375 protein-coding genes, 8 tRNA genes, 2 rRNA genes, 3 pseudogenes and 1 riboswitch (1 of these 389 only partly in view) are annotated in these 440,000 nt (G+C 72.4%); of the genes and pseudogenes, 132 read left to right on the top strand and 256 right to left on the bottom strand.

Going from position 1 to position 440,000, the window contains the following annotated elements; all coding sequences use genetic code 11:
• Positions 1-234: the 3' portion of a PTS sugar transporter subunit IIA gene (locus tag B7R87_RS03615; protein WP_006350439.1), read on the top strand. Its footprint begins 216 nt before the window's first position; only the last 234 of its 450 coding nucleotides appear in the window; the start codon falls outside the window, past its left edge; its stop codon occupies positions 232-234.
• 72 nt (positions 235-306) lie between these two features.
• Positions 307-1,977, top strand: a complete 1,671-nt coding sequence (gene ptsP, locus B7R87_RS03620; RefSeq protein ID WP_040916876.1) for a phosphoenolpyruvate--protein phosphotransferase — start codon at positions 307-309, stop codon at positions 1,975-1,977.
• A gap of 72 nt (positions 1,978-2,049) precedes the next feature.
• On the opposite strand, the gene B7R87_RS03625 is transcribed toward ptsP, so the two are convergent.
• The gene (locus tag B7R87_RS03625; protein ID WP_006350437.1) at positions 2,050-3,024 is read right to left on the bottom strand and encodes a hypothetical protein; all 975 of its coding nucleotides are present in this window, start codon (positions 3,022-3,024) and stop codon (positions 2,050-2,052) included.
• Positions 3,025-3,115: 91 nt separating this feature from the next.
• Entirely contained in the window at positions 3,116-5,164 is a 2,049-nt protein-coding gene (locus tag B7R87_RS03630) for an acetoacetate--CoA ligase (protein WP_006350436.1), read from the bottom strand.
• Positions 5,165-5,457: 293 nt separating this feature from the next.
• Between B7R87_RS03630 and B7R87_RS03635 the strand changes: the two genes are divergently transcribed.
• On the top strand, positions 5,458-7,890 hold the full coding sequence (locus tag B7R87_RS03635; RefSeq protein WP_045853160.1) for a glycoside hydrolase family 31 protein: 2,433 nt from the start codon (positions 5,458-5,460) through the stop codon (positions 7,888-7,890).
• Here the strand turns inward: B7R87_RS03635 and B7R87_RS03640 are convergent.
• Positions 7,881-8,387, bottom strand: coding sequence for an NUDIX domain-containing protein (locus tag B7R87_RS03640; RefSeq protein WP_006350434.1), 507 nt, complete (start codon positions 8,385-8,387; stop codon positions 7,881-7,883). The two genes, B7R87_RS03635 and B7R87_RS03640, sit on opposite strands and share 10 nt — an antisense overlap.
• Before the next feature lie 205 nt (positions 8,388-8,592).
• Here B7R87_RS03640 and B7R87_RS03645 point away from each other — a divergent pair, with 205 nt between their 5' ends.
• Complete coding sequence (locus tag B7R87_RS03645) at positions 8,593-9,009, top strand: Zn-ribbon domain-containing OB-fold protein (RefSeq protein ID WP_006350433.1); 417 nt, start codon at positions 8,593-8,595, stop codon at positions 9,007-9,009.
• A complete protein-coding gene (locus tag B7R87_RS03650) occupies positions 9,006-10,205 on the top strand; it encodes a lipid-transfer protein (RefSeq protein ID WP_006350432.1) in 1,200 nt (399 codons plus the stop codon). Before B7R87_RS03645 ends, B7R87_RS03650 begins: the two co-directional genes overlap by 4 nt.
• A 45-nt stretch (positions 10,206-10,250) precedes the next feature.
• On the opposite strand, the gene B7R87_RS03655 is transcribed toward B7R87_RS03650, so the two are convergent.
• The 4 genes from B7R87_RS03655 to B7R87_RS03670 all read right to left on the bottom strand — a co-directional run bounded on the left by B7R87_RS03655 (position 10,251) and on the right by B7R87_RS03670 (position 14,950).
• Entirely contained in the window at positions 10,251-10,853 is a 603-nt protein-coding gene (locus B7R87_RS03655) for a GTP-binding protein (protein WP_006350431.1), read from the bottom strand.
• On the bottom strand, positions 10,834-11,178 hold the full coding sequence (locus tag B7R87_RS03660; protein ID WP_006350430.1) for a DUF742 domain-containing protein: 345 nt from the start codon (positions 11,176-11,178) through the stop codon (positions 10,834-10,836). The genes B7R87_RS03655 and B7R87_RS03660 overlap by 20 nt, the downstream gene beginning before the upstream one ends.
• 437 nt (positions 11,179-11,615) lie before the next feature.
• Positions 11,616-12,074, bottom strand: a complete 459-nt coding sequence (locus B7R87_RS03665) for a roadblock/LC7 domain-containing protein (protein WP_006350429.1) — start codon at positions 12,072-12,074, stop codon at positions 11,616-11,618.
• Positions 12,071-14,950, bottom strand: coding sequence for a nitrate- and nitrite sensing domain-containing protein (locus tag B7R87_RS03670; RefSeq protein ID WP_130585284.1), 2,880 nt, complete (start codon positions 14,948-14,950; stop codon positions 12,071-12,073). Before B7R87_RS03670 ends, B7R87_RS03665 begins: the two co-directional genes overlap by 4 nt.
• A gap of 545 nt (positions 14,951-15,495) precedes the next feature.
• Here B7R87_RS03670 and B7R87_RS03675 point away from each other — a divergent pair.
• A complete protein-coding gene (locus tag B7R87_RS03675) occupies positions 15,496-15,957 on the top strand; it encodes a hypothetical protein (protein WP_164516025.1) in 462 nt (153 codons plus the stop codon).
• A gap of 185 nt (positions 15,958-16,142) precedes the next feature.
• Here the strand turns inward: B7R87_RS03675 and B7R87_RS03680 are convergent, their stop codons facing one another.
• The 3 genes from B7R87_RS03680 to B7R87_RS03690 all read right to left on the bottom strand — a co-directional run bounded on the left by B7R87_RS03680 (position 16,143) and on the right by B7R87_RS03690 (position 23,570).
• The gene (locus tag B7R87_RS03680) at positions 16,143-20,909 is read right to left on the bottom strand and encodes a coiled-coil domain-containing protein (protein WP_130585286.1); all 4,767 of its coding nucleotides are present in this window, start codon (positions 20,907-20,909) and stop codon (positions 16,143-16,145) included.
• Positions 20,910-20,986: 77 nt separating this feature from the next.
• Positions 20,987-21,892 (bottom strand): hypothetical protein, encoded by a 906-nt coding sequence (locus B7R87_RS03685; protein WP_006350423.1) that lies wholly within the window; start codon positions 21,890-21,892, stop codon positions 20,987-20,989.
• Positions 21,893-22,043: 151 nt separating this feature from the next.
• Positions 22,044-23,570 carry a hypothetical protein gene (locus B7R87_RS03690; RefSeq protein ID WP_006350422.1) on the bottom strand — a complete coding sequence of 509 codons (1,527 nt, stop codon included), beginning with the start codon at positions 23,568-23,570 and terminating at the stop codon, positions 22,044-22,046.
• A gap of 414 nt (positions 23,571-23,984) precedes the next feature.
• Here B7R87_RS03690 and B7R87_RS03695 point away from each other — a divergent pair, with 414 nt between their 5' ends.
• Genes B7R87_RS03695 through B7R87_RS03705 form a run of 3 tightly spaced genes read left to right on the top strand, consistent with a single transcriptional unit; the run spans position 23,985 to position 26,226 of the window.
• On the top strand, positions 23,985-24,749 hold the full coding sequence (locus B7R87_RS03695; protein WP_006350421.1) for a LamB/YcsF family protein: 765 nt from the start codon (positions 23,985-23,987) through the stop codon (positions 24,747-24,749).
• A complete protein-coding gene (gene pxpB, locus B7R87_RS03700) occupies positions 24,746-25,363 on the top strand; it encodes a 5-oxoprolinase subunit PxpB (RefSeq protein WP_040916872.1) in 618 nt (205 codons plus the stop codon). Before B7R87_RS03695 ends, pxpB begins: the two co-directional genes overlap by 4 nt.
• Positions 25,360-26,226 (top strand): 5-oxoprolinase subunit C family protein, encoded by an 867-nt coding sequence (locus B7R87_RS03705; protein WP_006350419.1) that lies wholly within the window; start codon positions 25,360-25,362, stop codon positions 26,224-26,226. Before pxpB ends, B7R87_RS03705 begins: the two co-directional genes overlap by 4 nt.
• Here B7R87_RS03705 and B7R87_RS03710 read toward each other — a convergent pair.
• From B7R87_RS03710 to B7R87_RS03720, 3 genes are all read right to left on the bottom strand, one after another.
• On the bottom strand, positions 26,213-29,923 hold the full coding sequence (locus tag B7R87_RS03710) for a hydantoinase B/oxoprolinase family protein (RefSeq protein ID WP_006350418.1): 3,711 nt from the start codon (positions 29,921-29,923) through the stop codon (positions 26,213-26,215). The two genes, B7R87_RS03705 and B7R87_RS03710, sit on opposite strands and share 14 nt — an antisense overlap.
• A 389-nt stretch (positions 29,924-30,312) precedes the next feature.
• A complete protein-coding gene (locus B7R87_RS03715; protein ID WP_130585287.1) occupies positions 30,313-31,731 on the bottom strand; it encodes a HEAT repeat domain-containing protein in 1,419 nt (472 codons plus the stop codon).
• Positions 31,732-32,060: 329 nt separating this feature from the next.
• Positions 32,061-32,462 carry an ankyrin repeat domain-containing protein gene (locus B7R87_RS03720; RefSeq protein ID WP_006350416.1) on the bottom strand — a complete coding sequence of 134 codons (402 nt, stop codon included), beginning with the start codon at positions 32,460-32,462 and terminating at the stop codon, positions 32,061-32,063.
• Between the two features lie 387 nt (positions 32,463-32,849).
• On the opposite strand from B7R87_RS03720, the gene B7R87_RS03725 reads away from it, so the two are divergent.
• Both B7R87_RS03725 and B7R87_RS03730 read left to right on the top strand, forming a co-directional pair.
• Entirely contained in the window at positions 32,850-33,044 is a 195-nt protein-coding gene (locus tag B7R87_RS03725) for a hypothetical protein (RefSeq protein WP_006350415.1), read from the top strand.
• Positions 33,045-33,096: 52 nt separating this feature from the next.
• Positions 33,097-34,725 (top strand): ATP-binding protein, encoded by a 1,629-nt coding sequence (locus B7R87_RS03730; protein WP_006350414.1) that lies wholly within the window; start codon positions 33,097-33,099, stop codon positions 34,723-34,725.
• Between the two features lie 88 nt (positions 34,726-34,813).
• Here B7R87_RS03730 and B7R87_RS03735 read toward each other — a convergent pair whose 3' ends face one another.
• Positions 34,814-36,313, bottom strand: coding sequence for an SCO1417 family PLP biosynthesis transcription factor (locus B7R87_RS03735; RefSeq protein WP_078902431.1), 1,500 nt, complete (start codon positions 36,311-36,313; stop codon positions 34,814-34,816).
• A gap of 101 nt (positions 36,314-36,414) precedes the next feature.
• Here B7R87_RS03735 and yczE point away from each other — a divergent pair, with 101 nt between their 5' ends.
• The 4 genes from yczE to B7R87_RS03755 all read left to right on the top strand — a co-directional run bounded on the left by yczE (position 36,415) and on the right by B7R87_RS03755 (position 40,007).
• Positions 36,415-37,134, top strand: coding sequence for a membrane protein YczE (yczE, locus tag B7R87_RS03740; protein ID WP_006350412.1), 720 nt, complete (start codon positions 36,415-36,417; stop codon positions 37,132-37,134).
• A complete protein-coding gene (locus B7R87_RS03745; protein WP_006350411.1) occupies positions 37,131-37,907 on the top strand; it encodes a glycerophosphodiester phosphodiesterase family protein in 777 nt (258 codons plus the stop codon). Before yczE ends, B7R87_RS03745 begins: the two co-directional genes overlap by 4 nt.
• Before the next feature lie 49 nt (positions 37,908-37,956).
• Positions 37,957-39,366 carry an MFS transporter gene (locus B7R87_RS03750; RefSeq protein ID WP_006350410.1) on the top strand — a complete coding sequence of 470 codons (1,410 nt, stop codon included), beginning with the start codon at positions 37,957-37,959 and terminating at the stop codon, positions 39,364-39,366.
• A gap of 266 nt (positions 39,367-39,632) precedes the next feature.
• On the top strand, positions 39,633-40,007 hold the full coding sequence (locus B7R87_RS03755) for an RNA polymerase-binding protein RbpA (protein WP_003959706.1): 375 nt from the start codon (positions 39,633-39,635) through the stop codon (positions 40,005-40,007).
• A 299-nt stretch (positions 40,008-40,306) separates the two neighbouring features.
• On the opposite strand, the gene B7R87_RS03760 is transcribed toward B7R87_RS03755, so the two are convergent.
• Positions 40,307-40,633: a hypothetical protein gene (locus tag B7R87_RS03760; protein ID WP_130585288.1), complete on the bottom strand. Its 327-nt coding sequence runs from the start codon at positions 40,631-40,633 to the stop codon at positions 40,307-40,309.
• 250 nt (positions 40,634-40,883) lie between these two features.
• On the opposite strand from B7R87_RS03760, the gene B7R87_RS03765 reads away from it, so the two are divergent.
• Positions 40,884-44,768 carry an nSTAND1 domain-containing NTPase gene (locus B7R87_RS03765; protein ID WP_040916866.1) on the top strand — a complete coding sequence of 1,295 codons (3,885 nt, stop codon included), beginning with the start codon at positions 40,884-40,886 and terminating at the stop codon, positions 44,766-44,768.
• 4 nt (positions 44,769-44,772) lie between these two features.
• Here the strand turns inward: B7R87_RS03765 and fxsA are convergent, their stop codons facing one another.
• The 4 genes from fxsA to B7R87_RS03785 form a co-directional block, all read right to left on the bottom strand.
• A complete protein-coding gene (gene fxsA / locus B7R87_RS03770; protein WP_040916865.1) occupies positions 44,773-45,390 on the bottom strand; it encodes an FxsA family membrane protein in 618 nt (205 codons plus the stop codon).
• Positions 45,391-45,680: 290 nt separating this feature from the next.
• Positions 45,681-46,463 carry a polyprenol monophosphomannose synthase gene (locus B7R87_RS03775; protein ID WP_006350406.1) on the bottom strand — a complete coding sequence of 261 codons (783 nt, stop codon included), beginning with the start codon at positions 46,461-46,463 and terminating at the stop codon, positions 45,681-45,683.
• Between the two features lie 653 nt (positions 46,464-47,116).
• Positions 47,117-48,775: an amidohydrolase gene (locus tag B7R87_RS03780; RefSeq protein ID WP_006350405.1), complete on the bottom strand. Its 1,659-nt coding sequence runs from the start codon at positions 48,773-48,775 to the stop codon at positions 47,117-47,119.
• 194 nt (positions 48,776-48,969) lie between these two features.
• Positions 48,970-49,410, bottom strand: coding sequence for an Lrp/AsnC family transcriptional regulator (locus B7R87_RS03785; protein WP_006350404.1), 441 nt, complete (start codon positions 49,408-49,410; stop codon positions 48,970-48,972).
• Between the two features lie 204 nt (positions 49,411-49,614).
• Between B7R87_RS03785 and B7R87_RS03790 the strand changes: the two genes are divergently transcribed.
• Positions 49,615-50,034 (top strand): hypothetical protein, encoded by a 420-nt coding sequence (locus tag B7R87_RS03790; RefSeq protein WP_040916864.1) that lies wholly within the window; start codon positions 49,615-49,617, stop codon positions 50,032-50,034.
• Positions 50,035-50,236: 202 nt separating this feature from the next.
• Here B7R87_RS03790 and B7R87_RS03795 read toward each other — a convergent pair whose 3' ends face one another.
• Positions 50,237-51,415: an acyl-CoA dehydrogenase family protein gene (locus tag B7R87_RS03795; protein ID WP_006350402.1), complete on the bottom strand. Its 1,179-nt coding sequence runs from the start codon at positions 51,413-51,415 to the stop codon at positions 50,237-50,239.
• Between the two features lie 242 nt (positions 51,416-51,657).
• Complete coding sequence (locus B7R87_RS03800; protein ID WP_006350401.1) at positions 51,658-51,816, bottom strand: SCO1431 family membrane protein; 159 nt, start codon at positions 51,814-51,816, stop codon at positions 51,658-51,660.
• Positions 51,817-52,559: 743 nt separating this feature from the next.
• Between B7R87_RS03800 and B7R87_RS33400 the strand changes: the two are divergent.
• The 6 genes and pseudogenes from B7R87_RS33400 to B7R87_RS03825 all read left to right on the top strand — a co-directional run.
• A pseudogene (locus B7R87_RS33400) lies at positions 52,560-53,318 on the top strand (1-deoxy-D-xylulose-5-phosphate synthase N-terminal domain-containing protein); the annotation flags it as partial.
• A 211-nt stretch (positions 53,319-53,529) separates the two neighbouring features.
• Positions 53,530-53,667 (top strand): annotated as a pseudogene (locus B7R87_RS33405) (hypothetical protein); the annotation flags it as partial.
• A 145-nt stretch (positions 53,668-53,812) separates the two neighbouring features.
• On the top strand, positions 53,813-54,085 hold the full coding sequence (locus B7R87_RS03810; protein ID WP_006350399.1) for a flavodoxin-dependent (E)-4-hydroxy-3-methylbut-2-enyl-diphosphate synthase: 273 nt from the start codon (positions 53,813-53,815) through the stop codon (positions 54,083-54,085).
• Positions 54,082-54,870: a polyprenyl synthetase family protein gene (locus B7R87_RS03815; RefSeq protein WP_006350398.1), complete on the top strand. Its 789-nt coding sequence runs from the start codon at positions 54,082-54,084 to the stop codon at positions 54,868-54,870. The genes B7R87_RS03810 and B7R87_RS03815 overlap by 4 nt, the downstream gene beginning before the upstream one ends.
• Positions 54,871-55,066: 196 nt before the next feature.
• Complete coding sequence (locus B7R87_RS03820) at positions 55,067-55,984, top strand: SAM-dependent methyltransferase (protein WP_006350397.1); 918 nt, start codon at positions 55,067-55,069, stop codon at positions 55,982-55,984.
• 113 nt (positions 55,985-56,097) lie between these two features.
• A complete protein-coding gene (locus tag B7R87_RS03825) occupies positions 56,098-57,180 on the top strand; it encodes a terpene synthase family protein (RefSeq protein ID WP_006350396.1) in 1,083 nt (360 codons plus the stop codon).
• A 42-nt stretch (positions 57,181-57,222) separates the two neighbouring features.
• Here B7R87_RS03825 and B7R87_RS03830 read toward each other — a convergent pair whose 3' ends face one another.
• Positions 57,223-58,047, bottom strand: a complete 825-nt coding sequence (locus tag B7R87_RS03830; protein WP_006350395.1) for an SAM-dependent methyltransferase — start codon at positions 58,045-58,047, stop codon at positions 57,223-57,225.
• Between the two features lie 810 nt (positions 58,048-58,857).
• Between B7R87_RS03830 and B7R87_RS03835 the strand changes: the two genes are divergently transcribed.
• Entirely contained in the window at positions 58,858-60,270 is a 1,413-nt protein-coding gene (locus tag B7R87_RS03835) for a cytochrome P450 (RefSeq protein ID WP_006350394.1), read from the top strand.
• 683 nt (positions 60,271-60,953) lie between these two features.
• On the top strand, positions 60,954-61,322 hold the full coding sequence (locus tag B7R87_RS33410) for a tyrosine-type recombinase/integrase (RefSeq protein WP_052704659.1): 369 nt from the start codon (positions 60,954-60,956) through the stop codon (positions 61,320-61,322).
• Here B7R87_RS33410 and B7R87_RS03845 read toward each other — a convergent pair.
• Complete coding sequence (locus B7R87_RS03845; protein ID WP_130585289.1) at positions 61,270-62,637, bottom strand: peptidase C39 family protein; 1,368 nt, start codon at positions 62,635-62,637, stop codon at positions 61,270-61,272. The genes B7R87_RS33410 and B7R87_RS03845 overlap by 53 nt on opposite strands.
• A 268-nt stretch (positions 62,638-62,905) precedes the next feature.
• Here B7R87_RS03845 and B7R87_RS03850 point away from each other — a divergent pair, with 268 nt between their 5' ends.
• Positions 62,906-63,541, top strand: coding sequence for a uridine kinase family protein (locus tag B7R87_RS03850; protein WP_006350391.1), 636 nt, complete (start codon positions 62,906-62,908; stop codon positions 63,539-63,541).
• Positions 63,542-63,911: 370 nt separating this feature from the next.
• Complete coding sequence (locus B7R87_RS03855; RefSeq protein ID WP_130585290.1) at positions 63,912-65,825, top strand: AAA family ATPase; 1,914 nt, start codon at positions 63,912-63,914, stop codon at positions 65,823-65,825.
• Positions 65,826-65,854: 29 nt separating this feature from the next.
• Here B7R87_RS03855 and B7R87_RS03860 read toward each other — a convergent pair whose 3' ends face one another.
• From B7R87_RS03860 to B7R87_RS03905, 10 genes are all read right to left on the bottom strand, one after another.
• The gene (locus B7R87_RS03860) at positions 65,855-67,117 is read right to left on the bottom strand and encodes an acyl-CoA thioesterase/bile acid-CoA:amino acid N-acyltransferase family protein (RefSeq protein ID WP_006350388.1); all 1,263 of its coding nucleotides are present in this window, start codon (positions 67,115-67,117) and stop codon (positions 65,855-65,857) included.
• A 205-nt stretch (positions 67,118-67,322) separates the two neighbouring features.
• A complete protein-coding gene (locus tag B7R87_RS03865) occupies positions 67,323-67,781 on the bottom strand; it encodes a PH domain-containing protein (protein ID WP_006350387.1) in 459 nt (152 codons plus the stop codon).
• Between the two features lie 14 nt (positions 67,782-67,795).
• Positions 67,796-68,644, bottom strand: coding sequence for an ATP phosphoribosyltransferase (gene hisG, locus B7R87_RS03870; protein ID WP_006350386.1), 849 nt, complete (start codon positions 68,642-68,644; stop codon positions 67,796-67,798).
• An 88-nt stretch (positions 68,645-68,732) separates the two neighbouring features.
• Positions 68,733-69,014 carry a phosphoribosyl-ATP diphosphatase gene (locus B7R87_RS03875; protein WP_006350385.1) on the bottom strand — a complete coding sequence of 94 codons (282 nt, stop codon included), beginning with the start codon at positions 69,012-69,014 and terminating at the stop codon, positions 68,733-68,735.
• A gap of 33 nt (positions 69,015-69,047) precedes the next feature.
• The gene (ribH, locus tag B7R87_RS03880) at positions 69,048-69,536 is read right to left on the bottom strand and encodes a 6,7-dimethyl-8-ribityllumazine synthase (protein WP_006350384.1); all 489 of its coding nucleotides are present in this window, start codon (positions 69,534-69,536) and stop codon (positions 69,048-69,050) included.
• A 121-nt stretch (positions 69,537-69,657) separates the two neighbouring features.
• Positions 69,658-70,950, bottom strand: coding sequence for a bifunctional 3,4-dihydroxy-2-butanone-4-phosphate synthase/GTP cyclohydrolase II (locus tag B7R87_RS03885; RefSeq protein ID WP_006350383.1), 1,293 nt, complete (start codon positions 70,948-70,950; stop codon positions 69,658-69,660).
• Complete coding sequence (locus B7R87_RS03890) at positions 70,947-71,591, bottom strand: nicotinamide mononucleotide transporter family protein (protein WP_006350382.1); 645 nt, start codon at positions 71,589-71,591, stop codon at positions 70,947-70,949. Before B7R87_RS03890 ends, B7R87_RS03885 begins: the two co-directional genes overlap by 4 nt.
• Entirely contained in the window at positions 71,588-72,202 is a 615-nt protein-coding gene (locus B7R87_RS03895) for a riboflavin synthase (protein WP_006350381.1), read from the bottom strand. Before B7R87_RS03895 ends, B7R87_RS03890 begins: the two co-directional genes overlap by 4 nt.
• Before the next feature lies 1 nt (position 72,203).
• The gene (gene ribD, locus B7R87_RS03900; protein WP_006350380.1) at positions 72,204-73,379 is read right to left on the bottom strand and encodes a bifunctional diaminohydroxyphosphoribosylaminopyrimidine deaminase/5-amino-6-(5-phosphoribosylamino)uracil reductase RibD; all 1,176 of its coding nucleotides are present in this window, start codon (positions 73,377-73,379) and stop codon (positions 72,204-72,206) included.
• A gap of 171 nt (positions 73,380-73,550) precedes the next feature.
• Positions 73,551-73,681, bottom strand: a riboswitch (FMN riboswitch).
• 358 nt (positions 73,682-74,039) lie between these two features.
• The gene (locus B7R87_RS03905) at positions 74,040-75,086 is read right to left on the bottom strand and encodes a D-2-hydroxyacid dehydrogenase family protein (protein ID WP_006350379.1); all 1,047 of its coding nucleotides are present in this window, start codon (positions 75,084-75,086) and stop codon (positions 74,040-74,042) included.
• 493 nt (positions 75,087-75,579) lie between these two features.
• On the opposite strand from B7R87_RS03905, the gene B7R87_RS33415 reads away from it, so the two are divergent.
• Together B7R87_RS33415 and B7R87_RS03915 are read left to right on the top strand one after the other, a co-directional pair.
• The gene (locus tag B7R87_RS33415) at positions 75,580-75,900 is read left to right on the top strand and encodes a hypothetical protein (RefSeq protein WP_233168763.1); all 321 of its coding nucleotides are present in this window, start codon (positions 75,580-75,582) and stop codon (positions 75,898-75,900) included.
• Positions 75,893-77,008, top strand: a complete 1,116-nt coding sequence (locus B7R87_RS03915) for a response regulator (RefSeq protein WP_040916859.1) — start codon at positions 75,893-75,895, stop codon at positions 77,006-77,008. The genes B7R87_RS33415 and B7R87_RS03915 overlap by 8 nt, the downstream gene beginning before the upstream one ends.
• Positions 77,009-77,571: 563 nt before the next feature.
• Here the strand turns inward: B7R87_RS03915 and B7R87_RS03920 are convergent.
• Positions 77,572-78,753 carry an ROK family transcriptional regulator gene (locus B7R87_RS03920; protein ID WP_040916858.1) on the bottom strand — a complete coding sequence of 394 codons (1,182 nt, stop codon included), beginning with the start codon at positions 78,751-78,753 and terminating at the stop codon, positions 77,572-77,574.
• A 258-nt stretch (positions 78,754-79,011) separates the two neighbouring features.
• Between B7R87_RS03920 and B7R87_RS03925 the strand changes: the two genes are divergently transcribed.
• The 3 genes from B7R87_RS03925 to B7R87_RS03935 all read left to right on the top strand — a co-directional run bounded on the left by B7R87_RS03925 (position 79,012) and on the right by B7R87_RS03935 (position 82,924).
• A complete protein-coding gene (locus B7R87_RS03925; protein WP_006350376.1) occupies positions 79,012-80,238 on the top strand; it encodes an MFS transporter in 1,227 nt (408 codons plus the stop codon).
• 464 nt (positions 80,239-80,702) lie between these two features.
• Positions 80,703-82,166 carry a uracil-xanthine permease family protein gene (locus B7R87_RS03930; RefSeq protein ID WP_040916857.1) on the top strand — a complete coding sequence of 488 codons (1,464 nt, stop codon included), beginning with the start codon at positions 80,703-80,705 and terminating at the stop codon, positions 82,164-82,166.
• A 71-nt stretch (positions 82,167-82,237) separates the two neighbouring features.
• On the top strand, positions 82,238-82,924 hold the full coding sequence (locus B7R87_RS03935) for a DUF5995 family protein (protein ID WP_006350374.1): 687 nt from the start codon (positions 82,238-82,240) through the stop codon (positions 82,922-82,924).
• A gap of 66 nt (positions 82,925-82,990) precedes the next feature.
• Here the strand turns inward: B7R87_RS03935 and B7R87_RS03940 are convergent, their stop codons facing one another.
• Positions 82,991-83,737, bottom strand: a complete 747-nt coding sequence (locus tag B7R87_RS03940; RefSeq protein WP_006350373.1) for an SDR family NAD(P)-dependent oxidoreductase — start codon at positions 83,735-83,737, stop codon at positions 82,991-82,993.
• Between the two features lie 163 nt (positions 83,738-83,900).
• On the opposite strand from B7R87_RS03940, the gene B7R87_RS03945 reads away from it, so the two are divergent.
• On the top strand, positions 83,901-84,527 hold the full coding sequence (locus B7R87_RS03945; protein ID WP_006350372.1) for a TetR/AcrR family transcriptional regulator: 627 nt from the start codon (positions 83,901-83,903) through the stop codon (positions 84,525-84,527).
• 228 nt (positions 84,528-84,755) lie between these two features.
• On the opposite strand, the gene B7R87_RS03950 is transcribed toward B7R87_RS03945, so the two are convergent.
• The 4 genes from B7R87_RS03950 to B7R87_RS03965 all read right to left on the bottom strand — a co-directional run bounded on the left by B7R87_RS03950 (position 84,756) and on the right by B7R87_RS03965 (position 89,725).
• Entirely contained in the window at positions 84,756-86,450 is a 1,695-nt protein-coding gene (locus tag B7R87_RS03950) for a flavin monoamine oxidase family protein (RefSeq protein ID WP_006350371.1), read from the bottom strand.
• A 70-nt stretch (positions 86,451-86,520) separates the two neighbouring features.
• The gene (locus tag B7R87_RS03955; protein ID WP_006350370.1) at positions 86,521-87,318 is read right to left on the bottom strand and encodes a carbon-nitrogen hydrolase family protein; all 798 of its coding nucleotides are present in this window, start codon (positions 87,316-87,318) and stop codon (positions 86,521-86,523) included.
• A 250-nt stretch (positions 87,319-87,568) separates the two neighbouring features.
• The gene (locus B7R87_RS03960; RefSeq protein WP_006350369.1) at positions 87,569-88,024 is read right to left on the bottom strand and encodes an Lrp/AsnC family transcriptional regulator; all 456 of its coding nucleotides are present in this window, start codon (positions 88,022-88,024) and stop codon (positions 87,569-87,571) included.
• A 234-nt stretch (positions 88,025-88,258) separates the two neighbouring features.
• Positions 88,259-89,725 carry a GuaB1 family IMP dehydrogenase-related protein gene (locus B7R87_RS03965; RefSeq protein ID WP_006350368.1) on the bottom strand — a complete coding sequence of 489 codons (1,467 nt, stop codon included), beginning with the start codon at positions 89,723-89,725 and terminating at the stop codon, positions 88,259-88,261.
• 311 nt (positions 89,726-90,036) lie between these two features.
• On the opposite strand from B7R87_RS03965, the gene B7R87_RS03970 reads away from it, so the two are divergent.
• The gene (locus tag B7R87_RS03970; protein WP_006350367.1) at positions 90,037-90,885 is read left to right on the top strand and encodes a metallophosphoesterase family protein; all 849 of its coding nucleotides are present in this window, start codon (positions 90,037-90,039) and stop codon (positions 90,883-90,885) included.
• Positions 90,886-90,993: 108 nt separating this feature from the next.
• Here B7R87_RS03970 and B7R87_RS03975 read toward each other — a convergent pair whose 3' ends face one another.
• The 4 genes from B7R87_RS03975 to fmt all read right to left on the bottom strand — a co-directional run bounded on the left by B7R87_RS03975 (position 90,994) and on the right by fmt (position 95,559).
• Positions 90,994-91,974, bottom strand: coding sequence for a sugar-binding transcriptional regulator (locus B7R87_RS03975; RefSeq protein ID WP_006350366.1), 981 nt, complete (start codon positions 91,972-91,974; stop codon positions 90,994-90,996).
• Between the two features lie 216 nt (positions 91,975-92,190).
• Entirely contained in the window at positions 92,191-92,886 is a 696-nt protein-coding gene (rpe, locus tag B7R87_RS03980) for a ribulose-phosphate 3-epimerase (RefSeq protein ID WP_130585291.1), read from the bottom strand.
• Positions 92,887-93,072: 186 nt separating this feature from the next.
• Positions 93,073-94,518, bottom strand: coding sequence for an RsmB/NOP family class I SAM-dependent RNA methyltransferase (locus B7R87_RS03985; protein ID WP_130585292.1), 1,446 nt, complete (start codon positions 94,516-94,518; stop codon positions 93,073-93,075).
• Between the two features lie 99 nt (positions 94,519-94,617).
• Positions 94,618-95,559 (bottom strand): methionyl-tRNA formyltransferase, encoded by a 942-nt coding sequence (gene fmt / locus B7R87_RS03990; RefSeq protein ID WP_130585293.1) that lies wholly within the window; start codon positions 95,557-95,559, stop codon positions 94,618-94,620.
• Positions 95,560-96,371: 812 nt separating this feature from the next.
• Here fmt and B7R87_RS03995 point away from each other — a divergent pair.
• Entirely contained in the window at positions 96,372-96,896 is a 525-nt protein-coding gene (locus B7R87_RS03995) for a hypothetical protein (protein WP_130585294.1), read from the top strand.
• Positions 96,897-97,403: 507 nt separating this feature from the next.
• Here B7R87_RS03995 and B7R87_RS04000 read toward each other — a convergent pair.
• The 14 genes from B7R87_RS04000 to pyrR all read right to left on the bottom strand — a co-directional run bounded on the left by B7R87_RS04000 (position 97,404) and on the right by pyrR (position 114,605).
• The gene (locus B7R87_RS04000) at positions 97,404-99,578 is read right to left on the bottom strand and encodes a primosomal protein N' (protein WP_130585295.1); all 2,175 of its coding nucleotides are present in this window, start codon (positions 99,576-99,578) and stop codon (positions 97,404-97,406) included.
• 116 nt (positions 99,579-99,694) lie between these two features.
• On the bottom strand, positions 99,695-100,909 hold the full coding sequence (gene metK / locus B7R87_RS04005; protein ID WP_006350360.1) for a methionine adenosyltransferase: 1,215 nt from the start codon (positions 100,907-100,909) through the stop codon (positions 99,695-99,697).
• Positions 100,910-101,243: 334 nt separating this feature from the next.
• Positions 101,244-102,476 (bottom strand): bifunctional phosphopantothenoylcysteine decarboxylase/phosphopantothenate--cysteine ligase CoaBC, encoded by a 1,233-nt coding sequence (coaBC, locus tag B7R87_RS04010; RefSeq protein ID WP_006350359.1) that lies wholly within the window; start codon positions 102,474-102,476, stop codon positions 101,244-101,246.
• 124 nt (positions 102,477-102,600) lie between these two features.
• Positions 102,601-102,873, bottom strand: coding sequence for a DNA-directed RNA polymerase subunit omega (rpoZ, locus tag B7R87_RS04015; RefSeq protein WP_040916850.1), 273 nt, complete (start codon positions 102,871-102,873; stop codon positions 102,601-102,603).
• A 113-nt stretch (positions 102,874-102,986) separates the two neighbouring features.
• Positions 102,987-103,559 (bottom strand): guanylate kinase, encoded by a 573-nt coding sequence (gene gmk / locus B7R87_RS04020; RefSeq protein WP_040916848.1) that lies wholly within the window; start codon positions 103,557-103,559, stop codon positions 102,987-102,989.
• Between the two features lie 61 nt (positions 103,560-103,620).
• A complete protein-coding gene (locus B7R87_RS04025) occupies positions 103,621-103,944 on the bottom strand; it encodes an integration host factor (RefSeq protein WP_003956414.1) in 324 nt (107 codons plus the stop codon).
• Positions 103,945-104,403: 459 nt separating this feature from the next.
• Entirely contained in the window at positions 104,404-105,252 is an 849-nt protein-coding gene (gene pyrF, locus B7R87_RS04030; RefSeq protein ID WP_006350356.1) for an orotidine-5'-phosphate decarboxylase, read from the bottom strand.
• On the bottom strand, positions 105,249-106,379 hold the full coding sequence (locus B7R87_RS04035) for a quinone-dependent dihydroorotate dehydrogenase (RefSeq protein WP_040916853.1): 1,131 nt from the start codon (positions 106,377-106,379) through the stop codon (positions 105,249-105,251). The genes pyrF and B7R87_RS04035 overlap by 4 nt, the downstream gene beginning before the upstream one ends.
• Positions 106,380-106,551: 172 nt before the next feature.
• Positions 106,552-109,860 carry a carbamoyl-phosphate synthase large subunit gene (gene carB / locus B7R87_RS04040; protein ID WP_006350354.1) on the bottom strand — a complete coding sequence of 1,103 codons (3,309 nt, stop codon included), beginning with the start codon at positions 109,858-109,860 and terminating at the stop codon, positions 106,552-106,554.
• Positions 109,853-111,010: a glutamine-hydrolyzing carbamoyl-phosphate synthase small subunit gene (gene carA, locus B7R87_RS04045; RefSeq protein WP_006350353.1), complete on the bottom strand. Its 1,158-nt coding sequence runs from the start codon at positions 111,008-111,010 to the stop codon at positions 109,853-109,855. The genes carB and carA overlap by 8 nt, the downstream gene beginning before the upstream one ends.
• Positions 111,007-111,591 (bottom strand): PH-like domain-containing protein, encoded by a 585-nt coding sequence (locus B7R87_RS04050; RefSeq protein ID WP_006350352.1) that lies wholly within the window; start codon positions 111,589-111,591, stop codon positions 111,007-111,009. Before B7R87_RS04050 ends, carA begins: the two co-directional genes overlap by 4 nt.
• Positions 111,588-112,874 (bottom strand): dihydroorotase, encoded by a 1,287-nt coding sequence (locus B7R87_RS04055; protein WP_006350351.1) that lies wholly within the window; start codon positions 112,872-112,874, stop codon positions 111,588-111,590. Before B7R87_RS04055 ends, B7R87_RS04050 begins: the two co-directional genes overlap by 4 nt.
• A gap of 2 nt (positions 112,875-112,876) precedes the next feature.
• A complete protein-coding gene (locus B7R87_RS04060; protein ID WP_006350350.1) occupies positions 112,877-113,860 on the bottom strand; it encodes an aspartate carbamoyltransferase catalytic subunit in 984 nt (327 codons plus the stop codon).
• A gap of 157 nt (positions 113,861-114,017) precedes the next feature.
• On the bottom strand, positions 114,018-114,605 hold the full coding sequence (gene pyrR, locus B7R87_RS04065) for a bifunctional pyr operon transcriptional regulator/uracil phosphoribosyltransferase PyrR (protein WP_006350349.1): 588 nt from the start codon (positions 114,603-114,605) through the stop codon (positions 114,018-114,020).
• 258 nt (positions 114,606-114,863) lie between these two features.
• On the opposite strand from pyrR, the gene bldD reads away from it, so the two are divergent.
• Entirely contained in the window at positions 114,864-115,364 is a 501-nt protein-coding gene (gene bldD / locus B7R87_RS04070) for a transcriptional regulator BldD (RefSeq protein ID WP_006350348.1), read from the top strand.
• Positions 115,365-115,922: 558 nt separating this feature from the next.
• Here bldD and nusB read toward each other — a convergent pair.
• The 15 genes from nusB to rpsD all read right to left on the bottom strand — a co-directional run bounded on the left by nusB (position 115,923) and on the right by rpsD (position 130,582).
• Positions 115,923-116,357, bottom strand: coding sequence for a transcription antitermination factor NusB (nusB, locus tag B7R87_RS04075; RefSeq protein WP_006350347.1), 435 nt, complete (start codon positions 116,355-116,357; stop codon positions 115,923-115,925).
• A 2-nt stretch (positions 116,358-116,359) separates the two neighbouring features.
• Positions 116,360-116,926: an elongation factor P gene (efp, locus tag B7R87_RS04080; RefSeq protein WP_006350346.1), complete on the bottom strand. Its 567-nt coding sequence runs from the start codon at positions 116,924-116,926 to the stop codon at positions 116,360-116,362.
• 58 nt (positions 116,927-116,984) lie between these two features.
• Positions 116,985-118,100, bottom strand: a complete 1,116-nt coding sequence (locus B7R87_RS04085; protein WP_040916841.1) for an aminopeptidase P family protein — start codon at positions 118,098-118,100, stop codon at positions 116,985-116,987.
• A gap of 62 nt (positions 118,101-118,162) precedes the next feature.
• Positions 118,163-118,912: an AAA family ATPase gene (locus B7R87_RS04090; protein WP_006350344.1), complete on the bottom strand. Its 750-nt coding sequence runs from the start codon at positions 118,910-118,912 to the stop codon at positions 118,163-118,165.
• 554 nt (positions 118,913-119,466) lie between these two features.
• Positions 119,467-119,907 (bottom strand): type II 3-dehydroquinate dehydratase, encoded by a 441-nt coding sequence (gene aroQ, locus B7R87_RS04095; protein ID WP_006350343.1) that lies wholly within the window; start codon positions 119,905-119,907, stop codon positions 119,467-119,469.
• A complete protein-coding gene (gene aroB / locus B7R87_RS04100) occupies positions 119,904-120,995 on the bottom strand; it encodes a 3-dehydroquinate synthase (RefSeq protein WP_006350342.1) in 1,092 nt (363 codons plus the stop codon). The genes aroQ and aroB overlap by 4 nt, the downstream gene beginning before the upstream one ends.
• A complete protein-coding gene (locus tag B7R87_RS04105) occupies positions 120,992-121,513 on the bottom strand; it encodes a shikimate kinase (RefSeq protein WP_006350341.1) in 522 nt (173 codons plus the stop codon). The genes aroB and B7R87_RS04105 overlap by 4 nt, the downstream gene beginning before the upstream one ends.
• Positions 121,510-122,694 carry a chorismate synthase gene (gene aroC, locus B7R87_RS04110; RefSeq protein ID WP_006350340.1) on the bottom strand — a complete coding sequence of 395 codons (1,185 nt, stop codon included), beginning with the start codon at positions 122,692-122,694 and terminating at the stop codon, positions 121,510-121,512. Before aroC ends, B7R87_RS04105 begins: the two co-directional genes overlap by 4 nt.
• A 159-nt stretch (positions 122,695-122,853) precedes the next feature.
• A complete protein-coding gene (locus B7R87_RS04115) occupies positions 122,854-123,723 on the bottom strand; it encodes a shikimate dehydrogenase (protein ID WP_045853152.1) in 870 nt (289 codons plus the stop codon).
• Between the two features lie 14 nt (positions 123,724-123,737).
• Complete coding sequence (gene mltG, locus B7R87_RS04120; protein ID WP_006350338.1) at positions 123,738-125,702, bottom strand: endolytic transglycosylase MltG; 1,965 nt, start codon at positions 125,700-125,702, stop codon at positions 123,738-123,740.
• A 108-nt stretch (positions 125,703-125,810) separates the two neighbouring features.
• Positions 125,811-126,275, bottom strand: coding sequence for a Holliday junction resolvase RuvX (ruvX, locus tag B7R87_RS04125; protein ID WP_006350337.1), 465 nt, complete (start codon positions 126,273-126,275; stop codon positions 125,811-125,813).
• The gene (gene alaS / locus B7R87_RS04130) at positions 126,272-128,941 is read right to left on the bottom strand and encodes an alanine--tRNA ligase (RefSeq protein ID WP_006350336.1); all 2,670 of its coding nucleotides are present in this window, start codon (positions 128,939-128,941) and stop codon (positions 126,272-126,274) included. Before alaS ends, ruvX begins: the two co-directional genes overlap by 4 nt.
• Positions 128,941-129,288 (bottom strand): DUF6167 family protein, encoded by a 348-nt coding sequence (locus B7R87_RS04135; protein ID WP_006350335.1) that lies wholly within the window; start codon positions 129,286-129,288, stop codon positions 128,941-128,943. Before B7R87_RS04135 ends, alaS begins: the two co-directional genes overlap by 1 nt.
• A gap of 6 nt (positions 129,289-129,294) precedes the next feature.
• Complete coding sequence (locus B7R87_RS04140) at positions 129,295-129,756, bottom strand: DUF948 domain-containing protein (RefSeq protein ID WP_006350334.1); 462 nt, start codon at positions 129,754-129,756, stop codon at positions 129,295-129,297.
• 211 nt (positions 129,757-129,967) lie between these two features.
• On the bottom strand, positions 129,968-130,582 hold the full coding sequence (gene rpsD, locus B7R87_RS04145; RefSeq protein ID WP_006350333.1) for a 30S ribosomal protein S4: 615 nt from the start codon (positions 130,580-130,582) through the stop codon (positions 129,968-129,970).
• 191 nt (positions 130,583-130,773) lie between these two features.
• On the opposite strand from rpsD, the gene B7R87_RS04150 reads away from it, so the two are divergent.
• Positions 130,774-131,481, top strand: coding sequence for a hypothetical protein (locus B7R87_RS04150; RefSeq protein WP_040916838.1), 708 nt, complete (start codon positions 130,774-130,776; stop codon positions 131,479-131,481).
• A gap of 34 nt (positions 131,482-131,515) precedes the next feature.
• On the opposite strand, the gene B7R87_RS04155 is transcribed toward B7R87_RS04150, so the two are convergent.
• The 4 genes from B7R87_RS04155 to B7R87_RS04170 form a co-directional block, all read right to left on the bottom strand.
• Positions 131,516-132,865: a replication-associated recombination protein A gene (locus B7R87_RS04155; protein WP_006350331.1), complete on the bottom strand. Its 1,350-nt coding sequence runs from the start codon at positions 132,863-132,865 to the stop codon at positions 131,516-131,518.
• Between the two features lie 89 nt (positions 132,866-132,954).
• A complete protein-coding gene (locus B7R87_RS04160; RefSeq protein ID WP_006350330.1) occupies positions 132,955-133,596 on the bottom strand; it encodes a vitamin K epoxide reductase family protein in 642 nt (213 codons plus the stop codon).
• Positions 133,597-134,068: 472 nt separating this feature from the next.
• Positions 134,069-135,331: a histidine--tRNA ligase gene (gene hisS / locus B7R87_RS04165; RefSeq protein WP_006350329.1), complete on the bottom strand. Its 1,263-nt coding sequence runs from the start codon at positions 135,329-135,331 to the stop codon at positions 134,069-134,071.
• 13 nt (positions 135,332-135,344) lie between these two features.
• The gene (locus B7R87_RS04170) at positions 135,345-136,052 is read right to left on the bottom strand and encodes an MBL fold metallo-hydrolase (protein ID WP_006350328.1); all 708 of its coding nucleotides are present in this window, start codon (positions 136,050-136,052) and stop codon (positions 135,345-135,347) included.
• A gap of 265 nt (positions 136,053-136,317) precedes the next feature.
• Between B7R87_RS04170 and B7R87_RS04175 the strand changes: the two genes are divergently transcribed.
• Both B7R87_RS04175 and B7R87_RS04180 read left to right on the top strand, forming a co-directional pair.
• Positions 136,318-137,115 (top strand): peptidylprolyl isomerase, encoded by a 798-nt coding sequence (locus B7R87_RS04175; protein WP_006350327.1) that lies wholly within the window; start codon positions 136,318-136,320, stop codon positions 137,113-137,115.
• Between the two features lie 203 nt (positions 137,116-137,318).
• The gene (locus tag B7R87_RS04180) at positions 137,319-138,548 is read left to right on the top strand and encodes a DUF349 domain-containing protein (protein ID WP_006350326.1); all 1,230 of its coding nucleotides are present in this window, start codon (positions 137,319-137,321) and stop codon (positions 138,546-138,548) included.
• A 338-nt stretch (positions 138,549-138,886) separates the two neighbouring features.
• Here B7R87_RS04180 and B7R87_RS04185 read toward each other — a convergent pair whose 3' ends face one another.
• From B7R87_RS04185 to pgsA, 15 genes and pseudogenes are all read right to left on the bottom strand, one after another.
• Entirely contained in the window at positions 138,887-141,439 is a 2,553-nt protein-coding gene (locus tag B7R87_RS04185; protein WP_130585296.1) for a RelA/SpoT family protein, read from the bottom strand.
• Positions 141,440-141,587: 148 nt separating this feature from the next.
• Positions 141,588-142,139, bottom strand: coding sequence for an adenine phosphoribosyltransferase (locus B7R87_RS04190; protein ID WP_006350324.1), 552 nt, complete (start codon positions 142,137-142,139; stop codon positions 141,588-141,590).
• Positions 142,136-143,248, bottom strand: coding sequence for a protein translocase subunit SecF (gene secF / locus B7R87_RS04195; protein WP_006350323.1), 1,113 nt, complete (start codon positions 143,246-143,248; stop codon positions 142,136-142,138). The genes B7R87_RS04190 and secF overlap by 4 nt, the downstream gene beginning before the upstream one ends.
• Before the next feature lie 2 nt (positions 143,249-143,250).
• Positions 143,251-145,047, bottom strand: a complete 1,797-nt coding sequence (gene secD, locus B7R87_RS04200) for a protein translocase subunit SecD (protein ID WP_187144586.1) — start codon at positions 145,045-145,047, stop codon at positions 143,251-143,253.
• A 144-nt stretch (positions 145,048-145,191) separates the two neighbouring features.
• Positions 145,192-145,686, bottom strand: a complete 495-nt coding sequence (gene yajC, locus B7R87_RS04205) for a preprotein translocase subunit YajC (protein WP_006350321.1) — start codon at positions 145,684-145,686, stop codon at positions 145,192-145,194.
• Between the two features lie 168 nt (positions 145,687-145,854).
• Positions 145,855-146,913: a Holliday junction branch migration DNA helicase RuvB gene (gene ruvB, locus B7R87_RS04210; protein WP_130585312.1), complete on the bottom strand. Its 1,059-nt coding sequence runs from the start codon at positions 146,911-146,913 to the stop codon at positions 145,855-145,857.
• Between the two features lie 202 nt (positions 146,914-147,115).
• The gene (gene ruvA, locus B7R87_RS04215; protein WP_130585297.1) at positions 147,116-147,730 is read right to left on the bottom strand and encodes a Holliday junction branch migration protein RuvA; all 615 of its coding nucleotides are present in this window, start codon (positions 147,728-147,730) and stop codon (positions 147,116-147,118) included.
• Complete coding sequence (gene ruvC, locus B7R87_RS04220) at positions 147,727-148,278, bottom strand: crossover junction endodeoxyribonuclease RuvC (protein WP_006350318.1); 552 nt, start codon at positions 148,276-148,278, stop codon at positions 147,727-147,729. The genes ruvA and ruvC overlap by 4 nt, the downstream gene beginning before the upstream one ends.
• Positions 148,279-148,396: 118 nt before the next feature.
• The gene (locus B7R87_RS04225; RefSeq protein ID WP_006350317.1) at positions 148,397-149,149 is read right to left on the bottom strand and encodes a YebC/PmpR family DNA-binding transcriptional regulator; all 753 of its coding nucleotides are present in this window, start codon (positions 149,147-149,149) and stop codon (positions 148,397-148,399) included.
• Positions 149,150-149,224: 75 nt separating this feature from the next.
• On the bottom strand, positions 149,225-149,812 hold the full coding sequence (pdxT, locus tag B7R87_RS04230) for a pyridoxal 5'-phosphate synthase glutaminase subunit PdxT (protein WP_006350316.1): 588 nt from the start codon (positions 149,810-149,812) through the stop codon (positions 149,225-149,227).
• A complete protein-coding gene (gene pdxS / locus B7R87_RS04235; RefSeq protein ID WP_006350315.1) occupies positions 149,812-150,732 on the bottom strand; it encodes a pyridoxal 5'-phosphate synthase lyase subunit PdxS in 921 nt (306 codons plus the stop codon). Before pdxS ends, pdxT begins: the two co-directional genes overlap by 1 nt.
• Positions 150,733-150,895: 163 nt before the next feature.
• Positions 150,896-151,441: a hypothetical protein gene (locus tag B7R87_RS04240; RefSeq protein WP_006350314.1), complete on the bottom strand. Its 546-nt coding sequence runs from the start codon at positions 151,439-151,441 to the stop codon at positions 150,896-150,898.
• 290 nt (positions 151,442-151,731) lie between these two features.
• Complete coding sequence (locus B7R87_RS04245; RefSeq protein ID WP_130585298.1) at positions 151,732-152,931, bottom strand: glycosyltransferase family 4 protein; 1,200 nt, start codon at positions 152,929-152,931, stop codon at positions 151,732-151,734.
• Between the two features lie 263 nt (positions 152,932-153,194).
• Positions 153,195-154,130, bottom strand: a pseudogene (locus tag B7R87_RS04250) (phosphatidylinositol mannoside acyltransferase); the annotation flags it as partial.
• Positions 154,127-154,825, bottom strand: coding sequence for a phosphatidylinositol phosphate synthase (gene pgsA, locus B7R87_RS04255; protein WP_006350311.1), 699 nt, complete (start codon positions 154,823-154,825; stop codon positions 154,127-154,129). The gene pgsA and the pseudogene B7R87_RS04250, both read right to left, overlap by 4 nt.
• Positions 154,826-155,264: 439 nt before the next feature.
• On the opposite strand from pgsA, the gene B7R87_RS04260 reads away from it, so the two are divergent.
• Together B7R87_RS04260 and B7R87_RS04265 are read left to right on the top strand one after the other, a co-directional pair.
• Positions 155,265-157,481, top strand: a complete 2,217-nt coding sequence (locus B7R87_RS04260; RefSeq protein ID WP_040916828.1) for an elongation factor G-like protein EF-G2 — start codon at positions 155,265-155,267, stop codon at positions 157,479-157,481.
• Positions 157,482-157,713: 232 nt separating this feature from the next.
• The gene (locus B7R87_RS04265) at positions 157,714-159,411 is read left to right on the top strand and encodes a hypothetical protein (RefSeq protein WP_045853151.1); all 1,698 of its coding nucleotides are present in this window, start codon (positions 157,714-157,716) and stop codon (positions 159,409-159,411) included.
• A gap of 88 nt (positions 159,412-159,499) precedes the next feature.
• On the opposite strand, the gene B7R87_RS04270 is transcribed toward B7R87_RS04265, so the two are convergent.
• Positions 159,500-160,057, bottom strand: coding sequence for an HIT family protein (locus B7R87_RS04270; protein WP_006350308.1), 558 nt, complete (start codon positions 160,055-160,057; stop codon positions 159,500-159,502).
• Between the two features lie 65 nt (positions 160,058-160,122).
• On the opposite strand from B7R87_RS04270, the gene B7R87_RS04275 reads away from it, so the two are divergent.
• Positions 160,123-160,902 (top strand): potassium channel family protein, encoded by a 780-nt coding sequence (locus tag B7R87_RS04275; RefSeq protein ID WP_006350307.1) that lies wholly within the window; start codon positions 160,123-160,125, stop codon positions 160,900-160,902.
• Between the two features lie 28 nt (positions 160,903-160,930).
• Here the strand turns inward: B7R87_RS04275 and thrS are convergent, their stop codons facing one another.
• The 3 genes from thrS to B7R87_RS04290 all read right to left on the bottom strand — a co-directional run bounded on the left by thrS (position 160,931) and on the right by B7R87_RS04290 (position 164,806).
• The gene (thrS, locus tag B7R87_RS04280) at positions 160,931-162,907 is read right to left on the bottom strand and encodes a threonine--tRNA ligase (protein WP_006350306.1); all 1,977 of its coding nucleotides are present in this window, start codon (positions 162,905-162,907) and stop codon (positions 160,931-160,933) included.
• Between the two features lie 148 nt (positions 162,908-163,055).
• On the bottom strand, positions 163,056-164,327 hold the full coding sequence (locus B7R87_RS04285) for a hypothetical protein (protein ID WP_187144585.1): 1,272 nt from the start codon (positions 164,325-164,327) through the stop codon (positions 163,056-163,058).
• Positions 164,324-164,806, bottom strand: a complete 483-nt coding sequence (locus tag B7R87_RS04290) for a DUF4365 domain-containing protein (protein WP_233169023.1) — start codon at positions 164,804-164,806, stop codon at positions 164,324-164,326. Before B7R87_RS04290 ends, B7R87_RS04285 begins: the two co-directional genes overlap by 4 nt.
• Before the next feature lie 292 nt (positions 164,807-165,098).
• On the opposite strand from B7R87_RS04290, the gene B7R87_RS04295 reads away from it, so the two are divergent.
• Positions 165,099-165,824 (top strand): 3'-5' exonuclease, encoded by a 726-nt coding sequence (locus B7R87_RS04295; protein ID WP_006350304.1) that lies wholly within the window; start codon positions 165,099-165,101, stop codon positions 165,822-165,824.
• A 74-nt stretch (positions 165,825-165,898) separates the two neighbouring features.
• Here B7R87_RS04295 and B7R87_RS04300 read toward each other — a convergent pair.
• Both B7R87_RS04300 and B7R87_RS04305 read right to left on the bottom strand, forming a co-directional pair.
• A tRNA-Val gene (locus B7R87_RS04300) sits at positions 165,899-165,970 on the bottom strand.
• A 39-nt stretch (positions 165,971-166,009) separates the two neighbouring features.
• On the bottom strand, positions 166,010-166,477 hold the full coding sequence (locus tag B7R87_RS04305; RefSeq protein ID WP_006350303.1) for an SRPBCC family protein: 468 nt from the start codon (positions 166,475-166,477) through the stop codon (positions 166,010-166,012).
• 118 nt (positions 166,478-166,595) lie between these two features.
• On the opposite strand from B7R87_RS04305, the gene B7R87_RS04310 reads away from it, so the two are divergent.
• The gene (locus B7R87_RS04310) at positions 166,596-169,076 is read left to right on the top strand and encodes an SCO7613 C-terminal domain-containing membrane protein (RefSeq protein ID WP_130585300.1); all 2,481 of its coding nucleotides are present in this window, start codon (positions 166,596-166,598) and stop codon (positions 169,074-169,076) included.
• Between the two features lie 72 nt (positions 169,077-169,148).
• Here the strand turns inward: B7R87_RS04310 and B7R87_RS04315 are convergent.
• Positions 169,149-169,220: transfer RNA gene (locus B7R87_RS04315), tRNA-Val, on the bottom strand.
• Between the two features lie 57 nt (positions 169,221-169,277).
• Positions 169,278-169,814 (bottom strand): TIGR02611 family protein, encoded by a 537-nt coding sequence (locus tag B7R87_RS04320; protein WP_078902427.1) that lies wholly within the window; start codon positions 169,812-169,814, stop codon positions 169,278-169,280.
• 191 nt (positions 169,815-170,005) lie between these two features.
• Between B7R87_RS04320 and B7R87_RS04325 the strand changes: the two genes are divergently transcribed.
• On the top strand, positions 170,006-170,419 hold the full coding sequence (locus B7R87_RS04325) for an SsgA family sporulation/cell division regulator (RefSeq protein WP_003959770.1): 414 nt from the start codon (positions 170,006-170,008) through the stop codon (positions 170,417-170,419).
• A 188-nt stretch (positions 170,420-170,607) separates the two neighbouring features.
• Positions 170,608-171,171: a CGNR zinc finger domain-containing protein gene (locus B7R87_RS04330; RefSeq protein ID WP_040916824.1), complete on the top strand. Its 564-nt coding sequence runs from the start codon at positions 170,608-170,610 to the stop codon at positions 171,169-171,171.
• 66 nt (positions 171,172-171,237) lie between these two features.
• Here B7R87_RS04330 and B7R87_RS33045 read toward each other — a convergent pair whose 3' ends face one another.
• Positions 171,238-171,408, bottom strand: coding sequence for a hypothetical protein (locus tag B7R87_RS33045; protein WP_006350299.1), 171 nt, complete (start codon positions 171,406-171,408; stop codon positions 171,238-171,240).
• 179 nt (positions 171,409-171,587) lie between these two features.
• Positions 171,588-172,067, bottom strand: a complete 480-nt coding sequence (locus B7R87_RS04335) for a hypothetical protein (RefSeq protein ID WP_130585301.1) — start codon at positions 172,065-172,067, stop codon at positions 171,588-171,590.
• 186 nt (positions 172,068-172,253) lie between these two features.
• Here B7R87_RS04335 and B7R87_RS04340 point away from each other — a divergent pair, with 186 nt between their 5' ends.
• Positions 172,254-172,790 (top strand): DsbA family protein, encoded by a 537-nt coding sequence (locus B7R87_RS04340; protein WP_006350297.1) that lies wholly within the window; start codon positions 172,254-172,256, stop codon positions 172,788-172,790.
• Positions 172,791-172,854: 64 nt separating this feature from the next.
• Here the strand turns inward: B7R87_RS04340 and B7R87_RS04345 are convergent, their stop codons facing one another.
• The 3 genes from B7R87_RS04345 to B7R87_RS04355 form a co-directional block, all read right to left on the bottom strand.
• Positions 172,855-173,535: a GNAT family N-acetyltransferase gene (locus B7R87_RS04345; protein ID WP_006350296.1), complete on the bottom strand. Its 681-nt coding sequence runs from the start codon at positions 173,533-173,535 to the stop codon at positions 172,855-172,857.
• A 62-nt stretch (positions 173,536-173,597) separates the two neighbouring features.
• Positions 173,598-174,431 carry an aminotransferase class IV gene (locus B7R87_RS04350; protein WP_006350295.1) on the bottom strand — a complete coding sequence of 278 codons (834 nt, stop codon included), beginning with the start codon at positions 174,429-174,431 and terminating at the stop codon, positions 173,598-173,600.
• Complete coding sequence (locus B7R87_RS04355; RefSeq protein WP_006350294.1) at positions 174,428-175,549, bottom strand: chorismate-binding protein; 1,122 nt, start codon at positions 175,547-175,549, stop codon at positions 174,428-174,430. Before B7R87_RS04355 ends, B7R87_RS04350 begins: the two co-directional genes overlap by 4 nt.
• A 232-nt stretch (positions 175,550-175,781) precedes the next feature.
• On the opposite strand from B7R87_RS04355, the gene B7R87_RS04360 reads away from it, so the two are divergent.
• The 5 genes from B7R87_RS04360 (at position 175,782) to B7R87_RS04380 (ending at position 176,247) form a co-directional block, all read left to right on the top strand.
• A tRNA-Gly gene (locus B7R87_RS04360) sits at positions 175,782-175,854 on the top strand.
• Positions 175,855-175,889: 35 nt separating this feature from the next.
• Positions 175,890-175,963 (top strand) — tRNA-Cys (locus B7R87_RS04365).
• Position 175,964: 1 nt separating this feature from the next.
• Positions 175,965-176,039 (top strand) — tRNA-Val (locus tag B7R87_RS04370).
• A gap of 19 nt (positions 176,040-176,058) precedes the next feature.
• Positions 176,059-176,130: transfer RNA gene (locus B7R87_RS04375), tRNA-Val, on the top strand.
• 45 nt (positions 176,131-176,175) lie between these two features.
• Positions 176,176-176,247 (top strand) — tRNA-Val (locus tag B7R87_RS04380).
• A 92-nt stretch (positions 176,248-176,339) separates the two neighbouring features.
• Here B7R87_RS04380 and B7R87_RS04385 read toward each other — a convergent pair.
• The 4 genes from B7R87_RS04385 to B7R87_RS04400 all read right to left on the bottom strand — a co-directional run bounded on the left by B7R87_RS04385 (position 176,340) and on the right by B7R87_RS04400 (position 178,709).
• Entirely contained in the window at positions 176,340-176,633 is a 294-nt protein-coding gene (locus B7R87_RS04385) for a TFIIB-type zinc ribbon-containing protein (protein ID WP_040916821.1), read from the bottom strand.
• A gap of 67 nt (positions 176,634-176,700) precedes the next feature.
• Complete coding sequence (locus tag B7R87_RS04390) at positions 176,701-177,717, bottom strand: phosphotransferase family protein (protein ID WP_130585302.1); 1,017 nt, start codon at positions 177,715-177,717, stop codon at positions 176,701-176,703.
• A gap of 340 nt (positions 177,718-178,057) precedes the next feature.
• Positions 178,058-178,261, bottom strand: coding sequence for a hypothetical protein (locus B7R87_RS04395; protein ID WP_006350291.1), 204 nt, complete (start codon positions 178,259-178,261; stop codon positions 178,058-178,060).
• 190 nt (positions 178,262-178,451) lie between these two features.
• Positions 178,452-178,709: a hypothetical protein gene (locus tag B7R87_RS04400; RefSeq protein WP_040916817.1), complete on the bottom strand. Its 258-nt coding sequence runs from the start codon at positions 178,707-178,709 to the stop codon at positions 178,452-178,454.
• A 299-nt stretch (positions 178,710-179,008) separates the two neighbouring features.
• Between B7R87_RS04400 and B7R87_RS04405 the strand changes: the two genes are divergently transcribed.
• Both B7R87_RS04405 and helR read left to right on the top strand, forming a co-directional pair.
• Entirely contained in the window at positions 179,009-180,223 is a 1,215-nt protein-coding gene (locus B7R87_RS04405; protein WP_130585303.1) for a serine/threonine-protein kinase, read from the top strand.
• A gap of 340 nt (positions 180,224-180,563) precedes the next feature.
• Positions 180,564-182,723, top strand: a complete 2,160-nt coding sequence (helR, locus tag B7R87_RS04410) for an RNA polymerase recycling motor ATPase HelR (protein WP_006350287.1) — start codon at positions 180,564-180,566, stop codon at positions 182,721-182,723.
• 89 nt (positions 182,724-182,812) lie between these two features.
• On the opposite strand, the gene B7R87_RS04415 is transcribed toward helR, so the two are convergent.
• The 8 genes from B7R87_RS04415 to B7R87_RS04450 form a co-directional block, all read right to left on the bottom strand.
• Positions 182,813-183,631 (bottom strand): TrmH family RNA methyltransferase, encoded by an 819-nt coding sequence (locus B7R87_RS04415; protein WP_130585304.1) that lies wholly within the window; start codon positions 183,629-183,631, stop codon positions 182,813-182,815.
• A 54-nt stretch (positions 183,632-183,685) separates the two neighbouring features.
• Positions 183,686-184,957 carry a uroporphyrinogen-III C-methyltransferase gene (gene cobA, locus B7R87_RS04420; protein WP_006350285.1) on the bottom strand — a complete coding sequence of 424 codons (1,272 nt, stop codon included), beginning with the start codon at positions 184,955-184,957 and terminating at the stop codon, positions 183,686-183,688.
• A 471-nt stretch (positions 184,958-185,428) separates the two neighbouring features.
• Complete coding sequence (gene cobT, locus B7R87_RS04425) at positions 185,429-189,313, bottom strand: nicotinate-nucleotide--dimethylbenzimidazole phosphoribosyltransferase (RefSeq protein ID WP_187144584.1); 3,885 nt, start codon at positions 189,311-189,313, stop codon at positions 185,429-185,431.
• Between the two features lie 339 nt (positions 189,314-189,652).
• Positions 189,653-190,864, bottom strand: coding sequence for a precorrin-6y C5,15-methyltransferase (decarboxylating) subunit CbiE (gene cbiE / locus B7R87_RS04430; protein WP_006350282.1), 1,212 nt, complete (start codon positions 190,862-190,864; stop codon positions 189,653-189,655).
• A gap of 263 nt (positions 190,865-191,127) precedes the next feature.
• Positions 191,128-191,760 carry a GNAT family N-acetyltransferase gene (locus B7R87_RS04435; protein WP_006350281.1) on the bottom strand — a complete coding sequence of 211 codons (633 nt, stop codon included), beginning with the start codon at positions 191,758-191,760 and terminating at the stop codon, positions 191,128-191,130.
• 227 nt (positions 191,761-191,987) lie between these two features.
• The gene (locus B7R87_RS04440; RefSeq protein WP_006350280.1) at positions 191,988-192,824 is read right to left on the bottom strand and encodes a MetQ/NlpA family ABC transporter substrate-binding protein; all 837 of its coding nucleotides are present in this window, start codon (positions 192,822-192,824) and stop codon (positions 191,988-191,990) included.
• 78 nt (positions 192,825-192,902) lie between these two features.
• Positions 192,903-193,703, bottom strand: a complete 801-nt coding sequence (locus B7R87_RS04445; RefSeq protein WP_006350279.1) for a methionine ABC transporter permease — start codon at positions 193,701-193,703, stop codon at positions 192,903-192,905.
• Entirely contained in the window at positions 193,700-194,833 is a 1,134-nt protein-coding gene (locus tag B7R87_RS04450; protein WP_006350278.1) for a methionine ABC transporter ATP-binding protein, read from the bottom strand. The genes B7R87_RS04445 and B7R87_RS04450 overlap by 4 nt, the downstream gene beginning before the upstream one ends.
• A 678-nt stretch (positions 194,834-195,511) precedes the next feature.
• Here B7R87_RS04450 and B7R87_RS04455 point away from each other — a divergent pair.
• On the top strand, positions 195,512-195,871 hold the full coding sequence (locus B7R87_RS04455; protein ID WP_006350276.1) for a hypothetical protein: 360 nt from the start codon (positions 195,512-195,514) through the stop codon (positions 195,869-195,871).
• 242 nt (positions 195,872-196,113) lie between these two features.
• Positions 196,114-196,494 (top strand): hypothetical protein, encoded by a 381-nt coding sequence (locus B7R87_RS04460; RefSeq protein WP_045853150.1) that lies wholly within the window; start codon positions 196,114-196,116, stop codon positions 196,492-196,494.
• A 51-nt stretch (positions 196,495-196,545) separates the two neighbouring features.
• On the opposite strand, the gene B7R87_RS04465 is transcribed toward B7R87_RS04460, so the two are convergent.
• From B7R87_RS04465 to B7R87_RS04470, 3 genes are all read right to left on the bottom strand, one after another.
• A complete protein-coding gene (locus B7R87_RS04465; protein ID WP_006350274.1) occupies positions 196,546-197,049 on the bottom strand; it encodes a GNAT family N-acetyltransferase in 504 nt (167 codons plus the stop codon).
• A gap of 38 nt (positions 197,050-197,087) precedes the next feature.
• Positions 197,088-197,651 (bottom strand): sigma-70 RNA polymerase sigma factor region 4 domain-containing protein, encoded by a 564-nt coding sequence (locus tag B7R87_RS33420; protein ID WP_130585305.1) that lies wholly within the window; start codon positions 197,649-197,651, stop codon positions 197,088-197,090.
• 118 nt (positions 197,652-197,769) lie between these two features.
• A complete protein-coding gene (locus B7R87_RS04470; RefSeq protein ID WP_130585306.1) occupies positions 197,770-198,954 on the bottom strand; it encodes a glycerophosphodiester phosphodiesterase in 1,185 nt (394 codons plus the stop codon).
• Positions 198,955-199,341: 387 nt separating this feature from the next.
• On the opposite strand from B7R87_RS04470, the gene B7R87_RS04475 reads away from it, so the two are divergent.
• On the top strand, positions 199,342-200,007 hold the full coding sequence (locus B7R87_RS04475; protein WP_006350273.1) for a lysophospholipid acyltransferase family protein: 666 nt from the start codon (positions 199,342-199,344) through the stop codon (positions 200,005-200,007).
• Positions 200,008-200,122: 115 nt separating this feature from the next.
• Here the strand turns inward: B7R87_RS04475 and B7R87_RS04480 are convergent, their stop codons facing one another.
• Entirely contained in the window at positions 200,123-201,667 is a 1,545-nt protein-coding gene (locus tag B7R87_RS04480) for an MFS transporter (RefSeq protein ID WP_006350272.1), read from the bottom strand.
• A complete protein-coding gene (locus tag B7R87_RS04485; protein WP_040916805.1) occupies positions 201,664-202,218 on the bottom strand; it encodes a TetR/AcrR family transcriptional regulator in 555 nt (184 codons plus the stop codon). Before B7R87_RS04485 ends, B7R87_RS04480 begins: the two co-directional genes overlap by 4 nt.
• Before the next feature lie 90 nt (positions 202,219-202,308).
• On the opposite strand from B7R87_RS04485, the gene B7R87_RS04490 reads away from it, so the two are divergent.
• On the top strand, positions 202,309-202,815 hold the full coding sequence (locus tag B7R87_RS04490; protein ID WP_006350270.1) for an HAD domain-containing protein: 507 nt from the start codon (positions 202,309-202,311) through the stop codon (positions 202,813-202,815).
• Between the two features lie 128 nt (positions 202,816-202,943).
• Here B7R87_RS04490 and argH read toward each other — a convergent pair whose 3' ends face one another.
• On the bottom strand, positions 202,944-204,371 hold the full coding sequence (gene argH / locus B7R87_RS04495) for an argininosuccinate lyase (protein WP_006350269.1): 1,428 nt from the start codon (positions 204,369-204,371) through the stop codon (positions 202,944-202,946).
• 71 nt (positions 204,372-204,442) lie between these two features.
• A complete protein-coding gene (locus B7R87_RS04500; RefSeq protein WP_006350268.1) occupies positions 204,443-205,639 on the bottom strand; it encodes an argininosuccinate synthase in 1,197 nt (398 codons plus the stop codon).
• Positions 205,640-205,785: 146 nt separating this feature from the next.
• On the opposite strand from B7R87_RS04500, the gene B7R87_RS04505 reads away from it, so the two are divergent.
• Positions 205,786-206,550 (top strand): L,D-transpeptidase family protein, encoded by a 765-nt coding sequence (locus B7R87_RS04505; RefSeq protein WP_006350267.1) that lies wholly within the window; start codon positions 205,786-205,788, stop codon positions 206,548-206,550.
• A 74-nt stretch (positions 206,551-206,624) separates the two neighbouring features.
• Here the strand turns inward: B7R87_RS04505 and B7R87_RS04510 are convergent, their stop codons facing one another.
• From B7R87_RS04510 to argC, 5 genes are all read right to left on the bottom strand, one after another.
• Positions 206,625-207,146 carry an arginine repressor gene (locus tag B7R87_RS04510; RefSeq protein ID WP_040916808.1) on the bottom strand — a complete coding sequence of 174 codons (522 nt, stop codon included), beginning with the start codon at positions 207,144-207,146 and terminating at the stop codon, positions 206,625-206,627.
• Between the two features lie 85 nt (positions 207,147-207,231).
• Positions 207,232-208,422, bottom strand: coding sequence for an acetylornithine transaminase (locus B7R87_RS04515; RefSeq protein WP_006350265.1), 1,191 nt, complete (start codon positions 208,420-208,422; stop codon positions 207,232-207,234).
• Entirely contained in the window at positions 208,419-209,351 is a 933-nt protein-coding gene (argB, locus tag B7R87_RS04520; RefSeq protein WP_006350264.1) for an acetylglutamate kinase, read from the bottom strand. The genes B7R87_RS04515 and argB overlap by 4 nt, the downstream gene beginning before the upstream one ends.
• Positions 209,348-210,499: a bifunctional glutamate N-acetyltransferase/amino-acid acetyltransferase ArgJ gene (argJ, locus tag B7R87_RS04525; RefSeq protein WP_006350263.1), complete on the bottom strand. Its 1,152-nt coding sequence runs from the start codon at positions 210,497-210,499 to the stop codon at positions 209,348-209,350. Before argJ ends, argB begins: the two co-directional genes overlap by 4 nt.
• Before the next feature lie 79 nt (positions 210,500-210,578).
• Positions 210,579-211,607 (bottom strand): N-acetyl-gamma-glutamyl-phosphate reductase, encoded by a 1,029-nt coding sequence (argC, locus tag B7R87_RS04530; protein ID WP_006350262.1) that lies wholly within the window; start codon positions 211,605-211,607, stop codon positions 210,579-210,581.
• 139 nt (positions 211,608-211,746) lie between these two features.
• Here argC and B7R87_RS04535 point away from each other — a divergent pair, with 139 nt between their 5' ends.
• Both B7R87_RS04535 and B7R87_RS04540 read left to right on the top strand, forming a co-directional pair.
• Positions 211,747-213,129, top strand: coding sequence for an SMI1/KNR4 family protein (locus B7R87_RS04535; RefSeq protein ID WP_006350261.1), 1,383 nt, complete (start codon positions 211,747-211,749; stop codon positions 213,127-213,129).
• A 244-nt stretch (positions 213,130-213,373) separates the two neighbouring features.
• Positions 213,374-214,015 (top strand): LamG domain-containing protein, encoded by a 642-nt coding sequence (locus B7R87_RS04540; RefSeq protein ID WP_006350260.1) that lies wholly within the window; start codon positions 213,374-213,376, stop codon positions 214,013-214,015.
• 38 nt (positions 214,016-214,053) lie between these two features.
• On the opposite strand, the gene B7R87_RS04545 is transcribed toward B7R87_RS04540, so the two are convergent.
• The 3 genes from B7R87_RS04545 to B7R87_RS04555 all read right to left on the bottom strand — a co-directional run bounded on the left by B7R87_RS04545 (position 214,054) and on the right by B7R87_RS04555 (position 217,908).
• The gene (locus B7R87_RS04545) at positions 214,054-215,676 is read right to left on the bottom strand and encodes a N,N-dimethylformamidase beta subunit family domain-containing protein (protein WP_187144583.1); all 1,623 of its coding nucleotides are present in this window, start codon (positions 215,674-215,676) and stop codon (positions 214,054-214,056) included.
• 271 nt (positions 215,677-215,947) lie between these two features.
• A complete protein-coding gene (locus B7R87_RS04550; RefSeq protein WP_006350258.1) occupies positions 215,948-216,358 on the bottom strand; it encodes a hypothetical protein in 411 nt (136 codons plus the stop codon).
• A complete protein-coding gene (locus B7R87_RS04555; protein ID WP_130585307.1) occupies positions 216,289-217,908 on the bottom strand; it encodes an MFS transporter in 1,620 nt (539 codons plus the stop codon). Before B7R87_RS04555 ends, B7R87_RS04550 begins: the two co-directional genes overlap by 70 nt.
• A 65-nt stretch (positions 217,909-217,973) precedes the next feature.
• Here B7R87_RS04555 and B7R87_RS04560 point away from each other — a divergent pair, with 65 nt between their 5' ends.
• Positions 217,974-218,618: a CGNR zinc finger domain-containing protein gene (locus B7R87_RS04560; RefSeq protein ID WP_233168765.1), complete on the top strand. Its 645-nt coding sequence runs from the start codon at positions 217,974-217,976 to the stop codon at positions 218,616-218,618.
• 251 nt (positions 218,619-218,869) lie between these two features.
• On the opposite strand, the gene B7R87_RS04565 is transcribed toward B7R87_RS04560, so the two are convergent.
• A complete protein-coding gene (locus B7R87_RS04565) occupies positions 218,870-220,306 on the bottom strand; it encodes an aminotransferase-like domain-containing protein (protein ID WP_040916799.1) in 1,437 nt (478 codons plus the stop codon).
• On the opposite strand from B7R87_RS04565, the gene B7R87_RS04570 reads away from it, so the two are divergent.
• Both B7R87_RS04570 and B7R87_RS04575 read left to right on the top strand, forming a co-directional pair.
• Positions 220,305-221,234: a DMT family transporter gene (locus B7R87_RS04570; RefSeq protein ID WP_063838412.1), complete on the top strand. Its 930-nt coding sequence runs from the start codon at positions 220,305-220,307 to the stop codon at positions 221,232-221,234. The genes B7R87_RS04565 and B7R87_RS04570 overlap by 2 nt on opposite strands.
• Before the next feature lie 229 nt (positions 221,235-221,463).
• Positions 221,464-221,658, top strand: a complete 195-nt coding sequence (locus B7R87_RS04575; RefSeq protein WP_006350254.1) for a DUF1918 domain-containing protein — start codon at positions 221,464-221,466, stop codon at positions 221,656-221,658.
• Positions 221,659-221,782: 124 nt separating this feature from the next.
• Here B7R87_RS04575 and B7R87_RS04580 read toward each other — a convergent pair whose 3' ends face one another.
• Positions 221,783-223,036 (bottom strand): glycoside hydrolase family 10 protein, encoded by a 1,254-nt coding sequence (locus B7R87_RS04580; RefSeq protein WP_130585308.1) that lies wholly within the window; start codon positions 223,034-223,036, stop codon positions 221,783-221,785.
• Between the two features lie 156 nt (positions 223,037-223,192).
• On the opposite strand from B7R87_RS04580, the gene B7R87_RS04585 reads away from it, so the two are divergent.
• Positions 223,193-224,053, top strand: a complete 861-nt coding sequence (locus B7R87_RS04585; protein WP_130585309.1) for a 3-hydroxybutyryl-CoA dehydrogenase — start codon at positions 223,193-223,195, stop codon at positions 224,051-224,053.
• A gap of 357 nt (positions 224,054-224,410) precedes the next feature.
• Here the strand turns inward: B7R87_RS04585 and B7R87_RS04590 are convergent, their stop codons facing one another.
• The 10 genes from B7R87_RS04590 to infC all read right to left on the bottom strand — a co-directional run bounded on the left by B7R87_RS04590 (position 224,411) and on the right by infC (position 236,955).
• A complete protein-coding gene (locus B7R87_RS04590; protein WP_187144582.1) occupies positions 224,411-224,941 on the bottom strand; it encodes an NUDIX hydrolase in 531 nt (176 codons plus the stop codon).
• Positions 224,942-225,096: 155 nt separating this feature from the next.
• Complete coding sequence (locus B7R87_RS04595; protein WP_006350251.1) at positions 225,097-226,437, bottom strand: hypothetical protein; 1,341 nt, start codon at positions 226,435-226,437, stop codon at positions 225,097-225,099.
• Positions 226,438-226,782: 345 nt separating this feature from the next.
• Positions 226,783-227,976, bottom strand: a complete 1,194-nt coding sequence (locus B7R87_RS04600) for a PP2C family protein-serine/threonine phosphatase (protein WP_391119308.1) — start codon at positions 227,974-227,976, stop codon at positions 226,783-226,785.
• Positions 227,977-229,175: 1,199 nt separating this feature from the next.
• Positions 229,176-231,704 (bottom strand): phenylalanine--tRNA ligase subunit beta, encoded by a 2,529-nt coding sequence (gene pheT / locus B7R87_RS04605; protein WP_006350249.1) that lies wholly within the window; start codon positions 231,702-231,704, stop codon positions 229,176-229,178.
• Positions 231,704-232,828: a phenylalanine--tRNA ligase subunit alpha gene (gene pheS, locus B7R87_RS04610; protein WP_006350248.1), complete on the bottom strand. Its 1,125-nt coding sequence runs from the start codon at positions 232,826-232,828 to the stop codon at positions 231,704-231,706. Before pheS ends, pheT begins: the two co-directional genes overlap by 1 nt.
• A 185-nt stretch (positions 232,829-233,013) precedes the next feature.
• A complete protein-coding gene (locus tag B7R87_RS04615) occupies positions 233,014-234,138 on the bottom strand; it encodes a sensor histidine kinase (protein ID WP_006350247.1) in 1,125 nt (374 codons plus the stop codon).
• A gap of 170 nt (positions 234,139-234,308) precedes the next feature.
• Positions 234,309-235,139 (bottom strand): TrmH family RNA methyltransferase, encoded by an 831-nt coding sequence (locus B7R87_RS04620; RefSeq protein WP_006350246.1) that lies wholly within the window; start codon positions 235,137-235,139, stop codon positions 234,309-234,311.
• A gap of 261 nt (positions 235,140-235,400) precedes the next feature.
• Positions 235,401-235,787 (bottom strand): 50S ribosomal protein L20, encoded by a 387-nt coding sequence (gene rplT, locus B7R87_RS04625; protein ID WP_006350245.1) that lies wholly within the window; start codon positions 235,785-235,787, stop codon positions 235,401-235,403.
• A gap of 140 nt (positions 235,788-235,927) precedes the next feature.
• Positions 235,928-236,122, bottom strand: a complete 195-nt coding sequence (gene rpmI / locus B7R87_RS04630) for a 50S ribosomal protein L35 (RefSeq protein ID WP_003959822.1) — start codon at positions 236,120-236,122, stop codon at positions 235,928-235,930.
• Positions 236,123-236,247: 125 nt separating this feature from the next.
• On the bottom strand, positions 236,248-236,955 hold the full coding sequence (gene infC, locus B7R87_RS04635) for a translation initiation factor IF-3 (RefSeq protein WP_100249267.1): 708 nt from the start codon (positions 236,953-236,955) through the stop codon (positions 236,248-236,250).
• A gap of 297 nt (positions 236,956-237,252) precedes the next feature.
• Here infC and B7R87_RS04645 point away from each other — a divergent pair, with 297 nt between their 5' ends.
• Positions 237,253-237,651, top strand: a complete 399-nt coding sequence (locus tag B7R87_RS04645) for a DUF1844 domain-containing protein (protein ID WP_006350243.1) — start codon at positions 237,253-237,255, stop codon at positions 237,649-237,651.
• Positions 237,652-237,694: 43 nt separating this feature from the next.
• Here B7R87_RS04645 and B7R87_RS04650 read toward each other — a convergent pair whose 3' ends face one another.
• Positions 237,695-238,438, bottom strand: coding sequence for an SseB family protein (locus tag B7R87_RS04650; RefSeq protein WP_006350242.1), 744 nt, complete (start codon positions 238,436-238,438; stop codon positions 237,695-237,697).
• A gap of 132 nt (positions 238,439-238,570) precedes the next feature.
• Between B7R87_RS04650 and B7R87_RS04655 the strand changes: the two genes are divergently transcribed.
• Entirely contained in the window at positions 238,571-239,218 is a 648-nt protein-coding gene (locus B7R87_RS04655) for a serine hydrolase (protein WP_006350241.1), read from the top strand.
• A gap of 61 nt (positions 239,219-239,279) precedes the next feature.
• On the opposite strand, the gene mycP is transcribed toward B7R87_RS04655, so the two are convergent.
• The gene (gene mycP / locus B7R87_RS04660) at positions 239,280-240,479 is read right to left on the bottom strand and encodes a type VII secretion-associated serine protease mycosin (protein ID WP_130585316.1); all 1,200 of its coding nucleotides are present in this window, start codon (positions 240,477-240,479) and stop codon (positions 239,280-239,282) included.
• Between the two features lie 74 nt (positions 240,480-240,553).
• Entirely contained in the window at positions 240,554-241,498 is a 945-nt protein-coding gene (locus tag B7R87_RS04665) for a hypothetical protein (RefSeq protein ID WP_233168766.1), read from the bottom strand.
• A gap of 1,456 nt (positions 241,499-242,954) precedes the next feature.
• Between B7R87_RS04665 and B7R87_RS04670 the strand changes: the two genes are divergently transcribed.
• Positions 242,955-244,157 (top strand): amino acid deaminase/aldolase, encoded by a 1,203-nt coding sequence (locus B7R87_RS04670; RefSeq protein ID WP_006350239.1) that lies wholly within the window; start codon positions 242,955-242,957, stop codon positions 244,155-244,157.
• Between the two features lie 26 nt (positions 244,158-244,183).
• On the opposite strand, the gene B7R87_RS04675 is transcribed toward B7R87_RS04670, so the two are convergent.
• The 3 genes from B7R87_RS04675 to B7R87_RS04685 all read right to left on the bottom strand — a co-directional run bounded on the left by B7R87_RS04675 (position 244,184) and on the right by B7R87_RS04685 (position 247,789).
• On the bottom strand, positions 244,184-244,969 hold the full coding sequence (locus tag B7R87_RS04675; protein WP_006350238.1) for a 3-oxoacyl-ACP reductase: 786 nt from the start codon (positions 244,967-244,969) through the stop codon (positions 244,184-244,186).
• Between the two features lie 4 nt (positions 244,970-244,973).
• Positions 244,974-246,344, bottom strand: a complete 1,371-nt coding sequence (locus tag B7R87_RS04680; protein ID WP_130585310.1) for an aldehyde dehydrogenase family protein — start codon at positions 246,342-246,344, stop codon at positions 244,974-244,976.
• A gap of 80 nt (positions 246,345-246,424) precedes the next feature.
• Positions 246,425-247,789 (bottom strand): glutamine synthetase family protein, encoded by a 1,365-nt coding sequence (locus tag B7R87_RS04685; RefSeq protein ID WP_006350236.1) that lies wholly within the window; start codon positions 247,787-247,789, stop codon positions 246,425-246,427.
• 78 nt (positions 247,790-247,867) lie between these two features.
• Here B7R87_RS04685 and B7R87_RS04690 point away from each other — a divergent pair, with 78 nt between their 5' ends.
• The 3 genes from B7R87_RS04690 to B7R87_RS04700 all read left to right on the top strand — a co-directional run bounded on the left by B7R87_RS04690 (position 247,868) and on the right by B7R87_RS04700 (position 250,999).
• Positions 247,868-248,608 carry a FadR/GntR family transcriptional regulator gene (locus tag B7R87_RS04690; protein ID WP_006350235.1) on the top strand — a complete coding sequence of 247 codons (741 nt, stop codon included), beginning with the start codon at positions 247,868-247,870 and terminating at the stop codon, positions 248,606-248,608.
• 166 nt (positions 248,609-248,774) lie between these two features.
• Positions 248,775-250,265 carry an ethanolamine permease gene (gene eat, locus B7R87_RS04695; protein ID WP_006350234.1) on the top strand — a complete coding sequence of 497 codons (1,491 nt, stop codon included), beginning with the start codon at positions 248,775-248,777 and terminating at the stop codon, positions 250,263-250,265.
• A 50-nt stretch (positions 250,266-250,315) separates the two neighbouring features.
• Positions 250,316-250,999 (top strand): gamma-glutamyl-gamma-aminobutyrate hydrolase family protein, encoded by a 684-nt coding sequence (locus B7R87_RS04700; RefSeq protein WP_006350233.1) that lies wholly within the window; start codon positions 250,316-250,318, stop codon positions 250,997-250,999.
• 6 nt (positions 251,000-251,005) lie between these two features.
• Here the strand turns inward: B7R87_RS04700 and B7R87_RS04705 are convergent, their stop codons facing one another.
• The 7 genes from B7R87_RS04705 to B7R87_RS04735 form a co-directional block, all read right to left on the bottom strand.
• Entirely contained in the window at positions 251,006-251,845 is an 840-nt protein-coding gene (locus B7R87_RS04705) for an ABC transporter ATP-binding protein (RefSeq protein ID WP_233168767.1), read from the bottom strand.
• Entirely contained in the window at positions 251,842-252,717 is an 876-nt protein-coding gene (locus B7R87_RS04710; RefSeq protein WP_006350230.1) for an ATP-binding cassette domain-containing protein, read from the bottom strand. The genes B7R87_RS04705 and B7R87_RS04710 overlap by 4 nt, the downstream gene beginning before the upstream one ends.
• The gene (locus tag B7R87_RS04715) at positions 252,714-253,619 is read right to left on the bottom strand and encodes an ABC transporter permease (RefSeq protein ID WP_130585311.1); all 906 of its coding nucleotides are present in this window, start codon (positions 253,617-253,619) and stop codon (positions 252,714-252,716) included. The genes B7R87_RS04710 and B7R87_RS04715 overlap by 4 nt, the downstream gene beginning before the upstream one ends.
• On the bottom strand, positions 253,616-254,581 hold the full coding sequence (locus B7R87_RS04720; RefSeq protein WP_006350228.1) for an ABC transporter permease: 966 nt from the start codon (positions 254,579-254,581) through the stop codon (positions 253,616-253,618). The genes B7R87_RS04715 and B7R87_RS04720 overlap by 4 nt, the downstream gene beginning before the upstream one ends.
• Before the next feature lie 7 nt (positions 254,582-254,588).
• Entirely contained in the window at positions 254,589-256,106 is a 1,518-nt protein-coding gene (locus B7R87_RS04725) for an ABC transporter substrate-binding protein (RefSeq protein ID WP_006350227.1), read from the bottom strand.
• A gap of 46 nt (positions 256,107-256,152) precedes the next feature.
• The gene (locus B7R87_RS04730) at positions 256,153-256,893 is read right to left on the bottom strand and encodes a DUF1684 domain-containing protein (protein WP_006350226.1); all 741 of its coding nucleotides are present in this window, start codon (positions 256,891-256,893) and stop codon (positions 256,153-256,155) included.
• A 332-nt stretch (positions 256,894-257,225) separates the two neighbouring features.
• A complete protein-coding gene (locus tag B7R87_RS04735; RefSeq protein WP_006350225.1) occupies positions 257,226-258,170 on the bottom strand; it encodes a LysR family transcriptional regulator in 945 nt (314 codons plus the stop codon).
• 439 nt (positions 258,171-258,609) lie between these two features.
• On the opposite strand from B7R87_RS04735, the gene B7R87_RS04740 reads away from it, so the two are divergent.
• Entirely contained in the window at positions 258,610-259,674 is a 1,065-nt protein-coding gene (locus B7R87_RS04740) for an SLAC1 family transporter (RefSeq protein WP_233168768.1), read from the top strand.
• On the opposite strand, the gene B7R87_RS04745 is transcribed toward B7R87_RS04740, so the two are convergent.
• From B7R87_RS04745 to B7R87_RS04760, 4 genes are all read right to left on the bottom strand, one after another.
• On the bottom strand, positions 259,586-260,302 hold the full coding sequence (locus B7R87_RS04745; RefSeq protein WP_006350223.1) for a helical backbone metal receptor: 717 nt from the start codon (positions 260,300-260,302) through the stop codon (positions 259,586-259,588). The two genes, B7R87_RS04740 and B7R87_RS04745, sit on opposite strands and share 89 nt — an antisense overlap.
• Positions 260,303-260,307: 5 nt before the next feature.
• A complete protein-coding gene (locus tag B7R87_RS04750; protein ID WP_006350222.1) occupies positions 260,308-260,898 on the bottom strand; it encodes a helix-turn-helix domain-containing protein in 591 nt (196 codons plus the stop codon).
• Positions 260,899-261,034: 136 nt separating this feature from the next.
• Positions 261,035-262,843 carry an ABC transporter permease/substrate binding protein gene (locus tag B7R87_RS04755; RefSeq protein ID WP_006350221.1) on the bottom strand — a complete coding sequence of 603 codons (1,809 nt, stop codon included), beginning with the start codon at positions 262,841-262,843 and terminating at the stop codon, positions 261,035-261,037.
• Positions 262,836-263,987 (bottom strand): quaternary amine ABC transporter ATP-binding protein, encoded by a 1,152-nt coding sequence (locus B7R87_RS04760; protein WP_040916777.1) that lies wholly within the window; start codon positions 263,985-263,987, stop codon positions 262,836-262,838. Before B7R87_RS04760 ends, B7R87_RS04755 begins: the two co-directional genes overlap by 8 nt.
• A 295-nt stretch (positions 263,988-264,282) precedes the next feature.
• Between B7R87_RS04760 and B7R87_RS04765 the strand changes: the two genes are divergently transcribed.
• From B7R87_RS04765 to B7R87_RS04780, 4 genes are all read left to right on the top strand, one after another.
• Positions 264,283-265,203 (top strand): 5'-3' exonuclease, encoded by a 921-nt coding sequence (locus tag B7R87_RS04765; protein WP_233168769.1) that lies wholly within the window; start codon positions 264,283-264,285, stop codon positions 265,201-265,203.
• Between the two features lie 162 nt (positions 265,204-265,365).
• The gene (locus B7R87_RS04770; protein WP_040916776.1) at positions 265,366-266,232 is read left to right on the top strand and encodes a siderophore-interacting protein; all 867 of its coding nucleotides are present in this window, start codon (positions 265,366-265,368) and stop codon (positions 266,230-266,232) included.
• Between the two features lie 313 nt (positions 266,233-266,545).
• A complete protein-coding gene (locus tag B7R87_RS04775) occupies positions 266,546-267,529 on the top strand; it encodes an IS481 family transposase (RefSeq protein WP_130585460.1) in 984 nt (327 codons plus the stop codon).
• A 72-nt stretch (positions 267,530-267,601) separates the two neighbouring features.
• A complete protein-coding gene (locus B7R87_RS04780) occupies positions 267,602-268,105 on the top strand; it encodes a VOC family protein (RefSeq protein ID WP_006350217.1) in 504 nt (167 codons plus the stop codon).
• 2 nt (positions 268,106-268,107) lie between these two features.
• On the opposite strand, the gene B7R87_RS04785 is transcribed toward B7R87_RS04780, so the two are convergent.
• On the bottom strand, positions 268,108-268,905 hold the full coding sequence (locus B7R87_RS04785; protein WP_006350216.1) for a MerR family transcriptional regulator: 798 nt from the start codon (positions 268,903-268,905) through the stop codon (positions 268,108-268,110).
• A 185-nt stretch (positions 268,906-269,090) separates the two neighbouring features.
• Here B7R87_RS04785 and B7R87_RS04790 point away from each other — a divergent pair, with 185 nt between their 5' ends.
• Positions 269,091-270,455 carry a cryptochrome/photolyase family protein gene (locus B7R87_RS04790; RefSeq protein WP_006350215.1) on the top strand — a complete coding sequence of 455 codons (1,365 nt, stop codon included), beginning with the start codon at positions 269,091-269,093 and terminating at the stop codon, positions 270,453-270,455.
• A gap of 119 nt (positions 270,456-270,574) precedes the next feature.
• Here the strand turns inward: B7R87_RS04790 and B7R87_RS04795 are convergent, their stop codons facing one another.
• From B7R87_RS04795 to B7R87_RS04850, 12 genes are all read right to left on the bottom strand, one after another.
• The gene (locus B7R87_RS04795) at positions 270,575-273,403 is read right to left on the bottom strand and encodes a DEAD/DEAH box helicase (RefSeq protein WP_040916772.1); all 2,829 of its coding nucleotides are present in this window, start codon (positions 273,401-273,403) and stop codon (positions 270,575-270,577) included.
• Between the two features lie 130 nt (positions 273,404-273,533).
• Positions 273,534-274,430 carry a diacylglycerol kinase gene (locus B7R87_RS04800; RefSeq protein WP_130585437.1) on the bottom strand — a complete coding sequence of 299 codons (897 nt, stop codon included), beginning with the start codon at positions 274,428-274,430 and terminating at the stop codon, positions 273,534-273,536.
• Between the two features lie 240 nt (positions 274,431-274,670).
• Complete coding sequence (gene tatC / locus B7R87_RS04805) at positions 274,671-275,639, bottom strand: twin-arginine translocase subunit TatC (RefSeq protein ID WP_006350212.1); 969 nt, start codon at positions 275,637-275,639, stop codon at positions 274,671-274,673.
• A 62-nt stretch (positions 275,640-275,701) separates the two neighbouring features.
• Positions 275,702-275,998: a Sec-independent protein translocase subunit TatA gene (tatA, locus tag B7R87_RS04810; RefSeq protein WP_006350211.1), complete on the bottom strand. Its 297-nt coding sequence runs from the start codon at positions 275,996-275,998 to the stop codon at positions 275,702-275,704.
• A gap of 337 nt (positions 275,999-276,335) precedes the next feature.
• Positions 276,336-276,533, bottom strand: coding sequence for a hypothetical protein (locus tag B7R87_RS04815; protein ID WP_006350210.1), 198 nt, complete (start codon positions 276,531-276,533; stop codon positions 276,336-276,338).
• A gap of 5 nt (positions 276,534-276,538) precedes the next feature.
• Positions 276,539-276,829: a hypothetical protein gene (locus B7R87_RS04820; RefSeq protein WP_006350209.1), complete on the bottom strand. Its 291-nt coding sequence runs from the start codon at positions 276,827-276,829 to the stop codon at positions 276,539-276,541.
• A 253-nt stretch (positions 276,830-277,082) separates the two neighbouring features.
• Positions 277,083-278,048: a helix-turn-helix transcriptional regulator gene (locus B7R87_RS04825; protein ID WP_006350208.1), complete on the bottom strand. Its 966-nt coding sequence runs from the start codon at positions 278,046-278,048 to the stop codon at positions 277,083-277,085.
• A 17-nt stretch (positions 278,049-278,065) separates the two neighbouring features.
• Entirely contained in the window at positions 278,066-279,046 is a 981-nt protein-coding gene (locus B7R87_RS04830) for a helix-turn-helix transcriptional regulator (RefSeq protein ID WP_006350207.1), read from the bottom strand.
• 341 nt (positions 279,047-279,387) lie between these two features.
• Positions 279,388-279,759 (bottom strand): FKBP-type peptidyl-prolyl cis-trans isomerase, encoded by a 372-nt coding sequence (locus B7R87_RS04835; RefSeq protein ID WP_006350206.1) that lies wholly within the window; start codon positions 279,757-279,759, stop codon positions 279,388-279,390.
• 43 nt (positions 279,760-279,802) lie between these two features.
• Positions 279,803-280,762, bottom strand: a complete 960-nt coding sequence (locus B7R87_RS04840) for an FKBP-type peptidyl-prolyl cis-trans isomerase (protein ID WP_006350205.1) — start codon at positions 280,760-280,762, stop codon at positions 279,803-279,805.
• Between the two features lie 164 nt (positions 280,763-280,926).
• Entirely contained in the window at positions 280,927-282,288 is a 1,362-nt protein-coding gene (gene pafA, locus B7R87_RS04845; protein ID WP_006350204.1) for a Pup--protein ligase, read from the bottom strand.
• A 9-nt stretch (positions 282,289-282,297) separates the two neighbouring features.
• Complete coding sequence (locus tag B7R87_RS04850) at positions 282,298-283,638, bottom strand: MFS transporter (RefSeq protein ID WP_006350203.1); 1,341 nt, start codon at positions 283,636-283,638, stop codon at positions 282,298-282,300.
• Positions 283,639-283,812: 174 nt separating this feature from the next.
• Here B7R87_RS04850 and B7R87_RS04855 point away from each other — a divergent pair, with 174 nt between their 5' ends.
• Together B7R87_RS04855 and B7R87_RS04860 are read left to right on the top strand one after the other, a co-directional pair.
• Positions 283,813-284,853, top strand: coding sequence for a LacI family DNA-binding transcriptional regulator (locus B7R87_RS04855; protein ID WP_006350202.1), 1,041 nt, complete (start codon positions 283,813-283,815; stop codon positions 284,851-284,853).
• Positions 284,854-285,000: 147 nt separating this feature from the next.
• The gene (locus B7R87_RS04860; RefSeq protein WP_130585436.1) at positions 285,001-286,116 is read left to right on the top strand and encodes a hypothetical protein; all 1,116 of its coding nucleotides are present in this window, start codon (positions 285,001-285,003) and stop codon (positions 286,114-286,116) included.
• 42 nt (positions 286,117-286,158) lie between these two features.
• On the opposite strand, the gene prcA is transcribed toward B7R87_RS04860, so the two are convergent.
• The 5 genes from prcA to arc form a co-directional block, all read right to left on the bottom strand.
• The gene (prcA, locus tag B7R87_RS04865) at positions 286,159-286,947 is read right to left on the bottom strand and encodes a proteasome subunit alpha (protein ID WP_006350200.1); all 789 of its coding nucleotides are present in this window, start codon (positions 286,945-286,947) and stop codon (positions 286,159-286,161) included.
• A 47-nt stretch (positions 286,948-286,994) separates the two neighbouring features.
• Positions 286,995-287,840, bottom strand: a complete 846-nt coding sequence (prcB, locus tag B7R87_RS04870; RefSeq protein WP_006350199.1) for a proteasome subunit beta — start codon at positions 287,838-287,840, stop codon at positions 286,995-286,997.
• 171 nt (positions 287,841-288,011) lie between these two features.
• On the bottom strand, positions 288,012-288,230 hold the full coding sequence (locus tag B7R87_RS04875; RefSeq protein WP_006350198.1) for a ubiquitin-like protein Pup: 219 nt from the start codon (positions 288,228-288,230) through the stop codon (positions 288,012-288,014).
• Positions 288,231-288,499: 269 nt separating this feature from the next.
• On the bottom strand, positions 288,500-290,011 hold the full coding sequence (gene dop, locus B7R87_RS04880) for a depupylase/deamidase Dop (RefSeq protein WP_006350197.1): 1,512 nt from the start codon (positions 290,009-290,011) through the stop codon (positions 288,500-288,502).
• Between the two features lie 260 nt (positions 290,012-290,271).
• Entirely contained in the window at positions 290,272-292,038 is a 1,767-nt protein-coding gene (arc, locus tag B7R87_RS04885; RefSeq protein ID WP_006350196.1) for a proteasome ATPase, read from the bottom strand.
• A 265-nt stretch (positions 292,039-292,303) separates the two neighbouring features.
• Between arc and B7R87_RS04890 the strand changes: the two genes are divergently transcribed.
• Positions 292,304-292,615: a ferredoxin gene (locus B7R87_RS04890; RefSeq protein ID WP_006350195.1), complete on the top strand. Its 312-nt coding sequence runs from the start codon at positions 292,304-292,306 to the stop codon at positions 292,613-292,615.
• A 54-nt stretch (positions 292,616-292,669) separates the two neighbouring features.
• Here B7R87_RS04890 and B7R87_RS04895 read toward each other — a convergent pair whose 3' ends face one another.
• The 3 genes from B7R87_RS04895 to B7R87_RS04905 form a co-directional block, all read right to left on the bottom strand.
• Complete coding sequence (locus tag B7R87_RS04895; RefSeq protein ID WP_006350194.1) at positions 292,670-293,245, bottom strand: hypothetical protein; 576 nt, start codon at positions 293,243-293,245, stop codon at positions 292,670-292,672.
• A 180-nt stretch (positions 293,246-293,425) separates the two neighbouring features.
• Positions 293,426-294,367, bottom strand: coding sequence for a tRNA (adenine-N1)-methyltransferase (locus B7R87_RS04900; protein ID WP_006350193.1), 942 nt, complete (start codon positions 294,365-294,367; stop codon positions 293,426-293,428).
• A 209-nt stretch (positions 294,368-294,576) separates the two neighbouring features.
• The gene (locus B7R87_RS04905; RefSeq protein WP_006350192.1) at positions 294,577-295,827 is read right to left on the bottom strand and encodes a site-2 protease family protein; all 1,251 of its coding nucleotides are present in this window, start codon (positions 295,825-295,827) and stop codon (positions 294,577-294,579) included.
• 147 nt (positions 295,828-295,974) lie between these two features.
• On the opposite strand from B7R87_RS04905, the gene B7R87_RS04910 reads away from it, so the two are divergent.
• Both B7R87_RS04910 and B7R87_RS04915 read left to right on the top strand, forming a co-directional pair.
• Positions 295,975-296,880 carry a RecB family exonuclease gene (locus B7R87_RS04910; RefSeq protein WP_078902423.1) on the top strand — a complete coding sequence of 302 codons (906 nt, stop codon included), beginning with the start codon at positions 295,975-295,977 and terminating at the stop codon, positions 296,878-296,880.
• 9 nt (positions 296,881-296,889) lie between these two features.
• Positions 296,890-297,561: a response regulator gene (locus B7R87_RS04915; protein ID WP_006350190.1), complete on the top strand. Its 672-nt coding sequence runs from the start codon at positions 296,890-296,892 to the stop codon at positions 297,559-297,561.
• Positions 297,562-297,665: 104 nt separating this feature from the next.
• On the opposite strand, the gene B7R87_RS04920 is transcribed toward B7R87_RS04915, so the two are convergent.
• From B7R87_RS04920 to metH, 3 genes are all read right to left on the bottom strand, one after another.
• Positions 297,666-299,264, bottom strand: coding sequence for an ABC transporter substrate-binding protein (locus B7R87_RS04920; protein ID WP_040916764.1), 1,599 nt, complete (start codon positions 299,262-299,264; stop codon positions 297,666-297,668).
• A gap of 393 nt (positions 299,265-299,657) precedes the next feature.
• The gene (locus tag B7R87_RS04925; RefSeq protein WP_006350188.1) at positions 299,658-300,359 is read right to left on the bottom strand and encodes an HAD family hydrolase; all 702 of its coding nucleotides are present in this window, start codon (positions 300,357-300,359) and stop codon (positions 299,658-299,660) included.
• Between the two features lie 201 nt (positions 300,360-300,560).
• Complete coding sequence (gene metH / locus B7R87_RS04930; protein WP_006350187.1) at positions 300,561-304,079, bottom strand: methionine synthase; 3,519 nt, start codon at positions 304,077-304,079, stop codon at positions 300,561-300,563.
• Positions 304,080-304,497: 418 nt separating this feature from the next.
• On the opposite strand from metH, the gene B7R87_RS04935 reads away from it, so the two are divergent.
• The 6 genes from B7R87_RS04935 to B7R87_RS04960 all read left to right on the top strand — a co-directional run bounded on the left by B7R87_RS04935 (position 304,498) and on the right by B7R87_RS04960 (position 312,194).
• Complete coding sequence (locus B7R87_RS04935) at positions 304,498-305,274, top strand: IclR family transcriptional regulator (RefSeq protein ID WP_006350186.1); 777 nt, start codon at positions 304,498-304,500, stop codon at positions 305,272-305,274.
• Positions 305,275-305,873: 599 nt separating this feature from the next.
• Entirely contained in the window at positions 305,874-306,659 is a 786-nt protein-coding gene (locus B7R87_RS04940; RefSeq protein WP_006350185.1) for an MIP/aquaporin family protein, read from the top strand.
• A 61-nt stretch (positions 306,660-306,720) separates the two neighbouring features.
• The gene (gene glpK / locus B7R87_RS04945; protein ID WP_006350184.1) at positions 306,721-308,247 is read left to right on the top strand and encodes a glycerol kinase GlpK; all 1,527 of its coding nucleotides are present in this window, start codon (positions 306,721-306,723) and stop codon (positions 308,245-308,247) included.
• Between the two features lie 5 nt (positions 308,248-308,252).
• Positions 308,253-309,863 (top strand): glycerol-3-phosphate dehydrogenase/oxidase, encoded by a 1,611-nt coding sequence (locus tag B7R87_RS04950; RefSeq protein WP_006350183.1) that lies wholly within the window; start codon positions 308,253-308,255, stop codon positions 309,861-309,863.
• A gap of 131 nt (positions 309,864-309,994) precedes the next feature.
• Positions 309,995-310,666, top strand: a complete 672-nt coding sequence (locus B7R87_RS04955; RefSeq protein WP_006350182.1) for a FadR/GntR family transcriptional regulator — start codon at positions 309,995-309,997, stop codon at positions 310,664-310,666.
• A gap of 229 nt (positions 310,667-310,895) precedes the next feature.
• Complete coding sequence (locus B7R87_RS04960; RefSeq protein ID WP_006350181.1) at positions 310,896-312,194, top strand: PAC2 family protein; 1,299 nt, start codon at positions 310,896-310,898, stop codon at positions 312,192-312,194.
• 204 nt (positions 312,195-312,398) lie between these two features.
• On the opposite strand, the gene mshC is transcribed toward B7R87_RS04960, so the two are convergent.
• The 6 genes from mshC to B7R87_RS04990 all read right to left on the bottom strand — a co-directional run bounded on the left by mshC (position 312,399) and on the right by B7R87_RS04990 (position 318,449).
• The gene (gene mshC / locus B7R87_RS04965; RefSeq protein ID WP_006350180.1) at positions 312,399-313,628 is read right to left on the bottom strand and encodes a cysteine--1-D-myo-inosityl 2-amino-2-deoxy-alpha-D-glucopyranoside ligase; all 1,230 of its coding nucleotides are present in this window, start codon (positions 313,626-313,628) and stop codon (positions 312,399-312,401) included.
• 157 nt (positions 313,629-313,785) lie between these two features.
• The gene (locus tag B7R87_RS04970) at positions 313,786-314,625 is read right to left on the bottom strand and encodes an SCO1664 family protein (protein ID WP_078902422.1); all 840 of its coding nucleotides are present in this window, start codon (positions 314,623-314,625) and stop codon (positions 313,786-313,788) included.
• Complete coding sequence (locus tag B7R87_RS04975; RefSeq protein ID WP_006350178.1) at positions 314,589-315,179, bottom strand: DUF3090 domain-containing protein; 591 nt, start codon at positions 315,177-315,179, stop codon at positions 314,589-314,591. Before B7R87_RS04975 ends, B7R87_RS04970 begins: the two co-directional genes overlap by 37 nt.
• A gap of 206 nt (positions 315,180-315,385) precedes the next feature.
• Positions 315,386-316,108, bottom strand: a complete 723-nt coding sequence (locus B7R87_RS04980; RefSeq protein WP_006350177.1) for a histidine phosphatase family protein — start codon at positions 316,106-316,108, stop codon at positions 315,386-315,388.
• A gap of 242 nt (positions 316,109-316,350) precedes the next feature.
• Positions 316,351-317,136: a ferritin-like domain-containing protein gene (locus tag B7R87_RS04985; RefSeq protein ID WP_006350176.1), complete on the bottom strand. Its 786-nt coding sequence runs from the start codon at positions 317,134-317,136 to the stop codon at positions 316,351-316,353.
• A 263-nt stretch (positions 317,137-317,399) separates the two neighbouring features.
• Positions 317,400-318,449, bottom strand: coding sequence for an LLM class F420-dependent oxidoreductase (locus tag B7R87_RS04990; RefSeq protein WP_006350175.1), 1,050 nt, complete (start codon positions 318,447-318,449; stop codon positions 317,400-317,402).
• A 166-nt stretch (positions 318,450-318,615) separates the two neighbouring features.
• On the opposite strand from B7R87_RS04990, the gene B7R87_RS04995 reads away from it, so the two are divergent.
• From B7R87_RS04995 to B7R87_RS05005, 3 genes are all read left to right on the top strand, one after another.
• Positions 318,616-319,599, top strand: a complete 984-nt coding sequence (locus tag B7R87_RS04995; protein ID WP_006350174.1) for an aldo/keto reductase — start codon at positions 318,616-318,618, stop codon at positions 319,597-319,599.
• A complete protein-coding gene (locus tag B7R87_RS05000; protein WP_130585435.1) occupies positions 319,596-321,974 on the top strand; it encodes a helix-hairpin-helix domain-containing protein in 2,379 nt (792 codons plus the stop codon). The genes B7R87_RS04995 and B7R87_RS05000 overlap by 4 nt, the downstream gene beginning before the upstream one ends.
• 202 nt (positions 321,975-322,176) lie before the next feature.
• On the top strand, positions 322,177-323,103 hold the full coding sequence (locus B7R87_RS05005; RefSeq protein ID WP_006350171.1) for an aminoglycoside phosphotransferase family protein: 927 nt from the start codon (positions 322,177-322,179) through the stop codon (positions 323,101-323,103).
• A 114-nt stretch (positions 323,104-323,217) separates the two neighbouring features.
• Here the strand turns inward: B7R87_RS05005 and B7R87_RS05010 are convergent, their stop codons facing one another.
• Entirely contained in the window at positions 323,218-323,868 is a 651-nt protein-coding gene (locus B7R87_RS05010; protein WP_006350170.1) for a hypothetical protein, read from the bottom strand.
• 47 nt (positions 323,869-323,915) lie between these two features.
• Here B7R87_RS05010 and B7R87_RS05015 point away from each other — a divergent pair, with 47 nt between their 5' ends.
• Positions 323,916-324,104 carry a DUF5703 family protein gene (locus B7R87_RS05015; RefSeq protein ID WP_006350169.1) on the top strand — a complete coding sequence of 63 codons (189 nt, stop codon included), beginning with the start codon at positions 323,916-323,918 and terminating at the stop codon, positions 324,102-324,104.
• 196 nt (positions 324,105-324,300) lie between these two features.
• Here the strand turns inward: B7R87_RS05015 and B7R87_RS05020 are convergent, their stop codons facing one another.
• The 3 genes from B7R87_RS05020 to B7R87_RS05030 form a co-directional block, all read right to left on the bottom strand.
• Positions 324,301-325,122 (bottom strand): chaplin, encoded by an 822-nt coding sequence (locus B7R87_RS05020; RefSeq protein ID WP_006350168.1) that lies wholly within the window; start codon positions 325,120-325,122, stop codon positions 324,301-324,303.
• Positions 325,123-325,276: 154 nt separating this feature from the next.
• Positions 325,277-325,510 carry a chaplin ChpH gene (gene chpH, locus B7R87_RS05025; protein WP_006350167.1) on the bottom strand — a complete coding sequence of 78 codons (234 nt, stop codon included), beginning with the start codon at positions 325,508-325,510 and terminating at the stop codon, positions 325,277-325,279.
• Between the two features lie 195 nt (positions 325,511-325,705).
• A complete protein-coding gene (locus B7R87_RS05030) occupies positions 325,706-327,031 on the bottom strand; it encodes a M20/M25/M40 family metallo-hydrolase (protein WP_006350166.1) in 1,326 nt (441 codons plus the stop codon).
• A gap of 206 nt (positions 327,032-327,237) precedes the next feature.
• Here B7R87_RS05030 and B7R87_RS05035 point away from each other — a divergent pair.
• Positions 327,238-327,325, top strand: a tRNA-Leu gene (locus B7R87_RS05035).
• 81 nt (positions 327,326-327,406) lie between these two features.
• Entirely contained in the window at positions 327,407-328,324 is a 918-nt protein-coding gene (locus tag B7R87_RS05040; protein WP_006350165.1) for a pseudouridine synthase, read from the top strand.
• On the opposite strand, the gene B7R87_RS05045 is transcribed toward B7R87_RS05040, so the two are convergent.
• The 4 genes from B7R87_RS05045 to B7R87_RS05060 all read right to left on the bottom strand — a co-directional run bounded on the left by B7R87_RS05045 (position 328,309) and on the right by B7R87_RS05060 (position 332,880).
• Complete coding sequence (locus tag B7R87_RS05045; RefSeq protein WP_006350164.1) at positions 328,309-328,938, bottom strand: MBL fold metallo-hydrolase; 630 nt, start codon at positions 328,936-328,938, stop codon at positions 328,309-328,311. The two genes, B7R87_RS05040 and B7R87_RS05045, sit on opposite strands and share 16 nt — an antisense overlap.
• Positions 328,935-330,020, bottom strand: a complete 1,086-nt coding sequence (locus tag B7R87_RS05050) for an S-(hydroxymethyl)mycothiol dehydrogenase (protein WP_006350163.1) — start codon at positions 330,018-330,020, stop codon at positions 328,935-328,937. Before B7R87_RS05050 ends, B7R87_RS05045 begins: the two co-directional genes overlap by 4 nt.
• Positions 330,021-330,303: 283 nt before the next feature.
• Positions 330,304-331,776: an amino acid permease gene (locus B7R87_RS05055; protein WP_006350162.1), complete on the bottom strand. Its 1,473-nt coding sequence runs from the start codon at positions 331,774-331,776 to the stop codon at positions 330,304-330,306.
• A gap of 363 nt (positions 331,777-332,139) precedes the next feature.
• Positions 332,140-332,880, bottom strand: coding sequence for a FadR/GntR family transcriptional regulator (locus B7R87_RS05060; protein WP_040916760.1), 741 nt, complete (start codon positions 332,878-332,880; stop codon positions 332,140-332,142).
• Positions 332,881-333,036: 156 nt separating this feature from the next.
• Between B7R87_RS05060 and B7R87_RS05065 the strand changes: the two genes are divergently transcribed.
• Both B7R87_RS05065 and B7R87_RS05070 read left to right on the top strand, forming a co-directional pair.
• The gene (locus B7R87_RS05065) at positions 333,037-333,567 is read left to right on the top strand and encodes a gluconokinase (protein WP_006350160.1); all 531 of its coding nucleotides are present in this window, start codon (positions 333,037-333,039) and stop codon (positions 333,565-333,567) included.
• Positions 333,568-333,663: 96 nt separating this feature from the next.
• On the top strand, positions 333,664-335,061 hold the full coding sequence (locus B7R87_RS05070) for a GntT/GntP/DsdX family permease (RefSeq protein WP_006350159.1): 1,398 nt from the start codon (positions 333,664-333,666) through the stop codon (positions 335,059-335,061).
• A gap of 124 nt (positions 335,062-335,185) precedes the next feature.
• On the opposite strand, the gene B7R87_RS05075 is transcribed toward B7R87_RS05070, so the two are convergent.
• Positions 335,186-336,844: an FAD-binding dehydrogenase gene (locus tag B7R87_RS05075; RefSeq protein WP_006350158.1), complete on the bottom strand. Its 1,659-nt coding sequence runs from the start codon at positions 336,842-336,844 to the stop codon at positions 335,186-335,188.
• 103 nt (positions 336,845-336,947) lie between these two features.
• Here B7R87_RS05075 and B7R87_RS05080 point away from each other — a divergent pair, with 103 nt between their 5' ends.
• From B7R87_RS05080 to B7R87_RS05100, 5 genes are all read left to right on the top strand, one after another.
• Positions 336,948-337,487: an NUDIX domain-containing protein gene (locus B7R87_RS05080; RefSeq protein ID WP_006350157.1), complete on the top strand. Its 540-nt coding sequence runs from the start codon at positions 336,948-336,950 to the stop codon at positions 337,485-337,487.
• Between the two features lie 108 nt (positions 337,488-337,595).
• Positions 337,596-337,994 (top strand): YidH family protein, encoded by a 399-nt coding sequence (locus B7R87_RS05085; RefSeq protein ID WP_006350156.1) that lies wholly within the window; start codon positions 337,596-337,598, stop codon positions 337,992-337,994.
• Complete coding sequence (locus B7R87_RS05090) at positions 337,991-338,326, top strand: DUF202 domain-containing protein (RefSeq protein ID WP_006350155.1); 336 nt, start codon at positions 337,991-337,993, stop codon at positions 338,324-338,326. Before B7R87_RS05085 ends, B7R87_RS05090 begins: the two co-directional genes overlap by 4 nt.
• Positions 338,327-338,533: 207 nt before the next feature.
• A complete protein-coding gene (locus tag B7R87_RS05095) occupies positions 338,534-339,556 on the top strand; it encodes a phosphotransferase family protein (RefSeq protein ID WP_006350154.1) in 1,023 nt (340 codons plus the stop codon).
• Between the two features lie 3 nt (positions 339,557-339,559).
• The gene (locus tag B7R87_RS05100) at positions 339,560-340,780 is read left to right on the top strand and encodes an acyl-CoA dehydrogenase family protein (RefSeq protein ID WP_006350153.1); all 1,221 of its coding nucleotides are present in this window, start codon (positions 339,560-339,562) and stop codon (positions 340,778-340,780) included.
• 52 nt (positions 340,781-340,832) lie between these two features.
• Here B7R87_RS05100 and B7R87_RS05105 read toward each other — a convergent pair whose 3' ends face one another.
• Positions 340,833-341,426 carry a TetR/AcrR family transcriptional regulator gene (locus B7R87_RS05105; RefSeq protein WP_040916761.1) on the bottom strand — a complete coding sequence of 198 codons (594 nt, stop codon included), beginning with the start codon at positions 341,424-341,426 and terminating at the stop codon, positions 340,833-340,835.
• A 306-nt stretch (positions 341,427-341,732) separates the two neighbouring features.
• Here B7R87_RS05105 and B7R87_RS05110 point away from each other — a divergent pair, with 306 nt between their 5' ends.
• From B7R87_RS05110 to B7R87_RS05125, 4 genes are all read left to right on the top strand, one after another.
• Positions 341,733-343,022, top strand: a complete 1,290-nt coding sequence (locus B7R87_RS05110; RefSeq protein WP_006350151.1) for an exo-beta-N-acetylmuramidase NamZ family protein — start codon at positions 341,733-341,735, stop codon at positions 343,020-343,022.
• Positions 343,023-343,175: 153 nt separating this feature from the next.
• Complete coding sequence (locus B7R87_RS05115; protein WP_130585434.1) at positions 343,176-344,564, top strand: erythromycin esterase family protein; 1,389 nt, start codon at positions 343,176-343,178, stop codon at positions 344,562-344,564.
• Positions 344,565-344,661: 97 nt separating this feature from the next.
• Positions 344,662-346,110: a serine-threonine protein kinase gene (locus B7R87_RS05120; protein ID WP_130585433.1), complete on the top strand. Its 1,449-nt coding sequence runs from the start codon at positions 344,662-344,664 to the stop codon at positions 346,108-346,110.
• Between the two features lie 331 nt (positions 346,111-346,441).
• Complete coding sequence (locus B7R87_RS05125; protein WP_040916752.1) at positions 346,442-347,056, top strand: hypothetical protein; 615 nt, start codon at positions 346,442-346,444, stop codon at positions 347,054-347,056.
• A 308-nt stretch (positions 347,057-347,364) separates the two neighbouring features.
• Here B7R87_RS05125 and soxR read toward each other — a convergent pair whose 3' ends face one another.
• A complete protein-coding gene (soxR, locus tag B7R87_RS05130; protein WP_006350147.1) occupies positions 347,365-347,949 on the bottom strand; it encodes a redox-sensitive transcriptional activator SoxR in 585 nt (194 codons plus the stop codon).
• Positions 347,950-348,118: 169 nt separating this feature from the next.
• Between soxR and B7R87_RS05135 the strand changes: the two genes are divergently transcribed.
• Positions 348,119-348,583: a MaoC family dehydratase gene (locus B7R87_RS05135; RefSeq protein WP_006350146.1), complete on the top strand. Its 465-nt coding sequence runs from the start codon at positions 348,119-348,121 to the stop codon at positions 348,581-348,583.
• A 63-nt stretch (positions 348,584-348,646) separates the two neighbouring features.
• Here the strand turns inward: B7R87_RS05135 and B7R87_RS05140 are convergent, their stop codons facing one another.
• Together B7R87_RS05140 and B7R87_RS05145 are read right to left on the bottom strand one after the other, a co-directional pair.
• A complete protein-coding gene (locus tag B7R87_RS05140) occupies positions 348,647-349,282 on the bottom strand; it encodes a TetR/AcrR family transcriptional regulator (protein ID WP_006350145.1) in 636 nt (211 codons plus the stop codon).
• Positions 349,283-349,373: 91 nt separating this feature from the next.
• Positions 349,374-350,525 carry an acyl-CoA dehydrogenase family protein gene (locus tag B7R87_RS05145; protein WP_006350144.1) on the bottom strand — a complete coding sequence of 384 codons (1,152 nt, stop codon included), beginning with the start codon at positions 350,523-350,525 and terminating at the stop codon, positions 349,374-349,376.
• A gap of 76 nt (positions 350,526-350,601) precedes the next feature.
• On the opposite strand from B7R87_RS05145, the gene B7R87_RS05150 reads away from it, so the two are divergent.
• Complete coding sequence (locus B7R87_RS05150) at positions 350,602-351,243, top strand: TetR/AcrR family transcriptional regulator (protein ID WP_006350143.1); 642 nt, start codon at positions 350,602-350,604, stop codon at positions 351,241-351,243.
• Between the two features lie 112 nt (positions 351,244-351,355).
• Here B7R87_RS05150 and B7R87_RS05155 read toward each other — a convergent pair whose 3' ends face one another.
• Positions 351,356-352,825 (bottom strand): CitMHS family transporter, encoded by a 1,470-nt coding sequence (locus tag B7R87_RS05155; protein WP_006350142.1) that lies wholly within the window; start codon positions 352,823-352,825, stop codon positions 351,356-351,358.
• Positions 352,826-353,043: 218 nt separating this feature from the next.
• Positions 353,044-353,676, bottom strand: coding sequence for a TetR family transcriptional regulator (locus B7R87_RS05160; RefSeq protein WP_006350141.1), 633 nt, complete (start codon positions 353,674-353,676; stop codon positions 353,044-353,046).
• A 266-nt stretch (positions 353,677-353,942) separates the two neighbouring features.
• Between B7R87_RS05160 and hmgA the strand changes: the two genes are divergently transcribed.
• Positions 353,943-355,322 (top strand): homogentisate 1,2-dioxygenase, encoded by a 1,380-nt coding sequence (hmgA, locus tag B7R87_RS05165; RefSeq protein WP_040916750.1) that lies wholly within the window; start codon positions 353,943-353,945, stop codon positions 355,320-355,322.
• 39 nt (positions 355,323-355,361) lie between these two features.
• The gene (locus B7R87_RS05170; protein WP_006350139.1) at positions 355,362-356,114 is read left to right on the top strand and encodes a GntR family transcriptional regulator; all 753 of its coding nucleotides are present in this window, start codon (positions 355,362-355,364) and stop codon (positions 356,112-356,114) included.
• Positions 356,115-356,380: 266 nt separating this feature from the next.
• On the opposite strand, the gene B7R87_RS05175 is transcribed toward B7R87_RS05170, so the two are convergent.
• Positions 356,381-356,647 (bottom strand): hypothetical protein, encoded by a 267-nt coding sequence (locus B7R87_RS05175; RefSeq protein WP_078902420.1) that lies wholly within the window; start codon positions 356,645-356,647, stop codon positions 356,381-356,383.
• Positions 356,648-357,047: 400 nt separating this feature from the next.
• Here B7R87_RS05175 and B7R87_RS05180 point away from each other — a divergent pair, with 400 nt between their 5' ends.
• Positions 357,048-358,790, top strand: coding sequence for a serine/threonine-protein kinase (locus tag B7R87_RS05180; protein ID WP_130585432.1), 1,743 nt, complete (start codon positions 357,048-357,050; stop codon positions 358,788-358,790).
• Between the two features lie 69 nt (positions 358,791-358,859).
• On the opposite strand, the gene B7R87_RS05185 is transcribed toward B7R87_RS05180, so the two are convergent.
• Positions 358,860-359,669 carry an SGNH/GDSL hydrolase family protein gene (locus B7R87_RS05185; protein ID WP_006350135.1) on the bottom strand — a complete coding sequence of 270 codons (810 nt, stop codon included), beginning with the start codon at positions 359,667-359,669 and terminating at the stop codon, positions 358,860-358,862.
• Between the two features lie 170 nt (positions 359,670-359,839).
• Here B7R87_RS05185 and B7R87_RS05190 point away from each other — a divergent pair, with 170 nt between their 5' ends.
• The 5 genes from B7R87_RS05190 (at position 359,840) to B7R87_RS05210 (ending at position 364,725) form a co-directional block, all read left to right on the top strand.
• Positions 359,840-360,238 carry a hypothetical protein gene (locus B7R87_RS05190; protein ID WP_006350134.1) on the top strand — a complete coding sequence of 133 codons (399 nt, stop codon included), beginning with the start codon at positions 359,840-359,842 and terminating at the stop codon, positions 360,236-360,238.
• A gap of 380 nt (positions 360,239-360,618) precedes the next feature.
• Positions 360,619-361,533, top strand: coding sequence for a glycosyltransferase family 2 protein (locus B7R87_RS05195; protein ID WP_006350133.1), 915 nt, complete (start codon positions 360,619-360,621; stop codon positions 361,531-361,533).
• Positions 361,534-361,616: 83 nt separating this feature from the next.
• On the top strand, positions 361,617-362,666 hold the full coding sequence (locus tag B7R87_RS05200; protein WP_130585440.1) for a glycosyltransferase family 2 protein: 1,050 nt from the start codon (positions 361,617-361,619) through the stop codon (positions 362,664-362,666).
• Positions 362,663-363,484, top strand: a complete 822-nt coding sequence (locus B7R87_RS05205; protein ID WP_130585431.1) for a polysaccharide deacetylase family protein — start codon at positions 362,663-362,665, stop codon at positions 363,482-363,484. Before B7R87_RS05200 ends, B7R87_RS05205 begins: the two co-directional genes overlap by 4 nt.
• Positions 363,485-363,579: 95 nt before the next feature.
• The gene (locus B7R87_RS05210) at positions 363,580-364,725 is read left to right on the top strand and encodes a DUF5925 domain-containing protein (RefSeq protein ID WP_006350132.1); all 1,146 of its coding nucleotides are present in this window, start codon (positions 363,580-363,582) and stop codon (positions 364,723-364,725) included.
• A 25-nt stretch (positions 364,726-364,750) separates the two neighbouring features.
• Here B7R87_RS05210 and B7R87_RS05215 read toward each other — a convergent pair whose 3' ends face one another.
• Positions 364,751-365,131, bottom strand: a complete 381-nt coding sequence (locus B7R87_RS05215; protein WP_130585430.1) for a GntR family transcriptional regulator — start codon at positions 365,129-365,131, stop codon at positions 364,751-364,753.
• Between the two features lie 61 nt (positions 365,132-365,192).
• On the opposite strand from B7R87_RS05215, the gene B7R87_RS05220 reads away from it, so the two are divergent.
• Positions 365,193-365,687, top strand: coding sequence for a DUF402 domain-containing protein (locus B7R87_RS05220; protein ID WP_006350130.1), 495 nt, complete (start codon positions 365,193-365,195; stop codon positions 365,685-365,687).
• A gap of 29 nt (positions 365,688-365,716) precedes the next feature.
• Here B7R87_RS05220 and B7R87_RS05225 read toward each other — a convergent pair whose 3' ends face one another.
• The 4 genes from B7R87_RS05225 to B7R87_RS05240 are packed head-to-tail and all read right to left on the bottom strand — an operon-like array spanning position 365,717 to position 369,218.
• Positions 365,717-366,157 (bottom strand): GNAT family N-acetyltransferase, encoded by a 441-nt coding sequence (locus B7R87_RS05225; protein ID WP_006350129.1) that lies wholly within the window; start codon positions 366,155-366,157, stop codon positions 365,717-365,719.
• A gap of 19 nt (positions 366,158-366,176) precedes the next feature.
• Positions 366,177-367,673 carry a tripartite tricarboxylate transporter permease gene (locus tag B7R87_RS05230; RefSeq protein WP_006350128.1) on the bottom strand — a complete coding sequence of 499 codons (1,497 nt, stop codon included), beginning with the start codon at positions 367,671-367,673 and terminating at the stop codon, positions 366,177-366,179.
• A gap of 4 nt (positions 367,674-367,677) precedes the next feature.
• The gene (locus tag B7R87_RS05235; RefSeq protein ID WP_006350127.1) at positions 367,678-368,238 is read right to left on the bottom strand and encodes a tripartite tricarboxylate transporter TctB family protein; all 561 of its coding nucleotides are present in this window, start codon (positions 368,236-368,238) and stop codon (positions 367,678-367,680) included.
• Positions 368,235-369,218 carry a Bug family tripartite tricarboxylate transporter substrate binding protein gene (locus tag B7R87_RS05240; RefSeq protein ID WP_040916741.1) on the bottom strand — a complete coding sequence of 328 codons (984 nt, stop codon included), beginning with the start codon at positions 369,216-369,218 and terminating at the stop codon, positions 368,235-368,237. Before B7R87_RS05240 ends, B7R87_RS05235 begins: the two co-directional genes overlap by 4 nt.
• Positions 369,219-369,351: 133 nt before the next feature.
• Here B7R87_RS05240 and B7R87_RS05245 point away from each other — a divergent pair, with 133 nt between their 5' ends.
• Positions 369,352-370,038, top strand: a complete 687-nt coding sequence (locus tag B7R87_RS05245) for a response regulator (protein WP_006350125.1) — start codon at positions 369,352-369,354, stop codon at positions 370,036-370,038.
• A gap of 77 nt (positions 370,039-370,115) precedes the next feature.
• On the opposite strand, the gene B7R87_RS05250 is transcribed toward B7R87_RS05245, so the two are convergent.
• Positions 370,116-370,556 (bottom strand): pyridoxamine 5'-phosphate oxidase family protein, encoded by a 441-nt coding sequence (locus tag B7R87_RS05250; RefSeq protein ID WP_006350124.1) that lies wholly within the window; start codon positions 370,554-370,556, stop codon positions 370,116-370,118.
• Between the two features lie 282 nt (positions 370,557-370,838).
• Here B7R87_RS05250 and B7R87_RS05255 point away from each other — a divergent pair, with 282 nt between their 5' ends.
• Complete coding sequence (locus tag B7R87_RS05255) at positions 370,839-371,831, top strand: lytic polysaccharide monooxygenase auxiliary activity family 9 protein (protein WP_130585429.1); 993 nt, start codon at positions 370,839-370,841, stop codon at positions 371,829-371,831.
• A 51-nt stretch (positions 371,832-371,882) separates the two neighbouring features.
• Here the strand turns inward: B7R87_RS05255 and B7R87_RS05260 are convergent, their stop codons facing one another.
• Complete coding sequence (locus B7R87_RS05260) at positions 371,883-372,773, bottom strand: esterase/lipase family protein (protein ID WP_006350122.1); 891 nt, start codon at positions 372,771-372,773, stop codon at positions 371,883-371,885.
• 457 nt (positions 372,774-373,230) lie between these two features.
• On the opposite strand from B7R87_RS05260, the gene B7R87_RS05265 reads away from it, so the two are divergent.
• Entirely contained in the window at positions 373,231-374,367 is a 1,137-nt protein-coding gene (locus B7R87_RS05265; protein ID WP_006350121.1) for a YhgE/Pip domain-containing protein, read from the top strand.
• 382 nt (positions 374,368-374,749) lie between these two features.
• A complete protein-coding gene (locus B7R87_RS05270) occupies positions 374,750-375,619 on the top strand; it encodes an alpha/beta fold hydrolase (RefSeq protein ID WP_100249259.1) in 870 nt (289 codons plus the stop codon).
• Positions 375,620-375,682: 63 nt separating this feature from the next.
• Here B7R87_RS05270 and fxsT read toward each other — a convergent pair whose 3' ends face one another.
• From fxsT to B7R87_RS05295, 5 genes are all read right to left on the bottom strand, one after another.
• Entirely contained in the window at positions 375,683-379,624 is a 3,942-nt protein-coding gene (gene fxsT, locus B7R87_RS05275) for an FxSxx-COOH system tetratricopeptide repeat protein (protein ID WP_006350119.1), read from the bottom strand.
• On the bottom strand, positions 379,608-380,942 hold the full coding sequence (locus tag B7R87_RS05280; protein WP_157997767.1) for a TIR-like protein FxsC: 1,335 nt from the start codon (positions 380,940-380,942) through the stop codon (positions 379,608-379,610). The genes fxsT and B7R87_RS05280 overlap by 17 nt, the downstream gene beginning before the upstream one ends.
• Positions 380,943-381,054: 112 nt before the next feature.
• Complete coding sequence (locus B7R87_RS05285) at positions 381,055-381,819, bottom strand: aminoglycoside N(3)-acetyltransferase (protein WP_006350117.1); 765 nt, start codon at positions 381,817-381,819, stop codon at positions 381,055-381,057.
• Positions 381,812-384,088, bottom strand: a complete 2,277-nt coding sequence (gene fxsBH / locus B7R87_RS05290; protein ID WP_187144580.1) for a radical SAM/SPASM protein FxsBH, inactivated beta-hydroxylase extension form — start codon at positions 384,086-384,088, stop codon at positions 381,812-381,814. Before fxsBH ends, B7R87_RS05285 begins: the two co-directional genes overlap by 8 nt.
• 67 nt (positions 384,089-384,155) lie before the next feature.
• Entirely contained in the window at positions 384,156-384,302 is a 147-nt protein-coding gene (locus tag B7R87_RS05295) for a hypothetical protein (RefSeq protein ID WP_157997768.1), read from the bottom strand.
• Positions 384,303-384,539: 237 nt separating this feature from the next.
• Here B7R87_RS05295 and B7R87_RS05300 point away from each other — a divergent pair, with 237 nt between their 5' ends.
• Positions 384,540-385,469, top strand: coding sequence for a DUF4231 domain-containing protein (locus B7R87_RS05300; RefSeq protein WP_006350114.1), 930 nt, complete (start codon positions 384,540-384,542; stop codon positions 385,467-385,469).
• A gap of 28 nt (positions 385,470-385,497) precedes the next feature.
• On the opposite strand, the gene B7R87_RS05305 is transcribed toward B7R87_RS05300, so the two are convergent.
• From B7R87_RS05305 to B7R87_RS05315, 3 genes are all read right to left on the bottom strand, one after another.
• Positions 385,498-385,974, bottom strand: a complete 477-nt coding sequence (locus tag B7R87_RS05305; protein ID WP_006350113.1) for a hypothetical protein — start codon at positions 385,972-385,974, stop codon at positions 385,498-385,500.
• A 227-nt stretch (positions 385,975-386,201) separates the two neighbouring features.
• Positions 386,202-387,062 (bottom strand): DUF1684 domain-containing protein, encoded by an 861-nt coding sequence (locus tag B7R87_RS05310; protein WP_006350112.1) that lies wholly within the window; start codon positions 387,060-387,062, stop codon positions 386,202-386,204.
• Between the two features lie 140 nt (positions 387,063-387,202).
• Positions 387,203-388,495, bottom strand: coding sequence for a DUF5685 family protein (locus B7R87_RS05315; protein ID WP_130585428.1), 1,293 nt, complete (start codon positions 388,493-388,495; stop codon positions 387,203-387,205).
• 305 nt (positions 388,496-388,800) lie between these two features.
• On the opposite strand from B7R87_RS05315, the gene B7R87_RS05320 reads away from it, so the two are divergent.
• Positions 388,801-389,250, top strand: a complete 450-nt coding sequence (locus tag B7R87_RS05320; protein ID WP_006350110.1) for a cell division protein SepF — start codon at positions 388,801-388,803, stop codon at positions 389,248-389,250.
• A 94-nt stretch (positions 389,251-389,344) separates the two neighbouring features.
• Here the strand turns inward: B7R87_RS05320 and B7R87_RS05325 are convergent, their stop codons facing one another.
• Both B7R87_RS05325 and B7R87_RS05330 read right to left on the bottom strand, forming a co-directional pair.
• Complete coding sequence (locus B7R87_RS05325) at positions 389,345-390,535, bottom strand: acyl-CoA dehydrogenase family protein (RefSeq protein ID WP_006350109.1); 1,191 nt, start codon at positions 390,533-390,535, stop codon at positions 389,345-389,347.
• A gap of 117 nt (positions 390,536-390,652) precedes the next feature.
• Positions 390,653-392,320 (bottom strand): MFS transporter, encoded by a 1,668-nt coding sequence (locus B7R87_RS05330; protein ID WP_130585427.1) that lies wholly within the window; start codon positions 392,318-392,320, stop codon positions 390,653-390,655.
• A 469-nt stretch (positions 392,321-392,789) separates the two neighbouring features.
• Here B7R87_RS05330 and B7R87_RS05335 point away from each other — a divergent pair, with 469 nt between their 5' ends.
• Positions 392,790-393,797 (top strand): phosphatase PAP2 family protein, encoded by a 1,008-nt coding sequence (locus B7R87_RS05335; protein WP_130585426.1) that lies wholly within the window; start codon positions 392,790-392,792, stop codon positions 393,795-393,797.
• Positions 393,798-393,901: 104 nt separating this feature from the next.
• Here B7R87_RS05335 and B7R87_RS05340 read toward each other — a convergent pair whose 3' ends face one another.
• From B7R87_RS05340 to B7R87_RS05350, 3 genes are all read right to left on the bottom strand, one after another.
• Complete coding sequence (locus tag B7R87_RS05340) at positions 393,902-394,117, bottom strand: I78 family peptidase inhibitor (protein ID WP_006350106.1); 216 nt, start codon at positions 394,115-394,117, stop codon at positions 393,902-393,904.
• 298 nt (positions 394,118-394,415) lie between these two features.
• Positions 394,416-395,408, bottom strand: coding sequence for a helix-turn-helix transcriptional regulator (locus B7R87_RS05345; RefSeq protein WP_006350105.1), 993 nt, complete (start codon positions 395,406-395,408; stop codon positions 394,416-394,418).
• A 163-nt stretch (positions 395,409-395,571) separates the two neighbouring features.
• Positions 395,572-396,855, bottom strand: a complete 1,284-nt coding sequence (locus B7R87_RS05350) for a glycosyltransferase (RefSeq protein ID WP_130585425.1) — start codon at positions 396,853-396,855, stop codon at positions 395,572-395,574.
• Positions 396,856-397,088: 233 nt separating this feature from the next.
• Between B7R87_RS05350 and B7R87_RS05355 the strand changes: the two genes are divergently transcribed.
• Together B7R87_RS05355 and B7R87_RS05360 are read left to right on the top strand one after the other, a co-directional pair.
• A complete protein-coding gene (locus B7R87_RS05355; RefSeq protein ID WP_006350103.1) occupies positions 397,089-397,874 on the top strand; it encodes a hypothetical protein in 786 nt (261 codons plus the stop codon).
• A gap of 184 nt (positions 397,875-398,058) precedes the next feature.
• A complete protein-coding gene (locus B7R87_RS05360; RefSeq protein WP_006350102.1) occupies positions 398,059-398,316 on the top strand; it encodes a hypothetical protein in 258 nt (85 codons plus the stop codon).
• Positions 398,317-398,415: 99 nt separating this feature from the next.
• Here the strand turns inward: B7R87_RS05360 and der are convergent, their stop codons facing one another.
• The 5 genes from der to aroH all read right to left on the bottom strand — a co-directional run bounded on the left by der (position 398,416) and on the right by aroH (position 402,926).
• A complete protein-coding gene (gene der / locus B7R87_RS05365; RefSeq protein WP_006350101.1) occupies positions 398,416-399,864 on the bottom strand; it encodes a ribosome biogenesis GTPase Der in 1,449 nt (482 codons plus the stop codon).
• Positions 399,865-399,930: 66 nt separating this feature from the next.
• Complete coding sequence (locus B7R87_RS05370; RefSeq protein WP_078902419.1) at positions 399,931-400,524, bottom strand: lysophospholipid acyltransferase family protein; 594 nt, start codon at positions 400,522-400,524, stop codon at positions 399,931-399,933.
• Between the two features lie 56 nt (positions 400,525-400,580).
• Positions 400,581-401,270 carry a (d)CMP kinase gene (cmk, locus tag B7R87_RS05375; protein WP_006350099.1) on the bottom strand — a complete coding sequence of 230 codons (690 nt, stop codon included), beginning with the start codon at positions 401,268-401,270 and terminating at the stop codon, positions 400,581-400,583.
• A 211-nt stretch (positions 401,271-401,481) separates the two neighbouring features.
• Positions 401,482-402,567 carry a prephenate dehydrogenase gene (locus B7R87_RS05380; protein ID WP_006350098.1) on the bottom strand — a complete coding sequence of 362 codons (1,086 nt, stop codon included), beginning with the start codon at positions 402,565-402,567 and terminating at the stop codon, positions 401,482-401,484.
• Positions 402,564-402,926 (bottom strand): chorismate mutase, encoded by a 363-nt coding sequence (aroH, locus tag B7R87_RS05385; protein ID WP_006350097.1) that lies wholly within the window; start codon positions 402,924-402,926, stop codon positions 402,564-402,566. The genes B7R87_RS05380 and aroH overlap by 4 nt, the downstream gene beginning before the upstream one ends.
• A gap of 246 nt (positions 402,927-403,172) precedes the next feature.
• On the opposite strand from aroH, the gene B7R87_RS05390 reads away from it, so the two are divergent.
• Positions 403,173-403,649, top strand: coding sequence for a Rieske (2Fe-2S) protein (locus B7R87_RS05390; RefSeq protein WP_130585424.1), 477 nt, complete (start codon positions 403,173-403,175; stop codon positions 403,647-403,649).
• A 35-nt stretch (positions 403,650-403,684) separates the two neighbouring features.
• Positions 403,685-404,395 (top strand): nucleotidyltransferase domain-containing protein, encoded by a 711-nt coding sequence (locus tag B7R87_RS05395; protein ID WP_006350095.1) that lies wholly within the window; start codon positions 403,685-403,687, stop codon positions 404,393-404,395.
• Positions 404,396-404,437: 42 nt separating this feature from the next.
• Here B7R87_RS05395 and B7R87_RS05400 read toward each other — a convergent pair whose 3' ends face one another.
• From B7R87_RS05400 to B7R87_RS05455, 12 genes are all read right to left on the bottom strand, one after another.
• On the bottom strand, positions 404,438-405,187 hold the full coding sequence (locus B7R87_RS05400; protein WP_006350094.1) for a nucleotidyltransferase domain-containing protein: 750 nt from the start codon (positions 405,185-405,187) through the stop codon (positions 404,438-404,440).
• A gap of 44 nt (positions 405,188-405,231) precedes the next feature.
• Positions 405,232-406,281 carry an ADP-ribosylglycohydrolase family protein gene (locus tag B7R87_RS05405; RefSeq protein ID WP_006350093.1) on the bottom strand — a complete coding sequence of 350 codons (1,050 nt, stop codon included), beginning with the start codon at positions 406,279-406,281 and terminating at the stop codon, positions 405,232-405,234.
• Positions 406,278-407,015 carry an NUDIX hydrolase gene (locus B7R87_RS05410; protein WP_006350092.1) on the bottom strand — a complete coding sequence of 246 codons (738 nt, stop codon included), beginning with the start codon at positions 407,013-407,015 and terminating at the stop codon, positions 406,278-406,280. The genes B7R87_RS05405 and B7R87_RS05410 overlap by 4 nt, the downstream gene beginning before the upstream one ends.
• 297 nt (positions 407,016-407,312) lie before the next feature.
• Positions 407,313-408,407 (bottom strand): pseudouridine synthase, encoded by a 1,095-nt coding sequence (locus tag B7R87_RS05415; RefSeq protein WP_130585423.1) that lies wholly within the window; start codon positions 408,405-408,407, stop codon positions 407,313-407,315.
• Complete coding sequence (gene scpB, locus B7R87_RS05420) at positions 408,407-409,075, bottom strand: SMC-Scp complex subunit ScpB (RefSeq protein WP_006350089.1); 669 nt, start codon at positions 409,073-409,075, stop codon at positions 408,407-408,409. Before scpB ends, B7R87_RS05415 begins: the two co-directional genes overlap by 1 nt.
• Positions 409,072-410,307, bottom strand: a complete 1,236-nt coding sequence (locus tag B7R87_RS05425; RefSeq protein ID WP_130585422.1) for a segregation and condensation protein A — start codon at positions 410,305-410,307, stop codon at positions 409,072-409,074. The genes scpB and B7R87_RS05425 overlap by 4 nt, the downstream gene beginning before the upstream one ends.
• 48 nt (positions 410,308-410,355) lie before the next feature.
• A complete protein-coding gene (locus tag B7R87_RS05430) occupies positions 410,356-410,907 on the bottom strand; it encodes a hypothetical protein (RefSeq protein WP_130585438.1) in 552 nt (183 codons plus the stop codon).
• Entirely contained in the window at positions 410,904-411,947 is a 1,044-nt protein-coding gene (locus tag B7R87_RS33425; RefSeq protein WP_237547993.1) for a ParA family protein, read from the bottom strand. The genes B7R87_RS05430 and B7R87_RS33425 overlap by 4 nt, the downstream gene beginning before the upstream one ends.
• Before the next feature lie 600 nt (positions 411,948-412,547).
• Positions 412,548-413,663: an alanine dehydrogenase gene (gene ald / locus B7R87_RS05440; RefSeq protein ID WP_006350085.1), complete on the bottom strand. Its 1,116-nt coding sequence runs from the start codon at positions 413,661-413,663 to the stop codon at positions 412,548-412,550.
• 144 nt (positions 413,664-413,807) lie between these two features.
• The gene (locus tag B7R87_RS05445) at positions 413,808-415,970 is read right to left on the bottom strand and encodes a tetratricopeptide repeat protein (RefSeq protein WP_391118948.1); all 2,163 of its coding nucleotides are present in this window, start codon (positions 415,968-415,970) and stop codon (positions 413,808-413,810) included.
• Positions 415,971-416,232: 262 nt separating this feature from the next.
• Positions 416,233-416,889: an NUDIX domain-containing protein gene (locus B7R87_RS05450; protein ID WP_006350083.1), complete on the bottom strand. Its 657-nt coding sequence runs from the start codon at positions 416,887-416,889 to the stop codon at positions 416,233-416,235.
• An 81-nt stretch (positions 416,890-416,970) separates the two neighbouring features.
• Positions 416,971-418,620: a CTP synthase gene (locus B7R87_RS05455; RefSeq protein ID WP_040916721.1), complete on the bottom strand. Its 1,650-nt coding sequence runs from the start codon at positions 418,618-418,620 to the stop codon at positions 416,971-416,973.
• A 568-nt stretch (positions 418,621-419,188) separates the two neighbouring features.
• On the opposite strand from B7R87_RS05455, the gene B7R87_RS05460 reads away from it, so the two are divergent.
• Both B7R87_RS05460 and B7R87_RS05465 read left to right on the top strand, forming a co-directional pair.
• Entirely contained in the window at positions 419,189-420,991 is a 1,803-nt protein-coding gene (locus B7R87_RS05460) for a glycoside hydrolase family 15 protein (RefSeq protein ID WP_040916722.1), read from the top strand.
• Positions 420,992-421,004: 13 nt separating this feature from the next.
• Positions 421,005-422,633 carry a PucR family transcriptional regulator gene (locus B7R87_RS05465; RefSeq protein WP_130585421.1) on the top strand — a complete coding sequence of 543 codons (1,629 nt, stop codon included), beginning with the start codon at positions 421,005-421,007 and terminating at the stop codon, positions 422,631-422,633.
• Positions 422,634-423,563: 930 nt separating this feature from the next.
• Here the strand turns inward: B7R87_RS05465 and B7R87_RS05470 are convergent.
• The 3 genes from B7R87_RS05470 to recN all read right to left on the bottom strand — a co-directional run bounded on the left by B7R87_RS05470 (position 423,564) and on the right by recN (position 427,263).
• Positions 423,564-424,691: a glycosyltransferase family 4 protein gene (locus B7R87_RS05470; protein ID WP_130585420.1), complete on the bottom strand. Its 1,128-nt coding sequence runs from the start codon at positions 424,689-424,691 to the stop codon at positions 423,564-423,566.
• A gap of 74 nt (positions 424,692-424,765) precedes the next feature.
• The gene (locus B7R87_RS05475) at positions 424,766-425,524 is read right to left on the bottom strand and encodes a hypothetical protein (RefSeq protein WP_130585419.1); all 759 of its coding nucleotides are present in this window, start codon (positions 425,522-425,524) and stop codon (positions 424,766-424,768) included.
• Entirely contained in the window at positions 425,521-427,263 is a 1,743-nt protein-coding gene (recN, locus tag B7R87_RS05480; RefSeq protein WP_006350077.1) for a DNA repair protein RecN, read from the bottom strand. The genes B7R87_RS05475 and recN overlap by 4 nt, the downstream gene beginning before the upstream one ends.
• 95 nt (positions 427,264-427,358) lie before the next feature.
• Between recN and B7R87_RS05485 the strand changes: the two genes are divergently transcribed.
• Complete coding sequence (locus B7R87_RS05485; RefSeq protein ID WP_006350076.1) at positions 427,359-428,243, top strand: hypothetical protein; 885 nt, start codon at positions 427,359-427,361, stop codon at positions 428,241-428,243.
• Positions 428,244-428,263: 20 nt separating this feature from the next.
• Here the strand turns inward: B7R87_RS05485 and B7R87_RS05490 are convergent, their stop codons facing one another.
• Genes B7R87_RS05490 through B7R87_RS05500 form a run of 3 tightly spaced genes read right to left on the bottom strand, consistent with a single transcriptional unit; the run spans position 428,264 to position 430,432 of the window.
• Positions 428,264-429,229 (bottom strand): NAD kinase, encoded by a 966-nt coding sequence (locus B7R87_RS05490; protein WP_006350075.1) that lies wholly within the window; start codon positions 429,227-429,229, stop codon positions 428,264-428,266.
• Complete coding sequence (locus B7R87_RS05495; RefSeq protein ID WP_006350074.1) at positions 429,226-430,041, bottom strand: TlyA family RNA methyltransferase; 816 nt, start codon at positions 430,039-430,041, stop codon at positions 429,226-429,228. The genes B7R87_RS05490 and B7R87_RS05495 overlap by 4 nt, the downstream gene beginning before the upstream one ends.
• A 7-nt stretch (positions 430,042-430,048) precedes the next feature.
• Complete coding sequence (locus B7R87_RS05500) at positions 430,049-430,432, bottom strand: hypothetical protein (protein WP_006350073.1); 384 nt, start codon at positions 430,430-430,432, stop codon at positions 430,049-430,051.
• A gap of 42 nt (positions 430,433-430,474) precedes the next feature.
• On the opposite strand from B7R87_RS05500, the gene B7R87_RS05505 reads away from it, so the two are divergent.
• Positions 430,475-430,822: an SCP2 sterol-binding domain-containing protein gene (locus B7R87_RS05505; RefSeq protein ID WP_006350072.1), complete on the top strand. Its 348-nt coding sequence runs from the start codon at positions 430,475-430,477 to the stop codon at positions 430,820-430,822.
• Positions 430,823-430,849: 27 nt separating this feature from the next.
• On the opposite strand, the gene B7R87_RS05510 is transcribed toward B7R87_RS05505, so the two are convergent.
• Positions 430,850-431,680, bottom strand: a complete 831-nt coding sequence (locus B7R87_RS05510) for an ABC transporter ATP-binding protein (RefSeq protein ID WP_006350071.1) — start codon at positions 431,678-431,680, stop codon at positions 430,850-430,852.
• Positions 431,681-431,838: 158 nt separating this feature from the next.
• On the bottom strand, positions 431,839-432,873 hold the full coding sequence (locus B7R87_RS05515) for an HAD hydrolase-like protein (RefSeq protein ID WP_006350070.1): 1,035 nt from the start codon (positions 432,871-432,873) through the stop codon (positions 431,839-431,841).
• A gap of 73 nt (positions 432,874-432,946) precedes the next feature.
• Here B7R87_RS05515 and B7R87_RS05520 point away from each other — a divergent pair, with 73 nt between their 5' ends.
• On the top strand, positions 432,947-434,227 hold the full coding sequence (locus B7R87_RS05520) for a DUF1015 domain-containing protein (RefSeq protein ID WP_006350069.1): 1,281 nt from the start codon (positions 432,947-432,949) through the stop codon (positions 434,225-434,227).
• Positions 434,228-434,293: 66 nt separating this feature from the next.
• Here B7R87_RS05520 and B7R87_RS33050 read toward each other — a convergent pair whose 3' ends face one another.
• From B7R87_RS33050 to B7R87_RS05535, 4 genes are all read right to left on the bottom strand, one after another.
• On the bottom strand, positions 434,294-435,157 hold the full coding sequence (locus B7R87_RS33050; protein ID WP_194445651.1) for a tetratricopeptide repeat protein: 864 nt from the start codon (positions 435,155-435,157) through the stop codon (positions 434,294-434,296).
• On the bottom strand, positions 435,049-436,374 hold the full coding sequence (locus B7R87_RS33055) for a hypothetical protein (RefSeq protein WP_006350067.1): 1,326 nt from the start codon (positions 436,372-436,374) through the stop codon (positions 435,049-435,051). The genes B7R87_RS33050 and B7R87_RS33055 overlap by 109 nt, the downstream gene beginning before the upstream one ends.
• Positions 436,375-436,585: 211 nt before the next feature.
• Positions 436,586-436,702: ribosomal RNA gene (rrf, locus tag B7R87_RS05530) — 5S ribosomal RNA — on the bottom strand.
• Between the two features lie 103 nt (positions 436,703-436,805).
• A 23S ribosomal RNA gene (locus B7R87_RS05535) occupies positions 436,806-439,931 on the bottom strand.
• Between the last annotated feature and the right edge of the window lie 69 nt (positions 439,932-440,000).

A 440,000-nucleotide genomic window follows, 5' to 3' on the forward strand; every position in this document is an offset into this window, starting at 1 on the left:
CTCGGGATCGACACCGTGCAGCTCAACGGTGAGGGCTTCGAACTGCTCGTCAACAAGGGCGACACCGTCACCCGCGGCCAGGCCGTGGTGCGCTGGAACCCGGTCGCCGTCGAGGAGGCCGGGAAGTCGCCGATCTGTCCGGTCGTCGCGCTGGAGGCCACCGCCGACTCACTGGGCGACGTCCGTGAGGACGGCGAGGTCAAGGCCGGGGACCAGCTCTTCTCCTGGCAGTGACGGCTCAGCGGCACAAGCGGTCCGACAAGCATCGCGGTGGCACGGTCCGCCGCTCGACCGGGAACGGGTGACATGGAGACAACGCTGCGAGGCGTCGGGGTGAGCCACGGCGTGGCGATCGGCGAGGTGCGGCATATGGGTACGGCCGTACTGGAGCCGCCCGCCAAGCAGAACCCCGCGCAGGACACCGAGCGCGAACAGGGGCGCGCCCGGCAGGCGGTGGACGCCGTTGCCGCCGATCTGATCGCCCGGGGCAATCTGGCCGGCGGCGAGGCCCAGGCGGTGCTGGAGGCCCAGGCGCTGATGGCGCAGGACCCCGAGCTGATCGCCGATGTGGACCGCAGGATCACCGTCGGCAGTACGGCGGAGCGTGCGGTGTACGACGCGTTCGCCGCGTACCGGGCGCTCCTCGCGGGCGCCGGTGAGTATCTGGCGGGCCGGGTCGCGGACCTCGACGACGTACGGAACCGGATCGTGGCCCGGCTGCTCGGGGTGCCCATGCCGGGTGTGCCGGACAGCGACGAGCCGTATGTACTGATCGCGCGGGATCTCGCTCCCGCGGACACCGCTCTGCTGGACCCCACGCTGGTGCTCGGCTTTGTGACCGAGGAGGGCGGGCCCACGAGCCACAGCGCGATTCTGGCGCGGGCGCTCGGGGTGCCGGCCGTGGTGGCGCTGCCGGGGGCCGGTGATCTGGCCGAGGGCACGCTCGTCGCGGTAGACGGCAGCACGGGGGAGATCTTCGTACAGCCGTCGGAGGAGAAGCGGGCGGAGCTGTCCCGGGCCGCGGCGGAGCGCAAGGCCGCTCTCGCCGCGTCGAGCGGGCCGGGTGCCACCTCGGACGGGCACAAGGTGCCGCTGCTGGCGAACGTGGGCGGCCCGGGTGACGTACCGGCGGCGGTCGAGGCCGGAGCCGAGGGCGTCGGACTGTTCCGTACCGAGTTCCTCTTCCTCGACGACAGCAAGCAGGCGCCGTCGGAGGAGAAGCAGGTCGAGGCGTACCGCAAGGTGCTGGAGGCGTTCCCGGAGGGCCGGGTCGTCGTACGGGTCCTGGACGCGGGCGCCGACAAGCCGCTGGAGTTCCTCACCCCGGCAGACGAGCCGAATCCGGCGCTGGGTGTGCGGGGGCTGCGGACCCTGCTCGACCATCCCGAGGTGCTGCGGACCCAGCTGACGGCGCTGGCGAAGGCGTCGGAGGGGCTGCCGGTCTATCTGGAAGTCATGGCGCCGATGGTGGCGGACCGGGCGGACGCGAAGGCGTTCGCGGACGCGTGCCGTGCGGCGGGGCTGCGGGCGAAGTTCGGTGCGATGGTGGAGATTCCGTCGGCCGCGCTGCGGGCCCGGTCGATCCTCCAGGAGGTGGAGTTCCTTTCGCTGGGCACCAATGACCTGGCGCAGTACACCTTCGCGGCCGACCGTCAGGTGGGCGCGGTGTCGCGGTTGCAGGATCCGTGGCAGCCGGCGCTGCTGGACCTGGTCGCGCTGTCGGCCGAGGCCGCGAAGGCGGAGGGCAAGAGCTGCGGGGTATGCGGTGAGGCGGCCTCCGATCCGCTGCTGGCCTGTGTGCTGACGGGGCTGGGCGTGACGTCGCTGTCGATGGGCGCCGCGTCGATTCCCTATGTGAGGGCGGCGCTGGCGAAGCACACGCTCGCCCAGTGCGAGCGCGCGGCCGCGGCCGCGCGGGCCGCGGACAGTGCCGAGGAGGCGCGGACCGCCGCGCGGGCGGTGCTGTCCGGCGAATGAGCTCCGCCGGTGTGCGGTGGGAGGGCCTCGCGGTCGCGGGGCCCTTCCGCCGTTCTCAGGGGGGCAACAGGGTCAGTGGTGGGGGTCGGGGTCGTCGGTGGGGACGGGGAATCCCGCGTGGTACTCGGTGCCGGGCTCGGGCGGGACCGGTTCTCCGGTGCGGGCGTCGGTGCAGTAGGCGCTGAAGACGCCTGCCTCCGAGAGGGGGACGAAGCTGCTCCGCCGGACCGTCCAGCCGTACAGCCGGTCGGGGGCGCCGGGGGTGCGGGTGCGGAGCACCACTCCCGCGGGCCGGTCGAGCGCGACGGCGACGGCGAGGACGGTGATGAACTCCGCGTATGCGACGGGGTCGAGCCGGGCGGCGGGTCCGGCCGGGTCGTGGTCGGCGGCGAGGGTGACGAAGAGCTGTTCCTCGGGGGCGGTGACGCTGCAGACGAGGTGGTGGCCGCCCGGCCCGGCTGCTTCGAGGAGGCGGGTGACGAGATGGGCGGCGCGGTCGAAGGACGCCTTGCCGATGTCCTGCCCGCAGTCGGCGCAGGGGCCGGTGCCGGCGAGGACGGTCGCGGCGTACTCCCAGGTGGCCCGGCGGACGGTGTCGTCGATCAGCCGGGACAGGAGGTCGTCGATGGGCTGGCCGGTGTAGACGAGGGCGCCGCCGCGGGCGGCGGCGGTCGCGGTGTAGCGGCTGCGGCTGAGGGGGCTGTCGGGGTCGATGCCCTCGTCGGTGCAGTAGCGCGCGTACTCCTCGGGGTCGAAGAGGACGACGGTGGTGTGCAGCCGGTCCTTGGCGAAGGAGCCGAGGAGGTCCTCGACATGGCGGAGGTAGGCGGGATGGTCGTCGAAGGCGAAGCTGCGGTAGTCGCGCATCGCCGCGAAGTCGTGGGCGTCGGCGAGGACGCCCACGGTGCAGGGGACTTCCCGGCGCAGGGCGCGGCGGGCGGCGGCCCGGCCGCGGGGGCGGTCCGGGCCGGGTCCGCCGCGGGCGGGGCGCTTGCCGTCCGTGGTGGTGCGGCGGCTGCGCCCGCCGGGCGTGGTCTCGTGTGTCATGGGGTCCCCCCGGGTGCGTACGGTCGAACGATGATTACTCACCGTAGCCGTTGCCACTGACAGAGGCGCGGGGGGACGGGGCGGAGGAGCGTCAGTCGGCGGGCTCCTTGCGGAGCCGCTCCCGTTCGGCGCCGAGTTCGGCGTAGAAGGTGAGCAGTTCGGGCCGGTCCACGGAGCCGGGGTTGACCGCGTGGGCGGGATCGGCTCCCTGGAGGAGGCGTTTGACGGGCACTTCGAGGCGTTTGCCGGTGAGGGTGTGGGGCACCGCGGGGACCGCGATGATGTCGTCGGGGACATGGCGCGGCGAGAGCTGCTCGCGGAGCGTGGTCTTGATCCGGGCGCGCAGGGCGTCGTCGAGGGCGGCGCCGTCGGCGAGGTGGACGAAGAGGGGCATCCAGTAGCCGCCGTCGGGTTCTTCGAGGCCGATGACGAGGGTTTCGCGGATCTCGGGGAGCCGTTCGACGGCCTCGTAGATATCGGCGGAGCCCATCCGGACGCCCTGGCGGTTGAGGGTGGAGTCGGAGCGGCCGTGGACGACGACGGTGCCGCGGCCGGTGAGGGTGATCCAGTCGCCGTGCCGCCAGACGCCGGGGAACATCTCGAAGTAGGCGGAGCGGTAGCGCGCCCGGTCCGGGTCGTTCCAGAAGGTCGTGGGCATGGAGGGCATCGGCTGGGTGACGACGAGTTCGCCGACCTCGTCGGTCAGGTCGTGGCCGTTCTCGTCCCAGGCGTGCAGATCGGTGCCGAGGCAGGGTGCCTGGAGTTCCCCGATATGGACGGGGAGGGTGGGGACGGCGCCCGCGAAGCAGCTGCAGACGTCGGTGCCGCCGCTGACGGAGGCGATCCACCGTTCGCTTCCGGCGGCGGCGAATTCGTCGTGCAGCCAGCGGAAGCCGTCGGGCGGGAGGGGGGATCCGGTGGTGGCGACGCAGGCGACCGCGGAGAGGTCGTGGTCGCGTGCGGGGTGGACCCCTGCCTTGCGGCAGGCCATGACATAGGCGGCGGAGGTGCCGAAGAAGGTGGCGCCGGTGCGTTCGGCGACGGCCCACTGGGCTCCGGTGTCCGGGTAGCCGGGGCTGCCGTCGTACAGGACGACCGTGGTGCCGGTGAGCAGGCCGGAGACGAGGTAGTTCCACATCATCCAGCCGGTGGAGGTGTACCAGAAGAAGCGGTCGCCGGGGCCGAGGTCGCAGTGGAGGCCCAGTTGTTTGAGGTGTTCGAGGAGGATGCCGCCCTGGGACTGGACGATGGCCTTGGGCAGTCCGGTGGTGCCGGAGGAGTAGAGGATCCACAGCGGGTGGTCGAAGGGGAGCTGCGCAAAGGCGGCGGGGGCAGCGGTGTCGGCGTTGGCAGCGGTGTTGGCGGGGGGCTCGGTGGCGGCGGACCAGTCGAGGGCGCCGTCGGGGGTGCCGGTGCCGAGGAGGGGGATGTGGACCACGGCGCGCAGGCTCGGGAGTCCGGCGCGGAGTTCGGTGACGGTGTCGGTGCGGTCGTGCTCCTTGCCGCCGTAGCGGTAGCCGTCGACGGTGAAGAGAACGACGGGTTCCACCTGCTGGAAGCGGTCGAGGACGGCGCGGGCGCCGAAGTCGGGGGCGCAGGAGGTCCAGACGGCGCCGACGGCGGCACTGGCGAGGAAGGCGGCGACGGCCTGGGGGATGTTGGGGACGTAGGCGCAGACCCGGTCGCCGGGGGTGACGCCGAGTTCGCGCAGGTGGGCGGCGAGCGCCAGGACTTGGCGGCGCAGTTCGGCCCAGCTGGTCTCGGTCGGTTCCTGCCGTTCGTCGATATGGACGAGGGCGGGTTCGCCGGGGCGGGTGTCGGCGGCGCGCAGGGCGTGTTCGGCGTAGTTGAGGGTGCCGCCGGTGAACCACTCGGCGCCGGGCATGCCGGGGTGGGCCAGGACCTCGTGGTAGGGGGTGGTGAACCGTACGTCGAAGTACTCGGCGATCGCGCGCCAGAAGGTGGTGAGGGAATCGACGGACCAGGCGTGGAGGGCGGGGTATCCGCCGTCGGCCGGGGCTCCGTGGTGTTCGGCGGCCCAGCGCTGGAAGTGGGTGATCCTGGCGGCGGCGATCCGGGCGGCGTCGGGCTGCCAGAGGGGGGCCGGGGTCGCTTCGTTCGCGGGACTCGCCGAGTTCACTGAGTTCACTGGGTTCACTGAATTCGCTGAAGTCACGATGCGGGCTCCGGGTGGCTCTGGTCGTCCCGCGGGTCCTGGTCGAAGGCCCCCGGGGACGCTGCGCTGGCTGCGGGGCCGTACGGATGCCGGTGTGTGCATGCCGTACGGCTGGTACGGACGATGCCATGTGATCGTCTTTCGCACCAGGGCACGGCGGGTGCCGTACGGGTGGGGTGGCGACCTGCCGGGGAGCGGTGGGTGAACGGGTGCTGAACCCGGTCCCGGGCGGGGTGGGCGGTGGCAGGCTGAGCCGTATGGACGGTTGTGAGCTGGTGTGTTCGGTACGGAGCCTGCGGCGGCTGCGCGCTCTGGGGAGGCTGCGGGGGTTCGGTGCGCGGCGGGGGCTGCGGGCGGCCCGCTGGGCGTGGCGCCGGCGCCGTACGGATGTCTGGGGGCCGGCGCCGCGGGGGGCCGAGCGGGCGCGGGTGCCGGGTCCGGTGTCGGGGGCGGAGGCGCTGCCGGGCGGTGGGGTGGTCCGGTTCGCCCGTTCCGAGCTGTGGATCCGGATCGCGGCGGGGGGTGCGGTGTTCTGGGCGTGGGACGGGGCGGGTCCCGAGCCGTCGTACGGGCTGGGGGGTGCGGTGCCGGAGGTGGATCCGCGGGCGGGTCTGGAGCCGGATACGGACGGCGGCTGGCGGGTGGTGTCGCGGCGGGTGACGGTGGCGGTGTCGCGGTATGGGGCGGTGGAGGTGCGGACTCCGGGTGGTGTGGTGCTGCGGCGGGATCTGCCGCCGCGGTGGTGGGAGCCGGTGGGGGGTGGTCCGGCGCGCTGGCTGCTGCGGACGGAGGTGGCGGCGGACGCCCGGTTCTTCGGGCTGGGGGGCCGGGGGTCGGGGCCGCGGTTGCGCGACGGCACGTACCGCCTGGGGAACACGGGTCCGGGTGCCGGGGGCGGGGCGGGCGGGCCGGGGTCGGTGACGATGCCCGTGCAGATGGTGGTGGCCGATGCCGGAACGCATCTGGTGTTCCACGACACGACGTGGGACGGGCGGGTGGCTCTGCGGGAGGGTGCGGAGGGCGGGGGTTCGGGGCACGACCGGCCGGGGACGGCCGCGCTGCGGATGGAGGGTGGTCCGCTGCGCTGCTGGGTGGTGGTCGGCACTCCGGCGCGGGTGCTGGCGCGCTGGTCGCGGCTGGCAGGTCCGGCGGCGGTGCCGCCGTCGTGGGCGCTGGGGGTGCAGCATGCGGGCGGGGACGGGGCGGAGGTGCGGAGGGTGGTGGCGGGGTACCGGGAGCGGGGGCTGCCGTTGTCGGCGGTGCATCTGGCCGGCGGGGGCGGGGCGGAGATCGGGAGGGCGGTGGCGGAGGCGGGGGTGCGGCTGGTGTCGGTGGTGGATCCGGCGGTCCGGGCGGAGCGGGGGAATCCGGTGTACGAGGAGGGGCGGCGGCTGGGGGCGTTCGTCCGGGACGGGCGCGGTCGGGAGGTGCGGGGCGGTGCGTGGTCCGGGGAGTACGTGTATCCCGATGTCGCCGATCCCGCGGTGCGGCGGTGGTGGGGCGGGCTCTGCGCGGAGCGGTCGGGGGCCGGTTCCGCGGGGGTGGTGCTGGCGGGTAACGGGCCTGCCGGGGGGCCGGGGTTGTCGTGGTCGGCGCGTCGGGTGCTGGAGGGCCGGGGTGGTGATCATCGTGGGGCCCGCAATGTGTACGGGTCGGAGGCGGCGCGGGCCGGGTACGAGGGGCTGCGGCGGCTCCGTCCCGGGGAGCGGCCGTTTCTGCTGTCGCGGGCGGGCTGGGCGGGGATGCAGCGGTACGGCGGTGCTTGGGTGGGCTGGGCGGGGGACGAATGGCTGGGCTGGGCGGGAGACGAATGGCTGGGCTGGGCGGGAAACGACTCGCCGGGCTGGGCGGGAGACGACTGGTTGGGACGGGCGGGGGACGACTCTGCGGGCGGGGCGGGGGACGACTGGGCGGGGTTGCGGGCTGCGTTGTCGCTGGTGCTGGGGCTCGGCCTGTGCGGGGTGCCGTTCGCGGGTGCGGGCGGGGGTGTGAAGGGCCGGGCCGGGGTCGGGGGGTCGCCGGAGTGGTGTCTGCGCCGGTTGCAGCTGGGGGCGTATCTGCCGTTGTTCCTGACCGGGGGCGGGCGGGAGCCGTGGGAGTTCGGTCCGGTGGTGCTGGACGGTGCGCGGGCGGTGCTGCGGGAGCGGGAGCGGCTGCGGCCGTATCTGGTGACGTTGGCGCATGTGGCGCGGCTGACCGGGTCGCCCTGTGTGCGGCCGCTGTGGTGGGGGGCGCCGGAGGACCGGGCGTTGCGGGACTGCGGGGACGCGTTTCTGCTGGGGGACGCACTGCTGGTGGCGCCGGGGGTGGAGCGGCGGGCGGTACGGCTGCCGCGCGGGCGCTGGTACGACACGGTGACGGGCCGGGCGTACGAGGGTCCTGGCCGGGTGGTGGTGGAGGCTCCGCCGGAGCGGATACCGGTGCTGGCGCGCGGGGGTTCGGTGGTTCCGGTGCGGGGCGCGGACGGCGGGGTGGAGCTGGAGGTGTGGGCGCCGCCCGCGGGGCGGAAGGGGGGTGGTCTGCTGGTGCCCGATCCGGGGGACGGCTGGGCGCGGGCGGAGGTCGAGCGTTATGCGGTGAGGTCGGCGGGCGGCCGGGTGGTGGTGAGGCAGGTCCGGGGCGACGGGGTGGTGGCGCCGGTGCGGCCGGTACGGGTGCGGGGTGCGGCGGCCGGGGAGGGTCAGCGGTAGCGGCCGGCGAACCAGTGGGCGACGGCCTCGGTGTGGGTGGGGAAGGCGAGGGTTCCGGGGGCGCGGAGCAGATGCCGGCCCGAGGTTTCGGCGGTGGGGGCCGGGGCGGGCAGGGCGGCGGCCGGGAGTGCGGGCAGCAGGGCTACGAGGAGGAGATGGCCGGTGTCGGCGCTGATGGCGTCGGCGAGGCGGACGTCGGCGGCCCGGGCCTGGATGAGGGTCTCCTCGTACAGTTCGCGGACGGCGGCCTCCTGCCAGGTCTCCCGGTGGTCCACGAAGCCTCCGGGGAGGGCGGTGCCGCCCTTCTCGGGTTCGATGGCGCGGGTGATGACGACGAGTCCGGTGCCGTGTGCGTCGTGGACCGGCTGGAGGGCGACGGCGACCGGAAGCGGGTTGCGGTAGGCGGTGGTTCCGCAGGCGGGGCAGGTACGCGGCCAGTCGCGGGCGGCGGGTCCGTAGGGGGCGCCGCAGTTGCCGCAGTGGGAGTTCTCGGGCACCCGCGGACTGTAGCGGACGGGGTACGGGGGTGCGGGTGACGGGTGGCCCGCGCACTGCCCGGACGGGAGGAACGGCCCGGTGGGGTGGGGGCGTTGGGCGTGGCGGTGGTGCGGGGACCTGACATTCTGACGTACTGTCAGATATCTGTGTCGGAGGACGGGTATCGGACCGCGGTTCCGGGAGGACCCTTTGACGCACACATCCGTGGTGGACGGCTGGTTCCGGGACGGCGGCGAGGACGGCTTCGCGCTGCTGGGCACCCGCTGCGCCGACTGCTCCGCCGTCTTCTTCCCCCGCGAGGACGGCTGCTGCCGCAATCCGGCGTGCGGGGGCGGGACGCTCGTGGAGGTCGCGCTGTCCCGGCGCGGCACGGTCTGGTCGTACACCGACGGCCGCTACCGTCCGCCGCCGCCGTGGGCAGACGGTCCGGACACGCCGTGGGAGCCGTACATCGTGGTCGCGGTCGAGCTGGCGGCCGAGCGGATGGTGGTCCTGGGACAGGCCGCGCCGGGGGTGGCGCTCGCCGATCTCCGGGTCGGCGCCGAGGTCGAGGTGGTGCCGGGTGTGCTCGGCGACGGGGCCGCCGTCTGGCACTGGCGGCCCGTGGGGGCGGCGCGATGAGCGGGGCCGCCGGGGACATCGCGGTCCTGGGGGCGGGAATGCACCCGTGGGGCAAGGAGGGCCGCGGCTTCCTCCACTACGGCAGGGTCGCCGCCCGGGCCGCGCTCGCCGACGCCGGTCTGGACTGGCGGGACATCGGGTCGGTGGTCGGCGCATGCACCGTACGCGGCGGCTATCCCGGATATGTCGCAGGGGCCTCCTTCGCCCGGGCCCTGGGCTGGCAGGGGGCGCGGGTGGCCAGTGTGTACGCGGCCTGCGCGTCCGGGGCCCAGGCGATCGCCACCGCCCGGGCCCAGATCCTCGCCGGGCTGGCGGACACCGTCCTGGTCGTCGGTGCCGACGCGGCCCCCAAGGGCTTCTTCGCCCCGGCGGGCGGGGACCGTCCGGACGATCCGGACTGGCTGCGGTTCCGGCTGCTCGGGGCGGTGAATCCGGTGTACTTCGGGCTGTTCGCCCGCCGGCGCATGGCCGTCCACGGCGAGACACCGGAGGACTTCGCGCTGGTCAAGGTGAAGAACGCGGCGGCCGGGGCGCTCAATCCGTACGCCCGCTACCGGACCGCCGTCACCGCCGAGGAGGTGGCCGCCTCCCCCGTGGTCGCCGATCCGCTGCGGCTGCTGGACATCTGCGCGACCTCGGACGGGGGTGCGGCGCTGGTGCTGTCGGGCCTGGACTTCGCCCGCAGCCGCGGGGTGACCGATCCGGTCCGGATCCGTGCCGTCTCCACCGTCACGCCCGTCTATCCGCGGACCGTACTCGACCTGCCGGACATCGCGACGGATTCGGCGGCCGCGGTCCCGCCCCCGGCGGAGTCCTTCCGGGCGTCCATCGCGCGGGCCGCGTACGAGGAGGCGGGCATCGGGCCGGGGGATCTGTCCCTGGCCGAGGTGTACGACCTCTCGACCGCCCTCGAACTGGAGTGGTACGAGGACCTCGGGCTGTGCGCGGCGGGCGAGGCCACCAAGCTGCTGCGGGAGGGGGCGACGGCGCTCGGCGGGCGCGTACCGGTCAATCCGAGCGGGGGGCTCGCTTCCTTCGGGGAGGCCGTACCGGCGCAGGCGATCGCGCAGGTCTGCGAGCTGACCCGGCAGCTGAGGGGGGAGGCCGGGGCGCGGCAGGTGCCCGGGGCGCGGGTGGGGGTCACCGCGAACCAGGGGCTGTTCGGACACGGGTCGGCGGTGGTGGCGGTCCGCTGAAACGGCCCGGCCGCCGGGGTGCGCGGGCACCCCGGGCGGCGGCCGTCAGGTCGTCGCGTGCCGGTGTCCCGGGTCCACCAGGTCGAGTGCGTGCTCGACCACCGTGACGAGGACCGTCTTCACCGATTCGCGCTCCCGTGCGTCGCACAGCAGGAGCGGTACCCCGGCGTCGAGGTCCAGCGCCGCGCGTACGGAGGTCGCGGGGAACCGTTCCGTACCCTCGAAGCAGTTGACGGCGACGGTGAACGGGATGCCCCGGCGCTCGAAGTAGTCGACGGCGGCGAAGGAGTCCGCCAGCCGACGGGTGTCGGCCAGCACCACGGCACCCAGCGAACCCTGGGCCAGTTCGTCCCAGAGGAACCAGAAACGATCCTGCCCCGGGGTGCCGAAGAGATAGAGGACCAGGTCCTCGCGGAGGGTGATCCGGCCGAAGTCCATGGCGACCGTGGTCGTCGTCTTGGCCTCGACTCCGCCGGTGTCGTCCACCGGGCGGCCGACCTCGCTGAGGTCCTCCTCGGTGCGCAGCGGCCGGATTTCGCTGACCGCGCCGACCAGGGTCGTCTTGCCGACCCCGAAACCACCGGCGACCAGGATCTTCAGAGCCAGCGGCGCCCTGCGCCGCGCCGTACTAGAGCGCCCGGAGACCATTGATCACCTCGCGGAGAATGTTCACGTCCGGCAGCTCGGCCGGCGGAACGGGACGGGTTACCTGCACGAGTTCGTCCTCGACGAGATCGCCGACGAGGACGCGGATCACGCCGACGGGGAGATCGAGACCTGCGGCGAGCTCGGCGATCGACTGCGGGCTGCGCTCGCACCGCTCGACGATGTCGACGTGCTCCGGGGAGAGATGGTGTCCGTGGCCGCCGGATCCGGCCGTGGGTTCCGGGACGACGAGCGCGATGAGGTCGAGCCGGTGGTGCTGGGAGGTGCTGCTGGTACGGCCCCGGGTCATCGCGTACGGGCGGACCACGGGGCCCGCCTCGGCGTCGACGAAATGCCGCGGGGGGCGCGGGTGCCGGAACTGGCGGCTGTAGTCGGGCGGCTGTGCCTGGGGAGCGTTCCGGGGTTCCGGTGAGTTCAGGGGCTGTTGTGCGCCCGGGGAGCTGCGGGGGTCGCGGGGGCTGTGAGAAGCAGGGGGTTCGTGGGAGCCGGGGGTGTCGTGAGTACCGGGCGGACTGTGGGTGCCCGGGGGCCCCTGGGACCTATGAGGTTGCGGGGGGCCGGGGGGTTGCTGTCGGAACGGCGGCGGCGATGGGCTCCGGGGCTCCTGGGGCGGTTGTGGTGCGGACTTCTGCCGGAACCGTCGTAGCCGCCCCGATCTGCCGGGCGACCGGGCCGGATGCTCCTCCGGCCCGTCCTCCCGGCCGTCGTCCGCCCCGTCCCTGGTGCCGTCACGCATACCGGACATCACCCCCCGGCTGCGGATCGACCGGTCCGGGGAGCCGTGGAGAGATGGACGCCGACCCGCTTGACCATGAGCGTCATCTCGTAGGCGATCTGTCCGACGTCCGAGTCCGCGTCGGCGAGGACCGCAAGACAGCTGCCGTCTCCCGCCGCCGTCACGAAGAGGAACGCCTCGTCCAGCTCCACCACGGTCTGCCGGACCTGTCCGGCGTCGAAGTGCCGCCCCACCCCCTTGGCGAGGGAGTGGAATCCGGAGGCCACGGCGGCGAGGTGCTCCGCGTCCTCCCGGCTCAGCTCGCGCGAGGTGCCGGTCGCCAGTCCGTCGCTGGAGAGCACGAGCGCCCGGCGGATGCTGCCGACCCGCTCGACCAGCTCGTCGAGCAGCCAGTCGAGCGTGCCCGCGCCGCTCCGGTCGAGCGGGCGTCCGCCGGTGGCGTCTGCTGCGGCGTGCGGTGCGGTCATGGACCGTTCCCCTCCGATGTCGTTCGTGGTCCCGGACGGCCGGTGCCGGCGCCCGTCCCGGTACCGGTGCTCCGGACGGCGGCCGGGTCGGTGCCGTCCGCGTTCTGACGGCGGCCCCGTTGCCAGCCGCGCTGCATGGAGGCCATCCGGGCCCGTACGGCCTCGGCGTCGCGCAGTGCTTCGGCGTCGCCGTCCGTTCCCGGGGCGGCTTCGGGGGTGCGTCCGCGGGCGCGGGGCGGTGCCGGAACGTCCCGCAGCTGGGGCGCGAGGCTGGCCTGGCGCACCCGGCGCGGCAGTCCGTCGACGGACCCGGGCGGCTGGTGGGGAGGGACCGGGTCGGGGGCCCTGCGGTGTCCCCCGGTGTGGGGTTCGGCCGCGGCGGCGGAGGGGGCCGGGCCCCGGTTCCCCCGGCGGGCAGCGGGCCCTGAAGAGTCGGGGAAGGGTGCGGGGCCGGGGTGGTGACGGCCGGTCGCCGGGTCGGGGTGCTTGGGGCGGCGGGGCAGCGGGACGACGCCCGGGGGCCGTCCGGGGGCCGGGTCCCCGGCCTGCTGGTGCTCCTCGTCGGCCGCCGGGTACAGGCCGGGCGGGACCGGGCCGCGCGTGCGGTACGGATACGGGGCGTCGTACGGGTCGGGGAAGCCGTAGTCGTCCGGGGAGCGGTGCAGACCGGGTACGCCGTGCGGATCGGACGCCGCGTGTGGGCCGGGGGCGGTGTGCGGATCCGGGAGGCGGAAGGGGTCCGTACCGCCGTACGGGCCGGGGGCCGTGGCCGCCCGGTCGGGGTCTTGGGCGTCCGGGCCCGGCCGGTGGGGTCCGGACGGCAGAACAGGCCTGCCGGGAAACGGCGGCGGGACCACCGCACCGGCGGGTTCCCCGTCCGCGCCGGGCCGGACGAGGGGACCGGCCGCCGGGGCCGGGCGGCGGGCCGGGCCCGCGGTCCTGGCCGTACGGTCGGCCGGGGAGGCGGACTCCGTCTCCTCCGGGGCGTCGGTGAGCAGGGCGGCGGGCAGGAAGACGACGGCTGTGGTGCCGCCGTACGGGGACGACTGGAGCGAGACGCGCACGCTCTGGCGCTGGGCGAGCCGGCTGATGACGAAGAGACCGAGGCGGTCGGTGTCCGAGAGCTCGAACTCGGGGGTCTCCGCGAGCCGCAGATTGGCCTCCAGGAGGACCTCCGGCGCCATGCCGAGCCCCCGGTCGTGGATCTCCAGGGTGAAGCCGTTGGCCACCCGCTCGCCGTGCACCTCCACGGCGGTGTGCGGGGGCGAGAACACCGTGGCGTTCTCCAGCAGTTCGGCGATCAGATGGGTCAGGTCGGCCACCGCCTGGCCGCCCACGCCGATCCGGGGCAGCCGCCGTACCTCGATGCGTTCGTAGTCCTCGACCTCGGCGACCGCCGCCCGGACCACGTCCATCAGCTGGACCGGCTTGCGCCACTGGCGGGAAGGGGCGGCGCCGGAGAGGATCACCAGCCCCTCGGCGTGCCGGCGCATCCGGGTGGTGAGGTGGTCCAGCCGGAAGAGGTCGGCGAGTTCCTCCGCGTCCTCGGTGCGCCGCTCCATGGCGTCGAGCAGGATGAGCTGGCGGTGGAGGAGGACCTGGTTGCGCCGGGCGAGGTTGACGAAGACCTCGGACACTCCGCGGCGCATCTCGGCCTGGCGGACCGCGGCCTCGACGGCGGCGCGCTGGAGGGTGTTGAGGGCCCGCCCCGCCTGACCGATCTCGTCCTTCTCGTACTCCAGGCGCGGCGCCTCCGTCTCGACGTCGACGTGCTCGCCCGCGGCCAGCCGGCGCATCACCCCGGGCAGCCGGACGCCCGAGACCTCATGGGCCTCGCGGCGCAGCCGCGAGAGGTCGCGGACCAGATCGCGGCCGACGCGTACGGAGACGAAGACGGAGACCAGCAGGGCGAGGAAGCCGAGGACACCCGCGATGCCCGCTTTGAGGAAGACGTCGTACGCGGCCGGGTCGACCCGCCCCTGGTGGCGCTCCTCGGAGGCGTCGGCCTCCAGATGGAGGCGGTCGAGCACAGGGGTGACCGCCTGCCGCCACTGGGCCGCGTCCGCGGGCGTGGCCCGGGTGACGGGTCCGCCGGTGGCCAGGCGGCGTTCGCCGGCGCGCAGCGGTTCGGTGCCGGGGCCGGTCCAGAGGGTCCGGTAGATCTCGCGGTCGCGGGCGGGGAGCAGTTCGAGGTTGATCTCGTAGAGGAGTTCGCGCCGGGCGACCAGTCCGGTGATGTCGCGCTGCTCGGCCGCGGTGACCTGGCCCGCCGTCAGGGCGGAGGCGATCAGGGCGTCCTCGCGGGCGAGGGCCTCGGCGGCGCGGCCGAGGCCGACGATGGCCCGGCCCTGACGGTCCATGCCGACGTCGCTCAGGGTGTGGAGGTCGCTGAGGAAGCTGAAGGCGGGGTCGATCAGGCCGTTGTAGTAGTCCATGGCCCGGGTCCGCGGGACGGTGCCGCTGTCGACGGAGGCGCGGAGGGTGGCGAGTCCGTCGAAGCCCTCGGCGAACTCGGACAGTTTCCGTTCTCCGTCGGACCGCAGGGCGTCGCGGACCGCTTCGTCGTCGGCCTCGGCCCTGACGACCGTCAGGGCCCGGTCCACGGCCGTGCGCTGCCCGCGTAACTCGGCGAGCGCTCCCGACGCGCGGCGGTCGGCGAGATGGACCAGGGTGTTGTGGCGCTCCTGCTGGAGGGCCCGGACGGCAGCATCGACCGGTCCCCCGAGGTCGTCGACGACCGAACTGACCTCCAGCAGCCGGGCCGCCTCCCGGCCGGTGAGGAAGGTCGTGAAGCCCCAGAGCGCGGTGAGCGACAGCAGGGGTACCAGCAGCAGCGCCACGATCTTCCGGCGGATGGACTTCCCGCGAAAGCGCATGGCCTCCCCCTGACGGTCCGCCCGGCGGGCGGCGCTCCTCCGTGCTCTCCGGTCAGCAAACGGCGCGAGCCTACTACTGTCGGACCATCGGCTCGTAGGGTCGCCCGGGCGATTTTCGGCCGACCGGCCGGTGGTGGGGCAGAGTTGGTTCCGGCATTCAACGTGTTGGGATTCCCGGGCGTGTTGCACGGGGTCCGGCGGGGCGTCCGTGGGGGGCGGCGAGGAGATGGCCGGATTCCTACGATCCGATGGGCGCGGGACGGAACAGAACGGGGTTCTCGGGCGTCTATATGTACAGGGCTGTTGGGAACCTGCCGTTAGCGACCGGTAGTGCGAGGTTCGCCCGCACTGTCGGTATCGGAGGTGCCGGGTGTCAACTGCTTTCCGGATTCCGCCGCGGCAGCCCGGTGCAGGGCTCCGGCAAGGAGCGGCAGTGCATCCGGACAGGGGCGGCGGGTCCTCGCCGAACGGGAGTAGCGGCGCGGAATTCCGGGCAGCCGAAAGTGTACGGACGGACATGGGGGATGTGGGGAGTGAGCAGGACCATGGAGACGGGCGGGCGTCGTGAGGGGTCGGTGCGCGGCGAGAGAGCGCCGGTGCCGCGTCAGCTCTGGGTCGAGGAGCCCGAGCCCCGGGTGCGGATGGCGGACCCGGTGCGCAAGTCGGCGGTGCGGGCGGTCCTCATCGTGTCGTTGACGCTGATTCAGGCGATGGTGGCGTTCCTGTGCACGCTCGCCGGATCCTGGCTGGCGTTCCCGATGGTGCTCAGCAGTGTCGCCAGCACGATCGTGGCGACCTGGTCCGTGCTGGACGTCTGGGTGACGCGCCAGGTGTGGAAGCAGCGGTACGGGGTGGTCTCGGGGCCCAGCAGCAGCGCGCGTCAGCTCCGGCGGGAGCGCCGCCGGGCACGGCGGGCGGCCCGGGCCGCGGCCCGTGCGGAGACGCGGATAGGGCGCCGGGAGCGGCAGGAGAGCGGCGGCCGCCGGGTGGCCGAGGCCGAGGTCTGATCAGGACCCGGTTCGAGATCTGATCCGGGCCGGTCCGAGGTCTGATCCGGGCCGGTTCGAAGCCCGATCCGGGCCCGGTGCAGGGCGCGCCGGTGCCGCCCGCCCCCGTTCCGTAGCCGGTTGACCGGAGTTCGGAGCGGGGGCGTTCTGCGTGCGGGGTTTGCCGTGGCCCGGGGGCGGGTGGGTCAGGCCGGGGACGCCCCGCCGGGGGACGGGATCGGCCGGGTCTGCTGTTCGGGTGCGGGCGGGCTCGCCTGGGCGGGGACCGGGGGGATATCGCCGTGGGACCTGCGGAACATCCGGGTGGCGGTGATCTCGCCGTGGATCTGCTCGCCCGTGGTCTCCGGCTGGGGCAGTCCGGGCCGCAGATGCTCTTCCACGCTGATGTACTTCAGCCCCGCCCGCAGATCCGCGTCGTTCCGCAGCCGGATGACCAGGGGGAACTCCGCGAGGGCTGTGGTGTCGAACAGTCCCGTGGTGTAGAGGAGCTGGACGCCGAGGGCGTCGGAGACCGCCCGCTGGAGTTCCAGCAGATAGGTGGCGTTGGCCCGGCCGATGGGGTTGTCGAGGAAGAGGGTCCCGGCGTGGCGGTGCCGGTCGCGGCCCCGGTCGTTGCTGCGGAGCGCGGCCATCGTGCAGTAGAGGGCGATGGCGGCGGTCAGCAGCTGGCCGCCGGAGAAGACGTCGCCCATCTGTCCGACGGGGACCCGCTCGGCCCGCAGCACCGCGTCCGGCTTGAGGATCTCCACGGCGATGCCCTTGGGCTGGAGCGCCGCCTGCACGCCCCGCAGGAGCAGCGACATACCGTCCCTGCGGCCTTCTCCGTACGCCACGGAGGCGTTCTTGCGCAGCGCGGAACGGGTCGCCTCGTCGATGACCTCGCCCAGCCGTTCCGCCAGGGTCGCCTGGTCCGGCTCCTCGAAGCGGATCCGGAGGAACTCCTGGCCGGACCACTCCCCCAGGCCCTCGGGGAGCCGGGACAGCCGCTGGGCGGAGCGGAGCGTCGCCAGGGCCGATTCGACCAGTCCGCGGAGCCGGTCGACGATGGTGTCGCGGTTGCGCTCCAGCTGCTCCAGCTCGTCGGTGAGCACCCGCAGCCGGGGGGCGAAGGCCTCGGCCCAGGCGGCCGCGTGCTCGGGCAGCGCACCGGCGGGCAGCTCCCGGATCTGCTGGCGGGCCGGGGTGCGCACCTGCTCGTAGCGGGTGGAGTTGGCGTGCCGTACGAGGATGTCGGAGGCCTCCCGTACGGCCGCTTCCGCCGCGGACAGATCACCGGCGCAGCCGCGCAGGGAGCGGCGGGCGTCGGCGGCGGACTGACGGGCCGCGGCGAGCCCGTCGGGGTAGGCCTCGGGCTCCTCCGGCTGTCCGGGGTCGGGGGTCTGCTGGTCCGGGTGGTCGCGGAGCAGATCGCGCAGCTGGACGGCGGTCTCGTCGAACCCGGCGGCACCGTCCTCGGCGGTCCGGTGGGCGGTCAGCAGGGTGCTGTGGGCCGCGCGGGCGGTGTCCAGGGCGTCGGTGCGGGTGGCGAGTTCGGTGGTGGCGGTACGGAGCAGGAGCTGGGCGTGATCCGCGTCGCCGGGGGCCAGTTCGGCGGGGAGTTCGGTATGGGCGGTGCCGTCGGCGGGGGCGAGCCGCTCGGCCTCGCCGCGCAGCCGGCCGAGCTTCTCGCTGGCCTCGGACGCCCGTGACTCCAGCATCTGGACCAGGGATTCGGCGCGGGCCGCGGCGGCCTGGCGGGAAGGCCCGTCGGCGCCGTCGGTGCTCTCCAGAAGCTGGGCGGCGCGGGTGCGGACCTTGTTGGTGAGACGGTCCAGTTCGGCGAGGGCGGCGCTTTCGTCGCTCTCCGCTCGGGCCTGCTCGGCCCGGAGGTCGGCGCCGACGCCGACCTTCTCGTACAGCTGGGACGCGGCGCGGTAGGCCTCGCGCAGAGCGGGCAGTGCGGCGCGCGGCGCCTCGGCTCCGGTGCCGGTCGAGTCTGCGCCGTCCACACCGTCCATGCCGTCCGCGGTTGTCTCCGGGGCTCCGGCGATCTCGGCGCGTTCGGCGCGCAGGGCGCGGGCGGTGCGGCGGGCGTCGTCGCCCGCGCGCTGGGCGGCCCTGCGGTCCTCGTCGGCGGCCTTGGCCCGCTCCCAGCAGGTGGTGGCGCGGGCCTCCGCCTCGACGGCGTCGTCGGCCAGCTCCCGCAGTTTGACCTGCCAGCCGGCCCGTTCCCGCAGACGGTAGGCGAGTCCGGCGAGGGCGTCGGCGGCGCGGCGGGCCCGCTGGGCGGTTTCCTGGCGCTCCTCGCGGACCCGGGCGGCCTCCGCGGCGGCCTCGTCGGCTTCGTTCCGTACGGCGCGGGCCCTGGCCAGCTCCTCCCGGGCCGCTTCGGCCGTCTCACGGGCGGCGGCGGTGCCGTGGGCGAGTTCGGCGAGCATGCCGGGCGGGCAGTCGGCGCGCCAGGAGGCGATGCGGGCGCCGAGTGCCCGGTCCCCGGCCAGCCGGGCGGCGAGGGCGCGGATCTCCTCGTCCCGGGCGCCGGCCCGGGCGCGCAGGGCCTGCCGCTCCTCGTCGGCGGCGCCCTCGTCGTGCATGGCCGGGTTGGGCGGTACGAGGAAGACACCGGAATCGTCGCCCGCCGGGTCCGTACCGGGCGGTGGTACGGGGGCGAGCAGGGCCGCGGCGGTGCCGACCGCGACGGCGGAGCGGGGCAGCAGGGCCGCGGCGCCCAGGACCTCCCGGGCGCGGAGGTGGGAGGCGGGGTCGGTGATGACGACGCCGTCGACGAGTTCGGGGCGGGCGGCGAGTACGGCGGCGTGGTCGGCGGGGTCGACGGCCTGGGCGAGGTAGCGCCAGCCGGGCAGGGCGGGGATGCCGTGTTCCGCGAGGTACTCGACGGTGGCGAGGACATCGGGGCCCGGGGGCAGCAGTCCGCCGTCGCCGAGGGCGCCGAGGATACGGGCGTCGTCGGCGGCGGCGGTCCTCAGGTCGAAGAGGCGGCGTTCGGCTTCGGTGACGTACTGGTCGAGGAGTTCGCGCAGATCGTCGGCCCAGCGGTCCAGTTCCTCGGCGGACAGCGGGGTGTCACTGGCGCGGGCGGGGGCGCTGCCGCCCTCGGCCGTACCGGCGGAGGGGAGGCTGAGGAGTTCGGCGAGCCGGGTGTCCTCGGCGATGGCGGCGGCCGCCCGGTGTTCCGCGGTGTAGGAGTGTTCGGCGGCCGTGGCGGCGTCGGCGGCGCGGGCGGCGGCCAGTTCGGCGCGGGTCTCCGCGGCGGCGGCCTCCTTGGCACGGTCGGCGGTGATCCGGCCGGTCTCCCGGGCGGTGTCCCAGGCGGCGACGGCGGTCTTCTCGGCGTCGCTGGCGGCCAGGGCGGCCCTGGCCGGGTCGGCGTCGGGCGCGGTGTCGTCCAGCCAGCCGGCCCGTACGGCTTCGGCGGTCTCCTGTTCGACCTCGGTGAGCCGCTGGCGGAGGTGGCCGATCTCGCTGCGGGCGCGCTGGGCCTCGGTCGCGGCGGCGGTGGCGTCCCGGTGGGCCGCTTCCCCCGCTTCCTGGAGGGCGGCGGACCGCTCCTCGTGTTCGTTGGCGAGCCGTTCGCCCTCCCCCGCGGCCGCGTGGAGGGCGCGGACCAGGTCGGTGGCGGCGAGGGCGCGGGCGGCCAGGGCGGGGGCGGCGTCCCGTTCTGCCTCGCGGATCGCGGCGGCGACCCTGGCGGAGCGGTCGGCGGCGGCCCGGTGGCGCAGCACGGCTTCGGCGGCCTGCCAGGCGGAGTGGAGGGTGCGGGCGTCGGTCAGTTCGCGTCGCTGAGCGGCGGCGCCCTTCTCGGCCGCGGTCAGGGCGAGGGAGGCGTGCCGGTAGGCCAGTTCGGCGGCGACGAGGGAGCTGCGGCTGCGGGCGTTCTCGGCCTCGGTGACGGTGTGGGCGGCGGCGGTGACCTGCTGGGCCAGTTCGGCGGCGCGGGCGCGTTCGGCGGCGGCGCGGGCCAGCAGCCGGCGGCTGAGGGTGCGGGTGCGGCGTTCGGCGGCGGTGTGGATCTCCCGGGCGCGGGCGCGGGCCCCGGCGGCTTCGACGATACGCGTCAGGAGGTCGACGGAGCCCGCGGTGAAGTCGCGTTCGGCGGTGAGTTCGGCCCGTCGGCCGATCTTGTTGCCGAAGCCGCTGACGAGATCGGCGAGGCCGTCGGTGTCGCGGGTGTCGGTGACGGCCCGCAGCAGCAGATCGGTGAAGTCGGAGTCCTTCTTGACCGCGAAGAGTCCGGCGGCCTCGCCCTCGTCGGCGTTCATCTCGCGCTGGTAGCGGAAGAGTTCGGGGTCGAGACCGAGTTCGCCGAGGTGTTCGTTCCAGCGGTCGTGGATCTCTTCCCAGTGGACGTCGAGGTGGGGGTAGGCCTTCCCGGCGTCGGTGAGGGCGTCCCGGAAGCCCTTCATGGTGCGGCGGCGGCCGCGGGCTCCGGAGACGCCTTCGGCCGGGGGTCGTACGGAGGTGGCCTCGGCGACCGGGAGGGAGTCGAGGCCGAGTCCGGGTCCTGGCCGGAAGGAGTACCAGGCCTCCGCGAACTTCCGGGGGTCGTTGGAGACCTGGCGGCCGCGCCATTCGCTGACCTTGCCGACGACGACGAGTTCACCGGTGAGGGTGTGCTGCCACTCCAGGGCGACGTGGCCGCAGTCGTCGGCGAGCAGGAATTTGCGCAGTACGCCGGAGCTGGCGCCGCCGAGGGTGTTGCGGTGGCCGGGCAGCATCACCGAGAAGATCAGTTTGAGGAGGACGGACTTGCCGCCGCCGTTCTCCAGGAAGAGCACGCCCGCGGGGGCGGGGCGGCGCGGCGGGCCGACCGGCTCCTCCTCGAAGAACTCCGCCTGGGCGGGCGCGGGGTCGGGCACCGGCTCACCGACTCCGCGCAGGTCCAGCACGGTGTCGGCGTAGCGCGCACCGGCCGGCCCGATGGAGTAGAGGCGAACGCGGGACAGCTCGTACATGGCGGCGGACTCTCAGATGTCGACTGGTCGGAATACCGGGTTGCCGGGCGGGGCGGCGGGTGTCGCCCGGCCGGGGCTCAGGCGTGGAAGGGAAGGCCCGCGTCGGCGGCCAGTTCCAGATCGTCGCCGTCGGGCGGGGGAAGCAGGGTGGCGGCGCCGTCGCTGACCGGGACGACGCCCAGGTCGAGCAGTTCGGCCATGGCGGCGGTACCGGCGAGATCGCGGACCTGGAGCTGGTAGCGGGCGGTGGTGCGGTAGGTGCCGCCGGAGTCGTCGCCGGTGCGCTGGAGGAATCCGGAGTCGGTGAGGAAGGCGACGGCCTTGCCGACGATGCCGGTGGTGGATCCGGCGAGGCGGCGGGCGTCCTTGGTGGCTCCGGTGGCGCTGCGGCGGGCCCAGACCCGCCAGGCGGACTCCAGCCCGGGGGCGCCGGTGGCCGGGTCGCTGTTCTCGCCCTGTTCGCCGGCGCGCTCTTCGAGGCGGCGGCAGGCCTGCCGGACGAAGGCGTCCACGCCGTTGACGGTGACCCGGCCGATGTAGCCGTCGTCGGCGAGGTCCTCCGGGCGGGGGAAGGCCATGGTGGCGACGGAGAGATGGGCCAGTCCGTGGAGGAAGCGGTCGGCGGAGTCGGCGGCGGCCCGGCGGGCGTAGTCGCCCATGCGGACCGCGAAGACGGAGTCCTCGCCCGCGGTGACGGCCATGCCCGCGCGGGAGGAGACCTCCAGGACGACGAGTCCGAGGCCGGTGGCGACGGCGTCGGCGAGGCGGGCGAAGGCGCTGTCGTCCCGGTAGCGGCGGAGCAGTTCGGCGTACTCCGCGTCGCGGGCGGGGAGGAGCTTGGGCTGGAGTCCGAAGGCGACCAGCCGGGCGGCGTCGGCGGCGTCGGCCGGGGTGACCGCGGAGGCCGCCACCGGCCGGTCCGGGGCAGGAGCGGGGGCCTCGGTCTCCTGGGCCGGTTCGCGCTCGGCATGCGATTCGGTCACTGGGCGGGCTCCTCGTGCGGACAGGGCTGACAGGGCTGGCGGGACGGACGGTGGTGCGGTACGGCGGCCGGGGGCCGGCCCCCGGCGGTACGGGCCCGGCGCTCCGGTGTGCCACCGCGGGCCGGGGCGCCGGGTGAGCGGTACCCGGGTGTCATGCCGCCTCCGTACGGTCGGCGGCCATCCCGGCGGCGTCGAGCAGCGCCGTACCCACGATGAGGTCGGCGCCGCCGAATTCGGGGTCGTCCAGCCGGGTGCCGTCGTCGACGGCGAACAGCAGCTTCTCCTCGCCCTGCCGGTAGGCGGTGCCGACCGGGGGGCTGGCCGCGTGGACCGCGAGGAGGGCCACCAGATAGGGCAGGTCGGGGTCGCGGCGGCGGGCGTCGGCGAGCAGTCCGGAGAGCCGGCGGGGCGCGTCGTGTTCCAGGTCGAGCAGTTCCATCGCCCGGGCGAGCTGTTCCTCGGTGAACCGGCTGTCGTCGGGGGTGGCGATCAGATCGGGCTCGGGCATCTCGGCGCCGAGGTGCTCCCGTTCGACGGGGGGTGTCAGCAGCAGCTCGACGAGATCGCCGACGCGGACGGAGGACGGGGTGCGCAGTCCGGTGCCGTGGGCGAAGAAGGCGTCGGTGACCTTGATGGCCCCTTCCATCGGCAGCGGCAGGACGGGGGCGAGAAGCTGTCCGTAGAGGTCGAGGCCGGTGCGGGTGGTGGGGCGGGCGAAGGCCTGCCGGTCCTGTTCGGCGCGGAAGAGGGGACCGGCCTCCAGCAGGCGGGACTGGAGCTGGGTGTGGCGGCGGATGCAGTCCTTGACGATATCGACGAGTTCGGCGGCGCGGCGCTTGTTCTCGGGCTCCTCCGCCTCGTCACGGGCGCGGCGGATGTTCGTCAGGATGGCGTTCTCGTGGCGGTAGCGGTCGGCGACGTGGTCGAGGGCTTCCGCGATCATGTCGGGGACCGTGTTCAGCCAGTCGACGGCGCGGACGTTGCGCCGGGTGGCCTCCAGGGTGCGGCGGAGGGTCTCCGAGTACTGCACGGTGCGGTAGCGGGCCTGTTCGGCGGCGAGCTGGGCATCGGCCAGCCTGCCGCGGCTGATGAGGACCTCCAGCTTGACCTCGGCGGCGATCTGGGCGCTGGTCACATCGGTGTCGAGGGCGCCGACGAGGACGTTGACCGCCTCGTCGGTGGTGCGCAGATAGACCGCGCCGCCGTAGCCGGGGACCTCCTCGACGAGCTTGAAGTCGTAGTCGCGGCGGGTGTAGACACCGTCGGCGCCGAAGGTGCCGTACACCGCGCGGAAGCCGCGGTCGACACTGCCGACGTTGATCAGGTTCTCCAGCACCCAGCGGGCGACGCGTTCGTGCTCGGCGGCGGGCCGCCGCGGGGCCTGGGCGGCGATCCGGGGCAGCAGTCTGGCGACTATCTGGTCGTGGTCGGCGCCGGTGTCGAAGTCCATGTGGAGGGTGACCAGGTCGATGGCCGCGAGGGCGACCTCGGCCATCGCGTAGACCGAGTACTCGCCCGCGAGGTTCGCCTTGCGCGTGTCGAGATCGTGCAGCGGGGCGGTGCAGGCGAGGGCGCGCAGCCGCCGCGCCAGCCCTTCGTCGGCGGCCGGGCCCTGCGCGGGCCGCGGCCCCGCGCTGAGCTGGGGCGGAACGGGGTCCGTCGAGGCAGGCGAAGTCACGGTGCACAGATTAGGTCCTCGCAGTGACAACGGTCGAAACGGCGAATCGTCTGGCTTGTCCCCACGGCGGGGTATCGGTGGCGGAGGCCGTGGGCTACGGTCCGGCTGTCACGGCTCTCCCGGGCCGTGTCCGCACGGTCCCGCCCGTCCCGCGGCACCCGCCCCGGGGACGGCCGGAATCCGCGGCGGGGAACTTCTGTGCGAGTGTGCGCGTCCCCGACAACACCCGACAACACAGGGGACGACACCGGGGACGACACCGGGCAGCACCGGACAACACCGGGGACGACACCGGGCGGGTGCCGCGACGTCGCTCCGGTACGAGCGCTTGTGTGCCTGGTGGGGGGCCGCGAGCACGGCGACCGCGGTGACGGCTGGGACTGCTGTGACCGTTGCAGGGACAGGAGGAGACGGATGACTTGGGCGTCCATCGACCTCAACGCCGATCTGGGCGAGGGGTTCGGCCGCTGGCGGCTCACCGACGACGAGCAGTTGCTGTCGGTGGTGACCAGCGCCAATGTCGCCTGCGGCTTCCATGCGGGAGACGCGGCGACGATGCGGGAGGTGTGCCGGATCGCGGCCGAGCGGTCGGTGCGGATCGGTGCCCAGGTGGCGTACCGGGATCTCGCCGGGTTCGGGCGGCGGGCGATGGAGGTGCCGCCGGACGAGCTGGCGGCCGAGGTCGCCTATCAGATCGGTGCCCTGGAGGTCTTCGCCCGGGCGGCCGGGTCCCGGGTGTCGTACGTCAAACCGCACGGTGCCCTGTACAACCGCGTGGTGGGCGACGAGGAGCAGGCCGCGGCCGTGGTGGAGGGGGTACGGCTGGCGGGCGGGCAGCTGCCGCTGCTCTCGCTGCCGGGGTCCGCACTGCACTCCCTGGCGGAGAAGGCCGGACTGCCGGTGGTCACCGAGGGGTTCGCGGACCGGGCGTACACCGCGCAGGGCACGCTGGTGCCGCGCGGCGAGGAGGGGGCGGTGCTGTCGGACCCGGCGGCCGTGGTGGAACGGTCGGTGAGCATGGCGCGGTTCGGGGTGGTCGCGGCCCGCTGCGGGCGGACCGTCGCCGTACGGCCCCGGTCCCTGTGCGTCCACGGGGACACCCCCGGGGCCGTGGCGCTGGCGCGCCGGGTGCGGCGGGGTCTGGAGGAGGCCGGGGTGCGGGTGGAGGCGTTCGGATGAGGGTGCTGCCGGTGGGCGACCGGGCGCTGCTGGTCGAACTCGCGGACGGGGAGGAGGCCGGGGCGTTCCATGCCGAGGTGCTGCGGCGGCGGGCCGCGGGCGCGCTGCCGCCGGTGACGGAGATCGTCCCGGCGGCCAGGACCGTGCTGCTCGACGGGGTCGCGGATCCCGGGCGGCTCGCGGCGGAGCTGGCCGGCTGGACGTTCGGGCCGGCCGGGGCGCGGGCGGAGGCGGTGGTCGAGGTGCCGGTGCGCTACGACGGGCCGGATCTGCCGCGGGTGGCGGCGCTGTGGGGGGTGGCGGAGGAGGAGGTCGCCGCGATCCACTCGGCGGCCGGATTCCGGGTCGCGTTCTGCGGGTTCGCCCCCGGTTTCGGCTATCTGACCGGGCTGCCCGAGCGGTACGCGGTGCCCCGCCGGGCCACCCCGCGGACCTCGGTGCCCGCGGGTGCGCTGGGGCTGGCCGGCCCGTACACCGGCGTCTATCCCCGTTCCTCGCCCGGCGGCTGGCAGCTGATCGGCAGGACGGAGCTGACGCTGTGGGATCCGGGCCGGGATCCGGCGGCACTGCTGTCGCCGGGCGCGCGGGTGCGGTTCGTTCCGGAGGGGCCGTGACGGACCGGGTGGTCGTGGTGGTCCGGGCCGGCCCGCTGACCACGGTTCAGGATCTGGGCCGGCCGGGCCGGGCCCATCTCGGGGTGCCGCGCTCGGGAGCCCTGGACGCGCCCGCGGCCCGCTGGGTGAACCGGCTGGTGGGCAATGCGGAAGGGGCCGCCGTGCTGGAAACCACGGTCGGCGGCTGCGCGGTACGGCCCCGCAGGGCGGTCACGGTGGCCGTCGGGGGTGCGCCCTGCGCGGTGCGGGTGGACGGCCGTCCGGTGGCGTGGGGGGCGCCCGTGCGGGTGCCCGCCGGGGCGGTGCTGGACATCGGGCGGGCGGTCCGCGGGGTGCGGACGTACGCCGCGTTCGCGGGCGGTATCGCCGTGGAGCCCGTTCTCGGCAGCCGTTCCACCGATCTTCTGTCGGGTCTCGGGCCTCCGGTGCCGGCGGACGGCACGGAGCTGCCGCTGGGGGTTCCGGCCGGGCCGCCGTCCGTGACCGGCGGGGTGATGCCCTGGGCGGGCCCGCCCGCCGAACTGGTGCTGCGGGTCCGGCCGGGGCCCCGCGACGACTGGTTCGGCCCGGACGGCCTGCGGGTGCTGCTGTCGGGCGGACACCGGGTGGCGGCGGCGAGCAACCGGATCGGGATGCGCACGGAGGGCCCGGTGCTGCGGCGGACGCGGTCGGAGGAGCTGCCGAGTGAGGGGATGGTGCTGGGCGCGGTGCAGGTCCCGCCGGACGGCCGGCCGGTGGTCTTCCTCGCGGACCATCCGACGACCGGCGGCTATCCGGTGGTCGCGGTCGTCGACGTCCGTGCTCTCCCGGCCGCCGCCCAGGCCGTCCCGGGCACCCCGGTGCGCTTCGTCATGGCGCGCTGACGGCCGGGCTGCCGGGTGGTTCGGGGCCGTAGCCCCCGCCGCCCGGGGTCTTCACGACGAGGACGTCGTCCGGGCCGACCTCCGTGGTGTCGGTGCCGGAGAGCGGGGTCACGGTTCCGTCGGCGCGTTCGACGGAGTTCTCACCGAGGGCGCCGGGGCCTCCGCCCGCCATACCGTAGGGGGCGATCCGGCGGTGGCCGGTGAGCAGGGCGACGGTCATCGGTTCGAGGAAGCGGATGCGGCGTACGGTCCCGTTCCCGCCGTGCCTGCGGCCCCTGCCGCCGCTGCCGCGCCGTACGGAGAAGGAGTCGACCCGGACCGGATAGCGCCATTCGAGGATCTCGGGGTCCGTGAGCCGGGAGTTGGTCATATGGGTCTGGACGGCGTCCGCGCCGTCGAAGCCGTCGCCCGCTCCCGAGCCGCTCGCCACGGTCTCGTAGTACTGGACCCGCTCGTTGCCGAAGGTCACGTTGTTCATGGTGCCGGAGCCCTCCGCCTGGACTCCGAGGGCCGCGTAGAGGGCGCCGGTGACGGCCTGGGAGGTCTCCACATTGCCCGCGACGGTCGCCGCGGGCGGGCGGGGCGCGAGCATCGAACCGGGCGGCACCCGGATCTCCAGCGGTTCCAGACAGCCGCTGTTGAGGGGGATGTCCTCTCCGACGAGGGTGCGGAAGACGTAGAGCACGGCGGCGGTGACCACGGACGTCGGCGCGTTGGTGTTGCCCGGCTGCTGGGCGGAGGTGCCGGTGAAGTCGATCACCGCGCTCCGCCGCTGCCGGTCGACGCGTACGGCGACCCTGATGACGGCCCCGGCGTCGGTCTCGTACGCGTACGATCCGTCACCGAGCCGGGCCACGATCCGGCGGACCGACTCCTCCGCGTTGTCGCGGACGTGCCGCATATAGGCATGGACGACGTCGAGGCCGAACTGGTCGGTCATCTGCCGGAGTTCCGCGATGCCCTTCTCGTTGGCGGCGATCTGGGCGCGCAGATCCGCGATATTGGCGTCGGGGGCCCGGGAGGGGTACCGGGCGCCGGTGAGCAGCGCGCGGGTCTCCTGCTCGCGCAGCCGCCCGTCCCGTACCAGAAGCCAGTTGTCGAAGAGGACGCCCTCCTCGTCGACGGTGGTGCTGAAGGCGGGCATCGAGCCGGGGGTGATACCGCCGATCTCGGCGTGGTGGCCGCGGGAGGCGACCAGGAACAGCAGGTCGCCGTCCGGTTCACCGAAGACCGGGGTGACCACGGTGACATCGGGCAGATGGGTGCCGCCGTGGTACGGGTCGTTGATCGCGTACACATCGCCGGGGCGCATTCCGTGCCCCTCTCCCGGCCGGTTGCGCCGCAGTACCTCCTTGATGGAGTCGCCCATGGACCCCAGGTGGACCGGGATGTGCGGGGCGTTGGCGATGAGGTTGCCTGCGGCGTCGAAGAGGGCGCAGGAGAAGTCGAGCCGCTCCTTGATGTTGACGGAGTGGGCGGTGTTCTCCAGCCGGACGCCCATCTGTTCGGCGACGGCCATGAAGAGGTTGTTGAAGACCTCCAGCAGGACGGGGTCGGCGGCGGTTCCGGCGGCCGTCCGGGAGGGGCGGGGGGTGGTGCGGGTGAGCAGCAGTTGTCCGCCGGGGGCGGCCGCTGCCCGCCAGCCGGGGTCGACGACGGTGGTCGCGTCGTCCTCGGCGAGGATCGCGGGTCCGGTGACGGTGTCCCCGGGGTGCAGATCGTCCCGCCGGTACAGCGGTACGGAGCGGTGGGCTCCGGACGTGAACACGGGGACGTGGTCCCGGGGCGGGGGCGCGGGGCGGTCCGGGGCGCCGGGTCCGTCGGTTCCGGCGGTGGTACGGGCTCCGGCGCCGCGGGCGGGCGGGTCGGCGGGCGGGGTCTCCGGTTGCCCGGAGCCGTACTCCCCCGCCGCCGTGCCGGTGGCCTCCACCGACACGGATTCGACGACCAGGGGTTTGTCCATGACGAAGCCGTAGCGGGCGCGGTGGACGGTTTCGAAGGCGTCCCGCATGGCGGTGGCGGTGGCCAGGGGGACGGGCAGGCCCGCGTCGGTGCCCGCGTAGCGGATGACCGCCCGGGCCCTCGTGGTGATCGAAGCGTCGGGCACCCCGTCGGCGCGGAGTTCGGCGCGGGTCCGGTCGGAGAGCCGTCGGCACCGTTCGCGGACCCGTTCGGTGGTGGCGTCGTCGAGGGCGGCTTCCACGGACTCCTCCCGCAGGGCCGTGGCGTCGGCGAGGCCGATTCCGTACGCGGAGAGCACCCCGGCCAGCGGTGGAACGATCACGGTGTCGACGCCGAGGGCGTCCGCGACGGCGCAGGCGTGCTGGCCGCCCGCGCCGCCGAAGGAGTTGAGGGCGTAGCGGGTGATGTCGTAGCCGCGCTGTACGGAGATCTTCTTCACGGCATTCGCCATATTGAGTACGGCGATCTCCAGGAAGCCCGCGGCGACCTCCTCGGGGGTGCGGGCCGTGCCGGTCTCGCGCCGGACGCGGTCGGCCAGTGCGGTGAACCGCTCCCGGACGGTGCCGGCGTCGAGCGGCCGGTCCCCGTTCCGGCCGAAGACGGCCGGGAAGTGGGCGGGCTGGATCCGGCCGAGCATCACATTGGCGTCGGTGACGGTCAGCGGGCCGCCGCGGCGGTAGCAGGCGGGGCCGGGGTCGGCGCCCGCGGAGTCGGGCCCGACGCGGTAGCGGCGGCCGTCGAAGTGGAGCACTGAGCCGCCGCCTGCCGCGACGGTGTGGATGTTCATCATGGGGGCGCGCATCCGGACCCCGGCGACGAGGGTGCCCTGTGCCCGTTCGAACTCGCCCGCGTAGTGCGAGACGTCCGTCGACGTACCGCCCATGTCGAAGCCGACGACCCGGTCGAATCCGGCCTGTGCGGCGGTACGGGCCATGCCGACGACGCCGCCCGCGGGTCCGGAGAGCACGGCGTCCTTGCCACGGAAGTGGGCGGCTTCCCGCAGTCCCCCGTTGGACTGCATGAACATCAGCCGGATGCCGGGCAGTTCGGCGGCGACCTCGTCGACGTACCGCCGCAGGATCGGTGAGAGATAGGCGTCCACGACGGTCGTATCGCCGCGGGGCACCAGTTTGATCAGGGGGCTGACCTCGTGCGAGCAGCTGACCTGGGTGAATCCGAGGTCGCGGGCGGCGCGGGCGACGAGGGTTTCGTGGGTGGGGTGGCGGTAGCCGTGGAGCAGGACGACGGCCGCGGACCGCAGTCCGTCGTCGCGGCAGGCGGCGAGCCGTTCGGTGACGGCGGCCAGGTCGAGGGGGCGGACGGTGCCGCCGTGGGCGTCGATGCGTTCGGGGACCTCGACGACCCGTTCGTACACCGGTGGCGGCAGTTCGATCCGGCGGTCGAAGATCCGGGGCCGGTTCTGGTAGGCGATGGAGAGGGCGTCGCCGAAGCCTTCGGTGATCAGCAGGACGGTGGGTTCGCCGCGCCGTTCCAGCAGGGCGTTGGTGGCGACGGTGGTGCCCATGCGGACGGCGGAGACCCGTTCGGCGGGTACGGGCTCATCGGGGCCGATGCCGAGGAGCAGCCGGATTCCGGCGACGGCGGCGTCGCGGTGGCGCCCGGGGTCGTGGGAGAGGAGTTTGCGGGTGACGAGCCGTCCGTCGGGCCGCCGCCCGACGATATCGGTGAAGGTGCCGCCCCGGTCGATCCAGAACTCCCAGCGTCCGGTCGTCATGCCTTCATTGTGGCGCGGGGCGGCCCGGCGGGCCCGCGCGCGGGAAGGGGGCGGGAGCCTGTCCGCCCCGAGGCCCCGAGGGGTACGGGGGCAACCCGGGGCGCGGTACGCAATCGCGCCGGGCGGCGGGGCAGCGCTGCCCCGCGTCGTCCGCGGCGGCCGGAGCTGTACGGCTCGGGCCCGGCCCGGCGGTATCGGGGCCGGGGCCCTGCCGCACCGTGCGGAGGGCCGGTGGCCTACGGGGCGCGGGGCCCCGGGGCCCTGCGGCATCGCGGCGGAAGGCCGGTCGCCTACGGGGCGCCCGGCGTCATCGGACCCGGGGATCTACGGCATCGCGCGGAGCGCCGCCGGTGTCCGGGGTGCCGGGCGCCCCGGACACCGGCGGGGGCTCAGTGCGAGGGGGTCTCCGGGACCATTCTGCTGCGGACCGCGGTCTGGACCTCGGCCTCCTCCGCCGGATCGGCGGCCAGGCGGCGCAGTCTCTCCGCGACCCGCAGATCACCGGTCTCGGCGTGCCGGGCGGCCACTTCCCTGGTGGTCTCCTCGCAGTCCCACAGGCATTCGACGGCGAAGCCGGTGACGAAGGTGGGATCCGTCGCGGCCAGGGCTGTGGCCGCGCGGCCGCGGAGACGGGAGGAGGCCGTCTCCCGGTAGACATGGCGCAGGACGGGCGCCGCGCAGGCGATGCCGAGCCGGCCGGTGCCGTCGACGAGGGTCCACAGCAGGGGGGCGTCGGGGCCGTCCGCCCGGACGGTCTCCCGGAGGGCGCCGAGGACGAGCATGCTGTCGCCGGCCCCGCCCCGGCAGGCGAGCACACCGGCGGCCGAGGCCCCGAGGGCGTCGGGCCGGTGGACCCAGCTCCGGGCCCGGTCGACCGCCGCTTCGCCGCACATGCGCTCGAAGGCGGCGACGGCGGCCTCGGCGACCGTACGGGAGCCGGTGGAGACGGCGTGCTCGACGAGGTCGAGGAGCACGGGGTCCTGACGTTCGGCGAGGTAGTGCAGGGCGGCGCAGCGTGCGCCGTCGGCGCCTTCGCGGGCGGCCACGACGATGGCGGGCCGGTCCGCGTCCACGGCGACGGCCGCCAGGCAGCGGGCGGCGGGCACATGCAGCGGGGTGCCGCGCTCCAGTCCCTGGTCGGCCCAGTCGAAGACGGCCTGCACGCTCCAGCCGGGCCGGGGGCCGGTCGGGCGCAGCTGGCGCTGCCAGCGGTCGAAGGAGCCGGCTTCCCTGGCCGCGCGGATACGGCCGCCGACGGCGGCCCGGGGGTCCTCCTCCCAGAGCCGCCACGGCCGGGGTTCGTAGGCGTCGCGCACGGCCACGGCCAGGTCCGCTTCGCCCTCGGGCGTGGCGGGGAACCGGGCGAGGACGGGTTCGGCGAGGGCGCGCAGTCCCGTGTCGTCGTCACGGAGCGCGAGCTCGTCGAGGGCCCACTCCCAGTTGGCGCCGCGGGCCGCGTAGTCGCGGAGCAGTTCGAGGGCGTCGTGCCTGCCGTACGAAGCGAGGTGTCCGAGGACGGCGAGCGCGAGGCCGGTCCTGCTCTCGTCGTCGTCCACGGCGTCCTCGGCACCGCCCAGGTGCCGCCGGATCTCGTCCAGACCTCCGTGGAGGTCGAGGTAGAGCCGGGCGTAGTACAGGGAGCGGTTCTCGACCTGCCAGTCGTGGCGGGGGTCGTTGAGCACACAGTGGTTGAGGGCGGCCAGCGCCTCGCCGCGGGGGGCGGCCAGCGCGTGCAGGGTGCCGTCGCCGCGGCCCCTCTGCAGCATGCCGAGCAGCGTGCCGCTCGGCGCTATGACTGGTTCGAACATGGGGAAAGCCTCACATCAAGCTCTCGACGCAACCGGGGAACGAAGACGGTCAGGCCGCGCAGCGGCCCGAGGAGCAGTTCCTCACCGGGTGGTGCGTCGTCCGCGCCCTCTGCTGTGTGTCGACCATCTTCCTCGCCTCTCGTCGGTGGGTCCCAGGGGAATTCCCGGTGATGTCCGGGACAGGACCCGTCGTCATGATGACCCACCCATATCGCCACCGCGACCACATTTACGACGTCCCTCCCCGGGGGCCTCGCGTATCGCGCGCGAGGCCCCCGGGGAGGGCGCCGGAAACTCTCCGTGACGAACGGCGCGGGCCGGGTCGGGGGTCAGCGGTCGCCGGGTTCCCCGAACAGCTCCAGAAGCTCTGTCTTCCCAAACATTCGCGCGGTATCCGTGGCGGAGGGGGTTCCGGCCGCGGGATCGGCGCCGTGCGCCAGCAGTACGCGGACGACTTCGTCCTCGCCCTTGAAGACGGCGCCGGCGAGGGGGGTCTGGCCGCGGTCGTTGGCCCGGTCCGGTTCGGCGCCGCGGGCGAGGAGGGCCTCGACCGCCGTCGCGTGGCCGTGGTAGGCCGCCAGCATGACCAGGGTGTCGCCGCGGTCGTTGGTGAGGTTCGCTGGCACTCCGGCGTCGATGTACGCGGCGAGCGCCTCGGTCTCCCCCCGGCGCGCCAGGTCGAAGACCTTGGTGGCCAGTTCGACCACGTCCCGGTCGGGGGACTCACTCATCTCGGGGACCGCCTTTCACTGGGATTCGCTCCGGTTCCGGCCATCCGACCTGGGAGTACGGCGGGAACAGCCGTACGAGCGACGGACAGCGTACTGCCCGCGCGGGGTGCCGCCACCGCCCGTTCCCGCCGAGATCCACCCCACGGCGGGACACGGACGGGGACATTTGCCACGCGGTCCGTCCGGACCGGCGCGGAGCGCTCCGGCCGCCCCGCGCCCGCTCCGGCGGATACGGGGCGGCCCCGCCGGGTCCCCGGGGTGCGCGACACCATCCCCCAGTCCAGTGAAATACACACCTTTTCACCCTTTTGCACCTTTAATCACATATGCACTTCCTGTGAGGCTGGAAGTACTCAAGGTGACTGTCCCCTCACCCAGGAGAACATCATGATCCTCTCCATCTCCGGCGTGGTCCTGCTCGCGATCATCGTCTTCCTCTTCTTCAAGAAGGACGGGCTCAAGGCGTCCCACGCCCTCGTCTGCGCGCTCTTCGGCTTCTTCCTGGCCGGCACCGCGATCGCCCCCAGCATCACGGCAGGCAGCGAGAGCCTCGCCGGTCTCCTGGGCGGGATCAAGTTCTGACGGCCGCCGCCCCGTCCCCCGCATCCCGCCCCGAATCCCCCAGGAGTACGACGTGGCCCGGCGACCACTCCCCCGCATTCTGAGCAGCGGAACCGCGCAGCTCGCCCGGAGCCGGGAGTTCGCGCGGTCGGCCGCCGACGGCGCAGCGGACGTCTTCCATCCGCTGATCACCCTCTCCCGGGGGCTGCGGGAGCTGACCGGACTGGCCCGGCGGAAGTGGGCCGACACCCCCAAGGAGAAGCGCGGTCCCACGCTCTTCTTCACGGGGGCCGGTGTCCTGGCGGTCGCGTTCGTCCCGTACGGGCCCCTCACGGCCCTGATCGCGGTCATGGCCGCGGCCGCCTGGAAGGGGCGGGCGCGGCCGCCCGTGGACACCGGGCCCGACGAGGCCGCGACCGCACGGCTCCAGGCCCTCTACGAGGCCCTGGTGCCGTACTTCTCGGTCCCCGAGGACCCGGCTCCGCTCTTCGTGCACGGCGGGCAGTGGCAGTCCGCCCTGCACGACCCCGCCTTCGACGGCGCGGGACGGCCGACCGCGCTGCGCATCACGTATCCGGCGTACTTCACCGACGGCGAACCGGCGGCCAGGGCCCGGGTCGAGCAGGTGCTGCACGCCAAATCGGGCCGCGGCCGGGAGTACCGCTTCGTCTGGGACGAGGAGGGCAACGAACTGGCCATGACCGTGCTGCCCGCGCTGCCTGCCACGGTCGCCGCCCAGCGCTTCGTCACCGCCCCCGGCGAGACGGTCCTCGGTTTCACCGACGAGGCCGCGGTGCCCCGGACCCTCCCGGTCCTGGACACGGAACCGGCCGGGCACCCGGACGGCGGTACGCCGAGGGACGCCACCCCGGTGATCTGGCGGACCGGGCCCCGCTCGGCCGAACCCCATCTGCTGGTGGTGGGCGAGCCCGGCAGCGGCACCTCGACCCTGCTGCGGTCGATCGCCCTCCAGGCCCTCCCCCACGGCGACGTCGTGATCGTGGAGGGCGGCGGCACCGGCGACCACGCGTGTCTGGCGGGCCGGGTGGGGGTACCGGCCGTCGAATCCTCCCTCGCCGGGGCGGTCTCCGCGCTGGAGTGGGCGTCCCGGGAGACCGAGCGCCGGCTGATCTCGGCTAACCGATCCCGCCAGGCCGGACTGCCCGCGCCCCCCGACACCCGGCGGCCGCTGTGGATCCTCGTGGACCGGCCGTCCGCCCTCGGACAGCTCGCCGCCGCCGACGGCGGACCCGATCCGCAGGAACTGCTCCGGATCCCGCTGCGGCACGGCCGGGCGGCCGGAGTGGTAGTGGTGGTGGCCGAGCAGACGGACTGCATCGACGAGCTGACCGAGGCCGTACGGACCCACACCCGGGCCCGGGTGGTGCTGGGGTCGCTGCGCGCGGAGCAGGTCGAGGCGGTCCTCGGCGGTCCGCCGCCGACCACACCCGTACCGCACACTCCCCCGGGCCGCGGCTACGCCCGGCTCGGCACCGGCCCGGTCCTCCGGCTCCAGGTCCCGGCGGTCCCGGACCCCTACGACGACGCCACCCCCGAGGGCCTGCGCGAAGCCGTACTGGAACTGCTCCCGGAGCGCCACGACGAGCTGCCGCAGGTCCCGGCCGCCGCCGAACCGGTGGAGCTCACCGCCGGACGGACGACGACCGCCGGGGCGCCGGGCCCGGTCCCCGCGGAGGGCTGAGCAACAGCGGCGGAGCGCCCCGCGCACACCCCGGCGCCGTCCGGCCGGTCCGCCCGGGGCGCCGGGCGGACCGGCGGCCCCGCGCCCGTCAGGCGACGAAGGTACGCGGGCCCTCGGCGCCCGTCGTACCGCCCTTCTCCACCAGGCGCGCCGCCGCCGCGAGCCGTACCGCCGCCTCCTCCGCGACCGGACCGGAGACCGTGAACGGCAGCCGTACGAACCCTTCGAAGGCCCCGTCGACCCCGAACCGCGGCCCCGACGGCACCCGGACCCCGACCCGCTCACCGGCCTCGGCGATCCGGGAGCCCGACAGACCGCCGGTCCGCACCCACAGGGTCAGCCCGCCGCCGGGCACCGTGAACTCCCACTCCGGAAGCTCCCGGCGGACGGCGGCGACCAGCGCGTCACGGTTCTCGCGCGCCTGCGCCCGCCGTACCGCGACCGCCTGCTCCCAGCCGCCGGTGCCCATCAGCCAGTTCACGCCGAGCTGCTCCAGCACGGGCGTCCCCAGATCGGCGTAGGCGCGGGCGGAGACCAGGGAGCGGATCACATCGGGGGAGGCCCGGACCCAGCCGATCCGCATCCCGGCCCAGAACGCCTTGCTGGCCGAGCCGACCGTCACGACCGTGCTGCCCGACGGGTCGAAGGAGCAGACCGGCCGGGGCAGGTCCAGGCCGTCGTCGAGATGGAGTTCGGACATGGTCTCGTCGACGACCAGCACGGTTCCGGCGGAGCGGGCCGCCTCCACCAGGGCGCGGCGCCGGTCGTCGTCCGCCAGCGCGCCGGTCGGATTGTGGAAGTCCGCGACGACGTACGCCAGCCGGGGCGCCGCCTCCCGCAGCACCTGCCGCCAGCGGTCCAGATCCCAGCCGCCGAGCCCCTCCTGCATGGCGACGGGCACCAGCCGGGCCCCGGCCTCGCGCATCAGCTGGAGGATGTTGGCGTACGAAGGCGACTCCACGGCGATCCGCTCACCGCGCCCGGCGAACAGATGGCAGAGGGCGTCCATCGCGCCCATCGCCCCCGTGGTGACCATGATCTGCTCGGGCATGGTGGGAATACCGCGCGCCGTATACCGGTCGGCGAGCATCTGCCGCAGGACCGGAATGCCCGCCGGGTAGTCGCCGTGGGTGTGGGCGTACGGCGGCAGCTCCTCCAGGGCCCCCTGGACCGCCCGGGTCAGCCAGGGCTCGGGCGCGGGCAGGGCGGCACAGCCCAGGTCGATCATGGAGCCGAGGGATTCGGGCGGCAGCGGTTCGAGGCCGCGCGCGGGCAGCGGATTCCCGGCCGGGACGGCGGTCCAGCTCCCCGCTCCGCGCCGGGATTCGAGGAAGCCCTCCGTGCGCAGCGCCTCGTAGGCGGCGGCCACCGTCGTCCGGCTGACGGCCAGCGCCAGCGCCAGCTCCCGTTCGGCGGGCAGCCTGGTCGCGACCGGCACCCGCCCCTCCAGGACCAGCACCCGGATGCCGTCGGCGAGCGCACGGTAGGCGGGGGGCTTACGGGTGCCGGGCCCGGCCGGCCGGGGCTGCTGGGCGGCGAGCTGACGGGCCAACTGGGCCGCGCCCACCGCAGAGGTCCACCGAGACAAAGAAATCAGTCCACCTTCCGCGAATTGGCCATGGATGGCATCTGCTCCATGGCCACAGGGTGACATGAGTCAGTCCAGTGTCACCAGGAGGGGTGGAAACCGTGTCCACAGAGCAGGCTCCCGAGGGGCCCCGCCGGCCCGCCGCCGTCGCGCCCGGAACACCGCAGGCCCGCCCGGACCGGCAGCTCGCACGGCGGCTGACCCAGCTCTACGCGGGGCTGGTGCTCTACGGACTGAGCTGCGCGCTGATCCTCCGCGGCGGTCTCGGCCTGGAACCGTGGAACGTCCTGCACCAGGGGCTGTCCGAGCTGACGGGCCTGTCGATGGGTGTGGTGATGACCGCGGTCGGCGCCCTGGTGCTGCTCCTGTGGATCCCGTTCAAGCAGCGGCCCGGTCTGGGCACGGTCTCCAACGTCGTCGTGATCGGGTTCGCCATGGACGCGGCCCTCCTCGTGCTCCCGGAACCGGACGGACTGGCCGTACGGATCCCGGTGACGGCCGCCGGAATCGTGCTCAACGGGGTGGCGACGGGCCTCTACATCGCGGCCCGGTTCGGACCGGGGCCCCGGGACGGCATCATGACCGGTCTGCACCGGGCGACCGGGCTCTCCATCCGTCTGGTCCGGACCGTCGTCGAGGTGACGGTCGTCACCAGCGGCTTCCTGCTGGGCGGTTCGGTGGGCGCCGCGACCATCGCCTACACCCTGGCCATCGGGCCGCTGGCCCAGTTCTTCCTGCGGTTCTTCGCCCTCCCCGAGCAGCCGGGCGGCGGCACCGTGGTGGCCCGCGGCACCCCCGGCCGGGTGATACTGCGGCGGTGACCAGCGTTTCCGGCCCCGGGCCCCATCCGTATCTGGACCATCCCTCGGTCCTGCCGTTCGCCCATCGCGGTGGCGCGGCGGACGGGCTGGAGAACACCGCGGCCGCCTTCCGGCGCGCCGCAGCGCTCGGCTACCGCTGGTTCGAGACCGATGTGCACACCACGGCCGACGGACGGCTCGTCGCCTTCCACGACGCTTCGCTGGACCGGGTCACCGATGCCCGGGGCCGGATCGCGGAGCGGCCCTGGAGCGAGGTGCGGCGCGCCCGGGTGGGCGGCACCGAGCCGCTGCCGCTCTTCGAGGAACTGGTGGAGGAGTTCCCCGGGGCCCGCTGGAACGTCGACGTCAAGGCCGAGTCGGCGCTGGAGCCGCTGCTCGGGCTGATCCGCCGGGCGGACCTGTGGGACCGGGTGTGCGTGGGGTCGTTCTCGGAGGCGCGGGTCGCCCGGGCGGCCCGGATCGCGGGGCCCCGGCTGGCGACCTCGTACGGCACGGGAGGCGTGGTGGCGCTGCGGATGCGCTCCCTCGGGATCCCGGCGCCGCTGCGGACGGGCGCGGTCTGCGCCCAGGTGCCCGAGTTCCACGGCGGGGTCCGGGTGGTGGACCGGCGATTCGTCCGGGCGGCCCACCGCAGGGGGCTCCAGGTCCATGTCTGGACGGTGAACGAAGCGGACCGGATGCGGGCCCTCCTCGACCTGGGGGTGGATGGCATCATGACCGATCATCCGGAGACGCTGCGCACGGTGCTGACCGAACGGGGAGCCTGGGTCTGACCCGCGCGTCCGCGCCGCGAGCCACAAGAGACGACCTGGGGGGCGCGGTATGGCCGCAGGGATCACGGAACCGGCGGACGGGCCCGGGAACCGCCCGGCGGCACCGGACGGCGACGCCTCCGGGCGGGACGAGACGGGGCAGGACGAGGCAGGGCTGCGGCGGCAGCGCCACGGCTGGTACTTCTACGATTTCGCCTGCTCGGTCTACTCGACCAGTGTGATCACCGTCTTCCTCGGCCCCTATCTCACCGAGGTGGCGAAGGCGGCCGCGGACGACGACGGCTACGTCCACCCCCTGGGCATCCCCCTGCGGGCCGGGTCGGTCTACGCCTACTCCGTCTCCGCCTCCCTGGTGCTGGCCGTGGTGCTGATGCCGCTGGCGGGCGCCTGGGCGGACCGTACCGGCCGGAAGAAACCCCTGCTGGCGGTCTCCGCCTACACCGGCGCCGGGGCCACCGCCGCCATGTTCCTGCTGGACGGCGACCGCTATCTGCTGGGCGCGTTCCTGCTGATCGTGGCGAACGCGTCCCTCGCGGTCTCCATGGTCCTCTACAACGCCTATCTGCCCGAGATCGCCGGGCCCGCCGAGCGGGACGCCGTCTCCTCCCGCGGCTGGGCCTTCGGCTACACCTCCGGGGCGCTGGTCCTGGTGCTCAATCTGATCCTGTACGGCGGCCACGAGCGGTTCGGCCTGTCGGAGTCGGAGGCGGTACGGATCTGTCTGGCCTCGGCCGGGCTGTGGTGGGGCGCGTTCACGCTGATCCCGCTGCGCAGGCTCCGGGACCGCAGGATCCCGGCCTCGGAGCGCCCGGCCGCCCTGTCGGGGCCGCGCCAGCTGCTGGCAGTCCTGAAGGACATGCGGCGCCATCCGCTGACGCTGTCGTTCCTGCTCGCGTACCTCGTCTACAACGACGGCATCCAGACCGTGATCTCCCAGGCCTCCGTCTACGGCAAGGAGGAGCTGGGCCTCGGCCAGACCACGCTGATCGTGGCGGTCCTGCTGGTCCAGGTGCTGGCCGTGGCCGGGGCACTGGGCATGGGACGGCTGGCCAGGACGTACGGCGCCCGGCGCACGGTCCTCGCGTCGCTCGCCGTCTGGACCCTGATCCTGGCGGCCGGCTACCTTCTGCCCGCCCGGGCCCCGGCCTGGTTCTTCGCGCTGGCGGCGGCGATCGGGCTGGTCCTCGGCGGCAGCCAGGCCCTGTCCAGGTCGCTCTTCTCCCATCTGGTGCCGCGCGGCAAGGAGGCGGAGTACTTCGCCGCGTACGAACTGAGCGACCGCGGGCTGAGCTGGCTGGGGCCGCTGGTCTTCGGACTCGCTTTCCAGATCACCGGCAGTTACCGGGACGCGATTCTCTCGCTGGTGGTCTTCTTCGCGCTCGGATTCGTCCTGCTGGCGCGGGTCCCGATGGCCCGGGCGGTGGCCGCCGCGGGAAATCCGGTACCGGACCGGATTTAGACGTTGAAGTAAAAGGCCGGTAGTGTACGCGTTTGGCCTGCCAGGCGGACCGTTACTGCGCACTGTGGAAGCGACATCACTGGGTGACACTTTCTGTCAGATGTGACAAACCGGGCGCTGGTGGGTACCCCAACACAGGGGAAAGCAGCGGCACGACGGGCGACGCATGACCCGGAACGGGAATCTTTACGGCCGACCGGACGTTGACCGGATGACGACGACAGCGACACCTGTCCTGTGGGCGACAAGCCCGGGAGGCACGATTCATGAGTGAGCGAGCTCTCCGCGGCACGCGGCTCGTGGTGACCAGCTACGAGACGGACCGTGGCATCGACCTGGCCCCGCGCCAGGCGGTGGAGTACGCATGCCAGAACGGACATCGGTTTGAGATGCCGTTCTCGGTGGAGGCGGAAATTCCGCCGGAGTGGGAGTGCAAGGCGTGCGGCGCCCAGGCACTCCTGGTGGACGGCGACGGCCCCGAGGAGAAGAAGGGCAAGCCCGCGAGGACGCACTGGGACATGCTCATGGAGCGGCGTACTCGCGAAGAGCTGGAAGAGGTGCTGGCCGAGCGTCTGGCAGTGCTGCGCTCCGGCGCGATGAACATTGCGGTTCATCCGCGGGACAGCCGCAAGTCCGCGTGATGCCGTCCGTCCGGACCACCTGACGGTACGGACGGGGCAGGTCGGCCGAACCCTGCAAGGGAAGAACGCCCGTGGGCCGGGACACAGAGAATGTGTCCCGGCCCACGGGCGTTTCCGCTGCCGGTACGGCCCCAGAGGTGCGGCCGCTCCCCCGGGGCGGCCGCACCTCAGCCGGGGTGGCTCCCGGCCGTCCGTTCGGCCGAGGCAACCGTGGTCGGGCCATGACCGGCGGCCACCAGGGATCGAGTGCGCCGACAGTGTGGGCAGGTGCGGCAGCAGAGTGAGTGGGTCCGGGGCACCTACCGCCGGTACAGGTCGAGCAGCACCGTGACGCCGGAGCCGTGGTCGCGGCAGCGGTAGTCGGACCAGATGGAGGGGTTGTTCCGGACCAGGCGCTGACCGTTGCTGTGGCAGGAAGCGTAGGTCCAGTACCAGCTGTGGTATTCCCAGCCCGCCGCTGCGGCGGCCGGGGTGTTCTGCGCTGCGGCAAGGGACCTGGACTCGGATGATGCTGCGGGTGCTTCGCCCGTACCTGTCGGTACAGCCGCGGCCTGCGCGCCGGCGGTGCCGCCGAGGAGCACGGTGGTGGCCAGGACCGCCCCGGTCGTCAAAAGTCGTACCTTCATGGCTTTCCTCTCTGCATCGGTTGTGGACCCTCTGCGTCCGGCCCTGGGCTGACGGGGCCGGTGACTCCTCCACACCGGTGGAGCGTCTGCTCTCCGGGGAGGGTCTGCACCTGATTTCAGCTGGTCGGGCATTGTGCGGAAAGCCTGTTCCGTGCTGTTCACACAATGCCGGGTGGCGGTTCGATAGCGGTGTCGGGCGCATGCCCGGCAGACGATGTGAACGCCGGGATCGGGAGTGGGGTGGGGTGTGATGGCAGGCCGTCGGGAGCGTCCGCTGGACCCGGAAGCAGGGCCGGTCGAACGGTTCGCACAGGACCTCAGAGAGTTACGGATGGCGGCCGGCGGGCCGACGTACCGGGCCATGGCGATCCGTGCGGGCTACTCCGCGAGTACGCTCGCGGCCGCGGCGCGGGGTGACGAGCTGCCCTCGCTCCCCCTGGTCCTCGTCTATGCGACGGTCTGCGGAGGGGACCCGGCCGAGTGGGAGGCCCGCTGGCACGGAACAGCCCGCGCGATCAAGGAGACGGAAGCGGTCCGGATCGTCGACGACGGACCGGCCCGGGACGCCCCGTACCGGGGGCTGGCCCGCTTTGAGCCCGCCGACCGTGCCCTCTTCTTCGGCCGCGAGGAGCTGCTCGACCGCATGGTCGAGCTGGTGGCCGCGCACCGGGTGGTGATCCTGGCCGGGGCCTCCGGCAGCGGCAAATCCTCCCTGCTGCGAGCGGGACTCGTCCCCCGTCTCCAAGAACCCGGGAACACCCCGGTGTCCTGTGCGGGGATCAGACTGCTCGCGCCGGGCTCCCGCCCGGCCGCCGCGCACGCCCACGTCCTCACCCCTGCCGCCCCTCGGGGGAGGACCGGGAAGAGGACCGCGGAGACCGGGACGAGGCCGGCCGAAGCGACCTCCGCGGACGGCGGCACTTCCAGGAAGCGGATCCCGGCCCGGGACACGGTCGTGGTGGTGGACCAGTTCGAGGAGGTCTTCACCCTCTGCCACGACCCGGAGGAGCGCGCCGGCTTCCTGGACCTCCTGCTCACCGCCCGCGACCCGGGCAACGGCCTGCGCGTGGTCATCGCCGTGCGGGCCGATTTCTACGGCCACTGCACCGAGCACCCCGGCCTGGTCGAGATTCTGCGCACCGCGCATCTGGCCCTGGGGCCGATGAACCCGGCCGAGCTGCGCCAGGCGGTGGTCGGTCCGGCGAGGGCGGCCGGTCTCATCGTGGAGCGGGAGCTGACCGCGCGGATCGTGGAAGAAACGACGGCGGAGCCCGGCGGGCTGCCGCTGATGTCCCACGCGCTGCTGGAAGTCTGGCGACGGCGCCGCGGCCGTACCCTCACCCTCGCCGCATACGAGGCCATCGGAGGCATCCACGGAGCCGTCGCCGACACCGCCGAACACACCTACAGCCGGCTCGCCCCCGCACAGGCCCAGCACGCCCGCCGCATACTCCTGAGGCTGATCACCCCCGGCCAGGGCGCTCAGGACACCCGCCGCCCCGCACCCCGCGCCGAGCTCGAAGCGGGCGCACCCGACGACGCCCCGGCCGTTCTCGAACACCTCATCCGCGCCCGCCTCATCGCGCTCGACGACGACACCGCCGACCTCGCCCACGAAGCCCTCATCACCGCCTGGCCCCGCCTGCGCACCTGGATCGACGAGGAACGCGCCCGCCTCCTGGTGCACCGCCGGCTCACCGCCGACGCCACCACCTGGACCGAACTCGACCGGGATCCCGGTGTCCTCTACCGCGGCAGTCGTCTCGCCACCGCCCAGGAAGCCTTTCCCGCACCCCACCGCGACCTCACCCCCGACGAGAGGGTCTTCCTCACCACGGCGATCACGGCCCAGGACGAGGAACAGCGGGCCCGGGTACGCACGACCCGCCGACTGCGCCGCTCCACCGTCGCCCTCGCGGTTCTCCTCGTTCTCGCCCTGACCGCAGGCGTGACCGCCTGGCAGCAGAGCCGTACCAGCGAACGCCGACGGGACGCCGCCGTAGAAGCACAGCAGGACGCCCTGTCCCGGCAGCTTGCCGCACAATCCACAGGACAAATCTTCGGCAACCCGGAACTCGCGTCGCTCCTCGCACTGCACGCCTACCGCACCGCCCCGACCTCGGAGGCCAGGGCAAGTGTGCTCTGGGCAGCCGACCTTCCGCTCATCAGCAACCACCGGGTCCCGCAGATACGCACGGGCCCCCAGGCGTTCAGCCCCGATCTGCGGACCGTTGCCGTGGTCACCGACACCGGCGAACTCCTGTTCCACGATCTCGCGACAGGGCGGAACCGCAGCATCACCCCCGCCGAAACCGAACACGTCGACATCAACGACCCCGCAACCGTCCCGCTCGGGGCCGCATACAGCCCCGACGGCCGCGCCATCGCCATCGGCTACCGGAGCGGCACCGTACAGATCCGCGACACCGCCTCGGGACGGCTGCGCACCTCGCTGACCGGCCACCGCCACGGAACCCTCGCCCTGGCGTTCAGCCGCGACGGCCGGCGGATCGCCACCGCCGGAAACGACGCGACCATCCGGACCTGGAACGCGCACACAGGACAGCCGCAACAGGTCTTCACGGCGCAGCGGAAGCGAAGGCCGTTACCGACGGACCGGTTCACCACGATCGCCTTCGCCCCGGACCACCGCACCCTCGCCGGCAGCACCGAGGGCGGCACCGTCCGCCTCTGGGATCTCACCACGGGCGCCGGCACGGTCCACAGCTCCGACGCCGATCGCCCGACCCCACCCGTACCGGCGGAGCCCGACCCGCGGAAATGGTCCGTCGACGACCACACCTCGCTGATCGCCTTCAGCCCGGACGGGCAGTTCCTGGCCACGGCGGAACGCGATCGCACGGTACGGATCCGGCATACGCGCACCGGCACGGTCCGGACCGTCCTGCCCCATCAGGACGTACGCGTACGGAAAGTGCTCTTCAGCCCGGACGGCAAGACCCTGGCCGCAGCCGACAGCCTCGGGATCGTACGGCTGTGGGACACCCGCAGCGGTTCGCAGCGCGCCATGCTCATCGGCCATACCGCGACGATTACGGCTCTCGCCTTCAGCCCCGGCAGCGCGACCCTCGCCACGGCGAGCCGGGACGGCACAGTCCGCCGGTGGACCGCGGAGGACCCGCACAGCCGGACCCTCGGAAGTCACGGCGGGGAGGTCGAGTTCGCCGCGTTCAGCCCGGACGGGACCACGCTCGCCACCACGGAAAGCGGCCGGGTCCTCAGGCTCCGGGACGTGCCGACCGGGCGAGCGCGGGCCGTCGTCCCCCGCACCGGCGGCCCGGTCGCCTTCAGCCCGGACGGGCGGACCCTGGCCACCTCGGACAACGGCGGCCCGGTCGTGCTCAGGGACCCCCGCACCGGAACCACGCAGACCACCCTGCCCGGGCCCACCACCGATGCCACCGCTCTCGCCGTCAGCCCCGACAGCAGAACGCTGGCCGCAGCCGCCCGGGACCGCCTCCACCTGTGGGACCTCACCACGGCCCGGCACCGCCGTACCCTGACCGTCAGAGGCCGGGAGATCACGACCGTCGCCTTCCACCCCGACGGCGGACAACTGGTCACCGGAAGCTTCGACGGCACGGTACGCATCTGGGATCCCCGCAGCGGCGCACTGCTCAAGGAAATCTCCGGGCTCACCACTGTGAACAGCGTGGCCTACAACCCGAGCGGAACCACCCTCGCCACCCTGACGTCCCGCCGCACCGACGACGGCCACATCAGCATCGTCCGCCTCTGGGACGCCGACACCGCAACCCTCCGCCGCACCCTCACCTGGAACACCTCCTACGCCACCGGCATGGCCTTCCACCGCAACGGCAGAAATCTCGCCGTGGGAGGCTTCGACGAGAACGTACGGATCTGGGACACCGAGACCGGGGCCCTGCGACGTGAACTCCCCGTGGCCGACACGCTGCGCACCGTCGCCTTCAGCCCCGACGGCACCACCCTCGCCACCGGCGGAGAGAACCGCACCACGCGCCTGTGGACCATCCCCCTCACCGACGAGAAAGAAGCCGTCCGGAAGATCTGCAGGACCGTCGGACGCCAACTGACCCCCAGCGAGCAGGCACAGTACCGAACCTCGAAAACGCCCGTCTGCCCGCAACCGTAGAAAGCTACGGCCTGTCGTCGGCGTCGGGGCGGATGACCCGGCCCTCGATGACCTTCGGCGGCTGGTCCGTGCCGTCGGGGCCCGGGGACGGCGCCGCCGCCGGGTCGGGGTGGATCACCTCACCGGGGACGACCTTGCCGTCGGGGCGGCGCATCCTGGCCTGGTTGAAGGCGTCGCCGAGGGTGCCGGGCGCGGCGGCGCGGACCCGGCGCTCCAGGGACCGCTGGGTGAAGCGGCTGAGCCACTTGCGGACCGGGGGCACGAGGAGTGCGAGCCCCAGGACGTCCGAGGCGAAGCCGGGGACCATGATCAGCACTCCGCCGAGCATCAGGAAGCCGTTGCCTGAGGAGTCGGGGGCGGTGCCCGGCGTCTCCGGCTGCTGCTGGCGCTGGAGGGTCTCCGTGAGGTTCCGGAAGGCGTTGCGGCCCGCCTGCTTCACGATCGCCGCCCCGGCGACCGCCTGCGCGATCAGCAGCGCCAGCACGGGGAGCACGCCGATCGCGCCGCCGACCAGGACCAGCAGCCAGATTTCCAGAGCGAACCAGGCGGCGGAGCCGAGCAGGATGAACAGGCGGGCACGGGAGCGCTGGGGTGCCCTCTGGGGCACAGGGCCGGTCGTCATGCCCCCAGTGTGCCTGGGCGCGCGGCGCAACGGGACAGCCGGGTGATCATTTCCATCGGAAGCCCCTCGGGCCCTGGAGGCCGCGACGGGCCACGGAGGGCCCGGGCCCGCCCCGAGGGCGTGCCCGCGTCCGGAACCGCCGTACGACGCCCCTGGGAGGCCGGGGAACCGGCAGGGACCTGCCGGACGCTGCCGTACCGCCTGTACCGGCTCCCAGGGCCCGTGTGGCGTACCGGGGTCCGGCACCCGCGGCAGGCCCGTGGGGGCCCGCCGCGCAGGGGGCAGGGGGCTCAGGGGGTCGAGCGGCCCCGGAAGCGGTTCGCCCGGTCCGACAGACCCCAGCCCGCGACCCGCCACAGCGCCTCGACGGCGATATCGCGGTTCATCTTGGAGTCGCCCAGCTCCCGCTCGACGAAGGTGATCGGCACCTCCACGACGTGGTAGCCCGCGGCCACCGCCCGGCGCGCCAGGTCGACCTGGAAGCAGTAGCCCTGGGAGGCGACCTCGGAGAGCCCGAGCCCGCGCAGGGTCTCCGCCCGGAAGGCGCGGTAGCCGCCGGTGACGTCCCGGATCCCGATGCCGAGGAGCAGACGGGAGTACGTGCTGCCGCCGCGGGAGAGGAACTCCCGGTACTTCGGCCAGTTCACCACCCGGCCGCCGGGGACCCAGCGCGAGCCCAGGACGAGATCGGCGCCCTTCAGCGCGGTGAGCAGCCGGGGCAGTTCCTCGGGCTGGTGGGAGCCGTCGGCGTCCATTTCGATCAGTACGCCGTACTCGCGCTCCAGACCCCAGGCGAAGCCCGCGAGATAGGCGGCGCCGAGGCCCTCCTTGCCCTTGCGGTGCAGGACGTGGACCTGCTCGTCCTCCGCGACGAGCTCGTCGGCGAGCTTTCCGGTGCCGTCGGGGCTGTTGTCGTCGGCGACCAGCACGTCCGCGTCCGGCACCGCGGCACGGACCCTGGAGACGATCTTCTTGATGTTCTCCGCCTCGTTAAAGGTCGGAATGATCACCAAGGCCCGGCCGAGCGGGCCGTACCGCCTCTGGGCTTCGCGGCCCTTAGCGCCCTCGTTCACTGCTGCCCCTTCATGTCGTGCACAGGGACCCACCTTAGCGATCGCCGGACGGCGGACCGCGACGGCTCGGGCCGGGGGTGTCGGGAACCGGCCTCCGGACCGGCTGAGGGGCCGGTTCCAGCGGCCCGCGACAGCGGCGGAGGGCTGAGCTCCGGAAGGGGCGGGGGCGGCTTCCGGGCGGTCCCGGGGGACGGCCGGGGCCTGTGGGCGCGGGGCCGGCGCGAGGGCAAAGGGGGAGGTGCGGCGGTACGGATCGGGGACCGGCGTCCTTCGGGCCGACCTGGGACCCGCTGGCTGCGGGTCGACCGAGAGCCGTTGTCTACTGAACGCCGGACCCCTATCCGGGTCACACCTGCCAACCGGCCGAAACCTTCCCTCGCTCCCGAAGCGCGGGCGCTGGACCTGGCTCCCAGTGGCAGTGCCCCGGTGCGGTGCACTGCCCCATGACCCAGCGGCGGTCGGGACGCGAGGGGAGGCCCTGCCGGTCGGACGTCCCGTGGTGGACGGGGCCGAACCTACCGGCCCGTGGGCGCTCCATGTCAACAGTGGTGCGATCTGCGCGGTTTGCCCAATTCGCCCGACCAGCACCAAAGATCCGCAGGTAGCGACGGATACCCCGAACGCCCTGGCCTATGGAGCGAAATGTCCGGACGTCACCCGTTCAGACGATCGAAGATGGTTTGTCCGGCAACCACCGTGCGCAGACAGAGCGGCAGTTCGCCGCCGGGGGTCAGATCCGGCAGGCCGGGGGTGCCGGAGCGCGGGTCGGTGGACCAGCGCGCCACCCGGTCGTCGGGGGCCTGGACGACGAGCGCGCCGGTCCGCCACAGCGCGTAGTCCGCGGGGGCACCGGGGACCAGGATCCCCGCGTCGTCCCGGCCGATCGCCCGCCAGCCGCCGCGGGTGTGGGCGGTGAAGGCGGCCCGGACGGAGATCCGGTGTTCGGGCGTGCGGTGGAAGGCGGCGGCCCGGACCGTGCCCCAGGGGTCGAGCGGGGTCACGGGGCTGTCCGAGCCGAGGGCGAGGGGCACCCCGGCGCGGAGCAGGGCGGCGTACGGGTTGAGGGTACGGGCCCGCTCGGTGCCGAGCCGTTCGGCGTACATGCCCTCGTCGCCGCCCCAGGCGGCGTCGAAGGCGGGCTGTACGGATGCGGTAAGCCCGAACTCGGCGAAGGCGGCGATGTGTTCGGGGGTGAGCATTTCGGCGTGCTCGACGCGGTGGCGGGCGGCGCGGATCCGGGCCGTGCCCAGGCGTTCGGCGGCGGCTCGTACCCCCTCGACGACGGCGGTGAGCGCGGCATCGCCGATGGCGTGGAAACCGGCCTGCAGTCCGGCCTCGGTGCAGGCGGCGACATGGGTGGCGACGGCGTCCGCGTCGAGGTGCAGGGTGCCGGTGTGGTCCGCGTCGGCGTAGGGGGTGTGCAGACAGGCGGTATGGGAGCCGAGGGAACCGTCGGCGAACAGATCGCCCGCGGCGCCGAGGGCACCCAGTCGCCGGATCCGTTCGGCACCCTTCGCGTCTGCGATGTGTTCGGCCCAGTAGCCGACGACCCGGGGGCCCGGCCCCTCCCCGGCGAGGCCGAGCAGCCCCGTGAAGTCCGCCTCGTCGGAGATCTCGGGGCCGGCGCATTCGTGGACGGTCCCGATCCCGAGCGACGCGGCACGGTCCAGGGCGGCGCGCTGGGCCGCCGTGCGCTGGGCGGGGGTGACGGCGCCGTGAGCGGCGGCCCGTACGGCGTGGTGGGCCGCGCCCGTGAGGGGCGCCTCGGGGTGGTAGCCCGTCAGCCCGGTGACACCGGGCACCAGGTCGAGCAGGGCGGTGGTGACCACGGCCGAGTGGACGTCGACACGGGGCAGATAGAGGGGCCGGCCGCCGGTCGCCTCGTCGAGTTCGGCCCGGGACGGCGGCCGCCGCTCGGGCCAGCGGGCCGCGTCCCAGCCGCCGCCGAGCAGCACGGCGTCGCCGGGGCGGGTGGCCGCGTACTTCCGTACGAGCGCGAGCGCGTCCGCGAGGCCGGTCGCGCCGGAGAGGTCGAGGCCGGTGAGCGCGAGACCGGTGGCGGTGGTGTGCACATGTGCGTCGGTGAACGCGGGGGTGACAAGGGCGCCGTCCAGGTCGATGGTCTCGTCGACTCCGTCGGTGAACGCGTCGGCGGCCCCTTCCGATCCCACCCAGGCGATATGCCCCCGTTCGACGACCATGGCGGTGGCGAAGGGGTCGGCGGGGCTGTGGACTTCCCCGCCGCGCAGCAGGACCGTGCGGCTGTCGCCGCCGGTGGAGGCGCCGGGGGCGGGGGCGGTGCGATCACTCATGGGCACCAGCGTAGGCCGTGCCCGGGGGGCCGCGGCGACCGCCCGGACGGCGGAGCCCGTACCCCCTGAGACGGATTCCGTACGGGCCCGGGGAGACCCGTAAGGCGCCTTCAGGGCCGGGCCCCGGACGCCGCCCCCGCCGACCCCGGCGCAGGGGCACCGGCCCCCGGGGGCCGCCCCCGGCCGACGGCAGGTCAGATGCTCGGCGGACGGGCCTCGTAGGGGGTGGAGAGCACGACCGTCGTCCGGGTGGAGACACCGGCGAGGGTACGGATGCGGGTGAGCAGGTTCTCCAGCTCGACCGGGGTCGATACGCGCACCTTGAGGATGTAGTTCTCGTCACCGGCGACGCTGTGGCAGGCCTCGATCTCCCGGACGCCCGCGAGGCGTTCGGCGATATCGTCCGGGGCGCTGGGGTCGAAGGGTTTGACCGAGATGAACGCGGTCATCGGCAGCCCCACCGCCTCCGGGTCGACCACGGCCGCGTATCCGCGGATGACCCCCCGCTGCTCCAGCCGGCGGACCCGCTGATGCACCGCCGAGGTCGACAGGCCGGTGGCCTTGCCGAGGTCGGTGTAGCTCATCCGCCCGTCCTTGACGAGCAGCTCGACGATCTGACGATCCAGGTCCTCCATGCGCATCAACTTAATTGCCCGCACGGGTTCCGGCACACCGCTCGGCCGTTCGACCGGCGCGCCACCCTCACTATGTGATGAACGCCACAGCATTGGAATGGTCTTGACCGTGACCGGATGGTTATCCGGGAGTCGGGATGGGAAGTGCTTGGTGTGGTCGAGGCCACATGAGCCCGGTTGGCCCACCCGAGGGGGAGAATCTCCATGCAGAGTGTCAAGAACATCCGCCGTACCGAACCGGAGCCTGTTGATCCGGCGGAGTCTGCGAGGTCTGCCGAGTTGGACGAGCTGAACGCGTACGACACCTTCGAGATGTACCGGGTCGTCTGCCCGGACTGCGCGCAGCCCATCGCGCTGCTCGCCGACGAGGACATCCTCCCCGAGCACGCCCTGTGCGCCACCCCGTGGAACCCCTTCGGGCTGACGGTGTGCACGGGCACCGGCAGGCAGGCGTCCCAGGCGCGGCCGGCCGACGACACCCCGGAGCCCCAGGAGCAGGAGATGGGCCTGCTGCTGACCCTGCCCCAGGGGCTGGACTGGCGGATGCAGCCCTTCTCGCACGTCGGCGGCCCGGGCTCGCGCCCGCTGCGCCGACTGCCCGCGATGCGCGAGCGCGCGGCCTGACACGCGGTTCCGTCACCGCATTGCTTTCACCGATTTCACTGATTTCACCGCTTTCACCGACCCCGTCCAAGGCCCGCCGCGGACGGGGTGCCCCGGGTAACCCGCCCGTGAACGCCCCGCCTCCGGGGTACGCCCCGGAGACGTTCCCCGCACCGCCCGGGCGCGCGGCAGCACGCCCGGACACCCTCCGCGGCGGGAGCCCTCAGCCCCTGCCGGTCTCCGGGCCGAGCAGATGGCGGGCGATCACCATCCGCTGAATCTGGTTGGTGCCCTCGACGATCTGCAGCACCTTGGCCTCCCGCATCAGCCGCTCGACGGGGAAGTCGGCCGTATAGCCGTATCCGCCGAGGACCTGGACGGCATCGGTGGTGACGCTCATCGCCGCGTCCGTGCAGAACAGCTTCGCCATGGCGGCCTGACGGGAGTACGGCCGGCCCGCGTCCCGGAGCCGGGCGGCGGCCAGATAGAGCGCCCGGCCCGCCTCGACCCGGGTCCCCATGTCGGCGAGCAGGAACCGCAGCCCCTGGAAGTCGGCGATCGGCCGTCCGAACTGGCGGCGCCCGGCGGCGTACGACACGGCCTCGTCGAGGGCGGCCTGGGCCACGCCGATCGCGCAGGCCGAGATGCCGAGGCGGCCCGCGTCCAGCGCGGCCAGGGCGATGGCGAACCCCTGCCCCTCCTCGCCGATCTGGCGGCCGTCCGGGACCCGTACCCCGTCGAAGCTGAGCTGAGCGGTCGGTGAGCCCTTCATGCCCATCTTCCGCTCGGGTACGGCCGGAACCAACCCCTCGGCTCCGCCGGGCACCAGGAAGGCGGTGATGCCCCGGGCCCCCTCACCGCCGGTACGGGCGAAGACGGTGTGGAAGTCGGCGATACCGCCGTGGGTGATCCACGCCTTGGTGCCGGTGATCACCCAGTGGTCGCCGTCGCGCACGGCCCGGGTGCGCAGGGAGGCCGCGTCGGATCCGGAGGACGGTTCGGAGAGGCAGTACGCGCCCAGCAGCCCGCCGCCCAGCATCGCGGGCAGGTGCTCGGTCCGCTGCTCCTTGGTGCCGTATCCGGCGAGTGCGTGGCAGGCGAGCGAATGGACGCTGACGCCGAGACCCACGGTGAGCCGGGCGGCGGCCAGTTCTTCCAGCACCTGGAGGTAGACCTCGTACGGCTGGTCCCCTCCCCCGTACTCGGTGTCGTAGGGGAGGCCGAGCAGACCGGATTCGGAGAGCAGGGTGAAGGTGTCGCGCGGGAAGTGGCCCGCGTCCTCCTCCTCGGCCGCCCGGGGGACGATCTCCCGCTGGGCGATCTCCCGCACCAGGGCGATCAGCTCCCCGGCCTCCTCGGTAGGCAACGTGCGTTCCACCAACTGCGGGGCGCGGTCGGACATTGCGGCGCTCTCCTCCCTGTCGGGCGCTGGGGTGTCACGCGCCCTCGGGGTGGGGACGCGTACCACCGCTCTTCTGCCGTGCCGATGCTGCCCCTCCGGATCGCGGAAAGGCCTCACGGCGGCTGTCGGCGCGTCGAGTATGCCCGATCACCGCACCGCCGTCACCAGGGGAAATCCGGACCCGGACGGTCCGCAGGGGGCCGGGTTCCGGCCGCGGAACGCGGGGGTCCCGGTGGGAGGGGTCAGAGGAGTCCGAGCCGGGTGACGAGGACGGCGACGAGGACGACGAGGGCCCAGCCGAGGACGTGCTCCAGCAGTTCGGAACCCTCGTCGGGGCCGCCCGTGCGGGTACGGGGCGCGGGGGCGGCGGCGGGGCCGTGGGCGGTCGCGGCAGCGGTCATGGCGGTCTCACTCGGTCGGTGTACGGGAGGCGGGGCGCGCCGCGGCTGCGGCTTGTCCCTTTATGTTCCGACCACAGTGCCATCCGGGCCGCGCTGCGGCAGTGACGCAGGTCTCCCCCGGCGCGCGTCCGCCCGCCGGGCATTCCGGAGGGCCGGACGGGCGGGTCCGCGGGGGCTTCGGGCCCGTACCCCCGCGGACCGGTCCTTCAGTGGATGCCGTGGACCGCCAGGGCCCGGCGCTGGGCGGAGGTGGGGCGCTCCGGCCGGAAGAGCCACGCCGAGCACTACGGCGACACCGGTCACGCGCTGTTCGACATCGCCCTCCTGCCCGGACAGAGTCCCCGGGAGGCAGCGGAGCGATTGCGGACCGCGGTCAATGCGCACACCAACTCGACAGCACGGGCGGCCCGGTGCGGTGCGGTGCGGTGCGGTGCGGTTGGATCGTGGCGCGTCGGAGGCCGCTCCGGTCCGCCCCCCGAAGTGGGCCACGCAGGCGGGTGCGGGGTGTTTCGGGCATGCCTCGGTTCCCGGCTTACGGTCGACCGGAGACCCCCCACTCGATTTCACAAACGCACAATATGGCATCAGTCGCAACACATCCCCCGCTGCGACCCCCTTTGCGGCCCCGCGCAGGAGCGGTGCACTGGTGGTACCCGGCAGCCGATCGCCCGCGACAACGGGCACGGCGTGCCGTGGTTGTCCCGGTCGTGCCCGCCCCGGACCTCGGCGAAGGGAAGAGCCCGATGACCGCCCCGCCGGATGCCTGGCCCGGTCCGGCCGACCTGGCCGGCCCGTCGGTGGTGCGGACTGTGCCAACCGGTGATCTCCCCATCGCCCTGTCCTACGCGGACGGGCCGGCCAAGGCCCGCGCCCTTCACGGCGAGAACGAGCGAGCAGTGCCGGCGATCGTCGGTGACGGGACGACGACCGGCGGTGTGGCCTTCGAAACCCTCAAGATCGTCGGCGGCGCACTGCGGCGCCCGGTGATCGTGGTCCTCAACGACAGCGGCCGTTCCTACGCCCCGACCGTCGGAGCCCTGTCCCACCACCTCACCGCCCCCGGGCGGGACGGGCGCGCCGAGACCTCCCGCAACCTGTTCACCGCGCTCGGCCTCGCCCGTCTCGGACCCGTCGACGGACACGACACCGGCGCGATCGAGTCCGCGCTGCGGCGCGCGCGAACCATGCACCGGCCCGTGGTGGTCCATGTCACGACCGTCAAGGGCAAGGGTTACGCTCCGGCCGAGGACGACGAGGTCGCATGTCTGCACGCGGTGGGCATAGTCGACGCCGCCACCGGCCGACCGGCCGCGCACACCGCCGACGTGCCCTCATGGACGAGCCTGTTCGGGGAGGCCCTGGCCCGAACCGCTGCACGGCGCGAGGATGCCGTCGCCGCGGCGATGCTGCGGCCGACCGGCCTGCACCTCATGGCCGAGCCGTTCCCCGAACGGGTCTTCGACGTCGGTATCCCCGAGCAGCACGCCGTCACCAGTGCCGCGGGCCTGGCGATGGGCGGTTGCCACCCCGTCGTCGCCATCTGCGCCACCCTCCTCAATCGAAGTCCCGGCATCCTCCTCGACCTGCTGATCGTCCCCGCGGGGCCGCCGGCCGGAGCCGCACTCAAGGCCGCCGCGCTGGTCGAGTGCCACGGATTCGGCGTGACCGTCGAGGATCCGCACGGGGCAGCCGGTCGATCCGGCGCTGACCGGCCTGACCGCCCGTCACCGTGTCGCCGACACCATCGAGGACAACAGCCGCACCGGCGGCATGGGCTCGGCCCCCGCACAGGCATGCGGCGACGCCCACGTCCCCCCACCGGTGTGCGCGCTCGGCCTGTCCCGCGCCTTCGTGTCCCACGGATCGCGAACCGACCTGCTGGCCGCGGCGGGGCTGGATGCCGCGGGTATCACCCGCGCCGTACTGCGCGAGCTGCGGCCGCACCCGCTCACCTCCGCGCCGACCGCCCGCCCCGCCTCCCTGCCCGGAGACCCCAATGACAGCCGTCGAGCCCGGCCCGCCCGCCCTCCTCCCACCGCCCCCCACCCGCCGGATCCACGTCGGCAACGTACCCGTCGGCGGCGGCGCACCGATCAGCGTGCAGACCATGACCACCGCACCGACCGCCGACGTCGGCGCCACCCTGCGTCAGATCTCTGAAGTCACCGCCGCCGGTCGCGACATCGTCCGCGTCGTCGACGCCCTCCTCTACGAGGCCCCGCGCCTGGCCGACCCCGCACCCGTCAACCCGGCACGACAGGCCAGATGACCACCCCGTCCCCCGACCCCCGCGACCTCGACCCGGCCACCGTACGGACCAGCGTCGACCGAACCGTGCACGCCTTCCTCGACGCCAAGACACACGATGCCCGCGAACAGTCCATGCCCTCCGACATCCCCGCGGCGCTGCGCGAATGCCTGACCGCCGGCGGCAAGCGACTGCGTCCCCTGCTCTGTGTACTCGGCTGGCACGCCGCCGGCGGACACGGCGACGACCGACTCGGCACCGGTGCGGCCATCCTGATCGGTGACATGGCGCTGGCCTGGTCGGACGAACTCCTGTACGGCGCCGACCACCCGCCCCACCGCCTCGCGCGCCTGCGCCGGGTCATCGACGTCATGCGCCAAGAGGTCATCTACGGCCAGTACTTGGACCCCACGACGACGCTCGGCCCCGTCACCGACCACGAGGCGGCCCTGCGCGTCATCCGGTTCAAGACCGCGAAATACACATGTGAACGCCCCCTGCACTGCGGAACGACTCTGACGGACGGCGGCCCCCGGGTGCGCGCCGCGCTCTCGCAGTTCGCCCTTCCCCTCGGTGAGGCCTTCCAACTGCGCGACGACATCCTGGCCGTCTACGGCCGACCCGACGACACCGGCAAGCCCGTCCTGGACGAACTGCGCGAGGGCAAGCACACCGTCCTGCTCGCCCTGGCCGCCCAACGCGCGGACACCGCCCAACGCACGCTCCTGGACGCCGTCCCCTGCCCGCCACCCGTCGCCGTCGCACTGCGCGACGCGGCGGCCCGAGCCGTGGAGCGCATCTCGTGAGCGCGAGCGCGTCCCGCCCACCACCCCCTCACCGATGCCTCGGACCACCGCCGGACCGCGACCGGGCGGACCACCGGCCGGGCACCGGCCCCGGACGGTCGCTCCCACGAGAGCCCCCGGCGTACGGCCCATCCACACGTCCATCCGACGTGCGGACAACCGCGCCATCCGACACATACCGCGAAAGAGATCTGCCATGACCCAACGCACTTCGCTTGTTCCCACGTTCTCCGTGATCGACGGCCCCGTCCCCGACCCTTACCGGGACAAGGTCGTGTACACCTACAACGACTCCCCCGAGCTGTGGCGCAGGGCGCTGGGCGACACCCTGCTGTTCGAATGGGGCGACTACGAGGACACCACCCGCCTCCTGTCGCCGGGAGAAGCCGGCGTGCGCTTCTTCGACCGCCAACTCGACCTGGCCGGGCTGCTCACCGGCCCCCGACCGCGTATCCGCCGGATACTGGACCTCGGCTGCGGCTGGGGTTTCATCAGCTACCTCTTGGCCCGTCGATTCCACGAGTGCGACCGCATAGACGCGATCAACATCAGCCCCACCCAACTGGACTACTGCGCCCGGTTCCTGGCCGACCACCGCCTCGCCGAGCGGGTGCGGCTGTTCCTGTGCGACGGCCGGGACGTGGACCTGCTGCCCGACCCCCACCTGCCCTACGACCTGGTCGTGGTGCGCGGCGTGTACACCCACTTCCGCGACGACGCCTACGAGGCGTCCGTGGCGGCCCTGTCGCGACGGATGCGCCCGGGCGCGATCCTCGTCATCTCGGACACCCTGTTCAAACAGGGCCCCGGCACCTACACGTCTGCGATCCCCGACATGGTCGACCGGCTCGCCTGCGGCAACCGCAAGAGCCCGGAGTACTTCGCCTCGGTCCTGGAACGCCACGGGTTCAGCATCGCCGACATGCGCGTCCTGCCGCGCAACGAGGACGTCATCCACTGGTTCCGCGACGTGAAGTCCAACATCGAGACACACTTCCCGCACGGCCTCTCCGGCCCATTGGAGGAACTGCGGGTGATGGCCGACAACATGTCCGACGCCCTCGCCCGGGACAAGGTCTCCGCCTACAGCGTCATCGCCCGTCGCACGGCGTGACGCCCGGCGAACCCCGAACCGACGCGTCTTCTCGGCGCCGCGGCGAGGGCACACGACCGCGCCCCGCGCCCCCCGCCGCCACGAGCCCCCGCACCCCAGGGAAGGAAGTCGTCATGAGCGATCCTACGGATCTGCTCCACATCCCCGCCGTGTACTGCCCGGGTACGCCGACACCCCACCCGTTGACCCGCGAGGCCGAACAACGGTCGATCGCCTACATGGACAAGTACCAGCTGTTCTGGGACGAGGCCCAACGGGAACGCCTGGTCCACGGCGACTCGGCCGCCGTCGGCGGTTACCTCGTCCCCGACGGCACGCCCGAACGACTGCAACTCGCCACCGACATGTCCATCTGGGCGTTCGCGTGGGACGACGAGTTCTGCGACGAGGGCCCCACCCGCGACAAACCCATGGAACTGGCGGATGCCGCCTACCGGATCCAACGAGCCATGGAATCGGTCGAAGTCGTCCTCTACCCCAACGACCGCTACGCGATGGCCTGGCGCGATCTCATGCTGCGCGTCACCCGATACTGCGCACCTCTGGACGCCGCGCTGTGGGTGGAGGGAGCCAGGTCCTGGTTCTTCACCGAGATCCTCAAGGCCGGCAACGTCCGCCGCGGCCTCACACCGGACCTGAGCACATACATGGTGATCCGCGTCGCCACCGGAGCCACTCCGCTGTACTCGCTGCTACCGCAGATGGTCCGTGCCATCCCCGTGACACCGGCGATGATCGCGGACCGGCGGATCTGCGCAATCCGCGAGATGAGCGCGCTGACCATGAACTGCTACAGCGACCTGTGCTCGTATCGCAAGGAACGACACCGTACCGGCGACGGCCACAACTTCCTCGATGTCGTCCGCCGCGAATACGCCCTGGACGAGGCCGACGGCGTCCTGGTCGCGGTCGACTACATCAACCGGATGATGCACTGGTACCACACACTCGGCGAACAGGTCGTCCGGGACTGTCACGATCCCGTCGTCGAGCGATACGTCACGTCGATGTGGAACTACACCGCGGGCGGCATGCTCTGGTGTCGGGAGAGCCGCCGATACCGCTTTCTCGACGGCATGACCACCGACCCCGAGACCTTCCTCGACGCGGGCTTCCTCGACGCACCACCCTCCGACGACACCTCGTCCCTGCCGATCCCCTCGATCTCGTGGTGGTGGCACCTTCCCTCCGTGTGAACCCGCCGACCACCGAACGAGGATGCGTGCCACCACATCGCCTCACCCGGCGGGTTTGCGGGCCACGACGATCACGTAGCCCAATAAACCGGCGTCGGTGGCGTCGGCGAACAACCTCAGGATCTCCTCGATCGCCGTCCGCTGCTCGGGACCGCACACGGCCGCCAGTTCGGGACGGGTCAGGCCCTCCAGGATCCTCACGTAGGACTGCTGTGTCTCGTCGGTGATGTCCAGGATCTCCTCGACGTGCAGTCCGGCCCCGTCGGCGAGGCGCGTGTACGCGTCCCATGTGGGAACGGCCACGAACGAGGCGGCGAGAGATCCGGGGGCGCCGGACACGGCACCCTCCGCCGTCCGTTGGGCGAAATCGGCGACGACCAGGGCCGCGCCCGGCCGCAGAACCCGGGCGATCTCACCGAGCGCCCCTTGTTTGTCGGGCATGTGCAATATTGACTCGATTGCGATGGCGGCGTCGAAGACTCCATCGGCGAAGGGCATCGCGACCGCGTCGGTGATCCCGACGCGGATGCCGTCTCCGAACCCGGCCTCCGCGCTCCTCACACGGGCCACCCGGGCCTGCTCGGGGCTGATCGTGATGCCGGTGAGCGTGGCACCGGTCCTGCGGACCAGGCGTCGTGCCGGCCCGCCCGTGCCGCATCCGACGTCCAGGACGTGCCGTCCGGGACCCGCCCCGGTCCTCTCGGTCACCAGATCGGTCAGTCGCTCCTGCGCCCGCCGCAGCGGTGACGTGTCGCCCGGCGCCCAGTGGCCCATGTGGATCTCGTCGCCCAAGAAGATGTCCACCGCCTCGGTGTTGTCGTAGAAGGCGGCGACGTGCTGGGGTGTGGGACCTTCGGTCCGGGACATGTCTGTCACCTCTCCAAGGGGGCGGTTCACGGGCACGGAGCTTCGTCGTGCGGTTCGATGCGCCGCTCGGCGGACGCGCCGGTTCGGACGCGCGCCGCGCTGCGGGTCGGGCACCCGGCGCGAACCGGGGCGGTGTGCGGGTCGTGCCCCCTGCGCCACCACCCCTGGGGCAGCGGTACGGGAAGCGTGGCGAGAGGGCAGCCACGGGGGCTGTGTCGAAGGCGGCGGACGCAGTCGTCGGCCGCGTAACGTGGGCCGGGACATCCGGCGCGCTGTCGGCCGGCGCGGTCGGACGTCCCACGGTCGTCGCGGTGCGGTCTCGATGCCGGAGGCGACACCGGCGCCCCTCCATCCTTGATACGCGCGATGGCACGGATGAGCAACACCCCGGGGCATCCGGAGTGCGCGCGTCGAAACCGGCCGTCGTCGCGTCCACGCGCGGCTCCCCCGCAGTCGAGGCCATGCCCCTCCGATCGACTCCTTCGGGCCGTCCCACGCCTTTCACAAGCACGCAAAGTTGCACCAATTGCAACGGGTTCGTCGCTTCGACTCCCTTCCCGACCGGGGGGCGCGGCGGTGCACTGGACACAACCCACAAACCCCGACGACGGGCGCGGGCCCGAAGGACCGGCTCCGGGCACGCCCCCGCAAGCCGCCCAATGGAACATGTCCGATGAACGCCACGACGCGTGACCACCCTGACGCGGAACCGATCCGGCCGGGGCGGCCCGTGCCGCTCGCGTCCGCCGGTCGTCGTGCCGCCGGTGGCGGCGCCGCACACATCCCCTCGACGAAAAGAGGCACCTCGCGATGCGACACAACGAAAGCGTCCCCATAGCCCCGGGCGCGCTGCCCCTGCTCGGCCACCTGGGCAGAATCGGTGCCGAGCCCCAGGAATTCTTCCGGCAGTTGGGCGACATCGGACCAGTGGTACGCATCCGCCTGGCCCGACGGACCGCGTACGTGGTGACCTCGCCGGCCCTCGTGCGACGGATACTGGTCGGCGGACGTGGCGAGTTCGACAAGGGCGGCCCGTTCTTCATCCCGTTCACAACCCTGCTGGGCGACGGACTCGCCACCGAGCCCGACTCCGTACACCGTGTGCACCGCCCCTTGGTGCAGCCGGCGTTCCACCGCTCGGCCATGACCGGCTACATGCGGCGCGTCACGCAGTCCGCGACGCGACACATCGCGGAGTGGGACCCCCACCAGATCATCGAGGTGGACAGGGAGATGACGGCGCTGACCACCGGCGTCCTGACCCGGTCGCTGTTCACCGACCCCGTCTCCTCGCGCTGTGTCGACCGGTTCCAGCGGGATCTGCCCATCGTGCTGGACGGACTCGGCCTGCGCATGGGGCTGCCCTCGATAGGCCGGTTCCCGCATCCCGCCAACCGCCGGTTCTACCGAGCCGTTCAACACACCACGGATTCCATCGAAACGATGATCCGCCACCGCAAACAGAGCCCGGAGCCCCACGACGACCTGCTGACCCTGCTCCTCGCACCCGAACCGCACGCCGATGGCGTACTCAACGACGAACTGGTGCGGGGCCACATCTGGGACTTCATGCTCGGTGGTATCGAGCCCACCGCAGCCCTGCTGTCCTGGACCCTGCACATCCTGGCCACCTTCCCCGACCACTACGCCCGGGTGCAGGAGGAGATCGACACCGTGCTGGCGGGAGCCTCGCCCACCTACCAGGACCTGGCGCGGCTGCCGCAGTTGCAGAACACCCTGACCGAGGCGCTGCGGCTGTACCCTCCGGTATGGGTGCTGAGCCGCACCACCACCCGTGCGTGCGAGCTGGACGGGCACAAGCTCCCCCAGGGAGCGGACGTCATCTTCTCCAGCTGGGCTCTCCATCGGCATTCCGACAGCTTCGAGGACGCCGATCGCTTCGACCCGGATCGCTGGCAGCCCGCGCGGGTCGGCCGCGCCCAGCGTGACGGCTTCCTCGCATTCGGCGCGGGAGCGCGTAAGTGCATCGGCGACGTCTTCGGCGTCGCCGAGGCCACAGCCATGCTCGCTGTGCTCCTCCAGAATCGGCGCCTGCAGCCGGTGCCCGGCCCACGGGTCGTGGCCCGCCGCGGCATGACCCTGCGCCCCAAAGGACTCCGAATCGCCTTTGCGCCCCTGACGTCGCCGAAACCCGCGCAGGACCCGGCATGCGCAGCCGCCCCGCCGAACCCGGGCACGGGGTTGCGCGCCCCCACTCCCTAGCCCCGACGCAGGCGGCCTCAGGGCCGTCCGGCGGCACCCCGCAACGCGCACACCACCGCCCGGTGCTCGTCGCGATCCGGCACAGCGCCTGCGTGGGCACCGACCGTGCCCGCGAACGTGTCCCGGGGTCGGCATCGACCGCAGCACCGCGGCCGCCGCCGCTAAGGCGATGCTCCGCAACGAGACATCGACGTGTCCGTCGCCACAGCCTGCTCCGCACTCGTCGTCGACCCCACCGCCCACACCCTCGCGCCTCGCGGATCCTGCACGGAACCCTCGCCTCCAGAGGGCCACCGCCCGGCGACGACCCGACCCTGCATCAACGGCTCCTCGGGATCGGCTCCGGCGCGGGGGCCGATCCCGGATTCGACCAAGTCGGCGCGCCCTCCTGGTGGGAACGCTCCGCAGCCTCGACGGGGTCGAAGCGTACGGCGGGGCCGAACGCGCGCGCCCACCACGCAGTGCGCCCGCCGCCTCGGTCACAGCAGCGGACATCGAGGGCCTGTACGCACGCTGGCGCCGGGACGGGGCAGCACTCAACACCATCGAATCCCGGCACATCGCCCTCTCCGCCCTGTTCTCCCACGCCGTGCGTCACAGGCGGATCCCAGGCAATCCCCTGGCACAGGCCGAAGTACGCCCCGCTGAAGCATCGCAAAGAAGGCGAGTGGCGCGACATACCGGTGCCGGTCTCGCTTGAGCCGTTCATCGTTCGCCTGCCGATCCGCCATGCGAACGACGGTCTCCCGTACCCCGACCTCCTTCGCAAGTCGTGGGACCACGCCGTCAAACGGCTCGGTCTGCCCGAATACAACCCGCACGATCTGCGGCACAAATGGACCACCGTGGCCCTGACGAACGGCGTGTCCATCCACGAGGTGTCCCGCCGGCTCGGACACCGCTCGATCAAGGTCACGGTGGACCGGTACGGCCACCTCACGCAGGACGGCCGGGAGCGCTGCCGTCAGGCGGTCGAGACGACGGTGGGGCCGTACCTGCTCAAGCCAGGCCGAGTGACTTCAGCACGCGGTGCTGGCGCGGTGCTGGATTGACCGGCCAGATGAGGTAGCACACCCCTCCCGTACCGCTTCTGACCTTGCCGTTCGCGTCGTACCTCTTCGTACGCAGCCAGATGTTCTCCCACTCCCGGCGGAGGTAGACCCGGCGGACGGCGGCATTGCTGTCGGAGGCCGGGTCGTTGGCGATCACATCGCCGTCCGGGGTGAATCCGACGACGGTCATCAGATGGCCCGCCGTCCCGTAGCCCGCGCCCGTCAGCTCCTCCTTGCGGAAGGACTGCGAGGTTATGGCGGGGATGCCGGAGCGGACCAGGCGCTCCAGTTCGGTGAGCGAGCCCAGCCGGGTCACCACGGCGTTCATCCCCGGGTAGCTCGCGGCGTAGGCCGTGCTGAAGGGCCAGTTGCCGCAGCCCTGGTACTGGTAGTCGTAGGTGAACCGGGCCGCGTGGCAGACCTGGGGGTCGTCGTACGCGGGATCCACCCAGGACAGCTCATCGGCGGTGGGCTTGCGCCCCCAGTACTCGATGATCATCTGGGCGGAGGTGGGGCTGCACCAGGCCTCGCCGCCGTTGTCGTACTCGGGATAGCGCCCGATGTGGATGTTCTGCGAGTAGCGCGGCACGGCCAGTTCACGGGCGGGCGCGGGTGTGGTCGCGGGCACGGTGAAGCGGTCCGGGACGTCCGAGGCCATCGCGCCGAGCCGCCACACGGTGGGGGTGAGCCCGGTGCCGGGCCTGCGGTAGAGGGTGAGCCGGAGCCGGTACGCGGCGAGCCGCAGCCCGCTCGCCGCGTCGTCGACGGAGAAGGTGTCCGTCCAGATGCTCGCGCGGCCGTCCGTCTGGCCGTCGACCGAGGTGCGCCGGATGTCGCCGTCGCCCGAGGCCCAGCGGCCCATGACGAACCAGGGGGTGGCGGTGCCGTCCGAGTAGGTGCCGCTCAGTTCGGTCTGGAGCCAGGTACCGGCCGGGGTGTGGGCGTTCCAGGAGGCGATCACCTCCGTCGCGGGGACCGCGGGCCGGTGCTCGGGCGAAACCCAGACGGCGTACTCCCACGGTTCGGTGCGTCCGGTGTGCGGATCGGTGTAGTCGGTGACCCCGGCGGGCCGGCCGACGACCACGCCGGGGCGGCGGCCCGCGACGGCCCGGGTGCCGTCGGCGCTGCCGCAGCGCCAGTCGGTGTAGGAGGTCCAGAAACGGTTGTCCACGAGCCGGGCGGTCCTCACGGGGGCGGTGGGCGGTGCGGGTGCGGTGGGCGGCGCAGCGGCACGGGCGGCGGTGGTGAGCGCCCCCGTACCGGCGGCCGCGATCGCGGCGCCCAGCAGGGTCCTGCGCGTGGTGGCTCTGGCCATGACAACCCCCAGGATCGGTCGCGCTGCCGCGGGCAGCACTGCGGACGGAACGGACTCGGCCGCCGCGCCGGAGCCGCGGTCCGGACCGGGCGACGCAGGCCACTATCACCCGGGGCCCGCCCCCGGTGCCAGCGTTCACGGCCCGCGCCGTCCACCAATATTGGTCCGACCAATGGCAGAGGTCCCGGCCCGCCGGTCTCCGGCGTCTCCCGCCCCCGCCACCCGGTCCCCGGCCGGGCGACCGTCCGTACCGGCATAGGCTGGACCCATGGAGCACGAGCCGGGGAGCCCGGGAGGATCCGCGCGAAGCGGGCTGGGTCCGCTGGCCGGTGAGCTGGCCGCGGCCGAACCGTCCTGCGGTCCGGTGCGGCTGATCGCGGTCGACGGTCACGCCGGGTCGGGCAAGACCACCTTCACCGCCCGGCTCGCGGACGCGCTCGCCTCCCGGGTGCCGGGCGGCGAGGTCCCCGTACTCCATCTCGACGACCTCGCGAGCCACGAGACGCTCTTCGGCTGGACCGGGCGCCTGCTCGACCAGGTGGTCGATCCGCTCGCCCGGGGCGTGACGGCGCACTACGAGCCGTACGACTGGAACACGCGCCGCTTCTCCGCACCGCGCGCCCTGCCCACCGCCCCCGTGGTGCTGATCGAAGGGGTCGGTGCCGGACGGGCCGCGGTCCGCCCGTATCTGACCCGGCTGCTGTGGCTGGAGCGGACACCCGACGAGTCCTGGCCGCGCGGCAGGCAGCGCGACGGCATCGGGCTTTCGGCCTTCTGGGATACCTGGACTGTGGCCGAGACCCGTCATTTCCTGGCCGATCCTTCGCGTCCGTACGCCGACACTCTGGTGATGGAGCGCAACGAGGGGTACGAGTTGCTCCCGGGACACCCCACGACCGCATGAAAGCATCAGATCATCACATAGAGTGACTACTCCTGTCGGTCGCACAGAGGTGTCGGGAATCCGCCTCACGAGTGCCTGAACTCCGCTTGACCCGGGGGGTGTACAGGTCTTACGTTCTCAATGTGCGGCTTTTGAGGCCGCCACAGACGCGAAGCCCCCGGTTGTTCCCCCGTGATCGGGGGCTTCGTTCTGTCCTCTCCCGGGCTCGGTCCCGGGCCGTGTCGGCCTTGCGCCCTCACCCTCGGTCACCGCAGCCGTATCACCTCGCCGCCCTTAAGCCGCAGCCCCCTGCGCAGGTACGATGCCCTCCCGTGGGGGCACTTCCCGTCCGCATCAAGGCGGTTCAGTCGGTGTACTTATGGGGGACCTGATGGACCTCGGCACGCAGGGCGCTCCGGCCCCGGCCGATCTCGCCTGGGCGCGGGGCGTGGACGCCTACACGATGGGGGCCTATCCCCAGGCCGAGGAGGAGTTCCGTACCGCGGTACGGCTCGACCCGGGGATGGCCGACGGCTGGCTCGGGCTGCACGCCCTGCGGGTCGACACCACCAACGCACTGCTGCGGATGTACCGCGCCCGGGACCGGTTCGGCGAGCAGCGCGCCCGGCACCGCCGGGCGCTCAACTCCTGGTACTGGCTGGGCTGGTGGGTCCAGCCGGTGCTGGAGAGCCCGCGCGATCTGCTGCTGGCGCACGCCTCCCACTGGCTGGACGGCCGCCACGTCCCCGAGCTGGACCGGGCGCTGGCCGGGCTGCCGCCGGTCGACACCGATCCGCAGGTACGGTTCCTGCACTCCTGCCGCGCCTATCTGGTCAAGGACTGGGAGCAGCTCGTCCGCCATACCGAACCGCTGGTCGGCGATGCGCTGCTGGGCATCGAGGCGGGGCTGTTCGCCGGGATGGCGCGGGTGCGGCTGGAGATGTACGGGCAGGCGGAGCCGCTGCTCGCGGCGGCCCTGATGCGCTGCCGCAGCGAACAGCCGCAGCGCAAGGAGCTGCGGTACTGGCTGGCGCGGGCCCACGAGGGCACCGGCCGGACCGCCGCGGCCCTGCCGCTGTACCGGGCGGTGCACCGGGTCGACCCGGGGTTCATGGACACCTCGGCCCGGCTGGCCGCCATCGCCGAGTACGACGGTACGGACCCGCTGGAGACCGGTTCGTACCACGACGATCCGGCCGGGGCCGGGCTCGCGGTCTCCCTCGCCGGCTACGGGCCGGGGCAGGAGACCGTGGAGGCGGAGGACGGGACGCTGCCGCCGGAGGGGCCCCGGGCGGGCGGCGACCCCGCCGACCGGCCGCCGGGCACGGTCTCCCCGGCCCCCGCCGACCTCGGGCGCAGCAGGGACGCACCGGACGGCAGAGGACCCGGCGCGCCGCTCCCCTCGGGCCCCACGGATCCGCTGCTACTGGCGGAGGCCCTGGCCGAGCTGGAGCGCATGGTCGGGATGGAGCCGGTGAAACGGCAGGTGAAGGCGCTGTCGGCGCAGTTGGAGATGGCCCGGCTCCGGGCGGGCCAGGGGCTGCCGGTCCAACCGCCGAAGCGGCACTTCGTCTTCTCGGGCCCGTCCGGCACCGGCAAGACCACCGTCGCCCGGATACTCGGCCGGGTCTTCTACGCGCTGGGGCTGCTCGGCGGCGACCATCTCGTGGAGGCCCAGCGGTCCGATCTGGTGGGCGAGTTCCTCGGCCAGACGGCGGTGAAGGCCAACGAGCTCATCGACTCGGCGCTCGGCGGGGTGCTGTTCGTGGACGAGGCGTACAGCCTCTCCAATTCGGGGTACGCGAAGGGGGACGCCTACGGCGACGAGGCCCTCCAGGTGCTGCTGAAGCGGGCCGAGGACAATCGCGACCACCTGGTGGTCATCCTGGCCGGCTATCCCGAGGGGATGGACCGGCTGCTGGCCGCCAATCCCGGGCTGACGTCGCGTTTCACCACCCGGGTCGACTTCCCCTCGTACCGTCCGCTGGAGCTGACGCGGATCGGGGAGGTCCTCGCCGCCGAGAACGGCGACTGCTGGGACCAGGAGGCGGTGGAGGAGCTGCGGTCCATCTGCGGCCATGTGGTCGACCAGCGGTGGATCGACGAACTGGGCAACGGGCGCTTCCTGCGGACGCTGTACGAGAAGAGCTGCGCCTACCGGGATCTGCGGCTGTCCGGCTATCCCGGCACCCCGACCCGCGAGGACCTGTCGACGCTGAGGCTGCCGGATCTGATGCAGGCGTACGGAGAGGTGCTGTCGGGCCGCGGACCGCTGGAGCGCGGCCCGGGGGATCCCCTCGGTTAGGCCGTGTCCGGGTGGCCCCCGGCGGGTGCTCAGGACAGGGCCTGGTCTCCGAGCAGGGCCCGTACCTGCCGCCAGCTGTCGGTCCGGGCCTGCGCATCGGCCTGCCGGGTGCCTCCCATGGTGACTTCGCGCTCCACCAGCGGGTTTCTGAAACGCAGACCGGCCGGGGTGTACGGATGGGTGCCGACGCCGTGACCGGCGTGCGGATAGATCAGCGCCCGGTGCCGTTCGCCCGAGGCGCCCCGCTGCCCGCCGATGCTCCTGGCACTGCCGGCCGCCGGCCAGAGCCCGTCCGCGCCCCCGGCGATCGCCAGTACCGTGCCGCGCACCCGGCCCAGGGGCAGCGGCCCGTACGGCACCGGTCTGCCGCCCTTCGTCCAGGCGGGCGCCTTCCCGTCGGGGAAACCGGGGTTGGCACGGTGGCTGGGCGCGTACACGACGACGTCGTCGACGAGGTCGGGATAGTGGTGGGCGAGGAGCTGCGCGGCCTCGGAGCCGCGTGAGTAGCCGATGACGTCCACCTGCCCCGGCCCGCGGCCCGACTCCCGGGTCAGCAGCCGGGCGGCCGTGGCGAAGTACTCCAGGGCGATCCCCTTCAGGGTGCCGGGGCGGTCCGGGCAGTTGAAGTAGCACAGGACGAGGACCGGATGTCCCCGGGAGGCCAGCAGCGCGGCGGCGTACTTGTCGCCCGTACCGCCGTCCGAACCGCCGAAGCTGAGAACCGGTGACCGGCGCGGGGCGCCCGCGGGCGGCAGGTACAGCGCCCCGTGCACCCCGTCCCGGGCCGCCGTCAGAAGCCGGTGGGTGGTGCCCTCGGCCAGCCAGGTACGGGTCAGCGCCCGGCTCGCGAGGCGCTTGCCGCCGGCGTGGACCGCGAGGCGCACCTCGTACCCGGCCTGGTCCTCCGGCCGGCGGGATGCGAACCACGACTCGTCGACCCGCCCCTGTCCGGGGTTCATCGACCAGAAGAGGCCCATGCCGTCGGCCGTCGAGTAGGTTCCCGCCGAGGGCCGGGCCCGGGTGAGGTCGACCGCGCCCGCGCCGTCGGCGGTGAACACGGCCCGCCCGGTCCATGCCGTGCCCGCGTAGTCCGTGGCCTGCGAGGTGACCGTCACCTCCTGGCCCGCCGCCAGCCCGGTCACCCGGATCCGTACCGGTTCGTCGGCCGCGGCCCGGGGCTTGTCGACCCCGATCCGTACCTCGCGCCCGCCGTCGCCGTCACCGCTCCCGCCGCATCCGGCGACCAGCAGCAGCGCAGCACCCACGGCGGCAGCCCGCAGCTCCCGTCTCATCTCCCCGTACCCCCGGATCGTGATCGCACGGCCGGTGGCCGGAGCCGCGCCCGGCCGGACCGGTGCGACGAGCCTTGCCGATATGCCGTCGGGGGGTCAAGAAATCACGCGGCGCCGGGGAGGGAAACAGAAAAGGGCCGACCCGGGCCACGGCGGTGGCGCGGATCGGCCCCGTACCCGGTGCCGGACTGTTTGCGGGTCCGTCTCAGCGGGCCTCGGCGGCGGCGCGCGATTCGGCGAGGGCGCGCAGGGCGCGGGCGTCCGCGACGGCCTTCTCCTTGGCGATACCGGGCTGGATGCCGAGCGCGGGCAGGCTGGTGCCGTCACTGAGGTCGAGGAAGACCCAGGGGTCGCCCCGCCGCAGATTGACCCGGAGGATCTCGGCCCAGGCCAGCCTGCGGCTGCGGGTGAAGTTGACGACGGTGACACCGTCCTCGTCGGCGACCACCTTGGGCCGGGCCAGCAGCCACAGGACGAAGAGGAAGCCGGTCGCGGTGATGACGAAGCTGATCCGCTCCCCCAGGCTCAGCCGGTCGAGGACGAGCCCGGTCCCCGCGATCACGGTGAACATCACCGCGCCGACCGAGAGAAGGACGATCCGGGTGCGGTGCGGGCGGAAGGTGACCGGAAGAGCGGGGGGCGAAGCTGCGGGGGCGGCAGACATGGTGACGGGGTTCCTCAGAGCCGGCAGGCGTGGATGGCGGTGGTGAGAATGGCCCGGGCGCCCAGCTCGTACAGATCGTCCATGATCCGCTGGGCCTCCTTGGCGGCGACCATGGACCGGACGGCGACCCAGCCCTCGTGGTGGAGGGGGGAGACCGTCGGGGACTCCAGGCCGGGGGTGAGGGCGACGGCCTGTTCCAGGTGCTCGACCCGGCAGTCGTAGTCCATCATCACGTACGCCCGGGCGACCAGGACGCCCTGGAGGCGGCGGAGGAACTGCTGCACCTTGGGTTCGTCGCGGTCCGCGCCCTTGCGGCGGACGACGACCGCCTCGGAGGTCATGATCGGCTCGCCGACGACCTCCAGTCCCGCGTTCCGCAGGGAGGTGCCGGTCTCGACGACATCGGCGATGATCTGGGCGACACCGAGTTCGATGGCGGTCTCGACGGCGCCGTCGAGGTGGACCACGGAGGCGTCGATGCCGTTCTCGGCGAGGTGCTGGGCGACGATCCCCTCGTAGGAGGTGGCGACCGTCATCCCGCCGAAGTCCTCGACGCCGCGCGCGGTGCCGGGCCGGGTGGCGTAGCGGAAGGTGGAGCGGGCGAAGCCGAGTTCGAGGATCTCCTCGGCGTCGGCTCCGGAGTCCAGCAGCAGGTCACGGCCGGTGATACCGATGTCCAGCCGGCCGGAGCTGACGTAGATGGCGATATCGCGCGGCCGGAGGTAGAAGAACTCGACCTCGTTGACGGGGTCAACGAGCACCAGCTCCTTGGACTCCTTGCGCTGCTGGTAGCCGGCCTCATGGAGCATCGCCGCCGCGGGTCCGGACAGTGAGCCCTTGTTGGGGACGGCGATGCGCAGCATGGGATCGGCTTCCTAACGTGACGGTACGGCGGAACGGAACGGGCGGAACGGGCGGAGACGACGGCGTCGGCCGGGGGGCCGGGGCCCGTCAGAGATGGGCGTAGACGTCGTCGAGGGAGATTCCGCGGGCCACCATCATCACCTGGACGTGGTAGAGGAGCTGGGAGATCTCCTCGGCGGCCGCTTCCTTGCTCTCGTACTCGGCGGCCATCCACACTTCGGCGGCCTCCTCGACGACCTTCTTGCCGATGGCATGGACGCCCTTGTCCACCAGTTCGGCGGTGCGGGAGGTGGCGGGGTCGCCGGTCTCCGCCTTGAGCCGGAGCTCGGCGAAGAGCTCTTCGAAACTTTTGCGGGTCGTGTTCGCCATGATGCTCTCAGGGTAAAGGGTCCGGGGCGCCGCTCAGCGCCAGGGTTCGCTCACCGAGCGCAGCGTCGCCGCGGTGGCGACGGCCGCGGTGACCGCCTCGTGTCCCTTGTCCTCGCGGGAGCCCGGCAGCCCGGCCCGGTCGAGGGCCTGCTCCTCGGTGTCGCAGGTCAGTACGCCGAAGCCGACGGGCACTCCGGTGTCCACGGAGACCTGGGTCAGGCCCTGGGCGACGCCCTGGCACACGTACTCGAAGTGCGGGGTGCCGCCGCGGATCACGACGCCCAGCGCCACGATCGCGTCGTAGCCGCGGCGGGTCGCGAGGACCTTGGCGACGACGGGGAGTTCGAAGCTGCCGGGGACCCGCAGCAGGGTCGGCTCGTCGATGCCGAGCTCGCGCAGGGCGCGCAGGGCGCCGTCGACGAGCCCGTCCATCACCTTCTCGTGCCACTGGGCCGCGATCACGGCGACCCGCAGGTCGCTGCAGTTCCGTACGGACAGTTCGGGTGCGCCCTTGCCGCTCACGCTTCTCCTCGCAATGGGATGGGGGATGGGGATCAGGGGTGGGGGTGGGGGCCGGGACGGGGCGCCGGGCCGGCGGACGGCCGGCGCCGGGATGATCGTCGCCCGGGCGGTGGCCGTGGCGCTACTGGTTGCCGCAGGTCGAGACGGCGGAGGGGTCCAGCCACGGCAGGTCGTGCCCCATCCGGTCCCGCTTGGTCCGCAGATAGCGCAGATTGTGCTCGCCCGCCTGGACCGGCATCGGCTCGCGCCTGTGGACGGTGAGTCCCAGATCGGTGAGCGCGCTGATCTTGTCGGGGTTGTTGGTCATCAGCCGGACCCCGCGGACCCCGAGGTCGGCCAGGATCTCGGCCCCGGCGGCGTAGTCCCGGGCGTCGGCGGGGAGGCCGAGTTCGAGATTGGCGTCGAGGGTGTCCACGCCGCGTTCCTGGAGTTCGTACGCGCGGAGCTTGGGCAGCAGCCCGATACCGCGGCCCTCGTGCCCGCGCAGATAGACCACGACGCCCCGGCCCTCGGCGGCGATCCGCCGCAGGGACTCCTGGAGCTGGGGGCCGCAGTCGCAGCGCAGGGAGTGGAAGATATCGCCGGTCAGGCACTCGGAGTGGACCCGGACCAGGACGTTGTCGGCGTCGGCCGCCGGGTCGCCGTGGACCAGGGCGACGTGTTCGATGCCGTCGCGGGTGGAGCGGTAGCCGTAGGCGGTGAACCGGCCGAAGGCGGTGGGGAGGTCGACCTCGGCCTCCCGGCGCACGGCGGGCTCGGTGGCGCGGCGGTGGGCGATCAGGTCCTCGATGGAGATGATCGTCAGCCCGTGCTTACGGGCGAAGGGGATCAGTTCCGGCAGCCGCAGCATCACCCCGTCCTCGCCGGCGATCTCCACGATCACCCCGGCGGGGCGGAGTCCGGCGAGCCGCGCGAGGTCGACGGCGGCCTCGGTGTGACCGGCCCGGGTGAGGACTCCCCCGGGCTTGGCGCGCAGTGGGAAGACATGTCCCGGCCGGACCAGATCGGACGGTTCGGCGGTGCCGGAGGCCAGCAGGCGGAGGGTGGTGACCCGGTCGGCGGCGCTGATGCCGGTGGTGACGCCGTGGCGGGGCGCGGCGTCGACGGAGACGGTGAACGCGGTCTGCATGGACTCGGTGTTCCGTTCGACCATCTGCGGCAGGTCGAGCCGGTCGAGTTCTTCGCTCTCCATCGGGGCGCAGATCAGCCCGCGGCATTCGCTCATCATGAAGGCCACGATCTCGGGGGTGGCCTTCTCGGCGGCGACGACGAGATCGCCCTCGTTCTCGCGGTTCTCGTCGTCGACGACGACGACGGGGCGGCCCGCCGCGATATCGCGGACGGCCTGTTCCACCGGGTCGAGGGCGAGGTCCTCGACATTGTCGGTGGAGTACCACGTGGGTGCCGGAATCATGCCGCTGCTCCTTCCAGAGCCGGGGTACGGGTGCGCAGCCACCAGTCGCGCAGCCCCCAGAGGACCAGCGCGAAGTAGACGATGTAGACCAGCCCGGAGAAGGCCAGTCCGCTGTTGAAGGCGAGGGGGACGCCGACGAGGTCGACCAGCAGCCAGGCGAACCAGAACTCGACCAGTCCGCGGGCCTGCGCGATCATCGCGACGAGGGTGCCGACGAAGATGTACGCATCGGCCCAGGGGCTCCAGGACAGGGACGGGTAGAGGGTGAAGAGCCCGCCGACGGCGAGGGTGCCCGCGGCGGCGCCGCCGGCGAGGAGGGCACGCTCCTTCCAGGTCGCGAAGCGGACCGCGAGCGTCCCGTCCTGTGCCTGCTGCCGGCCCCGGCTCCACTGCTGCCAGCCCCAGAGCGCGACGACGATGACCAGGAGCTGTTTGCCGACGCCGCCGGAGAGCTGGGCGGAGGCGTAGGCGGTGACGAGGACGGCGCCCGAGAGGAGCTGGGCGGGCCAGGTCCACACCGAGCGGCGCCAGCCGAGGGCGAGGGCGGCGAGTCCGACGATGTTGCCGATCATGTCGGACCACATGATGTGCTGCCCGAAGGCGGTGAACGCCTCGGAGTTCAGCCAGGAGGCGGCGCTCATCGTGGTGTCTCCCCGGTCCCGGCGCGGGCGCCGAGCAGCTTCTCCACGTACTTGGCGATCACGTCGACCTCCAGATTGACCGGGTCGCCGGGCTGCTTCACACCGAGGGTGGTCAGCGCGAGGGTGGTGGGGATGAGGCTGACGGTGAACCGGTCGTCCCCGGCGTCGACGACGGTCAGGCTGATGCCGTCGACGGTGATGGAGCCCTTCTCCACGACATAGCGGGCCAGGGTGCCGGGGAGGCCGATCTCCACGGTCTCCCAGTGTTCGGAGGGGGTACGGGCGAGGATCGTGCCGACCCCGTCGACATGGCCCTGGACGATATGGCCGCCGAGCCGCCCGCCGACCGCGGTCGGGCGTTCCAGGTTGACGCGGGCGCCGGGCACCAGGGCGCCGAGGCTGGAGCGTTTCAGGGTTTCGGCCATCACATCGGCGGTGAACGCGCCGTCGGCGGTTTCGACGACGGTGAGGCAGACGCCGTTGACGGCGATGGAGTCGCCGTGCCGGGCCCCTTCGGTGACGAGGGGGCCGCGCAGCGTGAACCGGGCGGCGTCGTCGAGGTGCTCGACGGCGGTGACCTCACCCAGTTCTTCGACGATTCCGGTGAACACTTCAGCGCTCCTTGGGGGCGGCGGGGACGGGGACGGGCACCGCGGCATCGGCATCGGTGGCGGTCGCGGTCGCGGTCGCGGCATCGGTGGCGGTGGCGGTGGGGACGGCGGTGATCCGCAGATCGGGGCCGATGCGGACGGTCTCGGTCATGTCGAGACGCAACGCATCCGCGATCGTGCCGATTCCGGCTCCGCCGAGTGCGGCGGGTCCCGCGCCGAGCAGGACGGGGGCGAGATAGCCGACGACCCGGTCGATCGCGCCCGCCGCGACGAAGGCCCCGGCCAGGGTGGGGCCGCCCTCCAGGAGGACGGAGCGGACCCCGCGCCCGTACAGCTCCGCCAGGAGTGCGCGGACCGAGAGTCCGGGACCGCCGTCGTCGGCGGGCGGCAGTTCGACGAACTCGGCGCCGGGGACCGGTCCGGGGTCGGCGCCCGTGCCGACGGCGACCAGGGTGGGGGCCGTACCGTCGAGGATCCGGGCGCCGGGGCGGATGGTGGCCCGGGTGTCGAGGACGACCCTCAGCGGCTGGACGGCGCCCTCGATGCCCCGGACCGCGAGCTGCGGGTCGTCGGCGGCGAGGGTGCCGGAGCCCACGACGACCGCGTCGGCCTCGGCGCGCAGCCGGTGGACGTCGGCGCGGGCCTCGGGTGAGGTGATCCATCGGCTGGTGCGGTCCTCGGCGGCGATCCGGCCGTCGAGGGTGGCCGCGTACTTCCAGAGCACATAGGGGCGGCCGGTCCGAACGGCGGTCAGCCAGGCGGTGTTGCCCTCGGCGGCCTCGGCGGCCAGCAGCCCGGACTCGGTGACGATCCCCGCCGCGCGCAGGGTCGAGGAACCGCCCGCTGCCTGGGGGGTGGGGTCGGGGACCGCGTACACCACACGGCGGATCCCGGCTTCGGTCAGCGCCCGGGTGCAGGGACCGGTGCGGCCGGTGTGGTCGCAGGGTTCGAGGGTGACGTAGGCGGTACCGCCGCGGGCCCGGTCGCCGGCCGCGCGCAGGGCGTGGACCTCGGCGTGCGGGCCGCCCGCGCGGCGGTGATAGCCCTCGCCCGCGATCCGGCCCGCCGCATCGGTGACGACACAGCCGACGACGGGGTTGGGGCTCGTGGCGCCGAGACCGCGGGCGGCGAGCGCAATGGCTCGGCGCATGGCGGCAAGGTCGGCTGCGGTGGCCACCGGGTCCTCCTGCCTCTTCGGGCACGGACTCCGGGGCTGTCGACGAACGACAGGGACGGACGATGACGCCGCTGCACAGCCGCGCACGGCCGTCGAAACGCCGAACGCCCGCCCACGAGGGCGCGCGGTCAGCTCCGTACGGCCGGCGTGCCGGAAAGCCGACGTCGCCCGCCGCGCACTGCCTCCCATCCGGACTTTCACCGTCGGTCCAGGAGTTTCACCTGGTCAACCGGCCGCTGGCTGCGGACGGGTCGCGGACTGTAACCGCCGGCTCGGAATTGCACCGACCCCGGAGTGCGCTGCTGCTGATACAGGGCCAGTGTGCCATGTGCCCTGTCGGCCGGTCGACGGAGCAACTGTGGGGTGACTCACAGGCGACCGGGGAGTGTTCACGCGGAACGCGGGCAACGCGCGGGCACGTGACGGTGATGAACGCCGGGGCGGGTGCGGGTGCGGTCGGTGAACGCACCGCCCCCTCCGGGCTATTGACGCACTGGTCTAGTCCTTTTAGTGTCGGCGCCACTCCGCTCGCGCGCGGGGTGCGTGCGCCCGGCGGTGGAGTCCCGGCCCTTGCCGCCGCCGGGCGTCCGGTACCGGGCGGAGTCCTGCCCTCCACCGACGCACATCACCCTCCCGATACACCGCGGGGGAACGCCCCGGTCAGCCCAGGGTGCGGACGGGCCGGCCCGCCAGATACGCCTCGACGTCCTCCACCGCCTGCCCGAAGTAGCCCTCGTAGTTGCGGCGGGTCACATAGCCGAGATGCGGGAGTCCCAGGAAGTTGGGAGCGGTACGCAGCGGATCGTCCGCCGGAAGGGGTTCGGTGGCGAAGACGTCCGCGCCCGCGCCCGCGATCCAGCCCTCGCGGAGGGCGCGCAGCAGCGCCGTCTGGTCGACGATGCCCGCGCGGGAGGTGTTGACGAGGAAGGCGGTACGGCGCATCCGCCGCAGTTCGGCCTCTCCGATCAGCCCCCGGCTCCGGTCTCCGAGCACCAGATGCACGGAGACGACATCGCTGGTCTCCAGCAGCTCCTCCCGGGACGCGCAGGGGGTCACACCCTCCTCGGCGGCCCGCCGGTGGTCGAGGTTCGGGCTCCAGGCGGCCACGTCCATGCCGAACGCGGCGCCGACCCGGGCCACCTTGGTACCGATCTTCCCTAGGCCGAGGAGGCCCAGGCGGCGGCCGTACAGATCGGCGCCGAGGGTCTGCTGCCAGGGCCCCCCGGCGCGCAGGGCCGCGTTCTCCGTGGTCACCCCGCGGGCCAGGCCGAGGATCAGCGCCCAGGTGAGTTCGGCGGGCGGTTCGGAGTTGCTGGCCGTACCGCAGACGGTGACGCCGTTGCGGGCGGCGGCCGCGAGGTCGAGCGCGGCGTTCCGCATTCCGGAAGTGATCAGCAGACGGAGCCGGGGCAGCCGGTCGAGCAGTGCGGCGGGGAAGGGGGTGCGCTCCCGCATCACCACGAGGATCTCGCAGTCGCCGACGGCCGCCACGACCTCGTCGTGGGTGGACAGCGGCTCGTGCAGGAAGCGGGTGTCGACGCGGTCGCCGATCCGGTCCCAGTCGGCGAGGGTACGGGCGATGTCCTGGTAGTCGTCGAGTACGGCGCAGCGCAGCCTGCCGCCGCGCCCGTCACCCTGCCCGCCGACCCGCCCGCCGTCCTGCCTGCCGTTCCGGGCTCCTGCCGCCGTGCCGGTCGTCTCCGTCATCCCGCCCCGCCCTTCCGTGGTGTCCGGCGCTTCCGGGGCGGCGCGTCCCGTCCGGTCCCGGGGGCCGGTGCCCCCTCTGCCGGGTCCGGGGCCGTGCGGCCCCGCGCCGTGCCCGGGGTCCGCGCCTCGGCGCCGTACCCCTGAGGCCGTCCGCCCCTGCGTCGTCTCTGAGGCGGGAGCGTAATGCACCTCTGCGCGCCCCCGGCGCACGACTACTGCGGCCGGGTGTGCTGCGCCGCCCGCCGGCGTTGTCCCGCAACACCGGGCGCCACGGTCACCGCCGTCCGGCCGGTACACGCTTCCCACCAGCGGTGACCCGGTGTTGCGGGGATCCGGGCGGTGGCCGGGCGCGGATCGCCAACGTTGCCGTTGTACGGGTCCGGCGGCGCAACGCCCGGCCCGCACCCCATGCTGTCCCTCACCTTCCGGCGGCCGTCAGGAGGTGCCCGTCCCTGCCGGGGGTCCGGCCGGGCGACGAAAGGACGAGGACGCCATGGAGCGCCCGCTGCTGTCGTTGAGAGCCACTCTCATCCTCTTACTCGCGGTTCTCGCCGGGCTGGGAGCGGGGGTGCTCGCCGGAGTCGCGGGGGAGAACGCCGCCCGCAGCGTGCTGTGCGGGCTCGCCGCGACCGCCCTCGCGGTGCCGTTCTTCGACCGGCTCGTCGGTCTGGAGGACCGGGGCGCCGGTGCGGCACCGCACCGGGTGGACGGTCCGGCGGACGCGATCCCGGGCCCCGGGCCGAACCCGGGCGCCGCGGGCGCGAGCGGTACGGCGGGCGCCGCGGGTACGGACGGGGGTGACCGGCGTGGCTGAGCTGAGGCCGCTCGGCCCCGGTCTGAGCCCGGAAGCGCGTGCGCTCGCCCTGGAGCTGCGCAGGCTCTTCCAGGCGCTCGATGTGTCCGTACGGCGGTACGCGGCCCGGCGGCTGCGCGACGCGGGCACGTTCTCCCGCTATCTGAACGGCACCCGGGTGCCGCCGTGGGAAGTGGTGACGGACCTCTTCACGGATCTCGCCGAACACCGCGGGACGGCGGCCACGCCCGAGGCGATCGAACTGGTCCGCAGACTGCACCGGACGGCGCTGACCACCTCCGCGCCCTCCCCTCGGCACGCCATGGAGGTGCTGGAGCGGCAACTGGCCGACGCCGACCGGATGTCGCGCCGCTCCTCCGTCCGCGGGGACGTCCTCGGTGAGGCGTTACTGGACCGGCAGCACCGGATCGCGGATCTGGAGGTGAGGATCAGCGAGCTGGAGGCGGCGTGGAGCGCGGAGCGGGAGCGGTCGGACCGGCTCGCCGAGGCCGCGCCCGACGTCTCCGAGCTGCTCCGGGAGCGCGAGGCGCTCCAGGGGCAGGTGGGGCAGCTGGCGGAGGAGCTGGCGGCCACCCGGCTCCAGCGCGACCGCGCCGAGGAGCGGTGCGGGCTGCTGGAGCGCCAGCTGGAGGCGATGGAGAAGGTACGGAGCGGCAATGGGCTGCCCACTCTGGTCCCGCCCGCCGGGCCGGTGGGGCGGGCCCTGCCGAGGGTGCTGATCGTGGACGACCAGAAGGACAATCTGCTGGCCATGACGGCGGTGCTGGCCACGCTGGAACAGGAGTTGGTGGCGGTGTCGTCCGGGCGGGAAGCGCTCAAGGCGCTGCTGGACCACGACGACTTCGCGGTGATCATCATGGATGTCCAGATGCCGGTGATGGACGGCTACGAGACGGCCGCGCACATCAAGCGCCGCAGCCGCAGCAGCAACGTTCCGATCATCTTCCTGACGGCGATGGGCGCCGACCCCGAGCATTCGGCCCGCGGCTATGCGGCGGGCGCGGTCGACTACATCGGCAAACCCTTCGACCCCTGGGTGCTGCGGGCGAAGGTCGCAGTCTTCACCGGCATCTACCTCGAACGCCGCGCCCACGCGTACGCGCGCTGACAGCCGGGCCCGGCCGGGACGGCGACCCGGCGCAAGGGGCGGCGGCCGGGTGCAAGGGGCGGCGGGCCGCGAAGGCGGCGACCGGGCCCGGTCCACGGCGGCCGGCGACCGCAGACCGGCCGGAGGCGGGGAGGCGCGGGACCCGGCGACCGTACGGCAGCGACCGCACCGGTCGGCCTCCCGCTCCGTGCCCCGCCGCGCGGATCGCCGCCCGCGGGATCCCGTCGCCCTGTCCGGTCCGCCCGGACACGGCACGGACCCGTCCCGCAGTCGCTGCACCGGTTCCGTTCCGTTCCGTCTGTACGGGGCCGCAGGCTCCGGCTCCGTACGACCGCCGCGGTGACCTCTCACGGATCTCACGGACCCGGCCGGGCTCGCGTGCCTGCCCCGGCTGCCGCCGGGGATACCCCCGGGCACGGGTGAGAGTTCCCGGGGCCGTACCGCAGCGTTGTCGTCGGCCGTCCACTGCCCCCTGGGCCGGGCGGCCCGGAAGGGGCACCCCCGGGCGGAGGAGGGGAGGCGAAACCCCCGCTCACCGATCCGGCCCGATCCGGACGAGACCCCTACGCGCCGGAGGCGAAGAGGTCCTCCTGGGCCCGGTCGCGCGCCGTCAGCAGCGCGCCGTGGAGGATCGCCCTGCCGCCGAGTGCCCCCGGGCGTACCTCCGTCGGCAGGGGGTTGAGAGCCGCCAGCCGGTCCGCGACCCGGCTCGCCAGCTCCCCGCCGCCCGCCAGCCCCACCTCGCCGCCGAGGATCACGCACCCGGGGTCCAGAATCGACATCACGGCCGCCGCCCCCAGGGCGATCCGGTGCGCGAGGGCGTCGAGGAAGGCACCGGCCCCCGCCCGCCCGGTACCGGCGGCGACCGCCTCGGCCACCACCGCCGATGCCACCGTCTCCGGGTCGGCGGGCGCGGTCAGCCCGTGCTCGACGGCGAGCGCGCCGATTGCGGCCGAGCCCGCCAGCGAGTGGAATCCGCCGTCGCAGCCGGAGGCCGACGGCAGTCCGCCGGTACCGGGTACGGGCAGGAAGCCGATCTCGCCCGCGCCGCCGGAGGCGCCCTTGCGGATCCGCCCGTCCAGGAAGAGCGCCGCGCCGACGCCGTGGCCCAGCCAGAGGAAGGCGAAGGTGTCGCGGTCGCGGGCGGCGCCGGACCGCTGTTCGGCGACGGCGGCGAGGTTGGTCTCGTTCTCCAGCACGATCCGCGCGGGCAGCCGCTCCTGGAGCGCGGCGACCAGACTGCGGTGCCAGCCGGGCAGCCCCGATTCACGGAGTTCACCGGTGCCGGGGTCGATCAGTCCGGGGACGCCGACGGCCACGGAGTGCAGCCGGGTCACCCCCGCGTCACGGGCCGTGCGCTCCAGCAGCGCGGCCGCGCGTTCGACGGCCGGTCCGGTGGGCATGGACCGGGCGATCGGGAGGGAGGCCTCGGCGAGCGTGGTGCCGACGAGGTCGGCGACGACCAGGGAGACACCCTGGGTACGGACGTCGAGGGCGGCCAGATGGGCCCGGTCCGCCGCGATCCCGTACACCCGCGCGTTGGGGCCGCGCCGCAGGGCACCCGCCTCGCCGACGATCCGGATCAGCCCGGACTCCTGGAGCCGTTCGACGAGATCGGCGACGGTGGGCCGGGAGAGCCCGGTGAGGACCTTCAACTGCCCGGCCGTCAGCGGGCCTTCGCGCTGGAGGAAATCCAGGGCGAGCCGGTCGTTGATGACCCGGGCGGTGCTCGGGGATGCGGGCATACCGGAATCCTTCCAGATCGGTTTCCGGGTCCGGCCGAAGGGTCGCGACCGGTCGTTTCCGGGGAGGTCCGGAGCAGGGCGCAGCAGTTCGCCGGAGCAGGGGCGCGGTAATTCGATCGACATGGGTCTAACTATCAGGCAAGGTTCCTGATAGTTTACGCCCAGTCCGCCGGACATCACATTCCGGCCGGGCGGAAACCGGACACCCGCGGCAGGGCGCGCGGGGGCGCAGCCGAGACAACGGAGGGGCACAGCCTTATGGCGGAGTACGCGGCGGGCGCCGGGGACCTCGGTCCGGAGCGGGTGCGGCGGGCGAGGATCGCCCTGGGCGCGGTCTTCTGTGTGCACGGAGCGGTCACCGGAAGCTTCGCGACCCGGATTCCGTGGATCGCGGACCACGCGGGGCTCGGCGCCGGCCAGCTCGGCCTGGCGCTCGCCTTCCCCGCCATCGGCGCGTCGCTCGCGATGCCCGTCGCCGGGGCGATCAGCCACCGGCTCGGCGCCCGCAACGCCCTGCGCTGGCTGCTCGCCCTCTGGACGCTCGCCCTGACGCTCCCCTCACTCGCCCCCGGGCTGGCCGGACTGTGTGCGGCGCTCTTCGTCTACGGGGCTACCGCCGGTACCTCGGACGTGGTGATGAACGCCATCGGCGTCGAGGTCGAGAACCGGATGGAGCGGTCCATCATGTCCGGGCTGCACGGCATGTGGAGCGTCGGCGCACTGATCGGATCGGCGGGCGGCACGCTCGCCGCGCATCTGGACACCGACGCCCGGGTGCACCACGCCTTCGCCGCCGCGGTCCTCACCGTGCTCGGTCTCGTGGCCTGCCGGGGCGTTCTGGATGTACGGAGCAGGCCCGGCGAGGAGCCGCCGCCGCACTTCGCCATCCCGCCGAAGTCCGCGGTGATCATCGGGGCGATCGGTTTCTGCGCGGTCTTCGCCGAGGGCGCGAGCCTCGACTGGTCGGCGGTCTATCTGGAGGACGTCCTCGGCGCTTCGCCCGCGCTGGCGGCCGCTTCGACCACGGCGTTCGCCCTGACGATGGCCGTCGCCCGGCTGTCGGGCGACCGGATCGTGGACCGGTTCGGCGCGGTGCCCACGGTCCGGACCGGCGGTGCGCTGGCGACCGCGGGCGGACTGCTGGTCGTCGTCGCCTCCCATCCGGCGGTGGCCCTGACCGGTTTCGCGTTCATCGGGCTCGGGGTCGCCGTCGTCGTGCCCCTCGCCTTCGCGGCGGCCGGTCACAGCGGCCCCCGCCCGGCCCAGGCGATCGCGGGCGTCGCGACCATCACCTACACCTCCGGTCTGATCGCGCCGTCCGCGCTCGGCGCGGTCGCCGACGCGACCAGCCTGGTCGTCTCCTTCGGGCTGGTCACCGTGCTGGCCTTCGGACTCATCGTCGGCGCGGGGGTGCTGCGTCCGGCCGGACGGAGCGGGGCGAAGTCCCCGGCCGACGGCCCCGCGGTGGCCGAGCCCGGCACCTGACCGGCGGTGCCCGTACGGGCACCGCCCCCTGAACCGGCCCCGGACGGGCCCACTGCCACCCGCCCGTCCGGGGCCGCACTCCCCTCTCGGGGCACGGCACACCGCACTGCCCGCGGGTCCACCGGGACCGGGCGGAGCCGTACACCGCCCGGGCCCCCGGTCACGTACCGCATCGTGGCCCGCGGCACCGGCACGGCCATGGCGCCCCTCCCCCACCGGGGAGGGTTTTCGGCCGTACGGTCCCGGCCCCCGTCCCCCGCGACCGCACCCCCACTGCGGCTGCCGCCCGGGTCGTACGAGGCCGGAGCCGTACGGGCGCACCGGCCGCGGCGACCGCGGGAGCGCTCCGCCGGGCACCCGGGAGGGGTCGACGGCCGAAAAGTGCCACTACCATTGCGCCGATCGCCACAGGAGCCCTGGGGCGCTCACTCCTGACCGACCATCCGTGAGAAGTGGAGCCGCCCGTGAACCTCGGCGTGCGCTGGACCCTGCACGGCGACGGGCGGACCCCCGCTCCGGGCGCCGTCGTACGCCCCGACGAACGGCTCTCGTGGCCGCGGACCGCGGGGCTCGGCGCCCAGCACGTGGTGGCCATGTTCGGCGCGTCCTTCGTCGCGCCGGTCCTGATGGGTCTCGACCCCAATCTCGCGATCATGATGTCCGGCGTCGCCACCATGATCTTCCTGCTGGCGACCCGCGGCCGGGTCCCCAGCTACCTCGGCTGTTCGCTCTCGTTCGTCGGCGTCGCGGCCACGATCCGGGCGGGCGGCGGGGACAGCGCCACCGTCACCGGCGCGGTCTTCGTCGTCGGTGTCGCGCTCTTCCTCTCGGGTCTGGCCGTTCAGCGGTTCGGCGCGCGGATCATCCACGCGGCGATGCCCCCGATCGTGACCGGTGCCGTCGTCATGCTCATCGGTTTCAATCTGGCCCCGGTGACGGCGACGACGTACTGGCCCCAGGACCAGTGGACGGCCCTGCTGGTGATGCTGTTCACCGGGCTCGCCGTGGTCTGTCTCCGCGGTTTCTTCTCCCGGATCGCCATCTTCCTCGGCCTCCTCTTCGGCTATCTGCTCTCCTGGGTCCTCGACCGGGTCTTCGGGAAGATCAACTCCCCCATGGGCGGCGGCGAGGCCGTCGACCACTGGCGGCTGGACCTGTCGGGGGTCGCGAAGGCCGACTGGGTCGGGCTGCCGTCCTTCCACGCCCCCGCCTTCGAGTGGTCGGCGATCCTGGTGGCGCTCCCCGTCGTCATCGCGCTGATCGCGGAGAACGCGGGCCACGTCAAGGCCGTCGGTGAGATGACCGGCGATTCCCTCGACGACAAGCTGGGGACGGCGATCGCGGCGGACGGTGCCGCTTCGATGCTCTCCACCGCGGTGGGCGGCCCGCCGAACACCACGTACTCCGAGAACATCGGCGTGATGGCGGCCACCCGCGTCTACTCCACGGCCGCCTACTGGGCCGCGGCCGTCTTCGCGCTCCTCTTCGGCCTCTGCCCGAAGTTCGGCGCGATCGTGGCGGCCATCCCGGGCGGTGTGCTCGGCGGCATCACCGTCATCCTCTACGGAATGATCGGTCTGCTGGGCGCCCAGATCTGGATCAACGCCAAGGTCGACCTGCGGAATCCGCTGAATCTGGTCCCGGCCGCCGCGGGCATCGTGATCGGCGTCGGCGGCGTCGAGCTGAAGATCACGGACGATTTCGAGCTCGGCGGGATCGCGCTCGGCACGATCGTCGTCATCACCGGCTACCACGTGCTGCGGGCCTTCGCCCCGGCCCATATGAAGACCGAGGAACCGCTGCTGGACTCGGGGACCTCCAGCTACGACTCCGCGTCCGGTACCGCATCCGCGGACCCCGCCGCTGCGGACGGGCAGGACGGACGGGACGGCTCCGCGGGGAAGCGGGAGCCCGGCGACCGCGACTGACCGTTCGTCCGTTCCGGGGACGTCCCGGCCGACCTCTTCCCGACCGCGGCGGCGGCTGGGACGCTGCCGCCATGGTCCGGATGGAACAGAGCACGGCGGTCGGCGTGGCGGGGGTCGCGGAACGGATGCGGGCACTGGCCGCCCGATGGCCCGCCCGGGACGGTGTCGCCGTCTTCAACCGCGTCTATCTGGCGGTGACCGAGGAGCTGGAGCGGCGGATCGCACGGGGCGAGTTCCCCGACCGGCGGGCGGCCACTACGCTCGCCGTCCTCTTCGCCGAACGCTATCTGGCGGCGGCCGGACGGGCCGAGTCCGGTGACCGCCCGCCCGCCTGCTGGCGCCCCCTCGTCGAGTACCGGCGGCATCCCGGCGTACGGCCGCTCCAGTTCGCCCTCGCCGGGATCAACGCCCATATCGGGCACGATCTGGCGCTCGCGGTGGTCGACACCTGCCGGGCGCTGGACTGCGCCCCGGAGGCCCTGGAGCGGGACTTCGACCGGGTCGGGGAGGTACTCGTCCTGCTGGAGGAGCGGATCAGGGAGGATCTGATGCCCGGTCCCGATCTGCTGGAGGTGGCCGACCCCCTCACCCATCTCGTCGGCGTCTGGAGTCTGGAACGGGCCCGGGACGCCGCCTGGTCCGCGGCCGTACTGCTCTGGGGCGTACGGGAACTCCCCCGGCTGGCGGAAGAGTTCACCGAACGCCTGGACACGGGCGTCGGGCTGGTGAGCCGCTGTCTGCTGACACCGTGGCCCTGAGGCCTTTTCCGGATCCCTCCGGCTCGCCCGATCCACAAGAGAGAACCTGGCCGGGCCGGCGCCCGCTCAGGCGTTGACCCCGGCGTCCACCGTGATCTCCGTGCCCGTGATCAGCCTCCCGCCGGGCCCGGCGAGATGGACCACCGTCGCCGCGATGTCCTCGGGGGCGAGGAAGCTCCCGAGCGCCGTCGACGCCCGTACCTCATCGGCGTCCTCACCGTCGGCGGGGTTCATATCGGTTGCGGTGGGGCCCGGGTTGACCGTGTTGACCGTGATGCCGCGGGGGCCCAGTTCCCGCGCCAGCGCCCGGGTCAGCCCGCCCAGGGCCGCCTTGCTCATCGTGTACAGCGCGATGTTCGCCATCGTGGCGCGATCGGTGAAGTTGGTGCCGACGGAGATGATCCTGCCGCCCTCCGGCAGATGCGGCAGCGCCGCCTGAACGGCCGTGAAGGGCGCCTTCACATGAATGGCCAGCACCCGGTCCAGCTCCTCCGCGCTCACGTCCTCGACGGGGCCGTAGGGGAAGACCCCGGCATTGTTGACGAGGACGTCCAGCCGTCCCAGCTCGGCGGCCGTCCGGCCGACGGCGGCGGCCACGGCCTCGGGGACCGCCGAGTCCGCCGCCACGGCGATCGCCCTGCGGCCCACCGCCTCCACCTCGGAGACCAGCGTCTTCGCCTTCTCCTCGCTGGCGGCCGACACATAGGTGAACGCCACGTCCGCGCCCTCCCGCGCCAGGGAACGGACGATCGCCGCCCCGATCCCCCGGCTGCCGCCCGTCACCAGTGCGACCTTGCCCAGCAGTGCGCTCATCCCGGCGCCCCCATTTCCATGTCGACCGTCACAGAAATACGAACACGGACCCCGGGAGACCGTCAAGGTATATTTTTAGCAAGCGATACAGAAATGGCCGGGAGCGGCGGCCCGGGGGCACGCGCCCTGGCCCGCTCCGCCGGGGAGAGAAGGAGGGACCGCCGTGGCGGGACGCGGGCGCCCGAGGAGCTTCGACCGGGAGGTCGCGCTGGCCCGGGCGATGGAGACCTTCTGGATCCGGGGCTACGAGACGGCTTCGATGGCCGAACTGACCACCGCCATGGGGATCAACTCCCCCAGCCTCTACGCGGCCTTCGGCTCGAAGGAGCAGCTCTTCCGGGAGGCGGTGGAGCTGTACAACGCCGTCGAAGGCGCGCCCATCGAACGCGCGCTCACCGAGGAATCCACCGCGTACGGCGCCCTCGCCGCCGTACTGCGCTGGAACGCTCGTGCGTTCACGCGCCGGGACCGTCCCACCGGCTGTCTGGTCGTCCTCTCCGCCGTGAACACCGGCGACGAGGCCGTCCGGCGGTGTCTGGCCGAGCTCCGCGCGGCCGGGATCGACCAGTTCCGGGACCGGCTGGACCGGGGGGTACGGGAGGGGGACCTGCCCGAGGACGCGGACACGGCCACCGCCGCGCGGTTCTACACCGCGGTCGTCCAGGGCATGGCGGTCCAGGCCAGGGACGGTGCCGGGCGGGAGGAGCTGGAGCGGATGGCGGAGCGGGCGCTCGCGGCGTGGAGCGCCGTGACGGGCGGCCCGGTCCCCGGGGCGCCGACGTCCCCCTGAGCCGGCGCCCGCGGAGGCGCCGGAGCCGGATGGGGAGACCGTACGCCGATCGGACCGGGCACCGGCCGCGGAACCCGAGCCCCGATCCAGGCTCCCCGCCGCGAAGGGCCCGGGACACACCCGTGCCCCGGGCCCCCGGCCCACCGATCCGCGCTCCGGCGCTCCGGCGCTCCGACCGATCGGTTTCTCCGTACTCCGGCGCTCCGGCCGGTCCGGCCGGTCCGTTTCTCAGTCCTCCGGCAGTTCGACCGGCGCGATCTCCTCGTACACATCGCCCGGCCCCGGGTTGGAGGCGTCGGTTCCGCCGCCGAAGTGGTGCATGACGCCCCAGACCGCGTTCAGCGCGGTCTGCACGGCGCCCTCGGCCCAGCCCGCGGTCCACGAGATGTCGTCGCCCGCGAGGAAGATCCCGCGCTGGTCCTCCGGCAGCCGGTCCTGCATGAAGTGGGTGAACAGCCGCCGCTGGTAGCGGTAGTGGCCGGGCAGATTGGCCTTGAACGCGCCCATGAAGTACGGCTCGTTCTCCCAGGACACGGTCACCGGGTTGCCGATGATGTGGCTGCGGATGTCGACGTCCGGATAGATCTCGCCGAGGGACTTCAGCATCACCTCCATCCGCTCGTTCGCGGAGAGCGGCAGCCACTTCAGACTGTCGTCGCACCAGGTGTACGAGAGGCAGATGACGGCCGGCTTGTCCGGGCCGTCGTCCAGGAGGTACGTCCCGCGGGTCATCCGGTCGGTGAGCGTCATCGACATCGTGTCCCGCCCGGTCACCGGGTCCTTGTCCAGCCAGAACGGCCGGTCGACCGGGACGAACAGCTTCGACGACTCCATGTAGTGGGTGCGTTCGACGGCGGTCCAGTGGTCGATCGGGAGGAGCGCGTCGTCACAGGCGATCTTGGACAGCAGCATCCAGGACTGGGCGGTGAAGACCGCCGCCCGGTAGGTGCGGATATCCCCGGAGGCGTCCGTGACGGTGATCCGGTTGCCCGCGGTCCGGTTGAGCCGGGTCACGGCCGGGCGGTGCTCGCCGCCCTCGTGGAGGGAGGCCAGGGACGTGCCCTGGGGCCAGTGGACGATCTTCTCCGGCGCCCGCTCCCACAGCCGCAGCGGCAGCTGCTGGCTGCCCTCGACGATGCCGCGGTGGTGGTCGTCGGCCTCCGAGTAGACGACCCGGAGGATCTCCAGGATGGAGTTGGGGAAGTCGGTGTCCCAGCCGCCGGTGCCGAAGCCGACCTGCCCGAAGATCTCCCGGTGGCGGAAGGAGGAGAAGGACTCGGAGGCGCAGAGGAAGCCGTAGAAGGTCTGGTTGTCCAGCTTCTCCACCAGACGGGCCCAGATCTCCCGGATCTTCGGCACGTCCCGCTCGCGCATCGCGCGGTTCATGGCGGTGAAGTCGGCGCCCTCCTCCAGACAGGCGTTCCACGCGTCCATCACATCGCGGTAGACCTGCGGGAGGTCGTCGACGGTCCGCGCGTAGTGCGACGTGCCCTTCAGGTCGACCACGGTCGACGGGGTCTCGGGCGCCAGCGGGTTGGGGAAGGGCCGGGTGGTGAGCCCCACCAGGTCGATGTAGTGCTGGAGCGCGGTCGAGGACGGCGGGAAGCGCATGGCGCCCATCTCGGCGCTCAGCTCCGGATCGCAGCCGTCGAAGCCGACGGTCCGCAGCCGTCCGCCGATCCGGTCGGCCTCGTACAGCACGGGCTTGAGGCCCATCTTCATCAGCTCGTAGGCGGTGATGAGGCCGGAGAGCCCGCCGCCGATCACCGCGACCTCGCTGCCGTGCTCGGTCGCCGGGATCTGCCCGAGCCCGGCCGGATGGGCGAGGAAGTCGTCGTACGCATAGGGGAAGTCCGGCCCGAACATGGTGATCGGCGGCTGCGCGTCGGTGTGCTGGACGGCGGTGGGCACCGTGGACGTCATGGGTACGGACTCCTTGCGGGAACAGCGGGACTGCGGTGTCGAGAACGTGCGGTACGGACGGGGTGCGGGGTCAGCCCGGGGTGCCGTAGAGCGCGGGGCGCCGGTCCGCGAGGTACGGATTGCCGGCGCGGGACGCGGCGAGGAAGTCCGGGTCGGCCTCGGCGAAGAGCAGCTCCTCGCCCCGGCCGGCCCGGACCCGGGCCACCCCGTCGGGTCCGGCGAGGGTGCTGAGCCCGACGAACTCGAACTCGGCCTCGGGGCCGGTGCGGTTCACATAGGCGATGTACAGCTGGCTCTCGAAGGCCCGGACCGGGACCAGCGACTCCGCGACGAACTGGAAGGGGTGCATCTGCGCGGTGGGGACCAGCAGCAGATCGGTGCCCGCCAGCGCGTGCGCCCTGACGTTCTCCGGGAACTCCACGTCGTAGCAGATCAGCATCCCGATCCGGAGGCCGTCCAGCTCCGCCTGGACCACCGGCAGGTCCCCGGGGGTGAACCACTCCCGTTCGAAACAGCCGAAGAGGTGCGTCTTGCGGTAGTTCGCGAGCCGGGTGCCGTCCGGTCCGATCAGCTGTACGGAGTTGTGGACGAGGTCGCCCGCGCGCTCCGGATAGCCGTAGGCGACCGCGAGCCCGTGGCGGGCGGCCGTCGCCGCGACGGCGGCGGCGGACGGCCCGTCGGCGGTCTCCGCGAGCCGGGGCACCCGGTCACCGATGGCGTATCCGGTCAGAAACAGCTCGGACGTGACCAGCAGCCGGGCCCCGGCGGCCGCCGCACGGACCGCCGCCGCGTCCAGCTCCGCCAGATTCGCCTCGACGGAACCGAGGGTTCCGGAGCTCTGGAGCAGGGCTGTGCGCAGCGGCGGCATGGGCTGACCTCGGGCGGTTCGCGGGGGAACGCCCGAGGGCGCTTCGTCTTCTGAGACGGTACGGTCCCGTCTCCGTCCGGGACAAGGCGCGACCGTTGCGTACGAACGGGCGATTCGTTGCGTCTGTCCGGCCCGTCGCGTCGATTCGTTGTGCGGGGGTGTCGTCGCAGGTCGCACGGGGTGCCGCCGCTCCGTGGACGGGGCCTGTGAGGGCTTCGGGACGGTGCTCGGGGCCGACCCGCCCCGAGGGTCAGGCGGAGGGGCCCGCCGAGTAGCGGCGCAGCAGCGGGGAGAGCACCAGGACGGACTTGGTGCGCTCGACGAACGGCTCCCCGGCGATCCGCTCCAGCACCCGTTCGAAGTGGCGCATATCGGAGGCGAAGACCTGGACGATCGCATCGGCCTCGCCGGTGACGGTGGAGGCCGAGACGATCTCGGGGTAGTGCTCCAGACCGCGTTCGATGGCCTCCGGCGAGGTGTTGCTGCGGCAGTACAGCTCGATGTACCCCTCGGTCTGCCAGCCGAGCGCGCCCGGATCGACCCGTACCGTGAAGCCGGTGATGGCCCCGGACTCGCGCAGCCGGTCGACCCGCCGTTTCACCGCGGGGGCGGAGAGGCCGACCTGTGCGCCGATATCGGCGTAGGAGCGGCGGGCGTCCTCGGCCAGGGCGTGGACGATGCGTTCGTCGAGATCGTTGAGTCGCACGGAGGGTGGTTCACTCTTCATTCGCTGGACCGGTCCTGAGCGGGGCGGCAGGCCGTCTCTTCCGGATCTTGCCGTCACCGCGGTGGAACGCAGTAGAACACACCGCCGGGCGGGGCGGTGCGGACCCGCGCGGCGGACGGCTCCGGCGCCGGACCACGGGGATGTTCGTACGGGGGTGCGGCACGGCTCGGGCCCCGGGAGGTGTCCCGGGGCCCGAGCCGACGGCAGGAGCGATCAGTTCCAGCTCGCGTGGAGCGGCTTGCCCTCCGCGTATCCGGCGGCGCTCTGGACTCCGACGATCGCCCGCTCCGCGAACTCCTCCAGGGAGCCGGCACCCGCGTAGGTGCAGGAGGAACGGACGCCCGCGATGATCGAATCGACCAGGTCCTCGACGCCGGGACGGATCGGGTCGAGGAACATCCGGGAGGTGGAGATGCCCTCCTCGAACAGGGCCTTGCGGGCCCGGTCGTACGAGGATTCGTCGCTGGTCCGGTTGCGGACCGCGCGGGCGGACGCCATGCCGAACGACTCCTTGTAGAGCCGGCCGTCGGCGGTCTGCTGGAGGTCGCCGGGCGATTCGTACGTACCGGCGAACCAGGAGCCGATCATGACGTTGGAGGCGCCGGCGGCCAGGGCCATCGCCACGTCGCGCGGGTGGCGCACTCCGCCGTCGGCCCAGACGTGCTTGCCGTACTTCTTGGCCTCGGCGGCGCACTCCAGCACGGCGGAGAACTGGGGCCGGCCGACGCCGGTCATCATGCGGGTGGTGCACATGGCACCGGGACCGACTCCGACCTTGATGATGTCGGCGCCCGCCTCGATGAGGTCGCGGACGCCCTCGGCGGCCACGATGTTGCCCGCGACGATCGGGACCTCAGGGTCGAGGGAGCGGACCGCGCGGACCGCCGCGATCATGCTCTCCTGGTGGCCGTGGGCGGTGTCCACCACGAGCGTGTCGACGCCCGCGTCGAGCAGCTGCTTGGCCTTGCCCGCCACATCGCCGTTGATGCCGACGGCGGCGGCGATCCGCAGCCTGCCCCGGGCGTCCACGGCGGGGGTGTAGAGCGTGGCGCGCAGGGCGCCCTTGCGGGTGAGGATGCCGACGAGACGGCCCTCGGAGTCCACGGCGGGGCTGTAGCGGCGGTTGGCGTTGTCGAGGTGGTGGAAGGCCTCGCGCGGGTCGATATCGGCGTCCAGCACCACCAGATCGCGGGACATCACCTCGGACAGCTGGGTGAAGCGGTCGACGCCGAGGAGGTCGGCGTCGGTGACGACACCGACCGGCCGGTGGTCCTCGTCCACGACGACACCGGCCTCGTGCGCCCGCTTGGGCAGCAGCGCGAGGGCGTCGGCGACGGTCTGGTGCGGGGTGAGCACGATGGGGGTGTCGAGCACCAGATGGCGGGACTTCACCCAGGAGACGACGTCGGTGACGACCTCGATCGGAATGTCCTGGGGGATGACGGCGAGACCGCCGCGGCGGGCCAGCGTCTCCGCCATCCGGCGTCCGGCGATCGCCGTCATATTCGCCGCGACCAGCGGGATCGTGGTGCCCGTGCCGTCCTTCGACGACAGGTCCACGCCCTGGCGGGAACCGACGGCGGAGCGCCTGGGCACCATGAACACATCGTCGTAGGTCAGGTCGTAGGGGACCGAGGGGCTGGCGGTCAGCCGGCCCGTACCGGGCTCAAGAAAACGCATAAGTCTCACATTTTCAAGCGAAACGGAGCAGGTCACTCCCACGAACGACACAACAAAGAACCCCCGTGCTGTGTTTTCCTCCAAGGTCGCCCCGGCGTGGGGGCGGCCCCGGGGGATGCGGGGGCTGGTGCGCAGGACCGTGGGCCTGCCTTACGTCGAAAGGTTACCCGAGATCGAACAGATCAGCGATGTTCCGCCCGCCGGGCGCCCCCGCACGCCCCCTGCCCGCCCGGTGGGGCTTCCGCCGGGTGACGCCCCCGCCGGGTTGCGTACCCGGCCGGTCGCGGAGGGTTCCGGTTAGGCTGGCGGACGTGGCGAAGACCGACGGAGCGTTAAGGGCGATCAGCGACCTGCACATCTCCTACGACGAGAACCGCGACATCGTGGCGGGGCTCAAGCCGAACTCGCCCGACGACTGGCTGATCGTGGCCGGGGACGTCGGGGAGCTGATGGCGGACATCGAGTGGGCCCTCGGCCTGCTGGCGGAGCGGTTCGCCCGGGTGATCTGGGTGCCGGGCAACCACGAGCTGTGGACGGTCAAACAGGAGACCAGCCCGCTGCGCGGGGTGGAGCGCTACCGCGCCCTGGTGGAGCTCTGCCGCCGGATCGGCGTGCTCACCCCGGAGGACCCCTGGCCGGTCTGGACGGGCGCCGGCGGTCCGGTGCGGATCGCACCGATGTTCCTGCTGTACGACTACAGCTTCCTGGCCCCCGGGACGACGACGGTCGAGGAGTCGCTGGCCGCGGCCCACGAGTCCGGGATCGTCTGCACCGACGAGTTCTATCTCCATCCGGACCCCTACCCGGGCCGGGCGGAGTGGTGCGCGGCCCGGGTCGAGGAGACCGAGCGCAGGCTCGACGAGGTCGCGGGCGATCTGCCGCTGATCATGGTCAACCACTGGCCGCTGGTGCGGACGCCGACGGAGGTCATGACCTACCAGGAGTTCGCCCAGTGGTGCGGCACGGTGAGGACCGCCGACTGGCACACCCGTTACGACGTCCGGGCGGTCGTCTACGGCCATCTGCACATCCCCCGCAGCACGGTGTACGACGGAGTGCCCTTCGAGGAGGTGTCGCTGGGCTATCCCCGCGAATGGCGCCGCTTCGGGCTCCGTGACGAACTGGCCCGGCAGATCCTCCCCCGCCCGCAGCAGCCCTGAACCGTGTCCGCCGGGTCCGGACCGGGTCCGGAACAGCACCCCCGGCCGCCGGACCCCGCAGATACGATTCCGCGGTCCCGGGCTCGGCTGCCCGGGACCGCGGGCCGTTCAGGCGTCGGGGTCGGCGCGCTCCAGCGCCGGGCGCAGCCCGGGCGGCGCGGTCAGCAGCAGATCGGCCGCAGCCGTGTCGGTGACCAGGCTGGTCACCAGACCGGACCGGAGCACGGCGCCGATCGCCTCGGCCTTGCGCTGCCCCCCGGCGATGGCGACGACCTCGGGAATCCGGCGCAGGCGGTCCGCCTCGACGGTGATGCACCGCTCGCCGAGATCGCGGCCGACCCGGCGGCCGTCGCGGTCGAAGAGGTGCGCGGACATCTCCGCGGCCACACCGTAGGAGGCGTAGCGGGCCCGCTCCTCGTCCGAGAGCATGTCGTGGACGGTGGAGATACCCGCCTCCCAGGAGCCGATGGAGACGGCGGCCACCGTGACCTTGTCGAAGTACTCGAAGGCCCGGGCGATCCCGGTCTGGTGGCGCAGCGCGGCGGCGGTCGCGGCGTCCGGCAGCAGCATCGGGGCGTAGATGGGGTGGGCGTCGCCGCCCGAGACCTGGGCGGCCCGGCGGACCGCCTCGACGGAGCCGCGCTCCGCGGTCCCCGCGTCGTACACCCCGGTGAGCTGGACGACGGTACACGGCGGCAGCTTGTCGAGGGCCGCGGCCATATGGATGGTGGAGCGGCCCCAGGCCAGGCCCAGGACGTCCCCCTCGGCCACCAGCTCGCCCAGCAGATCCGCCGCGACCTCGCCCAGGTTCTCCGGATCGGGCGATTCGTCGGCCTCCGCCGGGGATTCGACGACCACGGCGTGCCGCAGCCCGAACCGGGCGCGCAGCGCGTCGGAGCGCTCGGCGTCCAGTTCGGCCGGGACCCTGATCTCGATCCGGACGAGATCCCGTTCCAGCGCGGTCTCCAGGACCCGTGCGACCTTGAAGCGGCTGACGCCGAACTCCTCCGCGATCTGGATCTTGGACTTGCCCTCCAGATAGAACCGGCGGGCCATCGCCGCCGCCTGGACGAGCTCCGCGGGTCCCATCCGCAGGGCAGATCGTCCTGCCGACCTAGCAGACACCGCGTCTCCTCACTCCTGTTCAGACTCCGGATCCGTCATCCTGTCAGATCCGGACGCTGTCGATCAGCCCGGTCGGGCCGAGTTCATCTCCGTGTGGTCCGGCGGTCGCTCGTGGTGACCGTCCGGGCCGGGTGGTACGTCTCCGGCCGGGCCGGCGGCCCGCCGGAGACGCCCTCCAGTTCAGTGTGCGCAGGCCCAGCCCGCCGTGGCGACGGTCTGTTCGGCCGCGCTGCGCAGCGCGCGGACCGCGGCGGCCGGGTCCTCGGCGCCGTACACCGCGGAACCCGCGACGAACACGTCGGCGCCGGCCTCCGCGCACCGCTCGATGGTCGAGGCGGCGACGCCGCCGTCGACCTGGAGCCAGAGCTCCAGGCCGTGCTTGGCGATCAGCTCCCGGGTGCGGCGGATCTTGGGCAGCATGATGTCCAGGAAGGCCTGGCCGCCGAAGCCCGGCTCCACCGTCATGATCAGCAGCATGTCCAGTTCGGGGAGCAGGTCCTCGTACGGTTCGATCGGGGTGGCCGGCTTGAGCGCCATCGACGCCCTGGCCCCCTTGGCCCTGATCTCCCTGGCCAGCCGGACCGGCGCGGCCGCCGCCTCCACATGGAACGTCACCGAACCCGCGCCCGCCTCCACGTACTGCGGCGCCCAGCGGTCGGGGTCCTCGATCATCAGATGGCAGTCCAGCGGGGTGTCGGTGGCCCGGCTGAGCGACTCCACGACCGGGACGCCCAGCGTCAGATTCGGCACGAAGTGGTTGTCCATCACATCGACATGGAGCCAGTCGGCGCCGCCGGGGCCCCCCACGGCCTTCGCCTCCTCGGCCAGTCGGGCGAAGTCGGCGGAGAGAATACTGGGACTGATCTGTACGGCCATGGGCCAAGCCTGCCATGGACCGGGGTGGTTCCCCGCCTCCGTCCGCCCTCCGGTACGGAAAGAGCACTTCCGGCCATCGCATTCCCGGCAAGTCCGGCAGAGCGGCGGCGGGCCGGGGGCCCCGGGCCGTCCGGATCCTTTCGGTGTCCGTACGGGCCGGGGTCCCGGCACTCCCGGCGCTCTCCGTCAGGCGGTACGCCGCAGCAGCGCCAGATACATGGCGTCCGTACCGTGCCGGTGGGGCCAGAGCTGGACGTCCGGGCCGTCCCCGAGGCCGGGGAGGTCCGGCATCAGCGGCCGGGCGTCGATCCACTCCGCATCGGCCGGAGCTTCAGCGCCGCGGCCGCGCAGAACGTCGTCGACCACGATCCGGGTCTCCGCGAGATGGGGCGAGCAGGTGGCGTAGCCGACGACTCCCCCGACCCGGACCGCCTTCAGGGCCTCCCGCAGCAGGGACCGCTGGAGCGTCGCGAAGCCCTCGACGTCCTCGGGCCGGCGGCGCCAGCGGGACTCCGGGCGGCGGCGCAGGGCGCCCAGGCCCGAGCACGGAACGTCGACCAGCACCCGGTCGAAACTGCCGGGCCGCCACGGCGGGCGGGTGCCGTCGGCGGTCACGACCTGGTAGGGGCCGGGGTTCCCGGCCAGCGCCCGGGCGACCAGACCGGCGCGGTGCGGCTGCTTCTCGGCGGCCAGCAGGGACGCGCCGCGCTCCGCAGCCAGCGCGGCCAGCAGGGCCGCCTTGCCGCCGGGACCGGCGCAGCCGTCCAGCCAGCGGGCGTCGGGGCCGTCGAGCGGGGCGGCCGCGAGGGCGAGAGCAACGAGCTGGCTGCCCTCGTCCTGGACCCCGGCGCGGCCCTCGCGGACGGCGGGGACCGCGCCCGGCTCGCCGCCGTCCGCCATCCGTACCGCGTACGGAGACCAGCGGCCCGGCTCGGCCGCGTCCTGCTCCAGCAGTTCGGCGGCGGTGGCCCGGCCGGGCCTGGCCACCAGCGTCACCTCGGGCCGTTCGTTGTCGGCGGCCAGCAGCTCCTCGATGCCCGCGCGGGGTCCGCCGAGGGCGTCCCAGAGGGCCGAGACGATCCACCGGGGGTGCGAGTGCACGATGGCCAGATGGTCCTCGGGGTCCTCGTCGTACGGCGGTGCCACCCGCTCGATCCACGTTTCCAGATCGTCGCGGGAGATCTTCCGCAGAACGGCGTTGACGAACTTCGCCCGGCCGTCGCCCAGCACCACCCGGGCCAGCTCCACACTCGCCGACACCGCGGCGTGGGTGGGGATCCTGGTGCCGAGGAGCTGGTGGGCGCCGAGGGCCAGCACATCGAGGACGGGCGGGTCGACCTCGCGCAGCGGCCGGTCGACGCAGGAGGCGATGATCGCGTCGTACGTGCCCTGGCGGCGGAGCGTGCCGTAGACCAGTTCGGTCGCCAGTGCCGCGTCCCGGTCGTCGAAGCCGTCGTTCTCGCGGGCCTTGCGCAGCAGCGGCGGGAGGACGAGGTTCGCGTAGGCGTCCCGTTCGTCGACGGCCCGCAGGGCGTCGAAGGCGAGGATCCGGACGGGATCCTTCACCGGGCGCCGGTACTGCTTCGGGGGACGGGGCCGGCGAGCCCCCTGGGGGCGTGCCTGGTCGTTCAAAGGTGCTCCGCGGTATCTGATCAGTCGGGTTCGCTCCCAGGTTACGTCCGGCCCGGCGGCAGGGCCGCCGGGCCCCCGGGCGCGGCCCCGCGGGCGGGGTCAGCCCGCGTCGGCACCGAGGCGTTCGCCCGGGGTGATCCGGACGCCGCGCGCCCAGTCCGCGGCCCGCATCGGCTTCTTGCCCTGCGGCTGGACCCAGAGCAGTTCCACGGCGTGCGAGCCGGTGCCGGTCCGGACGTCGTTCTTGCCCACGGCCAGCTCGCCGGGGGCCAGATCGGTGCGCGCCGGGTCGAGCGCCACGGAGACCAGCTTCAGCCGCTCGCCGCGGAAGACCGTCCACGCCCCGGGCGCGGGGGTGCAGCCGCGCACCAGGCGGTCGACGCGGAGCGCGGGGGCGCGCCAGTCGACCCGGGCGTCGTCGACGGTGAGCTTCGGGGCCAGCGAGACACCGTCCGCGGGCTGCGGCACCGCGGTCAGGGTGCCGTCCTCGATGCCGTCCATCGTGGCGGCCAGCAGTCCGGCACCGGCGAACGCCAGCCGGGTCAGCAGATCGCCGCTGGTGTCGGCGGGCCGGACGAGCTCCGTCACCACCCCGTAGACCGGCCCGGAGTCCAGCCCCTCCTCGATGAGGAAGGTCGCGGCGCCCGTCACCTCGTCCCCGGCGATCACCGCGTGCTGGACGGGGGCGGCGCCGCGCCACGCGGGCAGCAGGGAGAAGTGCAGATTGACCCAGCCGCGCGCCGGAACGTCGAGCGCGACCTTCGGCAGCAGCGCGCCGTAGGCGACGACCGGGCAGCAGTCGGGCCCGATCTCCCGCAGCCTGGCCAGGAAGTCCTCGTCACGCGGCTTGACGGGCTTGAGGACTTCGATCCCGGCCTCCTCGGCGCGCTGGGCGACCGGGCTGGCCACCAGCTTCCGGCCGCGCCCTGCGGGGGCGTCGGGCCGGGTGATCACCGCGGCGACCTCGTGTCGGTCGGAGGCGATCAGGGCGTCCAGGGCGGGGACGGCGACCTCGGGGGTACCGGCGAAGACGAGCTTCATGGGTGGCTGACTGCCTCTCGGCTGTACGGGTGAGTGCGAAGGTACGGATACGGCACGGGCGGCGCACCAGTCTAGGTCGTGTCCGCAAAGTAGCGCCGTCCGCCCGAAGGGCGGGGCCTGTGGTGTCCGGTGCGTGCCATCGCAAGGCGGTGGGGGGCCGCCCCTGGCTACGCCGGAGGTACCCCCACCGGCGAAGCCAGAGGCGGTTTCCCTGGTACGCATGGGGTCCGCCCCTGGGCTACCGCCCGGGGAAACCCCCACCCGTGCCCGAAGGGGAGAGTGTGCGTGCCGGGCGCCGCGGGTCCGGTGCTCGCGGGTGGGGCGGCCCGGAGGGCGAACGCCCACCGGGCGGGTGCATCCGGGGCCGGGCCGGGGGGCGTACGGGAGCCCGTGCGCCGGGACGGTATGCGCTTACGCCCCCGCAGCGTGACCACAACGGCGGGTACGGCGTTGGTCAAGACAGATTGACCGATCTCCGGGGGGACGGCTCACGCGGTCGCCGGGGATCGGCCGACGCGGGCCGCTCCCCTGGGCCGTGTCGTCAAAATGGCGCCGTCCGCCCGAAGGGCGGGACCTGCGGCTCCCCCAGCCCTGCGGCTGGTGGGGGTGGCCCCCGTGCCCGAAGGGCTACGGGGGAGGACCCCCAGGCGCGTGCAATCGCAAGGCGGAGGGTTTCCCTCGTACTGGACGTACTTGGGAAATCCCGACAACGCAGCGAGTGTGCGTGCCGGGCGTCGCGGGTCAGGCGGGATTTTGGCGATACGGCCCAGGCGGCCCGGATCCTTTTCCACGCCGGTTCGAGAGGCTTCCCGATGGCCGACCACGCAACCCACGACGCCCAAGCCAGGGCAAGCCTGCACCTGTTGGTGCGGGACATCGAACGGGTCCGCCGGCAGGTGGACGCGTTGCGCACACTCACCGCGCAGCTCGGCAATGTGTACCGCCCGCGCCGCACCGGTCCCTCCACGGGCTTCGTCGTCTACGGCAGGGCCCCGGCACCCACCGTCCGTCTCGCGCAGGAGCTGCGGGACAGCGTCGAGACCCTGGTCACGGCCGCGGTCGACTTCGACCGTTCGCTGGGCTTCTCCTGGGACGCGGTCGGCTCGGCGCTCGGGGTCACCAAGCAGGCCGTCCACCGGCGGTACGGCGCCCGGCGCTCGGCGCCCACCGCGGTCGGGGCGGATCCGGAGCAGCAGCCGCACGCCTTCCCGGCACCGGCCGCCGCCCTGCCCGCGTCCGCATCGGTCCCGGCGGCCCGGAGCATGCCGCCGCAGCCCGCTGCGGCCCCCGCCCCCGAACCGCGCCCGGGCGCGTTCCCGGGCCCCCGCAACGGCTGACACCGGGCCGGGGGCCGCCCGCCGCGGAGACCGCCCAGCCCTGCGGATGTTGCTGCCCGCCTACCGCCGGTCTGTGGCTTGTCGCGCAGTTCCGCCCCCTGTGCCCAAGGGCATGGGGGGACCCCCGTCTACGCCTGGCGGCGTGGGGGACCTCCAGCGCCCGGCCCCCCTTCCCAAGCCCGTTAACGGGGAGCGCCCAGCGCAGCAAGGTCTGCCCCCGACCGCAGACCGTAGATGGTTCTCGCGCAGTTCCCCGCGCCCCTGGGTACTCCTGCCCGAGGCCCTCGGCGCGTGCGGCGCCCGCACGGGCAAGGGCGGGAAATCCAAGAAGGGGCGCCGGGGGTCCCCCCACGCCGCCAGGCGTAGGGGGAGGAACTGCGCGACAAGCCACAGACCGAGGGAAGCCGGACACCAAACACCCAGGGGCTGGGCGCTCCCCGGGTTCGCGGGCACCTCACCGCGCCGGGCGCGAGGCTCGCGGGACACGACGGGCCCCGCCGGAGGCGGCTAGCCGATGTCCAGGGGGTCGATACGGATCCGTACCTGGTCCGCGCCCCCCCGGGCCGTCCGCGCCGCCCTCGCCGCCTTCAGGGCCCGTGCCAGGGCCGCCCCGCTCCCCGGCGGCACCCGCAGCAACGCCCGCGACCAGTGCTCGCCGACCGGGGGGTCGCCCGGGCGTCTCGGCCGCCCCGGCGGGGGCTCGGGCAGCGGCACCGGCCCGAGGACCTCGGTCTCGGGCGGCAGTCCGGCACCGGCGACGAACGCGGCGACCGTGTCCGTGCGGCCCGTCACCGCCGCCATCCGGGACACCGGCGGGAACCCCAGCTCGGCGCGGTCGGCCAGCTCCCGCTCCGCATGGCCCACCGGATCCCAGCGCACCAGGGCCTGGACGGGCCGGAGCGTCGGCTCCGCGACGATGACCACCGCACCGCCCTCGGGCCCGCCCCGTACCAGCGCCGCCGCTTCCGTCCAGCGCCGCAGCGCCTCCTCCGACGACCGAAGGTCGGGGCGGCCGAGCATCGCCCAGCCGTCCAGCAGCAGCGCCGCCGCATAGCCGCCATCGGCGACGGGCTCGGCCCCTGGCGTGCTCACCACGAGGGCGGGCCGCCCGGGCACCGAGTCCAGTACGTGGTCGCGGCCCGAGGTGCGCACCGGGACCGCAGGGAACGTCCGCCCGAGCTCCTCCGCGGTCCGCCGGGCCCCCACCACCGAGGCCCGCAGCCGCGTACCGCCGCAGGCGGGGCAGTGCCGGCCGGTGGCCTCCCGGCCGCACCAGCCGCAGCACAGCGCCCGTTCGTCGGGGGCCTGGAGCGGCCCGGAGCAGTGTTCGCACCGGGCGGGCGTACGGCACCGGTCGCAGGCCAGCCGGGGCACGTACCCCCGCCGGGGGACCTGCACCAGCACCGGGCCGTCCTTCAGTCCGTCCCGCACCGTCTCCCACGCCAGCGTCGGGAGCCGGGCGGCCCGCGCCGCGCCGTCCCGCCCCAGTTGTTCGTCCCCGACCGTACGGATGCGGGGCGCGGCGGCCCGGACCTGCTCCCTGGGGGCCCGCAGCGGCCGGGCCCAGCCGCTGCCGACGAGCTGGGCCGCCTCCACCGTGCAGCTCAGGGCGCCCAGCAGAAACCCGCACGACTCGTTGCGGGAGCGGAGCTCCAGCACCTCGCGGACATGCGGGAAGGGCGCGTGGTCGTCGCTGTGGCTGGGGTCGCCGTCGTCCCAGACGGCGACCAGGCCCAGGTCCCGTACCGGCGCGAACATCGCGGCGCGGGTGCCGACGACGGCGCGGACGGAGCCCCGGCGCACGGCGAGCCACTGCCCGTACCGCTTCTCGGGGCCGGAGTCGGCGGTCAGCACGGCATGCCGCCCGGACCCCATCAGCGCCGTCAGCGCCTCGTCGACCCGGGCCACGCGGCGCCCGTCGGGAACGACGACGAGCGCGCCCCGGCCGGATGCGAGAGCGGCCACCACGGCCCGGGCCAGCTCCTCGGGCCAGTGGGGCCCCGGCAGCGCCGTCCAGGCAGCGCGCGGGCTCCCGCCGGCCGCCAGGGCCCGCAGGAACTCAGGCCCGCTGGTGTACCGCCGCCAGGACTCCGGGTCCGGCGGCGGAGGCGGGGGCAGCGGGGGCGCCGACGGCCGGCCCTCGGCCCGGGCGTTGCGCGGCGGCACCGCGAGCTGGAGCACATCGGCCAGCGAGCCCGCGTACCGGTCGGCGACGTCCCGGGCCAGCGCCAGCGCCTCCGGGCTGAGCACAGGCTCCGGGGAGACCACGTTCGCCAGGGCCGCGAGGGCCCCGCTGTAGTCCGATTCGGCGCGGCGCTCCACGATGAAGCCGTCGATCAGCCCGCCGCCCTCGCGGCGGCCCTGCCGCACCCGGCTGCCGCCGGCCCCGAACCGGACCCGGACCCGGACACCGGGCTGTGCCTGGGCGTCCAGCTCCTTCGGCACGGCGTAGTCGAAGAACTGGTCGAGATGGAGCACGCCCTTGTTGACCACGACACGGGCCACGGGCAGCTCGTCGGCGAGGTCGGCACCGCGCCAGGTCCGCGGCTTGGCCCGGGGCACGTTCGCCCGCCGGACCGCGTCCCGGATCAGCGCCAGCTGTTCCGGCGCGACCGGCTCCTCGTGCCCGGCCGACCCGTCCTCCCTGCTCACGCCCGTAATTCTGGCAGAGCCCACTGACATCCCGAGCCCGGCCGCTGCAGGCCGCAGGCCGTAACGCACGGGACCCCGCCGCCCGGCGAGGGCGGCGGGGTCCCGTGGGAACCACAGAAGCGCGAAAGCGCGAAGACGCAGCAGGCTCAGAGGCCCGCAGCGGTACGCAGCGCGGCCGTGCGGTCCGTGCGCTCCCAGGTGAAGTCCGGCAGCTCACGGCCGAAGTGGCCGTACGCCGCGGTCTGGGCGTAGATCGGCCGCAGCAGGTCCAGATCGCGGATGATCGCCGCCGGGCGGAGATCGAAGACCTCGGCGATCGCCGTTTCGATCTTCTCGACGTCGACCGTGGCGGTGCCGAAGGTCTCGACGAAGAGACCGACCGGCTCGGCCTTGCCGATGGCGTACGCGACCTGCACCTCGCAGCGCGCCGCCAGGCCCGCCGCGACGACGTTCTTCGCGACCCAGCGCATGGCGTAGGCGGCGGAGCGGTCCACCTTGGACGGGTCCTTGCCGGAGAAGGCACCGCCGCCGTGGCGGGCCATGCCGCCGTACGTGTCGATGATGATCTTGCGTCCGGTGAGTCCGGCGTCGCCCATGGGGCCGCCGATCTCGAACCGGCCGGTGGGGTTCACCAGCAGCCGGTAGCCGTCGTTGTCCAGCTTGATGCCGTCCTCGACGAGCTCCTTGAGCACGTGCTCCACGACGAACTCGCGGATATCGGGTGCGAGCAGCGAGTCCAGGTCGATGTCGGAGGCGTGCTGCGAGGAGACCACGACCGTGTCGAGCCGGACGGCCTTGTCGCCGTCGTACTCGATGGTGACCTGGGTCTTTCCGTCGGGCCGCAGATAGGGGATGGTGCCGTTCTTGCGGACCTCGGAGAGCCGGCGGGAGAGCCGGTGCGCCAGGTGGATCGGGAGCGGCATCAGCTCGGGCGTCTCGTCGCACGCGTAGCCGAACATCAGCCCCTGGTCGCCCGCGCCCTGCCGGTCGAGGTCGTCTTCGCCGTCGGCACCCTCGACCCGCTTCTCGTACGCCACGTCGACGCCCTGGGCGATGTCCGGGGACTGCGCGCCGATCGACACCGACACTCCGCAGGACGCGCCGTCGAAGCCCTTCTTCGACGAGTCGTAGCCGATCTCCAGGATCTTGTTGCGCACGAGCGTGGGGATGTCGGCGTACGCCTGGGTGGTGACCTCGCCGGCCACATGGACCAGTCCGGTGGTGATCAGCGTCTCGACGGCGACACGAGAGGTGGGGTCCTCGGTCAGCAGGGCATCGAGGATGGTGTCGCTGATCTGATCGGCGATCTTGTCGGGGTGACCCTCGGTCACTGACTCCGAAGTGAAAAGACGGCGGGACACATCGCTCCCTGGGGTTGCAGCGGCTGCTGGCTGATCATGGGTGGACCGGCAGGGGGCTGCGCCCCGCGACGTTCCGCGCACCAGTTTATCCGCCACCGTCCGCCGTCGGTCCACCCGTCCCGATTCGTGAGAGCCGAGTGGTCGATCCCTGAGCTGCGGCGATGGGGTGGATCGGCCGGAGGAACGGCCGAAATCATCCGTCCCGTCGGGATCCGTTCGGGCGTTTCTCCAGGGCGGGCGGGGAAACAGGGGCCACCGGAGTGTCCTGCTGTCCCTCCCGGATCAGCCGCCCCGGACCGGTGGTGGCCGGGCTGCTGATCCGGGAGGGACGGCATCAGTCCAGCCGGGGCAGGACCAGGTCCCAGACCGTGTCGGCGAGGGCTTCCTTGGGTCCGTACGGCACCGGGGTCTCCGTACCGTCCTCGGCCAGCACCACGGCCTCGTTCTCCTCCGAGCCGAAGGTGCGGCGCTCCCCCACCTCGTTGACGACGAGCAGATCGCAGCCCTTGCGGCGGAGCTTCTCGCGGCCGTTGGCGAGGACGTCGTCCGTCTCGGCGGCGAAGCCCACGATCACCTGACCGGCCCGGGGCCGTTCGGCGGAGAGCTCGGCGAGCACATCCGGATTGCGGACCAGGGCGACGGGCCCGGGCTCGGCCCCGTCCTTCTTTTTGATCTTTCCGGCGGCGTACTCGGCCGGGCGGAAGTCGGCGACCGCCGCCGCCATGACGACCGCGTCCGCGTCCGCCGCGGCCGCCAGTACCGCCTCGCGCAGCTCCAGCGCCGTACCGACGGGGACCACGTCGACGCCCGCCGGATCGGGCAGGGCGGCGTTCGCGGTGACGAGCGTCACCCTGGCGCCCCGGGCGGCGGCGGTCCGCGCCAGCGCGTACCCCTGCTTGCCGGAGGAGCGGTTGCCGAGGAACCGGACCGGGTCGAGCGGCTCGCGGGTGCCGCCCGCGCTGACCACCACATGGCGGCCCGCCAGATCGGGCCCGGCGGCCCCCCGGGCCAGCACCCGGCGGCAGATCTCGAACAGCTCGCCCGGGTCGGGCAGCCTGCCCTTGCCGGTGTCGACGCCGGTCAGCCGGCCGACCGCGGGCTCGATCACGACGGCGCCGCGGCGGCGGAGCACGGCCACGTTCTCCCGGGTGGCGGGGTGCTCCCACATCTCGGTGTGCATCGCGGGCGCGAAGACGACCGGACAGCGGGCGGTGAGCAGGGTGTTCGTCAGCAGATCGTCGGCGAGGCCGTGGGCCGCCTTCGCCAGCAGATCGGCGGTGGCGGGGGCGACGATCACCAGATCGGCGTGCTGGCCGATCCGGACGTGCGGAACCTCGTGCACCCCGGACCAGACCTCGGTCGAGACGGGGTGGCCGGAGAGGGCCTCCCAGGTCGGGGCGCCGACGAACCGGAGGGCCGAGGCCGTCGGCACCACCCGGACGTCATGGCCGGACTCCGTGAGCCGGCGCAGCAGCTCACAGGCCTTGTAGGCGGCGATGCCCCCGCCGACCCCCAGCACGACGCGCGGCTTGTCGGACGATGCCTCCGGCTGCTCCGGCCCGGCCATGGTCTCTCCCCACTCTCGGTTGTCACCCCCCATGACACACCACAGGCCCGGCGGACTTCCCGCCGGGCCTGGTGATGGAGAGCTGCCGCGGACGCCCTTTCGGGCGCGTCCGCGGAGCGGTGAATCAGTTGGTCGCGCCCTCGACGGCCTCGGAGGTCAGCAGACCGGCGTTGATCTCGCGCAGCGCGATCGAGAGGGGCTTCTCGTGGACGTGGGTGTCGACGAGCGGGCCGACGTACTCCAGGAGACCCTCGCCGAGCTGCGAGTAGTACGCGTTGATCTGGCGCGCCCGCTTGGCCGCGTAGATCACGAGGCTGTACTTCGAGTCCGTGGCCTCGAGCAGCTCGTCGATCGGCGGGTTGATGATGCCCTCGGGCGCAGTCATGGAAGAGGACACGCTCTACCTTCCGAAAGAGGAAAATTGATGAACTCGGCCGGTTCGGCCGAAGGCGGAGGTACGTGGAGGGATCCGCGTCGCTCCGCCGGGTCCGGCGAGATCCCGCAGAAGGATCACTCTCCGGAAGACACCGCTACCAAGGCTAGCAGCTCACGCGCCACGTCCTCGACGGAGGTGTTGACCAGGGTCGTGTCGAACTCCGACTCGGCGGCCAGTTCGACCCGGGCGGCGGCCAGCCGCTCTTCGATCACCGCGGCCGATTCGGTGCCCCGGCCGGTGAGCCGGCGGACCAGCTCGTCCCAGCTCGGCGGGGCGAGGAAGACCAGCCGGGACTCCGGCATGGACTCCTTCACCTGCCGGGCGCCCTGGAGGTCGATCTCCAGCAGTACCGGCTCGCCCGCGTCCAGCCGGTCGAGCACCGCCCCGCGGGGCGTGCCGTAGCGGTTGCCCGCGAAGGTCGCCCACTCCAGCAGCTCGCCGTTGGCGATCAGCTTGTCGAATTCGTCGTCGGTGACGAAGAAATACTGGACGCCGTGGCGCTCGCCGGGGCGCGGCTTTCTCGTGGTGGCCGACACCGAGAGCCAGACCTCGGGGTGAGCCTTGCGCATATGCGCGACGACCGTGCTCTTGCCGACCCCTGAGGGGCCGGAGAGCACGGTCAGCCGCGGACGTACTTCTGCTGCCATGCAGCGATTATCCCGGTTCTCCGGAGTGTCCGGGACCGCCGCCCCGGACATCGGGAGGAGATCAGGCGGGGCCGCCGCCGAACTCCCGCTCCAGGGAAGCGATCTGGTTGGAGCCGAGACCACGGACCCGGCGGCTCTCGGAGATGCCGAGCCGCTCCATGATCTGCTTGGCGCGGACCTTGCCCACGCCGGGCAGCGACTCCAGAAGCGCGGAGACCTTCATCTTGCCGATGACGTCGTTCTCCTGGCCCTGCTTGATGACCTCGTGGAGCGAGGCGCCGGAGTGCTTGAGTCGATTCTTGACCTCGGCCCGCTCCCGGCGAGCCGCGGCGGCCTTTTCGAGCGCGGCTGCGCGCTGTTCAGGGGTAAGGGGCGGAAGAGCCACGCCTACGTCACCTCGGATGTCGAACTGTCGGATACGGACCGGTGAGGAACCTAGTCGCCCCTCACCAGGCGAGCAACGAACAACGCAGTGCTCGTGCCGCTCTTCGACGGAGACTAGCGGGCCGCACCGCTCCAGTCAGCGAGAACAGACGAAAAGTCCTGGTCAGCATCGACCGACCAGGACTTTTACGACAAAACGGCGAGGTTTTGCGTCAAGATTCTGTCAACTCGCTGTGAGGACGGCCGCCCGAACGGCCCGGCGGCCTCCGCCGACAAATCCGCTGGTCAGTACATCTACACGCGATGAGAGTGCCCGGCCGAGGCACCAATCGGCACCCCTCGGCAGCAGCCGGGCCGGCCGCCGCCCCGGACCGGACCCTTCCGGTGGATCCGGCCGGATTCCGTCGTGATGCACCCGGGACGGGCCGTCTCCCCGCCGACCCCGACGGTTCCAGCGGGGCTACCGCGCTCCCTCGACCGCCGCCCGGCACTCCTCCGCGAAGAGCTCCGCGGCCGCCCGGAGCGCGGGCTGGTCCGGACCGTGGCGCAGGACGCCCCGGCTGACGCTCGGAACGACATTGCCGACCGCCGCGCCGAAGACCCGCGGAAGGTCCGCCGGGGTCGCCCCCTGGGCGCCGATGCCCGGGGCGAGCAGCGGTCCGTTGATCGCCAGGTTCACCCCGGCGTCGTCGAGCGTGGCGCCCACCACGGCGCCGACCGAGCCCAGCGGACGGGCGTCCGCGTTCTCGGCGGCCATGTGGTCGAGCATCACCTGCGCGAGCGTACGGCCGTCGGCGGCGACGGCCCGCTGTACCTCGGCCCCCTCCGGGTTGGAGGTGAGCGCCAGGACGAAGACGCCCGATCCGGCGGCGGCCGCGGCGTCCAGCGCCGGGCGCAGGGAGCCGAAGCCGAGGTACGGGGAGACCGTGAGGGCGTCGGAGAAGAGCGGCGACGCCGGGTCGAGGAAGGCCGAGGCGTACGCGGCCATGGTGGAGCCGATATCGCCGCGCTTGGCGTCCATCAGGACCAGCGCACCCGCGGACCGGGCCTCCTCGACGGTCTTCTCCAGGACGGCGACGCCCCGGGAGCCGAACCGCTCGAAGAACGCGGCCTGCGGTTTGAGGACGGCGACCCGGTCGGCGAGCGCCTCGACCGTGGTGCGGGCGAACCGCTCAAGACCGGCGACGTCGTCGTTCAGCCCCCAGGCGGTGAGCAGGGAGGCATGCGGGTCGATGCCGACGCAGAGCGGACCGCGGTCGTCCATCGCCGCGCGCAGCCGGGCGCCGAAGGGGAGGTTCGGGGTGGTCATGCGGCGGTCTCCTCGGTGGTGGTCCCGGCGGCGTCGGCACGGACACCGGCGCCGACGGCCTCGGCCAGGGTGGCGTACGGGCTCGCCTTGAGCCGGGCGGCCAGCCCCTGGTGGACGGCACGGCTCCAGAACGGCCCCTGGTAGACGAAGGCGCTGTAGCCCTGGACCAGGGTGGCTCCGGCGAGGATGCGCTGCCAGGCGTCCTCGGCGTTCTCGATGCCGCCGACGCCGACCAGGGTGATCCGGTCGCCGACCCGGGCGTACAGCCGCCGCAGGACCTGGAGGGAGCGGTCCTTCAGCGGTGCTCCGGAGAGCCCGCCGGTCTCGGCGGTCAGCTCGGCGGGCGAGGCGAGGCCGTCGCGGGCGATGGTGGTGTTGGTGGCGATGATCCCGTCGAGCCCCAGCTCGACCGCGAGATCGGCGACGGCGTCGATGTCCTCGTCGGCGAGATCGGGGGCGATCTTGACCAGCAGCGGGACCCGGCGGCGGGTCTCGGTGCGGTCGGCGGCCTCCCGGACGGCGGTCAGCAGGGGGCGCAGGGATGCGGTGGCCTGGAGGTTGCGCAGGCCGGGGGTGTTCGGCGAGGAGACGTTGACCACGAGGTAGTCGGCGTGCCGGGCCAGTCGCTCGGTGGAGGTGACGTAGTCGGCGGCTGCCTCCGCCTCCGGGACGACCTTGGTCTTGCCGATGTTGACGCCGACGGTGGTACGGAAGACGGGGCGGCGCTCCCCCAGCCGCTGGGCGACCGCGGCGGAGCCGTCGTTGTTGAAGCCCATCCGGTTGATCAGGGCCCGGTCGGCGACCAGGCGGAAGAGCCGCTGCTTCGGGTTCCCGGGCTGGGCCAGCGCGGTGACCGTACCGATCTCCACGTGATCGAAGCCGAGCATGGCAAGACCGTCGATGCCGGAGGCGTTCTTGTCGAAGCCGGCGGCGAGGCCGAAGGGGCCGTGCATCCGCAGTCCGAAGGCCTCGGTGCGCAGCTCCTCGTGGCGGGGCGCGAGGACGGCGGCGGCGTAGGTGCGCAGGACGGGGATCCGGGCGAGGAGCCGGATCCAGCGGAAGGCGAGGTGGTGGGCCGCCTCGGGGTCCATCCGCTTGAAGAAGAGGGAGAAGAAGAGCTGGTACATGGTGGGTTCCTCGGGGCGTGGGGCGGCGTCGGTGACCTCGTTGACCGGGCAGCGGTCCTTCGGGGCGGTGGCCGGGCCGGGTCCGCGGGCCGGGCCCGCGGTCGGCTCTCGTGGGGAGGGGGACACCGCGTGTGCGGTGTCCCCCTCCCTCTCGCCTCGCCCCTCGGAGCGGTCAGTCGCGGGCTGCGGTCAGGTGCTCGGCGTGCTCCTGGAGGGAGCGGACGCCGACGTCGCCGCGGTTGAGCGCGTCGATGCCCTGGACGGCGGCGGCGAGCGCCTGGACCGTGGTGAGGCAGGGTACGGCCCTGGCGACGGCGGCGGTCCGGATGTCGTAGCCGTCGAGGCGGCCGCCGGTGCCGTACGGGGTGTTGACGATCAGGTCGACCTCGCCGTCGTGGATCAGCTGGACGATGGTCTTCTCGCCGTCGGGGCCCTCGCCCTCGCTGTGCTTGCGCACGACGGTGGCGTTGATGCCGTTGCGCTTGAGGACCTCGGCGGTGCCGGAGGTGGCGAGCAGCTCGAAGCCGTGGGCGACCAGCTCCCGGGCCGGGAAGATCATCGAGCGCTTGTCGCGGTTGGCGACCGAGATGAACGCACGGCCCGTGGTGGGCAGCGGTCCGTAGGCGCCCGCCTGCGATTTGGCGTACGCCGTGCCGAAGACGGTGTCGATGCCCATGACCTCGCCGGTGGAGCGCATCTCCGGGCCGAGGACGGTGTCCACACCGCGGCCGTGGATGTCCCGGAAGCGGGACCACGGCATCACGGCCTCCTTGACGGAGATCGGCGCGTCCATCGGCAGGGTGCCGCCGTCGCCGGTGGCGGGCAGCAGGCCCTCGGCGCGCAGTTCGGCAATGCTGGCGCCCAGGGAGATCCGGGCGGCGGCCTTGGCCAGCGGTACGGCGGTCGCCTTGGAGGTGAAGGGGACCGTACGGGAGGCGCGGGGGTTGGCCTCCAGGACGTAGAGGATGTCCCCGGCCATGGCGAACTGGATGTTGATCAGTCCGCGGACGCCGACACCGCGGGCGATGGCCTCGGTGGAGGCGCGCAGCCGCTTGATGTCGAAACCGCCGAGGGTGATCGGGGGCAGGGCGCAGGCGGAGTCGCCGGAGTGGATCCCGGCCTCCTCGATGTGCTCCATGACGCCGCCGAGGTAGAGCTCGCTGCCGTCGTAGAGGGCGTCGACGTCGATCTCGATGGCGTCGTCGAGGAAGCGGTCGACCAGGACCGGCCGGGTGGGGCTGATCTCGGTGGACTCCGCGATGTACGACTGCAGCCGGGCCTCCTCGTACACGATCTCCATCCCGCGGCCGCCCAGGACGTAGCTGGGGCGGACCAGGACGGGGTAGCCGATCTCGTCGGCGATGGCCTTGGCCTCGGCGAAGGTGGTCGCGGTGCCGTGCTTGGGGGCGGGCAGTCCGGCCTCCGCCAGGACCCGGCCGAAGGCTCCGCGGTCCTCGGCGGCGTGGATGGCCTCCGGGGAGGTGCCGACGACGGGGACGCCGTTGTCCTTGAGTGCCTGGGCGAGGCCCAGCGGGGTCTGGCCGCCGAGCTGGACGACGACTCCGGCGATCGGTCCGGCCTGGGCCTCGGCGTGCACGATCTCCAGGACGTCCTCCAGGGTAAGCGGCTCGAAGTAGAGCCGGTCGGAGGTGTCGTAGTCGGTGGAGACGGTCTCGGGGTTGCAGTTGACCATCACGGTCTCGTAGCCGGCTTCGCTGAGCGCGAAGGAGGCGTGGACGCAGGAGTAGTCGAACTCGATGCCCTGGCCGATGCGGTTGGGACCGGAGCCGAGGATGATCACGGCGGGCTTCTCGCGCGGCGCGACCTCGGTCTCCTCGTCGTACGAGGAGTAGAAGTACGGCGTCCGGGCGGCGAACTCGGCGGCGCAGGTGTCGACGGTCTTGTAGACGGGGCGGATGCCGAGGGCATGGCGGACCTCGCGTACGACGTCCTCGCGGAGTCCGCGGATACCGGCGATCTGGGCGTCGGAGAAGCCGTGCCGCTTGGCCTCGCCGAGCAGCTCGGGGGTGAGCTTGTCGGCGGCGGCCAGCTCGTCCGCGTACTCCTTGATGAGGAAGAGCTGGTCGACGAACCAGGGGTCGATCCGGGTGGCCTCGAAGACCTCCTCGGGGGTCGCCCCGGCGCGGATCGCGGCCATGACGGTGTTGATACGGCCGTCGGTGGGGCGTACCGCCTCGCGCAGCAGCTCGTCCTTTTCCCCGGTGGGCGAGGTGAAGTCGAACTGGCTGCCCTTCTTCTCCAGGGAGCGCAGGGCCTTCTGGAGGGCCTCGGTGAAGTTGCGGCCGATGGCCATGGCCTCGCCGACCGACTTCATGGTGGTGGTGAGGGTGGCGTCGGCGGAGGGGAACTTCTCGAAGGCGAAGCGGGGGGCCTTGACCACGACGTAGTCGAGGGTGGGCTCGAAGGACGCCGGGGTCTGCTCGGTGATGTCGTTGGGGATCTCGTCGAGCGTGTAGCCGACGGCCAGCTTGGCGGCGATCTTGGCGATCGGGAAGCCGGTGGCCTTGGAGGCGAGCGCGGAGGAGCGGGAGACCCGGGGGTTCATCTCGATGACGATGATCCGGCCGTCGTCCGGGTCGACCGCGAACTGGATGTTGCAGCCGCCGGTGTCGACGCCGACCTCGCGGATGATCGCGATGCCGATATCGCGGAGCCGCTGGTACTCGCGGTCGGTGAGGGTCATCGAGGGGGCGACGGTGATGGAGTCGCCGGTGTGGACGCCCATCGGGTCGAAGTTCTCGATGGAGCAGACGACCACGACGTTGTCGTTCTTGTCGCGCATCAGCTCCAGCTCGTACTCCTTCCAGCCGAGGATGGACTCCTCCAGGAGGACCTCGGTGGTCGGGGAGAGCGTGAGGCCCTGGCCGGCGATGCGGCGCAGCTCCTCCTCGTCGTGGGCGAAGCCGGAGCCGGCGCCGCCCATGGTGAAGGAGGGGCGGACGACGACGGGGTAGCCGCCGAGGGTTTCGACGCCCTTGAGGACGTCGTCCATGGAGTGGCAGATGACCGAGCGGGCGGACTCGCCGTAGCCGATCTTGGCCTTGACGGCTTCGACGACGCCCTTGAAGAGGTCGCGGTCCTCGCCCTTGTTGATGGCCTCGACGTTGGCGCCGATGAGTTCGACGCCGTACTTCTCCAGAACGCCCTGCTCGTGCATGGAGATCGCGGTGTTCAGCGCGGTCTGGCCGCCGAGGGTGGGCAGCAGCGCGTCGGGGCGCTCCTTGGCGATGATCTTCTCGACGAACTCGGGGGTGATCGGCTCGACGTAGGTGGCGTCGGCGATCTCCGGGTCGGTCATGATCGTGGCCGGGTTGGAGTTGACCAGGATCACCCGCAGGCCCTCGGCCTTGAGGACGCGGCAGGCCTGGGTGCCGGAGTAGTCGAACTCGGCGGCCTGGCCGATGACGATCGGGCCGGAGCCGATGACCAGGACGGACTGGATGTCGGTGCGCTTAGGCACGCTGGCCCTCCATCAGGGAGACGAAGCGGTCGAACAGGTACGCGGCGTCGTGCGGGCCCGCGGCCGCCTCGGGGTGGTACTGAACACTGAAGGCCGGCCGGTCGAGCAGGCGCAGGCCTTCCACCACGTTGTCGTTGAGACAGACGTGGGAGACCTCGGCGCGGCCGTAGGGGGTGTCGGAGACGGTGTCGAGGGGGGCGTCGACGGCGAAGCCGTGGTTGTGGGCCGTGACCTCGACCTTGCCCGTCGTACGGTCCTGGACGGGCTGGTTGATGCCGCGGTGGCCGTACTTCAGCTTGTAGGTGCCGAAGCCCAGGGCGCGGCCGAGGAGCTGGTTGCCGAAGCAGATCCCGAAGAGGGGGGTGCCGCGTTCCAGGACCTCCCGGACGACGGTGAGGTCGGCGGTGGCCGGGTCGCCGGGGCCGTTGGAGAGGAAGACGCCGTCAGGTCCGCCGGGGGCGATCGCGTAGACCTCGTCGGCGGTGGCGGTGGCGGGCAGGACGTGGACCTCTATGCCGCGCTCGGCCATCAGCTGCGGGGTCATGCCCTTGATGCCGAGGTCGAGGGCGGCGACGGTGAACCGCTTCTCGCCGGTCGCGGGGACGACGTACGTCTCCGCGGTGGCGACCTCGGCGGAGAGGTCGGCGCCCGTCATCTGGGGGGCGGCCTGGACCCGGGTGAGCAGGGCGGCTTCGTCGGGGAGGGCGTCGCCGGAGAAGATGCCGACCCGCATGGCGCCGCGTTCGCGCAGATGGCGGGTAAGGGCGCGGGTGTCGATTCCGCTGATGCCGACGATGCCCTGGGCGGTCAGCTCGTCGTCGAGGCTGCGGCGGGAGCGCCAGTTCGACGGGGTCCGGGCGGGGTCGCGGACGACGTAGCCGGCGACCCAGATCTTCCGGGACTCGTCGTCCTCGTCGTTGATGCCGGTGTTGCCGATGTGCGGGGCGGTCATGACGACGACCTGGCGGTGGTACGAGGGGTCGGTCAGCGTCTCCTGGTACCCGGTCATGCCGGTGTTGAACACCGCTTCGCCGAAGGTCTCCCCCACGGCCCCGTAGGCACGGCCGCGGAAGGTGCGGCCGTCCTCCAGGACGAGTACGGCGGGAACCGTGGTCCGCCGTGCGGCGGTTCCCCTGGTGGAGGTGGTCATCGTGCGCCTTCCTTCGTGGTGATCAGCTGGTTCAGGGTGGTGACCCAGTCGTTGTGCTCGGCGGCCCGGTCGGAGCGGAAGCCGGAGTCGAGGAGGGTTCCGCCGTGCTCCCAGGTGAGGACGAGCAGTCCGCCCTCGGCGAGGACCTTTCCGGCGATGCCCTTGTCGAGGCGGGCGCCGCGCAGGGCGGAGCGGGGGATGTGGAAGTCGGTCGCCCCGGGGCGTACGACGTCCACTCCTGCCTCGGTGAGGGTCAGCTCCACCCGGCTGCGGGCGCCCAGTCCGTGGGCGACGATCCGGTCGAGCCACTGTCCGGCGGTGGTGGAGCCGTGGTAGCGGCCGCTGAGGGCGGCGAGCGGGGCGACCGGGCTGTCAGGGGCGGCGGGCAGTCCGTGGAGTGCGGGCAGACCGGACTGGAGGCTGCCGCGCCATTTCCAGCCCTGGCGCATCAGCCAGTAGACCAGCGCGATGAAGAGGAGGAGTCCGACGACCCAGCCGATGCGGGCGGCCCAGTCGGTCACCTCCGCCGACTTGCGCTCCTCGGCTGCGAGCCCTGCTGCGATGGTGGTGAGTGTTGTCACGTCAGCTTCCCGTCGACGACCGTTGCCCGGCCCCGCAGGAAGGTGTGGGTGACGCGTCCCGGCAGCTCACGGCCCTGGTAGGGGGTGTTGCGGCTGCGGGAGGCGAAGCCCGCGGGGTCCACCGCACCACGGTAAGCCGGATCGACCAGCACGAGGTTGGCGGGCTCACCCGGCGAGACGGGCCGGCCGTGTCCTTCGAGGCGGCCGATGCGGGCGGGCCGGAAGGACATCCGGTCGGCGACCTGGGCCCAGTCGAGCAGTCCGGTCTCGACCATCGTCTCCTGGACGACGGAGAGCGCGGTCTCCAGGCCGACCATGCCCATGGCCGCGGCGCCCCACTCGCAGTCCTTGTCCTCGTGGGGGTGCGGGGCGTGGTCGGTGGCGACGCAGTCGATGGTGCCGTCGGCCAGGGCCTCGCGGAGCGCCATCACGTCGGTCGCGGTGCGCAGCGGCGGGTTCACCTTGTAGACCGGGTCGTAGGTGCGGACCAGTTCGTCGGTGAGGAGGAGGTGGTGGGGGGTGACCTCGGCGGTGACGTTCCAGCCCTTGGACTTGGCCCAGCGCACGATCTCCACGGAGCCCGCGGTGGAGAGGTGGCAGATGTGGACCCGGGAGCCGACGTGCGCGGCGAGGAGGACATCGCGGGCGATGATCGACTCCTCGGCGACGGCGGGCCAGCCGCCGAGTCCGAGTTCGGCGGAGACGACGCCCTCGTTCATCTGGGCGCCCTCGGTCAGCCGGGGCTCCTGGGCGTGCTGGGCGATGACGCCGTCGAAGGCCTTCACGTACTCCAGGGCCCGGCGCATGATCACCGCGTCGTCGACGCACTTGCCGTCGTCGGAGAAGACCTTCACCCCGGCTGCGGAGTCGTGCATGGCGCCCAGCTCGGCGAGCTGCTTGCCCTCCAGGCCGACCGTGACGGCGCCGACGGGCTGGACGTCGCAGTAGCCGGACTCCTTGCCGAGCCGGTAGACCTGCTCGACCACACCGGCGGTGTCCGCGACGGGGAAGGTGTTGGCCATGGCGTGGACGGCGGTGTAGCCGCCGGCGGCCGCGGCGCGGGTGCCGGTGAGGACGGTCTCGGAGTCCTCACGGCCGGGCTCGCGCAGATGGGTGTGGAGGTCGACCAGGCCGGGCAGGAGGATCCGGCCCGCGGCCTCGATCACCTCGGCGTCGCCGGGCTCGATGGTGTCCGCGACCTCTGCGATGTTCTCGCCGTCGATCAGGACGTCCTGGGGCCGTCCGCCGAGGATCCCGGCGCCACGGATAAGGATCTTGCTCATGGTTACTGGGTCTCCTCGGTACGGGACGTGTGGGCGGCGGCGGACTCGTTGCCGCCGAGCAGCAGATAGAGGACCGCCATCCGGATGGAGACCCCGTTGGCGACCTGTTCGACGGCGGTGCAGCGGTCGGAGTCCGCGACCTCGGCCGTGATCTCCATTCCCCGGTTCATCGGTCCGGGGTGCATGACGACGGCGTGTTCCGGCATCCGGGCCATCCGGTCCCCGTCGAGGCCGTAGCGGCGGGCGTATTCGCGCTCGGTGGGGAAGAACGCGGCGTTCATCCGCTCGCGCTGCACCCGCAGCATCATCACGGCGTCGGACTTGGGGAGCACCTTGTCGAGGTCGTAGGAGACCTCGCAGGGCCAGCTCTCGACGCCGATCGGCACCAGGGTCGGCGGGGCGACCACGGTGACCTGGGCGCCGAGGGTGTTCAGCAGCAGGACGTTGGAGCGGGCGACCCGGCTGTGCAGTACGTCCCCGACGATGGTGATCCGGCGTCCGGCGAGGTCGCGGCCCATCCCGGCGTCCCTGCCGACCAGCCGGCGGCGCACGGTGAAGGCGTCGAGGAGGGCCTGGGTGGGGTGCTCGTGGGTGCCGTCGCCCGCGTTGACGACCGATCCGTCGATCCACCCCGAGTTCGCCAGTCGGTAGGGCGCGCCGGAGGCGTGGTGGCGGATGACGACGGCGTCGGCGCCCATGGCCTCCAGGGTCAGCGCGGTGTCCTTGAGGGACTCGCCCTTGGAGACCGAGGATCCCTTGGCGGAGAAGTTGATGACGTCGGCGGAGAGGCGCTTGGCGGCGGCCTCGAAGGAGATCCGGGTCCGGGTCGAGTCCTCGTAGAAGAGGTTGACGACGGTACGGCCCCGGAGGGTGGGCAGCTTTTTGATCGGCCGGTCGGCGACGCGGGCCATCTCCTCGGCGGTGTCGAGGATGAGGACGGCGTCGTCCCGCGTGAGATCGGCGGCCGAGATGAGGTGGTGCTTCATCTGGTGGGCTCCGGTGGGTTCGGCTCGGGTCGGCACGTGCGGCGTGCGCGGCTGCGCGGCCTGTGGCGGCGCGCCACCGCGCTCCCGGGGTGTCCGGGCACGCGGGCGCACGGGGGCGCCCGTCACGCCGCTCCGGGCGCGCGGGGCCGTCGGGCTGCTAGCTCTGGTCGGTCTCGCGCACGCCGAGCAGCACGGTGTCCCGTCCGTCTTCCTCTGAGAGGAGGACCTTGACGGTCTCGCGCAGGGACGTGGGCAGGTTCTTGCCGACGTAGTCGGCACGGATCGGCAGCTCCCGGTGGCCGCGGTCGACGAGGACCGCGAGCTGGACCGCGCGGGGGCGGCCGATGTCGCCGAGGGCGTCGAGCGCGGCGCGGATGGTGCGGCCGGAGAAGAGCACGTCGTCGACGAGGACGACGAGGCGGCCGTCGATGCCGTCACCGGGGATCTCGGTGCGGGCGAGCGCGCGGGCGGGCCGCAGGCGCAGGTCGTCGCGGTACATCGTGATGTCGAGGGAGCCGACCGGGACGGTGCGTCCGGTGATCTGCTCCAGCTTTCCGGCGAGCCTGCGGGCGAGGAAGACGCCGCGGGTGGGGATGCCGAGGAGGACCACGTCGTCGGCGCCCTTGGCGCGTTCGACGATCTCGTGGGCGATCCGGGTCAGCACCCGTGCGATATCGGGCGCTTCCAGGACGGGGCGGGCCGTGTCCGGGCCGCTGGTGTGGCTGTTCGTGTCCATGGATTCCATGGCGAAACAGACCTCCTTCTCCGCCTCACGGGACGGACCTTAAAGGACGTCGGATAGTGCGCTCACTACCGTACCAGGGCCATTCGGGGGAACCTTGCCGGGGCTGGTCCGGACCTGCGGCGATGTCCGCTGTGATCATGACAGGCCACCGGTCTGGACCCCTTCGGCTTGACGCTTCCGAATCACGCTGCGTAACCTCACAGTGAGTCACCAGCAGCGCGGCGGAGCCGCACGTTGTCACAGCGTCCGGGGAGCTATATGTCCAGCGAATACGCAAAGCAGCTCGGGGCCAAGCTCCGCGCCATCCGCACGCAGCAGGGTCTGTCCCTCCACGGCGTGGAGGAGAAGTCCCAGGGCCGCTGGAAGGCCGTGGTGGTCGGCTCGTACGAGCGCGGCGACCGCGCTGTGACCGTCCAGCGCCTGGCCGAGCTGGCCGATTTCTACGGGGTCCCGGTGCAGGAGCTGCTGCCGGGCACCACCCCGGGCGGGGCCGCCGAGCCGCCGCCGAAGCTGGTTCTCGACCTGGAGCGGCTGGCCCATGTCCCGGCCGAGAAGGCGGGCCCCCTCCAGCGGTACGCGGCGACCATCCAGTCCCAGCGCGGCGACTACAACGGCAAGGTGCTGTCGATCCGCCAGGACGATCTGCGCACCCTGGCCGTGATCTACGACCAGTCGCCATCCGTGCTGACCGAGCAGCTCATCAACTGGGGTGTGCTGGATGCCGACGCGCGCCGTGCGGTGAGCCACGAGGACAACTGACGCCGGCCCCTGCGGGGGCTGTGGAGAATCGTCACGCCGGAGGGCGGGACCCGTGACGGGTCCCGCCCTCCGGCGTTCCGCCCGTCCCGCGCCAGGAGGGCAGCCGGCCCGTGTCCGCCGTGCGCCCCGTCCCGAGGGCGGCGCCGGCCCCGGGCTTCCGGCAGGCGCGGAACACGGCCGCGCAGATGCGTCTCGCACCGGCTCGGGCGGAACCGGAGCCGGTCCGGGCACGCGGTCCGGGGCGGGCAGGTCGGAGCCGGCCCCGGCCATCAGCAGATCGTCGGCGCAGCCGGGCATCAGCGGCACTCCCGCTCACTCTTCGAGGGGGACAGGCGCCTCAGACGCCCCACACGCCCCTCGGAGCGTCGGGTACGGGCGAGACCCCGGGGCCGGTCCGGGAACCGCGCTGCACTGCCTCCCGGGGCCGTAACGGAGCCTCCACCGCCCTGGCTCCCACGGCCCCCGGCCTCCGCCCGGCGGAAAACAGGCGGGCCCGGGTCCCGCGGATCAGATCCGCGGGACCCGGGCCCGTGCCTCACGGACGGCCGGGACCGGCCCTCAGGCGCCCTCGCGCCGCAGGGACGGCTTCAGCTCCTTGAAGCGGCCCAGGAGGCCGTTGACGAAGGACGGCGAATCGTCGGTGGAGAACTCCTTGGCGAGCTGCACCGCCTCGTCGATCACCACCGCGTCCGGCGTCTCGTCGACCCAGACCAGCTCGTAGGTGCCGAGCCGGATGATGTTCCGGTCGACGACCGGCATCCGGTCGAGGTCCCAGTCGGTCGCGTAGGTGGAGATCAGCTCGTCGATCCGGGCCGCGTAATCCGCGTACCCCTCGACCAGCTGCATCGTGTACTCGCTGACCGGCGGCTGCCGGTCGTCGGTCCGTGAGTGGCGGATCCAGTCGGCGAGCACCGTCTGCGCGGACGCGTCGCGCTGGTCGGCCTCGAAGAGGATCTGGAAGGCGCGCTTACGGGCCTTGCTGCGAGCGGCCACGGTTAGCTGTTCACCCGGCTGAGGTAGTCGCCGGAACGGGTGTCGACCTTGATCTTCTCACCGGTGGTGATGAAGAGCGGCACCTGCACCTCGTAGCCCGTCTCCAGCTTGGCGGGCTTGGTGCCACCGGTGGAGCGGTCGCCCTGGACGCCCGGCTCGGTCTCGGCGATCACCAGCTCGACGGCGGCGGGCAGCTCCACGTAGAGCACCTCGCCCTCGTGGGTGGCGACCGTGGCCTCGAAGCCCTCGATCAGGAAGTTGGCGGAGTCGCCGACGGCCTTGCGCTCGATGTGGAGCTGGTCGTACGTCTGCATGTCCATGAAGACGAAGTAGTCGCCGTCCATGTACGAGAACTGCATGTCACGGCGGTCGACGGTGGCCGTCTCGACCTTCACACCGGCGTTGAACGTCTTGTCGACGATCTTTCCGGACAGCACGTTCTTGAGCTTGGTGCGCACGAAGGCCGGGCCCTTGCCGGGCTTGACGTGCTGGAACTCGACGACGGACCAGAGCTGGCCGTTGTCGAGCTTGAGCACCATGCCGTTCTTGAGGTCGTTCGTGGAAGCCACGGTTGCGGAATCTCCTGGACTGACGTGGACGACCTGGGGCCACCGCGGTACGCGCCCGCTAGAGCGCGAGCAGCTCCTTGGTCGTGATGGTGAGTAGCTCGGGTCCGCCGTCCGCCTCCTGGCGTACGACGAGCGTGTCATCAATCCGGACCCCGCCCCGGCCCGGAAGGTGGACCCCCGGTTCGACGGTGACCGGCACGCAAGCGTCCAGTTTACCCATGGCCGCCGGAGTCAACTGCGGGTCCTCGTCGATTTCGAGCCCGACCCCGTGCCCGGTGAGCGGCGCCAGGCCCGCTCCATGGCCCGCACCGTCGAGGATCCGGCGCGCGGCGAGGTCCACGTCGCGGTAGGCCATGCCCGGCCGCAGGGATTCCCGGGCGGCCCGCTGGGCGGCGAAAACCAGGTCGTACAGTTCGATCTGCCAGTCCGCCGGGGTGGTGCCGATGACGAAGGTACGGCCGATCTCGCAGCGGTAGCCGCGGTAGTCGGCGCCGACACAGACGGTGAGGAAGTCGCCTTCCTCGACCCGCCGGTCGGTGGGCCGGTGGCCCCGGCGGCCCGAGTTCGGTCCGGTGGCGACGGAGGTGGGGAAGGCGGGGCCGTCGGCGCCGTGGTCGACCAGCCGGCGCTCCAGCTCCAGGGCGAGATGCCGTTCGGTGCGGCCCACCAGGATGGATTCCAGGAGTTCGCCGAGCGCCTGGTCGGTGATCTCGGCGGCGATCCGGAGGCAGGCGATCTCCTCCTCGTCCTTGACGATCCGCTGGCGCTCGACGGCGAGCCCGACGTCGGCCAGCCGGAGCCGGGGCAGTTCGGAGCCGATGGCGCGGTAGCGGGCGACGGTCAGATGGTGCTCTTCGACGGCGAGTTCCCCGGCCTTGGCCCGGTGGGCCAGCCCGGCCGCCGCGATCACGGGGTCGGGGCCGTCCTCGGGCAGCAGGGCCGGGCGGAGCCCGTCGTCGGGGCGGCCGGTGACCGTGGCGCCGGAGAGCGGGGTGGCGGGGCAGCACAGGGTGTCCCCGTCTCCGGCGGCCGGCCCGATCAGCAGGACGGCCCCCGGCGGGGCCGTCCCGGCGAGATAGCGCACATTGGCGGGGCGGGAGATCAGGACCGCGCCGCCGTTCTCTGCGTACCGCTCCCGCAACCGGTCGCGGCGGGCCGCGAACACCTCTGCCATGATCCGAGCGTACGAGCGTTCGCGCCGCGCGGCGCGCCCAGAGCGTCCGACCGGTCTCCCGGCTACCAGGACGGGGGGCTGGCGATCGCCCGGGCGAGGGCCTCGTCGAGGACGCGGGCGGTCGTCTCCACGTCGTACTTGGTGTTGTCGATGATCGGCAGCCCGGATCCGTACCATCCGGCCATCCGGCCGTGGATGCTCGCGACCTCCTCGTCCGACAGCCGCCGGTTGCCGCTGCGCTGGGCGTTGCGCTCCAGGACGGTCTCCAGGGCGGGGAGGAGGACGACGGGCAGCAGCCCGGGTCCGACATGGCGTTTCCAGCCGCCGAGCCCGACGACCGGGCGGTCGGGGAAGACGGCGTCGTCGAGGATGCAGGAGATGCCGTTGGCGAGGAAGTTGCGCGCGGCGAAGCCGCAGGTGCGGCGGGCGAGGCGGTACTGCGCCTCGGAGTGTTCGTTCCAGCCGGCCTTGGGGTCGGCGAATCCGGAGCACACCCATTCCCGGACGTCGTCGAGGCTGATGTGCGCGGTGGGCACGGGGCGGCGGGCGGCCCAGTGCCGTGCCACGGTCGTCTTGCCCGCGCCGGCGGGCCCGATGAGGAGGACGGCGAGGGTCGTCGCACCGGTGCCGCTCTCCGGCTCCGCGGGGGACGGGACGGGCGGCAGCGCGGCCTCGGGCCTCGGCGGAGGCGCGGCGGGGTGCGGCGGTCCCGGCTGGGCCCAGCCGGGGGCATGCGGAGGCGGTACGGGACCGGTGGCACCGCCCTGCCCCTGATGGCGAGGCGGCATCGGGGCCCCTGTCGGGTGCTGCATCCGGTGCGACTCCGTCTCGTTCGCTTCGTACGGCGGTCGTTCCCCGCCCCTGCCGAGGAACGGTACCTCCCCGCACCGCGGAAGCCCCCTCCTGCGGGACACCACGGGCTGCTTGACCGCAGGGGACAGGCCGGGGTGTCGTGGGAGGGGGGTGCAGGGTCGCCCCCGCAGCCGGTGGCGACCAGCAGGACGCGCTTCGGGGCGGTGCACCGCCGCCGGCGAGGAGGTGAGCCCGGAGGCCACCGACCTACCCGCACCGGAAAAGGCCCCGGGCCTACCCCACGGAGCAACGCGACCCGACCACCGCAGGGCCCGAACCCGCAGGGACGGGAAAGAACGGGTCCACAGGGGCGCTGGGGGTACCTCCCACGCCGCCAGGCGTAGGTGGGGGTACCTCCCACGCCGCCAGGCGTAGGTGGGGGTACCTCCCACGCCGCCAGGCGTAGGGGGAGGAACTGCGCGACCAGCCACCCACGGCCCGCGGCCGGGCCCCGGCACAAGCCACCCACGGCGGCACCCCGCCCCCAGGCCCCCCAGCGGGAGGCGACCCCGCGCTAGGGGGCCAGTTCCTCCGCCAGCGCCCGCAGCGCCAGCCGGTAGGACCCGAGGCCGAAGCCCGCGATCGTGGCGGTGGCGACGGCGGCGACGACCGAGGTGTGCCGGAACGCCTCCCGTGCGTACGGGTTGGAGATGTGGACTTCGATCAGGGGTGCCGTCTTCTGTGCCGCCGCGTCCCTCATGGCGTACGAGTAGTGCGTGAACGCGCCGGGGTTCAGCACCACCGGAATCGCCCCGTCCGCCGCCTCGTGGAGCCAGCGGATCAGTTCGGCTTCGTCGTTGGTCTCGCGGACGTCGACGTCGAGACCGAGCTGCTCGCCGAGGGTGCGGCAGGTGTCCACCAGTCCCGCGTAGGACGTGGCGCCGTAGACGTCGGGCTCCCGGGAGCCGAGGCGGCCGAGGTTGGGGCCGTTGAGGACGAGTACCCGGCGGCTCATGACGACACTTCCCCGTAGGCGGCGAGCAGCAGTGCCGGGTCGGGTCCTTCCAGGACGTTCGGCTTGCCGAGTCCGTCGAGGACGATGAACCGGAGCAGGTTGCCGCGGGACTTCTTGTCGACCTTCATGGTCTCCAGCAGCCGGGGCCACTGGTCGCCGCGGTAGGTGAGGGGCAGGCCGACGGACTGGAGGACGGCCGCGTGCCGGTCGGCCGTGGCGTCGTCGAGCCGTCCGGCGAGCCGGCCCAGTTCGGCGGCGAACACCATGCCGACCGAGACGGCCGCGCCGTGGCGCCACTTGTAGCGCTCGTTCTTCTCGATGGCGTGGGCGAGGGTGTGGCCGTAGTTGAGGATCTCGCGGCGGCCGGATTCCTTGAGGTCGCCGGAGACGACGTCGGCCTTGACCCGGATGGACCGTTCGATCAGCTCGGCGGTGTGCGGTCCGGCAGGGGTCCGCGCGGCCTCCGGGTCGGACTCGATCAGTTCGAGGATCGCCGGATCCGCGATGAAGCCCGCCTTGATGATCTCGGCGAGGCCGCTGACGTAGTCGTGGACGGGCAGGGATTCCAGTGCGGCGAGGTCGCAGAGCACGCCCGCGGGCGGGTGGAAGGCGCCCACGAGGTTCTTGCCTTCGGCGGTGTTGATGCCGGTCTTGCCGCCGACGGCGGCGTCGACCATGCCGAGGACCGTCGTCGGCACGGCGATCCAGCGGACCCCGCGCAGCCAGGTGGCGGCGACGAAGCCGGCGAGGTCGGTGGTGGCGCCGCCGCCGACTCCGACGATCACATCGGTGCGGGTGAAGCCGGACTGTCCGAGCGCCTTCCAGCAGTAGGCGGCGACCTCTGCGGTCTTGGCCTCTTCCGCGTTGGGCACCTGGACGGCGACGACCTCGTACCCCTGGGCCTTGAGGTCTTCCGCGATCGCATCGCCGGTGCCTTCGAGCGCCTCCGGGTGGAGCACGGCGACCCTCTGGGCCCGCCCGATCAGTCCGGGCAGCTCGTCGAGGAGCTGCCGGCCGACGAGGACGTCGTACGGGGCGGTGCCCTCGGTGCCGCCGACCCGGATCCGGGTCACTGCCTGCTCGGTCATGCGGGGTAGTCCTTCAGCTCCAGGGCGTCGAGGATCGCGGCGGCGACCTCGTCGGGGGTGCGGTCGTCGGTGGCCACGACGGCCCGCGCCACCTCGGTGTAGAGGGGGCGCCGGGCGTCCATCAGCTCGCGCCACTGGCGGCGGGGGTTGACGGCGAGCAGCGGCCGGGCCTGGTTCAGCCCGGTGCGCCGGACGGCTTCGTCGACCTCCAGGGAGAGGTAGACGACGGGCAGTCCGGAGAGGAGCGCGCGGGTGGTGGAGTCGAGGATCGCACCGCCGCCGAGGGCGAGCACCCCGCTGTGGACGGCGAGGGCTTCCCGGACCGCGGCCCGCTCCAGTTCGCGGAAGTGCGGTTCGCCGTCCTCGATGAAGATGTCGGAGATCTCCCGGCCCTCGGCGGTGACGATGTCCGCGTCGGTGTCGCGGTAGGGGACGCCGAGGCGCCGGGCCAGTACCTCCCCCACCGTGGACTTGCCGGAGCCCATGGGCCCGACCAGGACGATCAGCGGGGCGCTCACCGGATGTGCAGGTTGTCGAGGTAGGAGCGGACGTTGCGGCGGGTCTCGGCGACGTTGTCGCCGCCGAACTTCTCGGCGACCGCGTCGGCGAGCACCAGGGCGACCATGGCTTCGGCGACGATCCCGGCGGCGGGGACGGCGGCGACGTCGGAGCGCTGGTGGTGCGCGGAGGCGGCCTCGCCGGTGGTGATGTCGACGGTGGCGAGGGCCTTGGGGACGGTCGCGATGGGCTTCATCGCGGCGCGCACCCGGAGCAGCTCGCCGGTGGACATGCCGCCTTCGGTGCCGCCGGAGCGGCCGGAGGTGCGGCGCAGTCCGTCGGCGGTGGCGACGATCTCGTCGTGGGCCTGGGAGCCGGGGACCCGGGCGAGGTCGAAGCCGTCTCCGAGTTCGACGCCCTTGATGGCCTGGATGCCCATGAGCGCGGCGGCGAGCCGGGCGTCGAGGCGGCGGTCCCAGTGGACGTGGGAGCCGAGTCCGACGGGGACGTCGTACGCGAGCACCTCGACGACTCCGCCGAGGGTGTCGCCGTCCTTGTGGGCCTGGTCGATCTCGGCGACCATCGCCTTGCTGGCGTCGGCGTCCAGGCAGCGCACCGGGTCGGCGTCGAGCCGCTCGACGTCGGCGGGGGTCGGGTAGACGCCCTTGGGGGCCTTGGCGGCGCCGAATTCGACGACGTGGGAGACGATCTCGATGCCCGCGGTCTCCTTGAGGTAGGAGCGGGCGACGGCGCCGAGGGCGACGCGGGCGGCGGTCTCGCGGGCGCTGGCGCGCTCCAGGATCGGCCGGGCCTCTTCGAGGCCGTACTTCTGCATTCCCGCGAGGTCGGCGTGGCCGGGCCGGGGGCGGGTCAGGGGTGCGTTACGGGCGAGCGCGGCCAGCTCGTCGGGGTCGACGGGGTCGGCCGCCATGACCTTCTCCCATTTGGGCCACTCGCTGTTGCCGACCATGATCGCGACCGGGGAGCCGAGGGTGAGCCCGTGCCGGACCCCGCCGATGAAGGTGATCTCGTCGCGCTCGAACTTCATCCGCGCGCCGCGGCCGTAGCCCAGGCGCCGGCGGGCGAGGTGGTCGGCCACCAGCTCCGTGGTGACCGGGACACCGGCGGGAAGTCCCTCCAGCGTCGCCACCAGTGCGGGTCCGTGCGATTCCCCCGCGGTCAGCCAACGCAACCTGCTCAACGGTGCTCCTCATGCTCGCGCCTCGAACTGCGGGCCCGGCCGGGTGCGCGGCACCGGCCCGCCCGCCACCGATCCTCCCATGTCCCGGGGGCGGCTCCGTGCCCGGTCCAGCAGTCGGACTCCGGGCCGGGGCCGCGGGAAGACCGCCCAGGGCGCCGGTCAGCGGGCGCGGAGGGCCCGTTCGCCCGCTTCGCGCATCGCGGCGAGCGGTGCGGGACTGCGGCCGGTCATCTGCTCGACCTGGAGGACGGCCTGGTGGACGAGGAGGTCGAGACCGCCGACGACGGCCCCGCCGCGTTCGGCCCAGCCGGCGGCGAGCGGGGTGGGCCAGGGGTCGTAGAGGACGTCGAAGAGGGTGCCGGGCCGTTCGGGGACCCGGTCCGCGAGGGCGTCGGCGGCCCCGGCGGGGGTGGTGGCGATCACCAGCGGGGCGTCCAGGGCCGCGGCGGCCCGCTCCCAGTCCTCGGTGCGGACGTCCAGGCCGAGGCGCTCGCCCCAGCCGCGCATCTCGGCGGCCCGGGCCGGTCCGCGGACGTACGCGGTGACGGGGCCTTCGCAGATCCGGGCGAGCGCGGCGAGCGCGGACGCGGCGGTGGCTCCCGCGCCCAGGACGGCCGCGGACGGTACGGCGGTGACGCCCCGCTCGCGCAGGGCGGCGACCATTCCGGGGATATCGGTGTTGTCACCGGTGAGGCGGCCCTCGCCGTCGCGTACGACGGTGTTGACGGCCTCCACCGAGGCCGCGGTGGGGCTGATGCCGTCGAGCAGGGGGATGATCGCCCGCTTGAGCGGCATGGTCAGCGAGAGCCCGGCCCAGTCGGCGTCGAGACCGCGGACGAAGCCCGGGAGCGCCGTCTCGTCGATCTCGAAGCGGTCGTACGTCCACTCCGCGAGCCCCAGCGCCGTGTAGGCGGCGCGGTGCAGGACGGGCGAGAGCGAATGGGCGATCGGCGACCCCAGGACCGCCGCGCGCCGCTTCGCCGTACCGTCCGTACGGCCGTCCTCCGCACCGCCGCGTCCTGGGGTCACGCTGATCAAGCCGGTCACTCCTGGTTCTTCTTCAGCTCCGCCAGATACCGCTGGCGGGCCCGTTCGTGGTCCTCGTGGGTCACCGAGAACACCGTCTCGTCCTCGGTCACCGAGACGAAGTAGTACCAGTCGCCTTCCGCCGGGTTCAACGTGGAGTTGATGGCGGCCGTGCCCGGGTTGCCGATCGGTCCGGGCGGCAGCCCCGTGATGCTGTAGGTGTTGTACGGGTGCTTGAACTTCCGGACCTTGTTGACGCTGCCGATGGCGAGCTTGCTCTCGCCCCGGGCGTAGTTGACGGTGGAGTCGAAGTCGAGCAGGCCGTTGGTCTCGGTGTTGTCCGGCTTGAGCCGGTTGTAGACGACCCGGGCGACCTTGTCGAAGTCCTCCTTGTACTTGCCCTCGGCCTGCACCAGGCTGGCGACGGTGACGAGCTGGAGGGGGTTCTTCAGACCGAGTCCGGCGGCCTTCCCGACCACGTCGGCCTTGGTGTACTCCTCGTTGGCGCGGGCGACCATCTTCTTGAGGACGGCCTCGGGCTTCATGCCCTTGGCGGCGGGGTAGGAGGCCGGGAAGAGGAAGCCTTCCAGCGGATCCTGGATATCGGGTCCGCCCTTGGCCCAGGCGGGCAGTCCGAGCTTGCCGGACTGCTCCTTGGCCGTTGTGGCGGTGGTGCCCGCCTTGAGGCTGAGGCGTTTGTCGATCAGGGCGTAGATCTCGGCGTTCCGCTTGCCCTCGGGGATGATCATGTTGCTGCTGCTGCGCGGGTCGAGCATCGCCTTGACCGCGTTGGCGCCGGACATCTCCTTGGCGAGGGTGTAGACACCGGCCTGGATGCCCTTGGCACGCTGATTGCTGTTGGCGGCGGAGACGAAGGCCCCGGAGCTCTTGACGACGCCCTGCTGCTTCAGGATGCGGCCGATCTCCGCCAGTCCGGCGCCCTGGGGGATCTCGACGACGACGGAGCCGCTGCCGGCGCCGCTGTAGTCGGGGGCGGAGCCGAACTGGCCCTGCCAGAACTGGTAGCCGAAGTACGAGACGCCGCCGAGGCCGCTGAGCAGTACCGCGGAGACCACCAGGCAGGCGCAGCCGTTGCGGCTCTTCTTCTTGGGGCGGCCCCGGCGCTCGCCGTCGCCCGCTCCGTCGCCGCCGCGGCGGCGGGAGGTCCGGGAGGCGGCCGGATCGTCGTCGTCCGCGGCACTGTCGTCGCGGTCTTCGCCGTCACCGGTGAAGAAGGGGTGCTTCTCCTCCTCGGGGGCCTCGGCGTCCCAGGCCCCTTCCCGGGCCTCGGGCTCGGCGGGGCGCCGCCCGGGGGGCTGCGGCGGGGGGTAGGCGTCGGGGGTGGCGTAGTGGTCGGCCTCGGCGTGGTCCTGGTAGCCGGGGACGGGCCCGCTGTAGGTGTCGGCGGGGTTGGCGGCGTATCTGTCGCCGGGTGCGGCTCCGTAGGCGATCCCGGGGTCGGCCGGATGCGGCGCCTGCCCCTGCTGCGGGGCGTGCTGGTGGTGCGCCTGCTGCTGCGGCTCTCCGCCCTGGTGCTGCGGCTGGTGCGGGTGCCCGCCGTGGCCCTGGTGCGGGTACTGCGGGTCCTGCGGCTGCTGCTGGGAGTACGCTCCCCCGTCCCACTGGGCGTGCCCGCCCTGGGTGCCGTCGCCCGTGCCGTACGCCGGCTGCCCGCCGTCGTACTGCTGCTGGTGCTGCTGCTGGTCACCGGGGTGGTAGTACTGCCCGCCGGGTTGCTGCGGGTACTGCTGCTGGTACGGGTCGTGTACCTGCTGCTGGTTCTGCTGCTGGGCCTGCTGCTGGTACGGGTCCTGGACTCCGTAGGCCTGCTGCGGCCCGCCCGGGTGCTGCTGGTACTGCTGCTGACCGCCGGCGTAGGGATCATGGCCGGAAACGGACTGCGGTCCCTGCCCCTGGTCGCCGTAGAGCGGGTCGTCGGGGTGCCACGGTTCGGAGCCGGGGCCCCGGCCATACTCAGTCATTGATCCCCTAGGGCCGCGAGTCGGGCGGGTGTACGTCCCGCTGTACGGTTCAGTGCGGCAGCCGTTCGAATAAGCCGCCCGATGGCGCGGAACGTTACCGTATCGCGATCAGACAATCCCTTCGACGCTCTCACCGGGGGGTGCTCCCGACGCCCGTTCGGACTCCAGCGCGTTCTGGAGGATCACCACGGCGGCCGCCTGGTCGATGAAGGAACGGCCCTTTTTGGCCGTCACTCCCGCGGCCCGCAGACCCTGTCCGGCGGTGACCGTCGTCATCCGCTCGTCGACGAGCCGCACCGGTACGGGGGCGATGCCCCGCGCCAGCTCCCGGGCGAAGGTCCGGACCTTGCCCGCGGCCGGGCCCTCCTGCCCGTTGAGGGAGCGGGGCAGCCCGACGACGACCTCGATGGGTTCGTACTCCTCGACGAGTGCGCGCAGCCGCCGGTGGGCGGCCGGGACATCGCGTCCCGGCACGGTCTCCACCGGGGTGGCGAGGACCCCGTCGGGGTCGCACGAGGCGACCCCGATGCGGGCGTCCCCGACGTCGATCGCGAGGCGGCGTCCGCGTCTCACGAGACCTCGGCCACCAGGCGCTCGACGGCGGCGACGGCGTCGTCCACGGCGTCCGGGTTCTGGCCGCCGCCCTGGGCGACGTCCGGCTTTCCGCCGCCTCCGCCACCGAGGGTCTTGGCGGCGGTACGGACCAGCTCACCGGCCTTGAGCCCGCGCTCCCTGGCGGCCTCGTTGGTGGCGATGACGGTCAGCGGACGGCCGCCCGCGACCGCGAAGAGGGCGACGACGGCCGGCCGGTCGCCGGGGATCCGGCCACGGACGTCGAGGACCAGCTTGCGCAGGTCGTCGGCGGTGGTGCCGTCCGGCACCCGTCCGGTGACCAGGGCGGTGCCCCGGACGTCCTGGGCGCCCGCGGCGAGCCCGGCGGCGGCGGCCAGCACCTTCTCCGCGCGGAACTTCTCGATCTCCTTCTCGGCGTCCTTGAGCTTGGCGAGCATGCCGGAGATCTTCTCGGGCAGCTCCTCGGGACGGCCCTTGACCAGCTCCTGGAGCTGGGCGACGACCGTGTGCTCCCGGGCCAGGAAGTTGTAGGCGTCGACGCCCACCAGGGCCTCGATCCGGCGCACGCCGGAGCCGATGGAGGACTCCCCGAGCAGCTTCACCAGTCCGAGCTGGGAGGTGTTGCCGACATGCGTACCGCCGCACAGCTCCTTGGAGAAGTCACCGATGGTGACGACCCGGACCCGCTCGCCGTACTTCTCGCCGAACTCGGCGATGGCGCCGGCCTTCTTGGCCTCCTCCAGGCTCATGACCTCGGCCTGGACGTCCAGCTCGCGGGAGAGGACCTCGTTGATCCGCTGCTCGACGTCGGTGAGGACGGTGCCGGGGACGGCGGCCGGGGAGCCGAAGTCGAAGCGGAAGCGGCCCGGGGAGTTCTCGGAGCCGGCCTGGGCGGCGGTGGGGCCCAGGGCGTCGCGCAGGGCCTGGTGGGTGAGGTGGGTGGCGCTGTGGGCGCGGGCGATGGCCCGGCGCCGCCTGGCGTCGATGGCGGCGTGGGCGGAGGCGCCCACGGTGACCTCGCCGACCTGGACCGAACCCTTGTGCACGGAGACTCCGGGCACCGGCTGCTGGACGTCGCGGACCTCGATCACGGCGCCGGAGTCGAGCCGGATCCGGCCCTGGTCGGCCAGCTGGCCGCCGCCCTCGGCGTAGAACGGGGTGCGGTCGAGGACGACCTCGACCTCGTCGCCCTCGACGGCGGCGGGCGACGGTACGCCGTCGACGAGCAGACCGACGACGGTCGCCTCGCCCTCGTTGGTGACATAGCCGGTGAACTCGGTGGTGCCCGAGGTGTCGGCGACCTCACGGTAGGCGGAGAGGTCGGCGTGGCCCGTCTTCTTGGACCGGGCGTCGGCCTTGGCGCGCTCCCGCTGTTCCTTCATCAGGCGGCGGAAGCCCTCCTCGTCCACGGAGAGGCCCTGTTCGGCGGCCATCTCCAGGGTGAGGTCGATGGGGAAGCCCCAGGTGTCGTGGAGGAGGAACGCCTTGTCGCCGGCGAGGACGGCGGAACCGGCCTGCTTGGCCTCGGTCACGGCGCCGTCGAGGACGTTGGTGCCGGCGTTGAGGGTCTTGAGGAAGCGGGCCTCCTCGGCGAGGGCGACGGCCTCGATCCGGCTGCGGTCCGTGATCAGCTCGGGGTACTGCTGCCCCATGGTCCGGATGACCACGTCGGCCAGCGCGGCGACGACCGGGCCGGTGGCGCCGAGCAGGCGCATATTGCGGATGGCGCGGCGCATGATGCGGCGCAGCACATAGCCGCGGCCCTCGTTGCCGGGGGTGACACCGTCACCGATGAGCATCACCGAGGTGCGGATGTGGTCGGCGACCACGCGCAGGGAGACGTCGGACGTGTGCTCGGCGCCGTACCGCACACCGGTCAGCTCGGTGGCCTTGTCCATGACGACCCGGAGCGTGTCCGTCTCGTACATGTTCTGCACGCCCTGGAGGATCATGGCAAGCCGTTCGAGACCGAGGCCGGTGTCGATGTTCTTGGAGGGCAGCTCCCCGAGGATCGGGAAGTCCTCCTTGCCCTGGCCCGGGCCGCGCTCGTACTGCATGAAGACCAGGTTCCAGATCTCCACGTACCGCTCGTCGTTGACGGCGGGGCCGCCCTCCTCGCCGAACTCCGGACCGCGGTCGTAGTTGATCTCGGAGCAGGGGCCGCAGGGGCCGGGGACGCCCATCGACCAGAAGTTGGGGCCCATGCCGAGGCGCTGGATGCGCTCGGCGGGCACACCGATGACGTCGCGCCAGACCTGCTCGGCCTCGTCGTCCTCCTTGTAGACGGTGATCCACAGCTTCTCGGGGTCGAGGCCGTAGCCGCCCTTGTCCTGGGGCGCGGTGAGCAGCTCCCAGGCGTACTTGATGGCGCCTTCCTTGAAGTAGTCGCCGAAGGAGAAGTTGCCGCACATCTGGAAGAAGGTGCCGTGCCGGGTGGTCTTGCCGACCTCTTCGATGTCCGGGGTGCGGACGCACTTCTGCACGCTGGTGGCGCGCGGGGCGGGCGGGCGGCTCTCCCCGAGGAAGTACGGCTTGAACGGCACCATGCCCGCGTTGACCAGCAGCAGAGTCGGGTCGTCCGCGATGAGCGACGCGGAGGGCACGACGGTGTGCCCGCGCTCCTCGAAGAAGCTCAGCCAGCGGCGGCGGATCTCAGCCGACTCCATCAGTGGTCCTCATTCCGGTTGTACGAAGTGTGGGGGCGGTTCGGGTGGGCGGCGCGGGGGCCGCGGGCGGGGCCGCCGAGTGCGGGGCGGGCCCGCTGGGCGGGCAGTTCGGTACCGGGCGGCGTGCTGGTGCCCAGTGCCTCGCCCAACTCCTCCTCGCGCTGGATCATTCCGGCGCGGACGTCGAGGGCGAACTCCCGCAGCCGGTGGCCCGCGTCGACCGCGCGGCCCGCGGCCTGTGCGGCGAGGCTCTCGGGGGTGAGCTGCTGGATCTTGCGGTTGACCTTGGTGGTCGCCCAGACGCCTGCTGCGGCGCCCGCGGTGAACCAGAAGGTGCGGCGGAACATCGTGCCTCAGCCCTTTCCGCCCCAGCGGCCGCGCCCACCGCGCGCCGGGGGCACCGTACGTCCGACGACCACCGTGCGGGCGGCGCGACCGCGGCGCGGGGCGCGCTCCTCCCCTGCCTCGCCGGAGGTGCGGCCCATCGCCTTGCGCACGCCGTACCCGAAGGCGGCGACCTTGACCAGCGGGCCGCCGAAGGTGGAGGCGACCGTGGTGGAGAGTGCGGAGGCGTTGGAGGTGACCTCCTGGACGTCCGTGGCGATGGCGTCCACGCGGTCCAGCTGGGTCTGCGCGGAGCGCACGGTCGCGGAGGCGTCGGTGAGCAGGGGCACCGCCCGCTCGGTCACCTCGGTCACGAGCCGGGTGGTCGCCCTGAGCGTCTGGGCCAGCCTCACCAGCACCACGGCGAGGAAGGAGACCAGGATCGCCCAGAAGACGGCCACCAGGATCCCGGCCACCTCTCCACCGGTCACACTGCACCGCTTCCTGCTCGTCCGGTTGTCCCCCGGGGACCCGGGGATACGTCCTTCCGAGCCTATCGCGATCCCGGTGGGCCCCCTACCGCATTCCGGGGCCCCTCGGGTACGCGAAGGCCCGTCGTACTCCCGCCGCGAACGGCAGGGGTACGACGGGCCGGGCGCATGCCTGCACCGGGTGCCCGGGAGGCTTCCCGGGCGCGGTGGATCAGCGGGCGTAGTACTCGACGACGAGCTGCTCGTCGCAGATGACCGGGATTTCCTTGCGGTTCGGGTCGCGGTCCAGGCGGAACGCCAGCGCCTTCAGGTTGACCTGGAGGTAGCGCGGGGTCTCGCCGTCGGCGGCGAAGCCACCCTCACGCGCGACCTGGAACAGCGCCTTCTCACGGGAGCGCTCGCGCACCGTGATGACGTCGTCCGGGCGGACGCGGAACGACGGCTTGTCGACCTTGCCGCCGTTGACCTCGATGTGGCCGTGGACGACCATCTGACGGGCCTGGTAGATGGTGCGGGCGATGCCCGAACGCAGCACCAGGGCGTCCAGACGACGCTCCAGCTCGACGACCAGCGCCTCGCCGGTCTTGCCCTCGGCCTTGCGGGCGCGGTCGTAGGCGCGCGCCATCTGCCGCTCGCTGATGTCGTACTGAGCGCGCAGGCGCTGCTTCTCCATCAGACGGACCTTGTAGTCCGAGTTCTGCTTGCGGCCACGGCCGTGCTCGCCCGGCGGGTACGGACGGGCCTCGAAGTACTTGACGGCCTTCGGCGTCAGCGCAATACCGAGCGCACGGGACTTCTTGACCTTGGGACGCGACTGGTTAGGCACGTTCTCCAGACCTCCGATATAGGTTAGGTTAGGCTCACCTTACTCAAGGAGATCGCATGTCTCGCCCTGGGAACACCAAGCGCATCGCGGACAGCACAAAAGACGTCGACCCCGCTGCTGCGGGTGTCGAGGCGACGGAGGTCCGATCAGCTCATGGTCAGCCGCGTCCCAGCGGACTTGAATCCGCCCGGATGCCGTCAGCAGCCGAGCGCACACGAACTCTCGTACAGGGTACATGCTCCGCGGTGCTGCTCGTCACGGGCCTGGAGACCGCCCGTTCGGAGCAGCTCATGCCGTCCGCCCGCGCGGTGGGTCCCGACGGCGAGGTCTTCCTGCTGCTGCCGGCCGACTCCCCCGCCGTACGGGCCGCCGCCCACGCCCAGGACGACGAGCTCAGCGCCGTACTGGAGATCACCGATGTGGCGCCGGTCTCCGTCCCGCACCGGATCCGCGGCCGGGCCTGGGTCTCCGGCTGGCTGACCACGACGCCGGGGGCGGCCGATCCGGGCACCGCGATGCTGCGGCTGGAGGTCGGCGAGCTGCGGGTGGACGATCTGTGGGGCACCGCCCCGGTCGACCCCGACGACTTCGCGCGGGCCGATCCCGATCCGCTCGCCGGTCACGAGGCCGAACTGCTCCAGCATCTCCACGCGGCGCACGGACCGCAGATGCAGGAGCTGTGCGGACTGCTCGGGGAGCGCGCCGCCGCGCTGTCCGGTCCGGACGGCGAAGGGCCCGCGCCCCGGGCGATCCCGCTGGCCCTGGACCGCTTCGGGCTGCGGGTGCGGTTCGCCGGGAGCCACTGCTTCGACGCCCGCTTCGACTTCCCCGAGCCCGTACGCGATATCACCGGGCTGCGCCGGGCCATGCACACGCTCTTCGAGGCGGCCGCGCACTGAGTCCGCTCCCGGCGGATCCGGCGGCGGCCGCGGCTCAGCCGCCGCGCAGCCGCTCCCGCACCTTCTCCACCACGTCCGCGTAGCGGGCCTCGGCCCCGTACCGCGTGGGCTCGTAGTACCGCTTGCCGTGGAGGGCGTCCGGCGCGTACTGCTGGGCGGCGATGGCGCCGGGGACGTCGTGCGGATAGACATAGCCCTGGGCATGCCCCAGCGCCGCCGCCCCCTTGTAGTGGCCGTCCCGCAGATGGGCCGGTACGGAACCGGCAAGACCGGCCCGGACGTCGGCCAGCGCCGCCCCGATCGCCGTCGTCGCGGTGTTCGACTTGGGTGCCAGCGCCAGCGCGATCGTGGCATGGCTGAGGGTGAGCGCGGCCTCGGGGAACCCGATCATCGCCACGGCCTGGGCGGCGGCCACCGCCAGCGGCAGCGCGGTGGGGTCGGCCAGTCCGATGTCCTCGCTGGCCGAGATCATCAGCCGCCGGGCGATGAACCGGGGGTCCTCACCCGCGTCGATCATCCGGGCCAGATAGTGCAGCGCGGCGTCCACGTCCGATCCGCGGATGGATTTGATCAGCGCGCTCGCCACGTCGTAGTGCTGGTCGCCGTCGCGGTCGTAGGTCACCGCGGCCCGGTCCACCGTCTCCTCGACCGTGGCCAGGGTGATCTCCGCCTCACCCTTGTCGAGCGCGGCACCCGCGGCGGCCTCCAGAGCCGTCAGGGCCCGGCGCGCGTCACCGCCCGCGACCCGCAGCAGATGCGCCTCGGCGTCCTCGGGCAGCGTCACCGCACCGCCGAGCCCGCGCTCCTCCCCCAGCGCCCGCCGCAGCAGATCCCGCAGATCGTCGTCGGTCAGCGGCTCCAGCGTCAGCAGCAGCGAGCGGGAGAGCAGCGGGGAGATCACCGAGAAGTAGGGGTTCTCGGTGGTGGCGGCGATCAGGGTGACCCAGCGGTTCTCCACGGCGGGCAGCAGGGAGTCCTGCTGGGCCTTGGAGAAGCGGTGGATCTCGTCGAGGAAGAGGACGGTCTCCTTGCCGAAGCCGCCCGCCGCCCGGCGGGCGCCCTCGATCACCGCCCGCACCTCCTTGACGCCCGCGGTGATCGCCGACAGCTCGACGAAGCGCTTCTCGGTCGCCCGGGAGACCACGTACGCCAGGGTCGTCTTCCCGATGCCCGGCGGCCCCCAGAGGATCACCGACGAGGCACCGGCAGGGCTCCCCCCGCTCTCGCCCACGAGCCTGCGGAGCGGGGAGCCGGGCCGCAGCAGATGGCGCTGCCCGACGACCTCGTCGAGGGTGCGCGGACGCATCCGCACGGCGAGGGGGCCGGCGGACGGATCCTTCTCCAGTCGTTCTTCGGCGGCGGCGGTAAAGAGGTCGGGCTCCACACGGGAAGCCTATGCCAGACCACCGACAGCGCCCCCGGCCGGCCGAAGGCGCGGGCTGTCGGGGGCGCGGGCTGCGGGAGCGCAGGGGATCAGCTGGTCCAGAAGTCCCACCAGCGGGTCAGGATCAGCATGCCGATGATCCCGATCCACAGCACCGGCGGCATCCAGTGGAACTCCAGCAGACCGCTGCGCAGCCCCTCGGGCACCTTGACGAGCCGGTGCCGGACGTTGTGCACGGTGACGTAGCAGAACATCACGATCGTGGCGGCCCAGGCGAGGGAGCACCACAGGCAGAGCGAACCGATGTTGTACAGCGACTGGTACATCAGCCACATGCAGAAACCGGCGCCGAAGAGGGTGCCGGCGTTCAGCCCCAGCCAGTACCAGCGCTGGTAGCGGGCGCCCGCGAGCAGTCCGACGCCGATGGCGATCACCATGGAGTACGTGACCAGCCCCAGCATCGGGTTGGGGAAGCCGAAGACCGACGCCTGTTCGCTCTTCATGATGTTGCCGCAGGAGACCACCGGGTTGAGGCTGCACCCGGGGGTGAAGGACGGGTCCTCCAGCAGTTTGAACTTGTCGAGCGTGATCACCCAGGCGGCGAGCAGCCCCGCCGCGCCCGTGATGATCAGCAGCCAGGCAAAGGGGCGGCTGCCGCCGATCCCTTCCCGGGCACCGCCGGTCCCGGTCTCCTCGTCCGCGATCACGTCGTCCACCGCCACAGTCGCCATAAAGATCTCGCCGCTTCCCTCGCTCCGGGCCCGCTCGGGCACGCGTCATTGTGCCGCACGGTCCTGTGAGCCCGGCGTCCGGCGGACGGTACGACCGTCCCTCCGTCAGGGCCGGTCGTATCGGTCCACCGGCCCTGCGGCGGGGCCGGGGCCCGGACGGAACACGGGGTGCCCGGGACCGATCGCTGTCCGCGGCAAGGGGGCGGAAGGGCCCCGACCTGCGGATCCACCGGGGCGATACGGCCCGCGCGCCCGGCCGGGACGGTACGGGACCCGGCGTCACGGTGGGGGTGCCGAGGGCCCCGCAGCGGCGGGACGGGGGCGGGAGGGGGAGTTTCCGGTCCCGGTCCGGCGGCCGGAAACCGCCGTCGGCGGTCTCGAATCGGCGTCGTCCGGCCGGATGAGCCGGCTCCCGCCGCGTTGACGCCGGGAGCCGGTCACACCATGAAAAGGCCCGCCCGGAGGCCGGGGCTCAGGACAGACGGGCGCGGAGGACGTCGGTGACGTCCGACAGGGGGACGGGGGTCTGCTCGCCGGACTCCATGTCCTTGAGCTGGACATGGCCCTCGGCCAGATCCCGGTCACCGGCGACGATCGTGAAGCGCGCCCCGCTGCGGTTCGCTGCCTTCATCGAGCCCTTCAGCCCCCGGCCGCCGTACGAGAAGTCGGCGGCGATGCCCTCCTTGCGCAGCCGGGTCACCACACCGAACAGCACCCGGCGGGCCTCCTCGCCCACGGGGACCGCGTACACGCTGGTGGCGGGCGGGATGTCGAGGGTGACGCCCTCGGCCTCCAGCGCCAGCACCGTACGGTCCACCCCGAGGGCCCAGCCGACGGACGGCAGCGCGGGGCCGCCGATCATCTCGGAGAGGCCGTCGTAACGGCCGCCGCCGCCCACCGCGGACTGGGAGCCCAGACCGTCGTGGACGAACTCGAACGTGGTGCGGGTGTAGTAGTCGAGCCCGCGCACCAGCCGGTCGTCGTCCTCGAAGGCGACGCCCGCCTCCGCGAGCAGCTCCCGGACCTGCTTGTGGTAGGCCCGGCAGGCGTCGCAGAGGTGGTCCGCGAGCACCGGCGCCCCGGTGAGCTGCCGCTGCACCTCGGCGCGCTTGTCGTCGAGGACCCGCAGCGGGTTGATCTCGATCCGGCGGCGGGTCTCCTCGTCGAGGTCGAGACCGCGCAGGAAGGACTGGAGCGCCTCGCGGTAGACCGGCCGGCACTCCTTGTCTCCGAGGCTGTTGAGGAGGATGCGGAACTGGCGCAGCCCGAGGGAGCGGTACGCCTGGTCCGCCAGGATGATCAGCTCGGCGTCCAGCGCCGGGTCCTCGGCACCGATGGCCTCGGCACCGACCTGGGAGAAGTGGCGGTAGCGGCCCGCCTGGGGGCGCTCGTAGCGGTAGTACGAGCCCGAGTACCAGAGCTTCACGGGCAGCGCGCCCTGCTTGTGGAGGTTGGCCTCCAGCGCGGCCCGCAGGACCGACGCGGTGCCCTCGGGGCGCAGCGCCAGCCTGCTGCCGCCCTTGGTGGTGAGGGTGTACATCTCCTTGGTGACGATGTCGGTGGACTCACCGACACCGCGCGCGAAGAGTTCGACGTCCTCGAAGCCCGGGGTCTCGACATAGCCGTAGCCGGAGTTGCGCAGGGGCGCGGCGATCGCCTCGCGTACCGCGAGGAACGTCGCGGAGACGGGCGGCAGCAGGTCGTAGGTGCCCTTGGGGGCCTGGAAAGTACTCACGGCAGTTCTCTCGTCACATTCCTCGTCGGGGAGCTTCGCTGCTCCCCAGGCCGGCCGCCACGTCGCGCAGATACGGATTGGTGGCGCGCTCACGGCCGATGGTCGTCTGGGGGCCGTGTCCGGAGAGCACCACGGTCGAGTCGTCGAGCGGCAGGCAGACGCGTGCCAGCGATTCGAGCATCTCGGCGTGATCCCCGCCGGGCAGGTCGGTGCGTCCGATGGAGCCGGCGAACAGCAGATCGCCCGAGAAGAACACCGGCGGGACCTCACCGGCCTCGGGCAGCCCGAAGGTCACCGACCCCTTGGTATGGCCGGGCGCATGCGACACGGTCAGCTCCATACCGGCCAGGCTCAGCACCGAACCGTCGGTCAGCTCGTGCACGTCGGACGGCTCGCCCACGGTCAGCTCGCCCATCAGCTGCGTACCGAAGGAGCGGCCCAGCGCCTTCTCCGGGTCGCTCATCATGTAGCGGTCGGCCGGGTGGATCCACGCGGGCACGTCGTGCGCCCCGCAGACCGGGACCACCGAGGCCACATGGTCGATATGGCCGTGGGTGAGGACGACGGCGACGGGCTTCAGCCGGTGCTTGGCGACTGCCTCGGCCACACCGTCGGCGGCCTGGTGGCCGGGGTCGATGATCACGCACTCCTCGCCCGCGGCGGGGGCGACCAGATAGCAGTTGGTCCCCCAGGCCCCGGCCGGGAACCCGGCAATAAGCACGTATGTCCTCGCTGGATGGTCGGCGAAGTGGCCGGCGGAGTGCCGGACGGCACGGAATTGCGACAGGTCAGAGCCTACCGGCCCTGCTGCTCCCACAGCCAACCCGTATACGGTACGGGCACGCGCGGCACCAGGCTCGCGTGCCCGTACGGTGACCCGTGGAAGTACGGAACTACGGCAGTCCACGGCAGCCTGCGGCAATCACAGCACTCCGCGCAGCCCACACGACACCAGGGGTGCCGCGGACGGAGAAGGAGCGGACTCGGTGGTCAGCAGCGATCAGCGGCGGCGGCAGCTCGCCCGGGAGAAGTTCGAGCGTCAGCAGGAGCGCCGGGCGGCGGCCCGCAAGCGGCGGCAGCGCATCGGCGCGATCGCCGCCGCGGTGGTGTTGGTCCTGGTCGGCGGTGCGGTCGTGGCCGCGACCGTCGTCGACGGCAAGGACGACAAGGACAAGCAGACCGTGGCCGGGGACCAGAGCAACCCGTCGCAGAACGCGTCGCCGCCCGCCGACGAGCCCAAGGGGCCCGAGCCGAAGATGGCGATCGACGCCAAGGCGAAGTACACGATGGCCATGACGACCGACCAGGGCACCGTGTCGATCGGGATGGACGCGGCGAAGACGCCCCGCACGGTGAACTCGTTCAAGGCACTCGCCGACAAGGGCTACTTCAACAAGACCAAATGCCACCGGCTGACCACGGAAGGCATCTTCGTCCTCCAGTGCGGCGACCCCAAGGGCGACGGCACCGGCGGGCCCGGCTACAACATCCCCGACGAGAACCTGACCGCGCTGGGCAAGGCGGGCACCGACGGTTCGGTGTCCTACCCGGCGGGCACGGTCGCGATGGCCAACACCGGCCAGCCCAACTCCGGTGGCAGCCAGTTCTTCCTCGTGTACAAGGAAACCAGGCTCCCGCCCACGTACACGCCGTTCGGGACGATGGACGCGGCGAGCCTGAAGGCGGTCCAGAAGGTCGCGGCCGGCGGGGTCGAGGGCAACGCCAAGGACGGCGCGCCGAAGACGGCCGTCACCGTGGCGAAGGCGACCGTGACCAAGGGGTAACCGGCAGGCGGCGGTCCGTACCGCTCCGCCGCGCCGGTACGGCGGAGCGGGGCGTACCGGAAATGCGTGGGCGCCGAGTGCGGACAGCGCGCCGACCGGTCGCCTAGATTGGCGTTGTGCAGGGCGGGCGCGGCTCGCCCCTGGAAACTGTGGACGATGCCCGGGGTGAACTCCCTCGGTGGGCATCAGGTGGAGGAGGCGCTGTGAGCAGCGACCCGTGGGGCCGTGTCGACGAGACGGGCACCGTGTACGTGCGTACTGAAGACGGCGAGCAGGTCGTCGGATCGTGGCAGGCCGGGACCCCTGAGGAGGCCCTCGCCTATTTCGAGCGCAAGTACGAAGGCCTGGTCGTCGAGATTGATCTCCTCGAAAAGCGGGTGAAGACCACCGATCTGTCGGCCAAGGACGCCCAGACGGCCATCGACCATCTGCGGGTGCAGGTGTCCGAGCACCACGCCGTCGGTGACCTCGCCGCGCTCGGCCGGCGGCTCGACGCCCTGGTGGCGACGGTCGACCGGCGCCGCGAGGAGCGCAAGGTCCAGCGGGCCAAGCAGCACGACGAGGCCCGCAAGGCCAAGGAGGAGCTGGTCGCGGAGGCCGAGGAGCTGGCGGCCAGCGAGCAGTGGCGCGCCGCCGGGGAACGGCTGCGGGCCCTGGTCGACACCTGGAAGGGCCTGCCCCGGCTCGACCGGAAGTCGGACGACGAGCTGTGGCACCGCTTCTCGCACGCCCGCTCCGCCTTCTCCAAGCGGCGCAAGGCGCATTTCGCGTCCCTCGACGCCCAGCGCGAGGAGGCCCGCAAGACGAAGGAGGCGCTGGTCACCGAGGCCGAGTCGCTCTCCCACTCCACCGACTGGGGGGCCACGGCGGCCCGCTACCGCGAGCTGATGGCCGACTGGAAGGCCGCGGGCCGGGCCCAGCGCGAGGCCGAGGACGGTCTGTGGAACCGCTTCCGCGGCGCCCAGGACGTCTTCTTCGCCGCGCGCAGTGAGACCTTCGCCGAGCGGGACGCCGAGCAGACGGAGAACCTGAAGCTCAAGGAGGAGCTGGCGGCCGAGGCCGAGCAGCTGGTGCCGGTCACGGACCTGAAGGCCGCCCGGGCCGCGTTCCGGGGCATCAACGAGCGCTGGGAGGCCATCGGCCATGTGCCGAGGGACGCCCGGGCCCGGGTCGAAGGCCGGATGCACACGGTGGAGCGGGCCCTCCAGGAGTCCGAGGAGAACGAGTGGCGCCGGACGAACCCGGAGGCGCGGGCCCGCGCCGCGGGGCTGACCGGTCAGCTCCAGGCCGCCGTGGACAAGCTGCGTGACCAGATCGACACGGCGCGCGCGGCGGGCAACAACGCCAGGGCCGACAAGCTCACCAAGGAGCTGGAGGGCCGCCAGGCGCTGCTGGACCAGGCACTGAAGGGGCTCCAGGAGTTCGGGGGCTAGACCCTCAGGGGGTTGCTCGGTAACCGCGGCCTCCCGCCGATGTCGGCGGGGGGCCGCGGTTTCGCGTGCGCGGGCTTGGCGGTGCGACTACGTGCCTGCCGCAGCCGGTTGTGTGTCGGCTGCACACCGTGCGTGGCTCGGCGCGCAGTTCCTCGCGCCCCTGGGCTCCTCAACCCGGCGCTGCGGAAACGGTCAGCGCCCAGGCGCACTGGGGGACGAGGGCTTGGGGACGCGAGGAACTGCGCGAACGGCCCACGGCGGCGCGCGGCCGGCAAAGTACACCGGCCCCTACGGCGGAACTCCGGGGCGTCGAACCCGGGGCGGCCGAGCCCGCGGCGTCAGCCGCGTCGCGCCGAGGTGACCCGGTAGACGTCGTAGACGCCCTCCACGCCCCGTACCGCCTTCAGCACATGGCCGAGGTGCTTCGGGTCGCCCATCTCGAAGGTGAAGCGGGAGGTGGCGACCCGGTCGCGGGAGGTCTGTACGGCCGCGGACAGGATGTTGACGTGCTGGTCGGACAGGACCCGGGTCACGTCGGAGAGCAGCCGGGAGCGGTCGAGGGCCTCCACCTGGATGGCGACCAGGAAGACCGACGACTGGGTCGGCGCCCATTCGACGTCGAGGATCCGCTCCGGCTGCTGCGACAGCGAGTCGACGTTGACGCAGTCCGCCCGGTGGACGGAGACCCCGCTGCCGCGGGTGACGAAGCCGATGATCGGGTCGCCCGGCACCGGGGTGCAGCAGCGGGCCAGCTTCACCCAGACGTCCTCGACGCCCTTGACGACGACTCCGGGGTCGGCGTTGGAGCGCCGCTTGCCCCGCTTGGCCCGTGACGGCGGCGCGGAATCGTCGATCTCCTCGGTGGCCGCCTCCTCGCCGCCGAGCGCCGCGACCAGCTTCTGGACGACGCCCTGGGCGGCTACATGGCCTTCGCCGATGGCCGCGTACAGGGAGGAGATATCGGGGTAGCGCATCTCATGGGCGAGGGTGACCAGCGAGTCCCCGGTGAGGATGCGCTGGATCGGCAGGTTCTGCTTGCGCATGGCCCGGACGATGGCGTCCTTGCCCTGCTCGATGGCCTCGTCGCGGCGCTCCTTGGAGAACCAGGCGCGGATCTTGTTGCGGGCCCGGGGGGATTTGACGAAGCCCAGCCAGTCCCGGGACGGTCCGGCGCCCTCCGCCTTGGAGGTGAAGACCTCCACCAGATCGCCGTTGTCGAGGGTGGACTCCAGAGGGACGAGCCGTCCGTTGACCCGGGCGCCTATGGTGCGGTGGCCGACCTCGGTGTGGACCGCGTAGGCGAAGTCGACCGGGGTCGCGCCGGCGGGCAGCGCTATCACATCGCCCTTGGGCGTGAAGACGAAGACCTCGTTGCGGGAGAGGTCGAAGCGGAGCGACTCCAGGAACTCCGAGGGATCCTCGGTCTCCTTCTGCCAGTCGAGGAGCTGGCGCAGCCACGCCATGTCGTTGAGGTGGTCGTCCTTGCCGCCCTTGCGGGGAACGTCGGTACGGACCTTGGAGGCCCCGGCGACGGCCTCCTGCTTGTACTTCCAGTGGGCCGCGATGCCGTACTCGGCCCGGCGGTGCATGTCGAAGGTGCGGATCTGGAGTTCGACGGGCTTGCCGTTGGGCCCGATGACCGTCGTGTGAAGCGACTGGTACATGTTGAACTTCGGCATCGCGATGTAGTCCTTGAACCGGCCGGGGACCGGATTCCATCGCGCGTGGACGGTGCCGAGCGCCGCATAGCAGTCGCGGACGGTGTCGACGAGGACACGGATGCCGACCAGATCGTAGATCTCCGCGAAGTCACGGCCGCGGACGATCATCTTCTGGTAGACGCTGTAGTAGTGCTTGGGGCGGCCGGTGACGGTGGCCTTGATCCGGGCGGCCCGCAGATCGGACTGGACCTCGTCGGTCACTATGGCGAGGTACTCGTCGCGCTTGGGCGCCCGCTCCGCGACGAGCCGGACGATCTCGTCGTACATCTTGGGGTAGAGGATCGCGAAGGCGAGGTCCTCCAGCTCCCACTTGATGGTGTTCATGCCCAGCCGGTGGGCGAGCGGAGCGTAGATCTCCAGCGTCTCGCGGGCCTTCTTCTCCTGCTTCTCCCGCTTGAGAAAGCGCATGGTGCGCATGTTGTGCAGGCGGTCCGCGAGCTTGATGACCAGCACCCGGGGGTCCTTGGCCATGGCCACGACCATCTTGCGCACGGTCTCGGCCTGGGCCGCCTCGCCGAACTTCACCTTGTCGAGCTTGGTGACGCCGTCGACGAGGAGGGCGACCTGGTCGCCGAAGTCCCGGCGCAGGGTGTCGAGGCCGTACTCGGTGTCCTCGACGGTGTCGTGCAGCAGCCCGGCCATCAGGGTCGCCGGGTCCATGCCCAGCTCCGCGAGGATGGTGGTGACGGCCAGTGGATGGGTGATGTACGGGTCGCCGCTCTTGCGCTTCTGGCCCCGGTGCCAGCGCTCGGCGACCTGGTAGGCCTTTTCGATCTGCCGCAGCGTCGCCGTTTCGATCTTGGGGTCGTTGCTGCGGACGATCCGCAGCAGCGGTTCGAGGACGGGGTTGTACGGGGAGGACCGCTGGACGCCCAGCCGGGCGAGACGGGCCCGGACCCGGTTGGACGAGCCCCCGGAGCGGTTGGACGAGGCGGCGGGCGCGGGCGCCGGGCGGTTCGCCGGGGCAGGGCCGCGACGGCCGGACTGGGGCGCGGCAGGCCGTACGGGGGCGGCGCCCTGGGCCGGATTCGCGCCATTTCCGCTCGCACGGGCAGGGCCGGACCGGCCGGTGCGGGCATCGGGCGTCGGCTCGGCCGCGGCTGCGGCCGCCGCGGCCTTTTCGGCCTTCTGGCCGGGCTGTGCGGTGGCGGGACGGGCCTCGTCTGGCAAGAGAGCTCCTCGTGCGGTCCGGTTCCCCCGGGGCAGGTCCGGAGAGCCCATCGTATCCACCCGGCCCCGCGGATGCCCCCGAGGCTGAAAACAGACCCCTGGAGCCCGGCATTCCCGGGCTCCAGGGGTCTGGGGTGTCAGTCCCTGCTCAGAGGGCGAGCAGCGCCTCCAGCGGAGCGCCCCGCAGAACGGGCTCCAGCTTGCCCCGGCCGCCGAGGAAACCGAGCTCCATCAGGACCGCGACGCCCGCGACCTCCGCGCCGCCGCGGCGGATCAGCTCCGCCGCGGCACCCGCGGTACCGCCGGTCGCGAGGACGTCGTCGATGACCATGACCCGGTCGCCCGAATCCAGGTCCTCGGCGTGCACCTCGATCTCGGCGCTGCCGTATTCGAGGTCGTACGCCTGGGAGAGCGTCGCCCCGGGCAGCTTGCCCGCCTTGCGGACCGGGATGAAGCCGAGACCGGCCCGGACCGCGACCGGTGCGGCGAGGATGAACCCGCGCGCCTCCAGACCGACGACCTTGGTCGCCCCGTGCCGTACGCACAGCTCACTGAGCGCCTCGGTGAGCGCGGTGAACGCCGCCGGGTCGGCGAGCAGCGGGGTGATGTCCTTGAACACCACTCCGGGCTGGGGATGGTCGGGAACGTCACGGATCCGGCTGAGCAGCAGATCCCGGACGTCCGCGGGGGCGCCGGTCATCGGCGCCTGCCCGAGGAACGGCCCCGGCCGCGGCCCCGCTGCTCGACGACACCGGCCGGTCCGGCGGCAGCGACCGCCGCCTCACCCGGGACCGTGTCCTGCGGGTCACCGTCCTGCTCGGTCTGGTCGCCGTCCGCCTGCTCGCCCTTGGCCCGCTTGGCGAGGACCCGCTTGCGCAGGGCCTTCATCTGCGGGTCGTACTCCTTGAAGTCCGCAACCAGGGGGGTCGCGATGAAGATCGACGAGTACGCGCCGGCCGCGAGGCCGACGAAGAGGGAGAGCGAGATGTCGTTGAGCATGCCCGCGCCGAGGAAGCCGCCGCCGATGAAGAGCAGACCGGCGACCGGGAGCAGGGCGACGATGGTGGTGTTGATGGAGCGGACCAGGGTGCCGTTGAGGCTCCGGTTGGCCATCTCGCTGTAGGTGAAGCGGGTCTGCTTGGTGATGTCCTTCGACCCCTCCTTGAGACCGTCGAAGACGACGACGGTGTCGTAGAGGGAGTAGCCGAGGATGGTGAGCAGACCGATCACCGTACCCGGGGTGACCTCGAAGCCGACGAGCGCATAGACGCCGACGGTGATGGTGAGGTCGTGGATCAGGGCGATCAGTGCCGCCAGCGCCATTCTCCATTCGAAGGCGATGGCCAGATAGATCACCACCAGGACCATGAAGATCGCCAGACCGGTCCAGGCCTTGTTGGCGATCTGCTTGCCCCAGCTCGGACCGACCAGTTCGGCGCCGATCTTGTCGATGTCCATCTTCATATCGCGGGCCAGGTCGCTCTTGACCTGCGCGGCCTGGCTGGTGTTCAGCTCCGCGACCTGGATACGCATGGTGCCGTTGCCCAGCTTCTGGACGATGGCGGGGTGGCCGGAGGCCTCTTCCGCGTACTCCCGGGCGTCGGTGACGGACACCTTGGTGCTCGGGGTGGTGAAGACGGCACCACCCTTGAACTCGATGCCCATGTTCAGACCCCGGATCGCGACACCGGCGATGGCCGCGATGGTGATCAGGATCGAAACGGCGTACCAGAACTTGCGGTGGCGGACGAAGTCATAACCGATCTCGCCGCGGTAGAGCCTGGCGCCGATGGTGCCGAGACGCGACATGCTCACGCCTCCTTCGGTTCGGTGGGGGCGGTGGTACGGCGGGAGCGGCGCAGCGGGGGCTTGGCGCCGAGGCGGGCCGGGTCGAGCCCGGACCACGGGTGGCCGTTGCCGAAGAACTTGGTCCGCGCCAGCAGCGTCATCAGCGGCTTGGTGAAGAAGAAGACCACGACGACGTCGAGCAGAGTGGTCAGGCCCAGGGTGAAGGCGAAGCCCTGCACCTTTCCGACCGTGACGGCGAAGAGCACCGCGGCGGCCAGGAAGGACACGAAGTCCGAGACCAGGATGGTGCGCCGGGCACGCGGCCAGGCCCGCTCGACCGCGGGGCGCAGCGTGCGGCCCTCGCGGATCTCGTCCCTTATCCGTTCGAAGTAGACGATGAACGAGTCGGCGGTAATACCGATGGCGACGATGGCGCCACAGACGGCCGGCAGGTTCAGCGCGAAGCCGATACCGGGGCCGAGCAGGGACATCAGGGAGTAGGTCAGGACCGCGGAGGCCAGCAGGCTGAGGATCGCGACGATCGACAGACCGCGGTAGTAGACCACCAGGTAGATGATGACCAGCGCCAGGCCAATGGCGCCCGCGATCAGACCGGCCCGCAGCTGCTCGCCACCGAGGGCGGCGCTGACGGTGTCGACGCTCTGCTCCTCGAAGCTCAGCGGCAGGGCACCGTAGGACAGGATGTTGCCCAGGCTCTGGGCGGAATCCCGGTCGAAGCTGCCGGAGATCTCGGCGTTGGCGCTGAGGGTCTGCTGCACGCTCGGGGCCGACATCACTTCACCGTCGAGCACGATGGCGAACTGGTTCAGCGGCGCTTGCTGCTGGGACAGCTTGGAGGTGATCTTCTCGAACTTCTTCGAGCCGGACTTCGTGAAGTCCATGGTGACGATCCACATACCGCGCTGCTGGTCGAGCTGGCCCTTGGCCTCGTCGACGTCCTTGCCGTCCACCTCGGCCGGGCCGAGGATGTACTTCTCCCACTGGTCCGCGCTGTTCTTGCCGCAGGCCACGATCGTGTCCTCGGGCTTGACGTTCTCGTTGAGCGCGCTGCGCTCCTCGGGCTTGGTGCAGTTCAGCGCGGTGAACCGCTGCTCCAGATCCGAGGCCGCCGGGGTGCTGGGGGCCGGGGTCTTCGCCGCGGCTTCCTTGTCGGCGGGCTTGTCCGCGGGCTTGTCTGCGGGCTTGTCTGCGGAGTCGGCCGCCGGGGAGCCGGACGTACCGGGCGACGGCGCCTTCAGACCCTCGGTGACGGCCCGGCCCTGCGCGGTGGCATCGGGGCTGGCCTTCGGAGGCGGGCTCGCCTTGCCGTCGCCCTTCCCCTTGTCCGCGGTCCCGGTGGAGGCCGAGGAGCTGGGCGAGGGTGCGGGGGTCTCCTGCTTGACCGGTCCGCCCGCAGCAACGTTCAGCACCGGCCGGAAGTAGAGCTGAGCGGTCGTACCGACCTGCTTGCGCGCCTCTTCCGAGTTCGTCCCCTTGGGGATGTTCACGACGATGTTGGACGAGCCCTGGGTCTGGACCTCGGCCTCGGAGACACCGAGACCGTTGACACGGCGCTCGATGATGCCGACCGCCGTGTTCATGTTGGTCTCGTTGACCGCGTTTTCCTTGCCGGGCTCGGCCTTGGCCTTCAGCGTGATCGTCGTACCGCCGGCCAGGTCGATGCCCAGCCGTGGGCTGGTGTCACCGGACAAGAACATGCCGCCGGTCAGCGCGGCCATGACGATCAGGATGAACGCCAGGGTGCGTCCTGGCTTCCCCTGAGCCCCCGTGGGCCTTCGGCCCCTCTTCGGTGCTGCCACCTTCTCGATTCTCCCTGTCCAACCGTCCCGCGCCGGGTGTGCGACGGGGCGGCCACGAAGTGTTGTGGGGCCCAGCCCCCCGCAGAAGTCAACACGGTCACGGGACCGCCGGGCACCCCTTGTGCCCGGCGGTCCCGGTGATGGCTACTTCTCGCCGTTCGCCTTGCCGTCCTTGGACGGTGCGGCGTCCTCCGGAGCGGCTTCGGCGGCGGTGTCCGCTTCGGCGTCCTTGCCGGCCTCCGGCTTCTTGCCGAGGTCGATCTTGGCGTCCCCGGCGGGCTCGTCGGCCTCGGTCAGCGACGAGGCGTCGTCCGGCACGGCCGGCAGCTCCTCGTCGGCCGCGGCCGCTTCGGGGTCGTCGCCGTGGACGATGTGGTTGTACTCCTCGTCCGAGAGGACCGCGCCGATGGCGTTCTTCGCATAGACGGCGTAGATGCCGGGGGCGACCTCAAGGAGCACGGTTTCGTCGTGGAGCTCCTTGACGGTGGCGTACATGCCCCCGATCGTGCGGACCCCGGTGCCGGGCTGCATGGAGTCGCGCATCTCCGCCGCCTGCTGCTGCTTCTTCTTGGCGGAGCGGGTCATCAGGAACATGGCCCCGATGAGCACGACGAAGGGGAGGAAGGTCAGGAGACTCACGGGAAGAAACTTCCTTCACACGACCGCGTGGATTGTGGCGGCCTATCTACGGGGGGTGGGCGCGCCGACCTGAGAAGGGCGGCATCGGCGGAGTCTAGGCGAGTCCGCATGGATGGAACAACGCCCAGCATCCCACCGTAGTTCCTGGCAGGGACAGTATCCGCGCCGTCACGCCCCGAACAGGCCCTGTTGTCCGCTTGCGCCCGGGACCTGCGCGGGCGGGGTGAGACCGAGGTGCGCCCAGGCGGCGGGCGTCGCGATCCGGCCCCTGGGGGTGCGCGCCAGCAGTCCCTCACGGACGAGGAAGGGCTCGGCGACCTCCTCGACGGTCTCGCGCTCCTCCCCCACCGCCACGGCCAGGGTCGACAGGCCCACCGGTCCGCCGCCGAACAGTTTCAGCAGGGCCTTCAGTACGGCCCGGTCCAGCCGGTCGAGTCCGCGGCTGTCGACCTCGTACACCCCGAGGGCGACGGCCGCCACCTCGCGGTTGATCACGCCGTCGGCCTTGACCTGGGCATAGTCGCGGACCCGGCGCAGCAGCCGGTTGGCGATCCGGGGCGTGCCGCGGGAGCGTCCGGCGATCTCGGCGGCGCCCGCGGTGTCGATCTCCACGTCGAGTAGTTGCGCCGAACGGTGGATGACCCGCTCCAGCTCCGCGGGCTCGTAGAACTCCATATGCGCGGTGAAGCCGAAGCGGTCCCGCAGCGGGGGCGGCAGCAGTCCGGCCCTGGTGGTGGCGCCGACCAGGGTGAACGGGGGCAGCTCCAGCGGGATGGCGGTGGCGCCCGGGCCCTTGCCGACGATCACGTCGACCCGGAAGTCCTCCATCGCCATGTAGAGCATTTCCTCGGCGGGGCGGGACATCCGGTGGATCTCGTCGAGGAAGAGGACCTCGCCCTCCTGGAGGGAGGACAGTATCGCCGCGAGATCACCCGCGTGCTGGATGGCGGGGCCGGAGGTGATCCGGATCGGGGCCTGCATCTCCGTGGCGATGATCATGGAGAGGGTGGTCTTGCCGAGGCCGGGGGCGCCCGACAGCAGTACGTGGTCGGCCGTGGCGCCCCGGGCGAGGGCGGCCTTCAGCACCAGGTCGAGCTGCTCCCGTACCCGCTCCTGGCCGACGAACTCGGCCAGTGACTTCGGGCGCAGGGCCGCCTCGACGGCCTGGTCCTCGCCGTCGGCGGCCGCGGCGACCAGCCGGTCGCCCGCCGGGTCCGGGCCGTCCACGGGCGCGCCGTGGTCCCCGTACTCTCCGGACTCCCCGTGCTGCCCGTGCTCTCCGGGCTTCTGGTGGCCCCCGGCGGACCGGTCGCCGTCGTCGGAGGTGGTGTCGTACCGGTTCACTGCGCCTGTGCCTCGTGTCGTCGGGCGGCCGGGGCCGCGGTGGGTCGGATGCGCCCCGGCCGGGCCGGGGCCCGCCGGGCGGGGGTCATCGGGTCCGGTTGAGCGTCCGGAGCGCCGCCTTCAGCAGCGGGCCCACCGCGGGGGTGCCGCCCTCGGCCTCGGCCTGCGGGGCGACGGCCGCGACCGCCTCGTCGGCCTCCCGCGCCGCATAGCCCAGGCCGATGAGGGCCGTCTGCAGCTGGTCGCGCCAGGGCGGGGGCACCGCCGCTCCCCCGCCGCGGGCGGCGGGCGCGCCGACCGGGGCGCCGAGCCGGTCCTTCAGCTCCAGCAGCAGCTTCTGGGCGCCCCGCTTGCCGATCCCCGGGACCGCGATCAGCGCCTTCTCGTCGCCCGTGGCGACGGCGACGCGCAGGGCGTCGGGCGAGTGGACGGCGAGCATGGCCTGGGCGAGGCGGGGGCCGACCCCGCTCGCGGTCTGGAGCAGCTCGAACACCTGGCGTTCGTCCTCGTCCGCGAAGCCGTACAGCGTCAGGGAGTCCTCGCGGACGACGAGGGAGGTGGCGAGGGCCGCCTCCTCGCCGACGCGGAGGCGGGCGAGGGTGTCCGGCGTGCACTGGACGGCCATGCCGACGCCGCCGACCTCGATCACCGCGGTCGTGGGGGCGAGCGCGGCGACCTGGCCACGGACGGAGGCGATCATGCGGTACGGCCTTTCGGGGGCTGGGCGGAGGGGGCGGCGCGGTGCCGGGCGACGGCCTCCTGGAGGCGGTTCTGGGCGGGGCTGCGCCAGATATGGCAGATGGCGAGCGCCAGGGCGTCCGCGGCATCGGCCGGCTTGGGCGGGGCGGCGAGCCGCAGCAGCCGGGTCACCATGGCGCCGACCTGGTCCTTGTCGGCCCGGCCCGAGCCGGTGATCGCGGCCTTGACCTCGCTGGGCGTGTGCAGCACGACGGGGATGCCGCGGCGGGACGCGCAGAGCATGGCGACCGCGCTGGCCTGGGCGGTGCCCATCACCGTACGGACGTTGTGCTGGCTGAAGACCCGTTCGACGGCGACCCGTTCGGGGCGGTGCTCGTCGAGCCAGGCCTCGATGCCCTGCTCGATGGCGACGAGCCGGTCCCCGAGGTCGGCGTCGGGCGGGGTCCGGACGACGCCGACGCCGACCATGGTCAGCGGCCGGCCGGCGATTCCGTCCACCACGCCCACACCGCACCGGGTCAGCCCCGGGTCGACCCCCAGCACGCGCACGCCGCCCCCTCCTTCGGTCATCTGTTTGTGCAGGCTATCGGGCGGCACCGACATCGGACGCGAACAAGGGCGGGCCGGAGGGTGTTTCTCCCTCCGGCCCGCCCTTGTCAGCGGCGGATCAGATGTCGACCTTCGCCATGACCTCGTCGGAGACGTCGAAGTTGGCGAAGACGTTCTGCACGTCGTCGCTGTCCTCCAGGGCGTCGATCAGCTTGAAGATCTTCCGCGCGCCCTCCTCGTCCAGTTCGACCTGCATGGTCGGGACGAAGTTGGCCTCGGCGGAGTCGTAGTCGATGCCCTGCTCCTGGAGGGCGGTGCGGACCGCGACCAGGTCGGTGGCCTCGCTGAGCACCTCGAAGGACTCACCGAGGTCGTTGACCTCCTCGGCGCCCGCGTCCAGCACGGCACCCAGCACATCGTCCTCGGTCAGCTCGCCCTTGGGGACGATCACGACGCCCTTGCGGTGGAAGAGGTACGAGACGGAGCCCGGGTCGGCCATGGAGCCGCCGTTGCGGGTCATGGCGACACGCACGTCCGAGGCGGCACGGTTGCGGTTGTCGGTGAGGCACTCGATGAGCACCGCGACACCGTTGGGGCCGTAGCCCTCGTACATGATCGTCTCGTAGTCCGCGCCGCCCGCTTCGAGACCGGCGCCGCGCTTGAGAGCGGAGTCGATGTTCTTGTTGGGCACCGACTGCTTCTTCGCCTTCTGGATGGCGTCGAAGAGGGTCGGGTTGCCCTCCACATCGGCGCCGCCCATCCGGGCCGCGACCTCGATGTTCTTGATGAGCTTCGCGAAGAGTTTGCCGCGCTTGGCGTCGATCACGGCCTTCTTGTGCTTCGTCGTAGCCCATTTAGAGTGGCCGGACATCTGCCTGTCTCCTTCGCGTAACCCGTTGCTGCTGCTGTGCTGCTGTGCGCAGGCTGCGATCCTACCGGGATCCCTTCACCCGGCCGCGCGCACCATCTCCGTGAACAGCGCATGGACCCGGTGATCGCCGGTCAGCTCGGGGTGGAACGAGGTCGCGAGCGCACGGCCCTGGCGTACGGCGACGATATGGCCGCCGTGTTCGGCGAGGACCTCGACCTCCGCGCCCACGGACTCGACCCAGGGGGCGCGGATGAAGACGCCTTCCACGGGGCCGTCGATGCCGGTGACGTCCACCGCGGCCTCGAAGGACTCGTTCTGCCGGCCGAAGGCGTTCCGGCGGACGATCATGTCGATGCCGCCGATCGTCTCCTGGCCCGAGCGGGGGTCGAGGATCTTGTCGGCCAGCATGATCAGCCCGGCGCAGGTGCCGTAGACCGGCATTCCGGCGCGGACCCGCTCGCGCAGCGGCTCCAGTACGCCGAAGACGGTCGCCAGCTTGGACATGGTGGTGGACTCGCCGCCGGGGATCACCAGGGCGTCGACCTCGGCCAGTTCCTCGGGCCGCCGTACGGGCCTGGCCACGGCGTCCGCCGCGGCCAGGGCGATCAGATGCTCCCGTACATCGCCCTGGAGGGCGAGGACACCGATCAGCGGAGTGCTCACTACCAGCCCCGGTTGGCGTAGCGCTCGGCCTCGGGCAGGGTGTCGCAGTTGATGCCGACCATGGCCTCGCCCAGGTTGCGGGAGGCATCCGCGATGATCTTCGGGTCGTCGTAGAAGGTGGTGGCCTTCACGATGGCGGCGGCGCGCTTGGCCGGGTCGCCCGACTTGAAGATGCCGGAGCCGACGAAGACGCCCTCGGCGCCGAGCTGGCGCATCAGCGCGGCGTCGGCGGGGGTGGCGACACCACCGGCGGAGAAGAGGACGACGGGCAGCTTGCCCAGCTCGGCGGCCTCCTTCACCAGCTCGTACGGGGCGCGAAGCTCCTTCGCCGCGGCGTACAGCTCGTTGTTGTCGTAGCCGCGGAGCCGGGCGATCTCGTTCTTGATCTGGCGGAGGTGGCGGACGGCCTCGACGACGTTGCCGGTGCCGGCCTCGCCCTTGGAGCGGATCATCGCGGCGCCCTCGGCGATCCGGCGCAGCGCCTCACCCAGGTTGGTGGCGCCGCAGACGAACGGCGTGGTGAAGGCCCACTTGTCGGAGTGGTTGACCTCGTCGGCGGGGGTCAGCACCTCCGACTCGTCGATGTAGTCGACCCCGAGGGACTGGAGGACCTGCGCCTCGACGAAGTGTCCGATGCGGGACTTCGCCATCACCGGGATGGAGACCGCTTCGATGATCTCTTCGATCATGTTGGGGTCGGACATCCGGGCGACTCCGCCGTCCTTGCGGATATCGGCGGGGACCCGCTCCAGGGCCATGACGGCGACGGCGCCCGCGTCTTCGGCGATCTTCGCCTGCTCGGCGTTGACCACGTCCATGATGACGCCGCCCTTGAGCTGCTCGGCCATACCGCGCTTCACGCGGGCGGTGCCGGTCGCGGGGGCGTCGGACTGCGGGGTGCTGGAGAGCGTGCTGGACACGGAGACCTCACTCGATGACGGATTGCTGCAATGGGCGCGAACCGCGGGACGGTCGCGACAACGATGGAACAACCCGGGATCAGGCCACGACAAGGGCCAATGAGGAGCCGGTGGATCGTTTTAGCTGGTCAGCCGGGCGGGCAGCCGCCGGGGCCGGAGTACGTCAGCTGCCGGGCCGGTCGGCGAGCGCGGTCGGCGGTGCGTCGTCCATCTCGAAGGCGAGCGGGAACGGGGCGTGCCCGGCGAGCCGGAACCAGCGCACCTTGCGGTGGCGGCGCAGGGCGCGGGCGGCGCGTACGGCGTCGTTGTGGAAGCGCCGGGCCATGGGCACCCGGCGTACCGCATGCGCCAGTTCGTCGGCGGCCTCCTCCCCGCCGGGGACCTCGCGCACGGCTTCCATCTGCGCAGGCTCCTCGAACACCGCCCGCAGCGCGGCGCTCAGTTCGCTCTCCGCGACCTCGCGCTGGTCCTCCTCGGCCTGCCGGGCGGCGTGGGCGGCCTCGTACAGCACGATCGACGCGGCGGGGTCCAGCACTCCGGAGGTGGCCAGTTCCTGGGTCACGGAGGCCCGGCGCAGCAGTTGTGCGTCGAGTGCGGCGCGGGCGGCGTCGATCCGGGTGTGGAGCCGGTCGAGCCGGCCGGCGGTCCAGCTCAGATAGAGCCCGACCAGGACGAGCGCGACAAGGATCCAGATGAGTGTTGCGGTCACGCTGCGCTAGCGTAGCGGGCCGGTGCGCTCCCCCCGGGGGCTGCCCCGCCGGGGCCCCGGGGCCCGGCGCCCGCGCCGCCACGGACGTTCGCGTGCCCCGCCCCGCCGGGCGGGCCGGACCCTGGATCCGTGCGCCCCGGGTGGACCGTGCGCGCGGCCGGAAGGCCTTGGGACGTCGCCCGGTGCGGCCGGGCCGCCCGGCATTCGCGGACGGGCCGGTGCAGGTTCCGTCTGCGGGCCCGGCGCCGTCCGGTTGTCACCGTCGTCCCGGCGGGACCCGGCGTCGGGTCCTATCCGGCGCCGCCGCCGCGCGAGGGGCCGCCGCGGGCGAGGCCGAGGCGGGTGCGCAGGCCCGGGCGGTCGTCGGTGGCGACGGATGCCGCGCCCGCGGTCACCGTCTCGTAGACCGCCAGGATGTCCGCGCCGACCGTGGACCAGTCGAAGCGCCGGACGTGCGCCAGAGCGCGCTTCCGGAGCGCTGCGCGGCGCTCCGGGTCGCCGAGCAGCCGGATCGCGGCGTCGGCGAGGGAGTCCGGGTCCTCGTTGGCGAACAGCTCCCCCGCCGCGCCCTGGTCGAGGACCTGCGCGAAGGCGTCGATATCGCTGGCGAGCACCGGGGCGCCCGCCGACATCGCCTCGACCAGGATGATCCCGAAGCTCTCGCCGCCGGTGTTGGGCGCCACGTACACATCGACGCTGCGCAGCAGTTTCGCCTTGTCCTCGTCGCTGACCATGCCGAGGAACTCGACCCTGGACCGCAGCTCGGGCGGCAGGGAGGCGACGGCCTCCGCCTCGTCGCCGCGCCCGGCGACCAGCAGCCGGGTGCCGGGGCGGGCCGCCAGGATCTTCGGGAGGGCCTTCATCAGGACGGGCAGGCCCTTGCGTGGTTCGTCGATCCGGCCGATGAACCCGAGAACCCCGGCGTCCGGTTCGCCCTGCCACTCCTTGCTGGGCTCGGCGTGTTCGAAGAAGGAGACGTCGACGCCGTTGGGGATGGTGACGGCGTCGCCGCCGAGGTGTTCGACGAGGGTGCGCCGGGCGTACTCGCTGACCGCGATCCGTGCGCTGATCTTCTCCAGCGCGGGCTGGAGGATCGGATAGGCGGCGATCATCGCGCGGGAGCGCGGGTTGGAGGTGTGGAAGGTCGCCACGATCGGTCCCTGGGCGGCCCAGCAGGCGAGCAGTCCGAGGGACGGCGAGGTCGGCTCGTGGATGTGGATCACGTCGAAGGTGCCGTCGTGCAGCCAGCGGCGCACCCGGGCGGCCGACAGGAAGCCGAAGTTGAGCCGGGCGACGGAGCCGTTGTACGGGACGGGGACGGCGCGCCCCGCGGAGACCACATAGGGCGGCAGCGGGGTGTCGTCGTCGGCGGGGGCGAGGACGGACACCTCGTGACCGAGCCGGATGAGGTGTTCGGCCAGATCACGGATGTGGAACTGGACCCCGCCGGGGACGTCCCAGGAGTACGGGCAGACGATGCCGATCTTCATGCGGCACCCCCGTTCCGCGCGTCGGCGGACTTCGCCGCGGCGCCGGTCCCCGGCGGCACGCCCCCGGCGCCATCGGGCGCTCCGGGCGCTCCGGGCTCGCGCTCCGCCGGGGCCGTATCCGGGCTGTCGGCCCGCGCGGCACCGTCGGGCGCCGGGGTCCTTGCGGGCCCACCGGCCCGTGACTCCCCCGCAGCCGTACCGGAATCGTCCGATCCGCCGGGGCCGCCGGGCGCCGGGGTGCCGCCGGGTCCGCCGGTGCCGGGCTCCGATTCCCGGCCGGAGCGCGGCTCCCGCGGCTCCAGATCGGCGAGCCACAGCCGCTGGAGCATGTGCCAGTCCTCCGGATGTTCGGCGATCCCCGCGGCGTAGACGTCCGCGAGCGCCTGGGTCATGGCGGCCGTCTTCTCGGCGCGGGTGCCCGAGGCGGGCACCTCGACCGGGGGATGGACGCGGCCCCGCATGGCATCGCCTTCGTACCAGAGGGTCACCGGCAGCAGCAGTGCCCCGGTGTGCTGGGCGAGGAGCGCGGGGCCCGCGGGCATCCGGGCGGTCTCGCCGAAGTAGTCGACGTCGACGCCGGACGACGACAGGTCGCGGTCGGCGACGAGGGCGACCAGACCGCCGTCCCGCAGCCGCCGGGCGAGGGTGCCGAAGGCGGAGCCGCCCGCGTGCGGGAGGACCTCCATCCCGAGGCTCTCGCGGTAGGCCACGAAGCGGTCGTACAGGGACTCGGGCTTCAGCCGCTCGGCGACCGTGGTGAAGGGGGTTTCGAGGACCCGGGTGACCCAGACGCCCGCCAGGTCCCAGTTCGCCAGGTGCGGCAGGGCGAGGATCACGCCGCGGTCGGAGGCGATGCCGTCGGTCAGCCGCTCGACGTCGTGGATGACGACGCTGTCGCGCACCTTCCGGGTGCTCCAGGCGGGCAGCCGGAAGGATTCCATCCAGTAGCGCATGTACGAGCGCATGCCGGCCTTCGACAGTTCGGCGAGCCGCTCGGGCCCGGCACCGGGCACCACGCGCGCCAGATTGGCCTCCAGCCGCAGGACCCCGGCGCCGCGGCGCCGCCACGCGGTGTCGGCGATGCTGCGGCCCAGCCGGACCGCCACCGGTTCCGGCAGCTTCTTGACCGCCGCCCAGCCGAATCCGTACATCCCGTCGACGAACCGCTCGCGGGCGGTCACCGGCGCACTCCCGGTCATGCCGCCCCGGCCCCGCTGGGCCGGCCCCCCGAACCCGCAGTACCCCCCGAACCTGCCGACCCCGCAGCGTCCGCCTCGGCGGCCTCCCGGCGGACGGTCACAACGCGCTGGCCGAGGGTGACCGCGCTGCCCGCGGCGACGATCCACAGGGCGATCGGAAGCAGGATCTCGACGCCCGGCACCCCGAAGGCGGCCAGTCCGGAGAGTCCGGCGGCCACCAGGGAGATCACCAGTCGCTCGGCCCGCTCGACCAGCCCGTTCACGGCGACGGGCAGTCCGATGGCCTCGCCGCGGGCCTTGGTGTACGACACCACCTGTCCGCTGGCGAGGCAGAAGATCGCCACGGCGCACAGGATGTTGTCGTCGCCCTTGCCCGCGTACCAGAGCGCCAGACCACCGAAGATCGCGCTGTCGGCGACCCGGTCCAGCGTGGAGTCGAGGAAGGCGCCCCAGCGGCTGGAGATCCCCGCCTGGCGGGCCATATTGCCGTCGACCAGGTCGGAGAAGACGAAGAGGGTGATGACGATCGTGCCCCAGAAGAACTCCCCGCGCGGGAAGAAGACCAGCGCACCCGCGACGACTCCGGCCGTACCGATGAGGGTGACGGCGTCGGGGCTCACGCCTCGACGGAGGAGAAACGCGGCGAACGGTGTGAGGACACGCGTGAAGAATGCACGCGCGTACTTGTTCAGCATGGCCTTCCCGAGGTTCGGTTCCGCCGTGCGGCCCCGACGGCCACCGGCTGGCCCATCGTAGCCACGACGGGCGCGTCCCACCGGCCGGGCACCCGACTCGGCCCGCCCCGGACGGTTCCGCACGGCCTGCGGCGGCCGTGCGGAGAGGGTCGTACGGCACCGGCCGTGCGGCGGCCGCCGGCATCACAATCCGCCATCGTCGCCCGCGCCCGGTGCGGTGCCGTGCGCGACGTATGGACGCCTCTCTGCGTCGGTGGAAAGCTCGAAGGACGACTGCGGGCACCGACGGAGCGGCCCCCACCCCCCTTCGCCCCCTCTCCGGCCCCCGTTTCCCGCCACGCCCGCGGCCCGGCACCTCCACTCTTCCCCGCGCGCCGGCCGGAACGCGAACGGCCCCGGCGCACCGATCCGGATCCGTATCGACCGGGAGGCAGGAATCATGGGCGACAAGGCGAACGCACACCCCGGAGCCGCCGGCAGGGCTACAGCGGCCGACCGGCCCGCATCCGTACGGAATGTGGTGCTGGTCGGCCACAGCGGTTCAGGCAAGACCACCCTCGTGGAGGCCCTGGCCCTCACCGCGGGCGCGGTGAACCGGGCGGGCCGGGTCGAGGACGGCGGCACGATCTCCGACTACGACGAGATCGAACACCGCCAGCAGCGCTCCGTACAGCTCTCCCTCGTCCCGCTCGACTGGGACGGCTACAAGATCAACCTGCTGGACACCCCCGGGTACGCCGATTTCGTCGGCGAGCTGCGGGCCGGGCTGCGGGCGGCCGACGCGGCGCTGTTCGTGGTCTCGGCCGCCCAGGAGCCGGACGCCATCGGCGGGGCCACCCGGGCCGTCTGGGACGAGTGCGCGGCGGTCGGCATGCCGCGGGCGATCGTCGTCACGCATCTGGAGACCGCCCGGGCGGGGTACGAACAGCTCACCGCGGTCCTCGCGGAGCTGTTCGGCGGCGACGACCCCGATGCCGTACTGCCCCTCTATCTGCCGCAGTACGGGGAGCCGGGCCCCGACGGGCACACCCCGACCACCGGTCTGGTCGGGCTGCTGACCCGGAAGATCTACGACTACTCGGGCGGGCAGCGCGAGGAGACCCCGCCCGACCCGGAGCAGGAGCCGTTCATCGAGCAGGCCCGCAACCGGCTGATCGAGGGGATCATCGCCGAAAGCGAGGACGAGAGCCTGATGGACCGCTATCTCGGCGGGGAGGACATCGACGTCAAGACCCTCGTCGACGATCTGGAGAAGGCGGTCGCCCGCGGTACCTTCCACCCGGTGCTGGCCGCGGCGCCCGCGGCCGACGGCGCCCGGCAGGGCCTCGGCACGGTGGAGCTCCTGGAGCTGATCACCCGGGGCTTCCCGACCCCGCTGGAGGCCGAGTGTCCGCAGGTGACGTCCCCGCAGGGCGCGGCCCGTCCCCGCCCGGCCTGCGACCCGGACGGACCGCTGGTCGCCGAGGTGGTGAAGACGTCGTCGGATCCTTACGTGGGCCGGATCTCCCTGGTCCGGGTCTTCTCCGGCACCCTGCGCCCCGACGAGACGGTCCATGTGTCGGGCCACGGCCCGGCCGAACGGGGCCATGAACCGCCGGAGCTGCACGAGGCCGACGAACGGGTCGGCGCCCTCTCCGTACCCTTCGGCAAACAGCAGCGGCCGCTGCCCCGGGTGATCGCCGGTGATCTGGCCTGCGTCGCCAAACTGGGGCGGGCCGGAACCGGCGACACGCTCTCAGCCAAGGACGATCCGCTGCTGATGGAGCCGTGGCAGATGCCGGACCCGCTGCTTCCGCTGGCGGTGCGGGCCCATAGCAAGGCGGACGAGGACAAGCTCTCGCACGGGCTGAACCGGCTGGTCGCCGAGGATCCCGCGATGCGTCTCGAACAGAATCCGGACACCCGTCAGGTGGTGCTGTGGTGTCTGGGCGAGGCCCATGCGGATGTGGCGCTGGAGCGGCTGCGCACCCGGTACGGCGTCGAGGTGGACGTGATTCCCCACCAGGTGGCGCTGCGGGAGACCTTCGGCGGCGCGGCTTCGGGCCGGGGCCGCCATGTGAAGCAGTCCGGCGGTCACGGCCAGTACGCGATCTGCGAGATCGACGTCGAGCCGCTGCCCCCCGGATCCGGAATCGAGTTCGTCGACAAGGTCGTGGGCGGTGCGGTCCCCCGCCAGTTCATCCCCTCCGTCGAGAAGGGGGTAAGGGCCCAGGCGGCGCGCGGGGTGACCGCCGGATATCCGCTGGTCGACATCCGGGTCACCCTCAGGGACGGCAAGGCGCACTCGGTGGACTCCTCGGACGCCGCCTTCCAGACCGCGGGCGCCCTCGCCCTGCGGGAGGCGGCCGCGGAGACGCCGATCCACCTGCTGGAGCCGGTGGCCGAGATCCGGGTACTGGTTTCGGACGAATACGTCGGCCCCGTGATGAGCGATCTGTCGGGGCGGCGGGGACGGGTCGTGGGCACCGAGCAGTCCGCGGGCTCCCGGACCCTGGTACGGGCCGAGGTGCCCGAGATCGAAATCGGGCGGTACGCGGTCGATCTGCGGTCCATCTCGCACGGCACGGGCCGGTTCAGCCGGGCGTACGCCCGGCACGAGGCGATGCCGCAGCAGGTGGCCGACCGGCTGCGGCAGGAGAGCAACGGCGGCGCGTAGCGCGGGCGCTCCGGCCTGCCGTCCCCACCGGAACGGGGCGGGGACGGCAGGCCGGACGGCGTACGGAAGGGCAGCGGGGAAGGCACCGGGCGGCCGGCCGGCTGCCGGGCGGACCCGGCGGCGGCTCCGGCGGACGGTTCCGGCCGATTCCGCGCTCCCGTGACGAAGCGCCTACGCCCCGGATACGCTGAGGTGCCCAGTTCAGCAGGTGTGCGGAGCAGGGCAGTTGGGAATGAGCCGCGGCAGGCGGCGGCGACCGGGGCGATGGGGGCGGCAAGTGGCGGACGGATTCGACTTCAGTCCCGGGGCTCAGGTCCCGATCCAGGGCTCGGCGGGCCAGACGGCCGCGACCAGCGCCCTGGCCTCGGCGGCGTACCGCGACAGCCCGGTCGAGCAGATCCTCGACGCCAACAACGAATGGCACAAGTCCGATGTGAAGAAGGGGAAGTTCTCCCTCTTCGAGCCCAATCTCGGCGAGGCGTTCTGCCGGGCGGTGCAGGCACGCACGCTCGGCGGTGCGCGCGGTCCGCTGATCCAGTCCTTCGGCACCGACGCCCGGATGATCGTCGAGCACTGTCTGGCCGCCAGCGGGCTGCGCAAGGAGCGCGATGTCAAGCTGACGGTGATCACAGCCGTCTGCGGACTGCTGTTCCTGCCCGGGATGCTGCTGTGGATGGGTGTCTTCCAGCTCCGCCGTACGCTGGCCGGTTCCCAGGACAAGAAGGCCGGAGCGTTCGGCACGGCCCTGCTCGTCGCCATCGCCGCGGTCGCCGTGATCTTCCTGGTCAAACTGCCGTTCGCCGGATTCCTCGGCTACTACGTCCGCGGAATGATCATCGCTCCGGTGGTCGGCTGGTTCCTGGCCAAGCGGATCTGCGAGAAGTCCGCGGTCGATATGAGGTCCCGCTGGGACGGCCTGCTGTCGGGCGGCGGAATCGCGGCGAAGGTACCGGAGGCGGTGCCCGGGAACCCCAACGAGAAGGGGCGCGAGGAGCTGCGCCAGGGGCTGGAGAAGCTCTCCGCCGAGCAGCTCGCCAACTCGGTCTTCTACGCGGGCCCCAAGGGCATACTGGGCATGGGCACCCGCTGGGGCAGCTGGCAGATGGCCGAGGAACTGGTCTCCCGGGATCCGGCCAAGGAGATCAACCAGTTCCGTAGCTGGGACGTGATACGGGCGATCCACGACAAGCTGAAGCTGCTGGAGCGCGGCCCGCTGAACTCGGGTGGTTTCCCGACCCCTTCGGTCAAGCACTGGATCGTTTCGCCGGTCGCCGAAGGCGCGGGCGGAGTGTCCCGCCCCGAGGGCCAGGAAGTGGAAGCCTTCCAGGTCAAACCGCACGAGATACAGCGGATCTGCAACCACCAGCAGTTCAGCGGGGGCAACCGGCACTATCTCGGAGTGCAGTTCGTGCTCTGGGACGGCCAGCTCGTGATCACCATGATGATCAACGTCACGGTGCTCCACGAGACGCTGCGCGTCGAGGTGACCGGCCATGCGCTGGGCCCGGTCCACGGACTGTTCACCACCAAGTCGTCGCCCAAGACGAAGACCGTGAACAAGACGATCCGCTTCTGGGAGACCCGCGATATCGTGCTGCCGCTGGTGGAGGCGAAGGAAGTGGTCCGGCTCGCGGTCCGGGCGCCCTTCACCTGGTATCCGCCGCTGCTGGACTTCCTCGGCGGCAAGCTGGCGCTGCCCGAGCCGTTCGGACTGCGGCACGCCTGGGCGGAGCAGCCCTGGCGGCACCGGTTCATGGCCGACGACGCGATGCGCGCCGCGACCCCGGTACTGCGGGTCGCCCATGCGGCGGCGCTGAGGGTGCTGGAGGAGAACGGCGTGGACACCGACCGCTTCGCCGGCCGCTCCATGGCGGTCAGCGGCGCGGTCCAGGACCCGTCACCGCGGAAGGCCGACCTGTACGACGCGTGATACGGCTTCGAGGGGGCGCGCCGGGTTGCCCGGCGCGCCCCTTCGGCTCACTCGCCGCCCTCGGTGCCGCGGCACCGGGTGCGTGGGCTCAGGCGGGCCAGGCGGCGGCGAGCATCGCGCGGGTGTCCGCGAGGAGCTGCGGCAGCACCTTCGTATGCCCGACGACGGGCATGAAGTTGGTGTCGCCGCCCCACCGCGGCACGATGTGCTGGTGAAGATGGGCCGCGATCCCCGCACCGGCCTCCACGCCCTGATTCATCCCGATGTTGAAACCGTGCGCGCCGGACGCGGCCCGCAGCGCGGTCATCGCGTGCTTGGTGAGGAGCGCCAGCTCCGCCGTCTCGGCCTCGTCGAGGTCGGTGTAGTCGGCGACGTGCCGGAACGGCACCACCATCAGGTGCCCGCCGTTGTACGGATAGAGGTTCAGCACCGCGTAGACCGCCGAACCGCGGGCGATGATCAGCCCGTCCTCATCGGATTTGCCGGGAAGATCGCAGAACGGGCAGCCGTCGCCCGCTTCGGGCCCGCTCGGCTTGTTCTCGCCCTGGATGTACGCCATCCGGTGCGGCGTCCACAAGCGCTGGAACGCGTCCGGCGTCCCCACCCCGATCTGCTGTTCCGGCTCGTTCGTCATGCTGTGCAGCATATGGCGTGGCCGGTGCGCCGCGTGTCGCCGGGGGCGGTCCCCGCGGTCTTGGCGATGCTGGTGCGGTGAACCCCCCGAGGACCTCAGGCCGCGACGGCGATCCCCCCGAGAATGACCCGAACGGCGCGAACAGCGCGAACGGCACAGACGGCACGGACAGCGATCAGGCCGCGGACCGTGAGGACCGGATGTGGCGCTGGCGCCGCCGGACCGAGGTCCCGCTCTTCGTCGCATCGACGGTGTTCCTCGGCTGCTACGCGGTACGGATCCTCGACGACGATCTCCCGCAGGGCTGGCGGGACGCCCTGCTCGCGGTCACGTACACGACTTGGGCGATGTTCGTGGCCGACTTCGCGGTCCGCTGGCGGATCAGCGGCCGCGGCCTCTCCTTCGTCCGGACGCACCTGCTGGACGCGATCGTGGTGGTGCTGCCGCTGCTCCGTCCGCTGCGGATCGTGGAGATCTACGATTCGGTCCAGCACCGCCACGAGCACGCCCGGCTCTCCCTCTATGCGCGGGTGATGTCGTACGCGAGCATGACGGCCGTGCTGCTCGGCTTCGCGGGCGCGCTCACCGTGTACGCGGCCGAACGCGGCGCCCCGGGGGCCACCATCAGGACCTTCGGGGACTCGGTGTGGTGGGCCTGCTCCACACTGACCACGGTGGGGTACGGGGATGTGACCCCGGTGACTCCGGAGGGCCGGACGGTGGCGACGTTCATGATGGCCGGGGGGCTGGCGCTGCTGGGCGCGGTGACGGGCTCGTTCTCGTCCTGGCTGATCCAGAGGTTCGCGCTCGACGAGGACAGAAGGCCCCCGGGGGGACTCCCCGGGGGCCTCGGCTGAGCGGAGCGCGCGCGGCCGCGCGGCCGGATCAGACCTGGACGCGGTCCGACACGACCTGCGCCAGCTTCGCCAGCGCCTGCTCGCGCGGGATGCCGTTCTCCTGGGAGCCGTCGCGGTAGCGGAAGGAGACCGTCCCGGCGTTCATGTCGTCGTCACCGACGATGATCATGAACGGCACCTTGAGCTTCTGGTGGGTCCTGATCTTCTTCTGCATCCGGTCGGACGAGCCGTCGACCTCGACCCTCAGCCCGAGCTTCTTGGCGTCGGCGGCGAAGGTGTGCAGATAGTCGACGTGCGCGTCACCGACCGGGATGCCGACGGCCTGCACCGGGGCGAGCCACGGCGGCATCGCGCCCGCGTAGTGCTCCAGCAGCACCGCGAAGAACCGCTCGATGGAGCCGAACAGCGCCCGGTGGATCATGACCGGCCGCTGCCGGGAGCCGTCCGGGGAGGTGTACTCCAGGTTGAACCGCTCGGGCAGGTTGAAGTCGAGCTGAATCGTCGACATCTGCCAGGTGCGGCCGATGGCATCCCGGGCCTGGACGGAGATCTTCGGACCGTAGAACGCGGCGCCGCCCGGGTCGGGGGTGAGCGGCAGCCCCTGCTTCTCCGCGACCTTCGCGAGGACCTCGGTGGCCTCCTCCCACGTCTCGTCCGAGCCGACGTACTTCTCCGGGTCCTTGGTGGACAGCTCCAGATAGAAGTCGGTCAGACCGTAATCGCGCAGCAGGTTGAGGACGAAGGTGAGGGTGCGGTCCAGCTCTTCGGCCATCTGCTCGCGGGTGCAGTAGATGTGCGCGTCGTCCTGGGTGAAGCCGCGGGCCCGGGTCAGTCCGTGCACGACGCCCGACTTCTCGTAGCGGTAGACCGTGCCGAACTCGAACAGCCGCAGCGGCAGTTCGCGGTACGAGCGGCCCCGCGCGTCGAAGATCAGGTTGTGCATCGGGCAGTTCATGGGCTTGAGGTAGTAGTCCGTACCCCCGTCGAGCTGCATGGGGGGGTACATGCCCTCGGCGTACCAGTCGAGGTGGCCGCTCTTCTCGAAGAGGGCGCCCTTGGTGGCGTGCGGGGTGTAGACGAACTCGTACCCCTCCTCCTCGTGCCGCTTGCGGGAGTAGTCCTCCATGACCCGGCGGACGATGCCGCCGCGGGGGTGGAAGACGGCGAGGCCGGAGCCGATCTCGTCGGGCACGGAGAACAGGTCCAGCTCGCTGCCGAGCCGGCGGTGGTCGCGCTTCTCGGCCTCGGCAAGGAAGTCGAGATGGGCCTTCAGCTCGTCCTTGGACGGCCAGGCGGTGCCGTAGATCCGCTGGAGCATGGGGTTCTTCTCGCTGCCGCGCCAGTACGCGGCGGCGTTCCGCATCAGCTTGAACGCCGGGATCGCGCGGGTGGTCGGCAGGTGGGGACCGCGGCAGAGGTCCTTCCAGCACAGCTCGCCGGTCTTGGCGTCGAGGTTGTCGTAGATGGTCAGCTCACCGGCGCCGACCTCGACATCGGCCCCGTCGTCGCTGGAGGCGGAGCCCTTGATTCCGATCAGTTCCAGCTTGTACGGCTCCGCGGCCAGCTCCTCGCGGGCGGCCTCGTCGCTCACCACCCGGCGGGCGAAGCGCTGGCCGCGCTTCTGGATCTCCTGCATCTTCTTCTCGACGGCCTTGAGGTCCTCGGGCGTGAACGGCTTCTCGACGTCGAAGTCGTAGTAGAAGCCGTCCTTGACCGGCGGGCCGATGCCGAGCTTGGCCTCGGGGAACAGCTCCTGCACGGCCTGGGCCATCACATGCGCGGTGGAGTGGCGGAGGATGTCGAGACCGTCGGGGGACGAGATCTCGACCGGCTCGACCTGCTCGCCGTCGACGAGCTCGTAGGCCAGGTCCTTCAGCTCTCCGCCGACCCGGGCGGCGATCACGGAGCGCTCACCGGCGAAGAGGTCGGCGGCCGTCGTGCCCGTGGTCACCACGCGCTCTTCCCGCTCGGAATCGCGTTGGATGATCACACGGACGTCGGACACCGGTTTCTCCTGACTGACGAGGGGGCGCCACGGCGGACACCGGGCACCACCGAATCGTACCGAGCCGGGGGCGGCCCTCGCGAAACGGTTAACGACGTGCGGTCCGGCGCCTCGGCTCCGGCGGGCGGTCCGGCTACCGGGGGGCGTTTCAGCGGGCGTCTCCGGGGTCCGAGCCGAGGGACTTCAGCAGTTGCTCGGCCTCGGGGCCTTCGGCGGGCAGGGCGAGGACGCCGGAGGCGTCGGTGAGACGGCGGAATCCGCCGCGGCTCTCCAGCCGTCCGGTCACCCTGATCGGCACCCCGGCCAGATGTGCCTGCCCGGCGATCCGGTAGGCGTCCTCCTCCAGTACCGCCCTGACCTGCGGTACCTCGGCGCCTGTCAGCACCCGCAGCTTGACCGCGCCGGGGCCGTGCGGGCCCGGGCGCCGCAGTCCGACGACCGCGCCGGTGACCCGGACCGGCACGGACGGCTCATGGCGGACGTAGCGGGCGCCCGCGGCACGCAGGGCGGGCAGATCCCCGGGGGTGAACTCGACCGCTGCCGGGCGGGCGGCGCAGCCGTCGGGTGTCCCGGCCGCCGGGGACCAGGCCAGCCGTACCGCCGCGCCTTCGGAGCCGTGGACGAGGGCGACGAGTCCCTCCGTCAGCTCCTGGCTGACCCCGACGGCGACGGCTGCGTCGTACGCCTCCGTCCGGCCGGTGGCCCGCTGGTAGTCGGTGGCGTCCCGGGCCGCGGCGAGCGCCCCGTACAAGGCGACGGCGAGCGCCCGGCCGTCGGCGACCGGCACCAGGGCGGTCAGAGAACGCCCGCCGGCCCCGGGCGCCACGAGGACGCCGTCGAGAAGGGCCCGGGCCCGGCGGCGGTGCCGGGCACCGTGGTAGCCGGCCCGGCCGTGGGCGGCGAGCGCACCGGCCATCAGCAGCTGCCGGGCGGCGGTCCGCAGCCGCTCCTGCGCAGCCCAGGGGACGGCGCCCGCCGGGCCGGGGGGCACCTCGCGCCACCAGTGGATCTCGTCGCCGGGGACGGTCAGCCCGGCGAGGACGTCCCGGGCGGACGGTACGGCATCCCGGGCGAGGGCGGTCAGGGCTCCGATCGCCTCGGAGACGAGGTCGTCGCAGTCGGGCAGGGTACGGGTCTCGGGGATCAGCAGGCTGGTGCGCCCGTCGGCCGCACCGGGCGGGCTCCAGCGGGCGTACCGTCCGGCGGTCCCACCGCGGCGCCGCCAGCCGTGCCGGTCGAGAAGGGCGCCGAGGACGGCGGGGTCGACCCGGGCGGGATCGGGTCCCACGGGGTCCGGGGGTCCGGTGGCGGGCCCGGGGTCCGGCAGTGGCCCGAGCCGGTGCCGTACCGCATCGGCCGAATGCTCGGCGGGCTCGGCGGGAACGCCGGAAACGCCGGAAACGCCGGGAACACGATTCACGGTCTGCCTCCCGATCCGACCCGCGCCATGATCTCCCGCAGTGCCCGGTCGTCGAAGATCCGCGCGGTGGGGATCCGTACGGTCGTCCGGCGCCGTCCCGTGGCGGGCTGCCCGGCCAGATTGGTCCAGTAGCAGCAGTGGCGGAGTTCGAGCCGGTCGTGGCCGGCCCGCAGCCAGTCCTCGGGGGCGCGGGGCACCAGCATCACCACCAGGATCCGGTGGACGGAGACGGGGGTGCGGGCGAGCTTGGCGAGGTGGTCGTTGTCCAGGGTGAAGGGGAACGAGGGCCCCGGCGGACGGGGCGGGATCCGGCCGGTGCATTTGAGCTGGACCTTGACGGTCACCTCGTCGTCCACGGCGTGGCCCGGGGAGCCGTGGCTGACGTGCCAGTCGATGCCGTTGTCAGGGAAGGGCTGGGAGAGGGAGCAGCCCGCCGCGGCGGCGACGGCGTGCAGATAGCCGATCTGGAGCGTTTCCATGCAGGCGGTGACGGCGAGTGCGCCGCGCGGCGCCGCCGGCCGGGCACCGTCGTGCCGCGCCGGGCCTCCCGCGGTGCCCGGGACCGCGGAGGAGGGGTGCGGGATCGCCATGTTCTTCGGCCTTCCGGGGGATCCGTCCGATGTGCCGGTGTTCATGGCGGGCTGTCAGCTTCCGTGCCCGTCATGTGTGTTGTCTGTGTTGTCGCCGTCTTGCGTACACGGCAAACGGTCCGGGTATCACCGATGCGGCAGAGGAAGCGCCGTCTGTCGTACGCGTGCGAGGAGTTCGGGGATGACGTGCTGGTTCGAGGGCCCGCTGGCCGCTTTCGACACGGAGACCACGGGGGTGGACGTCGAGGAGGACCGGATCGTCTCCGCGGCCCTGGTGGTGCAGGACGCGGCCGGGGCACGGCCCGTGGTGACGCGCTGGCTGGTCAATCCGGGGGTGCCGGTGCCGCGTGCGGCCACCGATGTCCACGGGCTGACCGAGGAGCACGTCCAGCGCAACGGGCGCTGGCCGGCACCGGTGATGGAGGAGATCGCGCGGGCGCTGGCGGAGCAGTGCGCCGCGGCCCGCCCGCTGGTGGTGATGAACGCACCGTTCGATCTGACCCTGCTCGACCGCGAACTCCGCCGCCACCGGGCCACGTCGCTCGCCCGCTGCCTGGAGAACGTGCCGCTGTGCGTGCTCGACCCGAGAGTGCTGGACAAGCAACTGGACCGCTACCGCAAGGGCCGCCGGACGCTGACGGATCTGTGCGAGCAGTACGAGGTGGTGCTGGACGGGGCGCACGAGGCGGCGGCGGACGCGATGGCGGCGATGGAGGTGTGCCGGGCGGTGGGGCGCAGGTTCGCGGCGCGGATGGAGCGGCTTTCGGCGGCGGAGCTGCATGCGTTGCAGGCGGTGTGGCATGCGGCGCAGGCGCGGGGGCTGCAGGCGTGGTTCGCGCGCTCCGGGTCGGCGGAAGCGGTGGATCCGGCGTGGCCGCTCCGCCCCGAACTGTCCGCCGCCGCCTAATATCCGCCGCCCGGAGCGCGGGCACCGGGAATGCGGAAGGCCGGTCCGTCGTGGACGGACCGGCCTTTTCCCGGTGGGCGATACTGGGTTCGAACCAGTGACCTCTTCGGTGTGAACGAAGCGCTCTCCCACTGAGCTAATCGCCCGGGAACGGACTGAACCATACAGGTTGCGGCGGTCCGGCTTCAAATCCGGTGTCCGGTCCGGAGGTAGGCCGCCAGCCCTCGGCGACCCGCCCGCATCATCAGGGCGTGGTTGGCGCGGAGCAGCGGCCGGCCAGGCCCGGTCAGTCTCCGCAGGAGCGGCCGCCGGACCTCCACCTCCTGTTCGTAGACCACGCGGCTCCCGCGGCTTTGCGCCGTGACGGTCCAGCGGGCCCAGCCGTCGAGGTCGCCCCGCAGCGCAATCTCCAGGACCCCGGCGGCCGGATCACGGCGCACCGCGCGGGCGGCGAGGTTCAGTTCGTACGGCAGCAGGGACCGGACCCGGACCGTGCCCCGGTCCTCACCGAGCACGGTCACCGCGCGCACCTGGGGCCACCAGCGGGGGTAGTCGCCGGGCCGGGAGAGAACGGCGAGGACGGCGCCGGGCGGGGCGTCGAGCTCCCAGACGCTGCGGAAGCGGTAGCGGTACCGGTGGCGGTGGCGGTCCATGGGGCCAGTCTGGTCCGGAATCCGGGCCGCGGCACGGGCGGTGCTCCGACCGTACTCACCCGGTATCTGAGTACCCGCACCCATGCCGGTCGCTGTGGCTCGGGACACACTCCGGTGCATGAACACGTCCGCACCGCCCCTGCCGCCCGCCGAGGAACTGGCACTCGTCGACCGGGAACTGGCCCGTCTGGAGCACCGGCGGTCGTGGCTGCTGACCCGCCGGTCCTGGCTGCTGACCATGATCGAAGGCGCTGCCGCGGCCCGGACCCGGGCCGCCGGCGGGCAGCCCGCTGCCCCGGGCGCGGGCGGCCGGACCGTGGGCGAGACCTCGGGCCGGGGCGCCCAGAACGCGCTGCTGGTCCTCGGCGGGGTGCTGCTCTCCGTCGCGGCGGTCGCCTTCACGGTGGTGAGCTGGGGTTCCCTGGGCATCGGCGGGCGGGGTGCCGTGCTGGCGGCGGTGACGGGCGCCGCGCTCGCGGCCCCGGTGCCGCTGCTGCGCCGGGGGCTGACCTCCACCGCGGAGTCGGTGGCGGCGCTCGGTCTGCTGCTGACGGTGCTCGACGCGTACGCCCTGCGGCAGGTCGGGTTCGGCGGCGGGGACGCCGTCGGGTACGCGGCCGCGGCGGCGGCCGTGCTGGCGGCGCTCTGGGCCGGGTACGGCAGGCTGCTGCCGGGGCTGGTGCTGCCGGGGCCCGCCGCGGTGGGCGCGGCCCAGTTGCCGCTGCTGCTGTGGGCGACGGCGGCGGACCGGGAGCTGCTGGACTGGGCGCTGACGGCGACGGCCGCGTTCGACGTCGCGGTCGCGCTGTGGGTGTCCCGGCGGGCGGTCCGCCGGTTCGCGGCCGGCTGTGCCGCGGTGACGGGTGTTTCGGCGGCGGCCGTGGCGGCCGTCGGTTCCGCGTCGGCGCAGACTCCGGCCGGGGCGCTCGGCCCGGCGGCGGTCTTCGCGGCGATCGCGGTGATCGCGCTGTTCGCGGCGGCGCGTTCGGACCGGGCTGCGCTGCCCGCCTCGGCGGCCGCGGGCCTGGCGCTGATCGCGGGCGCGGGCGGGGTGGTGCGGGAGGTGCTGCCCACCGGCTGGGCGGTGTCGGCGTATGCGCTGGCCGCCGCGGTACCGGCGGCCGCTGCCGGTCTGCGGCGGCCGCGGGGTACGGCCCGGGGTCTGGGCGGGGCGGCTGCGGGGGTGCTCGGTGCGGCGGCCCTGCTGACGCTGCCGCTGACGGTGCTGACTCTGGTGGGTCCGGTGACCGCGCTGTCCGGTCCCTGGCGGGGTGCGCCCGCTGATGCCTACACGGCGCTGGGCGTCGATCTGAACCCCTCGTTCTTCGCCGCCGCGCCGCTGACGCTGCTGCTGGCCGCGGGGGCGGCGGCCGCGGGCGCCCGGTGGGCCCGTACGGCGACGGGGACGCCGTCGGGTACCCGGCCGGGGCGGGACGCCCTCCGGGCCTGGGCTCCGGGCGCCGCAGCGGGGCTGCTCTGGGCGGCCGCGGTGACGGTGCCGGCTGCCGTACGGATGGGATACGGGCCGACGGTGGCGTACGGGCTGCTGACGGCGCTGGGAACGCTCGGGTGGGCGGTCCTCAGGCGCGGCGGGACGGTCCCGCTCGTCCTGGGCTGCGGGCTCGCGGGGGCGGCGGGCCTCGGCGGGCTGGCGCTGGCCGACCGGACCGCGACCTTCACCGTGCTGGGGGTGCTGGTGGTGGCGCTGGTCGCGGCGGCCGTGGCGACCCGGGCCGGGGAGGCCGTACGGGCCGTGCTCGCGGTCGCCGCGGCCGGGTTCGGAAGCTGGCTGCTGATGGCCGTGGCCCGGGCGGCGGCGCTGACGGCGGCCGAGGCGGGGCTGCTGCTGATGGCCGTGCCCGCGGTGGCGTGCGGGGTGGCCGCGGCAGCCGCCCGGCGGCCGCGGTCCGGGGTCCCCGAGGACGAGGGTGCGGCGCCGGGGCCCGTGACGGTGACGCTGGAGACCACGGCGGCGGTCGTGGGCGCCGCGGCCGTGCTGCTCGCCTCGGGGGACCTGCCGATGACCTCCGTGCTGCTGGGGCTCGCCGGGGTGATCGCCGCGGCGACGGCACTGCGCCCCGAACGGCGCCGTCCGGCCGGTGCCACAGCCGTCGCGCTGTTCGTGCTGGCCGCCTGGGCCCGGCTGGCGGGCTGGGAGGTCACGGCCCCCGAGGCGTACAGCCTGCCGGTCTCGGTGCCCGCCCTCGCCGTGGGCGTCCTGCAGCGCCGCCGGGCCCCGGCGACCTCGTCCTGGGCGGCGTACGGCCCCGGGCTGGCCGCGACCCTGGTACCGAGCCTCACCGTGGCCTTGAGCGATCCGAACTGGCTTCGGCCGCTGCTGCTGGGCGCGGCAGCCCTCGCACTCACCCTCCACGGCGCCCGGGCCCGGCTCCAGGCCCCGCTGGTCCTCGGCGGCATCGTCCTGGCGCTCGTCGCACTGCACGAGCTGGCGCCGTACGTGGTGCAGATGGTCGGCGTGCTGCCGCGCTGGCTGCCCCCGGCGCTCGCGGGTCTGCTGCTGCTCACCGTAGGCGCCACCTACGAGCAGCGCCTGCGGGACGCCCGCAGGCTGCGTGACAGCGTCCACCGGATGAACTAAGTATCCCGGGCCCCGGATACGCAAACGGCCGGGGCCGGTCCGCACGATGGCGGACCGGCCCCGGCCGGCGTGTGGGCGATACTGGGATCGAACCAGTGACCTCTTCGGTGTGAACGAAGCGCTCTCCCGCTGAGCTAATCGCCCGGGAACGCGCCGCCAACATTACCCCATGTCAGCGGGGTTCCCGACCAGCTCCGAAGATCACTGCTGGTCGATCTTCCACGGCATCGCGAGGCCGAACTTCCAGAGGTACACCGCGGCCAGCGCGGTACAGATGACCACTCCGATCGTGGTGATGATGAGGTTCCGCCGCCGCACCCGCGGGTCGAGCGCCCGCTGCGCCGCCTCGCTGACCTTCCGCTTGGTCCATCGGAGCACCAGCTGGGCCCAGACGAACTCGGTCGCCCAGATGGCCATGCCCGCGAAGATCACAACCCAGCCGGGGCCGGGCAGGACCAGCATCGCGACACCCGCGCCGACCACCGCGAGGCCGACCAGGAACACGCCGACCTGCCAGCTCAGATGCAGCGCCCGGGACCGCTTGATGAAGGCCGGGGCCTTCGACCCGAGCTCCTGCTCGGACTTCTTCTCCGCGTCTGCCGCGTCCACCACGTCCGCCCCCGCAGCGTCCGTCCCCGGACCGGGGCCGCTGCCGGCGGCCCCCGCCGCCGCTGCCCCCGTCACGGAAGCCGAGTCCTGAGTCACCAGGGCCTCCCCCCGCTCGCTCTCCGTTTTCATGCACTCAAACGTACCGGATCGCCTCCCGTTCACCGGATCGGGCGTATAACGCAAAGTAATGCAGGGCCGTACGAGCGACATGAAGGATCACAAAACGGTCAGAGGGGTTTACAACGACACCGTAGGTGGCATGTCGATTTCGCCGACGTGCGAATCCCCGAGCGCACACTGAGCGAAAGGCCCTGGCGCTTATGAACACCACGGTCAGCTGCGAGCTGCACCTGCGCCTCGTTGTATCCAGCGAGTCATCACTGCCTGTACCCGCGGGCCTGCGGTATGACACGGCCGATCCCTACGCCGTGCACGCCACCTTCCACACCGGAGCCGAGGAGACGGTCGAATGGGTCTTCGCCCGCGACCTTCTCGCCGAAGGGCTGCACCGGCCCACCGGCACAGGTGACGTCCGGGTCTGGCCGTCGCGCAGTCACGGTCAGGGCGTCGTCTGCATCGCGCTGAGCTCCCCGGAGGGGGAAGCGCTGCTGGAGGCCCCGGCCCGGGCTCTGGAATCCTTCCTGAAGCGGACCGACGCGGCGGTGCCACCGGGCACCGAGCATCGCCACTTCGACCTCGACACGGAGCTGTCGCACATCCTGGCCGAAAGCTGAGGCAGCCCGAGAGCCGCCCGGCGCCGTCCTACTCGGGGAGACGGCGCCGTGCGCACCCCCGTATACCGCTCGCACCGGTGCCGTCATCGCGTTCCCTCGCGATGACGGCACCGGTGTTTCAGGGGGCGAGCCGCTAGAGTCGGCGGGATTCGGCGGGCACCGGCCCGCGGCCGGCCATGGAGTGCATCGTGCTGATCCCTCACGACACCAGATTCGCCCTCGACATGGTGGTCGGCCTCGTGAACACGGCGCCGCAGGACGGACAGGACCAGAGCGACGGACTGCAGGACGTGGCCGCCCTGGACACATTCGTCGGGGCCCATTCCATCAGCGATGTCGGTGAGCTGGGGGTACGGGATCTGGAGGCGGTCCGGCAGGTGCGGGACCGGTTCGCCGAGATCTTCGCCGCCTCGGACCGCCGGCGGGCAGCGGAGCTGGTCAACGAGCTGGTCGCGGCCGCGGGAACCACCCCGCAGCTCACCGACCACGACGGCTACGACTGGCATGTGCACTACTTCGCGCCGGGCGCCTCGGTCGGTGATCACCTCGCCGCCGACGGCGGGATGGCGCTGGCGTTCATCGTCGTCGCGGGCGAGCAGGAGCGGCTGCGCCGCTGCGAGGCACCGGACTGCGGACGGGCCTTCGTCGATCTCTCCCGCAACCGCTCCCGCCGCTACTGCGACAGCCGCACCTGCGGGAACCGGCTCCATGTGGCCGCCTACCGCGCGCGCCGCAAGGAGGCGGCGAGCTGAGCCGTACCGGACATCCTGCGGTCTCCGGGCGCCCACTGCCGGTCCTCGCCCGCGGGGGTACGGCGCTCACAACAGGAACAGATCGTGGACGGCGGCCATGAGGAGCAGCACGCCGATCACCGTCAGAAAGATCATCAGCGGTGGCTGGGAGAGCGCGAAGAGGCAGCCCCGGGGCTCCTGCGGCTGCTGCGGCTCTGGTGTGGGTACCGGGTTCGCGCCCCGGGAGGTATCGAGCATCTCGGGGTGATGATGACGCAGAGCACGGCCCCGTGATCACCCAATACCCATATGAGGGGCGGGAGTTCGTCACATCCCGCCGGTCGTCTCACCCACTGAGAAGTTCCGACCGGGCAGTACAGAAAACCGGCGGGACACCCCGGAGCCCGGCCCCGGGGTGTCCCGCTCAGATGCCGTGCTCAGATGCCGTGCTTCTTCAGGATCGCCTCGATATCGCTGAAGTCGTCCCCCGCGCCGGCGGCCGCCTGCTTCCGCCCCTTGGGCTGCGGCTGCGGCGTGGCCGCCGGGCGGGCGGGCTCGGCCGTCCGGCCGCCGCCCAGCGAGGGCGCCGACGCGGTGGGGGCCACGGCGTCGCGGCGGGCCGCCGCCTTCGCGGCCCGGCGCTCCTTGCGCCCGGGGATGCCCTTGCGCTTCTCCACGGCCCGGATCCCCAGGAACATCGCCCAGGCGCCGCCGAGCAGCCCGAATCCGAGCCACGCCGTCGGACTGAAGGCGGTGTCGACCGCCCAGCCCACGGCACCGGTGAGCACCAGGCCCAGGGGGATCAGGGAGTACGCGGCGATCCTGGCGGCGGCCAGGTACCGCTTGCGGTACGCCGTGACCGCGGCGATGCCCAGGCCCGCTGCGGACACCGCGGAACATACGGTCTCGGCAATCATCCGGCTCCTCCTGCAGGTGCGGTGTTTCGGTGGGCGCAGTGCGGTACGTCCCCATCCATCCTGCACCGCCGAGGGGTCCGGGTGCCACGGGGGTGGTGCCCTCTCAGGGGGATCTAAGGGCTGCGTTCATCCCGAGGTGCCGGTCCCGGCGCCGGTCCGGGCGGGCCGGGCTGGGAGAATCGCCGTATGAACGACTCCACTCCGTCCCCCGGGTCCGCGCCCTCCGCCGTCGTTCTCGACGTCTGGTGCGAACTCCAGTGCCCCGACTGCCGGACCGCCCTCGCCGATCTGCAGGCCCTCCGCGAACACTACGGCGACAGGCTGGAGATCCGGACCCGGCACTTCCCGCTGGAGAAGCACAAGTACGCCTTCGCCGCGGCCCAGGCCGCCGAGGAGGCCGCGGCCCAGGGCGCGGAGCGGCGCTATACGGAGGCCGTGCTCGACGGGGTGGCGGAGCTGGAGCGGCGGGGCGAGGACTTCCTGGTGGCGACGGCCCGTGAACTGGGTCTCGACGCCGACGAGTTCGAGATCGCCCTGATCGACGGCCGGCACATCCTCACCGTCGACGCCGATCACGCGGAGGGCAAGGCGATCGGCGTCACCGGCACTCCCACGTATGTCATCGGCGGCGAGCGCCTCGACGGCGGCAAGAGCCAGGAGGGCCTGCGGGCCCGTATCGAGGAGATCGCCGACCGGCTGCTGGCCGGGGAAGCGTCCGCGTAGCACCGCAATCGCGAACGGAGGCTTCCGGCCGCGGCGGGCGGACCGCCGGGCCGGATCCGTACCGTCACAGCAGGGGCTTCCGCCAGTGGACCAGGGTCGTGCGGTAGCCGAGGGCGGAGGCCAGCCGCAGGGCGGCGGCATCGTCCGCGGGGACGGACAGCGCGAGCCGCCGGGCCCCGGCCGCCAGGGCCGAGCCCTCGGCATGGCGGATCAGGGCCCGCCCGTACCCCCGACCGCGCCGTGGCCCGCTGATGCCCGCCGTCGCGAGCCGCATGCTCTCCCCGTCCGCGATCAGCTCGTACCGGCCGGCTTCCGTATCCCCGTCGAGCAGGACGTATCCGTCGTTCGGGCCTTCCGGCCGGGCCGTGAGGCCCGGCGGCAGGGCGGGCGGGGGCACGGCGAGGATCTTCTCCAGAGCCCGGCCGGTGGGGGCGTAGCCGAGGGCGACCACCAGTCTGGTGGCCGCCCGGGCCGCGGGGGCCACGGACACCCTGATCTCGTCGCAGCCCCAGGCCCGCAGCACCTCCTCGGCGGCGAGCGCGGCCACCGTCGCCCTCCCCCGGTGCCGCTCGGCCGGCTCGACGAAGAGCGACCGGAGCGTTCCGGTCCGGTGTCCCGGCGGGGTCCCGGCCGCGATTTCGAGGCCGCCGACCCGGCGGCCGTTGACGCAGATGTCGTAGCCGCGCGAGGACGCGTTGCCGGTTTCGTTCCGCGGCGGCCCGGCCGGCCGCAGGGTGGTCGTCATCCGGAAGTTCTACCCAGCGGGAGGGCGGTGTCCCCCGCACCGCGCCCGCGGCCGCTCCTCCGTCAGCGCAGCCGGGGGTCGGGGTCGGCGGCGGCGCGCTCGTCGAAGACCCTCATGGCCTTCGCGGTCACCGGCCCGGGCGCGTCGCCGAGCACCCGGCCGTCGATCCGCTGCACGGCCTGGACGTCCCGGAGACTGGAGGTCAGGAAGATCTCGTCGGCCCGCTGCAGCACGTCGAACGGCAGCTCGGTCTCGACCGCCCCGGTCCACTCCACGGTCAGTGCGCGGGTGATGCCCGCGAGGCAGCCCGAGGAGAGGGGCGGGGTGAGCAGCTCCCCGTCGACGACGACGAAGACATTGGAGCCGGTGCCTTCGCAGAGCGCGCCCACGGTGTTGGCGAGGAGCGCCTCGGAGGCACCCTGCTCCGCGGCCCGGGCGAGGGCGACGACGTTCTCCGCGTACGACGTGGTCTTCAGCCCGGCGACCGCGCCGCGCTCGTTGCGGACCCAGGGGACGGTGACCGCGGCGGTGGTGTCGGGGCGGCGCGCTTCGGCGGAGCCGAGGGCGACGACCAGGGTCGGGCCCGCGGTGCCGCGGTCGGAGCCGAGCGGGGAGAGACCGCCGGTGCAGGTGATGCGCAGCCGTCCCAGGGGTACGGGGTCGGTGCCGAGGAGGGTGTCGCAGGCCCGGCGGATCTCGTCGAGATCGGGATCGGGGAGCCCGAGGCCGCGGGCGGAGCGGGTGAGCCGTTCGAGGTGGAGGGTGAGGGCGAAGGGGCGCCCGTCCACGGCCTTGACGGTCTCGAAGACGCCGTCGCCGACGGTGAGCCCGTGGTCGAGCACGGACACCCGGGCCTCCTCGGCGTCCTTCGGGCCGCCGTCCACCCAGAGCTTCATTTCGCTGTTCCTTCCGCACTCGTCGCGGCCGCCGTCTCACTCGCCGGCCGTCCGGCGGCCGGCGTCCTTCCGCCGGGGCCTGCCGGGGCCGACGCTATCGCGAGCAGCCGGTGGGCCTTGAGCTCGGTCTCCGCCCACTCCCGTTCGGGGTCGGAGCCCCAGGTGATCCCGGCGCCGGTGCCGAACCGCAGCAGGGGGCGGCCGGGCTCGGTCCGGTCGACCCAGAAGGTACGTATGCCGACGGCCAGCTCGCCCCGGCCGCGGTCGGCGTCGACCCAGCCGATACCGCCGCAGTACGGACCGCGGGGGGCGGTCTCCAGCGCCTCGATGATCCGCAGGGCGCTGGACTTGGGCGCTCCGGTGACCGAGCCGGGCGGGAAGGTGGCGTCGAGGAGGTCCCGCCAGGTGCCGCCGGGCCGCAGTTCGCCGCGGACGGTCGACACCAGATGGACCAGGCCAGGATGGGGTTCGACGGCGCACAGCTCGGGCACCGTGACCGATCCGGTGGCGCAGACCCGGCCCAGGTCGTTGCGGACCAGGTCCACGATCATCACGTTCTCGGCGTGGTCCTTCTCCAGCAGATCGGCCGCGGTCCGGCCGGTGCCCTTGATGGGGCCCGACTCGACGGTGCCGCCGGTGCGCCGCAGATACAGCTCGGGCGACGCGGTGGCGATCTCCACCCCGTGACCGGGCAGCCGAATCGTTCCGGCATAGGGGGCGGGGTTGCCGCGGGCGAGGAGTGCGGTGAGGGCGTCGATATCGGCGGGGGATCCGCCGGGCTCCGGCAGCGGCGCGGAGAGCACCCGGCAGAGATTGGCCTGGTAGACCTCGCCCGCCGCGATGTGCTCGCGGATCCGGGCGACGCCCGCGGTGTAGGCGGCACGGTCCAGGGAGGACGTCCAGTCACCGGCGGCCGGGCCGTGCCACCGGCCGGGGACGGGTGCGGGCACCGGCCCGGTGCGGACCTCGGCGAACCGGGCGCAGGTGATCCGGCCCTCGAAATCGGCCGCGACGGCCCAGAAGCCCTCGGAGTCGAGGGCCTCGGGGTCGTGGGTGACGTCCCGCAGTCCGGTGGCGATCAGATGCCCGAAACGGGCGAGCGGAGGGTGGTGGTGCACGGTTCGAGTCTATGACCGGGGCGGATGTCGTCCGGATGGGCGGGCGGGGCGCCCGGGACGGCACTCCCCCGAGGACGCCGGAGGCGGTCGCACGGGGTCCCGGAGCGGCCCCCGGGACCACTGCGGGACGAACACACGTCAGCACGCTGCGGAAACGCGTTTTTGTGCTGGCCCCGGAATCCGCTAGAGTTCAACACGTCGCCGGGACGCGGAAGCGGGCCGGAAAAGACAAGCGGACGTGGCTCAGTTGGTAGAGCATCACCTTGCCAAGGTGAGGGTCGCGAGTTCGAATCTCGTCGTCCGCTCGACGTGGGGGATCTTCCCGAACCCCCGCACTCCGGGTGGAGTGGCCGAGAGGCGAGGCAACGGCCTGCAAAGCCGTCTACACGGGTTCAAATCCCGTCTCCACCTCCAAGGACGATTAGCTCAGCGGGAGAGCGCTTCCCTGACACGGAAGAGGTCACTGGTTCAATCCCAGTATCGTCCACCAGGATCCTGACGGATCCCCCGCGCGATTAGCTCAGCGGGAGAGCGCTTCCCTGACACGGAAGAGGTCACTGGTTCAATCCCAGTATCGCGCACGCAGTACACTGCCCTCCGCGGGATGCGTCCCGTGGTCGGTTCCCGCGCGATTAGCTCAGCGGGAGAGCGCTTCCCTGACACGGAAGAGGTCACTGGTTCAATCCCAGTATCGCGCACAGGTCCGGAGCCCCGGCCGCCTTCTCGGTGGCCGGGGCTCCGTCATTGTGTCTGCAGGAGTTCTGCCTGCGGATCAGGTGGACCGGGCGGATCAGGACGAGAAGAGCATCCGGCCGAAGCCCCGCTGACGACCGTGGTGGCCGTGGTGCCCGTGGCCGTGGTGTCCCCCGTGGTGCGGGGCGCCCCAGGCCGGCGCCTGGGGCGCGGGGTAGGCGGCGGGCGGGGCGGGCGGCGGCGCCTGCTGGGTCCACTGGGATTCCAGGCGGGTGAGGGCCTCCAGCTCGCCGTAGTCCAGGAATATCCCCCGGCAGCCGCTGCACTGTTCGATCTGGACGCCGTTGCGGTTGTACGTGTGCATCATCGCGTGGCACTTGGGGCACTGCATCGTCGGGCTCAGCTCCTCGCCTGTCGTTCCGTGCGGCCCGGTTGAGGTGCCCGGCCGCAGCAGCACCCTACTTCGGGGCCCCGGCCGGGGACGAGGAGTCCGGCGCCCGCTCCGGGGGCAGGGCGGCGATCCGGGCGCAGGCGTCGAGAACGGCGGCATCCGTCTCGTCCGGTGCCCGGTCCTCCCTGGCCGCCCTCGCCAGGGCGAGCGCGGCGCTCTGCACGGTCAGCGCGCGGGCCGGCACATCCAGCGCGGCCCAGGGGTCGGCCGGATCGGCGGCCGGTCCCCCGGCGGCGAAGTAGGCGCCGGTGAACCGCTGCCAGACCTCGGGTGCCAGAAGTCCGGCGGCGAACCAGGCCGCTGGGGGGGCCAGGTCCCAGGCCCGGGCGCCGAGCCCGAGATCGTCGACGTCGATCAGCAGCCAGGGCCCGCCGGGCGCGGGGTGCCGGACGAGCTGGCCGAGGTGGAGATCGCCGTGGCAGAGCCCGACGGGTCCGCCGGGCGGTGCGGCGGCCGGGGTCTGGCCCCGGGCCCAGGCCGGGAGCCGGTGCCAGGCCCGCTCCACGTCCCGGCAGGCGGGGTGCCGGGACTCCCGCCGCATCCGGGCCATCGCTCGGGCGGCCTTCAGGGGCCCGCGCATCACGGGCGGCGCCTGTCCCCGGGGCGGTGCGGGCCGGTGGCCGTCCGCCGGGAACCGGTGGAGCGCGGCCAGCAGGACGGCGGTCTCCTCCCAGGGCGCGGCACCGGGGTCGGCCGGGTCGACGGGTATGCCGTGGGGCCAGACGGTGACGGGGCGGCCCGAGGTCTCCCGTACCTCCGGCGGCAGCGGCAGCGGTGCCAGCAGGATTCCGGCGAGCCGGGGGTCGGCGGCGAGGGCGATCCGGCTGCGGTGGGCGGCGGGATCGGTGGCGGGGTCATGGGCCTTGGCGACCGCGGAGCCGTGCCGGACGACGGTTCCGTCGGGGCGGTCCGCGAGGACCTCCGGGCCGTGGGCACAGCCCCGGCAGTCCGGGAGCGGCGAGGGCCCGGCATGGGCCGCCGCCCGGGCGGCCCGGGCGAGGGCGTCGACGACGGCAGTGCTCACGTTCCCCCCGGATGCGGTACGGCTCGGTGCGAGGGTACGCGGCGGAGCGGGGCGGCCCGCGGGCCGGGGCCCGGCCCGGTCCGGAGAGGCAGCGAGGCAGCGAGGCGGAGACGGGTCCGGTGCCGGGCGGTGATTCCGTACGGGGAAACGGAAGCGGCCGGCCCCGTAACGGACGACGGCAGCGTGCCCGGCCCCGTACCGGCACCCGTACCGGAAAATGCGGAGGCCGGTCGGCTCCCCAGCCAACCGGCCACCACTGCCGTCCGCCGCACCCCCGTCCCCACGGGGTTATGGCCGGATGTCCCCGGCCCGGACCGCTCTTCCGGGCCCGGGGCGCCGCTCAGCGCCCCAGCATCACGCCCACGGACGACGCTTGTGTCACTACTGCTTCCCAGCCACCGATGACATAGAGCAGCAGTGCCGCCAGGGGAAGAACCATGGCCGTGGCCACCAGCGGGTGGCGCTGACCGGGCCGCCGGCCGCCGAACGCGGCTGCCCGGCGTTCCTGCGTGCGGATCACGGTCCGCGTTGCCGTGTCGGCCATGGTTCCTCTCCTGTCGTGGTCGAAACAGCGGCGGGTGTCCGACCTCGGGGGACGAGTACTGCACCCGCCGCTTGACCTCAACACTAGGTTTCCGGCGGGGACGGAACGTCATGCCCGCGTACCTATTGGCGGGCCTCCGAGAGGATGAGCCGGGCCTCTCCGGTGTACTCCCCAGGGTGGAGAAGCCGACTCAGGTCTGAGGGGTTTCCCTGAGGGGACGCTCCGAGGCGTCGTCCCGTGGCACCGGCTGCTCCACCAGGGCCAGCACCCGGTTGGCCATAAATCGGGCCGTCCGCACCACGGCCCCGGTACGGGTGACTTCGCTCACTTCGACCACCCCCCTGCGGACGGCGGTCTCCACCCGGCGGCCTGCCCGGCTTGCCACGACTTCGTACGTCCGTGTGCTGTCACCCGCGTCGACCACGATCTCCACGCGATCACCCTTCACAGATCCAATCCCCCTCCGGCGACGGTCGGTTGAGATTGCGCGCGGGCCAGGGGAGCCGGATCCCGCGCTCCCTGACCTCTGGTCAATTCTCCCATCCGGCACTGACAATCGGTCGTCCCGAGAGGGCGCGGCCTATGAGCGCACCGGGGCGGCGGTACGTAAGCTGTGCCACGTCGAAACGGACGATCGGACACCACCGGTCGGGGCCGTCCGGGAACGGGCCGGCCGGAACAAGCGGGTGGGGACTCCCACCGAGAGACACGGGGTGGGGACTCCCCACCGTAGGCAGGGGACGGACGATGGCGATGATGCGGCTCCGGCGCGAGGACCCGCGTGTCGTCGGCTCGTTCCGTATTCACCGGCGGCTCGGCGCGGGCGGGATGGGCGTCGTCTATCTGGGGTCGGACCGGCGCGGCCAGCGGGTGGCGCTGAAGGTGATCCGGCCCGATCTGGCGGAGGATCAGGAGTTCCGGTCCCGGTTCGCCCGGGAGGTGTCGGCGGCCCGCCGGATCCGGGGCGGCTGTACGGCCCGGTTGGTGGCGGCCGATCTGGAGGCCGAGCGGCCGTGGTTCGCCACCCAGTACGTGCCGGGGCCCTCACTGCACGACAAGGTGAACGAGGACGGGGTGCTCCCGGCCGCCGAGGTGGCCGCGATCGGGGCCGCGCTCTCGGAGGGGCTCGTCGCCGTCCACGAGGCCGGGGTCGTGCACCGCGACCTCAAACCGTCGAACATCCTGCTCTCGCCCAAGGGCCCGCGGATCATCGACTTCGGCATCGCGTGGGCCACCGGCGCCTCCACCCTCACCCATGTCGGCACGGCCGTGGGCTCCCCCGGCTTCCTCGCCCCCGAACAGGTCCGCGGGGTCGCCGTCACCGCGGCGACCGACGTCTTCGCGCTCGGTGCCACCCTCGCCTACGCGGCAACCGCCGACTCCCCCTTCGGGCACGGCGGCTCGGAGGTGATGCTGTACCGGGTGGTGCACGAGGAGCCGCAGTTGCACGGGGTCCCGGACGCGCTCGCCCCGCTGCTGCGGGCCTGTCTGGCGAAGGATCCGCTGGAGCGCCCCAGCACCCTCCAGCTCTCGATGCGGCTGAAGGAGATCGCCGCCCGGGAGGCCCAGGGGCCGGCGGACGGACGGCTCCCGGTGTCCCGGGAGCGGATCGACACGCTCCGCACGGGGCAGCCGCCGCGTCATCCGCAGCGTACGGAGAAGCTGGACCGTACGGAGCGGCTGGAGCGCCCCGACCGGCCCGAGCGCGACCCGCGCGACCGCCGGACCGGCGGGGGACCGCGCTCGCAGGCTCCGCGCACCGGCGGCTCCGCCCGGCCCGTGCCGTCCCGCGGCGGCGCCCCCTCGCGCACCCAGGGCCGTCCGACCGGACGGCAGGGGGTCCGCACCACCTCCACGGGCCGCCGCCCGGCGAACCCCCGGCTGCTGCGGCAGCGGATCGTGGTCTTCTTCGTGGTGACGCTGATCGTGGCGCTGGGCATCGCGGCGGCCCAGCAGCTCTGAGGCTGCTCCTCCCCGCCGGTTTCTCCCCCGCCTGTTTCTCCCCGCCGGTCCCCGGCGCTTCCCGCTGCCCGTGACCCTGCAGCGACCCGGTGGTGACGCAACGGTGACGCGGAGTACAGGCACCGGGGCAAAAGAAAAGGCGAGGAGCCCTGCTCCTTGCCACTCTCAACGTATAGCGCACCGGGGGGCTTGCGGCAAGGCCCCCGTCGTAGCGCAGAATCACCTCCTCAGGCCGGAACCTGCGGAAACGGGAGATTCACGAAGTATGTGCGCTGTTGTCGATCCATCGGTCGCGGACCGTCCGACCTCGCCGGAGCGACCCCTGATCGGAGCCGATGTCATGAACCCCCTGGTCACCGCGGCCACCAGCCCGTTCGAACTGTCCGGCCCGCTCGCCGCCAAGGCGGCCCCGGCACTGATCGCCGATGACGAGCGCCATTTCACGGCCGTCGCCCGGAGCCTCGCGGAGGCGATCGCCGAACTGTCCGGACGTCTCGACGCCGAGCTGCGGTCGCCCGGCGGCGCAGGCCGGGCGGCGATGGACCGGGATACCAGGATCCACCAGCTCACGGCCCGGCTCCGGACCCTGCGCCGCTTCGGCCTCGACCTCTGCCTCGGACGGATCGTCCACGCGGACGGCAGCGAGCCCGTGTACATCGGGCGGCTCGGTCTCACCGACGCCTCCGGGCGGCGGCTGCTGGTCGACTGGCGCTCCCCCGCCGCCGAACCGTTCTTCGGGGCGACCCACGCCGACCCGATGGGTCTGGCGAGCCGCCGCCGCTACCGGTGGACCCGTGGCCGGATCGGTGACTACTGGGACGAGGTGTTCACCCCCGAGGGGCTGGAGGGGCATGCCGCCCTCGACGACCAGTCCGCGTTCATCGCCGGTCTCGGCGGTGCCCGCTCGGCCCGGATGCGCGATGTCCTCGGCACCATCCAGGCCGACCAGGACGCCGTCATCCGGGCGGGTTCCCGCGGTGCCCTGGTGGTCGACGGCGGGCCGGGGACGGGGAAGACCGTCGTCGCGCTGCACCGCTCCGCGTACCTCCTCTACTCCGACCCCCGTCTCGGGCACCGCCGCGGCGGCGTCCTGTTCGTCGGCCCGCACCAGCCCTATCTGAACTACGTCGCGGACGTCCTCCCCGGTCTGGGCGAGGAGGGCGTACAGACGTGCACGTTGCGGGACCTCGTTCCCGAGGGTCCGGGGGCGGTGCCGGAGAGCGATCCGGAGGTCGCCCGGCTGAAGTCCTCCGCGGATCTGGTGCGGGCGATCGAGAAGGCGGTCCGCTTCTACGAGGAGCCGCCCACCGAGGGCCTGGCCGTCCGGACCGACTGGGGCGTCGTCCGGGTCACCGCCGACGACTGGGCCGAGGCCTTCGACGCGCCGGGGCCGGGCGCGCCGCACAACGAGTCGCGTGAACTCGTCCGCGCGGAGCTGTTCACCATCCTGCTGGACAAGCTCGGCAACGAGGACGTGCCGCCCGAGCGGTTCCGGGCCGCCCTGCGGCACGACAAGGCGCTGAACGGGGCGCTGGACCGCGCCTGGCCGCTGCTGGACGCCGCCGACCTGGTCGGGGACCTCTGGTCCGTACCCGCTTATCTGCGGCTGTGCGCTCCCTGGCTGGAGCCGGACGACGTACGCCGCCTCCAGCGGGCCGGCACCACGGCCTGGACGGTGTCCGATCTGCCGCTCCTGGACGCGGCCCGGCAGCGGCTCGGTGATCCGAAGGCGGCGCTGCGCAGCCGTCGGCGCGAGGCCGCCGTAGCCGCGGAACGCGATCGGATGGCCGCCGTCATCAACAGCGTGGTGGGGGCCGACGACGACGGCGAGGGGGCGGTGACGATGCTGCTGGGGCAGGACCTCCAGGAGACCCTGGTCGACGGGTCCGTACCGTCGGCCGCGGTCCGGGACGGGCTGGCCGGGCCGTTCGCGCATATCGTCGTGGACGAGGCGCAGGAGCTGACCGACGCGGAGTGGCAGATGCTGCTGCTGCGCTGTCCGTCCCGGAGTTTCACGATCGTCGGGGACCGGGCCCAGGCCCGGCACGGGTTCACGGAGCCGTGGGAGGAGCGGCTTCGCCGGATCGGGTTCCACCGGATCGAGGTGGCGGCGCTCACCATCAACTACCGGACTCCGGCCGAGGTCATGGCGGAGGCCGAGCAGGTGATCAGGACCGCGCTGCCGGATGCCAATGTGCCGGTCTCCGTCCGCAGCGGCGAGGTGCCCGTGGTGCACGGCTCGGTCGCGGAACGCGACACGGTGCTGGACGGGTGGCTCGCCGCGCACACCGAGGGGACGGCCTGCGTCATCGGTGATCCCTCGTTCCGGGAGACGGCCCGGGTGCGGTCGCTGACGCCGGAGCTGGCGAAGGGGCTGGAGTTCGATCTGGTCGTCCTCGTCGACCCGGATGCGTTCGGGGGCGGTATCGAGGGGGCCGTCGACCGCTATGTCGCGATGACCCGGGCGACCCGGCAGCTCGTCGTCCTCACCCGCGACTGACCGGGGCGACCCGGCAGCTCGTCGGCCCCCCGCGGATGCCGCGGAGGGCCGGGCGGCGGGGGCGCCGCCCGGCCGGTCGCCGCCGGGGCTCAGAGGCCGGGGCGGCCCGTGGCAACGGCGTAGAAGGCGACGGCCGCCGCGGCGCCCACGTTGAGGGAGTCCACGCCGTGGGCCATCGGGATGCGTACCCATTCGTCCGCCGCGACCAGCGCCGGGGTGGAGAGCCCGTCGCCCTCCGCACCGAGCATCAGCGCCACCCGGTCGATCCGGTGCGGCGCGGCCTCGTCGATGGCGGTGGCCTTCTCGTCGGGAGTGAGGGCGAGCAGGGTGAACCCGGCCTCCCGGACCGCCTCCAAGCCCCGGGGCCAGGTGTCGAGGCGGGCGTACGGGACGGAGAACACCGCGCCCATGGAGACCTTTACCGACCGGCGGTACAGGGGGTCCGCACAGTCCGGGGAGAGCAGTACGGCGTCCATGCCGAGGGCCGCCGCGCTGCGAAAAATTGCCCCGATGTTGGTGTGGTCGTTGACGGATTCCATGACGACGACCTTGCGGGCGCCCGCGAGCAGTTCGGCAGCCGGGGGCAGTGGTTTGCGCTGCATGGAGGCGAGCGCGCCGCGGTGGACGTGGTAGCCGGTGACGCGTTCGGCCAGCTCGGGGCTGACCGCGTACACGGGCGCGGGGATCTCGTCGATGACGTCCTTCATGACGTCGACCCACTTGGCCGACAGCAGCATCGACCGCATCGCGTAACCGGCGTCCTTCGCCCGCCGGATGACCTTCTCGCCCTCGGCGATGAACAGGCCCTCGGCGGGTTCGCGGCGGCGGCGCAGTTCGACGTCCGTGAGTCCCGTGTAGTCGCTCAGGCGGGGGTCGTCGGGGTCTTCGACGGTGATGAGATCAGCCACAGGGTGATACTGCCTTCTCCAGGGAGGGGTGCCAACGCCTGGACAGGGGTCGGGTTACTGAAGGTTAACCGGCGGGGTCGCGGCCGGGTGGCCGCCGACGGCGACGACCTCACCGACGACGATCACGGCGGGCGGCCGGACGTCTTCGGCGGCGACGGTCCCGGCGACGGTCGACAGGGTGGCGTCGACGCGGCGCTGGGCGGCGGTGGTGCCTTCCTGGACGAGGGCGACGGGTGTGGCGCCGTCCCGGCCGTGGTCCATCAGGGTCCGGGCGATCGCGCCGATCTTGTCGACGCCCATCAGGATCACCAGGGTGCCGCGGAGCCGGGCGAGGGCCGCCCAGTCGACCAGGGACCGCTCGTCGTCGGGGGCGACGTGCCCGCTGACCACGGTGAACTCATGGGCGACCCCGCGGTGGGTGACCGGGATCCCGGCCGCGCCGGGGACGCTGATGGAGCTGGAGATGCCGGGGACGACCGTGCAGGCGATGCCTTCAGCCGCCAGCGCCTCGGCCTCTTCCATGCCGCGGCCGAAGACGAAGGGGTCGCCGCCCTTGAGCCGTACGACCGCCTTGCCGGCCTTGGCGTGTTCGATCAGGGCCTGGTTGATGGCCTCCTGGGCCATGAACCTGCCGTACGGGATCTTCGCCGCGTCGATCACCTCGACGTGCGGGGGCAGTTCGTCGAGCAGATCGCGCGGGCCGAGCCGGTCGGCGATGACGACGTCCGCCTCGGCGAGCAGCCGCCGGCCCTTCACGGTGATCAGGTCGGGGTCGCCGGGGCCGCCGCCGACGAGGGCGACGCCCGGGGTTCTCGTACGGTGCCGCCCGGCGGAGATGGTGCCGTCCCGCAGCCCTTCGACGACGGCGTCGCGGACGGCGGCGGAGCGGCGGGGGTCGCGGCAGTGGACGTCGGTGGTCAGTACGGCGACCGTGACGCCCGCGGAGCGGCCGGTGGCCGGGGTCAGAGCGGTGGCGGCGTCGGCGTCGTCGGAGCGTACGCACCAGACGCGGAGGCGCTCGGCCTCGGCGGAGGCGCGGTCGTTGGCCTCGGCGTCGGAGGAGGCGACAACGACGTACCAGGCGCCTTCGAGGTCGCCCTCGCGGTAGCGGCGCCGCTCCCAGCGCAGTTCGCCGGCGGTGACCATGGCCTCGACGGAGGGGGTGGCCGAGGGAGAGACGAGCGTGATGTCCGCTCCGGCGGCGATCAGCCAGGGCAGTCGCCGCTGGGCGACCTGGCCGCCGCCGAGGACCACGACGCGGCGGCCGGTGAGGCGCAGGCCCACGGGGTAGGCGGGGTGCTGGTGCGCGGGCGGCTGCTCGGACATGTGGGTACGACTCCCTCGGGCACTGCGGATGACGGGGCGGGCGGGGGCGTCCGGACCGCATCGGCACTGAGGCGGCGCCGGTGGGCGGTTCCAGGCCCACTTCGGGCGGTTCCGGGCCCACTTTACGATGCGGCGATTCCTCAGCGGTACGCCGAAGGTCACACATCGCGGCAGGTCACCGGGGCGGGGCGCCGCGACCGGTCGCCGCGGGCGCCGGGAGCGGGGGCAGACGGAGGGCGGCGGCACGGTTGCCGCGCCTCCGCCGTGCAGTGCGGCCCCGGGCCGGGACCCGCTCACCGCCCGGGGAACCCGGGGATACGGGGCATGGGCCCGTCGATCCGGATCGGGACCGGGCCGGGGGCGGCCGGAAACCGTGCACCGGTCGGCCGGGAGCCGCCCGCGCGGCGGAACGGCTGCGGGTCGCTCCGGGCGGCCGGGCCGGGGTGTCCCGGCTCCGGCCGCCCGGGGCCGCTACTTCTCGGTGACTCCCGCCGAGTCGAACGTCGCCACCTCGTGCATGGCCCGGGCCGCGCTCTGGACGACGGGCAGGGCCAGCAGCGCGCCGGTGCCCTCGCCGAGCCGGAGGTCGAGGTCGATCAGGGGCCGCAGACCGAGCTTGTTGAGGGCGGCGACATGGCCGGGCTCGGCGCCGCGGTGACCGGCGATGCACGCGGCGATGGCCTCGGGGGCGATCGCCCGGGCGACGAGGGCCGCGGCACCCGCGGAGACTCCGTCGAGGACGACGGGGATACGCAGGGACGCACCGCCCAGGATCAGGCCGACCAGCGCGGCGTGCTCCAGGCCGCCGATCGCGGCCAGGACCCCGATCGGGTCCTCCGGGTCGGGCGCGTGCAGTTCGAGTCCGCGCCGGACGACGTCGACCTTGCGGGCGTGCATCTCGTCGTTGATACCGGTGCCGCGGCCGGTGATCTCCGCCGGGTCGGTATCGGTGTAGACGCTGATCAGCGCCGCGGAGACGGTGGTGTTGGCGATGCCCATCTCGCCGGTGAGCAGGGCCTTGTTGCCTGCGGCCACCAGATCGCGGGCGGTCTCGACGCCGACCTCGACGGCCGCGAGGACCTCCTCGCGGGTGAGGGCGGGGCCGGTGGTGAAGTCGGCCGTGCCGGGGCGGACCTTGCGGGGCACCAGACCGGGCTGCGCGGGCAGCTCCGTCGCGACGCCGACGTCGATGACGCAGACCTCGGCCCCGACCTGGTTGGCGAAGGCGTTGCAGACCGCTCCCCCGCCGAGGAAGTTGGCGACCATCTGGCCGGTGACCTCCTGGGGCCAGGCCGTCACGCCCTGGGCGTGGACGCCGTGGTCACCCGCGAAGATCGCGACGGCGGCGGGCTCCGGGATCGGCGGCGGGCAGACCCGGGACAATCCGCTGAGCTGGGCGGAGATGATCTCCAGCATGCCGAGGGCGCCCGCGGGCTTGGTCATCCGCTTCTGGCGCTCCCAGGCCTCGCCGAGCGCCTTGGCATCCAGCGGGCGGATCGCGGCGACCGTCTCCTGGAGGAGGTCGTGCGGCTCCTCGCCGGGCAGCGCCCGGCGGCCGTACGTCTCCTCGTGGACGACCCAGGACAGGGGGCGGCGCTTGGACCAGCCCGCCTGCGCCAGCTCGGGCTCCTCGGGGAACTCGTCGACGTAGCCGACGCAGAGGTAGGCCACGACCTCCAGGTGTTCCGGCAGGCCGAGGGTACGGACCATCTCGCGCTCGTCGAAGAAGCTGACCCAGCCGACGCCGAGCCCCTCGGCGCGGGCGGCGAGCCAGAGGTTCTCGACGGCGAGCGCGGAGGAGTACGGGGCCATCTGCGGCTGAGTGTGCCGGCCGAGGGTGTGGCGGCCGCCGCGCGTCGGGTCGGCGGTCACCACGATGTTCACCGGGGTGTCGAGGATGGCCTCGATTTTGAGTTCCTTGAACTGCTTGGCGCGGCCCTTGGGAAGGGACTCGGCGTAGGCGTCGCGCTGGCGCTGGGCGAGTTCGTGCATGGTGGTGCGCGTCTCGGCGGAGCGGATGACGACGAAGTCCCAGGGCTGGGAGTGGCCGACGCTGGGGGCGGTGTGGGCGGCCTCCAGAACGCGCAGCAGTACGTCGTGCGGGATGGGGTCGCTGCGGAAGCCGTTGCGGATGTCGCGGCGTTCGCGCATCACCTTCAGGACGGCTTCGCGCTCGGCGTCGTCGTACGCGGGCGCGGGCAGGCCTGCGGGCTCGGCAGGGGCCTCGGCGGGAACCTCGGCTCCGGGCACGGGCTCGGACGCAGGAGCGGCCGGGGCTTCGGTGGCGGCTTCTGCACCGGACGCGGCTACCCCTTCGGGCGCCTCCGGCGCGGATTCGGCCGGGGGCTCCGCGGTCGCGTCGGCCGGAGCCGGTGCTGCTTCGGCCGCGGGGGCCTCCTGCGGCGTCTGCTCGGGCTCGGGGGCGGTGGCCGGGGCCGGGCCATCGGCAGCCTGCTCCGGGGCGGGCGGCTGCGCTTCGGCGGCCTGTGCCTGGGGGGCCTGTGCCTCGGGGGCGGGGGTCTCCGCCTGCTCGGGCGCGGCCTGCGGAGGTACGGGAGCGGAGCCGGGCGCCTCGACGGATCCGGGCGTCTGCTGCTCCCCCGCAACGGGCTCCACGGCGACGGCGCCTTCGGCCGACGGCTCGGCAACGGCCACGGGAGCGGCGGCCTCGTCGGGCTCGGGCTGCTCAGGAGCCGCGGCCTGCACGGGCACCTCTGCGGCATCAGCGGCATCGGGCGCCACGGCCTGCTCGGAGGCCACGGCCTGCTCCGGCGCCACCGGCTGCTCGGGCGTCGCGTCCCCTTCGGGCGCCGCAACCGCCTCAGGGGCCACCGGCTGCTCGGGTGCCACGGCCGCCTCGGGCGCGGCAGCCTGTTCCGGCGTCAGCGCATCGCCGGTGCCCTCGACCTGCTCAGGAGCCGCGACCTGCGCGGGCACCTCTGCGGTATCAGCGGCATCGGGCGCCACGGCCTGCTCGGGCGCCACCGGCTGCTCGGAGGCCTCGTCCGCCCCGGCAGTCCCGGCAGTCCCGGCCGCCTCGGCCGTCTCGGCCGGCTCGACTGCCAAGGGCATCTCTGCCGCCGGGGGTACCGCGGGCTCTTCCGGAGCCGGCTGCGGGACGACCGTTTCTGCGGCCGGGGCAGGGGTGGCCTCGCCCTGCTGCGGCACGGCGTCCCAGGGGGCTCCGGCCTGCGGAGGGATCTCGGCGAGCTGCGGCCCGGGCAGCACCGGCGCCTCGTCCTCGCCGGGCACGTCCAGATACTCGGGGCCGAGCGTCGGCGGTCCGGAATCGGGCTGCACGGTCAGCGGGTGCGGAGCGACTCCGGCGGGCCCGCGATCGGCCAGGGAACGGACCACACCACCGGTGTTGTCGGGCAGGGGCGGCCCCATGTGCAGGGGGCGGCGCGCGGGCGGCGGAGTCGGGGTCGCGGACCCGGCCGCGAAAGCAGGGGCCGGAACGGACGGTTCCGCCGGGTCGGTTACGGCCGGGCCGTCCGCGGCCATGGGCACGGCGGCGGCCGGAACCGGAGCCTCCGAAGGCTGCTGGTCCTCCGGTGCCCCGGCCTGTGCCGGCACCCGGACCTGGTCGGGAACTTCCGGCGCGGGAGCCTGAGCAGCGCTGCCCTCGTCGACGGGCACCCCGGCGGCGGGAGTCTGCCCGCCCGGCTGTATGACGGGCGCCGTCTGGTCGGCCTGCACGGCATCAGCGGACTCCGGGCTTCCGAGATCCGTGGGGGCCGTCTGCGCCGGCGCGGCAACCGCACCGGCCGGGGGCATCACCACGGGATCGGCGGCACCCGGCTGCTCCGGGGAGCCCAGATCCGTGGGCGCGGCCAAGCCCGGCCCGGTGAACTCGGGACCCGCGGCCGGCGGGCTCTGCGCCGGTGCGGGCGCCCCGGCCGCCGCCACAGGCACAGCCGGATGCGGTGCGGGGGCCGGAACGGCCTCGTACATATGGCCGGGGTCGACAGGGGCCGCAGGGGCGGCGGGCTGCGCCACGGGCACTCCCTGCGGGGGCGTTGCCCCGACGGCAACCGGAGCCGGTACGGAAGCCGGGGCCGCGACGGGAGCTGCCTGGGCCACCGGTGCCGCGCCCAGGGTCTGCACGGGCGACGGATACTGGCCGCCCAGGGTCCCCTGGGGGTCGCTCCAGGCACCCTGGGCGCCCGGCATCAGCAGCAGATCGTCTCCGGCCGGGTGCGCCGCGGGCCGTGCGGGCTCCGCCGGACCGGCGGCCGGCCGGCCGGAGGGGTCCACGAGGGTGTAGGCATCAGGGGCGGGAACGCCCGGCTGCTGCTCCACCACGCCTGCGTTCCCCGGCAGCCCCTCGCCCGGGATCTGGCCGGTGTCGGTCATGCGTACCCCTCGCCCCATCGCTCTGTGATCCTTCGTCCATCCGCCCGGACGGCCGCTCGCGGTGCGCCCGCCGGTCTCATGACGAGAACGAGCGCATGCGCCACCCGGCACGACGGACTACCAGCATTCTCGCGGCCGTTCGCGGACCCGGCAGTGGTATCCGCCACGGCCCGCTGTGGGCTGCGCCACGCTGCGCGTCCCCCGGTTACGGCGTACCACATACCGGAGCCAATACGACACTCGTTTTCCGGTTTTCCCGGACCATGCCGAAGGAAGCGACGGCACGTCCGGTGCGGTACGACGGTCGGTCAGCCTACCTCGCGCCACCGACAACCATGGTCACGGGGCACGCTCGGGCAGCCGTCCCGAGACCAGGAAAACCACGGCGCGTTCCCGCTCCGACCAGGTCTTCGGGTCGAGATCGACCGACTGGACGAACACGCACTCCACGGCATAGCCACCGGCCGCCAGGGCGGTGCAGAGGGCCTCGGCCTCGTCGCGGGTTCCGGCGTGGGTGACGATCCGCTCGGGGCGCCGGTCGGCGCAGGCGGTGACGGTCTCCACGCCGCCGCCGCCGATCCGGACGACATCGGGTTCGGGCAGCTGCTCCAGCACCTGCGGGGCCCGGCCGTTCACGGTCTGCATCCGGATTCCGGCGCGGCGGGCCGCGGCCTCGGTGCGGGCGCAGGCGGCCGGGTCGGCGTCGACGGCGATGACCGCGGCTCCGAATCGGGCCGCCTCCACGGCGAGCAGCCCGCCGCCGGAACCGACGTCCCAGACCAGATCGCCCTCCCGGGGGCCGAGCCGGGCGAGTTGGAGAGCGCGCAGGGAAGCGCCGGTGCCTTCGCTCAGGTCGCCGCCGTCCGCCGGCGCCCAGCCCCGTACCCCGGCCGGGAAACCGGGCTCCCGGCCCGCGATCCAGCTGCTGTCGGCGACCGCCCCGCCGGCCGCCCCGCCCACCACCACGACCACGTTCGGATCGCGCCAGACGTGGTCGGCGGCCTTGTCGGAGGTGACGACGGTGACCTGTTCCCGTTCGGTGCCGAGTTCCTCGCAGATCACGAAGGTGCGGTGGATGCCGTCCAGGAGCAGGGCCAGTTCGGCGGGGCCCGCGCCCGGGGAGGTGAGCACGGCGACCTTCGGGTGGGCGCGGCAGACGTTGACGGCCCGCCGCAGGGTGCGGGGGTGGGCGACCACGATCCGGGCGTCGTCCCACGGCATCCCCGCCCGGGCGAAGGCGGCGGCGACGGAGGAGACCGCGGGCACCACCTCCACCTCCAGGCCGTGCTCGGGAGCGCGGAGGGTGCGGACGACTCCGAAGAAGCCCGGGTCGCCGTCGGCGAGCACGACGGCGCTGCCGCGGTGTCCGGCGATCCGGCGGGCGGCGAGGCCGATGCTGCCGAGGCGGATGCGCTCGGCGTTCCCGGGGACTTCGGGGAGGGCGAGATGGTGGGCCGCCCCGGCGACCAGGGTGGCGGCCGCGAGGGCGGAGCGGGCCGCGGCGGTCAGGGGTGAGCCGTCCCAGCCGATCACCGTGACGCGGTCGGCCATGGTCGTCAGTCTCCCTGGATTCGTCGCAGGTGGGGGTGGTGGGTCTCCCGGGGCCGCAGGGGCACACGGAGGTGGACCGGGGCGGCTCGGGAGGAGGTACCCATTGAACCAGTTGGAACACTGAATCAGTTGGGCGTACGGCAGTCCACCGAGGCCCACCGGGACCGGCCTCTGCGCACCGACCGGGACCGGTCCCGTCCGCGCGCGGTGCGCTCCGAACCGGTGCCGGCCTCAGCTCCGGTCAGCCTCAGCACCGGTCAGCCTCAGCTCCAGTCGGAGTAGGCGTATCCGGACTCGGCCGATCCGTCGGCGACCCCGTCGAGGTCCTCCGGCAGCAGGCTCCAGACGATCAGATCGGTGCGGGTGTCGGTCCAGGTGCCGTCGGCGGCCCGGATCCGGGCCAGCCAGGCGTTGCGCAGCACCCCTTCGCTGATGGCGCCGATCTTCTGGGCGACCTGCTGCGAGGCGGTGTTGTCGGCGGCGGTGCGGAGTTCGAGCCGCTCGAACTTCCGGTCGCGGAAGAGCCACTTGGCGACGGCGAGAAGGGATTCGGTGGCGTAGCCCTCGCCGCGGGCCCAGGGCGCGGTGGCGTACGCCGCCTCGGTGGTGAGCACCCGCCAGTCGGTGTTCTTCAGCCGTACGGTCCCCACCAGCCGCTGGGTGAGGAATTCGGTGACGGCGAAGACGATCCCCCGGCCCGTGGTGCGCTGCGCGGGCGCTATCTCGTGGATCCACCGCTCGGCGTCGGCCCGGGTGAAGGGGTGCGGTACGGGTGTCCAGGCGGTCACCGTCTCGTCGTTCATCATCTCGGTGTACGCCGGGACGTCGGCCTCCTCGAAGGGGCGCAGCACCAGTCGCTCCGTACTGATGGACACGTCCGGAAAGGTGGTAGTCATGCGCCGCTCCGTAACCATGCTCTGCGGGGAACAGGCGACCAGTGGCCTGCCGAAAGGCCCAGCATGCAGCATGGGCCGACCGGGTGGCACCGCGGGGGCGGGGGCGGAACGGGCGGAGCCCCGCACCCCGGGCGGGGGTGCGGGGCGTGGCGCCGGACGGCGGACCGGCCGGTCAGCCGGTGAACCGGGCAACCGGTCAGCCGGCCGGTGAGTGGGTGGCCGGTGGATCAGAAGGCCGGGATGACCGAGCCGTCGTACTTGTCCGCGATGAACTTCTTCACCTCGGGCGTCGTGAGCAGCTTGGCGAGCTTGACCACGCGCGGGTCCTTCTCGCTGCCTTCCTTGACCGCGAGGAAGTTGCCGTACGGGTTGTTCTCGGCGGACTCCAGGACGAGGGAGTCGTTCTTCGGGCTGAGCTTGGTCTGCACCGCGTAGTTGCCGTTGATCACAGCGGCGTCGACGTCCCCGAGGGCCCTCGGCACGGCCGCGGCCTCCAGCTCCTTGAAGGTGAGCTTCTTGGGGTTCTCGGCGATGTCCTTCGGCGTGGCCTCGTTGCCCGTACCCGGCTTCAGCTTGATGAGGCCGTTCTGCTCCAGCAGGCGGAGGGCGCGGGCCTCGTTGGTGGTGTCGTTGGGCAGGGCGACGGTGGCGCCCTCCTTGAGGTCCGCGAGCTTGTCGACCTTCTTGGAGTACAGGCCCAGCGGCTCCAGGTGGACGGTGACGACCGGCACGATGGTCGTCTTGTTCTTCTTGTTGAAGTCGTCCAGGTAGGGCTTGTGCTGGAAGTAGTTGGCGCCGACCTCACCGCTCTGGGTGGCGGTGTTGGGGGTGACGTAGTCGGCGAACTCCTTGACCTCCAGCTTGAGGTCTTCCTTGGCGGCCAGCTCGTCCTTGACGAAGCCGAGGATCTCGGCGTGCGGGACGGAGCTGGCGGCGACGACCAGGGGCTTGGACGGGTCGGCCCCGGCCCCGGTCTTGTTGTCGTCGTTGCCGCAGGCGGTCAGCCCGAGGGTCAGTGCTCCGACGGCGAGGACAGCGGTGGTGATCTTGGCAGTGTTACGCACGAAAAGTGCCTTTCTCCATGGGTGGTGCGGTGGTGCGGACCCGGACGGGTCGCGGGGAGGGAAAGTTTCGGGGGGGGGTCAGTCGGCCTTGACGGGCTGCGGCGACCGGGTCGCACCGGCCGCGCCCGTCGCTTCGAGGGCTCCGGCGGTGTTCGCGACGGCGATGGCGTCCGCGGCCCGGGAGGCCTTCAGCAGCCTGAGCCGGGGGGCCGGTCCGCCGCGGCCGCGCCGGTGCAGGGCCCGGGCCGCGTAGTCCCCGGCGAACTGGATGACGGCGATGACCGCGGCCAGCACGGCGACGGTGATCCACATCATCTCGGTCTCGAAGCGCTGGTAGCCGTAGCGGATGGCGATGTCACCGAGTCCGCCGGCGCCGACCGTGCCGGCCATGGCGGAGTAGCCGATCAGGGCGACGACGGTCGTCGTGGCGCCGGAGATCAGAGACGGCAGGGATTCGGGGACCAGGACCTTGCGGACCACGGTCCAGGTGCTGCCGCCCATCGACTGCACGGCCTCGACGAGACCGCCGTCGACCTCCCGTACGGAGGTCTCCACCAGCCGGGCGAAGAAGGGGATCGCCCCGATGGCCAGGGGGACGATCGCGCCCTCGCGGCCGATGGTGGTGCCGGTGATCGCCTTGGTGAACGGCAGCAGGGCGACCATCAGGATGATGAACGGCATCGAACGGGTGACGTTGACGATCTGGCCGATCACCTTGTTGGCGACGGTGTTGGCGAGCAGACCGCCCTTGTCGGTGAGGACGAGGACGATGCCCAGCGGCAGTCCGACGGCCACCGCGATCAGGGCGGACCAGCCGACCATGTAGAGCGTGTCCCAGCTCGCCTGCTCCAGCAGCGGCTGCATCTCGGACCAGGTCACTGGGCACCGTCCTTCACCAGGTTCGGAGCGGAAGCGTTCGGAGCGGAAGCATCAGGATCCGAGGGGTCCGGGTCCGAGGCGTCCGACCCGGAACCGGAACCGGGAGCGGAAGCGGAAGCGGGGTCCGTTCCGGTGATCACGTCGATCTGGAGTCCCTGTTCGCGCAGGAAGCCGATGGGGACGACGTTCTCCTCGAACCGGCCGGGCAGTTCGATCCGCATCCGGCCGACCTGCTTGCCGCCGACGGTGTCCATCGCGGCACCGAGAATCGAGATGTCGATGTTGTAGGTCCGGGAGAGCTGCGAGATCACCGGCTGGGTCGCCGCGTCACCGTGGAAGGTGACGTCGACGACCGTGCGGTCGTCGCCCGACGCCGCTCCGCTGACCGGGAAGAGGGCCGAGGCGAGCTGCGATCCCGGGGTGGCGAGCAGCTCGCTGACCGTGCCCGATTCGACGATCCGGCCGCGCTCCATCAGGGCGGCGGAGTCGCAGACCGACTTCACGACGTCCATCTCGTGGGTGATCAGCAGTACGGTCAGGCCGAGCCGCTCGTTCAGATCGCGCAGCAGCCGGAGGATGGAGCGGGTGGTCTCCGGGTCGAGGGCACTGGTGGCCTCGTCCGACAGGAGCACCTTGGGGTCGCCGGCCAGGGCGCGGGCGATGCCGACGCGCTGCTTCTGGCCGCCGGACAGCTGGCTGGGGTAGGACCGCGCCTTGTCGGCGAGACCGACCAGGTCGAGGAGTTCGAGGGCCTTGCGGCTCCGCTCGCGGCCCGAGAGCCCGAGGATCTCCAGCGGAAGTTCGACGTTGCTCTGGACGGTGCGGGACGACAGCAGGTTGAAGTGCTGGAAGACCATGCCGATCCGGCTGCGGGCCGCGCGCAGTTCCCGACCGGCGCGCGGGCCCTTCCCGGCGAGGGCGGTGAGCTCGACGCCGTCCACGGTGACGGTGCCGGAGGTGGGGCGCTCCAGCAGGTTGACGCAGCGGATCAGGGAGGACTTGCCGGCGCCGCTCTGCCCGATGACGCCGTACACCTCGCCTTCCCTGACATGGAGGTCGACGCCGTCCAGGGCGGTGACCTCGCGTCCTCGCGAGCGGTAGACCTTGGTCAGGCCCGTTGTGGTGATCACTGGGTTCGTCCGTCACTGTCGAGTGCGCGGCAAGGTCGTCGCCGGGCACGGGGCTTTCGTCGTCGATACCGTCGGACCGGCCGGAAACCGCCGTTCCCGTACGGGGCAGACACCGGCTCGGGGCGCTGCCGCGCACAGTCCTCCGCGGCCACCGCGCGGGGATCTCGTCGACGAGGTCCGGGGCGGGGGCGTTGCGGAAGCGGTCACGGGGTTCGGGGGGCAGCCACGGTCCTTCTCAGAGGACGTCGCAGGCCGCGCGGTCTCTCACTTCGGGGCGCGAGGTGCGGTTCGGGGGCCCTCAGAAGGCGCACATTCGACACAGACAACGAGCACCGGGCGTGGTGTTCGCCTCGGTCGCAGGGGTGCGGTTGCTCGTCGTGGTCATGGCGGTAAGTAAAGCAGACCGCTTTCCGCGAGCAACCGAGCGTCCGAATAGCGGACACTTTGGTTCGGCCATCAGATGGCCGAGGCAGCCGCTCCGGCCGCCCGTCTCACGGCTCTGACCTGCGAAATCATCGGAGCTGCCCACGGCAGGGGACCGAGTGCGGCCGGTACGGGGCGGACGGGCGCTGTGGTCAAGGCCACGATCGGACCGTCCGGCCCGGGGCCGCCGCGCCACCGCGAAGGACCCCGGGGCCGCCCGCGGCGGGCTCCGCACGCCGTAATACGCTCGGGGCCATGCTCGACGCCCTCACGGTCGCGATCTCCGTCACCGCACTCGCCCTCGCCGCCTGGTGCGGCTACGCCGCCTACCGCGACCAGCCCACCAAGGACTGGCACTTCATCGGCATGGCCGTGGTGACGGTGCTGGCGCTGGTCCAGCTGGTGGTGGGCATCGTCCGGCTGGCGGGGGGAGACGAGCCCGCGCAGGGCACCACGATCTTCGTCGCCTATCTGATCGGCGCGCTCGCGACCGTACCGTCCGCGGGGGTGCTGTCGCTGGCCGAGCGGACGCGCTGGGGTTCGGCGACCGTGGCCGCCGGTGCGGTCCTGCTCGCGGTCCTCGAAGTACGGCTGTACGACATCTGGGGAGGCTGACGATGACCGAGCCCACCACCACCGGAACCGGCGCACGGACCGGCAACGACCCGGAGACCGGAGCCCTGACCGGAAGCGGAACCGGAACTTCCGACGGGCCGGAGGCCAGGGGCGGAACCGGGACCTCCGACGGGCCGGAGGCCAGGGGCGGAACCGGGACCTCCGACGGGCCGGGGAGCGTAGGCGGAACCGGTACGGCCACGGCCGCCGCCCGGGACTCCCGGCTCGTCAAGGGCCCCGGGCTGCTGCTCGTGTGGCTCTACGGAGTGATGTCGGTGGGCGCCGTATCGCGCTCCGTACTCCATATCCTCACCGACTTCGACCGGGCCCCGCTCGCCCACGGACTGTCGGCCGCCGCCGCGGCGGTGTACGTGTTCATCACCTACACCCTGGTCCGCGGCGGGGAGACCGCCCGCAAAGCCGGCCTGGTGTGCTGTGCGGTCGAGCTGGCGGGCGTACTGGTCGTCGGCACCTGGACCCTGGTGGACCCGTCCGCCTTCCCGGACTCCACGGTCTGGTCCGGCTACGGCTGGGGCTATGTCTTCCTGCCCGTACTGCTGCCGGTCACCGGCCTGCTGTGGCTGCGCCGCTCGCGTACGGAGACGGCCGCCGCCCGGGCGTGAACGCGGGCTCCCCCGTAGCGCCCGGCACCGGGCCGGACCCGCCCGCTCCGCTCAGGCGCTGGTGACGAACGTCCCCGCCGCCGCTTCCTTCTCCAGCGTGACCAGGGTGAGCCGGGGGCCGACCTCCTCGCGGGCCACCGGCACATAGCCGTGGCTGCGGTAGAGCCGGAGGTTGCCCTCGCTGCGGTGACCGGTGAACAGCTGGAACTTCTTCGCGGCGGGCGCCCCCGCGAAATGGGCCTCGATGGCCGCCAGCAGCCGTCCGCCGAGGCCGTGGCGCTGCATCCGCGGATGGACGATGAGCTTCGCGATCTGCGCCGTACCGGTCGCGTCGATCCAGCCGCGCACCGAGGCCACCACCTCGTCGCCCAGCCGGGCGACCAGCGCGTGCCCCTGGTCCAGCTCGGCCCGCACACCCCCCAGCGACTGGGTGAGCGGCTCGATGGCGTAGTCGCCGTAGATCTCCGCCTCGGACTGGTAGCAGAGGTATTGGAGCTTGAGGATCTGCTCCGCGTCCTGCGCCGTCGCCGCTGAGATGGTCACGCTCATGCCCATGCGCGCATGCCTCCCGCTCACCTGTCCCTACCGATTGTCTAACGCTCCTTTCCCCGATGTTCAGGAGCCGCAACCTCTGCCGCGAGCATTCTGCGCAGACATCCCAGGCAACGGGAACGTATCGGCCCTAGACTCCCCTGTGAGATATTCAACTCTCCTGCGATTTCACGGTATGTAGGGTCGTGGGGCGACAACATCGCAGAAAGAAGCCGGGGGCAGTCACCCGGCGTACGGGCGACCGCCGACCGGACCGTACGGCCCGTCTCCGCCCGCAGGGCCGCGTGCTCGGCGCTCTCCCCCTGCGCGGCAGCCCCGGAGCCGTACGGCGCACCGTCGGTGAGCGGCCGCTCCCGGACCGTCCTGCGGCGGGCCCGCCGCACCTCGGCCCGCACCACGGCCCGTACCCAGCGGGCCGGATCCCCCGGCGGACCGGCCCGGCCGAGCCGTTCGAACAGCCTCACCCAGACGGCCTGTTCCAGATCCCCGGCGTCGGCCGCGGCGCCGGGGGCCTCGGCCGTCGCCTCCGCGGCGACCAGCGGGCCGAGTGCGGCCACCACTTCCTCCGCCGGTACGCCCGGGGGTCGGTCTGCGGGACGTGTCATACCGGCCGGAACGTGCCGCCGCCCGGCGGAGTTGCCCGGTGGCGGCGTCCTCACCCGTACGAGGGAACACTCCCCCGTACGGGTGCAGGTCCCCGACGGCAGCCGGTTCCCTGACTCTTCAGTCCTGTACGGCGTCGGCCGCGGCCAGCAGGCCCGTGTCGGGGTGGTCGGTGAAGATGCCGTCGATGCCCGTCGCGAAGTAGCGGCGGTAGGCACCGAAGACGTCCCCGTACCCGTTGGGGTCGGTGCCCGGGGTCGTGGTGTCCCGGTCGCGCCGGAAGTCGGCCGGAAGGAAGGTGTTCTCGTTGCGCAGGGTGTACGGGTGGAGGATCAGGCCCCGCCGGTGGGCGTCCCGCACCAGGGTGGTGGGGGTGCCGAGCCTGCCGTCCGGGCCCTTGGGGATGACGAGGTCCAGCGTGGGCCCGATGCCCTGGGCGTAGGAGGCGATCCACTTCAGCCCCGCCGGGGTGATCAGATCGGCCACGGTCCGCGGATCGCCCGCCTCGGTGAAGTCCCACGGCCGGGTTCCGGCGCCGGAGAGCAGCACCACGCGCGGCGCGTCCACCAGCCGGGCCATCCGCTGCATGCTGCTGGGCTCGAAGGACTGGAGGAAGACGGGGGCGTCGCGGCCGTCCCGGCCGTACCGGCGCAGCAGCCGGGCCAGCGGCTCCTCCAGGCCGAGGCCGAGCTTCCGGAAGTAGGTGGGGTGTTTGGTCTCGGCGTGCAGCCACACCGGCCGGCCCCGCCTGCGCCCCTCACGGTCCGCCCACTTCAGGACCTCTTCGAAAGTGGGCACCGTCCACCGTCCGTCGTAGAGGGTGTTGTCCGGCCGGACGCCCGGGATCCGCTCCTTCGCCCGCAGCGTCCGCAGCTCCGCCAGGGTGAAGTCCTCGGTGAACCAGCCCGTCATCGACGTGCCGTCGACCGTCTTCGTGGTCCGGCGGGCGGCGAACTCCGGGTGGTCGGCGACATCGGTGGTGCCGGTGATGTCGTTCTCGTGACGGCAGACCAGATGGCCGTCCCGGGTGGGCACCAGATCCTGTTCGATCACATGTGCGCCCATGTCGAGGGCGAGCTGATAGGCGCCGATGGTGTGCTCGGGGCGGTAGCCGCTGGCGCCCCGGTGGGCGATGACCGTGGGGTACGGGAGATCCCGGTACCCGCCGCGGCCCCGTCGCGCCGGACGGTCCGCGGCCGCGTGCGCCGTGCCCGCCGCCCCGCCCGCTCCGGCGGCGGCCGCGCCGAGCGCCGCCGCCCCCAGCACCGTACGCCGTCCGGGCCGTGCCTGTGCGCCCTGTGTCATCGGGGTTCCTCCCTCGTGGTCCGTGTCCGTCGTCCGGTGTCCGGCGCCGGTTCCCGCCCGATTCCGGCGGATACCGGCCCGCTGTCCGACGGCCCGACGCTAGGGAGTGCCGCGGTACGGGTGGCGGCTCCCCGGCGAACGGCGGTCGAACACATGTCAACACGGAGTATCGGTGTGTATCGAGTCCGTGAACCCGACGTGCGGGGAGGGCAGAGCCGCGAGTATGGTCCTCACCTGCGCGGACCACAGTGGTTCACGCGCCGACAGACCAGCACCGCACCAGCACCTGCACCTGCACCTGCACCTGCACCACCTGCTGTACCGACCGATCCGCCACCCGATCCGACACCGAACCAAGGTCACCGCCGGAGGCCCCCGTTGTCCCGCATGTCGCTCATCAAGGCCGTCCTCGGACCGGTCCTGCGCCTGATGTTCCGGCCCCGCGTGGAAGGCGCGGAGAACATTCCCGGCACCGGCCCGGTCATCCTGGCGGGCAACCACCTCACCTTCATCGACTCGATGGTGCTGCCGCTGGTCTGCTCCCGGCCGGTGTACTTCATCGGCAAGGACGAGTACGTGACCGGAAAGGGCGTCAAGGGCAGGCTGATGGCCTGGTTCTTCACCGGTGTCGGCATGGTCCCCGTGGACCGGGACGGGGCGAACGGCGGTGTCGCCGCGCTCAACACCGGCCGTCGGCTGCTGGAGCAGGGCAAGATCTTCGGCATCTACCCCGAGGGCACCCGCTCCCCCGACGGCCGGCTCTACCGGGGCCGCCCCGGGATCGCCCGGCTCACCCTGATGACGGGTGCGCCCGTGGTGCCGTTCGCCGTCATCGGCACCGACAAGCTCCAGCCCGGCGGTTCGGGGCTGCCCCGGCCCGGCCGGGTGACCGTCCGCTTCGGTGCGGCGATGGAGTTCTCCCGGTACGAGGGCATGGGCCGGGACCGCTACGTTCTGCGGGCCGTCACGGACTCGGTGATGGCCGAGGTGATGGCGCTCTCCGGGCAGGAGTACGTCGACATCTACGCCACCAAGGCGAAGAAGGCCGCCTGACCGCCCCGGGCACGCACCACGGCAGAGAGCCGGGCCGGAACCTCGTGGGGTTCCGGCCCGGCTCTCTGTCTGTGCGGCCCGTTCGGTCCGTTCGGTCCGTTCGCAGGCTACGGCGTCACGGGTGCTCGACGCCGTCCTCCAGCTTCTGGCCCCGCAGCAGGAACCAGGCCGCGACGGCGGTCGCGAACAGCACCGCCGAGCCGACCGCGCCGGCCATGTGGAAACCGTCGGCGAAGGCGTCGCGGGCGGCGGACAGCAACTCCGCACTCTGCTCGGGCGGCAGCACCGCCGAGGCCTCCGCGGCCCCGCCCAGGGACTCACGGGCCCCCTCCGCGACCTCCACCGGCACCCCCTCCGGCACGGTGAAGCCCCGGTAGACACCGGTGACGACCGAGCCCAGTACGGCGATACCGAGGGCGGCACCCAGTTCGTATGCGGTCTCCGACACCGCGGACGCGGCACCGGCCTGCTCCTTGGGCACGCTGGACAGGATCACGTCCGCCGTCACGGTGAAGGCGAAGCCGGCACCGAGACCACCGATGAACAGGGCGACACCGATCGCGGGGGCGCCGGTGCTCGCGCTCAGCACCGTACAGCCCGCGAGGGCGGCGCCGACGGCCGCCAGACCACCGGCGACGGTGCCCCGGACGGAGAACCGGCGGGCCACGAAACCGGCCAGCAGACCCGCTCCCACGGCGCCGATCGCCGCGGGCAGTTCGATCAGACCGGCCTCCAGTGGCGACCTGCCCTGCACCAGCTGGAGGAACTGCGACAGGAAGAACACCAGCCCGGAGAGGCCGAGGATGGTCAGCAGATCCGCCAGTACGGCACCGGAGAAGCCCCGGTTGCGGAAGAGCCGGACGTCCAGCAGCGGCGACGGCAGGGTGAGCTGCCGGCGGACGAACCACACCAGGGCCGTCGCTCCGAGGGTCCCGGCCAGCAGCGCCCCGGCGCCGAAGCCGTGCACGGCCAGCTCCTTGATGGAGTACACCGAGGCGATCATGCCCACGAGGGAGAGGACGACGCTGATCGGGTCCCAGGGGCCGGGGTTGGGGTTGCGCGACTCCGGGAGGAGCTTCACACCGATGAGGACCAGCAGCGCCATCACCGGCAGGTTGATCAGAAAGACCGAGCCCCACCAGAAGTGCTCCAGCAGCACACCGCCGACCAGCGGGCCGACCGCGGCACCGGCGGAGGCCGCGGCGCCCCAGATACCGACCGCAATGCTGCGCTCCCGGGCGTCGTGGAAGAGGTTCCGGATCAGCGCCAGCGTGGACGGCATCAGGGTCGCACCGGCGACACCGAGCAGGGCCCGGGCGAGAATCATCATCTCGGGGCTGGTGGCATAGGCGTTGAGGACGGAGACCGCGCCGAACGCGACCGCACCCGTCAGCAGCAGCTTCTTCCGGCCGATCCGGTCACCCAGACTGCCCATGGTGATCAGCAGACCGGCGATGACGAAGGAGTAGACGTCGCCGATCCACAGGAGCTGGGTACCCGAGGGCTGCAGATCCTCACTCAGATACGGTGTGGCCAGACCGAGTACGGTGGCGTCGACCGCCACCAGCAGTACGGCCAGTACCAGGACGCCGAGGGCGACCCAGCGGCCGGGGGCCTTGGTGATCTCCTCCGTCTTCGTCAGGCGGACGGTACCGGTCACTTCTCCACACTCCGTCGGGTGACACCACCGAGCAGCAGCTCGGTGATCATGAACGTATAGTCGCGGGCGGCGATCCGGCCGGACTGGACGGCCCAGGCGGCCGAGCTGACCAGCCCGAAGAGGGCCTCGGTGATCCAGGCCGCCGTGAGGTCGATCCGGAACACCCCCTCTTCCTGGCCCCGCTGCACCAGCGCCACAATGCGCCGGTCCGCCCGCTGCCAGCCCTCGTGGACGTCCTCGCCCTCGAAGAGCTGGTTCTCGGTGATCAGGAACGAGAGCAGATGGGCGCAGCGCTCGGACTCCGCGACCAGGCGCCGCAGCGCATCGGCCGCGCTGCCCTCGTCGAGCTTCGCGGCTTCGATCGCCGTCTCCAGCTCCCGCAGTCCGTAGTCCTCCAGCGCCCGCACCAGGGTGTCCCGCCCGGCGAAGTGCCGGTGCAGGGTCGCCCGGCCGATCCCGGCCGCCCGGGCGACCTCGTCCATGGTCGCGCTCCCCTTCCGGGAGAGAAGGGCGGCGGCAGCCCGCAGAACCTGCTCACGATCAACAGTCATGAGACAAGACTAGCCGATGTGAGACATGAATGTCTCATTCGATATGTCGACGCCCCGCGCGAGGGGGGCGATTCTTGGAAGGATGTGGTGATGAAACCGCTGCTGTTGATCGACGTCGACGGCCCGCTCAATCCGTACGGGGCGAAGCCGGAGCGGCGCCCTGCGGGCTATGCGACCCATCGGATGCGGCCCGAGGGCTGGCGGGAGAAGAAGCCGCTGCGGGTCTGGCTGAATCCGGGGCACGGGGGCGAGCTGCTTCTGCTTGCGGACCGCTTCGAGCTGGTGTGGGCGACGACCTGGAAGGGCGAGGCGAACCGTTGGATAGCTCCGCCGCTGGGGCTGCCGGAGCTGCCGTACATCGACTGGCCGGTGATGCACGGCGGGTCGCCGCGCGGCACCTTCTGGAAGACGCGGTACGTCCTCGACTATGCGGCGGGGCGGCCGTTCGCCTGGGTGGATGACGAGATCACCGAGCTGGACCGGGAGTTCGTGGAGCAGAAACACCTGGCCGCCGCCCTGCTCCTCCGTATCGACCATCGAATCGGGCTGACGGGGCCGGATTTCAAGGCGTTGGAGGAGTGGGCGGCGGCGCTGTAGGCAGTGAGTGACCGTGGCAGCCGGTCCTGGAGGAGCGCTCCGGCTGTCCAGGGCTACTTGTTCGGCGCGGCTCCTGCATGCCGGAGCTACTTGGTTGGGCTGCTGCTCGGTGGGGCTCCTTGGCGCGGCTACTGCTTGGCGGCGGTCCAGGCGTGCTGGATCAGCAGGTCTGCCTTGACCTCGGCCAGCTGGACGGCGACCGCGGAGGGGGCGGTGCCGCCCCGGCCGTTGCGGGAGGCGAGAGCGCCGGAGACCTGGAGCACGCTCCGGACGTCCGGGGTGAGGTGCTCCGAGATCTTGGCGAACTGTGCATCGGTGAGCTGGTCCAGCTCGATGCCCTGCGTCTCGCACTCCTTGACGCACTCCCCCGCCACCTCATGGGCGACCCGGAACGGCACTCCCTGCCGCACCAGCCACTCCGCGATATCGGTGGCCAGGGAGAATCCGGCGGGGGCCAGCTCTTCCATCCGCTCACGGTGGACGGTGAGGGTCGCCATCATTCCCGTGAAGGCCGGGAGCAGTACTTCCAGGGTGTCGCAGGAGTCGAAGACGGGCTCCTTGTCCTCCTGGAGATCGCGGTTGTAGGCGAGGGGCAGCGCCTTCAGGGTGGCCATCAGTCCGGTGAGGTTGCCGATGAGCCGGCCGGACTTGCCGCGGGCCAGTTCGGCGATGTCCGGGTTCTTCTTCTGCGGCATGATCGACGAGCCGGTGGAGAAGGCGTCGTGGAGGGTGACGAAGGAGAACTCCTTCGTGTTCCAGATGATGATCTCCTCGGCGATCCGGGAGAGATTGACGCCGATCATCGCGGTGATGAAGGCGAACTCGGCCACGAAGTCGCGGGAGGCGGTGCCGTCGATGGAGTTTCCGGCGGAGCCCCGCTCGAAGCCGAGGTCGGCGGCGACGGCTTCGGGGTCGAGGCCGAGGGATGAGCCGGCCAGGGCGCCGGAGCCGTAGGGCGATACGGCGGTCCGCTCGTCCCACTGCCGCAGTCGCTCGGCGTCCCGGGAGAGGGACTGCACATGGGCGAGGACATGGTGGGCGAAGAGCACCGGCTGGGCGTGCTGGAGGTGGGTACGCCCGGGCATGGCGACCTCGGGGTGGGCCTCGGCCAGGCCCACCAGCGCGTCCTGGAGTTCGGCGATCAGCCCCCCGATGATCCGGGCATGGTCGCGGAGGTACATCCGGAAGAGGGTTGCGACCTGGTCGTTGCGGGAGCGGCCGGCCCGGAGCTTGCCGCCCAGCTCGGGGCCGAGGCGCTCCAGCAGTCCGCGCTCCAGCGCCGTATGAACGTCTTCGTCGGCGATGGTGCCGGTGAAGGAGCCGTCGGCGACGTCGGTCTCCAGCTGGTCGAGTCCGGCGATCATCCGGGTGAGTTCGTCACGGGTGAGCAGCCCCGCCTTGTGGAGCACCCGGGCATGGGCGCGGGATCCGGCGATGTCGTACGGCGCCAGCCGCCAGTCGAAGTGGACGGAGGCGGACAGCTTGGCCAGGGCCTCGGCCGGACCGTCGGCGAACCGGCCGCCCCAGAGCCGGACGTCACCGTTGTTGCTGCTCACAGCTTGAGCTCCTCTGACGTGGGGCCGCCGCCTCCCCCGGAGAGCGGGGAGGCGGGGCCGGGTGGAACGGATCAGGCGTTCAGATCACGCCGGGCGGCGATCTTCGCCGAGAGGCTGAAGATCTCGATGAAGCCCTGGGCCTTCGACTGGTCGAAGGTGTCACCGGTGTCGTAGGTGGCGAGGTTGAAGTCGTAGAGCGACTCTTCGGACTTCCGGCCGGTGACCACGGCGCGGCCGCCGTGGAGGGTCATCCGGATATCGCCCGTGACATGCTGGTTGGCCTCGTTGATAAAGCCGTCCAGCGCGCGCTTCAGCGGGGAGAACCACAGGCCGTCGTAGACCATCTCGCCCCAGCGCTGCTCGACCTGCCGCTTGTAGCGGGCCAGCTCGCGCTCGACGGTGACGTTCTCCAGCTCCTGGTGAGCGGTGATCAGGGCGATGGCACCCGGCGCCTCGTAGACCTCGCGGGACTTGATGCCCACCAGTCGGTCCTCGACCATGTCGATCCGGCCGATGCCCTGGGCTCCGGCCCGCTCGTTCAGCTGCTGGATGGCCTGGAGGACGGTGACCGGCTTGCCGTCGATGGCGACCGGGACACCTTCCTTGAAGGAGATGACGACCTCGTCGGCCTCACGGGGCTCGGCGGGGTTGGAGGTGTACTCGTAGATGTCTTCGATCGGGGCGTTCCAGATGTCTTCGAGGAAGCCGGTCTCGACGGCGCGGCCGAAGACGTTCTGGTCGATGGAGTACGGGGACTTCTTGCTGGTGGCGATCGGAAGCTGCTTCTCCTCGCAGAAGGCGATCGCCTTGTCCCGGGTCATCGCGTAGTCCCGGACCGGCGCGATGCACTTGAGGTCGGGGCCGAGCGCGGTGATCCCCGCCTCGAAGCGCACCTGGTCGTTGCCCTTGCCCGTGCAGCCGTGGGCGACGATGCCCGCATTGTGCTTGCGGGCGGCGGCGACCAGGTGCTTGACGATGGTGGGCCGGGAGAGGGCGGAGACCAGCGGGTAGCGGTCCATGTAGAGAGCGTTGGCCTTGATCGCCGGGAGGCAGTACTCGTCGGCGAATTCGTCCCTGGCGTCGGCCACCTCGGCCTCGACCGCACCGCAGGCGAGCGCGCGCTTGCGGATGACGTCGAGGTCCTCGCCGCCCTGGCCGACGTCGACGGCGACGGCGATGACCTCCGCGCCCGTCTCCTCGGCGATCCAGCCGATGGCGACGGAGGTGTCCAGACCGCCCGAATAGGCGAGTACGACGCGCTCGGTCACGGGCTTCTCCTTAACGATGCATTCGGTGATGGCATAAGTATGCATGATCCCGTATGTTTCGTCAACGCCCCCGTTCGGGGGTGTGCGGGCCCGGACGGACCGGCTCGGGACGCGGGGCCCGCGGGGTGTGCGTACGGTCGGGAGACATGCGCCGTCGCCTCCTTCCGCTCTCCGTCCTGTTGCTGCTCACGGCCGGGACGGTCGCGTTCTCCCCGCCGCCCGCGCCGCTCGCGGCGCCCCCGTCGGCGGCCGTACCGGGACCGGCGGAACCGGCTCCGGAGACTCCTCTGCCGGAGCGGATGGCGGATACCGGCGGGGGTACGCAGCTGATCACCGCGGTGGCGCCCGATACGGGGTCCACGACGGGCCGGGTGGTGTGGTGGGACCGGGGAGCCGACGGACGGTGGACCGAGGCGGGGTCGGCGCCCGCGCGGTTCGGGGCGAACGGGCTGGTGGCGGGCGGCGAGCGGGTGCAGGGCACCTCGACCACTCCGACGGGGCTGTACGACCTGCCGTACGCCTTCGGTCTCTCGCCCGCGCCGGAAGGGGCCGGTTTTCCCTACCGGCAGGTGACCGACCGGTCGTACTGGTGCCAGGACAACGACTCCGCCGAGTACAACCGCTGGGTGGAGGGCCTGCCGCCGGACTGCCGGGCGGCGGAGGCGGAGCATATGGCCGACTACGGCGTTCAGTACGCCCATGGGCTGGTCATCGGCTTCAACTACGACCGGCCGGTGCGCGGCCGGGGGGCCGGGATCTTCCTCCATGTGAACGGGGAGGGTCCGACGGCGGGCTGTGTTTCCGTACCGGCCGAGGACATGGCGCGGATTCTGGTCTGGGCGGATCCCGGGCGGCGACCGCATATCGCCGTGGGAACGGAGTCGGGGCCCACGGCCGTCACGCGTGGATGAGCGTGTCGGCGGTGGGCCCCGTATCCGTCGGCGATTCGTGGGCGATCCGTCGGTGGTCCTTGGGCGGACCGCGGTCAGCGGGCTCCCTGGGCGAGCCGGAGGAGATGGTCGGCGAGCGCCTGGCCGCCGACCGGGTCCCGGCTGATCAGCATCAGGGTGTCGTCCCCGGCGATGGTGCCGAGGATGTCGTGCAGTTCGGCCTGGTCGATGGCGGAGGCGAGGAACTGCGCCGCTCCCGGTGGGGTGCGGAGCACCACCAGGTTCGCCGATGCCTCTGCGGAGATCAGCAGTTCGCCGGAGAGCCGGCGCATGCGCTCTTCTTTGGCGGACTCTCCCAGGGGGGCCTGGGGGGTCCGGAAGCCTCCTTCGCTGGGGACCGCGTAGATCAGCTCACCGCCGGTGTTGCGGATCTTGACGGCTCCCAGTTCGTCGAGGTCCCGGGAGAGCGTCGCCTGGGTGACGCTGAGCCCGTTGTCCGCGAGCAGCTTGGCGAGCTGGCTCTGGGAACGCACCGGCTGGCGGTTGAGGATGTCCACGATCCGCCGGTGGCGGGCCATCCGGGTCTGCGGTACCGCGGGTCCGCCGGCCTCGGCCATCTGTGCTGCCACCGCGGCCGCCTGGATATCGCGGGCGTCCCTGGCGTCCTGTGCCGCACTGTCTCGCGCCTCGGTCATCGTCGTCTCATTCCCCGTTCTGTCCTTCCGCCTGGTCCAGAATGCCGGGCAGTGCCTGGAGGAGGGCGTCCACCGCCTCCTCTCCGATGGTCAGTGGCGGCATCAGCCGTACGACATCGGGGGCGGGGGCGTTGACCAGGAACCCGGCGCCCTGAGCCGCCTTCTGCACCTGGGGTGCGAGGGGCTCCTTGAGCACGATACCCAGCAGGAGTCCGGCACCGCGGACATGGGACACCTGTGGGTGGTTCAGCGATTCGACTCCGCTGCGGATCTTCTCACCGAGGCGTTTGACCTCGTCGAGGAGGCCTTCGGCCGCGATGGTGTCGAGGACGGCCAGTCCGGCGGCGCAGGCGACGGGGTTGCCGCCGAAAGTGGTGCCGTGCTGTCCGGGCTTCAGCAGGTCGGCGGCCGGGCCGAAGGCGAGGGTGGCGCCGAGGGGCAGTCCGCCGCCGAGTGCCTTGGCGAGGGTGACGATATCGGCCTCGACGCCTTCGGCCTGGGCCGCGAACCAGTGGCCGGTTCGGCCGATGCCGGTCTGTACTTCGTCGAGGACGAGGAGCGTGCCGGTGGCCCGGGTGATGTCGCGGGCTGCGGTGAGATAGCCCTTGGGCGGGGTCACCACGCCGTTTTCGCCCTGGATGGGTTCGATGATCACCAGGGCGGTGTCCTCGGTGACGGCGTCGCGCAGCGCTTCCGCGTCCCCGTAGGGCACATGGGTGACATCGCCGGGGAGCGGGAGGAAGGGCTGTTGTTTGGCGGGCTGGCCGGTGAGGGCGAGGGCGCCCATGGTGCGTCCGTGGAAGCCGCCGTGGGTGGCGACCATATGCCGGCGGCCGGTGAGCCGGCCGATCTTGAAGGCGGCTTCGTTGGCTTCGGCACCCGAGTTGCAGAAGAAGACCCGGCCCGGACGGCCGGACAGCTGGATCAGCCGTTCGGCGAGGGTGACGGGGGGTTCTGCGATGAAGAGGTTGGAGATATGGCCGAGGGCGGAGATCTGGCGGGTGACGGCCTCGACGACGGCGGGGTGGCCGTGGCCGAGGGCGTTGACCGCGATTCCGCCGACGAAGTCGAGGTAGGCCGTGCCGTCGGCGTCGTGGACCGTGGCCCCTTCGCCGTGGGTGAGGGCGAGTCCGGGGGTTCCGTAGTTGTCGGCCATGACGTCCCGCCAGCGCTGGACGTTCTCGTGGTTGGTGGTCATACGGCTGTTTCCCCCTGATTCCCCGGGGTGCCGGGGGTGGCCCGTCCATCGGGCACGACCATGGTGCCGATGCCTTCGTCGGTGAAGATTTCCAGCAGGATGGAGTGCTGGACGCGGCCGTCGATGACGCGTGCGGTCTGCACTCCGTTGCGTACGGCGTGGAGGCAGCCCTCCATTTTGGGGACCATGCCGCTGGAGAGGTCGGGCAGGAGCTTCTCCAGCTCGGTGGCGGTCAGTCTGCTGATCACTTCGTCGCTGTTCGGCCAGTCCTCGTAGAGGCCTTCGACGTCGGTGAGGACCATCAGGGTTTCCGCGCCAAGCGCCGCAGCGAGTGCCGCAGCCGCCGTATCAGCATTGACGTTGTAGACATGTCCGTCGTCCTCTGCGCGGGCGATCGACGAGACGACGGGAATCCGGCCGTTCTCCAGGAGGGCTTCGACGACTCCGGTGTCGATTGCGCTGATCTCGCCGACCCGGCCGATGTCGACGAGTTCGCCGTCGATGGTGGGCCGGTGTTGGGTGGCGGTGATGGTGTGTGCGTCTTCGCCGGTGATGCCGACGGCGAGGGGGCCGTGTTGGTTGAGCAGTCCGACCAGTTCACGCTGCACCTGGCCGGCGAGGACCATCCGGACGACGTCCATGGCTTCGGGGGTGGTGACGCGCAGTCCGGCCTTGAACTCGCTGTCGAGGCCGTGCCGGTCGAGCTGGGCGCTGATCTGGGGGCCGCCGCCGTGGACGACGACGGGCTTGAGCCCGGCGTGGTGGAGGAAGACCACGTCCTGGGCGAAGGCGGCTTTGAGGTCGTCGTCGACCATGGCGTTGCCGCCGAATTTGATGACGACGGTCTTCCCGTGGTGGCGGGTCAGCCAGGGCAGGGCCTCGATGAGGATCCGGGCCTTGGGGAGCGCGGTGTGCTTCCGGGTGCTCATGAGCTGTAGGCGCTGTTCTCGTGGACGTAGTCGGCGGTGAGGTCGTTGGTCCAGATCACCGCGGACTCGGATCCGGCGGAGAGGTCGGCGGTGATGCCGACCTCGCGGTAGCGCATGTCGACGAGGTCCCGGTCTTCCCCGAAGGAGCCGTTCTTGCAGACCCAGACGCCGTTGATGGCGACATTGAGCCGGTCGGGGTCGAATGCGGCGCCGGTGGTGCCGATGGCGGAGAGCACTCGGCCCCAGTTGGGGTCCTCGCCGTGGATGGCGCATTTGAGGAGGTTGTTCCGGGCGATGGAGCGGCCGACTTCGACGGCGTCGGCTTCGGTGGCGGCGCCGATGACTTCGATCCGGATGTCCTTGGAGGCTCCTTCGGCGTCGCCGATGAGCATGCGGGCGAGGTCGTCGCAGACGGTGCGCACTCCGGCGGCGAAGTCCTCGTAGCCGGGGGTGGTGCCGGAGGATCCGGAGGCGAGCAGCAGCACGGTGTCGTTCGTGGACATGCAGCCGTCGGAGTCGACCCGGTCGAAGGTGGTCCGGGTGGCGTCGCGCAGGGCGCGGTCGAGGGTGGCGGAGTCCAGGTCGGCGTCGGTGGTGAGGACGACGAGCATGGTGGCGAGCCCGGGGGCGAGCATGCCCGCGCCCTTGGCCATACCGCCCACGGTCCAGCCGTCGCCCCGGTGGACGGCGGTCTTGTGGACCGTGTCGGTGGTCTTGATGGCGATGGCGGCCTTCTCCCCGCCGTCGGTGTCGAGCTGCGCGGCGGCGGTGTCGAGGCCGGGGAGCAGCTTGTCCATGGGGAGCAGGGTGCCGATGAGGCCGGTGGAGGCCACGGCGATCTCGCCCGCGCTGTGTCCGAGCAGTTCGGCGGCCTTCTCGGCGGTGGCGTGGGTGTCCTGGAAGCCCTGGGGGCCGGTGCAGGCGTTGGCTCCGCCGGAGTTGAGGACGACGGCGGTGACGGCGCCGCCCTTGAGGACCTGCTCGGACCAGAGGACCGGAGCGGCCTTGACGCGGTTGCTGGTGAAGACGCCCGCGGCGGCGTGGCGGGGCCCGGTGTTGACGACGAGAGCCAGGTCGGGATTGCCGTTCTGCTTGATTCCTGCCGCGATGCCCGCGGCGGTGAATCCTTGCGCTGCGGTGACGCTCACTGGGTCTCCTCTGTGGCGGCGACAGCCGCGGATGTGTTCCAAGTTTCGGTATCGGTGTCGGTTGCGGTGGCGCTGGTCCTCATGGGGCGACGCCGATCGCGGAGAGACCGGTCCCCTCGGGCAGTCCGAGTGCGATGTTCATGCTCTGGACGGCGCCGCCCGCGGTGCCCTTGGTGAGGTTGTCGATGGCGCTGATGGCGATGATCCTGCCCGCGGCCTCGTCGAGGGCAACCTGAACCTGTGCCGCGTTGGAGCCGTAGACGGAGGCGGTCGCGGGCCACTGTCCGGCCGGGAGCAGATGGACGAAGGGCTCGTCGGCGAAGGCCTTCTCATAGGCGGTCCGGACGTCCGCCGCGGTCGTGCCGGGAAGGGCTCTGGCGGAGCAGGTGGCGAGGATGCCGCGGGCCATGGGGGCGAGGGTGGGGGTGAAGGAGACCGTGACCGGCCGGCCTGCGACGGCACTGAGGTTCTGGATCATCTCGGGGGTGTGCCGATGGCCGCCGCCCACGCCGTACGGGCTCATGGAGCCCATGACCTCGGATCCCAGCAGATGCGGCTTGGGGGCCTTTCCGGCGCCGGAGGTGCCGGAGGCGGCGGTGATCACGGCATCGGGCTCGGCCAGCCCCGCCCCGTACGCCGGGAAGAGCGCGAGGGATACGGCGGTGGGATAGCACCCGGGCACGGCGATCCGCTTGGCCCCGGCGAGCCCCGGGCGGGCGCCGGGCAGCTCGGGCAGTCCGTAGGGCCAGGTCCCCGCGTGGGCGGACCCGTAGAACTTCTCCCAGTCTGCGGCGGACTCCAGCCGGAAGTCGGCGCCCATGTCGATCACCAGCGCCTCGTCGCCCAGCTGCTCGGCAACGGCCGCCGACTGCCCGTGGGGCAGTGCGAGGAAGACGACGTCGTGCCCCGAGAGCACCTCGACCGTCGTCTCCTGCAGCACCCGGTCCGCCAGGGGCACGAGATGCGGCTGCAGCGCACCGAGCGTCTGCCCGGCGTTCGAGTGCGCCGTGAGGGCACCCACCTCGACACCGGGGTGCGCCGACAACAGCCGGAGCAGCTCCCCGCCCGCGTACCCGCTTGCGCCTGCTACCGCGACACGTACCACCATCGAACCCTCCTCGTCGATGGCATGACTATACGCAGCGCCGAACTTTTATGCAATCACTCGAATGGCCGACACCGCCGGGACGGGCGGCGGTGTCGGTGTTGCTCGGTGGCGCGTCAGTGGCGCCTCGTACGGTCGGCGCATGACCGACAACATCCCTTCATCCGCGCCGGTGTTCGCCTTCACGACCTGGGAGCCGGTGCTGCGGCTGCTCCGCGCCGGCCGGGCGGCCCGGAGCGGTGGGCCTCCGGTTCGGGTGGTGGGGCGCATCGGGCGGGGCTCGTGGAGCCTGGACCTGGTGCGGCCCGGCCCGGGGCCGGGAGGTGCGGCGCGGGTCGAGGGCGTGCAGGACGAGATGGACGCGGTGGACCGGGTCCGGGGCGCGCTGGAGGCGGTGGGGGCCGAAGAGGTCTCGTTCTGCGCGGAGATCGCGGCCGACGGCCGGACCGCGCTCCAGCTGATCGGGCCGAGTTCCGCGGTGGAGTCCGCGGCCGGGGGTACGGGTCCGGGGGTGCTGCTGCTGGTCGAGGGGGCCGTTCCCGCCCCCCGGCGCCGGCTTCCCGCATCCGCACCCGGGGCGGTGGCGGCTCCTTCGGCGGATCCCGGGCTGCTGGAGCGGACGCTGCGGGAGCGGTTGCCCGATGCCGTCGGGGCGACGGAGGCAGAGCTCGCAGCGGCGGAGGAGCGTCTCGGTATCGCGCTGCCCGCGGAGCTGAAGGCGCTGTACCGGGCCACCCGGGCCCGCCGGGCGGACCGGCCCGCTTCGAAGATCTTCCGGGCGGTGGGCTGCGAGCTGCTCGAACCGGACCGGGTGCATATCGCGGACCCGTCGTCCCGCCCCTGGTCCTGGGCGTCCGCTGCGCTGGACGCGTCCGGCGCCCGGCCCGGTGACGCGGTACAGGGGCTGGTCGGGTCACCGGGGTGGATCGTGTTCGGGGACACCGGTGGCGGGGACCGGCTGGCGATCGACCTGACGCCGGGCGCGGGGGGACATATCGGCCAGATCATCGTCATCTCGCACGAGGAGAACATCGGCGCCGGGCTCGTCGCCGACTCCCTCACGGACCTGGTGCTGGGCCGGCACAGCGCGGGCGGCGCGGTGCGGGAGCCCGGTCCCGAGCCGGTGGCCTGGGTGAACGAGCGGTCCGTGCGGAGCGTCGAGGCCGCAGCGCACCCCGGGCTGGAGGTGCTGTCCCTCGGGGTGTGGGAGGGGGAGCCGTTCAGTCTCGCCCCGGTCGTCGGGCTGCCCGGACTGCGGACGCTGTCCGCGCATCCGGGGACGCTTGCCGACCCCCGGGAGATCGCCGGTCTCACCGGGCTGGAGTTCCTCGAACTCGGCCCCGCGGACTGGCGGGTCCTGCTGGACGCGGGAGCCGTTCCCCGGAGTCTTCTCGCCGCCGGGATCGAGGACTACGGCCGGGATCCGCTGCCGAACGTGGACCTGGCGAATGAACTCCTGGCCCTCTGGGGCCGGCCGCCGATCATCCGGAGGGCGGTGAAGGGAGACCTCGGGCCGCCGGGGTAGCACCTCCGGCCGTGCGCCGCAGCGCACTCCCGAGCACTCCCGAACACTTCACTGTCGCCCTGTGTCACCAATTCGTGTCATTGCGTAAGGGCTTCGGCATGGGTGGTGACGGCGCGGGCAGAACCCGGATCGGGGACTGATCGACTGTTTGTACGGGAGGTGCGCGGTGCTGGTGACCGGATTCGAGAGGTTGAGGCGTTGGTGGCCGCTGCCCGGCGGGGGCGGCGGCCCGGGGGGCGGTGAGGTGGTCTTCACCGCGGACTTCGCGTCGGCCTCCCAGTGGGTCGCGGGACGTTCCTGGGCCTATCCGGGGGGCGGTCCGGAGAATCCGGGGGACAACAAGCTGGACCATCTGGTGGAGGATCCCGCGTACAGCCGGGGCGGGGTGTTCCGGGCGACCCGGCGGGAGGACGGCAAGTGGGACGCGGGGCTGCTCACGACGGAGGGCAGTGAGGAAGGCTTCATGGTGCGCGCCGGTGATGTGCTGGAGGCGCGGGTGAAGCTGCCGGTGGAGATGGGGGCCTGGCCGGCGATCTGGACCTGGCGCGACGGCGGCCAGGAGATCGACGTCTTCGAGTACCACCCGGACAATCCCGATCTGCTGGAGCTGTCGAACCGGGTCCGGGGCGGGCAGCGCTACTACCGGGATCCGGCGATCGAGCCCGGCGGCTGGGTCGATCTGCTGGTGGAGTTGGGGGCCCGCTCGGTGGTGTGGTGGGTCAACGGCCGACGGGTGTACGCGGACTACCGGGGCGTGGGGAGACGCTGGCAGGCGTATCTCATCGTCAATCTCTCGGTCTGCGCGGGGCGCTATCACCCGGCTCCGGATCCCGCCGTTTCGGAGATGTCGTACGAGGTGGAGGGGCTGGTGGTGCGGCGTGGGTAGCGAACTCCGCGGAGGTGGAGCGCCGGGGTCCGGGATCGTCAGGCCGGGTACAACGTGGCGACGTTGTCCCTGGGGTGTGGCCGGACGGTCGCCGCCGGGCCCTCGGCGAAGGCGCGGAGCAGATTCTCCGTGGTCCGGGTGGTGAAGGCTCCGGTACGGGCGTCCATGGCGTGGTTGCGTCCGTTCTCGGTGGTCCCGGCCATCAGCCCTTCGACCCAGCGCATCGTGCCGGACGAGAAGACTCCGGCACCGCTCGGGGCCGTGTAGTAGGAGGAGTCGGCGTGGCTGGGCCGGCCGCGGCACACCAGGGGTGAGTGGGCGAGGATCTCCAGCGGCCGGGGGGTGGGCATATCGGTCATCACCCGGTCGTACTCGACACCCACCAGATGGTCGAAGCGGTCTCCCCGCCGTACCCCCGTGCCCTCGAACAGCCAGTGGTCGGGGCTGTGGACGACATAGGGCGCATCGACGGGAAAGCCCTCGTAGAGAACGCCGACGAGCCGGGACTCGGGGTCGGGCGCGGGATCCTGGCGGAAGTCGTTGGTGGGAAAGCGGGGATGGGAGGCGAGGTAGGGATCACGGCGGTAGTCGGTCTTGTAGCAGACGACGGTGCGGAGTTCGCCGGGCGGTCCCTCCTCCGGGCGGATCCGCCGGTAGCAGCAGTTGGCACCGAGGAAGGCGAGATTGGTCCCGGCGTCCCGGGCGCCGGTGACCCGTTGCCGCTGTTCCGGTGTCCAGTACTCGTCGTGGCCGAGGGAGAGGAGGGCGCGGGCGCCGCGCAGGGCGTCGGGGTCGCGGTGGACGTCGAGTCCCGTGGTGTAGGCGAGGGGGATGCCGAGCCGTTCGGCGAGGACGACGAGGGCGCGCTCGTAGGCCAGGAACTTCTCGGCCCCGTCGGCGTTGTAGGGCCGGTCGAAGGAGACGGCGTAGGCGCGGGAGCCGTAGGAGCCGTCACGGCCGCGGTAGAGGTCGTAACCGCCCCAGGTGTTGTACGCCTGCCAGGTCGCGACGGCGTGCATCACCACGGTGCGGCCCTCGGCGCTCGGGGAGCGCACGACGAGGGGGATGTAGCGCTGGTGGCCGTGGTCCGCGTCGAGACGGAGCAGATAGGCGCCCGGTGGCCAGCCGTCGGTGCGGACGGTGGTGGTGCGCGGCCAGTCCGCCCGGACGGTCCGGGTGTCGGGGAGGAAGCGGGCGGCCGGTGCGCGGCGGCCGGGGAGCCGGTCCGAGCGCCAGACGAGGCGGGCCCTGGCGCCTCCGTACCAGCCGATGCGGTAGGCGGAGACGGTGAATCCGGGTGCGGTGGTGGAGACGTGGAGGCCGAATGCGCCGCCGGGTGGTACGGCCGTGCGGTCGGTATAGCCCTCGACGGCGTCGGGCGGGCCCTGGGAGGTGATCCGCCAGTCGGCGTCTCCGGGGCGGTCGCGTTCCGCCCGCTCGGCGGCCGCGCTGGTCTCACCGGCTCCGGTGCGATCACGCCGGGGTGCCGTGGTCGGCGGGCCGCCGGGACCGGTGTCGCAGGCGGTGGCCGCGGTGGCGATACCGGCCGCGCCCGCCGCCGCGGCACCGAGGAAGCGCCGCCGGTCCAGTCCGCCGCGTGGCTCCCCGGCGGCCTTCGCCGTGCCGTCCGCCGGTGGTGGCCGGTGGTCGCCGTCGTCCACGAGCACTCCTGTGCGTCGGTCCGGTCCTCGCCTTTCGGTGATCGTCCAACGGGGTGGAGGGGGGCGCAAAAACGGTTCCGCCGGATGGCCGCCGGGGGATCCGGCGGGGACCGGAGGCCGCCCGGCGGGGCTTCGCCGATCGCGCCGGGACCCGGCCCGGTGGCCCGGCCGGGTCTGCGGGAGCAGTCGGCGCGGGCAGCCGGGCGGCTCGGGCCCTTGGAGCGTCAGGGCCGTGGAGGAGGTGACGGGGCGGCGGCGGGAGTCCGGTGGATCAGCATTCGACAGTGACCTCGGTGGGGGCCCGGTCGGCCGTGAAGTGGACGGCGGGCCAGTAGCCGTCGAGCATCCGGCCGCCCGTCTCCGTGTAGTGGAGGGCGAATCCGCCGTCCTCGCGGACGACGAGTTCGGCGGGGTGCATGGTCGCGATGAACTCGGCCCGGTCGTCGTCCGTGTCGGACGGTTCCGCTCCCCACTGCCAGAGATGGTCGACGGCGGTACGGCGGACGGTGTCGAAGTCGGTGAGCAGGTCCCGCACCCGGGGCAGCAGGGCGTCGAGTATCTGCGCGGAAGGGCCGCCGGGCCCGGTGCCGGGCGTGGCGTCGAAGGAGACCGTCAGTTCCCGGTCCCCGGCGACGCGGACCGTGACCCATCCGGTGTCGGCGAAGTCGTCGGTGTGGAGCATGGTGGCCTCCCGGGCGGGGTGTTGGTCACGGGTGTCGTACCGCGGTCTCGTCGTCCCATTCTTCCGTCCCGGCGGCGGCCACGGCCGGAGAGGGGGAGGACGGCGAGGAGCTGGACGATCGCGGCGGCCGTCAGGGCGATCGCCGGGGAGTGGGCGGCGAGAGGTCCGGCGGCGGCCGCGCCGACCGCGAAGCCGGTGATCTTCAGACTGGCTCCGGTGGTGAAGATCTGGGCGCGCAGCCGTTCCGGCGCTTCCCGGTGGCGGATCGCGAAGAGCGCGGTGAGCTGCGGCCCCTCGCCCGCGCCGAGGAGAACGGCACCGGCGACGACGGCGAGGGGGTGGTACGTGGCCATGAGGGCGAGGGCGGTGGCGAGCAGGGCCGTGCTCGCCGCGAGCACCGTCTCGGGGCGCGGCGGCGTCCGGCGGCGGGCCGACAGGGCGTTGACGGCAAGGGCGTTGGCGGCGAGGGCGGACGCCGCGACGACGGCGAGCAGGAGCGTCCCGTGGCCGGGGTCGCCCAGCACCTGTGCCCCGAGGAACGGCGCGCAGACGAGGAAGGTGCCCTGGCCCGCGCAGGAGAGGACGGAGGAGGCGGTGGCCCGGGACAGGGGTCCGGTTTCCGCGATCGCCCGGAATCCCGCGGCCAGTTCGGTGCGGACGGACGGCCGGTGCGGAGTCTCCGGCCCGGTCCGCGCCTCCCGGGCGGGTGCGGGGGACGGGCCGGAGGGAGCGTCGGCGGGGGCCGGGGGGACGGGAGCCTTCGCGGAGACGCATGCGGATGTGGAGGCGGAGGCGGATGTGGAGGCGGAGGGGACGGTGCGCGGTCGGGGTCCGGTGAGGTGGAGGGCCGCGGGCACTGCCGTCGCGACCAGGGCAGCGGAGACCACGACCGCGGTGCCCGCGCCCGCGAACAGGGCGGTGCCCCCGGCGAGGAGAGGGCCGAGGAGCCCGGCGGCGTTGAAGGTCATCGCGTCGAGCGTGTTCGCCCGGTCGAGCCGGTCCGCCCGTACGACGCCGGGAAGCCGGGAGGTCCAGCCGCCGGCGACGGCGGGTCCGAGGAGTCCGGCGAGCACGGCGACCGCGAGGGTCGGCCCGATGGGTGCCCGGCCCAGACAGAGCAGGATCACCAGGAGGGCCAGGGCGTATCCGGCGAGAGCCCCGGCGAGGAGCCTGCCGGGACGGGCGGACCGGTCCAGCAGGGCGCCGAGGAGCGGCCCGCCCGCCGCCGCGGCGACGGTGACGGCGGCCAGGAGCGTGGACGCCGTCACGGCGGAGCCGGTGGTGGCGAGACCGGCGAGCAGCAGGGCGGGCCCGGACATCTCGTCACCGGTGCGGGCGACCACCGCTCCTGCCGTGTACTGCGCGAGCCCGTACGACCGCCGGTCGCCGGGGGCGGCCCCGCGCTCGGTTGCGTCGTGCGGCGCCGATGGACCGTCGTGCGGCGCGGGTCGGCCGTGGCGGGGTGCGCGGCTGCCGGTCCGGGCGGGACCGGTGCGGTGCCGGGCGTACCGCCGCAGGTCGGAGCACCACCATCCGTAACGCTTCTGCATGCGCAGCACGTTACGCGGGTAACTCAAACATTCACCAGATGCGTTACATGCGCTACGGTCTCCGCATGGTCTCGGCAGATACTCCGGCCCTTGGCGGAAACCGGCGCGACGGCTGGTCGGCCCGGCATTCCGTGGCGGCGGTCGCCGCCCGTACCGCCGCTCTCGTCAATGCGCTGTCCGGCCCCCGGGTCCCGGCACCGGACGAGGTGGCGGCGGTACTGCGCGCCCACGGCGAGCAGGTGGCAAACGGGCTGTCCGGCCGGGACGTCGCCCAGTTGCGCGAGGCCGCGGAGAAGCTGCGCGCGGTGTTCGCGGCCGACGACGTCGATACGGCCGCGGAGCGGCTCAACGCGCTGCTGCCGCTGAGCGCCGGACCGCTGCGGCTGACGTCGCACGGCGGCGCATCGCCCTGGCACCCTCATCTCGACAGCCATGACGACGCACCGTGGGGCGAGTGGCTGCTGGCCTCCTCGTCCCTGGCCCTGACCGTCCTGGTCTGGGACCGGCAGCGGCCGCCCGGCGGTATCTGCGCCTCCCCCGCGTGCGAAGACGTCTTCCTGACGCAGGGCAGCGGCCCCGTCCGCCGCTACTGCTCCCGTCGCTGCGCGACCCGGGAGCGGGTCGCGGCCCACCGGCGCGCCGGACGGATCCGCGGCGCGGCGCCCCCGGACGGCACCGGGGAGCCCGGGCGGCGCCTCGACCGGCCCTGACGCAGGGGCGGACCGGCCGCGCCACTGCGGTGCGGCCACAACGCAGCGGCTTGAGCCCCGGGGCCACGGGCTCGCCTCGGCCGCCGAGAGGTGTTCGCTCAGCGCGTGCCCGGGCGTACTCCGCGCCGTACCGGTGGCGCCCGGGCCCGCACCGGAGCGCTTGGTTGCGGCACTCCGGCCGACGACGCGCCTCCGCTGTCGGGCGGCCTTGCCCGGCCGTCGTCCGACGGCTCCGGGACGCCGCCCGGCCCTCAGCCGCGGACCTCGTCGTACGCGGTGCGCAGCCGCCGCACCCCCTCGGTGAGTTCCGCGGGCGCCGCGACGGCCGCGAAGCTCAGGCGCAGATACCCGGCCGGGGGCTCGGCGCAGTAGTACGGCCGCCCCGCCGTGACCGCCACGCCCGCCCGCAGCGCCGCCGAGTGCAGGGCGAGTTCGTCGGTGCCGTCCGGCAGCCGCAGCCACAGATGGTGGCCGCCGTACGGGACGGAGGTGAGGGCGAGTTCGGGCAGGGTGCCGGTGACCGCGGCGGCAAGGGTGTCGCGGCGGCCCTTCAGCGCGGCGGCGAGGGAACGGAGGTGGCGGTTCCAGGCGGGCGCGCCGACGAGTTCGAGGGCGGCCTCCTGGAGCGGGCGGGCGACGAAGAAGCTGTCCACGACGTGGATGGCGCGCAGGCGTTCGAGTACGGGTCCGCGGGCCGCGAGCATGCCGACGCGCAGGCTCGGGGAGCAGACCTTGGTCAGCGAGCCGACATGGACGACGACGCCGTCCGGATCGTCGGCGGCGAGCGGGCGCGGCAGCGGGGGCGCGTCCTCGTGGCCGAGGCGGTTCGCGAAATCGTCCTCGACGACGAAGGCGCCCGCGGCGCGGGCGATCCTCAGTACCTCGGGGCGCCGGTCGGCGTGGAGGACGGCGCCGGTGGGGTTCTGGAAGCGGGGCTGGCAGACGAAGACCTGGGCGCCGGTGGCTTCGAAGGCGGCGGCGAGGAGTTCCGTACGGACGCCGTCCCTGTCGACCGGTACCGGTACGGGCCGGACCCCCGCGGCCCTGGCGATGGCGAGGAGCCCGGGGTAGGTCGGGGATTCGACGAGGACGGGGGCGCCGGGCGGGGCGAGGGCGCGCAGGGCGGTGGTGAGCGCGGACTGGCCGCCGGCCGTCACCAGGACGTCGGCGGCGGTCAGCGGGGCGCCGATGCCCCGGGCGAACCACTCCCGGAGTTCGGGCAGTCCGTCGGTGGGCGGCCGGCCCCAGGCGCCGGGGCGCCGTGCGGCGCGGGCGAGGGCTGCGGACAGGGCGCGCTCGGGCTGGAGGGTGGGGTGGAGGTAGCCGCCGTTGAGTTCGATGACGCCCGCCGGGGGCGCGGCGAGGGTGGCGAGGACTCCGGAGGCGTCGACCGACCGCGGTACGGATTCGGCGGCGGTGGCGGCGCTCAGGCTCACCTCCTGCCAGGAGGTGTCCCCGGCGGGCGCGGTCGCGGACGGCCGTTCGGCGCGGAAGGCGCCTGCTCCGGGCCGGGTGACGACGAGGCCTTCGGCGGCGAGGCGGGCGAGCGCGCGGGTGACCGTCACCGGGGAGACCCGATAGCGCTCGACCAGGGTCCGACTCGATGGCAACTTTCCACCCGGTGAGTAGCGGTCGAGTTCATCCCGCAGGGCATTGGCCAGTTCGACCACACTGCTACTCTCATTCATGAGAGCACAGAATAGCGCTATCGCTTCCGCGCCGATAGCAGTCGGCACCCCGCCGGGCCCCCGGCGGAGCGGGGACCGGGCGGGTACGGCCCTCGCGGCCACCGGCGTGGTCGCCTTCTCCCTCACTTTTCCGTCCACGGTATGGGGGCTGGACTCCTTCGGCCCCTGGTCACTGGTCTCGCTGCGCAGTGTGCTCGCGGCGCTGGTCGCCGGTGGTTTTCTGCTGGCGTTCCGCGTTCGGCTGCCGGAGCGGCGCCACTGGGGTTCGCTGCTGGTGGTTGCGGGCGGTGTGGTGGTCGGTTTTCCGCTGCTGACGACCCTCGCGCTCCGGTCGTCCAGTACCTCGCACGCGGCGGTGGTGGTGGGGCTGCTGCCGCTGACGACCGCGGTCTTCGCCGCGCTGCGCACCGGCCGCCGCCCGTCCCGGGCCTTCTGGCTGGCGGCGCTGGCCGGTGCCGCCGTGGTGATCGTCTTCACCGTGTCGCAGAGCGGCGGCGCGCTGCAGGTCGCGGACCTGTATCTCTTCGGCGCCCTGCTGGTGTGCGCGGCCGGTTATACGGAGGGCGGGCGGCTGGCGGCGGAGCTGCCGGGCTGGCAGGTCGTCGGCTGGGCCCTGATCTTCTGTCTGCCGCTCGCCGTCGCGGGTTCGGCGGTGGCGCTGGCGTACGAGCCGGTGCGGCTGACCGCGCAGGGCGTGGCCGGGCTGGCCTGGGTGGCCTGCGGTTCCGCCTTCTTCGGCCTGTACGTCTGGTATCGGGGCATGGCGGCGATCGGCATCCCCCGGGCGAGTCAGTTGCAGTTGGCGCAGCCGCTGCTGACGCTGGTCTGGTCGGTCGCCCTGCTGGGCGAGGACCTGGCCCCCGCGGCGCCGGTGGCGGCGGTGGCGGTGCTGGTCTGCATCGCGGCGACCCAGCGGGCACGTACCTGAGGCACGGGCGTCCGGGGGCGGGCCGGGACGGCGGAGGGGCGATCCGAGAGAGGACCGGACCGCGACCGGAACCGCGGAGGTACGGTCGGCCCACCGGAAGGTCGGGACAGCGAAGGTACGGTCCGCGGGAGGCCGGACCGCAACCGGAACAGCGGAGGTACGGTCCCCGGGGCGGCCGTAGACTCGGAAGCACACGGACCACCACCCGGCTTCGAGGAGGTCACTCCCGATGCATGCGAACGTGGGCGACAAGCTGCTGGTGCACGGCAGGACCGTGGGGCACCACGACCGGGTCGCCGAGGTCGTCGAGGTGCTCGGCGAGCACGGCGGGCCGCCCTTCCGCGTACGGTTCGAGGACGGCCACGAGACCGTGATGTCCCCCGGGCCCGATACGGTCGTCCGGCCCCACGAGCCCGTCGCCTGATCCGCTCCCCGGCCCGCACGGGCCGACCGGTGTCCGGCCGCGATCCGTCCCGGCCGGTTGTGGGTGCGCCCTAGAGGTGCGGGCCGACCGGACCGGAGGCGTTCCCGGTCGGCCCCGACAACCGCTACGGCACCGGCACCCGGCTCGGATAGTGGTCCGCCACCACCCGCGCCATCGCCCCGATCCGGTCGGCCCCGACCTCCTTCGCCGAGAAGAAGCAGTGGCCCCGCACCTGCGCGTACTCCCCCGCCAGGGTCAGATGCCGGGACAGCTCGGCCGGATCCTGCCAGGGCGCGCCCTGCCCCGGATCGCCCGCCTTGTAGAGGGCCTCACCGATGTAGAGGTCCACGCCGGTGCCCTTGACCAGCGTGTTCCACCAGGGCACGAGCTTGGCGTAGTCGGCTGCGGCGAAGCCGATGTTCCAGTAGATCTGCGGGACGACGTAGTCGATCCACCCCTCCTTGACCCAGGTGCGGGTATCGGCGTGCAGATCGTCGTACGTCTGGATACCGCCGCGGGTGTCGGAGCCGCGCGGATCGGTGGAGGCGTTGCGCCAGACGGCGAACGGGCTGATCCCGAAGGCGACGCCGGCCCTGGTCTCCTTGATGCGCTCCGACATCTCCCGCACCAGCCGGTCGATGTTGTCGCGCCGCCAGGCGGCCTTGGAGGCGAAGCCGCTGCCGTAGCGGGCGAAGGTGGCTTCGTCGCCGAAGGTCTGTCCGGCCACCGGGTAGGGGTAGAAGTAGTCGTCGAAGTGGACGCCGTCGATGTCGTAGCGGCGTACGGCGTCGATCATGGCGTTCTGGACGAAGGCGCGGACCTCGGGAACCCCCGGGTTGTAGTAGAGCTTCCCCCCGTACGGAAGCACCCAGTCCGGGTTGCTGCGGGCGGGGTGCCCGGCGGCGAGCCGGGTGGGGTCGGTGTGGGTGGCGACCCGGTACGGGTTGAACCAGGCGTGCAGCGCGAGGCCCCGCCGGTGGGCCTCGGTGACGGCGGTGCCGAGCGGGTCCCAGCCGGGGTCCCGGCCCTGGACGCCGGTCAGATACTGCGACCAGGGCTCGTACGGGGACGGCCAGAACGCGTCCGCGGCGGGCCGGACCTGGAAGACCACGGCATTGAGCCGGCGGGCGACGGCCGTGTCGAGCTGTGCGATCAGCTCCGCCCGCTGCTGGGCCGCGGTCAGCCCGGACCGGGAGGGCCAGTCGCGGTTGGTGATGGTCGCCAGCCACATGCCCCGGAACTCCGGGGAGTCGGCGGCGCGTCCCCCCGCGGCCGGGGCCGGGGCACCGCGCGGCACCGCGGCCGCGTCCCCGGCGGTGGCCAGCCCCGCCATCATCCCGGCCGCGGCCATGAACCCTCTTCTGCTGATACGTCCCATACGCCCTGTCGCCTTTCTGTTCCGGACCCGGCCCGCCCTGCCCTGGTGATCGTGCCCGAAGTGAATCCGGAGTAACGTCGTACAGTCGAGGCGGGCGCCGGAACCATACGGGGAATCCCGCACGGAAGCAGCGAAAGGCACGAGGTGACGGACTCAATGGCCGACATTGCACGCGTCGGAGTGGTGGGCTGTGGCCAGATGGGCGCGGGCATCGCGGAGGTTGCCGCCCGCAGCGGTCTGGAGGTGAAGGTCGCCGAGACGACGGGTGAGGCGCTGGAGCTCGGGCGCACCCGGCTCGTCAACTCCCTCTCGAAGGCCGCCGAACGGGGCAAGATCACGGAGGAGGAGCGGGACGAGGCCCTGGGGCGGCTGAGCTTCACCACCGATCTCGGGGAGTTCGCGGACCGCGATCTGGTCATCGAGGCGGTCGTGGAGAACGAGCAGGTGAAGACGGAGATCTTCCAGGTGCTGGACCAGGTGGTGACCCGCCCGGACGCGATCCTGGCCTCCAACACCTCCTCCATTCCGCTGGTGAAGCTGGCCGTGGCGACCTCCCGCCCCGACCAGGTCATCGGCATCCACTTCTTCAACCCGGCGCCGGTGCAGAAGCTGGTGGAGCTGATTCCCGCGCTGACCACGTCCGAGGAGACCGTGAAGCGGTCGGAGGCCCTCGTCGAGCAGGTGCTGGGCAAGCATCCCATCCGGGCCCAGGACCGGTCCGGCTTTGTGGTGAACGCCCTGCTGATCCCGTATCTGCTCTCCGCGATCCGGATGTTCGAATCGGGGATCGCCAGCCGTGAGGACATCGACAACGGCATGGAGCTGGGTTGTGCGCATCCGATGGGGCCGCTGAAGCTGGCGGATCTCATCGGTCTCGACACCGTCGCCTCGGTGGCCGATTCGATGTATGCGGAGTTCAAGGAGCCGCTGTACGCCGCGCCGCCGCTGCTCCAGCGGATGGTGGACGCGGGGCGGCTGGGCCGTAAGACGGGCTCGGGGTTCTATCCGTACGGCTGAGGGCCCGGTGTCCGTACGGCGGGGGGCGATCGTACGGAAGCGGTCGCGCGGGAGCGTTCGTACGGCCGGGGCCGAGGCGGTCGTACGGAAGCGGTCGTGCGGGGACACTCGTACAGCCGAGGCCGAGGCGGTCGTACGGCTGAGACTGCGGCGCGCGTGCGCGTACGGCTGAGGCCGGGCGCCCTGCCGCCCGCCCCCGGCCGGACGGACGAGCACGTCCCGCCGTTGTTCCACGGGCCTCTGCGCCCGCTGTCCGGTCCTTCACGGGCCCGCCGGGCCCGCCGTGCGCTGTGACGGGCGTCCGCGCCCGCCGTCACCCGCGACGCCGCCGGTCCCGGCACCGGCGGCCACCGGGGCTCAGCCCAGCCGCATGTGATGCAGCATCAGCAGCCCGGCCGCCATATTGGCGGCCGGGATCTGGCCCCGGGCGATCAGCTCGGGGATCAGTTTCAGCGGGACCCACTCACGGCGCGAGGACTCGAAGTCGTCCTCGGGGTGGCCGATGTAGGTCGCGCCCTCCGCCCAGTACAGATGGTGCCGCGCGTCGATCAGACCGTTGGCCGGTTCGACGGTGAGCAGATGCCGGAGGGGGCCCGGCCGCCAGCCGGTCTCCTCCTCCATCTCCCGGGCCGCCGCGGACTCGATCTCCTCGCCGTCCTCGACCACTCCCGCGGCCAGCTCCCAGCCCCAGCTGTCGGTGATGAACCGGTGTCGCCAGAGCATGAGGACCTCGTTGTCCTCGTTGACGGCCGTCGCCACGGCGACGGCACGGAGCCGGATGAGGAAGTGGTCCAGATGCCTGCCATCGGGCAGCCGCACATCCGCCAGATTCACCCTGAACCAGCGGTTTTCATACACAGTTTGCTCATTGAGGTTCGTCCACTGCACAGTTCTGCCACCTTTCGGGCCGTAGGTGGCAACATCGCAGCAGTCGATCTTGTCCAGTGGAATCGCCCACCGTTGTGGTCAAGCCACGGGAACACCCCACGGCACCCCGGGGGCCGCCGCGGACCGGCGGTCCGGCGCCGGGTGCTCCGCCGGTCTCACAGCGGGACCCGCAGCGTCTCGTCGATCAGCCCCGCCGCCTCCTGCGCACCGGCGCTGCCGCTCGCCAGCAGATGCTCCCGGACCCCCCGCAGCCGGTCCCGCAGCCGCCGGGACTCCATGCCCCGTACCCGCTCCGTCATCTCGACGGCCGTCGCCGCGGCCCGGTCCGGTTCGCCCTGGCAGAGTTCGATCTCGCAGAGCATCGCCAGCCGGTGCACCCGGCCCCGGTCGTGGGCGGGCGTCCCGGCCGCGGCCGCGGCGTGCTCCCGGGCCCCGGCCAGATCACCCAGACTGAGCAGCGCCTCCGCCGCCTGCACATTGACCAGGCCCGGCTGGACATAGCCGGTCTCGTCCGGCTCGTCCCCGAAGTGGATCCGCTCGGCCTCGGTCTCGGCCCGGCCGATGCAGCGCAGCGCCGAGGCGTGGTCGCCGAGATGGGCGTAGGCCTTCGCCTGCATCGCGTACAGATCGGCGGAGAGCGCCGGGGTGATCCGGCCGCCCGCCGTGCGCAGGGCGGCCTCCGCGAAGGCGACGGCCTGCCGGTGCTCGGAGAGGAACAGCGACTGGTTGACCAGCAGGGCGATCACATAGGCGCCGAGCCCCTGGTCGCCGCTGGCCTTGGCGAGCCGCAGCGCCTGATGGAAGTAGCGCTGGGCCAGTCCGTGCGCATCGGAGTCGTAGGCGCAGATCCCGGCGACGGCGACGAGTCCGCCGGTCGCCCGGTGCAACTGCCGTCCGAGGGCGTCGTTGTACGAGCCGCGCAGCAGCGGCGCGGTCTCGGCGTTGAGGAAGCCGACGATCCGGGTACGGGTCGCCACCCCGCCCGCCCTGCGGTACATCAGCTCGTAGTGGGCGCGCGCGGCCCGCAGCATGGTGACGTCGGCCATGGAGACCCGGGTGACGCCGGAGCGGGAGACGTCCGCGTCCTCCGGGGGGTTCTCCCACTCCCAGACCGGCATCACCGCCGGGGTGCCGGTGACCGCGGGGGCCTCGATGACATGTCTGCGCTGCTGTTCGTCGGAGCGCCACAGGGCGGTGGCCCGGTCGACGAAACCGGAGAGCGGGGTGCCGGGCGGGGTGGGCTGGGCACCGTCCACGCCGAGGCCGATATCGCCCAGACCGAGGGAGCGGTGCAGCCGTGCGCCGAGGACCTCGCAGATCAGATCGGGCACCTGTCCGCGCGGGCGCTGGCCCTTGAGCCAGCGGGCGACGGCGGTGTGCTCGTAGCGCAGGGAGAGTCCCCTGGCCCGGCCCGCCTGGTTGACCCGGGCGGCGAGGCCCGCGTGGGAGAAGCCCGCCTCGTCGAGGAGGGCGTCGAGCAGGGTGTTCGGCTGCATGCAGGCGCTCCGGAGGCTCGGTGCGCCCAGCGTAGTGGACGGGCGGTTCACACGGGGTGTGAACGGAATGCCCGGACCGGGGGCCCGTGTGCGCTGCCGCCGCCCGCCCGCAGCCGCTTGACTGAGGTGCCTCTCAAGGAGGCGGCCGGACCGCCGGCTCCCCCTCGTACAGTGCGGCGGTCCCCGATCGCGTCGTCTGCCCTGCTGATCTGCCCGACACTCCGCGGCAGGGCGGACGGCGCAGGCCGCGCGGGCAGCCCTCGGAGGGCTTTCCTTCGCAGCGTGCGGCCGACCGGGTCCGTCCGGTGGACGGGCCCGGGGCCGCGCCCGCGCCGGCTTCCGGCATCAGTGCCGGGCCGGGGCGGCCGGTACGACCGCGGGCGGCTCGGCCGCCGGGGTGCCCGCCGGTTCGCCGGTACGGTTCCCCCTCGCTTCCTTCCCCGTACTCGCGGCGCGGTCGTGGCGGTCGTTGCGGAGCAGCAGCAGGGCGACGTCGTCGCCGGGGCGGCCGCCGGTGTGCCGCAGCAGTGCGGCCCTCAGGGTGGCGATCACGGCGGCGGGTGGGGCGGGCGGGGCGGCCGCGATGCGTTCCAGAGCGGTACGGAGGCCGAAGAACCGGCCCCGGGCGTCCCGCGCCTCCAGCGCCCCGTCCGTGTGGAGGAGCAGGTCCTCGCCCGGCCCCAGGGGTTCGGCGAGGTAGGGGTCGAGTACGGCGGGGAGGGGGAACGGCCCGAGCGGGGGCAGGGGTTCGGCGGCGGCGAGCGGCCGGGCGCCGCCGGGGCCGAGCCGGTAGGGCCAGGGGTGGCCGCAGTTCAGCGCCCGTACGCCGCAGTCCTGGTCGATCTCCAGCAGAAGCAGGGTGACGAACTCCTCGGCCGACGGGTTCTCGGGGTCGGTGCCGGAAGCGGCCGGGTGTTCGTCGCGGGCGCGTTCGCGCAGATGGCGCTGGACGGCGCGGTCCAGCCGCCGCAGCAGGCCGCCGAGTTCGGGTTCGTCGTGCGCGGCCTCGCGGAAGCTGCCGAGGACCGCGGCGACGGCCCCTATCGCGGGCAGCCCGTGGCCGCGTACGTCCCCGATGACGGCACGCACCCCGTACGGCGTGGCCACGGCCTCGTACAGATCGCCGCCGACGATCGCGCCCCGGCTCGCGGACAGCTGACCCGCGGCGACGGAGAGCCCTTCGAGACGGGCGGGGGGCGGGCGCAGCAGAACGCTCTGGGTGGCGTGTGCCACGGCGCGCGCCCGGCGCAGTTCGCGGCGGAGCCGGCGGCGGGCGCCGATGACGACTGCGGTGCCGACGGTCAGGAGGACCAGGGCCGCGACGATCCGCTCGGCAAGGCTCTCGGGGTGGTCGTGGGGCATCACCACCCGTCCGACGAGCGCGGCGGCGGCGCAGGCCACGGGCAGACCGAACGGGAGCAGCCTGCGCAGCGGCCGGATCGCACCGGGCCGGGCGCGGGCCGCGGCCGGACCGTGGGCGCGTGGCCGTCCGGCCCGGGGCGGGCCCGGACGGGGACGTGCAGAACTGCTACGGATCATGCCGATGGTCCCCTCATAGGCCCCTGCCCGGCGCTCCGGCCGCCCCGCGCCCCCGTCCGGACAGCGGTGCCGGCTACCCCCCTCAAGGGGCGGACGGGGCTGGACGGGCACGGTCTGCGGCCGGGTCGATTGTGTCGACCGTACGGGGAGGAAGGGAACAACCTGCCCCGTTCTCACTCGAATGAGTGAGTACACCGACAGACCGGACGGGGCAGGCGGGGGGCGGTTCGCCCCGGCGGGCCGCCCGCGTCCGATGCCCTGTCATATCGCTTGCAGGCATGGGAAGTTGATGTCAAGCACGCCGGGGCGGGTGGTGGCGCGGGGCGGAGTTCTCGCGGGGTGCGGGCGGGCCGGGACGGCCGCGGCGGACGTCAACCGTGCCACCGGGGCCTCCCGGCGGGGCAGGAGGTGAGGGCCCGGGGGCCGGGCGGTCGCGGGCCATGGGTTCGGCGCGCGGGGCTTCCCGCCGGGGTCCGGGCGACGAGCCTGCTCCCGGGTCGGGCCGGTATCGGCCACGAAAGGGGTACGGCCGCGGGCTCCGGCTCGGTGCCCCGGAGTGGTGCCCGCCCTCGCGCCCGGTGGGCGCGGGCGGCGGCGTACGGCCACGGCCACTGCACGGCGACCCGGTGCGCTCCCGGTACGACGGCTGCACGGGCCGCCCTGCGTACGGCCACCGCACAGCGCCCCGCGCGGCCCGGAACGGACCACGGCTGTACGACGGGTACCCAGGGCGCCCCGTACGGACACGGCACAGCATCCAGCGCCCCGGGAACGTACCGCGGCGGTACGAGTCGTCCGGCGCACCGCAGCAACCCGGCTCGAAACCGGCCGCCGTGGCAGTGGCCGCCCCAGCGGCTCGCCGCCCCCGGCGCGCAGTTCGCGGCGCGCAGTTCGGCGGAGGTGGAGACGTTCGGCCCTGCCGTATCCTCCGTCCCGGTCTCTCGGCGGGCGATACCACTGCCGTACGGTGCGGTGGCGCGGCTCCGGACAGCCGTCCGTACAGCACCGCACCGACAGCCGCCTGAGCCTCCGTTCAGCGTGCCGAAACGGACCGCGGTGGTTGCGGCGCTCGCGCGAGGCGCCCCGCGGCAGCGCGGCGACCCGGGCCCGGCCCGGGAACGTACCCGCAGCGCGGAACAGGCCGCGGCCCCCGGAGCCGTTACGGTTCCGGGGGCCGCGGTTGCGGTGGAGGCAGGGTGTCAGACGCCGCGGAGGACCGCGCCCGCGGACTCGGCCGCGGCGGCGACCGCCGCGTCCCGGGCCGCTGTGGCCTCCTCGACCGTCAGCGTCCGGTCGGGGGCGCGGAAGCGCAGCGCGTACGCCAGCGACTTCTTGCCCTCGCCCAGCTGCTCCCCGGTGAAGACGTCGAACAGCCGGATGGACTCCAGCAGCTCACCGGCGCCCACGGCGAGCGCGTGCTCGACGAAGGCGGCGGGGACGTCCGCGTCGACGACCAGGGCGACGTCCTGGGTGGCCACCGGGAACGAGGAGATCCGCGGTGCGGTGACCGCGCCCTCGCCCGCCCGCTGCACCAGGTCCAGGTCGATCTCCATGGCGCAGGTCCGGGCGGGCAGCCCGAAGACCTTCACCACCCGCGGGTGCAGTTCGCCCGCATGGCCCACGGAGGTCTTCACCCCGTCGACGACGACGAACAGCTCCGCGCAGCGGCCGGGGTGCCAGGGGCCGTACTGTGCCTGCTCGACGGCGAGTTCGGCACCGGCCTCACGGGCGACGGTACGGGCGGCCTCGACGGCGTCCGCCCAGTCCGCCGGGTGTCCCTTGCCCCACCAGCCGGCCTGTTCCCGGGCTCCGGCGAGCACCACGGCGGCGTGCCGGGGCTGCTCGGGCAGGGCCGCGTCCAGGCCCGCCAGCTCCGCGTCCGTGGGGCGCCGGTCGACGGGGAGGGCGTCGGTCCGCCGGGGCGCGGCGGAGGGGTGGAAGACCAGACCGGTCTCGAAGAGGGCCAGGTCGTGGCTGCCGCGGCCGTCGTTGCGGCGGAGGGCTCCGAGGAGTCCGGGCAGCAGCGTGGTGCGGAGCGCGGGCTCCTCGTCGGAGAGCGGGTTGGCCAGGGTGACGACGCGGCGCGCCGGATCGTCGGCGGCCAGGTCCAGCTTGTCGAAGACCTGCGTGCCGATGAAGGGGTAGTTCGGCGCCTCGGTGTAGCCGGCCCCGGCGAGCGCCCGGCCGATGCGGCGGTGCAGCCGCTGCCGGTCGTTCAGCCCGCGGCCGGAGGACGGCCGGGGCAGCGTGGCGGGCAGGTTCTCGTACCCCTCCAGCCGCATGACCTCCTCCGCGAGGTCGTTGGGCGCGGCGAGGTCGGGGCGCCACGACGGGACGGTGACGATCAGCTCGTCCTGCCCGTAGACGTCGCAACCGACCTCCTGGAGGCGGCGGACGACGGTCTCGCGGCCGTAGACGACACCGGCGACCCGGTCGGGGTGGTCGGCGCGCATGGTGACCGTGCGGGGCGCGGAGGGCGAGATGGCCTCGGTGACACCGGGTTCGGCGGTGCCGCCGGCCAGGAGCACCAGCAGATCGACGGTCCGCTGGGCGGCGGCGGCCGCGGCGAGCGGGTCGACGCCGCGCTCGAAGCGCCGGGACGCCTCCGAGGACAGCTTGTGGCGGCGGGCGGTGCGGGCGATGGCGACCGGGTCGAAGTGGGCGGCTTCGACGACGATGTCGGTGGTGCCGGTGGTCTGCCCGGTCTCCGGGTCGACGACCGCGTCGGCGATCTCGGTGTGCGCGCCGCCCATGACGCCCGCGAGGCCGATCGGGCCGCGGCCGTCGGTGATGACGAGGTCCTCCGCGTCGAGGACGCGGCGGGTGCCGTCGAGGGTGGTGAGCTTCTCACCGGCCTCGGCGCGGCGCACCCCGATCGGGCCGTCGATCCGGGAGCGGTCGTAGGCGTGCAGCGGCTGGCCCAGCTCCAGCATCACGTAGTTGGTGATGTCGACGGCCAGCGAGATCGGCCGCATACCGGCCTTCTGCAGGCGGCGGCGGAGCCAGATCGGGGAGCGCGCCTCGGGGTCGACGCCGGTGACGGTGCGCGCGGTGAAGCGGTCGCAGCCGACCGGGTCGGTGACCTGGACGGGGTAGCCGTGGGCGTTGGGCCCGGGGACGTCGATCAGCGCCGGGTCGCGCAGCGGCAGCCCGTACGCGGTGGCGGTCTCGCGGGCGATACCGCGCAGCGAAAGGGCGTAGCCGCGGTCGGGGGTGACGGCGATGTCGAGGACCTCGTCGCGCAGCTCCAGGAGTGCGATCGCGTCGGTGCCTGCCTCGTGCTCCGGCGGGAGCACGATGATGCCGTCGGTGCCGTCGTCGCCCATGCCCAGTTCGGCGGCGGAGCAGATCATGCCGCGGGACATCCGGCCGTACGTCTTCCGCTCGGCGATCTTGAAGCCGCCGGGCAGCTCGGCGCCGGGGAGGACCACGACGACCTTGTCGCCGACGGCGAAGTTGCGGGCGCCGCAGACGATCTCCTGCGGTTCGCCCGTCCCGTTGGCCTGTCCGACGTCGACCATGCAGTGCCGGATGGGCTTCTTGAACTCGGTGAGCTCTTCGATCGACAGCACCCGGCCGACGACGAGGGGGCCGGTGAGCCCGGCGCCGAGCTGCTCGACGGACTCGACCTCCAGACCCGCCGCGATCAGCTTCTGCTGTACGTCACGGCCGGTCTCCGTCGCCGGCAGGTCGACGTACTCCCGCAGCCAGGAAAGCGGGGCCCGCATCAGATCTCCATCCCGAAGGGCCGGGTGAACCGGATGTCACCCTCGACCATGTCTCGCATGTCTTCGACGTTGTGGCGGAACATCAGCATCCGTTCGATGCCGAATCCGAAGGCGAATCCGCTGTACTTCTCGGGGTCGACGCCGCAGGCGACGAGCACCTTGGGGTTGACCATTCCGCAGCCGCCCAGTTCGATCCAGCCTTCGCTGGAGCAGGTGCGGCAGGGCCGGTCGGGGTTGCCGACGGACTCGCCGCGGCAGACGTAGCAGACCATGTCCATCTCGGCGGACGGCTCGGTGAAGGGGAAGAAGTTCGGCCGGAGCCGGGTCTTCATGCCCTCGCCGCCGAACAGCTCCTGGACCATGTGGTCCAGGGTGCCCTTGAGGTCGGCCATGGTCAGGCCCTCGTCGATGGCCAGCAGTTCGACCTGGTGGAAGACGGGGGTGTGGGTGGCGTCCAGCTCGTCGGTGCGGTAGACGCGGCCCGGGCAGATCACGTACACCGGCAGCTCGCGGCCGAGCAGGGAGCGGATCTGGACCGGGGAGGTGTGGGTGCGCAGGACGATCCCGGAGGCCTCCCCCTCGGCGGAACCGGTCACGAAGAACGTGTCGGCCTCGCCGCGGGCGGGGTGGTCGGGGCCGATGTTCAGCGCGTCGAAGTTGAACCACTCGGCCTCGGCCTCGGGGCCCTCGGCGACCTCGTAGCCCATGGCGACGAAGACGTCCTCGATGCGCTCCGAGAGCGTGGTGATGGGGTGGCGGGCGCCCGCCGGGACCCGGTCGTAGGGCAGGGTGACGTCCACCGCCTCCTCGACCAGCACCCGGGCGTCGCGCTCGGCCTCCAGTTCGGCCTGGCGGGCGGCGAGCGCCTTGTTCACGGCGCCGCGGGCCTGGCCGACCCGCTTGCCCGCCTCGGCCTTGGCCTGCGGGGGCAGCGCGCCGATCTCGCGGTTCGCGAGGGCGAGGGGCGAGGTGCCACCGGTGTGCGCGATCTTCGCCTGGGCGAGCGCTTCGAGGTCGCCCGCCGCGGCGAAGGCGGCGACCGCCTCGTCCCGCATGCGCTCGACTTCTTCCGGTTTCAGTGCCTCGACCTCGACAGGGTCGTACGACTTGTTGGGTGCCGACATCTCTTCCCGTGTTTCCGGTTGGCTGGGTGGGCGCGGCCCCGCTCGGCGACGACGGACGCAGACGAAGGACGCAAAGGTGCCAAAGTCCGAGTCTAAGGGGTCGGGATTGCGCGGGCGGCGGCGCGTTTCCGGGGGATGTCCCGGGGCCCGGTGGACCGGGCGGTCTGGAAGGGCCCGCGGGCGGCTCAGCTCAGATGAGCGGGCAGACCGACGGGCAGGGTAAATCGGAACTCGGCGCCGCCGGCCGGGCCCCGGCCGACGGTGATCGTGCCGCTGTGGGCCTCGACGATGCCCTTGACGATATAGAGGCCGAGGCCGGTGCCGCCGCGTTTGCTGCCCCGCCAGAAGCGGGTGAAGACACGGGCCATCGACTCCTCGGGAATGCCGGGGCCCTGGTCGCTCACGGTGACGGCCGTGCCTTCCTCGTCGTCGCGCGGCGCCGCGGTCGGCGCCACGTCAATGGTGACGGTTCCCTCGCCGTGGCGCACCGCGTTTTCCAGCAGATTGCCGAGCACCTGGTCGACCTTGTCGGGGTCGGCCCAGAGCGCGGGCAGGCCCGGGTGGATCCGGACGACGAACCGGTCGGGGCTACGCCCGCTGGCTATATGGGCCTGGACATGGCGGGTGACGGCGGCGGCGATGTCCACGGGCTGGCGGCGGACCTCCAGCCGTCCGGAGTCGATCCGGGAGATGTCGAGGAGTTCGGCGATCAGCCGGGTGACGCGGTTGGCGTCGGCGTCGACGGTCTCCAGCATCAGCCGCTTCTGGTCGTCGGTGAACCGCTCCCATTTGGCGAGCAGGGTGGCGGTGAAACCCTTGACCGAGGTCAGCGGGGAGCGCAGTTCATGGGCGACGGTGGCGATCAGCTCGGCGTGGCTGCGTTCGGTGCGGCGGCGGGCCTCGGTGCCGCGGAGGCTGACGACGAGGCGGCGCAGCGGTCCCGTGGGGTGCTCGCGGACGTACCGGGCGGAGACGAGGACCTCGCGTCCGCCGGGGAGGAGCAGATTGCGCTCGGGCTGGCCGACCCGGGTGGCGAGTCCGCCGTACGGATCGGTCAGCGCCCACCAGCGGCGGCCCTTGAGGTCCTCCAGCGGCAGGGCGCGTTCCAGGGGCAGTCCGACGGCGTCGGCGCGGGCGGTGGCGGTGATCCGGACGGCCGCGGCGTTGAAGCAGATCACCCGGCCGTTCTCGTCGGCGACGACGAGGCCGTCGGGGAGGTCGTCGGGGTCGATCATCAGCGCCTCGGGATCGGTGGACGCGCACGGGTAGGTGCCGTGCGTCTCCGCGAGCCTGCTCGTGCCGACCGCCATACCCGTGCCCCCACCTCTCCGCCGCCGCAGTGGGCCCCCGAGCCCGTCACCCTACTAGCTCAAGGTGACGGTCCGGACCCCCTGCGCGAGTGCGCCCCCTGTACCACCTGTCGATCCCGCTCTGCTCCCCGGATGCGCCGTCCGCTGCTGCGGCGCGCTCCGGGCCGTACTCACCCGCCGGTGCGCTGGGCGCGCGCCGAGGCGTAGAGACATACGGCCGCGGCGGTCGCCAGGTTCAGGCTCTCCGCCTTTCCGTGGATCGGGACCCGGATCACGGCGTCCGCGAGCGCCCTGGTCTCCTCGGGCAGGCCCCAGGCCTCGTTGCCGAAGACCCAGGCGGTGGGGCCGCCCATGGTTCCGGCGTCCAGTTCGGTGTCGAGGTCGTCCCCGGCGCCGTCGGCCGCCACCACGCGCACCCCGGCGCCCCGCAGCTCCCGTACGGCACGCTCCACCGGGACGCCGACGGCGACCGGGAGGTGGAAGTGGGAGCCGACGGAGGCCCGTACGGCCTTGGGGTTGTAGAGGTCGACGGAGGCGTCGGTGAGGACGACGGCATCGGCTCCGGCGGCGTCGGCGCAGCGCAGTACGGTGCCCGCGTTCCCGGGGTCGCGGACGTTGGCGAGCACGGCGACCAGCCGGGGCCGGGCGGCGACGATGTCGTCGAACGGGGAGTCGACGAACCGGCAGACGCCGACCAGCCCCTGCGGGGTGACGGTGGTGGAGATGTCCGCGATCACCGTCTCGTCGGCGAGGTGGAACCGCACCCCGGCGGTCCGGGCCGCTTCCACGATGTCCGGGTACCGTTCGGCGGCTTCGGGGGTGGCGAACAGCTCGGTGAGCGTGTCGTCCCCGGCGGGTGTCCGGTGGCCGGTGGCCTCCCGTACCGCCTGCGGTCCCTCGGCCAGGAACAGGCGCTCCTTGCCGCGGAAGTTCCGCCTCGCCAGCCGCCGGGCGGCGCCGACGCGCGGGGAGCGCGGGGAGATCAACTCGGGGGCGGCCATGGACTCACTTCCGGGAGGGGCACCGCGCGGGCACGGACAAACACAGACAAGTGCAGACAGGTGCAGACAAGCACGGGCGGCGTGACGGACGGGCGGAGGGGGCGCACCCGGGAAGCCGGCCCGGACGGGGTGTACGGGCGGGGTGCCCGGGCGGCGGATGCAGACGGACCCGCAGGCCACAGGGGCCCGCGGGTCCGGAACGCGGGGTGTCCCACCGCCGCAGCGCATGGCGCGACGGCGGGCGGGACGATCACGCGGCGATCAGGCGGCGGCCTTCGGCGCGTTCACATCGGCGGGGAGCGCCTTCTGCGCGACCTCGACCAGCGCGGCGAACGCGTTGGCGTCGTTGACGGCCAGCTCCGCCAGGATCTTGCGGTCCACCTCGATGTTGGCGGCCTTCAGACCCTGGATCAGACGGTTGTAGGTCATACCGTTCTGACGGGCGGCGGCGTTGATGCGCTGGATCCACAGCTGACGGAAGTCGCCCTTGCGCTTCTTCCGGTCGTTGTAGTTGTAGACCAGGGAGTGGGTGACCTGCTCCTTGGCCTTGCGGTACAGGCGCGACCGCTGACCGCGGTAACCGCTGGCCTGCTCCAGGATCGCCCGGCGCTTCTTGTGGGCGTTGACTGCCCGCTTGACGCGTGCCACTTGTTTAACTCCTTGTAGCGGGGCCGTACGTGCGGCGGCACGGCCCGAATACGAATTTGGTCTCCCGGTCCCGGCGTCGGCTCCCCTGCCCCGTCAGCGGGCCCCGCCGGTGCGGGGCCGCCCGGAGGCGGGAGGCGACGTCACTTGCCGAGAAGCTTCTTGATCTTCTTGGCGTCGCCGGGGGCCATCTCCGCGTTGCCGGTGAGGCGACGCGTCAGCGTGGACGGCTTGTGCTCCAGCAGGTGGCGCTTGCCGGCGCGCTCACGGAGCACCTTGCCGGAGCCGGTGATCTTGAAGCGCTTCTTGGAACCGCTGTGCGTCTTGTTCTTCGGCATCGCGCCGTAATCTCCTCGTCAGTGGCGCTCTCGCCCGGCGCGTGAGCACCGGGCACGCGGGAGCGTCCAGTTCGTCTTGTCAGGTCCGGGGACGGACCCGGGGCTGCCTGCGGCTGCCCCCGGGATCACCCCTCGGCGGGCGTCTCGGCCGGAGCCTCGGCCTCGGCTTCGGCCTGGGCCTCAGCCTTCGGGTCACGGCCCGCCTTGCGTGCGGCCTGAGCCTCACGCGCCTCGGCCATGGCCTCGGTCTTCTTCTTGTGCGGTCCGAGAACCATGATCATGTTCCGGCCGTCCTGCTTCGGGTTCGACTCGATGAATCCGAGGTCTTCGACATCGGAAGCGAGGCGCTGAAGCAGACGGTAACCAAGCTCGGGGCGGGACTGCTCACGACCACGGAACATGATCGTGATCTTGACCTTGTCGCCCTGCTTGAGGAACCGGACGACATGACCCTTCTTGGTGTCGTAGTCGTGCGGGTCGATCTTCGGCCGGAGCTTCATCTCCTTGATGACCGTGTGCGCCTGGTTCTTGCGCGCCTCACGGGCCTTCATGGCCGACTCGTACTTGAACTTCCCGTAGTCCATGAGCTTGCACACGGGCGGCCGGGCGTTCGCCGCGACCTCGACGAGGTCGAGGTCGTACTCCTGGGCGAGTTCGAGAGCCTTGGCGAGCGGGACAATGCCCACCTGCTCGCCGCTGGGACCGACAAGCCGCACTTCGGGAACGCGAATCCGGTCGTTGATGCGGGGCTCGGCGCTGATGGATCCTCCTCGGTAGCACCGCGCGGCCGACTGGCAGACGGCCGCGAGCGTCTGGTGAGACCAACCGCGCAGGAGCACAAAAAATGCCCCGGACGGGACACAGGCGGCAGCTCCTCGAATACCGGAGCACCGCCGCGGAACCCGCGGGGCGCACATCGGGCGGTTCCATCGTCCGTACGGAACGATGGGGACCGCCTGACCGGTGACCCGCCGCCCGGAGGGCGGTCAGGTGGGAGATCGGAGCCTCCACTTGTGGGCCGGGCACAGTCGTGTCCGGCCGGTCATCACACAAGGTTAGCAGCTCCGGCGGGGCGGTGCTAACCGGTGGCCCCGGCGGCGCGGTGCCCGGCGGGGCATATCGTGGGCGTCATGAGTGACGCGACCCCTTACCCCGGCGCCGGCGAGCCCCTTCAGCCGGGCGCCGCTGCCGAATCCCCCGACTTCGACGCCTTGACCCGCGATATCGCGGAGGTGCCCGCCGTCGAGGTGATCGTCACGGTCGCGGTGAACCTGATGAGCGCTGCCGCCGTGAAGCTCGGTCTCACCGAGGACAGCGACGAGCACAAGGACCTCGACGAGGCCCGCAAGCTGGTGCACGCCCTGGCCGGGCTGCTGGACGCGAGCACCACGGAGATCAGCTCGTTCCACGCGGCCCCGCTGCGTGACGGTCTGAAGTCGCTGCAGCTCGCGTTCCGCGAGGCGTCCCTGGTGCCGGACGGTCCCGGTCAGGGCCCGGGCGAGAAGTACACGGGCCCGGTCTACGGGTAGCCGCGGGGGCCGGGCGGTTCCGGCCGACCGGAAGTTCAGAAGTTCAGGAACGTACGTAGAAGGGCTCGCCCGGAGGGGTGGCCCCGGCCGGCAGCAGTGCCAGGTCGAGGCCCCGCACCAGGCGGGCCCTGAGTACGTCGTGGCCCGCGACGGCCCTGGCCACCCGTCCGGCGGCCTCGGCGGGCTCGGCGCCGTCGGCGAGGACCAGGGCGAGGGTGCCGTCGGTGCCGTCGCCGGGCAGCAGATGGACCCGGACGACGGCGGGCTCGGCCGCCATCACTTCCCGGACCGCCCCGGTCACCGCCGGATCGTCCAGCGGGTCGGCGCTGGTCCGCCCCTCGGCCAGGGCCCGCAGCGCGGCACCGCTGAGCTGGTAGGGCACGGGACCGGCGAGGTCGAGCACCAGGGTGTCGGCCTGCTCGTGGGCGACCGCCTTCAGCGCCTGGTGCAGCGGCACGGCGACCGGCCGGGCCTTCGGGTCCCAGCGGGCGAGGGTCTCCAGGGATGTGAACGCGGGCAGCGCGCGCCGGTCCCCCGCGGTGAGCGTGGGCACCGCCATCTCACTGGTCTTCTCGCGCCGGAGTCCGTTCTCGTCCGTCTCGACCTCGCCGAGGACGGCGACGACGGGCACCAGCAGGCGGGCCCCGGCGAGCGCCGCCAGAACGGCCCCTTCCGCCCCTTCGGCCGTCCGGTCCCCCGCCCAGGCGGCGAGGGCCGCCGTGAGCCGCGGGTCGGCGGTGCCGTCGTCTTCGGAGAAACCGGGATCGGGGATGTTCTTGAGCGCCACGTGCCGAGCCTAGTTCCCTCCGGTCGGCGGAGCGTCACGGGGTGGTCGGCAGAGGGCCGGTCCAGGACGGGCCGCCGACCGGTTTCCGGCCCTCGGCCCGTCCTGGACCGGGCCTCCGGATAGCCTGCGGCCGTGACCGACCCGACCGCCGTGACCGGACCGGCGCGCCCGGGGCTGTCCGTGGCGGTCGGCACCGCGACCGACGCGTGGTACAGCGGGGAAGCGGACCGGGGCTATCCCTCGGCCAGCATCGTCAAGGTGTCGATCCTGGCGGCTCTGCTGGCGCGCGGGCGTCCGCTGGAGGCGCACCACCGGGAGTGGGCCCGGGACGCGATCGTCAGCAGTGACAACGACGCGGCGACCGCGCTCTGGCGGGACCTCGGCGGCCCCGGGGCGCTGGACGCGGCACATGCCCGCCTCGGCCTCACCGGTACCACCGCCGATCCGGCCTGGGGGCTGACCCGGACCACCGCCCGCGATCAGCTGACCCTGCTGCGGGCCGTGTTCCGGGAGCCCGTGTACGCGCCGCTGCGCGAGCTGATGGGCCGGGTCCGGGCGGACCAGGCCTGGGGGGTGTCGGCGGCCGGCCCGGGGGACGGCGGACGGGCGCTGAAGAACGGCTGGATGCCGATGCGGGCGACGGGCCTGTGGGTGGTCCACTCCGTCGGCCGGGTGGACGGCCGGCTCGTGGTGGCGCTGTCGGACGGGCATCCGTCGAAGGAGGCGGGGATCGCGCGGGTGGAGGCGGCGGTGCGGGAGGCGGTGGCGGCCGCGCCCTGAGCGGTTCGCGCGCCCGGCCGCCCGGCCCGGTGCCGTAGAAGCAGATGCGGTACGGGGCGGATCAGGCGCCCGGCCGGGGACCGGTGCCGCGGCGGAGGACGACCGCGATCGCGAGGACCACCGCACCGGCACCGCCCACCAGCGGCGCGAGCCAGTTGGACGGTGTCTCGTCGGGCTCCTCGGGCTGCGGCCCCGGCCCGAAGTGCGGCTTCGCATAGCCCGCCGTGGCCGTCTTCGGATCCCGGGGGCGGAGTTGCTTCCCCTCCTCGATGGCCGCTGCCGGGTCGACCGTGCCGTAGCCGAGGGAGTCGTCCCGGCCGGAGTCGGGGCGGTCGCGGGCGGTGTCGACGAGGAGCCGTTTGATCTGGGCGGGGGTCAGACCGGGGTGGGCGGAGCGGACGAGGGCGACGGCGCCGGAGACGAAGGCCGCCGCCGCGCTGGTGCCCCAGCCCTCGTAGTACTTGCGGTCCGGGTCCGGTATCACGATGTCGACCCCGGGTGCGCTGACGGTCGCGTACCACCGGCGGGTGGAGAAGGAGGCGCGGTTGCCGAAGCGGTCCACGGCCGTGACGGCGATGACGCCCGGGTAGGCGGCGGGGTAGGAGATCCGGTCGCCCTTCTCGCCGCCGTTGCCCGCGGAGGCGACGACGACGGCGCCCTTGGCGAGCGCGTACTGGACGGCCGCGTCCTCGCCGGGTTCGGGGTGTGCGGACTCGCTGTCGTCGCCGAGGGAGAGGTTGATGACGTCGGCGCCCTGGTCGGCGGCCCAGCGGATGCCCTGGGCCAGGGCGGTGCCCCGGGATTTGCGGGCCTTCTCGCGGGCGTTGTCGCCGCCTTCGAGGATGACCCGGACGGGCAGGATCTTCGCCTCGGGCGCGATGCCGACGACCCCGGACTCGTCGTTCCAGCCCCGGCCGTGGGCGGCGATGATCCCGGCCATCGCGGTGCCGTGCCGGGCCCAGGCCCGGTCGCCGCGTACGGCGCCGAAGCCGATCAGGTCCTTGCCGGGCAGCACATTGCGTTTGAGGTCGGGGTGTTCGTCGTCGACGCCGGTGTCGAGTACGGCGACCGTGACGCCCTCGCCCTTGGTGGTGCGCCAGGCCTCGTCGGTGTTGAGGGCGTCGAGCCCCCACTGCTGGACGCGGATGCCGTCAGCGCGCGCGGGTACGGCGGGCAGCAGCGCGAACGCGGTGGCCGCGGTGAGCGCGGCGGCTCGGTGCAGCCTCCGGCGCCGGACGGCCCCGCGGACGGTCCCGGGCACAAGGGCGGCGGCGGAGGTACGGGGAGTGGGCGCGGCGGCGGGCGTACGGGCCGTGCGGGAGGCGGGCGTCGGGGTCACTCGGGGGCCTCCGTCGGGGGGTTGAGCGCCGCCCGGAGGGCCCGTTCGGCTCCGGCGGCGAGGCCCGCGGCCTCGTGGCCGAGACCGGCCTGCGCGACGGGGGCCGTCGATGTGGCGTCCCGGGCCGCGGCGACGGGCTGCGGCCCCTCCGCGGCCCGGCCGTCCGCGAAGCCGGAGACGGCGTAGACCACGACGGGCGCGTCGGGCAGTACCTTGAGCGACCAGCTCGCCCGCTGGGCGGCGCCGAACCGCTCGGCGACGGTGCCCTTGGCCGGGAAGGCGCGCGGCAGCAGATCGGGGCGCTCGTCCAGGCTCTGGGTGTCGACGCGCTGGGCGAGGGCGGCCATATCGTGCTCGTCCGCGCCGGTGAAGACCATGCCGACGGTGGTCACATTGGTCGAGGTGGCGTCGGTGTAGGTGGCCCGGACGACGCGGGCGCAGCCGGTCTTCGACAGGGTGGCGGCCAGCCCCGGGTCGAGTGCGGTGACGCAGTCGCTGTCGGGTGCCACGGCGATCCGGGTCCAGACGCGGTCGGCCTTGCCGGGTCCGGCCTTGAGTCCGCGGACCGTCCGGGGGAAGAGGCTGTCGACGGGCGCGGTGTGCCAGAGCGTGTGCGCGCGGTCGTAGGCGGACTCCGCGCCGGAGCCGCCGCCGGCCCCGCCGGTGAGGACGGCGGCGGTGACGGCACCGCCGATCAGCCCGAGTCCGAGTACGGCGCAGACCGCGGCGGCGACGGTCCGCACCGGTCGCCGCTCGGGCACGGGCCGGAGCCGGGCCGTGATCTCGGCGTACTCCTCGGGCGGGAGCAGCGGTGCGTAGGGCGGGGGTACGGGGGGACGGGCCGTGCGCTCGGGCGGCAACGGGCCCGCGGGCTGCGGCCGTACGGCACCGGCACCGGTGGACGGTGCGGGCGCAGGGCCCGCGGGGGACGGCGGGGGCACCGCGGGCCGGGCAGGCGCGGCCGGCTCCGCGGTCCGGCCCCGGCCGGGCCCCTCGGCGAGCGGAGCACGGGAACCCGGGGCGGGCGGCGGGCCGGCAGGCCGAGCGGGCGGGGTGGGCGCGGTGGACGGCGGGGCCGTCCCCTCGACGGGCGCCCCGGTCCCGGCCGTACGCGAAACCGTCGGCCCGGTGGGGTGCCCCGGCTTCACCGGGCGCGCGGCGCGGGACGTTCCGGCCGGTGGGGCGTCCGGGCAGGCGGTGGAGTTCTCGGCCGGGCGTCGGGGCCCGGCGGGGTCCGGTGCTCCCGTACCGGTACGGACGGGGCCGGGCGCCGCGGGCCGGGCACCGGCAGCCGCCGGAGCCTGGCCGGGCGGCCCGGCGGTACGCACCGGCCTTCCCGCGGCCGGGGCTTCGGTTCCGGCTTCGGGGGGCAGTTCCGGGCCGGGCGCTGCGGGGCGCTGCGCCCTCGGCGCGGGGGGCGCCGGACGGGCGTCCCGTTCCGCGGTGCTCTGCTCCCCCGCCGGGGCGCCGGAGGCGGGAGGCCCTGCCGGGCGCGGTGGCACCGTACCGGCCGGGGGAACCGCTGCCGTACCGCTGCCGGTTCCCCCGGCAGGTACGGCGGGTGCTGCGGGTGCCGGCCCGGAGCCGGACGGAGGTGCCGCGGGGCGGGGCGGGCTCGGCGGATCGTGCGGTGCGCCGGACGCGGCGGCGGCCGGTGCGCCGGGCTCCCGTACCGTACGGCCGCCTTCGGAAGCGTTCGACGGCGGCAGGGGGATGCGGAGCCGGGCCGTGTCCCTGTCCCGCGCGGGGCCGCGGGCCGGTTCCGAGCCCGACCGCGGACCGGGAACGACAGGGCCCGTGCGCCGGGGTGCGCCCGGCGCGTCCGGAGCCGTAACCGGGCTCCCGGCGCGAGCGGCGGCCGTCGGCCCGGAGTCCGTGCGTCTGCCGGAACCAGCCGGGCGGGGAGCCGTGTTCTCCCGAGGAACCGGCGCGCGCGTGCCGAGGCGGCGCGTTGCCGTGGCGTCCGTGGTGTCCGTGGGGAGCGGCAGCGGGGTGCCGAGGGGGCGGGTCGGGGTGTCGCGGCGGGGCGCGGACTGCGGTGGCCGGCGGGCCGACGGGTCCGTCGGGGCGCCGGACGGCCCGGTGGGTGCCTTCGGAACACCGGCGGACCGCTGTCCCGGACCCGGCAGCAGGGCGTCCGTGATACGGGAGCGCGGCGGAGGCGGCGGGGTGTCGTCGGCGTGGCCGGGCGGGCTCGGTGTCTCCGTACTCATACCGTCCCCCGTGTCCGATGCCCTTACCGCCGTCGGATCGCCCCTCGCAGCATGCTTGTTCGTCTCCGCGCCTGCGTCACTCTACGGGGTGGAGGGGGCGCGGAGGCACCGGGCGCCGACTCCGCCCGGATCTGCCCCGATCCTCCCCCTACCCCTCGGTAATCCGGTCTGGCAGGCTCTGGCCATGACTCACCGAGCCGCCGACCGGGCCCGGTACGACCGGGCCACCGACCGACTCGACGCGCCCTTCGCCGTCGTGGATCTGGCGGCGTTCGACGCCAACGCCGCCGATTTGGTGCGGCGCGCGGGCGGCAAGCCGGTGCGGGTCGCCAGCAAGTCGGTGCGCTGCCGGGCGCTGCTGGAACGGGCGCTGGCGCAGGAAGGTTTCGCCGGGGTGATGTCGTTCACGCTGGCGGAGTCGCTCTGGCTGGCGCGGGCCGGTTTCCGGGATGTCCTGCTGGCGTATCCGTCCGTGGACCGGGAGTCCTTCGGGCGGCTCGCCGCCGATCCCAAGATGGCCGCGGCCGTGACCGTGATGGTCGACGATCCGGCGCAGTTGGAGCTGATCGACCGGGCCCGGGACGGGGGCCGGGAGGAGATCCGGGTCTGTCTGGAGCTGGACACGGCGCTGCGCCTGTTCGGCGGGCGGGTCCGGGTCGGGGCCCGGCGCTCGCCGCGGCACGCTCCGGAGCAGTTGGCCGCGCTGGCCCGCTCCGTGGTCCGGCGGCCGGGGTTCCGGCTGGTGGGCCTGATGGCGTACGAGGGGCATATCGCGGGCGTCGGGGACGCGGTGGCCGGGAGTCCGCTGCGGTCCCGGGGCATCCGGCTGATGCAGCGGACGGCCCGCCGTCAGCTGGCGGCGCTGCGCGCGGAGTCGGTGAGGGCGGTCCGGGCCGTGGTGCCGGACCTGGAGTTCGTCAACGGCGGCGGGACGGGAAGCGTGCAGAGCACGGCCGCGGAGGATGCGGTGACGGAGATAGCGGCGGGCTCGGGGCTCTACGTACCACGGCTGTTCGACCATTACGCGGCGTTCTCGGGGCGTCCGGCGGCGCTGTTCGCGCTGCCGGTGGTGCGCCGGCCGGGGGTGGGCGTGGTGACGGTGCTCGGCGGTGGCTATCCGGCGTCGGGCCCGGCGGGCCGGGACCGGCTGCCGGTGCCGTATCTGCCGGAGGGGCTGCGGTACGACGCCATGGAGGGCGCGGGCGAGGTACAGACGCCGCTGCTGGGCTCCCCGGCGGACGATCTGCTGATCGGGGACCGGGTGTGGTTCCGGCATGCCAAGGCCGGGGAGCTGTGCGAGCGGTTCGCCGTACTGCATCTGATCGACGGCGACCGGGTGGTGGACACGGTGCCGACGTACCGGGGCGAGGGCCTCACCTTCCTGTGACCCCCGGCCCGGGCGGCTGCAGCCGGCTACAGCGGGGTGACGTAGGCCCCCGAGAGTCCGCCGTCGACGAGGAAGTCCGTGGCGTTGACGAACGAGGAGTCGTCGCTGGCGAGGAACGCGACGGCGGCGGCGATCTCGTCCGCTTCGGCGAACCGTCCGACGGGGATGTGGACGAGTCGGCGGGCGGCGCGCTCGGGGTCCTTGGCGAACAGCTCCCGGAGCAGCGGGGTGTTCACGGGGCCGGGGCAGAGGGCGTTGACCCGGATGCCCTCGCGGGCGAACTGGACGCCCAGTTCGCGGGACATGGCGAGCACCCCGCCCTTGGACGCGGTGTACGAGATCTGGGAGGTCGCGGCCCCCATGAGCGCCACGAAGGAGGCGGTGTTGATGATGGAGCCGCGGCCCTGGCGCTGCATATAGGGGAGGGCGGCCTTGCAGCAGAGGTAGACGGAGGTGAGGTTCACGTCCTGGACCCGCTTCCACGCCTCCAGGCCCGTGGTGAGGATGGAATCGTCGTCGGGGGGCGAGATGCCCGCGTTGTTGAAGGCGATGTCGACGGAGCCGTAGGTGTCGTACGCGGCCCGGAACAGCGCCTCGACCTGCTCGGGGTCGGTGACGTCGACTCGGACGAACAGCCCGCCCGTCTCCTCGGCGGCGGCCTTGCCCGCGGTCTCGTCGATATCGCCGCAGACGACGTGCGCGCCTTCCGAGGCGAGGCGGCGGGCGGTGGCCAGTCCGATGCCGCTGCCCGCGCCGGTGACGACGGCGGTACGGCCCACCAGCCGGCGGCAGACGTTCTGGGGTTCGCTCATGGGGTCAGTCCTCCGTGCTGATGAAGACGTTCTTGGTCTCGGTGAAGGCGGTGAGGGCGTCGGGGCCCAGCTCCCGGCCGAGGCCGGACTGCCGGTAGCCCCCGAACGGGGTCCAGTAGCGGACGCTGGAGTGGGAGTTGACGGAGAGGTTGCCCGCGCGGACGGCGCGGGAGACCCGGACGGCACGGCCGATGTCACGGGTCCACAGGGAGCCGGAGAGGCCGTACTCGGTGTCGTTGGCGAGCCGGATCGCGTCGGCCTCGTCGTCGAAGGGGAGGACGGCGGCGACGGGTCCGAAGATCTCCTCGCGGGCGGCGGGCGCATCGGGGTCGAGGCCGGTGAGGACGGTGGGCGGGAACCAGAACCCGGGGCCGTCCGGGGCGGTGCCGCGGATGCCGGGCAGTTCGCCGGGGGCGTAGGAGCGGACCCGGTCGAGCTGGGCCCGGGAGATCAGCGGGCCCATCTGCACCGTCTCGTCGGCGGGGTCGCCGACGGTGACGGCTTCGATCGCGGGGGCGAGGAGTCCGAGGAAGCGGTCGTACACGGAGCGCTGGACGAGGATCCGGCTCCGGGCGCAGCAGTCCTGGCCGCTGTTGTCGAGGAAGGACATGGGGGTGGCGGCGACGGCCGCTTCGAGGTCGGCGTCGGCGAAGACGATATTGGGGCTCTTGCCGCCGAGTTCGAGGGTGACGCGTTTGACGGTGGCGGCGCAGCGGGCCATGACGGCCTTGCCGACCCGGCCCGATCCGGTGAAGACGATCTTGGCGATGCCGGGGTGGTCGACCAGCGCGGCGCCGGTGACGTCGCCCGCGCCGGGCAGCACCTGGAAGAGGTGCTCGGGCAGTCCGGCCTCCAGGGCGAGCGCGGCGAGCCGCAGTGCGGTGAGGGGGGTGGTCTCGGCGGGTTTGAGGAGGACGGCGTTCCCGGCGGCGAGGGCGGGTGCGGTGCCCCAGGCGGCGATCGGCATCGGGAAGTTCCAGGGGGCGATCACCCCGACGGTGCCGAGGGGTTCGAGGAAGGTGAGGTCGATTCCCCCGGGGACGGGGATCTGGCGGCCGCTGAGCCGCTCCACTCCCCCGGCGCTGTAGTCGAGGAGGTCGCGGACGTTCCCGGCCTCCCAGCGGGCGTTGCCGATGAGGTGCCCGGCTTCGAGGACCTCCAGCCGGGCGAGCTCCTCGATGTGGTCGTCGACGACGGCGGCGAAGCGGCGCAGCAGTCTCGCCCGGTCGGCCGGGGCGGCGGCGGCCCAGCCGCGCTGGGCGGCAGCGGCGCGGGTGACGGCGGCGTCGACTTCGGCCGGGGCGGTGGCGGCGACCTTGTCTACGACGGCGCCGGTGGCGGGGTTGAGGACCTCGTGGTACTCGGGGTGGTGCACGGCGTTCCTTTCCGGGGCGCGGGCGGGCCGGGGGCGTCAGGTGCGGGCGCAGGCCCGGCAGGCCGCGGGCGGCTACGGCCTCAGTGGCGTTCGAAGGAGCGGCGCCGCTCCCAGTCGGTGACCGCGGCGTCGTACGCGGCGAGTTCGACCCGGGCCATGTTGAGGTAGTGGTCGACGACCTCGGCACCGAAGGCGGCCTTGGCGAGGGGGCTGGTCTCCCAGAGTTCGGCGGCCTCGCGGAGGGTGGTGGGGACATGGGCGTGTCCTGCCGTGTACGCGCTGCCGGTGCACGGTTCGGGCAGTTCCAGCTCCTGTTCCACTCCGTACAGTCCGGCGGCGATCATTCCGGCGACGGCGAGGTAGGGATTGACGTCGCCGCCGGGGAGCCGGTTCTCGAAGCGCAGGGAGCGGCCGTGCCCGACGACCCGGAGGGCGCAGGTCCGGTTGTCGTGGCCCCAGGCGACGGCGGTGGGGGCGAAGGAGCCGGGCTGGAAGCGTTTGTAGGAGTTGATGTTGGGCGCGTACAGCAGACTGAAGTCGCGCAGCGCGGCGAGCTGTCCGGCGAGGAAGTGCCGCATCACGGGCGACATCCCGCCGGGCCCGTCCCCGGCCATGACGTTGTGTCCGTCGGCGTCGGCGAGGGAGAGGTGGATATGGCAGGAGTTGCCCTCGCGCTCGTTGTACTTGGCCATGAAGGTGAGGGAGACGCCTTCCTGGGCTGCGATCTCCTTGGCTCCGGTCTTGTAGACGGAGTGCTGGTCGCAGGTGGTGAGGGCCTCGTCGTAGCGGAAGGCGATCTCGTGCTGGCCGGGGTTGCACTCGCCCTTCGCGGACTCCACGGTGAGCCCGGCGGCGGCCATCTCGTTGCGGATGCGGCGCAGCAGGGGTTCGATCCGGCCGGTGCCGAGGACGGAGTAGTCGATGTTGTACTGGTTGGCCGGGGTGAGTCCGCGGTAGTCGCGGTCCCAGGCCTGTTCGTACGTGTCCTTGAAGACGATGAACTCCAGCTCGGTGCCGACGTTCGCGGTCCAGCCGCGTTCGGCGAGCCGGGCCGACTGGCGGCGGAGGATCTGGCGGGGAGCGGCGGCGACGGGGCGGCCGTCGCCCCAGGCGAGATCGGCGACGAGGAGGGCGGTACCGGCGTTCCAGGGCACGCGGCGCAGCGTGGCGGTGTCGGGGTGCATGGCGAAATCGCCGTACCCCTGCTCCCACGAGGACATCGCGTAGCCGTCGACGGTGTTCATCTCGGTGTCGACGGCGAGGAGGTAGTTGCACCCCTCGGTGCCGTTGCCGAGGACCTCGTCGAGGAAGAAGGGGGCCGCGAACCGCTTTCCCTGGAGCCGTCCCTGCATATCGGGGAAGGCGAGCACGACGGTGTCGATCTCGCCCGCCGCCACCAGGGAGCGCAGCTCCTCCACGGCGAGCGGGGGTGTGCGGTCAGCCACGGAATCGCGCCTCCTCGGGTCGGCCGGGAGCCATAAGGTATTGCTGAAGACCATTGCTTGGGAAGAGGGAACGGGGACGTGGCGGAGACGAACGGGCGGGACGGGGCGGAGCCGGGGCGGCCGGTGGCCGTGCTGCGGCCGGTGCGGGCGGGCAACGGTTTCGAGGAGGCACTGGAGCAGATACTCCGGCTGCTGCGGCTCGGGCTGGTGGCCGCCGGGGAGAGGCTGCCCGCGGAGCGCGAACTGGCCGAGCGGATGGGGATCAGCCGGGTGACCCTGCGGGAGGTGCTCAGGGTCCTCACGGAGCAGCGGCTGCTGGAGAGCAGGCGGGGGCGGTACGGCGGGACATTTGTGCTGCCGCGTCCCGAGGCCTACGGCGAGGAGGAGCTGCGGCGCCGGCTGGCGGGCGCGGACCTGGAGGACACGCTGCGGTTCCGCGAGGTGCTGGAGGTGGGGGCGGCGGGGCTGTGCGCGGGGCAGGGGCTGACGGAGGAGGGCGGGCGGCGGCTGCGGGCGGCGCTGGCGGCCACGCACGATGCGCCGCTCGCGGAGTACCGGCGCCGGGACACGCTGTTCCATCTCACGCTGGCCGAACTGTCGGGCTCGCCGTCGCTGGCGGAGCAGTACGCGGCGGTCCGGGCCGGGGTGAACGAGCTGCTGGACTGCATTCCGATCCTGGTCCGGAATCTGGAGCATTCGCAGCAGCAGCACACGGCGGTGGTCGAGGCGGTGCTGGCGGGGGACGCGGAGGGGGCGCGGCAGGCGATGCGCGAGCACTGCGGGGGGACGGCGGCGCTGCTGCGGGGCTTCCTGTCCTGACCGGGCCGTGCGGCACCGGGGCCGGCTGCCGGTCGTTCCGCATGACGGGGCCGGGCGGGCCCGGGGTTCGCCGGAGCGTGCGAGTTCGGCGCAGGGGGCTTGCGCGGATCCCGACCGTACCGCAAAGGTGTCGCCCTCAACCTTTGAAGGCGGGAGGGGTCCAGCCATGGCCGAAGGAACCACTCAGACCAACACCCCACCGGAACCGGCACCTCCGGAGCGGGCCCCCGCCGCCGACGGCTATCTCAGCCGCCGGATGCTGCGCCGTGGCAGCGCGGGCTGGCTGCTGCTGACGGGGCTCGGGGTCGCCTATGTCGTCTCCGGCGATTTCTCCGGCTGGAACATCGGCCTCTCCAAGGGCGGTTTCGGCGGTCTGGCGATCGCAACCGTCCTGATGGGCGTGATGTACGCCTGTCTGGTCTTCGCCCTCGCGGAGCTGTCCGCGATCCTGCCGACCGCGGGCGGCGGCTACGGCTTCGCCCGGCGGGCGCTGGGCACCTGGGGCGGCTTCCTCACCGGGACCGCGATCCTCATCGAGTACGTCCTCGCGCCCGCGGCGATCTCCATCTTCATCGGCGACTACGTGGAATCCCTCGGCCTCTTCGGCCTGGAATCGGGCTGGCCGGTCTACCTCGTCTGCTTCCTGGTCTTCATCGGCATCCATCTGTGGGGCGTGGGTGAGGCACTCCGGTTCAGCCTGGTCGTCACGGCGATCGCGGTGGCCGCCCTGCTGATCTTCGCGCTGGGGGCGTTCACGGAGTTCTCCGCGGACGGGCTGAACGACATCCCGGTCGACGAGGACGCGTTCGGCGCGAACTCGTGGCTGCCGTTCGGACTGCTCGGGATCTGGGCGGCGTTCCCGTTCGGCATGTGGTTCTTCCTCGGTGTCGAGGGGGTGCCGCTGGCGGCGGAGGAGGCCAAGGACCCGGTGCGGTCGCTGCCGAGGGCGCTGGCGATCTCGATGGCGGTCCTGGTGCTGCTGGCGGTGCTGACGTTCTTCGCGGCGACCGGAGCCCGGGGCTCCGCGGCGATCCAGGAGGCGGGGAATCCGCTGGTGGTGGCGTTGCAGGGGGACGGCGACCCGACGGCGCTCAGCCGGTTCGTCAACTATGCGGGGCTCGCCGGTCTGGTGGCGTCCTTCTTCTCCCTCATCTACGCCGGTTCCCGGCAGCTGTTCGCGCTCTCGCGGGCCGGATATCTGCCGCGGTTCCTCTCCCTCACCAGCCGCCGCCGCTCCCCGTATCTCGGGCTGCTGATCCCGGGCGCGATCGGGTTCGCGCTCGCCGCTTCGACCGGCAACGGCGGGCGGATGCTGAACATCGCGGTGTTCGGGGCGACGATCAGCTATGCGCTGATGGCGCTCTCGCATATCGTCCTGCGCCGCCGGGAGCCCGGTCTGCACCGGCCGTACCGCACGCCCGGCGGGACGGTCACCTCCTCCGTCGCCTTCGTCCTGGCGCTCTCCGCGCTGGTGGCGACGTTCCTGGTGGACAAGGAGGCGGCGGTGATCGCCCTCGTCGTCTACGGCGTGGCCCTCGCCTACTTCGCGATATACAGCCGTCACCATCTGGTGGCGAGGGCTCCGGAGGAGGAGTTCGCCGCGCTCGCCGAGGCCGAGGCGGAACTGGCCCGCGACCGCGATCAGGGCCGGGGCTGAGAGGCTTCGGCCCGCCGCACCCCATCACAAGAGAACGCGGAAGGAGCGTCGTGCCCGAGCCTCTGATCGGTGTCACCACCTATCTCGAACCGGCCGCGTGGGGGGTGTGGTCGGTGCCCGCCGCGCTGCTGCCCGCCACCTACCCGGCCATGGTCCACCGCTCCGGCGGACTGGCGGTGCTGCTGCCGCCGGACCCGGACCCCGGCGCCGCGCGTTCCGTGGTCGCCCGGCTGGACGGTGTGGTCATCGCGGGCGGCGCGGACGTCGAGCCGGTGCGGTACGGCGCCGAGCCGGACGCCCGGACGGGGCCGCCCGCCCGGGACCGGGACGCCTGGGAACTCGCCCTGATCGACGCGGCGCTGGACTCGGGCACCCCGCTGCTCGGCATCTGCCGCGGTATGCAGCTGCTGAACGTCGCCCTCGGCGGCACCCTCGTCCAGCACCTCGACGGCCATACGGGCGGTCCGGGCGTCTTCGGCCGCCACCGGGTGACACCGGTGCCCGGCACCCGGTACGGGTCACTGGCCCCGGAGCCCGTCGAGGTACCCACGTACCACCACCAGTCCGTGGACCGGCTCGCCCCGCCGCTGACCGCATCGGCGCATTCCGACGACGGCACGGTCGAGGCGGTGGAACTGCCGGGCACCGGCTGGGTGCTGGGGGTCCAGTGGCATCCGGAGGCGTCCGACGACCTCACGGTGACCAGGGGACTGGTGGAAGCGGCGACGGGCTGAGGGGAACTACCCGCCGGGCAGGGACCGGGCCAGCGAGGGCACGCTCGCGACCAGCCGGGCCGTGTACGGGTGCTCCGGGGCGCCCAGCACAGCCCCGGTCGGCCCGCTCTCCACCACCCGGCCGCCTTCCAGTACCGCCGTACGGTCGCAGAGCGACGCCACCACCGACAGATCGTGGGAGACCATCACCAGCGCAAGACCGCGCTCCTCGCGCAGCTGGTGCAGCAGGTCCACGACCTTGACCCGGGTCGTGACGTCGAGCGCGCTGACCGGTTCGTCGGCCAGCAGCACCCGCGGATCGCAGACCGTCGCCCGGGCGATCGCGATCCGCTGCCGCTGCCCGCCGGAGAACTCGTGCGGATAGCGCCCGGCCGCCTCCGGGGGCAGCCCGACGGCGGTGAGCGCGGCGGCCACGCGGGGCACGGCCGCGCGCCGGTCCGCCAGCCCGAGGGAGCGCAGCGGCTCCGCGACCGTGTCGCCCACCCGGCGGCGCGGGTCGAGGGAGGCATAGGGATCCTGGAAGACGCACTGCACCGCGGAGCGGAAGCGCCGCAGCTGCGCCCGGTCGCGCGGCCGCAGTTCCTCGCCCTCGAAGCGGACCGCCCCCGAGGTGGGCCTGGCGAGTCCGAGGAGCAGTCTCAGCAGGGTCGTCTTGCCGGTGCCGGACTCTCCGACGACGGCCAGGCTCTCACCGGGGCGGACCGCGAGGGAGACCCTGTCGAGCACGGGGCGGCCGTGGGACCGGGACGACCGGTAGCTGTACGAGACCTGGTCGGCCGCCAGCAGGGCGGCGGGCGCGGCCGGTTCCCCGGCGCCGGCAGCAGCCTGCGTTTCCGTCCCCTTCACCGTGCGGCCTTCCGTCGTTCCAGTGCGTCTTCCAGCGTGCGGGCGCTGTCCACGAGTGCCGCGGTGTACGGGTCGCGGGGCGCGCCGACGACATCCCGTACGCTGCCCTCCTCCACCGCGCGTCCGTCCTTCATCACAACCACCCGGTCGGCGATCCCCGCGACCACCGCCAGATCGTGGCTGATGAACAGGAGCGACATGTTCCGTTCCTGGACGAGGGTGTCGAGCAGGCCCAGCAGTTCGGCCTGGACGGTGACGTCGAGTGCGGTGGTCGGTTCGTCGGCGATCAGTAGCCGGGGCGCGCAGGCCAGCGCCATGGCGAGGGCGACGCGCTGCCGCTGGCCGCCGGAGATCTCGTGCGGCCGGGCCCGGGCGATGCGCTCCGGGTCGGGGAGCCTCACCTGCTCCAGCGCCCCGGTCACCGCGCTCCGCAGCGCGGCGCCCTTGAGCCCCTGGTGGCGGGCGAGTGGTCCGGCGATCTGACGGCCGACGCGCATCAGCGGGTCGAGCGCGGTGAGGGGCTCCTGGAACACGATCGCCGCGTCCCGTCCCCGTACCTTCACCAGACGCTTCTCCGGGGCGCCCACGATCTCGGTCCCGGCGAGCCGGATACTGCCTTCGGCGGTGAGTCCGCCGGGCAGCAGGCCGAGTGCGGCGAGGGAGGTCAGGGACTTGCCGGAGCCGGATTCGCCGATGAGACCGAGGCGTTCGCCGGGGCCGATGGCGAAGGAGAGCCCGTCGACGAGTGCCTGCCCGGTCCGGGTGCGGACGGTCAGCTCCCGGACGGCGAGGAGTTCGCCGGTGTCCGTATCCGCCGGGGGTGTCTTCCCGGTGCTCGTGGCTGTTGCCGGACGCGGGTCGGGGATGCTCATGCCTGCCTTCCGCGGGCCGTCGGGTCGAGGGTGTCCCGCAGCCCGTCGGCGACGAGGTTGACACCGATGACGAGGACGACGAGGAGGATGCCGGGCGCGAGGGCGCCCGCGGGGGCGGTGGTGAAGGTGGCCTGCGCCTCCAGCAGCATCCGCCCCCAGGAGGCGTTGGGCGGGGGCGCGCCGAGGCCGAGGTAGGAGAGTCCGGCTTCGGCGAGGACCGCGAGCCCGAACTGCAGGGCGAGGTTGACCACGAGGGTCGGCCAGATATTGGGCAGGACGTGCCCGGCGACGATCCGCGGCCAGCTGGTGCCCGAGGTCCGGGAGGCGGTGATGTAGTCCTGGGAGAGGACGCGTTTGGCCAGGATCCGGACGAGACGGGCGACGACCGCGCTCTGGGCGATCCCGATGGCGATGATCGCGGAGCCGAGGCTGCCGGAGCGGGCGGCGACGATCAGCATGGCGAGCAGCAGGGTCGGGAAGGCGATGAGGAGGTCGAGCACCGCGGAGACGGTGTCGTCGAACCAGCCCTGGGCGAAGGCGGCCAGCAGACCGAGCGCGGTGCCCAGGGAGGCGGCGATCAGGACGGAGCCGAGGCCGGCCTGGACGGCGATCGTCGCCCCGTTCATGACCTGCGTGAGCAGATCGCGGCCGAGTTTGTCGGTGCCGAGGAGATGCTCGCCGCCGGGCGCGGCGAGCCGCCCGCCGGAGGTGTCGTCGGTGGCGTACGGCAGCCAGAAGACGGCGACCAGGGCGAGCAGTCCGACGGCTCCGGCGAGGACGCAGCCGGTGACGAGGGTGAGGGAGCGGCGCGGCCGGCCTTCGGCCGCCGCCGGGGCCACCGCCGGGGCCGCGGCAGTCGCGGCGGTCTCGGCGGTCTCGGCGGTCTCGGCGTTCGCGTTCATCGGGGGCCTCCCGCGAGTCCGCCCCGCAGGCGGGGGTCGACGATGCGCTGGACGACGTCGGCGGCGAAGCCGATCAGCAGGACGGCGAGCGTGGACACGAACAGCACCCCCTGGATGACGGGGTAGTCGTGCTGGCTGATGCCGGTGGTGAGCTGGGAGCCGAGTCCGGGCAGGGCGAAGACGGATTCCACGACCACCGCGCCGAGCAGGGTGGAGGCGAGTTCGATGCCGAGGACCGAGATGACGGGGACGGAGGCGTTGCGCAGCCCGTGCCGCCACATGGCGCCCCGGAAGGTGCCGCCGAGGGCCCGCGCGGTGCGCAGGTAGTCGCTGCCGAGGACATCGAGGGCGGCGGAGCGCACGTACCGGATGAGGGAGGCGCTCATGACCAGGGCAACGGTGATCACCGGCAGGGCGAGGGAGCGTACGGCTTCGGCGGGGTCGGCCCAGCCGTCGGGCGGGAAGCCGCCCGACGGGAACCAGCGGGCGTTCACGGCGAGCACGGCGACCAGGATCATGCCCAGCCAGAACACCGGGACGGCGATGCCGAGCTGGGAGACCCCGCTGAGCAGGGAGCCGTACCAGGTGTGCCGCCGGTGGGCGGCGACGAAGCCCGCGGGTACGGCGACGAGGACGGCCAGCAGGAAGGCGGCGGCGGTCAGCGGAAGGGTCACCTGGAGCCGGGTGGCGATCTCGGGTCCGACGGGCAGCGAACTGACGAAGGAGGTGCCGAAATCGCCCCGGAGCAGCTGTCCGGTCCAGTGGGTGAACTGCTCGGGCAGCGGCCGGTCCGAGCCGATCGCCGCGCGGGCGGCGGCGATCTGCTCGTCGGTGGCGCCGACGGCGGTCAGCGCGTTGGCCGGATCGCCGGGGAGCATCCGCAGCAGGATGAAGAGCACCACGGTCGCCAGCCCCAGCGAGAGCAGGAGCAGGGCGGACCGCCGCAGCAGATAGCGGGCCATCGGGGCGTCAGCTCTTCTTGATGCCGAAGGCGTGGAACTGCGAGTTCAGCCCGTTGAGGGGGTAGCCGGAGACCCGGCTGCTCGCCACCACGATCTGCGGGTAGAGGTAGAGCCACTCGCTGGCCGCCTCCTGGGCGGTGGTGCGGTTGACCTTCTTCAGCAGCTCGGTCTGCTCCGCCGGGGTGCTGGACCGCTCGGCCTCGTCGACCCACCGGGTGACCTGCGGGTTGTTGTAGCCCCAGTAGAAGTCGGGGTTGCCGTACCAGACCAGGTCGCGGTCGTTGACGTGCTCCTGGAGCGTGGCGTCGAAGTCCTTGTTCTTGTAGACCTTGGTGTACCACTCGTCCGGGGTGATGGTGTTGATCTTCACCTTGATGCCGACGTCGGCGAGCTGGGCGGCGATGAAGGTGGCGGCGGTGGGGTGCGGGTCGTAGGACGGGGTCTGGAGGGTGAAGGTGAACCCGTCGGCGTAACCCGCCTCCGCAAGCAGCTTCTTGGCGAGCGCCGGATCGTACGGGTCGGTGGAGGTGAGGTCCTCGTACCAGGGGTCGGTGGGCGGCACCATGGAGCCGATGAGCTTGCCGTGGCCGCCCCAGACGGATTCCAGCAGCTTCTTGTCGTCGACTGCGGCGGCGACGGCCCGCCGGACCTTGACGTCGGTGAAGGGCTTGGCCTTGTCGTTGAAGGCGAGCAGCAGCTTGGTGGTCGAATTGCCCTCGGTGACCTTATAGGCCGGATTGTTCTTGAACCGGTCGAGGGCGTCGGGCGACTGCTGGCTGGTGACCAGGTCGACACCATTGCTGAGCAGGGCGTTGTTCAGCGCGGCGGCGTCCTTGAAGTAGCGGAAGACGACCTTCTTGCTGGCGGCGGCGGTGCCCCAGTAGCCGGTGGCGCGGTCGAGTCCGAGGCTGGAGCCGCGGGTCCACTTGCCGAGCCGGAAGGGTCCGGTGCCGTCCGCCGTGGCCCGGAGGTCACCGGCGGCGGAGTTGACGATCCACACATAGCTCAGGTTGTAGACGAACGAGATCGACTTCTGGGAGAGCGTGACGCGGACGGTCTTCGGGTCGGGCGCCTCGACCGTCTTGATGACGGACAGGTTCTTCTTCCGCGCGGACTGGGAGGCCGGGGCGATCACCCGCTCCAGGCTGTACTTGACGTCGGCGCTGGTGAGCTTCTTGCCGCTGTGGAAGGTGACGCCGTCGCGGAGGGTGAAGGTGTAGGTGAGACCGTCCGGGCTCACCTGGTGGGCGGCGGCGAGCAGCGGTTCGGCCTTCCCGGTGTCGGTGAGCCGGAACAGGCCTTCGTAGACATTGCCGTGGAGGGCTTCGGTGACGCCCTGGCCGCCGCCTCCGGTGTTGTCGAGGTTCTGCGGTTCGTAGAGGGAGCCGATGGAGACGGTGGCGCCGGGGTCGTGCTTCCCGGATGCGGTGCCACCGGCCGGGGTGCCGCCGCAGGCGGTGAGGGTGAGGGCCAGGACGGCGGCGGTGGCGGCGGGCAGGGCGTAGCGGACGCTTCGGGTGTTCATGAGGAGGCTGCGCTTTCGTGCGAGGTGGTGGAAGCGGAGGCGGGGATCAGTGCGCTGCGGTCGCGCCGCCGCGGCTGACGACACGCTTCTCACCGGCCGTGACGGGCAGGTGGAGGCGGTTCTGCCACGGCGGCATCGGACAGTTGTACTGATCGGAGAATCCGCAGGGCGGCACGAACGCCCGGTTGAAGTCGAGGCGTACGGAGTCCTCGCCGGTGCGGGTGACGAAGAGGAAGCGCCCGGCGCCGTAGGTTCCGTCGTCGCCTTCGGCGCCGTTGGTGGGGTCGCCGAAGACCAGCAGCAGGGTGCCGTCGTCGTCGAAGGCGCTCAGGGTGTAGTCGCGGCCGTCGAGGGTGAGGGTGATATCGCCGGGGACGGCGAGGTCGCGGGTGCCGCCGTTGTCCCGGATGTGTTCGAAGGAGACCTTCCGGGCGCCGGGGACGGGGGTGTACGTGGCGTCGATGACCCAGTCGGGGTCGTACGGGAAGACCTCGGTGCGCTCGTAGGCGAGCAGCGCGGGGGCGTCGGCGGCCCAGAAGCGGAGTCCGTGTTCGGGGGCGCCGGTGACGAGGTCGGTCCGTTCGACGGTGGTGACGGTCACGCCCTCGGGTGCGGCGGTACGGGCCGCGGCGAGGTCGGGCCGCTCCCCGGCCGGGAGCCACCGGGTCTCCACAAGGGCGAGGTTGCCGGTGGCGGCGGTGACGGACCGCCGCCGCCCGGCGCACCAGGCCTCCCACTCCGCCACGGGGTCGCTGGCCGGAGGGACGGGGGCGGCGGGGTGGGACACGGCGGCACTCGCTCACTTGGTACGGAGAGACGGGAACGGACAACGGACATACAGACGTATATACGCATCGCCGGGCAGGCGGCCATACGGACATACGGATGCTCGGGGGTGCCTTCCGCGCATTCGTCACAGGGCGCGACGTTCAACCCAAAGCCTGATCTTTATCTTCCATAAGGTGAACTAATGTCAAGTACAACCAGATGGTGAGACGCGGTCGCGGACGGACCGAAGGTGGGACGTTTACCCAGGCCAGGGTGGCGTTTCAGGGGGCCGGGCGGCAAAATCCGTACCGCTGAAGGCGGTTGACGGGCCGCCGAGGGTTCATGGGGTTGTCACACAGGAGGGCGAGGGGCGGTGGTGAGGCCCAGGAGCTCCCGGGCCGCTCCGGCGGGCTTCTGCGAGCGGCGCCAGACCGCCCGGAGGGACCGCCGCAGGACGACGTCCGCCACCGGGACCGCCACCAGCCGCCGCGCGGTCAGCTCCTCCGTCACGGCCAGTTCGCTGAGCACGGCGGGGCCCGCGCCGCTGACCGCCGAGGCCTTCACCGCCGTGGTGGAGGCGAGTTCGAGCAGGGGCGCGCAGAGCCCGCCGTGTCCGGCGAGGGCCGCGTCCAGGACCTGCCGGGTGCCGGAGCCGGGTTCGCGCAGCACCAGGGGTGCGGCGGCGAGTTCGGCCGGGGACAGGGGGGTACGGCGCCGGGCCCAGGGATGGCCCGGCGCGGCGACCACCAGCAGCCGGTCCTCGGCGACGGTCACCCCGTCGAGCCCGGCCGGGATCCGCAGCCCCTCGACGAAACCGAGGTCCGCCCCGCCCGCGCCGAGCCGTTCGGCAACCGCGGCCGAGTTCCCGGCGAACAGGGAGACGGCCGTTCCCGGGCAGCGGGACCGCAGGGCGACCAGCCAGCCCGGGAGGAGGTACTCGGCGATCGTCATCGACGCGGCGATCCGCAGCCGGGAGTCCCGGCGGGACCGCAGCGCCTGGGCCCCGGCGTCGAACTCCTCCGCCGCCTCCACGACCCGGCGCGCCCAGTCGGTGACCAGCACCCCGGCCGGGGTGAGCCGGGATCCCGTCGGCGACCGGTCCACGAGGGCCACGCCGAGCAGCGTCTCCATCGACCGGAGGCGGCCGCTCGCCGCGGGCTGGCTGATACCGAGTTCGCGGGCGGCCCGGCCCAGACTGCCGTGCCGGGCGACGGCGAGCAGCAGTTCGAGGGCGCCCAGATCGGGCACCCGGTGCGCCAGCGGCACCCACCCCGCACTCCCGGCGGCCTCGGTCATAGGTCCAGCTTATGGGGTCATCGGCGGAAGACCCCTGGCGGGGCGGCTGACCTGCGGCAACAGTGGCTCCATGGCCACCGCCGCCCGCCACTCCCCCGCCTCCCGGACGACAACCCCGCGCTCCGGGCCGGCCGGGACATCCGATTCCCCCGCCCGGGACTCCGCCTCCGGAGTCGTGTCCGGAACGCCCCGGGGCTCCGGACCCGGCCGCCCTCCCGGCCCCTCCGGCCCCACCGGGTCTCCTGCGAGCGCCGGAACAGCGGACCCGGCCCCCGGCCGTGGAAAACGCCGCCGCCCCGGAAGAGCCCGCGGCCGGACCCCCGGGGACGGGCACCCCACCGCGGCCGCCCCAGGTGCGGAACCCGGCCCGGTCGCCGGACCCGTTTCCGTACCGCTGCCGCCCCTGCGGCACTTCGGGCCGCAGTGGTACGCCGCCGTCATGGGCACCGCGAGCGTCGCCGGCGCCGGTACGGCTCTGGGCGCGGACGGGCCCCATCCGGCCGCCCGGCCCCTCCTGGCGGCCGTCTGGGCACTCGCCGCACTGCTGCTCGTCGCCGTCTGGGCGGCCCGGGCGGGCCACTGGCGGCACCATCGCGACCAGGCCCGCGCCCACCTCCTCGACCCTGTCGTCGCCCCCTTCTACGGCTGCGCGGCGATGGCTCCGCTCGCCGTCGGCATGGGGGCGCTCGGTCCCGGCCGGGACGTCATCGGCGAGCGGGCCGCGGTCCCGGTCGCCGCCGGGCTGTTCGCCCTCGGGTGCGCCCTGGCGCTCACGGCCGCCGCCGTCGTGCCGTATCTGCTGATCGTCCGGCACCGCACTCCGCCGGGCAGCGCCTCCCCGGTCTGGCTGCTGCCGCTGGTCGCCCCCATGGTGGCGGCGGCCTTCGCCCCGCTGCTGGCCGTGGAACTGCCGCCCGGGGACGGCCGCCGGACGCTGCTGGTGGCGAGCCTCGGCCTGGCCGGCGCGAGTGCGCTGGCGACCCTGGTGGTGCTGCCCGCGGTGGTGGCCCGGCTGATCCACCACGGTCCGCTGCCGCTCGCGCTCACACCGTCGCTGTTCCTGTTCCTCGGGCCGCTCGGCCAGTCGGCGACCGCGGCGGGGCATCTGGCGGACGCGCTGCCGGGACGGCCGTACGCGGATGTCCTGACGGTGCTGTACGGCGTGCCCGTGACGGGCTTCGCGCTGCTGTGGCTGGTGATCGCCGGGGCGCTGGTGCTCCGGGCCGTCCGCCGGGGCCTGCCGTTCACCCTGGGCTGGTGGGCCTTCACCTTCCCGGTCGGCACCTGTGTCACCGGCGCCGCCGGACTCGCCCATCGGACGGGCCTGGGCGCCCTGTCCGCCGTGGCGGTGGCGCTGTACGGGCTGCTGGTGACCGCGTGGGCGGTGGCCGGAGCGCGGACCGTACGCGGCCTGCTCAGCGGATCGCTGCTCGCAGGGCCGCCCCCAGTACCCGGGGCGCCGTCACCAGCGACGGCCCGTACCAGGTCAGACTCCGCCCGCTGACGAGCGCGGCGGGCAGCCCGGGAAAGGACTCGGGACCGTCGTCGGCGGTGAAGCGGTACGGCTCGTCCGGCAGCACCACCAGTCCGGCGCCGCGGGACCGCGCATCGTCGGGCGTCACCCGCGGGTAGCGGTCGGGGTGGCCGGCGCAGACGTTCCGGACGCCCAGCCGGGCCAGTAGATCCCCGGCGAAGGTGTCCCGTCCGAGGACCATCCACGGTCGGCGCCACACCGGAACCACCGCATCGGGCAGCTCGTGGGGGACCACTGCCGCCCAGGCCCGTTCGGCCTCGTCCAGCCAGCGGGGCCGGGCGGCACCGCAGCCGTCGACCAGCACCCGGTGCAGTTCCCGCAGCCCCTGCTCCAGCCCGCGGACCTCGGTGACCAGCACCGCGAGCCCCGCCGTACGCAGCAGGTCCAGATCCCGGGCGCGGTTCTCCTCCTCGTTGGCGACGACCAGATCGGGCCGCAGCCCCATGACGGCGTCCAGGTCGGGGTTCTTCGTCCCGCCGATCCGGACGACGTCGAGACCGGCGGGGTGGGTGCACCAGTCGGTCGCCCCGACCAGCAGCCCGGGGGCGGTGACCGCGATCGCCTCCGTGAGCGAAGGGACGAGGGAGACCACCCGCACCGGACTCAGCCCTCGGGGGACGGAGGAGTCTCGATATGGTCGGCGACGGTCACCACGACCACCCGGGTCTCCGGGCCGCCGGAGCGCCAGCGGTGCCGTACCCCACCCGACAGGAACAGCGTGTCACCACGGCCCAGCCGGTAGGCCCGGCCCTCGGCCTCGACCTCCACCGAACCGTCCGCGACGTACATCAGCTCGTCGTTGCGGTGCTGGAACTCGCCCTCGGTGTCGTGCTCCCCGCTGAACTCCAGCGCTTCGAGCTGATGGCGGCCGTGCACCAGCCGGCGCGTGCCCGCAGCCCCGGCGCCGTCGTTCGCCTCGGAGCGGGAGACGGCGACCGTACGGGCCGCGTCGGAGGCGGCGATCAGCCGGTCCGCACTGGTCTCCAGGGCGTCCGCGAGCCGCTGGAGGGAACGGTGGCTGGGCCGCGCCCGGTCGTTCTCGATCTGACTGAGGAAGGGCACCGAGAGGCCGGAGCGCTCGGCGACCGAGGCCAGAGTCAGGTCGAGGGCCCGCCGCCGCCTGCGCACGGCGGTGCCCACCCGAAGACGCTCGGTCTCCTTCGGGTCCCTGCCGTCCTTGGCGTCAGCGTCCATGCGCCGGCCCCCTTCCTGCGTTCTGTACAACCTTACGCAGCTTCCCGCGCCGCTTCCTCCGCGATCAGGGCGAAATACGGACGGGGTGGCCCGGACACTGTCCGGAACCACCCCGTGCCGCCGGGTGCGGGAAGGGTCAGCCCGCCACCGGGACCGCCTTGTCCTCGAAGCCCGGATTGTCCTTGAGCCAGTTGCGGACGGCCTGCTGCTCCTTGCCCTTGCCGGTCCGCTGGATCTCCGCCTCCAGATCGGTGAGCTGCTTCTCGGTCATCCGGAAGTCCTTCAGCCACTTCCCGGCCTCGGGGTGATCGGCGGTGAAGCCCTTGCGGGCCAGGGTGTGCACCCCGTCACCGGTGCCCCAGGCGCCCCGGGGGTCCTTCAGCTTCTTCAGGTCGTAGGTGCTGTAGGCCCAGTGCGGGGACCAGAGGGTGACCACGACCGGTTCCTTCTTCGCGTACGCCCGCTTCAGCTCGGCGAGCATGCCGGGCGTGGAGCCGTCGACGACCCGGTACTCGCCGTCGAGACCGTACTCGTCGAGGACCTTCTCCTTCAGCAGGCCCATCATCCCGGCGCTCGGCTCGATGCCGATGATCCGGCCCTTGAAGGTCCCGCCCTTCCCCTTGAGATCGTCGAGGGAGTCGATGCCCTTGACGTACGAGGGGACCGCCAGCTCCAGCGAGGTCGGCCCGTACCAGGCGCCGAGGTCCTCCAGCCGGTCGCCGTACTTCTTCCAGTACGAGGCATGGGTCACCGGCAGCCAGGAGTCGGTCTGGAAGTCGATCTGCCCGTTCGCGAGCCCCGTGTAGAGGGCGCCGGTCTCCAGCTGACCGGCCTCGACCTCGAAGCCGCGCCGCTCCAGCAGTTCCTTCCAGAGGTAGGTGGAGGCCACGGCCTCGTCCCACGGGATGTAGCCCATCGTCAGCTTCTTGCCCTTGCCGACGTTCGCGGCGCCCGTGACGGTGTTCGTGCCGGTGCCGGAGCCGCCGAAGACGTTCATACCGCCCGCGACCAGCGCCAGGACGACCACACCGACCAGCGCGACGGCCGGCTGGGGCCGGTGGTTCCACAGGGTCGGGCCGCCCGCCAGCGACCGGGCCCGGGCGATCGCCCGGCGGCCCAGCGGGGAGACCTGGCGGCCCAGCTGACCGGTGATCCGGTCGAGGTACATGGCGAGGATGACGATGGACACGCCCGCCTCGAAACCGAGGCCGATGTCGATATTGCCGATGGCGCTGTAGACCTCGCCGCCCAGACCGCCGCCGCCGACCATGCCCGCGATGACGACCATGGACAGGCCCAGCATGATGACCTGGTTGACCCCGGCCATGATCGTCGGCAGCGCCAGCGGCAGCTGGACCCGGAACAGGGTGTCGCGGGGCGTGGTGCCGAACGCCTCGGCGGCCTCGACCAGCTCCCCGTCGACCTGGCGGATGCCGAGTTCGGTCATCCGTACGCCGGGCGGCAGGGCGAACACGATGGTGGCGATGATCCCCGGGACCACGCCGACACCGAAGAAGATGATGCCGGGAATGAGATAGACCATCGCCGGCATGGTCTGCATGAAGTCGAGTACGGGCCGGACGACGGCGCTGACCCGGTCCGAACGGGACGCCCAGACACCGAGCGGTACGGCGATCGCCAGGGTGACGATCGTGGCGACGAGCACCAGCGCGAGCGTCGACATCGCCTCGTCCCAGAGGGCGACCGAGTCGATCAGGGCGAACCCGGCGAAGGCGAGGGCTCCGGCGAGCAGTCCGCGCAGCCACCAGGCGAGCACGGCCAGGATTCCGGCGAAGAGCAGCGGCTCGGGCGCCGACAGGAGCGCGTCGAGACCGTCGTACATTCCGGTGACGACCGTGCTGATGGCGTCGAACAGCCAGGTGAGATGGGTTTGGAGCCAGTCGACGGCGCTGTCGATCCACTCTCCGAGGGGCAGTCTAGGCATGGGTCACCGCCCCGGCGGCCGTGGTTCCGGCCCCGTCGGCGGCTCCGTCGGCCGCAGGGGGCCCGTCCGGTTCGGGTTTCATCGGCTCGCCCAGTACGGCCAGCAGCCTCGCCCTCGGTACGACACCGATCAGTTCGCCCCGCTCGCAGGTGACGGCCACGGCCACCCCGCTGCGCGAGCACGGGGTGAACAGCTCGGTGATCGGGGTGTCCGCGCGGACGACGGCGGGCGCCGCGCCGAGCACCTCGGCGGCGGACCGCAGTTCCGTGCCCTCGTCGGTCCGGGTGCCGTAGGCGCTCTCCGGATCGGCCATGATCGCGCCCGCGGTCAGCACCCGGGTCCGGTCGACGTCCTGGGTGAAGGAGGCGACGTAGTCGTCGGCCGGGGTGATGAGGATGTCCTCGGCCGTGCCCTGCTGGACGACTCTGCCGTCGCGCATCACCGCGATCCGGTCACCGAGACGCATCGCCTCGTTGAGGTCGTGGGTGATGAAGACGATGGTCTTCTTCAGGGTCTTCTGGAGTTCGAGCAGCTGGTCCTGCATATCGCGGCGGATCAGCGGGTCCAGTGCGCTGAAGGACTCGTCCATCAGCAGCAGGTCGGCGTCGGTGGCCAGCGCCCGGGCCAGGCCCACGCGCTGCTGCATCCCGCCGGACAGCTCGTCGGGCCAGGAGTCCTCCCAGCCCGCGAGACCGGCCAGGGCCAGTGCCTCCCGGGCCCGTTCCTCCCGTTCGGCACGGTCGACGCCCTGCACTTCGAGCCCGTACGCGGCGTTCTCCGCCACGCTGCGATGGGGGAAGAGCGCGAAGTGCTGGAAGACCATGCTGATCCGGCGGGAGCGGACGGACCGCAGCTCCCGGCGGTTCAGCGCGGTCAGGTCGCGGCCGTCGAACAGTACGCGACCGGCGGTGGGTTCGAGCAGTCCGTTGAGCATCCGCAGGAGGGTCGACTTGCCGGAGCCCGAAAGGCCCATGACCACGAAGATCTGCCCCGGGTCGACGGTGAAGGAGGCGTCGATGACCGCCGCCGTCGCGCCGTCGGCACGGAGCTCGTCGCGGGTCGCGCCGCTTTCGAGCCGCCGCACCGCCTCGTCGGATCGTCTGCCGAACACCTTGTACAGATGCTCCGCCTGGAGCCTGGACACATACACCTCGCGTGTCGTACCGGAACGGTCCGCCGCCCCCATCCGGGCGGACCGTGGAGCCTGGCGGGATCGGCCCGCCGCCGCCGTTCGCTCCCGGCCTTCCGGCCGGAAGCCGCCGGTTCGGCTCCGGCGGCGCGCCTGCCCCCGGCCTGTAGCGCCAAACGCAACAGTGATTCACATCACGCAACAGCGGAGGCCTCGGGGAGAGAGCGGCGGGCCCGCACCGGTGTCGGCGGGGCCGGGAGCGGGGCCGTGGCTCCGGGCCGGTGTCGGTGGCGTACGGCATCATCGGGGTGTGACGCGACGCCTGATGCTCCTCGACACCGCATCCCTGTACTTCCGGGCCTATTTCGGGGTCCCCGACTCGGTCCGCGCCCCCGACGGCACCCCGGTCAACGCCGTGCGCGGGCTGCTCGACTTCATCGCGCGCCTGGTGCAGGACCACCGGCCGGACGATCTCGTCGCCTGCTGGGACAACGACTGGCGGCCGCAGTGGCGGGTCGAGCTGATCCCCTCCTACAAGGCGCACCGTGTCGCCGAGGAGACCGAGTCCGGGCCGGACGAGGAGGAGACCCCCGACACCCTGGCGCCGCAGGTGCCGGTGATCGTCGATGTCCTCGACGCCCTCGGCATCGCCCGGGTCGGCGCCGACGGGTACGAAGCGGACGACGTCATCGGGACGCTCACCGCGCGGGCCACCGGCCCGGTGGACATCGTCACGGGCGACCGCGATCTGTTCCAGCTGGTCGACGACGCCCGGGCCCGGCGGGTGCTCTACCCCCTGAAGGGGGTGGGCACGCTCCAGACGACGGACGAAGCCTGGCTGCGCGGGAAGTACGGAGTGGACGGCCCCGGCTACGCGGATCTGGCGCTGCTGCGCGGCGATCCGAGCGACGGGCTGCCGGGCGTTCCGGGCATCGGCGAGAAGACCGCGGCCAAACTGCTGGAGGCGTACGGCGATCTGGCCGGGATCGTCGCCGCGGCCGGTGATCCGCGGTCGAAGCTGACCCCGGCGCAGCGCCGCAGACTGGACGAGGCTCGGGACTATCTGGCGGTCGCGCCGAAGGTGGTGCGGGTGGCGGCGGACGTACCGCTGCCGGTGTTCGATCCGGCGCTGCCTTCGGAGCCGCGGGATCCGGCGGCGCTGGAGGAGCTGGCCCGGCAGTGGGGGCTCGGAAACGCCCTCCAGCGGCTGCTGACGGTGCTGCGCGCCTGATCCGCCGGGCCGTGTCCGGTCCGACCGGACGTATTCCACCGCCGGCCGCCCCGGGACGGCGGTGTTCAACTGCGCCCGTACGGCGTTCCCGGGCTGTTGTTTCCCGGGCCTGGTGTTAACTTAGGTAAGCCTAAGCATGCACACGAGTCCAGGGAGAGCACCGTGACAGAACGACCCGCCCGAAAGTCACCGATGCTCTACGAGGCCCGTGTGGTGCACACCGAACGGCTCACCCCGCATATGGTCCGGCTCGTCTTCGGCGGCGAGGGCCTGGCCGGGTTCCGTACGGACGGTTCCACCGACAGCTATGTGAAGCTGGTCTTCCCGGCGGCGGGCGTGTCCTATCCGGAGCCGTGGGACATCGACCGGATCAAGGCCGAGTTCCCGCGGGAGCAGTGGCCGTCCAACCGGACGTACACGGTACGGGCCTGGGATGCCACGGCGGGCGAGCTGACCGTCGACTTCGTCGTCCACGGCGACGAGGGTCTGGCGGGCCCGTGGGCGGCGGGCGCCCGGATCGGCGACCCGATCAGGATCCTCGGCCCCGGCGGTGGCTACGCCCCCGACCCGGCCGCCGACTGGCATCTGCTGGCCGGTGACGAGAGCGCGCTGCCCGCGATCGCGGCAGCGCTGGAGCAGATGCCGGAGGGCACGATCGTCCATGCCTTCGTGGAGGTCGAGGGCCCGGCGGAGGAGCAGAAGATCGTCACTCCGGACGGGGTCGCCGTGCACTGGCTGCACCGCGGCTCCCGGCCGGTGGGCGAGGCGCTGGTCGAGGCCGTCACCGGGCTCGACTTCCCCGAAGGCCGGGTCTGCGCCTTCGTCCACGGCGAGGCGGCCTGTGTGAAGGAGCTCCGCCGCCATCTGCGCCTGGAGCGCGGGATCCCGCGCGAGCAGCTGTCGATCTCCGGCTACTGGCGTCTCGGCCAGTCCGACGAGGCGTGGCGCGCGGTGAAGCGCGAATGGAACGACCAGGTGGAACGCGAGCAGGAGCCCCCGACCTCGGGCCCGGAGCCGCGCGCGGCGTAGCCCCGGGGCCCGGGAACTAGGGAGTTTCTTTCGGATCAGGCCGGATCAGTGAGCGGGGTCTGGTGCCGTGGATCGCAAGGCGGAGGATGGAGTCCACGCGGAGCGTAGGCGACTGACGACAACGCGGCGAGGCGCGGTGGCTGGGGGCACCCCCAGCGGTAGCTGGGGGAGGCACGCGAGCCCGGCAAGATCCGAAAGAGACGACCTAGGTGTATTGACCACGAGTGTTGTTAACGGTTCCGGGTCTTGATCATGGCGAAGACCTCCGGTGTGGTGGAGGTGTCTAGGCTCCACACCGCACACGGAGGTCTTCGTGTCCCACCGTAATGCCCGGCTGACCGTTCACGGCAGGCGGATCCTGGTCGAGCGTGTTCTCGCGGGCCGTCCGGTCGCGCATGTGGCGGCCGAGATGGGCATCTCCCGGCCGACCGCGCACAAGTGGGTCCGCCGGTGGCGGGCCGAGGGCGACGCGGGTCTTCTCGACCGCTCCAGCCGCCCGCGCACGACTCCGCACCGCACCCCGGCCGTGACGGAAGACGAAGTGTGCCGGCTGCGGACCGAACGCAAGCTCGGCCCAGCCCGCATCGGGCCGATCCTGGGCCTGCCCGCCTCGACCGTGCACCGGATCCTGGTCCGCCACGGTCTCAACCGGCTCGCCTGGCTCGACCGCCCCACCGGCGAACCGGTAAGACGCTACGAACGCGCCCGCCCGGGCGAACTGGTCCACGTCGACATCAAGAAACTGGGCAACATCCCCGACGGCGGCGGCTGGCGAACCGTGGGCAGAGCCGCCGGCGAAGCACACCGCCAGGCAACCACCGATGCCCGCAAAAGCAGCAAACCGGTGATCGGCTACTCGTTCGTCCACTCCGCCGTCGACGACCACTCCCGCCTGGCCTACAGCGAGGTCCTGCCCGACGAACGCCAGCACACCGCCGCAGGCTTCTGGCAACGCGCGAACGCGTTCTTCACCGCCCACGGCATCACCGTCCAGCGGGTCCTCACCGACAACGGCTCCTGCTACAAAGCCCGGCTGTTCACCCGGACCCTGGCCGCCACCGGCATCACCCACAAGAAGATCCGGCCCTACCGGCCACAGACCAACGGCAAGGTCGAACGCTTCAACCGCACCCTCCTGGACGAATGGGCCTACCAGCGGCCCTACCACTCGAACGACGAGCGGACCCGGGCCCTGGCAGACTTCCTCCACACCTACAACCACCACCGCAGCCACACCGCCCTCGGCGGACACCCACCCATCAGCCGCGTTAACAACCCTGCGGGTCAATACACCTAGGCCGTCCGTAGGAGGACGGACCCGTCTCCGGTCCCTGGGACCGGGGGCCGGCCGTCTGTCACCGTGGATGCCATGAGCGACCACACCACCGACAGCAGCGTCCAGTCGGCCTGGCCCGCCCGGCTCGCATCCGTGGGCGCCGTGCGCTTCGCCCGGCCCACCGCCGCGTACGACGAGGTCGTCGCCTTCTACGGCGACGGCCTCGGCCTCCCCGTGATCGCCGAGTGGCGGGACCACGAGGGCTACGACGGCGTGGTGTTCGGACTCCCGGGGACCGGGGTCCAACTGGAGATCACCCAGCACGGCACTCCCCCTGGGCCCGGCGGCCCGGGAGGGACCCCCACGCCGTGGATCCCCGCGCCGCACCCGGAGAACCAGCTCGTCCTCTATCTGGACGGCGCCGCGGCGCGGGACGAGGCCGCAGCCGGGCTGAGGGCCCGGGGCCATGTGCCGGTTCCCCCGGCGAACCCGTATTGGGCCCGCTACGGCGCCGTGCTCTTCGAGGACCCCGACGGGTGGCTCGTAGTTCTGGCGCCCTGGGTGTACGGCCGGAACCCGCCGGGGCCCACCGGATGACCTCAGCCGGTACGGCCGTAACCGGTATCGGCATCACCGCTCACCGGCCACCGAAGCCTCCCGGCCGGCCCCGACACGGTCTCCGGCTCCGGCTCCGGCTCCGGCTCCGGCTCCGGCTCCGGCTCCGGCTCCGGCTCCGGCTCCGGGAATCCTCCATGACGCCGCGCCGAGCGGTCCGTTCTGGCCAGTTGGCGGAGCGCCTCGAAGGCGACACCCCCGAGGACGCTGCCCACGATCGCCGTCTCCACCAGCGCCTCCCGGCCCGTCCGGCCCGCCTGGTGGTCGAGTTCGGCCCGCGCCACCCTTTCGGCGGCCTCCGCGTAGTCGGTGAGGACCCGTCCGAAGTCACCGTGGCCCAGGCGGTCCATCGCCGCCAGCGTGCCCGTCAGCAGCTCGCGCCCCGGCGCCGTCTCCCCGACCAGCCACCCCCGCCGGGCGATCAGTGCGTCGACCCGCCGCCGCGCGCTCTCGTGGACCGGGTCCCCGTCCGGCTCCGGACTCTCCGGCTGCTCCGGTTTCGCGGGCCGGGCCACCAGCGCCTCGGAGACAGCGCCCAGCACCTCGTCCAGCGGTCTGCCGGAGTCGTCGACGGCCGCGAGCACCTCACCGATGGCGGCGATCTTCAGCCCGCCGATGTCCAGCAGCGCCCGGATCAGCTTCAGCCGGCGCTCGTGCTCCTCGCCGTACGCCGCCTGGTTGGGGCTGGTCAGTTCACCCGCGGGCAGCAGCCCCTCCCGGAGGTAGTACTTGATGGTCGGTACCGGAACCCCGGTCCGCCGGCTCAGCTCACCGATCCGCACACCCGTTCACCGCCGTCTCACCCGTGATCTTGTCGGCTCATCATAGATAGCGGCACTCTCCGGTAGCGCCGGACCGCACTGTCCGCAGGCCCGGACGGCCCCGGCCGTCGGTTCCGCGCCGACCCGCGCCTTCTGAATCGGCCGAAATCCGGCCCGCCCGGCGCCGTAGCTGGTAGGGACGGCACATGTCCGTCTCCGTCATGCTCTTCACCTCCGATCTGCGGGTGCACGATCAGCCCGCACTCGCCGCCGCCGTCCGCGAAGCCGATGAGGTGGTGCCCCTGTTCGTCCGCGATCCGGGGATCCACCGGGCCGGTTTCGACGCGCCCAACCGCCGTGCCTTCCTCGCCGACTGCCTCGCCTCACTCGACGACGGGCTGCGCGGGCGCGGCGGCCGGCTGGTGGTCCGCTCCGGTGACGTCGTCGCCGCGGTGGGCCGGATCGTCACCGAGACCGGGGCGCGGTCGGTGCACCTCGCCGCCGGAGTCAGCGGGTACGCGGCCGGCCGGGAGAAGGCCCTGGAGGCCGCGCTGGCCCCGCTGGGCTGTGTGCTGCGGGTCCACGACGGTGTGGTCACCGCTCTGCCGCCGGGCGGGGTGACCCCCGCGAACCGCGACCACTTCGCCGTCTTCACCCCCTACTTCCGCCGCTGGGCGGCGGCCGGGATCCGTCCCGTGGTCACCGCACCCCGCCGGATCGCGGTCCCGGACGTGCCGGGCGAGCCGCTGCCCGCCCGCGCCGAGGTCACCGGGGTGTCGCCCGGACTCGCCACCGGCGGCGAGGAGGAGGGGCGGCGGCGGGTGAAGAGCTGGCTGGCCAGGACCGGTTCCGGAGTGGACGCGTACGAGGAACGCCATGACGATCTGGCGGGCGACGCGACCTCCCGGCTCTCCCCGCACCTCCACTTCGGCAGCCTCTCCGCGGCCGAACTGGTGCGGCGGGCCGGGGACCGCGGCGGAGCCGGGGCCGAGGCCTTCGTCCGCCAACTGGCCTGGCGGGACTTCCACCACCAGGTGCTGGCGGCCCGTCCGGACGCCGCCCGGGCCGACTACCGGACCCGCGGCGACCGCTGGCGCGACGACGAGAAGGAGATCACCGCATGGCGGGAGGGCCGCACCGGCTGCCCCGTCGTGGACGCGGGCATGCGCCAGCTCCGGCACGAGGGCTGGATGCACAACCGGGCCCGGCTGCTGACGGCGAGCTATCTCGCCAAGACCCTGTACGCGGACTGGCGGACGGGCGCCGCCCACTTCCTGAGCCTGCTGGTCGACGGGGACCTGGCGAACAACCAGCTCAACTGGCAGTGGGTGGCGGGCACCGGCACGGACACCCGCCCGAACCGGATCCTCAACCCCCTGGCCCAGGCCCGCCGTTTCGACCCCGACGGCTCGTACGTCCGCCGCTGGGTCCCCGAGCTCGCCTCCGTCCCGGGACCCGCGGTCCACGACCCCGCGCCGGAGGACCGTGCCCGTCTCGGCTATCCGGCTCCCCTGGTCGATCTGGGCGAGGCCAGGGACCGCTTCAGCCGGGCACGTGGCCTCGACACCTGACCCGGCACCCGGCGGCTCCCGTACCCGGGGAACGCCCGTGGGCCGGTGACGTTCGTCACCGGCCCACGGGCGGACAGCCTGCCGTCCAGGCTGCGAGAAGAGCCGCGAGGAGAGGGGGCTCAGCCCACCGAGCTGTAGGCCACGACTCCCCTCAGCACCGCGTCCACCGCCTTGCGGGCGTTCTTCGCGACCGTACTCCCCTCCCGGGGGGCGGCCGCCGCGATCTGCCCGAGGACGTCGATGACCTGCTTCGTCCAGCGGACGAAGTCGCCCGCGGGCATCTCGGTCTCCCGCAGCACCTCGTCCAGGCTCTTGTCCGACGCCCACTGGTACGCGGCCCAGGCGAAACCGAGGTCGGGCTCGCGCTGGCCCACCCCCTCCGCCTGGTTGATCTTGAAGTCCTCCTCCAGGGCGTCCAGCTTCCCCCAGATCCGGACCATCTGGCCGAGGGCCGTCTTCGCCGCCCCGCCGGGGACCTTGGGGGCCACCGCGTCGTCGGACTGCCGCGACTCGTAGACCAGGGCGGAGACGCACGCCGCCAGTTCGGCCGGGGTCAGCCCCTCCCAGACACCGTCCCGCAGGCATTCGCTGGCCAGCAGGTCGAGCTCGCCGTAGAGCCGGGCGAGGCGGCGGCCGTGCGGGGTGACCTCGTCGGCGCGGAGGTAGTCCAGCTCGGTCAGCAGGGCGACGATCCGGTCGAAGGTGCGGGCGATGGTGTTCGTCCGGCCTTCGATCCGCCGCTCCAGCTGACGGGTGTCCCGCAGCAGCCGGTGGTAGCGCTCCGCCCAGCGGGCATGGTCCTCGCGCTCCGAGCAGCCGTGGCACGGATGCGCCCGCAGCTCCGCCCGCAGCCGGGTGATGTCCCGGTCGTCCGCCGCGGCGGACCGCTGCTTGCGGTGCCGGTCGGGCACGATGTGCCCGGCCTTGGTGCGCAGCGCGGACGCCAGATCGCGCCGCGACTGCGGGGACCGCGGATTGAAGGACTTCGGGATCCGCATCCGCTCCAGCGGTTCGACGGGCACCGGGAAGTCCATCGACGCCAGCCGCTTGACCTGCCGCTCCGCCGTGAGGACCAGCGGACGGGGCCCGTCGTGGTGCTCGAAACCGCGGTGCCCGTTGGTCCGGCCGGCCGGAATACCGGGGTCGAGGACGAGCGCGAGACCGGCGAACTTGCCCGTCGGGACATGGATGACATCGCCCGGCTTCAGCTTCTCCAGGGAGACCGCCGCGGCCGCGCGCCGCTGGGCCGCGCCCTGCTTGGCCAGCTCGTTCTCCCGGTCCTTCAGCTCGCGGCGGAGCCGCGCGTACTCCTCGAAGTCACCGAGGTGGCAGGTCATGCCCTCGCGGTAACCCTCCAGGCCCGTCTCGTTCTTCTGGACCTGGCGGGAGATGCCGACGACCGAGCGGTCGGCCTGGAACTGCGCGAAGGAGGTCTCCAGCAGCTCGCGCGAGCGGTGCCGCCCGAACTGCTCGACCAGATTGACCGCCATGTTGTACGAGGGCCGGAAGCTGGAGCGCAGCGGATAGGTCCGGGTGCCGGCGAGCCCGGCGAGCGCGGCCGGGTCCATGGCCCGCTGCCAGAGGACCACCGCATGGCCTTCGACGTCGATACCGCGGCGCCCGGCCCGGCCGGTGAGCTGGGTGTACTCACCGGGGGTGATGTCGGCGTGCTGTTCGCCGTTCCACTTGACGAGCTTCTCCAGGACGACGGAGCGCGCGGGCATATTGATGCCGAGCGCCAGGGTCTCGGTGGCGAAGACCGCCTTGACCAGTCCGCGGACGAACAGCTCCTCGACCACCTCCTTGAAGGTGGGCAGCATTCCGGCGTGGTGGGCGGCGATACCGCGCTCCAGGCCCTCCAGCCATTCGTAGTACCCGAGGACGTTGAGATCCTCGGTGGGGATCGCGGACGTCCGCTCCTCGACGATCTCCCGGACCCGGAGCCGGGCCGTGTCGTCGTTGAGCCTCAGGCCCGCGTAGAGGCACTGCTGGACGGCCGCTTCGCAGCCCGCGCGGCTGAAGATGAACGTGATCGCGGGCAGCAGGCCCTCGGCGTCGAGCCGCTCGATGACCTCGGGGCGGCCCGGCGTCCAGATCCGGGACCGGCTGCGCCGCTCCCGCTCCCGGTCGGCCTCGCGGACCATCTTGCCGCGGCGCCGGTCCCGGGGGTTGTACGAGCGCTGGTTCTCGGTCCGGGCCAGGCGGACCAGATCGGGATTGACCTCGCGGCGGCCGGTGCCGCGGCCGCCGTGGTCGCTCTCCTCCTCGAAGAGGTCGTACATCCGCCGTCCGGCCATCACGTGCTGCCAGAGCGGAACGGGCCGCTCCTCGGAGACGATGACCGCGGTGTCGCCGCGGACGGTGTCCAGCCAGTCGCCGAACTCCTCGGCGTTCGACACGGTGGCGCTCAGTGACACCAGGGTGACCGAATCGGGGAGGTGGATGATCACCTCTTCCCAGACGGCGCCCCGGAAGCGGTCCGAGAGGTAGTGGACCTCGTCCATGACCACATAGCCGAGTCCGCGCAGCGACTGCGATCCCGCGTACAGCATGTTCCGCAGCACCTCGGTGGTCATGACGACCACGGGCGCCTCGGAGTTGACGCTGTTGTCACCGGTGAGCAGGCCGACCTTGTCGGCGCCGTACCGCTTGACGAGATCCGCGTACTTCTGGTTGGACAGGGCTTTGATCGGGGTGGTGTAGAAACACTTCCGGCCCTGCTGGAGGGCGAGGTGGACGGCGAACTCGCCGACGATGGTCTTGCCGGAGCCGGTGGGCGCGGCCACGAGCACGCCCCGGCCGGCCTCCAGGGCCCGGCAGGCGTCGATCTGGAAGGGGTCCAGGTCGAACTCGTACATCTCGCGGAAGGGGGCCAGCGCGGTGGCCTGCTCCGCGGCCCGGACACGGGCGGCGGCATAGCGCTCGGCGGGAGAGAGATCTTCGGTCATCTTGTTCACGAGCCTACCCGCCGGGTACGACACTCAGCCCGGCCTTATTGCATCGCCGCCGGGGAGAGCCGGGGATCCGCCGCGCGGCCCGCCTCCCCCGGCGGTTCCGGTACGGCGGGTGCTCCGCCGGTCACTCCCGGTGGGCGAGCACCCGGACGGCCCCTGGTACGCACTCCGCGGTCAGCGGCAGCGGGCCGACGCGCTCGCCGTCCGCCCAGCCGGTCAGCCCCTCGGCGGCCAGCGCGACCGAGCGGGCCCGGTACACGGTGACCTTCGGATGGTCGAGGTGGGTGCCGCGGTAGACCCGGGGGAAGACCCGGAGCAGGGTGGTCCGGCTGCACGCCGCCACCACGATCACGTCCAGCAGCCCGTCGTCGAGTACGGCCCCGGCACAGATCCGCATGCCGCCGCCGTAGGAGTCGCCGTTGCCGACGGCGATCAGGATCGCCTCCACGTCCCGGGTCCGGCCGCCGTCGAGGGTGAGGCGGTACGGGACGGGCCGGAGCGCCGCGAGTTCGGCGAGCAGCGCGGCTTCGTAGGTGAAGCGGCCGGCGAGCCGGCCCATGCGGTTGCCGCGTTCGCTGACGCGGGAGTCGAAGCCGGAGGCCAGGACGGTGCCGAACCAGCGGTCCCCCGCACGCCCGAGGTCGATCTCGCGCCCGCCGCCGCCCTTGAGGGCGTCGGCGGCGATCCGGGCGGCCGCGGCGGGGTCGCGGACCGGCAGGCGCAGCGAGCGGGCGAAGTCGTTGCCGGTGCCGACGGCGACGACACCGAGAGGTGTCGGCGTTCCGGCGACGGCCTGGAGGGCGAGGGAGACCAGTCCGTCGCCGCCGACGGCTATCAGTGCCCCGGTGCCCCCGGCGACGGCTTCCCGGGCCCGCCGCAGGGCATCGGGGGCGTCCTCGCCGAGGACGGTGCGTACGGAGTATCCGGCCTCGCGCAGGACGCGGGCGGCCGGCTGGGCGGCCCCGGCGCCGCGGCCGCGGCCCGCCGTGGGATTGACGAAGAGAGTGATCTCGCTGGTCACCGGAGTGACGTTACTGCAAGGCCGGGGAGGGGATCCGGGACAGCCCTGAGAGCCCGGGGCGGGGCCCCGGGGCTCGAACACAGCACGAACACACAGCAGGAACACAGCGCGGCCCCGGCCCCGGGGCGGACAGGGGCCCGGCCCGGGGCCGGACAGGGAACGGGGCCGGACGGAGAATCCCGTCCGGCCCCGCTTCCGCATCGTTCCCCTGCGCCCGCTCGCCGGGGGATACGGCCCGTCTCAGGTGATGTCGTCGTAGCCGTTCACCCGGTGGGCCCGGCTGCCGTCGCCCTCGCGGCTCGTCTGCTCGGGCGAGCTGCGCGGGGCGCCGATCGTCTCGACGTCCCCGATGTCCGAGGGTGAGAGGTCGAGTTCGGAGGCCTCGTCGTCGCGCGGACCGCGCAGCTCCCGAAGCCTCCGCCGCCGGTCGTTGAGGAGGGAGACGCCGGTGGCGAAGAAGTACAGGACAACGATGGGGGCCGCGAGGGCCATCATCGTCAGCGGCTCGGTGCTGGGGGTGGCGATCGCCGAGAAGACCGTGATGCCCATGATCATCGCCCGCCACCAGCCGAGCATCCGCTGCCCGGTGACGACCCCGCCGATGTTCAGCATCACCAGCAGCAGGGGCAGTTCGAAGGCGAGCCCGAAGACGACCACCATCCGGGTCACCAGGTCGAGCAGATCGTCCAGCGGCAGGAGGTTGTCCACGTCCGTGGGCGTGAACTGGATGAGGACCTCCGCCGTGGTCGGCAGGACCGTGTAGGCGAAGTAGGCGCCCATGAAGAAGAGCGGGGAACCCGCACCGACGAACGCGAGGGCGTACTTCTTCTCGCTGCGGTGCAGCCCCGGTGCCACGAAGGCCCACAACTGGTACAGCCAGACCGGTGAGGCGAACACGATGCCCGCCATCAGCGACACCTTCAGCGCGAGGGTGAAGGGGGTGAGCAGACCGTTGATGGTGATCTGGGCACATGTGGTGCCCTCGGGCTTCTTCTGCAGCTCCGAGAAGGAGGCGTCACAGCCCACCGAGTCCAGGATCGGCTTGGTGATGAAGTTGATGATGTCGTTGTAGAAGAAGGCGGCCACGACCGTGATGACCAGGATGGCCAGGATGCCCTTCGCGAGCCGGTTCCTCAGCTCGCGCAGATGCTCCACGAGGGGCATCCGCCCCTCGGGGTCCTTCTCCTTGTTGCGGGCAGGCTTGAGCAACCCACGTCCTCATCTCGTGCGGCAGGCCCGCCACTCCCGGCGGGCCTGTGGGCGGCCCTGTCTCAGCGCTGGGCGGAGTCCGTCGGCTCCGACACCGGGCGGGAACTCGTCACATCGCCGGGTGCGGCCTGGATCGTCCGCTGGCCGGGCTGCTGCTCCTGGGCGGGGCCGGGCTGCGGCGGGGCGGCTGCCGCGGTGTCCTGGCTCTCGGCCTTCATGGCCTTGGCCTCGCTCTTGAGGATGCGAGCCGACTTGCCCAGGGAACGGGCCATGTCCGGAAGCTTCTTGGCGCCGAACAGGAGGATGATCACGACGAGGATCAGAACGATCTCACCGGGGCCAATCTTTCCACCGAACATAAGCGTGTACCTTCTCACCGAGGCGGCTGGGGTGTAGCGGGCGCGCGGTGGGCGGACAGACGTCCGACCACGATGCTGTCAGCGATCGTAACCCCAAGCAGTGAACACAGGGCAATGCCCGTGCAACCGCCATATGGCCGGGAACCCGCGGCGACCTGGTCGGTTATCGCGCGAACACCGTGGGTACGGGATCGCGGCGACACGGCCTGAACCCGCCCAACGAAGATCGTCCGCAAATCGTCCGCGCCATGGCGATCCGGCCGGGAAAAGTCCCGGTCAGGGGCGTGTCCCAGCGGGCGGGTGACCGGCCGACGGCCGTCCCTGCGCCGGGTGGGGTTCAGGAGGTCCGGCCGCCGTTGCGGGCGAGGTCTCCGGCGGCCCGTTCCAGGCTCTCGGAGGCCTGCCCGATCCGCTCCGTCGCCCGGGCCACCTCCCGCCCGAGCCGCTGGGCTTCGACGAAGACCCTGATGCCGAGGACACCGAGGACGGCGATCCCGGCGAAGCCGAGGACGATGGCGAGCACGGGCCAGAGCATGGGCGTTACACCTGGAGGTCGGAGGGGGTACGGGGCGCGGGGGCGGCCACGGGCTGGAGGCGCAGGGTGCTGACCCCGCCGCCGGTGAGGAGTTCGACGATCCGCTCCCCCGCGGGCCTGCGGACGGCGGAACCGCACTCGGGGCAGGTGAAGGAGTAGAAGGTGGTACGGCGGCTGCCGCCGATGGCCAGCCGCAGGGCCTGCGCGCTCAGCTCACAGCGGGCGCGGCAGTCGGGGCACATGGCCCTGAAGAGCACGGGTCCGGCCGCCGAAGCGGTGGCCGTAATATCGGACATGAGTGACATGTGACACGAATCTCCTCAACCTCGGTCGGTACGCCCCGGCCGACGTCCCGGCCGAATGATCTCGCGCGGGGGGTCCCGCTGTCCGCCGTGGACGGAAATCGGCACAACACCCGCCACGACAAGGCATCGTTTCCGGACAATTCCGGGATCCGCCGCGAACACGGCCCCGAAGGGCCGAACCGGACCCGGTCCCCCACCCCGGGCGGCGGGACCGGCCCGCCCCGGCCGGGAGGCTCGGCAACCGCTATTCGAGACCCTCGTATGCGGCCAGCGCCTCCCGGGCCGCCTGCCGCGCGCTCTCCACCAGATCCGCGGGCTCCGTGATCCGCCCGTCCGCGCCCAGCCGCAGCGCGAGCCGCCGCAGGGAGGCGGGCGACGAGGTGCGCAGGGTGATCCGGAGTCCGCCGCCGGGCAGTTCCTCGGCCCGGTCGTGCGGGTAGTACTCGGCGACCCAGCGACCGCCGAGCCCCACCTCGACCACCACCTCGGGATCGTCGGCGGACGGCTGGACCAGCCCCTTCGACAGATCCGACAGATCCCGCGGTTCGATCTCGGGCGGGGCGGCCGGGGCGTCCAGCAGCCTGATCTCGGCGACCCGGTCGAGCCGGAAGGTACGGCGCGCCTCGGAGAGCCGGCACCACCCCTCCAGATAGGTGTGCCCGACGGCGAACAGCCGGACCGGGTCCACCTCGCGCTCGGTCAGTTCGTCGCGCGCCGGTGAGTAGTAGCGCAGCCAGAGCCGCCGCTTCTCGGTGATCGCCCGGTCGACGGCGGCGAAGACCCCGCCCTCGGATTCGAAGGTCACCGAGAGCCGGGAGGACGCACCGGCCGCTTCTCCGGCCGCCGTCTCCAGTTTCGCGGTGGCCCGCAGCAGGGCTTCCCGGTCGCTCTCCCGCAGACCCGGCAGGGTGGCCACCGCCCGGGCGGCGACCAGCAGCGCGGTCGCCTCGTCCGCCGCCAGCCGCAGCGGCTCCGCGACGTCGTCCGGGTTGTGCCACCAGATCCGGTCGCCGTCGGTGTCGATGTCGAGCAGATCGCCGCCGCGGAAGCTGGTCCCGCACATCGGCAGCAGGTCGAGATCGGAGATCAGTTCGTCCTCGGTGATCCCGAAGGCGCGGGCCACGTCCTCGACGCGTGCGCCGGGACGTTCCCGCAGATAGGTGACCAGGGAGAGCATCCGCCTGGTCTGGTCGATGGCATTGGCCGCCACGGCTCAGCCCACCTCTCTCAACCCTTGGCCACGGCACGCAGCCGGTCCATGACATCGGCCCGCAGACCGGCCGGTTCCACCACGACGACATCGGGACCGAACTCGACGAGCCAGGCGTCCAGTCCGTGTCCGTACGGAATCTCCAGCTCGTCCCAGTCCGGTCCGGCCGCGCGGACGGAGGACGCCCGGGCGCGCAGCGGATAGCCGGCGCCGGAGCGGAGCCTGATCAGCGCCGTGCGGGTGGCCGTCTCGCCCGCCCAGCTCTCCACGGTCTCGCGGACCGTGGAGACATCGGGTACGGGAGCGGTGAAGGAGCCGGTCCGGGAGCGGACCCGGCCGGTGATACGGGAGAGCCGGAACACCCGCTCGGCACCCCGGTCACGGTCCCAGCCCGCGAGGTACCAGTGCCCGCGCCAGCACTCCAGGGTCCACGGCTCGACCTGGCGCTGCTCGGGACGGGCGGCGCTGGACTTGCGGTAGTCGAAGACGACGGGCCGCCGGTCGCGGCAGGCGAGCATCAGCGGTTCGAAGGCGGCCTCGTGGACGGGGATCCTCGGCTCCAGCGCGCTGGGCCGCTCCTCGTACGCCTCCTCGGCCTCCGGCATTCCGGCGGCCCGCAGCTTCTGGAGCGCCCCGCTGGCGGCTCCGGCGAGCCGGGCCTGCTGCCAGACCCGGGCGGCGACCCCGAGGGCGGCGGCCTCCTCGGCGTCGAAGGTGATCGGCGGCAGCCGGTTGCTGTCACGGCGGGCGAGATAGCCCACCTCGCCGTCGAGGTTCTCCACCGTCTCGATGACCAGGCCGAGTTCGCGGAGATCGTCCTTGTCGCGCTCGAACATCCGGTTGAAGGACTCGTCCGATCCGGCCGAGGGGTCGGTGGGGCGGAAGGCCTCGACATAGGCCTCGATGGACTCGCGCAGCTCGCGCTTGCTGAGCGGGCGGCGCGTTCCGAGCAGGCACAGCGCCAGATTCATCAGCCGCTCGGCCTTGGCAATCGCCATCGACGCCCCGCACCTCTTCTGGTTCTTCGGATCGCTCCGGTCGGATCCCGGGTCCCGCCCGACGACCGTACCGCCCCGGGGCGTCCGGGTGAAAGTTGGGCCGATGCCCTGGGGACAACGACCGGACGTTCCGGACGGAACGGACGGATCGCGCGCCCGTGTGCGGCTCCCGGGGAGGGCGCGGACCGGGCCCGCCCGGAAACGGCGGAGGCCCGCACCCCCCGGAGGGGGCGCGGGCCGATGCCCTGGCCGCACGGAGCGGCCACGCGCGGACTCACGCAAACTCGCGACGGAACGCGGAGCGCGCGGAAACGCAGATCACGCAGATAACGCAGGAAACCTCAGACGGAGATCAGGTCCACGACGAAGATCAGCGTCTCGCCGGGCTTGATCCGGCCGCCCGCGCCACGGTCGCCGTAGGCGAGGTGGGCGGGGATGGTGAGCTGACGGCGGCCGCCGACCTTCATCCCCTGTACGCCCTTGTCCCAGCCGGCGATGACCTGACCGGCACCCAGCTGGAACTGGAACGCCTGGCCCCGGTTCCAGGAGGCGTCGAACTCCTCGCCGGTGGAGAAGGCCACGCCCACGTAGTGAACGGAGACGAAGTTGCCGGCCTTGGCCTCGGCGCCGTCGCCCTCCCAGATCTCCTTGATCTCCAGGTCCTTCGGCGGCTCGCCGCCCGGGAAGTCGATCTCGGGCTTCTCGATGCTCACTGCTGCTTGCTCCTCGGATGATGAACGGACAACCGGGACAGTCTTACACCTTCGCCAGAATGTCCATCGCGAAGACCATCGTGGAGTTCTTCGGGATGCCCTGCTGCTCCTGGTCGCCGAAGCCCTGGTCCGGCGGGACGACGAGCAGCACCCGGCTGCCGACCTTCTTGCCGACCAGACCGTCCTTGAGGCCCTTGACGCCGAGGTTCTGCAGGCTGAGCGTCTCGGTCATGTCCATCGCGTAGGTGCCGCCGAACTTCTTGGCGCCGTCCCACAGGAAGGCGTCGTACTTGACGACGACGCTGTCCTTGTCGGTCACCGCGGGGCCGGAGCCCTCCAGCACATACTCCGAGACCAGCTTCTTCGGGGCCTCGGCGTCCTTCGGGAAGGTCACCGCGGGCGCCTTGCCGTCGGTGTTGACGCCGACCTTCGGCAGCGCGGCGTTCGTCTGCGGTACGGCGGTGCCCTTGGCGGCCTGCGGAACGGTCGTCCCCTTGACGATGTCCATCACGAACACCAGGGTGGCGTTGGCCTTGATGTCACCGCGGGCCGTCTTGCCGTAGGCGAGGTCCGGCGGGATCGACACCTCCAGGCGGCTGCCGACCTTCTGTCCGGCCAGGGCCTTCTGCCAGCCCTCGATGACACCACCGCCGCCGATGGTGACCGGGAAGGGCTGGCCCTTGCCGAAGCTGGTGTCGAACGGCTCGGTCTCGTCCCACTCCTGGCCGTAGTAGTTGACCTGGGCCTGGTCGCCCTTCTTCAGGGCCGCGCCCTTGCCCTCGCTGAGGACTTCGATCTTCAGCTCCTTGGGCGGGGTGCCCTCGCCCTTGGCCAGGGTGGGCTTCTTGCCGAAGTCGGCCCCGTCGGTGATGGCGGGGAGCCCGCCCTTGGACGAGATGGAATCGGAGCCCTTGTCCTCGCTCCCGCAAGCCGCTGTCGACAGCAGCAGTGCGGGTACGACGAGGAGGCCGCAGAGGGCCCGGAGGCCGGCAGGTCGACGCACGTGTTCCTCAGATCTCAGACGTCACGGGTGGAGAGTCCCCGACACTCTAGGGCGTGCGGAGGGCCCCGCACGCAGAACGTACGGGGCCCGGGCGGCGTTCCACCGTTTGGTGTGACACGTCGGACCGCCGGATGCGCGGGTGACGGGAATCACTCCCGCCGCGATCACATTCCGGCGATGAGCTTCTCCACCCGGTCGTCGACCGAACGGAACGGGTCCTTGCAGAGCACCGTGCGCTGCGCCTGGTCGTTCAGCTTGAGGTGCACCCAGTCGACGGTGAAGTCCCGGCGCTGCTCCTGGGCCCGGCGGATGAAGTCGCCGCGCAGCCGCGCCCTGGTGGTCTGCGGCGGCACCGACTTGCCCTCGAAGATCTTCAGGTCGTTGCAGATCCGGGCGGCCCGCCCCTTCCGCTCCAGCAGGTAGTAGAGCCCCCGGCGGCGGTGGATGTCGTGGTACGCGAGGTCTATCTGCGCGACCCTGGGGTGGGACATGCTCATATTGTGCTTGGCCCGGTACTGCTCGATGAGCTGGTACTTCATGACCCAGTCGATTTCGGTCGCGATCCGGTCCAGGTCCTGCTCCTCGATGGCGTCGAGGGTACGGCCCCAGAGCTCCAGCACCTGCTCGACGGTGCCGGTGCGGATCCCGCGCCGCTCCACGAAGTCGACGGCCTTCTCGTAGTACTCCCGCTGCACCTCCAGCGCGGAGGCCTCCCGGCCGCTGGCCAGGCGCACCTTGCGCTGCCCCGTGGTGTCATGGCTGACCTCGCGGATCGCCCGGATCGGGTTCTCCAGGGTGAGATCCCGCATCACGGTGCCGGCTTCGATCATCCGGAGCACCAGATCCGTCGCCCCGACCTTCAGCAGCATCGTGGTCTCGGACATGTTCGAGTCGCCGACGATCACATGCAGCCGGCGGTAGCGCTCGGCATCGGCGTGCGGCTCGTCCCGGGTGTTGATGATGGGGCGCGAGCGGGTGGTGGCGGAGCTGACGCCCTCCCAGATGTGCTCGGCCCGCTGGCTGACGCAGTAGACGGCGCCGCGCGGGGTCTGGAGCACCTTTCCCGCGCCGCACAGCAGCTGCCGGGTGACCAGGAAGGGGATGAGGATGTCGGCGAGACGGGAGAACTCCCCGTGGCGGGCGACGAGATAGTTCTCGTGGCAGCCGTAGGAGTTTCCGGCGGAATCGGTGTTGTTCTTGAAGAGATAGACGTCGCCCGCGATCCCCTCCTCGTGCAGGCGGCGTTCCGCGTCGACGAGCAGACCTTCCAGAATGCGCTCGCCCGCCTTGTCGTGCGTGACCAGCTCGGTCACATTGTCGCATTCCGGTGTCGCGTACTCCGGATGCGAACCCACATCGAGGTAGAGGCGGGCGCCGTTGCGCAGAAACACATTGCTGCTGCGGCCCCATGACACGACACGGCGGAAGAGGTAGCGCGCCACTTCGTCAGGTGACAGTCGGCGCTGTCCCCTGAACGTGCACGTGACGCCGTACTCGTTCTCCAGCCCGAAAATGCGGCGGTCCATGTCTGAACATTACGCCTCACGCCCGGAGCTGAAACCGGGTTGGGCCGCACCGTTGCGATCATTTTCCCCGGAGCCGAAACCCGGGTCCGCGAAGTCGTCCGGTTCGGAGGCCGCCGGAACGGAGCCGGAGCGTACGGGGTGCCCGGCGCCGGCGGGCACCGCGAGCACCCGTGAAGTGGCCGTCAGCACCAGCAGAGCGGCGAGTCCGGCGGCGCCCGCGACGGAGAAGCTCCACGCGGTGCCCGCCCCCTCGACCACGGGCCCCGCCACCGCGGTCCCGGCCGCGGCCCCCACCCCGAAGGTCGTCACCAGCCAGGAGAAGGCCTCGGTGACCGTCCCCGCCGGGGCGTGCCGGTCGACCACGACGAAGGAGCAGGCCAGCGCGGGGGCGAGGAAGACGCCCGAGAGCGCGGCGAGGCCGAGCATGGGGACGAATCCCGGGGTGAGCGCCAGCGGCAGATAGCCGAGCGCCAGCAGGGCCGTGATCGCCCGGAGCCTGGTCTCGGGGGCACCGGGCCAGTGCCGCGCGCCGTACACCACGCCGCCGACCAGGGCGCCGAAGCTCAGCGCCGCCAGCAGCCAGCCGTAGATCTCGTCCCGGCCGTGGTCGTCGGCGTAGGCGACCCCGGCGACGGTGATGCTGCCGAGGGCGAGCCCCACGAAGAAGAAGGCCCCGAAGAGGGCCAGCAGCCCGGGTGAGCGCAGCGCACCCAGCCAGTGGGCCTCGCGGGGCGCGGACCGCCAGGTGCGCGAGGGTTCGCTGGAGACGACCGCCAGGGCGCCGAGCACCCCGAGGACGTTGATCACCACCAGCGCCGCGGCCTCGGAGCGGAGCGACACCAGCAGGGTCACCAGCAGCGGCCCCACGGTGAACATGACCTCCTGGGCGACCGCGTCGAGAGCGTACGCCCGGTGGACCCGTTCCTCGTCGCGGAGCACACTCGGCCACAGCGCCCGCAGCCCGCCCTCCAGGGGCGGGGTGAAGAGTCCGGCCACCGCGACGGCCCCGAAGGCGACCGGCAACGAACCGATCCCGGCGACGGCCAGCAGCACCATGCCGAGCGCGGACACCACGGCGGCCGGCAGCTGCACCCGGGGCTGCCCCTTGAGGTCGACGGCCCGGCCGAGCAGCGGCTGCCCGACCGCCGTGGCGACGCCGTACACCGCGGCCAGGGCGCCCGCGAGGCTGTAGCTGCCGCCCTCGGCCCGGGTGAACAGCACCACGGCCACCGGTCCGGTGGCGTGCGGCAGCCGTCCGACCAGCGTCCCGCCGAGCAGTCGCGCGGCGTACGGCATCCGGAGCACGTCGCCGTAACCGGTCCGGCCCGCGCCGGCGCCCCCTGCCCCCATGCTGCCCCGCCCCTTTCCCTCCGCCCTGGCGAAGTGTTACGTATAACTAACCGCGTTATACGTATCACGGTAAGGGGCTCCCGGTCGAGCCCTCCCCCGCCGCCCCTGGCCGGGGCCCGGCCGGCCCGCGGCGCTATGTTGAGGGCGTTCACCGGCGCCCGAGGAAAGGCACCCATGGCAGAGGGCCCCGCCGCGGGCGGCACCACGGCCGCTCCCCGGCCCACCAGCAGGGACGTGGCCCGGGCCGCCGGGGTCTCGCAGGCCACGGTCTCCCTCGTCCTCGGCGGCAAATGGCGCGGCCGGGTCTCCGAGCGGACCGCGGACACGGTCCGGGGCGCCGCCCGCGATCTGGGCTACCGCCCCAATCTGGCGGCCCGGAGCCTGCGGCTCGGCCGCACCCGTACCGCACTGCTGGTCGTCCCTGCGCTCACCAACGAGTTCTTCGCCCGCGTGTACACGGGAGCGGCGTCGGTCGCCGCCGAACACGGCTTCGGCGTCGTCGTCTACCCCGCCCCGGATGTGCACGAGCGCGCCCGCGACCCGTTCGCCTCGGCGCGTGCCGCGCTGGACGGGGTGATCGCCTCCTCGATGGCCACCGAGGCGCTGCGGACACTGCACGACTCCGGTCTTCCCCTGGTGATGCTGGACAGCGATCCCGCCGACCGGACGGCCGCCGCCCGGGTGAACATCGACATCGCCGACGGAATGCGCCGGATCGCGGACCATCTGCTGGGCCTCGGCCACCGCCGCTTCCTGCATCTGGCGTCGGAGGTGCGGTCCTGGACCTTCGACGTCCGCGCCCGGGCCCTGGCCGAGGCGCTCGGCCGCGCCCCCGGTACCTCGGTCCGGACCGTACGCGCTCCGCTCGCCGTCGACCCGGCCCGGGCCGCGGCCGAGTCGGCCCTGCGCGAACCCGGCCCGCTGCCGACCGCGATCGTCTGCGACGGGGACTTCCAGGCCGCGGGCGCCTCCAAGGCCGTACGCCGGCTCGGTCTGCGCATCCCCGGCGACATCTCGGTCACCGGATTCGACGATCTGACGCTCGCCACGGCCCTGGAGCCCGAACTGACCACGGTCGCCCTGCCCGCCGAACGCGTCGGCGAACGCGGGATGGCCGCCCTGCTGGCAGTCCTGGACGGCGAACGGTCCCCGGGCCGCGACCTCCCGGTCGAACTGGTCGTCCGGGGCTCCACCGCCCCACCGCCCCCCGACTGACCACCGGGCCGACCACCGGCCGGTTCCGGTCCGGGGCCGGGACGGAACCGTACCGTCCGTACGGCCGCGTCCCGGCGGCGTGACCGCCGCATTGCGGTGATCCGCAGGCCCTTGAGGGTGCGCGCGGGGCGTGCCACGATCACGATCATGACGAGCCCGGCGGAGACACCCATCGACGCCGTCCCGGCGGGGACGGTGGACACGGCTCCGGGCACGGTGGTGACGGCCGAGGGCACCGTGCTGGCACTGCGGCGCGAGGACCGGCTGGAGATCTACGACACCGAGACCTTCCTCGGCGGCGGTGCGCCCCTGAGCGCGGTGGACGTACCGGCCACGGCCCCGGCTGCCCCGCTCGGCGGCGGAGCGGTGATCGCCGAGGCCGACCGGATCCGGTCCGTCGGCGCGGACGGCGGCATCCGCTGGGAGCTGCCGCATCCGCCGTGGCTCGGCCGCTCGGGGCCGGCGAAGGCACCCGGCGCCCCGGCCGTCAGCCCGGACGGCACCCTGGTCGGGGTGCTCGTTCCCGCCCCGGACGGCGGCACGGAGTGCGGAGAGCCCCTGCCCGACGGGCTGCCCCGGCTCTGCCGGGGGCGGGACGTGCTGCTGCTGGTGGACGCGGCGGACGGCCGGATCCGGGCCGCCCGCCCGCTGAACAGCCGGGCCTCCGTCGTCACCCAGCGCTGGCACCCCGGCGGGCGGCTGCTCGGTGTCTCCTGCTGGACCGCTTGGTACTCCTGGTCGACCTGGTGGGTGGCGCCGCGGCGGGACGGACTCCATCTGCGCGGCGGGACCCGGATGCGGGAGGTGGTCGGCTTCGTCCCCGGCACGGAACGGCCGCTGACCCTGCGCCGCGCCGAACGGCTCGCCCCGGACGACGATCGCGACGAGCTCGCGGTCCACGACATCACGGCGGACGAGCCCGTGGTCCGGTACGACCTGGCGGAACTCACCGGCCGGGAACCGGACGGTCCCTCCGATGACACCGACAGCGCTGACGGTGCCGACGGCGGCCACCGGGAGTCCGATGCGGTCTTCGAAGACGTCTGCACCCTGAACGCCGGACAGCTGCTGGTCACGGCACGGCAGCAGTTGCCGGGGCGCCGGCCGGCGGCCCGGCACTGGCTCTGCTCGGCGGCGACCCTGCGCCCGCTGGGCACCCTGCGCTATCCGGAGCCGCCGGGCCCGGCGACCGCGCTGGGCGACGGCACCTGGCTCACCGAGGGCCCCCGGGGATTCTGCCGCTGGTCACTGCCCGCGCGCTGACCCGGGCGGGCCCCACCGGCCGGGGCCGGTGGGGCGGCCGGACTACTGTCCGCTCTCCTCCGCGCCGGAGGAGTCCTCCCCGGACTCCCCGGCGGCGTCGGCGGACGGTTCCGACGGGGCCGCTTCGGCCCCCCCGGGCTCCAGCAACCGCGCGAGCTGGCTGCCGACGATCCGCTTGAACTTGCGCTTCTGCGGTCTCGTACGGTCGAGGACCGCGACCTCCAGCCGATCCGCGGGGATCTCCCGCTCATTGCCGTTGGTCTGGTTGGAGAGCGCCTGGACGGCCAGCTTCAGCGCCTCCGACAGGGACATCCCGTCGTTGTGCCGCTGGTCGAGATAGGTGCTGATCTGCTCGGCGTTGCCGCCGACCGCGACCGAGCCGTGCTCGTCCACGATCGAACCGTCGTGCGGCAGCCGGTAGATCTGGTCGCCCTCGGCGGTTTCGCCGACCTCGGCGACCACCAGCTCCACCTCGTAGGGCTTCTCGGCCTGGCTGGAGAAGATGGTGCCGAGCGTCTGGGCATAGACGTTCGCCAGCCCGCGCGCGGTCACATCGTCGCGGTCGTAGGTGTAACCCCGCAGGTCGGCATAGCGGACGCCGCCGATCCGGAGGTTCTCGTACTCGTTGTACTTACCGGCGGCCGCGAAGCCGATCCGGTCGTAGATCTCGCTGAACTTGTGCAGCGCGCGGGACGGATTCTCGCCGACGAACACAATGCCGTCGGCGTACTGCAGCACCACGAGGCTGCGGCCCCGGGCAATGCCCTTGCGGGCGTATTCCGCCCGGTCCTGCATGGCCTGGGCGGGCGAGACGTAGAACGGTGTCGTCACCGGCTATCCGACCCTTTCTTCCAGTGTTTCTGTCAGTGGCGGGAGCATCAGAGGAGCGCGGCGCGCGGGCCGTCCGGCTGTTCCATCCGGTGCTGCACGACCGAATGGGCCACCTCCGAGGACCGCTCCGGGGTCAGGCGGTCGACGCCCTCGTCGTCGATGACCACGACGATCGGGTAGATCCGGCGCGCCACATCGGGTCCGCCGGTCGCCGAATCGTCGTCGGCTGCGTCGTACAGCGCCTGGACCACCAGGGTGACGGCCTGTTCCTTGGTCAGGTCGTCGCGGTAGAGCTTCTTCAGGGAGCCGCGGGCGAAGACCGAACCGGATCCGGTGGCGGTGTAACCCTGCTCCTCGAACCGGCCGCCGGTGACGTCGTACGAGAAGATCCGGCCCCGCTCACGGCCGACGTCGTACCCCGCGAACAGCGGCACCACGGCCAGGCCCTGCATGGCCATGCCCAGATTGCCGCGGATCATGGTGGAGAGACGGTTGGCCTTGCCCTCCAGGGACAGCTGGGCGCCCTCGACCTTCTCGAAGTGCTCCAGCTCCAGCTGGAAGAGCTTCACCATCTCCACCGCGAGCCCGGCGGTGCCGGCGATCCCCACGGCCGAGTACTCGTCGGCCGGGAAGACCTTCTCCATGTCCCGCTGCGAGATCATGTTGCCCATCGTGGCCCGCCGGTCACCGGCGATCACCACACCGCCGGGGAAGGTGACCGCGACGATGGTGGTGCCGTGCGGGGCTTCGAAGGCGCCCTGCACCGCCGGGAGGGCCCGGTTGCCCGGGAGCAGCTCCGGGGAGTGCTCGCCGAGGAAATCCATGAACGACGACGAGCCGGGCGTCAGGAAGGCTGCCGGCAGACGCCCGGTGCTTCGGGAATTGGCTTCCACGCGATTCCTTCCGGGTAGGCGGCGGCCCGGCTCGGGAGCGCGGGCCGATCTTACGAACTGTGCACGGACCTTACCCGCGCCGTGACCGGTCATCCGCCCCGGTGCCCCCTTTCCCCCGGCGGGCGGGGGCACGGGGCGGACGTCCGGCGCTCTCCTCCTGGACTCAGGAGGTCACTCGCCGCCCTTCTGCACAAAGGAGCGCACGAAGTCCTCCGCGTTCTCCTCCAGGACGTCGTCGATCTCGTCGAGTACGGAGTCGACGTCGTCGGAGAGCTTCTCCTGCCGCTCCTTGAGGTCCTCGGACGCCTGTGCGTCCTGGGTCTGCTCCTCGACCTCCTCCGTGGAACGCGTGGCCTTCTGCTGTCCGCCGCCGGTGTCCTTGGTCGCCATGTCCCTCACCCCGCTCGGTTGGCCCTGACGTGATCCGTCCGGTCATGATCAGACGCTACTCGGACATTACAAGGAGCGTCCGACAACGGCCCTGCACTTTCTCAACGCCGGGAGACGTCCTCAGTGATTCCGCGATGCCTTGATACCGCGATGCTGCGGTTCCGCCCTTCGCTGGTTTCCGTGATCCACCTTCCCGAGATGATTCCCGGGCACCGGCCCTTTAGGCCCGGTCTCTCCTCCGGATCTCGCCGGGCCACCGGGGCCGGTCGTCAATGGCCCGACAGCACCCTGACCAGGTCCTCCGCCGTACGGCAGCGGTCCAGCAGATCCTTGACATGGCTCCGGGTGCCGCGCAGCGGCTCCAGGGTCGGCACCCGCTGGAGGGAATCCCGGCCCGGCAGGTCGAAGATCACCGAGTCCCAGCTCGCCGCGGCCACGTCGTCCGCGTACTGCGCCAGGCAGCGGCCCCGGAAGTAGGCCCGGGTGTCCTCCGGAGGCTCGGTCTCGGCCCGTACCACGTCCTCCTCGGCCAGCAGCCGCTTCATCCTGCCGCGGGCCGCCAGACGGTTGTACAGGCCCTTCTCGGGGCGTACGTCGGCGTACTGGAGGTCCACCAGATGGAGGCGGGCCGCGTCCCAGTCCAGACCGTCCCGGCGGCGGTAGCCCTCCATCAGCTCCCGCTTGGCCACCCAGTCCAGCTCCCCGGCCAGGCTCATCGGATCGTTCTCCAGCCGGTTGAGGGTGTCCTCCCAGCGGGCGAGCACATCCGTGGTCTGCTCGTCGGCATCGGAGCCGTACCGCTCCTCGACGTACTTCCTGGCCAGCTCGTAGTACTCCATCTGGAGCTGGACGGCGGTCAGGGTCCGTCCGCTGCGGAGCGTGATCAGTTGCCTGAGGTCCGGATCGTGCGAGACCCGGTGCAGGGTCCGCACCGGCTGGTCCACCGCCAGATCGACCGCGATGAAATTGTCCTCGATCATGGAGAGCACCAGGGCCGTGGTGCCGAGTTTGAGATAGGTGGAGATCTCCGAGAGATTGGCATCGCCGATGATCACATGCAGCCGGCGGTACTTCTCGGCGTCGGAGTGCGGCTCGTCGCGGGTGTTGATGATGGGCCGCTTGAGGGTGGTCTCCAGACCGACTTCGACCTCGAAATAGTCGGCCCGCTGACTGATCTGGAAGCCGTGTTCGTGACCGTCCTGGCCGATGCCGACCCGGCCGGCGCCGGTGACCACCTGGCGGCAGACGAAGAACGGCGTCAGATGGCGCACGATGTCCGAGAACGGGGTCTCCCGCTTCATCAGATAGTTCTCGTGGGTGCCGTAGGACGCGCCCTTGTTGTCGGTGTTGTTCTTGTAAAGGTGAATCGGCTGGGCACCGGGGAGCAGCGCGGCCCGCTCGGCGGCGGCCGCCATGATCCGCTCCCCCGCCTTGTCCCAGAGGACGGCATCCCTCGGGTTGGTGACCTCGGGAGAGCTGTATTCGGGGTGGGCATGGTCGACGTAGAGCCGGGCTCCGTTGGTGAGGATCACATTCGCCAGCCCGATGTCCTCGTCCGTGAGCTGGCTGGAGTCGGCGGCCTCGCGGGCGAGGTCGAAGCCGCGGGCGTCCCGCAGCGGATTCTCCTCCTCGAAATCCCAGCGGGCGCGCCGCGCCCGGTGCATCGCCGCCGCGTAGGCGTTGACGATCTGGGACGAGGTGAGCATGGCATTGGCGTTCGGATGCCCCGGGACGGAGATTCCGTACTCCGTCTCGATGCCCATTACTCGCCGTACGGTCATGCGGTCCTCCTTGCCCGGCGGCGCTCCCGTCCGGGAACGGCGCTCAAGTACCGCTGGTGCTCCGGTGCGCATGCGGTGCCCGACCCCGCACGCCGCGACCCGGCGGTACCGATGAGCCTAGGCCCTCGCTTCCGGATCCTGCCGGTGGTCTCCGCGCCCGCGGGGAGATCGTTCTCATCATGAGTGGATACGGCCGGGGCGGCCGGAAACGACACCGGCTGCGGATGCCCCGGCCGGGCATCCGCAGCCGGTGTCCGCTGTCACAGGTACTGGCCGGTGTTCGCGACGGTGTCGATGGAGCGGCCGGTGTCCGCGCCCTGCTTTCCGGTGACGAGCGTCCGGATGAACACGATCCGTTCGCCCTTCTTTCCGGAGATACGGGCCCAGTCGTCCGGGTTGGTGGTGTTGGGCAGGTCCTCGTTCTCCTTGAACTCGTCCACGCAGGCCTGGAGGAGATGGGCGACCCGCAGACCCTTCTGGTTGTGGTCGAGGAAGGCCTTGATCGCCATCTTCTTGGCCCGGTCGACGATGTTCTGGATCATCGCGCCGGAGTTGAAGTCCTTGAAGTAGAGGACTTCCTTGTCACCGTTGGCGTAGGTGACCTCCAGGAAGCGGTTCTCCTCGGACTCCGCGTACATCTGCTCGACCACGGACTGGATCATCGCCTGCGCCGCGGCCTCCTTGGAGCCGTTGTGCTCGCCGAGGTCGTCGGCGTGCAGCGGCAGCGAGGCCGTGAGGTACTTGGCGAAGATGTCCTTCGCCGCCTCCGCGTCCGGACGCTCGATTTTGATCTTCACATCGAGCCGGCCGGGCCGCAGGATCGCGGGGTCGATCATGTCCTCGCGGTTGGAGGCGCCGATCACGATCACGTTCTCCAGGCCCTCGACGCCGTCGATCTCGGCGAGGAGCTGGGGGACGATGGTGTTCTCGACGTCCGAGCTGACCCCGGAGCCGCGGGTGCGGAAGAGCGACTCCATCTCGTCGAAGAAGACGATCACGGGGGTGCCCTCGGACGCCTTCTCCCGGGCCCGCTGGAAGACCAGCCGGATATGGCGCTCGGTCTCGCCGACGTACTTGTTGAGGAGCTCGGGGCCCTTGATGTTCAGGAAGTAGCTCTTGCCCGCGGGCTGCCCGGTCACCTCGGCGACCTTCTTGGCAAGGGAGTTGGCGACGGCCTTGGCGATCAGCGTCTTGCCGCAGCCGGGCGGCCCGTAGAGCAGGATGCCCTTCGGCGGCCGCAGTTCGTGCTCCTTGAAGAGATCGGGGTAGAGGTACGGGAGCTCGACGGCGTCGCGGATCATTTCGATCTGGCCGCCGAGGCCGCCGATCTTGCCGTAGTCGACGTCGGGGACCTCTTCGAGAACGAGTTCCTCGACCTCGCTCTTGGGCACGACCTCGTAGACGTAGCCGGAGCGCGGTTCCAGCAGCAGGGCGTCGCCGGGGCGGATGGTGGCGTCCAGCAGCGGCTCGGCGAGCCGCACCACCCGCTCCTCGTCGGTGTGCCCGACCACCAGGGCCCGCTCGCCGTCCTCCAGGATCTCCTTGAGGGTGACGATGTCCCCGGCGCGCTCGAACGCCATGGCCTCGACCACGTTGAGCGCTTCGTTGAGCATGACCTCCTGGCCGCGCCGCAGCTCGTCGAGTTCGACGCTGGGGCTGACGTTGACCCGGAGTTTGCGGCCGCCGGTGAAGAGGTCGCAGGTGCCGTCCTCGTTGGCCTGGAGGAAGACACCGAAACCGGCCGGCGGCTGGGCGAGCCGGTCGACCTCCTCCTTGAGGGCCACGATCTGGTCGCGGGCCTCACGGAGCGTATTGGCGAGCCGTTCGTTCTGTGCGGACACGCCGGCCAGATTGGTCTGGAGCTCGACGATCCGCTCTTCGAGAATCCTCGTGTGCCGCGGAGAGTCGGCGAGCTTGCGGCGCAGGACGGCGATTTCCTGCTCAAGATAGGCAACCTGGCCGGCTGGGTCCTCAGACCCCCGCCCGGGCCGGATGCCGCGGTTGATGTCGTCGTCGTGGGCTGCCACGGTCCTCACCTCCTCCAAGGGGAGCTGGACGCTTCCTGACCCTACCTGGGTGGGTGATGATTGAAACCCCTAGATCACAAAGACGGTCGGGGCGTGTCCGATCTTCACCCTTGCGCTCTCCCTCACGCCAGGGGAATACCCACCCAGCACCCTCCGAAAGCGGGCGGTTGTATCGTCGGGGGTGTTCAACACCCGTCGGGGCTGGCGCGACTTGCTCGCCCGGCGGCTCGCGGATGTTTCACCCCACGCAGGAACGGCAGGAGACATGACCGTGCAGCACGAGGCCCCGTCCCCCGAGGCCGCCGAGGCGCTGGAGGTCTGGATCGACCAGGACCTCTGCACCGGCGACGGGATCTGCGCCCAGTACGCCCCGGACGTCTTCGAGCTGGACATCGACGGGCTGGCGTATGTGAAGAGCGCCGACGACGAACTGCTCCAGGAGCCGGGGGCGACGACCCCGGTACCGCTGCCGCTGCTGCGGGACGTGGTGGATTCCGCCAAGGAGTGCCCGGGCGACTGCATTCATGTGCGCCGGGTTTCGGACAGCGTCGAGGTGTACGGCCCCGACGCGGAGTAACGATTCCTTCGCGTTCCGTACCGCCGTGCCGGTCTCACCGGGTACGGCCGTGTCTCAGAGGGCGGCGGTGGCGCCCTCTCCTTCCGCGTTCTCGGATGCGCGCAGGAACGTGCCGTCCCGCCAGCGCCAGGTGACGTTCTCGGTCTCGTCCGGGCAGCACAGCGGGATCTCCGGCGACGAGTAGCCGAGCAGGGTCGCGCCGATCTCCCCCTTCCGTACGGTCAGCGCCGTGAGGGACCGCCGTTCCGCGGGCGCGACGAGGGTCGCGACGACCCGGGATCCGCCCTCCCTGGTCCGCGCAAGGACATAGATGCCCTCCGGCGGGGTTCCGGAACCCGCTGCGCAGCGGGCGGCTGCCACGGTCTCGGCGCCGCCGTCGCCGTCGAGGTCTCCGGTGGCCTTCCGCGTGATCATGATGCCGGTCGCTCCGCAGTCCAGCGGCAGTACGAGGTCGGCGGGGTCGGGCGCGGGCGCTCCCGGGCCGGGCCGGGCCGATGCCTTCGCGGTGGCGTCGTCGGGCTGGAGCAGCCCCGCCAGGGCGATGACGGCGGCTGTCGCGGCGGCCGTGGCGATCCAGTGCACGGGGCGGGTGCGGGTGTGCGCGAGGTCGGGGAGCTCCGAGTGCTGCACGCGTGGGGTCTCCTGTGGCGGCGGAGCCGGTGCGGGGCCGGCGCGGTGTGGCGGAGGTGGAGCCCGATCGTGCCACACGTCACAGGGGTGCGGAACAGCGGGGTCGGACGCGACGGCGCCGCCGCCGGATTCCCCGGTGCGGGGCAATCCGGCGGCGGCGCCGTGTCGTTGGGGGGGCGGTCAGTCCGTGTCGGACGTGGTGTCCTCGGCGGCGGAGACCTTGGTGTCTTTGGTGTCCTTGCCGCCCCAGCCGGTGTAGTCCTCGCCGTAGGCGCCCTTGGCGGGCCGGCGGCGGCGCATCGGCGGTTCCACTCCGTCGGCGAGCCGGCGGGCGGTGACCAGGAAGCCGGTGTGGCCGATCATCCGGTGGTCGGGGCGGACGGCAAGTCCTTCGACGTGCCAGTTGCGGATCATCGACTCCCAGGGCTGCGGCTCCGCGAAGCAGCCGATGTCCCGGAGGGCTTCGACGGTCCGGGCGAGCTGGGTGGTCGTGGCGACGTAGCAGCAGAGGATGCCGCCCGGGACGAGCGCCTTGGAGACGGCCTCCAGGCACTCCCAGGGGGCGAGCATGTCGAGGACGACGCGGTCGACGTCGGTGTCCGAGAGGTTGTCCTGGAGGTCACCGACGGTGAGCTGCCAGGCGGGGTGCTCGCCGCCGAAGTAGCGTTCGACGTTCTGCCGGGCGATGTCGGCGAAGTCGGCCCGCCGCTCGTACGAGTGCAGCATGCCCTGGTCGCCGATGGCGCGCAGGAGGAACGCGCTGAGCGAGCCCGAGCCCACTCCCGCTTCGACGACGCGGGCGCCGGCGAAGATGTCGGCGAAGGCCAGGATCTGCCCCGCGTCCTTGGGGTAGACCACGGCGGCACCGCGGGGCATGGACAGGACGTAGTCGGGGAGCAGGGGGCGCAGCGCGAGATAGGCGACGTTTCCCGTGGTTCGGACCACACTGCCCTCGGGGGCGCCGATCAGCTCGTCGTGCGGGAAGGACCCCTTGTGGGTGTGGAAGTTCTTCCCGGCTTCGAGCGTGAAGGTGTAGTGGCGTCCCTTGGGATCGGTGAGCTGGACCTGGTCCCCGACTTTGAAGGGCCCGCGACGGCGGGCGGCACCGGTCGGTTCGGACATGTGACCAGCCTACCGGCCCTTGACCGGGAGCATGACCATGACCCCGGCGCGGTGGCGCGCACTGCGCATGCCCTTCGGGCGGGTACTGGGTCACTGCTCGGGGAGGCCCGCCCCCAAGACCGACGCAGGCCTGTCAGGAGCTGCCGCGGGTCACTGCTCAGGACCCGCCCGCCCCCCAGCCGCGCCCCGGAGGCAAACCGAGCCCGAAACTATCGGGTCATGGCGGCGACGAAGGCGCGTTCGACGTCGGCTGTCGAGAGGACTCCGTAGATCGCGCCGGTGTCCTCGACGACGAGGTACTCCGTGGCGGGGGTGGTGCGGAGGTGTTCGAGGAGGGATTCGCCGACGAGGTCCGCGGGGATCCGCATGCCGTCGGTCAGTTCCTGGGCGAGTCCGCCGACGGCGACCCAGGGGCGGCGGTGCTGGGGTACGCCGACGATCGCGGCTTCGCGGACGAGGGCGGTGGGGCTGCCCTGGCCGTCGACGACGACGAGGGCGCGGGCGCCGGCTTCGTTGGCGCGTCGGAGTGCTTCGGAGAGGGGGGTGTCGGCTTCGACGGGGACGGCCCGGCGGGTGAGGGTGCGGGCAGCCAGTTCGGGGAGATGTTCGCGGAGGCGGGCGCTGCGGAGGCTGTTTCCGGCGCCGGTCCAGATGATCGCGGCGAGGATGGCGGCCAGCAGTGCGTCGGTGACGGACTGCACGCCGCCGATTTCCTGGCCGGGGGTGCCGAGGGCACCCGAATGGGTGAAGAGCGGGAGTCCGATGAGGACGGCGACGGCGAGGGCTCGGCCGACCCAGGCGGCGGCGACGGTGCCGCTCATGGGCTTGCCGGTGATCTTCCAGACGACGGCTCGGAGCATGCGTCCGCCGTCGAGGGGGAGGCCGGGGAGCAGGTTGAAGGCGGCGACGATCAGGTTGGAGATCATCAGTCCGGCGAGCAGGACCCCGGGGACCGTACCGGGTTCGACGGCCCGCATGCCGAGGTAGAAGACCCCGGCCAGGACGAGGGAGAGCAGGGGTCCGACGAAGGCGATGACGAATTCCCGGCCGGGGGTTTCGGACTCCTTCTCGATTTCGGAGGAGCCGCCGAAGAACTGGAGCTGGATGCGGCGGACCGGCAGTTTGTAGTGGAGGGCGGCGACGGTGTGGGCGAGTTCGTGGACGAGTACGGAGGCGTAGAAGGCGACGGCGAAGAAGAGGGAGACCAGGTAGTTCAGGCCGCCGAGCTCGGGGAGCACCCGGTTGAGCTGGTCGCCGAAGACCCAGGTGATCAGGGCGGCGACGAGGAACCAGCTGGGGGCGACGTAGACGGGCACGCCGAAGGGGCGGCCCATGAGGATGCCGCCTCCGGGGCCGTCGGGGCGCTTGCGCTTGCCGCCGTCCGGGGGTGTGCCGGGGGCGCCGGACGACGCGCGTGAGCGCTCGCTGCTCGAGTCGTTCCTCGAGTCGTGGTCGTTCACGGGGTCCCTTCGTCGCGAAATCGCCGGTGGTCCTCTGCTTCGATCGTCTCTCGCCGGGTGACGTAACGCTCTGATCGTGCAGTGTCCGGTCCTATGAGGTCGATGGTATTGCGCTCGCTGTCAGTGGCGGGCCGTAGGGTCTGAGTCATGAGTACGAGTCAGGCCGTTTCCGGGGAGCCTGCGGGCCCGGTGCCCGCGGCGCCGCCGACGTCGCTGTCGCCGTCGCGGGCGAACGATTTCATGCAGTGCCCGCTGCTCTACCGGTTCCGGGTGATCGACAAGCTGCCGGAGAAGCCGAGTCCGGCTGCTACCCGGGGGACGCTGGTGCATGCGGTCCTGGAGCGGCTCTTCGACGCGCCCGCGGCGGAGCGGACGGCTCCACGGGCGAAGGCGCTGGTGCCGGGGCAGTGGGACAGACTGCTGGCGGGCCGGCCGGAGCTGGGCGGGCTGTTCGCGGACGATGCAGGTGGGGAGCAGCTGGCGCGCTGGCTGGGCGAGGCCGAGGCGCTGGTGGAGCGGTGGTTCGGGCTGGAGGATCCGACGCGTCTCGAACCGGCGGAGCGGGAGCTGTTCGTCGAGGCCGAGCTGGAGTCGGGGCTGCGGCTGCGCGGGGTGATCGACCGGGTGGATGTGGCGCCGACGGGCGAGGTGCGGATCGTCGACTACAAGACGGGGAAGGCGCCGCGGCCGGAGTACGGGGAGGGGGCGCTCTTCCAGATGAAGTTCTACGCGCTGGTGGTCTGGAAGCTGAAGAACGTGCTGCCGCGCCGTTTGCAGCTGGTCTATCTGGGCAGTGGCGATGTGATCACCTACGATCCGGTGCCGGCGGATCTGGAGCGGGTGGAGCGGAAGCTGCTGGCGCTCTGGGACGCGATCAGGCTGGCGACCGAGACGGGTGAGTGGCGGCCGCGGCCGACGAAGCTCTGCGGCTGGTGCGATCATCAGGCGTTCTGTCCTGAGTTCGGCGGGGTTCCGCCGGTGTATCCGCTGAGTGTTTCCCCCGTCGCTCCGGCCGATGTCCCGCAGGGCAGAATGGGCTCCGACCGAGTGTGAGGAGTTTCCGTGGCAATCCGCGTTCTGCTGGTCGACGATCAGCCGCTGCTGCGTACCGGCTTCCGGATGATTCTCGAAGCGGAGCAGGACATCGCGGTCGTCGGCGAGGCCGGTGACGGCCTTCAGGCGCTCGACCAGGTGAGAGCGCTCCAGCCCGATGTGGTGCTGATGGACATCCGGATGCCGCGGATGGACGGGGTGGAGGCGACCCGGCAGATCACGGGTCCGGGTCGGGACGGTCCGGCGAAGGTGCTGGTGCTGACGACCTTCGATCTCGACGAGTACGTGGTGGAGGCGTTGCGGGCGGGGGCCAGCGGGTTTCTGCTCAAGGACGCCCCGGCGAACGAACTGGTGCAGGCGATCCGGGTGGTCGCGGCGGGTGAGGCGATGCTGGCGCCCAGCATCACCCGGCGGCTGCTCGACAAGTACGCGGGGCATCTGCCTTCGGGTGAGGAGCCGGTGCCGGACACGCTGCACACGCTGACCGACCGTGAGGTGGAGGTTCTGAAGCTGGTCGCGCGGGGTCTGTCGAACGCCGAGATCGCGGCGGATCTGTTCGTCAGCGAGACGACGGTGAAGACCCATGTGGGGCATGTGCTGACGAAGCTCGGGCTGCGGGACCGGGTGCAGGCCGCGGTGTACGCGTACGAGAGCGGTCTGGTGCGCCCGGGCGCGCAGTAGGTGCTCTCCCCCTCCGGGGGGGATGAACGGTGAAGCGGCGGCGGGCCGGGGCCCGCCGCCGCTTCGGCGTCTGTGGACGGCCCGCCCGGAGGGCGGGCCGCCGGTTACTTCTTGACCGCCCTCAGTTCCCAGATCTGGAGGTCGGAGGTGGAGTTGAGCAGCAGCTCGATACCGCCGACGCCCTTGCGGGCGGCGACGTACTGCCTGCCCTGCCAGAGCGGCAGCACGGGCACGTCGTCGGCGACGATGTCCTGCATGGTGCTGAACGCCCCGGCGGCCGCGGTCCGGTCGGCGTGGCGGCGCGACTGCGGGATCAGGCTGCGGATCTCGTTGCTGACGTAGGGCGAGTTGAGGAAGTTGTCCTTGTCGAGGAAGGGCGCGATGTAGTTGTCGGGGTCCGGGAAGTCGGGGAACCAGCCCATTCCGTAGACGGGGTACTCGCCGCGCTTCTGGGCGGCCCGGAAGGCGGACCATTCGGCGCCCTGGACGGTCACCTGGAACAGTCCGGACTTGTTGAGCTGGCTGCGCAGCACCTCGAACTCGCGGGCGGTTCCGGCCCCGTAGCGGTCGGTGGTGTAGTGGAGCTTGAGCTTGACCGGGGTGCGGATTCCGGCCTTCTTGAGGATCTTCTCGGCCTTCTCGACGCTCGGCTCGCCGTACTCGTTGTAGAAGGAGTTCTTGTGCGCGCCGATGCTGGCCGGGATGAGGGAGTAGAGCGGCTCGGCGGCGGAGCCGTAGACCTGTCCGGCGAGCTGGCCGCGGTCGATGACGGACGCCATGGCCTGCCGTACCGCCTTGTCCTTCACGGACGGGTCGGCGGTGTTGAAGGCGAGGTAGCGGATGGAGAGCCCGGGCATCTCGACGAGCTCGATGTCCTTGTTCCGGTTCGTGGTGAGGGTTTTGATCTGCTCCGGGGACATCTCCCGGGTCATCACGTCGATCTCCCCCGTCTCCAGCGCCTGGCCCATGGCCTTGGCGTCGGAGAAGACCCTCATCTCGACCTTCTTGTTGAGGACCTTGATATCGCCCTTGTAGGACTCGTTGCGGCTGAAGACGACCTTGCTGATCCGGTTGTCCTTGACCGTCGCCTTCATGGTGTACGGGCCGGAGCCGTCGACCTGGAAGCCGTCGCGGAGCTTCTTGCCCTCGTACTTCTTCTTGCTGACGATGCTCGCGACGGGCGTGGAGAGCTTGAACGGGAAGGTCGCGTCCGGGATGGAGAGGTGGAAGACGACGTCGTGGTCGCCCTTGGTCTCTATCTTGTCGACGGTGGAGAGGAGACCGGCGGTGCCGTTGTCCGAGTCGATGGCCCGGACCCGTTCGATGGAGAACTTGACGTCCTCGGCGGTGACCGCGGTGCCGTCGGCGAACTTCAGACCGCTGCGGAGCTTGCAGCGGAAGCTCTGGCTGGCGTTGTCGGTGAAGGAGCAGGATTCGGCGGCCTCGGGGGTGGGCAGTCCTCCGCCGTGCGGGGTGCGCATCAGGGTCTGGAGGCTGGGCCGCAGGACGTTCCAGGCGCCGGTGTCGTAGGCGTGTGCCGGGTCGAGGGGGGCGGAGTTGTCCTTGCCGCCGGTGATCTGGTCCGTGGTGCCCACGACAATGGTTCCCCCGCCGGAGGCGCCGCCCTTCGAGTCGCCGCAGGCGACGAGCACGGGCGCGAGCAGGCCGACCACGGCCGGCAGCACCAAAGTCTTACGGTTCATCCTGGACGTTCTCCTCATCCGGCACTGGGTACTGCGTGCGAGGAGTCCCCGCCGCGCCGCCCGTTCGGGACGGTGCGATCCATCCGGGAATCCGGCGCGGTCGGCCCCGGTTTCGCGACGGTGGTACGGCGCCGGGGCGTGTCGGTGGTGCGGTGAGGACTCGCGAAGACATTAGTCGGAGCCGTCAGGGCCGGTGGACCGGGCAGCAGTTGGGCCGTAATCGCTGAGTGACCGGCCATATCCCGGCCGCAACACCCATCACCCGGAATGATTCGTACACGACTCCATCAATACGGACACAAGGATCCGCCCCGGGGGCCGCGGGGGGTCGACGGGACGGACAACGGCATACCGTCCAGCACACGCAGAGTGACGAATGTCACGTAGGAAAACTTATGGGCGGGGTTCGGTCATCAGGGCCCGGAGGAATGCCAGGTCGACGGAGCGCAGGGAGTCCACGACGACCCGGCCCGGGGCGGCGGGGATCGGCGCCACGGAGGGCACGGCGACCACGCGGCAGCCCGCCGCCTCGGCGGAGGCCACCCCGGTGGCGGTGTCCTCGACGACGGCGCAGCGCCACGGCGCGACACCCAGGCCCTGTGCGGCCAGCAGATAGGGATCCGGGTGCGGCTTGGTCCGCGGCACCTCGTCACCGGCGACAGAGAGCGCGAAGTCGTGCGGGAGGGAGTCCAGGACCCGGTCGATGATCCGCCGGTGGGAGGCGGAGACCAGGGCGGTCGGCATGCCGGCCGCGGCCAGTTCGGTCAGGAGTCCCGCCGCGCCCGGCATCAGCGGCACCCCTTCGCTGATGCGCTTCTCGAAGGCGTCGTTGAGCAGGACGGTCAGCTCCGGCAGGGCGATATCGGCGCCGGTGACCTCGATCAGATAGCCGGCGCTGCGGGTCATCGGGCCGCCGACGACGACCTCGCGCCAGGCGTCGTCCAGCTCATGGCCGAGGTCGGCGAAGACCCGGACCTCCGCGTCCCACCAGAAACCCTCCGTGTCCACCAGGGTGCCGTCCATGTCCAGCAGAACGGCGCCGAGGGCCGAGCCGTCCGCCGTACGGGCGAGGGACGCGGGGATCGCGCTGGTCATCGGCATACCTCCGGAAGGGACGAGAAGGCCGGCCGCCTCTCCCCTCGGCTTCCCCGCTGGGACAGGCGACCGGCCTGCGTTGGACCGACAAGTGTACGACTCGGGCGGCCTGAATGCTCTGTTTTACCCACCGCATGGCCCACCGCATGACCCACCGCAGTCGGCCGTTGGTGTGACAGTCCGACTACCTCACGATTCCGGTCACCGGGCGTTGAAGTACTTGGCCTCCGGGTGATGGATCACGATGGCGTCCGTGGACTGCTCGGGGTGGAGCTGGAACTCCTCGGAGAGCCGGACGCCGATCCGCTCGGGCTGCAGCAGTTCGGCGATCTTTGCCCGGTCCTCCAGATCGGGGCAGGCTCCGTAGCCGAGGGAGAAGCGCGCGCCGCGGTACTTGAGCGCGAACATGTCCTCCACGGCATCCGGGTCCTCGCCGCCGAAGCCGAGTTCGGCCCGGACCCTGGCGTGCCAGTACTCGGCCAGCGCCTCGGCCAGCTGGACGGAGAGCCCGTGCAGCTCCAGATAGTCGCGGTAGGCGTCGCCCGCGAACAGTTCGGCGGTGGCCTCGCCGATCTTCGATCCGACGGTGACGACCTGGAAGCCGACGACGTCCCGCTGTCCCGACTCCTCGGGCCGGAAGAAGTCGGCCAGGCAGAGCCTGCGGCCGCGGCGCTGGCGCGGGAAGGAGAAGCGGGTCCGCTCGGAGCCGTCCTCGTTGAGGACGATGAGGTCGTCGCCCTTGGAGACGCAGGGGAAGTAGCCGTACACGACGGCCGCTTCGAGCAGGTTCCGGGTGTGGAGCTGGTCCAGCAGCCCGCGCAGCCGCGGCCGCCCCTCGGTCTCGACCAGTTCCTCGTAGCTCGGGCCGTCGCCGGTGCGGTTCTGCTTGAGGCCCCACTGCCCCTTGAAGAGCGCGCCTTCGTCCAGCCAGGACGCGTACTCCTTGAGCTGGATGCCCTTGATGACCCGGGTGCCCCAGAACGGCGGTTCGGGTACGGGGTTGTCGACGGCGACGTCGGAGCGGGCCGCGCCCTCCTCGGGGCGCTCCTCGACCGCGGTCGCCGCCGGCCGTACCCGGCGCTGCTTCAGCTCGGGCAGGGCGGCGCCGGGGACGCCGCGCTTGACCCCGATCAGGGCGTCCATCAGCCGGAGGCCCTCGAAGGCGTCACGGGCGTAGCGGACCTCGCCCTCGTACAGCTCGTGCAGGTCCTGTTCGACATAGGCCCGGGTCAGGGCGGCGCCGCCGAGGATCACGGGGTAGTCCGCCGCGATCTTCCGCTGGTTCATCTCCTCCAGGTTCTCCTTCATGATCACCGTGGATTTGACCAGCAGACCCGACATGCCGATGACATCGGCCCGGTGCTCCTCGGCGGCCTCCAGGATCGCGGAGACGGGCTGCTTGATACCGAGGTTGACGACGTTGTAGCCGTTGTTGGAGAGGATGATGTCGACGAGGTTCTTGCCGATGTCGTGGACGTCGCCTCGTACGGTGGCGAGCACGATCGTGCCCTTGCCCTCCGCGTCCGACTTCTCCATATGCGGTTCCAGATGGGCCACCGCGTTCTTCATGACCTCCGCGGACTGGAGGACGAACGGCAGCTGCATCCGGCCCGAGCCGAAGAGCTCGCCGACGACCTTCATTCCCTCCAGGAGGGTTTCGTTGACGATGTCGAGGGCGGGCCGGTCGCGCAGCGCCTCGTCGAGGTCGGCCTCCAGGCCGTTCTTCTCGCCGTCGATGATCCGGCGCTGGAGCCGCTCCTCCAGCGGCAGGGAGAGGAGCTCCTGGGCCTTGCCCGCCTTGAGGGATTTGGTGTCGACGCCCTCGAAGAGCTCCATCAGCTTCTGGAGCGGGTCGTAGTCCTCGCGGCGCCGGTCGTAGATGAGGTCGAGCGCGGTGCCGACCTGCTCGTCGTCGAAGCGGGCGATCGGCAGGATCTTGGAGGCGTGGACGATGGCGGAGTCGAGTCCGGCCTTGACGCACTCGTCGAGGAAGACCGAGTTCAGCAGGATGCGGGCGGCCGGGTTGAGGCCGAAGGAGATATTGGAGAGGCCGAGGGTGGTCTGGACGTCCGGGTGACGCCGCTTCAGCTCCCGGATGGCCTCGATGGTGTGCACGCCGTCGCGGCGGGACTCCTCCTGGCCGGTGCAGATGGTGAAGGTGAGGGTGTCGACGAGGATGTCGGACTCGTGGATGCCCCAGTTGCCGGTGAGGTCGGCGATCAGCCGCTGGGCGACGGCGACCTTGTTCTCGACGGTACGGGCCTGGCCCTCCTCGTCGATGGTGAGCGCGATCAGCGCGGCGCCGTGCTCCTGCGCCAGCCGGGTGACCTGGGCGAAGCGGGATTCGGGGCCGTCGCCGTCCTCGTAGTTGACGGAGTTGATGACGGCCCGGCCGCCGAGCTTCTCCAGTCCGGCCCGGATGACGTCGACCTCGGTGGAGTCCAGCACGATCGGGAGGGTGGAGGCGGTGGCGAACCGGCCGGCCAGTTCGGCCATGTCTGCGACGCCGTCCCGGCCCACGTAGTCGACGCAGAGGTCGAGCATATGGGCGCCTTCGCGGATCTGGTCGCGGGCCATCTCGACGCAGTCGTCCCAGCGGGCTTCCAGCATCGCGTCGCGGAACTTCTTGGAACCGTTGGCGTTGGTCCGCTCACCGATCGCGAGGTACGAGGTGTCCTGGCGGAACGGCACGGTCTGGTAGAGGGAGGCGGCACCCGGCTCGGGGCGCGGCTCGCGCTCGGGAGGCGTCAGCCCGCGGACCCGCTCGACGACCTGGCGCAGATGCTCGGGGGTCGTACCGCAGCAGCCGCCGATGAGGGAGAGCCCGTACTCCTGGACGAAGGTCTCCTGGGCGTCGGCCAGGCCCTCGGCGTCCAGCGGGAAGTAGGCGCCGTCCTTGCCGAGGACGGGGAGACCGGCGTTGGGCATGCAGAGCAGCGGGATACGGGAGTGGCGGGCGAGATAGCGCAGGTGCTCGCTCATCTCGGCGGGGCCGGTGGAGCAGTTCAGCCCGATCATGTCGATGCCGAGCGGTTCCAGCGCGGTGAGCGCGGCACCGATCTCGGAGCCCAGAAGCATGGTGCCGGTGGTCTCGAAGGCCATCGAACACAGCAGCGGCAGCTCGATGCCGGTGGCCTCCATGGCGCGCCGGGAGCCGAGGATCGCGGCCTTGGTCTGGAGCAGGTCCTGGGTGGTCTCGACCAGCAGGGCGTCCGCACCGCCGGCGATCAGCCCCTCGGCGTTGGCCTGGAAACCGTCGCGCAGGGTGATGTACGGGGCGTGGCCGAGGGTCGGCAGCTTGGTGCCGGGCCCGATGGAGCCGAGGACCCAGCGCTGCCCGCCGCCCGAAGCGGTGTAGGCATCGGCGACCTCGCGGGCGATCCGGGCGCCCGCCTCGGACAGTTCGTGGATGCGGTCGGCGATCTCGTACTCGCCCAGGGCGGACTGGTTGGCGCCGAAGGTATTGGTCTCGACGCAGTCGACACCGGCGTCGAAGTAGGCCTCGTGGACCGAGCGGACGATGTCCGGACGGGTGACGTTGAGAACCTCGTTGCAGCCTTCCAGGTCCTGGAAGTCCTCCATCGTGGGGTCCTGGGCCTGGAGCATGGTGCCCATGGCCCCGTCGGCGACGACGACCCGGTTGGCGAGGGCCTCGCGGAGACCGGCGATCCGGGCCCGGCTGTCTGCGGAGGGTACGGAAGGGGTGGGCGACGAGGCCATGAACGGGCTCCCTGGGATGCGACGGCTGTCGGCTTTGCGGCTTCCGGCGGGAAGGCGCACGGAGTCAGGGTAACCGGGCGCGGCGCCGGACGGTGAGGCCGTCCCATCCGGCGGACGTACGGAATGAGCCCCTCCGCCGGATGGCGGGGTACGGTCCGGGGCCGGCCGCCGCCTTCCGGCCGGGCCCGGCGGCGGGGGAAGGAGTGCGGCGGATACGGCCGTGCGGCTGATTCCCCGGAAGGTACCGGGCGGTAGGGCCGGACCGGCCGGTGGTTCCGGCGGCCGACTCCCAGGTCTCCCAGGTTTGTGGGGTTCTCGTGAAGCTTTCGGCCGCGAGATACTCACTCAGCAGCAGGCATGGTCGACATCGGCCGATAGTGTTCAGCATTGTCGAACAGCAGTGGAGAGGGCCGATCCGATGGCGAAGAACATTCAGTCGCTGGAGCGCGCGGCGGCGATGCTGCGGCTGCTCGCGGGCGGCGAGCGCCGGCTCGGCCTGTCGGACATCGCCTCGTCGCTCGATCTGGCCAAGGGGACCGCCCACGGCATTCTCCGTACGCTCCAGGCCGAGGGCTTCGTCGAGCAGGACCCGGCGTCCGGCCGCTACCAGCTCGGCGCGGAGCTGCTCCGGCTGGGCAACAGCTATCTCGACGTCCACGAGCTGCGCGCCCGCGCCCTGGTGTGGACGGACGATCTGGCCCGCTCCAGCGGCGAGAGCGTCCACCTCGGAGTGCTGCACCAGCACGGGGTCCTCATCGTCCACCACGTCTTCCGGCCCGACGACAGCCGTCAGGTGCTGGAGGTCGGCGCGATGCAGCCGCTGCACTCCACGGCCCTGGGGAAGGTGCTGGCCGCGTACGACCCGGTGGCGCACTCGGAGGCCGTCGAGGCGGAGCGCAAGACCTTCACTCCGCTGACCGTGACCGGACTCGACGAGTTCGAGTCCGTCCTGGCGGAGACCAGGGCCCGGGGCTGGGGCGCGGACGTGGAGGAGACATGGGAGGGCGTGGCGGCGGTCGCGGCGCCCGTCCACGACCGGCGCCGGATGCCGGTGGGCGCGGTCGCCATCACGGGGGCCGTGGAACGGGTGTGCGAGATCCGGGAGGAGCGGCGGGAGCTGCGCCCGGAACTGATCACAGCGGTACGGGAGTGCGCCAGGGCGGTCTCGCGGGATCTGGGCGCCGGACGCTTCTGAGCCGCGGCCGGGCCCGGCGCGTCCCGCGCGGTCCGGACGGGCCGGTGCCGGGTCGGGCGCGCGTTCCGTGCGTTCCGTGCGTTCTGCACCGGGGACGTACGGCATCGCGCGCCCGTCCGGGCCGGCTCCGTACCGGAATGCCCCCACGGAAGGGGCCCGCCACGACACCCCCTGCCGCACGGCGCTGCCGGGGCCCCCGGCCCGCTCCTACCGCGCGCCGGACCCCGCCGGACCTCTCCGGACCCCTTCGGACCTCTTGAGAGAAGGGCCGCACACCGGTCCGGCGCATGACATCGAGCGCAATGGCGATTCCGGGCGCATCATCGGATAACCGTACATTTCCATAGAGTCACCACTCGCCGGAACGGTTGCACTGGTTCCGGTTTTTCCGAACCTCAGGGCGTCCAGGCCTTGACGGCATGTTGAGGCGGAGGAAAACTGCCGTTCATCGGTCGGCATTGTCGAACGACTGACGAAAATCCGCGTTAGAGTGTGACAGCGCCCAAGGACCGATACCGCCCCGCTGGCTCCCGCCGCGGGGCGCGAGCCACCGGAGGAGCCGGGGTTCGCCATACCTGGACAAGGACAAAGGAGTCGCGGTGTCCAGCTCCAATATCTTCATCGGCGAAATCATCGGTACCGCCGTTCTCATCCTGCTCGGCGGCGGTGTGGTCGCCGCCGTCTCGCTGAAGAAGTCCAAGGCGCGCGGTGCGGGCTGGCTGGCCATCACCTTCGGCTGGGGTTTCGCCGTGATGACCGCCGTGTACATGACGAGTTCCCTCTCCGGCGCCCATCTGAACCCCGCCGTCACCGTGGGTATCGCCATCAAGGACGGGACCTGGTCGAACGTCCCGTACTACATCCTGGGCCAGGTCCTCGGCGCGATGATCGGCGCCGCTCTGGTCGTGGTCGCCTACTACGGGCAGTTCATGGCGCACCTCAACGACCGCGAGATCATCGGCGATCCCGCGGACAAGCCGCTCATCGAAGGCTCCCAGGGCGGAAACGCCGGGCCGGTCCTCGGCATCTTCTCCACCGGCCCCGAGATCCGGATCGCCTGGCAGAACCTCGCCACCGAGATCCTCGGTACGGCCGTCCTCGTGCTCGCCGTGCTCACCCAGGGCCTGAACGCCGAGGGCAAGGGGCTGAGCACCCTCGGCGCCCTGATCACCGCCTTCGTCGTGGTCGGCATCGGCCTCTCCCTCGGCGGCCCGACGGGCTACGCCATCAACCCGGCCCGTGACCTCGGTCCCCGGATCGTCCACGCCCTGCTCCCGCTGCCCAACAAGGGCGGCTCGGACTGGAGCTATGCGTGGATCCCCGTGGTGGGACCGCTCGCGGGCGGTGCCCTCGCAGCGGGTATCTACGATCTCGCGTTCGCCTGAGACGGGATCCGAGTCCCGTGAGACACCATCGACCACCGAGCCTTCCGAGCAGGAGCACCCCGTGACCGACGCACACACCGCCGGACCGTTCATCGCCGCCATCGACCAGGGCACCACGTCCAGTCGCTGCATCGTCTTCGACAAGGACGGCCGGATCGTTTCGGTCGACCAGAAGGAGCACGAGCAGATCTTCCCGAAGCCGGGCTGGGTCGAGCACAACGCCGCCGAGATCTGGACCAATGTCCAGGAAGTGGTGGCGGGCGCCCTCTCCAAGGCCGGGATCACCCGGGACGACGTGAAGGCGATCGGCATCACCAACCAGCGCGAGACCACGCTGCTGTGGGACCGCGCCACCGGTGAGCCGGTGCACAACGCGATCGTCTGGCAGGACACCCGTACCGACGCGCTCTGCCGGGAACTGGGCCGCAACGTCGGCCAGGACCGCTTCCGCCGCGAGACCGGGCTGCCGCTCGCCAGCTACTTCGCCGGGCCGAAGGTCCGCTGGCTGCTGGACAACGTCGAGGGCCTGCGCGAGCGCGCCGAACGCGGCGACATCCTCTTCGGCACCATGGACTCCTGGGTCATCTGGAACCTCACCGGCGGAGTCGACGGCGGTGTCCACGTCACGGACGTGACCAATGCGTCGCGCACCATGCTGATGAACCTCCACACCATGGCGTGGGACGACAAGATCCTCACCTCCATGGAGGTGCCCGCGGCGGTCCTGCCGGAGATCCGCTCCTCCTCCGAGGTGTACGGCACCGCCAAGGGCGGCGTCCTCGACGGTGTCCCCGTCGCGTCCGCGCTCGGTGACCAGCAGGCCGCCCTCTTCGGCCAGACCTGCTTCTCCGAGGGCGAGGCCAAGTCCACGTACGGCACCGGCACCTTCATGCTGATGAACACCGGCGGCACCCCGGTGAACTCGTACAACGGGCTGCTGACCACGGTCGGCTACCGGATCGGCGACCAGGCCCCGGTCTACGCCCTGGAAGGCTCCATCGCCGTCACCGGCTCCCTGGTGCAGTGGATGCGCGACCAGATGGGGCTGATCAAATCGGCCGCCGAGATCGAGACCCTCGCCCTGTCCGTGGAGGACAACGGCGGCGCCTACGTCGTCCCCGCCTTCTCCGGCCTCTTCGCCCCCTACTGGCGGTCGGACGCCCGCGGTGTGATCGCCGGTCTGACCCGGTACGTGACCAAGGCGCACATCGCCCGGGCCGTGCTGGAGGCCACCGCCTGGCAGACCCGTGAGATCACGGACGCCATGACCAAGGACTCCGGCGTCGAGCTGACCGCCCTCAAGGTCGACGGCGGAATGACCTCCAACAACCTGCTGATGCAGACCCTCGCCGACGTTCTGGACGCACCCGTCGTGCGCCCGATGGTCGCCGAGACCACCTGCCTCGGCGCGGCCTACGCCGCCGGCCTCGCGGTCGGCTTCTGGCCGGACACCGACGCGCTCCGCGCCAACTGGCGCCGGGCCGCCGAATGGACCCCTCGCATGGACGCCGACCGGCGCCGGAGCGAGTACAAGAACTGGCTCAAGGCCGTCGAGCGGACCATGGGCTGGATCGAGCACGAGGAGTAAGCGAAATGACCACCCTGCAGAGCGTTCCGGCCCTCGGGACGCACCCGGCCGCAGGCTCCCTGCCGGGCCGTGCCGAGACCCGGGAGCAGCTGGCCCGGGCCACCTACGATCTTCTGGTGATCGGCGGCGGCATCCTGGGCATCTCCACCGCCTGGCACGCCGCCCAGGCCGGTCTGCGGGTGGCCCTGGTGGACGCCGGCGACTTCGCCGGCGCCACCTCCTCCGCCTCCTCCAAGCTGCTCCACGGCGGTCTGCGCTACCTCCAGACCGGTGCGGTGAAGCTGGTCGCGGAGAACCACTTCGAGCGGCGGGCGGTCTCCCGCGAGGTCGCCCCCCACCTCTCCAACCCGCTCACCTTCTATCTGCCCGTCTACAAGGGCGGGCCGCACGGTGCGGCCAAGCTGGGCGCCGGTGTCTTCGCGTACTCGGCCCTCTCCGCCTTCGGCGACGGCGTCGGCCATGTGATCAGCCCGTCCCGGGCCCGCCGGGACGTGCCCGAGCTGCGCACCGACGGTCTGAAGGCCGTCGCGGTCTACGGCGACGACCAGATGAACGACGCCCGGATGGCGCTCATGACGGTCCGTGCAGCCGTCGCCGCGGGTGCCACCGTCCTCAACCACGCGGAGGTCACCGGACTGCGATTCACCAAGAGCCGGGTGAGCGGTGCCGACCTCAGGGACCGCACCGACGGCACCGAGTTCGGCGTCACCGCCCGGCTGGTCCTCAACGCCACCGGCCCGTGGGTGGACCATCTGCGGCGGATGGAGGACCCGAACGCGGCCCCGTCGATCCGGCTCTCCAAGGGCGCGCACCTGGTCCTCAAGCGCACCTCCCCCTGGCGGGCGGCGCTGGCCACCCCGATCGACAAGTACCGCATCACCTTCGCCCTGCCGTGGGAGGACATGCTCCTGCTCGGTACGACGGACGAGATGTACGAGGGCGACCCCGCCGATGTGTCGGTCACCGAGAAGGACACCGCGCAGATCCTCGACGAGGCCGCCTTCTCGGTCCGGGACCAGCAGCTCTCCCGCGATCTGATCACGTACTCCTTCGCCGGACTGCGGGTGCTGCCGGGCGGTCCCGGCGACACCTCCCAGGCCAAGCGGGAGACCGTGGTCACCGAGGGCACGGGCGGCATGCTGTCGATCGCGGGCGGCAAGTGGACGACCTTCCGCCATATCGGCCGTACGATCATGAACAAGCTGGCGGCCCTGCCCGGACACTCGCTGGCCGAGGACATGACGCCGATGTCCGGCCTGCCGCGGAAGCTTCCGCTGCCCGGCATAGCCAACCCGCGCGCGGTCGAGCACCGGCTGCTGGTCGACGGGCCGGCGCCCGGCCCCCGGATGGCCGCGGACACCGCCCGTCACCTCGCCACCCACTACGGTTCGCTGGCGTTCGACATCGCCCGGCTCGCCAACGACGACCCGGCGCTGGCCGAGCGGATCCACCCCGACGCCCCGGAGATCTGGGCCCAGGTGGTGTACGCGCGCGACCACGAGTGGGCCGAGACCGCGGACGACGTACTGCGCCGCCGTACCACGCTGACCATCCGTGGTCTGGCCACGGACGACATCCGGGGCCGGGTGGAGGGTCTGCTGACGCAGCGGTCCTGACCCCCGCGGGTGCCCGCCCCCCTTGCGGGCACCCGTTCGCACCCCCGTCGTGGGCGGCTCCGCCGGAGCCGCCCACGCGGTACTCTCGGACACCGTCAGACGTCCGATGACTCACGGGACGGGGGCGCCTCATGGCCGTCACGGACGACGCGATCGAGAAGATCAAAGACATGATCGTCTCGGGCGAGCTGCGGCCCGGCGACCGGCTCCCCCGGGAGAGCGAACTGGCCGCCGGTCTCGGACTGTCGCGCAATTCCCTGCGGGAGGCCGTCCGGGCGCTCTCGGTGATCCGGATCCTCGACGTCCGCCAGGGCGACGGCACCTATGTGACCAGTCTCGACGCCCGGATGCTGAGGGAGGCGCTCCGTTTCGTCGCGGACTGCCACCGCGACGACACGGCGCCGGAGTTCCTTGCCGTACGCCGGATTCTGGAGCCCGCCGCGACGGGTCTCGCGGCGGGCCGGATCACCGGTGCCGCACTCGCGGAGCTGGGCGCGCAGGTGGATGCGCTGGGCCCGGAGCCCTCGGTGGACGAGCTGGTCGAAGCCGATCTCGCCTTCCACCGCGACATCGCCCGCTGGTCGGGCAATTCGGTCCTGTGCGCCCTGCTCGACGGGCTGTCCGGACCGGCGACCCGGGACCGGATCTGGCGGGGGCTGAGCCGGGAGGGCGAGATCGGGACCGCCCTCGACGAACACCGGGCGATCCTGGCCGCACTGCGCGACGGGGACGCGGAAGCGGCCCGCTCCTGGGCGACCGTGCACATCGCGAGCGTGGAGCGGTGGCTCCGCTCGGCGCACTGAGACGGCGCGCTCCCCGGACCGCTCCGGAGACCGGCTGCCGCGGAAGCCGCCCGGCGCAATCGGAAAATGCTCGGAATCTCCTGGTAACAGCTCGGATGAATCACCGGTGTTGGGGGCAAGGAAACGGACGGACACCCGTTCACCCGGCCGTGCACAGGGGCTGCGGTGGCACCGCCCGAAAGCCGTAAGGTTGGGGCGTACGAGAGGGAACTTCGGAAGGAGGCACTGGGTGATCGAGCTCGAGGGGGTACCCGAGCTGATCGACCCGGTCATGGTGGCCGCGTTCGAGGGCTGGAACGACGCCGGCGACGCCGCCTCCACCGCGGTCGCACATCTGGACCGGGAGTGGAAGGGCGAGGTCTTCGCGGCACTCGACGCCGAGGACTACTACGACTTCCAGGTCAACCGGCCCACGGTGTACATGGACGGCGGAGTACGGAAGATCACCTGGCCCACGACCCGGCTGTCGGTGGTCCGGGTGGGCGGCGACAAGCCCCGTGATCTGGTGCTGGTACGCGGTATCGAACCGTCCATGCGCTGGCGTTCGTTCTGCAATGAAATCCTCGGATTCGCCCATGAACTGGGCGTGGAGATGGTGGTGATCCTCGGGGCACTGCTCGGGGACACCCCGCACACCCGGCCGGTCCCGGTCAGCGGAATCACCTCCGACCCCGATCTGGCCCGGACGCTGGACCTGGAGGAGACCCGGTACGAGGGGCCGACGGGCATCGTCGGCATCCTCCAGGAGGCGTGCACGCACGCCGGGGTGCCCGCGGTGAGCCTGTGGGCGGCGGTGCCGCACTATGTGTCGCAGCCGCCGAACCCCAAGGCGACGCTGGCGCTGCTGAACCGGCTGGAGGATCTGATCGGCCTGCGGATCCCGCTGGGCGAACTGCCCGAGGACGCGCGGGCCTGGCAGCTGGGCGTGGACCAGCTCGCGGCCGAGGACTCCGAGGTCGCCGAGTACGTCCAGACGCTGGAGGAGGCGCGCGACACGGCGGAGCTGCCGGAGGCTTCGGGCGAGGCCATCGCCCGCGAGTTCGAGCGCTATCTGCGGCGGCGGGACGGCGGTCCGGGCGCGGTCGGCGGACTGGGGCCGGGCCCGGGTGTCGGTCCGGATCCGGGCGAACCGGGACCGGGCGGTTCCGCCGGTACGGCCGGTGGCTCGTATCTGCGCGATCCGTCGGGCGGGCTCGGACGTGCGTCCAAGGCGCGGTGGCCGGAGCGCGACGAGGCGGCCGATGCGCGGGACCGGGAGCCGGACGCCGAGACCGGGGCCGGCGATGGGGTCGGCGACGGGCAGGGGGAGGGGGACTCGGCCGGTGACGGGCGGCCCGACGGCTCCGCTGATTCCGACGGCTCAGACGGCTCGGGCAGCTCCGGCAGCGGCAGTTCCGGTTCCGGCTCGGAAGCGGATTCCGGGACCGATTCGAACCCGGCACCCGAGTCCGACGAGGGCTCCGGTTCCGGTTCCGACTCCGGTTCCGACTCCGACTCCGACTCCGACTCCGACGGGAAGAACACCTGACGCCGAGGGCGTCGGCCGAGCGGCGGGGACGCCGCCCGCACTCCGCGGGCGCGTCCCCGTCGTGCTGAGTTCACCCGCCCCGTGCGGCCCGGGCCGTCGGACGACAGCAGCCTCACCAGGGAATTGGTCTTCCCCCGGTGAGGCTGCTCGGTATCTACTCGGTGGCTGTCCCTGCTTCTTCAGCGGTCCGTCGCGGGGCGGAGGTCAGAGCGCCACGCCCAGCAGCGCGTCCACGGTCCGGGAGACGAGGCCCGGGGCGTCCTCTTCGGTTCCGCCCGCCGACCGCTGGAGTTCGGCCCAGCGGTCGACCGCAGCGAGCGCGGCCGGTGCGTCGAGATCGTCGGCGAGTGCGGTACGGACCTCCTCCAGCATCGCGTCGGCGGACGGCCCGTCGGGGCGGGACACCGCGGCACGCCAGCGGGCGAGGCGCTCCTCGGCGGCCGTGAGATCCGCGTCCGTCCACTCCCAGTCGCTGCGGTAGTGGTGGGCGAGGAGCGCGAGCCGGATAGCGGCCGGGTCGGTGCCGGCCCGGCGCAGGGCCGAGACGAAGACCAGGTTGCCCCGGGACTTCGACATCTTCTCGCCGTCCAGCGCGACCATTCCGGCGTGGACGTACGCCTGGGCGAAGGGGTGCTCGCCGGTGAGCGCCTGGGCGTGCGATGCGCCCATCTCGTGATGGGGGAAGACCAGGTCGGAGCCGCCGCCCTGGATGTCGAAGCCCATGCCGAGGTGGTCGAGGGCGATGGCCACGCACTCGATGTGCCAGCCGGGGCGGCCGGGGCCCAGGGTGCCGCCGTCCCAGTGCGGTTCGCCGTCCCGGGCGGCCAGCCACAGGACCGGGTCGAGGGGGTTCTTCTTGCCCGGCCGGTCGGGGTCGCCGCCGCGTTCGGCGGAGAGCAGCCTCATGGCCTCGGCGTCGAGACGGGAGACCTCGCCGAAGTGCGGGTCGCTCTCCACCGAGAAGTAGGTGTCGCCGTCGAGGTCGTAGGCGGCCCCGGCGTCGCGGAGCCGTTCCACGAGCGGGACGATGCGGGGTATCGACTCGACCGCACCGATGTAGTGGCGCGGCGGCAGCATCCGCAGGGCCGTCATGTCCTCGCGGAACAGCTTGGTCTCGCGCTGCGCGAGCTCCGTCCAGTCCTCGCCGTCCCGGACGGCGCGCTCCAGGAGCGGATCGTCGACGTCCGTGACGTTCTGGACGTAGTGAACCTGTCGCTTCGTGTCGAGCCACACGCGCTGAACGAGGTCGAACGCGTTGTAAGTCGCCGCGTGACCCAGATGGGTCGCGTCGTACGGGGTGATACCGCAGACGTAGAGACGGGCGACGGGACCGGGTGCGAGGGTGACTCGTTCACCGGTCGCGGTGTCGTGAATCCTGAGGTCGCGGCCCTTGCCGGGCAGGGCGGGGACCTCGGAAGCGGGCCAGGCATGCATGCATCCGAGCCTAACCTCAGCCCCCGCGCCGACGCTGCCGCGGGGTGCAACGATCTTGGCGTGAGCCTCCGTGCCCCAGGCTTCCCCGGGCCCGGCCCGGCGAAACCCCCGGGGCCGCAAAGCCACAGCGAGCGGCGCTCGCCGCGGACGGGGACGGTCAGACCGGGGGCCAGGGAATGGCCGGCCACTCCCCCGTCGGCTCCGGATGGGTGCCGGTGGTCCGGAGCCGGTCCACGCGCACGCGGACGCCGTCGACCTCGGTGGCGGTCAGCAGCTCGGCCAGCCGGATGGCCAGTGGCCCGTCGGGGCGCAGGGCGTCCGCGAGCCGTGCCAGGGCCGCCACGGCGTCCGGCGGCAGCGCCTCGCCCGCCCAGCCCCACAGGAGGGTACGGAGCCGGGCTTCGGCGTTGAAGGTGACGCCGTGGTCGATCGCGTACAGCGCCCCGTCCACCGCGGGCAGCAGATGGCCGCCCTTGCGGTCACCGTTGTTGATCACCGCGTCGAGTACGGCGAGTCTGCGCAGGCGGTCGTCGTCCGCGTGGACGAGGAGCGCGGTGCGGCCCTCGCCGACCTCGGCGAGGCCGACGGCCTTCCAGCCGTCGTCCGGTTCGTCGCCGTCGACCAGGGCGAGCAGTCCGGCGTCGGGATCCGCTTCGATCCACAGCTGGACCATGCCGCGGCCGTAGGGGCCGTCGCGCAGCACGGTCGGCGGGACGAGTCCCCAGCCGAGCGCCTCGGAGACCTCCCAGGCGGCGACCTCGCGCTCGGCGAGGGTGCCGTCGGGGAAGTCCCACAGGGGGCGCTCACCGGTGACGGGCTTGTAGACGCAGCTCGCTTCCTCGCCCTCGTACGCCACCGTGCAGAGCAGCACCGCGTTGGACGCCCCGGGGATCCGGCCGCGCACGGTCAGCTCGCCCCGGCCGAGGAGGCGGAGCGCTCCGGTACGGTCGCCGGGTGCGGTCACGCCCCCCGGCGGTATCCGTTCTGGCGCGGGCATACGTGTCCTTCCGGGTCGAGCGGGAGGCTGCACAGGGGGCACGGCGGGCGGCCCGCGTTGACGACGTCGAGGGCGCGTTTGGCGAAGGCCCGGGCCTGGGCACCGGTGAGCCGGACCCGGAGCATCGGGGGGCCGTTCTCCTCGTCCTGGAGCAGTCGCTCCTCGGCCTCGGCGAGGTCCTCCTCCGAGTCGGCCTCCAGCTCGACCAGGGCCTGGGCTTCGACGATCATGCGCTGTTCCTCGCCGTCCCAGGCCAGCGCCATGGTCCCGACCCGGAACTCCTCCTCGACGGGGGCGTCGAGCGGAGCGGTGTCGGCGATGTCGGCGGGGGCCACCGCGGGCACCGGGGCATTGCCTCCGGTACGGCGTACGACTTCGTCGAGGAGCTCGTCGATGCGCTCGGCCAACGCCGCCACCTGGGTCTTCTCCAGGGCGACACTGGTGACGCGGCCTCCGGCTGACGCCTGGAGGAAGAACGTACGGCGTCCGGGGAGCCCGACCGTACCGGCCACGAACCGGTCCGGCGGGTCGTAGAGGAACACCTGACGGGACACGCTCTGACTCCCTCGGGCTCGGGGACAGCCGCCGGGCCGTGGTCCGACGGCCGGGGCCTGTGCGGTGACTCCACCCCGCCGGGGGTGGCTGTGCTGTTGACGACGGCGGGCCGGCCGGGCGCCGGCCGCGCGGGCACGCAGGGACGGTGTCACGTGCCGTACGGCCGCATGCGCCGACCGCCCGTCCACCCTACTGCGCCGGACGATCACGGGGCGCCCGCACCACCCCCTACCACCGCGTTCCCCTCGGGGGCGGGGTCGCCGCCGGTCGTATCGGCGTCGGTCCTGCGGCCGTGACGGGATACGAGGGAGCCGAATTCGCCGGTGTCACCTAGACGCAGCAGGAAGGGGCGGGTGCCGGTGTACCGCACGGCGGTGACGGAGCAGGGTTCGGCGTGGATCCGCTGGAAGAGGTCGAGGTGGAGGCCGAGGGCGTCGGCGACGAGGGATTTGATGATGTCGCCGTGGGTGCAGACGAGATAGGTCGCGTCCTCGCCGTGCTCGGCCGTCACCCGGGCGTTCCAGTCCCGGACGGCGTCGACGGCCCGGGCCTGCATGGCGCGCAGGGATTCCCCGCCGGGGAAGGCGGCCGCCGAGGGGTGTTGCTGGACCACCGTCATCAGGGGGTCGTCGGCCAGCTCTCCGAGCTTGCGGCCGGACCAGTCTCCGTAGTCGCATTCGGCGACGCGCTCGTCGGTCCGCAGCTCCAGCCCGGGGCGGGCGTCGAGGAGCGGTCCGAGGGTCTCCCGGCAGCGCTCCTGGGGGCTGGTGACGGCAAGGGCGAGCGGCACGGCGGCGAGGCGTCCGGGCAGTGCCGCCGCCTGTTCGACTCCGCGCTCGTCGAGATGGACTCCGGGGGTCCGGCCCGCGAGCACGCCCGCCGTGTTGGCGGTGGAGCGTCCGTGGCGTACGAGAATCAGGGTGGCCATGTCCGCCAGGGTAGGCGCCCGGGCACGGCCCGTGGGGGGCCTGTGGACAACCGCCGCGGACTCGTCCCCTCCGCCCCGGCCGCCTGTGCCGTACAGATGTTCGCCGGTTGCGGCGTTCGTATCCGCTGGGGCCGTCGGGGCGGTTTCCGGCGCGCCGGGGCGTCACCGTCCGGCCCGGCGGCCGGGCGGCGCGGCAGCGGGCAGGCAGACGGACAGACAGGAGCGGAGCGGCCGTCCGGGGTTCAGAAGGCGGGAGCGGGAGCCGCGGGTCCGTCGAGGGCCCCGCGGCGCTCCGGCATTCGCAGCCGGACCATACGGCGCCAGCCGCCGAGCCGTTCGTAGAGGTACATCGCATGGACCCCGGCGGTCAGCACCGCCGCCTTCGTCGGCGACCAGCCCAGCAGACCCCCCATGCGCTCCATGACGGCGAGGCTGACGTCGCGGTAGATCCGGATCTCCGCGAGGGCGCACGAGCGCAGGATCCGGCGGATGGCCGGGCCGTGCCCCGCGGCGGTGAGCCGCAGGAGTTCCTCGTGGCAGTAGGCGAGGTGGTTGTCCTCGTCGTGGGAGATCATCCTGATGGCCTTGCCGACCTCGGGGTGGTCGCCGAAGTATCTGACCAGCATGATCATCTGGTCGGCGGCGCGCTGCTCGGTGACCCGGCTGTGGGAGAGGTAGACGACGATGTCCTGTTCGGTGAGGGTTTCCTCGCGGCCGAGCTTCTCGTGCGCGAGACCGATGCCGCGGCGTTCGAGGAGCATCGTGTAGTCGGCCTCGGGCGGTACGGGGACGGGGTCGAGCCCGCGCTTCCTCAGCAGGGCGTTGAAGATCCTGCCGTGCTTGTCCTCGTCGGCGCCGTGCCGGGTGATCCTGGGGGCGAGGTCGCGCAGGCCGGTGGGTACGAGGGCGGCGATGCGCGCGTTCTCCCAGCCGCCCTGTGCCTCGCCGCTCGCGGCGATGGAGCAGAAGAGCCGGTAGGAGTCGTCGTTGTCGAGGATTTCCTGGAACAGGCTTCGGGCCGAGAGCATGGCTGCACCTCCTGAAAGCATCCGCAAAGAACGAGTCAAATGCGGTGGGGCACAGGTGGCAACAGCTCGGACGGACAACTGCGCCGAACAGGTCACGGCCCTGCTCCGGACGGTGCCGGCGAGGCGGGTGGGGCGCGCGTGCCGACCTGTTGCGGCGGCCGCGGGGCACGTCTGTCAGCGCCGTGGCCGTGGCGGAACGGCGCGGCCGCCCCCGTACGGCGCCGCGCCGTTCGACTGCCGTGCCCCGGGCCGGTCCGCCGGGCTCAGGCCAGTCCGGCGTGCTCCAGGGCCTCCGTGCCTGCGCGCAGGGCGGCGAGGCGCTCGTCGAGCGTGAATCCCGCCGGGGCGAGCGTGAGGGTGGTGACCCCTGCGTCCGCGTAGGCGCGCATCCCGTCGGCGATCCGCTCGACGGAGCCGAGGAGGGTCGTGGAGTCGATCAGCTCGTGCGGTACGGCGGCGGCGGCGCCGTCCTTGTCCCCGTCCAGGTAGCGGTCCTGGATCTCGGCGGCCTCCTTCTCGTACCCCATGCGACGGGCGAGCTGGTTGTAGAAGTTCTGCTTACGGCTGCCCATGCCGCCGACGTAGAGGGCGGTGTAGGGGCGGAAGACGTCGGCGAGCGCGGTGACGTCGTCCCCGAGCGCGATCGGCAAGGTCGGACAGACGTCGAAGCCCTCCATGGTCTTGCCGGCCTTCTCGCGGCCCGCGCGCAGCGGCCGGATCGCGGTCTCCTCCAGATGCGCGGCGGACGGGAAGATCAGCAGGGCGCCGTCGGCGATCTCACCGGTCTGTTCGAGGTTCTTGGGGCCTATGGCGGCGATGTAGAGGGGGATGTGCTCGCGCTGGGGGTGGACGGTGAGCTTGATGGGCTTGCCGGGGCCGCCGGGCAGCGGGAGGGTCCAGTGCTCTCCGTCGTGGGTGAGCCGCTGACGGGTCATCGCCTTGCGGACGATCTCGACGTACTCCCGGGTGCGGGAGAGCGGTTTGTCGAACTTCACCCCGTACCAGCCCTCCGAGACCTGGGGGCCGGACACCCCGAGGCCGAGCCGGAAGCGTCCGCCGGAGAGGGAGTCGAGGGTGGCGGCCGTCATGGCCGTCATGGCGGGCTGGCGGGCGGGGATCTGCATGATGGCGGAGCCGACGTCGATGCGCTCGGTCTGCGCCGCGACCCAGCTCAGTACGGTCGGTGCGTCGGAGCCGTAGGCCTCGGCCGCCCAGCAGACGTCGTAGCCGAGGCGGTCCGCCTCCCGGGCGACGGTCAGATTGTCGCCGTCCATACCGGCGCCCCAGTAGCCGAGATTGATGCCGAGCCGCATACCCACTCCCCTTACCAATCAGTAACATCCCTGTGGCGGGGACTCTAGCGCGCCCGGACCGGATCCGTCAGGGTCGTCTTCGCCACCTCGTACCGCGGGCCGGGCCGTTGCCCGGTTGTCCACAGGCTCTCTCGGTGTCGTCCCCCGGCCAGTACCCTCAGCGCTCATGGAGCAGAGGCATCTCGGCAGCACCGGCCTGCGCGTGTCCCGGATCGGGCTCGGCACCCTGACCTGGGGCCGGGACACCGACGAGCACGACGCCGCCGACCAACTCAAGGCGTTCTGGGAGGCGGGCGGGACGCTCGTCGACACCGCCGATGTGTACGGGGGCGGGGATGCCGAGTTCGTGCTGGGGCAGCTCGTGGAGCGGCTGGTGCCGCGGCGGGATCTGGTCATAGCGACCAAGGCCGGGAGCGTGCCCGATCCCGACCGCCGCTTCGACGGCTCGCGAGGGCATCTGCTCGCCGCGCTCGACGACTCCCTCCAGCGTCTGGGCACCGACCACGTCGACCTGTGGCAGGTCCATGCCTTCGACCCGCTGACCCCGCTGGAGGAGACCCTCCAGGCCGTGGACACCGCCGTCACCAGTGGCCGCGCCCGGTATGCGGGCGTGTCGAACTTCTGCGGCTGGCAGCTCGCCAAGGCCGCGACCTGGCAGCTCGCCGCGCCCGGGGTACGCACCCGGATCGCCAGCACTCAGATGGAGTATTCGCTGTTGCAGCGGGGGGTGGAGCGCGAGGTCCTGCCAGCCGCGCTGGACCTGGGCGTCGGTCTGCTGCCGTCGTCGCCGCTGGGGCGCGGGGTGCTCACCGGCAAGTACCGCGGTGGGGTACCGGCGGATTCGCGGGGCGCGTCGGAGCGGCTCGGTGCCTTCGTCGAGCCGTATCTGGACGAGACGGCCGACCGCATCGTGGGTGCGGTGACCACCGCCGCCGACGGGCTCGCCGTGACACCGCTCCAGGTGGCGCTGGCCTGGGTCCGGGACCGTCCCGGAGTGGTGGCCCCGATCGTCGGCGCGCGCAACGCGAAGCAGCTCGCGGCCGCGTTGTCGGTGGAGACGCTTAGTCTTCCTGACGAGATCCGCCGGGCGCTCGACGATGTGTCGGCTCCCGTGCACCGCTATCCCGACCAGGACTGGAGCACGCTGTGACCGCGCCTTCCCGGGGGCCGCACCCCGAACCCCCGGCCGACGCCGAGGGCCGTGAGCCCGAGGCCGCCGAAGACCGCTCCGCAGCCGGGTCCGGTGTGCCCGGGGAGACTCCGGCGGCGGAGGGCCGGGAGGTACGGACCGCGGACCCGGACGGCGCCCGCGAGGAATCGGCACCCGACGCACCCGACGTATCCGGCAGCGCGTCCGAGGGCCCGGAGGCTTCGGTGGCTTCGGAGAAGCAGCCGTCGGAACCCGGTTCGGAAGCGGAACCGGACGGCTCCCCGGAGGACCCTCCAGCCGCCGAAGGCGGAAACAGCGGCAACGGAGACGGTGGCCGGGAGGCCGGGCAGTTGTCGGAGGCGCAGGCGGAGCTGGCCGCGCAGCGTGAGCTGCGGGCGAAGATCGCGCAGCGCAAGGCCGAGCGGGCCGGGCCGGTAACCGCCGGTGAGCGGCTGAGCGGTTCCGCGGCCGAGCTGCTCGCGGCCGTCCGGGCCGTGGAGCGCGGCGAGAAGTCGGGCAGCGCGTTCTTCCCGGCGGCGGCCGCGGCGGCCCGCCCCGTCGAGACCGCCCCGCCGCGGGTCACCGGCCCCCGCCCCGCTCCCGAAGCCCCCGCGGTGGTGGCCGGGCCCGCGCCCGAGGCCGTGGCCGCCGTGCGGGCCGTGCTGGCCCGGGGACGTGCTTCCGAGGAGTCGGCCCCCGCGGTGGTGGAGGCCCTCGGGGAGCGGGCCGCTGCCGTCCTGCAGGAAGACCCCTGGCGGCTGCTCGCGGTGCCCGGGGTCGGCCCCGAGCAGGCCGACTCCTTCGCCCAGGTGCTGCTGGCCGGCGACTGCGGTCCCGGGGACCCGCGGCGCACCGCCGCCCTGATCGTTCGGGAGCTGGAGCGGGCGGCGCTGCGGGGAGACACCGCGGTGCCGTCGTCCGCCGTTCTGGCCGCGCTCGCCGGGCGCGCGGTGCCCGACCCCGACGAGGCGCTGGAGCGGGCGGTCGCCGACGGCGTGGCGCTGGCCTTCCCCACTGATCCGGCTGATCCCGCAGATCCCACCGGTCCTGCCGGTGCCGTGCACGAGACCGGTGCCGCGCCGGCCGGGGAGGGAACGGAGGATCCGGACGGCGACGAGGAGGCTCCGACGGGGCCCGTGCTGCTCTCCCTCGACCGGTACGCCCTCGCCGAGGAGAGCCTCGCCGACGGTCTCGCCAGACTGGCCAGGAGCGGCCCGGACACCCGCTGGGAGTCGGTGGCGGAGCCCACGGAACTCACCCGCGCCCTCGCCGCCCACGGGCTGGTCCTCCACACGGGCGGCGAGGCCGCCCGCGCCGAGCCGGCCGCCCTGGCCGGGGCCGCCCGGTCCCTGGGGCTGACGGCGGTCGTCGCCGTCCACAGCGAGCAGGCGGCCCGCGCCCTGGGCCCGGAAGCGGTCACGGTCGCGGCGCTGCTCGCCGGAGCGGCCGGACCGGGCCGTGACGAGGACGGCGCCTGGGCGCTCGACCTGCTGGTCGTCCTGGACGCACCCCGGCTGGGCGTGGAGCCCGCGGCGGTGCTCGTCGAGTCCCTGCCCGACGGCGCCCGGCTGGTGCTCGGCGGCGATCCGGGTCAGCTGGGCCCGGCGGGTGCCGGTGATGTCTTCACCGATCTGCTGGCCTCCGGGGTCTGCCCCCGGATCGCCTCCCGGATCCCGGACCCCGGCCCGGTCGGCGAACTGGTCTCCGGGATCGGCGTCGGTGAGCTCAACCAGGTCGAAGCTCCGGGCAAGGAGGTCGTGATCGTCCCGGTGCGGGACGCGGGCGAGGCCGTCCACCGCACGGTCCAGCTGGTCGCCGACTCGATTCCCCGGGCGATCGGCGTCCCCGCCGACCGCACCCAGGTGATCACCGTCGCCCACCACGGTTCCGCGGGCACCCGCGCGCTCAACACGGCGCTGAAGGCCCGGCTGAACCCCGGCCCCGGCCGCTTCGGCGGCTACGACCCCGGCGACCGGATCGCGTACACCCCCGCCCCGGGACGTACGGTGCCCGGCACCGTCGTCTCGGCCGACGCGGCGGGCCTCCGGCTCGACTGCGAGGGTACGGCGGTGACGGTGGCCAGGGACCGCGTCGGCGCGACCCTGCGGCACGGCTGGGCCCTGACCGCCCATCAGGCGGCGGCGCTGCGCTGGCCCGCGGCGGTCGTGGTGCTGCCCGGCGACGCCGTGGACGCGCTGAGCCGTCCCTGGGTGTACACGGCGTTCGGCCGCGCCGAACGCCATCTGTCGGTGGTCCACGGCGCCGAGGCGGCGCTGCCCGCAGCGGTGGCCACGATCCCCGGCGTACCGCGCACGACCCGTCTGCGCAGCCTCCTCACGGCCCTGCTCTCCGCCTCCGGCGGCCAGGAGGCCTGACCGGTCGCGGCCGCCCGGCCTTCGCCGCCGGGCGGCCGGATCCGGCCGGTCCGACACCGGACCGGCCGGAAAAAATCCCGCGGCCCGGCGATCACGCCGCGTTAGGGTGGCCGCATGCTTTGACGCCTGCCCGGAATCCGGGCACCCCCGCCGCCTCCTTCGTACACAACGGCATCCGCTGTCCACGAAGGAGTGACATTCCATGACCACATCGACCCCGATCGACGTCCCCGACGCCTTCGCCGCGTCGTACGGCACCCAGGGCGCCGAGGCGCGTGCCTGGCTGGCCGGGCTGCCGAGGCTCGGCGAACAGCTGCTGGACCGGTGGAAGCTGCGGCTCGACGGCCCGGCCCGCTGGGGCATGGCCTCGCTGGTCCTGCCCGTGCGCCGGGCCGACGGCACGCCCGCCGCGCTCAAACTCCAGCAGGTGCGCGAGGAGACCGCCGGGGCAGCCGACGGGCTGCGCGCCTGGCGGGGCAACGGCATCGTACGGCTGCTCGAAGACGACGAGGGCAGCGCTGCCCAGCTGCTGGAGCGGCTGGACGCGTCCCGGCCGCTGTCCTCGGTGACCGACGAGGAGACCGCTGTCGGAGTAATCTCCGATCTGCTCGCCCGGCTCACCGCCCTACCCGCGCCCAGCGGGCTGCGCAGCCTGTCGGACATCGCCGCCGCGATGGTGGAGGAAGCCCCGGCAGCCGCCCCGGCGCTGCGCGACCCGGACGAGCGGAAGCTGCTGGAGACCTGTGCCGCCGCCGTCGCCGAGCTGGCCGGGGAGGCAGGGGACCGGCTGCTCCACTGGGATCTGCACACGGGCAATGTGCTCGCGGGTGAGCGCGAGCCCTGGCTGGCGATCGACCCGGAGCCGCTGGCCGGGGACCCCGCGTTCGACCTGCTGCCCGCCATCGACGACCGGTGGGAAGCGGTGACCTCGTCCGGCGACATCGGCCGGGCCGTACTCCACCGCTTCGACCGCCTGGCCGAGGCCGTCGGCGCGGACCGCCGCCGGGCCGTCGGCTGGACGCTGGGCCGGGTGCTCCAGAACGGGCTGTGGGACGTCGAGGACGGTAAGGAGACGCTGGAGCCGACTCAGGTCACCATCGCCAGGACGCTGCTGGACCACCGGCGGTAGGGCAGCCCGTGAAGGGGCGGTGCCACGCCTTCGTACCGCCGAGAGGCCGGGCCCTGCTCCCCCGGATTCGGGGAGCAGGGCCCGGCCCCGTACCTCCTGCGCGGCCGCCGCCGGTCAGCGGCGCAGTTCGTCGAGCTCCTCACCGAGGTCGTCCTCGTCGAAGACGGCGCTGACGTCGAAGCGACAGATCACCCGCTGGGCATCCGCTTCGAAGGGAGCGGCCAGCCATTCGCCCGGCTCGGGGAGTTCGTCCCCGGCGGAGACCCAGAGCGTGGAGTCGCCCTCCTCCAGGCCGAACTCCTTGTGCCGGGTGGCGATCTCGTCGGGCTCGTACTCCCCGAAGAGCACCCCGAGCGCCGTGTGCACGCTCGCCCCGGCGGGCCGTGCGGCCCCCGGAACGGGGTCGTCCACGGCCTCGATGTCGGCGATGCGCTGGGCCTGCGCGAGCAGCCGCTGAGGCTCGACCACCGCGTAGTCACGGCGGATGAGCACGCTGAGGGCATTGGGTTCCTCGGGCCCCGCATAGGGCGGCAGCGCGTCCTCGGCCCCCGGGATCTCGAAGGGCGTGACCTCGTCGTAGCGGTCGTAGAGCCGTTCGTCGTACGCCTCGGCCGCCACGGCCAGGGCGTTGAACGCGTCGTAGACGGCCGGGTCGTCCTCTCCCGTGCGGTTCTCGACCGCCGCGAGGTGACGGTCCAGTGCGGCTTTGACCGCCTCGGCGGCGGCACGTACCTCGGCAGCGGTGGGCTGCGCAGCATCAGACATAGTGCAGACGCTATCCGTACCGGGGCCGTGCCCGCACAATAGATGCGATGCCGGAATACGAATTTGTCGACGTGTACGTCCCCCGCGGGGTCTCCCGCAAGGAGGCGACGCGTCTGCTCACCGACCATGCCGAGTACGGACACTGGGAGTTGGACCGACTGACACTGCACCGCGACGGCAGCCGGAGAGTGCGGCTGCGGCGGCGGATCATCCGCCAGCTCCGCGCCACCTGGTGATCACGCCCCGGTGGCCGGTCGGCGGCACAGGGGCGTCACCGGGTGATCGGCGCGCTGTCCGCCGGTCACCCCGGTGCGATCAGCGCGAAAGGGGCCCCGCCGCAGCGGGGCCCGCTCTGTCGTCCGCGTACCCCGGCCGTTGTGTGGGCGCCGTCCGGGCGGCGCCGGGCGCGGGGGTACGGGAGGGTTCCGGCGGTCAGGCGGAGGCGCGCGACCGCCGGTAGAGGACGGCACCGGCCAGCAGCAGGCCGGCTCCGGCCGGGGCGATCAGGCCGAGCGAACCGGCTCCGGTCTGGGCGAGGACGCCGTCGTCCTCGGCCGGGCGTTCGGCGGACCGGCTCACGGGCGCCTCCGGGGCGCGGTTGACCGGCTTGACGGCGGTCGGCGGTTCGACCGGCTGCCCGGGCTTGACCGGCGTGACGGGCTGCTCGGGGGGCAGCGGCTGGGCGATCGAGCTGTCGTTGACGCAGGTGTTGCCGAACGCGGGGTTCAGCAGGCTGATGATGTCGACGGTGTTGCCGCAGGCGTTGACCGGGACGTCGACGGGAGCCTGGACCGTGTTCCCGGAGCCGACGCCCGGGGAGTTGGCCGTGCCGCCGCCCGCGTGGGCGCCGCCGCCGGTGGTGGTGCCGGAGCCGTTGGTGGCCGCGGGCAGGTTACCGGCGGGCAGATGGGTGGCCGGAACGCCGTTGCCGGAGCCGTTGGTGGCCGGGGCGGGCGCGGGAGCGGGCTTGGCCTGCGCGGGCTTCGCCGGTCCGGCCTTGGCCGGGGACGAGGTGTTGGCGCAGTTGTTGCCGAACGCGGGGTTCAGCAGTCCGACCACGTCCACCGTGTTGCCGCAGGCGTTGACCGGGACGTTGACCGGGACCTGGACCGTGTTCCCCGAGCCGACACCCGGGGAGTTGACCGCCGCCCCGTTCGCTCCGGAGTCCGCTTGTGCGTATCCCCCGCTGAGAGCGAGTGCCCCGCCCGCCGCCGCGGCCATGGTGATCAGGCCCTTACGCGTCACCTGTCGCATAGGTGATTCCCTGCCTTCTTGAATCGTCAGGAATTCCTCCGGGCACGGGCGCCCGGGGCGGAAATGCCGGGCGGTCCCGGAGTGCGTGGTTGCGCTCCGGGACCGCCCGCCTTCATACCCGGGCCCTCGGGGCCCGGGGCATGTGATGCGGCATTCAGCCGTTGATGCAGGTGTTGCCGAAGGCGGGGTTCAGCAGCCCGACCACGTTGATGGTGTTGCCGCAGACGTTGACCGGCACGTGGACCGGAACCTGGACGACATTGCCGGACAGCACACCGGGGGAGTTCACAGCGGCACCCTGGGCGCCCGAGCTGGCCACGGCGGCACCCGCGCCGGCCAGCACCAGACCACCGGTGACAGCCGCGGCGGCGACGACCTTCTTGATCATTATTCCTCCTAGTAGGCAGTGCGGTCCCAGCCGCGGACCGCACCACCTGTAACGAGGAGGGTTCGAGGGAGCTACGAGGCGGAGGAGGCTTTCACTCTTTTCAGTCGGTCACGCACACAGAGACGATTGTCGGAGGGTCGCACCGGCGCTGCCGGAAGCCGGGCGGGGGTCTCGGCAGGGATCTCCGCCGGGGTCTCAGCAGGCGTCGAGAAAGCGGTCCAGGACACGGACGCCGAACTTGAGCCCGTCGACGGGGACCCGCTCGTCGACGCCGTGGAACATTCCGGCGAAGTCCAGCTCGGGCGGCAGTTGCAGCGGCGCGAAGCCGAAGCAGCGGATGCCGAGGTCGTCGAAGGACTTGGCGTCGGTACCGCCGGAGAGCATGTACGGAACGGCCCGCGCGATCGGGTCCTCGGCGCGCAGCGCGGACTGCATGGCGTCCACCAGATCGCCGTCGAAGCCGGTCTCCAGCGCCTTGTCGGCGTGGACGTCCTCGCGCCGTACCCGCGGGCCCAGCAGCCGGTCGAGATCGGCCAGGAACTCCTCCTCGTGCCCCGGCAGGAAGCGGCCGTCGACATGGGCCGTGGCCTGCCCGGGGATGACGTTCACCTTGTAGCCGGCGCCCAGCATGGTGGGGGCGGCGGAGTTGCGCAGGGTGGCACCGATCATCTTGGCGATACCGCCGAGCTTGGCCAGGGTGGCGTCCATGTCCTCGGGGTCGAGCGGGGTGCCGAGCGCATCGGACAGCTCGTCGAGGAAGGACCGTACGGTGGGGGTCATCCGCACCGGCCAGCGGTGCCGGCCGAGCCGTCCGACGGCCTCGCACAGTTCGGTGATCGCGTTGTCGTTGTTGGTCATGGAGCCGTGGCCGGCCGTGCCGTCCACGGTCAGCCGCATCCAGTGCATGCCCTTCTGGGCGGTTTCCACGAGATAGAGCCGCAGGTTCTCGTTGACGGTGAAGGAGAAGCCGCCGACCTCGCCGATCGCCTCCGTGACGCCCTCGAAGAGGTCCGGGTGCTTGTCGACGAGATGGCGGGCGCCGTAGGTACCGCCGGCCTCCTCGTCGGCGAGGAAGGCCAGGACGATGTCGCGCGGGGGCTTGCGTCCGCTGCGCAGCCGGTCCCGTACGACGGCGAGGGTCATGGCGTCCATGTCCTTCATGTCGACCGCGCCCCGGCCCCAGACGCAGCCGTCCGCGATCTCCCCGGAGAAGGGGTGATGGGTCCAGTCGTGGGCGTTGGCCGGTACGACGTCGGTGTGCCCGTGGATCAGCAGCGCGGGGCGCGAGGGGTCCTCGCCCTCGATGCGGGCCACCGTGGAGGCCCGGCCCCGGTGCGATTCGATGATCTTGGGTTCCAGCCCCACGTCGGCCAGCTTCTCCGCGACGTACTCGGCCGCGGCGCGCTCCCCCGGCCCGGAGTGGTCGCCGTAGTTGCTGGTGTCGATGCGGATCAGTTCCCGGCACAGATCCACGACCTCGTCCTCGCCCCGGACGGTCCGGGCACTCGTCGGCTCGCTCACGCTGGTTCCTCCCGCAGTCGCTGGTGCTTCCCGCCCATCCTCCCGCGCCGGGGGCCGTGTCCCAAGAGAAGCCCGGCGGAACCGGGCGGTGTCCGGCGGAAGGGGAGCCGGGGGGAAGGGGAGGGGGAAAGGGGTGATCGGAGACCTCCGAATGTTTGCTATGGTTTTCCACGTCGGAACGGCCCAGGCCGAACGGCAGACACCTGGTCCGGGTGGCGGAATGGCAGACGCGCTAGCTTGAGGTGCTAGTGCCCTTTATCGGGCGTGGGGGTTCAAGTCCCCCCTCGGACACCAGCGGAAAGGCCCCTCTTCGGAGGGGCTTTTCCCGTATCCGGGCTCCCCCGCAGATGGGGGCGGCAGCAGAGAGGAGCCGCGGTGAGCCGTGGACGACGGGCGCCCGTCTCGCCCCTGCCCCAGCGCGACGGGGTCGATCCCGTACGGCTCAGACTGCCCGAGGACCCCGGCGGGCGGTGGGCGACCGTCGGAGACCATCTGGCCGAGCGGTACGGCGCCGAGCGGGCCGACGCGCTGCTCGGCGCGGGCCGGATCGTCTCGCGCGAGGGCGCCGTCGTGGCGAACGAACCGTATGCGGCGGGGCTGCTGCTCTGGTTCCACCGGGATTTCGCTCCGGAGGAGCCGGTGCCCTTCGGGGCCGGGATCGTGTACCGGGACGAGCGGATCGTCGTCGCCGACAAACCGCACTTCCTCGCCACCACGCCCCGTGGCCGGCATATCACCGAGACCGTGCAGGCGAGGCTCCGGCGCGAGCTGGGGCTGCCGGAGCTCCAGCCCGCGCACCGGCTGGACCGGCTGACGGCAGGGCTGGTGCTCTGCATCGTCCGGGCCGGGGACCGGGGGGCGTACCAGACGCTGTTCCGGGATCGGCGGGTGCGCAAGGAGTACGAGGGGGTGGCTCCGTACGACCGGGGGGTGGCGCTGCCGCGGACCGTACGGAGCCGGATCGTGAAGGAGCGGGGGGTGCTCGCGGCCCGGGAGGAGAGCGGCGAGCCCAACAGTGAGAGCCGGGTGGAGCTGCTGGAGCACCGGGCGGGTCTGGGGCGGTACCGGCTGCTTCCGGTGACCGGGCGGACCCATCAGCTCCGGGTCCATATGAACGCCCTGGGGCTGCCGCTCCTGGACGACCCGCTGTATCCGGTCGTCCAGGAGTCCGCGGCCGAGGACTGGTCCCGGCCGCTGCAACTGCTGGCGAAGGTGCTGGAGTTCACCGATCCGCTGACCGGTGAGCACCGCCGCTTCGAGAGCGGGCTGCGGCTCGCTCAGTGGCCCCGCTGAATCCACTCGTCGAGGGCGGGCGCCTCGGCGCCGATGGTCGTCGCATCGCCGTGGCCGGTGAGGACGGTGGTGTCGGACGGGAGGGTCAGCAGCTGATCCCGGATCGAGTCGATGATCGTGGGGAAGTGGCTGAAGGAGCGGCCGGTGGCGCCGGGCCCGCCGGCGAAGAGCGTGTCACCGGTGAAGACGGTCGAGAGCGCGGGGGCGTACAGACAGACCGCCCCGGGGGCGTGGCCCGGGGTGTGCAGCACCGTCAGCTCCGTACCGCCGACGGTGAGCGTCTGGCCGTCGGCGAGCGGGCCGTCGGGCTCGCGGTCGGGGTGCGTCTGCTGCCAGAGCGGCAGATCGTCCGGGTGGAGCAGGACGGGGGCGCCGGTGGCCGCGGCGAGCGCCGGGGCGGCGTCGATGTGGTCGTTGTGGGCGTGGGTGCAGACGATCGCGCGGAGGGTACGGCCGCCGAGGGCGGTCTCGATGGCGCCGGCGTCGTGGGCGGCGTCGATGACGATCGCCTCGGTGTCGTCGCCGACGATCCAGACGTTGTTGTCGACGTCCCAGACGCCGCCGTCGAGGGCGAAGGTGCCGGAGGTGATCAGCCGGTCGATACGGGTGGTCACAGGGTCACCACCGAGCGGAGGACGTCGCCCTCGTGCATCCGGGCGAAGGCCTGCTCGATGTCGTCGAGGCCGATGGTCTCGGTGACGAACGCGCCGAGGTCGATCCGGCCCTGCTGGTGGAGGTCGATCAGCATCGGGAAGTCGCGGGAGGGCAGGCAGTCTCCGTACCACGACGATTTGAGGGAGCCGCCGCGGCCGAAGACGTCCAGCAGGGGCAGTTCGAGGGTCATCTCGGGGGTCGGGACGCCGACCAGGACGACGGTGCCCGCGAGGTCGCGGGCGTAGAACGCCTGCCGGTAGGTCTCGGGGCGGCCGACGGCCTCGATGACGACGTCGGCGCCGAAGCCGCCGGTCAGTTCGCGGACGGCCTCGACGGGGTCCGTGGAGCGGGAGTTGACCGTGTGGGTGGCGCCCATGGAGCGGGCGGTCTCCAGCTTGCGGTCGTCGATGTCGACGCCGATGATCGTGGCGGCACCGGCGAGCCGGGCACCCACGATCGCCGCGTCGCCGACGCCTCCGCAGCCGATGACGGCGACGGTGTCACCGCGGGTGACTGCGCCGGTGTTGACCGCGGCGCCGATGCCCGCCATGACGCCGCAGCCGAGGAGTCCGGCGACGGAGGGGGCGACGGCCGGGTCGACCTTGGTGCACTGCCCGGCGGCGACCAGGGTCTTCTCCGCGAAGGCTCCGATGCCGAGCGCCGGGGTCAGCTCGGTGCCGTCGGTGAGGGTCATCCGCTGCCGGGCGTTGTGCGTGTCGAAGCAGTACCACGGGCGGCCGCGGCGGCAGGCCCGGCAGTTTCCGCAGACCGCGCGCCAGTTGAGGATGACGAAGTCGCCTGGGGCGACGTCGGTGACGCCGGAGCCCACGGATTCGACGATTCCGGCGGCCTCGTGGCCCAGCAGGAAGGGGAAGTCGTCGTTGATCCCGCCCTGCTTGTAGTGCAGGTCGGTATGGCAGACCCCGCAGGCCTGCACCTGCACCACGGCCTCTCCCGGGCCGGGGTCGGGGACGACGATCGTCTCCACCCGCACCGGCTCGTTCCTGCCCGGTGCGACCACTCCGCGGACCTGCTGGGACATCGGTTCCGCCCTTTCTCGTGCTGCGGCTGCGACCACGGGGCGGGACCGTCCCTGGGGAGGCCGTCACCGCCGAGATCATCATTGATTCGGAACCACCACTATGGACCGTCGGGCTGCGGACCGCGACAGCCTGTGGACAACCCCACAACCGGACGTCACAGGGCTGCTCGCCCCCGGGTGGCGGCAAGGGCGCGGGACGGGCGCGGTGCCTCGTCCGCGTACGGCAACGGGGTCCGGGGAGTCGGCCGACTCCCCGGACCCCGGCTCTCCCGGCGGACCGGGATCAGAGCGTCTCGCGCTCCGCCGCGATGGCGTTCACCCGGCGCCGGACGGCGAACCAGCCGCCGACCAGGGCCGCGACGATCAGCGGCAGCAGATTGACCGTGGTCCGGCCGACCCCGCCGCCCCACCACATGAGGACGAGCACTCCGACGAGGAAGACCAGGGTGACGATCTGTGTGTACGGCGCCCACGGCAGCCGGTACGCGGGGCGGGTGACTCCGCCTTCCTCGGCCCGGCGCCAGAACAGCAGGGAGCAGAGCATGATCATGCCCCAGGTGCCGAGGATGCCGAGGGAGGCGAGGTTGAGGACGATCTCGAAGGCCTGGCCGGGGACGACGAAGTTCAGGCCGACGCCCGCGACGCCGAAGGACGCGGTCAGCAGCACTCCGCCGTACGGAACCTGTCCCTTGTTCATCCGGGCGGTGAAGCGGGGCGCGGAGCCCGCCGTCGCCATGGAGCGCAGGATGCGGGCGGTGGAGTAGAGACCGGCGTTCAGGCTGGAGAGCGCGGCGGTGAGGACGACGAGGTTCATCACTCCGGCGGCGCCGGGCACGCCCAGCTTGTCCATCACGGTGACGAAGGGGCTCTCGTCCGCGGAGTAGGCGGTGTACGGGAGCAGCAGCGCCAGCAGGACCACGGAGCCGACGTAGAAGAGGCCGACCCGCCACATGATCGAGTTGATCGCGCGGGGCATGACCTTCTCGGGGTTCTTGGTCTCGCCTGCCGCGACGCCGCACAGTTCGACGGAGGCGTAGGCGAAGACGACGCCCTGGACGACCACGAGCATCGGCAGCAGGCCGACCGGGAAGATTCCGTCGTTCTCGGTGATGGTGGAGAGGCCCGGGTTGTGGCCGCCCACGTCCTGCTGGGTGACCAGCAGGAATATGCCGATGAGCATGAAGGAGACCAGGGCGGCGACCTTGATGATCGCGAACCAGAACTCCATCTCACCGAAGTACTTCACCGAGATCAGGTTGATGGCCAGCACACCGGCGAGGGCGATGAGTGCCAGCACCCACTGGGGGATATCGCTGAAGAGCGACCAGTAGTGGGCGAACATGGCGGCGGCCGTGATGTCCGCCACGGTGGTGGTGGACCAGTTCAGGAAGTACAGCCAGCCTGCCGTGAAGGCGCCCTTCTCCCCCATGAACTCGCGGGCGTAGGAGACGAAGGCACCGGAGGAGGGGCGGTAGAGCACCAGCTCGCCGAGGGCCCGGACCACGAAGAAGGCGAAGACACCGCAGACCGCGTAGGCGATGGCGAGTGAGGGTCCGGCGTCCGCGAGTCTGCCGCCCGCCCCGAGGAAGAGCCCGGTACCGATCGCGCCGCCGATGGCGATCATGTTGATGTGGCGGGACTTGAGGTCCTTGCTGTAACCGGCGTCACCGGCGTCCACATGGGGGGTGGTCGGGCGGGAGCCGGTCGCCGGAGCCCCGGCGACCGCGCTGTCGGACGCGGTGGTGCGGTCACTCATAGGGGGGTGGTTCGCCTTCGTGTGGGTGCATGGGGGGTGATGGGTGCACGCCGGGCCCGGGGCTGCCGGTGGAAGGTGTTCACCGGGGCGGCCGGAACGCGGCCCGACGGCACACCATCGAGCGGTCCTGCGATGTTGGCAGTGTTCCAGGTCACCGGGAAAGAGATCTGAGGTGTTTCTGAGGTTGCCTACATATAAACCAAGGTGGCAGTAAATCATGAACCGGAGGAGCCCCTCCCACTTCCATCGGGACGACCGGATGGACGTAAGGGGTCGCACTGATTGTGGGGTCGTACCGCAGCCGGTGTGGATGCCAGGGGGGATTTACGGGAGGGAAGCCACGGCCGACGGCGGGCGGGGGGCTCAGACGCCCGGCAGGGTGGGCACGGCAGGCGGGGCCGGGTCCGGGGCCAGGACGTCCAGCTCCGCGAGTGCGCCCACCGCGATCTCACGGGTGATCCGCTCGGCCCGCTCCGCGTCCCCCTCCCTCACCGCCTCGGCCACCTGCACATGGAGCGTGACCGCCGCCGGGTCCGGGTCCTCGAACATCACCTGGTGGTGCGTACGGCCGGTCAGGATGGCCGCGACCACGTCCCCGAGGCGGGCGAACATCTCGTTGCCGGACGCGGTGAGCACGATCCGGTGGAAGGCGACGTCGTGCCGGAGGTACGCCTCCAGCTGCTGGCCGCGCGAGGTCTCCACCATGCCGAGGGCACAGGCGGTCAGCTCGGCGCACTGCTCGGGGGTGGCGTTGCGGGCGGCCAGCCCGGCGGCGACCGGTTCGATCGCGGACCGGAGCACGGTCAGCGAGCGCAGCTGGCGCGGCCGGTCCGAACCCGCCAGCCGCCAGCGGATGACCTGCGGGTCGTAGACGTTCCACTCGTCGATGGGACGGACCGTCACACCGACCCGGCGGCGGGACTCGACCAGCCGCATCGACTCCAGGACCCGGACCACCTCACGGACCACGGTGCGCGAGACGTCGAAGCGCTGGGCGATCTCGTCGGTGCGGAGCACGCTGCCCCGCGGATAGTCCCCCGCGGTGATGGCGAGGCCAAGTGTGTCCAGCACGTGCGTATGGAGGCCATGGCCCGCTGTGGTCATGTGCCCAGCCTAAAGGCCGGTCCGAGGGGCGAGGATCACACCTCAAAAGTATGACGTTTACATCTCGAAGTCTTGAATAAGTCGTACCTAATGGGTTTCAGTAGCGCGACGGACCGATGTCGACACCGGAGTCGACGTCAGACAGTGAGGCAGTAGATGAGCACCCCGCGCACCCCGCAGGTCGTCGTGGTGATGGGCGTGGCAGGGACCGGCAAGACCACCGTCGGCCCCCTGCTCGCGGCCGCCCTGGGCGTTCCGTACGCCGAGGGCGACGACTTCCACCCCCCGGCCAACATCGCCAAGATGTCCGCCGGGACACCGCTCGACGACACGGACCGGTGGCCCTGGCTGGATGCCATCGGCACCTGGGCGGGAAGCCGGGCCGGGCTCGGCGGTGTGGTGTCCAGCTCCGCCCTCAAGCGGGTCTACCGCGACCGGCTGCGGGCCGCCGCGCCGGACGCCGTCTTTCTGCACCTCAGTGGTGACCGGCAGCTCATCGAGCACCGGATGACGGCACGCCGGGGCCATTTCATGCCCACGGCGCTGCTCGATTCGCAGTTCGCCACGCTGGAGCCGCTGGAGGCGGACGAGGCGGGCGTCGCCGTCGACGTCTCCGGCTCCCCCGAGGAGATCACCGCCCGGGCGCTGGCCGCCCTGGGCGCCGCGGCTCCTCCGGACGCGGGCTGACCGCAGGCCCCGTACCCCCTGCCGTACGCCGGTCACCGGTGTGCGCGCAACCCCCCACACCCCGTCCCCGAACCCTCGTTCTCGTAAGGAACCACCGTGACCAGTCTCAGCGTCGAGACGCTGGCAGCGGATCCGCTGGCGCCGATCACCTCGGCCGGCAACGCCCAGCTCGGCATCGCCGTACTCGCGGGCATCGCCGTCATCGTGCTGCTCATCACCAAGTACAAAATGCACGCCTTCCTGGCGCTGACCATCGGGTCGCTGGCGCTGGGCGCGTTCGCCGGAGCGCCGCTCGGCAAGGCCATCGAGTCCTTCTCCAAGGGACTCGGCTCCACCGTCGCCGGTGTCGGTGTGCTGATCGCCCTCGGCGCCATCCTCGGCAAGCTGCTCGCCGATTCGGGCGGTGGTGACCAGATAGTCGACACGATCCTCGCCAAGGCCAAGGGCTCGACGATGCCCTGGGCGATGGTGCTGATCGCCTCGGTGATCGGTCTGCCGCTCTTCTTCGAGGTCGGCATCGTGCTGCTGATCCCGGTGGTGCTGATGGTGGCCAAGCGGGGCAACTACTCGCTGATGCGGATCGGCATTCCGGCGCTGGCCGGTCTGTCCGTGATGCACGGACTGATCCCGCCGCACCCCGGCCCGCTGGTGGCGATCGACGCCCTCGACGCCAATCTGGGCGTCACGCTGGCCCTCGGTGTCCTGGTCTCCATCCCGACCGTGATCATCGCCGGTCCGGTCTTCGCGAAGTACGCGGCCCGCTGGGTGGACGTCCCGGCGCCGGAGAACATGATCCCGGCCCGTCCGTCCGAGGACCTCGACAAGCGTCCGGGCTTCGGCGCGACCGTCTTCACGGTGCTGCTGCCGGTCGTCCTGATGCTCTCGAACGCGCTCGTCGAGATCGTGATAGACGATCCGGAGAACCCGGTCCAGAAGGTCACCGACGTCATCGGCTCCCCGCTGATCGCGCTGCTGGCCGCGGTCCTCGTCGGACTCTTCACACTGGGCCGTGCGGCCGGCTTCACCAAGGACCGGATCTCCTCCACCGTCGAGAAGTCCCTCGCCCCGATCGCGGGCGTGCTGATGATCGTCGGCGCGGGCGGCGGCTTCAAGCAGACCCTGATCGACGTCGGCGTGGGCCAGATGATCCTGGACTTCTCGGAGAACTGGTCGATCCCGACGCTGCTGCTGGCCTGGCTGATCGCGGTGGCGATCCGGCTGGCGACCGGTTCGGCGACGGTGGCGACGATCTCCGCCGCCGGTCTGGTGGCCCCGCTGGCGGTCGGCATGTCGAGCACGGAGTCCGCGCTGCTGGTGCTGGCGATCGGCTGTGGTTCGCTCTTCTTCAGCCATGTCAACGACGCCGGTTTCTGGCTGGTGAAGGAGTACTTCGGCATGGACGTCGGCCAGACCATCAAGACCTGGTCGGTGATGGAGACCATCATCTCGGTCGTCGGTCTCGTCTTCGTCCTGCTGCTGTCGCTGGTGCTGTAGCGCCGGTACGGCAGCCGGTACGTCCGGCCGGATCTCGTACGGCCGCACGTCCCGCGGTGGGTTCGCCCGCCGCGGGACGTCCGCGTTCCCGGAGCCGTACCGCAGTCCCTCCGGGCCCGCCGGCTCAGCGCACCGCCTCCGCCGCCGCCCGGCCCGCCGCGCGCCCCGAGAAGAGGCAGCCGCCGAGGAACGTGCCTTCCAGGGAGCGGTAGCCGTGGACCCCGCCGCCGCCGAACCCGGCCGCCTCCCCCGCCGCGTACAGCCCGGCCAGCGGGGTGCCGTCCGTGCCCAGAACCCGCGACGACAGATCCGTCTCCAGCCCGCCCAGCGATTTGCGGGTCAGCACCCGCAGCCGTACGGCGATCAGCGGACCGGCCGCCGGGTCCAGGATCCGGTGCGGGGCCGCGGTCCTGATCAGCTTGTCGCCGAGATACCTCCGCGCCCCGCGCACCGCCGTGACCTGGAGGTCCTTGGTGAAGGGATTGCGGATCTCCCGGTCCCGGGCGACGATCTCCCGCCGCAGCACCGCCTCGTCGATCAGCTCGTCGCCGGTGACCGCGTTCATTCCGCGCACCAGGGCCGCCAGATCCTCCTCCACCACGAAATCCGCTCCGTGGTCCATAAACGCGCGCACCGGCCCGGGGACGTCGGCCCGGGCCCGCCCGATCACCCCGCGCACCGAGCGCCCCGTGAGATCCGGGTTCTGCTCGGAACCGGAGAGCGCGAACTCCTTGCCGATGATCTTCCGGTCGAGCACGAACCAGGTGTGGTCGTAGCCCGAGGTCACGATGTGTTCCAGGGTGCCGAGGGTGTCGAAGCCGGGGAAGAGGGGCACCGGCAGCCGACGGCCGCGCGCATCGACCCAGAGCGACGACGGGCCGGGCAGGATCCGGATCCCGTGCCGGGCCCAGACCGGGTTCCAGTTCTCGATGCCCTCGGTGTAGTGCCACATCCGGTCCTGGTTGACATGACTGGCCCCGGCGCGTTCGGCGATGCCCAGCATCAGCCCGTCGACATGCGCCGGAACGCCCGAGAGCATCGTGCGCGGCGGCGCGCCCAGCCGGCCCGGCCACTGGGCGCGGACCAGTTCGTGGTTGCCGCCGATCCCGCCCGAGGCGACGATCACGGCCTGGGCCCGGAACTCGAACGCCCCGGCCACCTCCCGGCTGCTGGCGGTGCCGCGTTCGGCCGCGGACGGCTCCAGCACCTCGCCGCTGACGGTGTCGAGGGTGCCGCCGGTGCGGCCGAGCCCGGTGACGCGATGGCGGAAGCAGAGCCGGACGAGCCCCCGCGCCACGCCCTCGCGCACCCGCTGTTCGAAGGGGGCGACCAGACCGGGACCGGTGCCCCAGGTGATGTGGAAGCGCGGCACCGAGTTGCCGTGGCCGGTTGCGGAGTATCCGCCGCGTTCGGCCCAGCCGACGACGGGGAAGAAGCGGATTCCGTGCTGCCGCAGCCAGGACCGCTTCTCCCCGGCGGCGAACTCGACATAGGCGTCGGCCCACCGCCGCGGCCAGCGGTCCTCGTCCTCGCGGTCGAACCCGGCCGTGCCCAGCCAGTCCTGACGGGCGAGGTCCACACCGTCCCGGATCCGCATCCGCCGCTGTTCGGGCGAGTCGACGAGGAAGAGCCCGCCGAAGGACCAGTGCGCCTGACCGCCGATCGACTGCTCCGGCTCCTGGTCGACCAGGATGACCGTACGTCCGGCGGCGACGAGTTCCGCGGTGGCCACCAGCCCGGCGAGGCCGGCCCCGATCACGATCACGTCCGCGTCGTACGCCATGGGTCCCCGTCTCCGTGCCGGTGCGGTGTCGGGACGATCCTCGGTACGGGCCAGGAGCATGTCAACAGGCCCGTCCGGGTGCCGGGGTGGTGGAATGGGCACCATGGGATCCGACGGCGAGCTGATCGACATCGTGGACGAAGCCGACCGGGTGACCGGCCGGGCGACGCGGGGCGAGGCGTACGCCCGCGGACTGCGGCACCGGGTGGCGTTCGTCCTGGTCCGTGACGCGGACGACCGGATCTTCGTCCACCGCAGAACGGCGGCGAAACGTGTCTTCCCCTCGTTGTACGACATGTTCGTCGGCGGGGTCGTCGGCGCGGGCGAGACCTACGACGCGGCGGCGCTGCGCGAGGCCGAGGAGGAGCTGGGGGTGAGCGGGCTCCCGCGCCCCGTCCCCCTGTTCACCTTCGCGTACGACTCCGGCACCGCCCTCGGGTCCTGGAACTCGGCGGTCTACGAAGTGCGCTGCACCCTGCCGGTGCGCCCGCAGCCCGAGGAGATCGCCTGGTGGGACTTTCTGCCCGAGGAGGAGGTGGAGCGACGGCTGCGGACCTGGCAGTGGACGCCGGACGGACTGGCCGCCTATGAACTGCTGCGCGCCCGCCACGCCGACGCTGAGACCGCCCGCCACCGGCCATGATGATCACACCGCAGGTATCGTGCGCCGCATGGGGCTGCCGATACGGAAGCGAAAGCCGATGCGGGTACCGCCGCGGATGACGGGCCGGTGCCGATGCCGGGTGGGTGGATGACGGGCTGGGTACGGAGCCTGCGGCTCTGGTTCTCGCCCGAACGGGTGCGGGCGGACGGACGGACCCCCGACTACCGCTTCTCGCTGGCCAATGAGCGGACCTTTCTGGCCTGGCTGCGCACGGCGCTCGCGTTGATAGGGGCCGGGTTCGCGGTGGACCAGTTCCTGCCCGAACTGCGCTGGGCGGTCCGGGCCGCGATGGCCCTGGGGCTGCTGGTGGCCGGGGTGCTGTGCGCGCTGCGGGCCGTCAACCACTGGGTGCGGTGCGAGCAGGCGATGCGGCGCGGCGACGATCTGCCGGTCTCCCGGCTGCCCGCCGTACTGAGTCTGGTCGTCGCCCTGGTGGCCCTGGTGATGGTGGCCGTGGTGCTGCTGGGCCGGGAGGGGAACTGGTGACGGCGACGTCGGTCGGGGGCCGCGGGGAGGACCGGGATCCGGGACTCCAGCCGGAGCGGACCCGGCTCGCCTGGCGGCGGACGGCCCTGGCGTTCACGGTGGTGGCGGTGCTGGCGGCCCGTCAGGCGGCGGGCGACGGCGCCACGGACACCACCGCACTGGCCGGCTGGGCGGCCGCGATGTTCGTCTGGCTGATGTTCCTGGGTCTTGCGCGCCACCGGACCCGGGCCCTGGACACCACCCGTCCGGAGGCACTGTCGGCCCGTGCCGCACTGGCGGCGGTGGCGTGCACGGTGGCCCTGGCCGTCTCGGCGTTGACACTGCTGCGCTGAGCCCGGCGGCAGGGGACCGCGCACGGTGGCCGGGGCGGTGGCCGGGGCGGTGGCCGGAGCCGCCTGCCGGGGTCGAACCGCTTCGCTCCGTACGGCTGTTCGAAACCACGGATCTCCCACACGCCCCCGGCGCACCCCCTGGACTGCATACCGACTGGTCGGTCATCATCGGTTGGTCGGTCCCGTCGCCCCCGGAGGTCGTCCACGATGCGTTCCGAACCCCCGCCCGGCCTCGACCCGGCACGCCTGCGCGACCTCCTCGACCGCGAACGCCCGGGGCTGGTGACCGGCCCGCTGACCGCCGAACTGATCGAAGGCGGCCGCTCCAACCTCACGTACTCCGTCACCGACGGCCGCGAACGGTGGGTCGTCCGCCGTCCCCCGCTCGGCCACATCCTCGCGACCGCGCACGACATGCGGCGCGAACACCGCGTCATCAGCGCCCTGCACCCGACCCCCGTCCCGGTCCCCCGGCCGGTCCTGTTCTGCGAGGACACCTCGGTGACCGGCGCGCCCTTCTATGTGATGGAGTACGCGCCGGGGACCCCGTACCGCACTGCGGGACAGCTCGCCGCCCTCGGGCCCGAGCGCACCCGGTCCGTTCTCCTCGGGCTGCTGGACACCCTGGTCGATCTGCACGCGGTGGCCCCCGAGGCGGTCGGACTCGGCGATTTCGGCCGGCCCGACGGCTATCTGGACCGGCAACTGCGGCGCTGGGGCAAACAGCTCGCCGCCTCCCGAAGCCGCGACCTCGAAGGGATCGACGAGCTGCATGCGGAGCTGGGCCGCGCCCTGCCGGAGTCCCCGGCGCCCGCCGTCGTCCACGGCGACTACCGTCTCGACAACGTTCTCGTCGGACCCGACGACCGGATCACGGCCGTTCTGGACTGGGAGATGTCCACGGTCGGCGATCCGCTGACCGATCTCGGGCTGCTGGCGATGTACAGCCACCCCCTCGAACTCCCCGACTCACCGGTGAGCAGCACCGCCGCCGCGCCCGGACACCCCACGGCCGCCGAACTGGTCGAGCGGTATGCCGAACGGTCCGGCCGCAAGGTCCACGCCATCTCCTGGTACACCGCCTTCGCCTGGTTCAAACTGGCCGTGATCCTGGAGGGCATCCACTACCGCTACGTACTCGGACAGACCGTCGGCACCGGCTTCGACCGGTTCGGCCCACTGGTCCCGCTCCTCGTCGAGCACGGGCTGACCACCCTGCGGAGAGGCTGAGCCGTGGACTTCGCGTTCGACGAGCGGACCGAGGACCTCCGGGAGCGGCTCGGGGCGTTCATGACGGAGTGCGTGCTGCCCGCCGAAGCGGTGGCCGAGGAGCAGCGCGCCGGACTCGTATCGCCGTGGGAGACCCCGCCGGTCGTCGAGGAGCTGAAGGCGGAGGCCCGCCGCCGGGGCCTGTGGAACCTCTTCCTGCCCGACCGGAGGTACGGTGCCGGGCTGACCAACCTCCAGTACGCGCCGCTGGCGGAGCTCACCGGCCACAGCCCGCAGCTGGGCCCCACCGCGGTCAACTGCGCCGCGCCCGATACGGGGAACATGGAGCTGCTCGCGGAGTTCGGCACCGCGGAACAGCGCGAGCGCTGGCTGGAGCCGCTGCTCGCGGGCCGGATCCGGTCCGCGTTCGCCATGACCGAGCCGGAGGTGGCGTCGTCGGATGCCACCAATATCCGGACCCGGATCGAACGCGACGGCGACTTCTATGTCGTCAACGGCCGCAAGTGGTACATCTCCGGCGCGATGAACCCTGCCTGCGCGGTCTTCGTCGTGATGGGGGCGACCGATCCGGACGGTGCCGACGTCCGGCGCCGGCAGTCGATGGTGCTGGTGCTGGTGCCGCGGGATACCCCGGGGGTGCGGATCGTCCGGGCGATGAAGGTGTACGGCTACGAGGATCATGCCCACGGCGGCCATGCCGAGGTGGTGTTCGAGGACGTCCGGGTGCCGGTGGCGCAGCTGATCGGCGAGGAGGGCGGCGGTTTCGCGATCGCCCAGGCCCGGCTGGGTCCCGGCCGGATCCACCACTGCATGCGGCTGATCGGCATGGCCGAGCGGGCGATCGCGCTGATGTGCGAGCGGGCGCTGTCGCGTACGGCCTTCGGCGGGCCGCTGGCGCAGCAGGGGGTCGTCGGCAACTGGATCGCCGATGCCCGGGTGACCGTCGAGCAGTTGCGGCTGCTCGTCCTGAAGACGGCCTGGCTGATGGACACCGTGGGCAATCGGGGCGCGCACACCGAGATCCAGGCGATCAAGATCGCGACGCCGCGGGCGGTCGTGGACATCCTCGACCGGGCGGTTCAGCTCCACGGCGGGGCCGGGGTGGGGCAGGACACGCCGCTGGCGGAGCTGTGGGCCGCGGCCCGGACGCTGCGGCTGGCCGACGGGCCGGACGAGGTCCATCAGCGGTCGCTCGCCCGCCGGGAGCTGCGGCGGTACGCCTGAGGCGGGGGCGCTCACGGGGCAGAAGCGCGGCGCGCTGCCGCGCCGCCCGTGCTCAGGGGCGCAGGGCCCGCATCAGCAGATCCGCGAGATGGTCCGCGACCTGCTCCTTGGTCAGCGGGCCGTCGGGCCGGTACCAGGTCGACAGATGGTGCACGGAGCCGAAGTAGTAGTCGACCACCAGATCGGCGGGGGTGGCCGCGGAGAAGACGCCGCTCGACTGCCCCTCCTCCACCAGCGCCCTGAACCGCTCGTGGTAGCGCCGCCGTTCCGCCCGTACCTGCTTGTTCTTCTCGGGCGACAGGTGGTGCATGGAGCGGAAGAAGATGGTCGCGTCGTGGAGGTTCTCGATGGTCGTGACGACGACGTCGGCGGCAGCGGCCCGCAGCCGGACGTCGACCGGCGCACCGGAGCGGGCGAAGGCGTCCAGCCGCTCCTGCTGGAGCCGGAGCATCCGCCCGTACACCTCCTGGAGCAGGTCCTCCTTGGAGCCGAAGTAGTGGTAGAGGGCGCCCTTGGTGACGCCCGCCGCCTCCACGATCTCCTGGACGGAGGTCTTGTCGTAGCCGTGTTCGGCGAAGAGCCGGGTGGCGGCCGACAGCAGCTTCCGGGGTACGGGGGCGCCGTCCCCGTCCGTCGTCCTGGCCATGCCGCCCACCGCCTTTCCTCCCGGGCTCCCGCCCGGGGATCTTCCCGCCCTCGGCCGCGGGGCCCTCGCTCCGTCCGCTGCGGCCCGGCGGCCCCGCCCGGCCGGTGGACAGACTAAGCGGTCGGTCATGAAGGAGGAAGAGGATCGTACGACCGCGTCGTTCCCTCGCCGCACCGGGCCGCGCTAGCGTGCGCACCACACGAAGGATGATCAGCTCCGGCAGCAGCCGGAGGGACGGCCGAAGGACAGCAAGGACAGCAAGGACAGCAAGGACAGCAGAGCTACCAGAAACACCGAAGGAGTCGTATGAGCCTGTCCAGACGGGGACTGCTGGCCGCGAGCGGTGCGGCCGGGGCACTCGCCGCCACCGGATCCACGGCCCGCGCGGACGACGCCGGGGGCGGGCGGTCCGGTGGCGGGCACGGTCACGGGCGGCACGGCCCCCGGGTCCGTACGGGCTTCGACCGGCTCGCCGCCGACGGCTACGCCCTGCTGGCCGGTGAACGCGTCGGTGTGGTCACCAATCCGACCGGGGTGACCTCCTCCGTACGCCATATCGTCGATGTGATGCACGCCGACGACCGGGTGGACCTCGTGGCCGTCTTCGGCCCGGAGCACGGTTTCCGCGGTACGGCCCAGGCAGGCGGCTCCGAGGGGCGGTACGACGACCCGGCGACCGGGCTGCCGGTGTACGACACGTACCGCAAGTCCGGGCAGCCGCTCGCGGACGTCTTCACGGCATCGGGTGTGGACACGGTCGTCTTCGACATCCAGGACGCGGGCGCACGCTTCTACACCTATATCTGGACGCTGTTCGACTGCATGGAGTCGGCGGCCATCGCGGGGAAACGATTCGTCGTCCTCGACCGGCCGAATCCGGTGACGGGCCGGGCCGCGCTGGGGCCGGTGCTGGAGATGCGGTACACCTCGTTCGTCGGCCGCCGTCCCATCGCCCAGGCGCACGGGATGACGGTCGCCGAGCTGGCGGCCCTGTTCAACGCCGAGTTCCTGAAGGACCGTCCGGTACGTCTGGAGACGGTACGGATGTCGGGCTGGCGCCGCTCCGACTTCTTCGACACCACGGGTCTGCCCTGGGTGCCGCCGAGCCCCAACATGCCGACCCCGGAGACCGCGCTGGTCTATGCGGGCACCTGTCTCTTCGAGGGCACCGAGCTGTCGGAGGGGCGGGGCACGACCCGTCCGTTCGAGCTGCTGGGGGCGCCGGGGATCGACGGGCGGTGGGCGGAGGCCGCGAACGACCTCGGGCTGCCCGGCGTGCGGTTCCGGGAAGCCTACTTCACACCGACGTTCGGCAAGCACCAGGGAAAGACCGTCGGCGGAGTGCAGCTCCATGTCCACGACCGGGCCGCCTTCGATCCGGTACGGACCGGGATCAGCCTGCTGGTGACGGCGAAGCGCAGCTGGCGCGAGTTCGCGTGGCTCCGGTCCAACCCGACCTGGCTGGACACGCTCAGCGGCACGGCGGCCGTCCGCACGATGGTGGACGCGGGGGCCGGGACGGACGAGATCACCGGCGCATGGCAGGAGGGGCTGGGGGCGTTCCGTTCCGTACGGAGGCGGTATCTGCGCTACTGAGCGCAGGCGGCGGGCCGGGCGCCGCGGCGGATGCGGCCTGCGCGCCCTCGTGGAACTGGCGCTATCCGCAGGGGCGGGACGGGGGGTTTCCCCAACTCCGGACGGAGGACTGCCGGATGGTCCGCCGGTGATCACGGACGTCAGGCTGGTGCCATGACGATCTCCGATCCGAGTACACCTCGCCGTACCGTGCTGCGCGCCGCGTCCGCCGTCGCCCTGGGCGGGCTGGTCGCTGCCACCGCCCCGGCCACCGCCGCCACCGCCGCTCCCGTGCCCCCGGCCGCCGCCGGGCCTCCCGGCCCCGATCCCCTGCCCGCGCTGCGGCGGGCGGCCCGGCCGCTCGCCGATCTGCGCCCGCTGGAGGACATGGTGGGCGCGGCGGCGATCGTCGGCGTCGGGGAAGCCACGCACAGCTCGCGGGAGTTCTTCCGCACCAAGAACCGCATCTTCCGGCAGCTGGTGGAGCACCGCGGTTTCACCACGTTCATGCTGGAGACGCCGTGGAGCAGCGGGGTGCGGCTCAACGCCTATGTGCTGCGCGGCGAGGGCGATCTGCGGCAGATCATGGAGGAGGAGTTCCAGAGTTCGTATCTGCTGTGGCGGACCCGGGAGTATCTGGACCTGCTGCGCTGGATGCGGCAGTACAACCTCCGCCGTCCGGACCGGCCGGTGCGGTTCGCGGGCAACGACTGCTCCTACGCGGGGCCCGAACTGTTCGACGCGGTGACCGCTCATGTCGCCGACCGCCGTCCGGAGCTGCTGCCCCGGCTGCGGGCGCTGTACGCGGCCTCCCGGCCCGTCGGCACCCTCCACGAGTGGACGGAGCGGTATCTGACCCGGCCGATACCGGAGCGGAGGGCGATGGCGGCGGAGGTGGCCGAGGCGCTGGAGCTGGTGGAGTCCGTCCCGGCGGGGACGGGGGCCGCCGCCCGGGAGCATGCCTGGGCCGTGCAGCACGCGCGGGCGATCGCCCAGGTCGGTGAGTTCTACACCCATGACTACTTCGCATCGGCCGAAGCGCGGGCGGAGATGATGCTCTACCGCGACCGGATCATGGCCGAGAACACGGTCCGCTGGCACCGGCTCACGGGCGAGAAGGTACTGCTGTCGGCGCACAACGGGCATGTGGGATACGAGTCCACGCGGCCCGATATGTACCCCCGGCTCCAGGGCGCCTTCATCCGGGATCTGATGGGCAGCGCCTATATATGTGCCGGTTTCACCTTCGGCCGGGGTTCGTTCAATGCCATGGACCTCGACGATCCCGCGGAGCCGATCCGCCGCTTCTCGGTGGGACCGGCCGCACCGGGCAGCAACGAGGAGACGCTGGAACGGGTCCGGCCGGGGAACGGGAACGGGAACGGGAACTACTACATCGACATGCGTACGGCGGCTCCGTCCGCGCGGCGCTGGCTGGGCCGCACCCGCCCCACCAGGAGCATCGGCAACTCCTGGCCGGAGGCGCCGCTCGACACGGATCTGCTGTCGTCCTACGACGTACTGATCCACCTCTCCCGGATCAGCGCGGCGGACCGGATCTGAGCGGATCGCGTCCCGGGTATGGCCGGGGCTCGTCTTGCGCAGGATCCTGCTGACGGGTCCGCACCTCCGGCGGGTCCGCCAGGGGGAGGGGGCGGTCATGCCGCGCTGGGACGTGGGACCGTATCAGGACATCGGCTTCGACCGGGACGGCGACGTCGATCCCGAGCAGCGGCACCGGCTGCTGGGACTGGAGGTCACCGACCTCGTGATGTTCGCCCATGGCCGGAACCACTCCCCCGTGGCGGCCCGGGAGATGTACGAGGGCTTCTTCGCCGCCCTGCCCGAGCTGGTGGGGCGGGGGGTGCGGCCGGGGTTCGCGGGCGTGGGGTGGCCGTCGATGACCTTCCCGGACGAGCCGCCCGGCCGGCCCGGGGTCTCCGGGCGGCTGCCGGGTCCACCGGCCGGGGGCGGGGCGGCCGGGGAGAAGGTCGCGGGCCCGGTGACCGCCGGGGGCGAGGGGCTGGACCCCACCGTCCGGCAGTCCCTCGTCTCCCTCTTCCCGGGGCACCGCGAGACCGTGGCCCGGATGGGGGCGCTGTTGGCGGAGCGGCCCGAATCGGCCGCGGCGGTCACCGAGTTCGGGCGGCTCGCGCGGAGGCTGGCCGAGGCGCCGGCGGGCGGGCTGGAGTCCGCCTGTTTCACGGACGATCTGCCCGGGGACGAGCAGGGGCCGCCCGCGCTGCTGTTCGAGGATCCGTTGTCGCTCTGCCGGAGGTTCGCCGGGGTGCTGGAACGGGTCGAGTCGGAGGCCGCCGGGGCCGGGTTCCGCGGTGCGCCGGGTCCGGGAGGCGAGGATCCCGGGCGCCTGGGTGCGGGGCGCGGGGGTCTGTGGCACGGGGGTGCGGGTCCGGCGGGGGTGTGCCGGGCCTCCGGGGCGCCGCAGGTCTGGCGCGGCGCCCGGGAACTGCTGCGGCAGACCACCTACTACGCGCTCAAGCGCCGGGCGGGCGCGGTCGGGGAGCTGGGGCTCGGCCCGCTCCTCGGGCAGCTCGCCCGCAGCCGCCCCGCGCTCCGGGTCCATCTGGTGGGCCACGGGCAGGGCGCCCGGCTGGTCGCGTTCGCGCTGCGCGGTCTCCCCGACGGCGTACGGACCGTGAAGTCGGTGACGCTGCTCCAGGGCGCCTTCTCGCACTATGCGTTCGCCACCGCACTGCCGCATGCCCCCGGGCGGTCCGGCGCGCTGCGGGCGATGGAGCACCGGGTGGACGGACCGGTGGTGGCCTGCCACTCGCGGTACGACAGCGCGCTCGGGGCCCTCTACCCGGTCGCCTCGGCCCCGGCGCACGACGGCCACTCCCCCGTGCCCGCCGGATCCGGGGACCCCCGCTGGTGGGCCATGGGGCACAGCGGTATCCACGGCGTCGAAGGGACGGTCCGGCTCTCGCTGGACGAGGCCCTCGCCGAGGGGTTGCCCCGGTCCGGCTGTGTGAGCGTGGACGCCTCTTCGGTGGTCCGCGACGGCGCCCCGCCGTCGGGCGCGCACGCCGATGTCCGCCGTCCGGAGCTGGCCCGGCTGGTGGTGACGGCGGGCCGGCTGGGCGACTGACCGCGCGGGCAGGGGCGTTCGGCCGCCGGGACGGGGCCCACCGGGCCGCCCCGGACACGACGGGCCGTACGGGCCCGGGGCCGGACATCGGCGTCCGGCCGGAGGTGGAACCTTGCCGCAGGCGTGTTCGTTCAGGGGAAGAGGGCGTTCAGCGCGGGCCTTTCGGGGCAGGCGGGAGGACGAGGAGGGGCGTGTCGTGCCGGGAGCGGGTTCCCCGGCCCGGTGGACGCTCGGCTGATGGCCGCCATCGGAATTCCGATGGAGCCGGATCGGGCGCTCGTACGTCCCACTTCTCGACGCCGATGTACCAGCGACGGAGGTGGCGGTGACGATGGCCGGATTCCGGAGTCTTGCGAGACAGGTGCGCGATCCGCGGTGCGATCTGGCACTGAGGCGCTATTCCCTGCGCAAGTGCCTTGAACGATTCGCCCCTTACGGGCACCGCGCGACCTGGGACCATCTGTGCGCACGGCACGGGTTCGGTCCCGAGGACCGATCCCCCGACCCGGCGAGGCTGGTGGCCGCGCTGGACGAGCTGGAGCGGGCGCGCGATATCTGGCTGGCGTACGAGGAGGAGTTCGCCGACCGCCGCAAGCGCGAGAAGCACGACGGGCTGCGGCGTCCGCCGTCCGGCGACGAATGGCACCGGAACGTCTGGGGCGGCAACGGGGTGGCGCGCTGCGACAGCCCCCGTGAGCATCCCTCGGCACCGCTCGACGAGGTGATGCGGAGACTGGTCACGGCGTTGGCGGGGGCGCCCGGCGCTCACTGCCCCGTCTGCGGGACCTCCGCGATCGTCTGGCGCCAGGTGCTGAAGAACGCCCCCTGGGCCGGTCCCGTCTGCACGGGCTGCGGCATCCTCCTCCCCCGCCCGGTGCTCACGGACGACGCGGTCGCCGCTGCCCAGCAGGCGGCGCGGCACACGGTGCTCGCCTCCGTGGCCTGAGCAAATCCGTGGCCTGAGCCTCGCGGACAGGTCCCGGAGCAGTGCCGTAACTGTCGTCGTGGGCCCGACGAGTCCGCTCGGACAGTCCCTGGGCCCCCTGGCCGTAGCAGACGGAAAATGGTTCGCCCCACTCCTTTGCCCCGCGGAGAGTGGTACCCACGCAGGGGCGCCGCCGGGCCGGCGGCGCTCGCGTGAGGCGGGCCTGATACGGGGGTGCGGGCCCGCCTCGAATCGAACCGACCCCGTCACAGCACATCACGGCACGGCACGGCAGCCGTGACGGCGACGGTGCGGCGCCGGACCGTCCGTCACCCGGCTCCGTCTCGTCCGTCCGGTGCGGTCTGTGCCTCCGCCGACTCGCACGGACCCGAAGCCTTGTCCCCGGCCGCCCCTCCATCACAGGGTCCCGATGCGTCCTTTGCGTCCTCGGCCGCCCACAGGGGACCGGGCATAAGACGGGAGCCGGGCCGTTGACGGCCGAAGGCGTCCTCGGGGTTGGACAGGGCGCAGGTCTCCAGGGAGAGGCAGCCGCAGCCGATGCACTCGGTCAGGGTGTCCCGCAGCCGCCCGAGCTGTTTGATGCGCTGGTCGAGTTCACGGCGCCAGGTCCGGGAGAGGCTTGCCCAGTCCTCGCGGTCGGGGGTCCGTTCCTCCGGCAGCTCCGCCAGGGCGTCGCGGATCGTGGACAGCGGGATACCGACGCGCTGCGCGGCCCGTACGAACGCCACCCGGCGCAGGGTGTCCCGGCTGTAGCGGCGCTGGTTTCCGCTGGTCCGGCGGCTGTGGATCAGCCCCTTGGACTCGTAGAAGTGCAGGGCCGACACGGCCGCGCCGCTGCGCTGCGAAAGCTGGCCGACCGTGAGTTCGCTGATGGTGTCGGTAGGTGGGGGCACCCTTCGAACACTACTGGGTGGTCCGTTGACACGGCCGCCGTGCCCGAGGATGCTGAGCGGACGCTCAGGCAACCGTCGGTGAGGTGTTGCACGGACCGCCGTCCGGGGCCGTACCCAACCACCGTACGACGGCGACAGCATCGCCCACCGAGAGGCAGGGACCGGGGACATGGCCGAGCCGAGGGTCTTCACCTCCGCCGCCGAACTGCAGGCCGGGATCGACGAGCCGCTGGGGCGGAGCGACTGGCTGGAGATCGACCAGAAGCGGATCGACCTCTTCGCGGAGGCGACCGGCGACCACCAGTGGATCCATGTCGACCCCGCACGGGCGGCGGACGGCCCGTTCGGAACGACCGTCGCCCACGGCTATCTGACGCTGTCGCTGCTGCCCCTGCTGGTCCCGCAGGTGCTTCGGGTCACCAGCATGAAAATGGGGCTGAACTACGGGACGGACAAGGTCCGCTTCCCCGCCCCCGTACCCGTGGGCTCGCGGCTGCGCGCCGCCGTCACCCTGACCCGTGTCGAGACGGCGAACGACGGCGGGGTGCAGGTGACCGCCCTGGTCACGGTGGAACGCGAGGGCGGCGAGAAGCCGGTGTGCGTGGCGGAGTCCGTATCGCGCTACTACTTCTGAGACCGCGGGGCGCGCCGGACTCGGGGGCCGGTGCCGCGGCCCGCGGTGCGTTCCGCCCGCCGGTCAGCGCCGGGCCGAGACCATCCGCAGCACCAGGTCCGCGTAGAGCGCGCCGACCTCCTCGGGCGTACGCCTGCCGTTGACGTTGAACCAGCGGGCGACGTCGATGCAGAGGGAGAGCACGGCCAGCGTGGTCCCGGGCACGTCCGGCACGTCGAACTCGCCCGACTCCACCCCCTCGTGGATGATCTCCCGGACCACGGCATCGCTGCGGCGCCGCAGGGCCACGATCTCGGTGCGGTGCTCGGGGGTCAGTGCGTCCAGCTCGTACTGGACCACCCGGGCCGTGTCATGGCGTCCGGCGTGCCAGCGCACGAAGGAGGAGACGGCACCGGCCAGCTTCTCGCCCGGGGTGCCGCCGCGCGCCACGGCGGTCGACAGCACCTCCAGCGCCCGGGTGTGACCGATGCTGCTGATCCGGTGGAGCAGCTCCTCCTTGGTCTTGTAGTGGATGTAGAGGGCGGCGGGGCTCATTCCGGCGCGGCTCGCGATATCGCGGGTGGTGGTGGCGTGGTAGCCCCGCTCCGCGAAGGCCGCGACCGCGGCGACGAGCAGCCTGCGCGCGGCCTCGGGCGCCACCTCGCCCCACGGGACGTCTTCGCCCCCGCAGTCGGGCGTCGTGTCGTCGGCCGCGGTCATCGGCTCTCCTTCTGCTGATCGGGGCATCACCATACCCCGAAGGTGAGCAAGCGCTTAGGTCGTCGGCACCGGGACCGGTCGGGGCCCGTCCTCAGAAGGCGGAGACGCCGGTCAGAGCCCTGCCGATGATCAGCTTCTGAATCTGGCTGGTGCCTTCGTAGAGTGTCATCACCCGGGCGTCCCGGACCAGCTTCCCGACCGGGTACTCGTCGATATAGCCATAGCCACCGTAGACCTGGAGCGCGTTGTTGGCCGCCCGGACGGCCGCCTCGGATGCGTACAGCTTCGCCTGCGACGCGGCGGTGGCGAAGTCCTCCCCCCGGTCGGCCAGACCCGCGGCCCGCCAGGTCAGCAGCCGGGCGGCGGCCACGTCCACGGAGATGTCGCTGATCAGCTCCTGGACGAGCTGATGGCCCGCGATGGGCCGGCCGAACTGCTCCCGCTCACCCGCATAGCCCACGGCCGCGTCCAGCGCGGCCTGCGCGATCCCCACACAGCCCGCGGCGACGGAGATCCGGCCCCGGGTGAGCGCGGACATCGCGACCGAGAAGCCCTTGCCCTCCGGCCCGAGCATCGCGGACGCCGGGACGCGCACCCGGTCGAGCACCAGCTCGGCGGTGGCCTGACCGCGCAGTCCGAGCTTGCCGTGGACGGGGGTCCGGGTCAGCCCCGGGCTGTCCGCGGGGACCAGGAAGGCGGAGATGCCGCGATGACCGGGGGCGCCTCCGGTCCTGGCGAAGACCAGGGCCACATCGGCCCAGGTGCCGTTGGTGATGAACATCTTGGTGCCGGTCAGGAGGTAGTCGCCGCCGTCCCGGTCCGCCCGGGTGGTCAGGTTCCCGGCGTCGGAGCCGGTGCCGGGCTCCGTCAGCCCGAAGCAGCCGAGCGCCTCGCCGGAGGTGAGCCGCGGCAGCCAGGTGCGCTTCTGCTCCTCGTCGCCCCAGGCCGCGATGGTCTTGGTGACCAGCCCGAGGGAGACGGAGACGATGCCCCGCACGGAGGAGTCGCCACGCCCCAGCTCCTCGGTGACCAGACAGTACGTCAGATGGTCACCGCCCGAGCCGCCGTAGTCGGGGTCGACGGCCAGCCCGAGGAAGCCCAGGGCACCCAGCTTCCCGACGATGGCCCGGTCGACGGTCTCGGCCCGGTCCCAGGCCGTGGCGTACGGGGCGACCTCCCGGCGTACGAAGTCCTCGGCCAGCCGGCGTACCGCCGACTGCTCGGCGTTCAGCTCCAGATCCACGTTCCCGACCCCTTTGACCAGCCCAGCCTTTAACTAGCGCTGATAGTTTTTATGGACGGGCCCTACTATGAGCCCCATGGCCCGACCCCGCAAGCCCCTCCTCAGCCGTGACCGCATCGTCGCCGCGGCAAGCGCGCTGGTGGACGCCGAGGGGCTCGACGCGGTCTCGACCCGCCGCCTCGCCGCGGAGCTGGGCGTCAGCGGCCCTTCGCTCTACAACCACTTCCGGACGAAGGACGAGATCCTCGAAGTGGTCGCGGACGCGGTCAGCGACCGGATCGACCTGTCGATGTTCGACCCGGACGACGGGCGCGACTGGCCGACCGCGCTGCACGACTGGGCGCACTCGTACCGCGCGGCCCTGCGGGCCCATCCGAACATCGTGCCGGTCTTCGCCCGCGGCCCGGGCCGCCGTCCGGCCGGGCTACGGATCGCCGACGCGGTGTTCGGCGCGATGGTGCGCGCGGGCTGGCCGCCCGCCCAGGCGACCCGGATCGGCGCGCTGATGCGCTACTTCATCACCGGCTCCGCCCTGGGCTCCTTCGCCCGGGGGTTCGTGGACGACGCGACGGCGTACGACCCCGCCGTCTATCCGCATCTGGGCCGCGCGCATCTGCTCGCGGAACACCGGGAACAGGTCGACGAAGGCGCGTTCGAGACGGGCCTGCGGGCGATCATCGACGGGCTTTCCGTCCAGTACGCGGCCCTGGGCCGGTAGCCCCCCGGCGGGCGCCGGAACAGCCCGGAGAGCCCGGAGAGCCCGGACGGCCCGCGCCCCGGCGACCGTGGAGGTCGCCGGGGCGCTGTGGGGGGAGGGAGTGGTGCGGTGGTCAGATGATGCCGAAGAGCACTCCGGCGGCGAGGACCACGAGCGAGGTGAGCGCCGCCCATTTGACGGTGAACCGGGTGTGGTCGCCGAACTCCACCTTGGCCATGCCGACGAGGACGTAGACCGCGGGCACCAGCGGGCTGGACATGTGCAGCGCCTGGCCGACGAGGGACGCCCGGGCGATCTCCAGCGGGGACACCCCGTGGGCGGCACCGGCCTCGGCGAGCACGGGCAGGACGCCGAAGTAGAAGCCGTCGTTGGACATGAAGTACGTGAGCGGCAGGCTCAGCAGACCGGTGACGATGGCCATGTGCGGGCCCATGCCCTGGGGGATGGCGTCGACCAGCCAGTCCGCCATGCTCTTGACCATTCCGGTGCCGGTGAGGACTCCGGTGAAGACGGCGGCGGCGAAGACCATTCCGGAGACGTTGAGGACGTTCTCGGCGTGGGCGCCGATCCGGGCCTTCTGCTCGGCCATGTTGGGGTAGTTGACCGTGAGCGCGAGGGCGGCACCGAGCAGGAACAGCACCGGGATGGGGAGCAGCTCCATGATCATCGCCGTGAGGAGGGCGATGGTGAGACCGGCGTTGAACCAGTAGAGCTTGGGGCGCAGGGTGGACCGGTTGGGGTCGAGGCCCTGGAAGCCGTCCGCGTCGTCGTCGCCGGGGGCAGCCGCGGAGTCGGAGGCGTCGCCGCCGGGACCGCTGACGGAGGCGGAGGAACCGGAAGAACCAGCGGAACCAGCGGAACCAGCCGTACCAGAAGTACCGGAGGCAGCCTTGTCGGTGCCCGAGCCGGTCTTGACCAGGACCGTCTCGGAGTCCTTCTCGGTCTCCAGCGCCTCGTCGAGGGAGAGGTAGCCCAGGCGCTTGCGCTCCCGCAGACCGAGGACGTACGCGAGGATGAAGACGAAGAGCAGACCCACCAGCAGCGCCGGGATCATCGGGACGAAGATGTCGGCGGCGTCGAGCTTCAGCGCGGTCGCGGCGCGGGCGGTCGGGCCGCCCCAGGGGAGGGTGTTCATCACGCCGTTGGCCGTGGCGGCGATGCCGGTCATCACGACCAGGCTCATCTTCAGGCGCTTGTAGAGGGGGTACATCGCCGAGACGGTGATCATGAAGGTGGTGGAGCCGTCGCCGTCGAGGGAGACGATCGCGGCGAGCACCGCCGTACCGACCACGACCCGCATGGGGTCGGCCTTGCAGAACCGCAGAATGCCGCGGACGATCGGGTCGAAGAGACCGACGTCGATCATCACACCGAAGTAGACGATGGCGAACATCAGCATCGCGGCGGTCGGCGCGAGATTGCCGACGCCTTCGATGACGTAGTCCCCCAGCTTGGCGCCGTCGCCGACGAGGACGCAGAAAAGCGCGGGGATCAGGACCAGCGCCGCGATGGGCGACATCTTCTTCATCATGATCAGGACCAGGAAGGTCGCGATCATCGCGAAGCCGAGGATTGTCAGCATGGGGGGCTACCTAACGTTCATCCTTGAACTCCCACCGAGTCGGCGGTCCGGATGACGTTAGGTCGCGTCAAACAGCGTTAACAAGATGTTGACGTGCGAGCAATACGAGCAAAACCCCAGGTGAACGCAGTGTCACGGCCGGAGCCCGGCCTCGCGGGGCCGACCGAGGCGCCGTCTCGCCGTACCGTACGGGGTCCGCCCGAGCGGTACGCGGCCGGTCAGCCCGCCGGATCCGCGGCCGCCTCGGGGTCGAGGGCCCCGGCCAGATAGGCCCGCAACAGCGCCCGCGCCTCCGCGATGACCGCAGGGTCCCCCTCGTCCGCGATCCGGAAGGCGAGCTGGAGCACCGCGTCCGCCGCCTCGACGGCGACCAGGACGGTCCGGCGCAGCCCGGCGTCCGGATCCCGGCCGGTCCGGGCCGCGAGAAAGCCGGTGAGCCGGTCGGCGAGCGCATGCTCGGCACCCGCGGGCGGGCCGCCGACGGGAATCCGGTACCCGAAGTCCACCAGGGAGAACCCCGGGGCGGTCCGCTTCATCAGGACGTACTCGTCGAGCACCGCGTCCAGCAGTCCGCGCCAGTCGCCCGGGGGCAGCGACGCCACCCGTTCGGCGACCCGCCCGTCGTACCGGTCGAGGTTACGGGCGGCGAGCGCGTCCACCAGCGCGCGCTTGTTGCCGAAGAACCGGTAGACGGATCCGATCGGCACCCCCGCCCGCACGGCGACCGTCCGGGTGGACAGCTCCTCGTACCCCGACTCGTCGAGCAGCTCGGCGCAGGCGTCGAGAATCCGCGTGAGCCGCTCCGCGCTGCGCGCCTGGACGGGTTCCCGCCGTAGATGGGGGTGGGGCACGCGCCCATCATGCTGCATCGGACGCGGGCGGACGGGCGCTTCACCCGGGAAGTCCACGTTCGACCGATACGGGACCCCGGGCCGCTACGGGCGTCCGCGACCGCCGGTCCCGCACCGCGGGACCGGCTGCCCGCACGGTGCCTGCACACTTCCCGCACAGCCGGACGGGGCGTCGCCGTTGACGGGGTCCCTTCGCAATCCTACGGTGGTCCATAGGATTGACGAGGGCATCCATGAAGGACCTTCCTCCGGCACCGGGAGTGGCGATGAGCGGAAGCGGGCAGACGGCACGGCGGCCCGAAGGGGCGGCGGGCGGCGGCGGGGCGGTCGAGCGGGCGCGGGAGATCGCGGGGTCGCTGGAGTACACCGGGGGATTCGGCAACGAACATGCGTCCGAGGCGCTGCCCGGGGCGCTGCCGGTCGGGCGGAACTCGCCCCAGCGCGCACCGCACGGCCTCTACGCCGAGCAGCTCAGCGGCTCCGCCTTCACCGAGCCGCGGGCGGTCAACCGGCGTTCGTGGCTCTACCGGATCCGGCCGTCGGCCGCGCATCCGCCGCTGCACCGGACCGACAACGGGAAGGTGCGCAGCGGCCCGTTCACCGAGGCGATCCCCGACCCGAACCGGCTGCGCTGGAACCCCCTGCCCGACCCCGCGCCGGGTACGGACTGGCTGGCCGGGCTCTGGACCCTGGGCGGCAACGGCGACCCCGCCGAGCGCTCCGGCATGGCCGTGCACCTGTACCACGCGAACGCGCCCATGACGGACCGGGTGTTCGGCAACTCCGACGGCGAGCTGCTGATCGTCCCGGAGTCCGGCGGGCTGCTGCTGGTGACCGAGCTGGGCAGGCTCGCGGCGCGCCCCGGGGAGGTCGCACTGATCCCCCGCGGCGTACGGTTCCGGGTCGAGCTGCTGGACGAGCGGGCCCGCGGCTACGTCTGCGAGAACTACGGCCGGCCGTTCCAGCTGCCCGACCTCGGCCCGATCGGCGCCAACGGTCTGGCCCATCCCAGGGACTTCCTCGCCCCCGTCGCCGCGTACGAGGACGTCGAGCGCCCGGTCGAGGTCGTCACCAAGTACTGCGGCCAGCTGTGGGCCGCGACGTACGACCACTCGCCGCTCGACGTCGTCGCCTGGCACGGCAACCATGTGCCGTACGTCTACGACCTGAACCGCTTCAACGTCATCGGCACCATCTCCTACGATCACCCGGACCCGTCGATCTTCACGGTCCTCACCTCCCCCACCGACACCCCCGGCCTCGCGGACGTCGACTTCGTCGTCTTCGCCCCGCGCTGGCTGGTCGGCGAGGACACGTTCCGCCCGCCGTACTTCCACCGCAACGTGATGAGCGAGTACATGGGCCTCATCCAGGGCGCGTACGACGCGAAGACCGCGGGCGAGGGCGGTTTCGTCCCGGGCGGCGGGTCGCTGCACCCGATGATGTCGGCCCACGGGCCCGACCGGGAGACCTTCGAGCGGGCGAGCGCGGCCGAGCTGAAGCCGCAGAAGCTGGACGACGGGCTCGCCTTCATGTTCGAGACCCGGCGGCCCGTGGTGGTCACCCGGCAGGCCGCGGAGGCCCGGCACCGCCAGAAGGAGTACGACAGCGTGTGGCAGGGTCTGGAGCGACACTTCCCGTCCTGACCCCACGGTCTCGCCCGACCCGGAGATACGGAGCCCCCCGTGACCTCCTCCTTCGCCCCGGATTCGCTGGTCCTCAACCGCAAGCTGCCGCTGTGGTACCAGGTCTCGCAGTCGCTGCGCGCCTCCATACTGGGCCGGGCGCCCGAGGCGTCCCTGCGGCTGCCGACCGAGGAGCAGTTGGCCGCGCACTACGGCGTCAGCGTGCTGACCATGCGGCAGGCGCTGAAGGAGCTGGAGGCGGAGGGCCTGATCAGCCGGCACCGGCGGCGCGGGACCTTCATCGAACCGGGGGCCCGCCGGGGCGCCCCCCGGCGGCTGCTGGGGTCGATCGACGCGATCGTGGCCCAGCAGTCGGGCGAGCCGACGACGGTCCTCGGCCACGGCCGGGAGCCGGTGCCGGTCGAGCTGGCCGAGCACTTCCCGGGGCTCGCCGAGGTGGTGACGTACCGCAGGCTGCGCCGGGACGGGGAGACCGGCGAGCCGACGAACTGGGCGGAGAACGCGGTCCGGCCCGATGTCGCGGCCCTGCTCGACGTGGCCGATCTGGAGCGGTGGCCGATGACGAAGGTGCTGCGGGACGCGGTGGGGGTACGGATCGGCCGGATCACCGACACGGTCGAGGCGCGGCTCGCGGACCCGCCGACCGCCGAACTCCTCCAGGTGCCGCTGCTGAGCCCGATCCTGCACTACACCGGGGTCACCCGTGACACGGAGGGGCGGGTCGTCGACGTGGCCCGGATCCGTTACCGGGGCGACCGGTTCTCCTTCTCGGTGACGGTCGACGCGCCGTAGCCGGGGGCCGGGCGGCTCGGGTCGGCCGGGGAGATGCGCTGCTCGCCGGGGTGGGAGGCGGGCGAGCGGGCGGCGCCGGGCCGTTGCGGCACGGTCGTACGGAAGCCGGGAGGGAGCACCGGCCAACGACGGGGAGGGCGGGACGGCGGGGAGCTACGGTCCCGAAGGGGTGTGGTCACCGCCCGGTTGCGGGGCCGCCCGGGCGGTGACACGTGACGCGGAGTGCGCGACGGCGGCTCGACCTTCGACCGCCCGACAGCCGAAGGTCAGTGGCGGCTGCCGAGGAGCGTACGGCGCAGCCTGCGCAGCGGGGCGAAGAGGGAGACCCGTCCGCTCCTGTTGCGGCTGCGCCCGTGCGCGACGTCGCGCGAGGTGAGTTCCAGCATCAGGGACGTCGCCTCGACCGTCTCGCGCTGCGGGACGGCGGGGCCGCCCAGCACCGAGAGATGTCGGTCGAGACGCGAGCTGGTCGCGCTGTTCCCGCAGGTGATCGCAGGCACTCGCGGCCTGCTCCGCACTGTTATCTGTTCCATGACACTCCCCACCCGTAACGACGCACCCGGCCCGGGCAGGTTAACCCTATCGTCCCCAGGTGACACTCGTGTATCCCGCCTGCGCGATTCACCACGTCCGTACGCGAGTTGACGCCCCCCGGCAGGAGGGCTGCCAATTGGGTAGATTCCCCGGCGAGTTGGACAGATTACGGCATCGCCGCCGTCGCGCCACAGCCGTCACAGCAGCCCCGGCAGAGGCAGGAAGTGATCGCCCTCACAGCAGACTCGCGGCGGTCGCCCAGTGCGTTCCGAGGGGGCGGCAGCGGGCCGGATTCCGGCTAACTTGGAAGGGTTTCCCTTGGGTTCCGGGGAGGGCTTTCGGCGGGGTTCCGGGATGCCGTGCGCCGCCGCACCTCCGCTGTTACGGATGGGAGTCCTGATGCACGGAAGCCGACTCGTCGCCGACCGGTACCGGCTGGACGTCCCCCTGGGTGAAGGCGGTATGGGCGTGGTGTGGCGCGCCCGGGACGAGGTGCTGGGCCGCGATGTGGCCGTCAAGGAGGTACGCGCCCCGGCCGGGCTCGGCACCGCGGAGATCCGGCGGCTGTACGCCCGGCTGGAGCGCGAGGCCCGGGCCGCGGGCCGGATCACGCACCGCAATGCGGTGACGGTGTACGACGTCGTGTTCGACCGCGGCGGCACGGGCGCTCCGAGCAGCACGGGCGCTCCGAGCGGCGCGGAAAACAGAGGAAGCAGCGGCGGAGGGGACGACGGCGAACGGCCGTGGATCGTGATGGAGCTGGTGCGGGGCCTGTCGCTGGCCGAGGTGCTCGCCGCCGAGGGCCCGCTCACCCCGCAGCGGGCCGCACTGATCGGCGCCGATGTACTGGCGGCGCTCATGGCCGCCCATGACGCCGGGGTGCTGCACCGCGATGTGAAACCGGGGAACGTCCTGATCGGCAACGACGGGCGGGTGGTGCTCTCCGATTTCGGCATCGCGACCCTGGAGGGCACCCCCCAGCTCACCATGACGGGTGAACTCGTCGGCTCCCCCGAGTTCCTGGCGCCCGAGCGTGCCCTCGGACGGACCCCGGGTCCGGAGTCGGACCTGTGGTCGCTGGGGGTGCTGCTGTACACGGCGGTGGAGGGCGGGTCGCCGTTCCGGCGGGACACGGCGCTGAACACCCTGCGGTCCGTGGTGGAGGACGAGCTGCCGCCGCCCCGGCGGGCCGGGGAGCTGGCGCCGGTGCTCGCCGGGCTGTTGCGGAAGGATCCGGCGGAACGGCCTGCGGCCGCCGAGGCCGCGAGGGCGCTGCGGGTGGTGGGCGCCGGGGGCGCGGCTCCCCGGACGGCGCCGTCGGGGCCGTACGCGCCGACCGTCACCACGGCGACTCCGGTACGGGGTCCGGTGCCGGTGCCGGTCGCATCCCCCGTCCCCGCACCCGCAGGTTCCGCGGCGGCGGCCACCGCCCCCGTACCGCAGTCCGGCGGGGACGGTCCCGGCCCGGCCAGGCGGTCGCCCGCCGTGCTCGCGGCGGGGGCGGCGCTCGCGGTGGTCGCCGCGGCCGGGCTGGCGTGGGCGCTCGTCGACGGCCTCAAGGGAGACGGCGGCGGTGACGGCCGGTCCGGCGGTACGTCGACATCCGCGGCCCGCACTGCAGGTTCACCGGGGCCACCGGGGTCACCGGGTACGGCGGCCGCGCCCGGCGGCACGGGAGCCACCGAGCAGAGCACCACCGGCGGGACGTCGCCGTCGCGGGAGACCCGGCAGACGGTGACGGTCACCGTAGAAGCGGTACGGAACCACTGGAGCGGCAGCTGCCCTCCGCCGGACTCCGGAGCCCCGGCCTTCCGGGCGCGGATCACGGTCGGACGGACCCCGGCCGTGGTCGAGTACCGCTGGGCCACCGAGAGCGGCACCGCCGGGGACGACCGGTGGCGGACCCTCTCCTTCGGGCGGGACGGGGCCCGGCAGCGGACGGCGGAGTTCACGGTCTCCGCCTACCGCGACGGCGAGACGCTCCGCGACCGGATCCGGGTGGAGGTCCGGAATCCGGTCGTGGCACGTTCCGAGTGGGCCGCGTTCACGGTGAGCTGTGAACGGACGCCGCCGTCGTCGCCCGACGGTTCATCGGCGAGCACCGCGGCGGACGGAGCGGGCGGCGACACCGGCGGCCGGTGATCCGGGCGGGTGACGGTACGGCGCCGGACCCGCGGGCCCGGCGCCGTACCCCCTACCAGGCATCAGAGGTCAGGCGTTCGAGCGGAAGACGGGCAGATAGCCGCCGGACTGCCCGGCCGCGGTCGGGTGGTACGAGTCCCCGATGTTGGTCCAGTTGACGCTGTGCAGCCACGGCGCGGGCGAGCAGATCTCGTGCCCGGTGAAGGCGGGGACGACGCTGCCGAAGGTGTAGCCGTGGTCCGCGGCGCGTTTGGCGACGGCGGTGTTGAGGTGGTCGGCCGCGCCGTTGATCGCGGCCCGCTCGTTCTCGCTCAGCCCGAGCAGGCAGCCGCCGCCGAGCTGGTAGAAGCGGGGGTAGCCGAGGACGACGACCCGGGCGGCGGGCGCCTTGGCGCGAATCGCCCCGTACACGCTGTCGAGCCGGCCGGGCAGGGTGGAGTCGACGTACGCCTTGGCCTGGTTGACCCGGTTGATACAGGCGGACTCGGACTGGAGGACACAGGTCGTCATCACGTCGGAGAAGCCCGCGTCGTTGCCGCCGACGGTGAGGGAGACGAGATCGGTGCCGGAGTTCAGCGGGCCGAGCTGGTTCGCCGTGACATCACTGGTCCGGGCTCCGGAGCAGGCGGTGAAGGCGAACGAGGAGGGGGCGTTCGCGGCTGCCCAGAGCTTCGGGTACGCACGGTTGCTGCGCTTGCAGTTGCCGCTGGCGCCGTCGTAGTCGCCCGCGCCGACCCCCGACGAGTAGGAGTCGCCGAGCGCCACGTAGTCGACGGGGGCGGCCGCCGTCCCGGCCTGCGCCGGGGCGGCACCGGCGACCGCGAGCAGGGCGCCGAGCAGAAGAGTGGACGAGAGCTTCGCGATACGGGTCAGTCTCATGGAATCTCCCCTTGGGCAGGATCGCTGCGCCAACCGTGGTACCGGTCCGATGAAATGAAAATGTCCATGACAAGAGAGATTGGTCACTCTCGCCGCTTTTCTTGACGTGGGATCAACCGCGGTTCAGCATGTAGGGCTCCACCCCAGGCTGCCCGGGAGCACAACCGCCCATGCGGGACCACGACGACACACCCTCGACGATCGGGAACGACCTTCCGCCGATCCTCGCCGGAGCGGCGTGCGCCCTGGCCGGAACCGGCGCCGTACTGGCCGTGTTGGGCAGCGATTCACCCCTTCGCGCACCCTTCGCCCTGTTCCTCCTCTTCGCCGCCCCGGCCGCCGGGCTCTTCGCGCTGCTGCGCGGACTGGAGCCCGGAGCGCGGGCCGCGATCGCCGCCGCCGGGGCCGGGGCGATCGACCTCGGAGCCGCGGCGGTGCTGTCCGGACTGGAGGTGCTGTCGGCCCGTTCATCCGTGGCGGTTATCGTGACTGTCACCGCACTGTTGTTCCTCCGGACGGCAGCGGACCGGAGGAACGAACGGTCCACGCCGGAACAGATGCACCGCTGACCGCTCAATTGGTCTCAAGAATGCAAAAACCAAGTTCACGTTCCTGGGCTTGTCATACAGTCGCCAACATCAATACCGTCAGACAACCACTCGCTTTCAGTCATCACGAAGCGGCTCAAGGGGAGGGCTCGCGCGCCGCGACGGCTCGGAGCGGGTGGGCGCGGTAGGGGGGTGCCGTGCCCGGTTCACGTACTCGTTTGCGTGCTCGTCATCGACTGCGTACCGAGGCGTACCGCGCGGCCGGTTCTGCAACTCGACCCATGGAGCGGAGTGTCGCTGCCGTCGTGGCCGAGCGAGAAATGACCCCCCTTTAAACCGGACATGCGTCCCCGGGCCGCCCGGGCGCGGGCGGTCCAACCGGTGGAGAGGGAAACAATCCAATGAGTTCAGTTCTGCGCCCGGCCGACCCGGGGCACGTTCCGACGACTGCCGAACAGGGCCCCGGCCCCGACGGCGGCACCGGCCTGCGCACGGAGCCGGGGTCGGGCGGGGATCCGGCCGGCGATTTCGACGGCAGCGCCGCCAGACGCTACCGCCCGGTCTCCTCGCATCTGGCGATCGCCCCGCCGGTGAGCGTGGTGATCCCGGCGATGAACGAGGCGCAGAACCTCCCGCACGTCTTCAAGACGCTGCCCGACTGGATTCACGAGGTCGTGCTCGTCGACGGCAACTCCACCGACGACACCGTCGAGGTCGCCCGGCAGCTGTGGCCGGACGTCAAGGTCGTCACCCAGGAGGGCAAGGGCAAGGGCGACGCCCTCATCAGCGGGTTCGCCGCCTGCACCGGCGACATCATCGTGATGGTCGACGCGGACGGCTCGGCCGACGGCAACGAGATCGTCTCCTATGTCTCCGCCCTGGTCTCCGGCGCCGACTTCGCCAAGGGCTCCCGCTTCGCCAACGGCGGCGGCACCGACGACATGACCTTCATCCGCAAGCTGGGCAACCGGGTCCTGTGCGCCACGGTCAACGCCAAGTTCGGCGCCCGCTACACCGACCTGTGCTACGGCTACAACGCCTTCTGGAAGCACTGCCTGGACGACATCAGCCTGGACTGCACCGGCTTCGAGATAGAGACCCTGATGAACATCCGCGTCGTCAAGGCCGGACTGCGGGTGCAGGAGGTGCCGAGCCACGAGTACGTCCGTATCCACGGCGTCAGCAACCTCAGCGCCGTCCGCGACGGACTGCGCGTGCTGCGGGTCATCCTGAAGGAGAAGGGCGTCACCCGCGCGGACCGCCGCCGCGCCGCGGGCGGACCCGGGGTCCGGGCCGCGCGCGGGGAGGCTTCGTGAGCGAGGGCGCCGGCCCGGCACCCGAGGTTCCGGCCTCCGACGCCCCGCGGGACCCTCGCACGGACGACGGCCGCCGCTTCTCGGTGGTCGTCTGCGTCTATACCGAGGACCGCTGGGACGACATCCTCGAAGCCGTCGCCTCGGTCCGCGCCCAGTCGCTGCCCGCCCTGGAGACGCTGCTGGTCGTCGACCACAATCCGGCGCTCCTCGACCGGCTCGCCCGGGAGTACAAGGAGTACGTGCCCGGCGCCCCGGACCTTCCGGAGGGCGCCGCGGTCCGGGTGCTCCCCAACGCGGGGCCCCGCGGTCTGTCCGCCGGGCGCAACACCGGCATCGCGGCGGCCCGCGGCGAGTTCATCGCGTTCCTCGACGACGACGCGGTGGCCGAGCCCGACTGGCTGCGAGTCTTCGCCGAGGGCTACGACGACCCGGCGGTGGTGGCCGTCGGCGGGCGGACCGACGCGGCCTGGGCCTCCGGCCGCCGCCCGGACTGGTTCCCCGAGGAGTTCGACTGGGTCGTCGGCTGCACCTACCGGGGCCTGCCCCCCGGCAAGGTGCGGGTCCGCAACGTCCTCGGCGGCAACGCCTCCTTCCGGCGCACGGCCTTCGACGCCGCCGGAGGGTTCGCCACCGGCATCGGCCGCGACGGCGACAAGCGGCCGCTGGGCTGCGAGGAGACCGAGCTGTGCATCCGGCTGTCGAAAGCCCTGCCGGAGGCGGTGCTGCTGATCGACGACCGGGCGGTCATCCACCACAAGGTGCCCGCGGTCCGGGAGCGGTTCGCCTACTTCCGTACCCGCACCTATGCCGAAGGCCTTTCCAAGGCGCTGGTCGCCAGAAGCGTGGGCGCGGGCAAGGGGCTGGAGTCCGAGCGCCGTTACACCACACGCGTGCTGCCCGCCGGAGTCGTCCGGGGGCTGCGGGACGCGGCCCGGGGCCGCCGGGGCGGCGCGGGCCGGGCCGGGGCGATCGTCACCGGGGTCGCGGCCGCCGCCGGGGGCTACGCCCTGGGGACCCTCCGCGCCCGCCGGGGCGAGGTCACCTTCTCCTCGGGGCCGATCGCGCCCCTGCCCGGCGACCACGAGGCCCCGGCAGGCCGGACCGACACGACCGGGGAGACCCGTACCGTATGAACACGCCCGTTCCCGTACTGATGTACCACGCGGTGGCCGACGCCCCGGCGAAGGAGACCTACGGGCTCTCCGTCACCCCCGCGGCCTTCGCCGAGCAGATGGCGGTCCTCGCCGAACGCGGTCTCACCCCGGTGACCACGGCCGAACTGGGCGCGGCCTGGCGGTCCGGCGACCGCAGGCCGCTGCCCGCCCGTCCGGTGCTGATCACCTTCGACGACGGGTACGAGGGCGTGCACCGGCACGCCCTGCCGGTACTGGCCGAGCACGGTTTCGCGTCCACCCTCTTCGTCTCCACGGGCTGGCTGCGCGGGGCCCACGAGGAGGGCGGCGCCCTCGACACCATGCTCGACTGGGACCAGGTCCGGGAGTTGGCCGCGGCGGGCTGCGAGATCGGCGGCCACACCCACAGCCATCCGCAGATGGACCAGATCGACGACGCGCGGCTGCGGTTCGAGACCGAGCACTGCCGGGACGTCGTCGCGGGGGAGCTGGGCGAGGTGCCCCGCTCCTTCGCGTACCCCTACGGCTACTCCAGCCGCCGGGTCCGGGAAACGGTTCGCGCGGCGGGCTTCGCCCAGGCCTTCGCGGTCGGCAACGGACTGGCCCGGCCCGCCCAGGGCCCGTACGCGGTCGAACGGCTGACCGTCCGCCGCCGCACCGGAATCGACGAGTTCACCCGCATCGTGGAGGGCCGGACCATCGGCCGTACCTTCGCCGGGGACCGGGTGCTCACCAAGGGGTACGCGGCCGTGCGCCGCACCCGCCGGGCGGCGACGCTGCTGCGGGAGGCGGCCGCGGGCGGATCCGGGCCCCGCTGACCTGCGGCGGCCCGGGCCCCGGCTCGTATCGGCCAACACCCCGGCGGCGGCAAAAGGCGGTGCGCGGCGCGCGCCGGTGACGGATCATAAGCCGCATGCCAGTCCCGCACCCCCAGGACGTCCTGCCGATCCGGCTCCACCTCACCGACGACGACTCGCCCGCCGATGTCATCGACGCCTTGTTCATCAGCCGGTTCGCCTCGGGCGACCAGCCCTTCGCGCACTCCGCCACCATCGACCCGGTCCGCCCGGACGCCCCGCTGCTGCCGCCGGGCGCGCGGGTGCTGCGGGAGTCCGTCGGAACCAACCGCCGCACCTCGGTCCTCGCGGAGGGCGACGGCTGGACGCTGCTGGCCGCCCGCTGGCAGCAGGGCGCGGACATCACGGTGACGGCGGTCTCGGCGGCGCTCGCCCGGGAGGTCCTGGAGCGGGCCACCCGGGACGCGGCGGACAAACCGGAGCCGTCCCCGGAGAACGTGACGATGGGCTTCTGGTACCACTCCCCCGCCCGCGGCCCGCGCCGCACCACCCGCCGGATCACCGCGGGCTCCTGGCAGGAGGTGCGCGGCAACTACGCGGCGCCGGTCGGCGAGGCCTTCGACGGGCTGATGAAGCTCACACCCGACGACATCAGCGGCCGGCTGCTGCTGCTCCACGGCCCGCCGGGCACCGGAAAGACGTCCGTGCTGCGGACGCTGGCCCGGTCCTGGCGGGACTGGTGCCAGTTCGACTGCGTCCTCGATCCCGAACGGCTCTTCAACGACGTCGGCTATCTGATGGACATCGCCATCGGCCGGGAGGACGAAGAAGACGAAGAGGACGAAGAGGCAGCGGACGGGAACGGCGGTGACGGCGCGGCCAAGCGCTGGCGGCTGCTGCTGCTGGAGGACTGCGACGAACTGATCCGCGGCGAGGCCAAACACGCCACCGGACAGGCACTGTCCCGGCTGCTGAATCTGACCGACGGTCTGCTCGGACAGGGCCGCAACATCCTCGTCGGCGTCACCACCAACGAGGATCTCGAACGGCTCCATCCGGCCGTCGTCCGCCCCGGACGCTGTCTGGCCCGGATCGAGGTCGGCCCGCTGTCGCACGCGGAGTCCGTCGCCTGGCTGGGGACGCCGGAGGGAGTGGGCCGGGAGGGTTCGACCCTGGCCGAGCTGTACGCGCTGCGCCGGGGCAGCGCCCCGGCGACGGTCCCCGGCCAGTCCACGGCGTCGGACGCGGGCCTGTATCTGTGAGCCGGTCCGGAGGGCCGGGGTCCGGTCAGGATCCGGTGCCGTACGCGGCGCGCAGCGCGTCCCCGACGGCCGCCGCGGCCGCTTCGGGGGCCGCGCCGAGCCGGTGGGCCCGTTCGGCGAAGGCGTCGGCCGCCCGGGCCAGTTCACGGGCGGCGGCGTCGCCCGCGGCGGCGACGAAGGTGCCGTTGCGGCCCCTGGTCTCGACGACCCCGTCGCCCTCCAGGGCCCGGTAGGCCTTGGCCACGGTGTTGGGGGCGAGCCCCAGCTGTTCGGCGAGTCCCCGGACGGTCGGCAGTTTGTAGCCGGCCGGCAGCGCACCGGATCTGGCCTGTTCGGCGATCCGGGCGCGCAGCTGTTCGAAGGGGGCGACACCCGATGCGGTGTCGATGGCGATCATGAGGGTCACGGGCCCGATTGTCCCCCATTCCCATCCGTACGACGGCCCGGCAGGGGCCGGTGGAGGCACGATGACGGCGGCGGCGGGCAGCGCGGTGGAGGTACGTCTCACCAAGGCGGGCCGCACCAAGATCACTTATCCGGCGGAGCGGATCGCGGACGACGGGGTCCGGGTGGTGGTCCGGGCCCCCTGGGCGGCGCCCGGGGTACGGGACTTCGGCTTCGTCCGCTTCGAGCCGGGGGACCTGTTCACCGAGCACTACTGGCGGGACCGCTGGTACGCGGTGAAGGAGGTCCGGGCCGTGGACGGCCGGCTCAAGGGCTGGTACTGCGATATCACCCGGCCGGTGGAGACGGACGGCACGGTCCTGACGGTGGAGGATCTGGACCTCGACCTGTGGGTGCCGCCGGACGGCGGGCCGGTGCTGCGGCTGGACGAGGACGAGTTCGCGGCGAGCGGTCTCGCGGAGCGGGATCCGCGGGCGGCCGAGGCGGCCCTGCGGGCACTGGAGGAACTCGCGGAACTGGCCGGGGCTCCCGGCGGGCTCGCGCCCCTGCTCGGGTAGGCCGTTACCCGGGCCGGGCCTTGGTGCGGTCAGCCGAGGGGTTTGCGGTAGTGGATGCGGTCGTACGGGCCGTCGACCCGGCGCTCCGTCATCTCGTAGCCGTGGCGGGCGTAGAGATTCTGGTTCTCCCACATCAGGGCGTTGGTGTAGAGCCGGATCTCCTTCAGGCCCAGGTCCCGCGCCCGGCTCTCGGCCAGTTCGAGCAGGACCCGGCCGAGGCCGGTGCCCTTGGCTTCGGGGTGGACCGCGATCGACTCCAGGAAGAGGTGGTCCTCGCGGGGGACGAGGACGATCACGCCCCGGACGGGGTCCCCCGTGACGAACACCCGCCCCGCCGCCACATCGGCGGCGTGGTCCGCCTTCATGGGGGCGGGCACGACTCCGATCCGTTCGATGTAGTGGTGGTAGGCCGCATCGGTCACGGACTTCACCAGGGGTACATCGGCGGGGACGGCGGGGCGGGTGTCCATGGTTATCTCACATCCGGGGTCATGACGTGATGTTACGACGGCGCAGGACGAGCTTCTTCAGCAGCGGCCAGGCCAGCAGGATCGCGATGATCACGTACACGGTGACGGAGAAGCCCGTGTTCACCAGACCGGAGACGCTGCCGTCGCTGAGCTGGAGGGCGCGCCGGAGCTGCTGCTCCGCGCCCGGGCCGAGGATGACACCGATGACCGCGGGCAGGATCGGCAGCCCGTAGCGGCGCATTCCGAAGCCGAGCAGACCGATGATCAGCAGGATCACCAGGTCGAGGGCCTCGCCGCCGACCGCGTAGGCACCGACTCCGGCGAAGAAGAGGATGCCCGCGTAGAGGTACGGACGCGGGATCCGCAGCAGCTTCGCCCAGACCGGGGCCAGCGGCAGGTTCAGCGCCAGCAGCAGGACCATGCCGACGAAGAGGGAGGCGATCAGACCCCACACCAGATCGGGCTCGCGCTCGAAGAGCAGGGGTCCGGGCTGGATGCCGTACTGCTGGAACGCGGCGAGCATCACGGCCGCGACCGCGGTCGTGGGCAGGCCGAGGGTGAGCATCGACACCAGGGTGCCCGCCGCCGATGCGGACGCCGCCGACTCCGGTCCCGCGACGCCCTCGATGGCGCCCTTGCCGAACTGGTCCTTGTTCTTGGAGAGCCGCTTCTCGGTGACGTACGAGAGGAAGGTGGGGATCTCCGCGCCGCCCGCGGGGATCGCACCGAACGGGAATCCGATGAACGGGCCGCGCAGCCAGGGCTTCCAGGTGCGCTTGACGTCGTCCTTGCCGAGCCACGGGCGGCCGACCGGGATCGGCGCGGCGCCGCCGCGGCGCAGATGGGCGGCGACCCAGAGGGCCTCACCGATGGCGAAGAGGCCGACGGCCACGATGACCACGTCCACACCGTCGGCCAGCTGGAGCGAGCCGAAGGTGAGCCGCTGCTGTCCGGTCATCGAGTCGAGACCGACGAGTCCGATGGTCAGACCGATGAGCAGGGACGCCAGTCCGCGGATCCGGGAGGAGCCGAGGACGGAGGTGACGGCGATGAACGCCAGCACCATGATCGCGAAGTAGTCGGGGGCGCCGATGTCGACGGCGAGCTCGGCGACCTTGGGCGCGAGGGCGACCAGCAGGACGGTACCGATCATGCCGCCGGCGAAGTGGCCGATGGCGGCGGCGGCGAGCGCCTGTGAGCCGCGCCCCGCTTTCGCCATCGGATTGCCTTCTATCGCAGCGACCACCGCCGCGCTCTCACCGGGTGTGTTGAGCAGGATGGAGGTGGTGGAGCCGCCGAACATGGCTCCGTAGTAGATGCCGGCGAACATGATGAACGCGCCGGTCGGTTCGAGACCGTAGGTGACGGGGAGGAGCAGGGCGACGGCCATCGCGGGGCCGATGCCGGGCAGGACACCGATCGCGGTGCCCAGGAGCACGCCGATCGCCGCCCAGAGGAGGTTGATCGGCGTCAGCGCGGTGCCGAAGCCGTCGATCAGTGAGTTGAACGAATCCATCGGGCTACAGCACCCCCATGAGCGGGCCACCCGGCAGCGGAACACCGAGCAGGTTGTTGAAGAGGTAGTACGTGCTGAGCGCGAGCACGGCGGCGATCATCGGATCGCGGTGGAAGTGCCTGCTGCCGAGGGCGAACGCGGCGCCCCAGAAGAGCAGGGTTCCGGCGATGGGGAAGCCGATCGGCCCGATGAGCACGGCGAAGGCGAGGAAGACGCCCGCGAGAAGGAGGACGGTCTGCCAGTCGCTGGGTTCGCTGAGGTCGATGTCCTCGCCGCCCTCGGCCTCGCCGCGACCGCCGCGCATGACGTCGACGGCGAGCAGGACGGCGATGACCAGCAGTCCGATGCCGACGACGATCGGCACGGTCTTGGGGCCGACCGGGCCCCGCTGGGCTATCTCGACGTCCATGGTGAGGGCGTCGCCGAGGACGAGCACACCGATGGCGAACAGCAGCACGCTGACGCCGAGTTCGGAGTGGTCGCGCAGCCAGGATCCCCGGCTCTCGGGCGCCTTGCCGGACGCGTCGTCCGCCGGCTGCGCGGCGGGAGTCTCCTGAGGCTTCACAGTCCCAGCTCCTTCAGCACCTGGTCGACGCGCTTGTTCTGCTCGTCGAGGAAGTCACCGAACTCGTCACCGGCGAGGAAGGCGTCGTCCCAGCCGTGCTTGCGCAGCGACTCCTTCCACTGCGGCGACGCGTGCAGCCGCTCGACGAGGCTGACGAGCTTCGCCCGCTCCTGCTCGGAGAGGCCGGGGGGTGCGACGATGCCGCGCCAGTTGGTGAACTCGGTGTCCAGGCCCGCCTCGCGGAGGGTGGGGGCGTCGAGGCCGGGCACCCGCTTGGGGCCGGTCACCGCCAGCAGCCGCAGTTCGCCGGATTTGATCTGGTCGAGGTACTCGCCGACGCCGGAGACACCGAAGGCGACCTTGTTGCCCAGGATGGAGGCGAGGAGTTCGCCGCCGCCGTCGAAGGGGATGTAGTTGACGGACTTGGGCTTGATGCCCGCCGCCTGGGCCATCAGCATCGGGGCGAGGTGGTCGGGCCCGCCGGGGGACGAGCCGCCGCCGACCGTCAGCTTGCGGGGGTTCTCCTTCCAGGCCTTCAGCAGGTCCTGGATCGTCTTGTAGGGGGAGTCCTTCGAGACGACGACGATGTCCTGCTCTTCGGTGAGCCGGGCGATCGGCGTGGTGTCGGAGAGGGTCTTCGGGGTCTTGTTCGCGTGGACTGCGCCGACGACGCCGAGCCCCATGGACATGGCCAGCTTGCCGTTGCCGTGCTCGCTGACCAGCCGGGCCAGCCCGACCGTGCCTCCGGCACCGGGGAGGTTGAAGACCTCGATGTCGTGGGTCAGGTTGGCGTCCTCGGCGTTCTTCGCCGCGGTACGCGCGGTGATGTCGTAGCCCCCGCCCGGAGTGTTGGGGACCATGAACCGCAGCCCGGGGATCTTCGTGCCGGTGTCGGAGGTGTCGCCCGTATTGAGCAGGGGCGGCCCCACGAGCACCAGCAACGCCGCCCCGAGCAGGGCGAGGGGAGTGCGCAATTGCACGTGAGCCGCCTTTCGGTAGGAGTTGTGTGAGGTGGCCCACATGTTGCCGTCGCGTTAAGAAAGTGTCTCTCTTCCGGAATCAACGGACGTTGTGGTCATTGTGGTCCCGGCTTAGCGTGAGTCCGTGACGAATGTGCTGGTGGTGGACGATGACTTCATGGTCGCCAAGCTCCACAGCCGCTTTGTGTCGGCCACCGACGGCTTCCGGGTCGTGGGGGTGGCCCACAACGGCGCGGAGGCGCTGCGGGCGGCTGAGAAGCTCAGGCCTGATCTCGTATTGCTTGATATCTATCTGCCCGATATGGACGGGCTGAACGTGCTCCGCGAACTGCGGGCGGCCGAGGAGCGGGATCCCGGGCGCGCGACCGTCGACGCCCTGTTCATCACGGCTGCCCGGGACGCGGGGCTGGTCCGGGCCGCGCTGCGGGCGGGCGCCCTGCACTATCTGATCAAGCCCTTCACTCAGTCCGCGCTCCAGGAGCAGCTGAGGCACGTGGCGTCGCTGCGCTCCCGCTTCGACCGGCTCGGCCAGGCCAGGCAGGAGGACGTCGACCAGATCTTCGGCACCCGGCCGCCGGGGGCCCGCGGACTGCCCAAGGGGCTGGCGCCGCACACCGCCGAGCTGGTGGAGCGCATCCTGCGGGAGCATCCGGGCGATCTGTCGGCGTCGGAGTGCGCCGAGGCGGGGTCCCTGTCGCGGGTCAGCGCCCGCCGGTATCTGGAGTACTTCGTGGAGACGGGCCGAGTGGAGGTGACCCTGCGTTACGGAGGTACGGGTCGGCCCGAGCGGCGGTACCGGATCGCCGGGCGCCGCCACTGAGCATCCGACGAGCCCGGGGCCCGGACCGCCCGCAGCTCCGTTTCAGCAGGTGGGAGCCGGTTCTACCGGCTTATGACTCAGGCGCCCAGATCGGTTGCCAGCCAGCGCTGGGGCTTCATCCTGAACACCGTCTGGTCACCGAACGTGGCGGTGGCGGTCTCCACATAGGCCGCCACCTTCTCCGGCGGCAGATAGCGCCGGGTGATCTCTTCCAGCTGCTCCGGGGTGGCGGGCTCGGCGGAGACGATCGGGCCCTCCACGGAGACGTACCGCACGGTGGGCACCAGCCGGTCCACCATCAGCGAGAAGCGTCCGGCCCGGGTGAGCAGCTCCGCCTTGCGGGATGCCGTGGCGGTCATCACCCACAGGTCGCCGCCGGGTTCGTACTGGTACCAGATGGGCAGGGTCAGGGGTGCCCGCCCCTCGTCGCCCGAGGCCACGGAAAGGGCCGCGATATGCGGTTCGGACAGGAACTCCTCACGTTCTTCGCGGCTCAGGACGGTGCTTTTGTCGCTCATGGACGCTCTTCCTCCGCTTCGGGTCGTCACCTGCGCTGCCGGTGCCGAGCGGGCGAGGCGGCGGCCGGGGCCGCTTCCTCAGCCCGCGCTTAGCGCCTCCTTAAAACAAGGATAAGGATCGTCATCTTCCCTTCACGGCGGGGAACTTCGGCGCTCCGAGGGGCTAGCTTGCTGCTCGCCGGGGCTGGTCCGGACCAGTGCGCAAGAGGTGAACGACGGGCTGCGCACCCCTTCCGGGCCGCTCCGGCTCCCCCCAATGTTTGTCCTGAGGAGAACGTCATCATGACCCCTCGCCGCAAGGTCACCATCGCCGCTGCGCTCGGCCTCGCGCCGCTGGCACTGGCCGGGCTGACGGCCGTCCCCGCCGCCGCCCACGGCACCATGACGGACCCGGTCAGCAGGATCGCCGCCTGTCATGCGGAGGGTCCGGAGAGCCCCGACTCGGCCGCCTGCAAGGCGCTCGTCGCCGCCGGCGGCACCCAGCCGCTGTACGACTGGAACGAGGTCAACCTGCCCGACCCCGCCGGTGCCCACCAGGCCCGGATCCCCGACGGGAAGCTGTGCAGCGCCGGCCGGGACAAGTACAAGGGTCTCGACGTCCCGCGCACCGACTGGCCGTCGTCGCCGATGGCCGCCGGTTCGAAGACCTTCCAGTGGCGTGCCACCGCTCCCCACAAGGGCACGCTGGACCTGTTCATCACCAAGGACGGCTACGACCCCACGAAGCCGCTGAAGTGGTCGGACCTGGAGGCGCAGCCCTTCGCGTCCGTGACCAACCCGCCGGTGGTCAACGGCTCCTTCGTCTTCCAGGGCACCGTCCCGCAGAAGTCGGGCCGCCATCTGATCTACTCCGTCCTCCAGCGTTCGGACTCTCCGGAGGCCTTCTACACCTGCTCGGACGTGGTGTTCGGCGGCGGTACGGGCGGTGCCCCGGCGGCGGCCGCCCCGTCGGAGAAGCAGATTCGGCAGACCGCGGCGAAGTCGTCCGTCGACCACGGCGGTCACGGCGGCGACTCCGCGGCCGAGACCAAGAGCAACGCCGCCTATGCCGCGGAGCACTCCAACCACACGGGCCACAAGGGCAGTGAGGGTGCCAAGACGCAGCTCAACGGTGCCGCCCCGGCCGCCGGCCAGGGTGCTCCCGAGGCGCTCGCGGCGACCGGCGGCGAGAACAGCACCGCGTACATCGCGGCGGGCGGCGCCCTGGCGCTCGCCATCGGCGCCGGTGTGGTGTTCGCCTCGGCGCGGCGCAGGTCGACGGCCGGCGGCCGCTGACCGTCCCCTGCCCCCTGCCGCGTCCTGAGCGGCACCCCGGCTGCGCGTCCGTCATCCGATGACGGACGCGCAGTCCGTTTTCCGGGCGTTCGGCGGGTCGAGCGCGCCCGCGACCTCGTGGAAGACGATCCGGTCGATCGTGCCGACGGCGACGTGCTCGGAGAAGTCGAGCGGGCAGAGGTCCTGGAGCAGGACGTTGCGGACCCCGGGGCCGGTCAGGAACTGGGAGCGGTACGGGGTGACCACCTGGTCGTAGCGGGTGGCGATGACCGTGTAGCGGACCCCGGGCACGGTGTCGCCGCCCGCGTTCAGCCGGGTGAGGAAGGGTGATCCGGCGATCTGGTCGGTGAGGGCGGGGGCTGTCGTACCGATCGCCTCCTCGGCCCCGGGGAAGTACCGGAGCAGCCGGGTGAGCCCGAGGAGGTCGGTGCCGCGGTTGCTGGGCGCGATGCCGATGAGGGCGTTGACCTCGGCGGCGCCGCCGAGGAACTTCAGATAGTGGCGGGGCATCATGCCGCCCTGCGAATGGCCGACGAGGTCCGCCTTCGGGGCGCCGGTGGCGGCGAGCACCCGGTCGACGAAGGCGTCCAGTTGTCCGGCGGAGCGGGCGACCGGGCCGAGGCCGTGGAAGAACGGCACCCCGGGCAGCTGTCCGTAGTCCAGGGAGTAGACGCAGTAGCCGCGGTTGACCAGGTACGGGGCGAGCCCGAGCCAATTGTCGACCGAGTTCGCGAAGGTGCCGTGGACGAGCACCACGGGCCGCGGGTGGGCGGCGGAGGGCTTGCAGGACCAGTTGTTCCAGCCCCGGTCGGGGGCCGCGGACGCGGGCGCGGGGGCGGAAGCGGAACCGGCGGCGGCGACCGGGGCGGCGGGCCCCAGCGCGACCAGGGCGGACAGAAGCAGGGTGACCCAGGGCCGGATACGGCGTTCCCGGAGCGGCATCGGGCGGTCTCCTCGCGGCTCGGAGGGTGGGGGCGGCCGCCCGGGAGGGAGGGCCGGGCGGCCGGAGCACCGGGGCCGGCGACTCAGGCGGATGTAGTGCTCACGACAAGTTACGCATGGGTAGTCCGCGGGAGGGAAGTTACGCGCCGGTAAAAACTGAGCTTGCGTCAGACGGGCGCATGACGGGCGGAGGGAACCCGCGCCGGAGCACCCGGGACCGGCCGTGACACCTCCCGCCGCGGCGGGGCATCCGGGGGCGACGGTGACAGCACTCTTCCCGGGCCGGGCGAAGCACCCGGGCCGGACGTGACACCACCTCTGCCGCCCGCCCGGCGGACGGGCCACCACGGCCAGGCCAGGCGGACCACCCGGACCCCGGGGGTGGCACCGCGCGCCCCTTCGCCCGTTCGGCCCCCTTCCGCCTGCGCCGAACCCGCCGTCCGTCGAGCGTGGGGCCATGACGCGGACCACGGACGGCGACCGGCCCACCCCCCACGCCCCGGCCGGGAAACACCCGCGCCCCGGCTTCCTCGACGAGGTCAGGGACGCGGTCAGCCTCCGCGCCGCGCTGCTGATCATCGGAGTGCTCGCGCTCCAGCTGGGGTTCATCACCTCCTACATCGGCGCCTTCCACCAGCCGAAGCCCACGGACATCCCGCTCGCGGTCACCGCGCCCACCACGGCCGCCGCCGAACGGGCCGTACGCGAACTGGCCGCACTGCCCGGCGACCCGCTCGACCCCTCCGCCGCCCCCGACGAGGCGACGGCCCGCGCCCGGATCGCCCGGCGCGACGTCGACGGCGCCCTGATCCTCTCCCCCGCGGGCCCCGACCGCCTGCTGGTGGCCAGCGCCTCCGGGGCCTCCCTGGCCGACGCCCTGACGGCCGTCGTAGCCCGGGCCGAGAAGGCCCGGGGCCGTACCGTCGACGTGGTGGACGTGGTCCCCGACGCCCCAGGCGACGCCCGCGGGCTCACCTCCTTCTATCTGGTCGTCGGCTGGTGCGTCGGCGGCTACCTCTGCGCGGCGGTCCTCGCCATCAGCGCGGGCGCCCGGCCCGCCAACCCGGCCCGCGGCCTGATCCGGCTCGCCGTGCTGCTGCTGTACGCGATCGTCACCGGACTGCTCGGGGCGGTGATCGCCGGACCGGTGCTCGACGCGCTGCCGGGGAGCGTGCCCGCCCTGTGGGGTCTGGGCACCCTGCTGGTGTTCGCCGTCGGGGCGCTCACCCTGGCCCTCCAGGGGCTGGCCGGGATCATCGGTATCGGTCTGGCGATCCTGCTGGTGGTGGTGCTCGGCAACCCCAGTGCGGGCGGCGCCTATCCGTACCCCCTGCTGCCCCCGTTCTGGCGGGCCATCGGCCCCGCCCTGCCGCCGGGCGCCGGTACCTACGCGGCCCGGTCCATCGCGTACTTCCGCGGCAACGGCGCCCTCGGCCCGATGCTGGTGATCTCGGCCTGGGCGGTCGGCGGGGCGGCCGTGACCATGGTCTGCGCCGTGCTGCGGCGGCGCGCCACGGAACGGGAGTCGCCGCACGGAGCAGCCGCCACGGCCGCCACGGCGGCACCCGGCAGCGGACCGGGCCCGGGGGCGTAATACCGGCGCACAGCGGCGCATCCCGCCGGGACCGCTCTCGAATCTGCCGCCAAGGGATGGAAAAACCGGCTGAGCCGGGGCCCGCGATGGGTAATCATCAAGAGGGCGGGGAATGCACAGTGTTCGGCTGTCACGCCTTCCGTGGCGGGGGGCCGGGACGTTCCCTGTGGATCGGGCCGGATCGGTCCGGATCGGTGAGCGGGGGCGCCCACCACGCCCCCGGGGCGCAGAGGCCGGGGGTACGCCCCCGGGGTGCAGGGGGCCGTAGGCGACTGACGACGACACAGTGGGGGGACACCACCCGGGCGAAGCCCAGGGGGAGCGCGGTGCCCGGGCACGCGAGCCCGGCAGCATTCACCGAAGACAACCTAAGGGGGTCGGGGTGCGACGTCGGGTGCGCACGAACGACGGGCGGCATCTGATCGCGGAACTATCGGGAGATCCGGGAGGCAGGCCGGTCTTCCTGCTCCACGGCACCCCGGGCAGCAGGCTCGGACCCGCCCCCCGGGGCATGGTCCTCTACCAGCGCGGGATGCAGCTCATCGCCTACGACCGTCCCGGTTACGGCGAATCGGACCGGCTGGCGGGGCGCAGCGTCGCCGATGTCGCCCAGGACGTCCTGGCCATCGCCGACGATCTGGGGCTGGAACGTTTCTCGGTGGTCGGCCGCTCCGGCGGCGCACCGCATGCCCTGGCCTGCGCGGCGCTGATGCCCGACCGGGTCGACCGGACGGCGGCGCTGGTGACCCTGGCGCCGCGGGACGCGGTCGGTCTCGACTGGTTCGAGGGCATGGCGGCGTCCAATGTGGACGCCTACACGTCCGCGCTGGACGATCCCGTCGCCTTCACCAAACTGTTCACCCTGCGCTCGGACGAGATCCGCCGGGATCCGATCAGGCTCCTCAACGACCTCCGCAGCGAGCTGCCGGACTCGGACCGGGCGGTGGTCGCGGACGCGGGTGTCCGCTCGATGCTGCTGCGCAACTATCAGGAGGCGCTGCGGATGTCGGCCTGGGGGTGGATCGACGACGCCCTCGCGTTCTCCAGTCCCTGGGGTTTCGATCCGGCGGACATCGACTGCCCGGTGCTGCTCTGGCACGGCGAGAAGGACGTCTTCTCGCCGGTCGGGCATTCGCGCTGGCTGGCCGAGCGGATCCCGGGGGCGACGGCGGTGCTCGAACCGGCCGCCGCGCACTTCGACGCCCTCCACGCCCTGCCGGGCATTCTGACCTGGCTGACCGAGGAGCTGTAGTACGGCAGCGGGCCGGGACGCCACCGCGTCCCGGCCCGCTTCCGTTCCCGTTCCCCGTCGCGCTCAGACCGCGAGCGGCTCCAGATCGCGGTGCACCCGCCGCTCGTCGCGGGCGATCCGGGTCAGCGCATGGTCGTCCCCGAGCTGCCGGCCGAGCTCCTCCACGGTCTCGGCCCGCAGTACGGCGGATTCGTCCTTGCGGCCCAGCATGCCGAGCGTGACCGCGAGGTTGGAGGCGACCGCCAGCACCTCGGGGTGGTGCGGTCCGAGGACCTCGCGCAGCCGGCTCACCGTCCGCTGTTCGATCTGGAGGGCCTCCTCCAGATTGCCGAGGTCCGCCAGGGCGTTGGCGAGGTTGATGGTGCTGAACAGGGAGTGCGGATGGCTGTCCCCGAGGACGGCGCTCATCCTCCGTACCACCTGCACCAGCAGTTGTTCCGCGGTCTCGGGATCGCCGCAGCCCCAGTGGAAGATGCCCAGGTTGTTGATGGCGGCCAGGGTGTACGGATGCTTCTCGCCCGGCACCACCATGTACTGGTCGACGACCTCCTGCGCCAGATCCCGGGCCGCCACCGGCTCCCCGGCCGCGAACAGGTCCGCCGCCAGATTGAGGTCGCAGGCCAGGGAGTCCGGATTGGCCGAGGAGTACTGCGAGCGGTAGCGGTTGCGGGTGGCCGTGGTCAGCCGCCGCGCGTCCTCCAGCTGACCGGCCCGCCGCAGCGACACCGCGAGGGACTTCGCGGCCGCCAGGGTGCCCGGGAAGGTCCGCCCCAGCTGCTGCTTCAGCAGATCGTAGGTGCGGGCCAGCAGGACCACCGAATCCTCGTAGCGGCCGACCTCCCGCAGATCGCGGGCGAGCGACGTCGCCGAGGAGAGGGTGTACGGGTGGAGCGGCCCGAGGACCTCCGTACGCCGGTCGAACACGTCCTGGTCCAGCTCGCGGGCCCGGGCGTACTGGCCGACCATCCGCAGGTTCAGCGCGAGGTTGTTCGCCGCGGCCAGGGTCCTCGGGTGGGACTCGTGGAAGATCTGGCTGAAGCCCTCGTGCGCCTCGGTCGCCAGCTCCATCGCCTTCCCGTACTGCCCCAGCGTGCCGAGGTCCATCGCGAGCCCGCTGGTGGTCATGTACGTGTGCGGATGCGTTTCGCCCAGCACCTCGCGCTGCCGGTCCAGCGTCACCTCGTCCAGCTCCTTCGCCTCCACATAACGACCCTGGGAGCGGAGGATGTTGGAGAGGTGGAAGCGGAGGTAGAGGTACTGGTAGTCGTTGTTGCCCAGCATCTCGCGCCAGGTCTCGCGGACCTCGGTGGCGATGGCCAGCGCCGACTCCCAGTCACCGCGCTTCCAGAGGTAGCGGACCCGGTCGATCAGCAGCCTACGGGTCTCCGGCTCCCGGCAGTTCCGCGCCTCCGACGTGGACAGATGGGGCCAGATGGTGGCGAACTGCGGCCAGGTGGAGGGGTTGTCGATGGGCTCGTCGTCGTCGGGACGGGAACCGGCCAGCACCTGGTGGACCGCGTGCCGCGCCTTCTGCTGCTCCTCGTCGCTCAACTGGGCCCTGATCACCGCCTGCACCAGCCGGTGGACCTGGATGCTGTTGTTGACCTGGTCCACCTTGGCCAGGGCGAACCGTCCGATCTCCCGGATCACCCGGCCCAGGACCAGCTTCTCCTGGAGGGAGGGGTCGTACGGCTTGAGTGCGTCGATCATCTCCTTGCTGTACAGCAGGTTGGCCGAGATGGGCTCGGGTGCGAAGAAGGCACAGAGCTGGAGGAGGCGTACCGCCGCAGGCGAGCGCTCCTTGAGCCGTTCGATGGAGACGTTCCAGGTCGCGGCGACCGGCTGCGGATAGTCCAGGGGCTGGTTGAGCGCCAGAACGCTGGTGGTCTGCTCCTTCAACTGCTCCAGATACTCGGCCACCGGGGCCACGGTCTCCGCGATCCAGGCCGCGGCCTGTTCGACGGCGAGCGGCAGGTCGCCGACGGCCATGGCGACCTGGTCGGCGTCGTCGTCGTTCAGTCCGCGGGCCCGGCGCTGGAGGTGTTCGATGGACTCCTCACGGGTGAAGACGTCGATGGGCAGCGCGTCGCCGTACTGCGACCAGGTCTGGTTCCGGGAGGTGACCAGGATGTGCCCGGGCCCCTGGGGCGGGAAGAACCGCTTCAGCTGCTCGGGGTCGTCCGCGTTGTCGAAGACCAGCAGCCAGCGGGTCGACGGCACACCGCGCCGCAGCAGGTCGATGGCCTCGCGGGAGGCGGCCGCCATGTCCTCGCCGGACTGCGCCCCGAGCCTGCTGGCGAGTTCGGCGAGGCTGGCGACGACGTCGTCGACCTGCTCGGCGGAGATCCACCACACCAGGTCGTAGTCGGCCATGAAGCGGTGGACGTACTCGATGGCCACCTGGGTCTTGCCGACGCCGCCGAGTCCGTAGATCGTCTGCGGCTGGGGCAGCACCGCGGCCACCGACATTCCGCCGCCGAGCTGGTCCCGCATCCGCTCCAGGACGACGGCCCGCCCGGTGAAGCCGGAGTTCCGCGGCGGGGCGTTCCAGATCTTGGGGACGGTGCCGGGGAACCGCGGGCCGGGCGCCGAAGTGTCGGGCAGCTGCACCGGACGGTCCAGCGCCCGCAGCAGTGAGCTGGTGGCCTGCACCTCGTCGAGCCGGAAGAGGTCGACGGGGTTGCGGTCGATGTACGGGGTGGTCAGCCGGACGTCACCGACCCGGATGGGCAGCAGATGCTGCCGGCCGCCCCCGGGATCGTCGGCCACCGCGCGGGACCAGACCTCCACCGCCCGGCTGGACTTCAGATACGCGGCGGAGAGCAGCACCACCGTACGTGTGGCGGTCTCCGGGGTGATCCCGGTCTCGCCGGGTTCACGCTCCACCGAAACGTCCCTCGGGACCACCCGGAAGCCGGCCCGGGCGAGCAGCGACTCGATCCAGTCGGCCCACATCCGGTTCTCCGCCACATAGCTGAGGAAGAGATCGGCGGGCAGCGCGGGGCGGCGGCGGGTGAAGGCGTCCTTGATGCGCAGCCTGGTGTCCTCGCCGACGGTCGGCATGGCCGTGACGTCGTGCTCGGTGATCACCGAGGTGAGCCGTTCGAAGGCGGAGAGCAGGGAATTGGTCAGACCGGCCTCGTCACCGAAGGTGGCGAGGGTCTCCTCGTAGGCGTAGTAGGGGCGGTACGGGATCTCCACCGCGCCCCAGTAGGAGGTCAGCTCCTCCCCGGCGAGGCCGCTGGGCAGCCGGTCGAACTTGACCCGCGCCAGTGCCCGTCCGGCGTCGGCCTTCTCCTTCTCGCCCTCGTCGATCCGCATCGGCACCGGGTAGATCTTGATGTTCCGGCCGCCGTAGCGTTCGTCGATCTGCCGGGCGACGGAGGCCGCGCCGTCGATGGACTGGTCGCTGAGGGTGAAGCAGTCGACGAGGATGTCGGGGAGGTGGACGGTGCAGATGTCGGCGATGTCGGAGAGGCCGGTACGGCTGTCGATGAGGACGTAGTCGTAGTTGGCCTTCATATCGTCGCGCAGCGCGTCGAAGAAGAGACCGCCGCCGAGCCGGTCGTAGAAGTTGTCCCAGTCGAAGGTGGAGACGGTCGCCGAGTACTCCCGGTTCTGCTTGCCCGCGGAGACGAAGTCGAGCGTGCCGCCGTCGGGGAACTCCCAGCCGAGGATCTCGGGGGTGAGGGAGACCGCGTGCGGCTGGATCCGGGCGTAGTCGCGGTGCCAACCGTCGCGGCGTGCGGTGTCGGGGGTGATCGCGGCCCAGGCGTACTCCGTGATCAGGTCGATGACACCGGTGGTGGCCCCGAGCGTGGACGGGTCCAGAAAGGGATGGAAGAAGCGGTGGAGTCCGGGCGCTTCGAGGTCCCAGTCGACGGCGAGTACCCGCTTGCCGTTGGCCGCGAGGATCCACGCCGTGTTCGCCAGGGCCATCGTGCGGCCCGTCCCGCCCTTGTACGAGTAGAAGGTGACGATGCGTCCGTCACGACTGGCTGTCATCCGTGTCCTCCGCATCGGGGGCAGTTCCACGCAACGTGTCCGGGACGTACTGGGTGGTGCCGTAGTCGGCCATGGGGCCGCGGAGCCTGGGGCGTTCGCCGCGGGCGGCCCCGGGAGGTGGTGCGGGTGGATAGACCTCCGCATGGCGCAGATACTCCTGCGCCGAGGCCTCCACGACCTGGGGCAGGATCTGGCCGAAGGCTTCGATGCTGAAGACGCCCCGGGCAGCCGCCCGGCAGGCGGGCCGGCCGTGGTTCATCGCATGGGGCATGGTCCGTTCCAGCCGTTCGGCGAGTTCCGCCTCGGAGTGGCGGCTCTGGGGATCGTCGCGGTTCCAGGGGACGACCACCGTGACCCAGGGGCGGGGGGTGGCGTCGAAGGCGGCCAGCCGACTGCAGCGCCGGTCGTCGACGAGCGCCCAGCGGTCGATCACCAGGATCTCCGGCCGGGCGGGCGGCTGCGTCGGATCGGGCAGCGTCTCGTGGTCGAAGGAGGAGACCGTCGCCTGGTAGTCGAGGGAACGGACCAGGTCCTGGGCCATGAAGGCCAGGGGCCGTGCGGAGTCCGGATGGTACGGATTCCAGTCCTGGGACAGTTTTCCGTAGTAGTCCGGGGCGCGGCCCTCGGGGAGGTCGTGATGGGTGGGGGCGGCCACGGTGAGGTGCATGGGCCGCGGTCCGCCGGGTCGGCCGAAGGCGCTGGGCGCATGACGGTAGTCGACGGGGCTGCCGGGAGTGACACGGGTGGAATCGGCGACGGCGACAATGCGCTTGGCGAGTTCATAGACCGCGGCCTCGTACTCCTCGGCGAATATCCTGAGTTTGATCAGGCCGTAGAGCCCGTCGGTCACATAACGGTCCCCGAAGGCGCGGTGGTTGAACTGAAGCCGTTCGGCCGGGCCCGGTAGCTGTTCGGGCGGCATCGGAACCCAGAGTGCGGGCACGATCGCCTCGGCCGGGCGGTTGCTCTTCGCCTGGTGGTAGATCGCCCGCTGAGCGAATGCGTACCACTCCTTTCCACACATCTCACTGGCGAAATAGCGGGGCGAGAAGAGCGGGACGAACACCCGGCAGTTCGCCAGTACATCGCCCAGCCGTTCGGACCAGCCCTCACCCGAGCGGATCTCTCGGTCCATGAAGCCTGCCGGAGCACCGGCGGGCAGATTGGTCATCGCCATCACATGACCGCAGAGATCGCGAAAGAGCCGCTCCACCCACATGTCCGGGTCGGGGCCCCCCGCCCCGTACCGCGGTGTGTGTGCATAACTCAAGAAGAAGTACGGCCGATGGTCCGCCGTACGTTGCGCTGTTTCCGACACACGACCCCCGTCCTGTGTGAACGCCCGCCCTCGCGCCCGACATCGAGGGGAGATGCGAGCGAATTAATCATTCCGGAGCCCGGACACTCCTTCCCCCCTGCGGTTCAGTCAATCAACGCCGCTTTTCAGACATCCAGCGGTCCGCATGGCGAACCGCTTCCTTGATCGGGAACAACCGGGCCCGGGCCCCTCCCAACTGCCCCGTCCGTACCAGCCGGGGAGGGAGATCAGCACCGATCGTGTCAAATTCCGTGTCGTCCAGGACGACATCTTCGTACGTTGTCCATTTCTTACCCCCATCGGGCTGCCGAACCACACAGGAGTAGGGCCTGCGGGGTGCACTCGGGTGGTACTCGGCGAGATGGAAGGCGGTGCACGCCGAGAAATCGACGTTGATCATCAATACCCGGGCCCCGGCCCTGTGCAGGGCACCGAGGGGAGAGTCCCAGCCCAGATGGGAGGTGAGGGGATGGTGGGCGAGGAGTTCGGCGGCCCGGCCGCCGAGTGCGGCGAACGAGGTCTGCGGATGGGCGCTGCGGACCGCGCCGGATGCGGTACGTACGGACTCGGCCAGTCTGCCCATTCCCTCACTGGGGGTGACGGCCGGATCGAAGGCCGGCATCCGCTCCCTGAAGTCCCGTACCTGTTCGGCCGACATACCGTCGATCCGGTCCAGATGGGCCCGGGAGGTGGTGGAGTTCGCCGGGGTGAAGGCGGGGAGGACCAGGGTTCCACCGGGGCCGAGGGCGTCGACGAGGGCGTCCCGCAGGGCGTCGGCGGCCAGTCCGGTGTTCCGGAGGGCGGCGTGGACCAGCAGGATCGCCCCCGGTTCGACGCCGAGTGCGGTCAGTTCCCCGGTGAGACCGGGATCAGGCACGCCCGCCGCCCTCTCCCGCGGCCGGTTCCCGTCCGTCCCGGTGTGCCTGCCGTTCGGCGCGGAGCCCGGCCAGCAGGGCGTGCCCGGCGGCGGTGAGCTCCGGTGCCCGCGCCAGGGTCTCCAGGGCGGTCCCGGTCCCGGTCGCCGCTCCGGGGTCGAGGGCGGCGAGCCCGATGCGTACGTACACCTCTTCCAGCAGAACGGAGGCGGGTACGGGAGCCGGGGCCCACGGCGAGGTGTGGTGCCACTGGCCGTCCTGGGCGAGCAGCCCGCCCACCCGGTGCAGGGCGCGGAGTTTGGCGCGCCGCATCCCCTCCAGCAGCTCCGCCGCGAAGGCCTCCGGCGTGGCCGGCAGGGCGAGGCCGAGCGCTCCGTAGGCCGGACCGCCGGTCTCCGGGAGGCCGGGCCGGCGCGGGCCCGGCACCGCGGCGGCCGCCAGGGGGGTGAGGGTGGTGAGGGAAGCGGCCGTCTCCGCCGCCTGCCGGGGCGCGGCGGTGCGCAGCAGCGGCCAGGCCCCGGCGAGCAGCCGGTCCCAGGCCGCGATCTCGTCGTCCCCGAGCCGGGCCGCGGCGGGGGCTCCGTGGCAGTCGCGGTAGGGGTCGAGGTCGTCCAGGAGCAGCAGGGGGACGCCGTCGTGTCCGCCGACGGTCCGCACGGCCCGCCAGCCCGGGGCTCCCGCTCCGTGCAGCGGGATCCGTACTGGTGGCCGGTCCGCGGTCTCCACCAGGAAGCCGTCGCCGTCCGGGCGTACGACCGCTTCGGCCGTCCCGCCGAGCGTCAGCTCCCCGAGGGCGGGCAGCCGCAGCACCCCGCCGTCGCAGGGCACCCGCACCGCGGGGCCCGAACCGTCGCGGACGCAGGCGGCGGCCAGGTAGGCGGGCAGCCTCCCGGCGAGCGCCACGGCGTCCGGCTGTCCCCCGCGCAGCGCGGCGAGGGTGTCCGTCAGCCAGTTCCGGGTGTACGGATGGCCCCAGAGCCGGTCGAGTACGTCGCCGCTCTCGTCGAGCGCGAGCAGCAGCTCCCAGGCCTCGTCCCAGCCGGGCCCGCCGGCTCCGGCGAGTTCGCCGGTGAGGGTTCCGCTGAGCATCCGGGTGAGGTCCTGGTCGTCGGCGAGGAGGGCGCCCGGCTCGGTGATCGCGAGGGGGACCAGCTCCCCGCCGATGCGCTGTTCGACGCCGCGGATCAGGGCTTCGAGGTCGGCGCAGTAGACGGACGTGTTGTCGAACTCGTTCGCCGTGCGGTAGCGGTGGGTGTAGAGCCCGCCGCCGCAGGAGCGCACCACGGGGCAGTCCTGGCAGGTGTCGCTCACCGAGGCGAGCCCGAGCTGGCGGGCCCGGACGCCGGGATGGGCGGCGACCTCGTCGAAGGAGTGCCGCAGTACGTCGAATCCGGTCGCCGCGGCACCTTCGTAGGCGCTCTTGAGGGAGTCGACCTGCTCCAGGGCTCCGTCGGTCTCCACGACCACCAGATCGGTGGGGGCCAGGCCGAGGGATTCGGTGAGGCTGGGACCGCCCGCGAGGGTGGAGAACACCGATTCGAAGAGCCGGACGGGGACCGGACGGCCGTCGGCGTCCCAGCGGTCGAAGACCGTCAGCAGCCAGTCGGCGTAGGCGGTGGGCGATCCGTCCGGGCGGGCCGGGGGCTGGTCCCAGGTCGCGTGCGGCAGCAGGAAGTCGATCCGCGGCGGCGCCAGTTCGGCCAGCGCGTCGTAGACGGCGACGGGGTCGTTGGCCACATCGACGGTGCACAGGAGACCGAGGTACAGATGGCGGTAGCGCTCCTGGCGGAGCAGTTCCACGGCCTTCAGTACGAGGGGGTGGCTGGTGCGGCCGTCGGCGAAACGGCGGTGCCGGTCATTGGCGGCGCGGTCGCCGTCGAGGGAGATCCCGACCTTGAGGCCGAACTCGGCGAAGAGGTCGAGATACCGGGGGCTCAGCTGTAAGCCGTTGGTGTGGATACGGAGATCCAGTTCGGCGATGCCGTCCAGCGCCCGGGTCAGTTCCTCGCAGACGCGGCGCAGTCGCGCGGGCCCCGCCAGCAGTGGCTCCCCTCCGTGCAGGATCACTGACACGGAGGGCAGGGCATGATTTTTGGCATGCTCGGCCAGTCGCAGAGCTGTCCAGGTAATCGCTTCGTCAGAGATTGCCTTCGGGCGGGTTCGCCAGCTCTGATCAGCGTGTTCGTAGATATAGCAGTGGTCGCAGGCGAGATCGCACCGACTGTGCACCTTGAGGACGATCTCGCGGAATGGGACCAGCGGTCCTGTCATTCCGCCAGTCTAGTGGTCCACGGGCGGCAAAGTGGCAGAACCACAGACCAAACAGACCAGAGGCGACCTAGAGCGAGGAGTTGAACGTGGCGATGCGCACGGGACGTTCGGCGGCCGGGGCGGCCCCCGTCGACTTCTTCACCGCGCCGCGCTCGGACTGCGGCAGGGAGACTCGGTTGCGCTTCGCTGCGGCGAAGGAGGCGGAGATCGTCATGGGGGCCGTCCTTATTGATCTGTGTACATGATCGCGCACGATCTGGCTGTACAGCACGGATAACCAGGCGCCATTGCGGCGCCCGGCGGCACGACTCTACTCTCAAGTTCACCCACAGCAACTCAGCACGTGAACACTTAACAGTTAGAGTTGCTTCATATTCTGTCAGGAAGGCGCGGACGAAGCGATTCCACCTCTTGGGTGAGGGTGACGGCATAACTGCAGACAGGGGGAGGCATGTCCGGCAATCCCGGCCCGGCGGACGGCATCGTGTTCCGCAATACCGATCTACCTGCGCTTTTCCATCACACGGATGCCGTGGCCATCACCCGCCAGCGCGAGGCGATCGGCTCCGTACGCCGGCAGCTCCTGCTGCTCGTGGTGGGCGCAGCGGCCGCCGCGCTCCCCGCCTGGAAGCTCGGTGACACGATCCAACTGGCAGGCTTGATCAGCGCGTTGGCGTACGCGGGGGTGCTGGCGATCGGCATCCGCGCGTCGCGCAGCGGTGCGAAGTCCCACTGGCAGCTGAACCGCTCGGCCGCCGAGTACATCAAGTCGATGTGCTGGCGGTATTCCGTGCATGGAACACCTTTTGACGCACGCTCCGGCGACCCGGACGAATTGTTCGCCCAGCGACTCGAAGAAGGACTCCGGGAGCTGTCCAAAGTGGGCTGGCAGGATCCCCGGGCGGACCTTCCCGAGGTGGCCTCGGGAGAACTCGTCACCCCCGCCATGCGGAGGCTGCGGGAGCAGCCGTTCGGGCTGCGCCGGGAAACCTACGTCCGCGACCGGCTGATCGAACAGCGGAACTGGTACCACCGCAGTGCGGAGAGTTCGCGGCGGGTGGCCCTGGTGTGGTCGGGCACGCTCGCGGTCCTCACTCTGCTGGCGCTCGGCCTCTCCCTGCTGCACACGTTCTCCGTCGCCGGTTCGGTCGATGCTCTGGGCACGCTCTCCGCCGCGGCGGCTGCCTGTCTGGCCTGGAGCGAGATCCGCCGCCGCCGGCCGCTGATCGCCGCGCACTCACTGGTGGAGGAGGACCTCGCGGCGATGCACTCGGCGATGGAGACCTCGGTGACGGAGGCGCAGTGGCCTTCGGCGGTGTACGAGACCGAGCGGATCGTGTCCCCCCAGCACACCGACTGGCTGGTCCGGCACCGCAGTTGAACGTATCTCGGGGCGCGACGGGAGCCGTTCAGGGGCGCCGGAGGCCGTCCTGCCAGATCACCGTGACCGGTTTCCCGAGGTCGCGCGCGTAGTGGACGATATCGGCCGTCCCGCCGAGGCCCCGGGAGGGGCCGCCGTCCCAGACCGCCAGCAACCGGTCGCAGTTGTCTGCGATATAGGCCCCGGCCGCGTAGTAGGCCTCGTCGGTGGAGTGCCGGAACCCGAGCCGCACCTCCCGGGTCGCGCGGCGCCGGTAGTCACGGAGGCAGTCCAGGTCGGCGGGGTCGAAGCCGTCCTCGTAGTCCTCGCTGGGGATCACGGCGGTCAGCGTCGCACCGCATTCCAGTGCGATGTCGGCGAAGAGCTGGTCGGCGCCGATCGCCAGGCTGGAGTAGGCCTCCAGCCCTTCCTCCCCCAGGCGGAGGGCGGCGAGCAGGCCCGCGCGGATATGCGCACGGCCCTCCGGGGGAATGATGCGGTGACCGGTGATACCGATGCGCTCCACTGCCGTGCGACCCCCGTATCCTGCGCCTTCTCCAAGGGACAGCCCTTACGCTCCGCCATGGTCCCAGAACACGGCCCGCCGTCGAGACCCCGTCCGGATGGAGAACGGGGGCACCGGCCGTGGCGGGACCGGCGCCGGGCGCCACGGGCGCCGCCGGAACGCGCCGCGGGCCCCGAAGCGCCTCCTGCCGCAGGTTTGGGGCGGGGGGGGTACGGGCCCGGGGACGGTCATCGGGTCGTCGCGCGCCGCTCCCCCGCCGTCACCGGCACCGGCAGGGTGTTGCCCGGCGGCGGAAACGGGCAGATGAAGTGATCGGCGAAGGCGCAGGGCGGGAGCAGGGCGCGGTTGAAGTCGACCGTGACGGTGCCGTCCGCCGCCGGGGGGCGGGGGCGCAGGAAGCGGAAGCGGTAGCTGCTGTTCCCGCCGTCCGGGTCGGCGCCGGTGGCGGTGCCGGTGGGGTCGCTGAACACGGCCCACAGGGAGCCGTCGTCCTCGACCGCGACCCGCAGGGTCCGCTCGGCGCCGCCGAGTTCGAAGACGATCTCCCCGTCGAGGCCGAGGCCCCGCTCCACGCCGTCCGCGTTCCGCACCCGCAGTCCGGTCCGCTCCGGATAGGGGACGTAGCGTCCGGGCAGCGCCCAGCGGGCGTCGTACGCCGTCGCCTCGATTCCGGCGAAGGCCCGCCGGGCGGGGGCGCCGGGATCGAAGTCGCGTACCGCCCAGAGCCCTTCGCGGTGCAGCACCGGAAACCGGCGCTCGCCGTGGCCGGCCCGGGCTTCCCCGATGGGCCCGTGGTCGGCGGTGAGCCGTGCCTCCCCGGTGAACGGGGCGCCGTCGAGGGTCAGCCCGTCGCCGTCGGCCCCGGTGAGCCGTACCGCATCGCCCTCGGCGGTCCACCGCCCGGGAAGACCGGGGATCCGTCCGTCCGGATGGTCGTCCAGCCAGTGGGTGCCGGTGAGGGCGAGCGGTCCGTAGGGACCGGAGACGACCGCGGTGCGGCGTTCGTGCCAGAGCTGCCACTCCGCCGCCGCGCGGGCCTCGTCGGACGGACCGTCACCGGTCCCGGTGTGCTGTACGTGACCGGCCATGCCGGTCACCTTGCCATGCGGGGGCGCATCGGCACAGGACCGGGGCGTGTGCCGCGTGCCCGGAGCGCCTCCGCCCGCCCGCGCGCCCCGAGGCCCTTCTGCGCCTCCGCCCGGACGGCGAGGGGCCGGGCCGGTCATCGTCAGCCGTCGCAGGGGCAGCAGCAGCTGCATTCGCAGCAGTTGCAGAGCTCGCAGCAGTTTCCGTCGAGACCCTTGCGTCTTCTGCGGGACCAAGGGCCCTCCCAGCTCTCGCGGCAGCAGGGCTGACAGGTGCCGCAGACCAGGAGGGCGGCCCCACAGCCGCCGAGGAAGCTGCGGGGCCCGGGGCGGCCGCCGGGGCCCGGGGCGCCGCCCGGTCCGGGTGGCGGGTCGCCGTCCCCCCGTCCGCCGCCACCGCTTCCGGAGCCCCCACTCAGGCGCCCGCCGTACAGGCCTCCCCCACCGTCCGGACTCCCCCCGCCGTTTCCGGAGCCCTCACTCAGGCGCCCGCCGTACAGGCCTCCCCCGCCGTACGGGTTCCCGGTGCCCGGCCCGGAGCCGGGCGCCGCGGCCCGTCCCTCGTGGCGGTGCGTACAGGAGACGGTCCCGAAGGTCCGGTCCACCGCCACCGCGAGTTCGTGGGCGAGCAGCACATGGACCAGCCGGTGGTCGGTGAACTCGGCTTCGCGCAGGGCCAGCCGTACGCCGTGCACCGCGTCGTCGGCGAGCCTGCGGGCCTCGGCCCGCGAGGTGCCGGTCGCGGTCAGCGGGTTCCAGGCGCCCGATGCCGCGTCCTGCTCCTGGTCCTCGACGGCGTCCAGCAGATGGGCGAGCCGGCCGAAGAACCTCCCGGCCTCGGCCAGCGGCACGGTGTTGCCCGGCCGTCCGGCGAGGACGGCGGTGTGGGCGAAGGCGGCCGCGGTGGCCGTCTCGGTGGGCTCGGTGACGGTGAGCAGGGAGGTCCCCGGCCCGGCGGACGCCTCCAGCCCGGCCTGCCGGTCGACGGCGTCGAGCAGCACCGCGGTGTCGAAGCCCAGCGCGGACCCGGTGCGGGTGCCGGCCCGGTCCCAGCCCGCGGCCACCCGGCGGGCGGCGGCGGCCAGCGGACGGCGGGCCAGCAGGCCGTCCCGGTCGGTGACATGGTCGCGTACCTTCGCCGATGCCAGCACCAGGGAGACGGCCGCGGCCAGCCTCGCCCCCTCGCCCCGGGCCACCGGAGCGGTGCGCATACCGCGCAGCGGGCAGGGCCCCGCAGTACGGCGCGCGCCGGGCGCACGTTCGGACTGAGCCTCCGTCAGAACCGAGATGATCAACCCGTCGTAGTTGGTCACCACCCGGGCGAGCTGCCCGTGATCGGCGCGGAGTGCGAGGCAGAGCCCGCACAGATGCGCCATCCACTCGACTCTGAGCCCCTCGGTCAAACGGTGGGCACAAGGCCTGACAATTCCGAACAAAACATCCCCCCATGCGGCCGTTCAGCGGCGGTTGTCCTACCGCCCGGGCATGCTGATCACACGCCTGTACGACCTCGGATGGTTCCCGGCGTCACCCATCCGGCTCGACTTTCATATTTTGAGCAGATCATGCGCCTTATTCGGGAAGGAACCTGACGAACCGCCACAAGTTCTGCACCAGTAACGTCACGAATCCCCTGTGCTGCGGCAATCCACGTGGCACCCGGTCCGCATGATGGACGACCATAGGGGCAGGGACGACAACAGACCGCCGAGACGGCGGACCACGGAGAAAGGAGGCGTCGATGGGATCTGTTCGCAAGGCGAGCGCCTGGCTGGGCCTCGTCGAGGACCACGACGACCGCTACTACGCCGACGGCTACGACGGCGAGTACGCCGAGAGCCCCGAGACCGGCGAGGTCTGGGCCACCGACCCGCGGGTCAGAGTCGCCTCCGAATCCGTTGCCCAGGACGACAGCCGCCGGATCGCGACCGTCTCCCCCACCTGCTTCCGGGACGCCCGGGGCATCGGCGAGCTGTTCCGTGACGGCGTCCCCGTGATCATCAATCTGACATCGCTGGAGTCCGCCGACGCCAAGCGCGTGGTGGACTTCGCCGCCGGTCTGACCTTCGGCCTGCGGGGGTCCATCGACCGGATCGCGACCCGGGTCTTCCTGCTGAGCCCCTCGGACACCCGCGTCGTCAACGGCGAGGGACCGGGCCGGGCCCAGGACGGCTTCTTCAACCAGAGCTGAGCGGGTGCGGCGCACCACCGGTCCGCCGCACCCGCCCGGTCGACCGCCCCGCCCTCCGGCGGATCCGTCGGGCCTCCCCCTGCCCCTTACTCCGTCACCGGAAGGCGTCCTGCCCGGTGAGCGCCTTCCCCAGCACGAGCTGGTGCATCTCCACCGTGCCCTCGTAGGTGAGCACGGACTCCAGATTGGTCGCGTGCCGCATCACCGGATACTCCAGCGAGATGCCGTTCGCCCCGAGGATCGTGCGCGCGGTGCGGCAGATCTCGATGGCCTCGCGGACGTTGTTGAGCTTCCCGAAGCTGACCTGCTCGGGCCGGAGCCGTCCCGCGTCCATCCGGCGCCCCAGATGATGGGCGAGCAGGAGCCCCTTGTGCAGCTCCACCGCCATATCGGCCAGCTTGGCCTGGGTGAGCTGGAAGCCGCCGATGGGCCGGCCGAACTGCTCCCGGGTACGGGAGTACGCGAGCGCGGCGGCGAAACTCGACCGGGCCGCGCCCATCGAGCCCCAGACGATGCCGTAGCGGGCGTGGTTGAGACAGCCCAGCGGTGCGCGCAGCCCGTCCGCCCCCGGCAGCACCGCATCGGCGGGCAGTCGCACCCCGTCGAGCACCAGCTCGCTGGTGACACTGGCCCGCAGCGACCATTTGTGGTGGATCTCCGGGGCCGTGAAACCCGGTGTCCCGGCCGGTACGAGGAAGCCCCGGATCCCCTCGTCCGTACCCGCCCAGACGACGGCCACCCCCGCGACGGAGCCGTTGGTGATCCACATCTTGCGGCCGTCGAGCACCCAGTCGGAGCCGTCCCGCCGGGCCCGGGTGCGCATTCCGGCCGGGTCGGAGCCCTGGTCCGGTTCGGTGAGCCCGAAGCAGCCGATGATCTCCCCGGCCGCCATTCCGGGCAGCCAGCGCTCCCGCTGCTCCTCGGAGCCGTAGCGGTGGATCGCGTACATGGCGAGCGACCCCTGGACGGAGACCAGGGAGCGGATACCGGAGTCGGCGGCCTCCAGTTCGAGACAGGCGAGTCCGTACTGCACGGCGCTCGCGCCCGTACAGCCGTAGCCGGTGAGGGTCATCCCGAGAGCGCCGATCGAACCCAGCTCCCGGGCCAGTTCGCGGATGCCGGGCAGCCGCCCCTGCTCGTACCACTCGGCGATATGCGGCAGGATCCGCGCGGCCGCCCACTCCCGCATGGTGTCCCGGACGCCCAGTTCGTCGGGGGCGAGCAGTTCGTCGAGGCCCAGGGGGTCGTCCGGGTCGAAGGGCGCGGGCTTCGCGGGGACGGTCATGGCGGCAACCTCCGGACGCTCGTCGGCGGGCGGCGGCCCGGGGCGGGCTGCCACCGCATCGAAAACTAGCAGCGGTAGACCGGCAGGGGTGCGGCACCCGGCCCCGGGAGACCGCGCTCAGCTCCGGTGCGCCACCTCGCGGCCCGGGCCCCGGCTCGGCGGCACGGAGGCCGCGCGGGTGCGATGGGCGGTCGTGGGGTGCTCACCCGGCTCGCGGTCGGGCTCCGGGCAGGCGGTCTCCGCGCTCTCCTCGCTGCACATGGTCCTCGGCAGCCGGAGCGCGGCCAGTGCGCCGATCAGCAGCAGCGCCGCGCTGACCAGGAGCGTCACATGCAGTCCGCGGACGAAGGAGTCCCGGGCGGTGGACCGCAGCAGCTCCCCCGCGGCACCGCCGAGCCGGTCTGCGACCTGCTGGGCCTCGCCCAGGGAGTGCGCCGCATCGTCGGCGGCGGCCCGGGGCACTCCGGGGAGCCCGCCGAAACCGGTGGCGTACGCGGCGTTCATCACGCTGCCCAGCAGGGCGATGCCCATCCCGGCACCGAGCTGGTACGAGGTCTCCCCGATGGCGGCCGCGCCGCCCGCATGGTCCTGGGGCGCTTCGCTGAGCATCGACTCGTAGGCGGCGAAGAGGGTCGTCTGGAGTCCGAATCCGAGCAGGACGAATCCGGCGGTGAGCAGGAGGGGACGGTCGTGCTCGCCCATGAGCGTCAGCAGCAGCACCGCTCCGGCGGTCAGCACGAAACCGCCGCCCGCCATCAGCCGCGGGCCGATCCGCCGCAGGGTGTACGAGCCGGTGGCGCCCGCCGCCATCGCCGCGAAGGTCAGCGGCAGCAGCCGCAGCCCGGTCTCCAGCGGGCTCAGCCCGAGCACGAGCTGGAGGTACTGGACGGCGATGAGTTCGAGGCCGACCAGCGCCAGCATGCACAGCACGATGCAGCCGACGGAGGTGGAGAAGGCGGGCGCGGCGAACATCCGGACGTCGATCAGCGGATGGCGCAGGCGCCGCTGCCGCCGGGTGAAGAACACCAGCAGGGCGGCACCGGCCAGCAGCGGGAGCACGGTGGCGGGGTCGAAGGGGTCGTGGCCGACCCCGAGCCGCTTCACTCCGAGGACCATCCCGAGCACACCGCCCGCGGCCATCAGCGCACCCAGGACGTCCCAGGGGCCTTCGAGGTCGCCCCGGGACTCCGGCAGCAGCCTGGCGCCCAGCGGCAGGATCAGCGCCATCAGCGGGATGTTGATCAGGAAGACCGAACCCCACCAGAAGTGTTCGATCAGAAAGCCGCCGAGGACGGGGCCGGTCGCCGCGCCCACCGCGGCGACCGCCGTCCAGATACCGATGGCGGTGGCCCGCTCCCGCCGGTCGGGGAAGACGGACCGGAGGACGGAGAGCGTGGCCGGCATGATCATCGCGCCGCCGACGCCCAGCAGGACCCGGGCCCCGATCAGCATGGCGGGGGTGTCGGCGTAGGCGGCGAGCGCGGAGGCCGCGCCGAAGATCCCGTAGCCGATGAGCAGGACCCGCCGCCGGCCGACGCGGTCGCCGAGGGTGCCGAAGAGGATCAGGAGCGCGGCGCAGACCAGCGGATAGGCGTCGACGATCCACAGTAGTTCGACACCGGTGGGGCGGAGGTCCTCGGTGACGGCCGGAACGGCGACATGGAGCACGGTCGCGTCGACGGCGACCAGCAGCAGGCTGACGCAGAGGACCAGCAGGACGACCCAGCGGTCTGCTCCGCCGTCCGCGGCGCGCAGTCGCGCCACGGCACCGGTCGTCCCTGCCATGCCTTCTACCTCCAGTGATTCCCTCGCACCCGGCGGGCCCGGCCGCCCGGGAGACGGGGACGATCCCAGCGGCGTTCCGGCATCGGCGTACGAGTGAGCCGCAAGCGTACGCGAGTTCAGGTCACCGGCGCGTGGTCCCGCTCTCAACCGGGCGCACGCCGGGGTGTGGCGTGCGCCACCCTCGCCCGCGGTTCCCGTATGAGAAAAAATTCATACGGCCATGCGATGAACGCAATTGGGGGGCGGGTAGCGCCGAAAGGGCTTTCCGGTTGACCGGGTACGGGCAAAACCGGTCCGGTCCGGCGGGCAAACGGCGGACGGCTCCCGGGCATTACGCCACGGCTGTTCCGGGATTTCCCGAATGAGCCGTCTTAAATTCGGCGTCAGGAGACATAGTCCACATCACATGGTCATCACGAACCCGCCGGATCGACCGGGTCACTCACTCACTCCCTGTAACGTCGATAGGGTGCGTACCGACATCTTCGCCCGACTGGACCGGGAGCCGGAACCACCGAAGATAGAGATCCCGCGGATGAGCCGCACCCGTCTCGCCCTCTTCGGCGGAACGGCTGCCTTCTACACGGCTATCGTCGTGGCCGTGCTGGTGCCCACCTGGCTGGTGACCATCGACTGGAAAGTGATGCTCTTCCGGCCGTACCAGCAGTGGCCCGAGCTGCACGCGTGGCTGGACTACTTCGTCGTCCTCGGCCAGCGGGGCCCCACGGCCGTCATGGTCGCCGCGTGGCTCGGCTGGCGCTCCTGGCGCATGCACACCCTGCGGCCGATGCTGGTGCTCGGCGCCGCGCTGCTGCTGCTCAATGTGACCGTCGGCTCCGTCAAGCTGGGCCTGGGCCGGCTCGGCCCCCACTACGCGACCCAGATCGGTTCGACCGAGATGTTCTCGGGCGGCGATATATTTCCGTCCGGCCACACCGCGAACGCCGTGGTGACCTGGGGAATCCTCGCCTATATGGCGACCACCCCGAGGACCCGCCGCAATCTCTCGGCGCTGTCGGCGACGGTCTCCCTGGGCGTCGGCCTCACCACCGTCTACCTCGGCACGCACTGGCTGAGCGACGTCCTCCTCGGCTGGGCCGCCGGGCTGCTGATCCTGCTGGCCCTGCCGTGGTGCGAACCGCTCATCGCCCGGGCCGAGGCCCGGATCCTCGACCTGCGGGACCGGTGGCGGGCCGGCCGGCTGCCGCTGCCGTCACTGCCGGTGGCCGCGGGCGGGCCCCGGCCGAGCCACGCCCTGCCGAACCCGGCCCGGGGCCGGGGCGTACCCGCGACGAAGCGCACGCACGGATCCCGACCCCCCGTGGTCGGCGTGGGCGCCTCGCTGCCCGGACCGTCCGCCCGGACCCGGACGGCGAAGCCCGCGGGGTCGTCGGAGGGCGTACCCGCACCGGCACGGCGGTCCGGACGGGAGACGGCGACACCGTCGCACGGCAGCCGTACGATGACCGGCGGCTAGGTCGTCACTTTCTTGTGGAGCTTTCGGCTCTTGTGGATCTCGCCGGGCCCGGACCGGGCCCGGCCATTCCCCCACCGGTGCCGGTTTCGGAGCGGGGTGCCCGCTCAGCCGTGCCAGCAGCGGGTCACCCTGCCGTGTTCGACCTCGAAGTTGATCCGGCCGCGCAGATACTCCAGCGTGATGATCGCGCCCGGCGGCAGCGATCTCACGGTGGTCCAGCCCTTCGCCCGGGCGCGCCGTTCGGCGGCGTCCGCGCTCAGGCCTACGTACGCCCCGGTGGAATCGTCCGGCTCACCGAACGCATGCGGAACAGGTGCCATGCCCCCACCGTAAGAGGCACCGGACCAGAACAAAAGCCCGGAGCCGGACGTCCCCCGATACCAACCGCGCCCGCTCCCCCACCGCGGCTTTTCCATACCTTCCCCGGATCCCGTCACCGGCTGTGCTCACGGCGGTCTCCACCCCTCCCCACGACAGGTGTTCGACGGAAACCCGGCCCTCCGAACGCGACGTTCGACACCGCCCCCGCGACAATTCCGTACGGGTGGCCGACCCGGGGAATTCGGCACGGAATTACCGGAAGCACGGCGGGGGCGAATTGCCCCGACCCCGTCGCGTTCACATTTCCCTCACACCATCCGGGACCGGCCGGACTCGGCCGACCGCGCGCCCGAGTCGATCCCGCAGCATCCTGATGTGCTCGACCAGCTCCACCGGTTCGACCACCTCGAAGTCCACGCCCATCAGCATCACGTGGATCACCATCACATCCAGGCTGGTCGCTCCGGTGTGCAGCAGGCAGTGGCCGTCGTCGACCGGCTCCACCACCCCGTCCGACGGCGAGATCCGCTCCCGCGCCCGCTCGGCGGACATATGGAGCCTGATCACGGCCTCGGTGGCATAGGCGCGGGTCGACAGTCCGCGCGACACATAGGCCGCCAGGTCCTCGGCGGGCGGAGTGCGCGGGGTGAACCGCGGACCGTGGGGCGGGGTGGGCACGATCCGGTCCGCCCGGAAGGTGCGCCAGTCCGCCCGGTCGACGTCCCAGGCGACGAGGTACCAGCGGCGCTCCGTGCACACCAGCCGGTGCGGTTCGACGGTGCGCCGGGTGGCGGTACCGCCGTGGTCCTCGTAGCGGAACCGCAGCGTCTCGCTGTCCCGGCAGGCGTGGGCGAGTTCGGTGAGGACCGAGGCGTCGAGCCCGGCGCCGGAGGTGCGCAGCAGCGGCACGGTGAAGGCGTTGAGGGCGCCGACCCGGCGCCGCAGCCTGTCGGGCAGCACCTGTTCCAGTTTGGCGAGAGCGCGTACGGAGCTCTCCCCGATGCCCTCGATGCCCTGGCCGGCGGCGGTGCGCAGCCCGACCGCGACGGCCACCGCCTCGTCGTCGTCGAGGAGCAGCGGCGGCAGCCGGGCACCGGCTCCGAGCCGGTAGCCGCCGCCGGTCCCGGGGCTGGCGTTGACGGGGTAGCCCAGCTCGCGCAGCCGGTCCACGTCGCGGCGGACCGTGCGCGGGGTGACACCGAGCCGCCGGGCCAGATCGGCGCCGGACCACTCGCGGTGGGCCTGGAGCAGCGAGAGCAGGCGCAGGAGTCGTGCGGAGGTCTCCAACATGGCCTGCAGTCTGCCAAGCATTGCGGACCGCTCCGGTCCGCAATGGCCACCGTCGGTGCGGAGCGGGCCGCCGGTCCCGGCGCGGCGGCCGGGGTGACGGGCCGGCGCCGGGACCGCCGGCCCGGGAGGCGGACCGCCCGGCCGGGGCTCAGCGGCGCCGGGCTCAGCGGCGCCGGGCCCGGCGTACGACCGCCGCGGCGAGATGGCGCAGGGCGTAGTAGCTCCCGTAGCAGCCGCCGCGTACCCGGTACACCAGGTCCCGTACGGCCCCGCCGCTCCCCCGGGCCCCGGCGCGCTCCAGCAGCTCGGTGAAGACGGCTTCGTGCCGTGCGGCGATCGCCGCCGGGTCGAAGCGTTCGGAGGCGGCCAGCGCCGCGGCCCCGGCCCGGTGGCGGCGCTCGTCGTCGCCGATCAGCTCCAGCAGCCCGGCCGCCACGGCGTCGACGTCGCCGACGGGCACCAGCCTGCCGTTCACCCCGTCCTCGATGATCTCCCGCGGACCGTTGGGGCAGTCGGTGGAGACCACCGGCAGTCCGCACCGCATGGCCTCCACGATCGTCATTCCGAAGGCCTCCTTGGCGGAGGTGACGGCGGCGATCGACCCCTTGACCCACTCGGGCTCCAGCGGATGGACGTTGCCCATCAGAAAGACGTGGCCGGCCAGGTCCCGGGCGGCGATCAGCTCGGTCAGCGCGCCGTGTTCGTCGCCGGTGGCGTCCCCGCCGCCGTAGATCCGCAGCCGCCAGTCGGGCCGTGCGGCGACCACCTTCGCAAAGGCCTCGACCAGCACGTCGAACCGCTTCACCCGGGTCAGCCGCCCGGCCGCGACGACGAACTTGGCCCGGCCGTCGGCGGGCGCCACGGAGGGCTTCGGCACTCCGTTGGGTACGGCGTCGATGCGCACCCCGGGCAGCCTGAGCCGGGTCCGGTAGGAGCGGGCGTCGGCCTCGGTGACCGTGGTGATCGCGTCCAGCCGCCCGTAGCGGTAGCCCAGTTCACGGCGGAGGCGGTAGCCGTGGCCGTCGAGCGTGAGGTGTTCCTGGCCGACGCGGACCGTGCCGCGGCGGGCCTGCCGGGCGATATGGACGTTGAGCCCGGGCCGGGTGCCGACGACGACATCCGCGTCGAGGCCCCGCAGATGGGCCCCGATCCGGGCGTCGGTGAGCCTGCTGTACTGCCGGTGCCGCCCGTCGCCGCGCGGGAACACCCGTGCGGCCCTGGCGTGTTCGGGATCGTCTGCCGCGTACTCCGGGCTGTCCTTGCGGAGTTCCACGAGCGCCCGGAGGGTGACGCCCTTCGGCGCTCCCATCCGGGGCGTCTCGCGGTGGCGGAACACCGAGACGATCTCGACCTCGTGCCGTTCGGCGAGGGCCTCGGCGAGGGTGAAGGTGGTACGGATCGTTCCCCCGATGCCGTACGCGTTGTGGAGCAGGAAGGAGATGCGCATGCGTCTCTCGTCATGAATGGTCGGATCATGAAGTGGTCGGACCAGACTCTACTGGCCGTCAGATGCCGTACAGGACCGGGCTGCTGTGCTTTCCGGAGGTCCGCCGTTCCCGTTGCCGTCCGCGCGTGACCCCGGCCTGCATCGCCCGTTGAACCAGGGTGAGCCGGGATCGGCCCGGCCCAGTGCGATCACGCATCAAGCAACATCAGGACGAGGAGCCATCCGTGCCCCGCATGCTCGACGTCAGCGCGGACGTACGCGCCGAGCTCGGCAACGAAGAAGCCGACCGGCTGGTCGCCGGCGACTCCGAGACCCCGGCCAGTTACGCCTGCGCCTCCTGCCGCACCCCGGGCGACCCCGAGCAGGAGCGGACCAGCACTCTGCTGTTCGTCGGCGAGGAGACGGCCGTCCTCGCTTTCGCCCATGCGACCTGCATCCCCTCGCAGGTCGTCCGGCTCGCCGAGGACCAGCTCGCGGGAGCCGTGGAATCCATCACCGGTACCGAGGAGCCCGCTGTGCCCATGACCACCGACCCCACCTCCCTGAACGCCTCCCCCGGTCAGGCGGTGCTCGGCGTCACCAGCGGTCTGATCCTGGTGGACGGCGATCTGCACCCCGCCCTGGTGGTGGAGCCCACGGCGCCCATCGCCCGCCCGGGCACCACGGGGAACGGCGGGGACGACTTCCTGCCCCTGCTGATCGAGCAGGGCTTCGCACCGGTCCACGACGTCAACGTCCGGCCGGGCGCGCTCGACGGCTGGTCGGTGCTGCTCGCCATGGGCCAGCTGCACGCGATCCTCCAGCCGGGCGCGGTGGCCTGGTGGAAGGCGCACCAGCCGCTCCAGGTCACGGAGGGCTGGCGGACCGCGGTCAACAAGTCCCACACGGTGCTGGTGTTCTGCGCGCCCGTCGGTTCGATCGGGCAGCAGCCGCGGGAGGACCTGCTGCGGGACGCGCTGGAGAAGGCGGCGGCGGGCGGCCGTCTGGTGGCCGCGGCGATGCCGCTGGCGGGCACGTGATCCGTTCCGCTGCCGGCTGACCTCCGATCCTCCGGTCCTCCGGACGCCCATGGGCGCCGGGGCCCGGGGGGACGGCCGGGTGGTTCCCCCCGGCCCGCCAGTGACGGGCCGGGATGTGGATCGTTGCAGGTACGTGCAGACATACGAGCCCAGCCGCCAGCCGTATCCGAGTCCGATCCCCGGTATGCGCCCCGCGTACGAGGCAGCCTCGGGCTTCTCCCTGACGCCCATCTTCGATGCGCTGTACTCGGAGTACCGCCGGTCGTTCCGGGCCCTGCCCGGGGACCGGTCGGGCGAGGAGCACCTCGGCTTCCTCGCGTTCTCCACCCAGGCCACGGCCCGCGGCGCGGGTCAGTTGCCGTACGCGGGCGCGGGCTGGCAGCCGTATCCCGTACGGCAGCATCCGGCGGCTCTGCCTCCGGCACCGCGCCGCAGCCACTGACCGAGGCGGTACCAGAGGCGGTACGAAAACGGGCGCGCCGCCCCGGCCGGATGTTCCGGCCGGGGCGGCGCGCTTTTCGCCGGTGCGTGCGTACTGGACCTACTTCTTGCGGCCGCGCTTCTCGCGGACCCGGACCGAGATGTGCAGCGGGGTGCCCTCGAAGCCGAACTCCTCCCGCAGCCTGCGCTCCACGAAGCGGCGGTAGCCGTGCTCCAGGAAGCCGGAGGCGAAGAGCACGAACCGCGGGGGCTTGGTGCCCGCCTGGGTGCCGAAGAGGATCCGCGGCTGCTTGCCGCCCCGGATCGGGTGCGGGTGGGAGGCGACGATCTCACCGAGGAAGGCGTTCAGCCGGCCGGTGGGGACCCGGGTCTCCCAGCCGGCGAGCGCGGTCTCGATGGCCGGGACCAGCTTCTCCATATGGCGGCCGGTGGCGGCGGAGACATTGACCCGGGGCGCCCAGGCGATCTGACCGAGCTCGGTCTCGATCTCGCGCTCCAGGTAGTAGCGGCGCTCCTCGTCGAGGGTGTCCCACTTGTTGTACGCGATCACCATCGCGCGGCCCGCTTCGACGGCCATGGTGATGATCCGCTGGTCCTGGACGCTGATGGACTCACTGGCGTCGATGAGGACCACCGCGACCTCCGCCTTCTCGACGGCGGCGGCGGTGCGCAGGGAGGCGTAGTAGTCGGCGCCCTCCTGGAGGTGGACCCGGCGGCGGATACCGGCGGTGTCGACGAACTTCCAGGTCACCCCGCCCAGCTCGATCAGCTCGTCGACCGGGTCGCGGGTGGTGCCCGCCATCTCGTTGACGACCACCCGCTCCTCGCCCGCGACCTTGTTGAGCAGGGACGACTTGCCGACGTTCGGACGGCCGATGAGGGCGATCCGGCGCGGGCCGCCGACCGCCGTGCCGAAGGTCTGGGCGGGGGCGTCGGGCAGGACGTCGAGGACGGCGTCGAGCATGTCGCCGGTGCCGCGGCCGTGCAGCGCGGAGACCGGGTGCGGCTCGCCGAGTCCGAGGGACCACAGCATGGCCGCATCGGCCTCGCCGCTGGGTCCGTCGACCTTGTTGGCGCAGAGCACCACCGGCTTCCCCGACCGGCGCAGCAGCTTCACCACGGCCTCGTCGGTGTCGGTGGGGCCGACGGTGGCGTCCACGACGAAGACGACCGCGTCGGCGGCCTCGATGGCGAACTCGGCCTGGGCGGCGACGGAGGCGTCGATCCCGAGGACGTCCTGCTCCCAGCCGCCGGTGTCGACGAGCTTGAAGCGGCGGCCCGCCCATTCGGCTTCGTAGGTGACGCGGTCGCGGGTGACGCCGGGCCGGTCCTCGACGACCGCCTCGCGGCGGCCGATGATCCGGTTCACCAGGGTCGACTTGCCGACATTGGGGCGGCCGACGACGGCGAGGACGGGCAGCGGGCCGTGACCGGCCTCGTCGATGGCCTCCTCCACGTCCTCGGCGTCGAAGCCCTCGACTGCGGCAAGCTCCATGAACTCCGCGTACTCGGCGTCGCCGAGCGCTCCGTGGTCGTGCTGGTCGTTCATGAAGTCCGTTTCCTCGTGTCTCGACCGGACCCTGTCCCGGGTTCGGGTGGTCCGGATGGTCAAGTCTTACCCGGCGCGCCCGGTGAGGCGCCTGGCGTTTTCCAGATGGGTGGTGAGCCGCTGCTGAATCCGGACCGTGGCCTCGTCCAGGGCGGTGCGGGTACGGCGGCCCGATCCGTCGCCCGCCTGGAAGGGGTCGCCGAAGACGACGTCCATCCGGCCGCGCAGCGGGGGCAGTGCACCGATCAACCGTCCACGGCGCTCGGTGCTTCCCAGCACCGCCACCGGGACCACCGGGGCACCGGACCGTACCGCGAAGTACGCGAGACCGGCGCGGAGGGACGCGAAATCGCCCTCGCCGCGGGTGCCCTCCGGGAAGATCCCCAGGACGTCGCCGCGCTCCAGGATCCCCAGGGCGTTGGTGACGGCGGCGCGGTCGGTGCCCGACCGGTCGACCTTCAGCTGGCCGATGCGCAGCAGAAAGGGGTCCAGGGGGCCGACGAAGGCCTCTTTCTTGATCAGGAAGTGCACGGGCCGCGGTGCGGTGCCCATCAGCATGGGTCCGTCGACGGCGTGGGAGTGGTTGACGGCGAGGATCACCGGTCCGGCGGCGGGGACCCGCCAGGCGCCGAGCACCCGGGGGTGCCACAGCCCGTACATCAGGCCGATGCCGATCCGGCGGCCGACGGCCGCGCCCGCGGCGGAGGGCAGGGTGGTCACCGGGCGGCCGCCCGGCGCTCCTCGACGAGGGCCACCACCCGGTCGACGACCTGCTGGAGGGTCAGCTCGGTGGTGTCGACCTCGACCGCGTCGGCGGCCATCGCCAACGGCGATGTGGCCCGGCCGGAGTCGGCCGCGTCCCGCTTGACCAGCGCCTGCCGGGTGGCCTCGACGTCGGCGCCCTTCAGCTCGCCGGCCCGGCGGGCGGCGCGGGCCTCGGCGGAGGCGGTGAGGAAGATCTTGAGATCGGCGTCGGGAAGGACCGTCGTACCGATGTCCCGGCCCTCGACGACGATGCCGGTCTCCGCGGCGGCTGCGATCGCCTGCTGGAGGCCGGTGATCCGGGTCCGGACCTCGGGCACCGCGCTGACGGCGCTGACCCGGGCGGACACCTCGGGGGTGCGGATGGGCGCGGAGACGTCCTCGCCGTCGACGGTGATCGTGGGGCCCGCCGGGTCGGTGCCGGAGACGATCGCGGGCTTGTCCGATGCCGTGGCGATCGCGGCGGCGTCGGCGGTGTCCACTCCGTTGGTGATCATCCACCAGGTGATCGCGCGGTACTGCGCGCCGGTGTCGAGGTAGCGCAGCCCCAGGGCGGCGGCCACCGCCTTGGACGTGCTCGACTTGCCGGTGCCGGCGGGGCCGTCGATGGCAACGATCACGGCGGATTCCACGGTGTCGGACACCTTTCGTTCTGGGGTTCCCGCGGGCGCGGGGCGGCCTTCCCGCGGGGCGGGGACGGCGGGCTCCGCTGGAGGGAGTCCCGTACCAGGTTACCGACTGCCGGACCCTGCCCCTTCCCCGCCGACCTGCAACGGGACCGGGCGGGCCGGGGCGACCCCCGGGGCGCGTCCCGGCGGCCCGGACCGGGGGCGGCCGGTCCGGGACCCGGCCCGGTCAGGGGCGGACCGACCAGCCGCGTTCGCGCAGGGAGGCGCTGAGGACGGTGACGGCCGCGGGTTCCACCATCAGCTGCACCAGACCTGCCTGCTGGCCGGTGGCGTGTTCGATCCGGACGTCCTCGATATTGACGCCCGCCCGCCCGGCGTCGGCGAAGATCCTGGCCAGTTCGCCGGGGCGGTCGCTGATCAGGACGGCGACGACCTCGTAGGCGGCCGGGGCCGCGCCGTGCTTGCCGGGGACCCTGGCCCGTCCGGCGTTGCCGCGCCGCAGTACGTCCTCGATGCCCGAGGCCCCGTCGCGCCGCTCGGCGGTCTCGGCGGACTCCAGCGACCGCAGGGCCCGGACCGTCTCGTCGAGGTCGGCGGCGATGGCCCCGAGCACCTCGGCGACCGGCCCGGGATTGGCGGAGAGGATGTCCACCCACATCCGGGGGTCGGAGGCGGCGATCCGGGTGACATCGCGGATGCCCTGCCCGCAGAGCCGTACCGCGGTCTCGTCGGCCTCCCGGAGCCGGGCGGCGACCATCGACGACACCAGCTGGGGGGTGTGGGAGACCAGGGCGACGGCCCGGTCGTGGGCGTCGGCGTCCATGACGACGGGGACGGCCCGGCAGAGGGCGACGAGTTCGAGGGCGAGGTTGAGGACCTCGGTGTCGGTGTCCGGGGTGGGGGTGAGCACCCAGGGGCGGCCCTCGAAGAGGTCGGCGCTGGCGGCCAGCGGGCCGGAGCGCTCCTTGCCCGCCATCGGATGCGTACCGATGTATCCGGAGAGGTCGAGACCGAGGGCTTCCAGTTCCCGGCGGGGCCCGCCCTTGACGCTGGCGACGTCGAGGTAGCCGCGGGCCAGACCGGCCTCCATGGCCCCGGCCAGCGCCCCGGCGACCCTGGCCGGGGGTACGGCGACGATCGCGAGGTCGACGGGGCCCTCCGGGGGCTCCTCGGTGCCCGCGCCGAGGGCGGTGGCGGTACGGACCCGTTCGGCGTCGTGGTCCACCAGATGGACGACGACACCGCGGCCCGCGAGGGCGAGGGCGGCGGACGTACCGATCAGTCCGGTTCCGATGACGGCGGCGGTTCTCACTGGGCGATGTCCTTGCGGAGGGCGGCGGCGGCGCCGAGGTACACATGGGTGACGGCGGACCGGCCGAGCCCGGTCTCGACATGGGCCAGGATCCGGACGATCCGGGGCATCGCGCCCTCGACGTCCATCTCCTGGGCGCATATGAGCGGGACGTCGGTGATGCCGAGGCGGCGGGCGGCGGCGGCCGGGAAGGCGCTGCGCAGATCGGGGGTCGCGGTGAACCAGACGCTGATCAGATCGTCCGCGGTGAGGGAGTTGCGCTCCAGTACGGCGGTGAGCAGCTCGCCGACCTGCTCGTCCATGTGCTCCGCGTCGTCCCGTTCCAGCTGGACGGCCCCGCGGACCGCTCGTACCGCCACGTCCCCGCTCCTGTCTCTCGTCCTGTGTCTGCGCCTGCTTCTGGTGGCCAGCCTAGTCAGCCCGGCGGGGACGGCAGCGCGGCGGCCGGTGGGCGAGACGCGCCCGGCCGCGGGCGCCGCCGGGGCCGGTGGCGTACCGGCGTGTCCGGTTCCCCGGGCGGGGTGACCGCGGTGACAGAATGCACGCCGCGCGGTTCCCGGCCGGGTGCCGGGCGTTCGAGGGCGTTCGAGGTTGTTTGAAGGGGTATGGCGATGAGCACAGGGCGGCGGACGGTGCTGGCGGCCGGGGCGGCGACGGCCGCGGGCCTGGCGGCGGGGTGCTCCGGCGGGGGCGGGGGTTCGGCGGCGCCCTCGTCGACGCCCGCCGCGAGCGCCCCGGAGAGCGGGTCCGCCACGGGCACCGCGACCGCGGCCCCGTCCGGGAGCCCGTCGCTCGGCAAGGAGCTGGCGAAGAAGTCCGGGATCCCGGTCGGCGGCGGGAAGGTCTTCACCGCCGAGAAGGTGGTGGTGACCCAGCCGACGGCCGGGGAGTTCAAGGCGTTCTCCGCGGTCTGCACCCATCAGGGCTGTCTGGTGGACAAGGTGGCCGGCGGCACGATCGACTGCCCCTGTCACGGCAGCCGCTTCCGGATCGCGGACGGTTCGGTCGAGCGCGGACCGGCCGCCCGACCGCTGCCGACCGCTTCGATCACGGTCACCGGGGACGCGGTACTGCTCTCCTGAGGGTGCACGTCCGCCGGGCGTTTAGCCTTACGGCCATGTACAGCGGCCCGGCACCCGAACAGCTCGTCCGTGACCACACCGTCTACTCCTGTGTGATGGGGTCGCGGGCCTTCGGGCTCGCGACCGGTGACAGCGATACCGACCGCCGGGGCGTCTTCCTCGCCCCCACCTCGCTGTTCTGGCGGTTCGACAAGCCCCCCGCGCATGCCGAGGGCCCGCTGCCCGAGCAGTTCTCCTGGGAGCTGGAACGCTTCTGCGAACTGGGGCTGCGGGCCAATCCGAACATTCTGGAGGTGCTGTACTCCCCGCTGGTGGAGCGGATCGACGACACCGGGCGGGAGCTGCTGGCACTGCGCGGCGCCTTTGTCTCGCGGGAGGTCCACCGCACCTTCGTGCAGTACGCGCACGGGCAGCACCGGAAACTGACGGCGAGTCTGCGGCCGGGCCACGAGCCCCGCTGGAAACCGGCGATGCATCTGCTGCGGCTGCTGCTGTGCTGCCGCGATCTGCTGCGCTCGGGTGAGCTGGTGCTCGACGTCGGCGAGGAGCGGGAGGGGCTGCTGGCGGTACGGCGGGGCGAGGTGCCCTGGCCGCGGGTGGAGGCCCGGCTGGCGGAGCTGGTGGCGGAGGCGGACCAGGCGCTGACCCGCTCCCCGCTCCCGGAGGCCGCGGACCGCGCCCGGGTGGAGGACTTCCTGGTCCGGGTCCGCCGCGCCTCGGCCGGTGGGCCCGGACCGCGGGCCTGAGCCGGTTCCGTCCGCTCAGCCCGCTCCGGCTGTTCAGCCCGCTCAGCCCGCGAGTCTGACCCGTACGACGAGATCCCCGAGGGCGGCCCGGGCCGACGGCGCCTCCGGCAGACCGGTGTCCCGCTGCGCCAGGTCCAGTACGGAGTGGAGCGCGGCGACCTCACCGGCGGCGGAGTCCGGGACGAGCCCGGCACCCGTCCCGTGCTCGGCCTCCGCCTTCGCGGCGATCAGGTCGGGCAGGAAGGAGGGGGCCGGTATCTCGTCCAGGAGCTGCGGCAGGGAGGCCAGCACCCGGCCGGTGCGCATCAGATGGATACCGGTGAGGAGCGCGCGGAAGGTGTACAGCAGCGGCTTCAGCTCCCCGGTCTTCTCGTAGAGCCCCCACTGGGTCTTCGCGAACCCGCGGTAGTGGTGGGCGTGCCGGGCGGTGAGCACACCGGGCGCGAGGGCGGTCAGCTCGGCGTGGGCCTCGGTGGTGTGCACGACCAGCGGGGAGAGCAGCTGCTCCAGCACATAGCCATTGGGGCGGAGCATCAGTCCGGCGAACTTCAGCAGATCGTGGGTGACGAGGTCCATCTCCACCCCGTCCCGGTCCCACATCCGGGTCCTGGTCCGCTCCGGGTCGTCGAGACCGATCAGCTCCGCCACCGGCAGCAGATGCACTCCGCGCAGGTCGACGTCCGAGTCGCGGGACGGGAATCCGTACAGATGGGCACCGGAGACGGTGGCGAAGAGCAGCGGGTCGGGCTGTTCGGCGACGACCGGGGCGAGATCGAACTGTTCGAGGTCCACGGTCGCCAAGGATCGCAGGCGCCCACCGGGGCCCGGCGGGCGGGTCAGCCGTCCCAGAGCGCCCCCAGGGTCATCAGGTCGCCGCGGTGTTCGACATGGTCGGCCCAGGCGCTGGGCCAGGCGGCGGCGCCGAGATGGGCGCCCGCGAAGGCGCCGGTGAGGGCGGCGATGGAGTCGGAGTCGCCGCGGGTGCAGGCGGCGCGGCGCAGGGCGGTGAGGGGCTCGTCGGGGAAGAGCAGGAAGCACTGGAGGGCGGTGGCGAGTGCCTCTTCGGCGATCCAGCCGTCGCCGGTGGTCAGGCAGGGGTCGTCCGCCGGGGCGGCCGTGGGCAGGACGCCGGCGAGCCGCCGCAGGATCTCCTGGCACTCGTCCCAGCCGCGGGCGATATAGGCCTGGGGCGTGCGGTCGTCGGCGCGCTGCCAGAGATCGCCCAGCCAGCGGTCGTGGTAGCGGGCGCGGTTCTCGTAGGCGTACGAGCGGAGCATGCCGACGAGGCCCAGGGGTTCGGCGCCGCGGGCGAGGAGGTGGACGGCGTGGGCGGTGAGGTCGGCGGCGGCCAGCGCGGTGGGGTGGGCGTGGGTGAGGGCGGCCTGGAGCTGGGCGGCGCCCGCGCGCTGCTCGGCGCTGAGACCGGGGGCGAGTCCGACGGGCGTGACCCGCATATTGGCGCCGCAGCCCTTGGAGTCGACGGCTCCGGCGTGCTGCCAGGGCAGTCCGGGGTCGTCGAGGCGGCGGCAGGCGTCCAGGCAGGTGCGGCCGGGGGCGCGGTTGTTGTCCGGGGAGTGGTACCAGGAGACGAACTCGGCGCGCAGCGGCGGGACGAAGCGGGCGGCGTCGAGGGCGCCGCGGTCCATGGCGGCACGCAGGGCGCGGGCGACGGCGAGGGCCATCTGGGTGTCGTCGGTGACGTACGCCGGGCGGGGCAGGCGCATCTCGCGCCAGGGGCCGCATTTGGCGAGGATCTGCGGCACGTCGTTGAACTCGGTGGGGAAGCCGAGGGCGTCCCCGAGGGCGAGTCCGATCAGCGAGCCGGTGGCGGCCTGCCGGATACGGATCCGGTGCGGGCCTGCCTGGGTGGTCCCGAGGATGGTCATGGCTGGCGTCCTTCCGGGCGCAGGAGGGGTGGGTGGAGGGCCGCGGCGGTGCCCGCGCGGTAGAGGGCGGCGGGTTTGCCCCGGCCGCCGGTACGGCGCGGAGGGCCCTCGGCCGGCTCCACGAAGCCGGGGGTGGCGAGGACCTTGCGCCGGAAGTTGGGCCGGTCGAGCGGGACGCCCCAGACGGTCTCGTAGACCTGCTGGAGCTCCCCGAGGGTGAAGGCGGCGGGGCAGAAGCTGGTGGCGAGCCCGGTGTACTCGAATTTGGCGCGGATCCGGTCGACGGCGTCGGCGAGGATCCGGTCGTGGTCGAAGGCGAGCGGGCCGGTGTCCGCGCGGGGCGTCCAGCGGGCGACGGCCGCGTCGCCGCCGCCGCGCGGTTCGGGCAGATCGGGCAGGAGCGCGGTGTACGCGACGGAGACGACCCGCATCCTCGGGTCCCGGTCCGGTTCGCTGTAGGTGCGGAGCTGTTCGAGGTGGAGGCCGTGGACGGTCCCGTGGGAGAGCCCGGTCTCCTCGGCCAGCTCCCGCCGGGCGGCCTGTCCGGCGGATTCCCCGGGCCGGACGAAGCCTCCGGGCAGGGCCCAGTCGCCGCGGTAGGGGTCCTCGCCGCGCTCCACGAGCAGGACGTTCAACTGTGCGTCGCGGACGGTGAAGACGGCCAGGTCGACGGTGACCGCGAAGGGCGGGAAGGCGTACGGGTCGTAGGCGGCGGCTTCGGGCGCGGGGGGCATCAGCGGTGCTCCGTGGGATCGGGTACGGGGAGCGGCGGCGGGCCTCGGCACACGGGGGTATACCGGGGCATACCTGCCCTCGTCCTCCGGTCCGGCCCGCCGAACGGCTGCCGCTGCCCCGTACCCGTACATCCGTGAGCCCCCGTCGCTCTTTATAGTCATCTTGACTATAAACAGTCCGTGACGGGCGGCACAAGGCCTCCACGCCGGGGACACGGAAAAGGGGCCCGCGGCGCACCGTGCGCCGCGGGCCCCTCGGAGCCGTATCCGGACCTCTTCGAGCAGGGTCCGGGGGTACTACAGACCCACCTCGTTCATCAGCATGCCGACCTCCGTGTTGGTCAGCCGCCGCAGCCAGCCGGACTTCTGGTCGCCCAGCGCGATCGGGCCGAAGGCCGTACGGACCAGCTTGTCGACCGGGAAGCCCGCCTCGGCGAGCATCCTGCGGACGATGTGCTTGCGCCCCTCGTGCAGGGTGACCTCGACGAGGTAGTTCTTGCCGGTGTTCTCCACGACCCGGAAGTGGTCGGCGCGGGCGTAGCCGTCCTCCAGCGGGATGCCGTCCTTGAGCCGCTTGCCCAGATCGCGCGGGAGCGGACCCTGGATGGCGGCCAGATAGGTCTTCTTCACGCCGTAGCGGGGGTGGGTGAGACGGTGGGCCAGCTCGCCGTGGTTGGTGAGCAGGATGATGCCCTCGGTCTCGGTGTCCAGCCGGCCGACGTGGAAGAGCCGGGTCTCCCGGTTGGTGACGTAGTCGCCGAGGCACTGGCGGCCGTCCGGGTCCTCCATGGTGGAGACCACACCGGCGGGCTTGTTCAGCGCGAAGAAGAGGTACGACTGGGTGGCCACGGTCAGACCGTCGACCTTGATCTCGTCCTTCTGCGGATCGACGCGGAGCCCCTGCTCGACGACGATCTTCCCGTTGACCTCGACCCTGGCCTGGTCGATCAGCTCTTCGCAGGCCCGCCGCGAACCCATTCCGGCACGGGCCAGCACCTTCTGCAGCCGCTCGCCCTCCTGCTCGGCGCCGGGGAACGTCTTGGGGGTGCGGACCTCGGGCTTGTTCGCGTACCGCTCGCGGTTGCGCTCCTCGGTCCTGGCGTCGTACTCGCGCGAACGGGCGGGCGCGCCGCGGCCGCCGCGGGGGTCCTGCTTCGGGGACTGCCGGGGGCCGCCCTTGGCGCCGCCGCGCGCCGTGCCGCCGCGGCCCTTCTTCGGCCCCTCGCCCGCTCCGGCACCGCCACCGGAACCGCCGACGTCGTAGCGGCGCTCTTCGGGACGGGGCTTGCCCGCGCGCTTCTGCCTGTCGTCGCGGCTGTTGCCCGCGCCGCGGTGGTTACCGCGTCCGCCGCTGTTACCGCTGCTGTTCCTGCCGCTGCCGCTGCTTCGCATCAAGTTTCCGTCGTCTTGTCATCTTCGTCCGGTACGGACCGTGAGTCCGGTTCCGGAGCGTCCGGATCGAACGACGGCACGCCCTCCTGCGTCTCGGCCTCGATCGCCTCGGCCTCGGGGAGGAAGGGCGCCAGCTCCGGCAGCTCGTCCAGGCCGCGCAGGCCCATCCGCTCCAGGAAGTAGTTCGTCGTCCTGTACAGGATCGCACCTGTTTCGGGTTCCGCGCCCGCCTCCTCGACCAGACCCCGCTGGAGCAGGGTCCGCATCACGCCGTCGCAGTTCACCCCGCGCACCGCGGAGACCCGGGAACGGCTGACCGGCTGACGGTACGCGACCACCGCAAGGGTCTCCAGGGCCGCCTGGGTGAGCCGGGCCTGCTGGCCGTCGAGGACGAACCGCTCGACGGCCGGGGCGTAGGCGGCCCGGGTGGAGAACCGCCAGCCGCCCGCGACCAGGCGCAGCTCGAAACCGCGGCCCTGTGCGGTGTACTCGTCGGCCAGCTCCCGCAGGGCGGCGGCGACGGCCCGCCGGGGCCGCTCCAGCACCTTGGCCAGATGCTCCTCGGCGGCGGGTTCGTCGACCACCATCAGCACGGCCTCCAGGGCGGGCTTGAGGGCCAGGTCGGCGGCGGGGGACCCGGCTCCGGCTCCGTTCTCGGTGGTTGTCACGCCGTGACCTCCGTCTTCCTGCCGTGCTGCCGGTCCGCCTGCCGCACCGGGCGGTCGAACTCGTCGGTGACCGTCGGCGCCGCGTCCCCGCCGGTCCAGCGGACCAGCAGCTCCCCGAGGGCCTCCTCCTGCTCCAGGGCGACCGCCTTGTCGCGGTACAGCTCCAGCAGCGCGAGGAAGCGCGCGACGACGGTCAGGGTGTCCGTGGTGTCGGCGGTCAGCTCCCGGAAACCGGTCTCACCGCGCTCCCGGAGCAGGGCGACGACGTACTCCGCCTGCTCCCGCACGCTCACGAGCGGCGCGTGGATATGGTCCACGTACACCTGCGGCCGGGGCTTGGGCTGCATCGCCTTCACCGCCAGCCGCGCGAAGCCCTCGGCGCCGATGCTGATCACCACATCGGGCAGCAGTTCGGCATAGCGCTCCTCCAGGCCCACGGTCCGGGGCCGGCGCAGCGCCTCCGCCGCCATCCGCTCGCTGAAGATCTCCGCGATCCGCTTGTACGCCCGGTACTGCAGGAGGCGGGCGAAGAGCAGATCGCGCGCCTCCAGCAGGGCGAGATCCGCCTCGTCCTCCACTTCGGCGGCGGGCAGCAGCCGGGCGGCCTTCAGATCCAGCAGGGTCGCGGCGACAACCAGGAACTCCGTCGTCTGGTCGAGGTCCCAGTCGTCGCCCATACCGCGGATATGGGCCATGAACTCGTTCGTGACCTTGGAGAGCGCGACCTCGGTGACGTCCATCTTGTGCCTGGCGATCAGCTGGAGGAGCAGATCGAAGGGCCCCTCGAAGTTGCTGAGCCGCACGGTGAACCGCCCGTCCGCCGGGAGCGGAGCCTCCGGCGGGGTTTCCGTCGGGGTTTCCGGGGCGGGGGCCGGGTCCCCGGTCGCGTCCGTCACCGCGGTGTCCGGCTCCCGCACGGGTCCGTGCGCACCGCGGCTCGACGCACTCGTCGTCCCGGCATCCGGAACGCCTTCCCACCCTTCCGGAGCAGCCCCGGCGGATGCTCTCCCGGCGGCACCGGACCCCTCGTCGGCTGCGGCGGCCGGCGGTTCCGGCCCGCTCGTCCCTCCGGGAGCCGAAGAAACCTCGGCCGCACCCGGGGCGGCACCGGCGGAATCGGGGAGCCCCTCCCCCGCACCGCGCTCCGGCGACGGAGGCACGAGCGGCGGGGTGCCCGGGCCGCGGCCCAGGGGGCGGCGGGACGAGCGGGGCGGCGGAGCGGCCGGGGGCATGGGCGGTCCAGGAGTGTGGAACGGGGGCTGGGCAGCGCGAGGCTACCTTCAGCGTCCGCGCAGTCGGCGGACGAGGATGCTCGCCTCGCCGCGTTGTTCGAGGTCGGCCAGGACCACCGCGACCGCCTCACGGACGATCCGGCCGCGGTCCACGGCCAGCCCGTGCTCGCCGCGCAGCACCAGCCGCGCGTGTTCGAGGTCCATGAGCTCCTCGGCGGAGACATAGACGGTGATCTTCTCGTCGTGGCGCTCGCGGCCGCTGGGCCGGCGGTTCGCGGCCCGGCCGCGGCGCCGCGGCGCCGCGGCGGAGGCCCCGGGGGCCTCCTGGGCGGCCTGGGAACGGCGGGACCGGCCCGACACCCCGGGAACGGGCGTATCGGGCTCCTCCGCCCGGCTGCGCCCTTCCGTGCCCCCCTCCGCCTCGGCCGCGGTGTGCTCCTGCGACGAGGACGGCGGGAGCGCGGCCGCGTCGAGCGGATCGCTCTCCCCGGCGGGGGCCGGGACCCTCGGTTCGCCGTTCGCCGCGCGCCGCGGCGAGGACGACTGAAGCGCCATGCCCCCGGTCGTACGGAACAGTTCGTCGGCTCCGGGCAGACTCACTCGGCGTGACACCGGGCGAGCACCTCCCTGGCCAGCTGGCGGTACGCGGCGGCGCCCACCGAGTTCGACGCGTAGGTGGTGATCGGCTCACCGGCGACCGTGGTCTCCGGGAAGCGGACCGTCCGCCCGATGACGGTGTGGTACACGTGGTCGTCGAAGGCCTCGACCACCCGTGCGAGCACCTCACGGCTGTGCACGGTCCGTGAGTCGTACATCGTGGCGAGGATGCCGTCCAGCTCCAGTTCGGGGTTGAGCCGCTCCTGGACCTTCTCGATGGTCTCGGTCAGCAGGGCGACCCCGCGCAGCGCGAAGAACTCGCACTCCAGCGGGACGATCACCTTGTGCGCCGCGGTCAGCGCGTTCACGGTGAGCAGGCCGAGGGAGGGCTGACAGTCGATCACGATGTAGTCGTAGTCGGGGAGCAGCGGCTTCAGCGCCCGCTGGAGCGTGGACTCCCGGGCGACCTCGCTCACCAACTGCACTTCCGCGGCTGACAGGTCGATGTTGCTCGGCAGCAGGTCCATATTGGGCACGGCCGTCTTCAGCAGTACCTCGTCGGCCGACATGCCCCGCTCCATGAGCAGGTTGTAGACCGTCAGGTCCAGCTCCATCGGGTTGACGCCGAGGCCGACCGAGAGGGCGCCCTGCGGGTCGAAGTCGACCAGCAGCACGCGCCGTCCGTACTCCGCGAGTGCCGCGCCCAGGTTGATGGTCGACGTGGTCTTGCCGACGCCGCCCTTCTGGTTGCACATCGCGATGATCTTCGCGGGGCCGTGGTCGGTCAGCGGGCCCGGGATCGGGAAGTACGGCAGCGGGCGGCCGGTGGGGCCGATGCGCTCACGGCGCTGGCGCGCCGCGTCGGGCGCGAGCGTGGCCGCGTACTCGGGGTCGGGCTCGTATTCGGCGTCGGGGTCGTAGAAGTGCCCCTCGGGGAGTTCCTCGTAGGCGGCGAAGTGCGTGGACTCTCGGCCACTCTCGTCGCCTGCCGTGGCGTTCACGTGTAGGCCGTCCGTCATCGTCATCGTGTGGGCTGTCGTCATGTGCGTGGTGTGCGGGGCGCCCCGGTGTGCCGTGGCGGTCCGCGCAGCGACGGGACCGGCGGTGCCGGAGGTTCCGGCGAAGCCGACTGTCTCCCGCCCGAAGGGCGGGGCCGGGAGCGTCGAAGGCGTTCCCGAGTAACCGCCTCCGGGAGTAAATGTCGACTCATTCACAAGTCGTCTTACCTCCTCGGCCGCGGTCGGGGCTTCATCTGTCTTTATCGACTAGGTCAGCGTGGCATCATGCCGACGGTTGGCGACTCTATGGCGTGTCACCGCTCCGCAGCAACACAATCCACCGGACCCGGCCCGATGTGTCGGCAACGGAACACCGCGGTGTCAAGAGCACGCGGCCACCGGAGTGTGATCCGCCCCACTGGTTTCGGAAGGGGCGCGTCCACTGACGAGCGGCGTTGGTGCCGGGTTGAACGACCGGGCACCGGACCGCCCCCGGTGACCGCGGGGAGATACGCCGCCGGCCGGACCTTGCTCAGCAAGATCCGGCCGGGGGCGCGAAGTTGACGGTCTCCGTTGACCCGCCGGGACCGGTGCCCGGGCCGGGCGTGCCAAGGGGTCCGCGGGGACCGCGGCCGTCGGGAGGGGTCAGCCGATGAGCGTGCTCAGCTCGGCGAGGGGCAGACCGTGGGCCTCGGCGACGGGACCGTAGACGACCTCTCCGTCATGGGTGTTGAGGCCGAGCGCGAGAGCGGGGTCACGGCGCAGCGCCTCGACCCAGCCGCGGTTGGCGAGTTCGACGATGTACGGCAGCGTCGCGTTGGTGAGCGCGTACGTCGAGGTGTTGGGCACCGCGCCCGGCATGTTGGCGACGCAGTAGAAGACCGAACCGTGGACCGTGAAGGTCGGCTCCGCGTGGGTGGTCGGCCGGGAGTCCTCGAAGCAGCCGCCCTGGTCGATGGCGATGTCGACAAGGACACTTCCGGGCTTCATCTTGGCGACCAGCTCGTTGGTGACCAGCTTCGGGGCCTTGGCGCCCGGGATGAGGACGGCGCCGATGACGAGGTCGGCCTCGACGACGGCCTTCTCCAGCTCGTAGGCGTTGGAGACGACGGTCTGCACCCGGGTGCCGAAGACCTTGTCGGCCTCGCGCAGCTTGTTGATGTCCCGGTCGAGCAGGGTGACGTGGAAGCCCATGCCGACGGCGATCTGGGTGGCGTTCCAGCCGGAGACACCGCCGCCGATCACGACGGCGCGTCCCGCGTGGGTGCCCGGGACGCCGCCCGGCAGCACACCGCGGCCGCCGGCCGAGCGCATCAGGTGGTAGGCGCCGACCTGCGGGGCGAGCCGCCCGGCGACCTCGGACATCGGGGCGAGCAGCGGGAGCTGGCGGTTCGCGGTCTCGACCGTCTCGTAGGCGATGGCCGTGGTGCCGGACTCCAGGAGCGCGTCGGTGCACTCGCGGGAGGCGGCCAGGTGGAGGTACGTGAAGAGGGTCTGGTCCTTGCGGAGGCGGTGGTACTCCTCGGCAACCGGCTCCTTGACCTTGAGCAGCAGGTCGGCGGTGGCCCAGACCTCGTCGGCAGTGGAAAGGATCTCGGCCCCGGCGGCGGCGAACTCCGCGTCGGTGATGGAGGAGCCGAGGCCGGCGCTCTGCTCGACGAAGACCTGGTGACCGTTGCGCACCAGCTCGTGCACGCCGGCGGGGGTGATCGCCACCCGGAACTCGTTGTTCTTGACCTCGCGGGGGATGCCGACCTTCACGTCGATCACGGTCCTTGGCTCAGGGGATAAGGAGGGTTTTGACAGATAAACCCGGACGCACAGGGCGCAGGGGTACACACCGCGAGATAACGCGATGGAGCCAGTATTAATGAAGGGTTTCCCGCTGTCTAGCCTTACAAACCTTTATTCTCGTCTGGCACCACTACGGATTTCGTAGGTGGAACCCGCCTTCTTGCCTTCGTCTCCATCGGGACCGCCGGGGCTCCCGGGAGCCTCTTCCGGCTCAGCCGTATCGGCCGGACCCCCGGTGCCGTCCGGGCCGGGCCCGTCTCCGGTGCCGTCCGCCGTCTCCAGCAGCCGCTCGGCACCGGTCCGCTGCAGCCGGGCGGCCGCCGGATCGCCCAGCCGGTCCAGGGTGTCGGCCAGCCGCAGCCGCAGGGCGGCCTGGAGCCGTACGTCACCGGCCTGCCGCGCCCACTCCACCGCCTCCCGGCAGGTCCGCAGCGATTCCTCGGGCCGTCCCGCGTACTCCTGCACCCGGGCCGCCTCGCTGAGGGCCCGCGCCTGGGCCGGCAGATCGCCCACCCGCCGGTAGCCGGCGACCGAGGCGCGCCAGCAGCGCAGGGCCTCCCCGTACCGCCCGGCATAGGTGTGGGCGGTGCCCAGCCGTCCGTAGAGCCGGGCCTCGTCCGCCCGCTCCCCCCGCGTCTGCCGCCGGGCCAGCGCCCGGCCGTACCAGTCGGCGGCCCGCTGCCAGTCGTCCAGCTCCTGCCAGGCACCGCCTACGGATTCCATCGCGCGGCTGATCGCATAGGGGTCGTCGGCGGCCCTTCCGGCGTCCAGCGCGGCCCGGTAGCGGGCGAGGGCGTCCTCGGTACGGCCGGTCTCGGCGTCCAGATCGCCGAGGTTCAGCAGCGCGGCAGCGGCCTCCCGGTGCAGCCCACGGCGCTCGGCCACATCGAGGACGAGCTGATGGAGCCCGTAGAGATCGGGGGCCGCCGCATCGGTGCCCCGGTGCGCGGCCAGCGCTCTGACCAGCGCGGCGACCAGGCGTCTCGCGAGAGTGTCCAGTTCGCCGTCGCCGACCGCCAGCCGGGCGGCGGCGAGCAGCCCGGGGCGGTGGATCCGCAGCCAGTCGGCCGCGGCCGGGGCGTCCGGGAAGCGGAGGGAGCGCGGCAGCGACTCCACAGCGGTCCGGGCGGGCGACCCCTCCGGCTCGGTGGCCGCCCGGCAGGACTGGAGCCGGCGGACGGCCCGCTCCAGCATCCGGGCCCGGGCCAGCTGCACCTCGGCCGGTTTGTCGTGCGCCTCGGAGAGCGCCGTCATCAGCGGGACCAGGACCCCGGGCACGCCGTACAGCCCCTCGCCGCGCCGGTGCAGCACGCCCAGGGCGACATATCCCTCCAGGGCACTGTGCGCCTCGTCCGGCGAGCAGGCCCCGAGCGCCGAAGCGGTCTGCGGATCCACGATCCCGGCGGGCGCCAGCGCCAGCAGCCGCAGCAGCCGGGCGGCGCCCGTCGGCAGCGAGCCGTGCACCAGCCGGAACGCCCGGGAGACCGGCCACAGCGCCTGCGGCACCTCCTCGTCCTCGGGCAGCGCCCGCAGCCGCCGGACCGCGTCGGCCACCGACGCCTGGGGCCGGGCGGCCAGCCAGCCGCCGACCATGACCAGTGCGGCGGGCTGTCCGCCGCACTCCTCGGCGACGGATTCCGCGGCCTGCGGATCGACGGTGATCCGGACGGAGCCGGTGAAGGCGGTGAGCAGTTCGATGGCGGCCTTGGGGTCGAGGCCGCCGACCGTGCACGGCCGTACCCCGGGGATACCGGTCAGCGGTCCCGAGCCCACGACCACCAGCAGACATCCGGGGTCGTCGGGGAGGAGCGCATCGACCTGTTCCGCGTCGGCGGCGTCGTCGAGCAGCAGCAGGACGCGGCGCCCGGCGAGGCTCTCGCGGAGCAGCTGCGACAGTTCGTCCCCGTCCGCTCCGGGCGGTGAGGCCACCCGGAGGGCGTCGAGCAGTTCCCGGGCGGTCTCCTCGGTGGGGACGGCCCGGCCGCCGGGTTCGGTGAGGGCGGCCCGCAGCACTCCGCCGGGATACCGCTCGGCGAGTCCTTCGACGAGGCGGGCGGCGAGCGCGCTCCGTCCGGAGCCGGGCCGTCCGGCGATGAGCAGTACCCGGGCGCGGGCGGCGGCCCGGCCCGCGATGGTGTCGAGTCCGGCCCGTTCCACGTCGGCCAACAGGGTCTTCAGCTCCCGCTGACGGCCGGAGAACAACCTTCCGGATCCCTTGGACGCACCGGTCCGGCCGACCCGGCCCACCGCCTGATCCGTCGCCTGATCCGTCACGGGCCACGCTCCCGTCCAGTCCGTGCACTCGCCGAGCCCGCAAGGGAATCCGCACGGGCGTTCCGAGCGTAGTTCACTCTCTGCGACGATCCCGTACGCGCAGCCCCGATAGATCACCTGATCGGATCAGTAATATCTGCAGATCATCAGACTGGATGATGAATAGCTCCGGTGGAGGGGCACCACGGCGCGGGAACCCCGCAACGGGAGCCGGACGTGCCACCGGGGTCGGCGGCACGTCCGGACGGAACTTCGGGCGGCGCTAGACCTCGAAGGGGCGGGCCGGCCAGGGCGCCGAGGCGGGGCGCAGTGCGTCGAAGCCCTCGCCCGCACGGGCCGCGACCGCCGACAGCACCCCCACCACCAGGCAGTTGTTGTGCAGTTCCCCGGCGAGCACACCGCGGACCAGATCGGCCAGCGGCACCCGGGCCAGCTCCATGTCGGCCTCCTCCTCGGAGACCTCGTACCGCTGCCCCTCGGCGGTGGAGAGATCGCGGGCGAGGAAGATGCGTACCGCTTCGTCGCAGCCGCCGGGGGTGGTGTACACGTCCGTGAGCACCCGCCAGTCCTCGGCCTTGACGTGGGCCTCCTCGTACAGCTCCCGCTGGGCCGCGTGCAGCGGGTTCTCCCCCGGCACGTCCAGCAGTCCGGCCGGGATCTCCCACAGCTTCTGCCGTACGGGATGGCGGTACTGGCGCAGGACCACGACCCGGTCGTCGGCGTCGAGGGCGAGCACCGCCACCGAACCCGGGTGGACCTGGTAGTCGCGGCGGGCCACCGAACCGTCGGGCATCACCACGTCGTCGGTGCGGACACTGGTCTTGTTGCCCCGGAACGGGGTGACCGTCGCCGTGACCCGCCACTCCTCCGGCGTGTCCACGACGGCTCCGGCCGCCGTCCCGGTCGCTTCGTTTCCCATCCCGGCCCTCCCGCAGAAAGTCGATCGGGGTACGGGCCGCCTCTCGGGCCCGTACCCCGGTCAACCGTAACGCCTTGATCGTCAGGCGCCGGACTTCCGCTCGACGGCGGCCTTCACCAGACCCGCGAAGAGGGGGTGCGGGCGGGTCGGGCGGGACCGCAGCTCCGGGTGCGCCTGGGTGGCGACCAGGTACGGGTGCACCTCGCGGGGGTACTCGACGTACTCGACGAGCTTGTTGTCCGGGCTGGTGCCCGAGAACACGATGCCCGCCTTCTTCTCCAGCTCCGCACGGTAGGCGTTGTTCACCTCGTAGCGGTGGCGGTGGCGCTCCTCCACGTACGGCTGGTCGCCGTAGACCTCGCGCACGATGGAGCCCTCGGCCAGCTTGGCCGGGTAGAGCCCGAGCCGCATGGTGCCGCCGAGGTCGCCCGCGCCCTCCACGTACGCCAGCTGCTCCTCCATGGTGGAGATCACCGGGTGGGCGGTGGCGGCGTCGAACTCGGTGGAGTTGGCCTCGGAGATCGCGGCGAGGTTGCGGGCCGCTTCGATCACGATGCACTGGAGGCCGAGGCAGAGCCCCAGCAGCGGGACGCGGTTCTCCCGGGCGTACTGGATGGCGCCGACCTTGCCGCTGACACCGCGGTCGCCGAAGCCGCCGGGGATGCAGATCGCGTCCACGTCCTCCAGCTGCTTCTTCGCCCCGGCCGGGGTCTTGCAGTCGTCGGAGGTGACCCACTTGACCTTGACCCGGGCCCGGTTGGCGAAACCGCCGGCGCGCAGCGCCTCGGTCACCGAGAGATAGGCGTCGGGCAGGTCGATGTACTTGCCGACGAGGGCGACGGTGACCTCGTGGGCCGGGTTGTGGACCCGGTCCAGCAGATCGTCCCAGGTCGTCCAGTCGACATCGCGGAACGGCAGGTCGAGCTTGCGCACCACATAGGCGTCGAGGCCCTCGGTGTGCAGCACCTTCGGGATGTCGTAGATCGACTTGGCGTCGATGGCGGCGACCACGGCGGCCTCGTCGACATCGCACATCAGGGAGATCTTCCGCTTGATCGCGGTCGGCACCTCCCGGTCGGCGCGGAGCACGATCGCGTCGGGCTGGATGCCGATATTGCGGAGCGCGGCGACCGAGTGCTGGGTCGGCTTGGTCTTCAGCTCGCCGGACGGGCCGATGTAGGGCAGCAGGGAGATGTGGACGACGAAGACGTTGTCCCGGCCGACCTCGTGGCGGACCTGGCGGACGGTCTCCAGGAACGGCAGCGACTCGATGTCGCCGACCGTACCGCCGACCTCGGTGATGACGACGTCGACGTCGTCGGTCGCCATCCGGCGGATCCGGCTCTTGATCTCGTTGGTGATGTGCGGGATGACCTGCACGGTGTCGCCCAGGTACTCGCCGCGCCGCTCCTTGGCGATGACCTGCGAGTACACCTGGCCGGTGGTGACGTTGGCCGAGCCGTCGAGGTCGACGTCGAGGAAGCGCTCGTAGTGGCCGATGTCCAGGTCGGTCTCGGCGCCGTCGTTGGTGACGAACACCTCACCGTGCTGGAAGGGGTTCATCGTGCCGGGGTCGACGTTCAGATAGGGGTCGAGCTTCTGCATCGTGACCCGCAGTCCCCGGGCCTTCAGCAGCGCACCCAGGCTGGAGGCCGTCAGGCCCTTTCCGAGGGAGGAGGCGACACCCCCGGTGACGAAGATGTGCTTGGTCGTCATGGTGTTGGGCGGCATCGCCAAGAGGGGGCTCCCGTGGTCGCGAGGTGAGGTGCGTTCCGGCAGCCCGTACCGAGGCCCGGAAGGGGTTCGGGGGGTGCCGTCGCTGCGGTTTCGGGGCGCCTGTTCTCGACAGGCATGCCACCGGTCCACGGGGTACCAGGGTATCAGCGACAGGGGGAGGCTGCTTCCGGCCACGCGCGCTCCCGTCCCTCCCTCTGCTCCCCCGGACCCCTCCCCGCCTCCCCTGTCCCGGCCGCCGCAGCACCCCTTTTTCTGCGCTTACACCTCACTGACACCACCCCTCACCAGCGGTTCACCCATGGCTCACTCGTTCGGATGACTCACGTTGTCGAGAGCGCCACGCGGATGGCTGTGTCGCGTCGTATCCTGCTCGGACACTCGCTCTTCTGAGCGATGCCGAGGGGCGCGCGGAGCGCATCGGAGCAGGGTGGCGACGATGGCGTCGGAACGGTTCACAGCCGTGTTTCCGCAGCTCGTCCGGGCCCCGTACCGGTGATGTACGCGGCCCCGACCACAGCAAGCGCCCTACGGGGCGGACGTGGCCGTTCGACTGGAGATGCACGTGGCCGGGCGCATCGAGGATTACGCACTCATCGGGGACATGCAGACCGCAGCACTGGTCTGCCGGGACGGCACGGCGGACTGGCTGTGCCTGCCCCGCTTCGACTCGCATGCCGTCTTCGCGGGACTGCTCGGAACCGAGGAACACGGCTTCTGGAGGCTGGGGCCCGCCCCCGCCCCCGGAGCCGAGCCCCCGGCCGCCGACCGCCGCCGCTACCGGGGCGACTCCCTGATCCTGGAGTCCGAGTGGGACACCCCGCGCGGCACGGTCCGGGTGACGGACTTCATGCCGCCGCGCGACGGCGCCCCGCAGCTCATCCGGATCGTGGAGGGCGTCAGCGGGCGGGTCCCGATGCGCTCCGCACTGCGGATGAGGTTCTCGTACGGCCGGATCGTGCCGTGGGTCCACAAGGTCGACGGCCGGACGGTCGCCGTGGCCGGCCCCGACTCGGTCTGGTTCGACTCCCCCACCGACACCTACGGCAAGGACCTGACCACCTACTCCGACTTCACCGTCTCCCCCGGCGAGCGGATCGCCTTCACCCTCTCCTGGCAGCCGTCGCACCACCGGCCGCCCGCGCTGCCCGAGCCGGAGGCCTCGCTGGAGGCCACGGAGGAGTTCTGGCGCGAGTGGGTCGAACACTGTACGTACCACGGCCCCTACCGGGAGGCGGTGATCCGCTCCCTGATCACCCTGAAGGCCCTCACCTACGCCCCCACCGGCGGGATCGTCGCCGCGCCCACCACCTCCCTGCCGGAGGAGATCGGCGGCGTACGGAACTGGGACTACCGCTACACCTGGCTGCGGGACGCCGCGATCACCCTCTCCTCCCTGCTGCGCACCGGCTACCGGGACGAGGCCCGCGCCTGGCGCGAGTGGCTGCTGCGGGCCGTCGCCGGAGACCCGGAGAACCTTCAGATCATGTACGGCATCGCCGGTGAGCGGGAGCTCGGCGAGGCGGAGCTGGACTGGCTGCCGGGGTACGAGAACTCCACCCCCGTCCGCGTCGGCAACGGCGCCGCCCACCAGCTCCAGCTCGATGTCTACGGCGAGGTCACCGAGGCCCTCCACCTCGCCCATATGACCGGTCTCGCCCGCAACGACTACGCCTCCCTCCTCCAGCTCAAGCTGATCGAATACCTGGAGAAGCACTGGATGGAGCCGGACGAGGGCATCTGGGAGGTCCGCGGACCGCGCCGCCACTTCGTCCACTCCAAGGTCATGGCCTGGGTCGCGGTCGACCGCACCATCAAGCTCATCGAGGCCGGTGACGTCGACGGACCGCTGGAGCGCTGGCGGCAGATGCGCGACGACATCCACCGGGACGTCTGCGAGAAGGGCTACGACCGGGAGCGCAACACCTTCACCCAGTCCTACGGCTCCAAGGAGCTGGACGCCTCCCTGCTGCTGATCCCCCAGATGGGCTTCCTGCCGCCCGACGACAAGCGGGTCATCGGCACCATCGAGGCGATCCAGCGCGAGCTGTCCACCGAGGACGGCTTCGTCCTGCGCTACCCGACGGCCGGTGAGGACGCCGGGGTCGACGGACTGGAGGGCGACGAGGGCGCGTTCCTCGCCTGCTCCTTCTGGCTGGCCGACGATCTCGCGATGATCGGCCGGGTCGACGAGGCCCGGAAGCTCTTCGAGAAGCTGCTGGCCCTCCGCAACGACCTCGGGCTCCTCGCCGAGGAGTGGGACTCCAAGAACGGCCGCCAGGTGGGCAACTTCCCCCAGGCCTTCAGCCATGTCCCGCTGATCGACACGGCGCTGCGGCTGACCGCATCCGGCGCCTACGGCGGATAGGAACGGCACGTCCGTGGAGATCCGAGGAGAGCCCCGGGGTGGCATCACCGTCCGCAGGGCGCTCGAACTGCCCGGGCTGCGGTCCGGCCTGCCGGAGGTCGTCACCGGGGCCGAGAAGCTGAACCGCACCGTGCGCTGGGTCCACGCGGGCGAGGTGCCGAACATCGCGTCGCTCCTCAAGGGCGGCGAGCTGCTGCTGACGACGGGTCTGGGCCTCGGCACCAGACCCGCCGAGCAGCGCGCCTTCGTCCGGCAGCTCGCCGAGCGGGGCATCGCCGCCCTCGTGGTGGAGCTGGGGCCGCGGTTCAGCAAGCTGCCGTCGGCGATCGTGGACACCGCCCGCTCCAGCGGTCTGCCGCTGGTGCAGCTCCACCGGGAGGTGGCCTTCGTCTCGGTGACGGAGGAGATCCACACCGAGATCGTCAACGGGCACTACGCCCTGCTGCGCCGCGCCGACGAGGTCCACCGCCGCTGTACGGAGGTGCTCCTCGGGGGCGGCGGCATCCCGCAGGTCCTGGGGATCCTCGCCGAGTTCGCCGCCGGGCCGGTCTTCCTGGAGACCGCCGAAGGGGAGCTGCTGTACGCGGCCGGGCCGGGCGCCGCCGACACCGCGGCCGATCCGCTCCAGGTGTGGGAGGGACTGCGGGGCTCCCGGGAGACCCGGCTCTCCCCGCCCGCGGGCACGGTCCTCGTCGATGTCCCCGGCGGCGGCCAGGGCGCCTCGTCCGTCCGGGCCAGACTGGTGCTGCCCCCGGTCGGCACCCCGCCGCACACGGTCCACCGGATGGCCGCGGAACGGGCCGCCGGACTGCTCGCGGTCGTTCTGATGCAGGCCCGCCAGGAGGAGGAGCTGGCCGCCCGCGGCCGGGGCGACTTCCTCACCGACCTCGCGGAGGGCCGGATCGCGGCCGGGGACGCACCCGCCCAGGCGAAGGTGCTCGGCTTCCGCCCCGGTACGGGACCCCTGCTGCCGGTCGTCATGCGGCTCTCCCCCGGCGGCTGCACCTGGGCGCCGCTGGCCCACGCGCTCCAGGAGGAACTGTCCGCCGCCGGAGTGCCGGTACTGCTCGGGGTACGTCCCGTGGAAGGCCGGGTACCGCTGCTGGTGGGGCTGCGCACCGAGGAGGAACGGGAACCCGTCGCCGACCGGGTCGCAGCCGCGCTCCGCGCCGGGGTGGCCCGCGCCGGGGCGGACCGGGCGGGTGCCCGTCCGCCCGTGGTGGTCGTGGGCCGCGCGGGCGGCTGGAGCGCGGTCCCGGCGAGTCTGCGGCACGCCGCGGAGACGGCGACCGCCGCGCAGGGCCTGACCGGCCGGCCCTGGTACGACGCGCGCCGCCTCGATATCGAACTGCTGCTGTGGCGGCTGCGGGACGATCCCGATCTGGCGGCGTTCGTGGAACGGGCGCTCGGCCCGCTGCGGACGTACGACGCGACGGCCCGCCCGCCGCTGCTGCCCACGCTGGAGACGTACCTCTCGCACGCGGGCCGCAAGGCGGAGACCGCGCGGGAGCTCCATCTGAACCGCCAGACGCTGTACAACCGGCTGGCCCGGATCTCGGACCTACTGGGGACGGATCTGGACGACCCGCAGTCGGTGCTGACGCTGAGCCTGGCGCTCCGCGCCCGCCGCCACGTGCCCTGACGGGCGGTACGGGGGGGCGGGGTGCGCCGTTGGTGGTTTGGGTTGCGTGTCCGGCCGCGGGCCGTTGTGGCTTGTCGCGCAGTTCCTCGCGCCCCTTTCTTGTTCTCTTCGCTCCTGCGGGGTGCGGGTCCTCCGGTGGTCGAGTCCCGTCACCCCGTGGGGTAGGCCCGGGCCTCGGGGGGCGGGGTGCGCCGTTGGTGGTTTGGGGTTGCGTGTCCGGCCGCGGGCCGTTGTGGCTTGTCGCGCAGTTCCTCGCGCCCCCAGGTACGTGTCCTTGCCGCCCCAGCGGGGTGCGGGTCCTCCGGTGGTCGAGTCCCGTTACTCCGTGGGGTAGGGCACCGGTCTTGTCGGGTGCGGCCGGGTCGTGGGCCTCCGGGCTCACCTCCTCGCCGGCGGCGATGCACCGCTCCACGGGGAGCCCTGCTTGTCGCCACCGGCTGCGGGGGCGACCCTGCACCCCCCTCCGGAGATCACCCCGACTTGACCCCCGGGGAGAACGAGTCCGCCCGGTCACCCACCAAGTGGTCCCCGCAGATCAGGGGGTGCCTGTGCCCCGAGAAGGGGAAATCTCCCCGGGCGGTGATCAGGAGAGTTCCCCGTCCCCGGTGACGCGCGACAACACGGGGACCTTGGGCGTCTGATCATGCGGGGATCACGTGGGAGGGGGGTGCAGGGTCGCCCCCGCAGTGGCCTGCGACAAGCAGGGCTCCCCGTGGAGTGGTGCATCGCAGGCCGCGAGGAGGTGAGCCCGGAGGCCACCGACCCACCCGCACCGGCAGGACCGGCGACCTACACCACGGAGCAACGGTCACCCATCTTTAAAGCCCCGCTGGGGGTCCCCCCAAAGGCAGCTTTGGGGGAGCTTGAGGCGCAGGAGCCGCCCGCACCCCGCGGGCAACGGCACCCCCGGGAACCCCGGCGCGAGGACCCTCAGCGGGAGGCGACCCCGCGGGAGGCGACCCGGCGGAGCGGGGGGACCAGTTCGTCGTAGATGCTCAGGATCTGCGCGACCGTGTCGTCCTCCGTCTGCCACGTCGCCGCCTGCGCCCTGCCCGCCTCGGCCAGTTCGGCACGGCGGCCGGGCGCGGCGAGCAGGCCCCGTACCGCTTCCGCCAGCGCGGCGGCGTCGCCGTACGGGACGAGTTCCGCCGCGTCGCCGACGAGTTCCGGTACGCCTCCGACGGCCGTGGCGACCAGCGGCACCCCGCGCCGCAGCGCTTCCTGGGCGAGAACGGACCGGGCCTCCCAGCGGCTGGGCAGGACGGCCACGTCGGCGGCGCACAGCAGATCACCGATGTCGTCCCGGTGCCCCAGCAGGCGGACCGGCAGTTCCTCGGTGTCGATGCGCCGCTGCAGGGCGCCCCGCTCGCGGCCTTCCCCCGCGATCAGCACCAGCGGCCCCGGCGCGGGGCCCCGGTCCCGCAGCCCGGCGGCTGCGTCGAGGAGGACGTCGTACCCCTGATGCGGTACGAGAGGGCCCACCGACATCACCACGGGCCGTCCGACGGCGCCGAGTTCGGCCCGTGCCTTGTCGGGCGAGAGGGCTTCCGCCCCGGTGAGCACCCTGGGCAGGGGTACGGCGACGGGCGCCAGCCGGGCGTCGCGGGCGCCCCGGCTGCGGGCCCGGTCGACGAGTTCGGAGCAGGTGCCGAGGACGACGGCCGCCGCCCGGGCGGCCCGGCGTTCCAGCAGGTTCACCGCGTGGCTGCGGGCGCCGTCCGCCCGGGCCCGGGTGTGCCAGGTGACGACGAGCGGCACCCGCAGCCCGCCGAGCGCCATCGCGGCCCGGACCCCGGCGTGCAGCCCGTGCGCGTGGACCAGGTCCGCGCCGCGGCAGACCGCCCGGAGCGCGCCGACCGCGACGGGGTCGCTGCGCCGTGGCACGGGCGCGAAGTCCGCACCGGCGCCGGGGAAGTCGTAGGCGTGTGCCGGTCCCGCCGGGGCGCAGACGGTCACCCGCACGCCCCGCGCGACCAGCCCCGAGGCCAGTGACCGGACGTGCGTGCCGCTTCCCGCGCTGCCGCCGCCCAGCACCTGGACCGTACGCAACTGTGTCACCCGCCAAGGATGCCAGCCCGTAAGGCCGTTACGGCAATGTGTGTGTACGGGGCCGCTACCGCCGTGCCCGTACCTCACCCGCCCGGGTGAGTCTCCGCATCCCCGACCGCGGCGCTCCGGTCCCCGTACACGGCCGCCGCGACGACGCCCGCCGCGTGCAGGGCGAGTCCGGTGCGTCCGTTGGCGGCCACGATCGCGGTCCCGAGCGCGGCGCCCAGCGCATGCGCTCCGGTGTCGCCGAGCATGGTCTCCTCGGTGAGGTCCGCGACCGCGACGGAGGCCGCCGCGCCCATCGTGGCCGCCGTGAGGGCTCCGGCGGGGCCGCCGCGCAGCAGTCCGGGCGCGCCGGCGCCGAGGACCGCGAGCACGGCCCGCCCGGGGGCGACGTCGACCAGGTTGACCAGGTGCGCGGTGCCCGCGATCACCACTCCGGCGAGGATCCGGTCGACGGGACGCTCTTTGAGGAGCAGGCCTGCGGCCAGTCCGGCGGCCCCGATGCCGAGCAGTTTCACCCCGCCGCCGGTGAGTTCGCCGTTCCGCAGCGCTTCGAGGTGGGCCCGGAACCCGCGCCGGGGGTCGTCCGCGGCGGCGTGGTCGTCGAAGGCTCCGCAGGCGGCGGCCGCGAGGACCGTCACTGCGGTGACGCCGCCGGTCCCGGCCGCGGCCCCGGCGGCGACGGCCGGTCCCGCGAAGAGGGTGACGGCCCGGCCCGCGCGGTTCTCGCGCCGGAAGCGGGCGCCGAGGCCGCCGGGCGCGGCGGGGCCGCCGCGGCGCAGCGCCCCGTACACCCCGGCTCCGACCGCGAAGGCGGTCCCGAACGCCCGGGCCCTCACCCGTCGCTCCGGGCCGCGGCCAGCAGCTCTTCGGCGTGGGCGCGGGCGGTGCTGGAGTCCTCCTGGCCCGCGAGCATCCGGGACAGTTCGCGGACCCGGTCCTCGCCTTCCAGGACGGTCACGCCGCTGCGGGTGACGGTGCCGTCGTTGGTCTTCTCGACGAGGAGCTGACGGTCCGCGAAGGCGGCCACCTGCGGCAGATGGGTGACCACGACGACCTGGGCCGAGCGGGCGAGCTTGGCCAGGCGCCGGCCGATCTCGACCGCGGCCTTGCCGCCGACGCCCGCGTCGACCTCGTCGAAGAGGTAGGTGGGGACGGGGTCCGTACCGGCGAAGACGACCTCGACGGCGAGCATCACCCGGGACAGTTCACCGCCGGACGCACCCTTGGCGATCGGCCGCGGCGGGGCGCCGGGGTGCGGGGCGAGCAGCAGTTCGACCTCGTCGACGCCGTACGGGCCGTAGGCGACGGTCCGTCCGCCGATGTCGACGCCGTCCGGGTCGTCCTGCTGTCCGACGGCGAAGGAGACCCGGGCGTGCGGCATGGCCAGCGACGCCAGTTCCTCCGTGACGGCGGCGGCGAAGCGGGCCGCGGCATCGGTACGGGCGTCGGTGAGCCGGCGGGCGAGCCCGGCCAGCTCGGCGCCGAGGGTGTCGCGTTCGGCGGTGAGCTCACCGATGCGGTCGTCGTCGCCGTCGAGTTCGGTGAGCCGGGCGGCGCCCTGTTCGGCCCAGGCGGCGACGGCCGCGATGTCCTCGCCGTATTTGCGGGTGAGCGCGGTGAGCGCGGCCCGCCGTTCCTCCACGGCCGCGAGCCGCAGCGGGTCGGCCTCCAGCCGGTCCGCGTATCCGGCGAGTTCCCCGGCGACGTCGGAGAGGAGGATGGAGATCTCGCCCATGCGCTCGGCGAGCGCGGCCAGGGCGGGGTCGTGGGAGCGTACGGCGTCCAGGGCCCGGCCCGCGCCCGCGACGAGGGTCGTGGCGTCGACGCCCTCCGGGTCCTCGGGGTGGCCGGCGAGCGCGGCGTGTGCGGCCGCGGCGGCGGAGGCGAGGGCCTCGGCGTGACGGAGCCGCTCCGCTTCGGCGGCGAGTTCGGTGTCCTCGCCGGGGCGGGGTTCGACGCGCGCGATCTCGTTCAGTCCGAACCGGAGGAGATCGGCCTCCTGGGCCCGTTCCCGGGCCCGGGTGGTCAGCTCGGCCAGTTCGGCGGTGAGCGCCCGCAGCCTGTGGTAGGCGGTGGTGTAGTCGGCGAGCGGCCCGGACACGGCGGTGCCCGCGTAGCGGTCGAGTGCCGCACGCTGCCGGGCGGGCCGCAGCAGTCCCTGCTGGTCGGTCTGGCCGTGGACGGCGACGAGGTCGTCGGCGAGTTCCGACAGCAGTCCGACGGGTACGGACCGGCCGCCGAGGTGCGCCCGGGAGCGGCCCTCCGCGGACACGGTCCGGCTGATCAGCAGGGTTCCGTCGTCCAGCTCGGCTCCTGCCTCCTCGGCACGCCGGGCGGCGGAGACGTCCTTGCCGACGGCGATCCGCCCCTCGACGACGGCGGACTTCGCGCCGATGCGCACCAGCGCGGGGTCGGCCCTTCCGCCGAGCAGCAGCCCCAGGCTGGTGACGACCATGGTCTTGCCCGCTCCGGTCTCGCCGGTCACCGCGGTGAACCCGGGGGACAGCTCGACGACGGCGTCGTCGATGACCCCGAGGGACCGTATCCTCATCTCCTCCAACACGGACACGACCATACGAGGTTTCCCGGGCGGCGCGCGACGCGGACCCCGTGCGGATATCCCCGTCATCACCTGGTACTACCGGTCTCGTACGCCTCTATGCTCCGCAGATGCCGGAAAACACTTCACCGGAACTGGTGATCGCGGCTGCGGGAGCGTCGGCGCGTCTCGACGGCCTCGGTCTGACGTTCGTACACGGCCGGACCACCTGGCAGGTCCCGGCGACGGCGATCCGGGCGGCGGAGACGGGCGGACCGGATCCCCGCCCGGGCGTCATGCTCCACCTCCGGCCGGGCCTACCCCTTCCGGCAGGCACCCCTCCGTTTCTCTTTCTGCCCGCGCGGAACGTGCACACCGCCGAGGCGTTCCGGGCCGCAGTGGCCGGGGCGGTGGCCGCCGCCCCGGTGGTGGACGCGGCGGAGGTCCTGGTCACGGTGGTCGTACGGCCGTCGAGGCGGGACCGGATCCGCCGGTCCGCGCCGTACAGGATCCGGATCCGGGTCCTGTACGGCGCGGCCTGGCTGGTCTGGTTCGCGGTCGTCCTTGCGGTGACCCTCCGGGCGGAGCACCCCTGGGCGACCGCCGTCCTCGCCTTCCTGTCCTTCTGGATCGCCCCGCTGGGATGCCGGATCTTCTTCATGGGGATACCGGCCCGCAGCCGCCCCCGCCGCACCCGCTCCCTGCGGCGGCTGCGCCGCCACGGCATCACGGTCGGCGCCCGGATCACCGGCTACCGCGCGGTCCGCTTCGACGCCCAGTACTTCCCCCTGCTCGACTTCACGACGGCCGACGGGCAGGAACTCCAGGGCGTCGTGTCCCTCCGGACCGTGTGGGAGAAGGAGCGGCTCCCCGGGTTCACTCTCGTCGTCTACGACCCGGAGGAGCCCGCCCTCGCCTCGGTCACCGGCCCCCGGGAGCCCTTCGCGGCCTTCGCCGTCGTGCTGGGGCTGGTCATGCTTGCGGTGTCCGTCGGGATGCTGGTGGGCGGCGGCTGACCCCCGCCTCCGCCCCGGACCTAGTGCGTCGGAGGAGCGCCCCGCCACCCCGCCACCGGCAGGGCGAACTTCGCCACCAGCCGGTCCGTGAACGAAGCATGGTGCAGCCGCGCCAGCCGTACCGGTACGGCTCCTCTGCGGACCTCCACCCTGGCCCCCGGCGGCAGTTCCACCGTGCGGCGCCCGTCGCACCAGAGCACCCCGTGCGGGGTGTGCTCCTGCACCTCCACCGCGAGCACCGACGTCGGGGAGGTGACCAGCGGCTTGGCGAACAGGGCGTGGGCGCTGATCGGCACCATCAGCAGCGCCTCCACCTCCGGCCACACCACCGGTCCGCCGGCCGAGAAGGCGTAGGCGGTGGAGCCGGTGGGGGTGGCGCAGACGATGCCGTCGCAGCCGAAGGCGGTCACCGGGCGCCCGTCGATCTCCAGGACGACCTCCAGCATCCGGTCGGGCGACACCTTCTGGACGGCGGCTTCGTTGAGCGCCCAGTCGCGGTGCACCACATCGCCGTTGCGGTGCACCACCACGTCGATGGTCATCCGCTCCTCGACCTCGTAGGCCCGGTCGACGACCCGGTTGACGACCCGGTCGAGATCGTCACGCTCGGCCTCGGCGAGGAAGCCGACCCGCCCCAGGTTGACCCCGAGCATCGGCACCCCGGAGGCGCGCGCGAACTCGGCGCCGCGCAGCAGGGTGCCGTCACCGCCGAGGACGACGATCAGTTCGCAGCCGTCGAGGGCGCACGGCGTGGCCTCGGGTACGGTCTCCACGGCCGCGGGCAGCGGCAGGTCCGCCGCCTCGGCCTCCAGTACCCGGACCCGCAGTCCGCTGCGGAGCAGGCCCTGGACGACGAGTTCGGCGCTGCGGACGGCGGCCTTCCGGCCGGTGTGCGCCAGGAGGAAGACGGTCCGTTCGCCGGGTGCGGCCGCTCCTGCCGCATCCGCCGTGGTCGTCCCTGCTGTGGTCGTCCCTGCTGTGGTCAACGAGGTCCCTCCGCCACTGCTCGTTCGACGTCCGCCGGATCCAGCTCGGGCGCCCCGGCCCGCAGCCAGAGGAAGTACTCGACGTTCCCGGAGGGCCCGGGCAGCGGGCTGGCGGTGACGCCCAGCACGCCCAGTCCGAGGGCCGCGGCCTGTGCCGCCACGGTCCTCACGGCCTCCTTGCGCAGTTCGGTGCTGCGGACGACACCGCCGCTGCCGAGCCGCTCCTTGCCCACTTCGAACTGCGGTTTGACCATCAGCACCAGATCGGCGTCCGGTACGGTGCAGCGGACCAGCGCGGGCAGCACCAGCCCGAGGGGGATGAACGAGAGATCGCCCACGACCAGGTCGACGCGTTCGCCGTCGAGGGTTTCGGGCGTCAGTTCGCGGACGTTGGTGCGGTCCTTGACGGTGACCCGGTCGTCGCTCTGGAGCGACCAGGCGAGCTGCCCGTAGCCGACGTCGACGGCGAAGACCCGGGTGGCGCCCGCGCGCAGCAGGACATCGGTGAAGCCGCCGGTCGACGCCCCGGCGTCGAGCGCCCGCCGGCCCTCCACGACCAGGCCGAGGGGGACGAACGCGGCCAGCGCGCCCGCGAGCTTGTGGCCACCGCGGGACACATAGTCGGGATCGTCGTCGTCGGCGGTCACCACGATCGCGGCGGCCGTCTCGACCTGGGTGGCGGCCTTGGTCGCGGTGGCGCCGCCGACGGTGACCCGGCCTGCGGCGATCAGCTGGCTCGCGTGCTCGCGCGAGCGCGCGAGGTTGCGGCGTACCAGCTCTGCGTCGAGACGGCGACGGGCGGCTCCTGCCACGTTCGGTTCAGCTCCTGTGGTCGTGCGGTACGGGGTGCGGGGGGTGGTGCGCGGTGCGGTCGGGCGCGTCGAGCGCGCCCAGCACCGTGCGCAGACCCTCGTGTACATCCTCGTACACGTCCAGGTGTCCGTCGGCCGTGAGGTGGTCGGCGTCCGCGAGCCGGTCGAGTACGGCGTCGACGGCGGCGTCCCCGGTCGGCTCCCGGACCACGCCCAGCGGCGCGGGCGCGGCCGGTTCGTACGCGGCAGGACCCGCCTCCCCGCCCGGTTCGCCGGGCCTGCCGGATTCGTCCGCCACCGGGTTCGCCGCCGGGTCGGCTGCCGGGACTGCTGCCGGCTCGGGGGCGGGGGCCCCTCCCTGGTCCGGGGGGCCGGGCGTCACGTCGTTCATGCCCCGACGCTACCCCGAAGGACTGAGGTACGGTCGATCCCGATGGCGACGAAGGAAGAGTGCCGTGAGGCGCTCGGCAGACTCAGTGACAATCTCGCGCGGGCGGACGGCGACGTCCGCGGCGCGACCGCGCTCGACCGCTCCATGAGCTGTCATATCCGGGACCTGGACGTGACGTTCACCGGCCGGCTGCGGCAGGGCGTGATCGACGTCGCGGACGACCACCCGGGCCCGCCGCGCGAGAAGGCGGAGATCCGGCTGGCGATGACCGGCGACGATCTCGTGGCGATGGTCGACGGCAAGCTGAACTTCGGGAAGGCGTGGGCGTCGGGCCGGGTGAAGCTGGAGGCCGGCTTCCGCGATCTGATGCGGCTGCGCTCCCTCCTCTGACCGGCCGCCCCCGGGACCACGGGGGCCCTACAGGGCTTTCGCCGTCTCCCCGCGGCTCCCGGGCACCGTCGCGGCGCGCCGCCGGGCCACCGGCACCACCAGCGGCGTCCCCGACTCGGGGTCGTCGATCACCCGGCTCCGTACCCCGAACACCTCTTCCACCAGTTCGGCCGTCACCACCTCCGACGGCGGCCCCTCGGCGACGACCCGTCCGTCGCGCAGGGCGACGAGATGGGTGGCGTACCGCGCGGCCTGGTTGAGGTCGTGCAGGACCGCGACCAGGGTCCGCCCCTGGGTTTCGTGGAGTTCGGCGCAGAGGTCCAGCACTTCGAGCTGGTGCTGGATGTCGAGGAAGGTGGTGGGCTCGTCGAGCAGGAGCAGCGGGGTCTGCTGGGCCAGTGCCATGGCGATCCACACCCGCTGGCGCTGTCCGCCGGACAGTTCGTCGACATAGCGCTCGGCGAGTTCGAGGACCCCGGTGGCGGCCATCGACTCCCGGACGATCCGCTCGTCCTCGGGCGACCACTGCCGCAGCAGACCCTGGTGCGGATACCGGCCGCGGGCGACCAGATCCGCGACGGTGATCCCGTCGGGCGCGATCGACGTCTGCGGGAGCAGTCCGAGGATCCGTGCCACCTTCTTCGCGGGCAGCGAGTGAATGGCCTGACCGTCCAGCAGCACCCGGCCCTCGGTGGGCTTCAGCATCCGCGACAGGGCCCGCAGCAGGGTGGACTTGCCGCAGGCGTTGGGGCCGACGATCACCGTGAAGGAGTGGTCGGGGATCGCCACCGTCAGCCCCTCGGCGATCACCCGCCGGTCGTAGCCGAGCGTGACCGATTCCGCGGTGAGTCGCTGCATGGGGTCGTACTCCTGCGCTCGCGTGCGAAGGCTCCGGCTCCGGCGGCCGGGCCCGGACCCCGTCCGGGCGCACCACCGCCGACGCCGGGATACCGACGAAAAGGTTAGGTTAGCCTACCCTCGCGACCACTGGGGTCGTCCGTGTGCCGGGGTGTCCGTCACCACCCCAGCCCTGCCAGCGCCTTGCCTGCCGCGGCCGTGCAGACCCCGTCGCCCGCATCGGTCCAGGCCGCCGCTGCCAGGGCCCGCAGCCCGTCCAGTGCCTGCCCCTCGCCGTCGAGGACCAGTGCCCCGTCCCGTACGGAAGCGGTCCAGCCGCCGCAGCCGAACCCGGCCGCTGCGTCCCCGGTGACCTCCGGCTGCCCGGTCAGCAGCCCCCGCAGATCCGCGTCCACATAGGTCGGCCGGTGCCGTGGCTCCGCCGCCAGGAGCTGCGCCGGATCCGTGACACCGGTCAGCACCAGCAGCGAGTCGACGTCCCCGTTGAACGCGCCCTCGATATCGGTGTCCAGCCGGTCTCCCACCACCAGCGGCCGGCGCGCCCCGGTCCGCAGCACCGTCTCCCGGTGCATCGGCGGCAGCGGTTTGCCCGCGACTTCCGGCTCGGCGCCGGTGGCGATCCGGACGACCTCCACCGCCGCCCCGTTGCCCGGCCCGATGCCCCGGGCGCCGGGAATCGTCAGATCGGTGTTGGAGGCGAACCACGGCACTCCGCGCCGGATTGCGTACGACGCCTCGGCGAACCGCCCCCAGGGCAGTTCGGGCCCGCCGTACCCCTGGACGACGGCCGCCGGATCGTCGTCCGCCGATTCCACGGGCACCAGCCCGCGCTCCCGGAGCGCGAGCCGCAGCCCCTCCCCGCCGATCACCAGGACCCGCGCCCCCGCGGGGACCCGCTCCGCGATCAGCCGGGCCACCGCCTGCGCCGAGGTGATGACCTCACCGGCCGTCGCGGGCACCCCCAGCTCGGTCAGATGCCGGGCCACCGCATCCGGCGGGCGAAGCGCGTTGTTGGTGACGTACGCCAGCCTCATCCCGGCGTCCCGGGCCGCCAGCAGCGACGGCACGGCGTGCACGACGGCCTCCCCGCCCGCGTACACGACCCCGTCCAGGTCGAGCAGAGCGGTGTCGTACGCCGTGCACAGCGCGTCTCCGCTGCCGTCCGGCCGGTTCCTGACCCGCAGCCCACTCATCCGTCAACACTCCTCATACCGGCGGTCACTCCCCCGATCATCGCGCATGCCCGGCCGCGCTTACGATGCACGGATGAACAGCGAAGGTCCCGCGGCCACCGACGGCCTGCGTCTGCTCCCCTTCCGCGGGCTGCGCTACGTCCCCGAACGGGTCGGCTCCCTCGCCGCCGTCACCTCCCCGCCGTACGACGTCGTGGTCCGGCCCGACGGACTCGACCATCTGGAATCGTCCGATCCGCACAACATCGTCCGGCTGATCCTGCCGCAGGCGCCCACCCCCGGGGACCGCCACCGCCAGGCCGCCGACACCCTGGCCCGCTGGCTGGCCGAGGGAGTGCTGGCCGCCGATCCCGAGCCCGCGCTGTACGTGTACGAGCAGCGGCACGGCGATCTTCTGCAGCGGGGTCTGATCGGCGCCCTCGCGCTCTCCGAACCCGCCGAGGGGATCGTCCTGCCGCACGAGGACGTCATGCCCGACATCGTTGCCGACCGGGCCGCCCTGATGCGTACCACCGACGCCAATCTCGAACCCCTGCTCTTCACCTACCGCGGCGAAGGGGAGGCGACCGGTGCGACGGCCGTCGTCGAACAGGCCGTCCTGCGGCCCCCGCTGCTCGCCACGACCACCGAGGACGGCTTCAGCCACCGGCTGTGGGCGCTGACCGATCCGGTGGACATCGCGGGGGTGGCGAAGGACCTGGCCGGCCGTCAGGCGCTGATCGCCGACGGCCACCACCGCTGGTCCACCTATCTGCGGCTGCGTGCCGAGCATCCGGATCCGGGCCCCTGGAACTACGGTCTAGTCCTTCTCGTGGACACGGCCCGCTATCCGCTGCGGGTCCGGGCGATCCACCGGCTGATCCGCCGCCTTCCGCCGGAACAGGCCCTCGCCGCGCTCGGCGGTTCGTTCCGGGTACGCCGGCTGGACCTGCCGCTGCCGGAGGCGCTCGACGCCCTCGCCGAGGCCACGGCCGACGGCAACGCCTTCCTGCTCGCCGGTGACGGCTCCTTCCATCTGGCCGACCGGCCGGACCCCGCGCTGATCGCCCGGACGGTCCGCGCCGACCGTCCGGAGGCCTGGCGGGCGCTGGACGCGACCGTGCTGCACGCGACGGTGCTGGAGGAGCTGTGGCGGATCCCGGACTCGCCGGACGAGATCGGCTACATCCACGACACGGCGGCGGCCGTGGACCAGGCGGAACGCCACGGCGGTACGGCGGTGCTGCTGCATCCGGTACGGGAGGAGATCGTCCGCGAACTGGCCCGCCAGGGCGTGACAATGCCGCGTAAATCGACGTCCTTCGGCCCCAAGCCGGCGACCGGGCTGGTGCTGCGGAGCCTGGCGCTGGAGTAGCCCGGGCACGAAAAAGGGCGGCCCCTCGGTGAGGGACCGCCCTTTGTCGTCTGTTACGCGCTGACGCTACGCGTCCCGGTCGCCGTCCCGGTCCTCGTCATCGTCCTCATCTTCGTCGTCCTCATCTTCGTCGTCGTCTTCGTCGTCCTCGTCCGACTCGTCGTCGGCGGCCTCGGCGTCGACGTCGACGTCGACGTCGACGTCCGTGGAGGCGTCGGCGGCCTCATCGGAGGCATCGGTGTCGTCGTCGAGGTCCATGGCGTCGACGAACTCCACGCCGTCCATCTCGGCAAGCCGGTCGGAGGCGTCGGTCGTACCGTCCTTGTCGGCCTCGACGGCCTTGGCGAACCACTCGCGTGCCTCGTCCTCGCGCCCGGCGGCCAGCAGCGCATCGGCGTAGGCGTACCGGAGCCGCGCGGTCCACGGCTGGACGGAGGTGGAGGCCAGCTCCGGGCTCTGGAGCGTGACAATGGCGGCGTCCAGCTGCCCCATGTCCCGCCGGGCACCGGCGGCCACCAGCCGCATCTCGACCTGACCGGCCTTGTCCAGCTTGAGCACCTCGGGCTCGCCGGCCATCGCCAGCGTCCGCTCGGGCCGGCCGAGGCCGCGCTCGCAGTCCGCCATCACGGGCCACAGCTCGACGCCACCGGTCATCCGACGGGCGGCCCGGAACTCGGCGAGCGCCTCCGAGTACCGCTGGGTCGCGTACGCGGCGAACCCTGCGGCCTCGCGGACCGCGGCGACCCGGGAGGCCAGCCGCAGCGCGACACGGGAGTAGCCGTACGCCTCCTCCGGCTCATCGTCGATCAGCTTGGCGACCATCACGAGGTTACGGGAGACGTCCTCGGCGAGGCCCTTCGGCAGGCTCTGCAGCTCCTGCCGTACGTCCTGGTCGATCTCGTCGCCGGTGACGTCGTCCGGGATGGGCAGCCGCTTGACGGGCTCGCGCTCGGGCCGGTCGCGGTCCCGGTCGTCGCGGCGGAAGCCACCGGAGCGGTCGTCACGGCGCCCGTAGCCACCGCCGCCACCGCCGCCGCCGGGGCGGCCCCCGCGGTCGCGGTCACGGTCGCCGGGCCGTCCGGCGGGGCGGCCGCCGCGGAATCCACCACGGTCGTCGTCACGACGGAAGGAGGGCCGGTCATCACGCCGGTCGTCACGGCGGTCATCGCGGCGGTCATCGCGGCGGAAGCCACCGGAGCGCTCGCCACCGCGGTTGTCGTCGCGGCGGAAGGAGGGCCGGTCATCACGCCGGTCATCGCGACGCGGGCCGCGGTCGTCATCACGGCGGAAGGAGGGCCGGTCATCACGCCGGTCGTCACGACGCGGGCCGCGGTCGTCGTCGCGACGGAACGACGGACGGTCATCACGCCGGTCGTCACGGCGGAATCCACCGGGACGGTCGCCACCACGGCTGTCGTCACGACGCGGACCACGGTCACCACCGCGGTACCCGCCACTGCGCTCGCCGCCACGGTTGTCGTCACGACGGAACCCACCGGGACGGTCATCACGACGGAAACCACCACTGCGCTCGCCACCGCGGTTGTCGTCACGGCGGAACCCGCCGGGACGGTCGTCGCGTCGGTCGTCACGACGGGGGCCGCGGTCGTCATCACGGCGGAAGCCGCTGGACCGGTCGTCACGGCGCTCGTTCGAACGGTATCCACCGCGGTCGCCGCGGTTGTCGTCGCGGCGGAAGGAGGGCCGGTCGTCACGCCGGTCATCGCGGCGGGGGCCGCGGTCGTCATCACGGCGGAACGACGGACGGTCGTCACGCCGGTCGTCACGGCGGAAGCCACCGGGACGGTCGCCACCACGGCTGTCGTCACGACGCGGACCACGGTCACGGTCACGGTCACCGCCGCGGTACCCGCCGCTGCGCTCGCCACCACGGTTGTCATCACGGCGGTTGTCGTCACGACGGAACCCACCGGGACGGTCATCACGACGGTCGTCACGACGCGGGCCGCGGTCGTCATCACGGCGGAACGACGGACGGTCGCCGCCACGGTCGTCACGACGCGGACCACGGTCGTCGTCACGCCGTCCATAGCCACCGCCCGAAGGCCGGCCGCCCCGGTCGTCCCGGGGTCCGCGGTATCCGCCACGGTCACGGTCACCGTCACGCCGCGGACCACGGTCGTCACGACTACCACGGAATCCGCCCCGGTCGCTGCCGTCTCGACGGCGCGGTTCGCGCTCCGGACGGTCGTCGGGAGAGTTGGTGGACATCGACGTGACTCCTGTCTTCGGGTACTGCGGCCATTCTCGCGCACCCCGAGGGGGTGCGCTCTACGACGGAAAGCAAAAAGGCCCTGGGCCCAGCGTTGAACGCTGGACCCAGGGCCCTGAAAGATTGTTCGGCGGTGTCCTACTCTCCCACAGGGTCCCCCCTGCAGTACCATCGGCGCTGAAAGGCTTAGCTTCCGGGTTCGGAATGTAACCGGGCGTTTCCCTCACGCTATGACCACCGAAACCCTAACGGTTTCGAGCGAACAAGCACACTCTTCAATTGATGTTCTGCTGGAAACCGGCAACGGTCGTTGCCTCAGAACTAACACAGTGGACGCGAGCAAACATGGACAAGCCCTCGGCCTATTAGTACCGGTCACCTCCACCAGTTACCTGGCTTCCAGATCCGGCCTATCAACCCAGTCGTCTACTGGGAGCCTTAACCCCTCAAAGGGGGTGGGAGTCCTCATCTCGAAGCAGGCTTCCCGCTTAGATGCTTTCAGCGGTTATCCTTTCCGAACGTAGCCAACCAGCCATGCCCTTGGCAGGACAACTGGCACACCAGAGGTTCGTCCGTCCCGGTCCTCTCGTACTAGGGACAGCCCTTCTCAAGACTCCTACGCGCACAGCGGATAGGGACCGAACTGTCTCACGACGTTCTAAACCCAGCTCGCGTACCGCTTTAATGGGCGAACAGCCCAACCCTTGGGACCGACTCCAGCCCCAGGATGCGACGAGCCGACATCGAGGTGCCAAACCATCCCGTCGATATGGACTCTTGGGGAAGATCAGCCTGTTATCCCCGGGGTACCTTTTATCCGTTGAGCGACGGCGCTTCCACAAGCCACCGCCGGATCACTAGTCCCGACTTTCGTCCCTGCTCGACCCGTCGGTCTCACAGTCAAGCTCCCTTGTGCACTTACACTCAACACCTGATTACCAACCAGGCTGAGGGAACCTTTGGGCGCCTCCGTTACTCTTTAGGAGGCAACCGCCCCAGTTAAACTACCCATCAGACACTGTCCCTGATCCGGATCACGGACCCAGGTTAGACATCCAGCACGACCAGAGTGGTATTTCAACAACGACTCCACAACCACTGGCGTGGCCGCTTCAAAGTCTCCCACCTATCCTACACAAGCCGAACCGAACACCAATATCAAACTGTAGTAAAGGTCCCGGGGTCTTTCCGTCCTGCTGCGCGAAACGAGCATCTTTACTCGTAGTGCAATTTCACCGGGCCTATGGTTGAGACAGTCGAGAAGTCGTTACGCCATTCGTGCAGGTCGGAACTTACCCGACAAGGAATTTCGCTACCTTAGGATGGTTATAGTTACCACCGCCGTTTACTGGCGCTTAAGTTCTCAGCTTCGCAACCCCGAAAGGTCACTAACCGGTCCCCTTAACGTTCCAGCACCGGGCAGGCGTCAGTCCGTATACATCGCCTTACGGCTTCGCACGGACCTGTGTTTTTAGTAAACAGTCGCTTCTCGCTGGTCTCTGCGGCCACCCCCAGCTCACATCGTAAAGACGATCACCAGGAATGGCCCCCCTTCTCCCGAAGTTACGGGGGCATTTTGCCGAGTTCCTTAACCATAGTTCACCCGAACGCCTCGGTATTCTCTACCTGACCACCTGAGTCGGTTTAGGGTACGGGCCGCCTTGAAACTCGCTAGAGGCTTTTCTCGACAGCATAGGATCATCCACTTCACCACAATCGGCTCGGCATCAGGTCTCACCCTCAATGTGTGACGGATTTACCTACCACACGGGCTACACCCTTACCCCGGGACAACCACCGCCCGGGCTGGACTACCTTCCTGCGTCACCCCATCACTTACCTACTACCACCTCGGTTCAGCGGCTCCACCACTCCCCATCACTCCGAAGAGATCAAAGGCGGCTTCACGGCCTTAGCATCAGAGGATTCGATACTGGGCGCTTCAAAGCGGGTACCGGAATATCAACCGGTTGTCCATCGACTACGCCTGTCGGCCTCGCCTTAGGTCCCGACTTACCCTGGGCAGATCAGCTTGACCCAGGAACCCTTAGTCAATCGGCGCACACGTTTCCCACGTGTGTATCGCTACTCATGCCTGCATTCTCACTCGTGTACCATCCACCACTCGCTTACGCGGCGGCTTCACCCGGCACACGACGCTCCCCTACCCAACCCAACAGGCGTTGGCCCTATTGCTGGATTGACACGACTTCGGCGGTACGCTTGAGCCCCGCTACATTGTCGGCGCGGAATCACTTGACCAGTGAGCTATTACGCACTCTTTCAAGGGTGGCTGCTTCTAAGCCAACCTCCTGGTTGTCTCTGCGACTCCACATCCTTTCCCACTTAGCGTACGCTTAGGGGCCTTAGTCGATGCTCTGGGCTGTTTCCCTCTCGACCATGGAGCTTATCCCCCACAGTCTCACTGCCGCGCTCTCACTTACCGGCATTCGGAGTTTGGCTAAGGTCAGTAACCCGGTAGGGCCCATCGCCTATCCAGTGCTCTACCTCCGGCAAGAAACACACGACGCTGCACCTAAATGCATTTCGGGGAGAACCAGCTATCACGGAGTTTGATTGGCCTTTCACCCCTAACCACAGGTCATCCCCCAGGTTTTCAACCCTGGTGGGTTCGGTCCTCCACGACCTCTTACAGCCGCTTCAACCTGCCCATGGCTAGATCACTCCGCTTCGGGTCTTGAGCGCGCTACTAAATCGCCCTATTCGGACTCGCTTTCGCTACGGCTTCCCCACACGGGTTAACCTCGCAACACACCGCAAACTCGCAGGCTCATTCTTCAAAAGGCACGCAGTCACGAGGAGCCGGACAAGTCCGACCCCCGACGCTCCCACGGCTTGTAGGCACACGGTTTCAGGTACTATTTCACTCCGCTCCCGCGGTACTTTTCACCATTCCCTCACGGTACTATCCGCTATCGGTCACCAGGGAATATTTAGGCTTAACGGGTGGTCCCGCCAGATTCACACGGGATTTCTCGGGCCCCGTGCTACTTGGGTGTCTCTTAAACGAGCCGCATGAATTTCAGCTACGGGGGTCTTACCCTCTACGCCGGGCCTTTCGCATGCCCTTCGCCTATCCATACGGTTTCTGACTCGTCCCACGGCCGGCAGACCGCAGAAAAGAGATCCCACAACCCCGCATACGCAACCCCTGCCGGGTATCACACGCATACGGTTTGGCCTCATCCGGTTTCGCTCGCCACTACTCCCGGAATCACGGTTGTTTTCTCTTCCTGAGGGTACTGAGATGTTTCACTTCCCCTCGTTCCCTCCACACTGCCTATGTGTTCAGCAGCGGGTGACAGCCCATGACGACTGCCGGGTTTCCCCATTCGGAAACCCCCGGATCAAAGCCTGGTTGACGACTCCCCGGGGACTATCGTGGCCTCCCACGTCCTTCATCGGTTCCTGGTGCCAAGGCATCCACCGTGCGCCCTTAAAAACTTGGCCACAGATGCTCGCGTCCACTGTGCAGTTCTCAAACAACGACCAGCCACCCGTCACCCCACCACCAACGTG

The sequence above is a fragment of the Streptomyces tsukubensis genome (assembly GCF_003932715.1).
Lineage (GTDB): Bacteria > Actinomycetota > Actinomycetes > Streptomycetales > Streptomycetaceae > Streptomyces > Streptomyces tsukubensis.

Coding starts and splice junctions, on each gene's coding strand:
- B7R87_RS33045 (WP_006350299.1), bottom strand. CDS start 171,408: ATGCTCGATACCTCCCGGGGCGCGAACCCGGTACCCACACCAGAGCCG.
- B7R87_RS03625 (WP_006350437.1), bottom strand. CDS start 3,024: ATGACACACGAGACCACGCCCGGCGGGCGCAGCCGCCGCACCACCACG.
- B7R87_RS03975 (WP_006350366.1), bottom strand. CDS start 91,974: ATGGGACCCGCGGAGCTCGTCCAGGCGGCGGCGATGGCCCGCCGGTTC.
- B7R87_RS05155 (WP_006350142.1), bottom strand. CDS start 352,825: ATGCTGACAATCCTCGGCTTCGCGATGATCGCGACCTTCCTGGTCCTG.
- bldD (WP_006350348.1), top strand. CDS start 114,864: ATGTCCAGCGAATACGCAAAGCAGCTCGGGGCCAAGCTCCGCGCCATC.
- B7R87_RS04395 (WP_006350291.1), bottom strand. CDS start 178,261: ATGGCCGACACGGCAACGCGGACCGTGATCCGCACGCAGGAACGCCGG.
- B7R87_RS03920 (WP_040916858.1), bottom strand. CDS start 78,753: ATGCCCGCATCCCCGAGCACCGCCCGGGTCATCAACGACCGGCTCGCC.
- B7R87_RS04085 (WP_040916841.1), bottom strand. CDS start 118,100: ATGGCAGAGGTGTTCGCGGCCCGCCGCGACCGGTTGCGGGAGCGGTAC.
- B7R87_RS05395 (WP_006350095.1), top strand. CDS start 403,685: ATGTACAGCGGCCCGGCACCCGAACAGCTCGTCCGTGACCACACCGTC.
- B7R87_RS04055 (WP_006350351.1), bottom strand. CDS start 112,874: ATGAGCAAGATCCTTATCCGTGGCGCCGGGATCCTCGGCGGACGGCCC.
- B7R87_RS05125 (WP_040916752.1), top strand. CDS start 346,442: ATGGCCGGATTCCGGAGTCTTGCGAGACAGGTGCGCGATCCGCGGTGC.
- B7R87_RS05010 (WP_006350170.1), bottom strand. CDS start 323,868: ATGTCTGATGCTGCGCAGCCCACCGCTGCCGAGGTACGTGCCGCCGCC.
- fxsA (WP_040916865.1), bottom strand. CDS start 45,390: ATGACGACCGGCCCTGTGCCCCAGAGGGCACCCCAGCGCTCCCGTGCC.
- B7R87_RS05120 (WP_130585433.1), top strand. CDS start 344,662: ATGCCGCGCTGGGACGTGGGACCGTATCAGGACATCGGCTTCGACCGG.
- B7R87_RS04305 (WP_006350303.1), bottom strand. CDS start 166,477: ATGGACCGCCACCGCCACCGGTACCGCTACCGCTTCCGCAGCGTCTGG.
- argB (WP_006350264.1), bottom strand. CDS start 209,351: ATGAGCACCCGGAAGCACACCGCGCTCCCCAAGGCCCGGATCCTCATC.
- B7R87_RS03860 (WP_006350388.1), bottom strand. CDS start 67,117: ATGAGACGGGAGCTGCGGGCTGCCGCCGTGGGTGCTGCGCTGCTGCTG.
- dop (WP_006350197.1), bottom strand. CDS start 290,011: ATGACCGTACGGCGAGTAATGGGCATCGAGACGGAGTACGGAATCTCC.
- pheT (WP_006350249.1), bottom strand. CDS start 231,704: ATGCGGGCCCCGCTTTCCTGGCTGCGGGAGTACGTCGACCTGCCGGCG.
- B7R87_RS04670 (WP_006350239.1), top strand. CDS start 242,955: ATGACTCACCGAGCCGCCGACCGGGCCCGGTACGACCGGGCCACCGAC.
- B7R87_RS05060 (WP_040916760.1), bottom strand. CDS start 332,880: ATGACCACAGCGGGCCATGGCCTCCATACGCACGTGCTGGACACACTT.
- B7R87_RS04000 (WP_130585295.1), bottom strand. CDS start 99,578: ATGTCAGTGGGCTCTGCCAGAATTACGGGCGTGAGCAGGGAGGACGGG.
- B7R87_RS05085 (WP_006350156.1), top strand. CDS start 337,596: ATGACGGGCTGGGTACGGAGCCTGCGGCTCTGGTTCTCGCCCGAACGG.
- B7R87_RS04505 (WP_006350267.1), top strand. CDS start 205,786: ATGCGCCGTCGCCTCCTTCCGCTCTCCGTCCTGTTGCTGCTCACGGCC.
- B7R87_RS05260 (WP_006350122.1), bottom strand. CDS start 372,773: ATGCCGCTCCGGGAACGCCGTATCCGGCCCTGGGTCACCCTGCTTCTG.
- B7R87_RS04620 (WP_006350246.1), bottom strand. CDS start 235,139: ATGGCCGCCCCCGAGTTGATCTCCCCGCGCTCCCCGCGCGTCGGCGCC.
- B7R87_RS04555 (WP_130585307.1), bottom strand. CDS start 217,908: ATGCAGAAGCGTTACGGATGGTGGTGCTCCGACCTGCGGCGGTACGCC.
- B7R87_RS05115 (WP_130585434.1), top strand. CDS start 343,176: ATGACGATCTCCGATCCGAGTACACCTCGCCGTACCGTGCTGCGCGCC.
- B7R87_RS03790 (WP_040916864.1), top strand. CDS start 49,615: ATGCAGAGTGTCAAGAACATCCGCCGTACCGAACCGGAGCCTGTTGAT.
- B7R87_RS05425 (WP_130585422.1), bottom strand. CDS start 410,307: ATGCCCCCGGCCGCTCCGCCGCCCCGCTCGTCCCGCCGCCCCCTGGGC.
- B7R87_RS03865 (WP_006350387.1), bottom strand. CDS start 67,781: ATGTCTGCCGCCCCCGCAGCTTCGCCCCCCGCTCTTCCGGTCACCTTC.
- B7R87_RS04950 (WP_006350183.1), top strand. CDS start 308,253: ATGACCACCCTGCAGAGCGTTCCGGCCCTCGGGACGCACCCGGCCGCA.
- B7R87_RS05140 (WP_006350145.1), bottom strand. CDS start 349,282: ATGACCGCGGCCGACGACACGACGCCCGACTGCGGGGGCGAAGACGTC.
- B7R87_RS04295 (WP_006350304.1), top strand. CDS start 165,099: ATGACGTGCTGGTTCGAGGGCCCGCTGGCCGCTTTCGACACGGAGACC.
- B7R87_RS04935 (WP_006350186.1), top strand. CDS start 304,498: ATGGCGAAGAACATTCAGTCGCTGGAGCGCGCGGCGGCGATGCTGCGG.
- B7R87_RS05325 (WP_006350109.1), bottom strand. CDS start 390,535: ATGACCGTCCCCGCGAAGCCCGCGCCCTTCGACCCGGACGACCCCCTG.
- B7R87_RS05340 (WP_006350106.1), bottom strand. CDS start 394,117: ATGGCACCTGTTCCGCATGCGTTCGGTGAGCCGGACGATTCCACCGGG.
- B7R87_RS05330 (WP_130585427.1), bottom strand. CDS start 392,320: ATGGCAGGGACGACCGGTGCCGTGGCGCGACTGCGCGCCGCGGACGGC.
- B7R87_RS05485 (WP_006350076.1), top strand. CDS start 427,359: ATGCCGGAAAACACTTCACCGGAACTGGTGATCGCGGCTGCGGGAGCG.
- B7R87_RS04350 (WP_006350295.1), bottom strand. CDS start 174,431: ATGAAGCTCTGGGTGGACGGCGGCCCGAAGGACGCCGAGGAGGCCCGG.
- B7R87_RS03845 (WP_130585289.1), bottom strand. CDS start 62,637: ATGGCCAGAGCCACCACGCGCAGGACCCTGCTGGGCGCCGCGATCGCG.
- B7R87_RS05150 (WP_006350143.1), top strand. CDS start 350,602: ATGGCCCGACCCCGCAAGCCCCTCCTCAGCCGTGACCGCATCGTCGCC.
- B7R87_RS04995 (WP_006350174.1), top strand. CDS start 318,616: ATGGAGCAGAGGCATCTCGGCAGCACCGGCCTGCGCGTGTCCCGGATC.
- B7R87_RS04735 (WP_006350225.1), bottom strand. CDS start 258,170: ATGACCGAGGCCGCCGGGAGTGCGGGGTGGGTGCCGCTGGCGCACCGG.
- cbiE (WP_006350282.1), bottom strand. CDS start 190,864: ATGGCCGACCGCGTCACGGTGATCGGCTGGGACGGCTCACCCCTGACC.
- B7R87_RS03785 (WP_006350404.1), bottom strand. CDS start 49,410: ATGGAGGACCTGGATCGTCAGATCGTCGAGCTGCTCGTCAAGGACGGG.
- B7R87_RS04290 (WP_233169023.1), bottom strand. CDS start 164,806: ATGGAAACGCTCCAGATCGGCTATCTGCACGCCGTCGCCGCCGCGGCG.
- B7R87_RS05110 (WP_006350151.1), top strand. CDS start 341,733: ATGAGCCTGTCCAGACGGGGACTGCTGGCCGCGAGCGGTGCGGCCGGG.
- B7R87_RS05265 (WP_006350121.1), top strand. CDS start 373,231: ATGACGCGGACCACGGACGGCGACCGGCCCACCCCCCACGCCCCGGCC.
- B7R87_RS03955 (WP_006350370.1), bottom strand. CDS start 87,318: ATGCCGCCGCTGCGCACAGCCCTGCTCCAGAGCTCCGGAACCCTCGGT.
- B7R87_RS04675 (WP_006350238.1), bottom strand. CDS start 244,969: ATGAGCGAACCCCAGAACGTCTGCCGCCGGCTGGTGGGCCGTACCGCC.
- B7R87_RS03780 (WP_006350405.1), bottom strand. CDS start 48,775: ATGAGTGATCGCACCGCCCCCGCCCCCGGCGCCTCCACCGGCGGCGAC.
- B7R87_RS04310 (WP_130585300.1), top strand. CDS start 166,596: ATGAACACGTCCGCACCGCCCCTGCCGCCCGCCGAGGAACTGGCACTC.
- B7R87_RS04990 (WP_006350175.1), bottom strand. CDS start 318,449: ATGCGGCTCGGCATCAATCTCGGCTACTGGGGCGCCGGTATGGACGGC.
- B7R87_RS04325 (WP_003959770.1), top strand. CDS start 170,006: ATGAACACCACGGTCAGCTGCGAGCTGCACCTGCGCCTCGTTGTATCC.
- B7R87_RS04435 (WP_006350281.1), bottom strand. CDS start 191,760: ATGACTACCACCTTTCCGGACGTGTCCATCAGTACGGAGCGACTGGTG.
- B7R87_RS03810 (WP_006350399.1), top strand. CDS start 53,813: ATGACAGCCGTCGAGCCCGGCCCGCCCGCCCTCCTCCCACCGCCCCCC.
- B7R87_RS04345 (WP_006350296.1), bottom strand. CDS start 173,535: ATGACGACCACCCTGCGGCCGGCCGGGCCGCCGCGGAACGAAACCGGC.
- pxpB (WP_040916872.1), top strand. CDS start 24,746: ATGAGGGTGCTGCCGGTGGGCGACCGGGCGCTGCTGGTCGAACTCGCG.
- B7R87_RS04860 (WP_130585436.1), top strand. CDS start 285,001: ATGACGAGCCCGGCGGAGACACCCATCGACGCCGTCCCGGCGGGGACG.
- B7R87_RS05205 (WP_130585431.1), top strand. CDS start 362,663: ATGAACACGCCCGTTCCCGTACTGATGTACCACGCGGTGGCCGACGCC.
- B7R87_RS05520 (WP_006350069.1), top strand. CDS start 432,947: ATGAACAGCGAAGGTCCCGCGGCCACCGACGGCCTGCGTCTGCTCCCC.
- B7R87_RS05450 (WP_006350083.1), bottom strand. CDS start 416,889: ATGGGAAACGAAGCGACCGGGACGGCGGCCGGAGCCGTCGTGGACACG.
- ptsP (WP_040916876.1), top strand. CDS start 307: ATGGAGACAACGCTGCGAGGCGTCGGGGTGAGCCACGGCGTGGCGATC.
- pafA (WP_006350204.1), bottom strand. CDS start 282,288: ATGGACCGCCGCATTTTCGGGCTGGAGAACGAGTACGGCGTCACGTGC.
- B7R87_RS03635 (WP_045853160.1), top strand. CDS start 5,458: ATGGACGGTTGTGAGCTGGTGTGTTCGGTACGGAGCCTGCGGCGGCTG.
- B7R87_RS04510 (WP_040916808.1), bottom strand. CDS start 207,146: ATGGCCGAGGCCGGCGGACCCGCGGTACCGCAGACCCGGATGGCCCGC.
- B7R87_RS05065 (WP_006350160.1), top strand. CDS start 333,037: ATGAGCACCCCGCGCACCCCGCAGGTCGTCGTGGTGATGGGCGTGGCA.
- pyrF (WP_006350356.1), bottom strand. CDS start 105,252: ATGACCACCCCGAACCTCCCCTTCGGCGCCCGGCTGCGCGCGGCGATG.
- recN (WP_006350077.1), bottom strand. CDS start 427,263: ATGGTCGTGTCCGTGTTGGAGGAGATGAGGATACGGTCCCTCGGGGTC.
- B7R87_RS04615 (WP_006350247.1), bottom strand. CDS start 234,138: ATGGCGGTCGGCACGAGCAGGCTCGCGGAGACGCACGGCACCTACCCG.
- helR (WP_006350287.1), top strand. CDS start 180,564: ATGAACCCCCTGGTCACCGCGGCCACCAGCCCGTTCGAACTGTCCGGC.
- B7R87_RS04725 (WP_006350227.1), bottom strand. CDS start 256,106: ATGAACACCCGAAGCGTCCGCTACGCCCTGCCCGCCGCCACCGCCGCC.
- B7R87_RS03750 (WP_006350410.1), top strand. CDS start 37,957: ATGGCCGCAGGGATCACGGAACCGGCGGACGGGCCCGGGAACCGCCCG.
- B7R87_RS05345 (WP_006350105.1), bottom strand. CDS start 395,408: ATGTTGGAGACCTCCGCACGACTCCTGCGCCTGCTCTCGCTGCTCCAG.
- B7R87_RS04595 (WP_006350251.1), bottom strand. CDS start 226,437: ATGCAGCCGAACACCCTGCTCGACGCCCTCCTCGACGAGGCGGGCTTC.
- cobT (WP_187144584.1), bottom strand. CDS start 189,313: ATGACCGACACCGGCCAGATCCCGGGCGAGGGGCTGCCGGGGAACGCA.
- tatA (WP_006350211.1), bottom strand. CDS start 275,998: ATGTTCGGTGGAAAGATTGGCCCCGGTGAGATCGTTCTGATCCTCGTC.
- B7R87_RS03935 (WP_006350374.1), top strand. CDS start 82,238: ATGGTCCGGATGGAACAGAGCACGGCGGTCGGCGTGGCGGGGGTCGCG.
- B7R87_RS05180 (WP_130585432.1), top strand. CDS start 357,048: ATGCACGGAAGCCGACTCGTCGCCGACCGGTACCGGCTGGACGTCCCC.
- B7R87_RS03830 (WP_006350395.1), bottom strand. CDS start 58,047: ATGTCCCGGACCGAAGGTCCCACACCCCAGCACGTCGCCGCCTTCTAC.
- B7R87_RS03655 (WP_006350431.1), bottom strand. CDS start 10,853: ATGGTCTCCGGGCGCTCTAGTACGGCGCGGCGCAGGGCGCCGCTGGCT.
- B7R87_RS05105 (WP_040916761.1), bottom strand. CDS start 341,426: ATGGCCAGGACGACGGACGGGGACGGCGCCCCCGTACCCCGGAAGCTG.
- B7R87_RS05190 (WP_006350134.1), top strand. CDS start 359,840: ATGCGGGACCACGACGACACACCCTCGACGATCGGGAACGACCTTCCG.
- B7R87_RS03765 (WP_040916866.1), top strand. CDS start 40,884: ATGGCAGGCCGTCGGGAGCGTCCGCTGGACCCGGAAGCAGGGCCGGTC.
- B7R87_RS05370 (WP_078902419.1), bottom strand. CDS start 400,524: ATGTACGGGCTGTGGCACCCCCGGGTGCTCGGCGCCTGGCGGGTCCCC.
- fxsT (WP_006350119.1), bottom strand. CDS start 379,624: ATGACAGCCAGTCGTGACGGACGCATCGTCACCTTCTACTCGTACAAG.
- B7R87_RS05505 (WP_006350072.1), top strand. CDS start 430,475: ATGGCGACGAAGGAAGAGTGCCGTGAGGCGCTCGGCAGACTCAGTGAC.
- B7R87_RS05195 (WP_006350133.1), top strand. CDS start 360,619: ATGAGTTCAGTTCTGCGCCCGGCCGACCCGGGGCACGTTCCGACGACT.
- argC (WP_006350262.1), bottom strand. CDS start 211,607: ATGGTGGTACGTGTCGCGGTAGCAGGCGCAAGCGGGTACGCGGGCGGG.
- ruvA (WP_130585297.1), bottom strand. CDS start 147,730: ATGATCGCCTCCGTCCGTGGCCAGGTCGCCGCGCTCGCCCCCACGACC.
- B7R87_RS05415 (WP_130585423.1), bottom strand. CDS start 408,407: ATGCGAAGCAGCGGCAGCGGCAGGAACAGCAGCGGTAACAGCGGCGGA.
- mshC (WP_006350180.1), bottom strand. CDS start 313,628: ATGCATGCCTGGCCCGCTTCCGAGGTCCCCGCCCTGCCCGGCAAGGGC.
- B7R87_RS03850 (WP_006350391.1), top strand. CDS start 62,906: ATGGAGCACGAGCCGGGGAGCCCGGGAGGATCCGCGCGAAGCGGGCTG.
- B7R87_RS03925 (WP_006350376.1), top strand. CDS start 79,012: ATGGCGGAGTACGCGGCGGGCGCCGGGGACCTCGGTCCGGAGCGGGTG.
- B7R87_RS04385 (WP_040916821.1), bottom strand. CDS start 176,633: ATGCAGTGCCCCAAGTGCCACGCGATGATGCACACGTACAACCGCAAC.
- B7R87_RS05455 (WP_040916721.1), bottom strand. CDS start 418,620: ATGCCGCCCAACACCATGACGACCAAGCACATCTTCGTCACCGGGGGT.
- eat (WP_006350234.1), top strand. CDS start 248,775: ATGGCCGAAGGAACCACTCAGACCAACACCCCACCGGAACCGGCACCT.
- B7R87_RS05210 (WP_006350132.1), top strand. CDS start 363,580: ATGCCAGTCCCGCACCCCCAGGACGTCCTGCCGATCCGGCTCCACCTC.
- B7R87_RS04485 (WP_040916805.1), bottom strand. CDS start 202,218: ATGACTGTTGATCGTGAGCAGGTTCTGCGGGCTGCCGCCGCCCTTCTC.
- B7R87_RS03995 (WP_130585294.1), top strand. CDS start 96,372: ATGGCCGACCACGCAACCCACGACGCCCAAGCCAGGGCAAGCCTGCAC.
- B7R87_RS05250 (WP_006350124.1), bottom strand. CDS start 370,556: ATGAGCGACAAAAGCACCGTCCTGAGCCGCGAAGAACGTGAGGAGTTC.
- B7R87_RS04570 (WP_063838412.1), top strand. CDS start 220,305: ATGAGAGCACAGAATAGCGCTATCGCTTCCGCGCCGATAGCAGTCGGC.
- B7R87_RS04580 (WP_130585308.1), bottom strand. CDS start 223,036: ATGGGACGTATCAGCAGAAGAGGGTTCATGGCCGCGGCCGGGATGATG.
- B7R87_RS04980 (WP_006350177.1), bottom strand. CDS start 316,108: ATGGCCACCCTGATTCTCGTACGCCACGGACGCTCCACCGCCAACACG.
- B7R87_RS04515 (WP_006350265.1), bottom strand. CDS start 208,422: ATGACCACCAACCACGAGAACGTCCAGCGCTGGCGGGACGTCATGGCC.
- B7R87_RS03760 (WP_130585288.1), bottom strand. CDS start 40,633: ATGAAGGTACGACTTTTGACGACCGGGGCGGTCCTGGCCACCACCGTG.
- B7R87_RS03720 (WP_006350416.1), bottom strand. CDS start 32,462: ATGAGTGAGTCCCCCGACCGGGACGTGGTCGAACTGGCCACCAAGGTC.
- B7R87_RS05015 (WP_006350169.1), top strand. CDS start 323,916: ATGCCGGAATACGAATTTGTCGACGTGTACGTCCCCCGCGGGGTCTCC.
- pgsA (WP_006350311.1), bottom strand. CDS start 154,825: ATGCTGAACAAGTACGCGCGTGCATTCTTCACGCGTGTCCTCACACCG.
- B7R87_RS05515 (WP_006350070.1), bottom strand. CDS start 432,873: ATGAGTGGGCTGCGGGTCAGGAACCGGCCGGACGGCAGCGGAGACGCG.
- B7R87_RS04335 (WP_130585301.1), bottom strand. CDS start 172,067: ATGATTGCCGAGACCGTATGTTCCGCGGTGTCCGCAGCGGGCCTGGGC.
- B7R87_RS33420 (WP_130585305.1), bottom strand. CDS start 197,651: ATGACACGTCCCGCAGACCGACCCCCGGGCGTACCGGCGGAGGAAGTG.
- B7R87_RS04090 (WP_006350344.1), bottom strand. CDS start 118,912: ATGCAGCACCCGACAGGGGCCCCGATGCCGCCTCGCCATCAGGGGCAG.
- B7R87_RS03825 (WP_006350396.1), top strand. CDS start 56,098: ATGAGCGATCCTACGGATCTGCTCCACATCCCCGCCGTGTACTGCCCG.
- B7R87_RS03725 (WP_006350415.1), top strand. CDS start 32,850: ATGATCCTCTCCATCTCCGGCGTGGTCCTGCTCGCGATCATCGTCTTC.
- B7R87_RS04740 (WP_233168768.1), top strand. CDS start 258,610: ATGGGCACCGCGAGCGTCGCCGGCGCCGGTACGGCTCTGGGCGCGGAC.
- B7R87_RS05300 (WP_006350114.1), top strand. CDS start 384,540: ATGTCCGGCAATCCCGGCCCGGCGGACGGCATCGTGTTCCGCAATACC.
- B7R87_RS04750 (WP_006350222.1), bottom strand. CDS start 260,898: ATGGACGCTGACGCCAAGGACGGCAGGGACCCGAAGGAGACCGAGCGT.
- B7R87_RS03815 (WP_006350398.1), top strand. CDS start 54,082: ATGACCACCCCGTCCCCCGACCCCCGCGACCTCGACCCGGCCACCGTA.
- B7R87_RS05080 (WP_006350157.1), top strand. CDS start 336,948: ATGGGATCCGACGGCGAGCTGATCGACATCGTGGACGAAGCCGACCGG.
- B7R87_RS04060 (WP_006350350.1), bottom strand. CDS start 113,860: ATGAAGCACCACCTCATCTCGGCCGCCGATCTCACGCGGGACGACGCC.
- B7R87_RS04910 (WP_078902423.1), top strand. CDS start 295,975: ATGAGTACGAGTCAGGCCGTTTCCGGGGAGCCTGCGGGCCCGGTGCCC.
- B7R87_RS04340 (WP_006350297.1), top strand. CDS start 172,254: ATGAACGACTCCACTCCGTCCCCCGGGTCCGCGCCCTCCGCCGTCGTT.
- B7R87_RS05175 (WP_078902420.1), bottom strand. CDS start 356,647: ATGGAACAGATAACAGTGCGGAGCAGGCCGCGAGTGCCTGCGATCACC.
- mltG (WP_006350338.1), bottom strand. CDS start 125,702: ATGACTGAGTATGGCCGGGGCCCCGGCTCCGAACCGTGGCACCCCGAC.
- B7R87_RS03835 (WP_006350394.1), top strand. CDS start 58,858: ATGCGACACAACGAAAGCGTCCCCATAGCCCCGGGCGCGCTGCCCCTG.
- B7R87_RS05020 (WP_006350168.1), bottom strand. CDS start 325,122: ATGCGACAGGTGACGCGTAAGGGCCTGATCACCATGGCCGCGGCGGCG.
- B7R87_RS05350 (WP_130585425.1), bottom strand. CDS start 396,855: ATGCGCATCTCCTTCCTGCTCCACAACGCGTACGGCATCGGGGGAACG.
- B7R87_RS03800 (WP_006350401.1), bottom strand. CDS start 51,816: ATGACCGCTGCCGCGACCGCCCACGGCCCCGCCGCCGCCCCCGCGCCC.
- B7R87_RS05405 (WP_006350093.1), bottom strand. CDS start 406,281: ATGACCATCCTCGGGACCACCCAGGCAGGCCCGCACCGGATCCGTATC.
- B7R87_RS03890 (WP_006350382.1), bottom strand. CDS start 71,591: ATGAGCGCCGCCTCCTGGCTGAACTCCGAGGCGTTCACCGCCTTCGGG.
- gmk (WP_040916848.1), bottom strand. CDS start 103,559: ATGGCAGCAGAAGTACGTCCGCGGCTGACCGTGCTCTCCGGCCCCTCA.
- B7R87_RS03950 (WP_006350371.1), bottom strand. CDS start 86,450: ATGACGTCCACGGTGCCCACCGCCGTCCAGCACACCGACGCGCAGCCG.
- B7R87_RS05410 (WP_006350092.1), bottom strand. CDS start 407,015: ATGCCCCCCGCGCCCGAAGCCGCCGCCTACGACCCGTACGCCTTCCCG.
- B7R87_RS03710 (WP_006350418.1), bottom strand. CDS start 29,923: ATGACGACCGGACGCTGGGAGTTCTGGATCGACCGGGGCGGCACCTTC.
- B7R87_RS04710 (WP_006350230.1), bottom strand. CDS start 252,717: ATGAGCATCCCCGACCCGCGTCCGGCAACAGCCACGAGCACCGGGAAG.
- B7R87_RS04265 (WP_045853151.1), top strand. CDS start 157,714: ATGAGCCGCGGCAGGCGGCGGCGACCGGGGCGATGGGGGCGGCAAGTG.
- aroQ (WP_006350343.1), bottom strand. CDS start 119,907: ATGAGCCGCCGGGTACTCGTCCTCAACGGCCCCAACCTCGGCCGCCTC.
- aroB (WP_006350342.1), bottom strand. CDS start 120,995: ATGACCGAGCAGGCAGTGACCCGGATCCGGGTCGGCGGCACCGAGGGC.
- B7R87_RS04715 (WP_130585311.1), bottom strand. CDS start 253,619: ATGAACGCGAACGCCGAGACCGCCGAGACCGCCGAGACCGCCGCGACT.
- B7R87_RS04320 (WP_078902427.1), bottom strand. CDS start 169,814: ATGAAAACGGAGAGCGAGCGGGGGGAGGCCCTGGTGACTCAGGACTCG.
- B7R87_RS04780 (WP_006350217.1), top strand. CDS start 267,602: ATGAGCGACCACACCACCGACAGCAGCGTCCAGTCGGCCTGGCCCGCC.
- B7R87_RS03875 (WP_006350385.1), bottom strand. CDS start 69,014: ATGGCGAACACGACCCGCAAAAGTTTCGAAGAGCTCTTCGCCGAGCTC.
- alaS (WP_006350336.1), bottom strand. CDS start 128,941: ATGGAGTCGGCTGAGATCCGCCGCCGCTGGCTGAGCTTCTTCGAGGAG.
- hmgA (WP_040916750.1), top strand. CDS start 353,943: ATGAGCGGAAGCGGGCAGACGGCACGGCGGCCCGAAGGGGCGGCGGGC.
- B7R87_RS04575 (WP_006350254.1), top strand. CDS start 221,464: ATGCATGCGAACGTGGGCGACAAGCTGCTGGTGCACGGCAGGACCGTG.
- coaBC (WP_006350359.1), bottom strand. CDS start 102,476: ATGGCCGGGCCGGAGCAGCCGGAGGCATCGTCCGACAAGCCGCGCGTC.
- B7R87_RS05050 (WP_006350163.1), bottom strand. CDS start 330,020: ATGTCCCAGCAGGTCCGCGGAGTGGTCGCACCGGGCAGGAACGAGCCG.
- B7R87_RS05075 (WP_006350158.1), bottom strand. CDS start 336,844: ATGGCGTACGACGCGGACGTGATCGTGATCGGGGCCGGCCTCGCCGGG.
- B7R87_RS05320 (WP_006350110.1), top strand. CDS start 388,801: ATGGGATCTGTTCGCAAGGCGAGCGCCTGGCTGGGCCTCGTCGAGGAC.
- B7R87_RS04245 (WP_130585298.1), bottom strand. CDS start 152,931: ATGAAGATCGGCATCGTCTGCCCGTACTCCTGGGACGTCCCCGGCGGG.
- B7R87_RS04985 (WP_006350176.1), bottom strand. CDS start 317,136: ATGCTCTCGGCCCGAAGCCTGTTCCAGGAAATCCTCGACAACGACGAC.
- B7R87_RS03795 (WP_006350402.1), bottom strand. CDS start 51,415: ATGTCCGACCGCGCCCCGCAGTTGGTGGAACGCACGTTGCCTACCGAG.
- B7R87_RS04260 (WP_040916828.1), top strand. CDS start 155,265: ATGGGCGACAAGGCGAACGCACACCCCGGAGCCGCCGGCAGGGCTACA.
- B7R87_RS03965 (WP_006350368.1), bottom strand. CDS start 89,725: ATGCGTTTTCTTGAGCCCGGTACGGGCCGGCTGACCGCCAGCCCCTCG.
- B7R87_RS05185 (WP_006350135.1), bottom strand. CDS start 359,669: ATGAGACTGACCCGTATCGCGAAGCTCTCGTCCACTCTTCTGCTCGGC.
- secF (WP_006350323.1), bottom strand. CDS start 143,248: ATGTCGCGTCTCGGCACCATCGGCGCCAGGCTCTACCGCGGCGAGATC.
- B7R87_RS04820 (WP_006350209.1), bottom strand. CDS start 276,829: ATGTCCGATATTACGGCCACCGCTTCGGCGGCCGGACCCGTGCTCTTC.
- B7R87_RS04225 (WP_006350317.1), bottom strand. CDS start 149,149: ATGTCCGGCCACTCTAAATGGGCTACGACGAAGCACAAGAAGGCCGTG.
- B7R87_RS04720 (WP_006350228.1), bottom strand. CDS start 254,581: ATGGCCCGCTATCTGCTGCGGCGGTCCGCCCTGCTCCTGCTCTCGCTG.
- B7R87_RS05355 (WP_006350103.1), top strand. CDS start 397,089: ATGCTCGACGTCAGCGCGGACGTACGCGCCGAGCTCGGCAACGAAGAA.
- B7R87_RS04190 (WP_006350324.1), bottom strand. CDS start 142,139: ATGACCGGCGCCCCCGCGGACGTCCGGGATCTGCTGCTCAGCCGGATC.
- B7R87_RS04755 (WP_006350221.1), bottom strand. CDS start 262,843: ATGCCTAGACTGCCCCTCGGAGAGTGGATCGACAGCGCCGTCGACTGG.
- B7R87_RS04560 (WP_233168765.1), top strand. CDS start 217,974: ATGGTCTCGGCAGATACTCCGGCCCTTGGCGGAAACCGGCGCGACGGC.
- B7R87_RS05135 (WP_006350146.1), top strand. CDS start 348,119: ATGGCCGAGCCGAGGGTCTTCACCTCCGCCGCCGAACTGCAGGCCGGG.
- B7R87_RS04035 (WP_040916853.1), bottom strand. CDS start 106,379: ATGTACCAGCTCTTCTTCTCCCTCTTCTTCAAGCGGATGGACCCCGAG.
- B7R87_RS03665 (WP_006350429.1), bottom strand. CDS start 12,074: ATGACCGCACCGCACGCCGCAGCAGACGCCACCGGCGGACGCCCGCTC.
- B7R87_RS33425 (WP_237547993.1), bottom strand. CDS start 411,947: ATGACGACAGCCCACACGATGACGATGACGGACGGCCTACACGTGAAC.
- B7R87_RS05095 (WP_006350154.1), top strand. CDS start 338,534: ATGCGTTCCGAACCCCCGCCCGGCCTCGACCCGGCACGCCTGCGCGAC.
- B7R87_RS04875 (WP_006350198.1), bottom strand. CDS start 288,230: ATGGCGACCAAGGACACCGGCGGCGGACAGCAGAAGGCCACGCGTTCC.
- B7R87_RS04565 (WP_040916799.1), bottom strand. CDS start 220,306: ATGAATGAGAGTAGCAGTGTGGTCGAACTGGCCAATGCCCTGCGGGAT.
- B7R87_RS03670 (WP_130585284.1), bottom strand. CDS start 14,950: ATGCGCTTTCGCGGGAAGTCCATCCGCCGGAAGATCGTGGCGCTGCTG.
- B7R87_RS04645 (WP_006350243.1), top strand. CDS start 237,253: ATGAGTGACGCGACCCCTTACCCCGGCGCCGGCGAGCCCCTTCAGCCG.
- B7R87_RS04585 (WP_130585309.1), top strand. CDS start 223,193: ATGGCCGACATTGCACGCGTCGGAGTGGTGGGCTGTGGCCAGATGGGC.
- B7R87_RS33415 (WP_233168763.1), top strand. CDS start 75,580: ATGGAGCGCCCGCTGCTGTCGTTGAGAGCCACTCTCATCCTCTTACTC.
- B7R87_RS04925 (WP_006350188.1), bottom strand. CDS start 300,359: ATGACCAGCGCGATCCCCGCGTCCCTCGCCCGTACGGCGGACGGCTCG.
- B7R87_RS04890 (WP_006350195.1), top strand. CDS start 292,304: ATGACCGTGCAGCACGAGGCCCCGTCCCCCGAGGCCGCCGAGGCGCTG.
- B7R87_RS03940 (WP_006350373.1), bottom strand. CDS start 83,737: ATGAGCGCACTGCTGGGCAAGGTCGCACTGGTGACGGGCGGCAGCCGG.
- B7R87_RS04850 (WP_006350203.1), bottom strand. CDS start 283,638: ATGGGGGCAGGGGGCGCCGGCGCGGGCCGGACCGGTTACGGCGACGTG.
- B7R87_RS03680 (WP_130585286.1), bottom strand. CDS start 20,909: ATGTACGAGCTGTCCCGCGTTCGCCTCTACTCCATCGGGCCGGCCGGT.
- B7R87_RS04790 (WP_006350215.1), top strand. CDS start 269,091: ATGTCCGTCTCCGTCATGCTCTTCACCTCCGATCTGCGGGTGCACGAT.
- B7R87_RS04955 (WP_006350182.1), top strand. CDS start 309,995: ATGGCCGTCACGGACGACGCGATCGAGAAGATCAAAGACATGATCGTC.
- B7R87_RS04830 (WP_006350207.1), bottom strand. CDS start 279,046: ATGGCGATTGCCAAGGCCGAGCGGCTGATGAATCTGGCGCTGTGCCTG.
- B7R87_RS04535 (WP_006350261.1), top strand. CDS start 211,747: ATGACCGACAACATCCCTTCATCCGCGCCGGTGTTCGCCTTCACGACC.
- pyrR (WP_006350349.1), bottom strand. CDS start 114,605: ATGGAATCCATGGACACGAACAGCCACACCAGCGGCCCGGACACGGCC.
- B7R87_RS05390 (WP_130585424.1), top strand. CDS start 403,173: ATGGCGATGAGCACAGGGCGGCGGACGGTGCTGGCGGCCGGGGCGGCG.
- B7R87_RS04920 (WP_040916764.1), bottom strand. CDS start 299,264: ATGAACCGTAAGACTTTGGTGCTGCCGGCCGTGGTCGGCCTGCTCGCG.
- B7R87_RS03715 (WP_130585287.1), bottom strand. CDS start 31,731: ATGTTCGAACCAGTCATAGCGCCGAGCGGCACGCTGCTCGGCATGCTG.
- B7R87_RS03695 (WP_006350421.1), top strand. CDS start 23,985: ATGACTTGGGCGTCCATCGACCTCAACGCCGATCTGGGCGAGGGGTTC.
- B7R87_RS04150 (WP_040916838.1), top strand. CDS start 130,774: ATGCCGTCAGCAGCCGAGCGCACACGAACTCTCGTACAGGGTACATGC.
- rpmI (WP_003959822.1), bottom strand. CDS start 236,122: ATGCCGAAGAACAAGACGCACAGCGGTTCCAAGAAGCGCTTCAAGATC.
- B7R87_RS05255 (WP_130585429.1), top strand. CDS start 370,839: ATGACCCCTCGCCGCAAGGTCACCATCGCCGCTGCGCTCGGCCTCGCG.
- B7R87_RS04970 (WP_078902422.1), bottom strand. CDS start 314,625: ATGCCCGCGCCAGAACGGATACCGCCGGGGGGCGTGACCGCACCCGGC.
- B7R87_RS03675 (WP_164516025.1), top strand. CDS start 15,496: ATGGAGACGGGCGGGCGTCGTGAGGGGTCGGTGCGCGGCGAGAGAGCG.
- B7R87_RS04270 (WP_006350308.1), bottom strand. CDS start 160,057: ATGCTGCACAGCATGACGAACGAGCCGGAACAGCAGATCGGGGTGGGG.
- B7R87_RS03905 (WP_006350379.1), bottom strand. CDS start 75,086: ATGACGGAGACGACCGGCACGGCGGCAGGAGCCCGGAACGGCAGGCAG.
- cobA (WP_006350285.1), bottom strand. CDS start 184,957: ATGTCCGAGCAGCCGCCCGCGCACCAGCACCCCGCCTACCCCGTGGGC.
- B7R87_RS04900 (WP_006350193.1), bottom strand. CDS start 294,367: ATGTCCGAACCGACCGGTGCCGCCCGCCGTCGCGGGCCCTTCAAAGTC.
- B7R87_RS04795 (WP_040916772.1), bottom strand. CDS start 273,403: ATGACCGAAGATCTCTCTCCCGCCGAGCGCTATGCCGCCGCCCGTGTC.
- B7R87_RS04470 (WP_130585306.1), bottom strand. CDS start 198,954: ATGACACAGGGCGCACAGGCACGGCCCGGACGGCGTACGGTGCTGGGG.
- B7R87_RS05310 (WP_006350112.1), bottom strand. CDS start 387,062: ATGGCCGGTCACGTACAGCACACCGGGACCGGTGACGGTCCGTCCGAC.
- B7R87_RS04815 (WP_006350210.1), bottom strand. CDS start 276,533: ATGCTCTGGCCCGTGCTCGCCATCGTCCTCGGCTTCGCCGGGATCGCC.
- B7R87_RS04160 (WP_006350330.1), bottom strand. CDS start 133,596: ATGGCGACTGTGGCGGTGGACGACGTGATCGCGGACGAGGAGACCGGG.
- B7R87_RS05055 (WP_006350162.1), bottom strand. CDS start 331,776: ATGAGTGACCGCACCACCGCGTCCGACAGCGCGGTCGCCGGGGCTCCG.
- B7R87_RS05230 (WP_006350128.1), bottom strand. CDS start 367,673: ATGGATTCGTTCAACTCACTGATCGACGGCTTCGGCACCGCGCTGACG.
- B7R87_RS04405 (WP_130585303.1), top strand. CDS start 179,009: ATGGCGATGATGCGGCTCCGGCGCGAGGACCCGCGTGTCGTCGGCTCG.
- B7R87_RS03650 (WP_006350432.1), top strand. CDS start 9,006: ATGAGCGGGGCCGCCGGGGACATCGCGGTCCTGGGGGCGGGAATGCAC.
- der (WP_006350101.1), bottom strand. CDS start 399,864: ATGAACGACCAGCACGACCACGGAGCGCTCGGCGACGCCGAGTACGCG.
- B7R87_RS04475 (WP_006350273.1), top strand. CDS start 199,342: ATGTCGCTCATCAAGGCCGTCCTCGGACCGGTCCTGCGCCTGATGTTC.
- B7R87_RS04135 (WP_006350335.1), bottom strand. CDS start 129,288: ATGTTCCGCCGCACCTTCTGGTTCACCGCGGGCGCCGCAGCAGGCGTC.
- B7R87_RS05005 (WP_006350171.1), top strand. CDS start 322,177: ATGACCACATCGACCCCGATCGACGTCCCCGACGCCTTCGCCGCGTCG.
- B7R87_RS03755 (WP_003959706.1), top strand. CDS start 39,633: ATGAGTGAGCGAGCTCTCCGCGGCACGCGGCTCGTGGTGACCAGCTAC.
- carA (WP_006350353.1), bottom strand. CDS start 111,010: ATGACCACCTCCACCAGGGGAACCGCCGCACGGCGGACCACGGTTCCC.
- B7R87_RS03885 (WP_006350383.1), bottom strand. CDS start 70,950: ATGATTCCGGCACCCACGTGGTACTCCACCGACAATGTCGAGGACCTC.
- B7R87_RS05360 (WP_006350102.1), top strand. CDS start 398,059: ATGCGCCCCGCGTACGAGGCAGCCTCGGGCTTCTCCCTGACGCCCATC.
- hisG (WP_006350386.1), bottom strand. CDS start 68,644: ATGCTGCGCATCGCCGTCCCCAACAAGGGCTCACTGTCCGGACCCGCG.
- B7R87_RS04455 (WP_006350276.1), top strand. CDS start 195,512: ATGCTCGACGCCCTCACGGTCGCGATCTCCGTCACCGCACTCGCCCTC.
- B7R87_RS04465 (WP_006350274.1), bottom strand. CDS start 197,049: ATGGGCATGAGCGTGACCATCTCAGCGGCGACGGCGCAGGACGCGGAG.
- B7R87_RS05220 (WP_006350130.1), top strand. CDS start 365,193: ATGACGGCGGCGGCGGGCAGCGCGGTGGAGGTACGTCTCACCAAGGCG.
- chpH (WP_006350167.1), bottom strand. CDS start 325,510: ATGATCAAGAAGGTCGTCGCCGCCGCGGCTGTCACCGGTGGTCTGGTG.
- B7R87_RS03820 (WP_006350397.1), top strand. CDS start 55,067: ATGACCCAACGCACTTCGCTTGTTCCCACGTTCTCCGTGATCGACGGC.
- B7R87_RS05500 (WP_006350073.1), bottom strand. CDS start 430,432: ATGAACGACGTGACGCCCGGCCCCCCGGACCAGGGAGGGGCCCCCGCC.
- pheS (WP_006350248.1), bottom strand. CDS start 232,828: ATGTCGGCACCCAACAAGTCGTACGACCCTGTCGAGGTCGAGGCACTG.
- B7R87_RS04855 (WP_006350202.1), top strand. CDS start 283,813: ATGGCAGAGGGCCCCGCCGCGGGCGGCACCACGGCCGCTCCCCGGCCC.
- metH (WP_006350187.1), bottom strand. CDS start 304,079: ATGGCCTCGTCGCCCACCCCTTCCGTACCCTCCGCAGACAGCCGGGCC.
- fmt (WP_130585293.1), bottom strand. CDS start 95,559: ATGAAGCTCGTCTTCGCCGGTACCCCCGAGGTCGCCGTCCCCGCCCTG.
- B7R87_RS05510 (WP_006350071.1), bottom strand. CDS start 431,680: ATGCAGCGACTCACCGCGGAATCGGTCACGCTCGGCTACGACCGGCGG.
- B7R87_RS04600 (WP_391119308.1), bottom strand. CDS start 227,976: ATGATCCGTAGCAGTTCTGCACGTCCCCGTCCGGGCCCGCCCCGGGCC.
- B7R87_RS05225 (WP_006350129.1), bottom strand. CDS start 366,157: ATGGACACCCGCCCCGCCGTCCCCGCCGATGTACCCCTGGTGAAGTCC.
- B7R87_RS04490 (WP_006350270.1), top strand. CDS start 202,309: ATGAAACCGCTGCTGTTGATCGACGTCGACGGCCCGCTCAATCCGTAC.
- B7R87_RS04550 (WP_006350258.1), bottom strand. CDS start 216,358: ATGCTCCACACCGACGACTTCGCCGACACCGGATGGGTCACGGTCCGC.
- fxsBH (WP_187144580.1), bottom strand. CDS start 384,088: ATGACAGGACCGCTGGTCCCATTCCGCGAGATCGTCCTCAAGGTGCAC.
- B7R87_RS05295 (WP_157997768.1), bottom strand. CDS start 384,302: ATGACGATCTCCGCCTCCTTCGCCGCAGCGAAGCGCAACCGAGTCTCC.
- rpe (WP_130585291.1), bottom strand. CDS start 92,886: ATGGCCGTACAGATCAGTCCCAGTATTCTCTCCGCCGACTTCGCCCGA.
- B7R87_RS03855 (WP_130585290.1), top strand. CDS start 63,912: ATGGACCTCGGCACGCAGGGCGCTCCGGCCCCGGCCGATCTCGCCTGG.